The organism is Arthrobacter crusticola, from assembly GCF_004357995.1.
GTDB lineage: Bacteria > Actinomycetota > Actinomycetes > Actinomycetales > Micrococcaceae > Arthrobacter_D > Arthrobacter_D crusticola.
This window is the reverse complement of record NZ_SMTK01000004.1, coordinates 1-449,861: the sequence shown is the minus strand read 5'-3', so window position 1 is coordinate 449,861 and position 449,861 is coordinate 1. Positions and strand designations below refer to the sequence as shown.

Sequence of the window (449,861 nt, the reverse complement as noted above, 5' to 3'; positions counted from 1 at the left end):
CCAGCAGCACGATCGTGCCGATCTTCATGAAGGTCGACAGGTAGTCACGCGGTGCGAGGAGCAGCCAGACCGGCAGGACCGCGGCGATGAAGCCGTAGATGATGATGCCCCACGCGATGGTGACGCGGTCGAGGGTGAAGAGCGCAACGCCCCATTCCGTCTCGGCGATCCAGCCGCCGGCGACGATGGCGAGCATCAGGAGGGCGAACCCGATCAGGGAGACCTCGGTGACCTTGCCCGGCCGCAGGAAGCGCAGGTAGACGCCCATGAACAGCGCGATGGGGATGGTCATGGAGACCGAGAAGACGCCCCAGGGGCTCTCGCCCAGGGCGTTCACGACGACCAGGGCGAGGATGGCGACGATGATGATCATGATGGTCAGGGTCGCGAGCAGCGCTGCCGTACCGCCGATGACGCCGAGTTCCTCGCGGGCCATCTGGCCCAGGGAGCGGCCGCCGCGGCGCATTGAGAAGAACATGACGAGGTAGTCCTGCACCGCGCCGGCGAGGATTACTCCGACGATGATCCACAGCGTGCCGGGCAGGTAGCCCATCTGGGCGGCGAGGACCGGGCCGACGAGCGGGCCGGCGCCGGCGATTGCCGCGAAGTGGTGTCCGTAGAGGACGCGGCGGTCGGTGGCCACGTAGTCCTTGCCGTCCGCCTTGTACTCGGCGGGGGTGGCGCGGCGGTCATCGGGCTGCAGCAGTTTGCGCTCGATGAACTTGGAGTAGAACCGGTAGGCGATGAAGTAGGTGCTGACCGCCGCGAAGACGAACCAGATGGCGTTGACGGTTTCGCCGCGGACGATGGCCAGCATGATCCAGGCGATGCCGCCCAGCAGGGCGATGCCCAGCCAGAGCGCGATTTTCGCCGGCGTCCACCGGCGGTCCTCCGCGTCAGCCACGGCCGCGTCGATCGCGGTGGGCGGAAGATCGGGGTCGGTCTCGAGCACGCCTTTGTGCCCGTGCGCCCCGTTGTGCTTCTCACTCATGATGCTCCCTTGGAATACGAGTGGTGTGATGCACACGAAGGTAGCAACCTACTGAGGTGCACGTCACATCTCAAGGCGCCGACGGGGCTCTCGTCGCCGAAGGGCACCGCCGGTGCGGTGAGCGGTCCGGCCTCAGCGGCCGTCGTTGTCCCGGGCGTTCGATCCTTCGCTCAGGCTGGCATGGGTATGCGTGCGGGGGTCCTCGCCCTCATTGGCGGTATCTTGCGGGCCGCTGTCGATGCCGTCGGGCACCTGGTCCGCAAGGTTTTGGGTGAAGCTGTCGGCGGCCTGCGCCAGGCCGCTCTTGTCCTTTTCGCCCGCGTCGTCGTTGGCACTGGCTGTCATGGTGTTCCTCCTCGGTCCGGTTGGACGCCTCAAGATTCGCACATCCGCCGCGCCGAAGGAAGCATGCTTATCATCCCGGTGGAGGTTGACTAGACCGTCAGGAGGATCTTGCCCGTGTGCTCCCCCGAATCGAAGTACTCATGGGCGGCGGCGGCTCCGGCGAGGGGGAAGGTGCGGCCCACCAGGGGCCGTACGCGTCCGGCTGCGACCAGCGGCCAGACCTCCCGTTCCACGGCGGCCATGATCTCCGCCTTCTGCTTCGGCGGCCGGGCCCGCAGGGTGGATCCGGCGATGCTGGCCCGCTTCGTCATCAGGGCGCCCAGGTTCACCTCGGCCGTCGCGCCGCCCTGCAGTCCGATCACCACCAGGCGGCCGCCGACGGCGAGCGCCTGGATGTTCCGGTCAAGGTACTTTGCCCCAACGACGTCGAGGATCACGTCGGCGCCCGTGCCTCCGGTCGCCGCCCGGACCTCTTCGACGAAGTCCTGCTCGCGGTAGTTCATGGCGGCGGCGCCCAGGGACGCCGCCAGCCGCAGCTTGTCCGGCGACCCCGCGGTCACCAGCGGCACGGCACCGAAGGCCCGGGCGAGCTGGATGGCCATCGTGCCGATGCCGCCGGCGCCGCCGTGGACCAGCACGGTCTCCCCGCGTTGCAGCCCGGCGGTCATGAACAGGTTTGAGTACACCGTCGCGGCGGTCTCCGGAAGGGCGGCGGCCTCAACCAGCCCCACGCCGTCCGGCGCCCTCAGGACCTGCCCGGCGGGCACAGCGACCTTCTCCGCGTAGCCTCCTCCGGAGAGCAGTGCCACCACCTCGGTGCCGGCCGCGAGGGCGGAGCCATTCGGGTCGGAAATCCTGCCGGAAACCTCGAGGCCGGGGTATTCGGAGGCACCGAGCGGCGGCGGGTAGACCCCGCGGCGCTGCTGCACATCGGCCCGGTTCAGGCCGGCGGCGACGACGTCGATCAGCACCTCGCCGGGCTTGGGCGCAGGGTCCGGAACGTCCCGCAGTTCGAGCATTTCCGGTCCTCCGGGACCGCGGATGACGACTGCTTTCACGGGCGTTCTCCGTTCGATTTGGGATTTGGGTGGGGCAGGTTCCCATGAAACACTACTCAGTGGGGAAGGTTGTCCGAGCGGCCGAAGGAGCTGGTCTTGAAAACCAGTGGGCGGTTACCCCGTCTCAAGGGTTCGAATCCCTTACCTTCCGCTCCCTGAAGGAACGGCCCCGGCAGCAGCCGGGGCCGTTCCTTTTTTCGTGGGGCGGACCCCTTCTTGTGGCTCGGGCTCCGCCGAAACCGCGGCTTCCCGCCCTTTGCCCACCCCATAGCGTGGCGAGCTGCCAACTCGACGCGGGGCAGTCGGTGTCGCACCCCTTACCCGCTCCCGCCTTCCCGCCGGAACTGCAGCTAACCACCCTCTGCCCGCCCCATAGCGTGGTGAGCTGCGCCCTCGACGCGCCGGGAGAGCGTGCACTGTCAAGACGGTCCGCGAAAAGTCCAGTAATTGCTGCCCCGCCGCTTCTCCGGATGTCATCTCCTGTTCATCCTTGGCTGGTTGGATTGTTACTAGTCACGTATGTCACAGGTGACCCATACTGTCTAAGCCATCACCAAACCGCCGTCCGGACCATCAGTGCGGGCCCGCGGGCTCACCGGCTGAACACCAGCCAGTCTCAAGGAGAGTTCTACCGAATGATCAATTCGCCATGGAAAGGCGCGCTGTGCTCGGTGCTGACGGTGGGACTGCTCGCCGCGCCCGCAGCAGCACTCCCGGCAAGCGCCGAGGAAACGACGCCGGCCAGCACCGGCGGCGTCGTCATCAACGAAGCGTATGTGACCGGCGGCAGCACCGGCGCGCCGTACGTCAACAAGTTCGTTGAGCTGTACAACCCCACCGATACCCCCGTCACCGTCGACGGGTGGTCCCTGCAGTACCGGTCCGCGACCGGCACCTCCGCTCCCACCGGCATCACTCCGCTGACAGGCACCATCCCCGCCCGGGGGCACTTCCTGGTGCAGGGCTCGAGCAACGGAACGGCCGGCCAGACCCTCCCCGCTCCGGACGTCAAGGGCGCGATCAACGCCAGCGGGAGCTCCGGAACTATCCTCCTGGCCCGCCAGGCCACCGCCGTGAACCCGTTGCCCACCGACTCCGTCGTCGGCCACGCCGCCGTGGTCGACCTGCTGGGCTACGGGACCTCCAACACCTTCGAGAGCGCCCGGGCGACCGGCCCGGGCGGCGGGCAGAGCTCGATGAACCGCACCAACGGCGCCGACACCAACAGCAACGCCGCCGACTTCGCCCTCGCCACGGCGGTGACGCCCACCAACTCCACCGGGACGCCGACGCCGCCTCCCGTGGAGCCGCCCGTTGAACCTCCGGTTCCGGGGCAGGTCGTCCCCATCCGCGAGATCCAGGGCACCGGCACCGAGACCCCGCTCAAGGGAACCACGGTGACGACCCGCGGCAGGGTCACCGCCGCCTACCCCACCGGCGGCCTCGCCGGCTTCTACCTGCAGACCGCGGGAACGTCAGCGGCCGAGGGGCAGAACGCCTCGGACGCCATCTTCGTCTACTCCCCCGCCACCGTGGGCTCCATTGCCGCCGGCGACTTCGTCGAGGTCACCGGAACGGCCGGCGAGTTCTTCGGCCTGACCCAGCTCACCGTCGCGGCCGGCGGAACCACCAAGCTCGCCGAACCGGCCGAGGAAGTCAAGGCCGCGGCCCTGCCGCTGCCCGCCACCGACGCGGCACGCGAGGCCTACGAGGGCATGCTCTTCCAGCCTGCCGGCGACTTCACGGTCACCGACAACTACGCGCTCAACCAGTACGGCGAAATCACCCTCGCCGCCGGCACCACGCCGCTGCTGCAGCCCACCGAAGCCGCGGCACCGGGAACCCCGGAAAACGCTGCCGTCGCCGCGGACAACGCCGCCCGCCGGATCGCACTCGACGACGGCGCAACGACCAACTTCTTCAACGACGCCAACCGGGGCAAGCCGCTTCCCTACCTCACCGTGGACCAGCCGGTCCGGGTGACCTCGAACGCCAAGTTCACCTCGCCCGTCGTACTCGACTACCGCAACACCGCCTGGAAGTTCCAGCCGCTCACCGAGCTGACGCCCGCCAACCCCGGCGCCGTCCAGCCGGTGGCCTTCAGCGGCGAGCGCCCGGCGAGCCCGAAGGACGTCGGGGGCTCGCTGAAGCTCGCGTCGTTCAACGTGCTCAACTACTTCTCCACCACAGGGGACCAGGTCGCCGGCTGCACGTTCAACAACGACCGTCAGGGCAACCCCATTACGGTGCGCGGCGGCTGTGACGTGCGCGGCGCGGCGAACGCCGAGAACTTCGAGCGCCAGGAGGCCAAGATCGTCAAGGCGATCACCGGTCTTGGCGCCGACGTCGTGAGCCTGGCCGAGGTGGAGAACTCCGCCAAGTTCGGCAAGGACCGCGACAGCGCCCTCGCGACGCTGACCGCGGCCCTGAACGAACAGACGCCGGGAGTCTGGGACTACGTCCGCTCCCCCGCGGCGCTGCCGGCGCTGGAGAACGAGGACGTCATCCGCACCGCCTTCATCTACAAGAAGGCTGCCGCCAAGCCCATTGGCGACTCGGTCATCCTCGATGACAACACCGTTTTCGGGAACGCCCGCAAGCCCCTCGCGCAGGCCTTCGAGACCGTCGACGGCGGTGAGGAGAGCCGCTTCATCGCCATCATGAATCACTTCAAGTCCAAGGGCTCGGGCCCGCGCACCGGAGAGAACGCCGACTCCGGTGACGGCCAAGGCGCCTGGAACGCCGCCCGCGTCCTCCAGGCCCGTGCCCTCGTCGAATTCGCCGACCGGCTCAAGGCCGAGGCCGGCACCGACAAGGTCTTCCTGACCGGTGACTTCAACTCCTACTCCGCCGAGGACCCGATGCGGGTCCTCTACGACGCCGGATACGTCAACCAGGGCACCAAGACCGGCGGTCACTCGTATGTGTTCGGCGGACTGGTCGGCTCGCTTGACCACATCCTCGCCTCCCCGGCCGCCGACGCCACCGTCGCCGGAGTGGACACCTGGAACATCAACGCCGTCGAATCCGTCGCGCTTGAGTACAGCCGCTACAACAACAACGTCACCGACTACTACGCACCCGACCCCTACCGCTCCAGCGACCACGACCCTGTGATCGTCGGAATGAACCTGGGCGACGGCACGAGCGAACTGAACCTGCTCAACATCAACGATTTCCACGGGCGCATCGACGCCAACACCGTGCGCTTCGCCGGCACCGTCGAGAAACTGAAGGCATCCTTCCCCGAAGGCAGCTCGGCGTTCCTCTCGGCCGGAGACAACATCGGCGCGTCGCTGTTCGCATCGTCGCTTCAGCAGGACAAGCCGACCCTGGATGTCCTGAACGCCCTCGACCTGCGCACCTCCGCCGTCGGCAACCACGAGTTCGACGGCGGCCTGCAGGACCTTCTCGGTCGGGTCGACGACGCGGCGGACTTCCCGTACCTCGGCGCGAATGTCTACGCCAAGGGAACCCAGGACCCGGTGCTGGACGAGTACACCCTGCTCGAGCTCGACGGCGTCGACGTCGCCGTCATTGGGGCGGTCACCGAGTCCACGGCCACCCTGGTGAGCCCGGGCGGCATCGCCGACATCGAGTTCGGTGATCCGGTGGAGGCGGTCAACCGCGTCGCCAAGGAGATCGAGGCACAGGACCTGGCCGACGTCATCATCGCCGAGTACCACGACGGCGCCGGGGACGGCGTCGTCGAGGGCGGAACCATCGAGGAGGAGGTCGCGGCCGGCGGTGCCTTCGCCGACATCGTCACCCTCACAACCCCGCTTGTCGACGCGATCTACACTGGGCACACCCACAAGCAGTACGCGTGGGACGCCCCGATTCCGGGTGCCGAGGGCAAGACCCGTCCCATCCTGCAGACCGGGTCCTACGGCGAGTTCATCGGTCAGATCACCCTGACCGTCGACACCGCGACCGGCGACGTCGAGTCGTACACGGCCCGCAACGTCGCCCGCACCACGGAGGCCAACGACACCCTCGTCACCACCTACCCGCGGGTCGCCGAGGTCAAGCGCATCGTGGATGCGGCCCTGGCCCAGGCGTCCGTCATCGGCAGCCAGCCGGTGGCATCGGTGACCGCTGACATCACCACCGCCTTCATCGGGACCACCCGCGACGACCGTTCCTCGGAATCCACGCTGGGCAACCTCGTCGCTGACTCCCTCAAGGCCAGCCTCTCCGCCCCCGAGCGGGGCGGCGCCGAGATCGGCATCTCGAATCCCGGCGGACTGCGCAACGAGCTGTACTACGGTGCCGACGGCGTCATCACCTACGCCGAGGCCAACGCGGTGCTGCCGTTCGTGAACAACCTCTGGACCACCACGCTGACGGGGGCGCAGCTCACCGCGCTGCTCGAACAGCAGTGGCAGCCCGAGGGCAGTTCACGGTCGTTCCTCGCCCTGGGCCTGTCGGACAACGTGAGCTACACCTACGACCCGGCCCGCGAGCGCGGCTCACGGATCACCTCGGTAACCGTGAACGGGGAGCCTCTCGACCCGGCCCGCGGCTACCGGATCGGCACGTTCAGCTTCCTGGCGCAGGGCGGCGACAACTTCGCCGCCTTCACCCAGGGCACCGACGTGCGTGACTCGGGGCTGGTCGACCGCGACGCGTGGATCTCCTACTTGAAGGCCAACAGCCCGCTGTCGCCGTCCTTCGACCGCCGCGGGGTGCTCGTGCAGAACGCGCCGACGACGGTGCAGGCCGGCGGGCAGGCCTCGTTCACCGTTTCGAAGCTCGACCTGACCTCGCTCGGAAGCCCGGCGAACACCTCGCTCAACGCGGCGTATGTCGGGGCGGACGGCGTCCGGGTCGACCTCGGGAACACCCCGGTCACCGCCGGGTCGGCAGCCGTCACCGTCACCATCCCGACGTCGGCGAACGGCCCGGGCCGGATCGTCCTCACCGCCGCCGAATCGAAGACTACGGTGACGCTGTTCGTCACGGCCGAACCCGTGGTCGTCGAGAAACCGGTGTGCGGCAAGGGCAACGGGCCCAAGGCCGACAAGCCGGTCAAGGGCGACGACAAGGCCGGCAGCAAGAAGTGCACCCCTCCCGGTCACAGCTGACGGTTCCAGCCCTAACGTAAACCTCCGGGCCTGTGCGGTAATCCGCACAGGCCCGGAGTTGTTTAAGGGGCGGGCACCGCCGTCGGGCTCCTCGCACCACCGCCGAAACTGCAACTCACTACCCTTTGGGCGGCGCGCAGCGTGGTTATCTGCACACTCGGCGGGAGAAGCAACTCCGCCGTCACGTCTGGATCCATCGAAACTGCAGCTAACCACCCCTTGGGCGGCGCGGAGCGTGGTTAGCTGCACACTCGACGAGAAGGAAGGCGCCGCCCGCGGTGTCCTCTCCGGCGCCGCGGGCACGGCACCGCCGAAACTGCAGCTCACTACCCTTTGGGCGGCGCGCAGCGTGGTGAGCTGCACACTCGGCGGGGAGGAGGGCGGCTTGGAGCGTGGTTATCTGCACACTCGGCGGGATGAAGAGCGGGCGGGGTCAGGCGCGGGAATCCGCCGTCTGGAGGTCCGGGGAATCCCGGAAGGAGGCGATTAGCGCCTCCGCAATCGCATCGGCGTCCAGCAGAGTGCGTGCTCCGGCATTGAGGGAGGCCCCGGCCTCGGCCGCGATCGCCGTGCCCCACTGCACCGAGGCGAGCTGCAGCCCGCACACATACAGCCCGGGTTGTGCTTCACCCGTGCCGCTCAGTGGCCGGTAAGGAGGCAGCGTCACGTCCAGTCCGGCCGATACGACGGGCACCCCGTCCTCGACCATCCGCAGGCGGGGACGCACCACGCCCTCCTCGAGCATCTGCCGCATCAGCACGGACAAGCTCGTCGACACCTGGTTCGCCGGCATCATCGCCTCGACCAGGTACCCCGCGGTGAATCCCGGGTCACCGACCCACGGCGAGGAGGCCCGGAAAACCCCGTCGTCGGGATCGAGGACGAACTGTGGGTTGGGCCCGACGAACCGCACCAGGTCCGCCCGGACCAGGGCGGCGAGCTGCGCGATGCGAAGCGGCGGCGGCCCACTGGCAAGGCCCTCAACGAGCGGCTCGAACCAGCCGCGCAGCTCGGCGTACCAGCCCGAATCGGTGAGCCCGCCGTCGGCGACGACCTGCTTGATCACGGTCCGGCCGGCGTTCATCGCCCCGATCGCCATTTTGAGCGGATCGTCCTCCCCGCGGGCGGATCCGGCTGCGTCCTCATCGAGGTACTCCAGCACCGCCTCGGTCAGGGCGGCACTGTCGGCGAAGCGCCGGCCGGCGAACGGCTGCGCCAGGGCCTCGACGTTCAGTTGCAGCTCCTCCGGCACGTTCCGGTCAAGGAACTCCTGAAGTGCGGGCAGCCACCCGGGACCGGCGATATCCAGGGCGGTCCGCAGCTCCTCCAGCGCGGCATCGGCTGGGCGGAGGAAGGCGTCGGGCCGGACGCGGGCGAGAGTCCGGTAGTACGCCGCGAGGACATCGCGGTGCAGCAGCGGCCAGACGTCATGGTCGAAACCGGGCTGGATGCCGGCCTCCGCGAAGGCGCCGAGGGTCTCGACGGTGCAGTAGGAAAGGCTGATACCCCGGGGGATGTAGCTCGTAATGGCGGCCTTCGCCCGGTAGGGGACCCCGCGGCGGGAGGCCGCAATCAGCACCGGTTCGCGCCCCGACGGCGTGTAGGTGAGCCGGCCGCTGCCGTCGTCGGTGAACCGGCCGCCGCGGCCTTGGGTCAGCTGGATCATGACGTCGAAGAAGTTGAGCCCCAACCCCCGGACGAGAACGTTCTTACCCGCGGGCAGCCGTTTCCAGTCAAGATCTCCCGGCACGGCGGGCGGCCAGTACTGAAGCCCGAACCGCGCCGCACCGTCCTGCAGCACGCCCTGCTCGGGGTTGAGGCGCGCGGGAAGGTGCCCGAGGGCGAGAACGACGCCGTCGACGCCGAGGACCTCTCCCCCGTCGAGCTGAAGCTCCCACCGGGCACCGGCACGGCGGAGCGACAGCGCCTCCCGCCGGTGGTGGATCACAGTCACGCCCTCTCCGGGGTCGGCGGTCAGCGCCGCGTAGACCCAGGCGAGGTAGCGCCCGTACAGTGCGCGGCTGGGGAACCCGGCGCTGCCGACGCGCGCGGCTTCGGCGGTCTCCTCCGGGGTCAGGCCCTCCACGCCGCCGGACGCGGCCAGCCTGCGCCAGGAGTCGAAGCCGACCGGCACGGGCGACGTCGGAACCTCCGCCGCCGCCTCGCCGACCGGCACCACCGTGGGAAAAAGGGAAGGTGTGTTCATGAGGAACAGCCGTGACTGATCGGTGCGCCACACGTGCCCCGGCCCCGGGTCGAACGGGTCAACAATGTGGATGGTGAGGGGGTCCTGGGGGCCCGCGAAGGCCTTCCGGTGCGCTATCAGGCGCTCCAGGACGGAGGTGCCGCGGGGCCCGCCACCGATAACGGCAACTTCCGCGCCCTCCATGCTGATCATTGCCCAAGCCTATCGAACCGGCCGGGTGGTCCCGGCCGGGCCACCCCGCCACCCGTCGGGGATGGCACTGCTTAGGATGGCATCATGAACAGCGCACACGAGCAGATCACCGCCGACGACGAGTTCCTGTGGCTCGAGGACATCTACGGCGAACGCCCGCTCGAGTGGGTGCGGTCACAGAACGCTGTCACCGAGGAAGTGCTCATCGATCCGGGTTTCCTCACGCTTGAGGGCGGAGTGCTGGAGGTCCTCGACTCCACCGACCGGATCCCGATGGTGGCCAAGCGCGGCACCCACTACTACAACTTTTGGCGCGATGCCGCCCACCCCAAGGGCCTGTGGCGGCGCACCAGCTGGGAGAGCTACACCACGGAGGACCCCGAGTGGGAGATCCTGCTCGACGTCGATGCCCTGAGCGCGTCCGAGGGGACCGAGTGGGTGTGGGGCGGGGCCCTCTTCCTGCGGCCCCCGGAGGGACAGGAGTACACCCGCGCGCTGGTCGTGCTCTCCCCCGACGGCGGCGACGCCGCCCGCTACCGGGAGTACGACGTCACCACCCGGTCCTTCATCGAGGGCGGCTTCGACATCCCCACGGCGAAGAGCCGGATCAGCTGGGCCGGCCCGGATGCGCTGTACGTCGGCACGGACTTTGGTCCGGGCTCCATGACGTCGAGTTCCTACCCGCGCACCGTGCGCACCCTCACCCGCGGCCAAGACCTCTCCGACGCCGAGCTCTACTTCGAGATTCCCGCTGAGCACATGATGGCGGTCGTGGTCCACGATTCGACGCCCGGGTTCGAGCGGGACATCGCCATGGACACCATCGACTTCTACTCCCACCGCACCTCCATCCGGCGCGGCGGTGACTGGGTCCAGCTTGACCTGCCCGACGACGTCAACGTCTCGCTCCACCGTGAATGGATGGTGCTGCGGCCGCGGACCGACTGGACAGTCGCCGGCACCACGTTCCCGGCCGGGTCGCTGCTCGTCATCGGCCTCGAGGACTTCCTCGCCGGCGACCGGGCGCTGCGGGTGCTCTTCACGCCCGACGCCTCCACATCGCTGCAGTCCTGGAGCTGGACCCGGAACTACCTCCTGCTGAACCTGCTCCGCGATGTCTCCTCGGAGATCCTGATCCTGAACCCGGCCGACGGGTGGTCCACGGAGTCCCTCGACGCCCCTGCCCTCCACACGGTCGACGCCTACGCCGTCGACGACGAGGACGAGGAGGCAGGCGACGACTACTGGCTGGTCTCGACCGGTTTCCTCACCCCCTCGACCCTGAGCCGCGGCACCATCGGCTCGGGCCACCGGCCGGTGAAGGCCACCCCGTCCTTCTTCGACGAGGACGCGTACGCCGTGGAGCAGCACTTCGCGCTGTCCGCGGACGGCACGAAGGTCCCCTACTTCCAGGTCGCGGCGAAGGACCTGGTGCTCGACGGCGCCAACCCGACCCTCCTGTCCGGCTACGGGGGCTTCGAGCACGCCCTGACCCCTGCCTACAGCGGGGTCATCGGCAGGGGCTGGCTTGAGCGCCGCACGCCGGAGGGCCGTGCCGGGGTGTACGTGCTGGCGAACATCCGCGGCGGCGGCGAGTACGGCCCCGGCTGGCATGCCGCAGCGCTGCGGGAGAACCGGCACCGCGCCTACGAGGACTTCGCTGCCATCGCCCGCGACCTGGTGGAGCGCGGCGTCACCGTCCCGGCGCTGCTCGGCTGCACCGGCCGCAGCAACGGCGGCTTGCTGGTGGGCAATATGCTCACCAGCTACCCGGAACTGTTCGGCGCGATCTCGTGCGGCGTGCCGCTGCTGGACATGCGCCGCTACACCAAGCTCTCCGCCGGGTACTCCTGGATCGCCGAGTACGGCGACCCGGACCGGCCCGAGGAGTGGGAGTTCATCCGCTCCTTCTCCCCTTACCACCTGCTGCGCGAGGGTGTGGACTACCCGAAGACCCTGATCTGGACCGCAACGAGCGACGACCGGGTGGGACCGGTGCAGGCCCGGAAGATGGCGGCACGCATGGAGGCCCTGGGCCTGAAGGACGTCTGGTTCCACGAGGCGCTCGAGGGCGGGCACGCCGGGGCCTCCGACAACCGGCAGGCCGCCCGCATGCACGTGATGAGCTACGAGTTCCTGTGGAAGGCGCTGACCGGTTCCCTGTAGCAGGGAGCCGGGGCGGCCGTCCGTCGGCCGCGCCATCCGGGCGGGGTGGGACTGTTTTGCTTGTGGCTGCCCCTTCTGGGTAACCTTGGGTGGCTAGCAATAGCCGCTGGAGACGTGCCAGAGCGGCCGAATGGGCTTCACTGCTAATGAAGTGTGGGCCTAAAGCCTACCGGGGGTTCAAATCCCCCCGTCTCCGCACTCCACGCAAAAGACCCCCTGGAAACAGGGGGTCTTTTGCGTTCCCGGCCGGATCAGGCGCGCAGCGCCAGCGCGAACGGCAGCACCGCTTCCGCACCGGCCTGCCTTAAGGCCCGTCCGGCCACGGTGAGGGTCCACCGGCTGTCCGCCAGATCGTCGACCAGCAGCACCGGCCCGGGATTCGCGGCGAACCAGGCCGGCCCTTCGGCGGGCACCTGGAAGCGGTCCCACACCGAGGCGAGCCGGAAGGCGCTGTTCCCGCCGGGCCCACCCTCGGGCCAGCCGTTGGGCGTGCCGAGCGTGCCCAGGTAGGGGATCCGGCCGACCCCGGCGAGGGCCTGGGCGAGGGATCCGATCAGCTGGTGGTGCCGCCGGGAGGGCATGGCGACGACGGCCACGGGCCGGGCCTCCCAGTTCCACTGGGCAAGGACCTTGATGCACGCTTCGATGACGCCGGGCTCCAGCGGGGCATCCGGGGTGGTGTCCGCAAGCAGGGTGCGCAGCTGGGTTCCCCAGCCGAGGTCGGTCATGCGCGCCAGCGACCTGCCCGGGGCACTGACCTCGTCGGGCTTGAGCTTGCCCTTCACCGGCACGCCGAGCTTGTCCATACCCGAGGGCCACTGCCCGCGGGGTTCGAGCTCCACCCCGACCCTGCTCAGGGCCTGGGCAGCGTTATCGGAGGCGTCATGGTTCACTTCGTCGGAGTACCACCGGCCGGCGCAGTTGTCGCAGCGCCCGCAGGGAGCGGCCGTCGGGTCGTCGAGGGCGTGGGCGAGGAACTCCATCCGGCAGCCGGAGGTGTTCTCATAGTCGAGCATCGAGCGCTGCTCCGCGACGCGCGCCTGCTGGATGCGGGTGTAGCGGTCGGCGTCGTAGCCCCAGGGCTGCCCGGTGCTCTCCCATCCGCCGGTGACCTTGCGGACCGCTCCGTCGACGTCGAGCACCTTCAGCAGCAGCTCCAGCGGTGACCGTTTGAGGTTGACCCGCGCCTCAAGCGCTGGCGTGGACAGCACGGTGCCCGGCTCCAGGGCGGCAAGGACGCGCTGGGCGGCATGCTCGGAGGGCATCGAAGCGGTGGCGAAATACTCCCAGATGTCGCGGTCCTCGGGCCCGGGCAGCAGCAGCACATCCGCGCTCGGGGTGCCGCGCCCGGCGCGGCCCACCTGCTGGTAGTACGCAACCGGCGAGGAAGGCGCACCGAGGTGGACGACGAATCCGAGGTCGGGCTTGTCGAAACCCATCCCGAGTGCACTGGTGGCGATCAGCGCCTTGACCTCGTTGTTCTTCAGGGCCGCCTCGGCCGCCTCCCGGTCCGCCGGGTCGGTGCGGCCCGTGTAGGCCCGCACGGGGTGGCCGTTCTCCCGCAGCAGGCGGGCGGTGTCCTCGGCCGCCGAAACGGTGAGGGTGTAGATGATGCCACTGCCGGGCAGGTCGCCGAGGTGGGTGAGCAGCCAGGCCAGGCGGGAGCGGGGGCTTGGCAGGCGCAGCACGCCCAGCCGCAGGGAATCCCGGGAGAGCCTGCCGCGCAGGGTGAAGACCTCGGTGCCGCCGGTGCCCAGCTGCTCCTCGACGTCGTGCACCACCCGGGTGTTCGCGGTGGCCGTGGTGGCAAGCACCGGCACTCCCTGCGGGAGGGTTCCGATGAGATCGCGCAGGCGGCGGTAGTCGGGCCGGAAGTCGTGGCCCCAGTCCGAGATGCAGTGGGCCTCGTCGATCACCAGGAGCCCGGTTCGCCGGATCAGTTCGGGAAGCTGCCGTTCCCGGAAGGCGGGGTTGTTCAGCCGCTCGGGTGAGACGAGCAGGACGTCGACCTGGTTCGCCTCGAGGCGGGCCGTCACCTCCTGCCACTCCGTCTGGTTGGCCGAGTTGATCGCCTCGGCACGGACGCCGGCCCGGGCTGCGGCGGCCACCTGGTCGCGCATCAGGGCGAGCAGCGGGGACACGATGAGTGTGGGCCCGGCGCCGCGCGAGCGCAGCAGCAGGCTCGCGACGAAGTAAACGGCGGACTTGCCCCAGCCGGTGCGCTGGACCACGAGGGCGCGACGGCCGCCCTCGACCAGCGCCTGGATCGCCTCGAACTGCCCGTCGTGGAAGCGGGCGTCCTCACGGCCCACGAGGGTGCGGAGGATTGCTGTCGCCTGGTCATACAGGGTGATCGTGTCGGCCATGGGCCAAGTATTCCAGCCGCCACCCCCGGAAAAGGACCGGCGGCGGGTATCTGCACAACCCTGATAGCGGGCGGCGGGCCAGCCGATAGACTTCGGGCGTGAACACTTCCTCGGATCTCTCAGCGTCCTTCAAGGCCTACGACGTGCGCGGCATCGTCGGGGAGACGATCACCGTCGAGACGGTCACGGCGGTCGGTGCGGCCTTCGTGGATTCCCTCGGTCTCGCCGGACAGTCGATCCTCGTCGGCGGCGACATGCGGCCCTCCTCCCCCGAGTTCTGCAGCGCCTTCGCCAAGGGCGCCACCCGGCGCGGGGCCGACGTGCTGCTGCTTGACCTGATCTCCACGGACGAGCTGTACTTCGCCAGCGGGTTGCTCAACGCCGCCGGGGTGACCTTCACCGCAAGCCACAACCCCGCCCAGTACAACGGCATGAAGATGACCCGGCCGGGCGCCGTCCCCGTCTCCTCGGAGACCGGCCTGTACGACGTGCAGGCCCTCGCCGAGCAGTACCTCGACCGCGGCTTCATCCCGCCCGTCGACAAGCCGGGACAGATCGGGGTCCGCGACGTCCTTGAGGAGTACTCACGGTTCCTGCGCGCGCAGGTGGACCTCTCCGCCTCGCGTCCGCTCAAGGTGGTGGTCGACGCCGGCAACGGGATGGCCGGGCTGACCACCCCCGCCGTGCTCGGAGACAAGCTGCTGCCGGCCCTGCCGCTGGAGATCGTCCCGCTCTACTTCCAGCTCGACGGAACCTTCCCGAACCACCCCGCGAACCCGCTGGAACCGGAAAACCTGAGGGACCTGCAGGCCGCCGTCGTCGCGCACGGCGCCGACATCGGTCTCGCGTTCGACGGCGACGCCGACCGCTGCTTCGTCATCGACGAGAAGGGCGAGCCGGTCTCACCCAGCGCCATCACCGCGATGATCGCCCGGCGCGAGATCGCCCGTGCCCGGGCCAACGGCGAGGAAACTCCCGTCATCATCCACAACCTGATCACCTCGCGCGCCGTCCCGGAACTTGTCCTCCGGGAAGGCGGCCGCCCCGTCCGCACCCGGGTGGGCCACTCCTTCATTAAGGCGCTCATGGCCCAGGAGGGCGCGGTGTTCGGCGGGGAACATTCGGCCCACTACTACTTCCGCGACTTCTGGTTCGCCGACACCGGGATGCTTGCCGCAATGCACGTGCTGGCGGCCCTGGGCGAGCAGGACGGCCCGCTGTCCGAGCTGGGCCGCGAATACGAACCGTATTTCTCCACGGGCGAGGTCAACTCGAAGGTCGCCGACGTCCCCGCGGCCATCGCCCGCGTCCGCGCCGAATTCGAGAACGACGGCGTCACCGTCGACACCCTCGACGGCGTCACCTTCACCGCCTCCCACGGGAACTGGTGGTTCAACCTGCGCCCCTCGAACACCGAGCCCTATCTTCGGCTCAATGCCGAAGCCGTGGATCCCCAAACGCTCCACGATCTCGCCGACCGGGTCCTGGCCCTGGTCCGCCGCTGAACCGGCGGCAACCTGAAGCGGACGGCCCCTAGGCAGCCGCTTCACACCCCTGATGGAGACACCAATGAGCAACCTTGAACTCGACCCAACCCCCGTGGTGTGCAGCAGCGGGGACGACGCGCGCGGCCGCGTCGACATCCTGCAGCCGCGTGAGGTCCCCCTCGGGGGCCCCCGTGCCATGGGCGTGCGGCGCACGCTGCCCCAGCGGAACCGGTCTCTGATCGGCGCCTGGTGCTTCCTTGACCACTACGGGCCCGAGCCGGTGAGCGACGCAGGCGGGATGTCGGTGCCCCCGCACCCGCACACCGGGCTTCAGACTGTGAGCTGGCTCTTTGCCGGCGAGATCGAGCACCGCGACAGTGCTGCCAACCACGCGTTCATCCGGCCGGGCGAGCTGAACCTCATGACCGCGGGGTCCGGGATCTCCCACTCGGAGGTGGCGACCTCCGCGGCCCCGGTGATGCACGGCGTCCAGCTATGGCTGGCCCTTCCCGACGCCTTCCGGCACACCGAGCGCGGCTTCGAGCACTACGCCCCGGAGCCGGTCTCCGGCGACGGCTACACGCTCTCGGTGTTCCTGGGCAGCTTCGGTGGATCCACCTCACCGGTCACCACCTATTCGCCCCTGCTGGGCGCCGAACTCCAGTTCGCGGCCGGGAGGAGCGTCACCTTCGACGTTTTTCCGGAGTTCGAGCACGGCATCCTCCTCGACAGCGGAAGCCTCGAGGTCAACGGCACGCCGGTCACCGCAGGCGAGCTCGCCTACCTCGCCCCCGGAGGGACAGCGGTGGAGATCACCGCCACGGCGGATGGACCGGCCCGGCTGCTCGTCATCGGCGGGGAACCGTTCGGCGAGGACATTGTGATGTGGTGGAACTTCGTCGGCCGGACCCACGAGGAGATCGTGAAGTTCCGGGCCGCGTGGACAGCCGAAGTCGAGCCGGGCATGGCGCCCGCGGACGGCGCGCCGCGCTTCGGCCTTCCCGAGGAACACGGGCTGCGGCCCCTGCCGGCGCCGGTGCTTCCCAACTCGCGCCTGCGCCCGCGGCAGGGGGACGGCGGGCGGCGGAACCGCTGAGTCCGGCTGGCACCCCCGGAGAGACCTCACGCTTACAATTTGCTTAAATCGTGAGAATCGGATAGTCTTTGATGCAGTTTCAGCTGCCTCCTGTGTGCGGCGGGACGCAGGGATCCCCGCTCCGGCCCGGATTCCGAAATCTGCTGGCCCCCGGTCGCACCTGGGCCGCCACCGCTGCAGCCGCACCTATCCACCCCACCCAAGGAGTTCCCCATGGCAACCATCGACATCACCGAGGCAAGCTTCCCCGAGACCATCGAGAACAACGACATCGTGTTTGTCGATTTCTGGGCCGGCTGGTGCGCCCCGTGCACCCGGTTCGCCCCCGTGTACGACGCCGCCTCCAAGGAGCACGAGGACGTCGTCTTCGCCAAGGTCGACACCGAGGCCGAGCAGTCCCTCGCCGCCGCCGCCGGGATCACCTCGATCCCGACGCTGATGGCGTTCCGCGAGAACGTGCTCGTCTTCTCCCAGCCCGGCGCGCTGAACTCCTCGCAGTTCTCCGAACTCGTCGACGCCGTCAAGGGCCTGGACATGAAGGCCGTCCACGAGCAGGTCGCCCAGCAGCAGGCCGCCGAGCCGAACGCCAACTGACCCGCGGCACCCTAGCCGGTTGAACACCACGAAGCCCCCGCCTCCGGGAAGGAGACGGGGGCTTCGTCGTGTTCGGCGGAATCTCAGCTGAGGGTTCAGCTGAACTGGAAGCGTTCCTTGAGCTCGGTCAGCTGGCCGCGCAGTTCCTCGGGCAGGGATTCGCCGAAGCGGTCGTACCACTCCTCGATCCCCTTGAGTTCGGCAGCCCATTCGGCGGAGTCGACGTGGACGGCCGCCTCCACCTCCGCCGGGGTCATATCCAGCCCGGTCAGGTCGAGGGCATCCGGGGTGGGCACGAACCCGATCGGGGTCTCGATCGCATCGGCGGTCCCCTCGATGCGTTCAATGACCCACTTGAGCACCCGCGCGTTGTCCCCGAACCCGGGCCAGGCGAACCCGCCGTCGGCCGTGCGCCGGAACCAGTTGACGAGGAAGATCTTGGGCAGCCGCGCCTGATCGCCCTTGGAGCTCAGGGTGATCCAGTGCCGGAGGTAGTCTCCGGCGTCGTAGCCGATGAAGGGGAGCATGGCCATCGGATCACGGCGCACCAAGCCCACCTCCCCGGCGGCCGCCGCCGTGGTCTCGGAGGAGAGGGTTGAGCCCATGAAGATGCCGTTCGCCCAGTCGCGCGACTGGGTGACCAGCGGCACGGTGGTCTTGCGCCGGCCACCGAAGAGGATGGCCGAGAGTTCGACACCGTCGGGCCGGTAGTATTCCTCGGCCAGCATGTCGATCTGGTCGATGGGCGTGCAGAACCGGGAGTTGGGGTGGGCCGCGGGCTGCCCGGACTCGGGCGTCCACTCATTGCCCTGCCAGTCGGTGAGGTGCGTGGGGGTCTCCTCGGTCATGCCCTCCCACCAGACGCCGCCGTCGTCGGTGAGGGCGACATTGGTGAAGATGGAGTTGCCCTTGGCGATGGCGCGCATGGCGTTCGGGTTGGTCCCCCAGCCGGTACCCGGTGCGACGCCGAACAGGCCGGCCTCGGGATTGACTGCCCGCAGCTCCCCCTCTTTGCCGAAGCGCATCCAGGTGATGTCGTCGCCGAGGGTCTCGACCTTCCAGCCCTCGATGGTGGGGTCGAGGAGCGCCAGGTTCGTCTTCCCGCAGGCCGAGGGGAAGGCCGCCGACAGGTAGTAGCTCTTGTCCTGCGGGGAGGTGAGCTTGAGGATCAGCATGTGCTCGGCCAGCCAGCCCTCGTCACGGGCCATCACCGAGGCGATGCGGAGGGAGTAGCACTTCTTGCCCAGCAGGGCGTTGCCGCCGTAGCCGGAGCCGAAGGACCAGATTGAACGCTCCTCCGGGAAGTGGACGATCCATTTGTTGTCGTTGCACGGCCACGGGACATCGGCTTCGCCCTCGGCCAGCGGCGCGCCCAGGGAGTGAAGGGCGGGAACGAAGTCCGCGTCGAGCTCGGTCATGCGGTTCAGCACGTCCGTGCCGATCCGGGCCATGATGCGCATCGAGGCCACCACGTAGGCGCTGTCGGTGATCTCCACCCCGAACTTGGGATCCTCGGCGTCGAGGTGGCCCATCACGAAGGGGATGACATACATCGTCCGGCCCCGCATCGAGCCGTTGAAGAGGGTGCGCAGCTTGCCCTTCATCTCCGCCGGGTCCATCCAGTTATTGGTGAAACCCGCCTCCCGCTCGTCCTCGGAGCAGATGAAGGTTTGCTCCTCGACCCGGGCGACGTCCTTCGGGTCCGAGAAGGCGGCGAAGGAATTGGGGAAGGTGTCTGGATTGAGCCGCACAAGTGTTCCGGCCTCGACGAGCTCGTCGGTAAGCCGGGTGTACTCGGCCTCTGATCCATCCACCCAGTACACGCTGTCAGGCTGGGTGAGCTCGGCGGTTTCGGCGACCCAGGCGAGCAGGCGGGCGTGGGTGGTCGGAGCAGCTGCGCCGTCCGTGGCCGAAGCGGCGTGCCGACCGGAGCCTGCACCTCCCTGGTGACCCTGATCCTGCTGGCGCACGGGATTGCCCATTAGTCTTCCCTCCGTTGGGTGCGAGATGTGCTTCGATGCTAAAGGGGCCCGATAGGCCGTCCGGGGCCTTTTTTCGTCGCCGCCCGATCGCCCGGCGACGAAAAACCCTGTAATGACGCGGATCACAAAATGATCCTTCCCCACTTAAGTGATTAAGGTCACATAGACCGGTATAGTTCAAACCGGGGCTCCGGCGCAATTAGGCGGTACCGCAATTTGCCTGTAAAGTTGTTCAAGGCCAAACAGCCACCCGGCAGGACAAGCAGCCTTACCGCTGAACTGTCCGCCGGATGCGTGCGTAGCTCAACGGATAGAGCATCTGACTACGGATCAGAAGGTTGGGGGTTCGAATCCCTTCGCGCGCACTGGAGAACCAAGCGTAAGACAAAAAGCCCCGGCTGTTGGCCGGGGCTTTTTCGTGCCCTCCGGCGGCCCGCACTCCCCCACCGTAATGTTCCGCCCGCTCCGGGCACTGCCATTGCCTTGCCCATATGCAGGTGGAAAGCTCTGCACATGAGCGAAGCGCAGGAAACCGATGTCATCGTTATTGGGGCCGGATCCTCGGGTGAGAACGTCGCCGGGAGGGTGGTGGCCGCCGGGCTGAGCTCGGTGCTCGTGGAATCCGAGCTTGTGGGCGGGGAGTGTTCCTACTGGGCGTGCATGCCCTCCAAGGCCCTGCTGCGCTCCGGGACCGTCCTCAACCGCGCCCGCGAGGTCTCAGGGGCCAAGGAGGCCGTCACGGGGAAGCTCGATGCGCAGCAGGTACTCGAGCGGCGGACGCGCATGACCAACAACTGGGACGACGCCTCCCAGGTCGACTGGGTCAACGGTGCCGGCATCACGCTGCTGAGGGGCTCCGCCCGGGTCTCGGGCGAGCGCACGGTCGAGGTGCAGCTCGACGGCGAGACCACCAGCGTCACCGCCCGCCACGCCGTGGTCTTTGCCACCGGCTCGACGCCGAACGTCCCGCCCGTCGATGGCCTCGCCGGCCTCGACTACTGGGGAACCCGGGAGGCCACCTCCGCCAAGGAGGTACCCGAGCGGCTTGTTGTCCTCGGCGGCGGCGTCTCCGGGGTGGAACTCGCCCAGGCATACGCCCGGCTCGGCTCCCGGGTCACCGTGGTGGCCCGCCACAAACTCCTCAGCAACTATCCGCCGGAGGGGGTCAAACTCGTCGAAAAGGGCCTGCGGCGGGACAACGTGGAGATTCTGACCGACACCGCCACGGAGTCCGTCCGGCTCGACGAGGACGGCCGGTTCGTCCTGACCCTCGCCGGCAACCGCCACGCGACCGGGGACAAGCTGCTCGTCTCTACCGGCCGGACCGCCAATACGAGAGGCCTTGGGCTCGAGGAGCTCGGACTGGATCCGAAGACGCTGACCTTCGACCTCACCGGGCGCGCCGTGGACGGGCCCACCTGGCTCTATGCGGTGGGGGACGCCGCCGGACAGGTGCTGCTCACCCATCAGGGCAAATACGAGGCCCGGGTCACGGCCGACGCGATCGTCGCGCGGGCGGCGGGCACGTTGGGCGACACGGCCGAGGAGTGGAGCAAGTACACCTCGACGGCCAACAAGTACGCCGTCCCCCAGGTGGTGTTCACGGATCCGGAGATCGCCATGGTCGGGCGGACGGCCGAGGCGGCGCAGGCCGACGGCCTCCGGGTGTCCGAGACCTCGCTCCCCATCACCGTCGCCGGGACCTCGATCCACTCCGACAAATACACCGGCTGGGCGACGATGGTCGTCGATGAGGACCGCAAGGTGATCGTCGGCGTAGCCTTCACCGGCCCGGACGTGGCCGAACTGCTTCACTCGGCGACCATCGCCGTCGTCGGGGAGGTCCCCCTGGACCGGCTGTGGCATGCGGTGCCGCCGTACCCCACTGTCAGCGAGGTGTGGCTGCGGCTCCTTGAAAAGTATGGCCTGTAGGACCTACCTGCTGGTGGAGTGCGCCCGCCGCACTACGAAGTCCGTCACGGCGGCGTCCCGCCCGTCGAGTTCTGCCCAGTCGCGGTCGTGCTGGAGAACCGTCAGTCCCGCTGTGGGGTAGTGCGTCGCCATCTCCATCACGGCGTCCTCATCGGAATCCACCGAGGCAAGGCGCATCGCCAGATCCTGCACGCCGGGCATATGGGCTACCACGAGCAGGCTCGTCACCGTTGAGGGCACCGCGTTGATCAGGGCGAGGATCTCAACCGCCCGCGCCGCGTAGAGCCCCTCCTCGAGCTTGGGCGTCGGCCCCTTGTCTCCAAGCTCCTTGCTGACCCAGGTGCACGTCTGCCGGGCACGCAGGGCCGTGGAGCACAGGATCAGGTCGGGGACGGCGTCGTTCTCCACCATCCAGCGACCGGCAAGGGGTGCATCAAGATGCCCGCGCGAGCTGAGCGAACGCTCGTGGTCGGCAACTCCTGCCCCCCACTCCGCCTTCGCGTGGCGCAGCAGCATGAGCCGTTTCAGGTGATGGGATGCCATATGCCGAATCCTATCGGCCTCCCGGGCCGGGAGGCCGGGCGCGGGCTTCCCCCGCCTAGATGGAGTATTCGGGTGCGGCCCAAACGATGACCTCGGGGTGGTCGTAGAACCGGTACCCCTGGCCGCGCACGGTGCGCACGGTGTTCGCGAGGCGTCCGAGCTTTGAGCGCAGCCGCCGGATGTGGACGTCGATCGTGCGCTCGTTGGGCACCTCGTCGGCGTTGCGCCACAGGCCGCTCAGCAGTTCCTCGCGGCACACGGTGCGGGCACCGTTCTCCACGAGGTAGTTGAGGAGTTCGAACTCCTTGAAGGTCAGGTTCAGGGCCTGGCCGTCGAGGTGCACCTCGCGGCGTGAGAGGTCGATCAGCACGCCGGTAGGCCGGGGCGCGGAGGCGTGGGGATGCACGCCGTGGTGGTCGGGGCGGGGGCGGCGGACGGTCGGGTCACCGAGGGCCGCACGGACGACGTCGATGTCCGAACCCGGCGCATCGGCCGGCGCGAGCGCCACGGCCGCATGGCTTTCCGCCGTGGGCACCAGTGAACGGACGTAGGACCGCACATCCTGGGCGAGCCGGGAGAGGGTGGTGCCGTTGGCCGCGGCCGTCTCCTCGTCGAGCGCGACGTACAGGACGAATCCCCGCGCACTGGTGTCACCGGTCACGGCCTGCGGTCCGGGAACGCCGTTGGGCGTGACGACGGGGGTGGGGGCAGTCATCGGATGCGCCTCGGAGCCGACGGCCTGAAGCGGCCGGTACGACGGCGGGGCGGCCGGTGCGCCGGGGCCGTACGGGTAGCCCGAGCCGTACTGCGGCCTGGATGCACCGCGGTTCTGCTGGGTTCGGAGGGAGATGTGGACGTAGCCCGAAGTTACTGACATGAAAACAACCTCAAAGTGGGTCGCCGTCGTAACGGCGCGAATGCTTGGGGGGAAGCCTGGCCCGGACGAACCTGGGGTGGTGCCCGCCGTGGACCGGTGATGCAGAAACAGGTTGGGGTAGATCTGTTACGCGTGCATTCGACAACAGCGCGATCCCGCAACGGACGCCGGATCCGCAGCGGCAGCTGCGGCTGCAGATGCTGTTGAGTTGGTGTTCACAGGAGAGATTATTGCACGTCACATTGTGTTACGCGCAAGTAACAAGGGCCCTAATTCCGCGGAATGGCGCGGATCTGGGCGTGTCGGGACGGCGGAAAGTCAGCCGACGACGCCGTACAGGCGGTCCCCGGCGTCGCCCAGACCCGGGACGATATAGGACTTGTCGTTGAGTTTCTCGTCTATCGAGGCAAGCACAATCGTGACATTTTTGCCCTCGAGTTCCTCCTTCAGCGCCGCGAGGCCTTCGGGGGCGGCGAGCAGGCAGATGCATGTGACATCGGCGGCTCCGCGCTTGAAGAGGAACTTGATCGCCTCGCGCAGCGTGCCGCCGGTGGCGAGCATCGGATCGAGCACGAAGACCTGGCGTCCGGTGAGGTCATCGGGCAGCCGCTCGGCGTATGTGATCGCCTCGAGGGTCTCCTCGTTGCGGGCCATGCCCAGGAATCCGACCTCCGCCGTGGGTACGAGCCGGGTCATGCCTTCGAGCATGCCGAGCCCGGCGCGGAGGATCGGGACCACCAGCGGGGTCGGCTTGACCAGTCCGATGCCCACCGCCGTCTCGACGGGCGTCTCCACCCGCACGGATTCGACCCGCACCTCCCGGGTGGCCTCATAGGCGAGGAGGGTGACCAGTTCCTCGGTCAGCAGCCGGAACACCGGCGACGACGTGTTCTTATCGCGGAGAACGGTCAGTTTGTGGGCCACAAGGGGATGGTCGACTACCAGTACGCGCATAGGTCAAAAGTACCATTGGGAGCATGACCCTCCCTTCGGCAGGTGCCGCCGACCACGAGCAGTGGATGGGCCTCGCCCTCGCCGCGGCCGGGCGGACGAACCGGGCCGCCGATGTCGGCAGTGCCGATGTGCCGATCGGCGCCGTCGTCATCGACACGGACGGCACCGTGGTCGGTATCGGGTGGAACCAACGGGAGGAGCTGGGCGATCCGACCGCCCACGCCGAGGTCCAGGCGATCCGGCAGGCCGCAGGGGTGCTGGGAAGCTGGCGGCTTGAGGGCTGCACGCTGGTGGTGACCCTTGAACCGTGTGCGATGTGTGCGGGGGCGTCGGTGCTCGCGAGGATCCCCCGCGTGGTCTTCGGCGCCTGGGATCCCAAGGCGGGGGCCTCCGGGTCGGTGTTCGACGTGCTGCGCGAGCGGCGGCTGAACCACTGGACCGAGGTGTTCCCCGGTGTGCGCGAAGCCGAATGCGCCGCATTGCTCAAGGACTTTTTTGCCGCCCACCGCACGGGTTCCGCCGGCGAACGCTGATGCCTAGGCTGGAAGACCAGCACGGAGCTTTCAGTGCGCCCGCCCAGCGAAGGAGCATCGATGGATACTCAGCAGGAAGGTATGCAGGAACTGCGGAAGATCCTGGACAAGGCCGACATCGCCATCCTCACCACCACGAACGCGCAGGGGCAGCTGGTCAGCCGTCCCTTGGCGATCCACGGCAAGGACTTCGACGGCGACCTGTGGTTCTTCACGGAGGACCCCTCGCCGAAGGCCGAGGAGATCCGGGCCAACCCGCAGGTGAACGTCTCGGTCAGCACGGGGAAGGGCTACCTCTCGATCGCCGGCACCGCCTCCCTGACCCGGGATCAGGCGAAGATCGACGAGCTGTGGGGGCCCTCGGTGTCGGCGTGGTTCGAGAACGGCAGGGACGATCCCGCCGTCGCGTTGATCAAGGTCGACGCCGACACCGCCGAGTACTGGTCGATGGACGCCCCGCGGGTCGTTTCGGCCGTCAAGATGGTCAAGGGGCTCGTCACGGGAACCAAGCCGGACTCGGGGAAGAACGAGGTCATTGACCTCTAACGAGTCCGCTGTTCGGGCACGCGCGGCGCCCTGTTTTGGGTTCGGGCACCTAGACCCGGTAAAGTAGCGGCGTTGGTGACGTGTCCGAGCGGCCGAAGGTGCAACACTCGAAATGTTGTTTGGTGTAAAAGCCAACGTGGGTTCAAATCCCACCGTCACCGCCATAGAAAACCCCCGGGAAGCCGGGGGTTTTCTGCATTCTCTGGGTCTTCGTGGTGCGTCTTTGGTGCAGCTTTCGACGAATCACAGCCGCTTCGAGGTGCTACCGCGCGCTGTGGTGCCTGATGGTCTCGATGGCAATGGCATTCACCTGTACCTCAGCCGAACACGACGGGGCAGATCAGGGGTTTTGTTCCGTGAGGCTCTCGGTCTGCTGGAGGAAGCGGCCCTGCCGGCGGAAGTCGCGCACGATGAGGAACATGCCTGTCAGCATGATGATGGCCATGCCGGCAGCCATCCACCACAGGTTCTGTGATCCGACGAGGAACAGGTAGGACGGCATGATCAGCAGGAAGGTCCCTGTCTGCTTGCGCATTTGCACAGCGGCGGCCCGCACCACTGTCAGGTGTTCCTGGTCCGGGGGCTCTTTGCCCGCGATCTGCCGCCTCACGGAAGCCTGATCGGTCTTGTTGAGCGCGATCGCGACATCTGCCCTGCCCAAATTCACCCGGGGCTTGAGCCGCTTGGCGTTGTAGACAAAACCGCCAATCATGGAGCCGGTGGCCATCAGTAACACGCCGAACTCAAGCTGCTCGAACCAGGAGATCTGCCTGCCCCACAGCAGGTAGGAACCCCCGGTCCCCACAATGAGGAGAAGCAGGGCACCGGCGGGGAAATACCGGGTGTAGTAGATCCGGATTGCCTCGTCCATGCCGTGGTCTTGGGTGCCGGCCGCCCACCGCTCAGCCGTCACCCACCGGCTGGGTGGCTCCTCGCTCTTGTCTGTGCCCGCCACGTATCCCCCTGGTTCAGTGCCATTGCTGGCGCCCAGTCTGGCACGGGCCCGCCCCTCAGGCGTGGCGCAAAATGAACTCGAGCTGCTTTCTGAGCGATTACTTCACTCCCGACCAACGTGAGGTGGACCCATGCGTGATTACGACTACTTCATCGCCGCCCTGAGCGACGTCACCACCGACATCGCCCGGATCTCCGTGGAGGGTGAAGGAGGGTCTGCCCAGGTGATCGTCCAGGCCATGGACGGGAGGCAGCTGCCTTTCGACGGCACGCTTGATGACGTCTACACCGCGGTTGAGAACACGGACACGGAGGGTTTGTATTCGGGCGAGGACGCCTCGTCGATAGACACCAAGCTCAAGCTCTTCTCGGTTCACATCTATGAGGCGCTGGAAACCGCTTCTGGCAGCGCCAAGCGTCTCAGCCTGCGCCCCTCCGGAGTGAAGGCCGTCTAACAGTGTTCCGCCGGGATCCCCAGCCGTGGGTGGCTGGGGGGCCCTTCTGTCCGCGGAGTTCAGGGCAAGTCGGCCGGTTTTCAGGAGGCGTTTCGATTCCTGGGCCACGGGGGCTTGATCCCCAGCTTTAAGGAGCACTTGATCCAGAAGAACGGCCCGTCGATAACACGCACGGTGGCCAGGACTATGTGTGCGGCTGCAATGATTTACCTGCCCGAATTCCTCAAGAGCGCGGCAGGGTGAATGACGTGGCCCCAATACTCTGAACTGGCAGGCATTACCCGTTTTGCCAAAATCCCGGGAATCGCAGTGCGCAGTCGTACGTCAAGACGTACCTTAATCCGAACCGCACACGATAAAGGAGGGCAATTGGAGGACTTCTTCCTGTGGTGCGCCTACGGGCTGACGATATGTTCTGTGACGATGGCCGGCTGGTGGCTGGGAAGGAAAATACGCACCGGCGCTCTCCTGTCCCGTGGGGAGTATTTCCTCCTGCTTGGGATTATGGTTTCGGCCATCGGGTCGCTTTTCGCCTGGACAATGGTATGAGCCTCCGGGCTGCGCGGGGCGGAACTTCAGGTCTGGGCCGGCCTGAGGAGGTCCTGTGATGGCATACCGGCGCCGGGTGGCGCTGGTCATCGCTCTGACGTCGCTGGCTGCCCTCGCCATGGTTGTCCTGCCAGATCTCTTGGAAGGAGCTCAGGGCCGTGACGCACGACCTGCCTATGGGTCCATCGGCGTGCTTGTAATGTGCTTCCTCTACGCATATTTGATTGCTTTCAGGAGATCGCTCGTCTTCACGAGAACCGACAAGAAGTGGAAAAGGATGGCCACTTGGGGGCTGCCGGTTCTGGCTCTTGTCCTGCTCCCCTGGCATGGATTCTCCGTCGAATGGGCAGGATCCATTCTCGCCTTCATGGTCTTCCTTTTTTCTCAGCTTTGGTTCGATTCTGATGTCGCGAACCCGGAGCCGGAGACGGACTGATAAGAGAGCGGCTGGCGATAACCAGTCGGGCGAGCAGAGGGGTAGTCATGGAAGGAATTCTGATCACCGTATTCGGGGCGGCGTTGATTATCTGGCGCCGGCTCTACGAGAAGTTCATGTGGGCCAACTTCAAGGACTATGCCGTCGTGAAGAGACACGAGCCAGCGGTGAAAAAAGTCATTGCCCACGCAACCTGGGTTTTCGGTGTCCTGTGCGTCATCGTCGGGGTTGCCCTCGCCGTTCGGGGGCTGATGTCCCGATGACACCCCCGAAAAGTCGGTAGAGCCGGGCCTGGACGCATTCCCAAGCGACCCGGCACGAACTGATAGCAGCTAAGGAGTCCAATGCAAACCTGGATGCTTTTCCCCATCACGGCGGTTCTCATCGCCTTGGGCGCAGTGGCCACCTTCGCGTGTTTTGCTAGGAAACGACGGGCGGAGAATGAGGCCAGGTCACGAGGGATCAGCGTCGGAAACGCCAGGGCGAGCATGATGATCGACGTGCCCCTCGACGTCGCAACGCCGAGGAAGCTCCTTGAAACCAACATTGAGTCGATGCCCCGATACTCCCTGCGGGATCCATACGTGAGCACCCCTCTGGTGAGGGCGAGGACCAACTTGTGGAGCTGGGGCACAGTCCTCGAGATCCACCTCGACGAGGTGGACGGAGGGACCAGGGCCGCGGCTCTGGCTTTTCCGCGCGCGGTCATCGGAATGAGGCACGGATCTCCTCAATGGCCAGCTCCGGGCTTTGCAGGTGGGCGTAGTGTCCCACCCCAGGAAGAATACGGATGTTCGCGTTAATCCTTTGCGCGAACTCGATCCCCATTTCCTTCGTGATGAAGTTGTCCTTCTCGCCCCAGATGAGTTTCACGGGCGTTTTCAGCTTGTCGATGTTCGCCTCAAAATAATCTTGATCTCGCGTAAAATGGGCGTAGTAGTGGTAGAAGGCGTCAGGCGGTGTCAGTCCGCCATGGCCCCATGTGCTGGAGACGTCATCCTTGAACTCAGCCGAAGCCTCAAACTGCGCTTCTGGGGGAATACCTCCCTTCAAGGAGGTGTCGAGAAACTCCGCACTGGTCCTGCTTTTGAAGCCGGCGAGCGTCGCACTTGCTGAGGGTTCCGACTTCAGACTTTGCAATCCGTCGAGCATGTACTGAGGCCTGTTGAACGGCGCGAAATCACCAACAATGATGGTCCTGGCGATCTGCGGATCGTCGAGAGCTGCTAGCAGGGCCGGGAGAGCTGCGATGTCGGTCGCATAGATCGTGAGCGTCGATGTCGCGATGTTCGCCTTCTTGATGTAGTCCTGCAGAACACGCGCATAATCTTTGGGCGAGTACGAAAACTTGTCGGCCGGGGGCCGCGACGAAAGACCATGGCCCGGCCAGTCGATGGCATGGACTTCGTAGTCCGTGGACAGCGTCAGGGCCATGTCTTTCCAGGCATACAGCGTCTCCGGAAATCCATGCAGGAGAAGCACAGTTCCCTTTGGCGTGGTGGTCTGCGCCACCATCCTTCTGAGCGTGATGTCTGGATCGACCTGGACGTACCCGAGTTCGAGTTTGTGATCCATTGCTTCAGTTCCTCACTTTGTTGGGGTATTGGTGGTGCAAGTTTGAGCTCAAGGTTTGGGCTCATGACATTGGAGGTGTCCCACCCGCTGGACGGCGGGAGTTCTTGTGCTTTTGTGGGTCACCCCTGCCAGCGACACACTCGCAACCGAGTCTGCTCAGAACCTATTCCCGGAGGTTCTTATGCCGGTCGTTTCCCAGCCGGTTGGACAGGCGTGGGCCTCAAGTGGTCCTAGGTGAGTTGTTGAGGACCATGGAGGCGAGTTCTTTGGCGAGGCGGACCGCGTCAGGGTGGGTGTCCAGTTGGGAGTTGGCGACGGCCCCGTCGTAAAGCAGCCCGAGGCGGGCCGCCACATCGGCAGCGTCAGTGAATCCTGCTTCTTCGCTGAGGGCCAGAAGGGTATCGGCGAGCCAGTCCCGGAAAGTACGGAGGGCTTTGGCTTCTACGCTGCCAGGGAGGGCTTCGGCGTTTGCGTTGGCGAAGGCGCAGCCCCGGTAACCCGGGGCTGAAACTGCTTCGTTCAGGGCGTCGAAGATTGCCAGCAGTTTTTCGATTGGATCTTTCAGGCCTTGCTGGTGCCGGGCGATCCGGTCGCGTCGCCGCTGATCCCTGCCTTCAAGGTAGGCGGCCACCAAGTCGTCCTTGCCCGAGAAGTTGTAAAAAAGCGAGCCTTTGGCAACCCCCGCCTCTTGGATCACTTTGTCGATCCCGACCGTGTGAACACCCTCGGAGTAGAACAAGCGGTCAGCAGCCTCGAGGAGGCGCTGCCGTGCAGACGGACGCGTTGAAACCATGCACCAAGGCTATCAGACAGATCTGTCTAAAAACAGGTTGACTTCTCTAGACCGATCTGTCTAACCTGTTAGACCGATCTGTCCAAGGAGAATCCCGCGTTGCCCCGTCTACAAGCACCCAGCACTTCCTCTTTCGCCGGACTTACGGTGGTTTTCGCCGCGTTCTTTTTTGCTGCCGGTGCCCCGACACCGCTGCTCTCGCTCCGCCAGCAGGAGTGGGGCTTCTCGGCCAGCAGCCTGAGCATCGCCTTTGCCGTTTACGCGTTGGGCCTCCTTGTGGCACTGCTGGTGGGCGGCTCCCTTTCCGACCACGTCGGCCGGCGCCCGGTCATGCTCGCCGCACTGTATGGGGAGATTGTTTCAATGCTGGTGTTCCTGCTCGCACCCACAATCACCTGGGTGATTGTTGCCCGGGCCCTGCAAGGCCTGGCCACCGGTGTCGCCACCAGCGCCTTCAACGCCGCCATCAACGAGCACGCCCCGGCGAATCTGAAAAAGCTGGCCGGCGGCCTCGCCACAGCATCCGTTGCCGGCGGTCTCGGCATCGGTGCCCTGGTAACCGGCGCCGCCGTCCAGTTCACCCCGGACGCCAACAGGCTCATCTTCACGATCCTCGCCGGCGTCATGGTCGCGGGAGTAATTTTTCTGAGTTTCACCTCGGAAACAGCTGCGAAGCGTCCCGGCGCCCTTCGTTCACTCCGGCCACGCCTCGTCCTCCCGGCGAGCATACGCACTGACTTCTTCGCCGGCGTCCCCGTGCTCATCGCGGGCTGGATGTTCCCCGCCTTCTTCCTCGGGCTTTCCCCCGTGGTACTGCGGGTCCACTTCGGACTCGACGGCGGCCTGGTGGGCGGTTTCACCGCATCCGTTGGCCCATTCGCGGCAGCAGTATCCAGCTTCATCTTCGCCAAGCAGCCCGCCCGGCGCAGCATGGTGACCGGCATGATCCTTGTCTTCATCGGGGTCGTCCTGGTACTTACAGGAATAAACGAAAGGTGGTTGCCCGCCATCTGGATCGGAGCTGTCTTTGGAGGTTCCGGCTTCGGCGCTTCATTCGGCGGACAGTTCCGACTCATCGCCCCGCGCATCCAACCGCACCAACGTGCCGGCGTCTTCTCCGGCGTCTACACCGCCGCTTACCTGGCGTTCAGCATCCCGGTCATCATCGTCGGGCAGCTCGCACCGCTGGCAGGGCTGGTGACAACCGTGCAGTTCTATGCACTCACCATCATGGCCTTCGCCGTACTTTCCATCCTTCTGCAGGCGCAACGGCTGCGGAAAGACATCCGACTCCAACCCTCAGCAGCCAACTCCCCCGCCTGACCTACCCAAGAGGGCAAGCGCGGGCTCCCGTACATGATCCCGCTCCTCGACGCGCGGGCGCCAGGTAGTCGACGTGTCGTCTAGCGGACTCGATCTAAAGCCGAGAGCAGCCAAACAACTAACCAAACAAGGTCTCCGGTCCACGCCAGCGCGATCGTGAGTTAGCGGCGGCGTAGATTCGCAAGCGCCGTCTGGAAGGCGTCCGTCGTGCGCTCGTCAACCCGACTCTGGCGCGTACTCCGATCGCCAGCGTCGCTGCGTGCCATGGGCTGACCGGCGCCCCTCACTTCAACCGGCTCTTCCGGGCAACATACGGCTGCACGCCCGGTGAGTACCGCAGCTCGACGGCGGGGCCGCACGGACTGCTGAGGACGGGCTGATCCCTGGTTCGGGGTCACGAGCGATGCGTCCGCCACGGCGGATCCCGAGCCGCTCCAACGCGGGTCGTTCGGCGCGAGGGAACTCACAGTCGAGCCAATCTACGTCGCCCTGACGGATGCGGGATGCGGAGTTGGTCGACGCCCTGAAGGACACCCCACTCGGGACCAGCAGCGGTCGCGCGACCGCTGCTGGTCCCGATGTTGAGGCAGTCAGGGACGACCGCCTCGCGCTGTTCGTCGATCACGCGTCAGGCAGCGGAGTCCCACGAGTCGCTCAAGGCCGCGCGGTAGAGGTCCTGCATCTCATCGGGTGTCGGAACTCGAGGGTTCAGTCCAGGCCCTCCAGTCAGGAAGGCCTGCTCGACCATCGAGTCCAGGATCCCCAGGTAGCGCTCCTCGTCCACGCCATACTCCTGCAACGACGGCAGACCGAGATCGCGGTTCAGCGCACGCAGCGCCCGGCCGATCCCTGCTGCCGCCTCCTCGTCACCGACGGTCGAGTCCGCGAAGCCGAGGGCGCGCGCTGCGGTCGCGTACCGAGGGACCGACGCCCCGGCGGACCACTCATGCACTGTCGGCGCGAACATTCCGTTGGAGACGCCATGCTGGATGTGGAACAGCCCACCGACCGGCGCCGTCATGCCATGGACCAGGGTGACGCCGGCGCTGGTGAATGCGTAGCCAGCCTGCGTCGCGCCGACCATCATCCGCTCACGCGCAGCCCGGTTCGTTGGCTCTCGCACGGCAGTTCGCAGGGACGGCCCGATCAGCGCCATGGCGCTCAGCGCCATGGCATCGCTGAACGGGTTGGCGCCCGTCGAGGTGTAGGCCTCGAGTGCATGCGAGAGCGCGTCGATGCCCGTCGACGCGGTCAGCTTGGCGGGCATGTCGAGCGAGAACTCGTAGTCGATGAGCGCGATCTGCGGAACACACGCCTGGCCCAGGTAGACCAGTTTCTCACCGGATGTGGAGTCCTTGAGGATGCACGCATTGGTGACCTCGGAGCCCGAGCCGGCAGTCGTCGGGACGCAGATGATCGGCATCACCGAGCCATCGGGTGTGTTGGGAACGACATGGTCGGCATACGTCCCGCCGTACGCCTCAATGATTGCCAGCGCCTTGGCGGAGTCCATCGAACTGCCGCCACCGAAGGCGATGAGACCGTCGTAGGTCCCGTCCGCATAGTGGGCCCGCAGTGCGTCGATGGAGTCGGTCGTCGGCTCAGGGACCGTCTGGCTGAACAACCCGTACTGGATGCCTGCGGCGTCGAGGGGGCCGGTGAGTCGCTTCAGCAACGGGTTTGCGGCCATGAATGCATCGGTCACGATCAACGGTCGGGCGACTCCGACCGCGGCGCAGATGTCCGCGATCCGGTCGCTGGCCCCTTGGCCGAACTCGACCAGTTCAGGGGATCTGAAGGTGGTGAGCATCTCTTGCTACCTTTCTCGGTGAGTTGAACGGGACTTTCCAGCTGGGGCGAGCGCGGCGGACCCGGTCACTCGCCCAGCGTCAGAAAGTCACTTGAGTGACGTCCGAATGCCTTGGACGTCGGTGTAGGCGTCGATTGCTACAGCTAATCCCGGGGCTGGGCGTCGGTGGCGGGGGCGGCAGTGGGCGGGAGAGTCGGGCCTTTCGGTCAGGCCGCGTGGGTGAGGACGGCCTTGGCGGTGCGGCCTGCCTTCACATCGGCGACGGCGGTGTTGATGTCGGCCAGCGGGTAGGTGCGGATCATGCGGTCGAAGGGGAAGCGGCCCTGGCGGTACAGGCCGATCAGTCGGGGGATGAGGACACCTGGGGCCTGGTGTCCCATGACCGAGCCGGTGATGGTGCGGCCCTTGAGCAGTTCGAAGATGTTGGCGTGCAAGGTGGCGTCCAGGGCGGCGACACCGAGGATGGCGGCGGAGCCCAGGGGGGCGAGGGCGGCGATTGCGGTGTTCATCACCGCGACGACGCCCGTCGACTCGACGCTGTAGTCGACCCCGCGTCCGCCGGTCAGGTCGGTGATGGCCTCGGCGGTGTCGGCGGTTGCTGCGTTCACCAGGTCGGTGGCACCCAGCTCCTTGGCCAGGGCGAGGCGTTCGGGCTTGGTGTCCACGGCAATGACACGCGTGGCGCCGCAGGCGACGGCCGCCATCAGCGCGGAGAGTCCGACCGCTCCCACGCCGAAGACGGCGAGAGTGCTGCCTGCCTGGACCCGGAGGGAGTTGAAGACCGCTCCGGCGCCGGTGATGACGCCGCAGCCGAGAGGGGCCAGTGTCGCCAGCGGCACCTCGTCGTCCACCTTGATCAGGCCGCGCGGGTGGGCGAGGCCGTGGCTGGCGAAGGAGGACTGGCCGAAGAAGTGATCATGGACCGGCCCGGCACTGTCCGTGAGTCCGACCGAGCCGTCCGCGCGGCGGGCCTCGAAGTTCAGCGGGGTGTGTCGCTCGCAGTAGGCAGGCTGACCGGACAGACAGTTGGGGCAGATGCCGTCGGAGTCGAGGCTGAGCACGACCCGGTCGCCGGGCCGGAAGCCGGTGACCCCGGAGCCGACGGCCTCCACGACACCGGCACCCTCATGGCCGAGGACGACCGGGAGCGGGGTGGGCAGACGACCCGCGGCGGCTTCCAGATCGGTCTGGCACAGGCCGGCCGCGGTGTAGCGGACGAGGACCTCATCCGGACGCGGGTCCTCCAGTTCCAGCCGCTCGATCGAGAAGTCGTCCTCTCCGGTCCGGGCGACTGCTGCGGTGACGGTCGTGGGCATGGTCTTCTCGCCTTCTGCTCAATGGGTTCGCGGTGGTGAAGGTGCCGGTGCGTCGCATACGCGCTAAGCCGAGTTTGCAACGATCTGGCCCACGGTAACAAGGGTTTCGACGCTTATGACCTCCATGAGACGGTGAGGGTACTCGAGCGGATAGTGCGTGCACACGCTCTACGTCTTTTGGGTTGTCCCGAACCAGTCTTGGAGCGCGTCTGCAACCTGTAGATGCCGCCCCGCCAACCCGGCAACGCGTCAGCCCGCGACGAACGCGCTCATCTGCTTTTTCTCAGCCCCCATGGGCTCAATCTAGCCGCCGAAACCCAGCGGGATCGCTTGTGCATGCTGTCCCACAGCGACTGCGCGGGGGCTACTCGGACAACGTGGCGGTGCACCGCACTTTGGAGAAGTGGGAGCACCGCTACGTTGGTCGTCCTCAGGGCGAATTTAGGCGTCCTGACGGGAGGTCAGGTTTCACAGTTTTGCTTGGTGTCACCGGGATCTGCCTCGCAGTAGTCACTTCCACTATCCCCTCGGACAATGTCGTTGCCGGCCCTATCGTCCCGACCATAGAGCCAGTCGTTGCCGTTACCACCGCCAAGATCGTCACTTCCGGCGCCGCCAATCACTCTGTCTCGGTCGTAGCCACCTTGCACCGTGTCGTCACCAGCCTCCCCGTACATGCGGTCGCTTCCATACATTCCGCGCATTCGGTCATTACCAGCGCCGCCACGCATTAGATCGCCTCCACTGCCGGCCTGGAGGGTGTTGGCTTCCTCGCCCCAGAGCATGTCGGCTCCCTCGTCGCCATATATTTCGTCCGTCCCTCTGCCGCCGTCCACGGTGTCATCGTGAGCATGGCCGTGGATAATATCGTTCCCGGCTTCACCGTACAGGCGGTCCTTGCCACCCCATCCGAATATTTTGTCGTTTCCCGGCCCACCGTAAGCGGTGTCGTGGGCGGAATGGAGGTCCACGTAATCGTTACCATCACCGGCGCTCACCCACGTTCCTACCGTTACATTCGAGTTGATCCTGTCCGGTAGGTCCAGGGTTCTGACAGCAACGGATGAGACGCCGCTGTAGTTGCACCGGGCGGTATTCGCATCGATTTTGATGCAACCATTTCCGATAGTCACGGTGGCGCCGGTGTCCCTAACGACATAGCGCCAGGACATTCCATATGGAACGCGTTCAACGGTGATCCTGTTTTCGGTTGCCGCCCCGGCCCGCACTTCCAGGATGCCATTGGCGATGTAGACACCTGTCGCCGCGGCTTGGGCAGGAACTGCGCCAAGAAGGAGTGCCGGCCCGGTCAGGGCGCCGGTCGCGAGGGCTCCGACTACACGTCTGCGGAACGTGCGTCGATGGCTGTTTCCGCCGGCCGGGACTGTGTTGTCGGGAACGGCCGGATATGAAGTGCTTGTGCTGTTCATCGGAGATCCTTGATGAATAAGGCTGAACTCAATGAGGCACACTCGTCCTGCGCTCACAGTTCAGCAGCGTTCCTTTGGTTCGAGCCCGCCGATTTCTAGCTGTTGGCTAGATGGCTCACCGCCCCGACAGAAGGGACTGGGACATGGCCGCCCGTCTATGCGGGAACGGCACGGCCTTCGCAACGGGACCACGTTTCTGTCGTGGCCGCATGAATGCTGAAACCAGAATAGTTGGGAGCCGTGGTTGGACCCATACGCACTTCTACGTACATCCGGACCGGCTGTCGGCGCCCTACTCGGGACGTATGGCCTGGGCCGCCGCAGCGCGCTCGAACTTAAAATTGAAGCGTGGCCCGCAATGACGCGCAGTACCGCATGTGGCTGGAGCTCGTTGGAGAAATCCTTCAGCAGCCGCCTGGGCTGCCCACGGCCCATGAGGAGCACATCCTGGCTCTCCTCAACCAGTCGTTCAACTCAGCTCTCTCCGGGCGGAACCTTGTGGGCCCTGCCTGGGACAATCACATCCTCGCTGCCTGGCCCCGGAACTACATACCCGACGAACCGCCGGGGGAGTACGACCTTAGGCAACAACCGCTGTTGCGCTGGTACATGTTCACCGGGCAGTCCGAACCCCAGTCCTGCGGGCGGGTTCCTGAGGCTCTGGCGAGCAACAGACTCCAACAAGCCTGGGAGGAAACGGCCCGCCCCTGGAACATAAACCAGCAATTGTCGATCCCGTTGCGGGTCGGCGGGGTCAACCACAACACCTACCTCATCCAACGGTCCGACCGCGACTTCACCGAGCAGGAGATGGACCTGGCCAGGCTGCTGCAACCGATCCTGACCGGTCTTGCACTGCACATCGCGGTAGTGCCAATGAGGGCCGGGGACTCCACGCAGCACTCCAATCCCGGCCTGACCATTCGCGAGATGTCAATCTTGACGCTGCTGAGCAAGGGCCTGACCGCGGAAAGCCTGGCGAGGCGGCTCAACATCTCGCCTCGCACTGCGGAAAAGCACCTGGAGCACGTATACCGGAAACTGGATGTGTGCGACCGTCTCATGGCAGTCCAAACGGCACACGAACTGGGAATATTGAATCCATCGTCGGCCACTTCTCGGCAGAATCAACACTCCTAAACTGCAGCGGGCTGGGAAGACGGTGAAATGGGCCCCTTGGGCTCAATCTAGGCGGTCATCGCGTCGTGGGCGGGTGCCATTTCCACTCTGGATTAGGCACAGATCGGCTCGTGTCCAGGCCGCTGGCGGCCCCTCAACCCGCGAGACGATCCGCCGCGGCCTGCCAGGAAGCAGACACGGGGCCAGAATCTTCATCGGTGACGGTGATTCCCTCCAGAACTGGATCAGGTGCCGCTCTACTGGGTGCTCCACAAACAGGTCAAAGGCGGTGTCCGGCTGGACGCGTGAAGCCGTGCCCAGAACTCACTCTAATGACGTCTCCTGTCCTCAAATCGGTGAACGCGGTACTGAAGGCTTCGGCGCTCATCTCCGCAGTGTTTTCGTCCTCTGGCAATTGGGGGCTTCTTCCTGTGGTGCGCCTACGGGCTGAGGATATGTTCTGTGGCCATGCTCGGTGCTGCGCCTGGCAGCAATGTCGGGTCGGTATTTCAATACCCGGGTCGACGGCGACGTCGTCAGGTCGCTCTGGAAGGGTCGATGGCGCGAGGCAAAGGTGTCCGTCTCGCTGGACGCGGCCGGGTGGACGCATGTGAAATATACCGGCACGATCTGGGCTGACGCCCGCATCGAGAGGGAGATCCACTGCCTGGAACGCTTGTTCTCCGGGTCGTCTGCGAGGAAGGCAGCATGAACTCCGCCGCGGCAAATGACCTGGCCGTCTTGGGTTCCAATGGCAGCATCCAGGCGACGGAGACCGTCACATAGGACCAGGAGCTCCCCGCATGGCGTAGTAGCTCCCTGTCGGGCGGTTGCTGCCTAGTCGACCTGTGGAACGGTGGAGGGTTCGGCCGAAGCCTGGGCGTCCTTGCCGGTGTACGTGGAGAGTTCCGCGGTGCAGGCCGAGCAGGCGTCCATGGCGTGGTTGGTTTCGTCGTTGTCTTCGTCGACGGGGATCATGCCGCGGCCGCACCGGACGGGCGCGATGAGGACGAAGCCGTGCTCTTCAACAATCCGGCGGCGCAGCTCCTCGATGCGTGCGCGCAGGGCCGAACAGCACTGGTCTAACTCAGCTGAGGTCCGGGTGTCTCGGAGGCGTTCGGTCTGGCGACCTCGTCCTTACCAAGAATGCGCCCCATCACTGAGCTAGTCGGGCGGTGCCCAAGCGGATTCGGAGCGGCGACCAAGGGTTTAGGGAACCGATGATTAAATCCAACGCCCACAACATAACCGACGTTATCGTGTGTCTTCTGGCCGCTTCACGGCTCGAATGAACAACCACACACACAGTAAGACGAAGACCAGCCAAACGGCCTGCATGACCCAGTAGAACCCAGTGGCGGGGCGACCCTCGGCCAGTACGGAATACGCATTGCTGGCCATCCAGAGCAACGCAAAAACGCCACCAGTCAAAGCGTGGCCTTTGGTCGGCCATTTCCTACGCTTGGCACCCATGCTCCGAGCCTAACGGCGCCGTCAACAGTGCGCTCTGCGCCCCGAACCACTGGACTTCTGCCGCAGTGGGAGCCTTCCGGGTGGCCCGGGCTCGGACCTAAGAAGAAGCATCCTGCGTTCATGGAGCCGGCGGACCCTTCCGTAACTCCGGTTCGGCCTTCGCCTGATTAAGGTCTGTCCGAAGGACCCTAGGTATTCAACGTCCTCCGGTAACCGGCTGCTTGACCACAATCCGAATCAGCGCTTCGCGCAGGAGGCGCCAGGGGCGGCCCCTGACCGCCGGAGGGGCCACCACCCCCACCGTTTATTGGGGTTGCGCCGGGCCCATGCCGTATCAGCTCGACGGCGAAGTGAGATACGTCGAAACCAGCACCGACATCACGATCGAGAGCATCCCGCAGGCCCCGTCAATCCTCGGCTCCGCACACAAGTGACCTGATCCCCCCCGCGAAGGGTGTGGAGCACACCTCCGCCGTTTACCTGGGGGGCCGCCACAACGACGACTGCTGGGTCCCGCGGATCGCTGACTGCTTCGGTCTCCACTCGGACCGGACACGCGAGGCGCTCGCCCAGTCCATGACGGTCTACGTGCGTGCGGTCGACGCCGCGGGCAACGTGAGCGGTGTTGTCACGGAGAAGTTTCTCCCGTCGAAGGCGCAGGGCGGCAAGCGCTGACCTGCACTGGACAAACGACCGGCGGCCGCCCCGTTCTCGGGGCGGCCGCCGATTTCCGTGATCTGCAGGCGTTGGTGCGCTGCAGCCGCTAGTGCTCCGCTGCTGCGTCAGCCTTCTTGGCCTCTTTCTCAGCGTCCTTCTCGGCGCGCAGGGCCTGGGCCTCGTGCTGCTCCTCGGCCTTCTCCTGGTGAATAACCTCCGCCAGGAGCTTCTCCATCTCCTTGGCCACACCGGCGGCCGAGGCCGGGTTTTGGCCGGTCACCAGCCGCTCGTCCACCACGACCTTCTCCTCGAAGACATCGGCGGAGACGTGGGTAGCTCCCTGTTCTTTAAGCCGGTCGGCCAGGAAGAACGGGATGACCTTGTCCTTCCCCGCGGCAACCTCCTCCTCATTGGTGAAGGCCGCGACCCTCCGCCCCTCAACGAGACGGAACCCGTTGTCCAGTTCGACGTTCACCAGGCCTGCCGGTCCGTGGCAGACCGCTCCCACCACGCCGCCGGCGTTGTAGACACTGGCCACCAGGTTCTGCAGGCCTTCGCTGTCCGGGAAGTCCCACATGGTGCCGTGGCCTCCCACGAGGTAGACGCCGTCGTATTGGTCGGCATTGACAACGTCGATACGGGCGGTGTTGTAGAGGCCGGCATGCGTGGTCTCATCCTCCGTGAAGGCGACCTGGATGGGGTCATCCTTGTCCACCTCGTCGCGCGGAGGCTGGCCGCCTTTGATCGAGGCAAAGTCGACGAAATGCCCGGAATCCTTGAAAACCTTCCAGGGGTGTGCAGCTTCGGCCACGTTGTAGCCGGTCTTCTCCCCGGTGTCGCCGATCTCGGAAACGCTGGTCAGTACCATGAGGATTTTCTTCATGAAGTGCTCCTTTCGTCCGGCTTCCACCCTACGCCCCGCCCTACTTCGGGTTCTCCCTCTCACACTTCCGCTCCTGGTGAGTGAGAATCTGCGGGCTGTTCCCTCGGCTGATCTGTGCCGATAGGGTGATGTCAACGTCATGCACCGCCCGGTGGGGTGATCAGGTACGAGGAGTATTCGACTCTCAGGAGGAAATATGACTGAACCACAGCAGGATCCCAGCGAGCAGGAACTGGCGGCGGGCGGTGACACGACCGGCGTCCCGAGTATGCTCGACGGCGGAGGCGCAGATGGCGGTGCCGACGGAGGAGCTGACGGCGGCGCGGACGGCGGAGCAGACGGAGGCGCCGACGGAGGTGCTGACGGTGGTGCCGACGGAGGCGCCGATGGCGGTGCCGACGGCGGAGCAGACGGAGGCGCTGACGGCGGAGCCGACGGAGGAGCAGATAGAGGTGCCGATGGCGGTGCCGACGGAGGAGCAGATGGAGGCGCCGATAGCGGCGCAGATCGCGGAGCGGGCATCTGAGCTTGAGCACTCCTCCTGACGACCCCACGCGTCCCGGCGCTGGGGTTCTGGAGACACGCCTGATCGACATCGACCGCGAGAAGTTCGCCCGCGAGTTCTGGGGGCAAACAGCCTTGCTCACGCGCGGCGCGGGCGATTTCTCCGACCTGTTCTCCGCCGAGGCCGTCGACGAACTGATCTCCCGCCGCGGTCTGCGCACGCCCTTCCTCCGCGTCGCCAAGGAGGGCACCACTTTTCCCGACTCGTCCTTCACGGCCCCGGCCGGTGTCGGCGCGACCATCTCGGACCAGCTCGATGACACCGCGCTGTGGCGGAAGTTCGCCGACGGCGCCACCCTCGTTCTGCAGGCGCTGCACCGCACCTGGGAACCCATCGCGGAGTTCAACGCCCGGCTGAGCACCGAGCTCGGACATCCGGTGCAGGCCAACGCGTACATCACACCTCCCCAGAACCGCGGGTTCGACGACCACTACGACGTCCATGACGTCTTCGTCCTGCAGATCGAGGGGACGAAGCGCTGGATTATCCACGAGCCGGTCCTCCCCGACCCGCTGCGTGATCAGGTGTGGACCGACCGCCGCGCCGCCGTCGCCGACGCCGCGAAAGGCGAGGCCTACATCGACACCCTGCTCGGGCCCGGTGATGTCCTGTACCTGCCGCGCGGCTGGCTGCATGCCGCCCAGGCGCAGGGCGAGGTCTCAATCCACCTCACGCTCGGCATCCACAGCTGGACCCGCTACGCCTTGGCCGAACAGCTCGTCCAGGCCGCGCTTGCGCTGCTCCGCGACGATCCCGAGATGCGCCGGACGCTTCCCCTGGGCGTCGACGGACCGGCCGGTGAGGTCGACGTCGTGCGCAAACGCCTGGCCGCCGCCGTCGCCGACGCCGATGCCGCCTCGTTGTTCCACCGCACCCGGCGGGGACAGGGACGCCCGGCCCCGCTGGGACCGCTGGCCCAGCTCGCGGCCGTCCAAGGCCTCGGCCCCGAATCGGTGGTGCGGCTGCGCGGCGCGCTTGACGCACGGCTCGAGGGATCGCGCCTGAGCACCCGGGTAGGCTGGCTCGATTTCCCCGAGACCGATCTGCCGTCCGTGAGGCGCCTGCTCGACGGCGAGGCCGGCACCGCGAACGATCTCGGCAACGGCCTCGTCGAGAGGCTGCTGCGCGCCGGTGTCCTCGTTCCCGCGGATCCGTGACGTCGCGGTGACCGCTCCGGAACGCTTTTTCTGCGCCAGTAGTGCCCGGGTGCGGGACGACCCGATGGCGGGCACAGCGCCGAATGACGTCGTCTGGGTCCTCATCGAATACCGCGGCAGGTGGCCGTTCGACAGCTTCAACGGCCTCACCATCGAGCCCGACACGAAAGCCCTCGTGATCGCCGCCGCCCAGGCCGCGCGGGCGCGGGTGCTGCTGGTGCGGCGGCACGGCCGCCGGCGGCGCGAAGGGCCTCAGCGATGGGCCGTCCTGCGCCATGACGGTTCCGGTGCCCATCGGCAGCTATGGGGGTCGTGGACGCGGGAAGAAGACCTGGCGGACATTGCCGCTGCCCTCAGCAGACCGGGCGAACTCGGCCACCCGCCGGTCCTCCTCGTCTGCGCCCACGGCCTGCATGACACCTGCTGCGCGCTGCGCGGACGGCCCGTGGGCCGTGCCCTGGAGGAGCGCTGGCCTGAGCTGGTCTGGGAATGCTCGCACGTCGGCGGTGACCGGTTCGCGGCCAATGTCGTCATCGCGCCCGACGGCGTGTACTACGGCGGCCTCGATGCCGCATCGTCGGTGGCCACGGTCGAAGGGCACCTCGCCGACTCCATCCACGCGGAACATCTGCGCGGCTACACCGATCTCCTCCAGCCCCAGCAGGCCGCTGTCGCTGCCGCGCTCGAACGCTTCGGTCCGGCGGGACGGCGGGACTATACGGTCGCCGGAACCAGCCGCCACGGTGACCGCTGGCGGATCCGCCTCACCGCTCCCCCGCCTCACCCGGCACAGATCGACGTCGAATTGCGGACTTACCGCGCCCTGCCGGAACAGTTGACCTGCCGCGCACCGGCGGCGGGCTCGGTCATCGTGTATGAAACGGTTTCGATCACGACCGCGTGATTTCCTACTCGATGGCGCCTTGGTAGATGGCGTCCTCGCCGGTCCCGATTGGATCCGCGATCTCCATTTGGACGATGTCCGCATCGGCAGCGGCGATGCCGTAGGCGAACTGCGCCGTTTGGGTGTCTCCGGGCGCAATCGTCGAAAAGAGCTCCCCGCCGATGCCCGTGTCTGAATCGACCACCGGCTGAACCGCTGTCCCGGCGTCGCCGGCACGGACCAGAGGAAGGTTCATCAGGCCGCCGTCCACTTCCGTCTCGCCGTTATTGACCACCGTGATCTCGAAGACCGCATATTGGCCCTCAACCGCACCCGGCGCACTGCCAGAAGCGGACTGGAAGCCTCCGGATTCGACGGTTACCTCCACGCCCCCCTCGAAGGTCACCGTGTCGCCGAAAGCCGCACTCTGATTTGCGGGGGCTTCACCAATTGCGTCCTGGGTCGCAGAAGGCACGCCTCCGGGTGATTCTGTGGGCTCAGCACCATTGCAGGCCGACAGGCCGATTCCGAGTAGAAGAGCAGCGGTAAGGGCGAATGAGTTCTTCATGATTCCTCCGACACTGGAGCCGCTGACGGGGCCGTGGCAGCGTACCTCCACTCTAATTTCCGGATCGTCCGGTTTCACCTACATTTCCGGCTCGCCGGGAGGAACGCCAGGCCCCTGTCTCACCTGTCAAGGAAACCACCATGCTGAGGCAGCCGGATTCACGGGCGTAGGCTTCCGCCATGAGAGATGACCGCGCTAACGACGCCGAGGTGTGGGCGAAGCTTTCGCCAAGCACCCAGGACCTCCTCAAGTCCGATCCGAATGCTCCGTTGAGTGCTGACACCCTGGAGGAGCTCACCCACGTCGGCGGGGCGGACTGGTGGACCAGCGTGTCCCGGGACTCCGGACACCTCCGGCTGCCCGAGCACTTTCAGGACTACGTCACGTCACTGGACCGGCGCGACGGCGACATCAACAGCTGATTCTCAGCTCCAGTTTCTGGCCCGGGCCGCCACGGCGCCCTATGCTCGCCTCAGAAGGCAGCGGGAACCTGCTCCTCCGGTGCGGGTTCCCACCGGAATGGGGGTTGGAGAAATGCCAGAGACGGATGAACCCGAGGAGTCCGACGAACTCACCGGGGAGTATCGTCCTTCCCCGCTTTTCCTTTGGATGTTCCTTGCGTTTTCCATCCTGCTGACCGCGCAGGCCTTCCCCTACGACGACGACAGTCCGAAGGCCGTCCTTGCAGTAACCGGTCCGCTGACGATCCTCTTGATCGCAGGGGCGCTGATCCGGCATTACCGGGCGCAGCGCAAGGGAAAACCCGATCAGGGCAATGCGGGAAACTAGCCTCCGGCCGCCTCACCGCTTGCGGATCGTGCCGCCCACACCCGCAATCCCCAGGCGCCGCTGCGCTTCCTCGGGGGAGACGTACTGCCCCACCGTCGGGAAAGACCCGATCGGCACCACGGAGTTGATGATCGTGCCCGGGTAGACATGCACCAGGTTGAGGGCCTGGGCTCCGTCCCGCCCCCGCGATCCGCCCACTTCCACCGTGAGGTCCTGCGTGTAACAGGTGGCCGAGGCCACCGACACCGGAATCCCGGCGAAGGTGCCGGCGGAGGAATAGTGGAGGTGCCCGCCGAGGATCAGCCGGACGTCCGAATCGCGCAGTGCAGTTTCAAGCAGGTCCTGCCGCCGCAGCTCCGTCAGAACGGCGAGGTCCTGGATCATCGGTACCGGCGGGTGGTGCATGGCCAGGACAGTGCCCTCGGGGGCCGGATGCGCGAGCTGCTCAGCCAGCCACTCGAACTGCTCTGCGCAGATCGCCCCGTGGTGGTACCCCGGGACCGAGGTGTCCAGCGTGAGCACGCGCAGTCCACCCAGCCGATAGCTCCCGTAGAGCGGCGCCTCCTCCGGGGGCTCTCCGAGCAGGCCGGCGCGCATCCCGGCCCGGTCGTCGTGGTTTCCCATCAACCAGATCGGCTGCGCACCAAGGCGTTCCGCAATCGGCTCGACGATGCCGCGCAGCCTCGCATACGCCTCCGGATGCCCCTTGTCCGCCAGGTCCCCGGTGAAGATCAGGGCCTCCGGCTCGACGCCGGAGGCCTCCATCTGCTCAAGGAGCGCGGCAAGCCGCGCCCCACTGTCAACCCCGCCGTACAGCAGCCCGTCCGCCACCATGTGGGTGTCGCTGAGATGCAGAATCACGTGGTCTGCCGGTGGATGCTCTCGCGACACCGCGGGTCTCAATTGATACTCCTCCTGCTCAGGCCGTCGCTTCCTCTGTCTCGGCGGGATGCATCCGGCGCGAGAACACAAGCTTCTCCATCGAACCAGCGATCCGGTCCCAGTGGTGGTGTCGAAGCAGCCGTTTCAGCTCAGCCGAAGGCGCACGGCCGGCCCGGCCCACAAGCCGACCACACGCGGCGGCGAACCCTTCGCCGTCATCCTGGAGGTCCACGACGCCGGTGAAGTCCGCGACGACGTCGGGCACGCGGGTTGAGACCACCGGCAGCCCGCAGGCGAGGTACTCGAGGGTCTTGGTCGGGCTGATCGAGCGGGTCGCCTCATTCAGGGCGAAGGGCATCAGGGCGACGTCGAGTTCGGCCATTAGTCCGGGGAGGTCCTCGTAGGACTGCTGCCCGAGGTAACGAATGTTCGGCGCCTGTGGAAGGTCCGCCGGATCGATCTTGCACACGGGCCCGATCATGTGGATGTCCCACTGGGGCAGCCGGGCGGCGAGGTCCGCCAGGAGCTCGAGGTCGAGCCGCTCGTCGAGGACGCCGACATACCCCGCCACCGGACGCTCCCGGTTCCGCTTCGCATGCCGGCCCGCGGCGGCGTAGTGCTCGGTCGACACGCCGCTGGGCACGAGGTGCGCATCCTCGCGGCCCTGCCTCACCACTGAACGGTGAAGTGAGCGGCCCCCGGCGAAGACGACGTCGGCGCGACGCAGCGCCTGGCGCTGCCGCACGACGAGCTCCGGTGCCGCATCCTTGAACGCGGCGAGGTCGTCCATCACGTCGTAGACGAGGGTTGTGGGGTGGAGCGCCAGCGCGGCCTCGAGGGCCAGCGGCGTGTAGATCCAGACCACCCGCTCGCCGGTCGGCGGGCCCACGAGCTGCGGAAGCTGCTCGACGTAGTCGGGCATCACCTCATCGAAGAAGCCGACATGCCGTCCCTGTTCGGGAATTTCAAGCCAGACCCGGGTCAAACCGTCCACCTGCTGGGTCCCGAGGCGGTTCCGGGTCACCTCGACGCCGGCCGGGGTGAGGGGTTCCTCGACGAACCAGGTGGCGCGGGCCGGCGCCTTGCCGAGCCGCGACATGAGCTGCTGCGGGCGCTGCCAGACCCAGTCCCACCGCAGGTGCGACAGCACGATAAGTTCACTTTGCATCGACGATCCTCAATTCCATTCGAGTGGTGGTGCGGGGAAGGCTGGAACCGATATCGGTGCTCGGGGGCATCGAGAAGTTCCAGTGCGACATCTGCGGGAAGTACCCGCGCAGCCACGTGTTCACAGGCTCCGCGAAGCGGTACGCCGGCAGATCAACGGCCCGCACGCCGGTGGCGGCGCGCGCATACGCGGTGGACATCACCGATTCACGGCGGTCCAGCTGTTCGTCGAGCCAGTACACCCCGACGGGGTCGATATGCCCGTCGCAGCGGAACAGCAGCGAGTCCCAGTCGGTCGAGTCGATGACGGGGAACCAGCACAGGCCCTCGACGGGAACGCCGCGCGCCTGCGCGTGTTCGCATTGTTCGAGGACGTACTTGAGCCAGCTGGCCCGGTCGCCGGTGTGCCCGCGCACGTTCGTTTCGGTAAGGATGCAGGGAAGGCCGTAGCGGTCCCAGTACTGCCCGATCTGGTCGGCCAGGGGAAGGGGCGTCGGGGTGGGGGCCGTCCCGCCGTCCACCGAGAAGTTCCACTGGCAGTGGGCGTAGTAATCGAGGCCGAGCACGTCAACGAAACCGGGCTCGAGGCCCTGAAGCCGCTCCCCTCCCACCGGGGCGAGGTCCCGGCCGAGCTGGCTTTCGGCGTCGTAGCCCCGCCCGAGGAAGCTGTCGATCACGAGGAAGCGGCGCTCATTGGCCATGTCGGCGTACGCCTGGCCCGGGGCATCGGACCCGGTGTGGAACTCGCAGGTGTCGACCCAGACGTGCCGGGCCTCCGGCAGCAGCTCCCGGTAGAGGCGGCTCGCCTCGGCGACGGCGGGCAGGACGTTGGCGAGAAGGTCGATGAAGCCCTGCAGTCCCGAGTGGTAGGGCGGCCAGATGGCTTCGTGCCCGGAGAGGAAGAGGGTCGAGAAGGGCTCGTTGAACAGCGTGTACTCCTCCACCCAGGGGTAGCGGCGGGCAAAGGCCTCGGCGTAGCGCAGGTAGGCCGGGCCGAACCCGGAGTCGGCGAAGCCTCCCTCGAGCCAGGCGGGGTAGCTGGTGTGGTGCACGAGGTCCACGATGGGCCGGAAGCCGTGATCGCGCAGGTGGTTCAGCACCTCATCCGTCGCCGACCAGTCGAAGACTCCCTGGACCGCCTCGACGCGGTGCCACCGGACGGGGTAGCGCAGCCGGGTGATCCCCGAGCGGCGCAGCAGGTCGAGGTCCTCCCGCCAGCGGACGTCATGTTCGGTGGTTTCGAAGATGTCGCGGTCATGGGCGGGCAGGAACGTGCTCTCGAACCCGCCGATGATTTCAATGGGCGGTCCGGGCGGGGAAGTGCTCAACGCCATGCGGCCCTCCTGACGGTTGCGGAAGAAAAGGTCTCCGGATGAAACGGGATCACCAAATAGTAAGGCGGCTTACTATCTAGGTGCGAGGAAAAGATGTGCTTGCCTTCTTGCAGCCGTGGTCACACCGGGCGACGGCCAAGCTCCTCGTAGACGGTGTCAAGGAGTTCGGCGGCGCGCAGGTTGAGCCGCCGCGACTCGTCGAGATCCGCATCGAGGCGGATCACCTCGGCACGCAGGTCCTGAACCTCCCGCTGGAGGGCAGGGATGGCGTCAATTCTCGCCAGTATTCCGGGGATCGCCGCCCGAAGCAGCTTCCGCCCCGGACCCCTCAATATCGCAAACACAGCATTCACCATTCCATCCTCCTGACAATCACCCTGCGGACCTCGGCCCCCGCCGAGTCCGACAACGGAACGTCCGCTCGTTCGTCGATCTCCATCCCATACCGGGCCAGCTGCTCTTCGAACCTGCGCCACTCAACGGGCCGGTACTCGAGCCAGCTCGGGGATCCCACCTCGCCGCTGATTCCGACCTCGAAGTGGGCCCTCGCCCCCGGTTCCGCTAACAGATGCTTCACGAGTTGGAGGGTCGTGTCCCAGCCGAGCGGGCTGAGCGCGTTGAAGAGCTGGTTCCCATACACCTGAACCGGCCCCGGCAGCTGCGTGCACTGCGTGCGCAGGCGCATTGCGTGCCGGGCCATATAGAGGTTCGTGTGCTCAAACCGGAGCCGCCCGCCCTCGTCCCCCGCCGTGCGGGCGAACACCAGGGCGGGCCTGCTGTAGTCCACCCCGAGCACCGAATGTCCCTGCCCGGCGAGGTATCTCGCGTCGGCGCCGAGGCCGCAGCCGAGGTCGAGCACGGAGGATCCGGGGGCAATCCGGCCGGCGGTGGCGAGCGCGAAGGACGACGGGCGTGGCGAGGGATCGGCCGCGATTTCGGCCCGGTGGTGGTCCTCCCAGTTCTCGCGGTCGACGTCGAAATGGTTGAGCCACCAGTAGAACCGCCGCCCGGCCGAGGGCGGGGTGATGAAGCGGAAGGCCGGATCGGGGGTCTTCCAGCCCGGACCGTAGATGGCCGTCAGCATCTGGTCCGGTTCGGCGGGACCCGGCAGCATCCTGTCGTTGACGTTTACCGGCTTCAGCGGCAGGACCGTCACCTCGTCGGCGCGTTCACGGGCATGGAAGGTGCCGTGGAACCAGCCGGAACAGACGAAGTAGGTGAAGATGTCGAGGTAGAAGCGGTCGGTCACGGTTCCGCCCGGATACATCAGCTGCAGGTGCCCGCTGGAGTGCCGCACCACCTCATGGCCCTCCGCGACGAGCATGCGTTCAAGCTCATAGCTCTCAAGGGCGACGTCGGAGGGGTTCTCGTGCCGGCTGAGGTAGGCAAAGTCGGCATCGTCGTCGTTGGGCAGGATCCGCCCGTCGCGCACCGGGCCCAGCAGGGTTCCCCCGGTGACGAAGAGCTCGATCCCGGTCCGGTCCCGGACGAGCTCAATGAGCCGTTCGGCCTCGTCAAGGACACCCTCAATGAGCGAGGCTTCGCGCCCCTCGAAGGAGCGGGCGATCCTGCCCCACTTATTGACCACCAGCGGGATGCCAGTGGCCGGCTCGCACAGCAGCAGCTCGGTGTCGCTCTCGTCGAACTGCACGGGCTGCTCGCCGCCGATCAGGGTGCCGTCGCGTTCCACCGCCAGTCTCGCCCTGCCCCGGAGCCGCTCGGCGAGCGCCGGGGGCCACTCGACCGTCACGCCGTCCCAGCCTGAGCCGTCCTCGGGCACCCGGAACGTCCAGATGCGCCGCCCCGCGAGCAGCACCGACACCGCGGAGCCCGGGGCGAAGTCCGTTCCGGTGACGGTCAGGCTCTTGGTGTCGGCGGCGAAGAACGCGCTCACTTCGCGGTTTCCAGAGGAACGTGCAGCGGATCCGTTGCGGGCAGCCGGACGTCGAAGACCTGCCCGGTGAGGTCCGAGGCCAACACCTGCGCGCTGACGCGGGCCACTTCCCCGGCCTGGACCAGGGAGTGCTCGTCCTCGACACCGAAGGCTTTGACACGCATGGGCGTAGCCGTCCGGCTGGGGCTGATGCAGTTCACCCGGATGCGGTCCTCGCCCCACTCGTCGGCGAGCGCCTGCGTGAGGTTCACGACGGCGGCCTTCGTCGCCGAGTACACGGTGTACTTGGCCCGGCCGCGGGTGTACGAACTCGAGGAGTAGAGCAGCAATGAGCCCTGCGAAATGGAAAGGTACGAATGCGACTCCTGGGCGACGACGAAGGCCGCCATCAGGTTGACGTCGATGTCGTGCCGGATCTGCTCGTCGCTGAGCTCGGCCAGGGCCCCGATGGTCAGCACGCCCGCGGTCAGGACGACATGGTCGATCCGCCCGTACATCGCCGACGCGCCGGCGAGCGCCCGGGCCACCGAGGTACGGTCCTCAACGAAGGTACCCGAGCCGGTGCGGCTGTGACAGACGACATTGGCGCCCTCAGCGTCGAGCTGGCGGGCCAGCTCCTCACCGATGCCCGAGCTGCCGCCGAAGATGACCACAGTGGCGCCGCGCAGGCTGGCGACCGGGAACGGCACCGGTTCGACCAACTGGCTCTTCAGCTGGAACAGCTTGTCCGCGAGGTGGATGTCGATGGGGTGGGTGATCTTGATGTTCGCTTCGTGCCCGGGGACGACGATGATCGGCACGTCCGGGCGGTAGTTCAGCACGACGGAGCAGTCGTCGGTGGCCGTGAAGGACGGATCCTGCCGGGCCCGGGAGTAGGCGTCCATGATGGTGTCCCAGCGGAAGGCCTGGGGAGTCTGCCCTCGGCGCAGCGAGGCCCGCGGTGGAACGGCCCGGATGATGTTGGACGCGTCGACCTCGATGATGGTGTCGGCCGACGGGATGCCTGTGTCGACCGCCTCGTAGGTGTCGAGCGCGTCGATGCACGCGCGGATGATCGAGGAATCGACGAGCGGGCGCACCGCGTCGTGGAAGATCACCTTCGCACCGGGCTCCGCGATGGCCTGCAGCGCCCGATAGGAGGTGTCGTTGCGGTCGGCGCCCCCCTCCAGAATTGAGGAGAGCCGGGGAAAACGGGAAGCGGGAAGGAGTTCCCGCGCGCGGGCGATGCTGCCGGGGTCCATCATCACCAGGATCTCGTCGATGCCGGGGCAGGTCGAGAAGATTTCGACAGTGTGCTCAAGGCTGGTCCTGCCGGCGATGGGGACAAGCTGTTTGGGGATGTCGAGCCCCATCCGCGTGCCGACTCCTCCGGCGAGGATGACGGCGATGGTCCGCCCGCCGGGCGCGGGACCTCCACCCGGTAGCTGTCTGCTGTCCTTGGAATGCGCCATCTCTCCACCTGCCTTTCGGTTCCATCGGAATTTCGTAAGCGTACTGATATTTTTCTTGGGGGTCACTGTTTTTGTTCACCTCCGCGACGGTTGCGGTTTGACCTCCGTTAACCCTTCGGGGTGACCCGCATCCGGGGCGGTAGCCTGAGGAAATGGCTATCCGAGTACTGGCCGTGGGCCGGAAACATGAGAGCTGGGTTTCCGACGGCATTGCCCGCTACGAGAAGCGCCTCAAGAAACCCTTCGACCTGTCCTGGCAGTTCCTCCCGCACTCGGCCCGCGAGGGGGAAGCAGCCCGGGCCGAGGAATCGGAGCGGCTCCTGGCCAAGACCACCGAGCCCCGCGACTACGTGATCCTGCTCGACGAGCGGGGCAGGTCCATCGACTCGCCCGCCTTCTCCCGCACCCTGGGCGGCGCCCTAAACGCCTCCCGCCCGGTGACCTTTCTTATCGGCGGCGCCTACGGCGTCGATGACACGGTGCACCGGCGCGCCGATTTCGTCCTGTCGCTGTCGAAGCTCGTGTTCCCGCACCAGCTGGTCCGGCTCATCCTCGCCGAGCAGGTCTACCGCGCGCAGGAGATCGCCGGGCGGCGTTCCTACCATCACGAATAGGCCTCTTTCCATAACAATCGGGGAACTCAAGCCACGGCACGCCCTCCGGCACATGCATCACACGGGCACCACGCCTACTGTGGCTTCATGACTTCGGGTACCCCGCACTGGATCCTCGCCGCCGTAGCCATCGGCACCGCCACCCTGCTGGGCGCATGCGCGCCGGCGGCCTCTGAACCGACCGGAGCGGAGGCCCCGGCAGCCTCGGAGGCGGCGTCTGTGTCGCCCACAGCGTCGGAGGCGCCCTCGGCTCCGCCTGCTCCGACGGCCTCCTCCTCACCCTCGCCGTCACCCTCGTCGGCGCCTGCGGATCCTGAGCCCGATCCCGAACCGACCGAGGGCGACGGCGGGGTATGCACCGCGGCCGATCTGTCCGGTGCGGTGACCACCGGGCCGGGCGCCGGAGCCGCCGGCAGCGCCTACCGGACGCTGACGCTCACGAACACCTCCGGCGCCGCCTGCGACATGGCCGGTTATCCCGGGGTCTCGTATGTTGACGCGGCGGGCACCCAGCTCGGTGCGCCCGCGGACCGGGGCGAGCCGGGCGGGGCCTTCACGCTCGAGCCCGGCGCCTCTGCGACCGCGGTGCTGCAGCAGGTCAATGCGGGCAACTACGGCGCCGACTGCGGTGCGGTGCCCGCCGCCGGCGTGCGCGTCTATCCCCCCGGTGCAACCGACTCCCTCGTCCTGCCGCAGGAGATCACCGCCTGCTCCGCCTCATCGATCGTCCTGATGACCGTGGGCGCCATGCAGCCCGCGGGCTGACCCGCGGCCACCCCGTCCTTCTCCTCCAGGACCGGGGTGAGGAATGTCAGCAGACTGAGAGATGATGTTGGGGTGACATCGGTGCTGAGCAGGTTCACCCCAGCCACCTCGGAGTGGTTCGCCGGCGCTTTTTCCGCGCCCACCGCGGCGCAGGAGGGTGCCTGGAAGGCCATTTCGGCCGGATCGAATGCCCTGGTGGTGGCGCCGACGGGATCGGGCAAGACCCTCGCTGCGTTCCTCTGGGCCCTTGACCGGCTGCTGGTGGACGGGGAGCATTCGGCGCCCGCCGCGAACGGCTCCTCCGGACCGAAGAAGGCACCTGCAGTACCGGCGCGCAGCACCCGGGTGCTCTATATCTCCCCGCTGAAGGCGCTCGGCGTCGACGTCGAGCGTAACCTGCGTGCCCCGCTGATCGGCATCACCCAGACGGCCCGCCGGCTTGGCCTTCCGGCACCCTCAATCACCGTGGGGGTGCGCTCAGGTGACACCCCGCAGGCCGAACGGCGGGCGCTGCTCACCCGACCCCCGGACATCCTCATCACCACTCCCGAGTCGCTCTTCCTGATGCTCACCTCAAAAGCCCGGGAGACCCTGTCCGAAGTGCACACCGTCATTGTCGACGAGGTCCATGCCGTCGCCGGCACCAAGCGCGGGGCGCACCTGGCGGTGTCCCTGGCCCGCCTCGATGCCCTGCTGGGCAAGCCGGTGCAGCGGATCGGCCTTTCCGCAACAGTCGAGCCCCGGGAGACCGTCGCACGGTTCCTCTCCGGCAACGCTCCGGTGGAAATTGTCGCTCCGCCCTCGGCCAAGAAGTGGGACCTGACGGTCTCCGTGCCGGTGGAGGACATGACGGAGCTGGGCGGCGCCACCGGGGGTCCCGGCGGGACCGACGGCGACGCGGTCCCGCAGGCGAGCATCTGGCCGCACGTCGAGGAACGCATCGTCGACCTGATCGAGGAAAACCGTTCCACCATCGTCTTCGCGAACTCGCGCCGGCTCGCCGAGCGCCTCACGGCCCGGCTCAATGAGATCCACGCCGAACGCCTTGAGCGCAACGCCGTCTGGGCCGCCGGAAACGCTGACGGCGGGGCAGCCGGTGCGGAACCGGATGCTGCACAACCGACTCCCCGCGGTGGACCGGCCGCCGCGCCCGCTTTGCCGCCGGCCCAGATTATGGCGCAGGCAGGGCAGAGCGCCGGCGCCGAACCGCTGCTGGCCCGCGCCCACCACGGCTCGGTGTCGAAGGACCAGCGGGCCCTGATCGAAGACGACCTGAAGTCGGGGCGGCTGCGCTGCGTGGTGGCGACTAGCTCCCTCGAGCTGGGCATCGACATGGGCGCCGTCGACCTCGTGGTGCAGGTCGAGTCCCCGCAGTCCGTGGCCAGCGGCCTGCAGCGGGTGGGCCGGGCCGGGCACCAGGTGGGCGAGGTCTCCCAGGGGGTGCTGTTCCCCAAGCACCGCGGCGACCTGGTGAACACCACGGTGACGGTGGAGAGAATGCTGGCGGGCAAGATCGAGCCCCTCGCCATCCCCGCCAACCCGCTGGACATCCTGGCCCAGCAGACAGTGGCCGCCGCCGCGCTGGGCACCATCGACGTCGAGGAGTGGTTCGACGTCGTGCGCAGGTCCGCGCCGTTCGCAACTCTTCCCCGCTCGGCCTTCGACGCCACCCTTGACCTGCTCGCCGGGCGGTACCCCTCCGATGAGTTCGCCGGGCTGCGGCCGCGGATCATCTGGGACCGGACCGAGGGGACCATCACCGGGCGCCCCGGCGCCCAGCGCCTCGCCGTGACCTCCGGCGGCACCATCCCCGACCGGGGCCTGTTCGGGGTCTTCCTCGTCGGCTCCGAGGGTGAGGGGGCGCGGGCCGGTGGCCGGCGGGTCGGGGAACTCGACGAGGAGATGGTCTACGAATCACGGGTGGGAGACGTCTTCGCCCTCGGTGCCACCAGCTGGCGGATCGAGGAGATCACCCACGACCGGGTCCTCGTCTCCCCCGCCTTCGGCCAGCCCGGCAAGCTGCCGTTCTGGAAGGGCGACTCCCTGGGCCGTCCTGTCGAGCTGGGCAGGGCGCTGGGTGCCTTCGTCCGGGAGATGTCCTACGCCCCGGAGGACCAGGCCCGCGAGCGCTGCCAGCGCATCGGGCTCGACGAGTGGGCCTCGGGGAACCTGCTGACCTACCTCAAGGAACAGCGCGAAGCCACCGAGGTGGTGCCCAACGACCGCACGCTCGTCGTCGAACGCTTCCACGATGAGCTCGGCGACTGGCGCGTCGTCCTGCACAGCCCCTTCGGCATGCCGGTCCACGCCCCCTGGGCGCTCGCCGTCGGGGCGCGCCTCGAGCAGCGGTACGGCATTGAGGGCTCCGCCATGGCTTCCGACGACGGCATCGTGCTGCGCGTTCCCCTCATGGAGGACGAGCCGCCCGGCGCCGAACTCTTTCTCTTCGACGCCGACGAGCTCGACGGGATCGTCACTGCCGAGGTCGGAGGCTCCGCGCTGTTCGCCTCGCGGTTCCGGGAGTGCGCCGCCCGGGCGCTGCTGCTGCCCCGGCAGAACCCGAGCAAGCGCAGCCCGCTGTGGCAGCAGCGGCAGCGGTCGGCGCAGCTGCTCGACGTCGCCAAGAAGTATCCAACCTTCCCGATCGTCCTTGAGACCGTGAGGGAGGTCCTCCAGGATGTCTACGACCTGCCCGCCCTGAAGGAGCTGGCGGCCTCCCTTGAACGCCGGGAGCTGCGGATGGTCGAGGTCACCACGCAGCAGGCCTCCCCCTTCGCCCGCTCAATGCTGTTCGGGTACGTCGCCTCCTTCCTGTACGAGGGGGATTCACCCCTGGCGGAGCGCCGGGCCGCCGCCCTCTCGCTCGACCCCACCCTCCTCAACGAGCTCCTGGGCCGGGCCGAACTGCGCGAACTGCTGGACGCGAAGGTCATCGCCGACACCGAAAGTGAACTCCAGCGCCTCCGCCCGGACCGGCGCGCCCGGGGACTGGAGGGCGTCGCGGACCTGCTGCGCCTCCTGGGCCCGCTGAGCCTTGCCGAGATCGCCGAACGGCTCGAGGGCACCGCTCCGGCGGCGAATGGAGAGGGTGCCGGGGAGGAGGGGGCTGCGGTGCCGCGTGCCACCGAGGCCGAGGCCGCGGACCTGGTGGAACCGCTGCTGCGCGCCAACCGCGCCCTGAAGGTCTCCATCGCCGGCGTCGAACGGATCTCGGCCGTCGAGGACGCCGCCCGGCTGCGCGACGCCCTGGGGGTGCCCCTGCCGATGGGCATCCCGCTCGCCTTCATCGAACCCGTGGCCGATCCGCTGGGGGACCTTGTCAGCCGGTACGCCCGCACCCACGGACCCTTCACCGCCGCGGAAGCGGCGGCCCGGCTCGGCCTCGGCGTCGCCGTCGTGGCAACGGCCCTGCAGCGCCTCGCCGCCGACGGGCGCACCGTCGAGGGCGAGTTCCGGCCCGCCGAGGCCGCCCCGCAGGCCGGGGAGACCACCGTCGTCCACCCCGCCGCCCCGAGCGAGTGGTGCGACGTCGAGGTGCTGCGCCGGCTGCGGCGGCGCTCCCTCGCGGCCCTGCGGCAAGAGGTGGAGCCGGTCGACCCGGCCGCCTACGGACGCTTCCTGCCCGTCTGGCAGCACATCGGCTCGGGGCTCCGCGGACTCGACGGCGTGGCAACCGTGGTGGACCAGCTCTCCGGCGTGCCGATTCCCGCCTCGGCCTGGGAGCCGCTCATCCTGGGCCAGCGGGTGGCCAACTACTCACCGGCGATGCTCGACGAGCTCACCGCCACCGGGGAGGTGGTGTGGTCGGGTGCCGGATCGCTCGCCGGAAACGACGGCTGGATCGCCCTGCACCTTGCGGAAAACGCGCCGCTGACCCTCCGCCCCGACCCTGCGTACGAGCCCTCGCCGCTCTCCGCGGCGCTGCTCGACCTGCTCGGCGGCGGCGGAGGCTACTTCCTGCGCCAGCTCAGCACCGCCCTCGACGTCGACAGCGTCCCCTCCGAGGCCGACCTCGTCACCGCCTTGTGGGACCTGGTCTGGGCCGGGCGCGTCAGCAACGACACCTTCACCCCGGTCCGGGCCCTGCTGGCCGGCGGCCGGACCGCGCACAAGCAGCGCCAGCCCCCGGCACGCGCCCGCACCTCCCGGGCGGGACGGCTCGGCCGCGCACCGGGACGTTCCCTCACGAACAGTTCGATGAGCCTGGCCGGCGGGCCCGACGGCGTCTCCGGGTACCAGCGCGCCACCCCGCCGGTCGCGGCGGGACGCTGGAACCTGCTGCCGCCCGTGGAGAACGAGTCGACCCTCCACGCCCACGCCACCGCCGAACTGCTCCTTGACCGCTACGGCGTGGTCACCCGCGGGGCAGTGGGCAGCGAAGGGGTGCCGGGTGGGTTCGGCCTGATGTACAAGGTGCTCGCGCGGCTCGAGGAGATGGGCCGGTGCCGGCGCGGCTACTTCATCGAGCATCTCGGCGCGGCCCAGTTCGCGGTGCCCTCGACCGTTGACCGGCTGCGTTCCTTCAGCGCGGACAACGATCCGCGCTCGGAGGCCGCCGGCGGACCGGCGCTCACGGCGACGGCCCTGGCCGCGACCGACCCGGCGAACCCGTACGGCGCCGCCCTCGCCTGGCCGCAGGCCGAGGGAGGGCACCGTCCCGGCCGCAAGGCCGGCGCCCTCGTCGTGCTTGTCGACGGCGACCTGGCGCTCTACGTCGAGCGGGGCGGTAAGACGCTGCTGGTCTTCACCGAGGACCAGCCCGCCCTCGATGCGGCCGCCGCCGCCCTGGTCGGCGTCATCCGGCGGGGCGCGGCCGACAAGATGGCGCTGGAGAAGGTCAACGGCGGGGAGATCCTCGACACCGGGGTGGGCTCGGCCCTGGCCGCCGCCGGTTTCTACACGACACCCAAGGGGCTGAGGATCCGTGCTTAGAGGATTTGCGTCAGACGTCCGCTCCCGGGGGGAAACCCGTGCCTGAGGGAGATACCGTGTGGAGGGCCGCCCGCGACCTCCATGCGGCCTTGGCCGGGAAGGAACTGACCCGGTGTGACATCCGGGTGCCGCGCTTCGCCACGGTGGACTTCACCGGCGACACCGTCGAGGAGGTCGTCTCCCGCGGCAAACACCTGCTGATCCGCGGGGGCGGCGGCGGGGAGTCGGAAGGGTGGGACATCCACTCCCACCTGAAGATGGAAGGGCTCTGGCACGTGTACGCGCATGGCCAGAAGTGGCGCCGGCCCGGCTTCAAGGCGAGGTGCGTGCTCGAGACGGCCGACAACGTCGTCGTCGGTTTCGAACTGGGTTTCCTGCGGGTCCTGCCGCGCTCGGGCGAGGAGGAGGCCGTGGGCTACCTCGGGCCGGACCTGCTCGGCGGGGACTGGGACCCCGCCGAGGCGCTGCGGAGGCTGGCCCTCCAGCCGGAACGGCCCCTCGGCCTGGCCCTGCTCGACCAGCGCAACCTCGCAGGCATCGGCAACGTCTACCGCTGCGAGCTGTGCTTCCTGGCCGGGGTCCACCCCTTGACGCCCGTCGGCGAGGTCCGAAACCTGCCCCGCATCGTCGACCTGGCCAAGAAGCTGCTCGAGGCGAACAAGCTGCGAAGCACCCGCGCCACCACCGGAAACCTGCGCGGCAACAACCTGTGGGTGTACGGGCGCTCGAACCGGGGCTGCCTGCGCTGCGGCACACCGGTGGTCCTCGAACAGCTCGGGGACAGCGAACTCGAACTGCGGGACCTGTACTACTGCCCCCACTGCCAACCACCCGCCGGCGGTGGCCGTACCCTTGAAAGGTGATGAAGTCCCCCCTTCCGGTGCGCAACGGAGTCAACGCCACCCGCCTCCGCCTGCCCGAGGAAGGGCCGTGGTCGACGGCCCTCGAGTACATCCTTGACCGTTTCGACCATGTGAACCCCGACGGTATCGCTGAGCGGTTCGACCGCGGCGAGGTGGTGGCCCTCGGCGGCGCCGTGCTCACCCGGGAAACCCCGCTGACCGACCACACCTTCATCTGGTACTACCGCGAGCTTCCCGTCGAAGAGCGGCTCCCGGTGGAAATCAGCATCCTCCACCAGGACGAGGACCTGCTCGTGGTCGATAAACCCCACTTCCTGCCGACGACCCCCGGCGGCATGTATGTCGCGGAGTCGGCCCTGGTGCGCCTGCGGGTGCAGCTGGGCCTGCCCGACCTGATTCCCATGCACCGGCTGGACCGCATGACCGCCGGCATCCTGATGTTCTCGGTGAACCCGGAAACCCGCGGAAAGTATCAGCTGCTGTTCGAGAACCGCCAGATCCGCAAGGAGTACGAGGCGGTCGCCCCGGTGCGGCCGGAGCTCGGCCTCGATGTTGCACCCCTGACTGTACGGAGCCGCATCGTGAAGTCCCGCACCTACCTGCTGGCCCAGGAGGTCGAGGGCGCCCCCAACACCGAGACGGCGGTGAGCCTGCTCGAGGAGACGGCCGGCGTCGGACGGTACCGGCTGCAGCCGCACACCGGCAAGACCCACCAGCTTCGGCTGCACATGGCCGGGCTCGGACTGGGCATCCTCAACGACCCCTTCTACCCCGTGCTCAAGCCGCAGGCCGCCGACGACTTCTCGAAGCCGCTGCAGCTGCTGGCCAAGAGCATCTCCTTCACCGACCCGCTGAGCGGCACCGAGTCCTTCTTCGAATCCTCACTGCGGCTCTCGGAGTTTCCCCCGAATTAATCGGGGCTTGGCCCTACTCCTCTGCTTTCCCCGCCCGCGGCCTGTAGGTTGGGTGGGTGGAGATCCCCGGTCCCGACCTGGCCATGCCGCTCTACTTCCTGCTCATGTTCACCATCATCGTCGTGGACGTGGTCCTCCCCGTCGTGCCCTCGGAACTGATGGTGATCGCCGCCGGCACCATGGCCTCGCACGGAAACCTCTTCCTGCCCGCGGCCGTCCTCGTGGCGACCACCGGCAGCTGGGTGGGCGACCTGGCGCTGTTTATGCTCTTCCGCCGCCGCCTGACGCACTGGCTCGACCGCTTCCGCTGGGGCCGGTCCGTCCACAGCGGGCTCCGCCGCGCCGTGGAGAAGGCCGGAAAGTCCCCTACCTACGCCGGACTGGTCGCGGTGCGCTTCCTGCCCGGCGGCCGAACCGCCAGCGTCGCGGCGGCCGGCATCGCAGAGGTCGCGCTCCGCCCCTTTCTGGTCCTGACCGCACTGGGCGCATGTCTGTGGGCCGCGTGGCTCCTGGGCCTTGGCTACCTGACCGGAGCCTCCACCGGACTGCCCCTCTGGGTGAGCGTCGTGCTGGGAACCGCCGTCGGGACCCTCGTGGGGCTCGTGACCGCAGCCGTTCTTGGTCTGCGCCAGCGCCGGAGGGCCAAGGCCGCCGGCGCCGGGGAAACCGAAGAGGCGGCCGGCTCGGATTCGCGATGATCCCGCCCGGCCACCTGCCCGCCGCTGCGCGGAAGTAGGTAGGCTGGATGCGAGCGCACGGGACACCCGCGGCGCAGCACCCGTCGAAAGGGAGGCGATGAAGCCGACGCATGAGGTGAAGCTCCCGCCTGCGCCCGCGGTTCCTCCGACGGTGTCCGCGGCTCGGGACGGTTCCACTGGCCCGGGTGGCGCTGCGCACAAGATTCGGGCCCTGACCGCCGCGCTGGGAGCCGGCAGGGCACGCGGACGGCTGCGGCCCGCGACCGCGGTGCTGGGAATCGGCAGGGCACGCGGACGGATGCGGCCCGCGACCGCGGCGCTGGGAATCGGCAGGGCACGCAGACGGATCCCCTCCGCGACCGCCGTGCTGGGAGCGGGCGGGGCACGCCGAGGGGACCCGGCCCTGCCGGCCGTGTTCCGAGGCGGGCGGGGAAGAATGCCCGCCTGGACGGCCGTGCCGCGGGATCGCCTTGCGGCTGCTGCCGGCCACGTCGGGTCCTGGGATCCGGACCTGCTGCGCGCCGTCCTGGTCTCCTTGGCCGCGGCGGCCTGGCTCCTTGCACCGGGCGGACGCGGCTGGGATCCGTTCCAGTCCGGGCCGCCGCTGCCGGGGCCGACCCTGCTTCTTCCCGCCGCGGGCGCCCTGTGGATCCGGATCCTCATCGACCTCGCGCTGTGCGCCTACGTGCTGTACCAGTGGCTGCCCTCGCAGCGCCGGAAGGAGCGCCAGCGCCGACTCGGCTGGACCCTCGCCTCGGCCCTCGTGCTCCTCACCGCCGTCCGGCTGAGCGGCCGGGAGGAGCTGCAGACCCTGGCGGCGGCGATCGTCGTCCTGCTCCTCGGCGTCCTGCTGACCACCCTGGGCACGCTGAACCGCTACCCCGCGGAGGGTCGGATCGAAGGCGCGGCCGTCGATGTACCCCTCGGCCTGCTGTTGGGCTGGACCATCATCGAGACGGCAGTGCGCGCCGCCGCGCTGGCCGACCGGCAGGGGACGGACCTGTTCGACCTCGGCGCACAGACGTGGGCCCTGATCGCCGTGGGGGTGGTGACGGTCGGAACGGCGGTCCTGTGCAGTACGGGCAGAGGGCATCTCAGCGTCGCCCTGGCGGTAGTCTGGGGGCTCATCTGGCTCCTCTTCGAGAGGCTCTTCGGCGAACCCGCATCGGCGCCGGTCGCCTTCGCGGCCGGCCTTGCCGTCTTCCTGCTGCTGATCACCGCCGGTTCGCGGAGGCACCGGGTGGACCATGAGCGCCGGCGGCGGTTGCGTGCCCTCCAGGACGCCGCCCGGCCTCCCCTCAACCTCGCCGGATAGCACCGGAAGGCTGGACCTCAGTCCGGTGGCTCAGTCGGGCGGTTCAGTTGCGTCGGGCCGTTTGAGCCAGTCGAGGGCACGGTCCCTCGACGTGAAGAAATGCGTGGGGCACGGTGGGCTGTGAAGGCCGAGGAAGAAGTTCGCCAGGAGCCGGTCGACCGGAGAGGATCCCAGCAGCGCAATCCGTGAGGCGCCGCACGGGATGGAGAAGGTGCTGCGGGCTCCCCTGCTGACCGACCGGGTGGCCTCCATGTCGACGAGCATGGGGTGGGAGGTGTCAGCGCAGAGCAGATTGACGACGTCCATGGCTGCCCGCGCATCGGCCGAGGTGATGTGGATGCCGCGGTCCCACTTCAGGTGCAGGACGCCGTCAGGCCGGAGCTCAAGCGTGCCCTTCCCACCGTCGATCGGCAGCGGCGCCGTGGATTCTCCCGGCGGGGTTGCCATTCAAACTCCCTTCCGCGGCTGCAGCACCGCAAAGTAGCCGGGGATCGGTGTTGACTCGGCGGTCTCTGCTGGAACGGTATGGATGACGGCCGGTCCGTCGGCGAGAAGCTGCCATTGGTCGGCGGGGAAGGCGGCCCCGCGCTCGGTGGCGCCGAAGTGGCCGGGCCGCGGGAGCCCGGCGATGGCGCGCTTCAGGCCCGCCGGAATATACCCGGGGGCGGCCCCGAGCCGTTCGACGTATTCGAGGGAGCTGCCCGGAAAATTGGTTTCGGTGAGGAACACCCGGCCGCCGCGCACTGAGGTGCGGACATTGGCGGCCAGCTGTGCCCTCGACCGGGGCGGCAGGACATGGAGGACCCCGCGGACGAAGACATTGCACCCCCCGGGGTAGGGGGAGACTTCGGCGCCCGGTTCGGTGGCGTCAACGACGGCGAAGGAGACATTGGCCAGTCCCGCGGCCTCCGCCTCGGCACGGGCGATGGCGCTGGGAGACACATCGATGCCGAGCGCCTCGGGAAAGATGCCTGCCAGCCAGCGGGTGAACGACCCGTTGCCGCACCCGACGTCGATGACCGGCAGCGACGTGTCGAGGTGGGCCCGGAGTGCCTCGGCGTACTGCTCCCGCTCCGCATCGGAGGCGGAATCCCAGAGCACCTGTCCGCCTGCGCCCGTGGTCCGGATGTCCTTCCAGTACCCCTCCCACGCCCGATGGGGATCCCGGGGCGCCCGTGCAGCCAGCCACGCAATCCTCGGCACCAGCCGTGCCCGGTTCAGCAGTCGGACGGCCGCGCTATCTCCTTTTGTCACATGCGTCACTTTGCCACCTTGTCCGGAGTGCGGCCAGCCCGACCCGCCGGTACCGGGCCGGGCGGCAGGGTTAGGCTGGCGGGGTGATCACGCAGGCCCGGGCCAAAGCGGTGCGTTCCGGCGGCCCCGCGGAGCGCGGACCGGAGCTGCCGCCCCTCGCCCGCTTCCCGGTGTTCGCCGCAATGGCCGCACTCGGCGTGCTCCTCACTGCGGCCAGCTCGGCGTACGGCTACCACCGCGACGAACTGTATTTCCGGATGCTGCCCCCGGAGTGGGGCTACGTGGACCAGCCCCCGCTGACCCCGCTGCTGGTGAGGCTCTTCAGCGTCCTCGTCGCCGATGAGGTGTGGGCCATCCGCATCCCGGCAACGATGGCCGCCGTCGCGTCGGTCCTCGTGGTCGTGCTGATCACCCGGGAGCTGGGCGGCGGCCGGGCAGCCCAAGGGCTGTGCGCGTGGGCCTACGCCTTCGCGACGGCGCCGCTGCTGTTCGGGCATGTGATGCTCACCGCCACCCTCGACCTCGTGTTCTGGCCCGCCGTCGTCCTGCTGATGATGCGCGCCGTGCTGCGGGAACAGCCCGCCTGGTGGCTCGCGGCGGGCTCCGTCGTCGGGCTGGCCATGTACAACAAGCTGCTGATCGCCGGGCTGCTGGTGTCCCTGGCGGCTGGCCTGCTCCTTGCCGGCCCGAGGAAGGTGTTCCGCTCGGGCCGGGTCTGGGGTGCGGCTGCGCTGGCGCTCGCCATCGGTTCGCCGAACCTCTTCTACCAGACGGCGCATGGCTGGCCGCAGCTCGAGATGGGGGCGGCACTCGCGGAGAACAACGCGGCCGAAACCCGGGTGCTGATGTGGCCCTTCCTGGTCCTGGCGCTCGGGCCTCCCCTCGCCGCGGTCTGGGCTGCGGGTGCCATTGCCCTGCTGCGCCGGCCTCAGTGGCGGCCCGTGCGGTTCAGCGCCGCCGCCCTGCCCATCCTGCTGGCCCTGACCTTCCTTGCGGGTGGGCAGATCTACTACCCCTCGGGTCTGCTGACCGTGCTGTTTGCGGCAGGCTGCGTGCCCACCGCTGCCTTCCTGTCCGCCGCCCGGGCCCGGTGGCGGGCGCTCGCCGCGGGCGCCGTCGCCCTCAATCCGGCGGTCGCGGCCGTCATTTCCCTGCCGGTGCTGCCGGTGCCTACCCTGGCCGCCAGCCCGGTTCCGGACATCAACCAGGTGGCCGCGGACCAGGTGGGCTGGCCGGTGTACGTGGAGCAGGTCGCCGCCGTGTACCGCTCCCTGCCCGGGAAGGACGCCGAAGGGGCCGTCCTCATCGCGAGCAACTACGGCGAAGCCGGGGCGCTGGCGCGGTACGGACCCGCGCTGGGGCTGCCTCCGGCCTACAGCGGGCACAATGAGCTTCAGCTTCGTGGGAAACCACCGGACACCGGCGGCGCGGTGATCGTCGTCGGGGGCCAGGCTTCGCTGGCGCGCACCCTCCTCGATGACTGCCGGAGGGCCGGGGTGCTCGATAACGGTGTCGGCGTCGACAACGAGGAACAGGGCCAGGAAATTCTCGTCTGCTCCTCCCCTGCGTCCGGCTGGCGCGAGCTGTGGCCGTCCTTCGCCCACTACGACTGACAGTGGAACTGGCGGTAGAGGAGGATGGGCGTATGACACCGACTGCTGACCCCTGGCGTTCCTCCGCCGCAGGGGCCGGGGACGTCCGGCTCGTGCGCCTGCCACCGGCCGCCATCCACGCCCTGGCCGACGGCGACCTCGCCGCCGCGCAGCTTCGAACTCCCGCGGTGCTGACGGAGCATCTGGTCTCCAGCGGCTGCCGTGCCGTCTGGAGGATGCGCAGCCGTCAGCTCCTCACGTCCCCGGCCGACGCGGACTGGATCACCCGGCTCATCGTCGATGCCGCCGGGAGCACCGTTGGGCGGGCGGGCTTCCACGGACCGCCCGCCGACGGGAGAGTCGAGGTTGGATACGAGGTGGATCCCGGACACCGGCGGCGCGGCCATGCCCGGGCGGCCCTGACGATCCTCCTCGACATCGCCGACGCCGAACCCGGAGTACACGCGGTCCGCGCCTCGGTCCGGCCGGACAACCTGCCCTCACAGCGCCTCGTCGACTCCTTCGGTTTCCGGGCGGTGGGCCGGCAATGGGATGAGGACGACGGATGGGAAACGGTGCTTGAACTCGCCCTGGCCTGACCTGGGCCTACACCAGCGGGCGGCTGAGCACCATGCGGGGCCATCGGGCCAGGCCGGCGGCGGCCTCGTCGGCCACGATCTGAAACAGGCCGGGCTCCAGGGCGTCGTCCGGCACGTCGTGGAAGTCCAGGCGCCGGTAGTACGGGGCGTTCCAGGGGACCTCGTCGAAGGTGGTCAGCGTGAGGTTTACCAGCCCCTGCCCGCGGCCCCAGTCCGCAGCGGTCTCGAGGAGGCGCCGTCCGATCCCTCGCCGGGCGCGGGAGGGGTGCACGCTGACCTGCTCGACGTGGGCGTCAGCGCCGACGCGCTTTACGAGCAGGTAGCCCACCGGGGAGCCGTCGGCGTCGACGGCGGCCCAGGCCCGGCCCTCCGCCTGGAACTCGGCGAGCTCGTCCACCGACAGCGGCTCGTCCTCGGCGATCTCCGCCATGCCGAGCGCACGGAACTGCTCCCCCGCTGCCCGTTCAATCTCGCGGAGGGCCTGAAGCTCGGCGGGTGCCGCGCTCCGGATCCGCACCCCAGACGGCTCGGCGTCCGGTGTCAGGGGTGCCCCGGCTTGGGGTCGAGCTCCTGGAAGAGGGTGAGCTGGAGCCCTGCCGGAGCGTCGAGCCGGGAGTTGAGCGAACGCCAGGGCGTCTCACGAGGTTCGGCGATCAGTTCGGCTCCGGCCTCGACGAGGCGGTGCGTGGTACCGGCGGCGTCGTCCACCTCAAAAGCGATCCGGATCCGCGCGCTCGGCCGGCCCTCCGCCTCGACGCTGTCAATCAGTCGCACCTGCGCGGGATTCGATAGTTCGAGGGTGGCACGGCCGGCGTCGAGGATGCTCACCCGGGCGCCGTCACCGCCCTCGTACGCCTCCTCCTCGGGCATGCCCAGCACGTCCCGGTAGAACGCCAGCGCCGCGTCGTAGTCCTCCGCACGCACCACGACCCGCAGCTGCCGCACCGGACTGGCGGGCTCCTTCTCCGTCATGGCCGCAGTCTAATCCTCTCTTCAGGCTCAGACGATGGCCGAAAGCCCGGTGAGGGCCCGCCCTACAATGAGGGTGTTGATCTCGTAGGAGCCTTCATAGGTGTAGATGGCCTCGGCATCGGCGAAGATCTTCGCCATACCGTAGTCCGTTACGATCCCGTTGCCGCCAAGAATACTCCGCCCAAGGGCGACCGTCTCGCGCATGCGCGCCGTCGTGTAGGACTTCGCCAGGGCCGCCTGGGGCATGCCCGGTCCCTCCGGGGTGCCCGCCGATCCGGCGCCGTCCTGCAGCTGGGCGATCCGGACCATGAGCGCCAGGCTCGCCGTCGTATTGCCGAGCATCGTCACCAGCTGGTCCTGGATGAGCTGGAAGCTGCCCAGCGGGCGGCCGAACTGGTAGCGCTCCAGCGCGTACCGGCGCGCGACGTCGTATGCGGCCAGCTGCTGCCCCACCGCCTGCCATCCCACCAGGATGCGCGAGCCGAGGAGCAGGCGCCGGGTGTCGGAGAAACTGTCGATCCCCTCGAAGCGGTCGGCTTCGGCCACCCGCACGTCCTCGAGGAGAATATCCGCGTTCTGCACGGTGCGCAGGGCGATCTTGTTCTCGATCACGGTCCGGGTGACCCCGGGCAGGGTGGCGTCGAGGATAAAGCCGCGCACCGCCGACGTTTCGGTGTCGCGCGCCCACAGCAGCATGTAGTCGCAGAAGGTCCCGTTGCCGATCCACCGTTTGGCTCCGTTGAGGATCCAGGTGTTTCCGTCGCGGGTGGCCGTGGTGGCCATCCCGCCGGCGATGTCGGATCCGTGCTGCGGCTCGGTCAGGGCGAACGCCCCGGTGATGCGCAGGTCCATGGCCGCCTGGAGGAGCCGCCGCTTCTGGTCCGCGGACCCGAACTGGTGGAGTGCCTCGACGAAGAGGTCGTGGTGGACCATGAAGAAGGTCGCCAGGGAGGTGTCGGCGCGCGTCATTTCCGCGATGATCATTCCGCCGAAGAGGTGGCTGTAGCCCTGCTGCACCGGTGTACTCAGTTCGAGTGCCGCAAGCTTCGGCAGGATATCGTGGGGGAACTCGGCGCGGTTCCACCAATCTCCCGCCGACGGCGCCACCTCCTTGGCGAGGAAGTCGCGCACGTCGTCAAGCTTCGCCCGCTCGGAGTCGCTCAGCAGCGATTCGAAGCCGAGGAAGTCCGCGGCCGGAAGATTACTGGTGTCGAACCGGCTCTCCATTGAGCAGTCCTTTCGGTTGGCGGCCGAGGCCGGGAAGGAGTTACCGCGGACCCATGCGGATGGCGCCGTCGAGCCGGATGGTCTCGCCGTTGAGCATCTGGTTCGCAATGATCGAGGACGCCAGCGCGGCGTACTCGGAGGGTTTGCCCAGCCGGGAGGGGTGGGGCACCTGGCTGCCGAGGGAGTCCTGGGCCTCCTGCGGCAGGCCCGCCATCATGGGGGTCTCGAAGATGCCCGGGGCGATGGTGACGACGCGGATCAGGTGCCGGGCGAGCTCCCGCGCCAGGGGAAGCGTCATGGCGGCGACCCCGCCCTTGGACGCCGCGTAGGCGGGCTGGCCGATCTGGCCGTCGAAGGCCGCGACGGAGGCCGTATTGATGATCACCCCGCGTTCCGGGGAACCTCCCGAGCCTTCCACGGGCTCGACGGCGGCCATCGCTTCGGCCGCGAGCCGGATAACATTGAAGGTGCCGGTGAGGTTCACGGCGATCACCCGCTCGAACTGCTCGAGCGGCAGCACCCCGTTCCGGCCGATGACCTTCCCGGGGGTGGCGATGCCCGCGCAGTTCACCAGGACCCGCAGGGGCGCCCGCTCCCCCGCGGCGGCAACCGCGGCGCCGACCTGGGCGGCGTCGGCGACGTCGGCGGGGACGAACTGCGCGCGCGGGCCGAGCCGGCCGGCGGCCTCGGCCCCGGCGGAGGAGGGAAGGTCAAGGAGGACGACGAAGGCGCCCTCGTCGATCAGCCGCTGGGCCGTTGCCAGCCCCAGCCCGGAGGCCCCGCCGGTGACCAGTGCCGCCGAACCCGCTACATCCATGAAGAGCCCCCTGAAGAAATGTGCATGCTGCTGATTCAGCGTACTGTGATGGCGCCCACACCGCATCCGAAGCGGGCTTTCTTGGGCAGAATGCTCAATCCGCAAGCGGTGCCGGTTGGTTAGGGTGGTCTTATGCTCACCCCGCCGGACTCCGCCGGGCCGGACACGCCCGCGTCCCGGGCGCAGGCGGCCGCCGAGAGCGTCGAAGCCCTCTTCGCCGCCCGCGCGTTCGGCCTGCCCGGCACCCGCCTGGGCCGGATCGCCTTTCCCCGTCCCGGAGGGCGGGGCCCCGCCTGGCACTACTGGTGGCAGGCACACTATCTCGATGCCCTCCTCGACGGGCACCTGCGCCTGCGCACCCGGGACCCGGCAGGTGCGGACGCCGCCCTGCGGTGCGCGGTGCGGCTGGCCCGGGGCATCCGGTTGCGGAACGGGGTGCGGTGGACAAACTCCTACTTCGACGACATGGCCTGGCTCGCGCTTGCCCTCCAGCGGCTCGACGGCTGCCTGATCGACTCCGGACGGCGCCCCCGCCACGGGCGGGCCCGAGCCGCCCTCGGGGCGGCGCTGCGCTCGGCGGCCACGCCGGAGTTCGGCGGAGGGGTCTACTGGAACACCCGGCGCGATTTCAAGAACACCCCGGCAACAGCCCCGGCCGCCCTTTTCTTCGCCCGCTCAGGCGACCGGGAGCGGGCCGCGGAGCTGCTGGCCTGGCTGCGCCGCCGGCTGTGGGACGCGGAGTCGGGGCTCTACCTCGACGGCATTCAGCGCACCGCCGAGGGCGAGAAGCTGAAGCGCGCGGTCTACACCTACAACCAGGGGCCCGTCCTGGGTGCCCTGACCTCCCTCGGTGACGGGCACAACCTGCGGCAGGCGGAGTCCCTCATCGCCGCGGCGCAGGCCCGACTCACCACCCCGGAGGGCTCCCTGCGCACGCACGGCTCCGGTGACGGCGGTCTGTTCACCGGCATCCTCGCCCGCTACCTCGCAGAGGCGGCGCTCGCACCGGGGCTGGCCCCGCATGCCGCCGGGACCGCCCGGAGCCTTGTCGAGGCGACGGCGGCCGCCCTGTGGGAGGGGCACCGCAGCTTTGGAGGCGCGCGCATCTTTCCATCGGCTCCCGGGGCGGCCGCCGCCCCGCCGGTCGACCTCTCGACCCAGCTCCAGGCCCTGCTGGTCTTCGAGGCCGAGGCGCGGATCGACCGGCACCAGGCCGGGCCCGCGCTGTCTTCCCGGGGATCCCACGCAGGTACGAGGCCGGAAATAATTACGTCACACGAACGTGACGAAAAAGGTGTGATTTCCGACACCTAAGTGGTGAAATAGGAATAAGTTAGGACATGCTTACCTGTGTGTGAGGGTATTCACTTCAGTCCCCCCGGTCCAGCCCAGCCGCTGCCGCCCGCCGTTTTGTTGAAAGGCTCCAATGATCTTCAGTTCCAAGCAGGTTCAGCCCGCCGCACTCACGGCCGCCCTGCTTCTCGCCCTGACCGCCTGCGGCTCGGGAGCGGCCTCCGAACCCGCCGCGGGAGAGGGATCGGATTCGGCCGCCGAGCTGACCGTCTACAACGCGCAGCACGAGTCGATGACCCAGGCCTGGGTCGATGAATTCACCAAGGAAACCGGGATCGAGGTGACGGTCCGCCAGGGCAGCGACACCGAGATGAGCAACCAGATCCTGCAGGAGGGCGAGAAGTCCCCCGCCGACGTGTTCATCACCGAGAACTCCCCGGCCATGACCCAGGTCGAGAACGCCGGATTGTTCGCGGACATCCCCGCGGCCGTCCAGGAAAACGTCCCCGCGGAGTACCGTCCCACCACCGGCAAGTGGACCGGCGTCGCCGCCCGCTCCACCCTGTTCGTCTACAACCCGGAGAAGATCTCCGAGGCCGAGCTGCCGACGTCGATTATGGACCTCGCCGACCCGAAGTGGGCCGGACGCTGGGGCGCCGCTGCCGGGGGCGCGGACTTCCAGGCCATCGTCTCGGCCATGCTCGAACTTGAGGGCGAGGAGGCCACCGCCGAGTGGCTCGCCGCCATGAAGGACGGCGCCAAGATCTACCCCAAGAACGGCGCCGCCATGAAGGCAGTGAACGCCGGCGAAGTCGATGCCGCCGTGATCTACCACTACTACTACACCGCCGATCAGGCTGGCACCGGTGAGAACTCGAGCGACCTCGAGCCCTACTACTTCAAGGGCTCCGACGCCGGAGCGTTCGTCTCGATCTCAGGTGCCGGGGTGCTGAAGTCGTCCGACAACCAGGACGCGGCCAACCAGTTCCTTGAGTTCATCACCAGCAAGGAAGGCCAGGAGACCCTGAGCACCGGCAGCGACTACGAATACCCCGTGAGCGCCGAGGTCACCCCGCGCGAGGGCCTCGTCCCGCTCGCCGAGCTCGAGGCGCCCACGGTCGATCCGGCCAAGCTCAACGGCGAGAAGGTCGTTGAACTGATGACCGACGCCGGGCTCCTCTAAGGGGCGGAAAGGCGCAACCGGGCCGCCATGGCCACATCCCAGCGGATCCGCGAAACGGCGGGCAGGAGCCTCGGCTCCCGCCCGCCTTTCGGCGTTTCCGCGACGGCCGTACTCGTCACCCTGGGGACGCTGATTCCGCTTGGGTTCGTGGTCGCGGTCACCGCCACCACCGGCTGGGAGACCGCCGTCGACCTGATCGTGCGGCCCCGGGTGGGTGAGCTGCTGTTCAACACCATCGCCCTGGTCGTCCTGACGGTTCCGGCCTGCATCGTCCTCGGGGTGGCTGCGGCCTGGCTCGTCGAGCGCACCGACCTCCCGGGGGCGCGTACCGCCTCCCTGCTGTTGGCCGCCCCCCTCGCCGTGCCGGCATTCGTCAACAGCTACGCCTGGGCCGGCACCGTCCCGTCGCTCTCGGGCATTCCCGGCGGCGTCCTGATCTCCGTGCTGAGCTACTACCCGCTGGTGTACATCCCGGCGTCTGCAATGCTGCGGCGGCTCGATTCCGGCCTGGAGCAGTCGGCGGCCTCCCTCGGAATGGGCCCCTGGCGGGTCTTCTTCCGTGTTGTCCTCCCCCAGCTCCGGCTGGCCGTCGGCGGGGGCGCCCTCCTGGTAGGCCTGCACCTGCTGGCCGAATACGGCGCCTACTCCATGATCCGCTTCGACACCTTCACCACGGCGATCCTCCAGCAGTTCCAGTCGACCTTCAACAGCGCCGCCGCGAACATGCTCGCCAGCGTCCTGGTGGTTCTATGCCTGCTCCTGCTGCTGGCCGAGTCCGCGGCCCGCGGCAACGCCCGCTACGCCCGGATCGGGCCGGGGGTCGCTGCGGCTCCGGCCGCCCGGCCGCTGGACCGGTGGAAGCCCGCCGGGGTCCTGTTCGTGCTGGTGCTTATTGTGCTGGCGCTGGGGGTGCCGCTGGTCAATGTGATCCGCTGGCTCATCGCGGGCGGCAGGGCGGTCTGGGAGGTCGACGAGCTCGCCACCGCCCTGTTCCAGACCCTCGGGTACGGCGTCACGGGGGCCGCTGTCACAGTTCTCGCCGCGTTCCCCATCGCGTGGCTCGCCGTGCGCTACGGCGGCAGGTTCGCCCGGTTCCTCGAGAGCAGCAACTACATCACCAGTTCCATGCCGGGGATCGTCGTGGCGCTGGCGTTCGTGACGGTCACCATCAACTTCGCCTACCCGCTCTACCAGGAGACCCCGGTCGTGATCGCGGCCTATGCGCTGCTGTTCCTGCCCCGGGCCCTGGTCAACCTGCGCGCCGGGTTCGCCCAGGCCCCCCGGGAGCTCGAGGAGGCCGCCCAGGCGCTGGGCACGCGTCCGCTGGGCGCCTTCGTTCGGGTGACCCTGCGCCTGACCGCCCCGGCGGCCGCCGCGGGCGCCGCACTGGTCTTCCTCGCCGTCTCCACCGAATTGACCGCCACCCTGGTGCTGGCGCCCTCGGGCGTCACGACCCTCGCCACCCGGTTCTGGGCGCTCAGCTCCGAGATCGACTACGCCGGGGCCGCCCCGTACGCCCTGCTGTTGATCCTGCTGTCCCTGCCCATGACCTACCTGCTGTACCGGCAGTCCCAGAAGGCGGTCGGCCAGTGAGCGGGGACGGCACGGCATGACCACCTCCCCCCTGCTCCCGGCCGTGAACCACCTCGAACTGCTGGACATCACCAAGTCCTTCGGCAGCACCCCGGTGCTGCGCGGGCTGACCCTGTCGGTACAGAAGGGCATCACAACGGCCATCGTAGGCCCGTCCGGATCCGGAAAGACGACGCTGCTGCGCATCATCGCCGGCTTCGACTCCCCCGACTCGGGCGTCGTGGAGTTCGACGGCGGCGTCGTCGCGGGCGGACCCGGACACGCCGTACCGGCCCACAAACGCAATATCGGCTACGTGGCCCAGGATGGCGCCCTGTTCCCCCACCTCTCGGTCGGCGAAAACGTCGCCTTCGGCCTGGACCGCCGCGCCTTCGGGCGCAGGGCCGCCCGTGCGCGCGTCGCGGAACTGCTCGGCATGGTCTCGCTCGATGCCGGCTACGCGGACCGCCGGCCGGACCAGCTCTCGGGCGGCCAGCAGCAGCGGGTGGCGCTGGCCCGGGCGCTGGCCCGGGGGCCCTCCCTGATGCTCCTCGACGAGCCGTTCTCCGCCCTCGACGCGGGCCTGCGGGTCGCCACCCGCAAGACCGTCGCGAAGACCCTCGCCGAAACCGGCGTGACGACCATCCTCGTCACCCATGACCAGTCCGAGGCGCTCTCCTTCGCCGACCAGGTCGCCGTAATGCGCGGAGGCGTCCTGGCGCAGGTGGGCAACCCCTTCGTCGTCTACACCCGCCCGGCCGACCGGGCGACGGCGGAGTTCCTCGGCGACGCCGTCATCCTCGAAGCCCACCTTCAGGGCTCCCTGGCCATGTGCGCATTGGGCGGCATCCCGGTGCGCCGGCCCACCTGCCAGGGCAGTGTGCAGCTCATGCTGCGCCCCGAACAGATCCGGATCGCCGAGGACGGTAATATCCGCGGCACCGTCGTGGAGACCGACTTCTTCGGCCCCGAGGTGACGGTGAAAATCCGCCTCCACGGCAGCGCAGGGCCCGCCGGGGACGGCGTCAATGGCTTCAACGGCATGGACGGCCAGACGGTCACCATCCGGCACTGGAACGCCGCCATGGCGCGGGTGGGCACCGAACTGCGCCTCCGCGTGGTCGGCGAGGGCGTCGCCTTCCCGGCGTAGGCCCGGCGCGGCGGCGCCGCAGCCCTACCGCTTCTGCGGGTACGGCGTTTCCCCGCGCTCGAGCATTCCCACGAACCGTTCGACTGCCCGCTGCCGACCCGCCGGGGTGTGCACCTGCCCGAGTCGGAAGATCAGGGCATACCGGTTCTGGGAGGACAGCCCATCGAAGGCCGCCTGAGCCCGGGGGCTGGCGGACACCGCGGCGGCGAGGTCGTCCGGCACCACCGCCGTGGCCGGGCCTGCGTACGCGCGGTCCCACCGCCCGTCCGCCCGTGCCGCCTCCACCGCAGCGAGGCCGGCAGGCCGCATCCTCCCCTCGGCTGTGAGCCGCTCGATGGAGGTGCAGTTGCGGATGGACCAGATGCTCTTCGGCGTGCGCGGCGTGAACCGCTGGAGGTAGCTCTCCGCGTCCCGGCCCCGCCGCTGCCCGTCGATCCAGCCGAAGCAGAGCACCTCGTCGAGCGCCTCCGCATAGGTCAGGGTGGTGAGCGTGCCGCCCTTCTTCGTCAGGATCAGCCACACCCCCGGGGAATCGGCGTGCTCCGCCTCGAGCCACTGTGTCCACTCCCGGACGCCGGGGAGGAGCAGTTCGGGCAGATCGTCGGCCATGGCGCAACCTTATGCGCGACCGCCGGGGAGCGCCAGCAAGGCTCCTGTCCGGCGCCGGCGTCAGCCGACCGTGAGCCGGAGACGCTCCCTGCGCCCGCTTATGACGTCGGTGGCGACGGCGAGGACGAGGACCGCCGCCATCAGGACGATCAGCGCAACCGGCAGGAGGCTGAGCCCGACATTGTCGAGCAGCAGCCCTCCGAGAAGCGCACCGCTGGCGATGCCGATATTGAAGGCCGTCGCCTGCAGCGCGGCTGCGAGATCACGGATCCGCGCCGACGCGGTGCGCAGCATGCGCGTCTGGATCATGGCGGGAAGCCCCCCAAAGGCGGCGCCCCACACGACGATGGCTGCCAGGACGACGCCGGTGTTCCCTGCCGCCGCGATAAGCGTCCCGACCGCGGCAATAACGATCAGCACGGCAGCAGCGAACCCCCTGCGGGGGAAGCGGTCGGCGGCGTAGCCGGCCGCCGCCAGCCCGATGATCCCGGCACCGCCGTAGAGGAACAGGACGAGCGCCACGGAGTCCATGCCGAACGTGGATACCTCGGTCAGCCAGGAGGCGATGTAGGTATAGAACGCGTTCTGCCCGGCCAGCAGGACGAGGATGACGGCGCACAGCAGGAGGACAGGCTTCAGGCTCGGCTCGCGGCGGAACCGCACCTCCTCTTCACCGGCCTTCCGCTCCACGAGGTGCCGGATCGGCGGTAGGAGGGCGACGAGGATGGCGGCCAGCAACACGGCAACGACTCCGATTGCGGTGAACGCCACCCGCCAGCTGGAGGCGTTGCCGACCGCCGTGGAGATGGGGACACCGAGCACGAAGGCTGCAGTGACGCCACCGGAGGTGAAGGCCACCGACTTGCCCAACTGCTGGGCCGGCACAAGGTGTGCGGGGTAGGCGGCCACCACGGCCCAGCAGAGTCCGAGGGCCAGGCCGCCGAGGATCCGGGCCCCGACGAGGAAGGCGTAGGTCGGGGCGAGGGCCGCGGCGAAGTTGGCGGCGGCCATGATGAGCAGGATCACGACGAGCAGTTGCTTGCGCGGGTACCGCCGGGTCAGTGCTGACAGGGGCGTGGTGGCGACGACGACCGTGGCGGCGAAGATTGTGACCAGGTAGCCGGCCGTCGAGAGCCCGACGCCCAGGTCGCGCGCCATCTGCGGCAGGAGCCCCGTGGGCAGCAGCTCACCGGTGACCGCGACGAATCCGACGCCGGCGAGGGCCAACAGTCCGGCGTAGGGAAACGGTGCCGCGGCAGTCACCCGCGGAGAGGAAACGGACAAAGGGAAACCAATCGTTTCGAAGTCAGGCCCCCCGTACCTTTCGAAAGAGATTCTAGGTCCTGGCCCGCCCGGAACTCACGACCCGAGGCGCATATTAAGCGGCCACTCCAGCAGCCGCGGACAGTCGCCCGCGTTCAGCCAATGGCCGAAGGAGAGCGCGCCGCTGTCTTCCGGGGCCGTTCCTGCTATAAAACTTGGTTATGAATGTGCGCACCCCCGACCCCAATCCAGGCTGGCTCTCCGAAGAGGATCTTTACGAGGCCCGCCGCCGGCTCCCCATGGTTTACGTGGAGGCGATCCCGGTCCGGTGTGATGCCCTGGGCTACGTCAACGAGGTCGGGCTGCTCCTGCAGGCCAACGCCGAGGGTGAGATGGTGCGCACCTTCGTCTCCGGGCGGGTGATGTACCGGGAGACCATCCGGGCCGCTCTCCTGCGCCACCTCGAAAAGGACCTCGGCCCCCTCGCCCTGCCCCAGCTTCCGCCGTCGGTGCTGCCGTTCACCATCGCCGAGTACTTCCCCTCCCCCTCCGAGACCGGCCTGACCGACGACCGCCAGCACGCCGTCGCCCTGGCCTACCTGATCCCGGTCACCGGGGAGTGCAGTCCGCGCCAGGACGCCCTCGAGCTGTCCTGGCTGACGCCCTCGGAAGCCCTCAGCCCCTCCATTCAGGCGGAGCTGTCGGGCGGCCGCGCGGACCTGCTCCGCCAGGCCCTGGCCCATGCCGGCTGGGGCCGCTAGTCGGGCTTCGGGACGCCGTTCCCGTATCTTTATCTAGGCACAGGTCAGCGGAACGCCCTGATGCCACACGCGGGGGCAGCTGAGCGAGGTACGAAAAAAGTGGAAAAAGACACTCTCCAGGCACGGCCCGTCGCGGCCGAGGTCCTCGCCGCCGGCCAGCGCATTGCGCTTCCGGACGGCTCCGGCTACGTCGAGGTGGGCAGCGTCGACATCGAGTCCGACGACTTCGGCGTTCCCGCCGTCGTCGTCGCCACCCTGGCCGGTGGGCGGACGCTGCGCATCGCCAGCGGATCGGTGGTGTCGGTCGAGGCCGTGGGAGGCGCCCCGCTGGTTCCCGCGGTGGCGGCCGACGACGGCTCGCCCGAGGAACTGGTGGCCCAGGTCGCCGCACTCCACCCGGGCAGCGACCGGATCAGCGAGCTGGCCGAGCGGCTGGCGCGCGGGATCAACTTCAAGTCCGGCTCGAACCTCCAGGACCTTCACGACCTCGCGCTGACCCTCTTCGTCGACCGGGGCGACACCGACAGCGCCCTGAGGACGGCGGACCTGCTCACCGACCTTGGGTTCGACGGCAACTTCGGACGGTGGAAGTGGATCGAGAGCGCGCTGGCCATGGCCGCGTACCTGACCCGGGACGACGAGGCGCGCTCGGCGGCGTACTCCGTGGCGCTGCGGGTGGCCGATGAGTCCGAGACCGACCCGCTGCGCGCCAAGGTGAACGCAGCGGTGCGGCAGCGCCAGCTGAACAACCCCAACCTGTACGACCCGGAGATCCTGAGGGCCACCGCCGCCGGCAACCGGGCGGCCGAGAAGGACTGGCGGGTGCTGCGCTTCGGCGTCCTGCTCTATCTGCGGGCGCACGGCGGCTCCGAGACCCTCAGCCGCGACGTGCTCGACCGGCGCATCGCCAACGAGCTCAGCGCCGTCGCGGGCCTCGCCAGCGCCTCCTGAGCCGCACCGCGGACGGGAGGACCCGCGGTAGCTGGCAAAATGGACAGGTGCATCCACAGTCCCAGCAGTCGTCCTTCTCGTTCACCGTCGGCACCCGGTTGGAGGAAACCACCGACCGCCCCGACGGGCAGGGGCGGCGGCACGGCCGTACCGGGGTGATTTCGACGCCGCACGGACAGATCGCCACGCCGGCGTTCATCCCCGTCGGCACCAAGGCGACCGTCAAGTCCGTCCTGCCCGAGTCGATGAAGGACCTCGGCGCCCAGGCGCTGCTCGCCAACGCCTACCACCTGTACCTGCAGCCGGGTCCCGACATCCTCGACGAGGCCGGCGGCCTGGGCGCCTTCATGAACTGGCCGGGGCCCACCTTCACCGATTCGGGCGGCTTCCAGGTGATGAGCCTCGGGTCGGGGTTCAAAAAGGTCATCAACATGGACGTCCCCTCCGGGTCCGAGGCGGCCGGCGCCGACGACCGGGTGGCGGCCGGGAAGGAACGCCTGGCGCACATCGACGACGACGGCGTCTGGTTCAAATCCCACCTCAACGGCGACCGGCACCGCTTCAGCCCGGAAATCTCAATGCAGGTCCAGCACCAGCTCGGCGCCGACGTCATGTTCGCCTTCGATGAGCTCACCACGCTAATGAACTCGCGCGGCTACCAGGAGGAATCGCTGGAGCGCACCCGGCTGTGGGCCGAGCGGTGCATCGCCGAGCATGAGCGGCTCTCCAAGGAGCGCAGCCACCGGCCGTACCAGGCCCTCTTCGGCGTGATCCAGGGCGCCCAGTACGAGGACCTGCGCCGGAAGGCCTCCCAGGACCTCGGCTCCATGAACTTCGACGGCTTCGGGATCGGCGGGGCACTGGAGAAGGAGAACCTTGGCACGATCCTCGGCTGGTGCAGCGAGGAACTGCCCGAGGACAAGCCGCGGCACCTGCTGGGTATCTCGGAACCGGACGACCTGTTCACCGGCATCGAGAACGGCGCCGACACCTTCGACTGCGTCTCTCCCACCCGGGTCGCGCGGAATTCGGCGTTCTACACCCCCGACGGCCGCTGGAACCTCTCGAATGCGCGCTTCCGGCGCGACTTCACGCCGCTCGTCGAGGGCTGCGACTGCTACACCTGCACCAACTACACCCGCGCCTACATCCACCACCTGTTCAAGGCGAAGGAGATGGTGTCGGCGACCCTGATCTCGATCCACAACGAGCGGTTCGTGGTGCGGATGGTCGACGACGCGCGGGCCGCGATCGCGGACGGGACGTTCTACGAGCTCAAGGCCGAGGTCCTCGGGCGCTACTACGCCTCGGCCCCGGCACGCTGATCCCGAAGGGCGGCAGGAGCACCCCCATGGGCAGCGCCAGGCCTCATTTCGCGGGCGCGGGCGTCGGCGCGGGCGTCGCCGGCGCGAAGCAGACGAGGCCTCCGGGGGCCTTGTCGACGCTCTCCGCGGGGGCGATCGCGGAGAAGCCCGAGCCGAGGACGATGTCGATGGTGCGCCCCTTGCGCTTGTCGACCACATAGACGGATTTCGGGATGGTGCGCTGGAGGGTGAAGGCATTGGCCTTCCCGTCCGGGCCGGAGACGACAATGGCAGTCATCCCGGTGGGGTCGACGCTCCGGTTGCCGACCTCGGCGACCACGAAGGCGCGCTCCCGCAGCTGGCCCGCGGCGGTGCCGGCCAGGCCCTCGATGTCGGTGCTGTTGTACACATTGACGGTCACCGAGCTGGGGTCCTGGTAGTCGAAGGGGCCTGCCGGGCAGGTTTCGGTGGGCCGGGGCGTGGGCTCGAGTGCGGCGATGCGGATGTCCCCGCGGTTGATGCCGACCGCGGTGAAGGCCGCGGCGCCGAGCAGCCCCACCAACAGCAGCAGGACGACGCCGTGGCGGATCCGTTTTGAGGTGAGGGCGCGCCGGTCCCGCTCCTCCGCGGCGAACACGGCTCCGAGGTCGGTCTCAGTGACGATCCGCTGTCCGTGCCACTCCGTCGGGTCCCTGCGGGCGCGGGCCCGGGCACGGCGGCCCGAAGGCTCCTCAGCCATCGATCACCAGCACCCGCGCGTGGAGGATGGTGCGCTGGTGAAGGGCGGTGCGGACGGCCCGGTGCAGCCCGTCCTCAAGGTACAGGGTGTCCTGCCACTGGACGACATGGGGGAAGAGATCCCCGAAAAACGTTGAATCCTCGGCGAGTAGGGCCTCGAGGTCAAGCGTGGTTTTTGTCGTCACCAGTTCGTCGAGCCGGACCTGCCGGGGAGGCACCTCAGCCCAGTCTCTTGGGGACACGTGTCCGTGGTCCGGGTAGGGTCGGCCATCGCTCACAGCTTTGAAGATCACTGATACAGCCTATGGAAAACAGGCGCGCAATGGAATATAAGCCTCCGCGGCCGCCGATCCGTGGCCAAAGGGTTACCTTTGGCCACGGATGTCGGCCTAGAAATCCACGCCGGATTGAAGGATGACGTTGGCGTACGGGGTGGCCTCCCCGGTGCGGATCACCAGCCGCGCCGTGGGCAGCAGGGCCTTCAGGTCGTCGTGCGGGATGGTTCGGGGAGTAAGCCCCTCCGCACGCACCCACTCGCCGGCCACGCCGTCCTGCGCTTCGGTGGCGATGATGCTGCCTTCGACGACGATCTCTGCCAGCACCGCCCGCAGCACATCCGCGAACCGGGGAATCCCCCGGACCAGGGTGAGGTCGACGGTCGGGACCGTCGCGGGGATGGGCAGGCCGCTGTCGGCGATGACGACGAGGTGGCCGTGGCCCAGGCCCGCGATGGCCGAGCTGAGAGCGGGGTTCAGGATGCCTGAACGCTTCATTCGATCGCCCCTTCGCGCGTGCTGACCCCGTCCCCGGGGAGCTCGTCACCCAGTGCCGGGTAGGACGGCTGGGCCCCCTCGGACCGGACGGCGTACGCACCGACGCGCACGGCGAACCCGACGCCGGAGACCAGGCTGTCGCCCGCGGCAAGGCGGGCGGCGAGCGCCCCGACGAAGGCGTCACCGGCCCCGGTGGTGTCGACCGCCGAAACCTTCGGCGCCGGGAAGTGCTCCACCGTGCCGTTGGAGGCCACCATGGCTCCTTCGGCACCGAGGGTGAGGACGACGGAGGCGAAGCCGGCCGCCGACAGCGCCTCGATGATCCTTCGGTGGTCCGCCGCCGTGGGGAGGTCCCGGACTCCCAGTTGCTCGAGCACCAGGATGCCCTCGTGCTCGTTGACCACCAACGGGTCGGCGGCCAGCAGCGCGGAGCGGTCGATGTCGATCACCGGCGCAAGGTTGATCATCACACGGCCCTGGGCGTGCCGCACGGCTTCGGCAATCGACTCGGCGGGGATTTCCCCCTGAAGCACGAGGACCGAGGCCTCAGAGATCAGGGACGCCTGGGATTCCACGACCTCGCGGATCACCTCGGCGTTGGCGCCGGGGATCACCACGATTGAGTTTTCGCCGCTTACCGAAACCTGGACGAGGGCCACGCCGGTGCCGGCGTCCGCATGGCGGAGGGCGAGCCGGACCCCAGCGGAACGCAGCCCGGCCAGGGCTGCGTCCGCGTAGGCGTCCCGGCCGACGGCGCCGATCAGGGTGACCGGCGCCCCCAGCCGTGCGGCCGCTACGGCCTGATTGGCACCCTTGCCACCGGGCAGGACGGTCATTGACCGGCCCAGCACGGTTTCACCCGGTTGCGGATGGCGTTCCAGCGTCACGACGAGGTCGGCGTTGATCGACCCCACGACGACGACGCCCGGTGGATTGGTGCTCATTCCGTGAACTCTCCGACGTTTTCCTCGTTGACGGTGGTCACGGGCACGGGAACCGTGGACTCGACCTCTTCGTCGTTGAGGAGCTGGACGAGGATCTCGACCGAGCGCTTGCCGAGCTCAGCGGGCTGCTGGGCGATCGTGGCCGTCAGGGTGCCCGCCTCGATCGCAACGAGCCCTTCCTCCGTGCCGTCGAAGCCGACGACGCTGACCTCGCTGCCGGCCCGGTCACCGAGCGCCTGGATGGCGCCCAGCGCCATCTCATCATTCTCGGCGAAGATTCCGGTGACGTCCGGGTTGGACTGCAGCAGGTTCGTTGCCACGTTCAGCGCTTCCGCCCGGTCGAAGTTGGCGGTCTGCTGCGCCACCACCTCAATGTCCGGGTAGGCCTTGAGTCCTTCGGCGAACCCTTCCCCGCGGTCGCGGCTGGCGGAGGTTCCCGCCACGCCCTGGAGCACGATCACCTTGCCCTTCTCGCCCATGGCCCGGGCCAGTTCTTCGGCGGCCTGCTTCCCGCCGGCCACATTGTCACTTGAAACCAGGGACTGGATTTCGGCCCCGTTCACGGTGCGGTCGACGGCCACGATGGGAGTGGCGTTCTCGATCAGCGGGGCCACCGAAGCCGCCGCAGCGTCCGAGTCGACCGGGTTGATGATGACGCCGTCGGTGCCGCTCGCGGCGGTGGCGAGCTGGTTGGTCTGCGTCGCGGAATCGTTCTGCGCGTCGATGACCTCGAGGTCGATTCCGGCGTCATCGGCCGCGGCCTGGGCACCGTCGCGCAGTTCGACGAAGAACGGGTTGTTCAGCGTCGAGACAGCCAGCGTGACGCTGTCGCCGCCTGACGCCGCGTCGTCTCCGCCGCGGTTGCATGCGGCGACGCCGAGCAGGAGTGCGGCTGAGGCGGAAAGCGTCACGATCTTGGTGGGAGTGAACTTCATTGTTTTTTCCTTTTATCAGTGGGGTGGTTAGAGAGGAAAGTTTTAGTGCTGCGCGGTCTTGCGGCGGAGCGAGTCCACACCGACGGCCAGGGCGATCACGAGGCCGATGACCACCTGCTGCCAGAAGGATGAGACGTTGAGCAGGTTGAGCCCGTTGCGGATGACAACCAGGACGAGCGCACCGATCAGGGTGCCGCTGATCCGCCCGACACCGCCGGCGAGGGAGGCCCCGCCGATGACGACGGCGGCAATGGCGTCAAGCTCATACCCGACCGCCGCCTGCGGCTGGGCCGAATCGAGCCTGCCGGACAGCAGCAGACCCGCGAGCGCCGCGAAGAGCCCGGAGAGCGCGAAGACTGTGATGAGGACCCGCCGCACGGGGATACCGGACAGCCGGGCGGCCTCGGTGTTGCCGCCCACTGCGTACATGTAGCGGCCCATGACCGTGAAGTTGAGGATCAGGGCTGCGACGGTACCGGCGATGATCAGCACCACGATGGGCATGGGCACCGGGCCGAGCATGCTGCCGAGGAAGGAAACCTCGGGAGCGGTCGGGATGGGCCGGCCGCCGGAGAGGACCAGGGTGAGACCGCGGGCCACACTCAGCATTGCGAGGGTGGCAATGAACGATGGAAGTCGTCCGTAGCTCACCGCTAGTCCGCTCACCGCGCCGCTCAGGGTGCCGATGAGGAGCCCTCCAATCAGTGCGATCCAGCCTGGCAGGTCGGCCTGGGAGAAAATCCAGGCCGAGCCCATCGCCGAGAGTGCCGCAACCGATCCCACGGACAGGTCGATTCCGGCCGCGACGATCACGAAGGTGAGCCCGAAGGCGAGCACCGCGATCACCGAGGCCTGGATGCCGACGTTCAAAAGGTTCCGGCCGGTAAGGAAGTCGGGGGTGGCGATGAAGAGCGCCAGCCCGAGGACCACCAGCCCTACGAGTGCTCCATTACCAGAGAGGAACGTCATGAACGATCCCCGTCCGCGCCCCTTGGGGACAGCTACAGCTTCAGCTACCTTGTTCATGATTCGTCCTTCATCTGCTTGTCTTCAATTTCTCGCTGTACATCGCGGACGGCCAGCGACATCACTGAGTCCTGCGTTGCGGATTCGGCTGGCAGTTGGCCGGACACATGGCCGCCGCTCATGACGACGATCCTGTCGGCCATACCGAGCACTTCGGGCAGTTCGCTTGAGACCATCACGACGGCGCCGCCGGCCGCGGTGATGGCGTTGATCAATTCGTAGATTTCGACCTTCGCCCCGACGTCGACGCCGCGGGTCGGTTCATCGAGCAGCAGGACGGTTGCGCCGGCGACGATCCACCGGGCGAAAACTGTTTTCTGCTGGTTCCCGCCGGAGAGCGAGCCGACGGTCTGGTCGAGGCTCGACATCCGGATCCGGAGCTTGTCGGCGACCTCCTGGGCACGCTTGCGCTGCCCGGCGAAATCGACGATCCCGGCCCGCGCCGTCGCCGCCAGGGTCGCGTAGCCGATGTTCTCGTTGACCGCCGCGCCCAGGACAAGGCCCTGGACCTTCCGGTCCTCGGGCACGTGGCCGATGCCGGCCCGGATCGCCGCACCGACGTTGAGCGGCGGCAGGGCCTTGCCCCGGACCGAGATGGTTCCCGAGGTGTACGGGTCGATTCCGGCGATGGCGCGGATCACCTCGGTGCGGCCCGCACCGACCAGCCCGGCGAGCGCGACGACCTCACCGGCCTGCACCGAGAAGGAAACGTTGTTGACCATGCCCTTCGTGGAGAGCCCGCGGACCTCGAGCAGGGTTTCTGCGGGCCCGGCGTACTCGCGGCGGCGCGGGAACTGCTGGTCGATGTCACGGCCGACCATGAGGCGTACCAGTTCGTCCTCGTGGGTGGTGGCGGGAACCTCCGCAATGAACCGGCCGTCGCGCAGGACCGAGACCGAATCGCCGATGGCGGCGATCTCGTCGAGGTGATGGCTGATGAACACCATTCCCACCCCGCGGGACCTCAGGTCCTCCACGACCTTGAACAGCGAGGCGATCTCCCGCTTGGTCAGTGCCGCGGTCGGCTCGTCGAGGATCAGCATGCGGGCGTTCAGGCTCAGGGCCTTCGCGATCTCGACGAGCTGCTGGTGCGCAATGCCCAGTTCCCCCACCTGGCGGTCGACGTCAAGGTCCAGCCCGATCAGGGCGAGGGCGGCGCGCGCGTCCTCCTTCATCCGAGCCTTGTCCACCAGCCCGAACCGGCGGGGCAGGCGCCCCAGGGAGATGTTCTCGGCGATGCTCATCGTGCCCACCAGGTTGAGTTCCTGGTGGATGGTGGCGATACCGTGCTTTTCGGAGGCCTTGGTATCGGGAAGCTGGACCTCCTCGCCGTCGATCAGGATCCTGCCGCCGTCGGGTTGGTGGACGCCTGCCATCATCTTGATCAGGGTCGATTTGCCGGCTCCGTTTTCGCCCAGGAGAACCTGCACCTTGCCGGGCAGCACGTTGACACTGACGCCATCGATCACGGTGACGGGGCCAAACGCCTTCGACACATTGTCCAGCGTAAGGATGGGACTGCCGTTCATGATTGCCGTTCTTTCTCAAATTCGGGGGTGGAGCCGCGGACGATCAGGCGGCCTGGGATGGTGTGGGAGGCGGGTGATCCGCCCCCGATGACGCTCATCAGCATGTCGACAGCCAGGCGCCCCATTGCGTCGATATCGTGTGCGATCACCGTGAGTGGCGGGTTGATGAGGGTGAACGCGTCGATGTCGTCGTGGGCGACGAAAGCGAGGTCGGTCCCGATGGCGATGCCGCGTTCATTACAGACCCCTACCGCCCCGATGCTCATCAGGCTGTCCGCGGCGAGCAGGGCCGTGGGCGGGTTGGCGAGGTCGAGGAGGGTTCGCGCCCCTTCGGCTCCGCTGGCAGCCTGGAAGTCGCCGAGGAAGATGAGATCGGCGTCGGTATCCGCCCCCGTGGCAGCCAGGGCTTCCTTGTAGGAGCGGAGGCGCTCGCGGCCTGTGGAGGTTGACTGCGGGCCGGCGATGTAGCCGATGCGGCGGTGTCCCCGGGCCGTGAGGTGCTTCACGGCGTCGTGGATGCCCGTCGAGTTATCCGGGCTGACGGAGGGGACCTTGATGGAGTCGAGGACCCGGTCAACGAAGACCACCGGCACCCCGCTGCGGAGCAGCTGGCTGAGGTTGCCGCCATCACCCTGGGGTGCCGCAATGACACCGTCCACCCGCTGGGACAGCATGACGTCAATGTACTCGTCCTGCTGCTCCACATTCTCGTTCGCGTTACCAAACAGCGTCATGTATCCGAAACTGCGGGCCCGCTGCTCCACTGCATGGGCGAGGTCGCCGAAGAAGGGATTGCGGACGTCCGGGAGGAGCAGGCCAATGGTCTGCGTGCGGGTATTCCGTAGGGACCGGGCCTGCGCATTGGGACGAAAGCCGAGCCGTCCGGCCGCGGCCTCAACGGCCTTGCGCGCCTCCGGCGAGGTTGCCGGGTGGCCCGAGAGGACGCGCGATGCTGTGGCTTTCGAAACCCCCGCGGCCTCCGCCACGTCCTTGATCGTAATCTGCTTCATTGCATTTCCTTACGGTGGAATCGATTCCATGGAATCGATTCCACGAGTATGTGCTCTCATGCCTTGATTGTCAACAGGCGCCGGGGCGGCGTCGGTCCATAATGGGACATGCCCTTTTTCGAAGCCCGCATGGGCCTGCTCCTCGACGTTGACGGCCCCATTGCCAGCCCCGTCACGCGTACTGTTCCCCAGCCGATCATCGATTACCTGCTCCGGCTGGCCGGCGCCGGATGGCCTGTGGTCTTCAACACGGGCCGCTCGGACGCTTTCATTCGGGAACAGTTATTGAACCCCATGATGGCCTCAGGTATTCCCGACGGGGTGCGGTTCCATGCGATCTGCGAAAAGGGTGCGTCCTGGTTCAGCTTCGACGCCGACGGTGCAGGTGAAGTGCACGTGGACAAGGAACTTGCCCTGCCCTCCAGCTTCGGCGACGACGTCCGGGACCTGGTGGAGGAGAAGTACTCCGCACTGATGTTCTTCGATGAGACCAAGCGCGCGATGGTCTCGGTCGAGCAGTCGCTCGATGTCAGCAGCGCCGACTACCTTGCCGGCCAGGCTGAGTTCGACGCCGACGCGTTCGACATCCTGGTGAGCTACGACATGGGCGGAATCCGGCTGGGCCGCGAGCGGCCCGACAGCAACGGAGAGGTGGGCTACCGCATCGACCCCACCATCATCTCCACCGACATCGAATCGGTCCGGTTGGGCAAGGACCTCGGCGCTGAGCGGGCGCTGGCCCTGCTGGCGCCCTATGGAGAAGTTCCCAACACGTGGCGGACCGTCGGCGACTCACGGACCGATTACGCCATGGCGGACTACCTCCACGGCAAGGGCTACGACGTCGCGCACGTCGACGTCCGGCCCTCCGACGGCGTGCCGGAGAAGCCGTACCCCATCCTTATCGAGGAGGGCCTGGTCAACGAAGAGGCCGGGGCAGCCTTCCTCGCAGGCTGCGTCGCAGTCCTCGCCAAGTAGGGCCGAGTAGGCCGGCGCTCAGGCTGCGGCCTTTCGACATGACTCGATCGCGGCAGCGATCTCGGGCGCGTCGGGCTCCACTGTGGGGGCAAAGCGGTCGATGATGATCCCTTCCCGGTTGATGAGGAATTTCTCGAAGTTCCACCTCACCAGCCCGGGCAGCACCGACTTCGACAGCCCGGCGCCCTTGTACTGGGTCAGCCGGGCGTACAGCGGGTGCTGGTTCTTCCCGCGCACATCCGCCTTGCGCGTGAGCGGGAAGGTGACTCCGAAATTCATCGAGCAGAAGGCCCGGATGTCCTCGTCGGTCCCCGGTTCCTGGTTCATGAACTGGTTGCAGGGAACGCCGAGCACGACGAAGCCGTCCGCCTCGTACTTCCGGTACAGCCGCTCAAGCCCCTCGTACTGGGGAGTGAAGCCGCAATTCGAGGCGACGTTGACCACCAGGACGATGCTGCCCCGGTAGTCGCCGAAGGACCGCGTGGTGCCGTCGTTCATGGCCAGCTCGATGTCATAGAGGTCACTTGTGGGCATGGCTGCTCCTCACTGGTCGTTACCGGTGCAGGATCTTCGTTTCGGGGCGCCCTTTGGATGGGATGCCCGGCGGGGAAGTTGGGGCAGAGAAAGCAGGACAGGGAACTCCGCGGCCGTGGCCTTCGTGAAAGAGGTCAGCGGCATTCCTGCCCGCGCCGGTTTTCCAGGGAGACCTATGCTGATGGATCTTGTTGCGGCATGGCGCACTCAGCTGCGCACCACGTTCACCGCGGGTGATCCTGCAATTCCCCAGTGGCAGTTGGATCTCGAACAGGGCGACGACGTCGGCTACTTCGTTCCCGGCTCCGCCGTGTGGGCGGTGAACGGATCAATGACCCCGCTGGTTGCGGGCGTCCGTGCGTTGCTGCTCCAGGCCCTGCATCCCGGCGCTATGGCAGGCGTCCACGCGCACTCCTCATTCCGTGAGGACCCGCTGGGACGCCTGGCCAACACCATCCGGTGGATCTTCACCGTCACCTACGGATCCCAGCGTACAGCGCAGGAGGGATCCGCCTTCGTCCAGCGGCTGCACCAGCGGGTCCGGGGCACGTACGTCGACAGCAACGGCACCACTCGCGAGTATTCCGCCGCCGATCCTGCGCTCGTCCGCTGGGTCCACCTCGCCTTCACCGATGCGTTCCTCGCCGCACACAAGGCCTACGGGGATCCCATCCCCGGCGGCGGCGACCAGTACGTCGCCGAGTGGGCGCAGGCCGGTGAGCTCATGGGGGTTGAGTCGCCACCGCGTTCGGAAGCGGAGCTGGCAGCACAGTTGAGGGCTTTCGACCCTGAGCTGACGAACAGCGACCAGGTCCAGGAGGCCCTCGCGTACATCAAGCGCCCTCCCCTGCCGGCCTCTCAGCGGCTCGGTTATCGGGTGCTGTTCGCCGCGGCGGTCGCGACCCTTGAGCCGCGTCATCGGGAAATGCTCGGGTTGCGGGTGCCTTCCCTCGGGCCGATCCCGCTTCCGGTCAAGGCGGCAACCCATCTTGTCCTGAAGGTGGTGCGTCTTGGGCTGGGGCCGGAGGGCCCGAGCGAAGCGGCCGCCCGCCGTCGGATCGCGCGGGTACGGGCAGCCGGATCCAGCCGACGAACCGCGTGACGGAGGCGTCGGACCGATGACGCCAGCCTGGAGCGAGCGGGCACGGGCAGCCGCATTCAGCCCCCCGAACGGCGAGACAGAGGCGTCGGACCGATGACGCCCGCCGTCGGATCGCGCGGGTACGGGCGGCCGGATCCAGCCGACGAACCGCGTGACGGAGGCGTCGGACCGATGACGCCAGCCTGGAGCGAGCGGGCACGGGCAGCCGCATTCAGCCCCCCGAACGGCGAGACAGAGGCGTCGGACCGAGGCGGATGCCGGACCGATGACTCCATCCCGGAGCGCGCGGGCACGGGCAGCCGGATCGAGCCCGCGAACGGCGTGACGGAGGCTCCAGGCGCCCGGCCTCCCCGAGTTCCGGCTCCGACTCCTAGGAACCTGTCCGCCGTGAAGGCATGAAAAAAGCCCCGGCCATTGAAGACCGGGGCTTATTTTCTGCGGAGGATGGGGGATTTGAACCCCCGAGGGCGTTAACCCAACACGCGTTCCAGGCGTGCGCCATAGGCCGCTAGGCGAATCCTCCTAATTTGGAGCAGATACCAGAATACCTAAACATGGGTCAGGTTCCGAATCGGCGCCCTCCGCCTGTTTTGTCAGAGGGAGGTGATGGACTATGGGCATGGTCCAGCCAGCACCGGAAACCAAGGCCGACGAAGCCTTCGATCCCGGGTGGACGGAGCCCAGTTCGGCCCTCGAGGGTGGCTTGTTCTCGTACCTTGAAAACGAGCCGCTATGGCTCGCGCACGAGCTTACGACTCTTGACCCTGCCGCCATCGCCGAGCTGAATGCCGGTGAGTCTGTAGACACCCTTGAGAAGGTTGCGCGGTTGGAGAGATGGCTTTCCGCCCTGAAGGCCCGGATTGTTCACCGCGTCGGCACTTCGATGACCGAACGCGCACGCTCCGGGGTCGAGCACCGCCTGGCGTCCATGAACGCGGTCAGCGAGACCGCGTGTGTCCTCAACATTCCTGAGGGTACTGCCGGTTTCCTTCTCAATGAATCGACCGCCCTGGTCGAAGACTTCCCACCGTCACTCGAGGCGCTGGATTCAGGGATGATCACCTACCAGCACGCGCAGGTGATCATCCGGGAAAGCACTGGCATTCCTGCTGAAGAGCGGGCCGGGTATGAGGAATCCCTGCTGAAGGTGGCCCCGGACCTGACCCGTCCGCAGCTCGCGGTCCGGGCCCGGCGGCTGAGGGAGACAATGTGCCCCAAGGCAGCCGCCGAGCGACGTACCAAGGCCGAGGCCGACCGGGCCGTCTGGCTGGAACCGGCTCCGGACGGCATGGCCTACCTTGGTGCGTTCCTGGGCGCCGAAAACGCCGTCGCCATGTTCGACCGGCTGACCCGTGCCGCTCGCGCCGCACAGGGGCCGAACGAGGCGCGGACCTTGGCCCAGCTGCGTGCGGATGCGCTGGCAGGCCTGGTGATCCAGGACAACCCCTCCCTGCAGGAAAACGGGATTCTAAGTGGCATTCGGCCCCAGGTGCTCGTGACCGTTCCGGTGCTGTCCCTGCTGCGAGAGAGCGGAATGCCCGGTGACCTCGAGGGGTACGGCCCGATCCCGGCAAGTGTCGCCCGGAAGCTCGCGGCGAATGCACCTTCCCTGCTGCGGCTGCTCACCGATCCGGTGGATTCGGCGGTGCTCGACGTCGGTCGACGCCGCTATCGGGTACCGACTGACCTGAAAACCTATCTGCGCGTCCGCGACAAGACCTGCAGGTATCCGGGATGTAACCGGTCAGCGGCCACGGCGGACCTCGACCACACGATCCCCTGGGAAGACGGCGGAAGCACCGGGCCGGGGAACCTCGCCTGCCTCTGCCCCAAGCACCACCGCATGAAACACGAGGCCGGCTGGTCGGTGCGGCAGCATCCGGGAGGGGTGCTCGCCTGGACGTCGCCAACCGGGAGAAATTACTCGACGAGACCGGAGGATCCTCCTGCCGCGATGCCGTCTGATACCGGACAGTCGTGGGCATCAGCGGGGGCATCAGGGCAGGGGTCGGGTCGAACGCCCGGTCCGGCCTGGCGTCCGCCACTGCCTGAGCACCCGCCGCCCTTCTAGGCTTCTCACCCTCCGGGAGCGTAGGGACACCGGCCGGCCCGGCGTCCGCCACCGCCCTGAGCACCCGCCGCCCTTATAGGCTTGCCACCCGCGGGAAAGGTAAGTACGCGCGGCCATCTTGACGCCGCCGTTGCCCATCGGAAGCCCGGATCGAGGCACAACGCACCGCCAGCAGGGCGCTCAGGAGCAGTCCCCAAGTTCCTGTAGACTATTTCCCGGCCCCTCATGTGGTGTCATCCTGTGAACTCCCCCAGGACCGGAAGGTAGCAAGGGTAAGCGGGCTCTGGCAGGTGCATGGGGGGTCTTTACTTTAACCGTCGGCCGGATAGGCCGACCCCTTGGCAGGGAATGCGGCGAGGGAGCTGAACCATGGAGACGATCTCAGGGGCAGGGCGCTTTGCGCCAAGCCCTTCCGGCGAGCTGCACCTCGGCAACCTCCGCACGGCAATCCTCGCCTGGCTGTTCGCCCGGTCCACAGGACGCCAATTCCTGCTCCGCATCGAGGATCTCGACACCGCCCGCGCCGGCGCCGAGGAAGCCCAGATCAGGGAACTGTCAGACCTGGGCCTGGACTGGGACTTACCGCCCATCCGCCAGAGCGAGCACCTGCCGCGCTACGAGGCGAGCATCGCGTCCCTGGTGGAGGCGGGCCTGCTGTATGAGTGCTTCTGCACCCGCCGCGACATCGCGGAGGCCGCCACCGCTCCCCACGCGCTACCCGGTGTCTACCCCGGAACCTGCCGGAACCTCACCGAATCCCAGCGCGAGCTCCGCCGCCGCGAGCGGCCGCCCGCGCTCCGGCTGCGCGCCGGCGTCGAGGCCCTCACCATTCAGGACCGGCTGCACGGCGAGTACACCGGTCCCGTCGATGACTTCGTGGTCCGGCGCAATGACGGCGTGCCCGCCTACAACCTCGCGGTCGTCGTCGACGACGCCGCGCAGGGAATCGACCAGGTGGTGCGCGGCGGAGACCTTCTCAGCTCGGCCCCGCGCCAGGCGTACCTCGCGGGCCTGCTCGGAGTCCCGGCCCCGCTCTACGCGCACGTGCCGCTGGCACTGGGCAAGGACGGGCGCAGGCTGGCCAAGCGGGATGGATCGGTGACCCTCGAAGCCCTCGGCGCGGAGGGCCTGCCCGTGGAGGCCGTCCGCGCCATCATCCTGAAATCGATGGACCTGCCGGCCGGTCCGTTGAGTGCCGTCCTTGAAGTATTTGATCCGGACCTGCTCCCCCGCGATCCGTGGATCGTGGAGCCTTCCCTCTTCTCCCCCACCGGAATGCGTTCCGTCACCCGCAACCGATAAGGTTCATCTGTGAGTACAGCCCTTTACCGTCGGTACCGCCCCGAGACCTTCGCGGACGTGATCGGCCAGGAGCACGTCACCGACCCGCTGATGGCCGCCATCGAAAAGGGCCGGGTCAATCACGCTTACCTGTTCTCCGGGCCCCGCGGCTGCGGCAAGACCACCTCGGCACGCATCCTCGCCCGCTGCCTGAACTGCGCCCAAGGCCCGACGCCGACGCCGTGCGGTGTGTGCGACAGCTGCGTCGAGCTGGCCCGCAACGGCTCCGGCAGCCTCGATGTCATCGAGATCGACGCCGCGAGCCACGGCGGCGTCGACGACGCCCGCGACCTCCGCGAGCGCGCCACCTTCGCTCCGGTGCGCGACCGCTACAAGATCTTCATCATCGACGAGGCCCACATGGTGACCTCGGCCGGCTTCAATGCGCTCCTCAAGATCGTCGAAGAGCCACCGGAGCACATCCTCTTCATCTTCGCGACAACCGAGCCGGACAAGGTGATCGGGACGATCCGCTCGCGGACCCACCACTACCCCTTCCGGCTGGTGCCGCAGGAACCGCTGATGGCCTACCTAGAGCTGCTGTGCCGGCAGGAGAACGTTCCGGTTGCTCCGGGCGTGCTCTCCCTGGTGGTGCGGGCCGGCGGCGGATCCGTGCGCGATTCCCTCTCCGTGCTCGACCAGCTGATGGCAGGTGCGGGCGAGTCCGGCGTTGACTATGAACTGGCCGTCTCCCTACTCGGCTACACCCACGCGACCCTGCTAGACGACGTCGTCGACGCCGTCGCTGCCGGAGACGCCGCGACCGTCTTCACCGCAGTGGACCGGGTGATCCAGACCGGGCACGATCCGCGGCGGTTTGTTGAGGACCTCCTCGAGCGCTTCCGCGACCTGATCGTCATCAACGCCGTCCCCGAGGGGGCGGCTTCCGTACTGCGGGGCATCCCGGAGGACCAGCTGCACCGCATGCGGACGCAGGCGAACCAGCTTGGCGCCGGAGAATTGTCCCGTGCCGCCGACATCACCAACACCGCGCTCACCGAGATGACCGGAGCGACGTCACCGCGGCTGCACCTCGAGCTGCTGTGCGCGCGGATCCTGCTGCCCGCCGCGGACGAGTCTGTCCGCGGAACCCTTGCGCGGGTCGACCGGATCGAGCGCCGGCTCGCCTACGCAGGCACCGACCCGGCGCCGGCGACGGCAGCCCAGCCGGTGCGTGCAGCGGGTCAGGGCTCGGGCCGTCCCGCTGTGCCCGCCGCCGATGGAATGCAGGGCGCCGCACCGGTTCCCGCCGGCTCGCCGTCGGTTCCAACCGGGGGCACCACCCGCCCGACAGCCGGTGCGCCCCACGCATCGGAGACAGCAACGCCGGGCACGCCGGCATCAGGCAGGACGACGGCGGGCGAGAGTCCTTCGGCGAGCCGGAATGCCGATACTGCGGCAGCGGCCACCCCAACACCGGACGCGACGTCGCCTGCGGCAACCGGCGGCGCTGCAGCGCCGGGCGGTCCGGCGCCCGAACCACGGCGCGGCCAGGACGATGACGCCGCGTCCGTCACGACGCCTCCCGGCGCAGTCCCTGCCGCGCCGGCGCCCGCACCGGCCCCCGCGTCGGCCGACTGGGGCAACAGCTGGGGAAGCGAACCGCATGCGCAGGCAGCCCCCGCCGCAGCTGCGTCCGCCGCGGCCGCACCCTCCGCTGACCGCGCCAATGCAGGTTCCACACTGGCGGACCGCTCCGCTGGAGACCCCGCCGCACACAGCCCAGCCCCCACCGTCGAACCGGGCACCGGGACTTCTCCTGGCGCTCCGGAGCGGCCAGCCCAGGGTGCCCCGGCCGAGGCACCTGCCGCCCCGGGTGGTTCAGGTCAGATTGAGATGGTCCGTCGCGCCTGGCCGGAAATCATGGACGAACTCGCGAAGATCAAGCGGATCACCTGGCTCAACGTGAATGTTGATGCGAAGCCGCGGTCGATGGAGGGCAATAAGCTCATCCTCGCCTTCACCACTCCAGGCAACGCGATAGCCTTCCAACGCGGACCGCATATGGACAACGTACGTCAGGCCATCCAGAAGGTCTTGGGGCTCGACTGCATGATCGAGGCCATTCTCGACGGTCCGGGCCGGGGTGAGTCGGACCCAAAAGTACCGGCCAGCCGGCCAACGCCGGCTAAGGGCGCTCCCGACCCCCAACCAAATCCCGGGTCGAACCCCGGGGTTGGGTCGCCCTCGGCCGCAGCACCCCTCCCCCATCGTTCGGGCGCGCCCGTAGCGTCGCCGACCGGCCCTGCGGCCGCGCCCAACCGCCCCGAGGCACAGCCTCCTGCGCAGTCGCGCGCGCAAGGCGCACCAATGGGCAATGCTCCTGGTCCGGCAGCCCTATCGCCCGCCCCCGCCGTACCCAGCCCGCCCGAAGGCTCTCCGCGCACTCAGCAGCCACCCGAGCGGATGAGTTCGGTGGGCAACTCCGCCGGCCCCGCGAGTGGTGCAGCCGGCCCCGGCCCTCGACGATCGGACTCAGCCGCGCCGGGGTCACGCACACCGGGCCCACCTGCGCCCGGTCCACGCATGCCTGATTCACCTACGCAGGGCTCGCCTAAGCAGGGCCCACCCGCACCGGAATCACCCGCGCCAGGATCGGCCGCGCCGGATTCGCGCATGCCGGACTCACCCGCGCACGGTTCGCGCATGCCGGACTCACGCATGCCCGGTTCGCGCATGCCGGACTCACCCACGCCCGGGTCACCCGCTCCTAGTTCACCCGCACACGGTTCCCCTCGAACCGGCGATATGACTTCCCGGGAAACAGGTCCTTCGGTGGGAACCCCCGCGGTTCCCACCGGTGACCGCGTGGGATCAACCGGCAGCCGCACCGTGCCGTCGCCAAGCCAGGGAGGATCGGGCCTAGGCCCGGGAGCAGCGCCGGGTGCAGGACCGCGGGGCAACCAGGCCAGCGGTCCTTCTGCACCCCAGCCTGCACGGGATGACAGCAGGCCCTCGTCTTCGAGTCCGGAGCCGCCTCCGTCCTGGCAGAATCCGGATCCCGACGACGACTCATGGGCCCTGATCGAGCCTCCCGAGGATGCGTATGACCCGGGTCCCGGACACTACGGCGCTCCCGATGCTCCCGCCTCGCCGTCGCCGTCGCCGTCCCAGGAATCAGCCGCAGCCCGTCGTGCACCGGCAGGGCCGCAGGCACAGGTTGTTCCGCAGGTTCATGCTCAGGTTCAGGTACCGCCCCAGGCACAGGGCCACCAGGGACCGCCCTCGGCTACGACAGCGACCTCATTTGCTGGGTCGGACCATGGCTTGCCGCAAGCACCATCGCAGGCATCGGCCCGGCCCCACGCACCGGCCCAGCCACAAACCCCTGCCCAGCCGCAGTCACCGGCCGCCGCTGCGGGTGCATCCCAAAACGCTCCCACCCCGGCAACCGAAACGTCGTCCAAACCCATCAGCCGCTACCAGCGGCTGCTCGACGAAGCGGCCCGAAAGCGGGCCGAGGAGGCCGCGGCCGAGTCCGGAACCGTAGACTTGAGGTACGTCGAAGACGTTCCCAGCGCCGACGATGAGACGATCGAAGAAACCGGTCTCGTCGGGCGGTCGGCGATCGAACGGATCCTGAACGGCCGGCTCGTCGAGGAGCGTAGAATCGACGCCCAGTAACAGGCGGCGCATCCAGAAGATTCGGGGCGGGCCGATGCATCGTTCGCCCACCCGCAACATCAAACAATGAAGAAGGTCACGTGTACGAAGGCGCGGTTCAAGAGCTTATTGATGAGCTCGGTCGCCTCCCCGGTGTAGGACCGAAGTCCGCCCAGCGGCTCGCCTTCCACATCCTTGAGGCGGACGGAGACGACATGAAACGGCTCGTCAACGCCATCACCACCGTCAAGGAGCGTGTGAAGTTCTGCGCGATCTGCGGAAACGTCGCCGAGCAGGAGACCTGCGGAATCTGCAGGGATACCCGCCGCGACCCCTCAATGATCTGCGTGGTCGAAGAGTCCAAGGACGTCATCGCGGTGGAGCGCACCCGCTCCTTCCGCGGCCGCTACCATGTGCTCGGCGGCGCCATCAATCCCATCGCTGGAGTCGGACCGGATCAGCTGCGCATCAGGGAGCTCCTCAACCGGCTGACGGACGAGCAGATCAAGGAAATCATCATCGCCACCGACCCCAACCTCGAGGGGGAGGCGACGGCGACCTACCTGGTCCGGATGCTCAAGACCATCGGCATCCCGGTGACCCGGCTCGCCTCCGGCCTACCGGTCGGCGGAGACCTCGAATACGCGGACGAAGTCACCCTCGGGCGCGCCTTCGAGGGCCGCCGCTCCATGTCCTAGCCGGATCCGGTGGACCGGTGCCCTGCCCCGAGCCGTTCCTGCGCGCAGGCGCCGGAACGGCTCGGGGCTAGGCAATCCGGGTGCCCTGCGCCAGCCTCCCCGCCGGCGTCCTCAGCCGCCGGTATCCAAGGAGGAGCAGGCCACCGGCCAGCAGGGACTGGAGCACCAGTCCGAGCGGCCAGATCGGGGAACCGCGCCCGACGTCGCGCGGCTCTCCCAGCGATTCCTCGCAGGTCACCTCAAGGTCCGGGCCCGCCTGCAGGGTCCGGACCTGCTGGCTGATGCTCTCCATGACGCCCGGTGGACGGGTGCCGCCGGCCACGTACGCGAAGTCTCCCGACCCGCTGCGGGCGTAGGGAACGGCGTCGGCCACGACCACGAATGGATTCGCCGCCAGCAGCCAGGTGATCCGCTCGGTGTGCGGCACAGGCTGACGGATGGTCTCCGTGACGCACTTGGAGGGGTCGACAGCGGGAAGCTCCCCGTCGGGGCCCACCGCCGGCATCGGTTCGGTGTGGTTGTAGTAGGAGGTTGTCACCTCGGCTTCCTCCAGCACGAGCGCCGTGCTGAGCCCGAAGGTGATGAGCGTGCCCAGCGCCAGCAGCGCCACGAGCATGTAGGTGGCGACGATCGAGAACAACGGCCGGTTGGCGATTGAGGAAACGCCGACGCCGATGGCGCAGACGAGGCCCAGCTCAAGGGCGAGCATTCCCAGCGAAACGAACGCCTCGGAGGCGGGCACGCCGCCCAAGGCCAGCGCCCAAAAGATGAAGGGGGCACTGAGCAGCAGGAAGGCGAGGGAGCCGACCCAGGAGGCCAGCCACTTACCCGCCAGCAACTGACCCGGAGTCAACAGGGTGACCTGCAGGATGGCCAGGGTTCCGGCTGCCCGATCACCGTTGACGGCATTCGCCGAGAGCCCCGGCGCCACCAGCAGGCCGAAGAACAGCACGAATCCGACAACCAGGTCGAAGAGCACCGCCCCAATGCCCGTGATGGTTCCCATGGTGGCGGTGGCGAGGAGGAAGACCGCCCCGATCACCACGAACCACACGGCGAGCATGACGTACCAGGCCCGGCCGCGGAGGCGCTGGCGCATCTCAAGGCCAAACACCGTCCCGACGGCGGCCCGGCTGGATAGGGTCCGTTCGTCCGCCAGCTGCGGCGGCTGCTGCATTTTCACGCTCATCGTCTGTCCGTATCCAGGCTCATATAGGTTTCTTCGAGCGCGCCGCCGGCCGGCGCGAAGGCGGTGACGGCCACGTCCGCCAGCACGAGGGTTCGCAGGAGCCACGCCGCCTGCTGGGTGCTGTCGAGCATCACCTGGTACTCGAGCCGCCGGGAGTCCCCACGCTCCTCGAACCGCATCCCGTGGCCGGAGAGTTCGGCGGCGAGGGCGCTCATCGGTTCGGCCTGGATGTTGTAGCGCCGCACCTGGTTTCCGGCCTCGTCAAGGGTCTGGCTGCGGACCGATTCGCCCCTGCTGATAAAGACGGCGCGGTCGGCAATTTCATCGAGTTCGGACAGCACATGGCTTGAGACAACAACCGTCTTGCCTGCCGCGGCAAGGGTCCGCAGCAGTGTCCGCAGATCCACCCGGGATCCGGGGTCGAGGCCCGATGCCGGTTCGTCAAGGAGGAGCACCTGCGGGTTATGGATCAGGGCACGGGCCAGGCTGAGCCGCTGCTGCTGGCCGCGGGAGAGCACGCGCGCGGGCTGGCGAGTGTACTCGGTGAGGCTCACCGTTTCAAGCAGTTCATGGGCGCGGGCGGTCCGTTCCTCCGGACGCATCCCGTAGAGCGCCCCGGTGGTGGTGAGCACCTCGAGCGCCGAGAGGGAGTCCCACCTGCCGAGGGAATCGGGCATCCAGCCGACGAGCCTGCGCACCCCCTGCGGGTCGGCCACCGGGTCGATCCCACCCACACGCACCGAGCCGGAATCTACGGCAAGGAGCGATGCGAGGATCAGCAGGAGGGTTGTCTTGCCGGAGCCGTTGGGTCCGATCAGGGCGGTTACTTCACCGGGTGGGGCCTCGAAATCGATGTGCCGGACGGCCTGCACCGAGCCGAAGCTCCGTGCGGCGGCGTGCACAACGATTCCCCCAAATTCGTTGGTCATCCCGTGACCCTATGCCACCCGGCGTCGAATCGGTGGAGGTGCGCAAAGTTATTTTGCGGGCCGTCCATTTCGGTCATGCAATTGGAGGGCCGCTTCGGCCCGCCGCTAGACTGGCAGCGTGTGGCACTCCGCGGGCGAGGGCCGGCCCGGCCGCCGTGCCGTGCACCGAAGCGCCGCACTGCAGCAGATTCCGACGATGTCAGTGAGCGAGTGCATGAGCCTTCTAGTCCAGAAGTTTGGTGGGTCATCGGTAGCGGACGCCGAGGGAATCAAGCGCGTCGCCCGGCGGCTCGTGCAGTCCCAGGCGGCCGGCAACCAGGTGGTCGCCGTGGTGTCCGCCATGGGCGACAGCACCGATGAGCTTCTCGACCTTGCCGCGCAGGTCTCGGAGACCTCCGACCCCCGCGAAATGGACATGCTCCTCAGCGCCGGAGAGCGTATCTCCATGGCGCTGCTGGCCATGGCGATCCACGGCCTCGGCTCGTCCGCCCAGTCCTTCACGGGCAGCCAGGCCGGCATGATCACCGACGCGATCCACGGCAAGGCACGCATCATCGATGTCTCACCCCACCGGATCCGCACCGCCATCGAAAAGGGCGACATCGCCATCGTGGCTGGCTTTCAGGGCATGAGCCGGGAGAGCAACGACATCACGACGCTGGGCCGCGGCGGCTCCGACACCACCGCCGTCGCCCTGGCGGCCGCCCTGAATGCTGACGTGTGTGAGATCTACACCGACGTCGACGGCATCTACACTGCCGACCCGCGAGTTGTACCGTCCGCCCAAAAAATCGCTACGATCTCCAGTGAGGAAATGCTCGAAATGGCGGCCTCCGGGGCTAAGATCCTCCACCTGCGCAGCGTCGAGTACGCCCGCCGGTTCGGGGTTCCCCTGCACGTGCGGTCCTCCTTCAGCGACCATGAGGGGACCTGGGTCCTGCCCAGTCCCGACGACCAGATCAAGATTCAAGAGGGAGAACCCTTGGAACAGCCAATCATTTCAGGTGTCGCACACGACCGCTCGGAGGCCAAGGTCACCGTCGTAGGCGTTCCCGACATTCCGGGCAAGGCTGCGGAGATCTTCGGGATTATCGCGGGCGCCCACACCAACATCGACATGATCGTGCAGAATGTCTCGACCCACGGCTCGGGCCGCACCGACATCTCCTTCACGCTGCCCATCGTCGATGGTGCGCAGGCCCTCGCAGCCTTGGGCGAAGCGCAGGCGGGAGTCGGCTACGAGTCCGTCGAGTACAACGAGCAGATCGGAAAGCTGTCGCTGATCGGCGCCGGCATGCGGTCCAACCCGGGGGTATCCTACAGATTCTTCAAGGCGCTCTCGGACGCCGGCGTGAACATCGACATGATTTCCACGTCGGAGATCCGGATCTCGGTGGTCACGAGCGCCGAACTGCTCGATACAGCCGTCCGGGCGGTCCACGCGGCCTTCGAGCTGGACGGCGAGGCAACCGCGACCGTGTACGCGGGCACCGGGCGCTGACGCCCGGCCCGGAGGTCCTGAACCCAGCCAGCTGCTCCCAACCGCACCGTCTTGAGCCGGGCGCGCCGGGCTTCTTGCCGCGCCCCTACGTCTCGTCGGTCGGCCTCCGCACCGCGTAGTGGTGGCCTTCCGAGTCCTCCATCATCTCGATGCCGGCCAGCTGCTTTTCGCTGAGGTCCTCGGCTGCGTCGTGTCGATGGACAACCGGCGTTTCCGATCCGGTGCGGTCGGCGGGGCCGAGGAACAGTCGGACAAATGAGTCGAGGCGGCTGTAAGGGGGGCGCCGGACCCGGCGCCGCTTCTCTGGTTCCGGAAGATTTTCCATGATGCACCTTCTTTTGAGGTACATCTCATTTTACGCCGGGGCGGTGCGGAAAGCGCCGGTCAGGAGGGACGGCGGGGAACGATATACGTCGAGCCGTCGGCCCGGGTGATCGTCTCCCACTGGTCGGCCTCGGACTGCCTTTGCTTCAGCAGTTCCTGGTTTTCGGCAGTCATCGGATGGTCGAGCGAACTCGACTGCGCCGGGCCGAAGAAGGCCCGCGCCCGGCCGGTGAGGCGCATGAAGCGCTCGATGAAGCCTTCTCGGTTCGACATGCCGTCCCTCCTGGATTTCTGCTGTCTCCGGTATTTTCCCACGGCCGGTCCAGAAAAAAGGCAGGTGGGGCCGGCGGCCGAAGCCGCCGCCCCCACCTGCCGGTGGTTCGGCACTACCGCCCGGTCAACGGAGGGTCGAACCTCCCACGGCCGGTGCGGCCGCGGCGTCTTCGACGAGGACCGGGGAGCCGGCCGGCGTCACCCTGGTGGCACCGTTGGCACCCACCTCGAGGCTCACGGCCGTCGAACCGGCGTCTCCGAAGAACACCCGTCCCACGTAGCTGCCCGGCTCGAGGCCGGTCCAGGACAGGGTCACCGTGGACTCCTTGCCGTTCTTGAACTGGATCGGGTCCGGGGAGACCTTGAGGTTGCCCTCGTCACCGCCGAGCACGACGGCGTCGACGGTGGCCTTGGTGGGCCGGTTGTCGGGGCTGCTGTAGAGGTTGGCGATGACCGTGTAGGTTCCCGGGGCCGGGTTGTTCAGCAACAGCGACTCGCTTGCCGACGCCGTCGCTGCCGGGATTTCCCCGCCCGACGGAGTGATGACAAACAGGTCGAAGTCGGCAGTGGGATCAGCCGAATTCACGGCGAACCGGGCCAGCGAGGTACCCGCGGGAACCTCGACCTCGGTCACGCTGTTGCTCGCATTGGCGGTCCCGCTGGCGGGGCCGGGAACCAGTTCGACGGCGGTCCTGTCGGCCTTCGCCAGCCCCTTGACGGAGAGGTCGACGGTGCCCGTCGTCCCTGCCGTGACGTTGAAGGTTCCGCTTCCGGTTCCTGCCGCCGAAGCGAAGGAAACCGCAGCAGGTATCACGGCGGTGACCGGACGAACGGCGATCGGTGAGGTCACCGTGGCGCCCTTGGCTTCGGTCCAGGTCAGCGAGCCCATCGCGAAGGCGTCAAGCGCCGCCGACTTGTTCTCGAAGGTCACCTTGAAGCTCTTGGACTCGCCTGCGGCGGCGAAGTCGAGCCGGGCGGGGGACACCTTGGTGGAGATGCCTGGGAGGTTCACCGCGGCGGTGTAGCTTCCCGGCGCGGTAGCGGTGACCGTGCGGGTCACCGTGACCTTCCCGGTCAGCTTGCCGACCGCGATCGAGGGAACGTTGACGTCCTTCGCCCCGACAACCTGCGGCTTCCGGAGACCCAGCGGAGCGCCGAGGCTCTGCAGGAAGCCGTTCCAGTGTGCGGCATCCGCGTCGTACACGAGCCCGGGGCTCAGCATCGCGGCGGGGTTCACATGGCCGGCGCCGACGGCGAAGACGTCCTTGTTGGCCGCGCCCTCCTCAGTCAGAACATCACCGGCGGTGGTCATCAGCGCCGACTTCACGGCGGCGGGGGACCAGGCGGGGTTCTTCGCCAGGACCAGGGCGCCGAGTCCGGCGACCTGAGGGGCAGCCATCGACGTACCGGAGAGGAATCCGAAGTTTTCCCCCGTGCCGACCGGCGAGACCCCGGCCAGGACGTTGACGCCGGGAGCCGTGATGTCGGGCTTCAGGAAGTCCGAGTTCACTGCCAGCGACGGTCCACGCGAGGAGAACGCAGCGATCTGAGGGTCCTTGGGAGTGGGAAGGCCCGTGGTGTCCTCATCGACGAGAGCCGCGGTGAGCGCGGGGTTGGCCTTGAGCTTCTCCTTGATTTCGGCACCGTCGATGTGGACGGTAGGCACTGCGTGGAGGTCAAGGTCGAGCGACCCGGGCACCACGTTGACGAGGATCATGCCCACGCCGCCTGCCTTCTCGACGGTTGCGCTCTTGAGCACCCGGTCGACCACGCCGCGGTCGCAGACGACGATCTTGCCCGTCACCTTGGCGGCGTCGAGGCTGTCCTTCTTGCACAGCGCAGCATCGGCGACTGCGACCCCCGCGGCTGCGGCATCGGCCGCAAGGACGACGGCGGTCTGCGGGACCTCGCGGTTCATCACCGACGTGCCGCGGTACTTGGTGCCGTCGGAGAGTTCGACGGTGCCCTGCAGCTCATGGGAGAACGTGCTTGCGGCCACCGTGGTGAGCCATGGGGAGCTGTGGTTCACGGTGCTGGCGGTCGGACCGGAGTTGCCTGCCGAGGTGGAGACGAAGATCCCCGCCGAGGCGGCCGAGAGGAACGCGAGCGCCACCGGGTCGGTGGTGGAGTTGTTGTTGCCGGAAATGGAGTAGTTGAGGACGTCCACCCCATCAAGGATCGACTGCTCGATCGCCTCGACCGAGGACGAGCTGTAGCAGCCTCCCGAGTTGGGGTCCTTGTCCTCCCAGCAGACCTTGTACACGGACACGGCGGCAGCGGGGGCTACGCCGGCGCCCTTGCCGAAGCTCCTGCCGTCGACGGTGGCCTCGACGTCGGCGTTGCCCGCTGCGGTCGAGGCGGTGTGGGTGCCGTGGGAATCCACGTCGATGGGGGAAATCCGCTCATCGGGTGAGCGGTCCTCCGCGGGCACGGAGCCGAGGAAGTCCTCGGCGAAGTAGCGCGCGCTGAGGACCTTGGAGTTGCAGGCGCTGCCGTCGAACTCCTGGCCGGTCTGGCACTCGCCCATAAAGGTACTGCCGTCGGCCTTCAGCATCGCAATCTTGCCGTCGGGGGTGAGGTAGGGCTCGCCCACCACGGGATCCCCTTGGAGCGGCTTGGGCTCGGCGCCGGTCAGGAAGGCGTTCTCCGGGCGGTACCCGGTGTCGATGACGCCGACGACCGTACCCTTGCCCGCGTTGGCGGCTCCACCGAGCTGGGTGGCCCAGAAGCCGTCCTCGCCGGTCAGGCCCAGGAAGTCTGCGCTTGAGTAGTCGGGGCTGTTCTGCGTATCAGGCGCGACGACGTAGACGTTCGGGTTCTTGGAAAGCAGCGCCGCCTGCTCGGCGGTGAGGTTCGAGGTGAATCCGTTGAGGGCCGTGGTGAAGGACTTGCCGACCTCCGCGTTGACCGCGGCCGCAACATCCGTCTGGCTCTTCTTCAGCCGGGCCTCGTAGGCGCGGGCGTTCGGGGACTCCTTGGTGAGCTTTTGGCCCTTGCCCGGCTTCGTTGCCGGGATACCGTCGGCACCGCCCTCGTACATGGCCAGGGGGTGTTCCTTGAGGACGACGATGTAGCGTCCATCGGTGAAATTCGATGGGGAAACGCCTGAAAGCTGCGTTGAAGCCTGCGCGGGCACCTGGGCCGCGAAGACGGCGGGGGTCACAGCCGCAGACGACATGAGGAGCGGCACCCCCAGCACGATCGCCGTGACGCGGCGGAGCCGTGGGCTCCGCAGTCCGGCTTGTCCTCGTTGGATCATTGGAAGAAGAGCCTTTCATTCAATGCGGGCTCGGCGGGAGTAACCGGGTGCCCCTCATGCTGTGGACTTCCGCCACCGGATCCCCATCTGTGACAGGAGTCACAAACGCCACAGCAGTATTAATTTACCCGAGGCAACACTCACTTGGATAGCAAAAGAAATCACTTTCCCGGCGTGGCTTGACAGGACGCCCGACACCGTTGCTGAGGCTGATAATAGAACTATGGCGCCGGTACCCCAAGAAGTCCACGAGCAGGAGGAATGGCTCCCCCAGCAGGAGGAGTATGCTGCGCGTGTCCGGCGCTTCACCGAGCCCTATCTCCAGCGCCGATCCGCCGGGGAAAAACACCCGGTTGAGGACTTCCTCTTCACCTACTACAACCACAAACCCGGCCAGCTGCTGCGCTGGCACCCCGGAGCCGGCACCGCCCTCCGGGGCCCGCTCGCCGCGGAGCGGCGACACTGGAAGTACTACACAACCCTTCCCGACGGAGCCGTCACCGTGGACCTCGACGCCTTCCTCACCGAGCGGGCCGAGACCCTGGACTTCGTCCGTGTCATCCTCGCCGGGACCCTGCGGCGGCCGGGCCAGTTCGGCTGTTTCGGACTGCACGAGTGGGCCATGGCGTATAAGTCGGAACTGAACGGCGTCCGTCACGACTACCTCGGCCTGCGCCTCGGCGCCGACGGCACCGACGCCGTCGTCGAGGAATCACGGATCCGCTGCTCACACTTCGATGCCTTCCGCTTCTACACCCCGCAGGCCGTCCCGCTCAACGAACTGGCCCCCACACGGGAGAATCAGCGCCACCTCGAGCAGCCCGGCTGCCTCCATGCCAATATGGACCTCTATAAATGGGCCTACAAGCTCAGCCCCCTCCTGCCAAGCACCCTGATTCTCGACTGCTTCGAACTGTCCTGGCGCATCCGGATCCTCGACATGCAGGCCTCCCCGTACGACCTCAGCAGCTGGGGTTACCCACCGGTCCGCATCGAGACGCCCGAAGGCAGGGCCACCTACGTCCGGGAGCAGCGCCGGTTCTCCTCCGAATCCCAGCAGCTGCGCTCCCGGCTCCTGGAGCACCTTGACGCCGCCGGGGCCCTTTCCCGCCCGATCACCGCTCCGGACGGAGGCACCCCGTGAGGCTTCATCTGGCGGCGACGGCCACGGCCCTGCTCCTTGCCGCACTCACCGGCTGCACCGGCGGTGCCGGCACGGACGGCGACGGAACCACCGCTGCTCCATCGACCACTGCTCCATCAACCACACCATCAACCACTCCGCCGACGTCGTCCGCTCCCGGCTCCGCTGCGCCCACCCCGGGCCCGTCCGCACCCGCCCCGCCATCCACAAGCCCGAGCCCGACTCCCACGGAGGCACCGACAGTGAGCCCGAAAACCCCGGCACCGCCGCCATCAGCCAGTGGAACGCGCCTGATGGTCACCATTCAGGAGTCCCCCGAGGCTGAACCGGTCGAGTACATCCTCGAATGCGTCGAAGGCCGGCCCGGCCCCGGCACGTCCCTGCCCAATGCCGAGGCCGCCTGCACTGTCGTATCCCGGCTCGGGGTGAAATTCTTCACGGCCATCCCGGACAAGAACATTGTGTGCACGGAAATCTACGGCGGGCCGCAGACCGCCTCGATCACGGGCAGCGTCGACGGCAAGCCCGTCCGGGCGCGCTTCGCCCGAACCAACGGGTGTGAAATCTCCCGCTGGGACGCCGTCAAGGAGATCCTCGGCACCGGCGGGGCTTTCTAGAACCAACCGCTCCCTACCCGGCCTCCCTCTGCCAGGCCTCTCCCTGCCAGGCGCCCCGGCGCCCGGTTCGGGCCCGGCACCCGGGGCCGGTAGACTGAAGGGGCAAGCTCGCGGAGCGCCGGACCTGTCGACCCCTGGTCCACCCGGCGTGAGACGGCACTTCCGGGCCCCTGCATTTAATGCTGGCACCCCCAGCACTTGCCGCTTCACTCACAGGAGTTGCCGGATGCCCCGGATCGTTGTTGACGTCATGCCCAAACCCGAAATCCTCGACCCGCAGGGCAAAGCCATTGCAGGCGCGCTCCCCCGGCTCGGCCTTACCGGTTTCGCCGGTGTCCGCCAGGGCAAGCGGTTCGAACTCGAAGTCGCCGGGGAAGTCACCCCCGAACTGCTCGAGCAGGCCCGCAGCGCCGCCAGCACGCTGCTGTCCAACCCGGTAATCGAAGATGTGACCCGCGTGGAGGTCATCCAGGAGGACGCCGAGTGAGCGTCGAAACCCCCCTGATCGGCGATTTCCAGCCCTTCCCCTCGGCCTCAGCCGAGGGAAGCCTCGCCGGGGTACGGGTCGGCGTCGTCACCTTTCCGGGCACCCTCGATGACCGGGACGCGATGCGGGCCGTGCGCCTGGCCGGCGGGACCGCCATCTCCCTCTGGCACGGCGATCACGACCTCCGGGGAGTCGACGCCGTCATCATCCCCGGCGGTTTCTCCTACGGCGACTACCTCCGCGCCGGGGCGATCTCCCGCTTCGCGCCCCTGATGGAGCAGATCACCGCGGCGGCCACCGGCGGGCCGGGCGCGCTGCCCGTCCTCGGCATCTGCAACGGCTTCCAGGTCCTCACCGAGGCACACCTGCTGCCGGGCTCGATGATCAAGAACAACTCCCTCCACTTCCTGTGCCGCGACCAGCGGCTGCGCGTCGAGAACGCCGACACCCTGTGGACCTCCGATTACGCGGCCGGCGAGGAGATCGTGGTGCCGCTGAAGAACCAGGACGGACAGTTCGTCGCCGACGAGCGCACCCTCGACGAGCTCGAAGGCGAGGGCCGCGTCGTGTTCCGCTATGTGAGAGAGAACCCGAACGGCTCGCGCCGCGACATCGCCGGAATCTCAAACGCCGCAGGCAACGTCGTCGGGCTCATGCCGCACCCCGAACATGCCGTCGAACCCGGCTTCGGCCCCGACTCCTCGGCCCGCGGCGAGGTCGACCTCCGCGGCGGCACCGACGGCCTCGGCATCTTCACCTCGGTACTCAAGAAACTGGTTGGCTAAGTGACTGCAGAGACAATGTCCAAGAAGTTCAATATCGACACCGTCGCCAACGCCGAGGCAACCCCCGGCCAGGCGCTCCCCTGGGCCGAACTCGGGCTGAAGCAGAACGAGTACGACCGCGTCGTCGAGATCCTCGGCCGCCGCCCCACCGGCGCCGAACTGGCGATGTACTCGGTGATGTGGAGCGAGCACTGCTCCTACAAGTCCTCGAAGGTCCACCTGCGCCAGTTCGGCGACAAGGTCACCGACGCCATGAAGGAACACCTGCTCGTGGGCATCGGCGAGAACGCCGGCGTCGTGGACATCGGCGACGGCTGGGCCGTGACCTTCAAGGTTGAATCCCACAACCACCCCTCGTTCGTCGAGCCCTACCAGGGCGCAGCGACCGGCGTCGGCGGGATCGTCCGCGACATCATCTCCATGGGCGCCCGCCCGGTCGCCGTCATGGACCCGCTGCGCTTCGGCGCCATCGACCACCCCGACACCGCGCGCCTGGTCCACGGCATCGTGGCGGGCATCGGCGGCTACGGGAATTCCCTCGGCCTGCCCAACATCGGCGGCGAAGTCGTCTTCGACTCCTCCTACCAGGGCAACCCGCTGGTGAACGCGCTCGCCGTCGGCGTCCTGAGGCACGAGGACATCCGCCTCGCCAACGCCTCGGGCGTAGGCAACCGGGTCGTCCTCTTCGGGGCGCGCACCGGCGGGGACGGAATCGGCGGGGCCTCGGTCCTCGCCTCCGAATCCTTCGACGACGCCAAGCCCTCGAAGCGCCCCGCCGTGCAGGTGGGCGACCCGTTCGCCGAGAAGGTGCTCATCGAGTGCTGCCTCGAACTGTTCAAGGCCTCGGTCGTCGAGGGCATCCAGGACCTCGGGGCGGCAGGCATCTCCTGCGCCACCTCCGAGCTCGCCTCGAACGGCGACGGCGGCATGCACGTCGAACTCACGAAGGTCCTCCTGCGCGACCCGACCCTGACCCCCGGCGAAATCCTCATGTCGGAGTCCCAGGAGCGGATGATGGCCGTCGTCACCCCGGCCAATGCCGCGGCGTTCGAAGCCATTATGGACAAGTGGAACGTCGAGTACTCCTGGCTGGGCGAGGTCACCGACACCGGCCGGCTGGTCATCGAATGGGACGGCGAGACCATCGTCGACGTCGACCCGCGCACCGTCGCCCACGACGGACCCGTCTACGAGCGGCCCTACCACCGCCCGGCCTGGCTCGACGGCGTCCAGGCGGACTCCTTTCAGGGCTCCTCACCGGACCTGCGCGCCGCGGTGCTCGAACTGATGTCCTCCCCCAATATGTGCTCGAAGGACTGGGTCACCAACCAGTTCGACCGCTACGTGCAGGGCAACACCGCCCTGGCCATGCCCGACGATGCCGGCGTGATCCGCGTCGACGAGGCAACCGGCCTCGGCGTCGCCCTCTCGACCGATGCCAACGGCCGCTACTCCTACCTGAACCCGTACGAGGGCGCCCGCCTTGCCCTGGCGGAGGCCTACCGCAACGTTGCCACCTCCGGCGCCAAGCCGCTGGCCGTCACCGACTGCCTCAACTTCGGCTCCCCTGAGGATCCCGAGGTGATGTGGCAGTTCGCCGAATCGGTGCGCGGACTCGCCGATGCCTGCCAGGAGCTCGGCGTGCCGGTCACCGGCGGCAACGTCTCGCTCTACAACCAGACCGGGGGCGTGGCGATCCACCCGACGCCCGTGGTGGGCGTGCTGGGCGTGTTCGACGACGTCGCCCGCCGGACCCCGTCCGGCTGGCGCGAGGACGGGCAGGCCATCTACCTGCTCGGCACCACGCGGGACGAACTCGACGGATCCGAGTGGGCGAACCTGCGCGGCCACCTCGGCGGCACGCCGCCGGTGGTTGACCTTGCGGCGGAGAAGACCCTCGCCGCGGTGCTGGTCAACTCCTCGCGTGACGGCATGATCGACGCCGCGCACGACCTCTCCGAAGGCGGCCTCGCGGCCGCCCTCTCCGAGGCGGCACTGCGGTTCGGCGTGGGGGCGCGCATCGGCATCGACGAACTGTGCGAGCGCGACGGCATCGACCCGTTTACCGCGCTGTTCAGCGAGAGCCAGGGCCGTGCGATCGTCAGCGTTCCCCGCTCGGAGGAGGTGCGCTTCAACGACATGTGCACCGCCCGGAACTACCCGACGCTCCGGATCGGCGTCGTGGACACCGAAAACTCCGCTCTCGACGTGCAGGGCCACTTCACCCTGCCGCTGGACGAGCTGAAGGAAGCGCACGAGGGAACACTCCCCAGGCACTTCGCCTAGGGACAGGGCTCTTTAGAAGGCAGTACGCGGGCCGGGACCGGAGGCGAACACCGCCTCCGGTCCCGGCCCGCCCTGCTTAACCCCCGAGTGCCAGTCTCCGGGCCGCCCGCACATACCGGGCGGTGACATACCGCTGCACCAGCCGCAACGCCGGAGCCCCGAGCCGATAGAACGCTGAGGCCGGGACGCTGTAGGCACTCACCCGGAAGATCAGCTTCCCGTCCGGGGTGAGCTCGGCGTAGAACCCCTCCTCGCCGCGCACCGGGTGGCCCTTCCGCGTGCCATAGCCGAACCCTGCCCGCTGACCCGGCACCGGCTGGCCCGACCCGTCGCGGAGCACCTCCCGGGACCACAGCACCGTGCTCGGGGCCGGCAGGCGGAGGGGACCGACCCCCAGGGCCGTGCTGACCTCGGCTCCGGGAAGGGCCCGCGGGGCGGTGGTGTCCACCCGCAGGCCCGCACCGCGGTGCAGCCCCCAGGTAAGGATCCCCTCGGCCAGGGCCTCGAATGCCACAGCCGGGTCCCCCGCCTCCAGCGGATACGCCCCCACCGCCACCCGGTAGTCTTCCGGCCAGCCGCCGGTCATCGGCTCGGGAAAGGGGCGGTCCGTGCTGCCCTGCTCCGCATAGCTCAACCCGTCCATCCGCCCCTCTCCCACCCGCCGTCCGGCCCCGCCGGAGGGAGCCGCTGCTTCGAGCGTAGCCGGTTCCAAGTCCTCCTCAACCGGCACCGCCGGAGGCCCGCAAAAGTGGGAGGATGGTGCCACACACCGGCGCAGGAGGAAATCATGGGCGAGGCAAAACGCCAGGCAACCAAGGCGGCCGACGCCGCCGAGGACGTTGCCGACTCAAAAGGGTTTCAGCTGGCCGCGCGTGCCGGTTACATCGCGGCGGGGCTGCTTCACCTGCTGATCGGCATTATCGCCCTGCGGATCGCCACCGGTGGATCGGGCAAGGCCGACCAAAGCGGGGCGCTGCAGCAGCTGGCGGGCGGGCCGGGGGGCAGGATCCTCCTGTGGGCCTGCTTTCTGGGCTGTATCGCACTGGCGCTGTTCATGCTCAGTGAGGTCTTCTTCGGCGCGAAACAGGCCAGCGGCAATGAACGGACCAAGGAGCGGCTGAAGTCCGGCGGGACGGCGGTTGTGTATGCGGCGCTCGGCGCCGCTTTTGGGCGCTACGCCCTCGGCGGGACGAGTGACAGCGGACAGTCGACCCAGTCGGCCACCGCGTCCGTGATGTCCCACCCCGCCGGCGCGGCCCTGTTGATCGCCATCGGGTTGGGCCTGCTCGCCACCGCCGGCTACTTCGTCTACAGCGGGATTACCAGGAAGTTCAAGAAGAACCTCTCCCGGCTTCCCTCCGGCGAGGCCGGTTCGGCGGTCGTCACCCTGGGTCGGGTAGGTTATGTCGCCAAGGGCATCGCCCTCGCGGTTCTCGGTTTCCTGCTCATTCTGGCGACCGTCCGGAACAATCCGGAGGAGTCGACCGGGCTGGACGGAGCCCTGAAAACCCTCGCCGGGCAGCCGTTCGGCATCTGGATCCTGGGCGCCGTCGCCGTCGGCCTGATCTGTTACGGGCTGTTCCTGATGGTCCGCTCGCGCTACCAGCGCATGTGAGCCGCCCCGTCACAGACCGAAGCGGGGACTCTCGGTGACCGGGCAGGTGTCCATCACGACGTCGAGCCCGGCGTCCTTGGCGCGCTGCGCGGCCGCCTCGTCGATGACACCCTGCTGCAGCCACACCGCCTTGGCCCCGACGGCGATCGCCTGGTCCACCACGGCGCCGACCCGGGTCGAGTTCACGAAGCAGTCGACGACGTCGATCGACCCGGGAACCTCGCCGAGGGTTCGATAGCCCTTCTGGCCGTGCACGTCGTCGCCCTTGAGGCTGACCGGCACGATCTCCTTGTCCAACCGGTCCATCAGGAACCGGGAGACCCCCAGCGCCACCCGCCGGGGATTGTTGGAGAGACCGACGACGGCCCACCGGCCCGGCCCGCTCAGGAGCCGCCGGATCACCGCGGGATCATTGGAGTGCTTCACCGTTGTCCTTCCCTTCCGTGGCCTCAAGCCTATGCGACCCCCCACGGTGCGGGAGCCGTCAAGGGGACCGGCGCGTGTCTGTTTATTACGGGGAAGATTTGCCGCCTTCGAAGGGATGGGCGTTTAGTGGTGCTTGACCATCCCGAGCGGCTGAGAGACCTGGATCGATGAAGCCGCAGCAACCCTGGTTGTCCGTATCCCCCTGATACCGGGCAATAACGAGGAGCAGGCCGCGGGTGCCGGGCGCCGAAGGGCGCCGGGCTAGGGCCTGATCCGTAGGGTGCTACTGCCAGGATCGATGGAGACTTCTATGACTGCTGTTCTGGCATCTTCGACAACCGCCGACCCGCGCCGCAGGCCGCCCCTTGAGGTGAGCTTCAGCCGCCTGGGGCGCAGTTTCGGCACCTCAAGCGACCGGCGGGTGGTGCTGCGGGACGTCACCGTGGACATCCGGCCCGGTGAAGTCCTCGCAATCCTCGGCACCAGCGGCTGCGGGAAATCGACGCTCCTGCGTGCTGCGGCGGGCCTCGACACCCCCGACGCGGGCAGCGTGCTGATCGACGGCACCGAAGTCCGCGGCATCGACGAGCGCTGCGCCGTTGCCTTCCAGGAACCCCGACTGCTGCCCTGGCACACGCTGCAGGCCAATGTCGCCATCGGCCTGCCCAAGTCCTCGAGTGCAAGCGCCGGCAAGGCCAAGGTCGCCGAACTGCTGAAACTCGTCGGCCTCGACCGCTTCGCGAAGCACCGCCCCCGGGAGGTCTCCGGGGGAATGGCGCAGCGGGCCTCGCTCGCGCGCGCCCTGGCCCGCACCCCCGGCGTCCTGCTGCTCGATGAACCCTTCGGCGCCCTCGACGCGCTGACCCGCCTCAAGATGCAGGACCTGCTCCTCGAGATCCACGCGGCGCAGCCCACAACGGTGCTGCTGGTGACCCATGACGTCGACGAAGCGCTCCAGCTCGCCGACCGCATCCTTGTGCTCGGCAGCAGCGGCGATGGGCCGGGGTCGACGGTGAAGGACCTGATTCCCGTCCCCGGGGCCCGGCCCCGTGACCGCAGCTCCCGCGAACTGGCCGAGCTGCGCCGGAACCTGCTCGCCCTGCTCGGCGTCGCCGCGCACTGATTGCCAGGCTGACCGGAAGGGCTGATCGGACGGGCTGACCCGCCCGCCTAAGGTTCCCCTCCGGTTCCGCCCTACACTTCTCAGCGCACCCCCGCCCTGCCGTACCCCGCTTCAGCCATACCCTCCTCAGGCCGCACCCTCCTACGGCTCTATGCCGCACTTCTCCGCTCCCCCATTCCGCACCCACCGAAGGAACTGCATGACCCGCCTTACCCTTCTCCGCACCGCCTCCGTTGCCGCAGCCCTGTCATTGGGACTGAGCGGGTGCATGGCCGGGGAGAACACCTCCACCGGCAACAACGCAGCCGAGGCCGCCACGACAGGCGGCACGCTGAACATCGACTTCGCGACCTACAATCCACTGAGCCTCGTGATCAAGGAACAGGGCTGGCTTGAGGAGGAGCTCGCCGACCAGGACATCACGGTGAACTGGGTCCAGTCCGCCGGCTCGAACAAGGCCAACGAGGCCCTGCGGGCCGGGGCGATCGACGTCGGATCCACCGCGGGGTCGGCGGCGCTGCTGGCACGCTCCAACGGTTCGCCGATCAAGACCATCGAGATCTACTCGCAGCCGGAGTGGGCGGCACTCGTCGCCTCCCCCGATTCGGGAATCACCGCGGTGGAGGACCTTCGCGGCAAGTCGGTCGCGGCCACCAAGGGCACGGACCCCTACTTCTTCCTGCTTCAGGCCCTCGAATCCGCGGGAGTCGATCCCGCCGAGGTGACGGTGCAGAACCTCCAGCACGCCGATGGCCGGGCGGCCCTCGCCAACGGCGCCGTGGACGCGTGGTCCGGACTCGACCCCATCATGGCGGCGGCCGAACAGGACGGCGCCGAGCTGTTCTACCGGAACATCGATTTCAACAGCTATGGGTTCCTCAACGCCACCGAGAGCTTCCTCGAGGAAAAGCCCGACGTCGCCCAGACCGTCGTGAACGCCTACGAAAAGGCCCGCGAATGGGCCTCGGACAACCCCGAGGACACGGCGGCGATCCTCGCGGAGGTCGCCGCGATCGACCCGGCGGTCGCCAACTCCGTGATCCTCGAGCGGACCAACCTTGACGTGGATCCGGTGCCCGGGGACGCCCAGCGGGAGGTCCTCGAAAAGATCGGCCCGGTCTTCGTCGAGTCGGGGGATGTCAGCTCCCAGGACCAGGTCGACTCGGCCCTGGACTCCCTGTTCGATGACTCGCTGGTGAAGAAGGCCGACGCCTCCGCCGTCGGGGCTTCCTCATGACAGCGCCCACCACGCCGGCGGCGGTACCGGCGCGGTCAAGGAGCCGCGGCACCGGCACCGGCCGGCGGGTGCGGACTACCCTGCTGGGGCTGATCGTTCCCGCGCTGCTGCTCGGGGCCTGGCAGGTCAGTTCGGCGACGGGTGCTTTCACCGCCGTCCAGCTTCCCCCGCCGGGCGCCGTCGCGGCCGCCGGGGCCGAACTTCTCGAGCGCGGCGAGCTCGGCGTCCACCTCGGCATCAGCACCCAGCGCGTCCTGCTGGGCTTCGCCGCCGGAGGGGCGCTGGGCCTGACCGCGGGGGCGGTGCTGGGGCTCTCGCGCACGGCGGATGCCCTCCTCGGGCCCACGATCGGCGCCGTGCGCGCGGTCCCGTCGCTGGCCTGGGTTCCCCTGCTGATCCTGTGGATCGGCATTAACGAGGACTCGAAGGTCACGCTGATCCTGATAGGGGCGTTCTTCCCGGTCTTCACGACGGTGTCCCTCGCGCTGCGCCACGTCGACCGGAACCTCGTCGAGGCGGGCCGGGCCTTCGGACTCACCGGGTTACGGCTCCTCACCACCGTCCAGCTGCCCGCCATCATCCCGGCGGTGTTCTCCGGACTGCGACTTGCCCTGGCCCAGTCCTGGCTGTTCCTCGTCGCCGCCGAACTCATCGCGGCCTCCATGGGCCTGGGTTGGCTGTTGAGCGATTCGCAGAACAACGGCAGGGTGGATCGGATCTTCCTGGCCATTGTGCTCCTCGCGGTCCTCGGCAAGACCACCGACGCCCTCCTGGGCCTCGCCCAGCGCTGGGCGGTGCGGCGGTGGGCGTGAGCGCGATCGATCCCCGTGCCGTCGCGGCGGCGGACCCGGATCTCGATCTGGATCTCGACACCGACCGCATCCGCTTCTGGGAGGAGCAGGCCCGGCGCCTGCACTGGGAGGCGGGCTGGCACACGGCTCACACCTTCGAGCGTGCCCGGCCGGGCCCGGACGGCGGGCTCTCGGTGCCGCGGATCGAGTGGTTCTCCGGCGGTCGCCTCAATGTCGCCGCCAACTGCGTCGACCGGCATGTTGCCGCCGGCCACGGTGCGCGGACGGCAATCCATTTCGAGGGCGAGCCGGGCGACCGCCGGAGCGTCTCCTACGCCGAACTGCTCGAGGAGGTAAGCCGGGCGGCGAACGCCCTGCTGGCCCTGGGCATCGGCAAGGGGGACCGGGTGGTGATCTACCTGCCCGTGCTCGTCGAGACGGTCGTCGCCGCCCTCGCCTGCGCCCGGATCGGTGCGGTCCACTCCCTCGTCTTCGGCGGGTTCTCCGCCGAGGCCCTGCGCTTCCGGGTGCAGGACACCGGGGCGAAACTGCTCATCACCAGCGACGGCCAGTTCCGGAGGGGAACCGCCGTCCCGGTCAAGGACATCGCCGATACCGCGGTCGAAGGAATCACAGGCCTCGACTCCGTGCTCGTGGTCCGGCGCACCGGCTCGGACATCGCCTGGACCGCCGGACGCGACGTCGACTGGCACGAGGCCCTCGCGGCCGCTTCGCCGGAGCATTCCCCCGAGGCGTTCGACGCCGAAACCCCGCTGTTCATTCTGTACACCTCGGGCACCACCGGCCGGCCCAAGGGGCTGCTCCACACCTCGGGAGGCTACCTGACCCAGGCGTCCTGGAGCTTCCAGCACCTCTTCGGCCCGCCGGACGGTGTGCGGCGGGACGGCGAGGTCCACTGGTGCACCGCGGACCTCGCCTGGGTGACGGCCCACACCTACGTGCTGTACGGGCCGCTGTCCAACGGCGCCACGCAGGTCCTCTTCGAGGGGACACCGGACACCCCGCACCCGGGCCGGCACTTCGAGATCATCGACCGCTACCGGGTCACCAGCTACTACACCGCGCCCACACTGGTGCGCGCCCTTCGCTCCTGGTTCCCCGAAGGCGTCCCGGACTCCTACGACCTCTCGAGCATCCGCGTCCTCGGCACCGTCGGTGAGGCCGTCAACCCGGCGGCGTGGCACTGGTTCCGGGACCGGCTCGGCCGCGGCACGGTGCCGGTGGTCGACACCTGGTGGCAGTCCGAGACCGGTGCCGCCGTCCTCTCCCCGAGCCCGTCGGACTCCGCCTTCAAGCCCGGGTGCGCCGCCCGGGCCCTGCCCGGCGTCGGCACCCGCATCGTCGACGACCAGGGCGTCACCGTGCCCGCCGGCGTGCCCGGGCTGCTGGTCGTGGACCGTCCCGGCCCTGCGATCGCCCGCACGGCATGGGGTGACCCGCGCCGCTACCTGGACTCCTACTGGCGCACATTCGCCCGCCAGGGCTGGTTCCTGTCCGGGGACGGCGCCCGCTACGACGACGACGGCGACACCTGGATCCTGGGCCGGGTCGATGACGTCATCAACGTCTCCGGGCACCGGCTCTCGACGATCGAGATCGAGTCGGCCCTCGTCGCCCATCCGCTGGTCGGCGAGGCCGGGGTCTGCCCGGTGGCCGACCCAATCACCGGCCACGCTATCGCCGCCTTCGTAGTGCCCGCGCCCGGCGCGTCCGGTACGGCCGGCATCGAGGAAACGCTGCGCCGGCACGTCGCGGCCCGGATCGGCCCGGTTGCCCGGCCCGCCGCCGTCGTCGTGGTGAAGGACGTGCCCAAGACGCGCTCGGGAAAGATCCTGCGCCGCGTGCTGTCCGAACTGTACGAGGGCAGCCCGCTGGGGGACACCACCTCCCTGCAGAACGAGGAGTGCCTGCCCGGCATCGCCGCGGCACTCGCTGCCCGCCGCTGAGGGCACTCCCCCGGTGAGCCCACCCGCCCCGGTGAACTTTCCCATCGAGACTGCACCTCACCACGCTTCACCGATGCGACAGGGTGGTGAGCTGCAGTTTCGACGGGGCCGGCTAGCGGTCCAGCGGCTCCACCCGCGGCCACGTCCACGCCTCAAGGGCCGGGGTGGGGATGTGCACGTGTTTCATGTCATCCGGTTTGGGCGTGCTGGGGATGTGCGCCACCGGCGAATCGCCGTCGGCAGCCGCGGCCGCGGCGTCGACGAGGCCGAACCGGTCCCGGACCCGGCCGAAGAAGTCCGGTTCCTGCAGCCGCAGCATCCGCACCTCGGTGGGCCGGGCGTAGACCGACACCCAGTCCCCCGGGTCGAGGACTCCGACGATCCGTCCATCGATGGACATCGAGACCTGTCCGCTGCGTTCGAGCACCCGCACCGAGACAAGCTCGTCGGCGGCGACGATCAGGCTCCGGTCGAAGACCATGTGCGCGGCAACCGGGGTGAACACCAGGACCTGGGCACGGGGCGACACCACCGGACCTCCCGCCGCGAAGGAATAGGCCGTCGAACCGGTCGGCGTGGCGATGATGAGCGCGTCGGCCGAGTAGGAGACGAAATGGCGGGACCCGACGTAGACCGCCACGCTGGCCTGCCGGTCGCGGGTCAGTTTTTCGAAGACGACGTCATTGAGTGCGGTGACGTCCATGCCGATGCCCCAGCCGGTCTCCTGCGCGGCGTCGGCGCGGACCTCGGGCGGCTCCGTCGTCGGCCCCCGCTCATAGTGAAGCAGTGCGCCGAGTTCCTTCGGAATCCGCAGCGGCCGGCTCGAGCGCATGGTGAGGGTGAGGCGATGCTCTTCAAGTGCCTCGTTCGCCATGACCGCATTCAGGGCTTCGATCAGGTGTTCCGGTTCCACCTCGGTGAGGAAGCCCACCCGGCCCACATTGACGCCCAGGATCGGGGAGTTCGAGGCCTGCGCCACCGCAACCCCGCGCAGGAACGTACCGTCGCCGCCGATGGTGATCACGAGGTCGAACGTCCCGGGCGGGGAGTGCTCGATCCGCAGGTGTCCGTGTTCGTCCGGGGACCAGACGTCGATCTCTGCGACGTCGATGCCGTTCTCCCCGGCCCAGGCCGTAAGCCCCTTGGCAGCCTCGATGGCCCGCCGCTTGCCCCCGTGCACCACGAGCCCCAGCCTGCGCAATTCCACCGGCAGCTCCTTCGAATCGTCCGCGTGAGCAAACCTTACCCGCAATGCCGCGACCCGCGACGACACATTTCTTGGTCCCTGCGCCGCGTCCCTGTCAGACTCGGGGGGAACCATCCCGAGCGGCCGAGAGATCTGGCTCTATGACGCCGCAGCAACCCTGGCCAGCGCCGACAGCGCTGACAGTAGGGTGCTACCGCCAGAATCGATGGAGGAATAATGAGCACTGCCGATTTTTCGCAACCCCTGAAGTTCGCCTACTGGGTGCCGAACGTGAGCGGCGGGCTGGTCGTCTCAACGATCGAACAGCGCACCGGCTGGGACTTCGAGTACAACCGGAAGCTTGCGCGGATCGCCGAGGACGCCGGGTTCGAGTACGCGCTGTCCCAGACCCGGTATGCGGCGTCCTACGGGGCCGATAAGCAGCACGAAGCGACGGCCTTCTCCCTGGCCCTGCTCGCGGCGACGGAGAAACTGAAGGTCATTGCGGCCGTCCACCCGGGTATGTGGCATCCGGGAGTGCTCGCGAAGTTCATCATCACCGCCGACGCCATCTCCAACGGCAGGGCGGCGGTCAATATTGTCTCGGGCTGGCTGAAGAGCGAGTTCACCGGCTTCGGCCTCCCCTGGCTGGAGCACGACGAAAGGTACGTGCGCACCGAGGAGTTCATCCGCGTCCTGCGGGGCCTGTGGACCGAGCAGCACTACACGCAGGCCGGAAAGTACTACAACATCACCGACTTCACCCTGAGCCCTGCGCCCGTCGAGGTGCCCGGGCGGGCGCACCCTGAGATCTTCTTCGGCGGGAATTCGACGGCGGCGCAGGCCACCGCAGGCCGGGTGGCCGACTGGTACTTCTCCAACGGCAAGGATCTCGAGGGCTTCCGGGAGAACATCGCCGGCGTGCGGGCCTCGGCTGCCGCCGCCGGGCGGCACCCGCGGTTCGGGCTCAACGGGTTCGTGATCGCCCGGGACTCCGAGAAGGAGGCCCGCGAGACCCTCCGTGAAATCGTCGCCAAGGCGCACCGGCCGGCCGTTGAAGGGTTCCGGGACGCGGTCCAGGAGGCCGGCCCTTCCACCCATGACGGCAAGGGTATGTGGGCGGACTCCAGCTTCGAGGACCTGATCCAGTACAACGACGGCTTCCGCACCCAGCTGATCGGCACGCCCGAGCAGATCGCCGAGCGGATCATCGAATACAAGAAGCTGGGCGTGAACCTGATGCTCACCTGCTACCTGCACTTCCAGGAGGAGGTCGAGGCGTTCGGCCGGGATGTCCTGCCGATCGTCCGCTCGCTCGAGGCGGACCTCGCGGACCGGGCCGGCGTCGACTTCCACCTCCCCACCCCCTCAACCGTGAAAGCAGGGCTCTGATGGCTGAGCGAACCTTTGGATTCCGGACCCGGGCGCTCCACGCCGGCGGTACCCCCGATGCGGCGCACGGCGCCCGCGCCGTCCCCATCTACCAGACGACGTCGTTCGTCTTTAAAGACACCAATGACGCCGCCAGCCTCTTCGCGCTCCAGAAGTACGGCAATATCTACTCCCGGATCGGCAACCCCACGGTCGCGGCGTTCGAGGAGCGCATCGCCTCCCTCGAGGGCGGCATCGGCGCGGTGGCGACGGCGTCGGGCATGAGCGCCGAGTTCATCACCTTCGCCGCACTGTGCCAGGCCGGTGACCATATCGTCGCCGCCTCCCAGCTGTACGGCGGAACGGTGACGCAGCTCGACGTCACGCTGCGGCGCTTCGGCATCGACACGACCTTCGTATCCGGGACGGATCCGGTGGACTATGCGGCCGCCATCCGGCCGAACACGAAGGCCGTCTATGCGGAGGTCATCGCCAATCCCTCCGGCGAGATTGCCGACATCGAGGGCCTCGCGGCGGTGGCCCACGACGCAGGGGTGCCGCTGATCATCGATTCGACCCTCAGCACCCCCTACCTCATCCGGCCGATCGAGCACGGCGCGGACATCGTAATCCACTCGGCCACCAAGTTCATCGGCGGCCACGGGACGACCTTGGGCGGCGTCGTCGTCGAGAGCGGGAAGTTCAACTGGGGCAACGGCAAGTTCCCGGGCATGACCGAGCCCGTTCCCTCCTACGGGAACATCCAGTGGTGGGCGAACTTCGGTGAATACGGCTTCCTCACGAAGCTGCGCACCGAGCAGCTGCGCGACATCGGGCCGTCCCTGTCGCCGCAGTCGGCCTTCCAGCTGCTGCAGGGCGTTGAAACCCTTGCCCAGCGGCTCGATGAGCACCTGTTGAACGCCAAGGCCGTCGCCGAATGGCTGCAGGCCGACCCGCGCGTGGCCTACGTCAACTACGCCGGGCTGCCCAGCCACCCGCACCACGGGCGGGCGGGAAGGTACCTGCCCCAGGGGCCGGGATCGGTGTTCAGCTTCGGCATCCGCGGCGGACGCGAAGCCGGCCAGCGGTTCATCGAGGCGCTGCAGCTCGCATCCCACCTGGCGAACGTGGGGGACTCGCGCACGCTCGTGATCCACCCCGGGTCGACGACCCACCAGCAGCTCTCGCCCGAGCAGCTCGCCGCGGCGGGCATCCCCGAGGACCTGGTCCGCATCTCCGTAGGCCTTGAGGACCTCGAGGACATCCTGTGGGACCTCGACCAGGCACTGACCGAAGCCGTCGAGCGCGACGGCTCCGCCTCCCTGCCACAGGTACCCACGGAGGCCGGCACCGGCAGTTCCGTCGACGGGCAGGCCCCGACGTGCGCGGTGGGGGTCGGGGCATGAGCGCGGCAGAGCGGACGTGGGAAGGTCCCTCCGCGCCGGAGCGGCTGGCCCTGCTGCGCGGCACGAAGTCGGTGGCGATCGTCGGGGCCTCGGACAAGCCCTCGCGCGCCTCGTACTTCGTGGCGACCTACCTTCAGTCCTCGTCGCCATACCGGCTGTACTTCGTCAATCCCGTGGCCACGCAGATCCTGGGCCAGCCGGCGTATGCCTCCCTCGCCGACCTTCCAGAGGTTCCCGACGTGGTCGACGTCTTCCGCAAACACGACGATCTCCCCTCGGTGCTAGAGGAAACCCTCGACGTCGGAGCCCGGACGCTGTGGCTGCAGCTCGGGTCCTGGCACGAGGACGTGGCCCGGCGGGCCGAGGGCGCAGGGCTATCGGTGGTGATGGACCGGTGCCTGAAGATCGAGCATGCCCGCTTCCACGGCGGGCTGAACCTCGCCGGGTTCAACACCGGTGTCCTCTCCTCGAAGCGGCAGGTCCTCTCCTGACAGGGGCGCTGGCTCCGGCGACGGCGAGGGCAGCTCCGACGGCAATGGCTCCTGCGCTAGCTCCGGTTCTGACGGTTTCAGCTCCGGCTCAGGCGTAGCCGGACCCGGGGCCAAAGGATCAAGGTCGAGCCCGCCCCCGGTTTCCCGCCCTCCCGGCGTAGGCGGTTCCGCCCGGCGATCGGCGCCCGGATCTACTCCGGCCGGACGTTTCCGCACCCACTCCGGTCCCGTCCCGGGCGCCTCAGGCTCCGGTCCGGCTTCTTGGCCGGTGCCTTGTCCGTTTTCGGGTGCAGCAGGCCGCGGCTTGGCCGGCTTCGCCTTCGTCGGCTCGGGCTTCGACGGATGCGACCCCGCCGGCTTCGGCCCCGTTGGTTTCATTTCCGTCGGCTGGGATTCCGCAGGCTTGGACTCCGACTTGGATTCCGCGGGCCCGGATTTCTCCGGCTTCGGTCGTGGGTTGAGATTCTCCTGGTGCCCCGCCTCCGGCGCTGGAGACGAACGGTCGGGCACCGCTTCAGGGGTGGCGCCTTCCCGACCGGCGCCCGTTCCACCGGAGGAGGGGCGGGTCGGTTCACGCCCTGGTTCGGTGGTCCCGGCGGCTGCTGCGGCTTCCGTCCCGGTCTGCCCGGTGACTCCCGCCGCCTCCGTCCCCATGGGCCCGGCAGCACCGGCGGCTCCGCTTCGACCGGCGGCGTTCTGGGCCGGCCCGCCTCCGGGGGCGGTGATGGCCGGCAGGTCCGACGGCGACGGCTGATGCGGAGGGTCGACCGGTACGGTGCCCGCCGCCACGTCACCCGACCGGCCCATGACGGAATGCACAGCACTGCCGAGGTCGTCCGCGAAGGTCCCCGGCCCGGCGGCGACGCCGGACATGCCCAGGCCCATCGAGACAGCAAGGGTGCCGCCGATGATTGGACCCCGCAGCCGCTTCCGGCGTCCGCCGTCTGGCGCATCCGCTGGAGCAAAAAAGGCAAGAAGGTCCGCTCCCGGAGCGGGAGCCGGCCGGTCCCCCAGGCTCTTGACGCATCCCAGCGCCCCGAGCAGCTCCGGAGCCACGGGCAGCGCTGCCTCATCGAAAAGCCGGGAAAGGCCCTCGTCATCGGCCGGTGGCTTGCCCGCCGTCATGACGCCTCTTTCTGGTTAAGTTCCACAAGTTCCTTCAGGCGGAGCAGCCCCCGCCGCTGTAGCTGCTTGATCGAGCCTGTCGACCTGTCCATGACATCCCCGACCTGCTCAAGTGTGAGCCCGGCAACGATGCGCAACAGCAGGACCTCCCGGTGCTCGTCCTTGAGCGCCGCCAGGAGTTCCTCGACATTGCCTTCACCGAACCGGTCGAGAGCTACGGATTCGGCCGACGCGCTGGTGCGGGAATCGGTTTCCGGCTCGTACCCGGTCAGCACGGGCCCGCGCGCCTTCCTGCGGACCTCATCGACCCACCGGGCATGGGCGACCGAGAAGACGAACGTCCGCAGCGCCCCCGGCCCGCCCTGGAGCGAAGTGACCTTGGTGAAGACAGTGAGGAAGACCTCCTGGGTCAAGCCCTCCGGATCCTCCGCACCCCTGCCCGAGAAGTAGCCGAGCACCAGCGGGCTGAGCTGGGAGTAGATCCATTCAAAGCCTGCCGGGTCTCCCTGCTGAGCGCGTGTGAGCGCGTCGTCGGGCAGCATGCGGACCATGGATTTCCTTGCAGCAGTGGATGGAGAAGTCAGCTTATCCGCTGGGGTGCCAGACGGAGTGGAAGCCTGCCGCTCCCCGGCGGGCGCGTCGCACTGCGCGCAAGGCCTGTCCGCGTGCCCCAGCCGGATGGGATCGGCCGGCAATGGGCCGGGCCGCACCGACTGAACTGCGGTGGCCGGCCGGAGGGACGGGACGCGGCCCCCAAAAGAAAGGCCGCACCGAGACTCTATGGGGGATAAGCCTCGGTGCGGCACTTACACACAGGTAATCGTCGGCGGTGCCGCAAAGGTTACGCGGCCCGCCGGTTTTTTTATTTGAGTGCGCTCGACGCACGCCGCTTGTTGAAGACGTCGAAGCCAACGGCCAGCAGGAGCACCATTCCCTTGATGAACTGCTGGTAGTCACTCCCCACCCCGAGCAGGGACATGCCGTTGTTGAGCACACCCATGATGAGCCCGCCCGTGATGGCGCCGATCACCGTTCCCACCCCTCCGGTGACCGCCGCTCCGCCGATAAAGGCTGCGGCGATCGCGTCGAGCTCGAAGAGGTTTCCGGCACCGGGACCCGCCGAGTTGAGGCGGCCCGTGAAGATCAGCCCCGCCAGCGCGGCGAGCACACCCATGTTGACGAACAGGTAGAAGTCGATCTTCTTGGTGTTGACCCCCGAGAGCTGTGCTGCCTGGAGGTTGCCGCCCCGGGCATAGATGTGGCGGCCGAAGACGCTGTTGCCCATCACTGCGCTGTAGGTCACCACCAGGAGTCCCAGCACCACGAGGACGATGGGGGTTCCGCTGCGCGAGCTGGCCAGCAGGTAGGTCAGGCCGAGGATGACGACGGCGCCGAAGGCGAGCTTCGTCGCGAACCAGGCCATGGGTTCGTCATCGAGCTTCAGCTTGGCGCGCGTCGCCCTTCCGCGCAGCTGGCTGCCGATGAGCAGCCCGGCGGCGAGGAGGCCGAGGCCCACGGTGGTCCAGTCGAGGATGTTCGTGTCGGCCGGGAAAAGTCCGGGGAACAGAAACCCGCCGCCAAGCTGCCGGTACTCGGCGGGGAACCCCGTGATCCGCCGGTTTTCGAGGGTGATCTGCGTGAGCCCGCGGAAAACAAGCATTCCAGCGAGGGTCACGATGAACGCGGGGATCCCCATGTAGGCGACCCAGAATCCCTGCCACGCCCCGACCAGGCCGCCGATGACGAGCGAGGCGGTGAAGGCGAGCCACCAGGGCAGGTTCCAGTCCTGGATCATGATGCCGGACATGGCGCCCACGAATGCGGCGACGGAGCCCACGGAGAGGTCGATGTGCCCGGCGACGATAATCATCACCATGCCGATCGCGAGCAGCAGGATGTAGCTGTTCTGCACGATGATGTTGGAGACGTTGTCCGGCTGCAGCAGCTTTCCGGCGGTCAGCAGCTGGAACAGCGTAACGATCACCAGGAGCGCTACGAATATGCCGATCTGCCGGAGCCTGCTCGCAAGGAACCTTCCCGCATCGGTCAGTGTGGGCGCCGCGGGCTTGAGAACGGCGTCGGTAAGGGTCGAAGCCATGGGGTTCAGTCCTTTTCCTTTGTCATGTGCTGCATGAGGAGCTCGGGCGTCGCCTCGCCTATCGGTACCTCGGCGGTGATCGAGCCCTCGGCGAGGGTGTAGATGCGGTCGCAGATGCCAAGCAGTTCCGGCAGCTCCGAGGAGATGACGACCACCGCCTTACCCTGGGCCGCAAGCGAATTGATGATCGTGTAGATCTCGTACTTGGCGCCGACGTCGATCCCGCGCGTGGGCTCATCGAGGATGAGCACATCCGGATCGGCGAACATCCACTTGGAGAGCACCACCTTCTGCTGGTTCCCTCCCGAGAGCTTCCCCGTCACGGAGGTGACCGAGGGCGCCTTGATGTTCATCGAGGTCCGGTATCCCCCGGCCACGACCGCTTCGCGGCCGCTGTCGACCCAGCCGCGACGGGCGAGCTTGCCCAGCGCGGCGCCGGAGATATTGCGCTTGATGTCGTCGAGGAGGTTCAGCCCGTACCGCTTGCGGTCCTCGGTGGCGTAGGCGATGCCGTGGCGGATGGCCTCGCTGACAGTGCGGACCGAGATTTCCTTTCCGTCCTTGTACAGCTTTCCGGAGATGTTCGAGCCGTAGCTGCGCCCGAAGATGCTCATGGCAAGTTCGGTCCGTCCGGCGCCCATCAGGCCCGCGACGCCGACGATCTCCCCGGCCCGCACGCTGAGGTTCGCGCGGTCGACGATGACCCGCGAGTGCTCCTGCGGGTGGTGCACGGTCCAGTCTTCGACCCGAAGGATTTCGGCTCCGATCGAGGGCTTGCGCTCCGGGTAGCGGTTCTTCAGCTCGCGGCCGACCATGCCCTTGATGATGCGGTCCTCGGTGACCGAACCATCGTGGAGGCTCAGCGTCTCGATGGTCCTGCCGTCGCGCAGGATCGTCACGGAGTCGGCGATGGCGCGGATCTCATTGAGCTTGTGGCTGATGATGATGGAGGTGACCCCTTCATCACGCAGCCCCTTCACCAGGCCCAGCAGGTGCGCGGAGTCCTCGTCATTGAGCGCGGCTGTCGGTTCATCGAGGATGAGCAGCTTCACGTTCTTCGACAGCGCCTTGGCGATCTCCACGAGCTGCTGCTTGCCGACCCCGATATCGCCGGCCCGCACCACCGGATTGAGCGTCAGCCCGACGCGCTTGAGCAGCTTGGCGGCCTCGACATTGGTTTCATTCCAGTCGATGAAGCCCCGGCTCGAGCGCTCGTTGCCAAGGAAGATGTTCTCAGCGACGGAGAGGTACGGCGACAGCGCCAGCTCCTGGTGAATGATCACGATGCCACTGTGCTCGCTGTCCTTGATGTCCTTGAAGGAGACGGCTTCGCCGTCGAATCGAATGTCGCCCTCGTAGGTGCCGTGCGGGTAGACGCCGGACAGCACCTTCATGAGGGTCGACTTGCCTGCGCCGTTCTCACCGCAGATCGCATGGACCTCACCCCGCGACACCGCGAGGTTGACGTCGGAGAGGGCCTTGACCCCGGGGAACGTCTTGCTGATCCCACGCATCTCAAGAATGTGCTCGGTCATTGAGCGTCCTTTGGAAGTTTGAGTGATTCGATGTGCTGAACAGCAGGCCGGGCGGCATCACCACCGCCCGGCACTGTGCTTGGTTCGGGCCGTGCTACTTCAGGTCGTCTTCGGTGTAGTAGCCGGTTTCGACCAGGCTCTTCTCGTAGTTGTCCTTGGTGACGATCTCCGATTCGAGCAGGTAGGAGGGAACGATCTTCTCGCCGTTGTCGTAGGTCTCCTCGTCGTTGACCTCCGGCTCCTCGCCCTTCATCAGCGAATCGACCATGGTGACGGCGCGCTTGCCGAGTTCCCGGACGTCCTTGAAGATCGTCGAGTACTGCTCGCCGGCCATGATGGACTTCACCGAGCCGACCTCGGCGTCCTGGCCTGTGACCACGGGGAGGTCGTCCTTGGAGTACCCGCCGGAGGTCAGGGCCGAAATGATGCCGATGGACAGACCGTCGTAGGGCGAGAGGACGCCGTCGAGGCGCTTGCCTTCGCCGACGGTCAGCAGGTCCTCCATGCGGTCCTGGGCGGTGTCGGGGAGCCAGCGCAGGATCGCGGCCTGCTCGAAGTCGGTCTGGCCGCTGGGGACCGTCAGCACGCCGCTGTCGAGGTGGGGCTGAAGGACCTCCATGGCACCGTCCCAGAAGAAGGTGGCGTTGTTGTCGTCGGGGCTTCCGGCGAAGAGCTCGACGTTGAAAGGCCCCTTCTCGCCGGTTTCCTCGCCGTTTTCGTCGAGCACGCCGAGCCCGGTCAGCAGGGAGGTCGCCTGCTGGACGCCGACCTCGAAGTTGTCGAACGTCGTGTAGTAGTCGACGGTCTCAGAGCCGTTGATCAGGCGGTCATAGGCGATGACGGGGATGTCCTGCGATTCGGCGGTGTCGAGGACGCTGGTGAGGGTGGTGCCGTCGATCGAGGCGATCACGAGGGCCTTCGCGCCGCCGTTGATCATGTTTTCGATCTGGGAGACCTGGGTGGGGATGTCGTCGTTCGCGTACTGGAGGTCGACCTCGTAGCCGAGTTCCTCGAGCTGGCTCTTGACGTTCTCGCCGTCGGCGATCCAGCGTTCGGACTGCTGGGTCGGCATCGCGACGCCGATCTTGGCGCCTTCGTTCGAGCCTCCGCCGCCTTCTGCTTCGGCGCTCGCGCCGCGGCTGCCGCCGCAGGCGCTCAGGCTGAGCGCGAGCACGCCGGCTGCGGCGATGCCCTTGAGGAAGTTCTTGTTCATCGGGGTTTCCCTTTCGTCGGCCCGGGCGCCGTCGCCCGGGGTTGCTGCGGTGATTACAGTTTTGAGGCGAGCCGGTAGTAGGCCGCGTTCCAGCGCAGTTCGCGCTGGAATTCCCGCAGGGTCGTCGAGTCGTCGATGCGCAGGAGTTCTGTTTCGGCGATCACGGCGAAGTCCTCGAAGACGTCGAGTCCGACCGCCGTGCTGAGCACCGTGTGGTGGGCGGCACCGGCGCTGAGCCAGGCCGCGGCCGAGGTCGCGAGGTCCGGAGCGGGTTTCCAGACGGCCCGGGCCACCGGAAGGTTCGGCAGCGGCGCGTCAGGGGGTACGACGTCGACGGCGTTGGCGGTGAGCCGGAAGCGGTCGCGCATGTCGGAGAGGGCGACGACGACGCCGGGTCCGGGGTCGGTGTCGAACACGAGCCGGACCGGGTCCTCCCGGCCGCCGATGCCCAGGGGGTGCACCTCGAGGGAGGGACGCGCCGTGGTCAGGGTCGGGCAGATCTCGAGCATGTGGGCGCCGAGGATCTTCTCCTCCCCCGGGACGAGGTGGTAGGTGTAGTCCTCCATCAGCGAGGCGCCGCCGGGCAGGCCTGCACCCATGACCTTCGCGGCGCGCACCAGGACAGCGGTCTTCCAGTCGCCTTCGGCGCCGAAGCCGTAGCCCTTGGCCATGAGCCGCTGCACGGCGAGGCCGGGAAGCTGGCGCAGGCCGCCGAGGTCCTCGAAACTCGTCGTGAAGGCGCCGAAGCCGCCGGCTTCGAGGAAGGCGAGAAGGCCCAGTTCGAGGCGGGCGCCGTAGCGCAGCGATTCGTGGCGATCGCCGCCGCGCAGCAGAACAGGTGCGACGTCGTAGCTTTCCTCGTATTCGGCGACGAGCTCGTCGATGAGGTGCTCCGGCTGGGCGTCGACCACCTCGACGAGGTCGTTAACGCCCCAGGTGTTGATCGAGACGCCGAAGCGCAGTTCGGCCTCGGTCTTGTCCCCCTCGGTGACGGCGACGTTGCGCATGTTGTCGCCGAAGCGGGCGACCTTCAGTTCGTGAACGGCGGCCCAGCCGGCGCAGGCGCGCTGCCAGCTTGAGACCTGGGCGGTGACGGCGGGATTGGTGACGTGCCCGACGACGGTCTTGCGGGGCACGCCGAGCCGCGACTGGATGTACCCGAACTCGCGGTCGCCGTGGGCGGCCTGGTTAAGGTTCATGAAGTCGAAGTCGATTGTGGCCCAGGGCAGGGCGACGTTGATCTGGGTGTGCAGGTGGAGCAGCGGCTTGCGCAGAGCATCGAGGCCGGCAATCCACATCTTGGCGGGGCTGAAGGTGTGCATCCAGGCCATGACCCCGATCGCGCCGTCGGCCGCATTGGCCTCCAGTGCCATCCTGCGGATCGAATCCGAGTCCTTGAGGGTGGGTTTCCAGACGACCTTCACGGGCAGTCCCGAGTCGTTGAGGATCTTCACGATCTCCTGGGACTGCGTCTCCACCTGGGCGAGGGTCTCCTCGCCGTAAAGGTCCTGGCTGCCGGTGAGGAACCAGATCTCGTAGCTGTCGAGGGTGGTGCTGAGGGGGGCCATCAGTTTGCTCCTGCTGTGGTTGAGGCCGGTGCGGGCTGGCCATAGACGTTCTGGTAGCGGTCGAACAGGGAATCGACGTGCGTTGCGGCGATCGCCGTCGGCTCTCCCAGCTGGCGGGAGAGATGCACGGTGCGGGCGACGTCTTCGAGCATGACGGCGGCCTTGACGGCATCGCGGGCGTCCTTGCCGATGGTGAAGGGGCCGTGGTTCTTCATCAACACGGCCCGCGACCGGTGCCCTGCCAGGGTTTCGACGATGCCCCTGCCGATGGAGTCATCACCGATGACGGCGAACGGGCCGACCGGCACCTCTCCGCCGAACTCGTCGGCCATCGCCGTGAGGACGCAGGGGATCGCCTCGCCGCGGGCCGCCCAGGCGGTGGCGTAGGTCGAGTGGGTGTGGACCACCCCGCCCACCTCGGGAAGATGCCGGTACACATAGGCGTGGGCGGCCGTGTCACTCGAGGGTGAACGTTCACATCCCGCGGTTCCCGCGACGACGGTGCCATCGAGCGTGCAGAGGATCTGGTTGTCGGCGGTGAGCTCGTCGTAGCCGACCCCGCTGGGCTTGATGACGAACAGGTCCGCTCCGGGGACGCGGCCCGAGACGTTGCCGCCCGTCCACACGACCAGCCCGTAGCGCACGAGTTCGGCGTGCAGGTCGGCGACCTCCTTGCGGGTGCGGGCGATTGCCTCCTCAAGGGCGGCACTGTTGTCGTTCATGCCGACACCGCCTGCACCGAGGAAACCGAAAGGGCGGAGCGCCGCATCGCCTTGAGCCTGCGCATCACGTTATTGCCGCCGCGGCCGAAGTAGTCGTGAAGCTCCCGGTACTCGGCGTACAGCGCGGTGTAGGCCTCGGCCCTGCCGGGATCGGGGGTGAACGCCGCCCGCTGCAGGCGGCCCATCGCCCCGGCGGCTGCGGAGATGTCCGGGTACTCTCCCGCGGCGACAGCGGCATGGATGGCGGAGCCGAGCGCCGGGCCCTGGGCGCTGCCGATGACGGAGATGGGCAGATTCAACACGTCCGCGTAGGTCTGCATCAGGAAGGAGTTCCGGATGAGCCCACCTGCCGCCACGAATTCGGTCACCGGGACGCCTGAGTCGTTGAAGGCCTCGACGATCCTCCGGGTGCCGAAGGCCGTCGCCTCAAGGAGCGCCCGGTACACCTCGTGCGGTGCGGTGGCGAGGGTCAGCCCCACGACCAGGCCGGAGAGCTCGTGGTCGACGAGGACCGAACGGTTGCCGGAGTGCCAGTCGAGGGCGATCAGGCCCGAGGCGCCGACGGGTTCGTGCCGGGCCCGCTCGGTCAGGTACTCGTGCACGCTGAGTCCTGTCCGTGCCGCCTCCGCGGAGACGTCCGCGGGAACCTGGTTCTCGACGAACCAGGCGAAGATGTCTCCCACCCCCGACTGTCCGGCCTCGTAGCCGTACAGTCCCTCGACGATCCCGCCGTCGACGACGCCGCACATCCCGGGGACCTCCCGGAGCGCCTCGGAGTTCATCACGTGGCAGGTCGAGGTTCCCATGATGGCGACCATCTGACCGGGGTCGGTGGCCTGCGCCGCGGGCGCGGTGACGTGGGCGTCGACATTGCCCACTGCGACGGCGATGCCCTCCGGGAGCCCGGTCCAGCCGGCGGCCTCCGCGGAGAGTGTGCCGGCGGCGGAGGCGAGCGCACCGATGGGGTGCTCGACCTTATCCTCGGCGAAGGAGGCGAAGTCCGGGTTCAGCGCCGAGAGGAATTCCCGGGAGGGGTAGGCGCCGTCCTGGAGGATGCCCTTGTAGCCTGCGGTGCAGGCGTTGCGGACGTAGCGGCCGGTCAGCTGCCAGACAATCCAGTCGGCGGCTTCAACCCAGTGGTCCATGCGGGAGTAGAGCTCGGGGTCCTCCTCGAGGAGCTGCAGTCCCTTGGCGAACTCCCATTCGCTGGAGATCAGCCCGCCGTACCGGGGCAGCCAGGTTTCACCGCGCTGCCGGGCGAGTTCGTTGATGCGGTCGGCCTGGCCCTGTGCGGCGTGGTGCTTCCAGAGCTTCACGTAGGCATGGGGACGGGAGGCGTACCCGGGCAGTTCATTGAGCGGGGTGCCGTCGGCGGTGGTGGGGATCATCGTGCAGGCAGTGAAGTCCGTTCCCACGCCGACGACGTCCTCGGGTGGGATGCCGGCGTCGCGCACCGCTGCGGGGACGGCGGTGCGGAGCACCTCGACGTAGTCCGCGGGCACCTGCAGCGCCCAGTCGGGGGGAAGCGGTGCGCCGGTGGTGGCAAGGACCGTGTCCATGACGGCGTGCGGGTATTCGGTAACTGCCGAACCGACCTCGGCGCCATCGCTCACGCGCACCACGACGGCACGGCCGGAGAGCGTGCCGTAGTCGATGCCGATGACGTACTTGTCACTGCTGCCCTGCCGAGGGCGGGACGCCGGGAAGCCGGGCGCCGCGTGCGGGACGGGGGGAAGGGTGGGGGACGCTTCACTCACTGGAAAAACCTCATTGTCTTCGGGTGGTACTGGTGGATGACGGACAGTCGACCTGCTCGGCGGCATCTATGTGAACGGTCACATCCACTGTTCGTGCCACGATACATGCGCGTTGCCGGGTAGGGTCGGGATAGGTGGGTAACGGTTTGGTAACAGGAGGGCGGGCATCTCCCGCGGCCCTGTGGTCGGAGGTCCGGCCGGGAAGCCGGGTCTCAGTCGGTCCGGGCGGCCACGGGAGCCGTCGAACCGCGGATGATCAGTTCCGGGACGACATCGCCCGGCGACAGGGAGGGTTCTCCGACGAGCAGTCCCAGTAGGGCGGCGACGCAGCGCCGGCCAAGCTCCGGGAAATCCTGGCGCACCGTGGTGAGCGGCGGCAGGTAGTGCGCGGCTTCCGGGATGTCGTCGAATCCTACGACGCTCACGTCCTGCGGAACCCGGAGGCCCGCCTCGGCGAGCGCGTGGACCATGCCGAGCGCCATCTGGTCGTTTGAGGAAAACACGGCGCTGAAGGAGCGTCCCGCCATGAGCTTTTTCCCGATGCGGTATCCCGACTCCGCGGTCCAGTCCCCCTCCGGAGCCTCCAGTGCCGGCACCTGCCAGGCAGCCATCTCCTCCCGGTACCCCTGGAGCCGCGCCGCGGTCTCCACCCAACCCTCGGGACCGGCCAGGTGGAGGATCGAGCGGTGCCCCAGTTCCAGCAGGTGGCGTGTCGCGAGGCGCGCGCCACTGAGCTGGTCGACCGAGAGGCGGTGGTCGACGAAGCGGCCCGTCGAGTGGACCGTCACGAAGGGCAACCGGATCGAGAGGTCCTCGATTACCTTCAGCGACCGTGACTGGGGGGCGAGGATGACGAGGCCTTCGACGGCGTGGTCCATCAGGCGGTCCAGGGCCGCGACGATCGAGTCGCGGTCGGTTCCTTCGAGGTTGGCGATGTCGATCGAATAGCCGGCGTCGGCCGCTGCTGCCTCGATCGCCTGAAGGCTCGCCGCCGGCCCGTATTCCAGGCCGTTGGACACCAGGACCCCGAGGATCCGGGACCGGCTGGTCACCAGGGCGCGCGCCGCGCGGTTGGGCCGGAAGGCAAGCTGCTCCATCGCCTCGACAACCCGCTGCCGGGTCTCCTCGCGCAGGCTCGGATGGCCGTTGATGACCCGGGAGACCGTTTGATGGGAGACGCCGGCAGCGCGCGCCACATCGCGGATGTTCGCCCCGCGTGGGGGCCGCACCGCTTCCCCGGAGTTATTTCCCGTCATTGCGGAAACGCTACTGCACACCGGCGATGCGGAGCACCCCCGGACCCGGCCCCTGCGGACCGGCCCGTGGAGGCAGCCATCACCGGGCGAGGGCCAGCGCGGTCCAGGACACCGGGGGCAGCGTCACGGTGACCGTGGAGCCCGAGACCGAGGCGGTGTCGTTGGAAACGAGGCCGACCCGCTCCGGCTCCTGCAGGGTGTTTGCCGCATAGAAGTCCTCGTCGGCGAGGGTGTGTGCCTCGATCAGCCGGAGCGACTCCAGGCCCGCGGAATCGATCGTCACAGTGGCTTCCTCGGTCTGCGACCGGTTCACCAGGAAGACCGCCGCCGTGCCGGCGCCGGCGTCGTGGGTTGCCACCGCGTCGACGAGCGGCACGGTGCCGTAGACAGCCGTGTCATAAGTGCCGGCGTCGAGCTTCACCTCAAGCACCGACCCCTGGGCCAGCCGGGAGGTGAGGGCGAAGGGGTAGAAGGTGGTCTGGCGCCAGGCCGGCCCGCCCGGCTCGGTCATGATGGGGGCGATCACGTTCACCAGCTGGGCCAGGGAGGCAGAGGTGACACGGTCCGCGTGCTTGAGCAGGGAGATCAGGAGATTGCCGAACACGACGGCGTCCGCGACGGAGTAGCGGTCTTCAAGCAGGCGCGGCGCCACCGGCCAGTTGTCGATGCCCTCGATCTTGTCCACACCGTGGTAGCGCTCGATGTACCAGACGTTCCATTCGTCGAAGGAAATGTTGATGGTCTTGCTGCTGCCGCGGACCGCCTTGACGTGGTCCGCCGTCGCGACGACCGATTCGATGAAGCGGTCCATGTCGACGGCCGAGGCGAGGAACGAGCCGAGGTCGCCGTTCTTCTCCTCGTAGTAGGCGTGGCAGGAGATGTAGTCGACGTCGTCGTAGGCGTGGGTGAGCACCGTCCGCTCCCACTCCCCGAAGGTGGGCATGGAGGCGCTTGAGGAGCCGCAGGCGACGAGCTCAACCGAGGGATCGAGCTGGCGCATGGCCTTTGCGGTCTGGGAGGCGAGCTTCCCGTAGTCCTCGGCGGACCGGTGGCCGAGCTGCCAGGGGCCGTCCATCTCGTTGCCGAGGCACCACATCTTTACCCCGAACGGGTCCGCCTTGCCGTTGCCCATCCTGCGGTCGGCGAGCGCGGTTCCCTTGTCGATGTTCGTGTACTCGAGCAGGTCGAGCGCTTCGAGGGTGCCGCGGGTTCCGAGGTTCACTGCGAGCATGAGTTCGCTGCCGACCTTCTCCAGCCATGAGGAGAACTCGTGGAGGCCCACCTGGTTGGTTTCGGTGGAGTGCCAGGCGAGGTCGAGCCGGACGGGCCGGTCCTCGCGGGGGCCGACGCTGTCTTCCCAGCGGAAGCCCGAGACGAAGTTTCCGCCTGGGTAGCGGATCGCCGAGACGCCGAGTTCCTGGACGAGGGCGATGACGTCCTCACGGAACCCTTCGGAGTCTGCCGTGGCATGGCCGGGCTCGTAGATGCCGTCGTAGACGCAGCGGCCGAGGTGTTCGACGAAGGAGCCGAAGAGGCGGCGGTTGATGGGCCCGACCGTGAAGTGGGGATCGAGGGTGAGGTGTGCTGTATTCACTGATGGGGTGGTCACTGAGTCGTTCATGAAATCCCTTTCGGGGTCGGTGGACCGGCTGGCCGGCCGCGGGTTTGGAGGAAGCGCCGGGAAAGCTGGAGGCCCGCTATTTGAGGGAGCCCAGCGAAAGGCCGCCCTGCCAGTACTTCTGGAGTGACAGGAAGGCGATGATGAGCGGCAGGATGGAGATGAAGGCACCCGTGACGATCAGGTTCCAGACCTGCTCCCCGCCGGCGCCGGCGTTGGACAGCGCCTGCCAGTTGTTGAGGCCAACGGTGACGGGCAGCAGCAGCGGGTCGCTGAGGACTGCCAGCGGCAGGAAGAAGTTGTTCCAGGTGCCCACGACCGAGAGCAGGAGCACCGTCACGATGGCCGGGCGGAGCAGCGGCAGCGAGACCTGGAAGAAGGTCCGCAGTTCACCGGCCCCGTCGACCCGGGCGGCATCGAGGAGTTCGTCGGCGATGGCCTCCTGGGTGTACACCCTCATCAGGTAGACGCCGAAGGGGCTGAGCAGCGACGGCAGGATGACGGCCCAGATGGTGTTGATCAGGCCGATTTCGCTGAGCAGGACGAAGGTGGGGATCACGAGTGCCGTCATGGGAACCATCACCGCCCCCAGCAGGAGCGCGAAGAAGGCGTTCCGGCCCCGGAAGCGGTATTTCGCGAAACCGTAGCCGGCGAGCACCGAAAGGATGGTTGCTCCCACTCCGCCGGAGAGGGCGTAGAGGAACGAGTTGCCCAGCCAGCGCCAGTAGATTCCGTCCTGGTGCTGGAAGAGTCCGGCGATATTGTCGAAGAAGCTGAAGCTGTCATCGAACCAGAGCGGGCCGCCGCTTCCGGTGAAGAGCCCGGCCGTGTCCTTGGTGCTCGCAACGGTGAGCCACCAGAGCGGGGTGATGAAGTAGATCACGAGGACCAGCAGGAAGATGTGCGAACCGATCCGGCGCCCGCCGGTCCGCCCGGCACGCACTGCACGGGTCCGGCGCACATCCCCGTCGGGTACCGCGGGGGTTGAGGTTACAAGTGCCATTTATTTCAGTCCGCTCTGCTTGCGGGTCAGGAAGAGGAAGAAGTAGGAGCCGATGAACACCACGATGCCGAGCGCGAAGGAAATCGCGGAGGCGTAGTTGAACTGGCTGTAGGAGAAGGCCAGCGAGTAGGCGTACATATTGGGGGTGTAGGACACCGGGATGGCTCCCTGCGCCACGGCCCGGAGGACCTGGGGCTCGGTGAAGAACTGGAGGGTTCCAATGAGGGCGAAGATCAGCACCATCACCATCGATGAGGCGATCATCGGGACCTTCACACGCAGCGCGATCTGCAGGCCCGAGGCGCCGTCCAGCACTGCCGCCTCGTAGATTCCCGGGTCGATCCCGCGGAGCGCCGCGTAGATGATGATCATGTAGTACCCGGCCCACTGCCAGGTCACGATGTTCACGAGGGAGGCGAAGATGCTGCCTTGGGCCAGGAAGTCCGGGGAATCCAGCCCCAGGAGCCCGAACAGGTCGCCGGCCGGCCCGAAGCGCGGGCTGTAGAGGAAGCCCCACATCAGGGCCCCGATCACCACGGGGATGGCGTAGGGGACGAAGATCAGCAGCCGGGAGAACTTCGAGGCCCAGGTCGAGAGGTTGTCCAGGACGAGGGCCGCGGCGAGCGCCACGAGCATCTGCGCTGGGATCATGATCAGTGCGAACCTGCCCACGCGCAGCAGGCCGCCGAGGAAGATCGGATCCGTGAAGGCCTTGGCGTAGTTGTCGAACCAGACGAAGTTGGTGCCGGTGGCCAGCGTGCTGGTCATCAGGCTCATCTGGAAGGCGTAGAGCAGGGGAAGGATCAGGAAGGCGAGGAAGACGACGGCGAAGGGTGCCACGAACAGCCAGCCCCAGCGCTGGCGTCGGCGGTCTTTGAGGTCGGGGCGGGTTTTCCGGGGAGTGCTCGGCGGCCTGGCCGTGACGGGCGCGATGGTAGTAGCCATTGTCGGTGAATCCTTTGGGTTGGGCCGTGCTGGCGGGGCGTCCTGCTGCCGGAGCGGGCGGCAGCAGGACGCCGGTCCTTCTACTTCAGGGTGAAGCCCTGTTCCTTGGCGTACTGCTCAAGGCTCGCCTGGAGGTCATCGAGCGCCTTGCTGCCGTCCTTCTCCCCCTGCACCATGGCGTAAAGCTGCTCGGTCAGCTGGTCATAGGCGTAGTTCTGGAACGGGCTGAAGGTCGCGCCTTCGTAGCCTGCCGCCGCCTCGAGGAAGACGTCCTCGTTGACCTTCTGCCCGCCGAAGAACGGGTACTCGGTCTGGGCGAACTCCTCGGACTCGAGGACGGGGGTGTAGGAGGGGAACAGCGCGCTCTCCTCGACTCCGATCTTCCAGGCCTCGTCGGTCCCCAGGATCTCCTTGGCGACCTTCGCCGAAAGCTCCTTGTCCTTCGCCTGGCTCGTCACCGCGAAGGTCGATCCACCCCAGTTGACCTGGACCGGTGCCGCGGCATCCCACTGCGGCAGTGGCGCCGCACGCCAGACCGCGTCCTCGTCCGCGTCGGAGAGGCCCTGCAGGTAGCCAGGCCCCCACGCCGCTGCCAGGTACACGGCGTAGGTGCCGTCGACGAGGCTTGTGTTGTAGTCGGCCGTGAAGGCGTCATCGGTGGTGACGAGGCCCTTCTTCACCAGCGAATCCCAGTACTCGAGGACTTCCTTGGAGCCGGCGTCGTTGACGTTGATGCCGATCTCGGTGGGTTTCGTGGAGTCGTACTCGAAGGGCACCGACCCGTTCTGGGCGAACAGGGCCTGGCTGAAGGCCCGGCCGTTCGTCGGGAAGTTCGTCAGGACGCCCTCCCCGCCGGCGTCCTTCAACTGCTGGGCCGCAGTGGCGAACTCGTCCCAGGTCTTCGGAACGGCGATACCGTGCTTTTCGAAGAGGTCCTGACGGTAGATCATGCCCATGGGGCCGCCGTCGACCGGAATTGCGTAGACGGCGTCGCCGCTGGTGACGTCCTTCCACGCTCCCTCCGTGTAGTTGTCCTTGACCTCGGCGGCGCCGTACTCCGACAGGTCAACGAGCGCATCCCGGATGGAGAAGCTTGAGAGCACCTCGGATTCGAGCATGATCACATCCGGGGCGCCGGAGCCCGATTCGATGGCGGTGGAGAACTTCGTGTATTCGTCATTTCCCTGGCCGGCATTGGTCCAGCACACCTGGACGTCGTCATTGGTTTCGTTGAAGGTGTCAACGATCTGCTCGAAAGCCGGGTACCAGGCCCACACCGTCACCTGCGGGGCCTCTTTGTTGACGATGGTGTTGGTGCAGGACGCCTTGGCCGCGGATTCTCCGCCTCCTGCCGAGCATCCGGTCAGGGCCAGGCCTGCGGCAGCGGCAAAGCCGGCCATGGAAAGGATTGGAGCTTTCATGATGTGTGTCCTCTCGCGGTTCTCAGCCACCGTGGCACCGCCGGAAGCGGGAAGCCAGGATGCTGCGGGGAGGAGGATCAGCCCGGGAAGCAGCTGGATCCCAGCGCCCGTTCGAATCTCCCTTGATTCGGACCGTTGCCACCCCGATCCACCGCCGGTGCCGGCGGGGGAACCAGCGGGCGGCTCCGATTTACATCGTTATAGGTAAACGATGTAGAAGAAGCATGCCGAGTGCCGGTGGGAGCTGTCAAGGGCAGCGCCGTAATTCATTTTCCGCGGGTCGGAAGATCAGGACGCGGTGGATTCCCGCTCCACAACGCGGAACTGCGCCTGGATCTCCCGGGGAGCCAATCCGCTGCGCGGATCGGCGATCCGTTCAGCGAGGACGGCCACCGCCGTTTCGGCGATCTCCGTCCGGCCCGGGTCGATCGTTGAGAGGGTCGGAAGAGAGTACTGGGCTTCGTCAAGGTCGTCGAAACCGATGACCGCGACGTCCCGGGGGATGCGCCGTCCGCTCTCCTGGAGCACCCGCATCGCACCCAGCGCCAAGGTGTCGTTCAGCCCGAACACCGCGTCGAAGTCCACCCCTGTGGACAGCAGCTCGCGCATAGCTGTGGCGCCATTGGCACGGTGCCACAGAGTCGTGTGCGCGATGAGGGCCGGGTCGTAGGGAACTTCCGCAGCCTCGAGCGCATTGCGGTAACCCTGCAGCCGGAGTCCGGCGGATCCGATCACCTCCCCTTCGTGGGCGCCGACGACGGCGATCCGGCGCCTGCCTTTCGACAGTAGATGGTCGGTGGCCGCTCGGGCCGCCTCAACATTGCGCATTGTGACGTGGTCGGTCGGCCCGCCGAAGATGCGCTCTCCCAGCAGCACGAGCGGAAACCCGACCGAAAGGCTCTCCGCGTCCTCGTTCGCCATGCCCAGCGGGCTGAACAGGAGCCCGTCGGTCAGCTGCAGGCGCGGGCTGGCGAGCAGTTCCAGTTCCCGGTCCCGGTCACCTCCGGTCTGCTCAATCAGGACCTTGAGCCCGCGGGCCTCCGCCGCCCGGATGACGGCGTCAGCGAGTTCGGCGAAGTAGGAGAGGGAAAGCTCCGGCACCGCAAGACCCAGGACACCTGTCTTCCCCGAGCGCAGGCTGCGCGCCGACTGGTTGGGGCTGTAGTGGAGCATTTCGACGGCATCGAGAACCCGCTGCTTCGTGTCCGGGCGGATATGGGGGTAGTCGTTCATGACGTTCGAGACCGTCTTGATCGAGACGCCCGCAGCCTGGGCGACGTCGCGGATTGTTGCCGCCATGGGGACTCCTTCGTGCCGGCCGGCCCGGAGCCGGCGGTTGGATAGTCCGCAGTCTATAACGTTGTAGGAAAGAAGAAATGTCCCTAGAGTAGTCCGGACCTGCCACCGCACGGAGCCGGATTTCTGAGCGGGGCATCGGCGGCGGCGCCGTAGAGACGACCTGAGGACTGAGCACATGGACATCGCACACCGGAGAATCGGGCAGCCGGCCAGTGAGTACAAAACACGTGAGTACAACTGGGCCGGCAACCTGGGCTACCGGCAGGAACGCCTTGAACGGCCCACCGGGGTGGACGCCCTCCGGGAAATTGTGGCCGCGGCGTCCTCGGTGCGTGCGCTCGGCAGCCGCCATTCCTTCAACGACATCGCGGACACCACCGGCACGCTGGTATCCCTTGAGCACCTGCCCGCGGACATCAGCGTCGACGGCGCAGGGCGAACCGTGAGCGTCGGCGCGGCCACCCGCTACGGTGAACTCGCCGCCGAACTCCAGCGGCAGGGTTTCGCCCTCGGCAACCTCGCCTCCCTGCCCCACATCTCCGTCGCCGGAGCGGTCGCCACGGCAACCCACGGCTCAGGGAACGGCAACGGGAATCTTGCCACCGCTGTGGCGGCCATCGAGTTCGTCACGGCCTCCGGGGACCTGCGCACCGCGCGGCGGGGCGAAGACCCGGATTTTGAGGGCATGGTGGTGAACCTTGGGGCGCTCGGAATCATGACCCGGCTCACCCTCGACGTCGAGCCGTCCTTTCCAGTCCGCCAGGACGCCTACACCGACCTGCCGTGGGCCCGCGTGCTCGACCGCTTCGAGGAGGTCACCGGCGCCGCCTACAGCGTCAGCCTCTTCACCGACTGGGCCGGCGACACGGTCAGCCAAGCCTGGCTGAAGTCACGGACCTCCGCGGACGACGGTGCCCCGGCCGCGGAGGCGTTCTTCGGCGGGACGAGGGCAGAGGAGCCGCTGCACCCGGTCCCCGGCATGTCCCCGGTGAACTGCACGCAGCAGCTGGGCGTTCCCGGGCCCTGGTCGGACCGCCTCGCCCACTTCCGGCTCGCCTTCACCCCCAGCAGCGGAGCGGAACTGCAGTCCGAATATCTGGTCGGTTCCGAGCACGCACTGGCGGCGATCGACGCCGTCCGCTCCCTCGCCCCGAAGCTCGCACCGCTGCTCCAGATCTCGGAGATCCGCACCATGGCGGCCGATCGTCTGTGGCTCAGCGGCAACTACGGCCGGTCCGGAATCGGCCTGCACTTCACATGGAAGCCCCTGCAGGCCGAGGTCGAGGCGTTCCTGCCCGAGCTCGAGTCCAGCCTTGCCCCCTTTGCGGCCCGGCCGCACTGGGGCAAGCTGTTCACCGGGCAGGCCGGCCCGCTCGAGCGCCTGTACCCGCGCCTCGAGGATTTCAGGGCGCTGGCCGGCGCCTGGGATCCGCAGGGCAAGTTCCGCAACGGCTTCCTGGAGCGGACGGTGTTCGCCCCGGCCGCCTCCCCGGCGTCCTGAGCGGAAGCCGCGGTCCTAGTGCGCGTCGACGATCGCCTCGTTGGGCCCGAAGCGGCGGTTGCGCAGCACGGGAAGGAACTCGCGGACGTCGTCGACCCGGTGCCGGGTGACCTCCGTGGTCACGACGGCCTCGGACTCGTGTTCGAGGAAGGCGTGCGGGACGCCCATCGGGTCCAGGATGGCCGAGTGGCCGATAGTGTGGTCGCTCGAGGTGCCGGCCGCGGCGATCCAGACGGTGTTCTCGATGGCGCGGGCCTTGAGGAGGGTCTCCCAGTGCTCGATTTTGTGCTCGCCCTGGAACCAGGCCGCCGGCACGCAGATCAGGTCGGCGCCGGCGTCGGCGAGCGCCCGGGCCTGCTCGGGGAACCGGACGTCGTAGCAGGTCATCAGCCCCACGGACATCTCCCCGAGCGGCACGACGGTGAGTCCGCCGTCGCCGGGTTTGATCCGCTTTGACTCCTGATAGCTGAACGCATCGTAGAGGTGAAGCTTCCGGTAGGTGTCGGTGATCCGGCCGGTCCGGTCGATCAGCACGAGCGTGTTGTAGGGGCGTTCCTCCCCGCTCGACTCATAACCACCCGCCACGATGGCGATATCGAGTTCCGCGGCCAGGAAGGAGAGCTGCTGCACGAAGGTGCTCCAGCTGCCCTCGACGGCAGCCTGCAGCGGGCCGGTGACCTTGCCGATGCTGAACATCGACTCTTCCGGGAACACGATGAGCTCCGCACCGTCGGACCTGGCCTTCCGGGCCAGCTTCCGCATCACCTTAAGGTTTGCCTGCACGTCCCCGCTCGGCCGGAACTGCCCTACGCTGACTTTCATATTCCCCGCCTCCGCGTCGCTGTCCCCTGTGCACCAGCCTACAGACTGCGCGGCGGGTTGCTAAAGGTTAGCGTTGGGCCATGAGCATTCGACGCGCAGTCCCCGGTCCCGGCCAGGAATCCGTCTGGGACTATCCGAGGCCGCCACGCTTGGAGGCGAGCACCGAGGAGATCGTCGTGCGGTTCGGCGGCGAGGAGATCCTTCGGACCTCCTCGGCCCTGCGGGTCCTGGAGACGAGCCATCCGCCGGTGTACTACCTGCCGGCCGCGGACTTCGCGCCCGGGGCGCTTGAGGCGGCGGAGGGAAGTTCCTTCTGCGAGTTCAAGGGCACCGCGGCCTACTTCGACGTCGTCGGCCGCGGGCGGCGCGCGGCACGGGCGGCCTGGGCCTATCCCTCTCCCTCGGCCGGCTACGAGGAACTCGCCGGCCGCGTCGCTGTGTACCCGGGGGCGATGGATCTCTGCACCGTGAACGGTGAACAGGTCACCGCGCAGGCCGGGGACTTCTACGGCGGCTGGGTCACCGCGAGGATCGTCGGGCCCTTCAAGGGCGGGCCGGGAACCCGGGGCTGGTGACACCCCGGGCCCGGGGGCCCGGGGCGCCGCCTCAGCCGGAGATGAGGTCGTTCACCACGATGGTCTGGTCGCGGTCCGGGCCGACGCCGATGGCCGAGAACCGGGTCCCCGACATCTTCTCGAGCGCCCGCACGTAGACCTGCGCGTTGTCCGGCAGGTCCTCGATGCTGCGGGCACCGGTGATGTCCTCGGTCCACCCCTCGAAGTACTCGAAGATGGGCTTCGCGTGGTGGAACTCGGTCTGGGTCATGGGCATCTCGTCGTGGCGTACGCCGTCGACGTCGTAGGCGACGCAGACGGGAATGCGCTCGATGCCCGTGAGGACGTCAAGTTTCGTCACGAAGTAGTCGGTGAAGCCGTTGACGCGGGCCGCGTGACGCGCGAGCACGGCGTCGTACCAGCCGGTGCGGCGCGGGCGCCCGGTGTTCACGCCGAACTCTCCGCCCGTCTTCTGCAGGTAGAGGCCCATGTCGTCGAAGAGCTCGGTGGGGAACGGACCGGCGCCGACGCGCGTGGTGTAGGCCTTGATGATGCCCACGGCGCGGGTGATGCGGGTCGGGCCGATGCCCGAGCCGACCGACGCGCCGCCCGCCGTCGGGTTGGACGAGGTGACGAACGGGTAGGTGCCGTGGTCGACATCGAGGAAGGTGGCCTGGCCGCCCTCCATGAGCACGACCTTGCCCTCGTCGAGCGCCTCGTTGAGGACGAAGGTCGAATCGACCACCAGGGGCCGCAGGCGCTCGGCATAGGACAGGAAGTACGAGACGATCTCGTCCACCTCCACGCCGCGGCGGTTGTAGACCTTGACGAGCAGTTCGTTCTTCTGCTTCAGGGAGCCTTCGACCTTCTGGCGCAGGATCGACTCGTCGAAGACGTCCTGGACGCGCAGGCCAAGCCGGGCGACCTTGTCCATGTAGGCGGGGCCGATACCGCGGCCGGTCGTGCCGATGGCGCGCTTGCCCAAGAAACGCTCGGTCACCTTGTCGAGCACCTGGTGGTACGGCGCGACGAGGTGCGCGTTGGCCGAGATCTTCAGCTTGGAGGTGTCTGCACCCCGGGCCTCGAGTCCGTCGATCTCGTCGAACAGCGCCTCGAGGTTGATCACGCAGCCGTTGCCGATGATGGGGATGGCGTTCGGGCTGAGAATGCCGGCGGGAAGGAGCTTCAGCTCATACTTCTCGCCTCCGACGACCACGGTGTGCCCGGCGTTATTGCCTCCGTTGGGCTTGACCACGTAGTCGACACGGCTGCCGAGCAGGTCGGTGGCCTTGCCTTTACCTTCATCGCCCCACTGGGCTCCGACAATCACAATCGCAGGCATGGGATCCTCCCCCATTGTGGCGGCGCGGGGTGCGGTTCGGATGCAGCCGCTGCCGTCATGAGAATGCCCCCGGACATGCGTCCGTTCCCGGCCGCATCAGGGGCTCTTACGTCCCAAGTTTAGCCGAGCGCACGGTGAAGGCGCTGCACAATGGTGCAATGGACCGATTTAGAGGACATATCGCCGGCGTCGGCACCGCCTCGGGCACCCGGCTGGTGGTGGGCCGATGGGACGAGTCGCCCTTCGGCGCCTTCACCGACGTCATGATGGAGGACGTCGGCGGCGTCCGGACCCTGCTGGCCCCCTCGGAGGACATCGCCGCCTATGTCGGGTCGACCTACTCGTTCGATGAGGTCCAGGTGGTGCCGGTCCGGGCGACGCTGTCCGCCTCGCACCTCACCGTCGAAGCCGGCGGCCTTCGTCTCAGCGCCGACCTCGGAGCGCCCACCCCGCTCGGACGGCTGTTGGGGTTGGTTCCCCGCGCCCTCGCCACCAGTCCCCGGTGGCTCGCACTGATCTCACCGGCGGCGGCACTGCTCCTGCCGGGGGTCCGCACCGCAGGTTCGGCCGGCAACGGCCGCCGCGAGTACTACGGAGTCACCTCCGCCCGCAGCATCACCGCCGCCTCAGCCGAACTCCACGGAGCGTCCCTGGGGACGCTCGCGCCGCTCCGGCCTGCGGTCCGGTTTGGTTTCAGCTCCGCACCGGCGGCACCCCAGATCGTCAGCGTCGTGACCACCATTTCGCGCACCGGCTGAGCTGAATGGTCGACCACTGGGTTCAACCGCCGGCTCGGCAATCGCGGCTCAACCTCCCGACTTGACCTCCCCGGACAAGCGCCGAGCGCTGCCCCTGCGGAAGGGTTATCCCACGGAGCGGCGCTCCGGATTCATCGCATCCAGGTACTGCTGAACTGCGTCCTCGGGGACCCGGTAGGAACGCCCGAAACGGATCCCGTGAATTGCCCCCGATTGCACCAGCCGATAGACCGTCATCTTGGAGACCCGCATCATCGAGGCCACCTCCGACACGGTGAAAAGGTGAGTTGGAATTGTCTTGTTGTCCGCCACGGCACACCCGCTTCCACAAACCCAGCCGCCACTTTGGCGACTCCCTTAACTGTCTTCGGTCCAGTGGAGGGCTCACAAGGGATCGCGCTACTCGTTTCCCGAAAGAGCAAAGACGAGTAGTTCGGTGGAGTGGGTGCGCTCTAGCGGGTTCAGGAACCGAGCTGTGCGCTTGCCTCAGGGTCGGACTCCCGCAGGAATACCGCAATCCGCTCCGCTTCCTCGATCTCACCGATGGAGGCGGCGGCCCGGCCCAGGGCGTAGAGGGACCTCAGGAAACCCCGGTTGGGCCCATGGGAGTACGGCACCGGTCCAGCGCCGCGCCAGCCGTTGCGGCGCAGCGCGTCAAGGCCCCGGTGGTAGCCCGTACGGGCGTAGGCATAGGACTCGATGGTGCGGCCCTCGGCATAGGCCTCGTCGGCGAGGATGGCCCACACCAGCGACGACGTCGGGTGCTTCGCCGCCAGGTCCACCGCTTCGTCGCCCGCCTTGAGCCGCGCCTCGACCTCCGGTTCCTCGGGCAGGTACGTCGGTTCGGGCCCGAGCAGGTTCTTGCGGAATTCGTCGGACATCCCTAGAGCTTCTTTCCTGCCGAGCCCAGGGACTGGGCCGCTTCGACGACGCGGGCGGCGAGGGCCGCTTCGGCCGAGGCGCCCCAGACGCGGGGGTCGTACACCTTCTTGTTGCCCACTTCGCCGTCGACCTTCAGGACGCCGTCATAGTTGCGCAGCATGTGGTCCGCCACCGAGCGGGTGAACGCGTACTGGGTGTCGGTGTCGATGTTCATCTTGATGACTCCGTACGAGACCGCGTCGGCGATCTCCTGCTCGCTGGAGCCGGAGCCGCCGTGGAAGACCAGGTCGAAGGGCTTGTCCTTGCCGAGCTTGGAGCCGACCTGCTGCTGGATGTCCTTGAGGATCTCCGGGCGCAGCTTGACTCCACCGGGCTTGTAGACGCCGTGGACATTGCCGAAGGTCAGGGCGGTGATGTAGCGCCCGTGCTCGCCGGAGCCAAGGGCGTCGACAGTGGCCAGGGCGTCCTCTACCGTCGTGTAGAGCTTGTCGTTGATGGCGTTCTCCACCCCGTCCTCCTCACCGCCGACGGTGCCGATCTCCACTTCGAGGATGATCTTGGCGGCGGCCGCCCGGGGCAGGATCTCGCGGGCGATCCGAAGGTTCTCCTCGAGGGTCTCGGCGGAGCCGTCCCACATGTGTGACTGGAACAGCGGGTTGCCGCCGGCCTTGACCGCTTCCTCGGAGGCCGCGAGGAGCGGCAGCACGAAGTCGTCGAGCTTGTCCTTGGGGCAGTGGTCCGTGTGGAGGGCGATGTTGACGTCGTACTTCTTCGCCACCTCGTGGGCGAAGGCCGCGAACCCCCGGGCGCCCGCGACCATGTCCTTCACGCTGGCCCCGGACCAGTAGGCCGCCCCGCCCGTCGAAACCTGAACGATCCCATCGGAACCCGCCTCGGCGAAGCCGCGCATGGCGGCGTTGAGGGTCTGCGACGACGTGACGTTCACCGCCGGGTACGCGAAGCCACCGGCCTTCGCGCGGTCGATCATGTCGGCGTAGATTTCGGGTGTGGCGATGGGCATGGTCGACTCCTTGTAGCTGGGTTCGTGGACGCCGGGCGGAAAGCACCCCGTGCGGTCGTTTCCATCCTAGCCACCCGCCCCAGCCCCCGCAGGGCTAATCGGTGCGGTGCCCTTCGGCCTGGGTTCAGACCTGCCGCGCAGAGACCCGGCTGGCGTCGGGCCCGGCGCTCAGACCCGCTGGTCGAACACGTGCCGGCGGATCCAGCCGTGCATGGCGATAGCTGCGGCCGCCGACGCGTTGATCGACCGCGTTGAGCCGAACTGGGCGATGGAGAGGGTCGCCTGGGCGGCGGCGTGGATCTCCGGCGTCAGCCCCGGGCCCTCCTGCCCGAAGACGAGGACGCAGCGTTCGGGCAGGTCGAAGGTCTCAAGCGGCACCGAATCGGGAAAGTTGTCGATGCCGATGACCGCCAGGCCCTCCGCGCCCGCCCAGGCCACGAAGTCCTCGACCGTCGGATGGTGGCGGACGTGCTGGTAGCGGTCGGTCACCATGGCCCCGCGGCGGTTCCAGCGGCGCCGTCCGATGATGTGCACCTCGGCGGCGAGGAAGGCGTTCGCGGTGCGGACCACGGAGCCGATGTTCAGGTCGTGCTGCCAGTTCTCGATGGCGACGTGGAACGGGTGCCGGCGGGTGTCAAGGTCGGCGACGATAGCCTCGTGGTTCCAGTACCGGTAGGCGTCCACCACATTGCGGGTGTCCCCCGCCTCAAGCAGCTCCGGATCCCACTGCGGCCCCGAGGGCAGCTCGCCCTCCCAGGGCCCCACGCCCACCGGTGCGGCACCGTTCAGGACCCCTGCCGGCGGGGTGTCCTGTCCGCGCCCCTGCGGGGCCGCGTCGTCGTTTTCGCCTCGATTTTTCACCTCTCAAGCCTAAGGTGAAAGACTGACCCGGATTCCCCGCCCGGCCCACCGAAGGAAGCAGATGCGCAACAACGACTACATTGAGTGCTGGCTGACGGACATGGACGGCGTACTGGTTCACGAGAACCATCCGATTCCCGGAGCCGCGGAGCTGATCGAGCGCTGGGTCGCCACCTCGAAACGGTTCCTCGTGCTGACGAACAACTCGATCTACACCCCTCGCGACCTCGCGGCGCGGCTGGCGGCATCGGGCCTCGAGATCCCCGAGGAGAACCTGTGGACCTCTGCAATGGCGACGGCCGAATTCCTCAAAGGGCAGCTGCCGGGCGCCCGCGCCTACGTGATCGGCGAGGCCGGCCTCACGACGGCCCTTCACGAGGCCGGGTTCGTGCTCACCGACACTAACCCCGACTACGTGGTGCTCGGGGAGACCCGCACCTATTCGTTCGAGGCCATCACCATGGCCATCCGGCTGATCCTCGAGGGCGCACGGTTCATCGCGACGAACCCCGACGTCACCGGCCCGTCCAAGGAGGGCGTGCTGCCCGCCACCGGGGCGATCGCGGCACTGATCACCGCGGCGACGAACCGGGACCCCTACATCGTCGGCAAACCCAACCCGATGATGTTCCGTTCGGCCATGAACCAGATCGAGGCGCACTCGGAAACCACCGCGATGATCGGTGACCGGATGGACACCGACATCATTGCCGGCATGGAAGCGGGCCTCCACACAGTCCTGGTGCTCAGCGGGATCACCCAGCGCGAAGACATTGACGCCTACCCCTTCCGGCCGGCCCAGGTGGTCAACTCGGTCGCGGACCTGATCGACACCTTCTAGGGCGTCGACACCTTCCGGGCCCGGAGCAGTGGCCGGGTCCGTGCCAGCAGGTACGACACCGGGTCGCTGCGGGTCGCGCCCTTGCCGGTCACGTCACTGTGGCGCGGCCGCCGCCCCGGGGCAGCGGAATGAGCTGCTCCTGGACCTGCTGCAGCAGCGGACGGTACGTCAGCGGGTTCCACTGCGGGCTCGCGTGGGCCGGGCGGGCCCCTTCTGTCACCAGGTCGCTCAGAATGAGGTTCCGCGGGAAAATCTCGGCCCAGCCGGCCCGTGCCGTGCCGTAGTTGACCACGGTGTCCTGCGGATTCCCGAGGAACGCCAGCTGCGTTGAACCCAGGGCGTTCCGGAACCGCGTCGGGTCAAAGTGGTAGATGTAGGAGGCCTGCGACTGGATCAGGACGCTGCTGGGTGCCAGCGGCGAGAGCTGTTCGAAGGTCTGGTCGATGATCTTGCGCCAGGTCCGTTCGTTCTTGTGGGCAATCCGCTCACCGAGTTCATACCCGCCACGCACCACTGTGGGGATGCGGTACCCGGCCTCATACAGGAACACGACGCCCTCGAACATTTCCTGTTCGAGCACGTCGAATTTCGTGTGGGGGCTCGAGTCGAGCACGATCAGCTCGACGGGGATGCCGCGGTCGGCAAGCCGGGCCGCAACCTCGACGGCAACCATCCCACCGAAGCTGTGCCCGTAGAAGTAGAGCTTCTCCAGTTGGAAGTTCCGCACGTACCGGTTCAGCTCCGCGACGATATTGCTCACGTCCAGCCCGCGGTTCGAGTACCCCACGGTGGCCATCTGCGCCCGACGTGACAGCGTGGGCCGCAGCGAATTGAGGATCCAGAGGGCCTCCTCCCAGCTGGTCTTGTAGCCGGGGAAAAGCACCCAGCGCGAGTGCGGGAATGCGGCCCGCGCACCGTCGTCGGGCACGGGGAGCAGGCGCAGGTTCTCGCGCTCCTTCTGGATCCTGCGGGTGAGGACGAGATCCGCGGCGAGCGCCAGGCCGAGGGAGGACCCGGTCAGGAAGGCCCTGCGGGAGAAGGCACCGACCTCGCTGGCGTCGCCCAGCAGGCGGCGGGCATCATCCATGGCGGATCGATCGCCTCCCGTCAGTCCAGATGTCGTCCCCAAGCACTTCCGCCGGCAGCCGCCGGCACCTCAGCCGAGGCCGAGTTCTTCCTTCCCGAAGGCGTAGAGGTAGGGAACTCCCGCTTCGGCTTCGATCCGCTCCCGCGAACCGGTGTTCCGGTCGACGATGACGGCGACCGCGCGCACGTCACCGCCTGCCTTCCGGACGCCTTCGACGGCGGTCAGCGCCGATCCCCCCGTGGTCGAGGTGTCCTCAAGGACGACTACGGGCCGGCCGGCGACGTCGGGCCCCTCGACCTGGCGTCCCATGCCGTGGGTCTTCGAGGCCTTCCGGACGACGAAGGCGTCAATAGGGCGCCCGGCCTGCGCCGCGACGTGCATCAGCGCGGTGCCTACCGGGTCCGCGCCCATGGTGAGTCCGCCCGCGCTCTGGAAGTCGATTCCCGCGTCATCCAGGAGCCGGAGCATAACGCGCCCGACGAGCGGGGAGGCCTCGTGGTGGAGGGTGATCCGGCGCAGGTCGATGTAGTAGTCGGCCTCGACTCCGCTGGAAAGCGTCACCTTCTCATGCACCACGGCTAGTTCCTTAATAAGTTCGAGGAGCCGGGCGCGGTCGGCGGCAGGAGCTGAGGTGTCGGCGGGCGGGATGTCGGCGGTCATGAACCGAGTCTATCGAGTCCCCGGGACCGCTGCGCCCGGCCCGGGAAGGCCCGAGGCGGACACCCGATGTTAGGGTTGACTTACCTTACTTTCCCGTTGTTTCCCGCATCCTGTCCGGAGTTCCCTATGCCAGCTTCGCCCCTGTCCCGCCTGCGGTCCGCCCGCCTTCCCGCGCTTCTGCTGGCAGCCGCCGTTGCCCTTGCCGGCTGCGGTCCGCAGGACGCCGGCGGAGCCACTGACACGGCGCCGGAGACCGGGGATTCCGACTCCTTCCCGCGTGTGGTGCAGCACGAACTCGGCGAGACCACCATTCCGGAGCGCCCGGAGCGCGTCGTCGCCGTCACCGACGGCGGCGAACTCGCTTCCCTGCTGGCCCTCGGCGTCGAACCCGTGGGATTCGGCAAGCGCAACGACCCGATCCGCCCCTGGATCGAAGCGGCCGGAGGCGCGGAAATCGAGTCCTACGACCTGGCCGGCACCGAGGTGAGCTTCGAGCGCATCGCCGCATGGAAGCCGGACCTGCTGGTGGTGCAGGCAGGGTTCGCCACCAAGGAGAACCTCGCCCAGTACAGCGCCTTGGCGCCCACGGTGGTCACGAGTTTCATCGACTGGAAGGACAACCTGCGGCAGGTCAGCGAGGCCACCGGCACCACCGAAAAGGCGGCCGAACTGGTCGCCGAAAACGAGGCCGCCGTCGAGGACGCGGCAAAGGCGCTCTCCGGGAGCAAGGGGCTGAAGGTCCAGGCCATCACCGTTTTCGAGGGCCCCGAGATCTACCGGCTCAACGACGCCTCGCCGCTCGGCAAGCTCGCCCCCTCCCTCGGCCTGGCCCCCTTCCCGAAGGCCGGAACGCCTGGAGAGGCCGTTGACACCGTCTCGCTGGAGAAACTGGCCGACATCGACGCCGACGTCCTCCTCGTTCAGGACTTCGGCGACGACGGACCCTACCGCGCCCTGAAGGAGCAGGAGATCTGGAAGCGCATCCCCGCGGTGAAGACCGGCAAGGTGATCGAACTCAGCGTCGAGGAATCCGAGGCCAGCTACTTCGACAGCGTCCTGACCGTCCCGTTGAACCTGCAGATGCTGCAGGACCGGCTGGGCTGATTTCCCGGTGAGGGCGACCGCGCCGGCCGCAACGGAGTCCTTTGCGGCTCCCGTCCGTACCCGGCTGCCCGTGAACACCTGGCGGGGACGCGCGGTGCTGTTCGCGCTGCTGTCCCTGCTCGCCGGTCTCTGCGCCCTGCTCAGCCTCGCCATCGGGGCCCAGAACATCGCCTTCGACGAGGTGTGGCGGGCCCTGGTGGCACCCGAAAGCAGCGACGAGCACGTCATCGTACGCACCCTGCGTGTCCCGCGGACCCTCGTGGGGCTGGCCGTAGGGGCGGCGCTGGGCCTGGCCGGAGCCCTTATCCAGGGCCACACCCGAAATCCCATCGCCGACCCCGGCCTGCTGGGGGTCAGTGCCGGCGCCGCCTTCGGCGTGGTGCTGAGCATCTACGCCCTCGACCTGAGGCTGCCCGGCGGATACGTCTGGTTCGCCTTTGCCGGAGCCCTGGCCGCCAGCGTCGTCGTCTTCCTGCTCGGGGCAAGCGGGCGGGGACGGTCAACGCCGGTGACCCTCGCACTGGCGGGCGCCGCCGTGAGCGCCCTGCTGGGGGCCCTGACGAGCGCCCTGGTGCTCCTTGACCCGGACAGCCTCGACGGCTTCCGGTTCTGGGCCGCCGGATCACTCGCCGGCAGGGGAAACGACGTCCTGTTCCCGCTGCTGCCGTTCCTCCTGCTGGGGACCGTGCTGGCCTTCGCCAACGCCCCGGCGCTCAACTCGCTGGGCCTCGGGGAGGACGTCGCCCGCACCCTCGGACTGCATGTGGGCCGGGCCCGGGTCACGGGGGTGGCGGCCGTGACGCTGCTGGCCGGTGCCGCCGTCGCCGCCGCCGGGCCCATCGGCTTCCTCGGCCTGATCGTTCCGCACCTCGCCCGCGCCGCCACCGGGCCGGACCACCGGTCGCTGCTGCCCGCCTCGGCCCTGCTCGGGGCCAGCGTGCTGCTCCTTGCCGACGTCGCCGGCCGCCTCGCCGCGCCTCCGGGCGAACTGCAGGTCGGCATCGTGCTCGCCGCTGTGGGCGCACCGTTCTTCATCCACCTCATCCGTCGCCGACGGCTGGTGGCCCTGTGAGCGCGGGGCCCGCGCGGGCCGGCCCCGCCCGGCCCGCCGTCCCGGGGCGGAACCCGCTCCGCATTGGACCGGTGAGCGGGGTGTGGCACCCGCGCACCGCCGCCGTGTGCGCGGCCCTGCTGCTCGTGTCGGCCGTCCTGATGTGTCTGGGCGCCACCCGCGGCGACTTTCCCCTGCCCCTGACCGACGTGCTGCGCGTCCTCGGCGGCGGTGGCGAGGAACTGGACCGGGTCGTAGTCCTCGAGCTGCGCCTGCCCCGCGCGGCGGCCGGCGCGCTGGTGGGGTTCGCCCTGGGCATGGCCGGGGCCATCACCCAGGCAGTGGCCCGCAATCCCCTCGCCAGCCCCGACCTGCTGGGTATCAGCGCCGGAGCCGGTGCCGGCGCCGTCACCCTCATCGTCCTGGGCGGCGCGGCCGGTCCCCTGGCCCTGCTCGGGGTGCCGGCCGCGGCGCTCGTCGGGGCCCTGGGCGCGGCGCTGCTCGTCTACCTGCTGGCCTGGCGGGACGGCATCGACGGGCTGCGCCTTGCACTGATCGGCCTGGCGATCGCTGGCCTCGGCACCTCCCTCACCACCTACCTGCTCCTCCGGGCCAACCTGACCGAGGCCACGCAGGCCACGGTGTGGCTGACCGGTTCACTCAACGGCCGCGCCTGGGACTCGGTGCTCCCGCTCGCCGTGGTGGTCCTGGCGGTGCTCGCCGCCGCACCGGTCTTCGGGCCGCGCCTTGCGGCACTCCAGCTCGGGTACGACACCGCCCGCTCGCTCGGCCGGCGGGTCCAGCTGGGCATGGCCCTGCTGGTGGCCGCCGCCGTCGTCCTCGCCGCAGGCGCGACGGCTGCCGCCGGCCCGGTGGCGTTCGTGGCGCTGGCGGCACCCCAGATCGCCCTGCGCCTGCTCGGACGCGCCGCCCCGCCGCCGGTGACGGCGGGGCTGACCGGGGCGGCGCTCGTCCTCGCCGCGGACCTCCTGGCCCGCACCGCGCTGCCGGTCGAACTGCCCGTGGGCATCGTCACCGCCGCCCTCGGGGCCCCGTACCTGATCCATCTGCTCGTCGCCGCCAACCGGAGGTCCAACGCATGATCCAGCCATCCAGCCGCCTCCAGGCCGACCGGTTGACCCTTTCCTACGGTGGAACCGAAATTGTCGGCGGGCTCAGCTTCGAGGTGCCGCCGGGAATGATCACCGCCGTCGTCGGCTCCAACGGCTGTGGCAAGAGCACCCTGCTCCGCGGCCTGGCCCGGCTCCTGCGGCCCTCCGCGGGGGCCGTGCTCCTTGACGGCAAGGCGATTGATCGGATGCCCACCCGGGAGGTCGCCCGCCACCTTGGCCTGCTCCCCCAGGCACCCAGCGCGCCTGAGGGGCTCACCGTCGGCGACCTGGTGGCCCGCGGCAGGCAGCCGCACCAGAGCTGGCTGCGCCAGTGGTCCCCGGAGGACGAGGACGTCGTCGCCCAGGCCCTGTGCTGGACGGACATGCTCGACTCCGCGGACCGGCGCCTCGAGGACCTCTCCGGTGGCCAGCGCCAGCGCGCGTGGATCTCCATGGCGCTGGCCCAAGGCACGGACCTGCTGCTGCTCGACGAACCGACGACGTACCTGGACCTCGCCCACGCCGTCGACGTCCTCGACCTCGTCGAGCGCCTCCGGGACGACCACGGGCGCACGGTCGTCATGGTGCTTCACGACCTCAACCTCGCCGCCCGGTACGCGGACGTCCTGGTCGCCATGAAGGACGGCCGCATTCTCGCGCAGGGCCACCCCGGGGACATCCTCACGTCCGAACTGCTCTTTGAGGTGTTCGGGCTCTCCGCCCGCCTCATCGAGGACCCCGTCTCCGGGCGTCCCCTCGTGGTGCCCCTCGGCGGAAGCCGTGCCGCGCGCAGGCCCGCCCCGGCGTAACGCCCCCGAAACGCGCGCGTAGTAGCCTGAGCACATGCGGAAACTCCAGGCGAAGATCATCGAGGAACTGGGCGTGCGCCCCACCATCGACCCCGCAGGGGAGATCCGGAAACGCGTGGCTTTCCTCAAGGATTACCTCCGCGCGAGCCGGACGAACGGGTTCGTCCTCGGCATCAGCGGCGGGCTCGACTCGACCCTCGCCGGCAAGCTTGCCCAACTCGCCGTCGATGAGCTGCGCTCCGAGGGCGTGGACGCCGACTTCATCGCCGTCCGCCTGCCCTACAACGCCCAGAAGGACGAGGAGGACGCCCAGGCCGCCCTCGCGTTCATCGAGCCGCGCAGCACGCGCGAGTACAACGTCGCTCCCGCCGTCGACGGCTTCCAAGACGAGTATGTGAAGACCACCGGCGAGAAGATTTCGGACTTCAACAAGGGCAACATCAAGGCCCGCGCCCGCATGGTGGCCCAGTACGCCCTCGCCGGGCAGCACAACCTTTTGGTCCTCGGCACCGACCACGGCGCGGAGTCCGTCACAGGCTTCTTCACCAAGTACGGCGACGGCGGAGCCGACATCCTGCCGCTGTTCGGGCTGAACAAGCGCCAGAACCGGGCGCTGCTGAAGGAACTCGGAGCCCCCGAGGCGCTGTACAACAAGGTTCCGACGGCAGATCTGCTCGACGACGCGCCCGGCCAGGCCGACGAGAAGGAACTCGGCCTGACTTACGACCAGATCGATGACTACCTCGAGGGGCGCGAGGTCACCGAGGCTGCAGCGGCGGCCATTGAACACCGTTACTGGATCACCCGCCACAAACGCACCGTGCCGGTCACCCTTTTTGATTCCTGGTGGCGGGGCTGAAGCAACCCGTTGATAACCTAGTGCCCGTGAAGATCGCCACCTGGAACGTCAACTCCCTCCGTGCCCGCGCCGACCGAGTCGAGGCGTGGCTCGGCCGCTCCGACGTCGACGTCTTGGCCATTCAGGAGACCAAGTGCAAGGACGAGAACTTTCCGTGGGAGATGTTCGAGAACGCCGGCTACGAGGTGGCCCACTTCGGGCTGAGCCAGTGGAACGGCGTGGCCATCGCCTCCCGGGTGGGACTCGACGACGTGGAACGCACCTTTCCGGGCCAGCCCGCCTTCGCCAAGCCCGGGATTGAACCCGTCCAGGAGGCCCGCGCCATCGGCGCGACCTGCAACGGAATCCGCGTCTGGAGCCTCTACGTGCCCAACGGGCGCTCCCTCGACGACCCGCACATGCCCTACAAGCTCCAGTGGCTCGACGTACTCCGTCAGCACGCCAAGGAGTGGGTGGCCGCGGACCCGGAGGCGCAGATCGCCCTCATGGGCGACTGGAACATCGCCCCGCAGGACGAGGACGTGTGGGACATCGACTTCTTCGTCAACGGCGGACACACCCACGTCAGCCCGCCCGAACGGAGTGCCTTCCAGGGGTTCCTCGACGCCGGCTTCGCCGATGTCGCACGCCCCTTCACCCCCGGGCCCGGCGTCTACACCTACTGGGACTACACGCAGCTGCGCTTCCCGAAGAAGGAGGGCATGAGAATCGACTTCGTGCTCGGCTCCCCCGCCCTCGCCGCGCGGGTGGCCAACGCCTCGATCGACCGGGAGGAACGCAAGGGCAAGGGCGCCTCGGACCACGCGCCCGTGATCGTGGAGCTCGACGGACAGTGACCCGCCGCCGCCCCACCGGAATTGCCCGGCCGTTTCCGTACGTCTCGTTCCTGCGGGTGTACGAGCCCCTCGACGCCTTCGACGACGCCCAGCAGCTCGCCATCCTCGAACAGCGCTCGCGCGGCCGCCGCATCACCGAGCAGCTCGACTACGAGCAGTCGCTGCGCCGGGTCACCCGCACGGTGTCGGACCCGTTCCCGCACCACGAACCCGACCTGGTCCGGGTCCTCCACTTCCCCGGGAACAGCGGCAGCACCACCCCCTACTACTGCCCGAACCAGCTCTCGGTCCGCACCACCCTCGCCGCCGAGTCCCTCGACGCGACCCTGCGCGGCCCGCTCGTCGACGTCCTCGTGCCCGAGGCGGCCCGCGAGGCCCAGCAGGCCCGGCTCGACCCGGACACCTTCGCGGATTCCGTAGCGAAGCTCCACACCCGCTCGGCCACCTGGGGCGTGCCCTTCGCCTGGTTCGTGCTCATCCACGAGGACGACCTGACGGAGGTCATCGAGGACAACGGCAGGGTGAGCACGGTCCGCATCTCGGCGAGGGTGCACGAGTGCATCGACCGGGCCCGGCACGCCATCGCGCAGCTGGCCATCGGCGCCCCCGAACTGGACCTGCTCGAGGAGCTGACCGAGCTCACGCAGTGGCTCGAGGTGTTCCGCCGGGACGCCATTGTGGAGATCGACTACGGTGCCGTCGCCGACCGGGTGTTCCCCGACGAGTCACCGCACGATGTGCGGATCGGGATCGAAAGCCTCGCCGAGGCGGACATGACCGGCGCAGCCGCGTCCTACCGCAGGCTGGCCTCGCGCTGGATTCCGATCCGGCAGCTCGCCCGCGCCTCCTGACGCAGGGGATCACTCTCCCCCGCTGGTGGTGGACAGTCCGTGCCACGGGGCAGCCCCGCGGTTTCACGCTCCGTGTCGAACCTGCCCACTGACCGGCCGTGCTCAGTGGGCATGAGCTTGTCACTGGCCCGGTCTGCCAAGTGACCGGCCCTGGTCAGTGGGCAGACCCCGCTGCACCAGCCCGGCTCAGCGCGGCACGGGCCCCGTCGAGGCGCGCACGATCAGCTCATGCGGCTGGACCGGAATGACGTCGGCGGCGGGATGGCCCTGGAGTTCGTCCAGCAGGATGCCCGCCGCGAAGTCACCCTGCTCGTTGGGGCTTTGCCGGATGGTGGTCAGGCCCATGGGGTCGGAAAACTCGTGGTCGTCGATACCAATCACCGAGAGCTCGCCCGGCACATCGATGCCCAGTTCCACCGCCGCCCGCAGCACGCCGAAGGCCATCTCGTCGGAGGAGCAGAAGACCGCCGTCGGCCGGTTCCCGGGATCGGCGAGCATCTGCAGGGCCCCGGCGAGGCCTTCCTTGAACCGGAAGTCGCCGAAGACCTCCCATTCCGGACGGATTTCGAGGCCATGGTCGGCCATGGTGCGCCGGTAGGCCGTTTCACGGATCCGCGGGACCTGGAAGTCGATGCCGAAGGACCCCCCACCGCGCAGGTGGCCGATGCGGGTGTGCCCCAGGCCGATGAGGTGTTCCACGGCGTCGCGGGCGGCGGCGCTGTCGTCGATCCCCACATGGCGCACGCCCTCGACGGCGCCGCCCACCACGATGGTGGGCGACTCCAGTTCGAGGAGGGAGGATCGCTCGGAGTCGGTCAGTTCAAGGCAGAGCACCAGCAGCCCATCGATGCGCTTGCGCAGGATGGAGCGGTGGAACACCCGCCCCCGGTTGACGCCGGACCCGCCGAGGCTGAACAGCACCAGGTCGTAGCCTGCCGCCCGGAGCCGCCGGTCAACCCCCTCGAGGACGGCCGAGAAGTACCACCGCTCGATCTGCGGCAGCAGGACCCCCAGGGCCATGGTGCGCCCCGAGGCCAGCCCCGCTGCCGCCGACGACGGGACGTACCCGAGGTTCTGCGCCTCCTGCTCCACGCGGGAGCGGGTGCTCGGCGAGACCCCGGGCAGTCCACGAAGGGCGCGCGAGACCGTTGCGGTGGAGACCCCCAGCGACTTCGCAACATCTTCGATGCTCGTCACCGGAGTTACCCCTTGAGGCCACCCGCCAGCAGCCCACGGACGAAGTACCTCTGCAGCCCGAAGAAGACCGCCAGCGGAATGAGGATCGAGACGAACGCACCGGCCGTAAGCCGCTGCCACTCGCCGCCCCGGGAGCCCTGGAGCTCGGCGAGCCGCTGGGTGATCGGCGCGACGTCGGCACCGCCGCCGGAGAAGACCAGCGCGACCAGCAGGTCGTTCCACAACCACAGGAACTGGAAGATTCCGAAGGAGGCGAGCGCCGGCGTGGCCAGGGGGATGATGATCCGCCAGAAGATCGTGCTGTGCCCGGCGCCGTCGACCCGCGCCGCTTCGATCACCTCACCGGGGATTTCCGCGATGAAGTTGTGAAGCAGGAAGATCGCCAGCGGGAGCCCGAAGATGGTGTGGGCGACCCACAGCTGGGCGTAGGTGCCGCTGGGGAACAGCTGCAGGTCCCCGATCTTCAGGACCTGGGTGAACAGCTGCAGCAGCGGGATCAGTGCCATCTGCAGCGGCACGATCTGCAGGGCGAAGACGAAGATGAACAGTCCGTCCTTGCCGCGGAATCTGCCCCACGCGAACATGTACGCCGCCATGGCGCCGATGACCAGGGTGAAGATGGTCCCCGGAATGACGATGGCGAGGGAGTTCACGAAGTAGGAGCCAAGGTTCGGCGACTGGCTTCCCCCCGGAGCCAGGACGTCCTCGTAGTTGGCGAGGGTGAACTGCCAGTCGGTGAAGACGTTCCACCAGCCGTTGCCCTTGATGTTGTCCTCGGGGCGGAACGATGAGACGAACAGGCCGAAGGTCGGAATCGTCCAGATCACGGCGATGATGACGGCGGCCGCCGTCGCACCGCGGGAGGTCAGCCGCTGGCGGACCCGCCGCTGGATCGGCGGGCGTTCCGCCGTCTCGATGTCCTGGAGCTCCGGAAAGACCTTGTTGGTGTTCTCGGCGGGAATGGCGCTCATCGGATCTCCTTCTGCTGGCGGAGCAACCGCGCGTTGTAGACGACGACCGGCAGGACCATCAGGAACAGGACCAGCGCGAGGGCGGCGCCGCGGCCGGGCTCGCCGGCGCGGAACGCCTGGGTGTACATCTCGTTTGCGACCACCGAGGTTTCGTACTGTCCGGCCGTCATGGTGCGCACGATGTCGAACACCTTGAGGGTGCCGATGGTGATGGTGGTGACGACGACGATCAGGGAGCCGCGGATGGTCGGGATCGTGACGTTCCTGAACTGCTGCCACGCGCTGGCGCCGTCGAGCCGGGCGGCCTCGATGATTTCGGTGGGGATGCCCTTGATGGCGGCGGACAGCACCACCATGGCGAACCCGGTCTGGATCCAGATCATGACGGCGATCAGGAAGAAGGTGTTCTCGGGGGCATCGAGGAGGAACTGCTTGGGCGTCTGCCCGAACCAGACCAGGATCTGGTTGACCAGGCCGATCTGGTCCGCCTCGGCTCCCTTGTAGGCGTAGACGAAGCGCCAGATGACGCCGGCACCGACGAAGGAGATAGCCATGGGCATGAACACGAGCGCCTTGAGCGCCTTCTCGCCGCGGGCCTTGTCGATGAAGACCGCGTAGGCGAGGCCGATCGACGAGGCCAGCAGGGGCACCAGGACCACCCAGATAACGGTGTTGCGCAGGGTGATCAGGGCCTCGGGCTGGGTGAACATCCACACGAAGTTGTCCAGGCCGATGAATTCCCCGGCCGCGTTGGTGAACGAGAGGTACGTCGTCTGCAGCGCCGGGTACACCAGCCCGACCGCGAGCAGGATGAGGGCCGGGGTGAGGAACCCGGCGATCTGGACCTTTTCCCGGGCGGATTTCGGTGCCCGGTCGACGATGAGCATAATCACGCCGATGATGGCGGCGAAGATGGCGAGAGCCACCACCACCTGTAAACCTTTTTCTGCTATATCTTCCACAGCCCAGCCTCCTTGGTGCGCCTGGTGGATGAAACGATGAACGGTCCGGACGCGGGGGCATGCGCACGTGTGCGGCAGCCGGCGCGGTGCCGGAGGGCACTAACGCCGCCGGCCGGCCCCCGAGGGGAACAGCCGACGGCGTTAGATGCGTCGAACTACGAGCTCGGCCAGCTGCTTTCGACCGAGTCCGTGACCTTCTTGGTCTCGTCGCCGTTGATCCAGTTCACGATGCCGCTCCAGAAGGAGTTGGCACCGACGGCGCCGGGCATGAGGTCGGAGGCGTCGAAGCGGAAGACCGTCTCGGGGTCCTGGAGCAGCTCGATCGACTGGCGGTCGAGGTCCGATCCAGCGAGCTCGGGATCAAGTCCCTTGTTGGCGCTGATCGCACCGCCCTGCTCAACGCGGGCGTTGGCGAACTCGGCACTCGCCATGTACGACTGCAGGGCAACGACCTCGGGGCGGTCCGCGTAGGCACCGACCATTTCGCCGCCACCGGTGATGGCGGTGCCATCGGCGGGGTCAACGGGAGGGGTCATGAAGGCCCAGACGTCGCCGTCCTCGGCCACCTCGGTGCCTTCGGGCCAGTTGGCTGCCTGGAAGGAGGCCTGGTGGTGCATGGCGCAGGCGCCGTCGAGGACGGGCTGGCCCGCCTCGGCGAAGGCCGTCGACAGGATGGAGCGCGAGTCTCCGAAGCCGCCGTTGACGTAGTCGTCGTTCTTGAGGATCTCCCCGACCTTGTCGAAGGACTCGACGATCTTCGGGTCGTTGAACGGAATCTCGTGGGCGACCCACTGGTCGTAGACCTCGGGGCCGTGATCGCGGAGCACTGCGTCTTCGACCCAGTCGGTTCCCGGCCAGCCGGTTGCCTCGCCGGATTCGAAGCCGGCGCACCAGGGCTTCATTTCCTCTTCTTCGCTGGCGATCTTCTCGGTCAGCTCCATCATCTCGTCCCAGGTCTTGGGAACTTCCCAGCCCTTCTCCTCGAAGGTGGCCGGGACGTACCAGACGTAGCCCTTGATGTTCGCGAGCATAGGGGCGGCGTAGAAGGTTCCGTCGACCGTGCCGTACTTCTTCCAGTCCTCGGACCAGCCCTCGTCAACGAGGTCGGAGACCTCCTGGGGTGCCGGCTTCAGGTTCTCCGCCTGGGCGGCGAGCAGGCCCGGCTGCGGGAAGATGGCAAGGTCCGGCGGGTTGCCGGCCTTGGCGCGGACGCCGATCTGGGTCTCGAATTCCTTCGACCCTTCGTAAGCGACCTCGATGCCGGTGCATTCGGCGAAGTCGGCCCAGGAGTTTTCGAGCAGCTCTGCCTCGACGTCGACGATCGTGGAGTAGACGCTGACCTCGGTGCCTTCGTGCTCTCCGTAGGCTTCGTAGAGGGAGCAGTCGGCGTCTCCGCCGCCGCCGGCTTCACCGGATCCGCCGGATCCGCAGGCGGAGAGTGCGAGCGTCAGGACGCTCAGAGCCGCGAGCGGCGCCAGCGCTTTCTTGGTGCGAAACTGTGGCATTAAAGAGACTCCTTTGTCTGGCAGCACGCATCGGTGTGCTCCGGGTCCACCATCGGACCCTGAAACCAACCGTGCCGCCGCCTCACCAGATTGATCTCCCGAGAGTAAGCGCTTACGTAAGACCGCGGCAACTCAGGGCGGCCCCGGGCGCCCCTTCGATATCGAATCGTGACTCTCCTCACCACCGGGTCCCGAGCGCCGGTGCCCGGGGATCCGGGTGCGGCACGACGGAGGGACGGCTGCGGACCGGGGGCTGGTTCAGCTGACCCGGTCCGCGTGCGTGAAACGGGCGCGGGCGCCGGCACTGATGCTGATCAGCACCGGTGCGCGGTGGCCCAGGACGACGTCGAGCGCCTCGACGAGCCCCGCGACCTCCTCCGCGACCCGTGCGGGCGCGGCTCCCTGCCGCGGATAGACCCGGATGCGCAGCGCGGAGGTGCCGCGGAACCGCCAGGTCGTCACGGCGGCGTTCACGAGGTCGCGCCGGTCCTGCAGCGCCACCTTGAGCGCCTGCTCGGCCGCAGCCGCCGTGATGGTGACAGTTCCGGCCGCCTCCCCTGGCTCCTGCCCGCCGTCTTTGATGAAGTCGCCGGTCCTCCCCCGTCCCTGCACGGCCAGCCAGATGATCATCAGCGTGGCCAGCAGCAGGAATATTAGGGCCAGCAGGATCCACAGCCAGTCCTCGCCGCCGCGCACTCCGAGCGAGCGGGTTCCGGCTGCGGCACTGGAGGAGACGGCCCGCCAGGTCCGGGCTGCCTCCGGGATCAATGCCGCGGCCGCCGTGGCGGCCCCGGCGGCCATGAGCACAAGGCCGAACAGCCCCAGCAGGATCCGGTTGAGCGCGCGGGGGGTCGAATTCACTGTCCGATCACCCCGCTCGGGGCGATCGACACCTGGACGGTGGGGAACGGCTCGGCCACCGTGCCGCGGAGATCCTCCTCGACGGCCCACCGCACCGCCTCGGCGTCCACGGGGATACCGGAGGTCGGGCGCACGGAGACCTCAACTCGACGCCGCCCCACGGTGACCAGTACCTGCTCGGGGCCGACGCCGGCGGCCAGGCGGGCGCGCCGGGCCAGCGTCGCGGCCAGGATCTCGGCATCGACCACCACGGCGGCCCTGGCGTTGGGCACCGCATAGCGGGCCCGCCGGCCCGGAAGGAGGGCTGCGAGGGCAAGGACCAGGCCGAGAACGAACACCAGCAGGCCCGCCGGAACCAGGACGGACGCGGGCAGGAGGCCGGGCAGGCGGCCCAATGCCGCCGCCACCTTTTCTAGGTCGATCAGGAACGGCGGGTCCCCGACCGCCTTCAGGACCGCCTCAAGGAACAGCAGGATGCAGGCGGCCGCGACGAGGATGCCCGTGATGACCGAGGGGACGGCACGGGAGGCGTGGAGTTCCCGCCGAAGGGCGTGGGCCGTCACCCTGTTCGCGGAACCTGTGGTCCCGCTCATCGGACCCGGCCCTGCACCGAAGCCGTCCCAATGACCCTGATATCGACGCGGCTGAGGCGGGTACCGGTGAGGGTGGCCACCGTCGCAAGGATGCCGGCCTTCGCGTGCCGGGCCCGTTCAAGGACCGATCCGCCGGAAGGCGCAGGGAGGAAAGGCTCCGCGGCCAGGCGCGCCAGCGGCGGGATGGGCACGGGCAGTGACAGTTCAAGGGCGAGCAGGCCGCCGTCGTCGGTGTACACCGCGCGGACCTGGCCCGCCTGAACCCCGAAGTGCTCCGCGGCGGCGGCCTGAGCCGTACTAACGAGTGCCTGGGTGGTGATCCGGTTGTGCCCGGCGACGCGAGGGGAGGCCGCCGGCTCGGGCGTGCGGACCGCTGCGGTGCTCACGAAGACGATCGGCGCCCGGTGAGGGCATCCCGGACGCCGCGGAAATCGAGCTTGCCTTCGGCGCTGCGTCCCAGCAGCGCCCCGGTCCCCATCAGCAGGGCCGTCAGCAGGAAGCCCCAGAATCCAAAGGCGAGGCCGGCGAAGGCGAGAACCGCCCCGGCCGCCATGCCGGTGACTGTCGGTGTCATGAAAAGTCCTCCATCGGACGGGTCAGAGCTGGGTGGAGCCGAGGGCTCGGGTTTTCTCGCTGGAGCGAACGTCGTTCAGCCCCGGCACATGCACGTCGCTGACCTCGACGTTGACCTCGATCACCTCGAGTCCGACGAGGTCGCTGACGGCCTGGTATACGGCCCCCCGGACGGCGTCGGCCAGCCGGTGCAGCGGGTAGCCGTACTCGGCGACGAGGCTGACATCGACCGCGACCTGCGTCTGGCCAACCTCCACGCGCACGCCCTGGACCGGCTCGGCCGCGCCGACGGCGTCACGGAGCGCCCCCAGCGCCCGGCCGGCGCCGCCGCCAAGTGCGTACACGCCCGGCACCGAGCGGGCCGCGACGGCGGCGATCCGGACGGCCGCCGGGTCTGCGATCACCGTCCGCCCGGGTGCCGATCCCATGGCGGTAGAAGGAAGAGGGGGTTCCGTGGGAAGCGGGTCCATGCGCGCGCACCTTTCGTCTCTGCCCAGCCTAAGCCCTTGTCAGGGTTGGAGGAGAGGACCCGGGCCGTGCCGGATCCGGCGCGGCCGCTGCCCTCATGCCGCTCGGCGGGCACCGATGCGCCGTGGAGGGGCACGGAGCGCAGGACACCTATTTTGCCGCCCGCAAGCGCCTTCTGAATTCGCCTCTTTTGTGTACTTGGCATCCCGGCCGGACTAGTCTCTGCATCATGGCGGTTCCGAGCCGGATCCTCCAGCTCCTGGGCAAAACCCCGCCCACAGCTCCTGGGCAAAACCCGCCCAGTCGGGAGGTAAGAGATGTCCCTTTCAAGCCCCGTTCGGCGATCCCTTCTGGCGGTGACGGTCGCCCTTATCACCTGTTCCTGCACCACGCAGGGCCCGCCCAGCACGACCGAGCCAAGCGCCGAACCATCCCCGTCCGAATCAGTTCCTGGGACTGCGGCCTCCGAGCCGGCCGCCGACGTCCTGCCCGACATGGCCATGCTGCCGCTTGAGACGTTCCGTCTGGCGTACGAGGGGGACGAGCGGGTTCTCCGGTTCGACACCGACGTCATCAACAACGGCCCGGGTCCGGTCGATGTAACCGGTGAGCGGAAGAACACAATGACCCCCGATCTCAAGGTGAAGCAGAACATCCTCCTTGAAGACGGCTCCACCCGGGAAGTGGATACGGATGCCATCCTGCGCTACGAGACCTTCGACGGTCACGAGCATTTCCACTTCCAGGACTTTGAGAGGTACAGGATGAGGCCCGAGGGAGGTTCGGAGTGGACGGGGTCGCATAAGGAGGGCTGGTGCCTTATCGACGACGGCAACCTTGGCGGAAAACCTTCCCGGTACAACCCGGACAATTTCGACTGCGGCGCGTACGAGGAAGATGAAGCACTCGAGGTCCGTCAGGGCCTGACCGAGGGCTGGGTCGACGTCTACGACTGGTACCTGGAAGGCCAGTACATCGAACTGAAGGGATTGGAGATACCGGGCAACTTTTGTGTTGAGGCCGAAGTGGATCCGGAAAAGCTGCTCACCGAGGTGACCCGGGACAACAACATCGCCTCGGCCCTGGTCCGCATTACGGACACGGAGGTGACCATCGTGCGGCAGGGCTGCTGAACAGCCCCAGGCCGCCTCTTGAGGGCGCTCTTAAACGAGAAAACCCCCGGTGATCCGGGGGTTTTGCTGGTGGCTCCGACCGGCGTCGATCCGGTGACCTTTCGATTTTCAGTCGAACGCTCTACCAACTGAGCTACAGAGCCGTGCAACCATCTCTTGATGATCACCGCATCAAACCGGCACTGCTTTCGCCTGCCGCCTGAGCGACCCTGACGGGACTTGAACCCGCGACCTCCGCCGTGACAGGGCGGCGCGCTAACCAACTGCGCTACAGGGCCTTGCTATCTTGCACTTTCATTTTTGCAAGAGTTTCATCCTACCAGCATCTCTGCCGTGCGAATGACCACCGAAACCGGTGGATCCTGCGTACCCCCAACGGGATTCGAACCCGTGCCGCCGCCGTGAAAGGGCGGTGTCCTAGGCCGCTAGACGATGGGGGCCCGGACCACACTGGGCGAAAACCCCCCGCTGTGGACCTATAAAACTATAGGTCCTTACTCTGGAATTTCCAAAATGCATCGGCGCTGCGTTTCGTGCCGCCAAAACCGGCGCGCGGCGCGGATACAGTCGAAGCGTGCCTATCGACATGAGCCTTGCCGACTTCGAGGCGGCCGTGGATGACGCCATCGACTCGATTCCCGAGGACCTCGCCCGTGCCATGAACAATGTGGCGATCTTCGTCGTGGAGGAGTACGAGCCGGGCCCGGGCGACGAACCGGACCCGGACCTGCTGGGCCTGTACGAGGGGGTGCCGCTGACGGAACGTGACTCGTGGTGGGACGCCGGGTCCCTGCCGGACCGCATCAGCATCTTCCGCCAGCCGCTGATGCGCATGTGCTCCACCCGGGAGGAACTCGTCGAGCAGATCCTCATCACGGTCATCCATGAGGTGGCCCACCACTTCGGCATCGACGACGACCGCCTGCACGAACTCGGCTGGGGCTAGCCCGGCGGGCGCCGGTTTTCCGGAGAGGGGCGGCTCAGCCCACCGGCGGGATCATGGGCCCGAAGGAACTGCGGTCCAGCAGGCGCGGATCCTCACTGTCCGGAACCACCATCACCGGCCCCTTGGCATGGTGCAGCACGCCCTGGCTGGTCGAGCCCATCAGCATGCCGGTAAACCCTCCGCGGCCGCGCGTGCCGACCACCAGCAGCTCGGCCGTTCGTGAGGCGTTGATGAGCACTTCCGCCGGCGGCCCGTCGAGCTGCTCCACGGTGATCTCCAGGCCCGGGAAGTGGCTCTGCAGCCAATTCCGGCCCGCCTCAAGCTGAACGGTGATGTCCGCGTGCAGCGCCTCCCGGTCCAGGGGTGCCGGCACCCATGCCAGCGAACCGTTGAACGGGGGGATGGAACAAATGACCCGCAGCGGGATGCCGCGGGAGACGGCTTCCTCGGCGGCCGCGAGCGACGCCCGCCGTGCCTGCTCGGAGCCGTCGACGCCGACGACGACGACCCGTTCGATCCCCGACGCCGGCGGGCCGGGCTCGCCCTTGGACCTGCCCACAAGCTGAGGCTGTCCGAAGCGCGGCGCGCACGAGAGCGGGACGATTACCGTTGGACTCTTGGCGTGGGCCGGGAGGGCGCTGCTGACCGACCCCAGGAGCCGCCCGACGAAGCCTCCCCTGCCGCGGGAACCCACGACGACGAGGTCGGCCTCGGCCGAGAGGTCGAGAAGCACTCCGGCGGCGTCGCCGGTCTCGATCCGCGGGATGACCTCAAGTCCCCTGCCGGACAGGTGGGCCACCGCCTCATCGAGGACGGCGCGGGCCCCCTCGCGGATGACCGAGTCATCAACCGTCGCGTAGCCGGCGTCCATGCTTGAGGCGGCGAAGACCGGCACGGTGTAGGCGGTCACCACGTACAGGGGCGACCGGCGCCGCTCGGCTTCCTGCGCTGCCCACAGCAGGGCGCAGACGCTCTGGTCGGAGCCGTCAACACCCACAACGATTCCGGATCGGACCGACGCTTCGGCCGGATGATCGCCCTGCGAGGTACTCATGGCACGCCCCTTTGCTCACCGCCCGACCCCGACCCGGGGCCGGTTGTCAATATTTGTAGCCTACTCCGGCACCTTGGTCTATTCACGGTGCAAAAAGTTATATAGGCTTCGTGAAATCGAGACCCGGAGGTCCGCCGTTCGGCGTGCTGCTCCGCGCTTCGGTTCCCGTCCGACCCGTTCGCGGCCGGGAATCAGTACGGCCCGGAAGAGGCGCCGGGCCGTACTGTGCTCTTCTTCGAACCGGAGGTACTTCGTCGTGGATTTGCTGCCGCCGGACCCAGCGCATGCCCTGCCCGAGGCGTCCACGGCGGCAGAACTGACCACCACGGTTGTGATCGGCTCCGGGCTGCCGGGACTTGCCGTCGCCAGCGAACTGAGCCGCCACGGCATCGACTCGATCGTCGTCGAAGGGGTCGACTGCCTCGACTCCGGCCCGCTGCGCACGGTGATGAGCGACTCCGTCTCCCTGTCGGAGAGGTCCGAACTGCTGCGCCTGCTCAGGGCCTATGCCTCGAGCCACTGCCTCGATGTCCGGAGCGCGACGCGTTGCGAGGATCTCAGCATCATCGGGCACTCCACCCTCCTTCCGGCGCGTGTCCCCTCAAGCAAGAAGTGGGCCATCCAGACCGCCGACGGCGTGCTGCTGGCCGATCATGTGGTGCTGACCAAGTATCCGCAGAACCAGCTGCGCCGGTTCCTGCGCTCACTCGGAATCGCCATCGGCGCTGACTTCCGCGCGGCCCTGGCCGCGATCGGCCTTCATCTGGTGGGCGTGGGCGAGGTGCTCACCCCGACGACGCGGGAGATTGCGCGTCAGGCGAAGCTCGTCAGCGACACCATCGCCGCCTCGGGCCAGGCCGGCAGGGGCCGTATCACCAGTTCCGTCTAGGCACTCCCGGTGCGGGCTACCGGTTGGCGCCCAGCCGCTTCCGGGCCGTTGTGGCAAGCACCGCGGCGAGCGCGAGCAGCACGATGGCCATGACCGCAATGCTCCAGGGGAAGTCGTCCGTTCCAGCGGCCTGCGGCGTCTCCTCCTCCGCCTCGGCGGGCGCGATCGGCACGGCCGTGCCCGCCGAATCCGGCGCGGCCGAGGTTCCGGACTCAGCGGTGAAGGTCAGGACCCCCTCGATGGGGTGGGAGTCCGAGGACACCACCCGCCAGTTGACCGTGTACTCCCCTGCCGGGGCCCCCGCGCGCACGCTCTGCTCCGCAGTGTTGTCCGTGATCCGAACGGGCCCGTCGGACCAGGACTTACCCTTGGCGTCAAGCACCTCAACCTGCGCACCAAGGCCCGAGGGGACACTCGAGAAGGTGAGCTCGATCGCTCCAGGAACCGCGGCAACGGTTGCGCCGTCGGCCGGGTTGCTGCCCGACAGGTCGTCGTGGGCGGCCGCCGGTCCGGCCGCCAGGCCGAGGAGGACCAGCAGGATGAGCCCCGGGGCCAGGACGGCGCGGGTCAGGACGGTGCGGGCCCGGCCGGCGGAGGTCCGCCGGCTGCGGTGGAGGCGGGAGGGGCTGAAAGCGGAGAAAACCATGGCTTCAGCCTACGCTCCGCGCCGGCGTAACCCATGGGTGATTGGCCGGCGCCGGGATAGAATCTGCTCGGTTTCCCTTCCTCCTCTCCAAGGATTGATCATGCTCAAGACGGGTTCGGCGCTCGACCGCTACTTCGAGGTCACCTCCCGGGGATCCACCTATTCGCGGGAAATCCGCGGCGGCGTGGCGACCTTCTTCGCGATGAGCTACATCGTCGTCCTGAACCCGCTGATCCTCTCCGGGGCCGACGCCTCGGGCACCGAGCTCGGCTTTGAACGGGTCGCCGCGGTGACGGCCCTGGTCGCGGGTATCCTCACCATCACGATGGGCGCCTGGGCCCGGTACCCGTTCGCGCTCGCGACCGGCCTCGGGGTCAACGCCTTTGTCGCGATCACCGTCGCCACCAACCCCGGACTGACCTGGCCCGACATCATGGGCCTGGTGCTGCTGGCCGGGCTCACCATGCTGCTGCTGGTGCTCACCGGCTTCCGGACCGCCGTGTTCAACGCGGTCCCGGAGAGCCTGAAGACGGCCATCGTCGTCGGCATCGGGCTGTTCATCGCGCTGATCGGGCTCGTCAACGCCGGCTTCGTCCGGCGCATCCCCGACGAAGCCCAGACCACCGTGCCCGTCGGCCTCGGCTTCGAGGGCGTCCTGCTCGGCTGGCCAACGGTCGTCTTTATTTTCGGCCTGGTGCTGACCATCGCCCTCGTGGTGCGGCGGGTCCGCGGGGCGATCCTCATCGGCGTCCTCGCCGCCACGGCCCTCGCCGTGATCATTGAAGCCGTCGCCGACATCGGCCCGAGCTTCATCCCGGGCCAGGACCCGAACCCGCAGGGGTGGTCGCTGGTCGTTCCCGAACTGCCGACGGGCGCCTGGGTCGGAGCTCCGGACCTCGGACTGCTCGGCAACGTCAGCCCGTTCGGGGCGTTCGGCCACCTGGGAGCCACGGCCGCGCTGCTGCTGACCTTCACGATCCTGCTCAGCATCTTCTTCGACGCCATGGGCACCATGGTGGGCCTGGCCAACGAGGCGAAGCTCGTCGACGCCCGCGGCAACATCCCCGGCGTCAACCGGGTCCTGATCGTCGACGCCCTCGGCGCTGTCGCCGGCGGCGCCGGCTCGGTGTCCTCAAACCAGATCTACGTCGAGTCCGGGGCAGGCATCGGGGAAGGCGCGCGCACCGGCATCGCAAACATCGTGACCGGCGTCCTGTTCCTGCTGGCGATGTTCGTCACCCCGTTGATCAGCCTCGTGCCCTTCGAAGCCGTGGCGCCCGCCCTGGTGGTCGTGGGCTTCATGATGGTCTCCCAGGTGGGCCGGATCGACTGGCAGGACTGGGGGATCGCCATCCCCGCGTTCCTGACCTTCACCCTCATGCCGTTCACCTACTCGATTGCCAACGGCCTGGGCGCCGGGTTTATCGCCTTCGTCCTGGTCCGCACCATCCAGGGCCGGGCGCGGGAGATCCATCCGCTGATGTGGGCGGTGGCGGGGGCGTTCGTGATCTTCTTCGGCATCGGCCCCATCGAGCAGATCCTGCTCTAGCGGAGCCGGACCGGGCAGGGCTCAATCGGTGAGCGGCTGCGCTCCGGAGGCAAAACGGCGCACCTGGTCGTCCTGCCACAGGTGGGCGGGCACGCCCCCGCCGAGCAGCCCCCGGGCCAGTCCGGGGCCCTCGCCGAGCGGGCCGTCGCTTCCGGCGATGATGACGTTGCCGTAGCGGCGTCCCTTGAGCATCGCCGGATCGGCAACGATCGCCGTGTTCTCGAAGACCGAGGCGATGGTCGCCGCTTCCCGGCGCGCCATCTTCAGGTCGGGGCTGTCGCCGCAGTTGACCAGGTAGATCCCGTCGGCGGCGAGGACCTTCTTCGCCTCCTGCGTGAACTCCACGGTGGTCAGCGGGTGCGGGGTGCGGCTGCCTGCGAACACGTCGCGGATGATGAGGTCCCGGCTGGCCTCCGACAGCGACCGGGTCACCTCCCGCGCCTCCCCCACCCGGATACGCACCAGCGGGGCCCTCGGCAGGTCGAACCACTGGCGCACCAGCTCGGCCAGCTTTCCGTCGAGCTCGACGACGACCTGCCGGGCGGCCGGGTGCGCCGCGGCGATGTAGCGGGGCAGTGAGCACGCCCCGCCACCCAGGTGCAGCACCCGGAGCCGGTCACTCGGGCCCCAGCGGGCGTCGACGAGGGCCGCGATCCAGCGCATGTACTCGAAGTCAAGGCGCAGCGGGTCGTCGAGGTCGATGTGTGAGCTTGGGACTCCGTTGACGCGCAGCACCCACCCGTTGGTGCTGTAGGGATCGGGCTCGAGTTCACAGGTGCCCGTGTCGATCGGAAATTCGCCCGCAACCGGCGCCGGCGCCCCCTGGCGCGCCATCAGGAGTGGCCCTCGAACTCCTGCATCTCCCCCAGGGCCTTCTCGAGCCGTTCGACCTTGCCGGTGATTTCACCGGTGTGCCCGGGCCGGATGTCGGCCTTCAGCACCAGCGATACCCTGCTGCCGTACCGGCCGGCGGCCTCGGTGGCATGCTTAATGACGGTCATCACCTCGTCCCACTCGCCCTCGATCGTGGTGAACATCGAGTCGGTTGAGTTGGGCAGGCCGGACTCGCGTACGACGGCGACGGCGGCGGCCACCGCTTCATGGACCGAGTCGCCCCCTCCCCTTGAGTGCTCGGAGGGTCCGGACGGTGCGACTGAGAAGGCGACAAGCATGGTCCAAGTGTCCCAGAAACCGCCGCCCGCGTCCCGCCTGCGCGTGTGGCCTGCGTTATGGCACCCCGGGCAGGTCCCTGACAGGATGGTGAAATGACCCGCGGAATATACGTCAGCGCCATGAACCCAGGCTCCGGCAAGTCCCTGATCTCCCTTGGCCTCGCCGATATGCTCCACCGGCACGCCGACCGGGTCGGTTTCTTCCGGCCGATCGTCGAGGGCGACGACCCCGCCGCGGACCCCATGGTGATGCTGATGCAGCGCAGCTTCAATCTTCCGCCCGAGCGCTCCCGCGGCGGCCTCACCCGCGCCCAGGCCCGTGCCCTGCTGGTGGCCGGCAACCGTGAGGAGATCGACACCGCGTGCGTGGCGATCTACAGCGAGATCGCCAGCCGGTGCGACGTCGTCATCGTCGAGGGCACCGACCTGGGCGGCCACGACGCCGCCGTGGAGTTCGACCTGAACGCCCGCCTCGCCAACAATCTCGGGGCGATGGTGCTGGCCGTGGTAAGCGCCCGGGAGATGTCGGTGGCGGAGGCCGCCGACGCCGTCGACGTGGCCCGCCAGGAACTCGATGAGGCCAAGGTATCCCTGCTCGCCATGATGGTGAACCGCGCCCCCGACGAGGCGGTTGAAGGGATCCGCACCGAGGTCCGGCCGGGCCGCTCGGGGCGGCCCGTCTATGTCATCCCCGAACTGCCTGAAATCGCCCGGCCCACCATCTCGGAGGTCGCCGCGGAGCTGGGGGCGAAGCAGATAGCCGGAAGCACCAATCTGGAGCGGGATGTGCTTTCCGTCCGGGTCGCCGCGATGAATGTGGGCAACTTCCTGCACCTGCTCACCGACGGCGCCCTGGTGATCGTCCCCGGCGACCGCGCCGACGTGCTGGCCGCGACCCTCGCTTCCTCCTTTTCGCCGGAGTTTCCCGTACCCTCGGGGCTCGTCCTCACCGGCGGCCTCGAGCCCGACCCGCACCTGCTGCCCCTCCTGGCCCAGGCCCCGTTCCCGGTGTTCGCGCTCGACGATGACACCTACACCGCGGCCCAGCGGGTCGGCGGGGTGCGCGGGGAGATCGCCACGGGACTGCGGCGGAAGTCGGCCGCCGCGCTCGGGGCCTGGTCGCGGCAGGTGGACGAAGAGGAACTGCTCGAGCGCCTCGCGCTTCCGCGGGCCATCTCGATGACGCCGCTGCGGTTCCTCCACGAACTCATCCAGCGGGCCCGTTCCCAGCGCCGCTCAATCGTGCTTCCCGAAGGAACAGACATCCGGATCCTTCGCGCCGCAGAAATTCTGCACCGCCGGGACGTGTGCGACCTGACCATCCTTGGCTCCGAATCGCAGGTGAAGGAACTGGCGGCCGGCCAGGGCATCGACCTCGCCGGTATCACCCTGATCGACCCCGAGACCTCGGAGCTGCGCGAGGAGTTCGCCGCGGAATACGCCCGGCTCCGCGCCCACAAGAACGTCTCGATCGAGGACGCGCGGGAACGCATGCTTGACGGCGCATATTTCGGCACTATGATGGTCCAGCTGGGCTACGTGGACGGCATGGTGTCCGGGGCCGCCCACACCACCGCCAACACCATCCGGCCGGCACTGGAGTTCGTCAAGACCCGCGAGGGCGCCCGGATCGTCTCCTCCGTCTTCCTCATGCTGCTCTCCGACCGGGTGCTGGTCTACGGCGACTGCGCGGTGAACCCCGAACCGAACGAGGAACAGCTGGCCGACATCGCCTCGGCCTCCGCCGACACCGCCGCACAGTTCGGCGTCGAACCGCGCGTGGCGATGCTCTCCTATTCCACGGGCGAATCGGGCTACGGCGGGGCCGTCGACGAGGTCCGCCGCGCCACCGAACTCGTGAAGGCGCTCCGGCCCGAGCTTCCGGTCGAGGGCCCGATCCAGTACGACGCCGCCGTCGATGCCTCCGTCGCGGCATCGAAGCTCCCGGGGTCCTCTGTGGCCGGACAGGCGACGGTCTTCATCTTCCCGGACCTCAACACCGGCAACAACACCTACAAGGCCGTCCAGCAGTCGGCCGGCGCCGTCGCCGTCGGGCCGGTGCTCCAGGGCCTCCGCAAGCCCGTCAACGACCTCTCCCGCGGCTGCACCGTTGAGGACATCGTCAACACCGTCGCCATCACCGCGGTGCAGGCCCAGCAGGCACCCCCCGCCGCGGTCGCCGCGGCAACCGCACCGACCCCAGGAAAGCAGCAGGCATGATCATCCTCGTCATCAACTCCGGCTCGTCCTCACTCAAGTACCAGGTGCGTGAGGGCGACGACGTCCTGGCGCAGGGGCTGATCGAAAGCATCGGCGAGGAATGGGTTCCCGACCACGCCGCGGCGATCGAACACTTCGACACCGAACTCGCGGTCATCCTGCAGGGGAAGACCATTGACGCCGTGGGGCACCGGGTGGTCCACGGCGGCGAGCGCTTCGGGGAACCGGTGCTCATCACCCCGGAGATCATCCGTGCCATCGAGCGCCTCAACCCGCTGGCACCGCTCCACAACCCGGCCAATGTGCTGGGCATCCGGGCTGTCGCCCAGAAGTGGCCCGGCATCCCGCAGGTGGCCGTGTTCGACACCGCTTTCCACCGGACCCTCCCGGAGCGGGCCTGGCGCTACGCAGTGCCCGACGAGCTCTACACGAAACACGGGATCCGGCGTTACGGCTTCCACGGCACCTCCCACGACTACGTCACCCGGAAGGCCGCCGAATTCCTTGGTACCCCGCGCGAAAACTTCAACGCGGTCATCGCGCATCTCGGCAACGGCGCATCGGTGACGGCGGTGCGCGGCGGCCGGAGCATTGACACTTCGATGGGCTTCACCCCGCTCGAAGGACTGGTGATGGGCACCCGATCGGGCGACATCGACCCGTCGATCCTGCTGTTCCTTGCCCGCGAGGGGTATTCCCCCGAGGATCTCGACACCCTGTTGAACCGCGAATCGGGGCTGCGCGGGTTGGCCGGCACCAACGACATGCGTTCAGTGGAGAAGGCCGCCGACGGCGGGGACAAGGCGGCGCAGCTCGCCCTTGAGATCGCCGCCTACCGCCTCGCGAAGTACGTCGGGGGCTATCACGTGGCGGTCGGCGGGGCACACGCCCTGGTGTTCACTGCAGGCATCGGCGAGAATTCCTCGTCCTTCCGCTCTCTGGTGGCGGGCCAGCTCACGGCGCTCGGCATCGAACTCGACCCTGACCTCAACGAACTGCGTGGGTCGTCGGCGCGCGTGGTCAGCACCGCGGGCTCGGCGATGCCCGTGCTGGTCGTGCCCACCGATGAGGAGGGCGCAATCGCCGAAGCGACCGCCGCCACTGTCGGTGCCGCCGCCGCTGCGGGCAGCTAAGCGAGGCCGCACTGCCGCGCCACCCGCCGACATCGGACACGGCCGGACAGGCAGACAGGGCAGGACGGGCACACAGGGCAGGCGTCAGGGCAAGGCCATGAGGCCTGGGACGTCAGGGCAGGCCCGCCATCCGTGCCGCTGCGGCGGCCAGCGCCCCGGCAGCGACCACGATGAGGAACGGAGCCCGCAGCCAGAGGGCGACGGCGGCCGCGGCGGCGGCCGCGAGCCGCGCGTCAGGCACGAGGGCGCTGCCCGAGGAGACGGTAGTGACGACGGTCAGTGAGGTCAGCAGCCCCACGGTGAGCGCCCCCGCGGCGCGCAGCATGCGTGGATTGCCCAGGATCCGGGCGGGCACCAGATAGCCGGCAAGCTTGGTGGCGAAGGATACGCAGCCGGCGGCCAGAATCCAGAACCACAGGACCATCAGGCACCCCCGTCCGGGCCGGGCTGCGGTCCCTGCCGTTCGTCCGCCGCCGCGTCCGGGGAGCGCGGACCCGCCCGGCGCAGGCCAAGGACGGCGGCCACCACGGCAGCGCACAGGATGGGAACCCCCGGCGGGGCCAGGGGCACGGCGACGACGGTCACCACGGCGCAGGCCACCGCGATGGCACCGGCCTCCCGGGAGCGCAGCCGCGGCCACAGCAGCCCGAGGAAGGCGGCCACGGCGGCGCCGTCGAGTCCCCACTGCCGCGGGTCGCCCACCGCTCCGCCGAGCAGCGCGCCCACCAGGGTGAAGACGTTCCAGAGCACGAACACGCCGATGCCGGCGGTCCAGAAGCCGCGCTTCGCCTCCGGCAGCTCACTCTGGGCGGTGGCAGTAGCGACTGATTCATCGATGGTGAGCTGCGCGGCAGCGGCCTTCCGCCAGCCCCGCGGGCGCAGCAGGAAATTGAGCTGCATTCCATACACGCCGTTGCGCAGCCCCAGCAGGGCAGCGGCCGACAATGCCGACAGCCCGCTGCCTCCACCGGCCACGACGCCAATGAAGGCGAACTGCGAACCTCCACTGAACATCAGCAGGCTCAGGGCCGCCGTCTGGGCGAGGCTGAGGCCGGACGCGGCGGACAGCGCCCCGAAGGAGATGCCGTAGAGGCCGGTGGCGACGGCCACCGAGAGGCCCACGCGGACGGCGGGTGAGGCGAGGAGTTCCACCGAATCAGGGTAGTGGGTGCGGCCCGGCTTCTCCCACCCGGCTTTGCTTTCCGGCCGGTCCGGTGAATAGTAGGGAAAGACAGCACCCTTACTACCTTTGGAGGCAGGCGTGAAAGCAGTGACTTGGCAGGGCCGGCGGAAGATCAGCGTTGAGGAAGTCCCGGACCCGATCCTTCAGGAGCCAACGGATGCGATCGTGAGGATCACCTCCACCGCCATCTGCGGCTCCGACCTCCACCTGTACGAGGTCCTCGGGCCGTACCTGTCGCGGGGGGACATCCTGGGCCACGAGCCCATGGGCATCGTCGAGGAGGTCGGCAGCGAGGTCACGAACCTGGCGCCCGGGGACCGCGTCGTCATCCCCTTCAACATCTCCTGCGGCCACTGCATGATGTGCCGCAGCGGGCTGCAGTCCCAGTGCGAGACCACCCAGGTCCGTGAAAAGGGAACCGGCGCGAGCCTCTTCGGCTTCTCCTCCCTGTACGGCTCGGTGCCGGGCGGCCAGGCCCAGTTCCTGAGGGTCCCGCACGCCAACTACGGACCCATCAAGGTGGGATCCGAGCTTCCCGACGAGCGCTACCTCTACCTCTCCGACATCCTCCCAACGGCATGGCAGGGGGTGAAGTACGCCGACGTTCCCGACGGCGGAACCCTCGCCGTCTACGGGCTCGGCCCGGTGGGCCAGTTCGCGGCGCGCATCGGCCGGCACCTCGGCTACCGGGTCATCGGCATTGAACCGGTCGCCGAACGCCGGGCGATGGCCCAGCGCCACGGCATCGAGACCCTGGACTTCTCCAAGAACCTGGGCGAGGAGCTGCGCAGCATGACCGGAGGGCGCGGGCCCGACTCGGTGGTCGACGCCGTGGGGATGGAGGCCCATGGCTCCCCCGCCGGCGCGTTCGCCCAGAACGCGGTCGGCCTGCTGCCTGACGCCCTGGCCCGCAAGGCCGTCGAAACCGCGGGGATTGACCGCCTGAGCGTCCTGCACTCGGCCATCGATTCGGTGCGACGGGGTGGAACCGTGTCCCTCAGCGGGGTTTACGGAGGCAATGCGAACCCGATGCCGCTGTTCACCATGTTCGACAAGCAGCTCCAGCTGCGAATGGGCCAGTGCAATGTCCGCCGCTGGACCGAGGACCTGCTTCCCCTCGTTGAGGACCCCGCCGACCCCCTGGGCGTCACCGACCTGATGACCCACGAGGTCTCAATCGATGAGGCCCCGGAGGCCTACGCCAGCTTCCAGAAGAAGCAGGACGGGTGCATCAAGGTTGTTCTAAAGCCGTAACCCCAAGGGCGCCGGCCAGGGAGGACGGCTGCAGGGCGCCGGCGTAGTGGATCGCGTCGGCGGCCCGCACCAGGGTCAGGTGGGAGAACGCCTGCGGGTAGTTTCCGACCATGGTGCGGGCCTCGGCGTCGTACTCCTCCGAGAGCAGCCCCAGCTCGTTGGCAAAACCGATCAGCCGGTCCATGAGGGCCCGCGCCTCCTCGCCGCGCCCGCTGCGGGCGTACTGCTCCACCAGCCAGAAGGAGCAGGCGAGGAACGGGTGCTCGCCGGGCTCAAGCCCGTCGTCGGACTCGTCGGTTCGGTAGCGCAGCAGCAGCCCCTCATCGGTGAGGAGGTCCTTCTCAAGCGCCGCCACCGTCCCGAGCATCCTCGGGTCGTCGTAGGCGAGGAAGCCGACCTGCGGCAGCTGGAGCAGCGACGCGTCGAGCTGCTCCTCACCGTAGGCCTGCGTGAAAGAGTTGAGTTCCTCATTGAAGCCGTGCTCCATCACCTCGGCGTGCAGTTCGTCGCGCAGTGCGATCCACTGCTCAAGCGGGCCGTCGAGCCCGTGGTCCTCCACTGCACGGACTGCGCAGTCGAACGCCGCCCACATCATGACCCGGGAGTGGGTGAAGTGCTTGAGGTCCCCGCGCATCTCCCAGATACCGTGGTCCTTGTCGTGGAGGTGGTTCTCGGCGAAACCGAGAAGTGCGCGCTGCAGCGGCCAGGAGAAGTGGTCCTCGGTCACCCCATGGCAGCGGAGCTTCTCGAGGGCTACGATCACCTCGCCGACGACGTCGGCCTGGTACTGGTGGACGGCGCCGTTGCCGATGCGCACCGGCAGGGAGTCGCGGTACCCCGGCAGGTGGGAAAGAATGGTTTCGGGAAGGTGCCGTTCCCCGGCCAGGCCGTACATGATCTGGAGGTCCTCAGGATCCCCGGCCACCGCGCGGAGGAGCCAGTTCCGCCACTCGAGCGCTTCCTCCTGGTAGCCGTGGGTCATCATCGCCTCAAGCGTCAGGGCCGCGTCCCGGAGCCAGCAGTAACGGTAGTCCCAGTTGCGTTCGCCGCCGAAGTGCTCGGGCAGGGAGGTGGTGGGCGCCGCGACGATCCCGCCGGTGTCCTCATGCGTCAGGGCCCGGAGCACCAGCAGCGACCGCTTCACCATGTCGTCGTACTCGCCCTGCGGCTCGTAGTTCGACGCCCAGGCCCGCCAGTAGGCGATGGTGCTCTCGAGGCAGGGCGCGGCCTCCTGGCTGCGCGGGGCGGTGCGGTGGGAGGGGAACCATGCCAGCTCGATGTCAAGGCGTTGGCCCGCCGTGACCGTCAGCGTCCCCTCGTGGCGGTGCCCCGAGGCCTTCAGGGGGTTCCCGCGGTGCATCAGGGCGTTGGGGCCGGCAGTCGCAAGCAGCATGGGGCCGTCGTCGTCGTGGGCCTTGCGCACCCACGGAACCACGTCGCCGTACTCGAAACGCAGCTGAAGCTCCTCACGCATCGTGACGGTCCCGCTGATTCCCTCGACCCTCCGCACCAGGGACGCCCGGCGGTCCTCCACCGGCATGAAGTCGGTGACCAGCGCCTCCCCGGTGCTGGTCCGCCAGCGCGTCTGGAGCACGAAGGTCGAATCGAGGTACGCACGCCCGATCACTTCCGCCTCCTCCTCGACAGGGGCGAGCAGCCAGCGGCCGTGGTCCTCGGTGCCCAGCAGCTTGGTGAAGACGGACGGGGAATCAAAGCGGGGAAAGCACAGCCAGTCCACGCTGCCCCGGCGCGATATCAGCGCGCCGGTGTGAAGGTCCGATACCAGTGCGTAGTCCTCAATGGGCGAATGCATGCATTAACTCAACCACAAAGCGGAGTGCCGGGAGCCCTATCCGCCTGAGGAAATTGCAAAGAACGATCGCATTTCCGCTGGATAGTCGGTGGTGATTTCCTGGACCCCCAGCCCCGCCACCAGCTCGGCTTCCTCCTGCGTATTGACCGTCCACACCCGCACCCGGACGCCCTCCGATACCCACCGGCGCACGATGTCCTGGTGCGCCCTGACGTAGGCCACGCCCGGCCCTGCCATCCCGACGGTGTGGGCGTCGATCAGCGCCTCACCCTCGTCGATGGCGCGCCGCATGAGGTTGACCACGGCGCCCGACGTAATCGAACCGAAACTCAGCGCCTCCCGCACCTCATCGGGCTCCACATCGGCTACCAGCTGGCACAGGGCATGCGCCGGGGCGATCTCTCCGAGCTGGTGCATCGAGTCGGGGTTGAAGCTCATGAAGCTGATGGTGAGGTTGCCGAGGGTCGAGCTCTCCGGATCCCACCCCTCGTCGAGGAGGAACGCGACAAGCTCGGCCTCAAGGCGCAGGCCGAAGGGACTCGGGTGCTTGAGTTCGATGGCCAGGGCGATGCTCCGCCCGGCGGACCGCAGCAGCCGCAGGAGGTCCGCCAGGGTCAGCAACTGATTCCGGGGTCCGCCGTACTCGGCAGGAACCGGGACGCCCTTCCACGAGGAGAAGTCGAGCTCCCGAAGCTGGGCCAGGGTGTGGTCCGCAACGTCACCCGAGCCGTTCGAGGTCCGTTCAAGGGTCGGATCGTGGATGCAGACGAGCTGCTCGTCGCGGGTCAGATGCACGTCGCACTCGACGCCGTCGGCGCCGTCGGCCAGGGCCTGGAGAAAGGCCGCGCGGGTGTGCTCGGCGTAGATGCCGCTGGCACCCCGGTGGGCGAAGATCTGTGGACTCATGCTTGACCCTACTTTCGGTTCTTTCCCGGCGGCCGAACCTTCCCTGGATCACGGTACGCGATGCGGACGCCGGCAGGGACATCGGGCGGCCGCGCTCGATAGACTGTGCTGGTGAATGTAACGCCGGGAACCGATGAGGAACGAGCCGCAGCGCTGCGCCGAATGAAGGTCCTGGCCACGGCCCTGCTCGGGGTGCTCGCCGTGATTTTCGTCGTCGCCTTTGCGCTGCAGGAGCGCTATCCATGGCTTGCGTACGTGCGTGCGGCGGCCGAAGGCGGCATGGTCGGTGCCCTGGCGGACTGGTTCGCCGTCACCGCGCTCTTCAAGCACCCGATGGGGCTGAAGATCCCCCATACGGCGATCATCCCCCGGAAGAAGGACCAGATCGGCGAGTCCCTCGGGCAGTTCGTCGAGGAGAATTTCCTCTCCGAGGCCGTGGTGCGGGCGAAACTCGACTCCGCCCGGATCGCTGAGAAGGCGGGCAGCTGGCTTGCCCGCCCGGAGAGCGCCGACCGCGTGGCCGTGGAAGGCGCCGCGCTGATCCGCGGCGCCTTCACGGTGCTCAATGACGAAGCGGTCCAGGGCGTCATCGAGTCAATGGTGCGCAAGCATGTGCTCGGCCCGCCGTGGGGCCCGCCGGTCGGCAGGATCGCAGAGCGGCTGTTCCGGGAGGGGCACCACCACCGGCTCGTCGACCTGCTGGTCGACCGGGCGGCGGATTGGGTGGATGCCAACTACGCCGTGGTGACGCGGGTCGTGGCCCAGCGCTCGCCCACCTGGGTGCCGCGCCTCGTCGACGGCGTCGTGGGAGACCGCGTCTATGCCGAGCTGTCGAAGTTCATCCGCGCCGTGCAGGACGACCAGCAACACGATGTGCGAATCGCGCTCGACAAGTACCTCAAGGACCTCGCCCAGGACCTGCAGTACAGCCCGGAGACGATTGCCAAGGCCGAGGAGATCAAGGGTCAGCTCCTCGACGATCCGCGCGTGCGCGACCTGACGGCCCGCACCTGGGCCACCATCAAGGGCGCCCTCCTTGAGGCCGTCAGTGATCCGCAGAGCGAACTGACACATAACTTCAAGGCCGCGGTGCGCGACTTCGGCGGCCGGCTCGCCAGCGATCCGGAACTGGCGGCGAAGGTAAACCGGTGGATCTCCGACGGTGCCGCCTACGCAGTGCGGACCTACCGCAGCGAAATCGCAGGCGTGATCTCCGAGACGGTAGGGCGCTGGGACGCGGAGGAGACCTCCCGGAAGATCGAGCTCCAGGTGGGCAAGGATCTCCAGTTCATCCGCATCAACGGTACCGTCGTTGGATCCTTGGCGGGACTCGCCATCTTCTCGGTGGCTCACGCGGTCTTCGGCTGACGATCCCGGCGGCGGACGGTGCGGGCGGCAGGCGCCCGGCTCGCCCGCGGGCCGGACCCGCCTCGGCCGGTACCGCTACTGCCGGCCGACGGCCGCTCCCGGTTTCGTGAAGCAGCCAACGGCCGGCGGGCGGCTTTAGGCCCCCGAGCCGGTCGAGGGTTTCTCCGGCGCGGCATCAAGGGTGTTCGCAAGGTCGCCGGGAACCACCAGCGGCGGCGGACCGAACGCGGTCCTGGTCGCGTTGATGACGGCTTTGCCCATCGCATGGTTACCCGCCCCACCGATCGCGGCGCCAACACCGAAGGGGAGCGCGCGGCCGAGGAGGGCGCCACCCTGCCGGGCGACCATCCGGCGGATGAACCGGCGCCGGATGCTCGCGCTCAGCGCGCGGACGAGGGAGGCAGGCGCGGCGCTGCCCACGGCGTTCCCCCAGGGCTGCTGTCCTGGGGACACCGAGGACCCGCCCAATCCTGACTGAATGAGTGCCATCCCCTCCTCACCCATCAGGATGGCCATCACCATGGTGCGGGACCGCTCCGGGTCGTCGGTGTGGACGCCGTGCAGTTCCGCGATCGACTGGGCGTAGAGCGCGGTCGCCTCGAGGAATCCCACGGTGGCGGCGGCCGAAAGGCCGAGCGAGGCGATGGTGCCGACGGCCGGCACCGCCGCGGTCGCACCCACCGCGGCCCCGGCCGCGGTGATGGCCCGGAGATAGTCGCGTTCGAGGAGCTCGGCGAGTTCGGCCGGGGTGGCCGCCGGGTGGCGTCGGCGCACGCGCCGCAGGTTCGCCAGGACCAGCGGGCGCTGGACGTCGATCGCCCGTTCGATACCGCGGTAGATCCCGGGTTTAGGGTTACCGTCCTTATCGAAGAGGGCACTGCTTGCGGCTTTCACGGCCGGATTCGACCGGCCCATGTTCGGTGGATTCACTCGCTGGAGTTCCTTTCACAACCGGTCATCCGGTGGGGATGGCGTGCATTCAGTCTAGGACCGGACCGTTCGCGACGGTGCGGGAAAATCGGGGGCGTGCCTCCATCCGCAGGGGCCGGATAAAGGCGGCCGGACACGGAAAAGGCGCCGCCGGGAAACCGGCGGCGCCTTTAACTCAGCTGTTCCCCCAGGTTCAGCCGGCACCCAGCGGGTGCATCCGGATTATGCGCGGGTGCGGTTCTTCGTGACGGCACCGTAGATCAGCAGCACGATGATTGCGCCACCGATGGCGAGCAGCCAGGTGGAGAGATCGAAGAAGCCTTCAATGCCCGTTCCGAAGAGAGCGCCACCGATCAGGCCACCGAGGATCGCCCCGACAACACCGAGGACGAGGGTGATGACCCAGCCGCCGCCCTGACGGCCCGGCAGGATCAGCTTGGCGATGGCGCCGGCGATCAGTCCGAGAAGAAGAAAACCTAGAATACCCATGAGATGCTCCTTTGAGTGATGGCCATCCGCCGAAGCGAATAACTCAACTGATAAATCCGATGCACCGGAGTGCAACTTTTAAACACTCTACTTCATCAGTATGCTTACAGTTCAATCCTACCATCAGCAAAGTCAGGATATTCTCTCCTGACGCGCTCCCGCAATGGCCCCATCGACGCAGGTCGCGGCGGGACCGTTGGCCGGAATGCCGCGGGAATTAGCCCGGTGAGAAGTATGCTTAGCACCACCTCGTCGTCAAGCGGCGATTTGGCATCCGCCGGGCAGGCCTTGAGAAATCGGGGTGGCCCACCACGCATTTCCAACGAAGGAGTAATGGCCATGAGAATCGGATCCTCAATAGCTTTGATCGCGATCGGGGCAATTCTTGCTTTCGCAGTCGCCGACATCGTGAGCTTCATCGATCTCCGCCTTGTCGGCTACATCCTCATGGGTGTCGGACTTCTCGGCCTGATCGTCTCGCTCTTCCTCAACGCTCCACGCAGCCAGCGCCGGGTCACGGAGTCCCGCTCGCTTCACGACCCGGGCACGGGAGAAACCGTTACCCGCAACGAGACCCGGGAAGGCCTCTAACTCCCCAGGGATCAAACTCATACTCTTCACAACGGGCCGGGGCGCATGCGCCCCGGCCCGTTTCATTGCCTCCACCTGCGAATTTGTGGGGGTTTCGGGAAAACCCTTGTCCTTCGGGCAAAGCTAAAGATAAACTCACATAAACACAGACCGGCGGTGGGGACCCACGGTTGCTCGCCTCGACCGGCTGGACAACGGAGTCGCCATGTTCGCTGAAGAACGCCACCGCCAGATCAGTACCCTCGTACGCACCGATGGCCGAGTGAGTGTCACCGACCTCTCCGAGCGGTTCAGCATCACCGCCGAAACCGTGAGGCGTGACCTGGCCCTGCTCGAGAAGGACGGCGTTCTGCGCCGCGTGCACGGCGGCGCCGTTGCACGGGACTCCGCCAGCACCCGGGAATCAAGTATTGAGAGCCGTCAGTCCCAGTACCGCGCCGAGAAGCAGCGGATCGCCAAGGCAGCCTTGGACATGGTTCCTTCGACCGGATCGGTGATCCTTGACGCCGGCACCACAACGGGGGCCCTGGCCGCCCTGCTCGCCGCCGAGTCGCGCACCGGCCTGACCGTCATCACCCACTCGGTGCCGATTGCGCACCTCATCAGCGGCTCCTCCGTCCACCTCGAACTGATCGGCGGCCGGGTCCGGGCGCTCACCAGCGCCGGGGTGGGCAGCAGCGCCGTCGCCGCATTCTCCCGGCTCCGTGCCGACGTTGCCTTCATCGGGGCCAACGGCGTGGCGGAGCACTTCGGCCTCAGCACCCCTGACACCGACGAGGCCGCCGTCAAAACCGCCATCGTCCGCTCGGCCCGCAGGGTGGTCCTGCTCGCCGATTCGTCAAAGTTCGGCGAGGAATCCCTCGTCAGCTTCGCATCCCTGGAGGAGATCGATGCAGTCGTCACTGACTCAACACCCGGGGGCGCCCTCGCCGCAGCCCTCGCACGCGCACAGGTCGAGGTGGTGAGCGCATGATCATCACCCTGACCGCCAATCCCAGTATCGACCGCACCGTCGAGCTTCCCCTTGCCCTGACCCGCGGCGAAGTCCACCGCGCCGTCAGCGCCCACCAGGAAGCAGGGGGCAAGGGCGTCAATGTGAGCCGCGCGCTCACGAAATCGGGAGTTCACTCCCTGGCGCTGCTCCCCGGCGACGAGGGGGATCCCGTGCTTGCCGGGCTCGCCGCGGCGGCGGTCCCCTACCGGAGCCTGCCCATCGGTGCGGCACTGCGGACCAACACCGCGCTCACCGAGCCGGACGGCACCACCACCAAGGTCAACGAGCCGGGACCGACGCTGAGCCCCGAGCACACCGCGGCCCTGCTCGACCTCGTGGTGACGGCCAGCGCCGGCGCCTCCTGGCTCGTGCTGGCGGGGTCGCTGCCGCCGGGGGTGCCGGCGGACTTCTACGCCTCGGCCACCGCCGAGGTACGGAGCCGGTACGGCGCCGACGCGCCCCGGGTCGCCGTCGATTCGTCCGGAGGTGCCCTCGCCCACGCCGCTGCCGGAGCCCCGGACCTGCTCAAACCAAACGCCGAGGAGCTTTCGGAGCTGACCGGCATCGGGGAGGGCACCGAACTCGAAAGAGACCTCGAGCTCGCCCTTCGGGCCTGCACCGCCCTGGTCGGCGGTGGGGTGGGTGCAGTCCTCGCCACGCTGGGCTCCCGCGGTGCACTGCTCGTCACCGCCTCAGGCGCCTGGCACGCCCGCCACAGCCCCGTCTCGGCGCGCTCGACTGTCGGAGCCGGAGATTCGGCACTGGCCGGCTACCTGCTCGCCGCCGCCGCCGGCGAAGGCCCCGAGGGCTGCCTCCGCCAGGCAGTTGCACACGGGTCCGCCGCGGCGTCACTGCCGGGCTCCGAAGTCCCGGCCCTCGACCAGACCACTCCGGAGGCCGTCACCCTGACCGCCTTCGCCCCAGCTCTCAACTCCGGCGCACCCGCGCACCAGGCAGCATCGTCTCCAAAGGAGGAAAACTGAATGTCCGATCTCATCACGCCGAGTCTCGTCACTCTCGATTCAAACCTCGGGACTGACCGCTCGGCGGTCATCCGGTACCTGGCCGAACAGGTCGCCGCGCAGGGCCGGGCCTCCGGCGCCGACGGCCTCTACGCCGACGCCCTGGCCCGGGAGGAAAAAACCGCCACCGGGATCCCCGGCGGCATTGCCATCCCCCACTGCCGCTCCGGATCGGTCCTCGAGCCAACGCTCGCCATGGCCCGCCTAGCCCCTCCCGTCGACTTCGGCGCGAAGGACGGACCGGCGGACCTCGTGTTCTTCATCGCCGCCCCCGACGGCGCCGATCAGGAACACCTGAAGCTGCTGTCAAAGCTCGCGCGGTCCCTCATCAAGAAGGACTTCACCGCAGCCCTGAGGAACGCCGGCTCCGAGCAGGAGGTGGTCGACCTCGTGGAGGGCGCACTGGGCACAGGCAAGGCTCCGGCCGCAGCACCCGCGGGTGCTACGGTCGGTGCGGCCGCGGGTACCGGAACAGGCTCCGGCGCCCATGCCGCCGCCTTCGCCGCTCCGGGCGGCACCGAGCAGGCGCCTGCCGGTGAAGCCCCGGCACCTGCGAAGGAGGACGGCGAGGTCCGCCGCCTGGTCGCTGTCACCGCCTGCCCCACCGGCATCGCCCACACCTACATGGCGGCCGACTCCCTCGTCGCCGCGGCCAAGGAACGCGGCATCGACCTGCAGGTCGAAACCCAGGGCTCCTCGGGGGCAACACCCCTTGACCCGGCGGTGATCGCGGCGGCGGACGCCGTCATCTTCGCCGTCGACGTCGACGTCCGGGACAAGCAGCGCTTCGCCGGCCTTCCGGTCATCAGCGCTCCGGTCAAGCGCGGCATCGATGAGCCCGGCGAGATGGTCGAGGAGGCGGTCGCCGCGGCCCGGAACCCCTCGGCCCGCCGGGTCGCCGGAGGCGGAGGCGACACCGAGGCCGCCGCTGACACCAGCCGGGAGGGCATTGGCGGAACCCTGAAGCGGGCGCTGCTCACCGGCGTCAGCTACATGATTCCCTTCGTCGCCGGCGGCGGCCTGCTGATCGCCCTCGGCTTCCTCATCGGCGGCTACGCCATCACCGAGGTCGCTGACACCGTCGTGCTCGAGAACAACTTCGGCAACCTGCCGGAGGGCGGTCTATCCACCTACCTCGGGGCCGTGGCGTTCAAGATCGGCCAGCTGTCGCTGGGCTTCCTGGTGCCGGCGCTGGCCGCCTACATCGCGTACGCCCTGGCGGACCGCCCGGGCATCGCCCCAGGCTTCGTCGCTGGAGCTGTGGCCGGATTCATGGGTGCAGGCTTCCTCGGCGGTATCGTCGGCGGCCTGCTCGCCGGCTACGTGGCGATGATGATCGGACGGCTGAGCGTCCCCCGGTGGCTGCGCAGCCTCATGCCTGTGGTTATCATTCCGCTGGTCGCCTCACTGGTCGCCTCCGGTCTCATGTTCCTCGTGCTCGGCGGACCGATCGCCGGACTGACCACCGCGCTGAACGACTGGCTGTCCGGATTGACTGGCTCGGCGGCCGTGGTGCTGGGGATCATCCTCGGCCTCATGATGGCTCTCGACCTCGGCGGACCGGTCAACAAGGTTGCCTACTCCTTCGCGGTCGCCGGCCTGGGCGCCGCCACCGCGGCCAACCCGGCACCCCTGCAGATCATGGCCGCCGTCATGGCGGCGGGCATGGTGCCGCCGCTGGCGATGGCCCTCGCAACGGTGATCGACCGCCGCCGGTTCTCGCAGGCGGAGCGGGAGAACGGCAAGGCCGCCTGGCTGCTGGGGGCTTCCTTCATCTCGGAGGGCGCCATCCCATTCGCTGCGGCCGACCCGCTGCGCGTGATTCCCGCCTCCATGGTCGGCGCAGCGGTGACCGGCGCGATGGTGATGGGCTTCGGGGTCACCTCCCGGGCACCGCATGGCGGGATCTTCGTTTTCTTCGCCATCGACGGGGTTGCGTGGTTCGTCCTGTCAATCCTTGTCGGGATGGTCGTCTCGGCCGTCATCGTCGTCGCCCTCAAGCGGCTCCGTGACCGCAAGCTGGACCGCACCGACGCCGTCGTCGAGCCGGTCGCCGCCTGAGCCTCGGCACGGGAACAATTTATCCGCCCCGGAGCCGGTTCCGCCGGCTCCGGGGTGGATACCTGCACCCGAACAGCAGATGATGAAAGACCAGCAGAATCGACGAACAGACCAATTCCGCCGAACCGAAGGAAAGACAATGCCAGAACGCAAAGCCACTGTAGCCAGCCGCGTAGGGCTCCACGCCCGCCCCGCGTCCATTTTCGCCGAGGCCGCGGGTGAGGTTCCCGTTGAGGTGACAATTGCGATGGACGGTGATCCCGTCGATGAGGCGATGGACGCCTCGAGCATTCTGTCGCTGATGAGCCTTGGGGCTACCCACGGTGACGTTGTCGTCCTGCGCGCCGAAGGTGAAGGGGCGGAGGAGGCCCTTGAGTCCCTGGCCAAGATCATCGAGACCGACCACGACGCCGAATAGCTGACGGCTCCGCCGCGCCGGAGGGCCGGCTGTACACCTGGGTGCGTCCACCCGTTCTGACGGACGCACCCAGGTGTTCTCATAACAATCCGCTGACCCCCCACTGTCAGCGGCAGTTACATATTCATTATTATTTCCTATGAACATGAAACTGTGAACACCAGTAGGCAACGATTGTGCTTCAATCCCGTCCGGGAGTGGCCCTACGCAAGCGGATTTCGCTGCCGAGGCACGCCGCGGCGCCGGCTGAACCAGATCAGGGTCAGCCCGGACACCACGAGCAGGATCGCCCCGAAGGGCAGAACCAACTCGAAAATCCCGAGGTCGAGGCCGTGGAAAAGCTCGAGGACAGCAAAACCGGCCACCAGGAAGAACCCAGCTGCGAGCAGTGAGCAGGCGAGGCGGTGGGCCGGCCGGGAGCCGGAGCGCAGGGACCCGGCGGCCGCCGGCCACACCAGGCAGGCGGACACGTACCCGGGGTAGAGCCTGCCGATGTCGGCATACCGCTCGACGGTTGGCTGGCCGTGGTACCGGGCGAGGCCGGTTGAGGACTCGGAAACCTCACTCAGGGCGAACAGGACGAGGGTGGCGGCCACGGTGAACAACAGCACCGAAATCCCTACCGGCCCGACAATCAGGGCCCGGACCCGCCCCGCGTCGAAGGCGGCGGCCATCCGCAGTCCCAGCAGGACGACGACGGCGTAGAGCGAGAGGCGGATGACCAGGTTCGCCGCATTCCAGCCTCCCAGGACTCCGTCCACCGGGAGGTAGATGGGAGGAAGGGACAGCGCTACGGCGACGGCCAGCAGCATGAGGGCAGCGAAGATCATCCGGCCCCTGCCACGACGCACGCCGGGCAGACGCATCAGCGCGCCCAGGACGCACAGCAGCAGGGCCGCCCACTGGATCAGGTGGCCGCTCATCCCAGGTTTTCCCAGATCGCACGATCACGGTTTTCATCAGCGTCGGCTTTCCGGAGCTGCTTGCCGAGGGCATCCAGGCGGTCACGCGCCAGAAGGACCAGATCGGTGTCGGACAGGGCGTTGAGCGCATCGGCCCGCCCGGTGACGGGCCAGCCGCCCTCGGCGCAGGTGAGCAGGCCCGTCACTACGAGGCCACTGGTGAGGGAGACGCCGGCGATCCGGGACGCCTCGATGGCAAGCCCCGGGCTGAGGCGCCCCGCACTGAGCTGCGCGGAAAGGTTCTGGCGGGCAATGCCCGAACGCTCCGACAGCTGCTGCCGAAGGTCACCGGGGTCGATCGCCTCGATCCAGGCGCGCGCCGAGTTGCGGTGGGGGAAGGGAACAAGGTCCGACAATCCGTTCCCTGTCCCCTCGCCGCGGGCCACAAGGAGCTTGAGGATGTCTCGATGGGAGACCTGGCTGAGGAGTTCGGCACTGGTTGGCGCCCGCATCCCCGTGAGGAGGTCCGTGTATCCCTCGAACTGCGCGAGCGCACAGACCGGATCGAGCCCGTAGCCCCGCGCGACCGCAAGCAGGGTGCTGACCGACACTTTTCCACGCACGAGCTGCTGGGCAAGCGTGGAGCGTTTGATGCCTGCCGAGCGGCAGAGGTCGGAGACCGAATCCGTGGGAGCTATCTCCTGGCGCCACAGCTGGAAGGCTTTTGCCGTGACTGCCATCCCACCTCCCCCTTGGACATTCGACGATCAGTTCGCAGTATACTTAAACCGCTGGCTCCCCATTCTGCGATTCCCCCATACGCAGAACGTGGAGCCAGCTTTTCGTTGGGCCGGGCCGGTCGAATCCGCCCGGCGCCGGGTCAGTGCTGTGCCCGTGCCGCCAGTTTCTCGAAGCGCTCCCGCACCGGCCAGCGGACGGAGGACGCCCACCCGAGCTTCTCGAAGATGCGGATGACCCGGGCGGAAATATCGATCTGCCCCTTGTCCACGCCATGCCGCGCGCAGGTCGGATCGGCATGGTGGGAGTTGTGCCAGGACTCACCGAACGACGCGAGGGCCAGCGGCCAGAAGTTCCCGGCCTTGTCGCGGGAGTGGTAGGGCCGCTCGCCAACCATGTGGCAGATTGAGTTAACGGACCAAGTGATGTGGTGAAGCACCGCGACCCGCACCAGCCCGGCCCAGAAGAAGGCTGTCAGCGCGCCCCACCAGCTCTGGGTGACAAGCCCGCCGATCAGCGCCGGCAGGAAGAGCGTGATCAGGATCCACGCGCCGAACAGTCGATCGATGCGCTGGATCATCGGGTCCTTGACCAGATCGGGTGCGAAGCGGATCTTGTTCGTTTCATCCCGCTCGAACAGCCAGCCCATGTGCGCGTGCCAGAAGCCCTTCGCGAGCGCCCAGGGTGTGTTCCCGAAGGCCCATGGGGAATGGGGGTCGCCGTCCGTGTCCGAAAAGGCGTGGTGGCGGCGGTGGTCCGCCACCCAGGTGATCACCGACCCCTGCACGGACAGGGAACCCGCGATGGCCAGGGCGGCCCTGAGGGGCTTCACGGCCCGGAAGGATCCGTGGGTGAAGTACCGGTGATACCCGACGGTGACCCCGAGGCCGCTCACTCCATAGAAGGCGAAGAACAGGACGACGTCGGTCCAGGTCAGTCCCCAGCCCCATGCCAGCGGGACCGCCGCAAGAAGAGCTACCAGGGGAAGCAGCACCCCGATGTACACGGCGATCTGGGTGCCCAGGGGACGGGGTCCGTCGAGGATCGGCCGGGGGCCCTTCGCATCGGGATTGTCCCGCGCGTAGCTGGAGAGGTCCACGGCCGAGTCGATTTTGGAGGGCCGGAATCCCGGCTTCGTCCGCTGTGGTGGGTGGTGCGATGTCATGGTGGACCTGCCTTCTCCGGGAAGCGCCGCCCAACCTACGGCAGCGTAACTTACGCAAGCGTAAGTTAGCGCGGCCGACCCATCAAGACCCTGCGGACTCCTAGCTGCCCCGAACCCTTACGTCGGCGTAGACAAGGCGGTGGTCGCTTGAGGGAAACGGGAAGATTCCGGTCAGGTCGGAGCCGGGGGTTCCCACCCGCGGCCAAAAAACTCCGCTTCGAAGCACCGGCAGGTTCTTCGAGGGCAGCACGTAGTCGACGCGGAGGTTCCCCGCGGACTGGTCCTCGAAGTCGGCGGTGTCATGCTCCGGGAGGCCACGGTGCTGCGCGCTGGCACCTCCCTGCAGGGCCGACGCCTCCGCCGCCCCCTCGGAGGAGGGCAGTGGGTCGTGCACCAGGCGGTGGATCAGGAGCTGATCGATTGAGCCCTCGATCGAGTCGCCGTCCAGGGGATCGCTGTTCTGGTCTCCCAGGATGACGAACCGCTCGCCCCCGTCGAGCCCGCCCCACCGGCCCTGGTCGTCGTAAAGGTAGGCCGCCGCCTTCCCTCCTTCGATGTAGTCGGCCCACAACCGGATCTCATCGTTGTTGCGCCTGCCGTTACGGTCTTCGCGCCCGTCAAAGACCGGCGGCGTGGGGTGGCTGGCCAGGATGTGGATCGACTTCCCGCCGATGATGACCGGAACATCCCAGTGGGACTTGCTGGAGAGCCGCACCTGGGCCAGTTCGTCGGCGGAGTACCAGTCGGCTCCGCCCGACGCCGGATCGGTGGGAAGCAGGGCGCCGGGCATGTCGCTCCACTTGAAATTCTGGAAGGTGCGGACGTTGGCCGTATCGATCGGATACTTGGAGTAAAGAACCATGCCGTACTGGCCCTCGAAGGCGCCGTAGCCGAACGCATCGTCCGGCCCGCCGACGGTGCCGTCGTTGTTGAGATCCATGCCGCTGGGAACACCGGTATTGGCCGGCGCGGTGTAGACGTAGGGGTAGGTGATGCCCGGCGCACCGTCGGAGCCGACCGCGAGGTAGTTGGTGCGGAAAAGCTCAGCTGCGCGGTGGTCCGGGTCGTAGTCGAATTCGTTGAGGAGCACCACGTCGGGTGCGGTGGCCTGAATGATTCCTGCGACCGCCCGCGCCTGGGTGCTCGTGGTGCCTGACAGCTCGCGGACCAGGTCCCCGGGGTTCTGCCGGTTGAAGCTGGCGTTGTAGGTTGCGACCCGGACCGGGGAAGCCTCGGTAGCCTTTTCCGCCACCACCACGTGCGCTGCGGGCTCTGCGGAGGCGGGAGCCGCTGCGGATCCGGTGGCGAAGAACCCACCGGCCGCGACCATTGCGGCAGCCGTCAGCACTAATGAGCACCGTCTCAAAAAGCGCATGAGTCCCTTCCGTATCATCCCTGTCCGGTATCAAACCCTACCGGGCGGCAGCCGGGGCGGCACCGCCCAGACGATAACGATTTCAAAATGGAGCTTCCGGAAACGGCACCCGGAGCCCCGGCCAAGGGAAGGCACCGGGGGGATCCCCGGGGGGACGCGCCCGCCGGGAATCCGCCCGGCGGCGTCGGACGCCGCGCCCAGGTGTCGGGCCCTTATGCCCCGGGTGACGGCGTCCCCGGGGGACCTACGCGTCCCCGCGGGGGCTCCCCCAGTCGCGCGGGACCCCGGGACGGTTCGACGCCGGCCGCCGCCTCCGCCGCACCCAGGGCCCGCTCCAGCGCCAGGATCGACGCCGCGTAGTCGGTCACCAGAGGTTCTGTCCCGGCCCCCTGCCCGGACGCCGCTGCCGGCTCCGACTCGAGCGTCCGGCGCCGGTACAGCGCCTCGCGCATGGCGGCAAGCACCCGGCGCGACTCGGGCCCGCGGGTGTCGCTCATTGCCGGGTAGTTCAGGGCCAGTGCGGGGTCGAGCTCGTAGGCCGCCCAGCGGCGCAGCACGGCGTCATGCCGGGTCTCAAGGGAACGCAGCCGGCCCGAGGCGGCCGCCGTCCGCCGGGTCCCGGCACGCCGCTGCTCCCTCAGCCCGAGCCAGGCGGTCCCTGCGGTGGTCGTTATGAGCGCAGCCGCGGCGGCTGCGCCGCCGGCACCGGCCGGGACCGCAGCGAGGCACCCGGCGAGCAGGGCAAGGAGGGCGGCGAAGGCGAGCCAGAAGAGCGTGTCGGCGTCAGCTCGGCGCTTGAGGGCGGCGTCGATGCGCCAGGCGGCACAGCCTGCCAGGGCCGCTATGGCGGCGGTTGCAACGATCAGTGCGGTGGCGTCGGGCATCGGGCTACTTTCGCAGGTGCCGTCCGGACCCTCGGCCCGGTCGGCAGTTACCCCTCAATTGCAGACGCACCACGGGCCGTAGTCAATCCCCCCGCATCCGCACTGTCCCGGACCCGGAAAACCCCGCCCGGCGCGGTGCCGGGCGGGGTTTTCAGCACTCCCGCGGGAGTGGGCCCTGTGGGGCTCGAACCCACGACCCACGGATTAAAAGTCCGATGCTCTACCAGCTGAGCTAAAGGCCCGCCGCCTCCGAACCGGTTTCTCCAGCCCGGGCGACTTTTTAACTTTATCCCAAACACCCCCTGAGCGTTGCACCGGTCCCATCAGCGCGGGCCTTCCCTCTTCACCCGCACCACCGCGGTGTCCATCCTTGGTGTCCATCCGTCTCGAACGCTTGGTCGTCGGCTTCGAACGGCCTTCCGTAGCAGGAGTATCCTCATTTCATGGACGGCGACTACAACAACAAGAGCCCACGGCCGCATAAACCGAAGCCCTTCGCCCCGGTCGATTTCGAGATCTTCGCCGGCGGGATCGACCCGTCCAGGGTCTCGGAAGCCGCACACATGGCAGCGCATGCGCTGGTGCACCACGGGCGGGAGTCCGACGACCCCGAGGTGACCCGCCGACTTGTCGAACTCGCCGACAAACAGGGCCTTGAGGCCGTGGCGGAGATGTGGGCCGAAAGCCCGGCACGGTCCCTGCCCGGGGCCCTCTGGCGCCTCTACGCCCTGCGCGCCGCAACGCAGAAGGACCCGGAGCGCATTGCCTCCTACTTCACCTCCGGCAAGGAGGTGGCCCAGGTCTCGAAGGTTGTCGCCGGCGTCGCCGAACCCCCGGGTGCCACCGAAATGACCGATATGGCCGACAAAATCCTCTCCGGGGCCTTCGAGGGGGATTTCGACGTCGCCCTTGAACGCTTCGCCGCGTTCTGCCGGGTGGTCGCGCTGGGACAGGTGAACCACGCGGAGCAGGCCCACCACTCAAACGAAGCCCACGCGTCGAAACTGACGAAGAATTCGCACCGGCTGATCAAGACCGCCGAGGACCTTGAACACGCGGCCGCCGCCTGGCGGCGGGGGGAGCTTGACTAGGCGGGCGCAGGTCACGATGTTGACACCGGCGCAGCGGAGTAGAAGACTAAAACCGGCGTCGGACCGTGGAACCCCCGGGCTTCAACACTCAGCCGCTTCGAGCGGCCTTCCGCCGAGAGGCGCTCCCGGTTCGACGCCATTACCGCGCCCAGACGCAGTTCGCCCCCCGTTCGTTAGTACTGCCGCCGTGCCTGAGACAGGGAAGCATCAGTGAAGTTACGCCTCTTCCCTCAGGAAAACGCAGGCCTGGAACTGCTCTCCCGCATGGCACGGCAGCTCGTGCTCGGGGTGGGCACCATGTCGGCGGTGCTCGGCGCCACCACCGAAGAGTACGACCGCCTGGCCGAGGAGATGCACCAGCACGAAGCGGTCTCCACCGACCTGCATTTCGCCCTGCTGACCTCGATGCGGACCTCGTTCGTGAACCCGCTCCCCCGCGAAGACCTCTACACCCTCTCGCGGCTGCTCAACGAAGCGATCGAGAAGCTCGACGGCGCCGCGGAACTGATCGCCCTGTACAAGCTGAGCCGGCTCAGCCCGCGCGCGGCCGAACAGCTCGAAGTCATCCACCGGCAGGCGGAACTGACCGCCACGGCCATGCAGCGCCTCGACTCGATGGATGAACTCGAGGAGTACTGGATCGAGATCCTGCGCCTTGCCCGCCGGGCCGAACGCACCCACCGCAGCTGGTGCGCCGAGCTGCTCGGGGAGCACAAGCCGCTGGCGTACGCGCGGCACCGCGACATCGCCAACCAGCTCGTCGAGGTGACCAAGGACATCCGCAAGGTCGCCACCCACGTGGGCAGCATCTTGGTCAAGGAATCCTAGGTGGAGGTCTTCCTGCTGACGGCCGTCATCGGATGCGCCGGCGGCTTTGCGTTCCTCAACGGCTTCCATGATGTGTCGAACTCGGTGGCGACGGCGGTGCGCACCCGGGCCCTGACCCCGACGATCGCGGTGCTGCTGGCGGCGGCATTCAGCCTCACCGGCGCGCTGTTGAGTACGTCGCTGGCGTTGTTCCTCACCGACGCGGGGCTGCGCCTGCCGCCGGGCACCACGGGTCTGGGGATCCTGCTGGCGGGACTACTCGGCGCCGGCTGCTGGGGCCTTTTCACCTGGTACCGGGGCAAGCCGTCGTCATCGACCCATGCGCTGATCGGTGGAATCATCGGAGCCGGCGGCGCGTCACAGCTGATGAGCGGGGCGACCGTAACGGGTTCGGAGCGGGTCTTTTTCTTTCAGATCGTGCTGCCGCTGCTGCTCTCCCCCGTGGTGGCCTATCTCCTGGCGTACGCCCTGGTGTTCGCCGCGACCTGGGCGCTGCGGCACAACTCGCCACGCCGGGTCAACCGGGGGAACCGGATGGCCCAGTCCGTCCTCGCCGGCGCCTTCGCGCTGGGGCACGGCCTGCAGGACGGGCAGCGCACCATGGCCGTCATCCTGCTGGCACTTGTCGCCGCCGGGGCATCAAGCGGCGCGGAGATGCCGCTGTGGGTCCAGCTGTTCGCCGCGGCGCTGCTGGCCTGCGGCTCGGCCTTCGGTGGCTGGCGCATCACCCACACCCTGGCGAACCGGCTGGTGCGGATCGATCCGCTGCGCGGTATGAGCGCCCAGGGCGTGAGCACGGCCATGCTGTTCATCGGCGCCATCTCCCTGCAGGTTCCGCTTTCAAGCACCCACACGATGACCTCGGCGATCGTCGGGGCCGGGGCGAACCAGCGGTTCGCCTCAGTGCGGGGCACCGAGCTGCTGCGGATCCTCATCGTGTGGGTCGCCACGGCCGCCGTCGCCGGCCTGCTGGGCGCCGTCTTCTTCCTGGCCCTGAGCCCGCTGCTCTAGGCGCCCGGCCCGGATCCGGCGCACCGCCCGTTACCCCGGGCCTTAACCGCATCGGCCCCGCCGCCGTCCGGAAACTTCCGGGCGGTCGGCGGGGCCGGGGATCGGGCCGTGCCTATCCGAAGCGGCCCGAGACGTAGTCCTCCGTGGCCTTGACGGTGGGCTTGCTGAAGATCGTCGCGGTCTCCCCGTACTCAATGAGCTTGCCGGGCTTGCCGGTGCCCGCGATGTTGAAGAACGCGGTCTTGTCGGACACGCGGGCGGCCTGCTGCATGTTGTGGGTGACGATCACGACCGTGTAGTCGTTCTTGAGCTCGTTGATCAGGTCCTCGATGGCGAGGGTGGAGATGGGGTCGAGCGCCGAGCACGGCTCGTCCATGAGGATCACCTCGGGCGAGACGGCGATCGCCCGGGCGATGCACAGCCGCTGCTGCTGGCCGCCGGAGAGACCGGAGCCGGGGCGGCCCAGGCGGTCCTTGACCTCGTTCCACAGGTTCGCACCGCGCAGGGACTTCTCGACGAGGTTATCGGCGTCGGACTTGCTGATGCGCTTGTTGTTCAGCTTCACGCCGGCCAGCACGTTGTCCCGGATGGACATGGTGGGGAACGGGTTGGGCCGCTGGAAGACCATGCCGATCTGGCTGCGGACCGTCACCGGGTCGACGTTCTGGTCATAGAGGTTGTCCCCGTCGAGGAGCACCTCGCCCTCGACCCGGGCGCCGGGGATGACCTCGTGCATACGGTTCAGCGTGCGCAGGAAGGTCGACTTGCCACAGCCGGACGGCCCGATGAAGGCAGTGACCGAGCGGGGCTTGATTTCGATGTTGACGCCCTCAACAGCAAGGAACTTGCTGTAGTAGACATTGAGGTCCTTGACGTCGATTCGCTTGGACATGAATTCCTTTTTCGTTGTTGCCGCGGGAGCTCAGCGGCTTGTCTTAGGGGCGAACATACGGGCGATGACGCGGGCGACGAGGTTCAGCAGCATCACCATCAGGATCAGCAGGAGCGCCGCCGCCCAGGCGCGCTGCGTACTGGGATCGGTGTTGGTGGGGGAGGTCGGCGTGAGGATCTGGTAGTAGATCAGGGTGGGCAGGGTACTCATCCAGCCGCTGAAGACGTTCCAGTTGATGGCGCTGGCAAAGCCCGCCGTTACAAGGATAGGAGCCGTCTCGCCGATCACGCGCGCAATCGCGAGGGTTACGCCGGAGGCGATACCGGAGATGGCGGTGGGGATCACCACCTTCGTGATGGTGCGCCACTTCCGCACGCCCAGGGCATAGGCCGCCTCACGCAGTTCATTCGGCACGATCTTGAGCATTTCCTCGGTGGAGCGCACCACCACGGGGATCATCAGGACCGAGAGCGCGACGGCGGCCACGAAGCCCGTGCGGGTTCCGGGGCCGAAGAGCAGCCCGAACAGGGCCGCGGCGAACAGGCCCGCGACGATCGAGGGGATGCCGGTCATCACGTCGACGAAGAAGGTGATGGCCCGGGTGAGCGGACCGCCCGTACCGTACTCGACGAGGTACACGGCGGCGAGCAGCCCGATGGGCACCGAAATCGCCGTCGCCCACAGGGTGATCTGCAGGGTGCCGACCACTGCGTGGTAGGCACCACCGAGTACTGGGGTGCCGTTGGCGACCGAGGCGTTGTCAACGGCGCCGGTCACCCCGTTGAGCGAGGTGAACAGGAAATCGTAGGAGATTCCGGGCAGGCCCCGCTCGAGCACGGTCCACAGCACCGACAGCAGCGGCAGGAGTGCGACGAGGAAGGCCCCGTACACCAGGTAGGTGGCCAGCGAGTCGGTGGCCTTCCGTCCGCCTTCGACGACCGCGGTCACCGCGGTCGCGCCCAGGAGGAAGAACAGGGCGGAGAAGAGGCCCCAGGACACGGCACCGAAGCCCACGAGGGAGGCCGCGGCCGCCCCGAAGACCAGGGCCGCTCCGAGGACGAGCCACACGGCGTAGGAGGGCAGCTTCCCCTTGGTGAGGTGGGACTGCCTGCGGACCAGGGTTGCGCTAGTCATTAGTTGGCCCCCGAAAATTCTTTGTGGCGGGTGATGATCCAGCGCGCCACCATATTGACGGCCAGGGTGATGACGAACAGCACGAGGCCGGCGGCGATGAGTTCGCTGAGCCGGAGCCCGAAGGCCTCGGGGAAGTTGAGCGCGATCTCTGCGGCAATGGTCTGGTTGCCCGAGGCGATGAGGCTCGCGGTGAGCGCTCCGCCCGAGAGGACGAGGGCGACGGCCATGGTTTCGCCGAGCGCCCGGCCGAGGCCGAGCATCGCTGCGCTGATGATGCCGGGGCGGGCGAACGGAAGAACCGCCATGCGGATCATTTCCCAGCGGGTCGCTCCCATGGCCAGCGCCGCCTCCTCGTGGAGGTTGGGTGTCTGGAGGAAGATCTCCCGGCTCAGGGAGGTGATGATGGGCAGCACCATGACGGCCAGGACGATGCCGGCCGTGAGCATTGTGCGTCCGGTCTGGCTCGCTGGGCCCTCGAAGATGGGGAGCCAGCCGAGGTTCTCGGCGAGCCACGCGTATCCCTTGGCCAGTTCCGGGGCGAGCACCGCGTAGCCCCACGCGCCGTACACCACCGAGGGGATCGCCGCGAGCAGGTCGATGACGTAGCCGAAGCCCTGCGCGAGGCGCCGGGGGGCGTAGTGGGAGATGAACAGTGCGACGCCGATACCCAGCGGAGTGGCGATCAGCAGGGCGATGGCCGCGGCCACAACCGTTCCGATGACGATGGGGAAGATGTAGGTGGAAAACCCCTCCCCTCCGGTGATTTCGGCGGGGTCGGCGCCGGCTACGGGGAGCGCCTGCACCAGCAGGAACACCGCCACACTGAAGAGGACGGCGAGGATGAGACAGCCGGCGGCGAGGGTGGCACCGGAGAAGATCTTGTCTCCGGACTGGCCCGCGCCGCGGGTCTCGGTCAACGTAGTGGTGGACACTGCTAAACCCTTCGGAACTGTTGTGCTGGAGTGCACTCGATGTCTCGTCTCGTGCTTTGGATAGTGTTCATCGTTCCTCCAGCCATTACAACCTGACCGCCCCAGCCGGCCTGTACGTGAACAGCGGAGTGCCCCGCCCGGTCGTTGAACGACCGGACGGGGCAGCTGCGGAGGGGCCTAGGAGGCAACGGTGATCGAATCGATGGCCGTCAGGGCCTGTTCGCGGAGGGTCTCGGAGATCGGCGCGTTCCCTGCGGACTCGGAGGCATCCTGCTGGCCCTGCTCGCTGACCGCGTACGAGGCGAAGGCCTTGACCAGGTCAACCGTCTCCTGGTCCTCATAGGTGGAGCAGTAGATGTGGTAGGACACGAGGACGACGGGGTAGGCGCCGGAGGCCTCGGTGTCGCGCTCGAGTTCGAGGGACATGTCAACGTCGGAGCGGCCCTCGACCGGGGTCGCGGCCTCAACGGCGAGCGCGGCGGCCTCCGAGCTCAGCTCGACGTACTCCTCGCCGACCTTTACGTGAACCTGTCCGAGATCCCCAACGGCCGAGGCGTCAGTGTAGGTGACCGCGCCTTCGGTGGAGGAGGTCGTGGAGACGACGCCGTTGGTGCCCTGGGCGTTCTCGGCGACGATGGCCGACGGCCACTCGCCGGAGGCTTCGTCGGTCCATACTTCGGGAGCCGCCTGGGCGAGGTACTCGGTGAAGTTCTCGGTCGTGCCGGATTCGTCGCTGCGGTGCACAACGGTGACGGCCGTGTCGGGGAGCTCGACGCCCTCGTTCTGCGAGGCGATTGCCTCGTCGTCCCAGGTTTCGATCTCGCCGCGGAAGATCGAGGCGATGGTGTCGGCGTCAAGGTTCAGCGATTCGATGCCGGGCAGGTTGAAGGCCACGGCGATCGGGGAGACGTAGGCGGGGATGTTGATCGCGCCGTCGGGGCCGCAGATCTCCTTCGAGGCCTCGTACTCTTCGTCGTCGAGGGCGGCGTCCGACCCGGCGAACTGGACGCCCTGGGCCAGGAAGGCGTCGCGGCCGGCGCCGGAGCCGTCGGGTGAGTACTGGACCGTGGCGCCGCTCTGGGCGGACTGGAAACCCGACTGCCAGGCCGTCATGGCGGCGTTCTGGGCGGACGAGCCGGCACCGGTCAGGGTGCCCGACACGGCGGCGGCGGTGGACTCGGCGGGGCCGGCCTCACCTGCGGGGGCGTTCGTGGCATTGTCCGAGCCACACGCGGTCAGAGCCAGGGCGGCCACGGAAATAACCGCCGCTGCGCGGCCGAAGCGAAGAACCTTCACTTGATATTGCCCCTTCCAGGGTTTGAACGTCAGTGCGCAGGAGACACCCGGGAGGGGTGTACGCGTCCTTGTACATCCCTCACGGTAGGCAGGTCAGTTAACGAGACTGGCCCCAAAAGATGAACGGAAGGTGAACTCGGCGGGGACATTGGCCTCCTATGCGAAACTGAACCCATGCCCCGCCGAGGAATTTCCGCTGCCGCAGCCTTCCTGGGCAACCGGAGCCGGGTCGGATTCAAGCGCAGCTCCAACTCCGTCCTGATGGCCCTGCAGATCACGGTCTGCGCCGTGGGCGCCTACGCCTTCGCGGAGCAGGTGCTCGGCCACGACGGCCCCCTGTTCGCCGCCACCTCCTCGATGATCGCCCTCGGGTTCTCAAGCGATCCCCGCCTGCGCCGGGTGCTCGAGGTGGGGCTCGGATGCACCCTGGGCATCGCCCTGGGTGACGTGCTCCTCGCGCTGCTGGGGACAGGCATCTGGCAGGCGGCCATCGTCCTGTTCGTCTCGATCCTGCTGGCCCGGTTCCTCGACAGCGGCACCATCTTCACCACGCAGCTCGGCCTGCAGTCGCTGCTGGTCGTCCTCCTGCCCGCACCCGAGGGAGGACCGTTCACCCGCAGCGCCGACGCCGTCGTCGGCGGGGTGTTTGCGCTGATCATCACGATGCTGGTGCCGCGGGACCCCCGCCGCGCGCCGAAGTCCGAGGTGCAGGACCTCCTGGAAGAGCTGGCCGCGGTGCTGCGCGAGGACGCGGACGCACTCTCCCGCAGCGATTCGACCCTGGCCTGGCATGCCCTGGTGCGCGCCCGGAACACCCAGCCGCCTCTGGACTCCCTGGCCAAGAGCCTGCGGGCAGCCCAGGAGGTCGCCCTGATCTCCCCCGCCCAGCGCCGGCACCGCGACGAACTCGGCTCCCTCGAGCGCTCCATCGAGGCGATCGACCTGGCGGTACGCAACAGCCGCGTCTTCTCGCGCCGGCTGACGTCCGTGATCAACCATGCGGCGCTGAGCGATGAGGCCATCTCCTCCCTGAGCTCCGCCCTTGAGGACACCGCGGATGCCGTCACCGTGCTCGCCCGGGGCCTTGCCGGGTCGCACCCCGCGGAACGGCGGTTGAACCTCCGCTCCGCCCGCAACGACCTCGCGGCGGTCGCCACCCAGCTCCATCCGGCCAGGCTCAACGTGTCGCGGCTCGAGGGTGAGGGGCTGATCCTGCTGTTCCGCCCCCTGGTCGTTGACCTCCTCCAGGCCTCGGGGCTGTCCCACGACGAGGCGGCGGGGTACCTTCCCCGGCTCTGACCCCGCGGCGGTGCCGGCGGGAATGTCCGGGGGCGCCGCTAGGCTGAGGGGATGGCAACAAAGACTGCAGCCGCGCGCTCCGGACGCGGCACGACCCCCACCTACCGGTGTGCCGAGTGCGGCTGGACGACGGCGAAGTGGGTGGGCCGGTGCGGGGAGTGCCAGGCCTGGGGCACGGTCGAGGAGACCGGCCAGCCGGTGGCCCGTACGACGGCGGCGGCGGTCGTCACCCAGGTGGCCCAGCGCATCGCCGATGTCGACGCCACGACTGCCGCCTTCCAGGCCACGCGCATCGACGAGCTGGACCGGGTGCTCGGCGGCGGGCTGGTCCCCGGGGCCGTCATCCTGCTGGCCGGTGAACCCGGGGTAGGCAAGTCGACCCTGCTGCTCGACGTCGCGGCCCGCGTGGCCCGGCTGGGACGGGATGTCCTCTACGTCACCGGCGAAGAGTCAGCGGCGCAGGTGAAGCTGCGCGCCGAGCGGATCGCGGCCGTCGCCGACACCCTCTACCTCAGCGCCGAGACCGACCTGGGCCAGGCGCTGGGCCAGGTCGAGAAGATCCGCCCGGCCCTGCTGATCGTCGACTCGGTACAGACCCTCAGCAGTGCCGCAGTCGACGGATCGGCCGGCGGCGTGACGCAGGTGCGCGAAGTGGCCGCATCGCTGATCAACGCCGCCAAGTCGACGAATATGACCACCCTGCTGGTGGGCCATGTCACCAAGGACGGCTCGATCGCCGGGCCGCGCCTCCTCGAGCACCTCGTGGACGTCGTGTGCCAGTTCGAGGGCGAGCGGCACTCGCGACTGAGGCTGCTGCGGGCGGTGAAGAACCGGTACGGTCCAACCGACGAGGTCGGCTGCTTCGACCTGACCGACGCGGGCATCGAGGGGCTCGCCGATCCGAGCGGCCTTTTCGTCTCGCGGACCAAGGACCCGGTCTCGGGCACCTGCATCACCGTCACCCTCGAGGGGCGGCGCCCGCTGCTCGCCGAGGTGCAGGCACTGCTGGCCGAATCGGCGAACGCCCAGCCGCGGCGTGCCACCAGCGGTCTTGACAGTGCCCGGGTGGCCATGCTGCTGGCGGTGCTTCAGCAGCGCGCCTCGCTCAGCCTGTCCAAGGACGACAGCTATGTGGCGACGGTCGGCGGGGTGAAACTTTCCGAGCCGGCCACCGATCTCGCCGTCGCCCTGGCGGTCGCCTCGGCCAAGACCAACCAGCCCCTGCCGGCCCGGCTGATCGCCTTCGGGGAGGTCGGGCTCGCCGGCGAGGTGCGGCCGGTGCCGGGGATCTCCCGGCGGATCTCCGAGGCCGAACGGCTCGGCTTCACCCACGCCGTGGTGCCGGCCTCCCCCGACGGGCCCGGGCCGGTCCCCAAGGGCTTCACCGTACGGGAGGTTTCAACGCTCACCGAGGCACTGGCACTGATCTTCTAGGCCGGCCCACCCGCGCCGCGCGGACGGGTTGTTCCGCGGCGGCCCAGCGGCGACCGGAGTCCCGCAGGTGCGCCGGGCCCGGCGGGAACCGGCCGCGGGCAAACACCGACACCGGAAAACCCGGGCACTCCCACTAGTATTGTGATCGGCTGCGTGGAATTTCCGTGTCCGCCTCGGCCCGGCGCCACTTCCCGGGCCACCCCACCACGCGGTCCCCAACGGCGCGCGGACGCTGAAAGGATGGCACGATGCCCCGTAGCCCCGAGGACGCCCTCAAGGCCACCCTGGCCCGGGTCGCGCCCGGAACTCAGCTGCGCGACGGACTCGAACGGATCCTCCGCGGCCGGACCGGCGCGCTGATCGTCCTGGGCTTCGACCGGACCATCGACTCCATCTGCTCCGGCGGCTTCGACATTGGCATCGACTTCTCCCCGACCCGCCTGCGCGAGCTTGCGAAGATGGACGGGGCCATTGTCTGCGACCGGGATGCGAGCAATATCCTCAGGGCCGCCGTCCAGCTGGTGCCTGACAGCACCATCCCGACCCAGGAGTCGGGCACCCGCCACCGCACCGCCGAGCGGGTAGCGATCCAGACCGGCGTCCCGGTGATTTCCGTCAGCCAGTCGATGCAGATCATCGCCCTGTACGTGAACGGACTGAGGCACGTCCTGGAGGGCTCGGAACCGGTGCTCGCCCGCGCCAACCAGGCCCTGGCAACCCTCGAGCGGTACCGTGCCCGCCTCGACCAGGTCACCAACTCCCTGTCGGCCCTGGAGATCGAGGCCATGGTCACCGTGCGGGACGTCGCCATCACCCTGCAGCGGCAGGAGATGGTCCGGCGGATCTCTGAGGAGATCTCCCAGTATGTCCTTGAACTCGGGGTGGACGGACGGCTGCTGTCGCTGCAGGTGGAGGAACTCACGACGGGCCTCGGGCCGGGCAGCGAAATGGTCCTGCGCGACTACATGGATCCCGGCAGCAACGGCGCGTCCCCCGAGGAGCGGGTGGCAACCCTCCAGGGGTTCAGCTCCACCGACCTGATCGACCTCGGAACAATCGCCAGCGTCCTCGGGTTCAACCCCTCGACCGATTCCCTCGACGCCGTCGTCCAGCCCAAGGGATACCGGCTGCTCTCGGGCATCAAGGCCGTCCCGCCCGCCGTGGCGACCCGGCTCGTCGACCACTTCGACGGTCTCCAGAACATGATGGCCGCCAATATCGAGGACCTGATGGCCGTCGACGGCATCGGCGAGCAGCGTGCCCGCACCGTGCGCGAGGGCCTTTCCCGGATTGCCGAAACGTCCCTGCTCGACCGGTTCATGTAGCCGGCCGGCCCTGCGTCAATTCCGCCCGGGCTACTCGAGGACGAAGGTGGACGGAGGGCTGGTCCGGCTTCCGAGTTTTGTAGTCAAGGTGTAGGTTCCGGGGCCGGGTACCGCTTCGACGGCCTCGCATCCGGGCATGCTGCGGATCCGGTCCCAGGTGAAGGACGCCTTTTCCTCAGCGCCGGGGGCGATGTCCTTGAGCAGGTCCTCCGAGCCGTCCTGGCAGTCCACGGACGAGAAGATGCGGTCCGAGGCGCTCGTGACCTGGAACTCCATCTGCGAGGTGCCGACATTAACCTTGCACGGCGCGTCGCCGTCGTTGCGGACCACCAGGGTGAAGGCGGGTTTCTGCTCCCTCCCGTACGTCTTCGCGTCGGTGGCAGCCTCAACGGACACCGCCTTCTCATCGCATTTCGCCGCGGGGGCAGCTGTGGGTGGCGGCGTAGAGGCCGTTTCCTGAACCGCAGGGGCGGAACCCGCCTTCGCCTCCGGGGTGTTTCCGGCGAGGGCGTCGGTGACGGCCTTGGCGCCGACTGCCAGCCCGGCGACCACCAGCAGGGCCAGGATTGCGGCCACCAGCCGCCGTCTGCGGTAAACGGCCGGGCTTGGTCGGCGCGGCGGGTACCCGGAGCTTCCGGAAAGGCGCGGCCTGCCTGCTGGTTCCATGGTCCAAGGCTAGGGATTTCCTGCCGATTGCCGGAGACACCACGCCGGTCAGTAGAGTAGGAAGAATTGTTCTCAGGAGTTCGAATGTTTTCTCGGCGGGACCTCCCAGCCCTGCACCGGTCCGTGATCGAGTGGTTTGATACGGCCGCCCGGGACCTTCCCTGGCGCAGCCCGGACCGTTCCGCGTGGGGCGTGCTCGTCAGCGAGGTGATGCTGCAGCAGACCCCCGTAGTGCGGGTGCTGCCCGTCTGGGCGGAATGGATGGCCCGCTGGCCCTCCCCCGCGGACCTCGCCGCCGCGGCCCCCGGAGAGGCGGTGCGGCACTGGGGGCGGCTCGGATACCCGCGGCGCGCCCTGCGCCTGCACGCGGCGGCAGTGGCTTTGGTCGACCGCCACGGCGGGGCCGTCCCGGGAACCTACGGGGAACTGCTGGCCCTGCCCGGAGTGGGAAGCTATACGGCCGCCGCGGTGGCGGCCTTCGCGTTCGGGCAGCGCGAAAATGTTGTGGACACCAACATCCGCCGCGTTCACGCCCGCGCCGTCACCGGCACCGCCCTGCCCGCGCGCTCCCTGACCGCAGCGGAAATGCGCCTCGCCGCCGATCTGCTCCCGGCGGAGCCCGCCGAGTCGGTGCGCTGGAACGCCGCGGTGATGGAACTCGGGGCGCTCGTGTGCACTGCGCGGAGCCCGCAGTGCGGGCAGTGCCCGGTGCGGGCTGCCTGCGCCTGGCTTGCCGCGGGCCGCCCTGCCCCCGAATATGTCCCGAAGGGCCAGGCCTGGGCGGGTACCGACCGCCAGGTCCGCGGGGCGGTCCTGGCGGTGCTGCGCGAGGCCGAGGGCCCGGTGGTTCGGGACGTGCTGCTGAGCGGGCCCATCGACCTCGGGCTGGGCGGAGAAGGCCGCCTGTCCGCGGCGCTCTCCCGGCTGCACAGGCTGGGGGCACCCGAGGAACAGCGCGGGCGCGCCCTTGCGGGCCTGCTTGACGACGGCCTCGCCGAGGAGACCGCAGCCGGAATCCAGCTGCCCGCGTAGGAACTCACGGCGCCGGACCGCGCCGGTCCGGTGGTTGCTGGACCGGCCGTGGTGCCGGCCAATCACGACGCAGCCGGCACTGACGCGGCCTGTCCCGATCCCGTGCGTCCTAGTGCTGCCCGTCCTCGTTCATCTCGCCGAACCCGTCCTCTACGGCCGCTCCGATCAGCTCGATGGCCGCCTCGGCGTCCGGTCCCACCGCCTGGGCGCTCACCGTCTTGCCCTTGCCCAGCCCGAGGCTCATCAGGAGCATCACCGACTTGCCGTCGATGCCGTTCACAGTGACCTCCGCATCGAGGTCGGCCAGGCCCCGGGCCAGGACCGCAGCGGGACGGGCGTGGAGACCCATGTCGTTGGGGAGGACCCAGGATCCGCTGGCCGACGGCCCCTCAGGAGCCGCCGCCTTGGCGGTTCCGGGTGCGGCGGCCGACCGGCTCACGAAAGGTTCGAGGGCCTCGGGCCGGATGGAGACAACGGCCTCCTCGGCCGCACGCAGGACGTCCTCGACCGAACCGCCCGCCTGCGCCTGCACCGCTGCTGCAACCGCCCCCTCGACGAGGGCGGCGCTGGCGAGGCGCACCGTGGCGCGCTCGTCCTCATCGAGGAACTCGAGCGCCATCTCGGCGGTCATCACGGCCGAACCGAGGTCGGTGAGGATGACCACCCCGTCCCCCTGACCGGCTTTCGTGATGGCATTTGCCACCTTCTCGAAGCTTGTCCCGATCCGTGCCGCCCCGCCGCCGGCGTCAGTTCCTCCGGCCGGGACGAGGCGGACGTCCGCAGCCATCTGGGCGGCGAGCTCGCACACGCCCTCCGCGATCTTGGCGCTGTGGGAGACGATGACCAGCCCAACGCTCATCCGGGCCCACCAGCGGCCTCGGCCGCGGCCGCAAGGATCAGGGCCGTCGACGCCGCCCCGGGATCGCGGTGACCCGCGCTGCGCTCCCCGAGGTAGCTGGCCCGGCCCTTGCGTGCCACCAACGGGTCGGTGGCCACGGCGCCGGCCTGCGCCGCGTTGGCGGCCGCGGCGAGGACCGCGCCCGGCCCGGCACCGGCGGAGGCGGCCGTCGCCGCCGCCTCCACCGCCGGAGTCCACGCGTCGATCATCGTCTTATCGCCGCTTTCGGCCTTGCCGCGGGCGACGATTCCGTCCCGGGCGGCCGACAGCATGGCGACCACGGCGTCGGGCTGTGCCTCCGCGGCGTCGCCGAGCGAGGTCGCCGCGCGCAGCAGCGCCGTGCCGTACAACGGCCCGGCCGCTCCCCCGACCGTTGACATCAGGGTCATCGCCGCGGCCTTGAGCACCTCGGCCGGAGTGGCCGGCGGCGGACCGGCGTCGAGCTTGGCGACGACCGCGGCGAAGCCCCGATCCATGTTCTCGCCGTGGTCGGCGTCGCCGATCGCACGGTCGAGCTCCATCAGGTGCGTCCGGTTCTCGGCGACCGCGCGCGCGGCGGCGCGCAGCCACTCCTGGGCCCATCCGGCGTCGAGCGCCACGTCTAGACCCCCCACCGCAGGGCGGCGGTGGAGACCGGAGAGTCCCACAGGGTGATCATCTCGTCATCGAGCTTCAGCACCGTCAGCGACGCGCCCTCCATCTCGAGGGCGGTGATGTAGTTGCCCACGAGGGACCGCTCGACGGTGACCCCGCGCTCCTTCAGGAGGGCGACGGCCTTGCGGTAGACGATGTAGAGCTCGCTGGCGGGGCTGCCGCCCATGCCGTTGACCATCAGCAGGACCCGGTCGCCCGAGCCGAGGTTGAGGTCGGCCGTGATCGGCTCGAGCAGGCGCGTGGTGATGCCGTCGGCGTTCTCCATGGCGATGCGGTGCCGGCCGGGTTCGCCGTGGATTCCGATGCCGATCTCAATCTCATCCTCGGCGAGGTCGAAGCTGGGGACCCCGGCGTGGGGTACGGTGCTCGGTGCGAGCGCGGCGCCCATGGAGCGCACATTGTCGATCACCCGCTGCGCCACCGCGGTGACGGCCTCGAGGTCGTCGCCGCGTTCGGCCGCGGCTCCGGCGATCCGCTCGACGAAGACCGTCCCGCCGACCCCGCGGCGCCCGGCGGTGTAGAGGGAGTCCTCGACCGCGACGTCGTCATTGACGAGCACGGAACGGACCTCAACACCCTCGGCCGCCGCAAGTTCGGCGGCCGTTTCGAAGTTCAGGACGTCGCCGGTGTAGTTCTTGACGATGTGGAGCACGCCGGCGCCGCCGTTCACGGCCGTGGTCGCCGGGAGGATCTGGTCGGGCGTCGGCGAGGTGAACACCGCCCCGGGCACCGCGGCGTCGAGCATCCCGCGCCCCACATACCCGGCGTGGAGGGGTTCATGGCCGCTGCCTCCGCCCGAGACCAGGCCCACCTTGCCTTGGACGGGCGCGTCCTTGCGCACGACGAAGAGCGGATCGGTATGGACGGTGACCAGGTCGGCGTGGGCGAGGCCGAAGCCCTCCACGGACTCGTTGACGACGGCCTTTGGGTCATTGATGAGCTTTTTCACGAAGGTACGCTCCTTCTCGGCTGGGCGAGGTCTCGGCCCGGCTGTCCCCTGTGGACCGCGCCGGCCACGATGAACGATACCCGGTGGCAGGGCCCATTCCTATAGCGGTTTTTCTCCATCCCTGCCGTGAGGTGCGGTTAAGCCACCGCGGGAGAGGCCCATTGCTGGGCACTCTCCCGCGGCTTGGCCGGATGCTGCGATCCGGACGTGCAGTTCTCTAGCGGTCGCCCTTCTTGAAGGCGTCCTTGATGTTCTCGCCGGCATCCTTGAGGCTTGCCTTGGTCTGGTCCTTGTGGCCTTCGGCCTCAAGGTTCTGGTCGCCCGTCGCCTTACCAAGACCTTCCTTGATCTTGCCGCCCAGGCCTTCGCCCTTGTTTCCGATCTTGTCATCCAGTCCCATGAACAGACTCCTTCTCCTCGGCATTCGGGCCCCGGTTCCGGGAGACCCAACCGCACCGCGAGCGATGCTAAGCACTCTTACTATATCCGGGTGGGGTCTCCCTGACCACCTCTGCCCGGCCGAAAACGCCTAGAGAATGCGGATCATGCGCGTGTTTCCCAGGGTGTTCGGCTTCACCCGGGCCAGGTCGAGGAACTCCGCCACGCCTTCGTCGTGGGAGCGCAGGAGCTGCGAATACACCTCCGGGTCCACCGGCGACTGGTCCTTCATCACCTCGAAGCCGCGCTTGCGGAAGAACTCGACCTCGAAGGTGAGGCAGAAGACCCGCCGGACGCCGAGGTCGGCGGCATCGGCGAGGAGCCGCTCCACCAGGGCGGTTCCCACGCCGCGGCCCTTCGCCGATTCGGCGGTGGCGAGGGTGCGCACCTCGGCGAGGTCCTCCCACATCACGTGCAGCGCCCCGCAGCCGAGCACCGTGCCGTTCGGGTCCTCGGCGATGCGGAACTCCTGGAGACCCTCGTAGTAGGCCACTGTCTCCTTGGCCACCAGGACCCGCTCGTCGGCCAGCGGCGCCACCAGGGCGCGGATGGCGCCGACGTCGGAGGTGCGGGCGGGACGGATGCGGAAGGACGGGCTCACCCGCACCAGTCTACAAAGCGGCGGGCGCACCGGGGACTGCTGCGGCCGGCGCCGCGCACGCAAAAAGGCCCGCCCCGGTGTGCCGGGGCGGGCCTTTCGGTACTGCTGAGTGTTACTCGGGGACGGTCGCCTCGATGGCGGGCGGGGCGTCCTCGATGGCCTTCGGCTCGCCGTGGCCGACGAAGGTGAACTTCGCGTCGACGCCTTCGCCCTCGACGTCGACCTCCACCCGCTCCCCCGGCTTGAGGTCGCCGAAGAGGATCTTCTCGGACAGCTGGTCCTCGATCTCGCGCTGGATGGTGCGGCGCAGCGGCCGCGCACCCATCGCGGGGTCGTAACCGCGCGTCGCCAGCAGCACCTTGGCCGCAGGAGTCAGCTCGATCGTCATGCCCTTGTCCGCCATGCGCTTGCCGAGGCGCTCGAGGAACAGGTCCACGATCTCCACGATTTCGCTCTGGGTGAGCTGCGGGAACACGACGGTGTCGTCGACGCGGTTGAGGAACTCGGGCCGGAAGTGCTGCTTGAGCTCCTCGGTGACCTTCGCCTTCATCCGGTTGTAGCTGGTGTTGGTGTCGGTGCCCGACTGGAAGCCGGTCATGACGCCCTTGGAGATGTCGCGGGTTCCAAGGTTGGTGGTCATGATGATCACGGTGTTCTTGAAGTCCACCATGCGGCCCTGGCTGTCGGTCAGGCGGCCGTCTTCAAGGATCTGCAGCAGCGAGTTGAAGAGATCGGCGTGCGCCTTCTCCACCTCGTCGAACAGCACCACGGAGAACGGCTTGCGGCGGACCTTCTCGGTCAGCTGCCCGCCCTCTTCGTATCCGACGTAGCCCGGAGGGGCACCGAAGAGGCGCGAGACCGTGTGCTTCTCGGAGTACTCGGACATGTCCAGGGTGATCAGGGCATCCTCGTCGCCGAAGAGGAACTCGGCGAGCGCCTTGGCCAGCTCCGTCTTACCGACGCCGGTGGGACCGGCAAAGATGAAGGAACCGCCCGGGCGCTTGGGATCCTTGAGGCCGGCCCGCGTACGGCGGATGGCCTGGGAGATCGCCTTGATCGCCTCGTTCTGGCCGATGACCCGCTTGTGCAGCTCATCTTCCATGTGCAGCAGGCGCGAGGACTCGGCCTCGGTGAGCTTGAAGACCGGGATGCCCGTGGAGTTCGCGAGCACTTCGGCGATCAGTTCCTCGTCGACCTCGGCGATATCGTCGAGTCCGCCGGACTTCCAGCGGCGTTCCTTGTCGGCGCGCTGGTCGTGGAGCTTCTGCTCCTTGTCACGCAGCGACGCGGCACCCTCGAAGTCCTGGGCGTCGATCGCCGACTCCTTCTCGCGGCGCACGTCGGCGATCCGGTCGTCGATCTCCTTGAGCTCCGGCGGGGCGGTCATCCTGCGGATGCGCAGCCGGGCGCCGGCCTCGTCGATCAGGTCGATCGCCTTGTCCGGAAGGAACCGGTCGGAGATGTACCGTTCGGCGAGGGTCGCCGCGGAGGCCAGGGCACCGTCGGTGATCGAGACGCGGTGGTGCGCCTCGTACCGGTCGCGCAGTCCCTTGAGGATTTCGATCGCCAGGGCCACGGAGGGCTCGGCGACCTGGATCGGCTGGAACCTGCGCTCGAGGGCGGCGTCCTTCTCGATGTGCTTGCGGTACTCATCGAGGGTCGTGGCACCGATCGTCTGCAGCTCGCCGCGGGCGAGCATGGGCTTCAGGATCGATGCCGCGTCGATGGCGCCCTCGGCGGCACCCGCACCCACAAGGGTGTGGATCTCGTCGATGAACAGGATGATGTCACCGCGGGTGCGGATTTCCTTGAGCACCTTCTTCAGCCGCTCTTCGAAGTCGCCGCGGTACCGGGAGCCGGCCACGAGCGAACCGAGGTCGAGCGTGTAGAGCTGCTTGTCGCGGATCGTCTCCGGCACGTCCCCGCGGACGATCGCCTGCGCGAGGCCCTCAACGACGGCGGTCTTGCCGACGCCGGGCTCACCGATCAGCACCGGGTTGTTCTTGGTGCGGCGGGAGAGGACCTGCATGACGCGCTCCATCTCCTTCTCGCGCCCGATCACCGGGTCGAGTTTCGATTCACGCGCGGCCTGGGTCAGATTGCGCCCAAACTGGTCGAGCACGACGGAACCCGCCGGGGTTCCCTCCTGCTGCTGGCCGCCGGCCGCGGCCGGCTCCTTGCCCTGGTAGCCCGACAGCAGCTGGATGACCTGCTGGCGGACCCGGTTGAGGTCGGCCCCGAGCTTCACCAGGACCTGCGCGGCAACGCCCTCACCCTCGCGGATGAGGCCGAGCAGGATGTGCTCCGTGCCGATGTAGTTGTGGCCAAGCTGCAGCGCTTCCCGCAGGGAAAGCTCGAGCACCTTCTTGGCGCGGGGGGTGAAGGGGATATGGCCGGACGGGGCCTGCTGGCCCTGCCCGATGATCTCCTGGACCTGCTCTCGCACAGCACCCAGGGAAATGCTGAGTGATTCCAAAGCCTTGGCGGCAACACCCTCACCCTCATGGATGAGGCCAAGCAGGATGTGCTCGGTGCCGATGTAGTTATGGTTGAGCATGCGGGCCTCTTCCTGGGCCAACACGACAACTCGACGGGCACGATCTGTAAATCGCTCAAACATGAGACACACTCCTAGCTAACGCGTAACTCGATGCTACGTGTACCCGCACAGGAATTGGGGCGTGTTCGCCACAGGCGAGAATATGCGCCGAACCGCCCGCTCAGCGCTGGGCGGCTCGGTATGCCTCCACGATCTCGCTGTTCACGCGGCCCCGGGCGGATACGTTGTATCCGTTTTCCTTCGCCCATTCACGGATCTGCGCCGCTTCCTGGTTCCGGGCGGGGGCGGCACTGGCGCGCTGCTGCTTCGAGGAGCTGCTGCGCCGGGCCGAGGAGATGTAGGTTCCCAGCGCCGAACGCAGTTCCTTCGCGTGGGCCTCGGAGAGGTCGATCTCGTACTGGACTCCGTCGAGCCCGAACCGGACGGTTTCGTCGGCCTCGCCGCCGTCTACGTCGTCAATGAGGATGATTTTCACTTTCTGCGCCACCGTGAGCTCCTGAATTAGTGCGTGTATGCGAATATCCCCTAATTAGATTATGGGGCACGCTCAGGATGCCGTCAAAAAAATTACTTCGCTGAATTAGTTCCGTCGATATCCGGCCCGGACTCCGGGCCGCTGGTTTCAGTTGGTTCATCGTGGGAACGATCTTCCTCCACGCGAAGTTCCCGCGCCCGGGACATCGCTTCGCGCTCGGACCGGTCGGCATTGAGGATGGTGCGCATCACAAAGTAGAAAAGAACGGCGAGGGTGGCCGAAGGCAGGAGCACTTCGAGGTATTCCATGGGCTCAGCCCGCTTCCGGCTTCAAAAGGGGAAAGAGGATGGATTCCCGAATTCCGGTATTTGTGAAGAGCATCACGAGGCGGTCGATGCCGAGCCCGATGCCGCCCATGGGCGGGGCGCCATACTCGAGGGCCCGCAGGAAGTCCTCGTCGAGCTGCATGGCCTCTTCGTCGCCGGCCGCGGCCCGCCGCGACTGCTCGGTGAGCCGTTCGCGCTGGATCACCGGGTCGATCAGCTCGGAGAATGCGGTGCCGCGTTCCATGCCGCCGATGATCAGATCCCACGCCTCGATCAGGCGCGGGTTGCTCCGGTGGGGCCGGGCGAGCGGCTGGGCCGACGGTGGGTAGTCGTAGACGAAGGTGGGCTGGATCAGGGTCGGCTCGACGAGCTCCGAGAACAGCTCAAGGACAAGCTTTTCGGCATCCCAGGCGGGGTCCACGGACACTCCACGCTCATCGGCGATGCGCGCCAGGACCGCCGCTCCGGTCTCCGGCGTGATGTCCTGCCCCAGAACCTCCGACAGCCCGGGGTAGACCCCGAGCCACTTCCATTCGCCGTCGAGGTCAATGGTTCCCTGGGGTGTTTCGATGGTGCGCATCCCCAGGACGTCGGCGCAATTGAGAATCATTTCCTTCATCCGCTCGGCCATTCCGAACTGGTCGGTGTAGGCCTCGTAGGATTCGAGCATGGTGAATTCGGGGCTGTGCGTCGAATCGACGCCCTCATTCCGAAAAATCCGGCCGATCTCGTACACGCGGTCAATTCCGCCCACGACCGCCCTTTTGAGATAAAGCTCGAGCGCGATGCGGAGGGTCATTTTCTGGTCGAAGGCGTTCAGGTGGGTTTCGAACGGCCGCGCGGTCGCCCCGCCGTGGACCAGCTGGACAATCGGAGTTTCGACTTCGATGTAATCGTTGGCGTGAAGGGTCTCGCGCAGGGAGCGGGTGATCGCAGCGCGGGTGCGGACCATGCTGCGGGCCTCCTCGCGGACCATCAGGTCGACGTAGCGCTGCCGGACGCGGGTCTCCTCGTTGACTCCGGCGTGAAGGGTAGGCAGCGGGCGCAGTGCCTTTGACGCCATGGCCCAGCTCTCCGCCATCACCGAGAGTTCGCCGCGCCGTGAGCTGACCACCTCCCCCTGGACCTGGACGTGGTCCCCAAGGTCGACCAGTGCCTTCCAGTCGGCGAGCTGCTCCTCACCGACGACGGCGAGGCTCAGCATCACCTGCAGCCGGGTTCCGTCGCCCTCCTGCAGGGTGGCGAAGGCGAGCTTGCCGGTGTTGCGGATGAAGACGACGCGTCCCACCACCGAGACCCGGGTGCCGGTGGCCTCATCGGGCTCGAGGCCCGGGAACGCTGCACGGATCTGTGCGAGCGAGTGGGTGCGTTCGGGCTTGACCGGGTAGGGCTCCCTGCCGCTTTCGATCAGGCGGGCACGCTTCTCGAGGCGGATCCGCATCTGCTCGGTGAACTCGTCGGCGGAGAGGACCTCAGGGGTGGGGTTTTCTTTCGTCACGGTAGCCAAGTTTACGGGGTCCGGTAATCCCCGGATTTCACCCGCCGTTCAGTTCCATATTGTCGATGAGCCGCACCGGGCCCACCCGGGCGGCGACGAGCGCCAGCGCGGTCCCCGTGAACGGGGTGTTGGCGCAGGCGAAGGCGAGCGGTTCGAGGCTGAGCGGGTCGACGACCTCGAGGTACTCGAGGCTCACGGCCGGTTCGCTGGCGATCATCGCCAGCACGGAGTCGGGGTCGAGGGGCTCGTTCCGCTCAGCGCGTTCCCTCAGCATGCCCAGCGCTCGCTGCAGCACGAGGGCGGCAACGCGTTCGTCCGCCGAGAGGAAGCGGTTGCGGCTCGACAGGGCCAGGCCGTCGGCGTCCCTCACTGTAGGCACGCCGATGATGTCGACGGGGAAGTTGAGGTCGCGCACCATGCGCTTCACCAGCGCCAGCTGCTGGGCGTCCTTCCGGCCGAAGTAGGCGCGGTAATCGGCGGCGGCGTCGGGAGCGCCGAGGTTCAGGAGCTTCGCCACGACGGTGAGCATGCCGTCGAAGTGGCCCGGCCGGAACGCGCCTTCGAGTTTCTCCCCGAGGGCGCCTGCCTGCAGCCGTACCTGCGGGGGGCCGTCGGGGTAGACCTCGTCGGCGGCCGGGGCGAACACCAGGTCCACCCCCTGGGCGCCCAGCAGTTCGAGGTCGGCCTCCAGGGTGCGCGGATAGCGGTCGAGGTCGGCCTGCTCTCCGAACTGCAGCGGGTTGACGAAGATCGTGACCACGACGACGTCGTTCGTTGTGCGCGCCGCCGCGGCCAGCGCGGCGTGGCCGGCGTGGAGCGCACCCATTGTCGGCACCAGTCCCAGCGACGGACGCCGCGCGGCCCCGCGCCGGGGATTTTCCGCTGCCCGGTGGAGCAGTTCGGCGCCGGCGCTGCGGAGTTCTCCGGCCGTCGTGACGAGCCGTGGAGTGCCCGGAATTGTCTCGGTCATGGTTCGTCCTCGGTGGGGGTCGGTTCAAGGGCCGCGAGCACCGCTGCTCCCTGCTCGGCGCTGAGCAGGCCCCGGTCAAGGGCCCGCAGGGTGGTGGCCCGCGCCATGTCGCGGTAGGCCAGTGCGACGTCGGCCGCGTCGTGGCGGGCCAGTGCGGCGGTGTGGGTTCGAACGGTCTCCACGTCGCCGCGGGCGACCGGGCCGGTCAGGGCCGACTCCCCTGAGCTCAGCGCGTTCTCGAGGGAGGCCTTCATGAGCGGGCCGAGCATCCGGTCGGGGCGCTGCACGCCGAGGTCGCTGAGCAGCTGGGCGGACTGCGAGGCCAGGGTGACGAGGTGGTTCGAGGCGTGGGCCAGTGCCGCGTGGTAGAGCGGCCGGCTCTCCTCCTCGATGATCACCGGCTCCGCGCCCATCTCCACGACGAGGGCCTGGGCGATGGGCAGGACCGCCGCGGGCGCCGTGATGCCGAAGGTGCACTCGGGGAGGCGGCCGAGGTCCAGGCTGAGTCCGGTGAACGTCATGGCCGGGTGGATGGCCAGCGGGATGGCACCGGCGCGGCGGGCCGGGGCGAGGACCTCGGTGCCGGAGCGGCCGGAGGTGTGGACCACGAGCTGTCCGGGCTGCCAGACGCCCAGGCGTGCCAGGCCTTCGACGAGCCCGGGGAGGGCGTCGTCGGGCACGGCCAGGAGCACCAGTTCGGCCCGTTCGACGATGACGGGAATGTCGAGGATGGGCACCCCTGGCAGGAGGGTTTCCGCGCGTTCCCGGCTCGCTTCGGAGACCGCGGACACTCCGACCACCGCGTGTCCGGCAGTGCGCAGGGCGGCGCCGAGCACCGCGCCGACCCTGCCGGCTCCGATGACGCCCACCCCGAGGCGGCCGGGTCTGCGTGAGGATTCAACGTTGTTCATGGCTACCGGGTCCCTCCGGGATCTGCTGCCTGTTCGGCTGGTCAAGCGGTGGATCAAGCGGTGGTTGCTCAAGCGGTTGGTCACGCGGGGGATCGAGCGGGGGCTGGCCGGGACCGGGCGGCTCCTGTGCCCCGGTAGCGGGTGGGCCGTAGCTGGGCGGTGCCGGCATGACGGCGCCGGAGGTCTGCTGGATGGGCTTCATCCACTGCTCGGGGATGCTCCGCCGGCGCGCCTCGGCAGCGCGTCGGGCCTGCCCCGAGAACAGGTCGAGCGCCGCGGTCTCATCAATGTGGCTCAGGGAGGGTGCGACGGGACCGGGCGTCGTCTGCAGCTGCAGCTCCATCACCCGAAGGGCCCGCTCAAGGGGGCCCTGGTGAAGCGACAGCGACTGCGTCCGCTCGTGGGGCACGACGGCGAGCCTGCGGTGAAAGTACCCCGAGCGGACGAGCAGCGCCGTGCCGGTCACGGCGAAGCCGCTGCGCCGCCAGGTCAGGGGTGCGAGCCACCGGGCTCGCCGCGGTGCCGTGGTGAAGCCCTCGGCCGGCCCCGAGGCGTTCAGGCCGGCGGAGAATACCTCCAGCGGGCGCTCGGTGCCGGGGTCGGGCAGGACGAGCGCGAGGATGGAGAACACCTCGGCGCGGGTTCCGACGGGCAGCAGCGTGGCCCGGGCCTGTCCCTCGCCCGGGGAACCCGCCCCGTACCCGGCGACATTGGCGTTGATCCGGTACCAGCCCTTGAGCCGCCAGAGCAGCGGCTGGTCGATTCCGACGGCCTGGACCCGCCCCGGCGGGACGGTCTGCGCCCGGGTGTCGAGCAGGCCGTACCGGACCCGGATGCCGTCGGGTGAGAGGGCGGCCCGGAAGTTGTAGCCGGAGTTGAGCGCACTCCAGTACGTACCGGCGACCCCCAGTGCCATGGGGATGAGGGTCGGTGCGGCGAACGGGGTGCGGAACACCACTGTCACCGTGGCGACGACGACCACCGCGGCCAGGAGCAGCACGGTGGTACCCGAGAGCAGGACGGCGCCGATCACCCGGCCGGAGGGCACCGCGACGACCTCGCGCTCGGGCGCCTCGGCGAGGCCGCCGGAGGCATCGGGTGCCACCGCGGCGCCGGAGGCCCGGGCGAGGATGGTGGCCCGGAGCTGCTGGGCCTCGGAGAGGCGGAGGAAGGCCAGGCGGACCGCCGACTCGCCGGCATCGGCCACCTCGAACTTCAGCTCGGCCAGTCCGAAGATGCGGGCGAGGAAGGGCTGGACGACGTCGATCGCCTGGACGCGGTCGAGGCGGGCCTGCCGGTTCTGCCGGAACAGGACGCCCGAATTCACGCGCACGTACTCGGCGGTGACCTGGTAGCGGGTGAAGTACCAGGACACGAGGAACCCGAGCGCGATCAGGACGACGATGCCCAGGATGAGCGCGATGGTCAGCCCGATCCCAATGGCACCCGGCAGCCCTTCCCGGGCACCGGGGCCGAAGAGGCCTTCGAACCAGTCCCTGCCGAAGAAGAACGCGATGGCGGCGAGGGCGATCCAGCCGCGCACCAGCGGGGAGATCACCGAGACCCGGCGCCAGCTGTCGTCATCCGTTCCGGCCGGCGGGCCTCCCGGCATGGGCCCGTCCGCCGTCGCGGCCCTGTCGCGGGGCTGGCCGGGATACGGAGTTCCCGGGTGCGGGTCGGGGACGCTCACAGACCCGCCAGCCGTGCTTCCCCGCGGCTTGAGAGCTGCTCGCGGAGTCGAGCTCCCTCGGCGGCGGGAAGGCCCGGGATAGCGGCGTTGGTGGCCGGGGAGGCCGTGTGGAGTTTGAGGGTGCACAGTCCGAACGCGCGCTCGAGGGGGCCCACGGCGACGTCGACGTACTGCATGCGGCCGTAGGGGACCACCAGGGTGCGCTGGAAGATGACTCCGCTGCGGATCAGCAGGTCGTCGTCGCGCTCCGCATACCCGAGGGCACGGACCTGGCGGGGAAGCAGCAGGCCCCTCCATCCACTGATGAGGAGCACGGCGGCCGGCAGGGCAATGGCGATGGCCAGCGGCGGGAAGTCCGGCCACACCCCGGCGAGCCGGAGGATCAGCGGGATGCTGAAGATCAGCAGGTAGATCACCGAACCGACGAACCAGCCGATCAGGCGCACCCGGAGGTACTTGGGTGAGACCCTCGACCAGACAATGCCTTCGGGGTCGATCGGTTCCCTACGCATACTCTCCCTCGCTTGTTCCCGGGGTGCCGGCGCCGCCCTCGTCCTCGGGCGGGATCCTGCAGAACCCCTCGACGACCAGGCCGACGACGACCATGACGATACCGCCGGCCATCAGGGCGAGGGTCCCCCACGCCGGTCCAAAGGTATCGCGTACGGCCAGCAGGGAGAGCTGGTCGACGAAGATGCCCGCGTGCCAGCCCAGGCTCAGGGCGCCCGCGTAGGCCGTCGCCTGGGCCAGCACCACGGTGCGGGCCGCGAGAATGGGGTTCAGCTCACGGTCCCGTTTGCCGTTGCGCCACCGCAGCACCCGAACGCCGAACACGAGCGTCACGGCGATGATCAGCGCGACCGTGAGCAGCGAACTCAGGTGGAGTGAAGGGGTGGGGTAACCGTTGCGGCCCGCCCAGAAGTTGACGGTCCAGCCCACAACGCCGGAGACGATCCCGATGCCGATCAGCCAACTGAACCGAATGCTCATCATGTGCGCCTAGCCTTCCTGGAACAGGGCCAGGCCCGGCAGGTCGGCGGCACCGGCGGCGAGTTCGGCGACGGACACCCCGCCGAGGGTTGCCGAGGGGTCCATCAGGGACCACGGTTTCAGCACGAAGGCCCGTTCGGCCGCACGCGGGTGCGGAACCGTCAGCCGCGGATCGGTCGAGGTCCATGCCCCGAAGGTGATGATGTCGACGTCGAGGGTCCGCGGCCCCCAGCGCACGGTGCGGGTCCGGAGGTGCTTCTCCTCGACCGCCTGGCAGTGTGCCAGCAGCTCATAGGGCCCGAGGTCGGTGGCGACCTCGATGACCTGGTTGAGGTAGTCCGGCTGCTCCGGTCCGCCGACGGCCCGGGTGCGCACCACGGGCGAGGCGGCCGTCAGCCGCACCCGGCCGCCGCCGGTGAGGTCAGCGATGGCCGAAGCGAGCGTGCCGCGGCTCTCGCCGAGGTTGCTGCCGAGTGCCAGGACGGCCCGGACCCCGGAGGTCGCAGCCGGCCCGTCCGGGGTCCGGGAGGCGGTTGTCACTGCCTGCTCCTGTGGAGAGTGACGGCGACGTCGCCGAAGGGCACGGGGATGGGGGCCTTCGGCTTGTGCACGGTGACATCCACCGTCTCGACGGGGTAGCGGGCGAGGATCTCGGCCGCGATCGTCTCGGCGAGCGCCTCGATCAGCTGGAACGGCTTCCCGGCGATGATGGAGCTGACCAGCTCGGCGACCTCACCGTAGTGGGCCGTCCGGGTGAGGTCGTCACTGGTTCCGGCGGGGCGCAGGTCGAGGTGGAGGACCACGTCGACGAGGAAGGGCTGGCCGTCCCGCCGTTCGAAGTCGAAAACCCCGTGGTGACCGATGGCGCTGATGCCCGTCAGCGAGACCGAGTCGAGCTGCCGGAGCGCCGTCATGGGGAGCCCTGGCCCGCCCAGGCCGAGGCGACCTTGACGGCGTCGAGGGTGGGGCCGACGTCGTGCACCCGGACCGCCCAGGCGCCGTTCGCGGCGGCGAGCGCGGAGACCGCCAGGGTCGCCGCGTCGCGTTCGGCCGGCACCGCCGGCTTCCCCGCCGAGGTCAGCAGGGTGCCAAGGAAGCGTTTGCGGGAAGCCGCGACGAGCACCCGGTGGCCGAGGGATCCGAGGCGGTCGAGGGAGCGCAGCAGCTCCCAGTTGTGCCCGCCGGTCTTGGCGAAGCCGAGGCCCGGGTCGAGGATGATGTTCCCGGGCTTCACGCCCGCCGCGACGAAGGTATCGCGCACCTCGAGGAGTTCGGCGATGACCTCCTCGACGACGTTGGAGTAGGTGGCCAGGGAGTCCATCGTCTCGGCCGTCCCCCGGCGGTGCGTCAGGATGTAGGGCACGCCCAGTTCGGCGGCCAGGGCGGGCATGTCGGGGTCGAAGCCGTTCCCCGAGATGTCGTTGATGATTCCGGCCCCTGCCCGGACCGCCTGGGCGGCCGTCTCCGGGTGCATGGTGTCGATGCTGACGAGCGCGCCGGCCTTGACCAGTGCCCGCACCACGGGAAGCACGCGCTGGAGCTCCTCCTCGACCGGCACCGCGGCGGCGCCGGGGCGGGTCGATTCCCCCCCGACGTCGATGATGTCGGCCCCGGCGTAGTGCATCCGCAGCCCGTGCGCGATGGCGTCGTCGGTCGATGAGTACTTTCCGCCGTCGCTGAAGGAGTCGGGGGTGACATTGAGGATCCCCATCACCACGGTGCGGTCAGCGGGCAGCGCCTCGAAGGTGCGCGGGACGCGCACCGGCCGGATCACCGGAAGGGGTGAGGTGGCCGGGCCGGTCCCGGGGGCTGCGGCGAGTGAATCCAAGGGGTGTCCTATCTTCCAAGTATCAGGCTCATGGCCTCGGCGCGGGTGGCCGTTTCACGGATCTGGCCGCGTACGGCCGATGTCACCGTCTTCGCACCCGGTTTCCGGATGCCCCGCATTGACATGCACATATGCTCACACTCGATGACGACGATCGCACCCTTGGGCTTGAGGTGCGCCATCAGTGCCTCGACGATCTGCGTCGTCAGCCTTTCCTGCACCTGCGGGCGGCGGGCATAGACCTCGACCAGCCGGGCCAGCTTGCTCAGGCCCGTGACCCGGCCGTCCTCGGAGGGGATGTACCCCACGTGGGCGGAGCCGTGGAACGGCACCAGGTGGTGCTCGCAGGTGGAGTAGAAGGCGATGTCCTTCACCACCACCAGCTCCTGGTGGTCGAGCTCGAAGGAGGTCGAGAGGACGTCGGCGGCGTCCTGGTGGAGCCCCGCAAACATCTCGGCGTAGGCCCGTGCCACGCGCCGCGGGGTCTCCACCAGGCCGTCGCGGTCGGGATCCTCGCCGATCGCGGCGAGGATCTCCCGGACGGCCCGCTGGATGCGGGGCTGGTCCACCGGGGATCCCGAGGCGGCCAGGGCGGCGTCGATCACGTCGTTGTCGAAGTCAGTCACGGCTCTGATCCTATCCCTGTGCCCGGGGGCCGGCCGCCCCTAGGGCTGCCGGGATCCGGTCCCGCCCTTGCCGTCGGCGGCGGCGCCGTCGGACTCGGGCGAGGGAAGGTCGGAACCGTGGACGTCGAAGTCGCCGGGGATGTCGGCTTCGGCGATCTGATCCTGCGGCGCGACGGTCTCGGGCGCGGGCCGGCCGTTCTGCGAGGCCTGGGCCCGCTCCTTGGCCGAGACGACCGGAGGCAGCGAATGCACGGGGCGGGAGTCCTTCGACAGCCACACATTGCGCAGGCCGCGCTTGCGCACTCCGGCGAAGACCTCGGCGATCTCGGCCTGGTTCAGGGTCTCCCGCTCGAGCAGTTCGAGCGCGAGCCGGTCGAGCACGTCGCGGTTCTCGGTGAGGATCTCGTAGGCCTCGTCGTGGGCGTTGTCGATCAGCCGGCGCACCTCTTCGTCGACGACGAAGGCCACCTGGTCGGAGTAGTCGCGGTCGCTGCCCATGTCCCGGCCCAGGAAGGGTTCTCCGGCGCCCTGGCCGAGCTTCACGGCGCCGATGCGCTCGCTCATGCCGTACTGGGTCACCATCTTCCGGGCGGTGCCGGTGGCCTTCTCGATGTCGTTCGAGGCGCCGGTGGAGGGGTCGTGGAAGACGATCTCCTCGGCGACCCGCCCGCCCATGGCGTAGGCGAGCTGGTCGAGGAGTTCGTTGCGGGTGACCGAGTACTTATCGTCCATCGGCAGCACCATGGTGTAGCCGAGGGCGCGGCCGCGCGGCAGGATGGTGATCTTCGTGACCGGGTCGGTGTTCCGCAGGGCCGCGGCGACCAGGGCGTGTCCGCCCTCGTGGTACGCGGTGATCTTGCGTTCGAGTTCCTTCATGACGCGGCTGCGCTTCTGCGGGCCGGCGATGACGCGGTCGATGGCCTCGTCGAGCGCGCGGTCGTCGATCAGCTGCGCGTTCGAACGGGCGGTGAGCAGCGCCGCCTCGTTGAGGACGTTCGCGAGGTCCGCACCGGTGAAACCGGGGGTCTTCTTGGCGACCGACTTCAGGTCCACCCCGGGCGCCATCGGCTTGCCCTTGGCGTGGACGGAGAGGATGTGCTCGCGGCCCCGCATGTCGGGGGCCTCGACGCCGATCTGGCGGTCGAACCGGCCCGGGCGCAGCAGCGCCGGGTCGAGGACATCCGGGCGGTTGGTGGCGGCGATCAGGATGACATTGGTGGTTGAGTCGAAGCCGTCCATCTCCACCAGCAGCTGGTTGAGGGTCTGCTCGCGTTCATCGTTGCCGCCGCCGACGCCGGCGCCGCGGTGGCGGCCAACGGCGTCGATCTCGTCGACGAAGATGATGGCCGGGGAGTTGCTCTTGGCCTGCTCGAAGAGGTCACGGACGCGGGAGGCGCCCACGCCGACGAACATCTCTACGAAGTCCGAGCCCGAGATCGAATAGAACGGCACGCCGGCCTCGCCGGCCACGGCCCGGGCCAGCAGGGTCTTACCCGTGCCGGGAGGCCCGTACAGCAGCACGCCCTTGGGGATCTTGGCGCCCAGGGCCTGGAACTTCGCCGGCTCCTGCAGGAACTCCTTGATTTCGAGGAGTTCCTCGACGGCCTCGTCGGCCCCGGCGACATCGGAGAAGGTGACCTGGGGCATGTCCTTGGAGATCAGCTTGGCCTTGGATTTGCCGAACTGCATCACCTTGGAGCCGCCGCCCTGCATGCGGCTGAGCAGGAACCAGAAGATCAGGCCGAGGATCAGGATCGGGAAGATCAGGCTGAAGGCGCTCACGAACCAGTTGCTCTGGACGGGCTGGTCGGTGAAGCCCTCGACGTCCGATTCGTTGACCGCCTCGACGACGTCCTCGGCTCGGGCTGCGCTGAAGAAGAACTGGACGCTGCGGCCCAGGTCCTCGTAGTCGTCCCGGAGGGTCAGGTCGACGCGCTGCTCGCCGTCGTGGATCTTGGCCTGCTCAACCCGATTGTCCTGCAGGAGCTCGAGGCCGACGTTGGTGTCGACCCTGCCGGAGCTGCCGCTGAACAGGCTGGGGACGATAAACAGGAGCCCGGCGAGTGCCAGGACGATCCAGATGACCGGCCCCTTGAACATGTTCTTATATTTCATTCTTCTCAGGGCTGCGTGCCCTGTCCCTCCTGCTTATGCCGGAAATAACGTGTTCCGTCCGCCGTCACCTCGAAACACTCAAGATATACACGGTTTCAGTTTCATCACGTCCGGTTTGGGGCATAAGTTCCCTGTGGGCGTACAGCCCGGGCCCCGGCGGAGGCGCCCGGCCTACTCGTAGACGTGGGGGGCGAGGGTGCCGATGAAGTCGAGGTTCCGGTACTTCTCGGCGAAGTCGAGGCCGTAGCCGACGACGAATTCGTTGGGGATATTGAATCCGACATACTTCACGTCGATGTCGACCTTGGCGGCGTCGGGTTTGCGCAGCAGGGTGCAGATTTCGACGGAGGCGGGGCCGCGGGAGAGGAGGTTGGCCTTGAGCCAGGACAGTGTCAGGCCGGAGTCGATGATGTCCTCGGCGATGAGCACGTGCTTGCCCATGAGGTCGGTTTCGAGGTCCTTGAGGATCCGCACCACGCCGGAGGACTGGGTGCCCGAGCCGTAGGAGGAAACCGCCATCCAGTCCATGGTGATGTGGGAGTGGAGCGCGCGGGCGAGGTCGGCCATCACCATCACGGCACCCTTGAGCACACCCACGAGGAGGATCTCGCGGCCCTGGTAGTCGGCGTCGATTTCGGCTGCGAGTTCGTTGACGCGCTGCTGAATCTGTTCCTTGCTGAACAGGACGTGCTTCAGGTCTGACTCGACGTCGTTGGAATCCACCAATTACTCCTGGGTTGAACGGCTCGGCGGCTCCGTGCCGGGACGGTTGTTTCTAAAGACAAGATTGCCATAGCTTGGCCCGCCCGGAAGAACCGATTTCCCCCGGACCTGCCGGTAAACGCCGACACGTCCGCCCAGCTGGACCGGGCCCGCGGAGCCGCGGCGTTCGAGGAGGGTTTCGGCGGCCAGGAGGCGCTCAAAGCTGGGCTGGGTACCGCCGACTTCAATGGCGGCCAGGGCGAGGACCCGCTGGCGCAGCGAAGCGGGCAGCGTGCGCAGGCCCTCCTCCGGCAGGAGGATGTCCCCGCCGGCCTCGGCCCGGAGCCCGGCGTAGGCCTCGGAGCTGAGCTGTTCGAGGTAGTCGGCGTCCTGGCCGAGGATGCGCGCCGACCGGTACAGTGCCGGCGCGACCCCCGGGCCGAGCTGTTCCTCGAGGTAGGGCAGCACCTGGGTGCGGACCCGGGAGCGGGCGAAGGCAGGATCCGTGTTGGAGGGGTCGTGCCAGGGGTCGAGCCCGTAGAAGGAGCAGATTTCCTCGGTGTCGGCGCGCCGCAGGTCGAGGAACGGCCGGCGGTAGGGGCCCCGCCGGGCCGGCATGCCGGCCAGGGAGCGCGTTCCGGAGCCGCGGGCCAGCCCCAGCAGGACCTGCTCGGCCTGGTCATCGAGCGTGTGGCCCAGCAGGACGGCTGCGGCGCCGGACTCGCGGGCGGCGGCGTCGAGTGCGGCATAGCGGGCGGTGCGGGCGGCGGCCTCCGGGCCCATGCCGGTGGCGGCGACCTCGACCGTGCGGACCTCGACCGGGGACAGTCCCAGGCCGGCGAGCTGGGCCGCGGCGCGCCGGGCGACCGCCGCGCTGTCCTCCTGCAGGCCGTGGTCGACGACGACAGCGCCGACCCTGCACCGGCCTCCCTTCGTGAAATACACGGCGGCGGCGGCCAGCGCGAGTGAATCCGGGCCGCCGCTGCACGCCACGAGCACCAGCGGCGCCGCCTCCTCCGGAGCGGCCCCGGATGCGGCTCCGGCGGGAAGCAGCACATCGGTCAGGGCGTCCTCCACCCGGTTCCGTGCGGCCGCGGCCACCGGGTTGAGGCGCGGGCGCCTAACCATGGCGGGTAAGGCTCATCCTGTCGATCCATTCGTCCGGGGTGTGGATCTCGCGCTCGGTGGGGAGGTTGGCCTCGGCCTCCCAGACGAGGTTGAACCCCTCCATGCCGGTCTGGTCAACGACCCGGCGCACGAACTTGGCGCCGTCGCTGTACTGGCGCATTTTCGCGTCGAGGCCCAGGAGCTGGCGGATCAGTTTCTCCACGGGCCCGCGGGACTTTCCACGGGCGTTGAAGCGGCGGCGGATGGTTTTCACCGTCGGCACGATCCGCGCGTCAACGCCGTCCATGACGACGTTCGCGTGGCCCTCGAGCAGGCTCATCACGGCGGTCAGGTGGGACAGGCGGGCCTTGTCGTCGGGGTCCTGCAGCACGGACAGCAGCCCGGTGCCGTGGACCTTCCCGCCGTCGGGCCATTGTTCGACCGCGGCGGACCGGCGGCCGGGGTGCTCCCCCTTGGGCATACCGAGGCTCTTCGCCGCGGCGGCGAGGCGCTCGGAGAGGGTGTCGGCCTTGTCCATCATCCCGGTGGTCAGTTCCGAGATGGCGGAGGTCATGTGGTCCTTCAGCCAGGGCGCGGCGGCGAACTGGACCCGGTGGGTCTGCTCGTGGAGGCAGACCCAGAGGCGGAAGTCGGACGGGTCGACGTTGAGTTCGCGTTCGACGGAGATGATGTTGGGCGCCACGAGCATCAGGCGCCCGCCGGCGCCGTTGCGGGAGGGCACGAACGGGTCGTACTGACCCAGCACCTTGCTCGAAAGGAACGCCAGGATGGCGCCGAGCTGCGCGCCGGTGAGGTTGCCTCCGAGGCTGACGGAGGCCGCCTTGAGGATTTCCGGCTTGGACTGCGCGAGATGGTTCAGGGCCGGCTCGACGAGCACCCGGAAGCTCTGGGTGTTGGCCTTCGCCCAGGACGCCCGGTCCACGATGAGGAGTTCGGAGTCGCGCAGGTCCCGTGCCGCGTCAAGGCGGGAGATGGCATGGACGTGCGCCACGGAGGCGTCGGCCTGGGCACGGAGGTCATCGACCGCGGCGGCGATCTCACGCGGCGTCATCGTCGGTCCGGCGGGGGCGAGACGGGCCGCGCTGCCCGCGGCGAAGTCCCAGTTCACCAGCTGGGGGCGTTGGGGGTTGGATGAAACGGTCGGCTCATTGCTCTCCATGACCTAATTCGACCACATCCGGCTCCCGGCCGCTCGGCGGTGCCCGGCGCGCACGATCGTGAGGTGCGGATCGTGCGTTGCGTTCAGCGGCATCCGCAGGCCGCCAGCACGGCCGCGGCCCGGTCGACGGCGTCGCGGGCCTCCGGCGTCCTGCCTTCGATCCCGGAGCCCATGAGGGAGAAGCTGAGCAGGCGACCTTCCGCCGTGACAACGTAGCCGCTGAGCGCCGTGACGGCGCTCAGGGTGCCGGTCTTGGCCCGGACCACCCCGGCCCCGCGCACCGCCGCGGCGTTCGGAGCGAAACGCTCTTTAAGGGTGCCCGACAGGCCGGCCACGGGCAGCAGCCCGGGCATCCCGGCCAGGGCGGGCCGCTTGGAGGCGGCCACCGCGGAAAGCAGCGCCGCGAGCTGGGCGGGGGTCGCCGAGTTGTCAACGGAGAGCCCGGCTGCGTCCCCGACCCGGAGCCCGCCGCCCGGAACGCCGAGCCGGTCGGCGGTGGCAGCGAGCAGCGCCGTGGCGCCGTCGGAACTCGCCGGCCCGCCGGCCGCCGCCGAGGCCAGCCGCGCCAGGGCCTCGGCGAGGTAGTTGTCCGACAGGACCAGCATGTGCTCGACCTGCTCACCAATGGTGGCCGAGCGGACCGAGGCCACCGCCTCGGCGGAGTCCGGCACCACGGCGCGCACCGGTCCGCCGAGCACCTCGATGCCGCGTTCGGCGGCCGCGGCGGCGAGGGCGGCGGTGAAGGCCTCCGCTGCCCTCAGCGCCGGGTCGGCGTCGCGCGCCCCGGCCTGCAGGCCCTCGTCCTGCCACGCGGAATTGACGGCCAGCGGGTACACCGGTGCCAGTTCCCCGGCGTCCACGTCACCCTGCGCCCAGGACGGGTTGAGCGGAGGGCCCTCGAAGAGGGAGTCGTCCACGGCGACGTTGTACGGACCCGAGGCCGGATCCAGCGCCTGGGCGGTCTCCCGGGCCAGGGTGGAAAGGCCGGCGTGCCCACGCACCGCGCCGGCCTCCGATGACCCGGAGCCCAGCAGCACATCGCCGCCGCCCCGGAGATACAGCACCCCGTCCCCGCCAGCGTGCACCGTGGTCTCGAGCCGGTCCTGCGGATCGAGGGTGTTCAGGACGGCTGCCGCCGTCAGCAGCTTCAGGTTCGACGCGGGGGCCTGCGCCTCGTCGGCGCCCCTGCTGTAGAGCACCTCGCCGGTGGCGGCGTCCCGCACCACCCCGGTGAACCGCCCGCCGCCGCCGGGCAGCTGCAGCTCGGCATCAAGCAGCGAAGCGAGCACCCCGGGGGCCGGCTGCGGCGCCGAGGTCGAAAGGGCGGAGACGACGCCGGGTTCGAGCACCCCGGCCGGCGGGCGCTGGAGGGCGGGCGGCCGCACCTCGGCGTCCCCTCCGCCGGTGAGCTCCTCCACGGCGGCCGGGATCACCAGGGCCGAGAGGGGCAGCGCCAGCACCGCGAGGACCGCCGCCAGCAGCACGGCGGTCAGCCGTCGGGCCTGACGCTTCATGGATTCCTTCCGGAGGGTTCAACGGGAACGCGGACGGCCGAAAATGCCGGGAAGCGGGCCACGACCGATATGTTAGTGCAGAAGTTTAAACAGTAAACGGGCGGCCGGGCGCGGCGGACCGGGCCCGGCCGGGCCTGCCCCTTCCCATCCGCCAGCCACACACCGAGGAGTTGCCATGAAGCTCGACGTCACCATCGAGATCCCCAAGGGATCCCGCGTCAAGTACGAGATCGACCACGAGACCCACCGCCTCCGCCTCGACCGGGTGCTTTTCACGGCGATGCAGTACCCCACGCACTACGGCTACTTCGAAAACACCCTCGGCGAGGACGGTGATCCCCTCGACGCCCTGGTGATGCTTCAGGACTTCGATCTGATCCCGGGCGTCCTGGTCGAGTCCCGCCCGATTGGGGTTTTCAACATGACCGACGACGGCGGCGGGGATGCCAAGGTGCTCTGCGTTCCGGCCGATCCGCGCTTCGATGACATTCAGGACCTTTCGGATGTCTCGACCTTCCTCCTCGACGAGATCAAGCACTTCTTCACCCGCTACAAGGACCTCGAGCCGGGCAAGTGGGTCGAGGCCGCCGAGTGGGCCGGCCGGGAAGCGGCCGAGGCCGAGGTCGAGGCGTCGCTGGAGCGGTTCAAGGCGCAGGGCGAGACCAGCGCCGCCGATGAGCCCCAGGGCCGCGGCGTCGACGTCGAGGCCGACAACGCTACGGCGGTGCCCGAAGGACGCTAAGGCTTCTTCCCCTGCGTGCCGCGCCGCAACCAAAATCGGTTGATTTGCGGCCGCCGTGCAGCATACTGGGGCAATGCAATATGTGCTCACCATCAACCAGCGCGACTCGCGCGAGGTGGGCGACCTGGTGCCGGAGCTGATCCGCGAGCTCCGGCACCTCCCCACGGTGGTGCCGTTCCAGCGTTCGGTGGGCGATGAACTCCAGGGCGTCGTCGATTCCGCGCGGACGGCAGTGGACGCGGCCCTGCGCGCCGTCCGCTTCCGCCGCTGGCATGTGGGCATCGGCGTCGGCGGGGTCCTCCCGCCGGTGCCCGAGCGCATCCTCGACGCCGACGGATTCGGCCTGGTCTATGCGCGCCGCGCGGTCAACCGGGCGCAGAAGACCGGCGAGCGCATTCCGCTGGCTGTCGAGGGACCCGACGCGGAGATCGCCGGCGAGGCCGAGGCGGTGCTGCGGCTGCTGGGCCACCTCGTGTATACCCGGACCGACGCCGAATGGAAGGTCCTCGACCTCCTGACCCCCGGCGCCCGGGGGCAGCAGAAGCTCATCGCCCAGGAACTGGGGATCAGCACCCAGGCCGTCAGCAAGGCGGTGATCCGCTCGCACTGGATGGAGGAGTGGGCCACCCGGCCCGCCGCGGCCCGCCTGCTGGATTTGGCGCACGGCCCGGCGGCCCTGCCGCCGGCCGCCCTGGCCTACTGAACCGGCCTGAAAAACCCGGACTACACCAGCGAGCCGGGACTACACCAGCGAGCGGAGGACCTTGGCCGCCCCGTCGTCGTACACCGAGCCGGTGACTTCCGAGGCCGCCGAGCGTACTTCCTCGGGCGCCTGGCCCATGGCCACCCCGCGGGCCGCCCACTCGAGCATTTCAATGTCGTTGCGCCCGTCCCCGACCGCGACGGTGAGGGCCGGGTCGGCACCGATTCGGCGCCGCAGCAGCTCGAGGGCGCTGGCCTTGGTGACCCCGGCGGCGGCGATGTCGAGCCAGGCGGTCCACCCCACCGAGTAGGTCACGCCGTGCAGGCCGATCGTCTCGACGGCGTTGCCGAATTCTTCGGCCGTGCTGTCGGTGCTGAAGACAACGACGCGTACGGCGTTGGCGTCGAGCATCTGTTCGAAGTCGACGCTCTGGGCCTCGGCACCGAAACTTGCGTCCTGGAAGCTTTCGGTTGAGAGGAAGCGGCCCTGGTCGTCCTCGAGGGCATACTTGGCCCCGGGCAGGCGCTCGCGCAGGGCCCGGAGGGCAGGGCTGGGGTCGAAGGTCACCTTGTCGATCACTTCGAAGCCGCGGGGAAGGTCCGGATCGACGCGGAGGGTGACTCCGCCGTTCGAGCACACGGCATGGCCGCGGGTGAGCCCGATCTCCCGGATTACCGGCAGGGCGGCGCCCAGTGAGCGCCCCGTGGAGATGATGATGTCGTGTCCGGCGTCGATGGCGGCGGAGGCCGCCGCCCGGACCTCATCGCTCATGACCCCGTCGTGGTCTACGAGGGTGCCGTCGACGTCGAGCGCCACCATGTACTTTGTGCGGGTCTGGGGCTGGTCCTCGATGCCAGCCGATAATGAAATAGCCATCTCATCAGTGAACCAGATCAACCCCCGAACCGGGTAGGGCGGGCCTCACAGTACCGGCAGGACCTCGAGTCCACTAAGATACGGGCGCAGCGCCTCCGGGACCCGGACCGAGCCGTCGGGATTCTGGTGGTGCTCGAGGATCGCCACGATCCAGCGGGTGGTGGCCAGGGTACCGTTCAGCGTCGCCACGGCCCGCGTTCCCTTCGCGCTTTCCCCGCCCTGACGCTCCCGGATGTTCAACCGCCGGGCCTGGAAGGTGGTGCAGTTCGAGGTGGAGGTCAGTTCCCGGTATGCGCCCTGGGTGGGCACCCAGGCCTCGCAGTCGAACTTCCGCGCGGCGGACATCCCGAGGTCACCGGCCGCGGTGTCGATCACCCGGTAGGGCAGTTCGACCTTCGCGAGCATCTCCTCTTCCCAGGCCAGCAGCCTCAGGTGCTCCGCCGAAGATTCTTCGACCGTGGTGTAGGTGAACATCTCCACCTTGTTGAACTGGTGGACGCGGATGATGCCGCGGGTGTCCTTGCCGTGCGAGCCGGCCTCACGCCGGTAGCAGGAGGACCAGGCGGCGTAGCGCAGGGGCCCGCCGCTGAGGTCGAGGATCTCATCGGAGTGGTAGCCCGCCAGGGCCACCTCGGAGGTGCCCACCAGGTAGAGGTCGTCCTCCGCCAGCCGATAGATTTCGGCGTCGTGGGCCACATCGAAGCCGGTTCCCTGCATGATCTCGGGCCGCACCAGGGTGGGGGTGATCATGGGGGTGAACCCCGCCTGCGCGGCCTGGTCCATGGCCATCTGCAGCAGGGCCAGCTCAAGGCGCGCCCCGACGCCCTTGAGGAAGTAGAACCGCGAACCGGAGACCTTGGCGCCGCGCTCCATGTCGATCGCGCCGATCAGTTCGCCGATCTCGAGGTGATCCCGGGGTTCGAAGCCTTCGGCGGCGAAGTCCCGCGGCGTCCCAACGGTGCGCAGGACCTCGAAATCCTCCTCGCCGCCCTCGGGAACCCCGTCTTCGATCCGGTTCGGGAGCCGCCGCAGCAGCGCCTCCTGCCGGAAGCGTGCCTCGTCGGCGAGCGCCGCGGCCTTCTTGACCTCAGCGGCCAGTTCCTTCACCTCGGCGAGCAGCGCCTGCTTCTGCTCACCCTTGGCCTGCGCCACCTTCTTGCCGAACGCGTTCTGGTCCGCGCGCAGGTTCTCGTGCCGGGTGACCGCTTCTCGGCGTGCCGTGTCCGCCGAGAGGATCTCCTCGATCAGCGACTCGTCGGCCCTGCGGGCGCGCTGGGAGGAGCGGAACTTGTCGGGGTCAGCGCGGAGCTCGTTTACGTCGATCACGCCCCCAAGCCTACCCAATGGCCTTCCCCGTCCGGGCATGGAGGCGCACCCGGCGGTACTCTGGAAAAATCATGCGTCCTAAACTGATCGCCCTCACCGCCGCCGCGGCAGCAGCGTCGGTCCGGAGCTGGTGGCAGGTGCGGCGCCTGAAGGTCCAGGGGGCCCCGGCCGCAACGGTTCATCCGCTCGTTGCGCGGGCCTCGGGGCCGCAGCGGGTCGCGCTGATCCTCAACCCGGTCAAACTGAACGCCGCCGAGACCCGCGCCCTCGTGGAGCAGGCCTGCTCCGATGCCGGCTGGGATCCGCCGCTGATCCTCGAGACGACCATCGAGGACCCTGGGACCGGCCAGGCGCACCTGGCGCTCGAGGCGGGGGCCGACGTCGTGCTCGCCGCCGGCGGCGACGGGACGGTGCGCGCCGTCGCACAGGCGATGGCGCACGGGCCCGCCGCGCTGGGGCTGCTGCCGCTGGGCACCGGGAACCTGCTGGTGCGCAACCTCGGCCTGCCCTACAACGACATCGCTGGCTGCCTGGAGGTGGCCCTCCACGGCAGCCAGCGCCGGATCGACATGGCGACGGTGCTGCTGCGCAACGAATCCACCGGCACCGCCTCGGAGGCACCCTTCCTGGTCATGGGCGGGGTCGGGCTCGATGCCGCGGTGGTGGCCGCGACCAAGGACGACCTCAAGGAGAAGTTCGGCTGGCTCGCCTACAGCGAGGCCGGGGTGCGGCACCTTCCCGGGCGCCGGCAGCGGGTCTCGATCAGCCTTGACGGCGGCGCGCCGCAGAGCCGGAAGGTCCGTACCGTCCTCTTCGCCAACTGCGGAAAGCTGCCCGCGGGCATCGACTTCATTCCCGACTCGATCATCGACGACGGGTACCTCGACATCGTGGTGATGAGCCCCCGGAGCCTGGCCGGCTGGCTCTGGATGGCGGCGAAAATCGTGTTCCGACACAAGGGTGAGATCCCGGTCATCAAGTACTACCGCGCCCGTGAGGTCACCGTCTGGACCGCGGAGCCCACCCACACCCAGCTCGACGGGGACCTCTCAGGTGCGGTGACCTCCCTGACAGCCCGGATCGACCCGGGTGCCCTGCTGATTCGGGTGCCCGGCGGGGAACCGGCGGCCGCGTCCCCCGCCGCCCGCGTGGTTGCCGCCGGGCGCGGCTGACCCCTCCCGGGCCGGCGCCGGCCGCGCCGCGGGCGGGGTCCGGCAGGGTCAGCCCCGGTCGCGGTCCGTGTACTCGCCCTCGTCGTCGGGGCTGTTCAGCCGATCCCGGTCCTTCTCGGGATACTCGCCCTCCTGCTCCGGCTTCTGCGCCCCGGTGTACCCGCCCCCGGTGTCCGCGGGCTCGGTGCTGGTGTAGCTGCCCTCGGTTTCCTTGGAGGTGCCACCGGCGGCGGCTCCGTGCCGTTCGGACTGCTGGTTGATCAGCTGCTGCTCCTCGGCGAACCGGAGGTCGTTGCCCTGATCGCCGATATCTCCGCGGCGGTTGGGATCCGACCCGGATTCATCCTCGCCTGCCGGATTGACGATGTGTCCTTCGCTCGCGCTGTCAGTCATGATGCTGCCTCTCATTGAAGGTGCCGCCCCTGACGGGGCGCCCACTGTAAGCGTACTTACGAACAGGCCGCGGTGAAAGCCGTCTCAGCCCCCCAGCAGTTCACGCACGGCCCGCTCCGACGCGGCGTAGCCGGCCACCGGGATGACCTCACCGCTCATGAACCGGTCGACGAGCCGCGGATCGACGTAGGAGCTCCGCGCCACCGACGGGGTGTTGCCCAAGTGGTCGGCGACGGCGCGCATGGTGGCGGTGACCGCCTTCTGCCGCGCCGTCCTGCTCGTTGAGACCAGGTCGTGCCGGGCGAGTTCCATGGCGGCGACCACGGTGGCCTGCCAGGTGCGGAAGTCCTTGGCCGTGAAGGGTCCCCCGGTGACCTGCCGCAGGAATTCATTGAGCTGCGAGCCGTCGATCGAATGCCACTTCTCGTCGGCCGAGCGGTAGGCGAGCACCGTGTCCGCCTCCTCCCGGCGCATCATCGGGCGCAGGGCCGCGGCCAGGTCCTCGTCTTCGATGGTGGTGTCCCACTGCTGCCCGCTCTTGCCCGGGAAACGGAAGGTGATGACCGCGCCCTCGATAATGACGTGCTCGACGCGCAGTGTGGTGACCCCGAAGGAGCCGTTCTCCTCGGCGTACTGTACGGATCCGATCCTCAGGGCGCCGGCGTCGACAATGCGCAGCGCCGCGGCGAAGGCCCGCTCCCGGGTCATCCCGGTGCTGCGCAGATGCTGGGTGATGACGCGACGGGCGCTGGTGAGCCGCGCGCCGAACTCCAGGGACCGGTCGAACTTCTCGCGGTCCTTCTGCTCCCGCCAGGCCGGGTGGTAGATGTACTGGCGGCGCCCGGCATCGTCGGTGCCCAGGGCCTGGACATGGCCGTTCGGGTAGGGCGCGATCCAGACGTCCTTCCACGCCGGCGGGATGACGAGTTCTTTCACCCGTTTCAGTTCGGCCTTGTCGGTCAGCAGGGCGCCGTCGGGCGTGCGGTAGCTGAACCCCTTGCCGGAGCGGCTGCGGGTGATCCCCGGCTTGTTCGAATTGCTGCGGCGCAGTCGTGCCATGCGGCTACCAACCTTCGACGAACGGAAGACCCTGAGATTGGTAAGCCTACTGTTCTTTTGGGCGGCGCGTCAGGACCCGCCCCGCAGGCCCTCCACCCAGGACTCGGCGGCATCGAACGCCTCGTCGGAGGTCCGCGGGGCGATCGTCGAGGGCCGCTTGTCGGCACGGGCATAGGAGCCGAGGAAGCGCAGGTTGGGGCTGATGCGGTGAAGGCCCTTCAGGGCGTCCGCGACCCGTGCGTCGGCGAGGTGGCCGTCCGCGTCGATGCTGAAGAAGTAGTCACCAAGGAACTGGCCGGTGGGCCGGGACTCGATCCGACTCAGGTTGACCCCGCGCGCGGCGAACTGGTCAAGGATCTCCATCAGCGCCCCCGGGTGGTCCTCCGGAAGGGGGATCACCAGGGAGGTCTTGTCGGCGCCGGTCGGTGCCGGCAATACCGTGGGCCGGGTGACGAGGATGAAGCGCGTCACCGCGTCGGAGACGTCACCGATATCCGAGGCGAGCACCGCCAGGCCAAGGCGTTCCGCGAGCAGCGGCGAGCAGACGGCCGCGTCATAGGCGCCCTCCGCGAGGCCGTGCGCGGCAGCCGCCGTCGAGGAGGCTGGCAAGTATTCCGCTTCCGGAATATGAGAATGCACCCAGCCACGGCACTGGGCCCAGGCGTGGCCGTGCGTGGAGATGCGGCGGACGTCGTCGAGCCGGGCGCCGGGCCGGGCGGCGAGGACGAAGGTGATCGCGACCAGCTCCTCCCGTACGATCCGCAGGGGCTCGCCAACCGCGACGGCGTCGAGGGTGGCGCTCACCCCGCCCTCGACCGAATTCTCGATCGGCACCATTGCGGCATCCACCCGGCCGGACCGCACCTCGCCGAGCGCGGCGCCGACCGTCGCCACCGGGAGGCGGTGGGCCTCCGCGGCCCCCGGGACCTGGAGCAGGGCGGCCTCGGTGAAGGTTCCCTCCGGCCCGAGGTAGGCATACGAGGAGAAGGCCAGGGACGCCGGGGCCTGCCCTGCGGGACTGCTCACAGGACCGTCGGCTCGCTGCCCGTCTCGGCGACCATGGGCTTACCGGCCTCGAGCCAGGCTCCCATTCCCCCGCTGACATTGACCGCGGAGTAGCCGTTGGCCACCAGCCAGGTGGCGGCCCGGTGGGAACGCCCGCCGGTCCTGCAGATCACGTGGAGGTCCTCGTCCGGGTCGAGGTCGTCAAGGCGCGCGGGAAGCTCATCGAGCGGGATGTGGAGGGCGCCTTCGACGTGGCCCGCCTCCCACTCGTAGTCCTCGCGGACGTCGAGGATCCGGGCGTCCGGGCCGAGGGACTCCACTGAAACATTCTCAAGTTCGCTCACGTGCACTTCCCTTCACTGCCGGGCGCCTGTGTGCCGGGACCCGGGCCCGCCGCGTTCCGGCGGTGCTCCAAGCCTATAGTGGGAGCGGGCCCGGGCGCCGCCCGGACGGATCCCCGGGGCGGACCTGAGAACGGAAACGGTGTATGAGCGAGTTATCCAGCCTGTCGGCCCTCACCCTGCGCGACGCCCTGGCCAGCGGCGAGGTGGGGGCGAGGGAACTGACCGAGCACTACCTGCAGCGGATCGAGGAGCGGAACCTTGCCCTCGGTGCCTTTCTCACCGTCACCGCCGAACAGGCACTCCGGGAGGCCGACGCCGCCGACGCGCACCGGGCCGCCGACGGCCCGCTGCCGGTGCTGCACGGGCTGCCGCTGGCGCACAAGGACCTCACCGAGGTGGCCGGCGCCCCCACCACGTACGGAACGGCGGCCCTTCCGGCGGCCGTGGCTGAGCAGGACTCTCCGCTGGTGGCTGTCCTGCGTGCCGCCGGGGCGATCAGCCTCGGGAAGACGCAGGTCCCGGAGTTCGGGCTGAGCGCCTACAGCGAGAATTTCATCGGACCCCCGGCCCGCAACCCCCTCCGCCCGGACCTGAGCCCGGGCGGGTCCTCCGGCGGCAGCGCCGCCGCCGTGGCGGCCGGGCTGATCCCCTTTGCTCCCGGGACCGACGGCGGTGGGTCGGTGCGGATCCCCGCCGCCGCCACCGGGCTGGTGGGACTCAAACCCAACCGGGGCCGGGTGCCTTCCGGGTCCGGGCAGGAGGACCTCGGGCAGTTTGTGGTAGCCGGGCCGCTGGCGCGCAACGCCGCCGACGCCGCTCTCCTCCTTGACGCCCTGGTGGCCGAGCCCGGCTACCGCTCCACTGCGGCCGCCGCCCCTGCGGGCTCGTTCCTCTCCGCGGCCCAGCGCGCCGAAGGCCGCTTCCGGATCGGTGTCAGCACGGTCTCGCCGTTCGAAAGCGCGTTTCCCATCACCCTCGACGCCCCGGCCCGGGACGCCCTCGAGGCCGGCATCCGCGCCCTGGGCGCGGCCGGGCACGACGTCGTCGAGGCACCCCTGACGTACGACCCCCGCTACCACACTGCCTTCCAGACCGTGTGGACGGCGGCCCTGGCCATCGCCCCGATCGCCGAAGAGGACGAGGCAAAGCTGACCCCGCTGGCGGGGACGCTGCGCCGGCGCGCTCGAACCCGTCCGGCGCCGGAACTCACCGAAGCGATCGGGATCCTCCGGAAGTTCGAGTACGACACCATCCGCCAGTACTCGGACTACGACATGATCCTCACCCCGGCGCTGGGCATGACCCCGCGCCCCATCGGCTGGTACACCGGCGCCGACGCCGACGCCGACACCGACTACGAACTGCAGTGCCGGTATTCGCCCTTCACCTCGATGGTCAACGTGTGCGGGCTTCCTGCCCTTGTGGTTCCCACCCTGAGGACCGAGGACGGGCTGTCAATGGCCATCCAGCTCATCGGCCGGCCCAGCGCGGAGGCCGACCTCCTGGCAGTCTGCGCCCAACTCGAGGCCCTCCGGCCCTGAGGGTTCTGGCGGCGGCGCTACTCCTTCCCGTCGGAGTCCTTGCCGCCGTCGAACCCGGGAGCGATTTCGACCTCGGGGTCGGGACCGCCGTAGCCGCCCGCGTCGAGGTTTTCGGTGCCTCCGGCCTTCTCGGCGCCCTCCTCGTCGGGATCGCCCTCAGGGGTGGTGTTCGCAGTGTCAGTCATCGTTCAGCCTTTCGGAGGCGGAAGGCCCGGTCCGGACCCTGTTACTCAGCTTACTTATGATCCGTCCGACCTCAAGGCCCCGTCGTCACCGAGGCGGCCGTCCCCAGGGAGACGAGCAAAACGAAGCCGACGACGAGCAGCAGCCCGACCAGCAGCATGATGTACCCCATAATGAGCCCGGTCAGGGCAAGCGGCCTGCCGGCCGGCTCGCGGCGCAGGGCGAGATGCCCGAACACCACCGCGAGGAGCTGCGGCAGGATCAGCAGGCCGCCGGTGAACACGGCCGCCGCGCCGAGGATCAGGGCGGCGATGCTGAGTCCCCGGGGTTCCGTGAGGTAGGGAGCCGGATAGGAGCCATACGGAAGGGTCCCCGACTGCCGGTAGGACGTCGACCCGAACTCCTGCCCGCCGTCCGGGAAGCCGCGGCCGGGATCCGCCCCGCCGAAGGGATGCGGAGGCGCTCCCTGCGGGTCCGGCCCCGCGGCATGCGCCCCCGAGGGGCCCTCCCCGGCCGGTCCGGCCGGGCGGGAAGGTCCGGCGCCGCGCATGCCGGGATCGGAATACCAGCGGGGGTCGTGGGGATCGCTGAATGGGGGGCGCTGCCGGGGGCCGTCGTCGGCCATGATTCCACCTTGGGTCGTGCGGGAGGGTTCGGGTGACCGGACCCGCGGATCTCCTAATCGTCCCCGCCCTGGTGCGCCGATGCAATGGAATCCGTGCCGGGAAGAAATCCGTGCCCGGATCCGGAAAACACCGCCGCCTCAAACCCTGCCGCGGCGCCGACCGGAGCGCGTAAGAAACCGGCGGCTGTATTTGGCGCAGTTCTTTGACATGCTGTTGCCATGGCTAACCGAGCGGGCACTGTTGCCCTACCCAGCGACCTTGTTGATGTCACGGCCCTGCTTGACGCGTATTTCGACGTCGTCCCGGACCTGTCCGACCCGGCGCAGCGCGTCGTCTTTGGCACCTCGGGCCACCGCGGCTCGTCGTTGAAGGCCTCGTTCAACGAGGCGCATATCGCGGCGATCACGCAGGCGATCGTCGAATACCGGGACCGCGAAGGGGTGACCGGCCCCCTGTTCATGGGCAAGGACACGCACGCATTGTCCGAGCCGGCGCAGAACACGGCCCTCGAGGTGCTCGCCGCCAACGGCGTCACAGTGAGGATCGACGCCCGCGGCGCCTTCACGCCCACCCCGGCCGTATCCCACGCCATCCTCACTTACAACGCCACCCGCACCGACAAGGCCGACGGCATCGTCATCACCCCCTCGCACAATCCGCCCGCCGACGGCGGCTTCAAGTACAACCCACCGCACGGCGGACCGGCGGACTCGGATGCCACCAACTGGATCGCGGCCCGCGCCAATGAGCTGATGGAGGGCGGGCTGCGCGAGGTCCGCCGGGTTCCTGCCGCGCAGGCCCAGAAGGCCGAGGGCATCGGCACCTACGACTTCCTCCAGCACTACGTCGAGGACCTGCCGGCGGTGCTGAACCTCGACGCGATCCGGGCCTCGGGCCTGTCGATCGGCGCCGACCCCATGGGTGGTGCCTCGGTGGACTACTGGGGCGCCATTGCCGAGAACCACAATCTGAACCTGACGGTGGTCAACCCGGCGGTCGACCCGCAGTTCGGGTTCATGACGCTCGACTGGGACGAAAAGATCCGGATGGACTGCTCCTCCCCCTACGCGATGGCCTCCCTCATCGCCCGGGCCTCCGAGTTTGACATCGCCACCGGCAACGACGCCGACGCCGACCGCCACGGCATCGTCACGCCCGACGGCGGCCTGATGAACCCCAACCACTACCTCGCTGTGGCGGTTGATTACCTGTACCGCAACCGGCCGTCCTGGCGGGCCGATGCCGTGATCGGCAAGACCCTCGTGTCCTCCTCCATCATCGACCGGGTGGCCACCGACCTCGGCCGGGTGCTCGTCGAGGTGCCGGTCGGCTTCAAGTGGTTCGTTCCGGGACTGCTGACGGGCGAGGTCGCCTTCGGCGGCGAGGAATCGGCCGGAGCCTCCTTCCTGCGGCAGGACGGCGGGCCCTGGAGCACCGACAAGGACGGGATCCTGCTGGCCCTGCTCGCCTCCGAGATCACCGCCGTGTCCGGAAAGAGCCCCTCCCAGCACTACGCCCGGCTCACCGAGCGGTTCGGTGCGCCGGTCTACGCGCGCATCGACGCCGCCGCGAGCCGCGAGCAGAAGGCGGCGCTGGGCAAGCTCTCGCCGTCGGACGTCACGGCCACGACCCTCGCCGGTGAGGACATCACCGCACGGCTCACCGAGGCCCCCGGCAACGGCGCACCGGTGGGAGGGCTGAAGGTCACCACCGAGAACGCCTGGTTCGCGGCCCGCCCGTCGGGAACCGAGGACGTCTATAAGATCTACGCCGAGTCCTTCCGCGGCGAGGACCATTTGAAGCAGGTGCAGGCGGAGGCCAAGGCGCTCGTGGACGGCGTCATCGGCGCCTGATCGGCCCGGGCGTCCGCGCGGCCCCGCTCGAACCCCGGTGAAACTGCAGCTCACCACCCTTTCCGGACCTCAAAGGGTGGTGAGCCGCACACTCGCGGGTGATCGTCCGGTGTGCACCTGCCGCGTTAGATCAGCCTGCGCAGCAGCAGGCGCTTCAGCGGGCCGAACGGCGGATAGGCGACCCGGAGCGTATCGGGGCGGGTGTCCTTGGTGAACACCGGCCGGTGCTGGCTGAAGGTGTCGAAGCCCTGCTGGCCGTGGTAGCCGCCCGAGCCGCTGGCACCCACGCCGCCGAAGGGCAGCCCCGGCACGGCGAGCTGCACCAGGCAGGCGTTGTGGGTGATCCCGCCGGCCCGGACCGCGTTCTCGAAGGCGGTGCGCCGCTCGGGACTGTTGCTGAACAGGTATGCCGCCAGCGGGGCCGGACGGGCCGTGATGAACCGGACGGCGGAGGTGAGGTCCGGCACCGTCAGCACCGGCAGGAGGGGACCGAAGATCTCCTCCTGCATCAGCGCCGAATCCGGCGACACCCCGGTCAGCAGGGTCGGCTCAAGGTACCGGGTGGCACGGTCGTGCCGCCCCCCGGCGGCCACCGTGCCGTCCCGCAGGAGCGCGGTCAGCCGGTCGAAGTGCCCGGCGTTGACGATGCGGCCGTAGTCGGCGGAGGTGGCGGGATCCTGGCCGTAGAACTCCTTGAGCGCCCGGCGCAGGGCCTGCACCAGCGCCGGCTCGAGCGCGGGCGTGGTCAGGACATAGTCGGGGGCCACACAGGTCTGGCCCGCATTGAGGAACTTCCCCTGGACCAGCCGGCGGGCCGCGGTGTCGAGGTCGCCGTCCATCACCACGGCCGGCGACTTTCCCCCAAGTTCAAGGGTCACCGGGGTGAGGTTGCGCGCGGCGGCTTCGGCCACGATCCGCCCCACCCGCTCTCCCCCGGTGAAGAAAATGGAGTCGAAACGTTGCTCGAGCAGTTCCGTTGTGACCTCGGGACCCCCTTCGACCACGGCGACGGCGTCCGGGTCGAGGTACTGGGGCACCAGGCGCGCCAGCACCTTCGAGGTGGCCGGCGCCAGCTCGCTCGGCTTGAGCACCGCGCAGTTCCCGGCGGCAAGCGCGCCGACGAGCGGGGCGAGGACGAGCTGCGCCGGGTAGTTCCACGGGGCGATGATCAGGGCCACGCCCAGCGGCTGTGCGGTCACGCTGGCGGAGGCCGGACGCAGCCCGACAGGCACCGGAACCCGCACGGGGGCGGCCCAGGCCGGCAGGTGCCTCACGGCGTGCTTCGCTTCGGCGCGGACCACGGCCAGCTCGGAGATGAAGCTTTCGGTCGGGCTCTTGCCCAGGTCGGCGGCGAGCGCAGTGGTGAAATCCTCGGCCCGTTCGGCGAGCATCCGCATCAGGGCGCGCAGCTGCTCCCGGCGCCACACGAGGGGGCGCGTGGTGCCCGCCTCGAAGGTGCCGCGCAGCCGCCCGACGACGGTCCCGGCGGTCACCCGGGCGGTCCCGGCGCTCACCGGGACGCCTCCGCCCCGGCGGAGGTTCCGGCGGATGTTCCGGCGGATGTTCCGGCGGGCGGGGCTGACCGTGGGCTTGACGCCGGGCGCCCGGTGAAGGTGTCCATTGAGCGGTACACGCCGAAGAGCCTCCCGGCCACGAGGTCCCACGCGGGCTGGGGCAGCAGCCCGCGCAGCGCGCTGCCCAGCGCGACGGTCCACGGCAGCTGGAGGCGGGCGCGGCCCTCGAGCATCGCCTGCCACGCCCGGTCGACCACCGCGCCGGGCTCGAGCAGCGGAGTGAGCAGCGGGGCGCTCACCCCGGCGAACATGGGGGTGCGGATGTAGCTGGGGATCAGGGTGGTGACCCGGATTTCCGGGTGCCCGGCCGCGAGGAGTTCGAGGCGCAGCGAGTCGCTCCAGCCGATCACCGCCCATTTCGAGGCGGTGTAGACACTCATGCGCGGCACCGAGAGGGTTCCCGAGGCGGAGGCCACATTGAGGATCCGCGCCGGGGTGCCGCGCCCGATCATGGCCGGCAGGAATTCGCGGGTGATGTGCATCGGCGCCAGGGCGTTGACCTGGAGGGTGCGGGCGATGTCCTCCTTCTGGCGGTGCTCCCAGAAGTAGCTGCCCGTCACGATGCCGGCGTTGTTGATCAGGATGTCGGGTGCACCGGCGTCGGCGAGGACCTCCGCCGCGGCGGCGCGCACCTGCTCCAGCGAGGAGATGTCCACCGGGTAGGCGGAGACCGCGGTGCCGGCTCCGGCCAGCGCAGCCGCCGTTGCCTCAAGGGCCGCCGCGTCAACATCCCACAGCACGACGGCGGCGGCGCCCTCACGCACGGCCCGCTCGGCATAGAGCCGGCCCATCCCCATGGCGGCCCCGGTCACCAGCACCGTGCGGCCGCGGGCCGTGAAGTCGGCGTTGTCCGATGCCGTCCGGCGGGGCGTCCCCGGCGCCCGGGTGCCGAAGTGCCCCATCCCGTGTCGCAGGGCCCGGGCCCGGCTGCTCAACCCCATCGGTTATGTCCTCCTGCAATTGTCAGGACTGCAACGTAACACGGTGGCAACCGCCGGGAGATAGGATTTCCCCAGACTCCCCCTCCCTGGAAGGCACCGCCATGAGCGCGCTTGGAACCGGCTGGACCCTGCACGGGGACGGCAAGAATGTCACCCCGGGCGCCTACGTGGCCCCCGATGAGCGGCTGAGCTGGCCGCGCACCATCGGCATCGGGGCCCAGCACGTCGTCGCCATGTTCGGCGCGACCTTCCTGGTGCCGCTGATCACCGGTTTCCCGCCGTCGACGACGCTGCTGTTCTCGGGCATCGGCACGGTCCTGTTCCTGGTCATCACCGCAGGGCGGGTGCCCAGCTACCTCGGCTCGAGCTTCGCCTTCATTGCCCCCATCGCCGCGGCCCAGGCCCAGCACGGACCGGCCGGGGCGCTCGGCGGCATCGTGATGGCCGGCGCCCTGCTGGCGGTCATCGGCTTCATCGTCCACCGTGCCGGCTCGCGCTGGATCCAGGCCGCGATGCCTCCGGTCGTCACCGGCTCCATCGTCGCCCTGATCGGGCTCAACCTCGCCCCGACGGCGAAGAACAGCGTCGAGCAGGGGCCGGTGACGGCGGTCGTGACGATCCTCGCCATCCTGCTGGTCACCGTGCTGTTCAAGGGCATCCTGGGCCGCCTCTCCATCCTGATCGGCGTGCTCGCCGGGTACCTTGTGGCGATGCTGCGCGGGGAGGTCGACTTCGCCGCGATCGGCGACGCCGCCTGGATCGGACTGCCCGAGTTCTCGGCGCCCACCTTCCACCTCTCCGTCGTCGGCCTGTTCCTTCCGGTGGTGCTGGTCCTGGTCGCCGAGAACATCGGCCACGTGAAGTCGGTGGCCGCCATGACCGGGCGGGACCTCGACCCGGTGACCGGGCGGGCCCTGATGGCCGACGGCGTCGCGACCATGATCGCCGGTGCCGGCGGCGGCTCCGGCACCACGACCTATGCGGAGAACATCGGGGTGATGGCCGCCTCACGCGTCTACTCGACAGCGGCGTACTGGGTCGCCGGCATCGTCGCCGTGCTGCTGAGCCTCTTCCCCAAGTTCGGGGCGCTCATCGCCACCGTGCCCCCGGGCGTCCTCGGCGGGGCCGGGGTGGTGCTGTACGGCATGATCGGGATCCTCGGCGTGCGGATCTGGGTCTCCAACCAGGTCAACTTCTCCAACCCCATCAACCTCTCCACCGCCGGCGTTGCCCTGGTGATCGGCATCGCCGACTTCACCTGGACGGTCGGGGACCTGACCTTCGCGGGCATCGCGCTCGGCACCGCCGCCGCCCTGCTGATCTTCCACGGCATGACCGCCATCGCCCGGGCGCGCGGCAGCGAGCACGTCGCGGGGCCCGGCGAGCCGGAGTCCGCCGACACCGGGACCAAGCCCTCGAAACTGGGCTGAGCAGCGCGCCCGGCCCTCCGGCAACCGTCCCGGGGCACTGCGTACAGTAAGGGAATGACCCCGGCCCCGGAGACTCCAGATCCCGCCGACCTTCTCGGCATCGACTCCCTCCTCTCCGCCGAGGAGGTGGCGCTGCGGGGCAGGGTCCGCGCCTTCGTCGACGCGGACATCCGGCCGAACATCGCCCGGTGGTACGACACCGGGGAGTTTCCGCTCGACATCGTGGCGCCGATGGCCCAACTCGGGCTGCTCGGCATGCACATCGAGGGCTACGGCTGTGCAGGACGCAGCGCCGTCGAGTACGGGCTGGCGGCCCTCGAGGTCGAGGCCGGCGACTCGGGCCTGCGCACGTTCCTCAGCGTCCAGGGCTCCCTGGCCATGGGCGCCATCGCCCGGCACGGCTCCGAGGAGCAGAAGAACCAGTGGCTTCCCCGCATGGCAGCGGGCAGCGTGATCGGCTGCTTCGCGCTGACCGAACCCGGCGGCGGTTCCGACCCGGCGAGCATGCTGACCAACGCCCGCAGGGACGGCGGCGACTGGGTACTCAACGGAACCAAGCGCTGGATCGGGCTGGCGAGCATCGCGCAGGTGGCCGTGGTGTGGGCGCAGACCGACGACGGCATCCGCGGCTTCCTCGTCCCCACCGACACCCCGGGTTTCCGGGCCACCGAGATTCCCCAGAAGCTCTCAATGCGCGCCTCCATCCAGTGCGACGTGGAACTGACGGACGTCCGGCTCCCGGCCGGGGCACTGCTGCCCGGTGCCCGGGGACTCCGGGGCCCGTTCGAATGCCTCAACGACGCGCGGTACGGCATTGTGTGGGGTGCCATGGGTGCGGCGCGGGACAGCTACCTGGCGGCGCTCGACTACTCCCGGGAGCGGATGCAGTTCGGCAAGCCGCTGGCCGCCTACCAGCTCACCCAGGAGAAGCTCGTGAACATGGCCCTTGAGATCACCAAGGGAACCCTGCTGGCGCTGCAGCTTGGGCGGCTCCACGACGCCGGCGCCCTGAAGCCGCACCAGATCTCCGTGGGAAAGCTCAACAATGTCCGGGAGGCCCTTGCGATCGCCAGGGAGGCCCGAGCCATCCTCGGCGGCAACGGCATCACGCTCGACCATTCACCGCTGCGCCACGCCAACAACCTCGAGAGCGTACGCACCTACGAGGGCACCGACGAGGTCCACACCCTGATCCTGGGCCAGCACCTCACCGGCATCCCGGCCTTCCGGTAGCAGGCCGCCTGCCGGACGGCGAATCAGCTCCCGGCCGCCGCCGTGCCCTTTCCGGCCCATTCCAGCAGCCGGTCAAGAGGCCAGGTGGTGATAATCCGCTCTGCGGGCACGCCGTTCTTTTCGGCCCGCTCCGCCCCGTACTGAAGGTAGTCGAGCTGGCCGGGTGCGTGGGCGTCGCTGTCGATGCTGAAAAGGCATCCCGCGTCGAGCGCCAGCCGGATGAGCCGGTCCGGCGGGTCCTGGCGCTCAAGCCGCGAATTGATCTCGACGGCCACGTTGTTCTCGGCGCAGGCGGCGAAGACCCGCGCCGCGTCGAACTCCGATTCGGGACGCGTGCCCCTGGAGCCCTGCACGAGGCGACCGGTGCAGTGACCGAGCACGTTCGTCTGCGGGTTGGTGACGGCCCCGAGCATCCGCCGGGTCATGGTGCCGCGGTCGGAGCGCAGCTTGGAGTGCACGCTCGCCACCACAATGTCGAGCCCCTCGAGCACCTCCGGCGCCTGGTCGAGGCCGCCGTCCTCAAGGATGTCGACCTCGATGCCGGTGAGCAGGCGGAACCCGTCGCTGCCGTCATTGATGGCCGCCACGACGCCGAGCTGGTCTCTAAGCCGCTCGGTGCTCAGCCCGTTCGCAATGGTGAGGCCCGGCGAGTGGTCCGTCAGGGCGAGATACTCCCGGCCGAGCAGACGGGCCGCCGCAACCATCTCCTCGATGGACGATCCGCCGTCGGACCATTCGCTGTGGCTGTGGAGGTCGCCGCGCAGGGCGGCACTGATTTCCGCGCCGCCCTCGGCGAGCGGCCGGGTGCCGCGCTCGCGCAGGCCCGCCAGATAGTTGGGGATTTTACCCTCGACGGCCTCCCGGATCACCTCGAAGGTCCGCTCCCCGATCCCCTTGGTCCGCTTCAGCCGTCCATCGCCGATCCGTTCGGCCAGCTCGTCCCGGCTGAGCCCGGCGATGACCGCGGCTGCTTTGCGGAAGGCCTGGACCTTGAAGGAGGGAGCGGATTCCCGCTCAAGCCAGAAAGCAATTTCGGACAGTGCGTCGGTGGCATCCATGGCAACATCCTGCACCACGCCTCCGGCGCGGTCTGCCACAGGGGGCACAAGTCCTGCCGCCGAGGCCCGGCGGGGACCGGATCGTTGCACTGGGGTTCCGTCCCACTCAGGATTGGAAGAAACCCGTTGACACTGTAACGGTCATCACGCATCATCATGTAAACAATTGTTTACCGCAGGGCAACCAGGGGGGGCTGGATGCGCTGCCTTCCCAGGGACGGCTATGGAACAGGTAACCCTCGACGAGATCGAACGCGCGGCGGAACGGCTCGTCGACGCCTTCGCCGCAACCGACACGGCCCGTTATTTCGCCGCATTCGCCGAGGATGCGACCTTCGTCTTCCACACCGAGGCCCGCCGGCTCGAGAACCGCGCCGCCTACGAATCGTTGTGGGCCGGTTGGCTTGAGGACGGCTGGCGCGTCGTCTCGTGCACCAGCAGCAATCCACGCATCCAGCTTCTCGGTCCCACCGCCGTCTTCACCCACGACGTCGAGACCGTCACCCGGACGGGGGACGGACCCGGCGAGACCACCCGCGAACGCGAGACCATCGTCTTCCACCGCTCCGGCGGATCCGTCACGGCCGTCCATGAGCACCTTTCCCCCTCCCCCGCCGATTCAGCCCTCCCGGAAACGAGCTAGCCCCATGGCGACCGAGCAGCCCACCCAGCCCAGGACCTCCGCCTACACCCGGCTGTCGAACCACCTCGAGAAGAACTCCGAAGGTTACGGCCCGCTCCGGGGCACCCTCGGCACGGGGCGCATCGGGATGATCTGGCTCGCCGCCAACCTGGTGGTGACCACCCTGCTGACCGGGACGCTCTTCGTCCCCGGCGTCAGCTGGCCCCTGGCCGTCGGCATGATCCTGCTCGGAACGCTCATCGGCGGAGCGGTCCTGGTGTTGATCGGCAATATGGGAACCCGGACCGGGTTGCCCACCATGTCCCTCACCAAGGGCTCGTTCGGGCTGCGCGGTTCCTTCCTGCCGGTGGCCGCGAACGTCATCATCCTGATGGGCTGGAGCTGGGTCCAGGCGATGCTTGCCGGAGTGACGGTGAACTTCCTCGTGGAGCAGGCCACCGGCTTCTCCAACCCCGTCCTGTTCTCCGTGCTCTGCCAGCTCCTCGTGGTCTGCCTGGCGATCTTCGGCCACGCGGGCATCGCCCGGGTGGAACCGTGGCTGGCGCTGGTGATCCTCGCCTTCATGGGCTTCATCTTCGTCTCCGCCTTCACCACCTTCACGCCGTCCGACTTCGTGACCACCCCCGTGGACCCGGAGGCCGGCTGGACGGGGGTCTCGGTGCTCGACGTGGTGATCGCAACGGCGATCTCCTGGACGGTGCTCTCGGCGGAGTTCAACCGCCTGGCGAAGTCCTCGACGGCGGGAATGGTTGGCTCAGCGATCGGTTACACCCTTTCCACCGTCCTCGCCATGACGCTCGGAGCCACCGCGATCGCCTACGTCGTCCTCAACGGCGGCGAGGCGGTGCCGTTCGACCCCACGGTCATCGTTGCGGCCTTCGGGGCTCCCCTGGCCATCGTCATCTTCCTCTCGGTCATGGCCACCAACACCATGGTGGTCTACGGCATGGTGTCCTCGGTGGTGAACATGGTGCCCTCGCGCCGGGTCACCTTCCTCCCCACCGCGCTGGTGCTCGGCGTGATCTCGATCCTCGGCTCCACCTGGCTGGCGCTGCTGAACCAGTTCACCGCCTTCCTGGTGCTGATCAGTTCCCTGTTCATCCCGGTGTTCGCGGTGATGATCGTCGATTACTACCTCGTGCGCCGGCGCCACTACGGGACGGACATCCTCCGCGCCAACGGAGGTGACTACTGGTTCTCCAAGGGAGTCAATATCGCCGCCGTCGTCGTCTGGGCCGTCGGCGCGGCGGTGTCCCTGATCCTCACCTACTCCCTGCCAAGCCCCATCGGCGCCACCATCCCGACCTTCGTCATCTCCGCCCTGCTGTACCTGGTTTGGGCGGCGGCCACCGGCCGGATGGAGCGGGGAACTCCCATCGATAAGCACCTCCTCGACCTGGCCCCGTCCCAGGAGCAGGAGCCCCGTGCGGATCGTTGATCTCTCGCAGCCCGTGGTCACCGGGATGCAGGTGTACCCGGGCGATCCGGAGGTCACCCTGAGTCCGGTGGCCACCCTGGCCGAGGACGGCTTCCAGGTCGCCAGCGTGCACGCCGGCACCCACACCGGCACCCACATCGACGCGCCGCTCCACTCCATCGCCGGCGGTGCCCCGGTTGACCGGATCGCGCTGGAACGGCTGGTGGGCACGGCGAGGATCGTGAGATGCCTAGGCCTCGAACCGCACCAGCGCCTGAGGTGGGCCGACGTCGAGGACGGGCTCCGGGAGCTGCAGGCCGGCTCGATCGTGCTCTTCGAGACCGGGTGGTCAAAACACTTCGGCACCGAGGAATACCTCGCGCACCCGGTCCTGTCCCCCGAGATCGCCGAGGCGCTGCTGGCCGCCGGGGTCTCCGTGGTCGGCGTCGACACGCTCAACCCCGACCCGACCCTTTCCAACGAGGGCCTGCTCCCGTTCCACGCGGCCTTCCTGGGCGCCGGCGGGGTGATCATCGAAAACCTCACGAACCTCACGGCCGTCACCTGGGAGGATCCGCTGGTCTCTGTCCTGCCCCTGCCGCTGGCCGGCATGGACGGGTCGCCGGTGCGCGCGGTGGCTTTGGACCTGGCCGGACACTGAGGTCCCGCCAGGAGCAATCAGGCCGGGAGGAAGCGGAAGGTCCCGGCGATGGCGTCGAAGAGGTCGAGCACCTCTTCCTCCAGGGCGAGGTTTGGGGACAGGCCGGTGACGAGGATGAACTCGTCGCCCGATCCCGGGACCGGAACGAAGGTGTGGGAGACCAGGACGCGCACGCGCTGGGCATCGGTCGCCTGAACCTCCTCCTGCCCGCAGACGCGGGTCGCAGCCGTCCCGTCGGCCAGCCGGACAGCGGTGACCGTGCGCGGCGGGAGGTCGGCCGCCCCCGTGCCGCGTCCGCCGCCGAGCGCCGCCGACATCGTGGGGGTGGTGAAGGTGCTGGGATCAGGCGCCGTGACCGCGAACAGCATCACCTGCCCGACGAAGAAGCCGTCGTCGTACACCGTCGCCGTGCCGGCGCCCCACAGCGCCCCGGCCTTCCGTGCGGCCGACGTCACCCGCTTGGCGTGGGTGAAAAGCTCGTCGATCTGGAGTCGCTCCTGCGCCGAACCCGCGCCGGACATCGCCTCCCGCCTCGCGGTCACCAGCTGCTCGTGTGCGACGTCGAAGGTGGCCCAGTGCTCCGGTACGGCGACCGCGAAGCGGCCGGGGCGGGTGGGCAGGTCAAAGCTTGGCATTAGGTCAACTTCCGCGTCGTGGTGCTGGGATTCGTCATTTCTTGTCCTGGTCGAGTGCCTCGGCGAGGTGGTTGTCGGTATCCACGAAGGCCTGGGTGGCCTCCCGGATCTTGTCCCGGATCTTCTTGCCTTCGCCGATCAGCTGTTTCCGCCCGTCCGACCACCGGCGGTCGAAGGTCCGTGCCGCGCCCATCACATCGGGGGCGTTGCCCAGCATCTGTTCGAGGTCGAGCTGACCGGTGCCGGTCTCCAGCAGGGACAGAACGTTGTCGAGGTCCCGGGCAGCCTCCTCGAGCTCCTCCAAGGGGACCGTGATGTGTGTCATTGGGATTTCCCTTTCATGGGTCGGGTGTCGGGGTGGATGCCGGTCATCGGCCGACCCGCCCGAAGCCGACCGAACCCTTGGTGATGGGTTCGGTCCGGTTGGTCGGGCTTCCGGCGGCAAGGCCCGCCTGGCCACCGGTGGCCTCCTGTCCCACGAGCTGCCCTCCGTGCTCCTCGGAGTTCTGGCGCTCAGTAACCAGGACCTTGGTACCGCCGTCGGCGCCGACCGAGACACCGATGACGGTGCTGTTGGCCGCCTTATCCACGGTGGAAGGGCCGGGGGAAGGGGGCTCGGGAGTCGGGGTCCCAGGCGCGGCCGGCGCAGGAGCCGGTGCTGGGGCCGGATCCGCCGGTGCGGGCGTGCCCGGACGCGACGGACCAGGAGTGCCCGGGGTCGGTTCGTTCAGCGACGGCGCCGGAGACGCAGGACGCGACGGCCCCGGGCTGCCGGTCACAGGGGTCGACGGCGCTGTCTGGAACTCCGACTCTGCGGAGGGCGCCGGAGACACAGGACGCGACGGCCCCGGCGATCCCGCTGCCGGCTGCACCTCGGGCGTAGCGGGCCGGGACGGTGCCGGAGTGGTGACGGGCGCAGGCGCAGGGGCGGGCGCAGGCGCAGGGGCGGGCGCCGCCTCTCCGGGCGGTGCGCTCCTCGCCGCCGGCGGAGTGGAGGAGCCCGGCTTACTGAAGACCGAGTTGAGCCCCGGCCCAAAGCGGGTGGCCAGCGCGCCACCGGCGCCTCCGGCCAAACCGCCGGCGAGCGCACCGGAGAAAATCACCGCTGCGTTGAACGGTGTGCCGTCCTTGGCGTTGATGGCACCGCCGATCGAGTTGATCACCGCACCCGGCACGAAACCTTCGGTCGACCCCAGCAGGGCCTTCTTGAGGATCGGCGAGTTGCGGAGGAAGTCTCCGGTCGAGCGGAGGCCTGGCCCGATGGGGCCGGGCAGCGACGTCAGGAACCGGCCGGCGCTGGAGGTCGCGCTGCCCACCTTGGCCCCTATCGACGGGATCAGGCGGATGGCGGCCATGCCTCCGCCGAATCCGAGGGTCAGGAATCCGACCACGAGCGCGCCGACGTCGAGCTTTCCCGTGGCCAGGGTATTGAACGCTGTGAGAAGCCCGAAGGTGAGCGCCCCCAGTGCGAAGCCGACGATGGGGAAGAAGATGCTGACGATGCCGACCACGATGCCCAGGATGATCTGGAGTACGGGGTTGTTCTTGAACCATTCGAGGAACTTTTGGAACAGGCTGCGCGCGGGCACCACGGTCACGTGCTCGAGCTCGTCACGCAGCGTTCCGGCGGCCTGCTCGCGCAGCGCCTTGGCGTCGGCGGCCAGCCTCCGGGCTCCGGTGAGCACGCCGCGTGCGTCGTCGATTTGCGCTCCGCGCTGCTCGGCGGCCCGGCGGTCGTCGGCGCTGGCGTCCGAGGCGGGCTGCGGCGGGGCTTCGGCGGCCAGGGTCGCGACGGGCAGTGCCTGGTCCATGGCGCGGTCGATCTCGCTCTGGGTCTCGGAGAGCGTCCGGGCATAGGCCTGGTAGGCCTCCGCCGCCTCGCGGAAGGACGTCGCGGCCTTGCGCAGCTTCTCTGGATACTTCGTGCCGACCACCTCCCTCAGCTTTTCCATCGCCTCTCCACGCCCCTCGGTCACTTCCTGGCTGGTGAGCACGTCGGCCGCGGCGGCGGCGTCGTCGCCGAGCCTGGTGTACGTGGGGACGAGCTTTCCCAGCAGGGCCTCGGGGTCCCCGGGGGTGGGGTCGGCGTCGAGGCCCAGTACCTCGAAGCCGTTGACATGACGGCGTGGCATCTACGTGTCCTCTCTTGGAGTACCGGCCGGGACGGCAGGCGGAAAAGCTGGAAGCGGTTCGGGAAGAGTTGGTGCGTTTGTTTCGGGAACCTGCACGGCGATGAGCTGCCCGTCGCCGAGGTGGAGGAGGCCCCGCCCGGAGACCGTCGGGGTGCCCACGACGCCGCGGCCGAGCCGGACGCCGATCAGTTCGCCGTCGGCGATCGACTGCGGGGCCAGGAGCAGCCCCTGCCGGTTCCGCCGGGCGAGGGCAACCCACCCTCCGATCGCGTTGCCGAGGGCCTCGGCGTTGCCTCCTGCGAGGACCGCCCAGCCCTCCCCTGCCGCGCCGCGCGCCAGGGCCTGGACATCCGCGGAGAAATCATTGGCCAGTACCATCTCGGCGTCGTCGATGATGAGCATTCCGCGTTCCTGGGGAACCCGAGACAGCGCCTGCCGGAGGTCCGCGGACGAGGTTTCCGGGTCGATGAGCACCGCGGCCACGCCGGGGTGTCCCTCAAGGGCGCGCAGCGGGCTGCGCCGGGGCGCGATGACCACGATTCCGTCGCCGCGCCGCAGCGCCCACCGGGCCATGGTGAGCAGCGCCGTGCTGCGGCCGCTCTTGGGCGGCCCGGCGACGAGGAAGGTGGGCGTGTCACCGAGGTCGGGGCCGAGCGGGACCAGGTCGTCACCGCCCAGGCCGACCAGGATCCGGTCGGCCGGCAGGGCCGCGGCGGCCCGCTCGCCCGCCTCCGCGTAGCCGATGCGGTCCGGCAGGGCTCGAAGCGGACGCGGGCGCATGCCGGCAGGGACGTCCCGGTCGCGCTCCCGCAGGCGGGACGCAAGCTGCTCGAGGGCCAGTGCCTGGGCGGCGCCGCTGACCTCGTCGGCACCCTGGGGCGCCGGAAGGACCCCGATCTGGACCTCCACGCCGTCCCTCGGGCGCAGGGCGCGGCCCGGCGGCATGTTGTCGGGCACGGCCTTCGGACGGATCCCCACCATTGACCAGTCGGCTGAGTCGTTGAGCCGGAGCACGAGTTTGTCCTCGGTGGTGCCGGCATAGCGGCTTGAGGCGAGCGACCGGTCGCCGGCGAGGACGAGGTGGAGCCCGACGGCGGCACCGTCACGCAGGATGGTGGTGAGGCGCTCGAGGAGCGAGCCGTTGTCGTAGTTGGCGTATTCGCGGTCGAACACTTCGAACCGGTCGACCAAGACCACGAGGTGGGGCGGCCGTTCCTCCTCGGGGAGCTGGCTGCGGAGTTCGTGGAGGTCGGAGACGCCGCGGGCACCGAGCATCCGCTGGCGGGAGTGGAGTTCCGCGGTCAGCCGCGTGATCAGGCGTCCGAGCCGCTCAGGGGAGCGGTGGTCGATCACCGCCCCGACGTGCGGCAGGTCGATCAGCGCGTTCAGCGCGCCTGTCCCGCAGTCGATGCCGTAGAGGTGGGCGTCCTTGGTGCTCACGGCCGTGGCGATGGCCGCGGCGAGCGTCCGAAGGGCCTGGGAGCGTCCGGCCTGCGGAGCGCCGATCAGGTGGAAGTGCCCCATGGTGTCGAGGTCGAACTCCAGCGGCAGCTGCTGCTGAAGCTGCGGGTCGTCAATTCGACCCCAGACCGCCGGGGCGAGGGAGGCGTCGGTGCGTCGGGCCTCCCCGTGCGGGAGGGCCGTGTTCGCTGCCAGCTCAATCCGCTCAGGAAGGGGCGGCAGCCACGGCCGGGCCGGCGGGGCGATCCCCAGCTGGTCGGCGGCGCGCGTCAGCGCGTCGGCGAGGAACGCCATGTCGGTGGTGAGCTCACCAGCCGACGACGGGTCGGCGCTGCCGTCGGCGCCGCCTGCCACCGCCGGGGCGCCAGCGGAGGCCGCGGGGTGGCCGGCCGCCGGGGCGGGGGGACCAAGTGGAGGAATGCCGTCGCCCAGCTCCGCCCAGGGAACCCGTCCGACCGCGGCCGCCGCCACGGCGGCAGGTCCGGCCGGGCGGGCCGAGGCCCGGCGCCCGCCCACGCGTGCGGCCTGGAACGGCAGAAGGACCGAGGCGCTCATCCGGGCGAAGGCCCGTCCCGGCGTCGACGGCGAAAGGGTCGCGCTGTCCGGGGCATCGATGATGTCGCGGCTCTCCGAGGCGTCGGTGGTGCGCAGGGCGACACGCAGCGTCGTGTTGGCGCGGATGTCGGCCGTGACCGCGCCGGAGGGGCGCTGGGTGGCCAGGATGAGGTGGAGTCCGAGTGACCGGCCCCGCTGGGCGAGGTTGACCATGCCGCTGACGAAGTCGGGAAGCTCGCGCACCATTGACGCGAATTCGTCGATCACGATGACGAGGCGCGGCAGGGCGGGAAGGGAAGGGTCGAGGCTGCGCCGGTCGAGGTAGTCCGGGAGGTCCTTGGCGCCGGCGTCGGCCAGCAGATGTTCGCGCCGGCGCAGCTCGGAGTTGAGGGAGGTCAGGGCCCGTTCGACGAGGTGCGTGTCGAGGTCGGTGACCATGCCGACGGTGTGCGGCAGGTCGGCGCATTCGGCGAAGGCACTGCCGCCCTTGTAGTCGACGAGGACGAAGTTCATCTCGTCCGGCCGGTTCGCCACGGCGAGCGATGCAACCAGAGTCTGGAGCAGTTCGGACTTGCCGGAGCCCGTCGTCCCGGCCACGAGGCCGTGGGGGCCGTCCCGTTCAAGGTCGACGTCGAAAGCGCCGTCGAGCCCTACGCCGAGCCGGGCCTGGGTGCTCCGCGCCGAGAGCAGCCACCGTCCGGCGACCTCGTCGGCGACTGAGTCTGACAGGCCAAGAAGGTCGACGAGCCGGACGGCCTTGGGCAGCACGGCGCCGTCGTTGTCGCCGACGGCGCGCAGGGGCGCCAGGCTGCGTGCCACCGTCTCATACCAGGCGGGGCGGGGCGCGTCGGCGCGGATCTTCTGGGCGGTTCCATCCGCGCCGAGCACCTCGCCGCGGCCGTCCTCGCCCACCGATAGAACGACCGAGCACTCTTCGGGCAGCCGCTCCGCCTCGCGGTCGATGCAGAGGAAGAATACGCCGACGCCCGGGCCCTCGCGGAGCAGGGTGACGACGCCGGGCAGGAAGCGCAGGCGCCTGGCCCCGTCGAGCACGACCAGGATCCGGGTCTCCTCGACGGAGGGGTCCTGCGCGCCGGTCCGGGCGGCCTGGCGGACCTCGACGAGCTGAACGAGTTCGGCCACCCGCCGGGCGGTGGAGTCGGCGGTGGTTCCGAGGTGGAAGGCTCCGGGTTGCCCCCCGCGCCGCACGTGCGGCAGCCAGCGGCTCCAGTCCCAGGTCGGTGCCGAATCGGGCTTGCCGCCGGTCAGGATGTAGAGGTCGAGGTCGTTGGGACTGTGGAGGACCGCTGCCTCGGCCACGAGCCAGCATGCGGGGCCGGGCCCGCCGGCGATACCGATGACGCCCGCGGCCTGCAGGTCCACCGTCACCGGCACCTCGGCCAGGCGGGGCGAGGTCGCCCTCCGGTGCTCATCCTCGTTGGCATCCTCGACCAGGATGCTTGAGGGCACGCTTCCGGTTCCGGCCCGCAGGACGAGAAAGTCGATGTCGGAGCGCCGCCGCTCCCAGAGCCGGTCGGTGGGCGTCGCCGCCATTGCCAGCAGCGCCGCGGGGTCGGGGTGCACCGAGCGCATGATGCGCTGTTCGAGGAGCACCGCCGCGGAGATGTCCTCACCGATCCGTTCGGTGGTCTCCCGGTAGTCGGTGACCCGCCGCTCGTGGTCCTGCAGCTGGCTCTTGCGGTTGCCGCTGCGGCTCAGCAGAGCGGCGACGGGGGACAGCAGGCCGAAGAGGATGAACCGCCAGTTGCCGGTGATGACGACCGTCAGCAGCGACGCCACAATGGGGATCAGCACCAGGGGCAGCAGCGGAATGGCGTTGCGGGGCGGCTCCCCGGGCTTGCGGGGAAGCCGGAACCGGGTGGCCGGTGGGGTGTGGCGCAGCCGCGGCGGCCGGTTGAACTCGCGCCCGAGGCCGTCCTCGGCGACGCTGACCGAGGCGATGCGCAGGGTCCGGGGAGCGACGTCGAGCAGCAGCCCGTCGATGGAGAGCAGGGTGCCTTGGTCCCACGCCGCCTCGGCGCCGGCTGCCAGCGGATTCCCCGAAATTTCGACGCCGGTGGTGCGTGCCGACACCCGGACAGCGCCGGAGGCCTGGACGGTGATTGAAGCAGTGATGTCGCTGCCTCCCGGAGTTTGAATGAGGCAGTGCTGCCCGGAACCCACGTCGTAGTGGCCGGCCGCGAGCCGGTAGGTGACCCCGGCATCCTGCCCGCCCACGATCCCGACTTCGACGAGGCCGGGCGAGGTGGCTTCGTCGGGCCCCGGGCCCCCCAGGCCGAGGGCGATTCCGTCGTAAAGACCGGCCCCGGCCAGGGTCTGCGAGGGATCGAGCACCGACCCGCCCGCGAAGAGTGGACCCTCGGAAGGGCCTCCAAGCTCCTCGGCGATCGCCGCGGTGAGGCTTCCCACCGGCGTCGTCGGATCGGCGTCCACCTCAAGCGGGATGGGGACGACCGAGGACGGCTGGAAGGCGGTGACGGCGAAGCGCATGGAGTCTCTCTGTCGGGGCGGGTCGGGATCGGGGAGGCCGGTCAGCGGCTGAGCGTCGCGCCAAGCTGGTTGTCGGTTTCGTTGAAGGCCTGGCCCACGTTGCGGACGTACTGGCCGATGCCTTCGAGGCTCTGGTTGACCTGGTCGAAGCCCCGGGCGAACTCCTCGAAGAACGGCTGGAAGCGCTGCTGGGCCGCGGGGGTCCGATAGCCCTCGGCCAGCAGGCCGTCGATCTTGCTGCGGACCACGGTGAGCTTGGCCTGCAGCTCGGCGAAGTGGTTCATCATCTCGCTGGAGGTGCTTTCGGTAGCCTCGCTGTCGACGTCAAACTTGGGCATTGGTTTCTCCTTCGGTTGGGCCGGGGGTCCGGCTGGTGTCGGTCACCTAGTACACGGAGGCGGTTCGGGTCCGGTTCAACACCAGGGCGATTTGATGTGGAAAGCGGCTCACACGCCGGTGGCCGTCAGCGTCCGGCCGAGGATGGGAACGGTGAGCATGCCGTCCCGGGAGACGGTCCACCGCCAGTGGGCCCCTCTCAGGGGACCCGGATACACCGCAATCCAGCCGCTGCCCGGCGCCGAGCAGCGGGCTACGGCGTCGTCGAGTTCCTGCGGGGACCGTCCCGGCTGGATCAGCAGCACCCCCGTCAGCTGTCGGAGGACCTGAGTGCTGGTGATGAGACCGGCCTGCCGGGGGCGGTGGGCCGGCGGCGGGAGGAGCCCGAACCGGTCGAGGTCCTCAACGGTGGCGACGGAGGCCGAGCGGGGAAGATCGGAGGGGCCGAGGGACAGGAGAGCGAGCTGCGGTGCGGCCAGGCCGAGCTGGGTCACCACGGAGCGGGCGACGTCGCGGGCGAGCGCGGGGTCCCCCTCGATACCCAGGGCTCCCCGGCACTGGGCGAAGTCGAGGAAGACCTGCTCGGCGGGGTCCCCGCCGACGCGGGCGAGGATGGGCGCGGCGTGCGCCGCGGCGGGAAGGGGTTGGGTGCGAAGGTGGCCCGGCAGGGGATCCTCAGAAGATTCCCCGGGGTGGCCGAGCACCTCGGCCCCATCGGCGCGCACGCTGACCGCCACCGCCGGTGGAAGGAAGGTGGAGCTGCGCAAGGCGGCCGCCGCCGCGGTAACGGCGGACGTGTCCTGCTGCCAGAGGGCGAGCAGTTCGGAGCGCAGGCGCAGCAAGGCCCGACGCCGCCAGCCAGCCACGACCCAGTCGCGCGCCGCCCGGATCAGGGCGCGGAACCGGCGCAGGCGCAGCCGGATCCGGCGGCGCAGCACAATCGCCGTCGTCAGCACCGCCACCCCAAGCCCGCCCAGGACAGCGAGCACGATCGGCCAGCGGAGGCGGTCCAGGAGGGCGTTCGATTGTGCCTTGTCCGCAGCGTCCCCGGCGGCCGGCTCCGCTTCACTGCCGGACTCATTGGCCGCATTCCCGGGCTCCGCTTCACTGCCGGACTCATTGGCCGCATTCCCGGGCTCCGCTGCGCCGTCGGGTGCACCGGCGGCGGCCCCGGTGTCCGCTGCCGCCCCGCCTGACCCGTCGGCGGCGTCGGCGGGCTCGTCCAACAGCGCTGCGCGGACATCAGGGCCCTGCGCGTCGTCGGGCAGGATAAGGATCCAGCCGGCCTCCAACGCCGCCGGGTCGGTCAGCGCCGACCCGTCCGACTGGCGGCGGCCCGCGTTGAGGTCGAAGATCTCCTGCGCCCGGCCGGGGTCCCCGAGGGTGCGCCCGGCGACCTGCTCGAGGGAGTCCGGGGCGCCGCCGTTCTGGCCGGGAGCGCGGACGATGGCGACCTTGACCTCCCGCCCCGGTTCCTGATTCCGGGCAGGGATGGAGACCGCGGCCGCCGGGGGCAGGCTTCCCGCCACCGGAGGCCCTCCGGTGGCGACAGCGGCGAGCACGGCCAGCTGTGTGAGGCGGAGGGCAGCGGTGCGGGAGCGTCTCAGGGCGCGCGGAAGCCCGTTAGGTGGTGTCACGCCCTCCACACGTAAAGGAAGGGCGGGTGGTTCAACGCCCGGCGGACCGCTTTTCGGTCAGCGCTCCTGCAGGGCGTCCAGTGCCACCGCCATGGCGGCCGCGACCCTGCCGTCGAGGCGTGCGCCCGGCACTGTGACGTCGTACCGGTCCCGCAGCGAACGTCCCCGCTCGGAGGTCATCACGAGCTGACCGGAGGCATCGACGAAGTCGAAGTGGAACACGAACGGTGCGGGCAGGGACTCGGTGAGTGGCACGAGATCCCAGAGGCGGCGCGCGATGGCCACTCCGGCGCTGCGTTCGCTTCCCACGGCCTGCACCCCCGGAGCGTCGAGGTGCCAGGTGGAGCGCAGCAGCGACTTGCCGAAGTCCTTCCGGAAGCTGCCAATCGGGGTGCCGGCGGCGTCGAGGACGTCGTAGGTGGCGCCGAGGTCGAAGCGCTGCCGGGCCTTGAAGGAGAAGATCGGGGTCTTCCGTGACTCGTCGGTGTAGAAGGTCACCTGCTCCTTGAAGGCCGCCCGCTTCTGCTGGGCGACGGCGAGCAGCCCGGCCGGCTGCCCGTTCCCGTCGACGGCCCGGATCTCGTAGCGGTTCACCATCAGGGTGATCTTCTGCGCAACGGCGAAGCGTTCGATGCCCTGCAATACGTCCATGCTTGTTCTCCTTGGCGGTCGCTGGGTGGACTGGCTTGGTGGAGATCGGTGCTGCGTCCTGTGACGGTCAGCATACCCACAGGCACGACGCCGGTGCGCTCCCGTCCGCCTCCCGGAGTGCCGCGCCGACCGTCGACGGGCGGTCCAGCGACGGGCGCTCCTTCAACGGGCCGTCGTGGGGGCGCCGGTGGACGGTGTGCCGAACCAGCGCAGCAGCTGCGCGTCGAGGCCCGGCTGGTCCGCGCCGGCCCAGGCCACGTGCCCGTCCGGCCGGATCAACACGGCCGGTTGGTCAAGTTCGTCGCTGCCATCCAGAACACCGTCAACCCGGCCCTCCCAGCCGCGGATGGACAGGCTCCCGGTCCGGTCGAGCAGCAGGCCGCGTCCGCGGTGCATCAGCCCGTACAGCCGTCCCCGAGCCAGAGGCATGTCACGGAGCCGCCTGCCGACCAGGTCCGGTCCGCCCCCGAAGTCGTACCGGATTCCGATGGCCGTGATCTTCCCGACCAGGAAGCGGCTCACGACATCGAAGTCCATCAGTTCCGTCAGAAGCCGGCGGACGGCCTGCGGGCCGGGGCCGGCGGCCATCAACTCGCTCTGCGCGCGGGTGTTGTTGAGGACATCGGCGGCCACCGGGTGCCGCTCGGCATGGTAGGTGTCCAGCAGACCGGCCGGTGCCCAGCCGGAAAGCTCGGCGGCCAGCTTCCAGCCCAGGTTGAATGCGTCCTGGATACCAAGGTTCAGCCCCTGCCCGCCGAGCGGGGGATGGACGTGCGCGGCGTCGCCCGCCAGGAACACCCGTCCGACCCGGTAGTGCTCGGCCTGGCGCGTCGCGTCACCGAACCGGGACAGCCAGCGCGGCGAGTGGACACCGAAATCGGTGCCGGCGATGGCCCGCAGCTGGCGCTTCACCTCCTCAAGCGTTGGAGGAACCGCCCGGTCTTCCGCGACGCCGGCGGCTGGGACGACGACGCCGTGCAGACCGCTCCCCGCCGGGCCGACCCCGAACCCCTTTTGGGTGCTGCGGACCCTTTCCACGACGGCCTTCACTTCCTCCGGCGGGGCCGTCAGTTCCATCTCGCCCCGAAGCCATTCGTTTTCGGCCGGCTCGCCCGGGAAAGGAACGCCGAGCAGCTTGCGGACCCGGCTGTGGCCGCCGTCGCAGCCCACGAGGTGGCGTGCGCGCAGCTTCGTTCCGTCGGTGAGGTCCACCGTCACACCGCCGGGGTCCTGCTGCAGGCCGGCCACCTCACTACCGCGCCGGATATCGGCGCCGAGGCCGGCCGCGTGCTCGGCGAGCAGGCGGTCGGTGACCGGCTGCGGGATGCCGAGAACGTACCCGTGGGCGGTATCCAGGTGTTCGGGCCACGGTCTGTCGATCCCCGCGAAGTGGCCGGCGCCCGGATACCGCCGGCCGTGCGCGAGGAACCGGCCGAGCAGCCCGCGCTGATCCAGGATTTCGATGCTACGGGCATGCAGGCCGAGGGAGCGGACCTGCCTGGTCGGCTCCGCGTCTTTCTCAAGCACCACGACGCCCACACCGTGGAGCCGCAGTTCGCCCGCCAGCATCATTCCGGTCGGTCCACCGCCGGCGATGATTACATCGATCATGAGGTCCCCTTCAGCACGTAGTGCGGCGGCCGGTCTCCCCGACCCGCCCAGGAACGCACTCCCTGTCGTCCGCCCGCAGTGCGCCATTGTGCCCGCGGGAGGGGGCCTTGCGGCAAGATCCCCCCGGCGCGGTATCCTGAAGACGGCAGGGAGATGACGGTCTCACTGCCTTGTGTGTGGGAATTTCAGGCGTCCGCGGCGGGCGGCAGCGCTGAGTAGGATGAGGAAATGACTGGCACTCCTCGACGCGTACCGTCCCCGTCCGGGCACGCCGGCCCCCGGCAGGTGGCCCGATGACCGACCTGCAGGCCCTGTGGGCCGGCCGCGAGTGGCGCAGCCAGGCCGAGCAGTGGATCCAGCTGGTGCTCGAGAGCTTCTCGGTCCGGCAGACCGGTCCCATCGAGCAGCCCCGCATCCGGTTCTGGTCCACCCAGCTCACCGTTCCCACCGACCTGGGCGTGCTGTGGTTCAAGGAGAACAATCCCGGGCAGCTCGCGGAGGCCTCGGTGGTTGCGGCCCTGGCCGAGCTGGTGCCGGACCACGTGGTGAAGCCCCTGGCGGTGGAACCCAGCCGCGGCTGGATGATCACCCCCGACCACGGCGCCACCCTGGCGTCCCTGAGGTCCAGTGACTACCAACTGTGGGCCCGGGTCCTGACCGACTTCGCGGACCTCCAGAAGGCCCTCATCCCACACGCCGACCGGCTCACCGCCGCTGGGCTGGTGAACATGAATCCGGAGGTCGCGGCGAACTTCGTCGAAAACCAACTGCTGCTCCACACCGGACTGCCCGCCGAACATCCGATGTTCCTCTCGCATCAGGGCGCCGACCACGTGCTGGCCCAGCTGCCGCGGATCCGTGCCGCGGTGGAGACGCTGCGCGCCCTCGGCGTGCCGCTCTCGCTCGACCACAATGACCTCCACCCGCGCAACGCGTTCCTACCCGGCTCGAGCACCGAACCGCTGCGCTTCTTCGACTTCGCCGACGCGTACTGGGCGCATCCGTTCAGCGCCCTGCTCGTACCGATCACCCTCATGTGCGAGCAGTGGGCGACGACGCCGGCGGATCCCCGCGTCCGGCTGGCGGTGGGGGCCTACCTCGAGCAATGGACCGACTTCGCGCCGCTTTCCGCCCTGCAGGCCTCCCTTGACGCCGCCCTGTACCTGGGGCGGGTCCACCGCTACGGAGCGTGGCTGCGGCTCCTTGTCTACGCCGATGACGCCTCGATGAGCACCTACGGCCCGGGTGCGCTCGAATACCTCGCGGACCTGACCAAGCCGATCCTGTCGGCATGACCCGGCGGTGCTGTGACAAAACCGGCCGGTTCCGGCTAGGGTCAGGGCACACCGTCGAACTGTAGACAGGGGTATGCAGCATGAAGAACAAGATTGTCTTCGCAGCAGGAATGGCCGCCGGATACGTCCTCGGCACGCGGGCCGGCCGGGAGAGTTATGAGGCGCTCAAGGCCCGGGCGGAAAGCCTGTGGAACAACCCCCGCGTCCAGGAGAGCGTCTCCGGGGCCACCGGCGTCCTCAAGGAGAAGCTGCCCGCCGTCCAGGAGGGGACAAGCGGCGCCGTGAAGAAGGCCCAGGGCGCGCTCTCCGGCGTGCTGAACAAGGATGCCAGGCACGCTGGCGGCGGCCGCCTTGCCGATGTCACCGGCCCCAGCGGCGGAAAACCCGGCATCGTCGCCGATCCTCCCTTTGAAAACCAGTCCGACGCCACGAGGCCCGACCTCACCCCCTGATGCCGCCGCGGAGGGGAGCCGCCGTCCGGCAGGAGGACGGCCGCGGGGAGAGCACCAACCAGCGCCTCGACCGCAACTGGCTCGAGCTGCTCCAGGAGCTGCGGGTCATGCAGACCGGCATCCAGATCCTCACCGGGTTCCTGCTGACCCTGCCCTTCCAGGGTAGGTTCGATGAGCTCGACCGGTTCCAGGTCGTCGTTTACCTGGTCCTGGTCACGCTCTCGGCCATCATCACCGCCGTGGTGCTGAGCGCGGTGAACCTCCACCGCGTCCTCTTCGGCCTCCAGGTCAAGGCGGCGCTGGTCCGCAGCGGGGACCGCATCATGCGGGCCAGCATCGGCCTGACCGGCCTGGTCCTGTCCGGAACGGCGGGGTTCATCTTCGACATCGTCCTCGGCCGGAGGGCGGGGTTCCTCGTCACCGCCGGCCTCCTCGTTGTCGTGGTCCTGCTGTGGGTCGTCTATCCCCGGCTGGTGCGCAGCCGCGCCGTCGCCGGCCGGGCCGGCGGGTCAGTCTGAGCCGGCAGGCGGGTCAGACTGAGTCGACCGGCTCTGCGGCCAGGACCCGCGTCGGTCTAGGACGGCGGCCAACTGATCGGCTCGGTCCGAGACGAGGCCGTCGACGCCCTGGTCGAGGAGCCGTTCCATCGCGTCCGGTTCGTTGATGGTCCAGACGTGGACCTGGAGTCCGGCCTTCCGGCACCGCCGCACGTAGCCCGGGGTGACAACAGGCATCCCGCGGTAGGTCAGGGGCACCTGCACGGCGTCAACCCGTGCGGCCCGGCACAGCGGCCCGGTCAGCCCGAGGTGGCCTCCGAGGCGGATCAGTCCGTTGACGGCCATTCCCGCCGAGGACGCCGTCGGTGCCTCGAGAAGCCGCAGCACCCGGAGCCTGCGGAGGTCCGAAAACGAGGCGACGAGCACCCGGTCGTGGGCGCGCAGCCGGTTGATGAGGTCCGCGAACGGTTTCACCGACCCCTCGTCTTTGATATCGATGTTCAACCTCATCTCCGGCCACCGGAGCAGGACCTCCTCAAGGGTGGGGATCGGCTCGCCGCCCCGGATCCTCACCCCGGCCAGCTCCGCGCGGGTCCGGGCGGAGATCGGGCCGCGGGCGTCGGTGACGCGGTCGAGGGTTTCGTCGTGGAAGACCATCACCACCCCGTCCCGGGTGCTCCGCACATCGATTTCGAGGTACCCGAAACCCAACCGGGCCGCCTCGGCGAAGGCGGACAGCGAGTTTTCGGCGCCGGCCGGGGAGAAACCGCGGTGGGAGAACCCCAGCGGACGCTGTCGGCCGTCGGGGCCGGTGTTCCGGAAGTAGGCGAGCGTCATGGGTGCAACCCTAGTGCGGCCCATTCCAGCATCAGGCGGTCCGCAGCGCCTCCAGGCGCAGTTCCAGGACCTGCGCGACGCCGTCGTCCTCGAAGGCCGGGGCCTTGAGGTTGGCCGCGGCAAGGGCGTCGGGGTGACCCGAGGACATGGCGTAGCCCGATCCGGCCCAGCTCAGCATCTGGATGTCGTTGGGCATGTCACCGAAGGCGACGACGTCCTCCGCCTCAATGCCCAGCCCCTCCGCGTAGCGGGAGAGGGTCACTGCCTTGTTGATGCCGGGCACCGCCATCTCCAGCAGCGCGATGCTCGGCGCCGAGTGGGTGGTGGAGACGAGATGCTCGACGGCGGGGGCGACGGTCCGCAGGAATTCATCGGGTGTCACCTCGCGCTCCCGTGCGAGGAACTTGATCACCTGCTCGCCGGGCAGCGACTCCTCGAAGGGAACGGCCTGCACGCCGCCGAGCAGCTCTGAGGTGCCGGGGTCGGCGAAGCCCGACTCGATCTTAAAGCCGCTGATCGTTTCGGCGGCAAACCCCGCCGCCGGATACAGTCCGCGGATGATGTCGCGTGCCTCGAGAATGCTCCCGGTGTCGAGGAGATGGGCATCGAGGACACGTTCGGCACCCAGGTCGTAGGTCACCGCTCCGTTCGAGCAGATGACCGTACCCTGGTGCTGCAGCTGCTCCCGCAGCGGATCGAGCCAGCGCGGAGGCCTGCCGGTCACGAAGACCACCTCGACTCCGGCGGCCGCGCAGTCCCGAAAGGCCCGGACCGTCCGCTCGCTCATCCTGCCGTCGTGGCCGACGATCGTGCCGTCAAGGTCGCTCGCCACGAGGCGCATGCGTCACTCCTTCTTAAAGATGGGACATCAACCCTACCCCCGCTGAGCGGGTGCCCGTACCGGGCGCCGGCTGTCAGTGGGTGAGTTCGTGCCGGGTGGGAGGGTTCGCTCCGGCCCGTGAGACGGTCACCGCCGCGGCGCGGGCCGCGTAGGCCAGGACGCCGGTGAGCTGCGCGGTGGTGATGCGCCGCAGCTCGCTGCGCCGGTGGGCGCCGTCCAACTCAAGGTCGACGAGGGCGCCGAGCAGGGCCGCCATGAAGGAATCCCCGGCGCCCACGGTGTCCATGACGCTGGTGACCGGCGCGCTGACCTCGGTGTTTCCGGCGGCACAGATACCCCACGGCCCCTTCGAGCCGCGGGTGACAACCATCACCGACGGACCAAGGGTCAGCCACTCCCGTGCCGATTCAAGGGCAGGGCGGCCCGGGTAGAGCCATTCGAGGTCCTCGTCCGAGGCCTTCACGATGTCGGACAGCGCGACGAACCGTTCGGCCTGACTGCGGGCGAACCCGCGGTCCGCAATGATGCTCGGCCTGCAGTTGGGGTCATAGGAGACGGTGGCCAGCGGATGGGCCACCTCGACCAGGGCCAGCACGTCGGCGGCCCCGGGGGCCAGCATCGTGGCGATGGATCCGACATGCAGCAGGGTGGTTCCCTGCAGCAGCTCCTCCCTGCGCTCAAGGAGCCCGGGCAGCTCCCAGACGAGCTCGAACTGATATGCCGCTCCTCCTGCGGGGTCGAGGCGGGCCGTTGCGACACTCGTGGGCTTGGAGTCGGGGGCGATCGGGAACAGCACCGAATTGTCCGACAGGTAGCTGCGGATCAGGTGCCCGTAGTCGTCGTCGCCGTAGCGTCCGATGAACTGCGCGGGGTGGCCCAGCCGGGCCAGGCCCACCGCGACGTTCATGGGGCTTCCCCCCACGTGCACGCGGGTCGGGGCGGTGTCGCTGACAACTTCGTCGATGAGGGTTTCCCCGATTACGGTGAGCACCAATTCAAACTACCAGTCCGGGCTGAACGCGCGCTTGGAATGACGTGCGCCCCCGGCTGGGGCTATCCGCCCTCCGGGACGGCTGTTTTTCCGGGCGGGGGCTTGCCCCGGAAGCGCCGGACACTGTAGACGATAAGGACCAGGGCGATCAGGGAGGACAGAACCATGCTGATACCCGTGGCCGAACCCCCGAAGAGCCACCACCTGGATTCAATGGGCCACCAGGCCGGCACCCCGGGCTGCACGGTCCAGACAACTCCGCACCCCATGACGGCGAAGGCGCAGAGGCAGCTCGCGGCGATGCGCGGGATGGTCTTCACGCCGATGGCTGCCGCATGGAAGGCCCGCGCCTTCATGGGGGCAAGCCGGCGGCGCGCCCAGGCGTACTGCTGCGAGAGGATGGCGAGGCCACCGACGAGCATCAGCAGGCCGGGGCCGGGAAGGACAAGCGCCGCGAAGCCAAAAACCACGCAGGTCCAGCCGGTCACTTCGATGCCGGTGCGCCGCACCCATCCATGCACCCTGATTTTTGCGGCCATTGACACAGGATGACACACCATCCTGAACGAATTCGACGGGTGGATCCCGCCACCTGCGAAGCACAGGAACAAAACCTAAAGTACATTCGTTTGCATATACACCTCCGGCCGGGGGTGGAGTTCTTCGAAGAGGGGTTTGACGGTGACGGCAAATACGAGCGGTTTGCACCATGTGACGGCGATTGCGGGGGATCCGCAGCGCAATGTCGATTTCTATATCCGGGGCCTCGGACTGCGCCTGGTGAAGCGGACGGTGAACTTCGACGATCCGGGCACGTACCACCTCTACTACGGCGACGAATCCGGCCGTCCGGGCTCGCTGCTCACCTTCTTCCCCTGGAAGGGTGTCCCGGCGGGCAGGATCGGCGCCGGACAGTCAACGACCACCGCTTTCTCGGTGCCCCAGGGCACCCTGGGCTGGTGGCAGAGCCACTTTCAGGACCTCGGCGTCGACTCGCAGATCACCGGAAGCTCCTCGGCGGAGGAACGCCTGTCGCTGAGGGACCCGGACGGGCTGCAGATCGACCTTGTGGCATCCTCCCTCGAGGATCCCCGCGACCCGTGGGACTCGGCATCCGTGCCGGCACAGTATGCGGTGCGCGGACAGCACTCCTCGGTGCTGACGGTTGCCGACCCCGAGGGCACCCTGGCGACGCTGACCCAGGACCTCGGCCTGGACATTCTCTCGGAGGGTGCGGACAGGTACCGGCTCTCGACCGGCGCAGGCGAGCCGGGCACGGTGGTCGACGTGATCGCCGACCCGCGCGCCGACCGCGGCCTGATCGCCGGGGGCACCGTGCACCACGTTGCCTTCCGCGTCCCGGACAAGGCCACCCAGGAGGCCTGGCGGGACGAATTGACCTCCCGCGGGCACGCCGTGACCGAGATCCTCGACCGGCAGTACTTCACCTCGATCTACTTCCGCGAACCCGGCGGCACCCTGTTCGAGATTGCCACCGACACCCCGGGCTTCAATATCGATGAGCCGCTGCTCGAGCTGGGCCGCGGCCTGAAGCTCCCGCCGTGGCTTGAGCCCAGCCGCGAGGCCATCGCCGCCTCCGTGGCCCCGCTGAGCCTGCCCGAGGAAAACAACCCCAGGCTTGCCGGGTCCGCCGGGGGCACCGCGACGGAGCCGACCGATGACTGAGACCCCGGCAACCCCCGCGCACCCCTGGCCGCACGTTTTCGAACCCGGCGACCCCGGGACTCCGGTGCTGCTGCTCCTGCACGGCACCGGCGGCAGCGAGCACGACCTGCTCCCCCTGGCCCCGCGTCTGTCCCCCGGGGCCGGAATCCTCTCCCCCCGCGGGCCGGTGAGCGAGAACGGCATGAACCGGTGGTTCCGGCGCCTGCGGGAGGGCGTGTTCGACACCGCCGACGTGGTCGCCCGGGCCGGGGAGCTTGCAGGCTTCCTCGGCTGGGCCCGGGAGGCCTACGGCCTCGGGGACCGGCCGGTGGCCGCTGTGGGCTTCTCCAACGGGGCCAATATCGCCCTGGCGACCGCGCTGCTCCACCCCGGAGAGCTCGACCGGGTGGTGGCCTTTTCTGGCATGTATCCCCTGGATGCGCACCCCGTCGACACCGACCTGGCCGGCACCCGCGTCGCACTGTTCAACGGCGCCGAGGACCCCATGGCCCCCCAGGACAGTGTCGAACGGCTCACCGCGGTCCTCCAGTCCCACGGCGCCGACGTCGAGCGCGCCACCCACCCGGGCGGCCATGGAATCACCGCCGACGACGTCACAGCCGCCGCTCTGTGGATCGGCCGGGCTGGGGTCGTAAGGTGAAATCATGACTACACCGAGCAGCTCGCCCGCTTCCCTGTCCGCCAAGGCCACGGAGTTCCTCAACCTCCACCGCGCCCCCGAGATCCTGCAGGTCGTCAACGTGTGGGATGCCATTTCCGCCAAGACCATCGCCGACGTTCCCGGAACCCGCGCGCTGGCCACGGCGGGTCACTCCATCGCGTCGAGCCTGGGCTACCAGGACGGCACCGTCCCGCTCGATCTCATGATCGATTCCATCTCCCGTATTGCGGCGGCGACCGAGCTGCCCGTCAGCGCCGACCTCGATGGCGGGTACGGCAATGCGGGTGAGACCGTGCGGCGCGCGATCGGCGTGGGCATCATCGGCGCCAATATCGAGGACCGGATGGAGCCCCTGGCCGACTCCGTGGCAAAGATGGAGGCAGCGGTGAAGGCCGGCGAGGCGGAAGGCGTCCCCTTCGTGCTCAATGCCCGCACCGACGCGTTCGTGCGCGGCGCGGGCCGCGACCCGAAGGAGGTCCTGGCCGAGGCGATCGAACGCGGCCGGGCGTACCTCGAGGTCGGCGCGTCGACCGTCTTCGTCCCGGGCCTCTTCGACGAGGACACGGTGCGTGCCCTCGTCGAAGGCATCGGGCAGAAGCGCCTCAGCGTGATCGGGATTCCGGGGTCCCTGGCCCCGGCCCGGCTCCAGGAACTGGGCGTGGCCCGCATTTCCTACGGCCCCTTCACCCAGCGGGTGGCCCTGACGGCCCTCGCGGACACCGCCGCGGACCTGCTCAACGGCGGCGTGCTGCCCGAAGGCATCCGCGCCCTGAACTAGGGCTCATCCGGCGGAGCCCTGCCGGGTGGTGGCGGCCCGGTCGACGGCCGCAACCACCCGCTCCCACGCTTCAGTGCCGGGAGTGATCATCGCGAAATGGTCGCCCGGAATCGGCAGGAGCTCCGCCGCCGAGCCCGCCCGCGCGGCGGCGGCCACATAGCTTTCGGACTGGCTCAGCGGGACCGTTGTGTCCTCCTCCCCGTGCAGCGCGTAAACGGGCACGGGAAGGGGCACCGCCGTCATGGGATCAGCCCACCGGTACCGGTCCGGCTCGTCCGCCGGGGATGCGCCGAGCAGGGCCTCGACGGCGCCGTTGCTGAGGTTCAGGTCGTGCGCCTGGGCGAGATTGAGCACTCCCGACTGGCTCACGACCGCCGTCAACGGCACCGCCGCCGGGCCCGCGCCCGGGGCGTCGGCGGGAAGGCCGTCGCGCCCCGCAGCCCACACGGCGAGGTGGCCGCCGGCGGAGTGGCCCAGGGCCGTCACGGCGGTCAGGTCGAGTCCGTGCCGCGCCGCCGCCTCGGCCAGAAGGTCGATCCCGGCTCCGATGTCCTCGAAGGTCCCGGGCCAGCCGCCGCCGTTGCCGACCCTGCGGTACTCGAGGTTCCAGCAGGCGTAGCCCCGGTCCGCCAGGTCCCGGGCCAGCGGTTCTCCCAGGTCGGCACCGTAGGTCGAACGCCAGTACCCGCCGTGGATGATCACCACCACCCCCGGCTGTGAGGCCGGTGAGGGCAGATAGAGATCGGCGAACTGGCTGGGATCGGAGCCGTAGCGGTAGCGCCGGGCGGCGCCGTCGGCCGGCGTCCCGGCACGGTTGGCCGGGCGGGCGCAGCCGGGCAGCACCGCAGCTCCCAGCGCGCCGAGGAGTGCCAATACGTTGCGTCGTCCCGGCTGGTTCACACCGGAAGCATAACCGTCGCGGCCGGCGGCTAGGATTGCAGAAACGCCGAGACCGGGAGGCCCTTTGTGAGCGCGTGGGATGACCTCGACGACCGCCTGCGCCCGGCGGTCGAAGCGTCGACGCGGGAGTTCACGCGGGTGCGGCCCCAGCTCGAGGCGGTGACCGAGGAGATGCGCCGCAGCATCTCGGCGATCTTCGACCCCTCGGACCTGCGGCCCCTGTTCGTCACCGCGCGCACCAAGACGGTCGAATCCTTCCGCGACAAGGCCTCCCGGATCCTCGCGCCCACCGAGCCGGGGGCGGTGCCGGCGCTCGTTTTCCCCGACCCGCTGCGCAACCTCACCGACCTCGTCGGGATCCGGGTCATCACCACCCTCCCCCATGAGGTGGACCTCGCCGCGAACCTCATCAAGCGCCAGCGGCAGGACTTCGATTGCCGCGGGGACCGCGAGAAGGACATCGGGTCGATCGAATCGGGCACCTACGGGTACTCGAGCCGGCACCTGATCATGCGCAGCATCCACAACGACGTCGTCCGGCGGTACCAGCAGGCCCTCGACCCCGATTCCAAGGCCGGCGGCAGCTACCTCTTCGAGGTGCAGGTCCGCACCGTCCTCGCCCATGCCTGGTCCGAGATCGAACACGACATCCGCTTCAAGGCCTCCAATCCCAAGGCGTGGAGCCCCTACTTCGACCGGCAGTTCACCGGGACGGCCGCGATGCTCGAAACCGTCGAGTCGGCCTTCGCCGAGCTCCACGAACGCTACGAGACGGTGACCGGGTTCTGGGACGAGGCCGGAGAGGGCAGCGCGCCGCTGACCCCCAACCGTATCCGGCACGTCTGGAAGACCCTGCTGCCCCACGTCGACCGGAAGGCCGACGACAACTGGGGCTGGGCCGCCGAACTCCTTGCCGCCCACGGGCTGCGAACCACCCTCGAACTCGTGGCCCTGCTGCAGGCCGACACCATCACCACGGTGCGCCGCGCCCTCGACCACCGGTACTCCCCCGGCCCCGACCGGCTGCTCGACGACATGCTGCTCTGGCACTACGGGCAGCGCCACATCGACCTCACGGCCGAGGCCCCCGACGCGGAGTCCACTCCGCGCCGGGACAGCCTCCAGCGCAGGATGCGCTCGATGCAGAACTACCGGGCCCTGCAGGAGAACACCCGTTGAGCCCCGCCGCCCATCGCTCCCCGGTTTGAGGTCCGTCCGCGGTGCCGGGCCGCAGGGGCCCGGCTACCCGATGGCGGTTCCTAGTTCTGGGAATCGTCGGGCGAGGACTCGTCGAGGGTCCAGCCGGTGATGAAGCCGGCGTCCTCCCCGGCGTCCCGGGTGTGCTGCCAGGCACGCTGCCGCTGGTCCTGCAGCGACTGGCGCAGCGAGGCCTGGGTGGAACCGAGCGACGGGACCCGATCGATCACGTCCATGGCCAGTGAGTACCGGTCGATCTGGTTCAGCATGGCCATGTCGAAGGGTGTTGTGGTCGTCCCCTCCTCCTTGTAGCCGCGGACGTGAAGGTTCGCGTGGTTGGTTCTGCGGTAGGTCAGGCGGTGGATCAGCCACGGGTAGCCGTGGTAGGCGAAGATCACGGGTCGATCAGTGGTGAACAGGTTGTCGAACGCCCGCGCCTTCAGCCCGTGCGGGTGCTCGGCGTCGTCCTGCAGCCGCATCAGGTCCACCACATTGACCACCCGGATCCTCAGCGACGGGATGCCCGCCTTGAGCAGGCCCGCCGCCGCGACCGTCTCGAGCGTCGGCACGTCGCCGGCGCAGCCGAGGACGACGTCCGGATCCGCTCCGGCGTCCTCTCGCCCGGCGAAGTCCCATACCCCGATGCCCCGCCGAACGTGCAGACGGGCCTCCTCGGGCCCGAGCCAGGTGGGATTGGGCTGCTTGCCGGTGATGATCACGTTGACGGTGTCCCGGGTCTGCATGCAGTGCTCGGTCACGGCCAGCATCGTGTTGGTGTCCGGCGGCAGGTAGACGCGGATCACGTCGGCCTTCTTGTTCACCACGTGGTCGATGAACCCGGGGTCCTGATGGGAGAACCCGTTATGGTCCTGCTGCCACACATGGCTGGAGAGCAGGTAATTGAAGGACGCGATCGGACGGCGCCAGGACAGGTCCTGGTGCACCTTGAGCCACTTGGCGAACTGGTTGAACATCGAGTCGACGATGTGGACGAACGCCTCGTAGCAGTTGAACACTCCGTGCCGTCCGGTGAGCAGGTAGCCCTCGAGCCAGCCCTGGCAGAGGTGCTCACTGAGCACCTCAAGGACCCGGCCGGAGCGGGCCAGATGCTCGTCGACCTCCTCGGTGCGTGCCTGCCACGCCTTGTCGGTGACGTCGTAGACCGCCGAGAGCCGGTTGGACGCCGTCTCGTCGGGGCCGAAGACGCGGAAGTTCGTGGGGTTCGCCGCGATGATGTCGCGCAGGTACCCGCCGACGGTGATCATCGGGCTCACCTTTTCGCTGCCCGGTGAGTCCACCTTCACGGCGTGGCCGAAGTAGTCGGGCAGCTTGAGGTCGCGCAGCAGCCAGCCGCCGTTGGCGTAGGGGGTGGCGCTCATCCGCAGGTCGCCCTCCGGCGCGAGGGAGGCGAGATCGGGGCGCAGCTCCCCGGTTTCGGTGAAGAGCTCCTCCGGTCCATAGGACCGCATCCACTCCTCGAGCTGGCGCAGGTGCCCGGGGCTGGTATGGATCTCCGACAGCGGCACCTGGTGGGAGCGCCAGGTGCCCTCGACCTGCTTGCCGTCGACGACGTCGGGCCCGGTCCAGCCCTTGGGCGAGCGCAGGACGATCATGGGCCAGCGGGGCGTCCCCTCCGGGAGGTCCCCGTCCGACCGGGCCCGCTGCTGGATGTCCCGGATCGTTGTGAGGCATTCGTCCAGGGCCGCCGCGAAATCCCGGTGCGCCTGCGCGGTGGCGCGCGGGTCGCTGACGGTGACGAAGTGGGGCTCGTAGCCGTAGCCGGACATCAGCTGCCGCAGCTGCTCTTCGGGCATGCGGGCCAGCACCGTGGGGTTGGCGATCTTGTAGCCGTTGAGGTGCAGGATAGGGAGTACGGCGCCGTCGAGGGCGGGATTGAGGAAGTTGTTGGAGTGCCAGCTTGCCGCCAGCGGGCCGGTTTCGGCCTCCCCGTCGCCCACCACGGCCACGGCCAGGAGGTCCGGATTGTCGAACACGGCGCCGTAGGCGTGGACGAGGGCGTAGCCGAGCTCACCGCCCTCGTGGATGGACCCGGGCGATTCGGGGGCCGCGTGGGAGGGGATGCCGCCGGGGTAGCTGAACTGCTTAAACAGGTCCTTCAGACCGGTTTCATCCCTGCCGATGTGTGAGTACACCTCGGAGTACGTTCCCTCGAGCCAGGCGTTGGCGACATTGGCCGGTCCGCCGTGGCCGGGGCCGGTGACGAACAGCATCGCCTGCCGCTGTTCCCGGATCACCCGGTTCAGGTGGGCGTAGACAAAGTTGAGGCCCGGGGTGGTCCCCCAGTGGCCGAGCAGCCGGGCCTTGACGTCGCCGCCTTCGAGCGGGCGCTTCAGCAGCGGGTTGTCACGAAGGTAGATCTGGCCGACGGAGAGGTAGTTCGCGGCCCGCCACCAGGCGTCGAGCCGCTCGAAATCGGGTTCCGGCATGGTGTTCCTCCTCGGATTGAACGACGCCGGCGGAGGCCTCCGCCGGCGGGTCTCAGTTTTCGACGGTCACATCGGAGGGTTTCTTGTCCGGCCGCCAGCCGCGCCAGACCGGGTGCCGCAGCCGGCCCCCGCCGGTGCGTTCGCTGTATTGGACCTCGCCGACGAGGGCCGGGCGCACCCAGCGCGCGTCCGCGGCGTCGGGGGCGGGGACATCTGGCAGGGGCGCTGTCTTGCGGGCCATCTTCTTCAGCCGGCCGCCCACCTCGGCCAGCTCCCGGTCGGTGAGCCCCGAACCCACCCGGCCAAGGTACTTCAGGTTCACCCCATCGGGCACCGCGACCAGGAGGGAGCCGATCTTCGAGGCGCGGTTGCCCTTCCCGGGGCGCCAGCCCACCACCACCACCTCCTGGGTGCGCTGGTGCTTGATCTTCAGCCACGCCTCCGTACGGGTTCCGGGGCGGTACACGCTGCTGCGGCGCTTGGCGACAATGCCCTCGAGCCCCAGGTCCCTGCTGGCCTCAACCGCTTCGGCCAGGGTGGCGTCAAGCTGCTCCGGTACCTGGATATGCCCGTCCTCCGGAGCGCTGACGGCGCCGTCGAGGATCTCCCTGCGGTTGCTGTAGCCGAGGGGGAGCAGGGAAGTGCCGTCGAGGTCGAGGAGGTCGAAGAGCATCAGCCGGACCGGTGTCCTCGCCCGGGCGGCGTCGATCTCGGCGGCCGAGGTGAGTTTCATCCGGGTCTGCAGCAGGCTGAAGTCGGGCCGGCCGCCGTCGTTGAGGGCCACGATTTCGCCGTCGAGCACCGCCGTCTCGGCGTTCACATAGTCGGCAAGGTTCCCCAGTTCCGGGTAGAGCAGGCTCATGTCATTGCCGTTGCGGCTCAACAGGCGCACGCCGCCGGCGGCGACGACGGCGATAGCCCTCACCCCGTCCCACTTCAGCTCGAACGCGAAGTCGGATTCATCGGGCAGGACCGTTGCGGAGGCCAGGGTCGCCAGCATGGGCGGCACGAAGTCAGGGGCGGCGCCGGGCCCGATGGTGCCATTCCCGGTCACCGGAAGATCCACCGATGGAACCGGACCGGAAAACCCTTCCGGGCCGGCCGCGGAGGCGGCGAGCCCGTCCCCGGTGACGGCAGCGGAGGAAGCGGAAGCCGACTGGTCCTTCATGAGGTGGATGAGCCAGTTGCGTCCTCCCGCCCCGGAACCGCCGGTGTTGATCAACGCGTACCGCCGGACGGCGCTGCCGGAACGGGCCAGGCCGCCGTTTTCCTTCCCGTACAGGGTGCAGATCACCTCTTTGCCGTCGCGCCACTTCTCCAGCTCGTAGGTTCCCGCATCCCAAATGGTCATCTCGCCCGCCCCGTATTCCCCCTTGGGAATATTTCCCTCGAAGGTGCCGTATTCCAGCGGGTGGTCCTCGGTCTGGACCGCCAGGTGGTTCCGGTCCGGCGTGGCGGGCGGGCCCTTGGGCAGGGCCCACGAGACGAGCACTCCCTCGCGCTCCAGCCGGAGATCATAGTGGAGGCGGCGCGCATGGTGTTCCTGGATGACGAAGCTGTTGCCCCCTGACGCTCCCACGGCGTCGGGCACGGGTTCCGGGGTCCTGCCGGCGTCGCGCATCGCCCGGTACTGGGCCAGGCGGTCCGGGGCGGAGCCCGCCGCGCCGCCGGTGCCGGCACCGTCCTGCGGGTCCGGATCGAGGCCGGCCAGGATGTCCCCCTGTTCCCGGACGCGCCGGAGCATCTCCCGGTAATCGAGGTGGGCCAGATCCGGGTCGTCGAGCTCGGCCCAGGTGCGCGGCGCGGCGACCGTCGGGTGGAAGCGTCCGCGCAGCGAATACGGCGCCACGGTGGTCTTATTCCGGTTGTTCTGGCTCCAGTCCACCAGAACGCGCCCGCCGCGCAGGGACTTCTTCATGTCGCTGACCGCCAGGTCGGGGTGGTCGGCCTCGAGGGCGCGGGCCAGCTCGTGGGCGACGCCGGAGACCTGCTCGGAGGTCAGCTTCCCGTCCAATCGGCAGTACAGGTGGAGGCCCTTGGAACCGCTTGTCACCGGCCACGGTTCAAGGCCCATGCCGGTGAGGATCTCCCGGGCCAGCCGGGCCACCTCGGCGCATTCGGCCAGGCCCGCTCCCGGCCCGGGGTCAAGGTCGAGCACCATCCGGTCCGGGTTGCCCACCGCCGAGTGCGGGCCGAACCGCCACTGGGGCACATGGACCTCCAGGGCCCCGATCTGACCAAACCAGGTGAGGGTGGCCAGATCGTTCACCACCGGGTACACGTTCGTGTGGTCCTTGTGCCGGATCGGGTGGCGGGGCAGCCAGGCCGGAGCCGCGGCGTCGAGGTTCTTTTGGAAGAAGACCTGGCCGGGGGCATCGGCGGTCCCCACCCCGTGCACCCAGCGCTTGCGGGTCGCGGGCCGGTCGCGGGCATGCCGGATCAGGGGCTCGGCCACCGCCGCGTAGTACGCCAGCACATCGGCCTTGGTGGTGCCGGTCTCCGGGTACAGCACCTTGTCCAGGCTCGAGAGCCGCAGGGAACGCCCGTCGACCGTGACGGTCTGCACACTGCGGGAACCCGGGAGAGCCATTTCCCCAGTGTTGTCCGGATGGGCGCCGAATTCCACTACCGGAAGGCCGCGGATCCTCCCGTCACCCTCACCCCGTGCGGCGGGTCAGGACGAGAACTGGGAGGTGTACCGGTCGACGTAGACCTGCCAGAGGGCCGGATCCTGGCCGAGGTCGCGCTCATTGAGGTAGTCGTCGAGACCCATCAGGGTCAGGTGCCAACCGGCGGCGGAAACGGCGATCTGGGCGGAATCCGCAGGCGAAATCGTCAGCACCAGCAGGGTGCCGCCGTCCTCCTGTCGCGTGAACTCCCACCGCAGGACCTCCCGGTCCCAGGTGAAGGCCAGCACCGTGGGCTTGGAGGCCTCAAGCACCGTGCCCTTCAGCGGTCGCTGGCCCGGTACCTTGAAGATGACCTCGGCGTCCCGGCGCGGCAGGATGTCCATTTCGGCGGGGAACCAGTACTTGAGCTTGCCCGGATCCGTCAGGTGCTTCCACATCACCGCCGGCGGGACAGCGAACCGCATCTCGAAGCGCAGGGCGGGTGCGCCGTCGTCGGTGGTGGTGCGGCTGACTGTCGGTTCTGCGGTGGAGGAAGTCACCTATCCATCGTAGACCGCGGAAAAACCGGCTCTGGCTAGGTGTGCTGCCGGTGGTGTTCACTTGTTCCATGAGAGCCATCTGGAAGGGAGCCGTCGCGTTCGGGCTGGTGAACGTGCCCGTGAAGGTGTACAGCGCCACCGAAGACCACGACATCGGCCTCCACCAGGTCCACGACAAGGACGGCGGGCGGATCCGCTACCAGCGACGGTGTGAGATCTGCGGGGAAGTGGTCGACTACAAGAACATCGACAAGGCCTACGACGACGGCGAGCACACCGTGGTGCTGACCGAGGAGGACCTCAGCTCCCTTCCGGTCGAGAAAAGCCGTGAGATCGAGGTGGTCGAGTTCGTTCCCAGCGACCAGATCGACCCCATCATGTACGACCGCTCCTACTTCCTTGAGCCCGATTCGGCCTCCACCAAGGCGTATGTGCTGCTCCGGAAAACCCTCGAGGAGACCGACCGGACGGCGATCGTCCAGTTCTCCCTCCGGCAGAAGAGCCGGCTCGGTGCACTGCGGGTCCGCGGCGAGGTCCTGATGCTCCAGTCGCTGCTCTGGGATGACGAGGTGCGCGAAGCCTCCTTCCCGGCGCTCGAGGAAAAGGTGCGCATCTCCGCCAAGGAGAAGCAGATGTCCGCGGCCCTCGTCGATTCCTTCTCCACGGACTTCGACCCTGAGAACTTCACCGACGAATACCAGGTGCAGCTGCGCACCCTGATCGACGCGAAGATCGAGAAGGGCGACACGCTGAGCACCGAGGAGACCTTCGGCGCGTCGGAGGAGGACGATACCAACGTCCTCGACCTGATGGAGGCCCTGCGCCGCAGCCTCGAGAAAAACCGCGAGAAGAAATCCGGCGGCAAAAAGGACTCGAGCAGTTCCAAGAAGAAGGGAGCGTAATGGGTTTCTTCACCGACTCCCACGGCAGGCAGGGCATCGCCCAGCGCCCCAATGCCCTGATCCTGGCCTGGGCCGGACTGGGCGCGGCGTCCCTGATGGCACTGAAGGACGAAAACCGCAGGGTGCTCGGCCGGGCCAGCACCGCCAGCCTCGCCATCTGGGCCGTCCTTGAGGCCGCCGCCGGCGACAGCGGGTTCCGCAGGACGGCCGGAGCGCTGACCCTGGCCTGGCTGGTGCGGCGCTAGCGTTCCTCAAACACATCCGGGACGCCGTCCCGGTCGGCGTCGACCGTTTCCTTGGCTTCGATCTGCCGGTAGTGGCGGTTGCGGAAGCGCAGGATGAGGGCCGCCGCGAGCGCGGCGAGGAGCGAGCCGATCAGCACCGCGACCTTTGCGTGGTCGTCCTCGGGGGTGCCCTGGCCGAAACCGAGCTCCGCAATGAGCAGGGAGACGGTGAAGCCGATGCCAGCCAGGATGGCGGCCCCGGCGATGTCCACCCAGGACAGGTCGGGGTCGAGGTTAGCCTTTTCGGCCTTGGTCACGAGCCAGACCGCCAGCAGGATACCGACCGGCTTTCCGACAACCAGTGCCAGGACGATGCCCACGGCGATCGGGTCGGTGATGGCGCTGAGGAACCCCGAAGCGCCGCCGATCGTCACCCCCGCCGAGAAAAAGGCGAAGACCGGCACTGCGACACCTGCTGACAGGGGCCGGATGCGGTGCTCCATCGTGTCCGCCAGCCCCTCGGCGTCCGGCACGGTGGAGCCCACGGCCTGGGCTTTCCGCGGGGGCCGGACCGGAATGGCGAAGCCCAACAGCACCCCTGCCACCGTGGCGTGGATCCCGGAAGCGTGCACCAGGGTCCAGACGATGAATCCGAGGGGCAGCAGGATCAGCCACGGCGCCATCACGTGGCGCTGGAAGAACCGGGAGAACCGGTGGGCCAGGAAGGCGTAGAGCGCAAGCGGAAGCACTGCCAGCAGCAGGGGCGCAGCGGCGATGTCCCCTGAATAGAAGAAGGCGATGATGCTGATGGCGATCAGGTCGTCCACGACGGCCAGGGTGAGTAGGAAGATCCGCAGTGCCCCGGGAAGGTGGGATCCGACGACGGCGAGCACCGCCAGGGCGAAGGCGATGTCGGTGGCCGTGGGAATCGCCCAGCCCCGCAGGGCGTCCGAGCCGCTGGTCAGGATCACCGCAGCGTAGATCAGCGCGGGCACCACGACTCCCCCTACAGCGGCGGCGACCGGCACGATGGCACGGGAGAAGCGGCGCAGATCACCGGCGACGAACTCCCGCTTCAGTTCGAGGCCTGCGAGAAAGAAGAAGATGGCCAGCAGGCCGTCGGCCGCCCAGGCACCGACACTGAGTTCGAGGTGCAGCGGTTCGTAGCCGAATTTGGTGTCGCGCAGGGCGAAGTATCCGTCGGCGGCCGGAGTGTTGGCGAGGATGAGCGCCAGCGCCGTCGCGAGGAGCAGGAGCGCACCGCCCACCGTCTCCTTGCGCAGGATCGCTGAAATCCTTCGATGTTCGGGGTAGCTGGCACGGGTGAAGACCCGCTTGGCCGCGGGCCTGCCGGAAGGGTTCAGGGGTGGGGAGGGCGTGGAGGACAAGAAAAGCTCCTTGTGTCGGCGGTCACTTGAGACAGCGCCGACCAGACTTCCCGGCTCACCGCTGTCCATTCTACCGGGCGGCGTACGGAACCGGAGCGGAGCGGCCCCGGCCCCGCGGGGTCGGGTTTGGAGCGGACAGGAAATGCCCTAAGCTATTGGAGAACCATCTGCCTGTGTAGCTCAGTCTGGTAGAGCATCCGCTTCACACGCGGAAGGCCCGGGGATCGAGGCCCCGCGCAGGCACCAAAAGCCCTCCCGCAGTATCTTTGCGGGAGGGCTGCGTTTTTAAGCCCCTGCTGCGACGGCTTCCCTACCCTGTTCCCCTCCCTGGCGCTGCCTCCGCCGTCCATATCCCGGTTATGACGTCCGCGTCGGCCGGACCTCAAAAAAAGTCGGCTTACCACTTGGCACTCTCCCCCTGAGAGTGCTAATTTAACTGCAGGTTGAGCGGAACCCGCTCAACTCTTGTAGATGAAGAAACCACCACCGTCGGTGGCCGTTGTGCGAAGGAGTTGTTTTCAAATGGCCATGAAGTTCGACCCGTTCCGGGAACTGGACCGCGTCGCCGGCGCGCTGCTGGATCCCCGGCAGGGGCTGCGCCTGATGCCCATGGACCTGTACCGCGAGGGCGACCACTACATCCTGACCGCTGACCTTCCGGGCATCGATCCGGGCTCCGTCGATATTGACGTCGACGGCCAGCTGCTCACCATCCGGGCCGAGCGCACCCTGCGCGGTGCCGAAGGGGTCAAGTGGCTGACCCGCGAACGCGAGAGCGGATCCTTCCTCCGCCAGCTCAACCTCGGCCAGGGGATCGACATCGACGCCATCTCGGCCCGTTACGAGAACGGCGTGCTGAGCGTCAACATCCCCGTGACCGAGCGGGCGAAGCCGCGGAAGATCGAGATCATGTCGGGAACGGATTCCGAGGCAGTCAAGGGCGAGTCCGTTGAGGGCGGATCCGGGCAGAAGACCGTCGAAGCCTAGGAGCCGCAGGGCTCTCCCCCTCCCCGGCCGGGCCCGGGCGCACCGAGCGCCCGGGCCCGGCCTTCACCTTTTTCAGCCAGCGGATTTTCCTTGCAAACACCAGCGCCTGCGGAAAGGATGGCGGGATGGATTTCTCTCCCGCCACCGCCATCGTCACGGGATCCGATTCGGGGATTGGCAGGGCCACCGCCCTGGCCCTGGCCGAGGCCGGGCTCGACGTCGGCATCACCTGGCACTCGGACTCGGAGGGGGCGGAGGAGACCGCCCGCGGAGTCCGCGCCTTCGGGCGGAAGGCCGTCGTCGCCCGGCTCGACACCACCGACGCCCCCGCCTGCGGCGACGTCGTGGACGCGATGGCCGAGGAGCTCGGCGGCGTCGACGTCTTCGTCAACAACGCCGGCGTCAACGGCGGCACCCTGTTCCTCGAGACCGACTGGGACACCTGGCGCGGCACCCTCGCCGCGAACCTCGACGGGGCGTTCGTCTGCATCCAGCGGGCCGCGGGCCGGATGGTCACGGCCGGCCGGGGCGGGCGCATCATCGCGGTCACCAGCGTGCACCAGGAGCAGCCCCGGGTCGGTTCCGCGGCGTACGACGCCTCCAAGCACGGGCTCGGCGGGCTGGTGCGTACCATCGCCCTCGAGCTGGCCGACCGGGGCATCACGGCCAACGCGGTGCTGCCCGGTGAGATCTCGACCCCTATGAACGACGCCGAGGACGTTGACCCCCGGACCGTCGACCGGCCGGGCATCCCGGTGGGCCGCCCAGGCGACGCGAAGGAGGTCGCCGCGGTCATCGCCTTCCTCGCCTCGCCGGCGTCGAGTTACGTCAACGGGGCATCGTTCGTCGTGGACGGCGGCATGCTCCAGATGGGCCCGCAGGCAGGGTCGCACCTGACCAGCGGGGCGTGGCGCTCGCTCTGAGAAGCCGTACCCGGGCCTGTAACGTAGACCGGGTGAAACCCGTACCTTCCCGCCTCACCGCAGCCGCCTCCGCCGTCATCCTCGGCGTCACGCTCGCCGCCTGCGGGTCCGACTATCCACTGGGCCCGGAGCAGGAAGCCGCTGCACGCAACGCCGACTCGAAGCTCCAGGGGGCCATCACCGGCGCCGGTTCTTCGGCGCAGGGACCCGCCATGGAGGCGTGGCGGGCGGCCTTCGCCACCGTCAACCCGCGCGCCCAGGTGCAGTATTCCCCCGACGGCTCCGGTGCCGGACGCGGAGCGCTTCTGGCCGGGGCGGTGACCTTCGCCGGGTCCGACGCCTACCTCAGCGACGAGGAGCTCGCCGAATCGACCGAGGCCTGCGGGTCGGGCGGCGCCTTCAACATTCCCGCCTACGTCTCCCCCATCAGCATCGCCTTCAACCTCCCGGGCATCACCGAGCTGAACCTCGACGCGGCGGCCATCGCCAAGATCTTCCGCGGTGAGATCACCGTCTGGAACGACCCGGAGATCGCCTCGCAGAACCCGGGCGTCGACCTGCCCGGGACGCGCATCGCCCCGGTCAGCAGGTCCGACGACTCTGGAACCACCGAGAACTTCACCGACTACCTCCACGCCGTGGTGCCCGAGATCTGGACCGATGAGCCCGACGGCACCTGGCCCGGAAACATCGGCGGGGAGAACTCCAAGGGCAACTCCGGGGTGGTCAGCACCGTCTCGGGCACCGAGGGCGCCGTGACCTACGCCGATGACTCCGCCGTCGGACCGCCCCTTGGACGGGTGAACCTGCGCGTGGGCAGCGAGTACGTGCCCGTCAGCGCCGAAGCCGCCGCGGCCGCCGTCGACCTCGCGTCGATGGTTCCCGGCCGCCCCGACTACGACATGTCCCTCGAACTTGACCGCACCACGACGGCCCCGGGGGCGTATCCCCTCGTGCTGGTGTCCTACCACATCTACTGCACGAGCTATGAGAACGAACAGTCGGCCGAGGTGGCCAAGGCGTTCGGCGAGTATGCGGTGAGTGAGGAGGGCCAGCAGGAGGCGGCCGAGGCCGCGAAGAGCGCCCCGCTCTCGGCCGAGCTCTCCCGCCGGGCCATGCAGTCGATTGCCGGGATCACCGTGGCGAAGAGCTGACAGCGCCTTCCCGGGCAAGGACAGAACGACGGCGGGGCACCGGTTGGTGCCCCGCCGTCGTCGTCCGTGCGCCGGCTCGGCGCCTACTGTCCGGCGCGCGGCCCGCCCGACTCCGGGTCATCGAGGGAGAGGTCCGGAAGGTCGCCGTTGGCCGGGGACGCATCGGCGCTCACTCCGCTGGGGGGCGCGCTGATGTCGCCGCGCCAGGCGCCGCTTTCGCCGCCGCTCTTTTCGATGAACTCCTTGAAGCGCTTGAGGTCGGCTTTCACCTGGCGCTTGTCGGCATTGACGACCGAGCCGATCTTCTCGGTGAAGGTTTCGGGGTGCCAGTCGAGCTGCACCATCAACCGGGTGGTGTTGTCGTCGATCCGGTGGAAGGTCACCACGCCGGCGTGGGATTCGCCGTCGGTGCTCTTCCAGGCAACCCGCTCGTCGGGGTGCTGCTCCGTGATCTCGGCATCGAACTCCCGCTTCACGCCGCCGATGCTTGTCACCCAGTGGGTGGAGGTGGCGGAAAGCTGGGTCACCGAGTCGACGCCGCCCATGAACTTGGGGAAGGTCTCGAACTGTGTCCACTGGTTGTAGGCCGTGCTGACCGGTACCGAAACTTCAATCGATTCCTGGACTGTTGCCATAACGCGTTCCTCCTTGGGTGGCGCCGGGACCGCTGTCCGCGGCCGGCTTGGACTCCACGTGATTCGCAAGATAATCAAACAATAAGTACCCTTATGATATGCAGATCCGTTGGATTTGGCCAATGCGCGGTTCCCGGATGACGGTCCTTTTCCTCCGGAAACGCGCCGGTTGGCCGAGCCCCAGCGGGCATCGTTCCTACGTCTGGAGGACCTTTGAAGGCATCATCCGCACTGACCGATAACCTGCAGTCAGTCCTGGTCGACCTGATCGAACTCCACCTGCAGGGCAAGCAGGCTCACTGGAATGTCGTCGGCAAGAACTTCCGAACCATGCACCTGCAGCTCGATGAAATCATCGACGATGCCCGGCTGTTCACCGACCAGCTCGCCGAACGCATGCGCGCCCTGCACGCGGTTCCCGACGGCCGCAGCGCCACAGTGGCCTCGAACACCTCGATCGACCAGTTCCCGGCCGGGCTCGTCTCGACCCAGGAGACCATTCCCCGGGTGGTCCGCATGCTCGAGTCGGCGGTCCAGCGCATGCGCGACGTCCACGACCAGGTCGACGAGGAAGATCCGACGACCGCCGACATCCTCCACGGTTTCATCGAGAAACTCGAGCAGTACGCGTGGATGGTCGAGGCCGAAAACATGGAGCCGACCACCGAGGTGACCGAGCCCGCCCGGGCCGCCTCCGCCTAGCCCGTCACCCGGACCGGACACCGCCACGGGGCGGTGTCCGGGTGCGGCCTTCGACACGAAGCCACAATCTTGTAGTGTGTAGGCTTGTTAACGGTCTAGCAGAAGGCCGATCACGAACACTTCCGGAGTTTGTGCATCGGTCCCTGAATCCGTGGGGTGCGCCAGCGGCCGATGCTCCATCTGGGACGACCGAACGAAACAGGACCAGAGATCATGGCCGACAGGGTTGCCGGGCAAACACCCACCGACTACCTTCAGGAACTCATCCTCGAAACCGACGATGTCGAAGAATTCCTCAACGAATTCGCGGCGTTTTCGGCCAACCAGCTGTTTGACCGCACCGGCGAGGTGCTCTGCGGAGTCACACTTCTCCGGAGCAGGCGGGCGGGCACCGTGGCCAGCAGCAGCCCCGAGGCCAAGGAGCTCGACGAGATCCAGTACCGCCACGCGGACGGACCAGGCCTGACCGCCTGCGTTGAGCACCGGACCGTCCACGTGGCGGACGTGGCCACCGATGAACGGTGGCCCGACTACCTGTCCGATATTTCGCAGCACGGGGTGCAGTCGATCCTTGGAGTGCCCTTCGACCTCGAAGCGGGAACGATGGCGGCGCTGAACGTCTACTCCATGCAGAACGGAGGCTTCGACGAGGAGTCGATCCGCACCGCCGAGGGATTCGTCCGCCAGACCTCCAAGGCGCTGATGCTCTCGGTCCGCCTGGCCCAGCACAGCGACTCGGTGTCCAACCTCAAGGCTGCGATGAAATCCCGCACCGCCATCGATATCGCCATCGGGATCATCATGGCCCAGAACCGCTGCAGCCAGCAGGAGGCCTTCAACATCCTCAAGGCGGTCTCGAGCAGCCGCAACCGGAAGGTGCGCGATATCGCCGCCTCCGTGGTGGCCTCAATCGGCCAGGGCGAGCCCGAGACGCACTTCGAGGCCTGAGGGGGGTCCGCCGGCCGCGGCGTGGCGATCCGGGCCCCACCCAACCCGTCGAAACTGCAGCTCACCACCCTCCGCGGCGCCCAAAGCGTGGTTACCTGCAGACTCGCGGCGACCTCAACGGCGGGGATTCCCGGGAACCGGGCATCCTCAGCGGCGCCGGCCCCGGCGGTTCTGCGGCGTCCCCGAGCCTGGCTTTCCTGCTTTCCCGGAGCCCTTCCGGGGCTCGGGCTTGGCGCCGGACGGTGCGGCCTGCTTCTTCGACCCCTGCTGGGCCGCCTTCCGCGCCGATGCCTTCTGCGACGCACTTTTCCGCGGCCCGTCCGCGGCCGAGGGCTGACGCGAACTGCGGGCGGTCCTGCCGCGCACGATCCCGATGAACTCCTCGACGTCCTGCGAGTCGTTCCCCTCGAGCCAGGCGATGCCGATCGTGGTTCCCGGAAGTTCAGGCACCGGCCGGTGCACCGCGTCCCTGCGGGCATGCAGCCGGGCCAGGGACATCGGGAGCACCACGACGCCGGCTCCCGACGCCGCCACCTCCACCGCTCCCGCCGGGCCTCCGCACTCCGCGACATCGAGCAGGTTCTCCGCCTCGAGCTCGGCCAGCGGCACCTCGTCGTACAACGAGATTTCATGCTCCTTGGAGGAAACCACCACTGCCTGTTCCTCGTACAGCGGGATGATGAACAGGTTCTCGCGGTCCACGGGCAGCCGGACGAAGAGGACGTCGGCGGCGGCGGAGTGCAGGGCGGCCACGGCGTCGTCGCCGTACTGCTGCAGCTCCAGCGGCACATCCGGGTGCCGCTCCCGCCACCGGCCCACCCATTTGCCCGGGGTGACGCCGGCGACGAAGCCCACGGAAAGCGTTCGGGGCTTGAACTCTGGCACAACCTCACCCTAGTCCACCGGCGGCCGGGGCAGCGCCGGGGACGGTTACGCTTGGATCATGACCCCCGCAAAAACCCCGCAGACCATGAAGCCGGCCACCGCGGCCAAGAAACTTGGCATTTTCCTGCCCGCCGCACCCTCGGAATTCCAGGAGCGGGAACTGACGCGTGGAGAGTTCAACGAACTGCAGCAGAGCCCGCCGGAGTGGCTTGCCGAGCTGCGCCGCAACGGGCCGCACCCCCGTCCCGTGGTGGCGCAGAAGCTGGGGATTTCCGTCAGCGGGCTGGCCCGCGGCGGCGTCACGGAGGCACTGACCACCGCGCAGATCACGGCGTTGCTTCAGGATCCCCCGGCCTGGCTCGTCACCGAACGCGCCACCCAGGCCGAGGTGCGGGCCGAGGCCGCCCGCGTCAAGGAGCGCAACGCCCAGCGGGCCCAACAGGACCCCGCTCCGCGCCCGGACAAGAAGTAGCCGCGCAGGAACAGCCGTTGTCCGGATGAACCGCTTTTAACGCCGGTTTTCCTCCACTGCGTAGCACATTTGAGGCTCTTCCCGGGCCGTGGCCTCCGATTGACTTAATAGAACACGTATTCGAATATTGAGTCGTGACTCCACCAGCCGCAGGCGCCCTTGAGCAGGACGAGCCGTCCTTCTCCGGTTCCGGCGCGTCCGGTCCCCGGCTGATGACCACGCCGTCTCCGGCCGTCCTTCCGGTGGACCTGCAGCAGCGCATCAACCAGATGCAGACCAGCCGGCTGGACTCGAAGCGGCTTCCCACGGTTCCGGCGCTGGCGAGGATCCTGCCCGGCGGCGGCCTGCAGTCCGGGGGCTCCTACTCGGTGCGGAACTCCGCCGCCCTGGCCATGGCGCTGCTGGCCGGACCCTCGGCCCAGGGGGCCTGGTGCGGGGTGGTCGGCCTGCCCGAGTTCAGCGTGGAGGCAGCGCGGGAATTCGGAATCAACCTTGACCGGCTGATCCTGGTGCCCGCCCCGGGAGCCCAGTGGCTCACTGTGACCGCGGCCCTGGTCGATGTGGTGTCGGTGGTCCTGACGCGCGCACCCGAACACCTCGCCCCCACCGATACGGCCCGGCTCAAGGCGAGGCTTCGGCAGCGCGGGGCCGCCATGATCACCCTGGGGAGCTGGCAGCAGAGCGACTCAACCCTGGGTGTCGCCGAAAGTGCATGGGAGGGACTGGGCTCCGGGAGGGGCCACCTGCGCGCCCGCCGGATGAAGATCACCGCCACCCACCCCTCGGGCAGGTCCCGTCACGCCTACCTCTGGCTTGCCGACCTGCAGCACGGGCTGCGGGATCCGGCCGGCGGGCACCTCCCCGCCAGCGATGGCACCCCGGTCTCCTCCGACGGCGGGGATCCCCTCTTCTGGCCCACCCTGATGAACTCCTGATGGACAGCGAACCCCCCGGAGACGGCTCCCCGCCCGCCACCCGAACCCTCCTGCTGTGGTGCCCGGACTGGCCGATCACGGCCGCCCTGCGTGAACATTCCCTCGAGGCCGATGCGGCCCTTGCCCTGATGGCGAAGGGAGAGGTTTTTGCCTGTTCCCCGGCCGCCCGCCAGGACGGGGTGCGCCGGGGGCTGCGGGTCCGCGAGGCCCAGGCCCGGTGCCCGCACCTGATCTGCCTTCCCTACGACCCGGACCTCGACCAGCGCAGCTTCGAACCGGTCACCGCCGCCGTTGAAGCCATCCTGCCCGGGGTGCAGGTTCTCCGGCCGGGCCTGTGCGCGGTCCGGGCCAAGGGCCCCTCCCGTTACTACGGCAGCGAGGAGAAGCTGGCCTCCGTCGTCTTCACGACCCTTGCAGCCATCGGCCTGGCGGATGTGCGGATCGGGATCGCCGACGGATTGTTCGCCGCCGAACAGGCGGCCCGGGTCGCCGAGGAGACCGACGACGCCGACGCGCCGCTGTGCATCATCCCGCCCGGGCGCTCCCCCTGGTTCCTCAGCACCTTTCCCCTCGACGTCCTCGACCAGCCGAAGCTCGCGGTGCTGCTGCGCCGCCTGGGAATTCGCTCGCTTGGTGACTTCGCCGCACTGAAGGCGGCGGATGTCCGCAACCGGTTCGGTGAAGAGGGTGCGCTGGCGCACCGGATGGCCAGCGGGATCGACTCCGCGGCCGTGGTGCCGCGCCTGCCCCCGCCGCAGTTGGACTCCGCCGTCGATTTCGAGCCGCCGCTGGTGCGCATCGACCAGTTGGCCTTTGCCTTCCGGATGTCCGCCGAAGCCTTCGTCGGCCGGCTGCGGGGCGCCGGGCTTGTCTGCACGGTCCTGCGGGTGGTGTTGAGCAGCGATTCCGGGGAGGTGTCCGAGCGCACCTGGCAGCACCCCCGCTGGTTCGACGCCGACGACGTGGTGGACCGGGTGCGGTGGCAGCTGCAGGGGGGAAGGAACGCCGACAGCGGCCTGAGCTCGGGCATCACCCGGGTGCACGTGGATCCGGTGACCGTGGAGGACCTCGGCGACCATGCCGACGGGCTGTGGGGAACGGGCCCCGACGAGAGCGTCCACCACGGCCTGGCCCGGATCCAGAGCATGCTCGGCCACGGTGCCGTCCTCACCGCGATTATTGCCGGCGGGCGCCTCCTGGCGGACCGCCGCGTCTACATCCCCTGGGGGGACGCACCCCCCGGCTCCGCGGGAACGCTTCCCCGGGACCGGAACCTGCCCTGGCCCGGGAGGCTGCCGGGGCCCGTCCCCGCCACGGTGTTCGCCGAACCGGTTCCGGCCGTCGTCGTCGATGCCGCGGGAAACGGAGTCGACGTCGACGGCCGGGGGGTGCTCAGCGCGGACCCTGCGTTTTTTTCGGCCGGCCGGAACGCCGGACCACGGTGGCCGGTGCAGTCCTGGGCCGGGCCCTGGCCGATCACCGAGCGCTGGTGGGATCCGGCGGGCCGCGTCCTGAACCGGTTCCAGCTGGTCGATCCGTCGGGGTCGGCCTGGCTGTTCCTCCTCGAGGACCACCGGTGGTGGGCCGAAGCCACCTATGACTGATGCGCTGGTGCACTGACCACTGATGTACTGACCCGCCGGCCGATGCGCCGGCCAAACCACCACCACCAATCAGGAGGCGACCATGGGATGGAGCAACCCGCCCGTACCGTGGTCGGATTTTGAGCGGAATCTTTCGGATTCGACCCGGCCGGGGCTGCCTCCGCCGGGTGCCGACGGTGGGGACAGCCCGGCATGGTCGCGCAAGCGCCAGCCCTACACCCAGCCGTCCGGTTCCGAACCGGAGGCCGGCCCCGCGGTGCCCTATGCCGAACTCCACGTGCACTCGAATTTCAGCTTCCTCGACGGGGCTTCAAGCCCCGAGCACCTCATTGAGGAGGCCCGGCGGCTCCGGCTGCAGGGACTCGCCCTGACCGACCACGACGGGCTGTACGGGGCGGTCCGCTTCGCCGAGGCGGCCGAAAAGCACTCCGGACTTTCCACCATCTACGGCGCCGAACTCTCCCTCGGGCTGTCCAAGCCCCAGAACGGGGAGGCGGACCCCGAAGGCAGCCACCTGCTGGTCCTGGCCCGGGGATCGGCCGGCTACCACCGCCTGGCCGGGGCCATCACCGCGGCGCAGCTTTCCAGCGGTGCGGAGAAGGGCAGGCCCCGGTACGACGTCGGGGAGCTCGCCGCGCAGTCCGCGGGCCACTTCTTCATCCTCACCGGGTGCCGGAAGGGCACCGTGCGGCAGGCCCTTGCCTCCGGAGGCGCACCCGCGGCCGAAACCGAACTGCGGCACCTGGCCGAACTGTTCGGCCGGGACAACGTGGCCGTCGAACTCTTCGACCACGGCAATCCCACCGACAGTGTCATCAACGACGCCCTGGCCGCGCTGGCCGCCGGGCTGGGCCTGCCGCTGGTGGCCACCAACAATGTTCACTACGCCGACCCGGGCCGGTACCGGACCGCCACGGCACTGGCGGCGGTCCGGGCGCGCCGGAGCCTCGACCAGATGGACGGCTGGCTTCCGGCGGCGGGCACCGCGCACCTGCGCAGCGGCGCCGAAATGGCGGCGAGGTTCCGGGAGTACCCGGGCGCCGTGGAGCGCACCGTCGACCTGGCGGCGGACCTGGCGTTCCGGCTGCGCAGCGTTCGGCCCGGCCTGCCAAACCTCGACCTGCCGGAGGGCCACACGCAGATGAGCTACCTGCGCCGGCTTGTGTGGGAGGGGGCGGACCGGCTCTATCCCGGCCGGGAGGAGGTCCGGGACCGGATCCAGCGGGAGCTCGATGTCATCGAGAGCAAGAACTTTCCGGGCTACTTCCTCATCGTCCACGATCTGGTTCAGTTTGCACGGAGCCAGGGCATCCTGTGCCAGGGGCGGGGGTCGGCGGCCAATTCGGCCGTGTGCTACCTGCTGGAGATCACCGCCGTGGATTCGATCAAGTACCAGCTGCCCTTCGAACGCTTCCTCTCCAGCATGCGCGATGAGGAGCCCGATATCGACGTCGACTTCGATTCGGACCGGCGCGAGGAGGTCATCCAGTACGTCTACCGCAAGTACGGGCGGTTCAACGCCGCCCAGGTGGCCAATGTCATCACCTACCGTCCCAAGTTCGCGGTGCGGGACATGGCCAAGGCGCTCGGGCACAGCCCCGGACAGCAGGATGCCTGGTCCAAGCAGGTGGAGCGCTGGGGAGGCCTTGTCTCAAGCACCGACCACGACATCCCCGAACCAGTGGTGGAACTCGCCCGGAGCATTCTGACCTTTCCGCGGCATCTGGGCATCCATTCGGGCGGCATGGTGCTCACGGACCGGCCCGTGGGAGAAGTATGCCCCATCGAGCATGGAAGGATGGAGGGGCGCACGGTCCTGCAGTGGGACAAGGACGACTGCGCGTGGATGGGGCTGGTGAAGTTCGACCTGCTCGGCCTCGGGATCCTCGCCGCAATCCAGTACAACTTCGACCTGGTGGAGGAACACTTCGGCGAGAAATGGGAGCTGGCCACCATTCCCAAGGAGGAACAGGGCGTCTATGACATGCTGTGCTTCGCCGATTCGGTGGGGGTCTTCCAGGTGGAGAGCAGGGCCCAGATGGGAATGCTTCCCCGGCTGCAGCCCCGTCAGTTCTACGATCTGGTCATCGAGGTGGCACTGGTACGGCCGGGGCCCATCCAGGGCGGGGCGGTCCACCCCTATATCAAGCGCAAAATGGGGGAGGAGGAGGTCCGCTACCTCCATCCGGAACTCGAGCCCGTCCTTGAGCGGACCCTCGGCGTGCCGCTGTTCCAGGAACAGCTGATGCAGATGGCCATGGTGGTCGGGGGTTGTTCGGGGGCCGACGCCGACCTCCTGCGCCGCGCCATGGGCTCCAAGCGCGGCGAGGAACGGATCGAATCGCTGAAGGCCCGACTGTACGAGGGCATGGCCGCGAAGGGGATCCCCCCGGATACGGCCGATGCCATCTACAACAAGATCCAGGCATTCGCGAACTTCGGTTTCGCGGAAAGCCACTCCATCAGCTTCGCGCTGCTGGTCTACGTCAGCGCCTGGCTGAGGCTCCACTACCCGGGGGCCTTCCTCGCCTCACTGCTGCGGGCCCAGCCCATGGGCTTCTACTCACCGCAGACCCTTGTCGCCGATGCCCGCCGCCACGGGGTCCAGGTGCTGCGCCCGGATATCCTCCGCTCCGGGGTTTACGCCGGCCTTGAACCCCTTCCGGGTTTCACCCCCGGGTCGGAACGCCGGGGCCGCACCACCGGAGCTGACTGCTGCGTCGAGGACCAGCAGCCGCCGGTCGAACCGTTCGACCGGAGCATCCCGTTCGATTCGACCCGGCACCGTCGGGACGGCAACTATGCCGTGCGCCTTGGCCTGGACAGCGTCCAGTCCATCGGTGCGAAGGTCGCCCGGAGGATCGTGGACGAGCGCGCCAGTTCTGGCCCCTTCGAGGACATGGGCGACCTGGTCCGGCGCACCGAACTCACTGCCGCGCAGCTTGAGCTGCTCGCCGCCGCCGGGGCGTTCGACTCAATGGGCCTGTCCCGGCGGGAGGCCCTGTGGAACGCCGGCCCGGCCGCCACCGAACGGGAGGGACAGATCAAGGGAACGGCCGTCTACATCCAGCCGCCATTGCTGCCTGAACTGTCGGGGATCGACGCCGTGGGCTCGGATCTATGGGCCACCGGGATCACCCCCGATGACCATCCGGTGCGGCATGTGCGGGCGAGGCTGAAGCGCCGGGGCGCCCTCAGCGCGGCCGAGCTGCAGGTGACCGAACCGGGGCGGCGGGTTGAGGCAGGAGGGGTGGTGACCCACCGGCAGCGCCCGGCAACCGCCAGCGGGATCACCTTCATGAACCTTGAGGACGAAACCGGCCTGGTCAATGTGATCTGCTCCGTGGGCGTGTGGCAGCGCTACCGCCGGGTGGCCCGGGAAGCCAGCAGTGTGATTGTCCGCGGGATACTGGAACGCTCGGCCGAAGGGGTCGTAAACCTGGTGGCCGACCGGATCGAGGTGCTCCAGCTCAAGGCGACCACGCGTTCCCGGGACTTCCGCTGACCCACCCAGGCCCGGCCGCGGATTCCTGACAACAGACGACACCGGACAACAAAAAACACCCCGGCCGCCGGGCCGGGGTGTTTTAGTCGTGGTGCGCGAGGGGGGATTTGAACCCCCACACCCTTTCGGATACTGGCACCTGAAGCCAGCGCGTCTGCCGTTCCGCCACTCGCGCAAATAAGTTTCCAAGCTTACCGATTCGTTCCGGTTTCACTTGTGAACAGCAGAAATAAGCATAACGGAGCATCCCGGAAAATACCTAAACGAGCCGCGGCGGGACTCCACCTGCCCCACCGCGCCCGGCGGGCTTCCGGGCGGCGCGGCCGCGGCGGGCCGGGCCCCCAATAAGGTTATTGCCAGGCCATCCCAGTAGTATCGAAGGGAACGCACCCGCGTTGATACGGTCCTGGGCACTTTCGCCCGGGACCTGGGTAGCGTACAGGTCCACGGGCACGGCACCGGACGAGACATCAGGCAGCGAGCGGTTAGGAGGTGGCACATGGGCATTCTCGACAATGTTGAACGTGGCTTGGAGAAGCTGGTCCGCGGCGCCTTCAGCACCGGATCGCGCTCCCGGGTCCAGCCCGTGGAAATCGCCAGTTCCCTGCGGCGCGAACTCGATCATAAGTCGCTGGTCTTGACCGAGGGACGCACCCTGGCACCCAATGTCTTCACCGCCCGGCTCTCGGATCCTGACTTCGAACAGGCCCAACAGTGGGGGTCGGCCCTCGCCGAGGAGCTGTGCGACGTCGTCATCCGGCACGTCAACAGCCAGCAGTACACCCTCCAGGGCCCGGTGCGCGTCTCCTTCGCCCATGATTCGGCGCTGAAGCCCGGCGTCTTCGAGGTCGACTCAAGTATTGAGAAGCAGCCGGGATCGCGGTCGCCCTCCGCACCGGCGGCCCCCGCGCGCCAGCCCGTGCAGTACCAGCCCATCCTCGAACTCGGCGGTCAGCGCTACTCACTCAACGCCGGGTCGATCGTCCTCGGCAGATCCTCCGAGGCGGACATCCTCGTCGAGGACACCGGCGTCTCGCGGCGCCACCTTGAAATCCGCACCGACGGTGGACGGGCCGTCGCGATCGAACTCGGATCGACCAACGGCAGCTTCGTCAACGGCCAGCGCGTCCAGGGCCAGACCGAACTCACCGACGGCTCGGTAATCACCATGGGCCGCACCCGCATGACCTTCCGACTGGTTCCCGTCCAGAACGGTGGACACCGGATATGAGCGAACTGACCGTGACGCTGCTGCGCTACGGATTCCTGCTTCTTGTGTGGATCCTGGTGATCAGCACCGTCAGCGCCCTGCGCCGTGACCTGGTGGTCGGCCAACGCAACAAGACCGGCACGCCCTCCCCGAGGCAGGCCCGAAAGCACCCGGAACTGGTGGAGGAACCTGCGCCGTCCCGGCCCCAGGCCCGCCGGCTCGTGGTGACCGAAGGCCCCCTGACGGGCACCACACTGGACCTCGCCTCGAGCCCGATCCTGCTGGGCCGTGCGCAGGAGGCGACGCTGGTGCTCGAGGACGACTATGCCTCGGGCCGGCACGCGAGGCTGTTCCCGCAGGGGAGCCGCTGGTTCATCGAGGACCTTGGGTCGACGAATGGAACCTACCTTGCGGGGAACCAGCTGACCCGTGCCCTCCCCGTCGACCCCGGCGTTCCCATCCGGATCGGTAAGACGGTTATCGAATTGAGGCCATAGCCATGGCCTATTTCCTGCGGTTCGCCGCGCGCTCCGACGTGGGCATGGTCCGTGCCAAGAACGACGATTCCGCCTATGTGGGCCGTTATCTCGCCGTCGTCGCCGACGGGATGGGCGGCCACGCCGGAGGGAACATCGCTTCGGCCTCCACAGTCCTGGACCTGGTCCACCTGGACCGCCGCCATCAGCGCGGCGACGCCGGCACCGAACTGGCCGACGAGATCCAGACCGCCAACTCCCTGCTTTCGGAACTTGTCAGCACCAACCCGCAGCTCGCCGGCATGGGCACCACGGTGACCGCCCTGCTGCTGAACGGGGACCGGCTCGAACTGGCCCATATCGGTGACTCCCGGGCCTACCGCCTGAAAAACGGCGTCTTTGAGCAGATCACCACCGATCACACGTTCGTGCAGCGCCTGATCGATGAAGGCCGGCTCCGCCCGGAGGAAGCCGAGGTCCACCCGCACAAGAACGTCCTGATGCGCGTACTGGGCGATGTGGATGCGAGTCCGGAACTGGATCTGCAGACTCTTGAGGTCGAGCCGGGCGAACGGTGGCTCCTCTGTTCGGACGGACTCACGGCCGTGCTGAACGACCGCATGGTCGAGCAGATCGTGAGGGAAACCCCGAATCTTGACGAGTGCGTCAACGCGCTGGTTGAGCTCACCCTGGCCGGCGGCTCCCCGGACAATGTCACGGTCGCCGTCGTCGAGGTCGCCCTGGCCACCGGCGGCGAGCCCGAACCGGAGCTGCGCCCGGTTCTCCCCTCAGCCCGTGAGGCGGCAGGAGAGCGCGAGGTCTCCGCGGGAGGACCCGCCGGCGCGGCAGCTGCCGGTGACGCCGGGCCCACCGAGCCGGCCGTACGCGCGGACCTGATCCGTGAGGACCTCCTCAGCCGGCCGCACCTGCTGGTGGGCGCCGCGGCGCTTGCCACCGAGACCGGCCAGATCCCAATCGTGACCCAGCGCTCGACCGAGCGGCGGGCGGCCCTGATGCTCACCCATAAGGCACAGGCTCCCGAGGGCTCCCTCGAGGACGTCCCGGCGCGCCGGGTCCGTCGCTGGCTGGGGCCGGCCTTCGTCACGCTCGGGGTGCTGATCCTGCTCGCCGTGCTCGGGTTTGGCTACACCTGGACGCAGACCCGGTTCTACGTTGCCGCGGCGGGGGACCGGGTGGCCGTCTACAACGGCGTCCCGCAGACGCTGGGCCCCATCCAGCTCAGCCATGTCTACGAGCGGACCACCATTCCGGTGTCGAACCTCCCCGAGTTCCGGCGCTCCCAGCTCGAGGGCGGCCTGCCCGCCAGCGATCTCCGGGAAGCCGAACGCATCATTGAGGACCTGCGGGGTGAACTGCGCGCCGTGGGCTGCGCGCCGGCGGAAGGCCCTCAGGCCACCGACGGTCCGGGCTCGGACCCGACTCCCGGTCCGTCGGCCTCCTCGTCCCCCTCACCGACCGCATCCCCTTCGGCGTCACGCTCCGCATCCCCTTCGGCAGCCGCGGGCGCGACGGCGGCGCCGCGCGCCCAGCCCTCGCCTTCGGACACTCCGGCGGATCCCGGGGCCGTGACCGCCGACTGTGGAGGCAACCTCGAATGAGTGATGTACTGACCGTCCCCCGCTCGCGGCGCAATGTCGAGGCTGCCCTGCTGCTGCTCGCCTTCGCCGTGGCCGTGGGCGCCAACTTCGTGGCCGGGCTCGAACGCGAGGAGCCCTTCAACGACTACTTCTGGAGGCAGGCCTCCACCCTGGTGGGCATGGGAATCCTCGTCCACCTCATCCTCCGCATCCGCGCAAAATATGCCGACCCAGTAATACTTCCGATCGTCATCGCCCTGAACGGCATTGGCCTTGCCATGATCCACCGGCTTGACCTGCCCCGGATAGAGAATCCGGACTTCGTGCCCGTGGCACCGCAGCAGCTGACCTGGACGGCGGTGGCCATCGTTGCCGCCTCGGTCCTGTTGATCTTCCTGCGCGACCACCGCATCCTCCGGCGGTTCACCTACATTTCGCTGATCGTCAGCGCCGTCCTGCTGCTGCTGCCGCTGACCCCGATCGGCCTGCCGATCAACGGCGCGCGGATCTGGATCAACGTCGGCTTCGGCACGTTCCAGCCCGGGGAGGTCGCCAAGATCACCCTGGCCATTTTCTTCGCCGGCTACCTCTCCACCAACCGGGACCTGATTCTGCTGGCCGGCAAGAAAATCGGCCCCCTCCAGCTCCCACGGTTCAAGGACCTTGCCCCGATGGTCGCCGCCTGGCTCGTAAGCATCGGCGTGCTGGTCCTGCAGCGCGACCTCGGGTCTTCGATCCTCTTTTTCGGCCTGTTCATGGCCATGATCTATGTGGCGACGAGCCGGGTGAGCTGGGTTCTGATCGGGCTCGCGATGATCGGCGTCGGCACCTTCATCGCCCTGCAGCTGTTCAGCCACGTGGCGCTTCGTTTCGACAGCTGGCTCAATGCCTTCGATCCCGAGGTGTACAACCGGGCCCCGGGCGGAAGCCAGCAGGTGGTGCAGGGGCTCTTCGGGCTGGCCAACGGCGGGCTGGCCGGAACCGGATTCGGCCAGGGTCGGCCCGACCTCGTAACGTATGCCAACAGCGACATGATTATTGCCGCGCTCGGCGAGGAACTCGGCATGATCGGTGTGTTCGCCATCATCCTGCTGTACATCCTCCTCGTCTCCCGCGGATTCCGGGCAGCCCTCGGCACGAAGGACGGGTTCGGGAAGCTGCTGGCCTGCGGCCTTTCCTTCACCATCGCCCTGCAATGTTTCGTGGTGATCGGCGGCATCACCCGGCTGATCCCGCTGACCGGGCTCACCACCCCGTTCATGTCCGCGGGCGGGTCATCCCTGCTGGCGAACTGGATCATCGTCGCCCTGCTGCTGCTGATCTCGGAGACCGCCCGCCGGCCGGTGCGGACGGCCGCCCCACGTGAATCGGCCGCAGTTTCGTCGGCTTCAGGCAGGGGGGCGCTTCCGCGGCGCCCCAAGGAGGGATCACGTTGAACCAGGCAATCCGCAGCGCATGGGTGGTGGCGATCGGGATGTTCGCCCTCATCCTCGGATCGCTGACCTACGTGCAGTTCTTCGAGGCCGAGGAACTCAACACCAATGACTGGAACAACCGGCAGCTCTACCAGGACTTCGGCCGGCCCCGTGGGGCAATCCTCGTGGACGGCAAGGCCGTGGCCGAGTCGGTGCCCTCCAACGACCAGTTCAACTACCAGCGCGTCTACAAGGAGCCGAACCTCTACGCCCACCTGACAGGGTTCTACTCCCTGGTCAACGGATCCACTCAGCTTGAGCAGGCCTCGGCCGGCCTGCTCTCGGGTACCAGCGACGAACTGTTCTACGACCGGATCGTTGGGCTCCTCTCCGGCGCCAGCAGCCAGGGTGCCTCGGTTGAACTCACCATCGACCCCCAGATCCAGCAGCTCGCCTGGGACCTGATCCCGGAGGGACAGCGCGGCTCCATCGTGGTCACCGAGCCCGAGACCGGGAACATCCTCGCCATGGTCTCCAAGCCCTCCTACGATCCGAACCTGATCGCTGTGCACGACACCGAGATCGCCGCCCGGAATGTCGAACAGCTCTCGGCGGTCCCCGGCCTGTCGATCTACCGCAACCCGGCCACTGAGTCCCTGGTGGCCCCCGGATCGGTCTTCAAGCTGGTGGACGCCGCAGCGGCGCTCGAATCCGGCGACTACGACGCCGAGTCCCAGATTCCCAACCCGCCGGTGCTCCCCCTTCCCGGCACCACCGTCGGCCTGCCCAACTACGTCAACGGAACCTGCGCCACGCGCTCGACCGCCGACCTCGAATTCGCCCTCGAGCAGTCCTGCAACACGCCGTTCGCCCAGATCGCGTGGGACCTCGGCGAGGACGCCATCCAGGAACAGGCCCGGCTGTTCGGCTTCGGGGAGAGGCACCAGATCCCCGTGGCCGTCGAGGCCAGCCAGTTCCCCAGCGACCTCAGCGAGCCTGAGCTCGCCCAGTCGGCCATCGGCCAGTTCGACGTCAAGGTGACTCCGCTCCAGATCGCCATGGTCGCCTCGGCGATCGCCAATGACGGCGTCCTGATGAAGCCGAACCTCATCAAGGCCGTGCGGGCCGCTGACCTCGAGCTGATCGATTCACCCTCACCGGAGGTCCTCCACGAATCGGTCAGCGCCGGAACGGCGGAGCAGTTGACCGAGTGGATGGTGAACGTCGTGAACAACGGAACCGGGCGGGGCGCCCAGATTCCGGGCGTCGACGTGGCGGGCAAGACCGGCACCGCCGAGGTCGAAGGGCGCGGCGACAACGCCTGGTTCACCGGTTTCGCCCCGGCCAACGACCCCCAGGTCGCCGTCACGATTGTCATGGAGGATGTCGACCTGGCCACGGGATCGCAGCTCACAAGTCCAAATGCCAAGAAGATCATTGAGGCGGTGTTGAACCAGTGAGGCCTACGTCGGGTATCACCCTGGGCGGCCGATTCCAGCTGACCGAACGCATTGCCATCGGTGGCATGGGCGAGGTGTGGAAGGCCCGCGACAAGGTGCTGGGCCGGGTTGTCGCCATCAAGATCCTGAAAGAGGAATATTCGGGGGATCCGGCGTTCCTGAACCGGTTCCGTGCCGAGGCCCGGCATACGGCTCTCCTGAACCACGAGGGCATCGCTAATGTCTTCGACTACGGCGAGGAGGGGGGCTCGGCCTACCTCGTCATGGAGCTGGTGCCCGGTCAGCCCCTCTCAGCGGTGATCGAGCGCGAAGGCGTGCTTTCCCCGGACCGCGCCCTCTCGATCATCGGCCAGACCGCCACCGCCCTCGCTGTCGCCCACCGGCAGGGCCTCGTGCACCGCGACGTCAAGCCGGGCAACATCCTTGTTCTCCCGGACGGGCGCGTGAAGATCACCGACTTCGGCATTGCCCGGCTGGCCGACCAGGTGCCGCTGACCGCCACGGGCCAGGTCATGGGCACCGCCCAGTACCTGGCGCCGGAGCAGGCCACCGGACAGCAGGCCACCGGGTCGAGCGACATCTATGCTCTGGGTGTTATCGGTTATGAGCTGCTGGCCGGCCGGCGTCCCTTCTCCGGGGAGTCGCAGATCGCCATTGCCCTGGCCCAGGTCAATGACGCCCCTCCGCCGCTTCCGGAACACATCCCGCACCCGGTGCGGGCACTGATCGCCTCGATGCTTGCGAAGGACCCGTCGGACCGGCCGGGGGATGCCGAATCCCTGTCCCGGGCCGTTGACGCCATCCGGGCCGGTTCAATCCGCGCCGCCGAAGCTGCGGTCCCCGGGATGCTCCTGTTCGGAGGCGACACCGAGGCTACCGCTGCCGTGCCCCGTCAGGACACCGCCGCCACGCGTGCGGTGCCCGCCCCGTCGACCTCGGCGATGCCGACGGTTGCCGCGGCGGCCGCGGTTCCGGCCGCCGCAGGGACGGGCAGTCTTGCCGCCTCGCGGGACTGGACCGAGGAGGAGGTGGAACCGGAGATCCCGCAGGAACGCGAGGAGCGCCGCCGCAAGCCCTGGCTGCTTCCCGTCATCATTCTTGTCCTTATTGCCCTCCTGGCCCTGGCATCGATCCTGATCTGGCCGCTCCTGGCGGGCGAACGAGGGGACCCAGCGCCCGCGACGACGACCTCTTCACCCCGCTCGACGCCGTCGAGTCCGCGCCCCACCCCCACGACGACGCCTTCGACGACGCCTTCGCCGACGCCGGAGCAGACGACGCCCGAGCCCGCGGCGATCGTCATCGACCCCGATCAATACCTGGGACTGAATATTGACGAGGCCACCGCGAGGCTTACCGCCCTGGGACTGTCGGTGAACCGCAGCGGCGAGCCATCGTCCGAACCGGCCGGCGCGGTGATCGACATCAACCCGGTGGGCACGGTCAGCCCGGGGCAGACCATCCAGCTGACCTTCTCCGAGGGCCCCCGCCAGGTCGACGTTCCCGGCGGCCTCGTGGGCCAGGACGAGGGGACGGTGCGCCAGCGCCTCGTCGAAGCGGGCCTGACTCCGGTCAACGCCGGCTCCGAGGAGTCCGACCAGCCGGCGGGCTCGGTCCTGCGCGTCGATCCTGCCGAAGGCACGAATCTCAATGAGGGTTCCGAGGTCGCATACGTCGTCTCCTCGGGCCCTCCTCCGACCACGCCGCCGGCCGAGGACGACGAAGATACGTCCTCGCCCACGCCCGACGCGACGAGTACGGGATCGTGAGGCCGCCGTGGAAGGAATTCCGATGACCGCTGAGCGTGTCCTCAACGGCCGGTACGAGGTCCTTCACCTGATCGGCCGGGGCGGGATGGCCGATGTCCACCTCGGCCGGGACATCCGCTTGGGACGGTCGGTCGCGATCAAGGTGCTGCGTAAGGATCTTGCCCGGGACCCGCTGTTCCAGTCACGGTTCCGCCGGGAAGCACAGGCCGTGGCGGGGCTGAACAACCCCAACATCGTGGCCGTCTACGATACGGGCGAGGAGGAGATCCCCGACCGTCCCGACCATGAGGTGCGGGTGCCGTTCATCGTGATGGAGTATGTGGAAGGGCGCACCTTGCGGGACCTGGTGAGGTCCGGTGAACTGAATGAGCAGGACGCCGTGCGGTATCTGGCCGGCGTGCTGTCAGCGCTCGAGTACAGCCACCGCGCCGGCATCGTCCATCGGGACATCAAACCCGCCAACGTCATGGTGACCCCCGAGGGCCGCGTGAAGGTCATGGACTTCGGCATCGCGCGGGCGATCGCCGACTCGGCCGCGACCATGACGCAGACCCAGGCCGTGGTGGGGACGGCCCAGTACCTTTCGCCCGAGCAGGCCCGGGGCGAAACCGTCGATGCCCGCAGCGATCTGTACTCTGCCGGGTGCCTGCTGTACGAGCTGGTGGCCGGAAGGCCTCCCTTCGTCGGGGACAGTCCGGTATCGGTGGCCTACCAGCACGTGCGGGAGGAACCGAAGCCGGCCAGCAGTTTTAATCCGCAGGTTAGTCCGGCCCTCGACTCGGTGCTGGCCAAGGCCCTGGCGAAGGACCGCGAGGATCGGTTCCAGGACGCCGCCTCCTTCGCGGCGGCCCTTGAGGACGCCCGCCGCGGCAAGGTGTTCAGCGACACCGGATCGCTGCCCACCCAGGCTCTGTCGACGGTGGAACCTGCGACCCGGATGGTGCCGGCAGCGGCACTGCCTATTCCATCGGAGGAGGACGGATCGCCCTCCACCCGCACTATGGAGCGGGTGCCCCCATCGGGCACCTCCCCGCTCGCCTCCCTGACCCACCGGAACGAGGACCTGCTCCCGGCACACGGAGAGGACTACGACGACGCCGCGCACCGGAACTCCCGCCGCCGGGCCTGGATTGTGGTTTCGGTCCTGGCCGCCCTGCTTGTGGTTCTCGCAGCCGGCTATGCGCTCCTGTACTCCGTTGGCCGGTCGGAGCCTGAGGCTCCACCCCGGATCGAGGTTCCCGCTGTGTCCAGCATGACCGAGGCCGACGGGGTCGCCACCCTTTATGGTGCCGACCTCATCCCGATCGTCGAAGAGCGTTTCCATGCCACGACGGAGCCCGGGCTGGTCATCGACACCGATCCGGCAGCCGGTGCACAGGTCGAGGCCAACTCTCGGGTGACCATCTCGGTCTCCAAGGGCCCGGCCAATATTGCCGTACCCGGGGGCCTCGCCAACCTGACCGAGTCCTCGGCCCGTGAGGCGCTCGAGGCCGTCGGTCTCAAGGCCGGGGAGGTCTCCGAGACGCCGAGCCCCGACGTGCCGCAGGGCCGGGTGGTCTCCACGGATCCGCAGTCCGGGCAGTCCGTTCCCTCCGGCAGCGCAGTCAACCTTGTGCTCTCCAACGGCAGGGTGAGTGTTCCTCAGCTCACCGGGCTGACTCGGGCCGAGGCGGAGGCCGCACTGGCGGACCCTTCGGTGAAACTGCCGTTCCGGGTGGAGTTGGCCGAGGACGAGGATGCGGAGCCCGGCAAGGTCCTGGAACAGAGCGCACCGCCGGCCTCCGAGGTGAACCAGGGGACCGAGATCGTCCTGACTGTTTCACGCGCGCCGGAGCAGACAGAAGAACCGACGTCCCCGCCGTCCGGCCCCGAAACCGCCCCCGGCCCTCCGGGCGCGGGAAAACCGAGCGATAAGCCCAAGCCGAACGACCCCTGACCGCCGCACCATGACCGCTGAGGACCCGCCCCTGAACCCGGTGGGGAGATTCCATGCCCCCGGGGCGCCGGACCACGGTCAACGGCCCGGTCAGTGAGTATGGTCAGAAATCGGGGTCGGTGACCAGGATCAGCGGGAGATCAAGGGACTCAGCGTGGCGGCCTTGGCTGCCGCACCCTCAAGTCCAAGCGACTCAAGCCAGGTGCCGAGCATCTGGTAGCCGCCCTCGGTCAGGACGGACTCCGGATGGAACTGAACCCCGCACAGGGGTGCGGTCCGGTGTTCAAGGCCCATGATGATTCCGCTGGCGGTGCGGGCCGTCACCTCGAGTTCCGCCGGGAGGTCGTCGCTGACGGCCGCCAGTGAGTGGTATCGGGTGGCGGTCAATGGCGAGGGGAGACCCGCGAAGACGCTCCGGGAGGTGTGTTCCACAAGCGAGGTCTTGCCGTGCATCAGTTCCGGTGCGTGGGTAACCGTGCCCCCGTAGGCCTCGGCGAGGGCCTGATGGCCCAGGCAGACCCCGAGCATCGGCTTCGCGTGGTCACCGCACCAGCGGATGAGGTCGACGATGACGCCGGCGTCGGCGGGCGTGCCGGGGCCTGGGGACACCAGGACGCCGTCGCGGCTCTCGGCCAGGGCCGCGGCTTCGGCGAGGGTGACGTCGTCGTTCCTCACGACGGTGGTCTCCGCCCCGAGTTCCTGAAGGTACCCCACGAGGGTGTAGACGAAGCTGTCGTAGTTGTCGACTACGAGAATCCGGACTGAATCAGCCATTTCACAAATGCCAATCGTTGCTGGGTGATAGATCCAATTGTGTCACCGCCGGGGCCAGCCGACAGCATCGGGGCCGTGGAACGGGGCGCTGGACGCATCTTCGGGTGCCGGCGCTGCGGTCCCCGCCCCGGCCGCTGGTTTCTTGGTTAGAATCGACAGCAGGAACCGTGCCCGCGCCGGAGTCCTCTGGAGCCGGCGCGGAAAATCGTCGGGCGGCCCCGCCGCGCCATTGAAGGCCGGCCGTTCCCGCCCGGCCCGTCAAGGAGGATAAGTGCCCGAGTCAAAGCCCCGCAGGAAGACCGCACCGGCCAGGACTGCTGTCGCAGCGGAGCCCAAGCCCAACCCGGTCTGGTACAAGCCGGTCATGTTCGGGCTGATGATCCTTGGCCTGCTGTGGATCATTGTCTACTACATCTCCGAAGGCACCCTGCCCGTACGGTCCTGGGAAGGTCTGAACATCGTCGCCGGGTTCGGCATTGCGATTGTCGGGTTCCTCATGACCACACGCTGGCGCTGACGGGGTAGATATCCGGTGGGGACGCGCGCCGGCCCTCCTGAGGGGACACCCGCGCCCGGGGACGTCGTCGTCATCACCGGAGCCTCAAGCGGGATCGGCCGTGCCACCGCCCACGCCTTCGCCCGAAACGGCGCCCGGCTCGTCCTCGCCTCCCGCTCGCCCCAGAGCCTCGGAGAGGTCGTCGCCGAATGCGCGGCGCTCGGCGCCCGGGCCGTGGCCGTTCCCACCGATGTAACCCGTGAGGCCGACGTCGAGGCCCTGGCCGGGGCGGCCCTGCACGCCTATGGGCGCGTCGACGCCTGGATCGGGTGCGCGTCCACCTACAGCTACGGGACGTTCGCGGACACTCCGCCCGCGGTCTTCCGCCGGGTCGTCGAGACCACGCTCTTCGGGCAGGTATATGGCGCCCGCGCTATCCTTCCACACTTCCGCGCACAGGGCCGCGGCACCCTCGTCCTGGTGGGATCGGTGTTCTCCAAGGTCTCCGCTCCCTATATCTCCCCCTATGTCACGGGTAAGTTCGGGCTGCTCGGCTTCGCCGAGGTACTGAGGCACGAATACCGGGACGCTCCGCGGATCTCCATCTGCGCCGTCCTGCCGGCCACCATCGACACACCCATCTACCAGCATGCGGCGAACTACACCGGCAGGACGGTTCGCCCCCTGCCTCCGGTGGTTGCCCCTGAACGCGTCGCCCGCGCCATCGTACGCACCGTGCGCCGTCCGCGGCCGGTCCGGGTGGTGGGACGCCTCCAGGGCGCCGCTATCCCGCTCTCCGGCTTCCTGCCGGGGCTCTATGCCCGCTGCATCCACCTCCTGATGAATATCCTGGCCCTGCGCAGGGGGTCGGCTTCCCCGGCCGCCGGGACGGTCTTCGCTCCCGACCCCTCGACCAACCGCGTGAGCGGCGGGTGGCGTACCGCTGGCGCCCTGCGGTCCTGGCCGTATGGTGTGCGGTCGGCGCGCCGGCGGAAGCCGCCTCCGGCGCGAAGGGGCCGTGCACCCGGCCCGTGGAGCGGGACCGGGGTCTGAAGCCCCATAGCGGGCGATCCGGCACCGGAGCCGCCGGGGAACTCCGGCCCTCCGGCCGGGAACTTCCCGACGGGGCTTCCGGCCGCAGACTTCCCGACCGGCCTTCCGGGATCGTTGTGGACAGCGAAGGCGGTCTGGGGAAAACCCGCCGCGGAACTCCAGTGACAGCAGTCACATTTGTCCCAATATTCCCTGTACACACGTTGTGCACTAAGTTATCCACAGGTGTGGAGAAGATTGGGGGAAAATCCTCTCGATCCGCCGAGTGCCGCCCCATTGTTATCCACATCTGTGGAATTACATGTGTGTAAGTTTTCCCCCGTGTGGATAAGCCCTGTGGATAAAGCGAAGGGATCCGGCGGCCCGAGTGGCCGCCGGATCCCTTCCCGGTTCCTTGTGCACAGCTTTCGGTGCCGCCTAGACCGTGATGAGGACCGATCCGAGGAAGGTCAGCACGGCGAGCACCGCGGTCACCGCTCCCACGCCGCTCCACTGGAGGGCCGGTCGCATCCGGCCGCGGGGCACATAGGCCAGCACGGCCGCCACGGCGGCCCCGGTCAGCAGGCCGCCCAGGTGGGCCTGCCAGGCGATGCCCGGCACGACGAAGCCCAGCACCCCGTTGACGGCGATGAGGATGAGGATCTGGCGGACGTCCCCGCCCCGCTTCTTCTGGATGACGAAGAGGGCGCCGAAGAGGCCGAAGACCGCGCCGGAGGCTCCAACGACCGGCTGGAACGGGTTGCTCAGCAGCAGGACCCCCACGGAGCCGCCCAGGGCGGAGAGCAGATACAGCGCCAGGAAGCGGGCGCGCCCGAGCGCTGGCTCCAGCGACTGGCCCAGAATCCATAAGGCGTACATATTGAATGCGATGTGGAGCAGGAAATTGGGTGAGTGGAGGAACGCGGCGGTGAACATCCGCCACGGCTCGGCGTCGATGGTCCCGGCGAAGCCGGCGGTGTACAGCGGGGCATACTGAAGCGCCGCGGTCAGGCCCGGAACGGCCATCTGGAGCAGGAACAAGAGGACACAGGCGCCGATCAGGACGAGGGTGACCACCGGCCGGCCTGAGGTGGCGGCGCCACCGAAGGCGGTGGTGGTCCTGGGGGTGTTGCGTGCCTGTTCGGCGACGCAGTCGACACATTGGATGCCCACCGCGGCCTGGCGCTGGCACTCCGGGCATGCCGGCCTGCCGCACCGCTGGCACCGAACATAGCTGATGCGGTCGGGGTGCCGCGGGCAGACCGGCGCCTCCTGCGACGGGCTGCCCGCGGGGACTCCGTAGGACACGGAGTCTAGAGCTGCTCTACGGTGATGCTGCTGATGACGACGTCCTCGAGGGGCTTGTCGCGCATATCGGTGCCGATCGCGTTCAGCTTGTCCACGACCTTCCGTGAGGCCTCGTCGGTGACGTCACCGAAGATGGTGTGCTTGCCCTGCAGCCAGGCGGTGGGCACCGAGGTGATGAAGAACTGTGACCCGTTCGTTCCGCGTCCACCCTGGATCCCGGCGTTCGCCATAGCCAGCTTGTAGGGCTCGTTGAAGTCGAGCTCGGGGTGGATCTCGTCATCGAACTTGTATCCCGGGCCGCCGATGCCCTGGCCCAGCGGGTCCCCGCCCTGGATCATGAAGTCCTTGATGATGCGGTGGAAGATGGTTCCGTCGTACAGCGGCTTCGTGGATTCCTCACCCGTCTGCGGGTGGGTCCAAGTGATCTCGCCGGTGGCGAGGCCCACGAAGTTCTTCACCGTCTTCGGCGCGTGGTTGCCAAAGAGATTGACAGCGATGTCGCCGTGGTTGGTGTGGATGGTGGCCTTTGCGGTTGGAATAGCAGTCATGGTGCCATTCTTTCACGGGGTGCCCGCCAAAAATCTGGTGGGGAAGCATTCCGCGCACAGTGAAAACCTGTGAACCTGAGGGATGAATAGCAAGGCCTGCAGATAGCACGTAGGCTGACCATGACGAGTCACGATCTCCTGGAGGTACTTGTGAAGAAGAACGAAAAGACCGCGCCCGGATTCGAAGAAGGCGTTTTGGCGGGCATCGCGGCCGCCCGTGGCTGGGCAATCCCCTACGTCGGCGCCGCCTACGGCTGGACGAAGCCCCGTTGGGACAAGGGGGTGCAGACGGCCTCTCCAATGATTCAGGAGAGCATGAGGAAGGCCGCGACGGGGGTGTCCACCGGATACGCCACGGTGAGCCCGCTGATCCAGGAGCGGCTGGACCGGGTCGGACCCCGGATCACCCAGGTCATCGACACGACCACCCCGAAGGTTCAGGAAACCCTGGGCAAGGCCGGTCCCGCCCTCACCTCGGCCAGGGGGAAGGTCGTTGACGGCTACATCCCCGCGCTGTCCTACAAGCTCGGCGAGGCGGCCGATTCTGCTTCCCGCTCGGTTGCGGGTGCAACCATCCCGCCGTCGGTCGCGTCCGTGGTCACCCGCGTGACCGGGGATAAGAAGGCAGCGCGCAATGCCCAGAAGGCCTTCGTCGCAGCGGGGCTGCAGGCCTCGAAGGAGCTGAAGAAGCGCCAGCAGGAGCAGGCCAAGAAGGGCAAGGGCTGGCTGATCGTCGGGATCATCGCCGCTGCGGTCACCGCCGGCGTCGCCGCCTGGCGGGCTTCCAAGCCCGTCGAGGACCCGTGGAAGACACCGGCTCCGGTGACCCAGAGCACCCCCACCCCGCCGTCGACCACCACGACGCCGGTCACTCCGACCACGGCGACGACCACCACTACGGGAACCGAGACCTCGGGTCCGGACCTGACGGCCGCGTCGGAGCAGGCAAAGGCCGCCAACAAGAAGGTCAAGGACGCCCCAGTCGATCTCTCCGACACGGCCAAGCACGCCGCGAAGCCGAACGACGCCACCAGCTAGGGCCCCTCGGGTCCCCGGGAGCGGGAAGGGCAGCCGGATTCCGGCCGTCCTTCCCGCTCCTTTTTGCTTTGACGCTCCCTTAGCGGCGGCCTCAGTCCCCGCCGAGCGCCGGAGGCGCCTCGAGCGGCCGGGCGGCCGGGCGGCCCGCCGGCCGGAAACGGGCCTGCCCGCGGACCACGACGGCGAGGCCGACCAGGATCAGCAGCAGCCCCGCGTAGGTTCCCGCCGGGAGCTGCTCGTCGAGGAAGACGGCGGCAAGGAGCGCCGCTCCGGGAATCTCAAGGAGGATGATCATCGAAATCACCAGCGGGCTCATCACGGCCAACAGATGATTGAAAACGCTGTGGCCCATGATCTGGGCGACGAGGGTCACCGCGAGGATCCCGACCCAGGCCTCCGGTGAGAATCCGGTCAGCGGCTGGCGGAACAGCAGGCACAGGAGGATCAGGATGGCGGCGCACCCGCCGTAGCAGAGGGTGGTGTAGGTCCCGGTGGACATGGTGCGCCGGGCCGTTGCTCCGGCCATCTGGTAGATCCCTGCGAGAGCACCCCCGGCCAGGGCGAGGACGTCACCGAGAATCGCCTGGCCGGAGAGCTGCAGGTCGAATCCGGTGATGACGACGACGCCGGCAAAGGCGACGGTGAGCCCGGTGACCACCACAGCCGGGGGCCGCGAGCCGCGCACGGCGTTGAACAGGGCGATCCAGGCCACCTGGAGGCAGACCAGGGCGGTCGCTGCGGCGACCGATGTCAGTTTGAGCGAGGTAACGAAGCACGCGAAGTGAAGGGCCAGTGCGGTCCCCGCGGTAAGAAGGCTGCGGAGGTCCGACCGGCCCAGGGCACGAAACTCGGCGCGTTTGGAGACGGCCGCGGGCCCGCCCATGATCAATGCGCCGATCAGGTTTCGCCAGAACGCGATGGCGAGGGCCGGCGCCGCAGTGGCGGCCATGATGGGGCCGGACGCCGAGACGCCCAGGACGCCGAGCAGCGAGAGGAAAATGATCACCCTGCAACCCTATGGCAGCCGGAGGATCCCACGGGACGGAGGCGGAAGAGAGGCGCGGCGGCCGGAGACAAAGAAAAACCCCGGTCCGTGGACCGGGGTTTTTCCTTCGGTGGAGGCACGGGGACTCGAACCCCGAACCCCCTGCTTGCAAAGCAGGTGCGCTACCAATTGCGCCATGCCCCCGTGGTGAGCCCCATCCGGTTCGTCAGAACCGCTGTGACCCGGAGCTAGCCGACCGCGTCGGTCGCCTTGCTCCAGACTGCCTTTTCCTTCTCTGAATCCTGCCACCGCTTGTAGACCAAGACTCCTGCTGCAGCAGCTGCGGCAATCAGCAACTTCTTCACATTCGTCTCCTTGCAGTTGCCTGCGGTGGTGGATCCGTGGGCGTACCAGGACTTGAACCTGGGACCTCTTCGTTATCAGCGAAGCGCTCTAACCGCCTGAGCTATACGCCCCGATACCTCATCGGGCCGAGATACGACTTTACAGCAGGAACTCGGCAAACCTCAAATCGCCGTCCCCGGCCCGATGCCTAGAAGCCCTAGTCGTCGGTAAGGGTGACGCCGATACCGCCGACAAGGGCCGAGGAAATGTTGTACAACACGGCCGAAAGCATCGCCAGGGCCGTCAGGAGCACCACATTGACGACCGCAATGATGGTGGCGAAGGACACAACCTGTCCCAGCGAGGCGAACTGCCGCAGGTCGAAACCGCCGCTTTCGGTGCCTGCGATTTCGCGCAGCAGGTCGTTAACCCCGTCGAAGATGCCGGTGAGGTCCAGGACGGTCCAGATGACGATGGCGGCGACCACCGTGACGATGCCGAGGGCGACCGACAGCAGGAAGGCCATCTTCAGCACCGACCAGGGGTCGACCTTGCTCACCAGCAGCCGTGCCTTGCGCGCCTTGGCCTTCGGGGCCGGCTTCACCAGTCCGGGCCGGGTCCCCGGTTTCGCCGGCTGTCCTGCCGAGGGCCGCTGCGCCGGGCGGGCCGGCGCATTGACCCGCGGACCGCTGCCGGACGAACGCACCGTTCCGCTGGACCGCGGGTTTGTGTTGGCCGAGCTCACTCGCTACCTCCGTATTCCGGCGACTCAGCATCGAGCTCAGCCGTTTCATCTGTCGACAACGGTACTTCATCGGCGTCCGTCGACGAAGCGCCGCCCACCGTGCCGTCCGGCTCGACCTCAAGGATCTGTGCTTCCTCAACCGCGTCATCATCAACGGCCATCGAACGCTCGCTGTTGCGCGCCACCCCGATGATACGGTCCTTCTTGTCCGGCTTGGCGAAGATGACGCCCATGGTGTCGCGGCCCTTGGCGGGGACGCCGGTGACCGCCGAACGGACGACCTTCCCGCCCTCCATCACCACGAGCACCTCGTCGCTCTCCTGGACGACAAGCGCGCCGACGAGGTCGCCGCGCTCCTCCGCGAGCTTGGCCACCTTGATACCCAGCCCGCCGCGCCCCTGGACGCGGTACTCGTCCACCTTGGTCCGCTTGGCGAAACCGCCCTCGGTGACGATGAAGACGAAGGAGTCGTCGCTGACGACGTCGGCGGCGAGCAGTTCGTCGTCGGCCCTGAACTTCATGCCGGTCACACCCGAGGTGGCCCGGCCCATGGGGCGCAGCGCCTCGTCGGTGGCGGTGAAGCGCAGCGACTGCCCCTTGCGGGAGACGAGCATCAGGTCATCGGACTCCGAGACCAGCTGGGCCGAAACCAGCTCGTCGCCGTCGCGCAGGTTGATCGCGATGACGCCGGCCGAACGGTTGGTGTCGTAGTCCTCGAGCCGCGTCTTCTTCATCAGCCCGCGCTTGGTGGCAAGGACCAGGTACGGGGCCTGCTGGTAGTCGCGCAGGTCGAGGACCTGGGCGATCGTCTCGTCGGGCTGGAAGGCCAGCAGGTTCGCCACGTGCTGGCCCTTCGCGTCCCGGGCGGCCTCGACCAGTTCGTAGGCCTTTGCCCGGTAGACCCGCCCGAGGTTGGTGAAGAACAGCAGCCAGTGGTGGGTGGTGGTGACGAAGAAGTGCTCGACGACGTCGTCGCCGCGCAGCTGCGCTCCCTTGATGCCCTTGCCTCCCCGGGCCTGCTGGCGGTAGTTGTCGCTGCGGGTGCGCTTGACGTATCCGCCGCGGGTGATGGTGACGACCATCTCCTCCTCGGGGATGAGGTCCTCCATGCTCATGTCGCCGTCGTAGCCCATGAGGATCTCCGTGCGGCGCTCATCGCCGTGCCGGTCGACGATCTCCTGCAGCTCGGTCGAGACGATGGAGCGCTGGACCTCCGGGGAGGCGAGGATCCGCTGGTACTCGGTGATCTCCCGCTCGAGCTTGTCGTGCTCGTCCTGAATCTTCTGCCGCTCGAGGGCGGCCAGCCGGCGCAGCTGCATGTTCAGGATGGCCGCGGCCTGGACCTCGTCGATGGAGAGCAGGGTCATCAGACCACCCCGGGCGTCCTCCACCGTCTGGGAGGCGCGGATCAGGGCGATGACCTCGTCAAGGGCGTCGAGCGCCTTGAGGTAGCCGCGCAGGATGTGGGCGGCCTCCTCCGCCTTGCGCAGCCGGTAGCGGGTGCGCCGGACGATCACTTCGAGCTGGTGGGTCACCCAGTGCCGGATGAATGCATCGAGGCTCAGGGTGCGCGGCACGTTGTCGACGATGGCGAGCATGTTGGCACTGAAGTTGTCCTGCAGCTGGGTGTGCTTGTACAGGTTGTTCAGGACGACCTTCGCCACGGCGTCGCGCTTGAGCACGATCACCAGGCGCTGCCCGGTGCGGCCGGAGGTCTCATCGCGCAGGTCGGCGATGCCGCTGATCTTGCCGTCCTTGACCAGGTCGGCGATCTTGATCGCCAGGTTGTCGGGGTTCGCCTGGTACGGCAGCTCCGTGACCACCAGGCAGGTGCGGCCCTGGATCTCCTCGACATTGACCACGGCGCGCATGGTGATCGACCCGCGGCCTGTGCGGTAGGCGTCCTCGATGCCCCGGTGCCCGAGGATCTGGGCGCCGGTGGGGAAGTCGGGGCCCTTGATCCGCACGATCAGCGCCTCGAGCAACTCCTCCTTGGAGGCCTCCGGGTGCTGCAGGTACCACTGGACGCCGTCGGCCACCTCGCGCAGGTTGTGCGGCGGGATGTTTGTGGCCATGCCCACCGCGATGCCCGAGGAGCCGTTGACCAGCAGGTTGGGGAAGCGGGACGGCAGGATGGTCGGTTCCTGGTTCTTGCCGTCGTAGTTGTCCTGGAAATCGACGGTCTCCTCGTCGATGTCGCGGACCATCTCCATGGCCAGCGGAGCCATCTTGGTCTCGGTGTACCGCGGGGCGGCCGCACCGTCATTGCCCGGGGAACCGAAGTTTCCCTGGCCCAGGGCGAGCGGGTAACGCATCGTCCAGTCCTGGATGAGGCGCACCAGCGCATCGTAGATCGCACCGTCGCCGTGCGGGTGGTACTGGCCCATCACCTCGCCGACGACGCGGGCGCACTTGTTGAAGGAACGCTCGGGGCGGTACCCGCCGTCGAACATGGCGTAGAGCACCCGGCGGTGGACCGGCTTCAGCCCGTCCCGGACGTCGGGAAGGGCGCGTCCGATGATGACGGCCATGGCGTAGTCAAGGTAGGACCGCTGCATCTCGGTCTGCAGGTCGACCTGTTCAACGCGGTCGGTCAGCACCTCCCCGGCCAGGATCTCCTCGGGTGCGGCTCCGTCGTTCGGCGTCTCGCTCATAAGTCCTTATTCCATTTCGTTCAAATTTTTACCGCGGACAGGGGTCACCGGGCACCGGAACGAGCCGGCACCCGGTGGATCCCTAGATGTCCAGGAAGCGCACGTCCTTGGCGTTCTGCTGGATGAAGTTCCGGCGGGACTCGACGTCCTCACCCATCAGCACCGAGAAGACCTGGTCGGCCGCGGCGGCGTCGTCCATGGTGACCTGGAGCAGCGTGCGGCGGTCCGGATCCATCGTGGTTTCCCACAGTTCGGTGTAGTCCATCTCGCCGAGGCCCTTGTAGCGCTGGATGCCGTTGTCCTTGGGCAGGCGCAGGTTGGCGGCAAGGCCCTGCCGGATCGTCTCGTCGCGTTCCTTGTCGCTGTAGACATAGGCGTGCGGAGCGTTGGACCACTTGATCCGGTAGAGCGGCGGCTGCGCCAGGTACACGAAACCGCTTTCGATCAGCGGCCGCATGTAACGGAAGAGCAGTGTCAGCAGCAGCGTGGTGATGTGCTGGCCGTCGACGTCGGCATCGGCCATCAGGACGATCTTGTGGTACCGGGCCTTCGCGACGTCGAAGTCCTCGCCGATGCCCGCGCCGAAGGCGGTGATCATGGCCTGGACCTCGCTGTTGCCCAGCGCCCGGTCGAGGCGTGCCCGCTCGACGTTGAGGATCTTGCCGCGCAGCGGAAGGATCGCCTGGGTCTCGGGGTTGCGCCCGCGGACGGCGGAGCCGCCTGCGGAGTCGCCCTCCACGATGTAGATCTCGGACTTGGCGGGGTCCTTCGACTGGCAGTCCTTGAGCTTGCCGGGCATTCCACCGGACTCGAGCAGGCCCTTGCGGCGCGTCGACTCGCGGGCCTTGCGGGCGGCAAGGCGTGCCTGGGCGGCCTGGATGGACTTGCGGATGACGTCGCGGGCCGGCCCGGGGTTCCGCTCAAGCCAGTCGCCGAGCTGGTCGGTCACGACGCGCTGGACGAAGCCCTTGGCCTCGGAGTTGCCCAGCTTGGTCTTGGTCTGGCCTTCGAACTGCGGTTCGGTCAGCTTGACGGAGATGACCGCCGTCAGGCCCTCGCGGATATCGTCGCCGGTCAGGTTGTCGTCTTTTTCCTTGATGATGTTCTTGTCGCGCGCGTACTTGTTGATCAACGTGGTCATTGCGGCCCGGAATCCCTCTTCGTGGGTTCCGCCCTCATGGGTGTTGATGGTGTTGGCGTAGGTGTGGACGCTCTCGGAGTAGGCGGTGGTCCACTGCAGCGCGACCTCAACGGCGATCTTGCGGTCCGTATCCTCGGTTTCGAACGCGATGACATCCTCGTGGATCACCTCGACCCGCTTTGAGGAGTTCAGGTGCCGGACGTAGTCGAGCAGCCCGTTTTCGTAGAGGTACTCGACCTGGCGGTGCTTGGGGGTGTCATCCTCGGGCGCCTCGCCGGGCTCGTGGTGCTCGGTGATCTCGTCGGTCTCGATGTCGGCCCGCTCGTCGAGCAGGGTGATGCGCAGTCCCTTGTTGAGGAAGGCCATCTGCTGGAACCGTGCGCGCAGCGTCTCGTAGTCGAACTCGACGGATTCGAAGATCGTTTCGTCCGGGTAGAAGGTCTGGGTGGTTCCGGTCTCCGAGGTTTCCTCGCCCCGGCGGAGCTCGCCGACCGGCTTGCCGCCGTCGGCGAAGGACTGCCGCCAGACGAAGCCCTGGCGGCGCACCTCGGTCTCGACCCGCTTGGAGAGGGCGTTGACCACCGAAATGCCCACGCCGTGAAGACCACCGGAGACCGCGTAGCCGCCGCCGCCGAACTTCCCGCCCGCGTGGAGGATGGTCATGACCACCTCCACGGTAGGCCGGCCCTCGGTGGGGTGCATGTCCACGGGGATGCCGCGGCCGTTGTCGATTACCCGCACCCCGCCGTCCGCGAGGAGGGTGACCTCAATGGTGTCGGCGTGACCGGCAAGCGCCTCATCGACGGAGTTGTCCACCACCTCATAGACCAGGTGGTGGAGCCCGCGCGGGCCCGTGGACCCGATATACATGCCTGGGCGTTTCCGTACCGCCTCAAGGCCTTCGAGCACCGTGATATCGCTGGCGCCGTAGCTGTGGGAGGTCGCTGCTGAGAGGGCGGGAGACTCGCCGACCCCAATTTTGACATCGCTAGCGTTCAACTCGTTCTCGTTTGCCACAGGCGCAGTCGACTCCTCAATGTGTTTATGCGGGGAAACTTCTTTATTCTACCCTGCGGCAGGGCTCAATCCCGCACAGACCCGCCTCTAGCGGCCAATAATGGCGCTTTTAAGCCGACAGCAGGACGCCGGTAGGGGCCGTATACGTCGGAAAGGCTCCCGGGAGCTCTATCCGCCGCTCACGGGATTCCCGGATCGGGCGCAAATCCGCCGTCCTACCCCGTCGGCGGTGACGCCGGTCACCCGTAGGTGTCCCGCGGGCCGCGGCCCTTCACCGAGCGCCCGCCCTTGCGCCAGCTCGGGCCCGCCGGTCCCACCACCGAGATGCGGGTGACCACCTTGGGTCCAAGCTCGGCGTCGAACCTGCGCAGCAGGTCCGGGCTGATCAGCCGGAGCTGGGTGGCCCACGCGGTGGAGTCGCACCGGACCAGCACCGTGGTCCCATCGAAACTCTCGGGATGGCAGTGGGAGGCGATTTCCGAACCCACCAGTTCAGTCCAGCGTGCGAGCACCGATCCCACGGCGACGGGCGAGTTCCACCCGCGTTCGGCGAGCAGTTTGTTGAAGACCTTCCCGAGGCCTTCGGGATCCCGCCCGCCATAGACCGGGGCCGGGGAGTAGCGGCGCCGGGGGGCCGCCGGCGCGCGGCGGCCGACCGGCACCCGCGGTGTGCCGCGGGACTGGGAGGCATCCCGAAGCCGGTTCAGCAGCACTTCCGGCGCGTTCTGCTCGACGCCGGCGGGAAGTTCTGGGTCCCCGCCCGGGGTCCGGCCGCTTCCAGTGCCCGGTGCGCTCAACTCCTGGGCGCTTGATTCCGGGCCGGCGGCCGGTCCGGAATCAAGTGCTCCGGGCCGGCCGCCGGTGTCCGGTTCCGGGTGTCCGCTGCCCGGTCCGTCAGCCTTCCTCGGCATCGATTCCTCCAGGAACGACGCGGAGCTGCCGCCCTGCCAGCTCCTCCGGAATGTCCCCGGGAACGGCGGCGGTGACAAGCACCTGCTCCGCACCGGAGACGATCTTCGCAAGTTTTCCCCTCCGCTGAGTGTCCAGCTCGGCGAAGACATCGTCAAGAATCAGCACCGGGGTGGCCCCGGGCGTCTGATCCTCCTCATTGAGCAGGTAGTAGGAGGCGAGGCGCAGAGCCAGGGCCATCGACCAGGTTTCCCCATGGGAGGCATATCCCTTGGCCGGGGCCGGTCCCAGCATGAGGCTCAGCTCGTCGCGGTGCGGTCCCACCAGGGAGATTCCCCGGTCGAGCTCCTTTTTCCGGTGCTGGACCAGCGCCTCGAGGAAACGCTGGGTCAACTCCGCGGGATCCGTGCCGTGTAGTTCCCCGGCGCGTTCCCCCGCGGCGTCCGGGTCCTCATCGTCGAACAGGCCCGCCACCGTGGCGCGGTAGCCGGCCGATGCCTCCTTTGAACCGTCGGTCAGCTGCGCGTAGGCCAGGGCCAGGTGCGGCTGGAGTCTTTCAACGAGGCCCAGCCGTGCGTGGAGAAGGCGTGCCCCGGTTTCGGCAAGGTGCTGGTCCCACACCTCGAGGGTCGCCTCGTGCGCTCCCGAGAACCGTCCCGCCGCCCGGGCGGATTTCAGCAGCGCGTTGCGCTGCTTGAGGACCCGCTCGTAGTCGGCGCGCAGGGCGGCCTGATGCGGAACCAGCGTCACGAGGACCTCATCGAGGTAGCGCCGCCGGACGGACGGGTCGCCCTTGACGAGGGCGAGGTCCTCGGGGGCGAACAGCACGGTCTTGAGGATGCCGGCGGCCGCCCGTGCGCGGACCGGGTTCGCCCGGTTGATCCGGGCGCGGTTGGCGCCGGCGGCGTTGATCTCCACCTCGACGCTTGTCCGCTGCACCCCACGGACAAGCTTCCCCCGCACCAGGGCCCTCTCAGCGGAGAAACCGATGAGGGGCTTGTCGGTGCTGACCCGGTGTGAGGAAAGGGACGCAAGGTACCCGATGGCCTCGACAATGTTCGTCTTCCCCACGCCGTTGGGTCCGACGAACACCGTCACACCGGGAGCCAGCCCGGTGTCGAGCTGGTGGTAGCTGCGGAAGTCGGTGAGCGAAAGGTGCTCTATGTACACCGGCCCCCGCTCAGGCGGGATCCTGGCGGGCCGGGCGTACCGCGTGTCCACCGAACTGGTTCCGGAGGGCCGCGACCATCTTCATCGCCGGGGAGTCGTCCTGCCGCGAGGCGAAGCGGGCGAAGACCGAGGCCGTGATCGCCGGGGTGGGCACGGCGTTGGCGATCGATTCCTCGACGGTCCAGCGTCCCTCACCGGAATCCTCAACGTAACCGGCCACCCTGGCGAGGTCGGGGTCGTCCTGCAGCGCGTTCACCATCAGGTCGAGCAGCCAGGACCGGACGACCGTGCCCTTCTGCCAGGCGGTGAAGGTTCCGGGCACATCCTTGATGATGTCCTTGGCCTGCAGGAGTTCATACCCTTCGGCGTAGGCCTGCATGAGCCCGTATTCGATGCCGTTGTGGACCATCTTGGCGTAGTGTCCGGCGCCGATGTCCCCGACGTGGACGAAGCTTTCCTGCCGCTCGCCCTCGGGCCGGAGCGCATCGAAGATCGGCATGGCGCGGGCGACTTCGGCGTCGCTGCCGCCGACCATCAGGCCGTAGCCGTTCGCCAGGCCCCACACGCCGCCCGAGACGCCGCAGTCCAGGAAGGAGATGCCGTGCTCGGCGAGGAGTGCACCGTGGGCCTGGTCGTCGGTGAAGCGGGAATTGCCGCCGTCGATGACGAGGTCGCCTTCCTGCAGTGCGCCGGACAGTTCGCGGATGACGTTGTCGGTCACAGCTCCGGCGGGGACCATCACCCAGATGATGCGGGGGGCCGGGACTGCGGCTACCAGCTCATCGAGGGAGGATACATCGGTCAGCTCCGGGTTTCGATCGAACCCGGTGACGGTTATGCCCCCACGGCGCAGCCGTTCCCTCATGTTGAAGCCCATTTTGCCTAGTCCGATAAGGCCAATATGCATTGCATTTACTCTTTCTACCGTGGGGGTCGGCCGGCGTAATGCCGGTCCTTACTGGTTCGGAAGCCGAACGGGCATCAGCAGGTACCGATAGTCTTCCCGGTCCTCGCCTGTGGCTTCCTCCTGTGCCGACATGACAGCCGGTTTGGGCGGGGAAGTGAACGAAAAGCGCACGAATTTGCTGGGGAAGGCGCCGAGGCCCTCGCTGAGGTACTGAGGGTTGAACGCGACGGTGATGTCGTCGCCGTCAAGGGTCGCCTCGATGGCTTCGGAGGCCTGGGCGTCCTCGCCGGTGCCGGCGTCAAGGGCCACCTGGCCCTGGGTGAAGGCAAGCCGCACCGGGGTGTTCCGCTCGGCCACCAGCGACACACGCCGCACGGCTTCAACGAGGGCACTGGTTTCGACAGTGGCGTGGATCGGGGTGGTTTCGGGGAAGAGGGACCGGATCTTCGGGTAGTCCCCGTCGACCAGCAGCGAGGTGGTCCGCCGGCCGCCGCTTTCGAAACCGATCAGTTCACTGTCATCGGAGAAGGCGATGTTCAGGTCGCCGGCGCCGCCGAGAGTCTTGGCCACCTCGTTGAGGGTCTTGGCCTTGACCAGGGCGCTGGTGGAAATGCCCGGTGTGGACGGCTTCCAGGACACTTCCCGCAGGGCCAGCCGGTACCGGTCGGTGGCGAGGAGCGTGATGAGGTCGTCTTCGATCTCCATGCGGACGCCGGTGAGGATGGGCAGGGTGTCGTCGCGGCTGGCGGCGATGATCACCTGGGAGACGGCCTGGGCGAAGGCATCACCGTCGACGACGCCGCTGACGGCGGGGAGCTTCGGAAGCTCGGGGTATTCGCCTTCGGGCATGGTGGCGAGGTTGAACCGGCTGTTCCGGCAGGTCAGGGTGACTTTCGATCCGTCAGTGGCCACCTCGACCGGCGCGGAGGGCAGGCTGCGGCAGATATCGGCAAGCAGGCGCCCCGAAACGAGGATGGTTCCTTCCTCGCTGATGTCGGCGGGGATCTCCAGGCGTGCCGAGATTTCATAGTCGAAGCTCGCCAGGGAGAGAGCTCCGCCCTCGGCCTTGATGAGCAGCCCTGCCAGTACGGGAACAGGTGGGCGCGGGGAAAGGGAGCGCGCTGTCCAGGAGACAGCCTCCGCGAGAACGTCCCGCTCAACTCTGAATTTCACGGAAGGAAGCCGCCTTTCACAAAGTACCTCTTGAGTACAACCACCGACATGGACGTACGTGGGCGGGGTCCGGTGTCTGTGCGGAAAGAGAATCCGGGAGGGCACCGTTGACCCCAACCCTGCTTGGAACACAGCTTAGCCTGAGCCGCCGGGTCCCGTGGATGGGTGCCGTCCCGGAACGGCCGGGACCGGTCGGCACGACCGGGAGGGTCCGGATCCTGAGCCGGGCCGGAACGCAGGAACACGAAAGTGTTATCTGAAGAACTTTTTGAAGTTTAAGGTTCGTAGTGTTAATAACTGCTGTGGAAACTGTGGATAAGTCCACCTGCCGCCCGCAATCCGCGGATCCGGCCTGTGGACAAGCTGTGCGTCCACAAGGCGCCCCTGAAGCCGCGCTTGTGGGGAAAATCCCTGTCATTTCGCGGATCCACAGGGCAGGCGGTGGTTTTCCTCAGGTTTCGGCAGGTTGTTCCGGGGGTTATCCACAGTTGTGTCCACAGCTGTTAATTTCCCGCCCATGCGGCGGTCCCCCGACCGGGGTCTCAGGCTTCCCGCTGCTTGTGTTTGATGCGGTTTGTCAGTTCGGTCACCTGATTGAAGATCGCCCGGCGCTCCGCCATGAGTTCGCGGATCTTGCGGTCGGCATGGATGACCGTGGTGTGATCACGGCCACCGAGCTCCTGGCCGATCTTGGGCAGGGACATGTCGGTCAGTTCGCGGCAGAGGTACATGGCGATCTGCCGGGCGGTCACCAGCGTGCGGGTGCGGGACTTGCTGCACAGTTCTTCAAGGCTGATCTGGAAGTAGTCGGCGGTCTGGGCCATGATCACCGTCGAGGTGATCTCCTGTGCGCCGTCATCGGAGATCAGATCCTTGAGGACAATCTCGGCCAGGTTCACATCGACCGGCTGCCGGTTCAGGCTCGCGAAGGCGGTCACCCGGATCAGGGCCCCCTCGAGCTCCCGGATGTTCGTCGCGATTTTGGACGCAATGTACTCAAGGACGTCATCCGGGGCGCTCAGGCTGTCGCTGATCGCCTTCTTGCGCAGGATGGCGATACGGGTTTCAAGTTCCGGTGGCTGGATATCGGTGAGGAGGCCCCACTCGAACCGGGACCGCATGCGCTCCTCGAAGCCGGAGAGCTGCTTGGGCGGCAGGTCCGAGGTGATCACCACCTGCTTGTTGTGGTTGTGCAGCGCATTGAAGGTGTGGAAGAACTCCTCCTGGGTCCGGTCCTTACCGGACAGGAACTGGATGTCATCGATAAGCAGGATGTCCACATTGCGGTAGGTCTGCTTGAAGCTCGTGCCCTCGTCGTCACGGATCGAGTTGATGAAGTCGTTCGTGAATTCCTCGGAGTTCACGTACCTCACCCGGATGCCGGTGTAGAGATGCCGGGCATAATGGCCGATGGCGTGGAGGAGGTGGGTCTTGCCAAGGCCCGAGTCGCCGTAGATGAACAACGGGTTGTAGGCCTTGGCGGGAGCCTCGGCGACCGCGACCGCGGCGGCGTGGGCGAACCGGTTCGAGGAGCCAATGACGAAGGTATCGAAGATGTACTTGGGGTTCAGGCGGCCGAACTCATGGGAGTTGCTCGGGGGCGTCGGCGAGGGCTTGGGTTCCTCCCGCTGTTCCGGGGAGGGCACCGATTCCGGAACCGGCTCCTCCTCGGCGACCGGAGTGAGATCGGGGTCGATGACGAAGGCGCACTGAATGTCCTCCCTGAACACTTCGTGCAGGGCTTCGTCCAGGGCCGCCTTCAACTGGGTCTGGAGCACCTCGCGGGTCAGTTCATTCGGGACGGCGACCAGCATCGTGGTGCCGATCAGCCCCTGGGCCTGGGCCAGAACGACGAATCCGCGCTGCCTCGGAGTGACGCGGTCGTCATGCTCGAGGGTACGGATCACCTTCCGCCATGAGCTGCCGACGTCGTTGACCTCGTCCGTTTCCACCACTGATACCCCTCAAAGCTTCACAATCCGCACTTGAAAATGGCCGTAATCCACAGGGTTGTACACAGATGGTGGATAAACCGGCCCTGCCAAGACTAGAGGATGAAAACTACAGAAGATAGCGGTCAAACCGTGGACAACGGGGGGCCACAGGTGGGGTGGAGGGGCATTTCGACGCTACCCGGCGCGGTCCGCGGGCCCGTGATTGTCCACAGGTGGATGTCCACAGGTGTGGATGATGCGGTGGATGAGGCCCGCCGCCGGCCGGTTTGACGCTGCTGTGTCCCGTCGCCTAACGTTATGTAGTCCTTTATGTCTGCATTTCGCATGCCATCACGACTGTTCCGGGTAGTAAGAGGCCTCGGATGCGTGACGGCGTTTCGAGCGTTCTGCGGGTGTGCACCTTAATCGCGTCAGTCTGTTCTTCCCCCTTGTTGCAATGGGCCGGACGCATCTCAAGATCGTCTTGGAGTAAACACAGTGAGCAAGCGGACCTTTCAGCCGAATAACCGCCGTCGTGCCAAAAAGCACGGTTTCCGCCTTCGCATGCGTACCCGCGCAGGCCGTGCCATTCTGTCGGCACGCCGCAGCAAGGGCCGTACCGAACTGTCGGCATAGCGGTACAACCCCTTCCGCGATGAAGCCCAGCCTGGATCGCGCGGTGTTCGATACTTTTCCGGTTCCTTAGGAGAGGCACAGTCGATGCTCGCGAAGATCCACCGGGTGCGCGTCGCCGGAGATTTTGCACGGACCGTACGTTCCGGTGCCCGCTCAGGGCGCCGGAACGTCGTCATATATGCCCTGCCCCGTCCGGGTGATGAGCCGAGCCGGTGTGGATTCATCGTCGGGAAGAACGTCGGGAACGCCGTGGCACGCAATCTCGTCAAGCGAAGGCTGCGTGCCGCGGCCGCAGCCTTCATCGCGCGCAACCCACATGGGCTCGACCTTGTGGTCCGTGCCCTTCCCGCATCCGCCCTGGCGGGGTGGGATGATCTGAGCAGGGACTTCGACAAGGCCGTGGCCGGTGCACTCCGGCGCTGCAGGGACAAGGGAGACACGGGATGGTGACCGCCACCGGACCGCGGTACTGGAGCCTGCTGCGCGATGCGCCCCGCGGTCTGCTGATCCTGCTGCTGAAGGTCTACCGGCGGATCGTTTCCCCCCTCTACGGGCCGGTCTGCCGGTTCTACCCGAGCTGTTCGGCCTACGCACTTGAGGCGGTCACCGTCCACGGCGCCTTCCGGGGAAGTACGCTTGCGGTGAAGAGGGTCCTGCGATGCCATCCCTGGAACGACGGCGGCGTGGACCACGTGCCACAGGGCGGCAGGATTTTTCCCGAGGGGAAAGTGCCCGCGATAGTTGTGTTGAACCACCCGGTGATTCCGGACGATGACGAAGGCCGCCTGCGCGGTTCGAGGAGCTAACTGATTATGGATTTCTTCGGGACGATTCTGTTCCCCTTCCGGTGGCTGGTGTCCTGGATCATGGTGATGTTCCACGAAGGTTTCACCTTCCTGGGACTCGATGCGGCGTCGGGCTGGACCTGGACGCTGTCCATCATCGGCCTCGTCGTGGTGATCCGGGCGGCCCTGATCCCCGTCTTCGTCAAGCAGATCAAGGCCCAGCGCGGAATGCAGGCCCTGCAGCCGGACCTGCGCAAGCTCCAGCAGAAGTACAAGGGAAAGACCGACCAGCTCTCGCGCCAGGCAATGACGCAGGAGCAGATGGCCCTGTACAAGAAGCACGGGACCAACCCGTTCGCGGCCTGCCTGCCCATCCTGATCCAGATGCCGTTCTTCTTCGCCCTCTTCACCGTGCTGAACGGAATCTCGAAGGCGAGCAGGGAAGGCGAAGGCATCGGTGCCCTCTCGCCCCAGGAAGTGCGGCAGTTCGATGACGCAACCATCTTCGGTGCGCCGCTGTCGTCGACCTTCCTGGGCAGCTTCGGCGGCAACATCAACCTGAGCGTGATCATCCTCTCGGTCCTCATGATCATCGCCATGACCGCCTCGCAGTTCATTACCCAGAAGCAGATTATGGCGAAGAACATGTCCGAGGAGGCAATGCAGAGCCCCTTCATGCGTCAGCAGAAGATCATGCTCTACATCCTTCCGCTGGTCTTCGGCATCGGCGGCATCAACTTCCCCATCGGCGTCCTGATCTACTGGACGACCACGAACATCTGGACCATGGCCCAGCAGTTCTACGTCATCCGGCGCATGCCCACCCCCGGCTCCCCGGCAGCCAAGGCCCTCGCCGAGCGGCGCGCCAAGAAGGGCCTGCCGGCTGTTCCGCTGCTCGGTGAGCGGAAGGGCGAACCCGTCGTCGAGACGGTCGCACAGCCTCGAGTCCAGCGGGTCCAGCCCCAGCGCAAGAAGAGGAAGAAAAAATGAGCATCGATAACGAGCGCCCGGAACCAGCGGACATCACGGAGGAGGACGGCGACGACGCTTCCAAGGCCTCCCGTCTCGAGGACGAGGGCGATGTCGCTGCCGACTACCTCGAAGAGCTTTTGGACATTGCGGATATCGACGGCGATATCGACATCGAGGTCCGCAGCGGGCGCACCTACATCTCCATCGTCTCCGAGGACCGCAGCAACAACGGGTTGAAGGCCCTGGTCGGACGTGACGGAGAGGTGCTTGAGGCGCTCCAGGAACTGACCCGGCTGTCCGTGCTGACGGCAACGTCCAACCGCTCCAGGCTCGTTCTCGACGTCGACGGCTACCGAGGGGTACGTGGGGACGAGCTCCGGAAGATCGCCGAAGACGCTGTGGCCCAAGCGAAGGAAACCGGTGCCGAAGTAGAGCTCGAACCGATGAGCGCCTACGAGCGGAAGATCGTCCATGACGCGGTGGCCGAGCTCGGTTTCGTCAGTGAGTCCGAGGGCGAAGGCCCCGGCCGGCACATCGTGGTTTCCACTAGCGATGACTGAGGACTCTCCAGTGTCCGTAAGCGGAACGCCTCCGGCGGTGCTTCCCACGGCCGCGGAGCGGAAGGCCGCGGAGGCGGTGTTCGGCGAGCGGTTCGCCCTGGCGGAGCGCTTTGTTGAGCACCTCGCCACCTCCGGCATCGAGCGTGGGCTGCTGGGCCCCCGCGAGGTTCCGCGCCTGTGGGGGCGGCACGTCCTCAACTGCGCGGTCGTCGCCGAGCTGATCGGGAATGGCAAGTCGGTGTGCGACGTCGGAAGCGGTGCGGGCCTGCCCGGGATTGCCCTGGCCATCGCCCGTCCCGACCTTTCCCTAGTGCTGGTTGAACCACTCGAACGCCGGGTGGCATGGCTCAATGAGGTCGTCGAGGATCTCGGGCTCGACAACGTCTCGGTCCAGCGGGCACGCGCCGAACAGGCCGTCAGGTCCGTCGACGTCGACGTGGTCACCGCAAGGGCTGTCTCCGCTATGTCCAAGCTGGCCGGCCTCACCATGCCCCTGCTCAAGGGCGAAGGCCAGGTCCTCGCCATCAAGGGCCGCAGCGCCGCCGAAGAGGTGGCTGACGCGCGGAAGGTTATCCGCCGTCTGGGCGGCAGCAGCGTCGAGATTGTCACAGCAGGCGAAGCCGTGCTGGAGGAGCCGACAACGGTGGTCCGCATCACCGTCGGCTGATCCCGGCGTCCACAGCGGGTCCTGGGCGGTGAGCCGGTGGCCGGATCGCCGCGCGGGAACGCCGGCGAGGTCAGGCAACCCGTTAGTCTTAGAAGTAACAGCGCCTGGCATGTTGGAAGTGAGCTACCGAGTGACTATGAAAGACACCGCATCTAAGCGGAACTCGACCATGTTGGTTGCGGGAGCGCCGCTGGCCGTCGGGCTCGGGGAGATTCAACCTGAAGTGTTTGCGGATCCGGCCAATACCGGGATCGTTTCACGTGAAACAACTTTCTCGCTGTCCGACGCCGCCGAAGCGCCGGTCAAGAAGGGCGGCAAGGGCAACAGCGTGATGGAAGCCATGGACGACTCCTCCCCACTGGGCAGGGAGCTGGCCAGCGAAACCCGGCGGCGGGAGAAGCTGCTGGGGCGCAAGCTTCCCCGGCCGGAGTCCACGCGCGTGGTCACGATCAGCAATCAGAAGGGCGGGGTCGGTAAGACCACGACGACCGTCAACATCGCCGCGGCACTCGCGACTTCCGGCCTCAACGTGCTGGTGATCGACATCGATCCCCAGGGAAACGCGTCCACGGCGCTGGGGATCCCCCACCACGCCGAAGTCGACAGCATCTACGACGTCCTGATTGATGACCTGCCGCTGAGCCAGGTCGTTGCACCATGCCCCGATATCGACAACCTGATCTGCGCGCCGGCCACCATCCACCTCGCCGGCGCCGAAATCGAGCTGGTGTCCCTGGTTGCCCGGGAGCAGCGCCTGCGCCGTGCGATCGACGTGTACGCCAAGGAGCGCGCCGAAAACGGTGAGCCTCGCCTTGACTACATTTTCATCGACTGCCCGCCGAGCCTCGGACTGCTGACGGTCAATGCGTTCGTCGCGGCGCGGGAAGTCCTCATCCCGATCCAGTGCGAGTACTACGCACTCGAGGGACTGAGCCAGCTGCTGAAGAACATTGAGATGATCCAGAAGCACCTCAACGCGGACCTGGTTGTCTCAACCATTCTCCTGACGATGTATGACGGACGGACCAACCTCGCCGCCCAGGTGGCCGCCGAGGTGCGGGAGCACTTCCCGAAGCAGGTCCTGAAGGCAGTCGTACCTCGTTCGGTGCGAATTTCCGAGGCCCCAAGCTACCAGCAGACCGTCATGACCTACGATCCGTCGTCGTCCGGTGCCTTGTCCTACCTTGAGGCCGCAGCGGAAATCGCCGAACGTAGTTAGCCTCAACGGGTGCCGGCTGAGCCGCCCCTACACTGTTCCTAGCGTCGTATCTCGCGAACCTAAGCCGTTCGCAATCTGAAAGGGTAACCAATGGCGGAAAAGCGCCGGGGTCTTGGCCGTGGTCTGGGTGCGCTCATTCCCAGCGCCCCTCCCGAAGAAACGGAGGTTTCCTCCGAGTCCCTCAAGCAGTCCGGCCGTCCGGCTGATCTCTTCTTCACCTCCGGGCAGGGGCAGGACGGAACACCCGGGGCGAAGCGGGCGCAGCGGGGCAGCGGAATCAACAAGGATGCGTTGATTGCTCCTTCGCGCCGCAATGCTGGCAAGCCCGCAGCGAAGACCGCACCCCCGGCAAAGCGCGGCGCCATCTCTCCGGTTGCGGAATCCACAGAAAAAATGCCATCGGTCTCCCCGGCTGAGGTTTCACGTGAAACCGAAGCCTCCCCTTCGGTGGCCGACGCTTCCCCCGCGCCGTCGTCCGCCGCCCGGAGTACCGGTGCCAAGGGCCGGAAGAAGGCTGCGTCAGCCTCGGAGGGTCCGGCTGTTGCCGATGCCCCGGCTGCTTGGCCGGAACCAGAGCAGGCGCCAGCGCCCGCTGCCGTCCGCGGGGAGGCCGGTCCGGCCGCGGACGTGCCCGACGCTGGAATCGCTCCGCAGAAGGCTGAAGCAGGCGTCCAGGGCCCCGGAGAAACCGCTCAGAGCCCTGCAGGGACGGAATCGGTGGCTGTAGTAGTGGAGCGGGCAGCGGTTGAGGAGCGTGAAGCGCCGGTACAGGCGGAGGAGCCCACCGGGACCGGGAAGCCCGATACCGCCGCTGCAGCCGGGGACGCGGAGCCTGCGCCGGCCGATGGAGTAGACGGCGACGCAGGCGGACTTCTTGAGGTTCCGGGCGCCCGGTTCGCCGAACTCCCGCTCGATGCCATCCACCCCAACCGGAAGCAGCCCCGTTCGGTCTTCGATGCCGATGACATGGCCGAGCTGGTTCACTCCATCCGTGAGATCGGGGTGCTGCAGCCCATCGTGGTCCGCCCCTCCTCCGAGAAGGGCGATGCTCCCTACGAGCTGGTCATGGGTGAGCGCCGCTGGCGTGCCACCCGCGAAGCCGGGCTTGAACGTGTACCAGCGATCATCCGGTCCACTGCCGATGACGACCTCCTGCGCGACGCGCTGCTTGAGAACCTCCACCGGAGCTCGCTCAATCCGCTTGAAGAAGCGGCGGCGTATCAGCAGCTGCTCGACGACTTTGGTTGTTCCCACGAGGAGCTGGCCGAGCGCATCGGACGGTCCCGCCCCCAGATTTCCAACACACTGCGGTTGATGAAGCTTCCTCCGCTGGTTCAGAGGCGCGTGGCGGCCGGAGTGTTGTCCGCAGGGCACGCGCGTGCCCTGCTGGGTCTGGCCGACCAGGCCGATATGGAGAAGCTGGCCCAACGGATCGTGGCGGAGGGCCTTTCGGTGCGGTCCACCGAGGAGATCGTGGCGATGAGCGACGGGCTGCGGCGGCAGGCGAAGCCGACCGCCCCACGTAACGCGGCGCGCCATGAACGTCTTGACTATCTGGCGACGTCACTCTCGGACCGTCTGGATACGAGCGTGAAAATCACGCTTGGTGCCCGCAAGGGCAAGGTGAGCATCGAGTTTGCCAGCGTGGATGACCTCAACCGCATCATGACCGTCTTGGCGCCACCCGCCGGCTGAATACAACGGCAGAATCTGACCAAACGCTGGCCCGTTTCACGTGAAACGGGCCAGCGTTTTGTTAAGGTGGGCCTCTTGTTGCGGCAGGTGTGTTTCGCCGGGGAGAGCCCTATGCGGTCGGAGTGCCGGAATGAGGCCGGGAGGGCGGCTCTGCCTCAACCGGTCGGAGAAGGCCAGGGCGGCCGCGGGCAGATGCCGGCATCCCGCAAGGTGGTCATTCGCTCTACTGCGGTTCGGGCGTATGCGGTGGCCAACGGGAAAGCGAAAGGTTCGCGGGCGGGCGCTGGACACCCGGGGTCCTGGCTGTTTCACGTGAAACGAAGCCGGACGACGGCGGCTGGCGTCTGCCTTTTGTGTGGGGCGTGGTTCCAATCGTTTCCGAGCCCGATAAAGCCAGTGATCGGCCCCCTGGCTCTTAGACGCATGGAAGCCTGGTGTCCTGGTTAGCCAATAGCGGTGCCGTTTCACGTGAAACGGCCGCCGGAGATGGCGAGGACGAAGGTCGGAGCTCCGCGAAAGCCCCCACCTGGGAGGTGGATGGCACGCGGTTCTCTGACGAGATAGGAAGCCGGTGGGTTCATCTGACACCGCTGGATGCGACGGACGCGGTGCCCGGCGGGAAATCCGGTCGGATCCCTGCCCTCTTCGAGGCGCCCTGGGGATCGGCCGGGAGTAGTTGGATGCAGAGGGCCCCCGTTCCACGTGAAACGTGGGGTCGTGCTCTATGCCGCGCAGCCGACGGTCTCTTGAACCAGCTTCTAACACGCTACGGTGCGGTGGAGCGGCGAGCAGACCGACGGAACGCCAGGCGGACGTTTGGCGGCGGCGCAGGCGCAGACCGCAGCGGAACGCCCGGATGACACCTCCCAGGGGCACGGCACCGTGGCTGATTCTGTCGTGCGCGCGGGTGTCACATTCGCTGCGCCGAGTTGCGGGGTATCACCCACCGAGTACGGGCACCGCGCCACGCCTATGGCAGTTCACGCCGTCCCCTCAGCCATAAGCGTGGAGCCTGGACGGCGGCGCTACGCAGCCGGCACCATAGGGCGGAGGGGGCCCACCCCGCTGCCCGGTGCCTGCGGGAGAGGTTATGCGCCGGACTGCCGGATCCCGCTCGTCGTCGGCATCGACCACGTTTTGCGGCCACAGCGGTTCGCAGCCGCCGGGGTTTCACGTGAAACCTTGCAGCCCCATCAACGCCGAGGGGCGTTGTGCAGAGGTGCCCGCGCAGTAACGACCGCGTCCGCTTCGACCGGCACAGTCTTATCCCTTCGGCGGCGACCAGCTCGGTCGTCCCGCTTTGCGGGTGATCAGGCGGCAGGACACCTGAGGCCGCTGAGCGGATCTGGTCCGGTTTCACGTGAAACCGGTGTTTTCCCGGGGCACGCACCATCACTGGAGACGCTGCAGTACCCCACTGGATTGCCGGGTGCCCGATCTTCGGGCCGGCTCTTCTCCTTTCGACACGGCAGCGTAGGTGCTTCAGGGTCTTGTCGGCATGCCCGGCGCACCCGCGGTGCGCGCACGGGAGCCGACGGGCGAACGGCGCCGGGCTCTCGCCCTGCGTCCATCGGTTCCAAAGGTGCTCACTCGCTCGGAGGGACCGCGGTAGAAGGCTGTTGTGCCTGCCCCGTTTCACGTGAAACGGGGCACAGCGGCGCGAGGACAGCAGATTGCCCCGGAGTCCATGCAGATTGCCCCATAGGTCAAAAGGGTCGAGAACCCCTCAGCGGATAAGCCGGTCGACCACAGTCCAGGCCGGTCGTCTGCTGTACGACGCCGCAGAAGCGTCGGGCTGGGCGTCGTGGAACGCCTGGCCCAGGGCCCCTAGACGGTGGTGCATTCTGCGACTCCGCAGCCATTGTGGATCTTCATTGTCGGGCTGGTAGCTCCACGCCCGGGAGAAGCGCGGGGTCATGGGTATGGACGCCCTGATCGGCGATCCGGCGGAAAATGGCATGGTCCTGGCACCCCGGGCGGGGTTTCACGTGAAACTGATAACCAGGTCCTCGGCGCGCGGGGAGCGGACGGTCCACGATGCAGCCCGCCTTCGGCTGCCGGCTCATTGTCCCCACGTAGGTGCACCTCCAGGAGACGGAGCAAAGGCACAAATCACCGTCGCACTGGGTGCCCAAATTGGCCGCACCTTCAGGACGATTTCGGACCGGTGTGGAACCATCGTGAGAGCCTGACTTCGTCCGTCGAGCCTCATTCGACAACCTATGGAGGGGGGTTGAACGCCTCGTCGCCGCGGGCACGCTTCGATGGACGGTCAGGCGTTTCACGTGAAACAGGACCCGTAGCGCGCCCTTGTTCGGCGGGTGAACGGCGGGCGTACGCCTACATTGCCGTCCATGGCGGTCTCACGATCGAGGCCCTACCACTACTGCATCACCCCGCTCCAAGGACCGACCCGGACTCCTTGTCCCGCCGGGCGACATCTCGTCGTCCGTGGTGGGAAGGAGCGGCCGGAGCCCTTCACCGCACGCATCGAGGCGGCCGCTCCACGGCACTCTCCCGCAGCCCCCGCCGCCAAAGAGCGGTCCCCGTGCCCTCCCGCGGCTGCGGAGGCCCAAGAGAGGCACGGACGCCTCCCTCGCTGCGCGAGGCCGGAGAGGGCAGCGCGCGTCCTCCCTGGCCCTCCTCCGGCCCTGCTGGGCACTCCGCGTGGGTGCTCCTGCCCTGGGGCGGTGCGGCCCACCCCCCCGGTGCGGCGACAGAGCGGAAGGACCGCTGTGCGCTGCCCGGTTCCGTCGGTGGGCGGTCCCGGGGGTCGACCGGCAAAAGGAAAGGCCGGCCGCCCCTGGGGACGGCCGGCCTTGTGAGCCGCGAAGGGCTGCTGAGCCTTAGTTGATGAAGGCTGAGAATTCCTGCTCAAGAACCTGCTTGGGCTTGGCGCCGATGGACTTAGCCGCCACCTCGCCGTCCTTGAAGACGTATACCGCCGGAATCGAGGTGATTCCGTACTTTGCGGCGATGGCGGGGTTGTCGTCGACGTTCACCTTGACGACGTCGATCTTCTCGGAGTGCTCTCCGGCGATCGCATCGAGGATGGGCGAAAGCATACGACAGGGGCCACACCACTCAGCCCAGAAATCAACAATTACCGGTTTCTGGGCCTGGAGGACGTCCGCCTCGAAGGTCGCTTCGCTTACATCTTTGGTAGTGCTCATTGGTATCTCCCTTTGTGGATTAGACGAAAGCCTGCTCGGACACGGTTTCGGCCGGGGGCGTGGGAACTGCGGCCGCGGTCTTCGCGGCGTCGCCGAGGTCGGCCAGGTAGTGCTCGACATCAATGGCAGCCGCGGCTCCCGAGCCGGCTGCCGTAATCGCCTGACGGTAGGTGGGGTCGATGACATCGCCGGCAGCGAAGACGCCGGGCAGTGAGGTCTTCGAGGTCCTGCCGACGACGGCGATGGTGCCCTCCGGCGTCAGGGTCAGCTGGTCCTTGACCAGCTCGATGCGCGGGTCGTTGCCGATGGCGACGAACACGCCGGTGACATCCAGGTCGCTGGTCGCACCGTCGACCGTGCTCTTGAGCTGGATTCCGGTGACCTTGCTCTCGCCACGGATGCCGGTGACTTCGGAGTTCCAAATAAAGCGGATCTTCTCGTTGGCCAGAGCGCGGTCCTGCATGATTTTCGAGGCCCTCAGGGTGTCCCGACGGTGCACGACGGTGACGGAGCGGGCAAACTTGGTCAGGAAGAGTGCTTCCTCGAGCGCGGAGTCACCGCCGCCGATGACCGCGATGTCCTGGTTGCCGAAGAAGAAGCCGTCACACGTGGCACACCAGCTCACGCCGTGGCCGGAAAGGCGCTTTTCATCCTCAAGGCCCAGTTCACGGTACGCCGAGCCAGTGGAGATGATCACAGCGCGGGCCAGGAAGGTCTCTCCCGTCCCGATGGTCACCTTCTTGACCTCACCGGTCAGCTCGACGGAGACAACATCCTCGAAGAGGATTTCGGTGCCGAAGCGTGCCGCCTGCTTCTCGAAGTTCTCCATCAGCTCCGGGCCGAGGACTCCCTCGGGGAACCCCGGGTAGTTCTCAACATCGGTGGTGTTCATCAGCTCACCACCGGCCTTGACGGAACTCGCGATCAGGAGCGGCTTCAGGTTCCCCCTTGCCGCGTACACGGCGGCGGTGTATCCCGAAGGTCCGGATCCCACGATGATGACATCGTGGATTTTCTGCTCGCCTTCGGTGGTGCCGCCTGCTGCGGTCTGGGTTTCAGTTGTCACGTTTACGGTGAACCTTCCTATCTGGGTGCACGCTGCAGTAGCCTGCGCATGGATCTCCGCGGACCCCTAGCACAACCATGCCTGTCCTCGGGTTATTCCGGGGGGCGCGTCCGGGAGGACGCGCCGTGTCGAGGGAGCCACCGCGCTTCCTAGGAAACGCCGATCTCGGCGATACGCAGTCCCCAGGGGAACTGCGCCTGAATGTTCGAGAGCCGGGGCAGCTGGGTGAAGTTGACGATCACGTAGCGTGCCGTGGCGGGTCCGTCGTCCCCTTCCGGAACTGGTGTGGTGATGGACGGCCCGGTGAAGCCCCCCTGGGCGATCTGCTCCGCTCCCTCCAGGGTGGGGGCGTCGTTGAGCAGCACCGAGAAGTTTCCGCCGGTACCGTTCAACTGGTCGATTTTTACCTCTGAGATTGTCGATTCCTCTTCGAGTTCGACCACGAGGGCGAGGCTCTGCGCCAGTCCGCCGAAGACGTCGTTAGCGTAGACATAGCTTCCCCAGAAGGTCGCCGGGTTGTTGTCCACGGTCAGGGGTAGGTTTGCGTCGTTCGGGGCGTCGAGGTTCTGGTTGCTGGGAACCAGCCGCGTCACGCCGGTGATGACGGGGGGGACCGTTTCCGCGGCGGGCTGCGCGGACTCGGTGGCAGCCCCGGAAGGCGGCGTGGATTCCGCTCCCTGGGTTTCACCACCGGCGGTTGTGGGGTCGTCATTGGCTGTCGGGTTGGACAGTCCGCCGATGGTTGTCGCGGCGAGGACCACAGCGATGATCAGAAGCAGCGACAGAACTGCTCCCACCAGGATCCGGGTGAACTTCCGGTTGCCTTCGGGGCGGTCGTCCTCGTACTCATCCCGGTCGTCGGCGTCTACGGGGGTGGAGGCCGGGAAGCGGGAAGGAGCCCGCTCCGGTCGCCCGGCAGCGGCCGACGCCCCCAGGGCCGAGGCGCCGAGGGCGGCGCCGGCAGTCCTGCCCGGGCTCGATGACTCCGGCTCACTGGGCAGGCGGGTCACCTTCGGGTTGGGATCCTCCCGCCGGCTCGAGTCGGTACCTGATCCGCGGGAGGGGCCGGGCGACCCCGCCGGCGGCATCGCCGGAGCGGGTGGGACCGGCCGGGAAGCCTTTGGGATCGACTCGGTACCGACGGCACGCTGCTCGGCGGTCCCTGCCCCACCGGCAGTCACCGGCTGGGCATCCTCCGCGGTGGCTCCCGCCGCCGGCCGGCCGAACTTCTTCGACAGACTGGCGAATGGTGAGCGGCGCTCGGCGTGTTCACGCTCCTCGTAGTGGTCTTCGTCGTAGGTCTCCGGCTCGGTGGACCGCGCCACCCCGAAGATTTCCGAACCCAGGGTGTCGGTGAAGAACGGTTCGATGTACGGCGCGTCCTGCTGCACGATCAGGTCCAGCAAGTCGGCGGCGGAGGCCCGGTTGGTGACGAGGTAGGTGCCTCCATCGGTGATTCCCAGGTCGAGGACCTGAATCGTTCCGGGACGCTCACCGGTTGCCACCTCGCGCGCACTGGCGGCCACTTGGCCGGCGTTGTCGGGTGAGGCGACAAGGATGCTGACGGGGCGGTTCAGGACCTGGTCCACGCCATCGAGCACAAGGTCCTTGTCAGCAGAAGCCAGCACATAGGCGGTGACTTTGTATCGGCCCCCTAGCACTGAACCGACGTCTACTGCTTCTGGCACGTGTTCCTCCCGCTGCAAGCTGGCTGATTTTTACCCATGCTACCGGTCGACCGCCTGTTCACCGGGTTACGGCGTCAGTTCCCTTACCGCTTAAACCGGGCGAGCAGCGGGGAGAGGAATTCGCTGAGCTCGCTGACCTTCAAGGCCCTCAGCGCGGCGAGGTAGATCAGGGCCATCACCGTGCCCCCGACAATGAGGACGGCGGTCGAGTGCAGGACGGACTGCCAGACGAAACCGTCGGGCCGGTATGCCCCCGCCAGCCAGAGAAGGGCCGAGCCGCCGGCGGCGGCGGCGATCCCGGCGACGGTGAGGCGCACATGCACATCGAAGATGTGCCCGGCGCCGTACCGCCCGATAGTCCGCCGGAGGAAAAAGTGGCTCACCGCCACTGCCACCACATTGCCCACAGAGTAGCCTACGGCGAGCATCGGCACGATCAGGTCGGGCCGGAAGGCTCCGGCGGTGAGGGCGAGAGCCACTCCCAGAACCGAAAGGATCAGCTGGATCTTCAGGGGAGTGACGACATCCTCCCGGGCATAGAACACCCGGTTCAGGAAGAAGTTGGCGCTAAGGAACGGGGCGCCCAGGGCCAGCAGGGCGATGATCACCGCATTGATCGCACCGCTCGCCTGGGATCCGCCGCTGAAGAGCATTCCCAGCGGCACGGCCAGGGTCAGCAGGGCCGCGGCCCCGAACACCGTCGCCACCCCGATCGTGCGCAGCCCGCGCGAGAGGGTGTCCCTGAGTGCGGCGAGGTTGTTGTCGGCGTGTGCCGCCGCGAGCTGATTGAACAGGACTGTGGCTAGGGAGACGGCGATGACCGAATGGGGCAGGACATAGACCAATGAACCGATCTCAAGGTTCGCTAGACCCGCGATGGGCTGGGGTGGTTTACGGCTGGCGTAGTCGGCGCGTGCCTCCGTGGCGATGGTGGCCACCCACTGGTTCACCAGATACAGACCGTTGCCGACGAGCATGGTGATGATGGTGACCGATGCGAGCTTTCCGGTCTGGCCGAAGCCGACGCCACGCCAGCCGAACCGGGGGCTCAGACCTAGGCCGAGCTTCCTCAGCGGAAGGAACAGCACAAGCGCCTGAACGACGATGCCGAGGGTGGTGCCGCCGGCCAGCAGGAGGGTGTGGGTGAGCGTCCAGTTCTCCGGGGTGTGCCCGGCGGTGCTTTCCGGGCCCAGGACCACGATAAAGGCAGTGAGGAAGCCGATGGAGATGACATTGTTGACCACGGGCGCCCAGGTATACGGGCCGAAGGATCCATTGGCGTTCAGCACCTGGCCGATGATGGCGTACAGCCCGTAAAAGAAGATCTGCGGCAGGCACCAATAGGCAAAGGTGGTCACCAGTGCCAGGCGGGCACCGGAGACGTTGCTTACGAGGTCCGCGATGAAAGGGGCAGCGAGCGTCGCAAGGACCGTCAGGACCAGCAGCCCGCAGGCTGCGAGGGTGATGAGGCGGCTGATGTAGTCCGCCCCCCGGTCCTCCTTCCGGCTTGCCTTAATGATCTGCGGAACCAGGACGGCGTTGAAGACGCCGCCGGCCACCATCAGGTAGATGAAGTTGGGCAGGTTGTTCGCCGCAGGGAACAGGTCGGAGACCTGGCCGAGGGTGCCGATCGCCGTGGCGAGCAGCGCGACGCGGATCAGGCCGAGAAGCCGCGAGACGAGGGTTCCGGCGGCCATGATGGCGCTGGAGCGGGCGGTGGTGTCTTCTCCCGTGCCGCCGCCGGCTGCGGCGGTGCCGTTCGGTCCCGCGGACGGTCCGTCAGGACGCCGCTGGGGGCGCTCGGCCAGCACGCCGGTGTCCTGCACCGGGATCGAGGCTGTGTTGCTTTCGGACATTGAGAACGTTCGTCTCCTTGCGTGACGCGGTGCGTCAGAGGTAATTGGGCAGGACCTCGCGGGCCAGATCCGCGATGCGCCGTTCATTGGGGAAGGAAAGTTTCCGCCCCAGCTCGTCAAGGGGGACCCATGCGACGTCGACCGCCTCATGGTCGGGATCGTTCTCGATGGTCAGGTGTCCGCCGGTGGCGACGAGGAGGAAGTGGTGAACAGTCTTGTGCACCCTGTGTCCGCTGACAGTGAACCAGTAATCGATGCTACCCAGCGCGGTGAGGATGTCACCGCGTATACCGGTCTCTTCCTCGATCTCGCGGACCGCCGCCTGCTCGCTGTCTTCCTGGTTCTCAGGATGGCCCTTGGGGAGGCACCATTCCAGCCTGCCGCCGCGGTTCAGGCGCGCAATAATCGCGACATTCAGGGTCCCGCTGGTAGTGTCCACAACGATCCCGCCCGCAGACACCTCCTCCACTGTGGGCAGCTGGTGCTGCGGCGCAGGCGTGCCCGGGCTTCCCATTGACACTGTCAACGGGGTGCGTTTAGGTGCACTTGGAACGGGTCGGTCCATGCAGACCACTCTAACGATCTTTAACGGCAGGCAATGACGGCGGCAGGCCGGACGGGCCGGAACTGATGGGGCCGCAGCGGGCGCGGTGGGCGGCCCCGGCATGGAATTTGGCTCTCAATCTGGCACGCTTAAGGGACTATGGTGCACCCGTTGGACAAATCGACCCTGACCATGCCGCTCCCGCCGGTCGTCACCGAGCTCGGAGAGCTCTTCAGCGAAGCCGGCTATGAGCTTTCACTGGTTGGGGGACCGGTCCGCGACCTTTTCCTGGGCCGGAGCTCCCCGGACCTCGACTTCACGACCAATGCCAATCCGGACCAGACCCTCGCCGTGATCCGCGGCTGGGCGGACGCCTACTGGGAGATCGGGCGGGCCTTTGGCACCATCGGGCTGCGCCGGGGCTCCCACCAGATCGAAATCACCACCTACCGTGCCGACGCGTATGACCCGGGTTCAAGGAACCCGTCCGTGGCCTTCGGTTCGAACCTCGAGGAGGACCTGCTCCGGCGCGACTTCACCGTCAACGCGATGGCCCTGACCCTTCCCGCGATGGAGCTCGTCGACCCCTTCGGCGGGGTGAAGGATCTGCACGCCGGCGTCCTGCGCACACCGGGCGCGCCGTCGTCGTCGTTCTCCGACGATCCACTGAGGATGATGCGCGCGGCCCGCTTCGCCTCCCAGCTCGGAGTGAGCGTCGCCCCGGAGGTGGCCGAAGCGATGTCGGCCATGGCGGAGCGGATCGGAATCATCTCGGCCGAACGGATCCGGGACGAACTCGTCAAGCTGGTCAACGGCCGCGCTCCCGGCCGCGGCATCGACCTCCTCGTCGAGACGGGACTGGCCGACCATGTGCTTCCCGAGGTGTCAGCGCTGCGGCTTGAGATCGACGAACATCACCGGCACAAGGACGTCTACCGGCACTCCCTTACCGTCCTCGAGCAGGCCTGTGCGTCGGAAACCGACGCCGACGGGCCCGTCCCGGGACCCGACTTCGTGCTGCGCTTTGCGGCTCTGCTCCATGACATCGGGAAGCCCGCCACCCGGAAGTTCGGCCCCGGAAACGCCGTCAGCTTCCGCCACCACGACGCGGTGGGCGCGAAACTGGCCGCCCGGCGCATGCGCGCGCTGCGCTTCGACAACGACACCATCAAGGCCGTGTCCCGCCTTGTGGAACTGCACATGCGGTTCTACGGCTACGGTGAGGCCGGCTGGACCGATTCGGCCGTGCGCCGTTATGTGACCGATGCGGGGCCGCTGCTGGAGCGGCTACACCGGCTGGTCCGCTCGGATGTGACAACGCGCAACCGGCGTCAGGTGGAACGACTTGCCTTTGCCTACGACGACCTTGAGGCCCGCATCTCCGCCCTGGCCGAACAGGAAGAGCTTGCCATGATCCGCCCCGACCTGGACGGCGCGCAGATCATGGCCCTCCTCGGAATAACACCTGGCCCCGTGGTGGGGCGGGCCTACCGCTATCTTCTCGAGGAGCGCATGGAACACGGACCGTTGGACCCGGCAACCGCCGAGGCGCGGCTCCGCAGTTGGTGGTTCCACCAACCTGAATCAAAGGAGATACTATGAGTCCGCTCTCAGGGGCAGCGCAGCCCGATCCCACCCCCGCAGGCACCCCGCTTCCACGGCTGTGGCTGCTCCGCCACGGCGAGACCGAGTGGTCCCGGGACGGAAACTACACAGGGCTCACCGACCTGCCCCTGACGCCGTTCGGCGAGGAGCAGGCGCTTGAGGCAAAGCGGCACCTCGCAGGCATCGACTTCGACCTGGTGATGAGCTCGCCGCTCCAGCGTGCCGTCCGGACCGCAGAGCTGGCCGGATTCCCCAACCCCGAGATCGTTCCGCACGCTCACGAATGGGATTACGGGGATAACGAAGGCCGCAACAGCGCCCAGGTGCGCCGCGAGAACCCCGACTACCTGATCTGGAAGGACGGCGCCCCCAACGGGGAGAGCCTTGAGCAGGTGGCCGCACGGGCCGACCGCATCATCTCGCGCGTCCAGGCCGGCTGCCACACCCCGGCGGACCATGACCCCGATGCTCCGCCGGTCCAGAACGCCCTGCTGGTGGCACACGGACACTTCCTCCGCGTTGTGGCTGCCCGCTGGCTGGAGTTTGCTCCGATGGAGGGCCGGCGGTTTGTTCTGGGAACGGCGGCTGTCTGCTCCCTGGGCTGGGATAAGCGCACCCCGGCCATTGTTCAGTGGAATCTCTAGGGTGAAATAGACCGAGAAACATTTGAATTAATTAGTTCGAACCCTATGCCGGCGCCTCCGCATGGGGTAGATTGACTCTTGAGCCACTGAGATCCTCCGGAACATTCCAGAGAGCATCAGGGTCATCGGTTCTACTGGTTATCTTTCGGACAGGAGGTAGGGATTGTGAATATCATGTCGAGCGGCCTTCTGACCCGCGGACCCAATCCGACCTTCGTCATCCGCGGCCACTAGCGGCCCCTGCGCCTGCGCGCCCCCCTTCCGGGGTGACCCGACCCATTTGAACGGCAGCCTTCTCTTCGCTGCCCCTCCCGGGTTTTCTCGCGCCGCGGAATACCAGTTCTATCCCTTTAATTGCCCTTGCCGAAGGATAACCGTGTCAAAGTCGCAATCCCTTTATGACCAATTACCCTCGAATGTTGAAATGCCCAGGACTGGACAATTTATTATGTCCGGATCATTCACGGTCCTTCCCGCTGTGCCATCCGACGCGGTCAGCCCCACCTCTCTGGGCGGCCGACAGGGCTCGACGGCCATGCCGGGCTTCCATCGGAAGCGGAAGGTGAAGCGTACGCTGAGGGCGCTGCGGCGGAATGTTGCCCGCTGGCAGCAGATCCAGGGCCCGGAGGCGGGATCCGCTCGCGACAGTGCGGACCGCTTCCTCCTGCCCCAGCACTTCCTGAACATCCGGTGAGCACCGGCCTCCCGGCCGGAGGAATGTGGAGGCGCCCCGCGGCGTTGTATCGTTCAAGACGCTAGTCACAAGCGGACCATGGGGAGAGGAGGAACGATGCCCCCCGTGAGACGTGTGGCGATGTTGTCCCTCCATACCTCCCCCCTCGAACAGCCGGGAGCCGGTGACGCCGGCGGCATGAACGTCTACGTACGTTCCGTAGCGCTGGAGTTGGCGAGGGTGGGTGTCGAAGTCGACATCTTCACCCGAAGGACGGGCGAGGAGCGGCCCTCCTGGGAAGAGATGGCGGACGGCGTCCGGGTGCATCACCTGGCCGCCGGCCCGCCCCACCGCATTCCGAAGGAAGCCCTTCCCCAGCTGACCGGGACCTTCACCGCGGCCCTGACCGAAGTTGCAGGCGCCCTGGCCGGCGGCGGCGTCGACGTGCTTCACTCCCACTACTGGGTGTCCGGAACGGTGGGCCTGACTGTCGCGCGCAAGCTGAAACTGCCCCTCGTCCACTCCATGCACACCATGGCGAAGGTCAAGAACCTGAGGATGAAGAACCTTGGCACGGCCGAACCGCCCGTGCGGGTCAGTGGCGAGCAGGCCGTCGTCTCCGGAGCCGCCCGCCTGATCGCGAACACCTCGACGGAGGCCTCGGAGCTTGAATCCCTCTACGGGGCGCACGCCGAGAGGATCGACGTGGTGGCCCCCGGCGTCGATCTCGAAACCTTCAATCCCGGCTCGCGTGAGATCTCCCGGTCCCTGCTGCAGTTCCCCCAGCGTTCCTTCCATGTCGTGTTTGCGGGACGAATCCAGAAGCTCAAGGGACCGCAGGTGCTTGTGGCCGCCGTGCGCGAGCTCGTGGAGCGCCGTCCCGACATCCCCCTGACAGTCAGCATCCTCGGCTCCCGCAGCGGCTCCGACGCCCTGAAGCTGCAGCCACTGATCGATGACGCCGGGCTCCATGACATCGTGCGGCTGTATCCACCGGTCAAGGCCGCCCAGCTCGCCCACTGGTTTCGTGCGGCCGACGTCGTCGTCATGCCGTCCTTCAGCGAATCCTTCGGGCTTGTGGCGCTTGAGGCGCAGGCTTGCGGCACGCCGGTCCTCGCCGCCAATGTGGGCGGGCTGCCCCAGGCCGTGAGTGATGGCCGGACAGGCCTGCTCGTTGAGGGGCACTCCGCCGGGGGGTGGTCGGCCGCCCTGGAGCGGTTGTTCGACGACACCCCCTACCGGGAGGCGCTCGGGCGCGGTGCCGCCGTGCATGCCCTTGCCTTCGGCTGGCAGCGCACCGCCCTGCTGACGGCCCAAAGCTACCGCACCGCCGTGGAGCGCTTCTCCTCCATTGCGGCCCGGTGATCCGACCGCCCTAGGATAGGACGGTGAACCGCGAAGAACTTGCCAGCTACCTCGATTCCGTCCGCATCACCGGGGAGGTGGCCACTCCGCGGGAGAACAACCTCGACCACATGCGCCGCTTCCTCGACGGAAACGAGCACCTCGAGTTCGGCGTGCGCACCACGCGTCCCTGGACCTTCGACGAGGTCTTCTCCCTGATGCACGAGAAGGTCGGCACCAGCGCCGACCCGTCCCACACCACGGGCCAGGACACCATCGACGCCGCCAAGTGCGTGGCCGCACTCGACCGCTTCGCCGACCGGCTGGGCCGCTCGGTCCGGGCCGGGGAACGTATCCTCTTCGCCACGGGCCATCCCGGAGGTCTCCTTCCGGTCCACGCAGCCCTCGCGTCCGCGGCGGCGCAGGCCGGCGCCGAGGTGATGGAGATTCCGCACGGGATCCGGTTCCGGGAGGGGGACGTCCGCCAGGTGCAGGGGGTCCTCGCCTGGCACCAGCACGGGAACCTGATGCACACCCATTACCCGCAGCCGATGCGCCTGGTGCTCGAGTCCCTCGCTGCCGCCGGCCGGCCGGGACCTGAGCTCGTGGTCGCCGACCACGGCTGGGCGGGAGAAGCCGCGGCCGCCGGCGTGCCGGCACTCGGATTCGCCGACTGCAACGATCCCGGCCTCTTTGTGTCCGAAGCCGAAGGCCAGCTCGAGGTGGCCGTCCCGCTCGACGACAATGTGCCGCCGGTCTTGTATGTGCCGCTGACGGAATATGTTTTGGATCGGGCAGGATTCGCCGGAGCACCAGCACTGCGCTGATAGGTTAGGCCCATGAGCGACCTGGAGATTGCGCGCCGCGCGGCGATCCGACCTATCGAGGAAATTGCCGACGCGGCGGGAGTGCCACGTGACGCCTTGGAGCCCTACGGCCGGTACAAGGCGAAGATCGATCCCACCCGCCTCGCGGATCGCCCCGGGCGCCCCGGGCGGGTTGTGCTGGTCAGCGCCATGAGCCCAACCCCCGCCGGCGAGGGGAAGTCGACCTGCACCGTGGGGCTCGCCGACTCCCTCGCTCGGGCCGGCCAGCACGTGATGATCGCCCTGCGGGAGCCTTCCCTTGGGCCGGTGCTGGGGATGAAGGGGGGCGCCGCCGGCGGCGGATACTCACAGGTGCTGCCCATGGATGAGATCAACCTCCACTTCACCGGGGACTTCCACGCCATCACGTCGGCGAACAATGCGCTCGCGGCGCTCGTCGATAACTCAATCCACCAGGGCAACCCGCTGAACATCGACCCGCGGCGTGTGGCCTTCCGGCGGGTCCTCGATATGAATGACCGGTCCCTGCGCAGCGTGGTGGTGGGTCTCGGTGGTCCGGCGGAGGGTACGCCCCGGCAGGACGGCTTCGATATTACGGCCGCCTCCGAGATCATGGCGGTGTTCTGTCTGGCCACCGACCTCGCCGACCTCCGGGAACGGCTCTCACGCATCACCTTCGGCTACTCCTATGACCGCAAGCCGCTCACCGTCGCCCAGCTGGGGGTCGAGGGGGCGCTGACCCTGCTGCTGAAGGATGCTTTCAAGCCCAACCTCGTCCAGACAATCGCCGGGACCCCGGCCCTGGTGCACGGTGGGCCGTTCGCCAATATCGCCCACGGCTGCAACTCCGTGGTCGCCACCCAGACCGCCCGTCGCCTGGCCGACATCGTCGTCACCGAGGCCGGTTTCGGTGCCGACCTGGGGGCCGAAAAGTTCCTCGACATCAAGGCCCGCGCGGCCGACGTCGCTCCCGACGCCGTCGTGATCGTGGCCACCATCCGCGCACTTAAGATGCACGGTGGGGTGGACAAGGCGGACCTGGCTGAACCGAATGCCGCGGCGCTCGAGGCGGGCACCGCCAACCTGCTGCGGCACGTACGCAATGTGGAGAAGTTCGGGTATTCCCCGGTTGTGGCGATCAACCGTTTCGCCACGGACAGCGGCGCCGAGCTCGACTGGCTGCTGGGCTGGTGCGCCTCGCAGGGCGTCGCCGCCGCCGTCGCCGACGTGTGGGGCCAGGGCGGCGGCGGACCCGGGGGAGACGCCCTGGCCGCGGCCGTCCTGGCCGCCCTCGACCGCCCAGTGGACTTCCACCACCTGTACCCGCTGGAGCAGCCGGTGGAGGTGAAGATCCGGACCATCGTGCAGGAGGTCTACGGGGCCGACAATGTCGATTTCTCGGTGCCCGCACTGCGCCGGCTCGCCGAGATCGAGGCGAACGGCTGGAGCGGGCTGCCGGTGTGCATGGCCAAGACCCAATATTCGTTCTCCGACGACGCAACCAGGCTCGGAGCGCCCAGCGGGTTCACGGTGCACGTCCGGGACCTCATCCCAAGGACCGGCGCCGGCTTCATTATCGCCCTCACCGGAGCGATCATGACGATGCCGGGGCTGCCGAAGGTTCCCGGAGCCCTCGGAATGGACGTGGACGCCGACGGCAACGCGGTCGGGCTCTTCTAGGACGCTGCCCGCGGATCGGCCGCGCTCCGTGGGCGGAAGCGGACCGGCCGGGAACTCGTCGGCCGTGCCTTAAACGGTCCGGCCGCCTGCCTGAACCAGGAAGACGGCCGGGACTTGCCTTGAAGCGGAGGCTAACGCTCGATGTCGCCGCGGATGAAGGCCTCGACCTTTTCGTGGGCAATGTCATCCGCGTACTGCTCGGGCGGGGACTTCATGAAGTAGCTCGACGCCGACAGGATCGGTCCACCGATGCCCCGGTCGAGGGCAATCTTCGCCGCCCGGATGGCGTCGATGATGACACCGGCGGAGTTGGGGGAATCCCACACCTCGAGCTTGTACTCAAGCGACACCGGAGCGTCACCGAAGTTGCGGCCCTCGAGGCGGACGAACGCCCACTTTCGGTCGTCGAGCCAGGCCACGTAGTCCGAGGGGCCGATGTGCACATCGTCGGCGTGAAGTTCAGCCTTCACGTTCGAGGTGACGGCCTGGGTCTTCGAGATCTTCTTGGACTCCAGGCGGTCGCGCTCGAGCATGTTCTTGAAGTCCATGTTGCCGCCGACGTTCAGCTGGTACGTGCGGTCAAGGGTGACGCCACGGTCCTCGAAGAGCTTCGCCATCACGCGGTGCGTGATGGTCGCGCCGATCTGGCTCTTGATGTCGTCGCCGACGATCGGCACGCCGGCGGCGGTGAACTTGTCGGCCCATTCCTTGGTCCCCGCGATGAAGACGGGTAGGGCGTTGACGAAGGCGACGCCTGCGTCGATGGCGCACTGGGCGTAGTACTTCGCGGCGTGCTCCGAGCCCACCGGCAGGTAGCAGACGAGAACGTCGGCCTTGGTGGCCTTGAGCTGGCCGACGATGTCGACCGGTTCTTCGTCGGACTCGACGATGGTTTCGCGGTAGTACTTGCCCAGGCCGTCGAGGGTGTGGCCGCGCTGGACGATCACGCCGGTCGGGGGGACGTCGGTGATCTTGATGGTGTTGTTCTCACTGGCACCGATCGCTTCGGCGAGATCGTGGCCGACCTTCTTGCCGTCGACGTCGAAGGCCGCGACGAACTGCACATCGCTGACGTGGTAGTCGCCGAACTTGACGTGCATCAGCCCGGGGACCTTGGCCGACGGATCCGCGTCCCGGTAGTAGTGCACGCCCTGTACAAGGGACGCGGCACAGTTGCCGACGCCGATGATTGCCACCCGGATGGGGTTAGTTCCCACAGTTCTCCTCAAAAAGCCCGCTGAAGTGTAATTGGCCCGTTCAGCCCCGTAACGGAGGGTCGGGCAGAGAATGTCCAGTCTACGTCCATTTGGACGTATGCCGGTTGGACTCTACCAACGATGCGGGCTCCGCGTTCACCGCGCCCGGTTCCGGGGGGCCTCGGCAGGGTCAAGGGTGATCGCCGCCTTCTGCCCGGGAGGCTCAAGTGCGGGCCCCGTTCACGCCGCTGAAGCCTCGGGTAGGCTTGGGCGAGCACGGATTCCCAGCGAAAGAACCCACGTGAGCGCAGCTTCATTCCGATACGAAAAACTAGGCCCGGAGGACTTCGACCGGCTCGTCGGCGGGTACCCCGACGTGGTCGTTCCGATCGAGCAGACCCCGGACTGGGCCGGGTTCGAAGCTGCCCTGGGCCGCCGTCCCTACGGGATCTGGGCCTACTACGACGGCGCAACACTCGTCGCCGTTGCCAGCTACCTCCTCATCCAGCGGCGCCTGAGGACCTCCCTTGTGGTGGTCAACGGCCCCGTGTGGTTCACGGAACGGACGCCGGCCGCCGAACGCTCCCTGATGACGACTGTCCTCGCGCAGTTCGCAGCGGACCCCCGGGTCGACCCGCTGTATATACGGATGCAGGTATCGACGCCGCAGCCGCCCGCGGAGGGCCCCCTGGAGCACGGCTGGTTCGAGCGGGAGATCGTCGTCGATCTCACGCCGGAAGAGAAGGACCTGTTTCGGAGCTTCAAGCCCAACGCCCGCAACAGCATCCGCCGTGCCCAGAAGTCCGGGGTTGAAGTCCGGAGTATTCCCCGCGAGCTATGGAGCGAGACCTTCCGGCAGGACCTTTTCCCGATCATGAGGGAGACCGCCGAGCGCGATGGGTTCGAAAGCTTTGCGTCCGACTACTATGAAACGCTCCTGACTGAACTGGGGGACTACCTCCGCCTGCTTGTCGCCTACCTCGACGGAAAGCCGGTGAGCTGGCTCATCACCAGCGAGTACCGTGGCTCTGCCGTCTACTACTTCGCCGGAAGCACCCAGCAGGCACGCAGGATCTTCGCCCCCTACCTCCTGCTCTGGGAAGCCTTCCGGGAGCTCAAGGCCGCGGGCAACCGCACCTGCGCCCTGACCGGCATTGTCAGCGACAATTACCCGCAGCTTGCCAATGTCACCACGTTCAAGCGGAACTTCTCCAAGAACGTCGTCGTGGTGCCTACGACATATGACCTCCCCGTGAAGCCGCTGCAGTACCGGGCACTCGCCGCGGCCCTCCACGCCCGACGGAGCCTGCCGGGACAGGTGCGGGCTGCTCGGAAGGTGCTGGCCGCGGCGCGGGGCAGCATCGCCGCCAGGACCGGACCGGCCACTGTCCCGCCCGCCCAGCCCGACACCGACGCCCAGCCCGCCGCTGACGCCGGGAGCCGGCCCGCCTGAGGAAGGTGAGAACCGATGGTTGATGTCGAGGTTGTGGGTTCAGGACCCAACGGGCTCGCAGCGGGCGTCGTGCTGGCCCGGGCCGGGCTGAAAGTACGCGTTCACGAGGCCGCGGCGACCATCGGAGGCGGATCCCGAACCCTCCCGCTGATGGAGGACGGGGCGGTCCACGATGTCTGCTCGGCGGTCCACCCCATGGCCCTCGTCTCGGAGTTCTTCACCTCCTTCGAGCTTCGCCGCCGCATCGGGTTCGCCATCCCCGAGGTCTCCTACGCCCACCCTCTCGATTCCGGGAGGGCGGGGATCGCCTACCGCAGCCTGGAGCGGACCGTGGCGGAACTGGGTGCTGATGGTCCGGCATACCGGCGGTTGATGCAGCCCCTTATCGATTCCCGGGACGGCATCCTTGCGCTGACCCTGAACCACCTGCTGCGCGTGCCGAAGAACCCGCTGGCCGCGGCCCGGCTCGCGGCGGCCGTCCTCGATCAGGGCTCGCCGGCCTGGAACCGGCGGTTCCGGGGCGAGGAGGCCCCGGCGATGCTGACCGGGGTCATGGCGCACCCCGTCGGACCGCTTCCCTCGCTCACGGCCGCCGGAGCCGGGATGGTCCTCGGCCTGCTTGCGCACGCCGGCGGGTGGGCCATCCCCGTCGGCGGTTCCCAGGCGATTGCCGACGCCATGGCCCGGGACATTGAAGCCCACGGCGGCGAGATCCTCACCGGTTCCCGGGTGCACTCCCTCGCGGAGCTCGGCGGCGCCCGCGCTGTCCTGCTGGACCTTACCCCGCCCGCGCTTGTGGAGATGGCGCGGGGACGGCTTCCTGAAGGGTACGCGCGGGCGCTGCGCAGGTTCCGGTTTGGCAACGCGGCATGCAAGGTCGACTTCCTGCTCTCCGGCCCCGTACCGTGGACCAATTCCGAGGTGGCCCGGGCCGGCACCGTCCACCTCGGCGGAGCCCGCGCGGAGGTGGCGGCAGCCGAGGCGGACGTCAAGGCAGGACGCCACCCGGAGCGCCCCTATGTCCTTGTCTCCCAGCCGTCGTTGTTCGACCCGACCCGGGCGCCGGCCGGCCGGCACACCCTCTGGACCTACTGCCACGTGCCCCGCGGCTCCACGACGGACATGACCGAAGCCATCACCGCCCAGATCGAACGCTTTGCCCCCGGGTTCCGCGACCTGATCGTCGACTCGCACTCCTCGACGGCCGCCCAGCTCGGGGAGTACAACGAAAACTATGTCGGCGGCGACTTCGGTTCGGGTGCCGTCGACCTGCGCCAGATGATCGCCCGCCCGGTGCTGGCGGCCCACCCGTGGGCGACCCCGCTGAAGGGGGTCTACCTCTGCTCCCAGTCGGCCCCGCCCGGGCCCGGCGTCCACGGCATGGCCGGATTCCATGCCGCGAAGCTCGCCCTGCGGCGCGAGTTCGGGCTGGGAATGCCCGCACTCGGGATCGGCTGACAGTCCAGTTGCCCACGAACAAGAACTCACAGGAGGCTCCGATGGACAATGCGCAGATCGCAGGTGACCCCTACCGCCTGGAACGGTTCGTCACCGCACAGGATGCGGGCGGCACGTACGAGCGGGCCCTTGGTGAAATCCGCGCCGGACGCAAGCAGAGCCACTGGATGTGGTTCGTCTTCCCCCAGATCCAGGGCCTTGGGAGCAGCGCGACGGCCCGCGAATTCGCCATCTCCTCCCTCGCCGAGGCGAAGGCCTATCTCGCCCACCCCGTCCTCGGACCTCGGCTGCTCGAATGCGCCGCGGCGGCCGCCGCGCTGCCCGGGCACAGCGCGGAAGCGGTCTTCGGCGGCATCGACGCCCGGAAACTGCATTCGAGCGCGACCCTCTTCCACCGGGCCGCCCCCGGGGAGCCCGTGTTCTCCGACCTCCTCGCGAAGTACTTCGACTTCCAGCCCGACGCCGCCACCGACGAACGCCTCTGAATGGAGGCCGCGAACAGCGATCCTGAGCAGCGCCTCCCGCCGGGCGCCTTTGCCCGGCCGGGGGTTGCCAAGGTAGGATCGATGTGGTTTCGACCACAATTTCATACGCCTTTGACCTGCAGCGGGAGAGTCCTGCCGCGAATATCCACTCGGCAGGCGCCGTAGGAGCAAATCCTCCCCAGGAATCTCTCAGGCCCAGTACCGCTGCGGTTAGGCAACTCTGGAAAGCAGCGCACCGGCCCCGAGGGCAGGCGGCGCTCACCGAAGGTGCAAGCAGGCACGGAGCCCTGCGGAAACTCTCAGGTCCAAGACACAGAGCGGGGAGGAACTCGAAAAGGGACGCGCTTCCAGCGCTTGAACGTACGGAGTTTCCATGACCGCCCATGCCGACCTGGCTTCCACCTTCGCCGACCGCCACATCGGTCCGCGCACCTCCGACGCAGCGCAGATGCTGTCGGTCCTCGGATACCCCAGCATCGACAAGCTCGTCGATGTCGCCGTTCCGGCAAGCATCCGGTCCGCCAAGGCCCTCGATCTTCCCGCGGCGCTCAGCGAACCCGAGGTGCTGGCGCAGCTGCGCCGGATCGCAGGCCGCAACCGGACCGCCGTGCAGATGATCGGCCAGGGCTACTTCGACACCGTCACCCCTCCCGTGATCCGCCGCAACGTCCTCGAGTCACCCGCCTGGTACACGGCCTACACGCCCTACCAGCCGGAAATCTCCCAGGGCCGCCTCGAAGCCCTCCTCAACTTCCAGACCATGGTCCAGGACCTCACCGCCCTCGACATCGCCAACGCATCCCTGCTCGATGAAGCCTCGGCCGTCGCCGAGGCCGTGCTGCTGATGCGCCGCTCGGGCAAGAACAAGTCAGGCCGCACAGTCCTCGACGCCGACTGCCTCCCGCAGACCGTCGCCGTGGTCCGCGGCCGCGCCGAGGCGCTCGGCTTCGAGGTGGAGATCGCCGACCTCTCCCAGGGCCTGCCCGAGGGTGACATCAACGGCGTCGTTCTCCAGCAGCCCGGTGCCTCCGGTGCCCTGCGAGACCACACAGCGGTCATCGCCACCGCCAAGGAACGCGGGGTCCTCGTCACCGTCGCCGCCGACCTGCTGGCCCTGACCCTGATTACCGCCCCGGGCGAGCAGGGCGCCGACATCGCCGTCGGCTCTGCCCAGCGCCTTGGCGTTCCGCTGTTCTTCGGCGGACCCCACGCCGCGTACATGGCGGTGCGCAAGGGCCTCGAGCGCATGCTGCCCGGCCGCCTGGTCGGGGTGTCCAAGGACGCCGACGGCGCCCCCGCTTACCGGCTGGCCCTCCAGACCCGCGAGCAGCACATCCGCCGTGAAAAGGCGACGTCGAACATCTGCACCGCCCAGGCGCTGCTGGCCATCACCGCCAGCATGTACGGGGTCTATCACGGCCCCGAGGGCCTCAAGGCGATCGCCGAGCAGACCCACCGGCGGGCTGTCGACCTCGCCGGCCGGCTGACCGCCACCGGAGCGCAGATCGTCCACGACACCTTCTTCGACACCCTGCTGGTCCGCGTGCCGGGCCGGGCCGCCGAACTCGCGGACCGCGCCGAGGAACTCGGCTACAACCTGCGCCGCGTCGACGCGGACCACCTCGGCATCTCCTGCGACGAGACCACCACCGAGGACCACATCGCCGCCGTCGCCGGCGTGTTCGGCGCCGGCAGCGACGCCGGTTCTGGGGCATCGGAAACCGGGACCCGGATCCCGACGGGACTGCGCCGCACCTCGGCCTACATGACCCACCCGGTGTTCTCGCTGCACCGCTCGGAAACGGCGATGCTGCGCTACCTGCGCCGCCTCTCCGACCGCGACCTGGCCCTGGACCGCACCATGATCCCGCTGGGCTCGTGCACCATGAAGCTCAATGCCACGGTGGAGATGGAAGCGATCTCATGGCCCGAGTTCGCCTCGATCCACCCGTTCGCGCCCACCGGACAGACCGAGGGCTGGCGCGAACTCATCACCGATCTCGAGGAGCGCCTGGCCGAGATCACCGGCTACGCCAAGGTGTCCCTGCAGCCCAACGCCGGCTCGCAGGGTGAGCTCGCGGGCCTGCTCGCCATCCGCGGCTACCACCGCTCGCGCGGCGACGAGAACCGCACGGTGTGCCTGATCCCGTCCTCGGCGCACGGCACCAACGCCGCCTCCGCCGTCCTCGCCGGCATGAAGGTCGTGGTTGTGGCCACGGCCGCCAACGGCAATATCGACCACGATGACCTCAAGGCGAAGATCGAGCAGCACGCCGAGAACCTCTCCGCGATCATGATCACCTACCCCTCAACCCACGGTGTGTTCGAGGAGGATGTCCGCTGGGTCTGCGAGCAGGTGCATGCGGCCGGCGGGCAGGTCTACATCGATGGCGCGAACCTCAACGCGCTTGTTGGGCTGGCCAAGCCGGGTGAGTTCGGCGGCGACGTCTCTCACCTGAACCTGCACAAGACTTTCTGCATCCCGCATGGCGGCGGCGGCCCCGGCGTTGGGCCGGTCGCCGTGGCCGAGCACCTCATCGACTTCCTGCCCGGTGACGCGAACCGGGACATCTCCACCGACGAGGCCGCCGGCGGCGCCCCCGTCGCGGCGTCGATGTACGGTTCGGCCGGGGTTCTGCCCATCTCCTGGGCCTACGTGGCCCTGATGGGCGCGGAGGGCCTGACCAGCGCCACGGCACACGCCCTGCTCGCCGCCAACTACGTCGCTGCACGCCTCAACGAGCACTTCCCCGTGCTCTACACAGGTGCCCAGGGGCTGGTGGCACACGAGTGCATTCTCGACCTGCGCCCGCTCACTGCGAAGACCGGGGTCACCGCCGAGGACGTCGCCAAGCGGCTCATCGACTACGGTTTCCACGCCCCCACGCTGTCCTTCCCGGTGGCCGGAACCCTCATGGTGGAGCCCACCGAGTCGGAGAACCTCGCCGAGCTCGACCGGTTCGTCGACGCCATGATCGCCATCAAGGGCGAGATCGACCGGGTCGCCGACGGCGAGTGGACCGTCGAGGAAAGCCCGCTGCGCCAGGCCCCGCACACCGCCACCACGCTCATCGGGGACGACTGGAAGCAGTCATACCCGCGCGAGCTCGCCGCATACCCGCTGCGCTCTTTGCGGCACGACAAGTACTTCCCGCCGGTCCGGCGCATCGACGGCGCCCACGGCGACCGCAACCTGGTGTGCTCCTGCCCTCCCATCGAAGCCTTCGAGGACTAAACCCCATGCCCAAGCAGACCCCGCTCTACACCCGGCACGAAGCCCTCGGCGCCTCCTTCACCGACTTCGGCGGCTGGCAGATGCCGCTGAAGTACGGCAGCGAGCTCGAAGAACACCACACGGTGCGCCGCGCCGCCGGCCTGTTCGACCTCTCCCACATGGGGGAGGTCCTGGTCACCGGACCCCAGGCGGCAGAGTTCCTCAACTACGCGCTCGTGGGCAACCTCGCGGTGATGCCGGTGGGGAAGGCTAAGTACTCCCTCATCTGCAACGCCGACGGAGGCGTGATCGACGACCTCATCACCTACCGCCTGGCCGAGGACCGCTTCCTGGTAGTGCCCAACGCCTCCAACGCGGACACCGTCGCTTCGGAGCTGCGCGACCGCGCCGCCGACTTCGACGCCGTGGTGGAGGACCAGTCCGAGACCACCGCCCTGGTGGCCGTCCAAGGGCCCAACGCCGAGGCGATCCTGCTGGCTCTGGCGGCCCCCGACGACGCCGAGGCCATCACCTCGCTGCGCTACTACGCCGCCGTCGAGGTCGAACTGGCCGGGGTGCCGGTCCTGCTGGCCCGCACCGGTTACACCGGCGAGGACGGATTCGAGCTGTTCGTCGGCAACTCCTTCGCGGTGCGCGTCTGGGACGCGGCCCTCCAAGCCGGTGCCGGCCACGGCCTGATTCCGTGCGGCCTTGCCGCCCGGGACTCCCTCCGCCTCGAGGCCGGCATGCCGCTCTACGGAAACGAACTCGGTCTCTCGACCAACCCCTTCGAGGCCGGCCTCGGCCCGGTGGTGAGCCTCAAGAAGACCGAGGACTTCGTGGGCCGCTCGGTCCTGGAGCCGCTGAAGGCCACCGGGCCGGCACGCCGCCTGGTGGGACTGCGCGGCACCGGCCGGCGTTCCGCGCGCGCCGGGTACGACGTCGTCGTTGACGGCACGGCCGTGGGCACGGTGACCTCGGGGCTGCCCAGCCCCACCCTCGGCTACCCGGTGGCGCTGGCCTACCTCGACTCGGCCCTCGCGGAGCCGGGCACCGAAGTCCAGGTCGACCTCCGTGGCCGCCCTGAGCCCTTCACCGTCGTGGAGACACCGTTCTACAAGCGCGCCAAGTGATGCCGTTCGACGGCTCCATCGCACCAGGGGGACTCCAATGACCATCAGCGCATTCGACCTGTTCAAGATCGGCATCGGCCCGTCCAGTTCCCACACCGGCGGGCCGATGACGGCCGCCTACCTGTATACGGAACTGCTGCGGGAGGAGGGCCTGCTCGGGCGGGTCGACCGGCTCCAGGTTGAGCTCTTCGGCTCGCTCGGCGTGACCGGACACGGTCACGGCACAGTGAAGGCGATCCTGCTCGGCCTGGAGGGAAGCCAGCCCCATCTCGTCGATCCGGCCACCGCCGACGAACGGGTGGGACGCATCGGCGAACTGAAGTCGCTGCGCCTGGCCGGTGAACAGGAAATCACCTTCGACCCCGACCGGGACCTCATCCTGCACCGGCGGCAGCGGCTTGAATATCACACCAACGGAATGCGTTTCCAGGCCTGGGACGTCTCGGGAACGCTGCTCAGGGCGCGCGACTACTTCTCGGTCGGCGGCGGATTCGTCCTTGACGAGAACCAGATCGGCGTCGAGACCCAGCCCGTGCCGGACGTCGTCGTACCTTTCCCGTTCAATACGGCCGACCAGCTGCTCGAAATATGCCAGAAACACGATATGTCCTTTTCCGGGGTAGTGCTCGCCAATGAAAAGGCCTTCCGGAGCGAGGAGGAGGTCCGGGCGGGCCTGCTGCAGATCTGGGAGGTCATGCAGGACACCATCCGCCGGGGGACCAGCACCGGCGGCGTTCTGCCGGGCGGGCTCGCAGTGCGGCGGCGGGCCGCCCGCCAGCTGGAACTCCTTGAGAAGGCCAACGACCCCGGGGACCGGCTGGGGACCATGGAGTGGGTGACACTGTTCGCCCTGGCGGTCAATGAGGAAAACGCGGCCGGCGGCCGCGTGGTCACGGCGCCCACCAACGGGGCCGCCGGCATCATCCCGGCCGTCCTGAAGTACTACGTCGACTTCGTCCCCGGTGCCAGCGACGACGGCGTCGTACGCTTCCTGCTGGCCGCCACCGCCGTCGGGTCCCTGTTCAAGAAGAACGCGTCCATCTCGGGTGCGGAAGTGGGATGCCAGGGCGAGGTCGGCTCCGCCTGCGCCATGGCGGCCGGTGCCCTCGCCGAGGTGCTCGGAGGCACTCCCGAGCAGGTGGAAAACGCGGCGGAGATCGGGATTGAGCACAACCTGGGACTGACCTGCGATCCGGTCGGCGGGCTGGTGCAGATCCCCTGCATCGAACGCAACGCGGTTGGCGCGATCAAGGCCATCACCGCCGCACGGATGGCGGTGCGCGGCGACGGGCAGCACCACGTCTCACTCGATATCGCCATCAAGACGATGCGCGACACCGGGGCGGACATGATGGACAAGTACAAGGAGACGGCCCGGGGCGGACTCGCCCTGAACGTCGTGGAGTGCTGAGCGGGCAGGTCCCGCTCAGCCGGCCGGCCTAGACAGCGGTGGGAACCGACTTGCTCCGCTGGGGGGCGAGTTCGACCACGATGTCCCGCAGCAGTCCGCGCAGCTCCTCGGACTCAAGGCCCTCGCCGGTCATCAGGGACCGCTCGATGTCCTGGGCCCGGGCCAGGGCCATCAGTCCCGCCTCGGTGATGGTGATGCGCTGGCTGCGGCGGTCGCGGGTGTCGCGGATGCGGGAGATGAAGCCCTGCCGCTCGAGCTTCTCGAGCGTCTTGCCGATGGTCTGGGCCTGGACATGCACTGCCAAAGCGAGCCGCGCGCCGGTCATGGTGCCCTCACGGGAAAGCACACCCAGGGTGGTGTAGCCCGCATGGGTGATGCCGATATCGAGGAGTCGTTCGTTCCAGGCATGGTCCACCAGCCGGGCGGCGGTGGTGAGGAGACGGCTTGTTGACCACTCGTTCAGGTTTGGCATGACGGTACTTCTTCCAGACGCTAGTAAATCCCGATACCTCCACTATGAACCTAAATCTTCAAGTTTTCCCTGTGATCCACCCCAAGCTTTAAGCAAGGGTGCTTAGGAAGTCGGATGCCCGGATTCCGGACCCAAAGAGTCGCCGACCCCGGAGCGGTGGCCGCTCAGGAAGACCCGAATGGCTTCGGCGACCGCCTCCGGAGCGCCCTGCTGGGCGACATGCGGCTGGCCGGGAATCTCGGTGAAGGACCCGTCGGGCGCGGCCTCTGCGAGTTCCCGGCACCACGGCTCTCGCGCCACCGGATCCCGTGAGCCGCGCATCACCAGGACGGGGCATTGCATGGCGGGGAGGGCGGCTTCGAGGCGGTACTCCATCATGGGGCGCACCGTTTTCAGGTACCAGCGCAGGCCGGTCCGCAGGTAGTCGGTGAGAACAATGAAGTTTGCCGAGGGAAGTTCGCGCAGCGAGTCGTGCCCGAGCGCGGCCGCCTGCCGCCAGACCGACCGGCGCCGCCGGTCCACCACCGGCCCAATCAGCACGACCCCGGCAACCCGCCGGGGATCCCGCAGGGCCGCAGCCGTGGCGATCTGGGCACCCATCGAATGCCCCACGAGGATGCAGGGCGCCACCTGGGCTTCGGCGAGCAGGTCCAGCAGCACGGCGGCGTAGTCCTCCACCGAGAGGGTGGGACCGGGAGACGGGTTGGGGCCGAAGCCCGGGAGGTCCACCGCATAGGTGTCGGTGGTGGCCGTGAGCTCCTCATGCAGGCGGTCAAGGTAGCGGTGCGACATTCCGATGCCGTGGATCAGGACGAACGGCGGCTCGGTGCTTCCGGCGGGCCCGGGCGAGGAGTGGATGCGGAGGGTGTGCCCGCGCAGGCGGACAGTCGAGACAGTGCGAGAGACCATCCGGTGAGTGTAGCCCGGCGCATTACCCACCAAAGTTCAAGGAATCCTCAAGTTTGGACAGCGGCTCCTCCAAATTTCTGGCAAGGTATTGCTATGCCCGATATCCATGAACCACGCACCGCCCTCATCGTCGAGGACGACGAGGACATCCGGGAGCTGCTGGGCACGGCGCTGCGGTTGAAGGGATTTTCGATCCTGGAGGCAGCGACCGGGCACGAGGGCCTCGCAAAGGTGCGCGACCATCAGCCCGACCTGATTACCCTGGACCTCAACCTTCCTGACCTCGACGGGGTCGAGGTCTGCCGCCAGTCCAGGGCGATGAGTGACGCCTACATCGTGATGGTGACCGCGCGCCAGGACGAAATCGACCGATTGCTGGGCCTGGAGACCGGCGCCGACGATTTCATCGGCAAGCCGTTCAGCCCGCGGGAGTTCACGGCGCGCGTCTCGGCCATGTTCCGCAGGCCGCGCACCGGGCCGGGCACGGCGGGCAACGGCAGCTCCCTGCTGCGCCACAACGGGCTGCTGATGGATGTCGAGGGCCGCACGGTGAGCCTCGACGGCGAGGAACTGGCCCTGACGAGGATCGAATTCGACCTCCTCGAGGCCCTGCTCGACGGCGCGTCGCGGGTGTGGTCCCGCGAGGCACTCCTCGACCGGGTGTGGGGGGACGGCTGGGCGCTTGACCACCACCTCGTCGAAGTCCACATCCGGAACCTTCGTCGGAAACTCAGCGATGACACCAGCAATCCGCGGTTCATCCGCACCGTGCGGGGCGTAGGCTACCGGCTCATTCCGCTGACACCGGTGCGCTGAGACTGCTGCGGCCCGCCCGGCCTACAGCAGGCTGAGCTCATCGAGGGCGTCGCGCAGCCCCGGCGCGCTTCCCCGCTCGTCATCGATGCTTTTCCGCTCACCTTGAACGACGTCGGGCCGGTCCGTGATGATTCCGTCGACCGGCACCCGCAGGAACGTGCGGATGGCGTCGGGGTCGTTCACCGTCCACACCCACAGCTCCTTGCCGCGGCCGCGGGCGAGGGCGGCGAGTTCCTCGGTGAAGAAGGACTGCTCGACCACGAGGAAATCGCCCGGCTCCCCCTCCAGGGTGCCGACATTGGCCGCCACGGTGTAGCCCACCCGAAGCCCGGGCCGCTTCTCCTCGAGTTCCTGGACCACCTCGCTGCTCAGGGAATGGTAGATGTGGTGGCCCGTGGCGCCGATCGAATCAAGCTCCGCCAGGAGCCGGTCCACTACCTGGGGCGATTCATGCCCGTGCAGCTTGAGTTCGATCAGGAGCTTCACGCCGAGCTCCTCGGCGCGCAGCACGTAGTCGATGAGGGAAACCATTGAATCGCTGTAGCCGCCAACGCGCACGTCAATCGCCTCGGCCTCGGCGAGGGTCAGCTCGTAGGTGTTGACGTTGAGCCCCGAGACGATCCACAGGTTGACGTCGTGGCTGAGAATGAAGCGCCCGTCCCTGGTCTCCTGGGCGTCGATCTCGACAAAGTCGGGTTGCACCCTGGCCGCCGCCTCAAGGGCGCCGATGGTGTTTTCCACGCCTCCCCCGACAAAACCGCGGTGGGCGATGATCTTGGTGGACCCGGAGTCCGCCGGCACACTTCCGGCCGCCGGGAGGATCGAGGCGGATTGGACGGCCGTGGCTCCCATCACCGTCAGGCCGAGGGCCACCAGTGCAGCCTGCCGCCGCCCGGAGCGGCCCCTCGGGTGGGGTTCTGGGGCCGCGGGGGCAGGCGCTGGTGCCCCGTCGGGAAGGCCCGCCCGCCGGTTGTTGTAGGCGGCGGTCAGGGCGTGGAGGATCACCACGAGCGCGAAGCTCAGCACCACCGCGGAACCGACATTGGCGATACCGTAGCCGCCGGCCGCCACGGCGGGGGCGAGGGGCGGGGCGAAGCGGTCCGCCAGGGCGGCCGCGAACACCACTGCCTCGGTCAGCAGGGTCGAGAGCGCCCCGGCGCCGGCGGCGACGATGCCGATGGCGGCGGCAATCCGCCACGACTGGCGCCGGGTCGCGGCCAGGCTGCCCGCCACGGCGCGGCCCGGGGATATTCCTTCGATCACCAGCAGCGGGAAGGTGAATATCAGGCGGAGATTCACGTACAGGAGTACCGCGAGGAGCGTCCCGTACAGGGCGGCGCTCACCGGCGCCTTGAGCATCTCTCCGCTGATGAACAGCGGTACGGCGATGCCGCGGGTGACCGTGGAGAAGAGCCCGAATCCGCCCAGGGGCATCACCAGCAGGACATAGACGATCAGCAGGGGTGACTGGTAGTGGACCACCGCCCGGATGGCCCGGGTTACGTCCTCGACCACCGGCCGCAGCTGCAGGGGCAGGGCGCACTGCTGACGGTGGACCAGCACGATCAGGGTGACAAGCTGCAGGCTCACCACAGCGAGGGCGGCGACGACCAGCAGGATCATCAGCAGGAGGGCCACGGGGTGCGCAAGCACCATTCCGAGGTTCTGGTCGCTGATCCGGGGCAGGCCCGACGCCGCCAGGACGAGGCGGAAGAGTGCCGACAGGGCCGGAAGCGCCAGCAGGATGGTGGCGCCGTTGAGGACCAGGGAGGCGAGCTGGAGGGGGAGGAACCCTCTGAGCGCCTCGGCCAGGGCCTTCCGCAGCGACGTGCGCAGGGGAAAGGACGCCGATGGCACGCGGGTTTCGGGCGCGCCGTTTGAGCGCCCGATCCGCTTGGCCATGTACATCTCGAGTATCCCTTCGGGTCTCCGGAGCTCCGGGGCGCGCGCGGAGGGGCGCCAGCTGAGCATTTACCGAACCACTCTAGGCCCCCGGCGGAGCGCCGCGCGGCCCGCCGCTAAACTCTAGGGGTGGCCCACCTTGACGTTTCCAACATTGATTATTTCCTCTCCGACGGACGGCAGCTGCTCAATGCCGTCTCATTCCGGGTCGGGGAAGGCCACAAGACGGCCCTGATCGGACCCAACGGCACGGGCAAGACAACGCTGCTGCGGATCATCGCCGGTGACCTGACCGCCGACGAGGGGGCGGTCACCCGGTCGGGTGCTCTGGGCATCATGCGCCAGTTCGTGGGGCAGGTGCGCGATGACACCACCGTCCGCGACCTCCTGGTCTCCGCCGCGCCGCCGGCCCTCGCACGGGCGGCGAAGGCGGTCGACGACGCCGAACTGGCCATGATGGAAACCGATGATGAGCCCACCCAGATGCGCTACGCCCAGGCGATCGCCGACTGGGGGGACAGCGGCGGGTATGAACTGGAGACCACCTGGGACGAGGTGACCATGGCGGCCCTCGGCATTCCGTTCGACCGCGCCCAGCACCGGGCGGCTTCCACCCTCTCCGGCGGCGAGCAGAAACGCCTGGTCCTCGAGGCGCTCTTCTCAGGCCCGGACGAACTGCTCCTGCTCGATGAGCCGGACAACTACCTCGATGTGCCCGGCAAGCGCTGGCTCGAGAAGAAACTGGCCGAGTCACGCAAGTCGGTGCTCTTCGTCAGCCACGACCGGGAGCTGCTGGCCAACGCCGCCACCCGCATCGTCACGCTCGAGCCCGGCGTCCTCGGGGCGTCGGCCTGGACCCACGGTGGAGGATTCGAGACCTACCTCAAGGCCCGGCAGGACCGGAACGCGCGGTTCGAGGAGCTTCGGCGCCGGTGGGACGAAGAGCACCTGAAGCTCAAGGAACTCGTGAACATGTACAAGAACAAGGCCGCGTTCCGCTCCGATATGGCCAACCGGTACCACGCGGCGCAGACGCGGCTTGCGAAATTCCTCGAGGCGGGCCCGCCGGAAGCCCTTCCCATGGAACAGAACGTGTCGATGCGGCTGCGCGGAGGACGCACGGCGAAGAGGGCGGTGGTGGCGACGAAGCTCGAACTGACGGGGCTCATGAAGCCGTTCAGCACTGAGATCTGGTTCGGCGACCGGGTCGGCGTTTTGGGCTCCAACGGATCCGGCAAGTCGCACTTCCTGCGGCTGCTCGCCGGCGGCGGGACCGACCCGGACAAGGAACACCAGCCGGTATCCGACGTCGACATCGCCGAGGTGCCGCACGAGGGGACCGTCAAGCTCGGGGCGCGGATCCGCCCGGGGTTCTTCGCGCAGACCCATTCGCGTCCGGACCTGCTGGGCCGGACCCTGCTCGACATCCTGCACCGCGGCGATGAGCACCGCTCGGGCCTGGGACGCGAGGCGGCCTCGGCCGTCCTCGACCGGTACGGCCTGGCGGGACAGGCCGAGCAAGCGTACGACTCGCTCTCCGGCGGGCAGCAGGCGCGGCTGCAGATCCTGCTGCTCGAACTCTCCGGCGCCACCCTGCTGCTGCTCGACGAGCCGACGGACAACCTCGACCTGCACTCGGCCGAAGCGCTCGAACACGCCATCGACGCCTTCGAGGGAACCGTCCTCGCCGTCACCCACGACCGGTGGTTTGCCCGCAGCTTCGACCGGTTCCTCGTCTTCGGCTCCGATGGAAAGGTCTACGAGACCAAGGAACCCGTCTGGGATGAGGGGCGGGTGGCCCGGGCCCGCTGAGCCGGGCACCGGACGCCGGCCGCCGGTTCGCCCGGTGGGATTGGCCCGGGCCGGCGGATAGGGCGACCGGTTTGAATGCCACCGGAGCGCACGGCTACGGTGGCAGGGTGAACCCCAACCTGAAGTCCGCCGTCTGGGCCACCTTCGCCATCTTCGGGCTCAACGGCCTTGTCTTCGCGAGCTGGGCCGCCCGGATCCCGGCTGCTTCGGCAGCGCTTGAGCTCAGCTCGGGCCAGATGGGTGCACTGCTGCTGGTTGGGGCGGTGGGCTCGGTCCTGTCCCTGCCCCTTGCCGGTTTGATCTCGGCACGCGTCGGCACGGCGAACACCGTGCGGGTCGGAGGAGCCGCGGCGGCGCTCGCCGCGGCCACCGTCGCCGCCGGCCTGCAGTTCCAGTCGGTGCCGCTCACCGGGGCGGGACTGTTCCTCTTCGGTTCGGGCGTGGCGCTCTGGGACGTCGCCCAGAACATCGAGGGCGCCGACGTCGAACGGCGGCTGCGGCGCACCATCATGCCGCGCTTCCACGCGGCCTTCAGTGGCGGCGCGTTCCTCGGGGCGCTGCTGGGCGCCGGCCTTGCCGCCGTCGACGTCGACCTGCCGGCGCACCTGGTGGCCATCGCGGTCCTGTCCCTCGCCGTGTCCCTGTGGATTCCCCGGTATTTCCTGCCCGTGGCCGCGCCCGGGCACGCCGAGCAGGCGCCGGTGGCGGGTGGCAGGTTCTCCGCCTGGCGCGAGCCGCGCACGCTGCTGATCGGCCTCGTGGTGCTGGGTGCCGCATTGACGGAGGGTGCTGCCAACGACTGGGTGGCCAAGGCCACCGTTGACGGGCTGGGCAGCAGCGAAAGCGTCGGGGCCCTCATGTTCGCCGTCTTCGTCGCCGCGATGACCCTGGTCCGCTTTATCGGCGGGGGCTACATCGACCGCCACGGCCGGGTCCGGGTGCTTCAGGCGAGCCTCGGAACCTCCCTCGCTGGCCTCCTGCTGTTCGTGCTCGCCCCCAATGTCCTCCTGGCGGGGGTGGGGGCCGTCCTGTGGGGTGCCGGGGCCGCACTGGGCTTCCCCATGGGCATGTCGGCGGCCGCCGATGACCCGCGCCACGCCGCGCTGCGGGTCTCGGTCGTCTCGACGATCGGCTACACCGCCTTCCTCGCCGGGCCGCCCCTGCTGGGCTTCCTCGGTGACCTCGTCGGGATCCGGACCGCCCTGCTCGCCGTCGGCGCCGCAGTGCTCGCGTCCTTCCTGGTCGCCCCCGCCGCCCGTGAACGGGCCGGCGAGGAGCACACGGCAATTTTGGATAAGGACAGAACCTGACCTGATTGGTGCGGTGCTGTGGGAGTGCCCGCCTAAGCTTTTCCGCATGACAATGATTGAGGCCTCCGGTCTGAAAAAGACCTACCGCTCAAAGAGCGGCCCGGTCCATGCCCTTGCCGGGATGGACCTATCCGTGCCCCCGGGAACGGTGAAGGCGCTGCTGGGCCCGAACGGCGCCGGCAAGACCACGGTGGTCAAGGTGCTGACCACGCTGATCCGGCCCACCGAGGGCACCGCCTTCGTCGATGGAATCGACGTCCTCGCCAATCCGAAAGCGGCCCGCCGCATCATCGGTGTCTCGGGCCAGTACGCGGCCGTCGACGAGAACCTCACCGGGTTCGAAAACCTTGAAATGGTGGGCAGGCTCTACCACCTGAGCGCCCGCGAGGCCAAGCGCAGGGCTCAGGAACTGATCGAACAGTTTGAACTTACCGAGGCGGGCAACCGGCCGGTCAAGGGCTTCTCGGGCGGCATGCGCCGCCGGATCGACCTTGCCGGGGCACTGGTGATCAACCCCAAGGTGCTCTTCCTCGACGAACCCACCACGGGGCTCGATCCGCGCAGCCGCCTATCGCTCTGGGGGATCATCAAGGACCTGGTCAGCGACGGAACCACGCTGCTGCTCACCACGCAGTACCTCGAGGAGGCGGATCAGCTCTCCGACGACATCGCCGTGATCGACGGCGGGCGCGTCATCGCCGAAGGAACCGCGGACGAGCTCAAGGCGCAGATCGGCGGCCACCGGGTGGTCGTCACCCTGGTGGACCCGGCCGACGCTGGAGCGGCCCGGGAAATTCTCGGGCGCCACGGCGACGGGGAGGCCACCGTCGGAACCGACGGCCGCACCGTCGAGGTGGGCGTAATCAACGGGCCGCGCGCCCTGCAATACGTCCTCGGCGACCTGGGGCAGGCAGGGGTCGAACTTCACGACGCCGGCATGCGGCGTCCCAGCCTCGATGATGTCTTCCTCAAGCTCACGGGCCGGCACGCCGAAAACACCGATGAAAACGTTCCTGCTGAGAAGGAGAACGCGAAATGAGCGTCCTGGCCCCCGAAAACCGGCAGGCCCGGCCCGCGCCCGAGCCCGGCGCCGCCTCGATGTGGCTGTCCGACGGCTGGACGGTCACCAAGCGCAACCTGACGAAGCTCAAGCGTTCCCCGGACATGCTTGTGTTCGCCGTGCTGCAGCCGATCATGTTTGTGCTGCTGTTCAGCCAGATCTACGGCGGCTCCATCCAGGTCCAGGGAACCGACTACACCCAGTACCTCATGGCAGGGATCTTCGCCCAGACCGTGATCTTCGGCTCGACCTTCTCCGGTTCGGCGATGGCCCAGGACCTCAAGGACGGCATCATCGACCGGTTCCGGACTCTGCCGATGAGCTCTTCGGCGGTCCTGGTCGGACGCACGAACAGCGACCTGGTGCTCAACGGCATCTCCATGCTCATCATGATGGCGACGGGGTTCGTCGTGGGCTGGCGGGTGAACGCGCCCTTCAGCAGTTTCCTTGCCGGCATCGGGCTGCTGCTGCTGTTCTCCTATGCATTCAGCTGGGTCATGGCACTGCTGGGCATGAGCGTGAAGTCGCCGGAGGTCATCAATAACGCCTCCTTCATGATCCTGTTTCCGCTCACGTTTATCTCCAACGCCTTCGTCCAGAGCCAGACCCTTCCGGCGCCGCTCGAGGCGTTCGCTAACTGGAACCCGGTCTCCGCGCTGGTCCAGGCGGCACGGGAGCTCTTCGGCAATGTCGGTTCGGTGCCCACCCCGGATGCCTGGCCCATGCAGAACGCCGTGCCGACGGTCCTGATCGGTGCGATCCTGATGCTGCTGATCTTCGTCCCGCTGTGCATCCGGAAGTTCGCCTCGATCAGCTCCCGCTGAACCCTTCTCCGCACACGGTCAGGCGGATCGGATCCGCCTGACCGGCGCGGGCGGTTTCTCCCCCTAGAGTGGCACCGGGGGCCCTGACCGACCGTGCCTCCCTTACCCGGCAATCCAGAGGACGTTCCCATGATCGAGGCCCAGGGCCTGTTCAAACGCTATGGCGACAAGACGGCCGTCAACGGCATCTCCTTCACCGTCCACCCCGGCAAGGTCACCGGGTTCCTTGGTCCGAACGGCGCCGGAAAATCGACGACGATGCGCATGATCGTCGGGCTCGACACGCCGAGCGCCGGCTCCGTGAGCGTGAACGGCCGCCGGTACGCCGAGCACCGGGCACCGCTGCGTGAAGTGGGTGCGCTGCTTGAGGCGAAGGCCTTCCACACCAAGCGCAGCGCCTACAACCACCTGCGGGCCATGGCCGCCACCCATGGGATCCCGAACAGCAGGGTGCATGAGGTCATCGAGATGACCGGGCTCGGGCCGGTCGCCAAGAAGCGGGTCGGTGGGTTCTCAATGGGGATGGGCCAGCGCCTGGGAATTGCCGTGGCGATGCTCGGCGACCCGCAGACCGTCATCCTCGACGAGCCCGTCAACGGGCTCGACCCCGAGGGGGTCCAGTGGATCCGGCACCTCGCCCGCGGCCTCGCCGCCGAGGGACGGACCGTCTTCCTCTCCTCCCACCTCATGTCCGAGATGGCGATGACGGCGGACCACCTGATCGTGATCGGGCGCGGCCGGATCATCGCCGACGCCCCGGTCTCCGAGATCCTCGCCGGCCGCGGACAGCTTCGGACCCGCGTCCGCACCGACCGGCCCTCCGACCTGCTGGCGGCGCTGGGCGGGGAGGGGACGACCTCGACATTCCTTGAGCCCGACCTGCTCGAAATTACCGGCCCCGATCCGCGCCGGATTGCCGAGGCGGCCCTGCGCCGGCAGGTGCTCGTGTATGAATTGACCCCCCTGCAGGCCTCCCTCGAGGAGGCGTACATGGAGCTCACGGCCTCCGAAGTCGAATACTCCTCGCACGACCTGCCCCTCGGTACACAGGCCGAGGGTGTTCCCGAAGGAAGCCGATCATGAGCACCTCGACGTCAACCCCCGCCGCCCCGGCCAGGGCCCGCCGCTCCGACGGGCCCAGGCTCAACTTCGTGCGCGTGCTGAGGTCCGAATGGATCAAGGTCACCACGGTGCCCTCGACAGTGATCCTGCTCGCGAGCACCCTCGTGGTGATGGTCGGCCTGGCCGCCCTGTTCGCCTGGTCCCTCCAGACGGGCCAGGCCCAGCTCGACTCCGGCGGACCCCCGCCACAGATGGGCCCTCCGGGGGAGCCCCTGCCGGACTTCGGCGACCTCGCCCGCGGCGCCCCCTCCTCGGGGATCATCTTCGGGCAGCTCCTCATCGCCTCCCTCGCCGTGGTGCTGATCGCCTCTGAGTGGGCCACCGGAATGATCCGGTCCACCATGGTGGCCGTGCCGAAGCGGGTGCCGGCGCTGCTGGCGAAGAACGTCATCGCCGCCGGCGTCTCCTTCCTGATCGGAGCCGCCGCCGCGCTCCTTTCCTATGTTGCCGCCCAGCCCATCCTCGCCGTTGAGGATCTCGATTTCGCCCTTACCGATGACAAGATTGTGGCGAGCATCCTCAACACCGGCACCTACCTTGCCTTGATCGCGGTGATCTCCATGGGGATCGGCACGCTGCTGCGCAACACCGCAGGGGGGGTGGTGACGGCGGTAGGACTCTTCTTCGTCCTTCCCGTGATCGTGGTGAACCTGATCTCCGGGCTGGCCGACTGGATCCCCGATGCCGCGCGCTTCCTGCCGACCAACGCCGGGGAACGGCTCGTCGCCGTCGCCGCAGAGGAAGGGGCCCTGACCCAGCTCGAAGGCGGCCTCGTGATGGCGGCCTGGGCTCTCGTCCTGCTCGTCGCCTCGCTGCTCGTGACCCGGAGGCGCGACGTCTGATCCGGCTGCTGCCGGCCGGTTTCCGCCCGTCCGGGGCCCGTTCCGAGGGCCCCGGACAGCGGAACCCGGCCCTTCTCTGATGTAATCGAAGGCATGTCCGACGCACTGACCCACATTCACGACCTCGGCGCGTATGTCAGCGCCTCCCCCTCGAGCTTCCATGCCGCGGCCGAGGGCGGCCGGCGGCTTGAGGCCGCCGGCTTCGTCCGCCTGCTCGAGGAAGAGGTTTTCCCCGCGGAGCCGGGCAGCTACTTCGTGATCCGGGACGGCGCGCTGATCGCCTGGATCCTTCCCGAAGACGCGGTGGCCACTACCGGCTTCTCCATCCTCGGCGCCCACACCGACTCGCCCTCGTTCAAGCTCAAGCCGAAGCCGACCACCGGCCGGTACGGGTGGCTGCAGGCCGGCGTCGAGGTCTATGGCGGGCCCCTGCTGAACTCCTGGCTGGACCGCGAGCTCACGCTCGCCGGCCGCATCGTCACCCTCGACGGCCGGGAGCACCTTGTTGATACCGGGCCCCTGCTGCGCTTTCCGCAGCTGGCGATCCACCTCGACCGGGCCGTCAACGACGGACTCGCCCTGGACAAGCAGCAGCACATGTTCCCCGTGTGGGGCCTCGGGGACCCGCGCGAGGCGGACCTGCTGGGCCTTGCCGCTTCGGCGGCGGGGATCAACCCGGCCGACATTGGGGGTTTCGACCTCGTGGCCGCCGACACGCAGACGCCACGGGTCTTCGGCGCCGAGGGCGCCTTCTTCGCCTCGGGCCGGCTGGATAACCTCACCTCCGTGCATGCCGGGCTCGCCGGCCTGCTCGAGGCGGCCACCGGGGAGGAACCAGGACGCCCCATCGCCGTCCTCGCGGCCTTCGACCACGAGGAGGTGGGAAGCGCCTCCCGTTCGGGGGCCAGCGGACCCTTCCTCGAAGACATCCTGCTGCGCATCTCCGGTACGCTGGGCGCGGACCTCGAGGACAGGATGCGCGCCCTGGCCGCCTCCTTCTGCATCTCCGCCGACGCCGGCCACGCCGTCCACCCGAACTACGCCGAACGGCACGACCCGGCCAACCACCCCGTGCTCAACGGCGGCCCGCTGCTGAAAATCAACGCCAACCAGCGGTACACCACCGACGCCCACGGCGCCGCGCATTGGGCGGTCCTCTGTGGCGAGGCTGGAGTGCCGTACCAGGAGTTCGTGTCGAACAACTCCGTGCCGTGCGGCTCAACCATCGGGCCGCTCACCGCCACCCGCCTCGGCATCCGCACCGTCGACGTCGGCACGCCCCTGCTGTCGATGCACTCGGCACGTGAGATGTGCGGGGTCGAGGACCCCGAACGGCTGGCGCGCGTACTTTCCCGGTTCTTCGTCCGTCCCGCAACCGGGTCCTGACAGAAGCCCCGTGGGCGCCGTTCCGTGCAGTGCCCGCTATCCGGTAGTATTGGCAGGTCTGTGCTGATTCCGGCGGCCGGGAAATCCCGTCCGCAACGGCCAGGCCAACGCTAAAGAACCTCCTGTTACGGAAAGGCCGTGACCGTTTAGCCCAAAGGAGGTGGGTTCACACATGCGTGCATATGAATTGATGGTAATCATCGACCCCGACGTCGAGGAACGTACCGTCGAACCAACACTCGAGAAGTTCCTGAATGTCGTCCGCAACGGCGGCGGCACCGTGGACAAGGTGGATATCTGGGGACGCCGGCGCCTCGCCTACGAAATCCAGAAGAAGGCCGAGGGCATCTACGCCGTCGTCAACTTCACCGCTACCCCTGCCGTGGCAGCCGAGCTTGACCGCCAGCTTGGTCTCAACGAGACCATCATGCGCACCAAGATCATCCGCCCCGAGGAGCAGAAGGTTACGGCCGAGTAGTTCGGCCCCTTTCCACTGAACCTATCCCGCCCCGGCGGGACGTGACCCAAGGAGGCACCATGGCAGGCGAAACCACAATCACGGTCGTAGGAAATCTCACCAACGACCCCGAGCTTCGTTTCACGCCGTCCGGCTCGGCGGTGGCGAACTTCACCATCGCATCGACGCCGCGGACCTTCGACCGCCAGTCCAACGAATGGAAAGACGGCGAAACGCTGTTCCTCCGCGCGTCGGTCTGGCGCGAGGCTGCCGAGAACGTTGCGGAGACCCTCACCAAGGGAACCCGCGTGGTCGCCCAGGGCCGACTCAAGTCACGGTCGTACGAAACCAAAGAGGGCGAAAAGCGCACCGTCATGGAGCTTGAGGTGGATGAAATCGGTCCCTCCCTGCGCTATGCGTCGGCGAAGATCAGCCGTACCCAGCGCTCAGGCGGTGGCGGCGGAGGATTCGGCGGCAACAGCGGCGGCGGCTTCGGCGGGAATGCCGGTACCAACTCCAACTGGGGCGGCGGCCAGCAGGCCCAGCAGCCCGCGGACGACCCGTGGGGCGCACCCGCAGGCGGCGGCTCCCAGGGCTGGGGCAACGGCCCGGATTCCTCCGAACCTCCCTTCTAGGCTCTCCCGGAGTCAGGGTCAGCTCCGTCCCGGAGCCCCTGACTCCAAAGATTTACCCCGCACATCCCATCCCGCAGAACAGTTCTGCGGGCTCCAATAGATCAAGGAGCACCACGATGGCTAAGGCTGAACTCCGTAAGCCCAAACCAAAGTCCAACCCCCTGAAGGCCGCTGACGTCACCGTCATCGACTACAAGGACGTAGCCCTGCTGCGTAAGTTCATTTCCGACCGCGGAAAGATCCGCGCCCGCCGCGTTACCGGTGTCACCGTCCAGGAGCAGCGCAAGATCGCCCAGGCAATCAAGAATGCCCGCGAAGTTGCACTCCTGCCCTACTCCGGCGCCGGCCGCGGCTAAGGGAAAGGAACCTTTTCATGGCAAAGCTCATTCTGACCCAGGAAGTAACCGGCCTCGGCGCCGCAGGGGATGTCGTCGAGGTGAAGAACGGTTACGCACGTAACTACCTTCTGCCCCGCGGCTTCGCCCTGACGTGGACCAAGGGCGGCGAGAAGCAGGTCGAGTCGATCAAGGCCGCGCGTTCTGCCCGCGAGCACGCCTCACTTGAGGATGCCCAGAAGCAGGCTGCTGCCCTCTCGGCCAAGCCGGTCAAGCTCACGGTCAAGGCGGGCGACTCCGGCCGCCTGTTCGGCACCGTCAAGGCCGACGACGTCGCCAAGGCAGTTGAGGCCGCAGGCCTCGGCAGCATTGACAAGCGCAAGGTTGAACTGCCGGCCCACATCAAGTCGGTCGGCTCCTACCAGGCGAACGTCCGTCTCCACGAAGACGTCGCCGCCGTGATCGATCTGGACGTCGTCGCGGGCTAGTTCCGCCTGTCCAGCAGTACACCCAAGGGACCCCCGCCGCCGGCGGGGGTCCCTTGTCGTTAACCGCCGGCTTGTCGTTGACCGCCGGCTCGCCGACGACCGCCCGCGGGTTCGCGCGGGCACGAGGTATGCGAAGTTCGCGATCGACGTTCACGCCACGGGGAGGCCCTCCATCCGGTCCCGGCTATTGATCCTCATCACAGCCCCGGCAGGCGCGCAGGGGCCCATTCCAGCCGGGGCAGGGGCTGGGGAATGCGCTGCAGGCGACCTTCAAGGGGGGATGTCAACATGCAACCTGTGGATGAAGGTTCCGGAGAAATTACTTTTCCTCCACAGGCACTGGATAAAGTTTGCCCACGTCAGAGTGGGTTTTCTAGGAAAAATAGTTTGTTGTCCACAGGCTTCTCCACATCCTGTGCACAAGACACGCCGCGCAGTCCACAGGTAATCCACAGGGCCTGTGGGGAGCGCGCTTGGTGCCGTGCCCGGCGGCGGCTAGCGTTGCGGAGGATCCCTCACGAATGGGAGTGCCGGGTGATACATCTTCAGTAACCGACCCCGGCCCAGCCGGTCAGCCAGAGGGCTGGCAGGCTGCCGAGGGGAGAGCTTAATGGAAGAAGGCGGCGCCCGTGTCCTTAGCACATGCAGACTCATCACAGGACACCCGGTCGCCGGAGTTCGCCCGGACCCCTCCCCAGGACCTGGTGGCCGAGCAGTCGGTGCTTGGCGGCATGATGCTCTCCAAGGACGCCATCGCGGACTGCGTTGAGGTGCTCCGGGGCATCGACTTCTACCGGCCCGCCCACGAGAGTATCTACGAGGCGATTATCGACCTCTATGGCCGGGGCGAGCCGGCGGACGCCGTGACCGTCTCGGACGAGCTCACCAAGCGCGGTGAGATCTCCCGCATCGGCGGGCCCGCCTACCTTCACACCCTCATCCAGTCGGTTCCCACGGCCGCCAACGCCGGCTTCTACGCCGAGATCGTGCGCGAACGGGCCGTCCTGCGCCGCCTCGTCGATGCCGGGACCAAGATCGTCCAGCTCGGCTACTCCAATGACGGAGAGGTCGATGACATCGTCAACGCCGCCCAGGCCGAGGTGTACGCGGTGGCGGAGCGGCGGACGGCCGAGGACTACGTTGCGCTCAAGGACATCATTGAGGGCACGGTTGACGAGATCGAGTCAGCCGGGCACCGCGGGGAGGGCATGACGGGTGTGCCCACCGGATTCTACGAGCTCGACGAACTGACCCAGGGCCTCCACGGCGGCCAGATGATCGTCGTCGCCGCCCGTCCGGCCATGGGTAAGTCGACCTTCGCGCTCGACTGGGCGCGCTCGGCGGCCATCAAGCACAACCTCACGACGGTCTTCTTCTCCCTGGAAATGGGGCGGAACGAGATCGCGATGCGCCTGCTCTCCGCGGAGGCGACCATCGGCCTCCAGGACCTGCGCAAGGGAACCATCAAGGATGAACAGTGGGGCAAGATCGCCACCACTATGGGACGGATGAACGACGCGCCGCTGTTCATCGACGACAGCCCCAACATGTCCCTGATGGAAATCCGCGCGAAGTGCCGACGCCTCAAGCAGCGGCACGACCTCAAGCTCGTGGTCCTCGACTACCTGCAGCTGATGTCCTCGGGAAAGCGGGTCGAATCACGCCAGCAGGAGGTTTCGGAGTTCTCTCGTGCGCTCAAACTGCTGGCCAAGGAACTCAATGTTCCGGTGGTGGCCCTTTCCCAGCTGAACCGTGGTTCGGAGCAGCGGACCGACAAACGCCCCCAGGTCTCGGATCTCCGAGAATCCGGGTCAATCGAGCAGGATGCCGACATGGTGATCCTCCTGCACCGCGACGACGTCTACGACAAGGAATCGCCCCGGGCCGGCGAGGCCGACGTCATTGTGGCCAAGCACCGTAATGGCCCTACGAAGACGATTGTGGTCGGCTTCCAGGGCCATTACTCGCGGTTCAACAATATGGCGGCGGACGGCGGAGGTTTCTAGGCTCCTCGCCAGCCTACTTGTGGGGTCCCAGCTCGTTGATGACGGTCTGGAGCCGGTTCCGCAGATCCTGCGAGGCCAGCCCGTCCTCGGGCATCAGTTCGTGCTCGATGTTCTGGGCCTTTTCCAACGCCTTCAGGCCCGCCGAGGTGATTGTGATGCGCTGGCTGCGCCGGTCCGCGGTGTTCCTTAGCCGGGTTACCAGTCCGCGCTTCTCCAGGCGGTCGAGGGTCCGCCCGATTGTCTGCGCCTGGACGTGGACCAGTTGCGCCAGCCGGACGCCGGTCATGGTGCCTTCCCGGGCCAGCACCCCGAGGGTTGTCAGACCCGCGTGGGTGATTCCGATGCTGAGCAACTTCTCGTTCCAGGAGTGTTCCACGATCCGGGCGGCGGTGGTCAGGAGGCGGCTGGTCGACCAATCGTTCAGCTCCGGCATGAGGGAGTGTCCTTCCACTTGGTGGTTGCGGTCGTCCTACCCACCACTCTAAACAAATGTCGAGTGAATAGGAAGCATACTTATTATCTCTGCCCCTGATTGCCCCACGGGGCGGAGGACAGGGCGGCGAACGGGGAAAGGCCCGGAGCGCGCTGCTCCAGGCCTTTCCCATCGGTCGGCTGTCCGATCAGATCCGGCCGTCGCGGCGGTCCGAATCGTTAAGGCCGTTCCGATCGTCGCCGTCCACGTCGATCTGCTCCTTGCGGACTTCCTCGTTGACCGTGTGCTGCTCGGTCACTGTGTCCTTGTCGAGACGCACGCGCTCAACAGGTACGGCATCCTTCTGGATCACCGGGCGCTCCTCGTGAAGGATCACTTCGTGCTCCTCCTCGCTGATCGCCGGGCCGTCCATTGCCGCCCCGACATTGCCGTCGGTGATGGGCTCGCGCTCAAGGCGGACCTCTTCACGGGAGACCGGAATCGTCTTGGTGACGTTTTCGGTCACGACGTACTTGCGCAGGCGTACGCGGCCGGCCTCGCGGCGTTCGGTGCCTACGCGCAGCTGCTCCTCGGAGAGGGTCATCGCGTCATCGGTAGTGGGGCCGGAAGTATCGTGGCCGACGGTGTCCCGGCGTCCAGTCTCGGCGTAGTCGGAGTCCCGACGATCGGTGTCCACGTAGTCGGTGTCGCGGCGGTTGGTGTCGGTCGTTCCCGACGTCACGCCCGTCGTCTCGGTGTAGCCGCCGGTGCCGCCCAGCTCGTAGTGGCGGTACAGGCGGTCTTCTTCCTCCGGGCTGAGGTTGCCGTCGGACTCGATGCGCGGGGCATCCTTGACCTGGGCCTTGGAATAGGGGACGCGTACGTCATGCCCGTCGACATCGGCACCCTGCAGCGGGACGAAGGATTCGGAGGTGCCGAACAGGCCCGTCTTGGCCGTGACCCAGCTGGGCTCACCCGTCTGGTCATCAAGGTAGATCTGCCCGATCGAGCCGATCTTGTCGCCGTCGGATCCGACGACGTTGCCGCCGCGGCTGAGAATGCTGTCGATGTTTTCCTGGGTAATCATTTCGTTCTCCTTCTGCTGTAGCTCGTCTGAGGGGTACTGAAATTTCCTGGCTCTGAGGTCAGCGGTGATGGGATATTGAACTCTCCCCCCAAGGGACCACCGGCCTCTAGAGTAAGCACACTTAGTAGTTAATTGAAAGCCTGCTTAGCTTTTATTCGGAGAAAGATGGGCGCGTACCGACCGGAGTCCGCCGGTTCCGGTGCGGCGTGGCTTCGCAAAACCGGGTCGTTCTCCGTAGAATCGAGGGAAGGTCCAGCCAAAGGCCACGGAGAATCCCCCTCGGGAGATTCCCGGACCTTCCGGCTGACTTCTCGGCCCGCGAAGGATTCCGGGCCGCTCTGGTGAGGCGTCCAAAGCAATGCGTTGACGCCCCCGTCTCTTCAGGGTCGTCGTTCAATCTGCCGCCGGCGGACCTTCTTCTGCGCTCTCGCTGATCCTGCCCTGCTCTGCTCCAGTGCCCGCCCCGGGCAACAACGAAAGGCCCGCTATGCCCGACTTGGACGACGAGCGCATCAAGCGCATCATGGTTGCCGCAGCCGACCTGGAGAATGCCGAATTCGAACGCGACCGGCTGGCGCTGGTGTGCCGCGAGGCCGTTGAGCGCGCGCTGGAAGCGGGGGTAAGCCGCGAGGACGCCGCTGCGGCCGCCGGCATCGCAGAGCGCGACGTGGAGCGCCTCGTGGGTGCGCCGCAGGCCGACGTGGTCGTGCCGCTCCTGACCGCCGCGCCCGTACTTCCGGCCGTGGCGGTTATGGCGCCCGTACCGCCCGCTGTGGCGCCCATGCCGGTGGATGAGGGCGGAATGGCCGCCGCCGAGGCGTAGGCACCCGGGAGATTCGGCGGTACTGGTAGGTCCGCGGGGGAGCTCCGCGCACCCCGGAGCCGCCGCGGAGGGCAAGGGAACGACGGAGGAGACAGTAGTGAAACAGGCATTGCTGATCATCGACATGCAGAACGCGTACTTTGAGGACGAAGCGCTCGAACGGCACCGCCTAACGCTGACCCGGGAGTGCAACCGGTTGGCCCGCCATGCCGTGGAGGCAGGGTCCGAGGTGCTGGTGATCGTCACCGAGCACCACCGCGACCGGTCCACCTGGACCCTGAGCATGCTCGAGGACGACCAGGGCTTTCTTTTCGCCGGAAGCCGGCAGGCGGAACTCGTCGACGGGCTGGAGGCCGAGGGTTTCGAGCGGGTGGTGAAGACCCGAGACAGCGCCTTCTTCGGCACGGACCTGGCCGGAAGGCTGCGGAGCCGTGGGGTGGAGGGGCTGGTGCTCGCAGGCGTGTCGACGCACAACTGCATCGCGCACACCTCGGCCGACGCCTTCGCGCACAACTTCCGAGTGGCCTTCGCGGAGGATGCCATCGCCAGCACCAACGAGGACTACGCCTCCGCCATGCTTACGATCCTCTCCGACGAGTACCGTCAGCCGGTGCTCTCCGGAGAGCCGCTCCTGCGGGCGCTCAAGTCCTCGGCCTAGATACTGCGGCACAGCCCACGGATGGCGATGGGGCAACGTGAAAGGGGAGGGCGCCGGGCGCCCTCCCCTTTCACATTGGTGCAGTCTGTTCCCGCACCGGGGTGATTAGAACCCGCGGGGGCTGGAACTGGAGCTGCTGGAGTCCTGGACCTGGCTCTTGGCGTCCTGCGCCTTGTCCTTGACGTCGGAGGCGGCCTGCTGGCCCTCCTGCTTGACGTTCTGGGCCGACTGGGCTGCGGTCTCCTTGACGGATTCCATTGCCTCCTGAGCCGGCTCCTTGAGTCCTTCGACAACCTCCTTGGCGGAATCGGCAACACCGCTGGCGAGCGGGGCGGCCTGATCCTTCAGGGCCGAGGCGGCCTGCTTTTCCTTCTGGCTTGCCGGGATCAGCGAGGCCGTCAGCAGGCCGGCGCCGAAGGCGATGAGGCCTGCGGCGAGCGGGTTGCCCGCGGCCTTGTTGGTGAGCTGGCGCGGTGCATCCTGCACTGCGTGGCCGGCCTGCTGTGCGGCTGACTTCGCCGAGCCGGTGGTCGAGCCGGCCTTGTCGGAGACGCCGGACTTCAGGTCATCTGCCTTGCCCATTACGTTCGACTTCACGTCGTCTGCTTTGCCCATCACTGAATCCTTGACGTTGCTGAAGGTGTTTTTCACCTTCTCGGTCTGGCGGTGCGCGATGTTGGACGGGTTGACCTTGTCGGCCACTGCGTCAACGTCGGTACCAAGTTCACGGCGGGTGCGCTCGATGTCGGCGCGGATTTCTTCTGGAGTCTGGCTCATGGGGTCTGCTCACCTGGTTTCAGTGTTGGCGGAATTTCCTTGATGGTTTCGGCCGTCGTCGGCAGGCCGCGGATCTGCTTCATTTCCTTCTTGCCCTTTGCCGCCAGGATCGCGGCGATGATGCCCCAGATGACCGCGACGATGACTGCGGCCCATCCGATCGGCATCAGAACATCGAGTCCCCACATCAGGGCCAGGGACAGGAACAGGAGCACGAAGTGTCCTCCAACGGCGGCGCCGGCAAACATTCCGGCGCCCTTGCCCGCATTCTTGCCCGACTCAGTGAGCTCAGCCTTGGCAAGTGCGACTTCCTGGCGCATCAGCGTCGAGAGGTTGCGGGTCACGTCCGAGAGCAGCTCGCCCACCGAATTGTTGGCGGCCCGCTGTTCAGCCTCCGAGGGAGGCGGCGGAGCGGCGGAGTGGGCTCCGCCGGTGTATGCGTCGCTCATTAGCGCAAATCCCTTTCATCAGGAAGCGTGCCCACGGGCGGGGTTCCCGGGGGAATCGTCGGGTAGTCGGCGGCGGGGTCGACGAAGGCCGGTGAAGTCTCCGCGACGTGAGTGCCCCTGGTGGTCTGCGGCATCGACGTCGTGGTACCGGTGTACGCGGGGGTGCCGGTGTAGGACGGGGTGCCGTAGTCGTAGTCGCTGCCCGGCGTCGTGGTCAGGCGGTCCCGGTCCGACTTGGCGTCGGCCTGGGCTCCGGTCAGACCGCGGGTCAGGCGGCCTACGACGAGACCCGCTCCGGCGGCAATCGCGAGGAACGCGCCGGGACGGCGGCGGGCGAAGCCCTTGACGTCCTCGAGGATGTCGGCGGCGTCACGGTTCTCAAGCCAGCCGGCGACTGCGCCGGTCCGCTGAGACGCCTGCTGCACCAGGTTGGAGACCGTCTTGTTGTCGGACTTGTCCGCCATTGAGCGGAGCTCGTCGCTGATCGAACGCAGACCCTCGGTCGCCTTCTGCTGCTGTGCGCCCGCCTGGCTCTTGAGGTCCGAGCCGAGTCCGCTGACGAGGTTCTTCGCCTGGGTGCCGGCTTCCGCGGCGACGTTCTTCGCCTCCGAGGCGGCGGTCTGCGCTACGTGCTGCGCGGCGCCTGCGCCTTCCTTGCCGACCTCCTTGGCCTGGCCCTTGGCGACCGAGGTGGTCGACTCGCCTGCCTGGGTGCTGCCGCTCTCGTAGTCTGTGCCGGTGGTTGACGGAACCAGTGGATCCTGCGGCCAATTCTGCGTAGTCATGTTACTTCCTTACGTTGATTTTGCCGGTGAAACGGTTGCTCCATCGTGTAAGCGATGCGTTCGTCCGGCGGCGTCCGCCTGACTTACTTCCTAAAGCTAAGCATGCTTACTTTAATCGCGCAAGCCACATGGGGCATTCCCGCAAGTTTTAAATAAGTACGCTTACTATCTTCCGGAAATGCTAATCAAAGGTCTAGCGTCGAGGCAAGAGGTCCGGCGGATGCCCTGTCTACGAGGGCGGGGTGCTGCAAGGCCGGACCGGGAGTCGGAAGGTATCCGCCCGTGTTCTTTCACAAGCAAGAACTGCAGTACAAGGCCAGCCCGGATGCGCCTGACGCCGTGTATGCGCGGAAGCTGCAGGAGGTCCTCGGCGGCCAATACGGCGAAATCACCGTTGCGCTTCAGTACAGTTTCCAGGCCTGGAACGCCCACATTCCGGGCAAGTACAGGGACCTGCTGTTCGGAATCGGGGCCGAAGAGTTCGGCCACGTCGAAATGCTCGCCACTATGATCGCCCAGCTGCTGGAAAAGGCCCCGCTTGGCATTACTGAGGACGCAGTCCAGTCAGATCCGGCCGTGGCGGCCGTTCTGGGCGGCACGGACATGCAGCACGCCATCGTCGCCGGGGCGGGTGCCCGGGCGGTGGACAGCATGGGCAACCCCTGGCAGGGAAGCTACATCACTGCCAGCGGAAACCTGCTGGCCGACTTCACGGCCAACGCCAACGCGGAAATGCAGGGCCGCCTCCAGGTGGCGCGGCTCTATCACATGACCGATGACCACGGGGTGCGGGACATGCTCTCCTTCCTGCTGGCCCGCGACACCATGCACCAGAACCAGTGGATGGCGGCGGCCAGGGAACTGCAGGAGTCGAAGATGGAAGAGTTGCCCGTGCCGAGCAACTTCCCCCTGAAGAAGGAGGCCAGAGAGGTCTCCTACCAGTACCTCAACTTCTCCGACGGCAAAGCCGCGGCCGAGGGCAGCTGGGCGTCCGGCCCGACTCCGGACGGCAAGGGCGAGTTCAGTTACCACGAGGGCCCCACGACGCGGGCTCCGATGCCCCCGGCAACCCACCCGGACGCCCGCTTCTACGGGACGACCGAAATACCCAATGTCGTGGAAAAGGCGGCCGGAACCCTGCAGGACAAACTGAACCGCGAATAGCACTCCGTCCACATCAACCAATGAAAGGGAGAAGCAATGACATCGAACAATAGGGTGGCCACGGGGAAGACCGCGGTGCAGAAGGCGGCCCAGGCGGTCGGGGCGGTATTCGTCCTGGTCGGAATCCTTGGCTTCATCCCGGGTATCACCACCAACTACGGTTCGCTGGGGTTCGCCGGGCACCAGTCCGGGGCACTGCTCCTCGGCCTGTTCCAGGTGTCGATCCTCCACAACATCGTGCACCTGCTCTACGGGATCGCCGGCCTCGCCATGGCGAAGACGGCCTCGGGAGCGAAGAACTACCTGCTGTGGGGCGGAGTCATCTACCTCGTCCTCTGGCTGTACGGCCTGTTCATCGACAAGCAGTCCGCGGCCAACTTCGTGCCGCTGAACACCGCGGATGACTGGCTGCACTTCTTCCTTGGGGTCGGCATGATCGCCCTCGCCCTGCTGCTGGGCCGCAACACCAGCCGCACGGCGACCGGGAGCGCCACGCGCAGGTAGCACCCACCTCGGTCCGCCGCCGACCGCCGCTGGGGGCGGGCCGGCGGCACCGCTGCCGGGGCACCGTCCGTGGGATGGGTGTCCCGGCAGTTCCCTGTTCCATGGGGACTGGCGCCGGAAGAAACCAAGTATGCTTAGCGTTCAGCCGTGACCCCGGCTCTCCGGCCCGAGACAGAAAGAGTTTTCGATGAAGCAGCCTACGCCGCGCGGAAACATCAGCGCACTTCTCCTGGAGATCCTCACCGACGAGCCCGCCGCCGCGGCCGGCACCCAGGACCTCGAGAACGCGGTGCATGACGCACTCGCCCGCACCGCCGACGTCGTCGTCGACGATGACCTCCAGCTGACTCTTTTCTGCCTGTACGAACTTCACTACTCCGGGCTCGACGGTGCCGCCGAAGGCTGGGAGTGGAACCCGGACCTGATCCGCGTCCGCCAGCTGATCGAGACGGCCTTCGAGGAACGCCTCCGGTCGGCCGTCCCGGTGGGGCCGGCACCGGAGCCCACCAGCGAGGCCGTGGCGGCCGAGCTGTTCCGGATGACCGGCGAGGACACCGGCCCGAGCATGTCCCGCTTCGTCGCCAGGGAGGCAAACGCGGAGCAGCTGCGCGAGTTCCTGATCCAGAAGTCGATCTACCAGCTCAAGGAAGCGGACCCCCACACCTGGGCCATCCCCCGCCTGACCGGGCGCGCCAAGGCCGCCCTCGTTGAGATCCAGGCGGACGAGTACGGGGGAGGACATCCGGACCGGATGCACTCGGCGCTCTTCGCGCGGACCATGCGCGCCGTCGGCCTCGATGACACCTACGGGGCGTATGTTGACGCGGCTCCGGCCATTACGCTCGCCTCGACGAACATGATGTCGCTGTTCGGGTTGAACCGTCGCCTGCGCGGGGCCATCGTGGGACATCTGACCGCGTACGAGATGACCTCCTCCCAGCCCAACCGCCTGTACGCACGGGGCTTCGCCCGCCACGGCTTCGGGGAGGACGCCACCGCCTACTTCGAAGAGCACGTCGAGGCCGACGCCGTCCACGAGCAGATCGCCGGACGCGACCTCGCCGGGGGGCTGGTCGAGGCCGACCCCCGCCTCCTGGACGACGTTCTCTTCGGCGCATCGGCGGCCCTGCTCGTGGATTCCTGGATGACCCGGCACATTATGGATGCCTGGGCCGAGGGCCGCTCCTCGCTGCAGCCGGACCGGTCGTTCGCCGCATGAGCCCTACCGATCCGGCCCCCCGCGCCGGGGACGCCCGCAGCGGACCTCCGGCTGCCTCGATCGTCGCCTGCCCCGACGGTCCGCTGCTGGTCCGCGGCGAATTCGAGGTGGTCACCCCCGACGGTGAGGCGCTGCCGCGGACCCGGCGCACCGTCGCGCTGTGCCGGTGCGGGGCCTCGGTCCTCAAGCCCTACTGCGACGGTTCCCACAAGCTGATCGGATTCAAGACCGAGCCTCCCGCGCCGTAGCTGCGCCGGCGCCGCATCCGCGTTTATGCTCGGTCCGTGGCCGAATCCGGTCCCGGGCGCGAAGGGTGGCGGTGATCGAATGGATCTGAACAGCGACGTCGGGGAGTCCTTCGGCAACTGGACCTTCGGCGACGACGCCGCGGTGATCCGGTCGGTCTCCAGCGTCAACGTGGCCTGCGGCTTCCACGCCGGTGACCCCACCGGCATCCGGTCGACCTGTGCGGCCGCGGCGGCCGCGGGCGTGACGGTCGGCGCGCACCCCGGCTACCGCGACCTGGCCGGCTTCGGGCGCCGGTTCCTTGACGTGGCGCCCACGGAACTGGTGGACGACCTCATCTACCAGATCGGCGCGCTCCAGGCCCTGGCCCGCGCGGCCGGCACCGGGGTTTCCTACGTCAAACCCCACGGCGCGCTCTACAACACCATCGCCCACCATCAAGGCCACGCGCGGGCGGTCGTGGAGGCGGTGCGCGGGGTGGATGAAACCCTGCCGCTGCTGGTCCTTCCGCACTCGGAAATCGAACGCGCCGCCCGGGCGGCGGGCCTCCGGACCGTGGCGGAGGCCTTCGCCGACCGTGCCTATACTCCCGCGGGGACGCTCGTTGACCGGCGCGAGGCGGGCGCCGTGCTGCATGACACCGGCGAGGTCGTCGAGCATGTGCTGCGGATCGCCACCGAAGGCAGGATCCGGGCGGTGGACGGATCCTGGGTGGACATCGCCGCCGAAAGCATCTGCGTCCACGGCGACACGCCGGGGGCGGTGCGGATGGCCGCGGCCGTGCATGGTGCCCTTACCGGTGCGGGAGTGACCATCGCCGGATTCGCCTGACATGGACCCGGGTGTGCCGATCCGTGCCGTGGGCGACCGGGCTGTCCTCGTCGAACTGCCCGGCCTGCCGGAGGTGCTCAGCCTGCAGGCGCAGCTGGACGCGGAGCCGTCCGAGGGCCAGATCGATGTCGTGGCCGCCGCACAGACCGTCCTGGTCACCGCCGGTTCCCCGCGGCAGGCCGCCGGGATCGCCCGGCGGATCCGCTCCCTGGACTTCTCGGTCCAGCCTCCGGTCGAGGAGGCGCGCATCGACATCGAGGTGGTGTACGACGGCGCCGACCTCGCGGAGGTGGCCCGGCACGCCGGGCTCAGTGAATCCGGCGTCGTCGAGGCCCACACCTCGCAGGACTGGACCGCAGCCTTCGGGGGCTTCGCGCCGGGCTTCGCCTACCTGACCGGTGGCGACCGGCGGCTCGAGGTGCCGCGCCGGACGTCGCCGAGGACGTCGGTTCCCGCCGGCTCGGTGGCCCTGGCGGGTGGCTATTCGGCCGTCTACCCGCGCGAATCCCCCGGCGGGTGGCAACTGATCGGGCGCACGGCCGCCGTGTTGTGGGACCTCGGCCGGGACGTGCCGGCCCTCATCCGGCCCGGTGACCGGGTGCGTTTCACCGCCGTCCGGGAGTCGATCAGTACGTCGGCGCCGCCCCGCGCGGCGTCCGCCCCCGGCTCGGGAGCCCTGCCCGCCCGGCGGGACCGTCGAGCGTCCCGAAAGATTTCCACCCCCACTCCCGGCCCCGGCGCGTTCGTCGTGGAGACGGGGCTCTCCAGCCTGCTTGAAGATCTTGGTCGTCCCGGATACGCGGCCCTCGGCGTGGCCGGTTCCGGCGCGCTCGACCGGGGGTCCTGCCGCCAGGCGAACCGGCTGGTCGGCAACCCGCCCGGCGCCGCCGTCATCGAATCACTTCTCGGCGGGCTGGTGCTCGAGGCACGGTTGGAACTGGTGCTGGCCGTGACCGGGGCACCGGCGCCGCTGACGGTCAACTCGCCCGGGGGGACCCGGCGGAGCGTCGACACCTGTTCCCCCTTCCTGCTGCGGGCCGGCGAGAGGCTCGCGGTCGGCGCGCCCACCGACGGGCTGCGCACCTATACCGCGGTCCGGGGCGGCTGGGAGGCGGCCCCGGTCCTGGGGAGCCGGTCAACCGACGTCCTCTCCGGCCTTGGACCCCTGCCCCTGGCACGCGGCGGGTTCCTCCGTGCGGGCACCGCCCCCGGCAGCGCGGTGGGACACCCCGAGCTGCCCTCGAGTGTGTCCCGGCCGGCGGTGCTGCGGATCGTGCCCGGGCCGCGGGCGGACTGGTTCGCCGACGGGGAACCCGCACGCCTGTGCGCGGTGTGGTGGACCGTCACCCCGCAGTCGAACCGGGTCGGCCTGCGCCTTGAGGGTCCGGCCCTGCGGCGGGTGAAATCCGGAGAACTGCCCAGCGAGGGCGCCGTGCGGGGAGCCCTGCAGGTGCCGCCGTCGGGCCTTCCGGTGCTGTTCCTCGCCGATCATCCCGTGACCGGGGGATACCCGGTGATCGGCGTGGTGATTTCCGAAGACCTCGACCGGGCGGCGCAGCTGCCTCCCGGAGCGGAGGTCCGGTTCGAGGCGTCCTCCGGGCGCTCACCCCTCCCTGGCGGGTAAGGCCTTCCCATCAAGGACGCAGCATTTACCGGCGGGAGGCCCTTCGGCCGGTTGGTTCCGCGCTCTCGATGGAAGCCGCCGGATGGATCGCGCGGGGTCAGCCCCCGGCCACCGACTGGATGACCATCACGGTGTCGCCGGGCTCCACCGGCGTGTCGAGGAGCTCCAGCCGGCGCACGTCCTCGCCCTCAACATAGATGTTCACGAAACGCCGCAGGGCACCGGTCTCATCGCGGATCTTCCGGTTGAGCAGCGGCCGCCCTTCGGACAGCCGGTCGAGAACGCCTCCCACGGTCACCGGCGCTTCGACCGGCAGCACCACCTCGCTGCGCCCCTCCACAAGCGGACGCAGCAGGGTTGGAATCAGGACGCTGACGGAACCCATGGCGGATGGCTCAATCCGGGACGACGGCGGCGCGCACCGTGAGGACGTCGGGAAGGTGGGAGGCGACCTCCACAAAGGATTCACCCTCGTCGGCGCTCGCGTACACGCTGCCGCCGCGGGTGCCGAAGTACACCCCGACGGGATCGGCGGCATCGACGGCGGCGGCATCGCGCAGCACCGCGTTGTACTCCCGGGTGGGCAGGCCGCGGTCCAGCCGGGACCAGGACACGCCGCCGTCGTCGGTGCGGTGCACCGCGAGTTCGCCGTCCGGCGGGATCCGCTCGCCGTCGGCCTTCAGCGGAATGACCCACGCCGTGCCAGCCCGGCGCGGATGCGCGAGCATGACGAAGCCGAAGTCCGACGGCAGTCCCTCGGCGATTGAGGTCCAGGTGTCGCCGGCGTCCGGAGTGGCGTACACGCCATGGTGGTTCTGCGCATAGAGCCGCCGCGGATTCCCGGCGTCGCGCGCGACCTTATGCACACACTGCCCGAACTCCGGCTGTGGATCGGGCAGGAAGTAGGCTGAGATGCCGCGGTTGCGCGGTTCCCACGAGGTTCCGCCGTCCACCGAGCGGTAAACCCCGCCGGTGCTCATTGCGACGTGGATCGAGTCGTCGGCAGGGCTGGGGAGGACGGTGTGTGCCGCAGCCCCACCGTACCCCGCGCCCCACTCACTGCGGTGCGGGTGGTCCCAGAGGCCGCGGTTGAGTTCGAAGTGCTCCCCGCCGTCGGTGGATTTCCAGACAGAGATCGGCTCGCAGCCGGCCCACACCACGCCCGGCCGGCCCTCGGAGTCCGGCTGGATCTGCCAGATCCGCTCAAGGGCGGCGCCGTCGTCCGGATCGAAACCGATGCTTCCGCGTTCCGGCTCGGTCCAGGAGGCGCCCAGATCGTCCGAATGGACGACCGACGGCCCCCAGTGCTCGGATCGGGTGCCCACCAGGATGCGGGTGCGCCCGCCCCGCGTGTCGATGCCGACGCCGGGGACCTCCTGCATGAGGAACAGCGGATCGGACAGGGACCAGGACCGGCGGTTCCGGCTGGTGGCCAGCCAGAGTCCTTTCTTGGTGCCGATCGCCAGCACCGTGGTCGCCTGGTCGTTCATGGCTGCCCCCAAATGGCTGCGTAAAACGGGATGTCGCAGGAACATTGGAAGAATGGCACACGCCACCGGATCTGTACAGGGTCGTCGGGCCCGTCGCCGTACCCGCCGTCGCGGCGGCGGCATTCCGGGCCGGAACGGCTCACTAGACTTCCCTCATGGCCATCTTCATCGACCCGCCCCGGTGGCCGGCCCACGGCACCGAGTTCTCCCACCTCATCTCCAATGCCTCGCTGACGGAACTCCACGCCTTCGCGGCGGAGGCCGGAGTGCCGGAACGGGCTTTCGACGAGGACCACTACGACGTTCCGGCCCGGCGCTACGCCGATCTCGTGCGCCGGGGCGCAGTTGAGGTGAGCGGAGGGGATCTGACACGGATCCTCGTCGCCAGCGGGCTCCGGATACCGGCCCGCCGCCGTGCCAAACGCCTGAAGTCGGCGCTGGCCAGCCGGTGGGAGTCCCTCCTGCCGGGAACCGCGGAGCTGGGCGAGGACCTGGTGGAGCGGTGGAGTGAGCCGCACCGCGCCTATCACGACCTGAGCCACCTGCTCGCGGTGCTCGAGGCGCTGGACACACTGCTGGAGGCCGACGACGCCGGGCTGCGCCGGCCGGTGCTGCTGGCGGCGTGGTTCCACGACGCCGTGTACCGGGGGACGGCGGGGGAGGATGAGGAGGCCTCGGCCGCGCTCGCCGGCGGCTCGCTCCGGGGGGTGCTCGATCCGGCCGAGGTTTCCGAGGTGGAGCGCCTGGTGCTGCTGACCCGAACCCATGCACCGGCCGCCGGCGACCGGGCGGGGGCCCTGCTCTGCGACGCCGACCTTGCGGTGCTCGGTGGCAGCGGCGGAGACTACGACGCCTACACCGCGGCGGTCCGCAGGGAGTACGCCCACGTCCCGGACGACGCGTTCACCGCCGGGCGGGCCGCCGTCGTCCGCCAGTTACTGGCACTCGATCCGCTCTTTTCCACCGAGGGGGGCGCGGCACTCTGGGACGGGAGGGCCCGGGAGAATCTGCGGGCCGAACTGGGCCGGCTGGAGTCCCCGGGAGCTCCCGCGGCCGGTTAGCGGGCGGTCGGGCCGGTTCCGCCGTCGCCGTCGCGCGGGCGCAGCGGATGCTCACGCCAGTCGGGGGTTTCCGGTCGGCTGGCGTAGCCGGGACGGAAGAGTGGTTCATCGGGGTCCTCCACCGGACCCCTCGGCGGGGCCCCGCGCCGGTGGGTGAGCCAGTAACCCCAGGCCAGCAGGGCCGCCGCGGCGAGGACCATCGCCATGCCGACCGCAAGGTTGAACCCGGCCGTCGGGGCAACCGGTTCTCCCGTGGCGGCGGAGGTTGCGAACTCGGAGACGCCCTGCGGGACGAAGAGGGTGCTCGCAAGCAGCAGTACCGCGCCGGAAACGTACTGTTTCACGCCGATTTTCATGATCTTCCCCTGGGTGTGGTGCCCATTCCGTTGTTCACTCAAGCCTGTTTCATCAAGCCTAGGTGATGCGGGGTCGGCCGGTAGCCAGGAACGGCTCAGTGCAGTGCCGGCCCCCAGGGATCACCGACGGAGCGGCACCCATCGGCCGATCCTAGAGTCCGTCATCCGGGAACATCCGCTTCCCAAACCCTCCACGGTCCTCTACAGTTCTTCGTAAATGAATGCCATTCATTTTGTGATCTAAGTCATTCCACCTTTGGAGAACCCCATGCGGACCATCACAAGCGACGTCCTCGTCATCGGCGCCGGGCCCTCGGGGCTCACGGCGGCGCGCCAGCTGCGCCGGGCCGGCCATACCGTGACCGTGCTGGAGGCCCGCGGCCGGGTCGGTGGCCGGACCCACACGGATGTCATCGAGGGAGCAACGCTCGAGGTTGGGGGGCAGTGGGTGTCCCCCGACCAGACGGCACTGCTGGGGCTGCTCCAGGAACTTGGTATGGAGACCTACTCCCGCTACCGCGAGGGAGAATCGGTCTACATCGGGGCGGACGGAACGCCCGTCCGCTACACCGGCGAAATGTTTCCGGTTTCCCCCGGCACGCAGGCCGAAATGACGCGTCTCATCGACGTTCTTGACGGGCTGGTCGGCCAGATGAACGTCAAGGCACCCTGGGAGCACCCGCAGGCCCGTGAACTCGACACGATCTCGTTCCATCACTGGCTGCGCCAGCAGTCGGACGACGAGGAGGCCTGCAACAACATCGGCCTGTTCATTGCCGGAGGCATGCTCACCAAGCCCGCCCACGCCTTCTCCGCGCTCCAGGCGGTCCTCATGGCGGCATCCGCCGGATCCTTCTCCCACCTCGTGGACGAGGACTTCATCCTCGACAAGCGGGTGGTGGGCGGCATGCAGTCGGTCTCCGAACGGATGGCCGAAGAGCTCGGAGAGGCCGTCCTCCTCAACAATCCCGTGCGCACCCTGCGCTGGTCGGAGAACCCGGACGGAATAACCGAGGTGACCGCGGAGGCGGACAATGCCACGGTGCGGGCACGCTACGCCGTGGTAGCGGTGCCGCCGAACCTGTATTCGCGGATATCCTACGTGCCGGCCCTCCCACGCCGGCAGCACCAGATGCACCAGCATCAGTCCCTCGGCCTCGTCATCAAGGTGCACGCCGTCTATTCGAGTCCGTTCTGGCGCGACAACGGCCTGTCCGGCACCGGATTCAGCGCGGGATCCATCGTGCAGGAGGTCTACGACAACACCAGCCACGGTGACAGCCGCGGAACACTTGTCGGATTCGTATCGGACGAGAAAGCCGACGCCATGTTTGAACTGGAGCCCACCGAACGCCGGCAGCGGATCCTCGAATCCATCGCAGGCTTCCTCGGGCCCCAGGCACTTCATCCCGAGGTGTACTACGAATCGGACTGGGCGTCGGAGGAATGGACCCGCGGCGCCTATGCCTCCAGCTACGACCTCGGCGGCCTGCACCGGTACGGGCGCCACCAGCTCACCCCGGTCGGGCCCATCCACTGGTCCTGCTCGGACCTCGCAGCGGAGGGGTACCAGCACGTCGACGGAGCGATCCGCATGGGCCAGCTCACCGCCACCCAGATCGTCGCAGCCCTTGCCGCCCAAAGCGCTGCAACCATCCACTAAGCAGTGCACGGCGGCCACCTCCTGCCCATCAGCCCGGGTGGATAACCGTCGACATCCCATCGAACGCACAACCGACAGGTAGAACGAGGAGTTCTCGTGGAAGCAATGAATTCCCGTGGATCCAGCGCCGCAGCGGCGCCGGAACGGGAGCATGCCCTGCGCCGGGTGATGGGAACCCCCGCGCTGGTTGTTTTCGGGCTGGCCTATATGGTCCCGCTCACGGTCTTCACGACCTACGGTCTCGTCACGACCCTCACCGAGGGCCACCTGCCGGCCGCATACGTCGTCACCCTCGCAGCAATGATGTTCACAGCACTTAGTTATGCCTTTCTCGTCCGGGTCATACCTTCCGCCGGATCGGCCTACAGCTTTACCCAGCGCATTTTCGGGGGTCATGCAGGTTTCGTGACCGGGTGGACGCTGATGCTCGACTATCTCCTCCTTCCGCTCATCAACTACCTCCTGATCGGCCTGTACCTGAACGCCCAGTTCCCCTCCGTACCGATGTGGGTGTTCACCGTGGCAGCCATCGCCTTGGTCACCGTCCTCAATATTGTCGGAATCTCGGTCGTGCGGAATGCGAACCTCGTCCTCGTCGGCATGCAGATCGTCTTCGTTGCGGTGTTCATCGTGCTGACAGCCGGCAGCATCTCTACAGGCCAGTCGCTTCTGGCGCCGTTCTTCTCCCCTGACCTGCGGCTTGGCCTGATCCTGAGCGGTTCGGCGATCCTCTGCCTTTCCTTCCTTGGCTTCGATGCGGTATCCACAATGTCCGAGGAAGCGAAGGACCCGCGGCGCACGGTGCCGCGTGCCGTCCTGCTGACAACGCTGATCGGCGGGGTGATGTTCATTCTGGTTTCCTGGGTGGCCCACCTTGCCTTCCCCGACTGGCAGGAGTTCACCGACCCCGATGCGGCCGCCGTTGAAATCATGAACAGCCTTGGCGGCAACGTCATGGCTGCCTTCTTCCTCGCCGCCTACATCGCCGGATGCGTCGGATCCGCCATGGCTTCGCAGGCAAGCGTCTCGCGCATCATGTTCGCGATGGGGCGCGACGGCGTGATTCCCAGGTCCGTCTTCGGCCGGGTCAGCGAGCGCTTCCGCTCTCCGGTCGGGGCGATCCTCGTCGTGTCGGCCGTCTCCTTGCTCGCACTTGTCCTTGATCTTGGAACAGTGGCGTCGGTCATCAGTTTCGGCGCCCTGTTTGCCTTCTCGCTGGTGAACCTTGGAGCCATCAAGCACTTCCTCATCGACCACGGCCGGAGGAGCGGACGCGACCTGCTCAAGTACGGGCTGGTCCCTGCCGTCGGGTTCCTCCTGACGGTGTGGCTGTGGTTCAGCCTTTCGGCATCGGCCTTCACCGTCGGTTCGATTTGGCTGGTGATCGGGGTCGCCTATCTCGTCGTCCTGACACGCGGTTTCCGGCGCCCGCCGCCTTCGGTCGACCTCGACGAGAAAACAGTCAGCCCGGCCACGAGCAGTGCCTGAGCGCTCCGTCCACGAGAAAAGAGTGGGACCCATGAAAGCCGACCTGATCGTCCTGGCCCGGACGGTCCACACGCTGGACGGAGGCAGGCGCCCGGTCGAGGCGGTGGCCGTCCGGGACGGAATCATCACGGCGGTCGGCAGCCGGGAGGACGCGCGCGGATGGAGGTCCGCCGACACTGAAGTCGTCGATTTCGGTGCCGGAACCCTCACCCCGGGGCTCGTTGACGGACATCTCCATCCCGTGATGGCGCTGGACACCGTCCGGGGCTGTGACCTATCCGGTGTGCAGACAATCGAGCAGCTGCGGGAAGCGCTGCTCCGTGAGGCAGCCGACCAAGGGCCGGGGGAGTGGGTGTTCGCCTGGGGATTGGACCCCACGGTTTTTGGATCGGTGCCGCTGCACCGGAAGGTGATCGACGATGTCCTCGGTGGCCGCCCCTGCCTGGTGAGGGTCTTCGACGCCCACTCGGCCCTGGCCAGCAGCAGGGCGTTGGCCGCGGCGGGAATCGACGGCCCGCGGACGGCCGACACGGCCCCCGGCATCGTGTGCGATGACGCGGGGAACCCCACCGGGCTCCTGCTGGAGTGGGATGCCATCAGCGCTGTCGCCTCCGCCGTGCCCGAAGACGGCTTCGAGACGCGCAGGACGCGGCTCAAGGAATTCCTTTCCGCCCTGTCCCGGGCCGGCCTGACGGCCGGGCACGTCATGGACCTGAATAAGGACTCGCTTGAGCTTCTGGCGGACCTCGAACGGGAGGATGAACTGCCGCTCCGTCTCTACTGTGCCCCATGGTGCATGCCGGGAAGCACAGAAGCCGATCTGGGTGCGATCGCCGATCTCATGCAGCTCGGCGGCCGGCGGTGGGCCGTCAACGCGGTCAAGTTCTTCATCGACGGCACCATCGACAACGGCACGGCGTGGCTGTCCTATCCCGACGTCAACGGAGAATCAGCCGCGCCGTTCTGGCCGGATCCGGCCGACTACACCAAAGCTGTCCACTATTTCGCGTCCCGCGGGATCCGGACGGCGACTCATGCGATCGGCGACGCCGGAATCACCCATGCCCTAGACACCATCGCGTCGATTCCGTCCTCGGCGCCTGCCGTCATCCACCGCATCGAGCACATCGAAACGGCCTCGGACGAGGTGATCCGAGGTTTCGCCGCCGCCGGGGTGGCGGCGAGCATGCAGCCCACCCACTGCACCCACTACACACGGGCCGACCACAGCGACAACTGGTCGACGCGGCTGGGTGACGGGCGGGCCGACCAGGCCTGGCGCTGCCGGGACCTGCGGGAGGTTGGAGCGACCCTCGTCCTCGGATCCGATTGGCCCATCGCGCCGTTCGATCCCCTGCCGATCCTGGCCGACGCCCAACTGCGGCGGCGGCACGACCGCCCCCTCGATGCGGCGGTTGGGCCGGCCCAAGCCCTCACACCCCTCCAGGCGCTCGAAGGGTATACAACCCATGCCGCCCGCGCCGCAGGGCTTGCCGAGGTCGCCGGATCGATCACCGTGGGCAAGCGCGCCGACTTCACCGCGTTCGAATGCGATCCCCTGGCGACGCCCCCCGAAGCGCTCGCCGCCAGCAGAGTCCTTGGCACTGTCGTCGGCGGTGTCGTGCAGTTCATCGACCGGCTCTAGTCCGTCGTACCAGCAACACGAGGAGCACCATGACCCGTCACCACCCCACAACCCGTTCCACCGAGGCCCGGGCCCTTCCGGTACGCAACCAGGGCGAAACCGCTTCGGAGCGCGGGCAGGGCCCACGGGATGCGCTGCAGTGCGCTCCCAACTGCGCTTTCTGCACCGGCCCGGAAACGGACTGACCCGGCCCGGTGTGATCCTGCCGAAGATGAAGCTTCAGCGGGTCCGGTGAAGTATGCCTTCCGCCCCTTGAGGATCAGCGCCTCCGGGGCCGGCAGCTTACGCCAGCCGCCGCTGGCCGGGCCGGTTCAGAGGACCTTTGAGAGGAACTGGCGGGTCCGGTCGTGCTTCGGATTGGAAAATACCTGTTCGGGTGCTCCGCTTTCGATGATGGTGCCTGCGTCCATCACCACAACGCGGTCCGCGACTTCCCGGGTGAAGCCCATTTCGTGACTGACGATGATCATCGTCATGCCTGCTTCGGCAAGTCCTTTCATCACCGTGAGGACCTCGCCCACCATTTCGGGGTCCAGTGCGCTGGTGGGTTCATCGAACAGCATGAGGGCCGGGCGCATGGCGAGTGCCCTGGCGATGGCTACCCGTTGCTGCTGGCCGCCGGAGAGCGAACGCGTTCGTGCATCGGCCTTGTCCGCGAGGCCGACGCGCTCGAGCAGCTCCCGGGCGTAATCGTTGACCTTTGACTTCGGCTGATGCCGCACCTCCACCGCAGCGAGGGAAACATTCTCGAGCACACTCATGTGGGGGAAGAGGTTGAAGTGCTGGAAGACAAACCCGATGTCGGCCCGCTGGCGGGCGAGGTCGCGGGCGGAACGTTCAACGACCTTGCCATGCTTGTTCACACGCTGGCCGATGAGTTCGCCATTGACGCGGATCTCACCCGAGTCGATTGACTCGAGCCGGTTGATCGTGCGGAGCATTGTCGTTTTACCTGCACCGGAGGGGCCGACCATAACAACGACCTCCCCCCGGGCCACGGTCAGGTTGACGTCCGTGAGGATTTTTTTGTCACCGAAGGACTTGCACACATCGACGGCCTGGACGATGTTGTCGTGCGGGTCGGAGGGCGGAGTCGATGCTGAGGTCGAGGCGGCGTGCTGCGTAGTCATTTTCACTCCGTTAGGCGGCGTCGGCGGGCTGCAGAGCTATGGCGGGGGCCGGGGTGGCCTGCTTGCGGCTTCGGATACCGAACAGGCGCTTGAAGACAGGTTCCGCGCGCGGCAGGCCCGCCCTGACGTTCAACGTGTTTTCGATCGCTGTCTGGATGAAGGTCCACACCGTCGTCAGGAGAAGGTAGTAGAGGGCGACCACGATGTAGATCTCGAACACCTTGAAGGTTGCGGCGCTCATTGTGCTCCCGACCTGGAACATTTCGCTGACACCGATGATCGACAGGATCGAGGTGCTCTTCATCAGGCCGTTGAACGAATTGCCCAACGGCGGCACCATGATCCGGATGGCCTGCGGAACGATGATCTTTCGCATCGAATGCATGGGCGTCATGCCAAGCGAGAGCGCCGCCTCATTCTGGCCGCGGTCCACGGATTCAAGCCCGGATCTGACAATTTCCGAGATATAGGCGCTCTCATTGAGCATCAGCCCGATGATCGCTGCCTGGACCGCTCCCTTGATGAGGCTGCCGAGGACGTCGGTGTCCTCGAACCGGAAGATGCCCGCGGCGGCGAAACCGGTGTAGATGATGACGAGCTGCACCAGCAGCGGCGTGCCACGGATCACCCAGATGTAGAGGCTGGCAAAGAGCTGGAACGGGAGGAACCGGCTCCGTCCCATGAGTGCGATGACCAGTCCGAGAAGAAGGGCGAGGGCCATCGCAACGACCGAAATGATAACCGTGAGCGCGAGGCCGCTGAGGAACTGAGGGCTCGGCGAGAGAAGGCTTTCCCAGAAGTAGGGCCAGTCAAATTTCATGTGGTTGCTCCAGTTACTTATTCGGCGTTTGCAATGTCCTGGGCTTCAAATCCCCACTCCTCCAGGATTTCGGCATAACGGCCGTTTTCGACGATGGTGCCGAACGCGTCCTCCAGGGCTTCGTGCAGTTCGGCGTTCTCCTTGAGCGTCGCTGCTCCGATCTGAACTTGGCCCACGGGGTCGCCCACGACCTGGAAGTCACCGTCGGACTGCTTCTCGTAGTACTTCATCAGCTCGTAGGTGTCCACGAACGCATCCGCCTGTCCGGCAACCACCTGTTGGAGGGCGTCCGCGCTTCGGTCGAGAAGCGAGATTTCCACGGGTTCCATGCCGGTGCTCTCGCATTCTGCGGATTTTTCCTCAAGCAGACCTGCGCCCGTGGCGCCCGTGATGGCCGCGGCCCGGACTCCGCAGAGTGTGTCGTCAAAACCCGTCACGCCGGCGGGATTCTCCTTGGAGACCGAAACGCCGGATCCCGAGAGCAGGTAGGGGACGAAGTCGGCGATCTCCTCCCGCTCTGGCTTGATGTACAGCGTCGACATGATCACATCGCACTGCTTGGCCTGGAGGGCGGGAATCAGGCCGGCGAAAGCGTATTCGGGGAAAGCCGTCTCCAGGCCCATCTCCTCGGCCATGCTCTTCGCGATGTCCACCTCCGCCCCGACCGGCGTGCCGTCGGCCTCCGCGAAAATGTTGGGCGGGGTGCTGAAATTCGCACAGGATGTGAGGACGCCGTCCTTCACGAGCGGAAGGTTTGCCGACCCGGAGCTCTCGCCTTCGGCGGATTCGGCCTGGCCGCCTCCGCAGCCGGTGAGGGCCAGCGCGAGAACGGCACTGCCGGCATAGGCGAGACGCTGCCAGGGGGAAGAAAACGTGCGAATCATGATGTGCCTCACATTCTGGACGGTGTTCCAGAACTTTGACAGTTGGTAGGACCAACTGTCAAGCTATCTAAATCTGATTATGCGAAGGGGCTCGTGGGACCTTCGGGAGGAGCGAAAGTGGAATGGTCATCAATGCGGCGGTCGCCCGCACTGTCGGTCCCTGACCGCCTGGCGGTCGATCTTGAGCGGCTGATCCTTGAAGGGGAGCTGAAGCCCGGGGACCGTCTACCAACCGAACAGGAACTGGGGCAGCTTTTCGGTGTTTCCCGCGTCTCGATCCGCCAGGCGCTCCATCAGCTGGATGCCCGGGGCCTCATCGACCGGAAGCCCGGCCGCGGGACCATCGTGCGCTCGGCTGCCTCGCGCGGCGGACAGGCCGGCACCGCGCTGACGACCCTGCTGAGCTCCGCGGCAAACGGCACCGCCAACGGCACGACCGAGCTCGCCCGGATTATGGAGCTGCGTGCCATCATCGAACCACCAATTGCCGCACTGGCCGCGGAGAGGCTGACCCAGGGCGACGCCGAACAGCTCCGTGGTCTGGTCGAGGAGATGGAGCGGGAGACCGACCTCGAACGGTATGCCGAACTCGATCGGATCTTCCACCAGGCGATCTCCCAGTACACCCATAACCCCCTCCTGGCGCAGCTGACGGACCTGATCGCCACCGAGATTGCCCCCAGCCGGCGCCGCTCCGTTCAAAGCCCGGAGCGGCGGGCCGCATCAAGTCTCGCCCACCGGCGGATCTTCGAGGCCCTGGCCGAGCATGACGCGTTGCGCGCCGAGACAGAGGCGCGTGCCCACGTCGAGTCGGTGCTCCGCGAAGCGCTGCGGGCCGCAGCCTCCACCGAACCACAGCCAATCCCCAAGGAGCAGGAATGACCCAGGCCTCCATGCCTCTGCGCCCGGTTGGAGGCGCGGTCTCCACCTCCCACTACCTGGCGACAGAGGCCGGGGCCCAGGCCCTGCGCAATGGCGGCAATGCGGTCGATGCCGCCATCGCGGCCGCCGCCGTCCTCTGTGTTGTCTACCCGAATAACGTCGCCCTTGGCGGCGATCTCGTCGCCCTGGTTCGTGATCCTTCGGGCCGGGTCAGCTTCGTGAACGCAACCGGCCGGGCCTCCGGGCACGAACGGCTGGAGACCCTGAGGCAACGCCACGGGGACGTCCTTCCCGACCGCGGCATCGACACCGTCACTGTGCCGGGGGGCGTCCGTGGATGGAGCACCCTTGCGGGCCTGGGCGGGCGGCTCGGCTGGAAGGAACGGCTTTCCCCTGCCTTGGGCTGCGCGCGCGACGGCGTTCCGGTGGCCCGCTCAGTGGGACGGGCCATTCGACTCGAGCGTCAGGCACTCAATGCGGATCCCGGGTGCCGCGACGTCTTTCTGCCCGGCGGAACCGCGCTCGTGGAGGGGGATCTGCTGGTCCAGCCGGCACTTGCAGGCACCTTGGAACAGTTGATCGAGAAGGGCCCCGACGACTTTTATTCCGGCGGCGTGGCGCGTCAATGGATCAGCGGGCTCCAGCGGCGGGGAAGCGCGATCGCCGAAGACGAGGTTTCCGGGTACGCCCCGACGGTCGAATCCCCCCTTCTGGGAAAGGCGGGCGGAACCGAGGTTCTGACCAGTCCTCCCAACACGCAGGGCTTTTCCCTGCTGCGGACGCTGCGCGCGCTTGAAGACGACAACCTCAGTGACCCCCTCGGCGCCGATGCAGGCAAGCTTGCTGAGATTTTCGCCTCGAATAACAGCGTCCGGTCGCGTTGGCTCTCGGATCCGGACACCGCACGGTTTCCAGCCGAGGAACTGATCTCTCTGGCTGCGAATGACGCGGAGAGCAGTGCGAGGGCGGCCAGCGGGGACACTGTCGGGCTGGTGGCCGTCAGCGACGACGGCTGGTCGGTCTCGCTGGTGCAGTCGGTTTACTGGGCCTTTGGCGCCGCGATCCTCGAGCCGTCGACAGGTATCCTCTTCCAGAACCGCGGAACATCCTTCTCCCTGGATCCCGGCCACCCTGCCGCCTTCACCCCGGGGCGTCGGCCGCCCCATACCCTGATGCCTGTGCTTGTGCTCCAGGATGGCGAACTTGCCTACGCGCTGGCGACCATGGGCGGCCAGGCGCAGCCACAGATCCACGCCCAACTGCTGTTGCGGCTGCTGGGCGGCGCGTCTGCCATCGAGGCGACCAGTGCGCCCCGGTGGGCCGTCGGTGCACAGGACGACGGAGACACCCCTGCGACGGTGACCGTCGAAGCGGACGTGCCCGCCATTGCCCTCGAATCACTCCGCGTCCGCTCGGACGGGCTCAAGGTGGTTCAGCCGCGGGACGAACTCCTGGGGCACTCCAATGTCATCCGTGTCCTGGCTTCGGGTTTCGACGCCGCCAGCGACCCGAGATCCGACGGTTCGGCAATCGTCGTCGACGCCCAACCCGACATGGATCCGGACCTGTGACGCGGCAGGCTGAAATCCCTCCCGGTACTGCCGACTCGGCAGGATCGCCACTGGCACTCATATCGCTCGGTCTGGTCGCTGGCTATCTCTCCGGACTTTTCGGCGTGGGAGGCGGCGTCGTTGTCGTTCCTGCCCTGCTTCTGCTGGGAGTCGATCAGCGCATCGCTGTCGGAAGCTCCGTGGCCGCCATTCTCCCCACCTCGATTGTCGGCGCCACCGGGTACGCCCTGTCCGGCAACGTCGACTGGATCGCCGGGCTCATGCTCGCGCTCGGCATCGTGGGAGGGGCACAACTTGGGTCCTACCTGCTGGCGCGGCTGCCCCGGGACCTGCTGTTCTGGCTGTTCATGGGCTTCATGGTCGTGGTCGTGGTCAGCCTGTGGATCGTCATCCCGGAACGCGACGACGCCATTTCGCTGACACCTCTGAGCTCCGTGGCCCTCGCCCTCACGGGTGTGGTCACCGGCATCCTGTCCGCACTGCTCGGGGTCGGAGGCGGCATCATCATCGTGCCCATCCTCATCTTTTTCTTCGGCGCCAGCGACCTTATCGCCAAGGGGACATCTCTGCTGATGATGGTCCCGGGGTCAATTTCGGCCACCCTCGGTAATGCCCGCCGCAACAACTTAAGCATGCGCATTGCTGCATATGTCGGTATCAGTGCATGTCTCGCCTCTCCCCTTGGCCTGCTGACGGCCCACGCCATCTCCCCGTTCTGGTCCAACGCAGCCTTCTCCGCGCTCATGGCCCTCGTCGCGATCCAGCTCCTCGCCAAACGTCTCACCCGGGGCAGCAAGGCGTGATCGAGTGCATGCCAGCCCCGTAATCCACGGAGCACTAGGAAGGCGGACAATGCGAGCAGCACACGAGGAGCAAGGCTCCGCAGCGGCCTCCTCCCCGGCCCCGTCCCGGATCGCTCGCCGGCGCCCGGGCCGGCCGGCCGGGGCGGTCATTGATAAAGCCAGCATCACCCGGGCCGCCCTCACGGTCATCAGCAGCAAGGGCTACGACGGCCTCACCATGGCGGCCCTGGCGGGGATGCTGGGGGTAGCACAGTCGGCCCTTTACAACCACGTGGGATCCAAGCAGGACGTTCTGCTGCTGGTGGAGGATCATCTGATTTCCCGGGTGGACGTTTCCGGCTTCGGCTCGGCCACCTGGGAGGACGCCGTGGGCACGTGGGCGTGGAGCTACCGGAACGTCTTCGCGCACCACACTCCACTGATCCCGGTCATCGCCGTACTCCCCGTCGCCGGTGCCCCCCGGACCCTTGCCATGTATGAGGCGGTCAGCAAGGGCTTCCTCGATGCCGGCTTTCCGCCGGAGCGCGTCGTCTCCGCCATTGTGGCCCTCGAGTCCTTCATCTTCGGCTCCGCCTATGACGCATCGGCCCCCGCGGATATCTTCAATGTGGGCTCGATGACGGGATCCACGCCCCACTTCCGCGCCGTGGTCCGTGCGCAGGATCTGAAGCGTGCCGGCCGGCCGGCGGATGCTGCTTTCGGCGCGGGCCTTGAGGCCCTCATCAGTGGGCTGCGGACCCTGCAATAACCTGGCCGCGCGCGCCCTCCCGTCGGGCGCAGCTCCGGTGGGGCGGCGCGCCGGGGCTCAGGAGCGGCCCAGTGCTTCCCGGACCCGCGGGGCTACTTCGGTGCCGAAGAGGCGGATGTTCTCAAGCAGGGCGTCGTTCGGCATCGGGCCCAGCCCGTACTTGAGGTCGAACCGGTTCACTCCCAGCGCCTTCATGCTCCGCACAATCCGCCGCGCCACCGTCTCCGGGGATCCCACATAGAGCGACCCGACGGCGATCTCCTTTTCGTAGAACTCCCGGGTGATCGGCGGGAAGCCGCGCTCATAGCGTGCCTCCAGCTGGAAGGTCTCGTACGTCGGCCAGTACTCCTCGATGGCCTGCTCGTCGGTGGCCGCGACATGGCCGGTGGAGTGCAGCCCGATCGGGAGCTCACCGAAGCCCGCCTCAGCGGTCGCCTGCCGGTACAGCTCGCTCAGCTTGGCGAAGCGTGCCGGGTTGCCGCCGATCACGGCGAGCATCAGGGGGAAGCCGTACTGCGCCGCGCGCACCACAGACGCCGGGTTCCCGCCGACTCCGATCCAGGTGGGCAGGGCGCCGGCCGTGGTCCTCGGGAAGACCTCAAGGCCGTCCAGGGCGGGGCGGGTGGTGCCGGACCAGGTGACCGGCTTCTCGGACCTCAGCCGGGAGAACAGCTCAAGCTTCTCCTCGAACAAGCGGTCGTAGTCCTCGAGGTCGAACCCGAACAGGGGGAAGGATTCCTTGCTGGAGCCGCGGCCGAGAATCACCTCGGCCCGACCCTGGGAGACCGCGTCGAGGGTCGCATACCGCTGGAAGACGCGGACCGGGTCATCCGAGCTCAGGACGGTCACGGCCGAACCGAGCCGGATGCGGGAGGTCTGGCCGGCGACGGCCGCCAGGACGATGTCGGGCGCGGAGAGCGGCATCTCCTCGGTGTGGTGCTCGCCGAGGCCGAAGAAGTCGAGGCCCGATTCCTCGGCGACAACACCTTCTCGCACCAGGGCGTGGATGCTGTGGGGCTGGCTGAGCAGCTCTCCGTTCCTGTGTCTCGTCACGTCGCCAAAACTGTCGACGCCGATCACGATCGGGTACTGCTCGAGGATGTTAGCCATGTCATCTCCAACGCTGTGATTCTGTAGTTGATGTATCAACTACAACGACGATAGGGATTCTTTAGTGGACATGTCAATCGGATCGTTGCCCCCGTCAATGTTGACATATCAACTATTTGGGTCTATTGTGGATATGTCAACCAAACCTGGAGGGAATGTCATGGCTGCTTACAGCGCCGCGAAGGAAAACCGGGGACTCAATCCAGCCCGCCGAAGCCCCACGGGCACCGAGCTCGCCATCTGGCGCAGGCTCCTCGACACGACGGCCGAACTCCGCCGCCGCATGGCCACCGTCCTGGGCGCCTCGAACCTGTCCGGCCAGGACTATGAGGTCCTGCTGACCCTGAGCGAAGCGGGCGGCCGCGAGCTGCGGTCCTCGGAACTGGCGGGGGTCATGAACTGGGAGCGGAGCCGGCTCTCCCACCACATAGGCCGGATGGAGAAGCGGGAACTGGTGCGCCGCGAGGAATGTCTGACGGACAACCGGGGCGCCTTCGTCCGGCTCACCGACGCCGGAGCCGACGCCTTCCGGCGGGCCTCCGTGCCGCAGCTGCAGGCGGTGAAGGAGCACTTCGCCGACGCGCTCACCCCGGTACAGCTTGAGAACCTCGCCGACATCCTCGACTCACTCCAGCGACACTTCCAGTCCGATTCCTCCAAGGAGGACCCACGATGACCAGCCCCACTTCAACAACCACCCTGCCGCGGATCGGAATCCTCGGAGCAGGCCATGTCGGCCCGGCCATCGGCCGGGTTGCCATCGAGGCCGGTTACCCGGTCTCCATCGCCGGGTCCGGTGACCCGGCGAAGATCGCCCTCATCACCCAGATCCTCGTTCCGGGAGCGAAGGCCGACTGGCCCGCGCAGGTGGCGGCCGAGGCCGACATCGTGATCCTTGCCATCCCGCTGCACAAGTTCCGTACCTTCGATCCGTCACTGGTGGCCGGCAAGGTCGTCGTTGACCTGATGAACTACTGGGCACCCATCGACGGCACGCAGCAACTGTTCGAGGACCCGCGCTACGGCAGCAGCGAAATTATCCAGCAGCACCTCAGCGGCGCGCGGGTCGTCAAGTCCTTCAACCACGCCGGGTACCACGAGCTCGAAGCGGACCGCCGGCCGGCTGGCTCCCCCGACCGGCTGGCCCTGGGGGTGGCCGGTGACGACCGGGAGGCGGTGGAGCTGGTCGCCGCGCTGGTGGAGAACATCGGCTACGACGCCGTCCTGCTGGACAGCCTCCGCGAGGGGCGGATCCTCGAACCCGGCGGGCCGGTCTTCGGCGCTTCGCTCAATAAGGAGCAGTTCGCGCAGGTCCTTACTGCGAAGGCCGCGGCCTAGGCCGCACCGCTGTCCGCGGTAACACCGCCAGGGACCCCGCGGGACTACCCGCGCCCTCCACCCAGATAAAAGGAACAACTGTGAACGACTCATCAAGCCTGCGGACGGGCTTTCCCCTGACCTTCGGACTCGACACCTTCGGCGATGTCCATTCCGACGAAACCGGGACCCTCAATTCGCACGCGCAGACGGTCCGCAACATCGTCGAGCAGGGCGTCCTCGCGGATTCCGTGGGCATTGATTTCTTCGGCATCGGCGAGCACCACACCTACGACTACCCGCTCTCAGCCGGGGACCTGGTCCTCAGTGCCATTGCAGCGCGGACCAGGAACATCCATCTCGGCTCCGCGGTCACCGTGCTGAGCTCCGATGATCCCGTCCGCGTCTTCCAGCGGTACTCCACCCTGAACGCGTTGTCCTCGGGGCGGGCCGAGGTGATCTTGGGCCGCGGTTCGAGCATCGATTCATTCCCGCTCTTCGGCTACGACCTCAGCGACTATGAAGTGCTCTTCGAGGAGAAGTCGGAGCTGTTCGCCGAGCTGCTCAAGGGAAGCCCCATCACCTGGACCGGCACAACCCGCGCGGCGCTCAAGGACCAGGACGTCGTCCCGCACCTCGAGGCGGAGCCGTTCCCCACCTGGATCGGCGTTGGGGGAAGCCCGCAGTCGGTCGTCCGGGCCGCCCGCCACGGGTACAACCTCATCCTTGCCATCATCGGCGGCTCGCCCTCCCGCTTCCAGCCGTTCTCCAATCTCTACCTCGAGGCGCTGGAGCACTTCGAGCGCCCGGCCCAGCCGATCGGCGTGCATTCGATGGGCCATGTGGCCGAGACCGACGAGCAGGCCCAGGAGGAGTTCTGGCCCCGGTACCTTGAGGTGATCAAGCATGTGAGCAAGACCCGTGGGTTCGCCATCCCAACCCCGGAATCGTTCAGGCACGAGATCGGCCCGCACGGCGCCATCTATGTCGGCTCCCCCGAGACGGTGGCCCGCAAGATCGCCGCCAACCTCCGGGTGCTCCACGCGTCCCGGTTCCAGCTCAAGTTCGGGATGACGGGCCTGCCGCACACGGCGGTGATGAAGAACATCGAGCTGTACGGCACCAAGGTGATCCCGCTGGTCCGGGAGATCCTCGGCAGCGAATCCTGAAGCTTCGCCACGGCGCCCCGACCCTCCCGCAGCCCTCAATGACGCGGACCGCGGGCGGGTCGGGACGCCGTGGCGTCGATGTTTAAACCGGTGGCCGGCCTCAGTCGGCGGCCAAGCCGGCCACCGGCGACAGCCGCGCGGCCCGGCGTGCCGGGAGCACCGAGGCGAGGAGCCCGGCAGCGACCGCCACGGCGAGTACCGCCGCGATCTGCCCGACCGGCAGGGACAGCCGAACGGCCGCAAGGTCACCGAGCGCCGACTGTGCGCCGAGCACTCCATAGCCAATCCCGAGGACGGTGCCGAGCAGTGCGGCGACGCCGGCGATCAGCACCGCCTCGACGGCGAGCATCCCCCGCAGCTGCCTCTTTGTCAGGCCGAGCGCGCGGAGCAGGGAGTTCTCCCGGCGCCTCTCGAGCACCGACAGTGACAGTGTGTTGGCGACCCCGATCAGGGCGATCAGCACCGCCACCGCGAGCAGCGCGGTCACGATCAGCAGCAGGAGATCGATGATCTCGTTGTAGGCGACGCGCTCGATGGCTGATCCGGTGACCTGGTATTCGGAGACCCCGGCGGCGGCGACGAGCCGCGACTTGAGTTCCGACAGGGCCGGCCCGTCCAACCCGTCGTCGAGCTGCAGCCAGAACGTCGTACCCAGGTAGTCGGCGAGGGCCGCGTTGGCAGGAGCCTGCCCGGAGCTTCCCCCGGTGCCCTCGATGTAAGCCGCCAGGGCCTCCGGCGAAGTTCCGCCCAGCTGCTCCGCCGTGGCCTCGGTGATCAGGGGAACGAAAAAGGCCGAATCCGTCGCCGTGACCGGCAGCGTCGTGGGCCCGTTCGCGGCATTGAGAGTGAGTTCGGGCTGCTGCAGCGCCTGCGGAGCCAGGACCATCCCGTCGGTCAGGACCGCGTCCTGGGAGCGCAGGACGGCGGCCAATTCCTCCGGATCGGCGGCGTACACGAGCCATCCGCCCTCCTCATCGGTCGAGAGGACCACCGGGGTCAGTTCCACCGCCGACTTCACGCCTTCAACCCCCAGGAGGGTTTCGGCGTCCGCCGTGGACGGCGTGGCGCCCGGGGGGCGCCCGGCAGCGCCGGGTGCGCCGCCGAGTCCCGAGACCTGGACGTCGACGGCGTAGTTTTCGGCAAGTTCGGCGTCGAATGAGGTGCGGGCGGTCTGCGCTCCGACGATCATCATCGTCACCAGGGTCACGCCCACGATGAGCGCCGAGGACGAGGCGGTGGTCCGTGCCGGATTCCGGACGGCGTTGAGCGAGGCGAGTTGCCCGGCCACTCCGAGGGGCCGGGCCACCCGCCCGACCGCAGCGACGCTGGAGGGAACGAAGAACGGCGCGAGAAGCACGACGCCGAGGAAGGATACCCCGCCTCCGGCCACGGCCGGAACCAGCCCGGCGGACCAGGCGCCCAGCAGCAGCAGGCCCCCGCCCGCAACGAGTGCCATCACGCCGGCGGCCAGGCGTACCCTGCCGCTCCTGCTCTTCGCGTCCGTCGGGCCGCTGGGACGCAGGGCGGCCAGGGGAGCGACGTGGGTGGCGGCCCGCGCCGGGACGACGGCGGCGAGCAGCGTCATCAGGACGCCCACCACCAGGCCGGCCACGACGGCCGACGGTGGAACAGCGAGGACAGCGACCGAACCGACGTCGGTCCGCCGGGCCAGGCCCACGAGAACCGCAAGAACCCCGACGGCGAGGAGCACCCCGAGGACGGAGGCCACCAGCCCGACGACGCCGGCCTCGACGAGCACCGACCTCCGGATCTGCCGGCGTTCCGCGCCGATGGTGCGCAGCAAGGCCAGTTCCCGGGTGCGCTGGGCTACGAGCACGGAGAAGGTGTTGGAGATGACCAGGCCGGCGACCAGGACGGAGACGGCGGCGAAGGCAAGCAGGACCGCCGTGAGGATGTCGTCTCCATTCGAGAGGGAGGCGACGTCCGCCGTGGTCTGCTCGGCCGCAGTGCGCACGATCACGCCTTCCCGCTGATCCGCGGGCAGGTCGTTGAGGGCAGCGGAGGCGGCCGACGCGACGGCGGCGGGATCCGCACCCGGCGCCACGGCCAGCTGGATGTGGCGCACGATGGTATCGCCGCCGGTAGCTGCCCGAACCAAGGAGGCCGGCGCGAGGACCTGGACGGTGTCGGCGAGGGTCGGATCCGGGCTCGGGGCCGTCAGTCCGGTCACCGTCAGGGCTCCGGCCGGGTCGGTGGAAGGCCCTCCGGCGTCGATCGCCACGGTGTCACCGGGGGCCACCTCCAGGCGGGCGGCCGAGGCGCTGTCAATGGCCACCTCATTCGGCCCCGACGGCGCGGAGCCTTGGGTCACCTCGGCGGTATCCAGCTCCCCCGGCGCCGTGTTGGTGAGCGCGGCGGACGAGGTGCGGGATCCGGTGGTCAGCTGGGCATATGCCCGTTCGAGGCCGTACACGGCCGTCACCTCGGGGAGGGCTTCGAACGTGCCTACGGCCGCGGGTGGAACTCCCAGCCCCTCGGGTCCGGAGACCACGAGGTCCGCTTTCGCGTACGAGGCTCCGATGCTCGCGCCGAGGGTCGCCTTGGTGGTGGCACCGACGGTGAGGGCCGCGGAGACAAAGGCCACGCCGAGCATCACGGCGAGGCCGACGGCGATGAAGCGCCGGGCGTGGACGCGCAACTGGGCCAGGGCTACCTTCAGCACGTCAGGCCCCCAGCTTCGCGAGGGCGCCGAGGATCGCCTCGGGAGTCGACTGCTCGAGTTCACCGACGAGGGACCCATCCTTCATGAGGACCACCCGGTCGGCGTAGGAGGCCGCGATCGGGTCGTGGGTCACCATGATGATGCTCTGGCCCATCTCCCGGGAGCTCCGGCGCAGCAGGGACAGCACCTCGGCGCCGGTGGCCGTGTCGAGGTTGCCGGTGGGTTCGTCACCGAAGATGACGTCGGGGCGGGTCAGCAATGCCCGGGCGACGGCGACGCGCTGCTGCTGGCCGCCGGAGAGTTCGTGGGGCCGGTGGGCGAGCCGGTCGGTCAAGCCGAGTGTCGAGGAGACCTGCTTCAGCCATTCCTGGTCCACGGAACCGCCGGCGAGGGCGACGGGCAGGGTGATGTTCTGCTCGGCGGTCAAGGTCGGCACCAGGTTGAAGGCCTGGAACACGAATCCCACCCGCTCACGGCGCAGGCGGGTCAGGGCGGCGTCGGGAAGGCCGGTGATCTCGGTCCCGCCGATCCACAGCCGTCCAGCGTCGATGCTGTCAAGGCCGGCCAGGCAGTGCATCAGGGTGGACTTGCCCGACCCGGACGGTCCCATGATCGCGGTGAAGCGCTCCCGTTCGAAGTCGAGCGAGACGTCCCGGAGGGCGTGGACGGCGGTTTCGCCGCTCCCGTAGCTTTTGAATACGCCGCGGGCGGCGACGGCGCCGGTCGGGGCGGGGGACGTTGAACCCGCAGGGGGCACGGGTGAATTCATTGCGATGGTCATAATCCCACGTTAGGCGCCGCGGGCACGGGCCGAATCAGCGCTCAGGTGGAGCTTTCGGACCGGACCTCATACCAGGGGATGATGCGACGACCGCTGCTCCCGCCGCCGCAGGAGGCCCCGGCGGAAGCGGCCCGGGTCAGGGGTGGACGATACCCATCTCGTAGGCCATCACGACGGCCTGCACGCGGTCCCGCGCCTCGAGCTTGGCGAGGATGCGGCCCACGTGCGTCTTGACCGTGGCCTCCGATAGGAATAGCCGCAGGGCGATCTCAGGATTTGAGAGACCCTGCGCAATCAGCTCGAAGACCTCCCGCTCCCGCGGAGTCAGGCGGGCCACGGCAGCGGCATGCGCCTCCTTGGCGGGGGAGGGCCGGCGCAGCAGCGGTGCCACGTGGTCGAGCAGGCGGCGCGTCGTCGATGGGGCGATGACGGCATCACCCCGGTGTACGGTGCGGATCGCCTCCAGGAGCTCCTCGGGAGGCGCGTCCTTAAGTAGGAAGCCGGACGCGCCTGCATGTATTGCCGAAAGCGCATACTCATCGAGGTCGAATGTCGTCAGCACGACGACGCGGGGCCCGGTGCCGCTGCCCCCGCCGGCCCCGGCGGTGCCGGACTCGGCAAGGATTCGGCGGGTGGCCTCGATGCCGTCCATGCCGGGCATGCGCACGTCCATCAGGACGACGTCGGCGCGGGTAACGGCGAGCGTCCGGACCGCCTCCTGCCCGTTGGCAGCTTCGCCGACCACCTCGAGGTCGGGCTGTGAGTTGATCAGCATGGCGAATCCGCTGCGCACCAGGTGCTGGTCATCGACGATCGCGACCCGGATGGCGGCCGCCTGTCCCGAGGGGTCATCTCCTGCGGTGCTGTCCATTAGCGTTCTGCTCCTGTGTGGGGGAGTTCGCCTGCGCTGCGCACGGGCCTATGCCTCGGTGTAGGGGAGAAAAACCTCAACGCGGAAACCTCCGCCGGGGCGCGGCGCGGCAGACACGGTGCCGTCATAGAGGCGTACGCGCTCGGTCATTCCGGTGATGCCCAGCCGGGCTCCGGCGGTGGCGGGGTCGGCCGCGGCACCCCGGCCGTCGTCGTCGACGGTGATGCTGAGCCCGCGGGGACCGTAGGCGAGGGTGACTTCGGCGGCGGCCTGTGGCCCGGCATGCTTGAGCACGTTGGTCAGCGCTTCCTGGACCACGCGGTAGGCGGTGAGTTCGGCGCCGAGGGGAAGCGGTCGGCGTGGCGTGTCGATGCGGCGGCAGGACACGCGGATGTCCGCCCGCCGCACCGACCTGACGAGGGAGTCGATGTCGTCGAGGGTGGGCAGCGGGCGCGTGGAGGCGCTTTCGTCGCCGCGGAGGACACCGAGCAGGCGCCGCATTTCGCGCAGGGAGCCGCGTCCGGTGTCCGCGATGGTGCCCAAGGTCTGCGCGGCAAGTTCCGGTTGCTGGGCGCTGGCATACCGTGCGCCGTCGGCCTGGGTGATGATCACCGAGAGGGAGTGCGCGACGATGTCGTGCATCTCCCGGGCGATATGGCTGCGCTCGTCGGCGGCGGCAAGGTCGCGTTCCTGCTGGCGCTCGACCTCAAGGCGCCGGGTGCGGTCTTCCAGGGCCTGATAGGCCCGACGCCGCGACCGGGCAAGGTCCCCCATCGTCCAGGCCAGGAGTACGAGCGACTCGATGAGAATCAGCGAGATCAGGAACAGCGACCCGCCTCCGCCGACACCGAAGAGGGTCAGCGATCCACCCCCGCCGACACCGAGGATCGCCCCGTACCGCACCATGCCGGCGGCGGCACCAAGCAGAGCGAGCCCCAGCCCGCCGAGGCTGGCCCACCGCGGGGCATAGGCGGCCAGCGTGTAGACGGTGACAAGGATGACGATCTGGGCCGGGGTCGGGTCGATTCCGGCCAGGATCTGCAGCACCGAGACCCCGGCGATGATGCCGGCCGAGAGCAGCAGTCGAGACCGGCGCCAGGCCAGCGGCACCACCAGGGCGAAAGTCACCGGGATGAGCAGGGGATGTCCGGCCACCCTGCCGGCGGCGAACGGCAGGATCAGGAGCACGAGCAGTCCCAGTGCGAGGCAGGCGTCGACCGTGCCGGGATGCGCGCGCACCCAGCGCGCGAGCCGGAGGTGGAGGTCCATGAGGTTCAACTCTAGGCCCGGCGGGGCCCTGCTGCATCCGACCCAGGGTGGACATCGTACGCTTCGCTAGGTGCGCAGCCAGCGGTTCAACTGCACCGCCTGGCCGCGGTGCGTACCGGGATGAGATCCCGTGTTCCGAAAGCCGGCACGTTCGGCGACGCGTTCGCTGGCGGTGTTGCCCGCCAGAGTCTCCAGCGCCACGGCGGAGAAGCCCTGCGAGGACAGCCATTCCGTTAGAAGGCGCACCGATCCGGTGGCCGCGCCGTGGCCACGGCCGGCGGGGGAGAGGACATAGAAGAGCTCGGGTTCGGCGTCCTCAACCTCGGCCATCCCCGCGGTTCCCACGGGCAGACCGTCCAGGAGGACCGCATACCGGCCTGCGAGCCGCTCCTGGTGACGCTCCTTCGTCCGGGCGATCCGGCGCCGGGCGTAGTCCTCGTCCATGTCGGCCGGGTAATACGTCCACGCGGGCACGTCGGGCACCCGGCTCAGCTCGTATTCGAGCCGCCAATCGTCATCGGTCAGGGCCCGAAGGGAAACGCTCTTGTCACGTAGCTCGCTGGGCAGCGGGACGGGGAAGGCCATAAGCCGATCATTGCATCGACGGCGGAGGATCGGAACTGGTTCGGCGGCGATCCGCCCTGAAGCACGGCAGCCGGTGCGGGCGGACCTCCGCCGCCGCGGCGCCTGTCCGGCGGCGACACCGCACGCTACATTGGACCCCATGCCCGGTGCCCCTGCTCAGCGCGTCGTCTTCCACGGGGTCACGGGCAGCGGGAAGTCCTCGGCCGCCCGCGCCTATGCCGCGGCCGCCCGACTCCCCGAATATTCGGCGGACGACGATCTGGGGTGGCTTCCGGGCTGGCAGAACCGGCCACCCGAGGAGCAGCGCCGGATCGCCGCCGGTATTGCCGCGCAGGAGCGCTGGGTCATCGACAGCGCCTATTCGGACTGGCGGGACATTATGCTCGCCCGGGCGGACCTCGTGGTCGCGCTCGACTACCCGAGGTGGCTCTCCCTGGGTCGCTTGGTCCGGCGGACAATCCGCAGATGCGTCACCCGGGAACAGGTGTGCAACGGCAACACCGAGTCCTTCCGCCGGGTGTTCACCCGGGATTCCATCATTCTCTGGCACTTCACGGCGTTCCCCCGGAAGCGGGAGGCGCTCGAAAGGATGAGGGCCGACCCCGGCCTGCCTCCCGTGATCGCGTTCCGCCGTCCAGCAGACCTCGACGCCTGGATCGACCAGGTTGGGCGGGACGCCGCAGGCGCCTGACGGCTTCCCGCCGGAGCTATTCCAATTGTTCGTCGACGGCCCGCACAAAGGCCGCAACGAGGGGACGCCGGTCGGCCCGCCGCCAGGCCAGCGCCAACACGGCCGGCGGGAGGCCGTCGACCGGACGGATGCTGACCTCGGAACGGCTGTAGAGATGCGCGTTGCCCTCGGACAGCAGCACCACCCCGAGCCCGGAGGCGACCGCCTCGAACACGGCGTCGGGGGTCTCGGCGGTCGCGCCGATGACCGCAGGCCTGCCGTTCCGCTCCGGCGCGGCGATCCAGAAATCCCGCAGGGCTCCGGCCTCGGGGGGCAGTGCAATGATTGGTTCGTCGAGGAGGTCGGCGAAGGCGACCCGTTCCTGCCGCGCCAGTGGGTGGTCGGCCGGCAGTGCAACACACCGCCGTTCCCGAACGATGGGAAGGACGTCAAGATCGTCGGAGGGCGCGGGCAGCCACAGGAAGGCGACGTCGCTGGTTCCGTCGTCGAGCCCGGCGCTTGGGTCGCTCCAACTCACGAGCCTCAGCGTGGGAATTACGCCCGGGCTCAGTTCCCGGAACCGCGCCAGCGCGCTCCTCTGCAGTCCGCGGCCGACGGCGGTCTGCATGCCGATGACAATCCGGCCGGTCGTCGCCGCGGTCCGGAAGTCTGCAAGTGCCTCATCCCAGCGGGCCACAATGTCCCTCGCGCCGGCGACCAGGGTCTGCCCGGCGGCGGTCAGCACCACCCCGCGGGGATGCCGGGCGAGGACGGGGAAGCCCAGCTGCCGCTCGAGTGAGCGAAGCTGCTTGGACAGGGCCGGCTGGGCGATGAACAACCGCTCGGCGGCCCGCGTGATGCTCTCCTCCTCGGCGACGGCGATCAATGCCCGGAGGTCGCGCAGGTGAACGTCCATACGGGAAGGATATGCCGCATCGGCATACCTGCTGGTCTTGGTGGCCGAACCCCCCACGGATGCACTCTGGAGTCGGTCATTCACCCGGTCATCAGGAGCAGGAAACATCATGAACCACGACGCAACCACCGCAGCCGTCCCCGTCGATTCCACGGTCCCTACCCCTTCGCAGGGTGCCTCCGCGCTGCCGGCCCGCGCGCTCGGACCGCTCCGGGTGCCGGCCATCGGATTCGGCGCGATGGTCCTCAGCCCCGGGATGTACGGCGAGGTCGACGAACCGCGGGGCGTGCGTGCCCTCCGGGCGGCCATCGACGCAGGGTCGACCCTCATCGACACCAGCGACGGCTACGGTCAGGACGGGCACAACGAGCGGTTGGTGGGCAGGGCCATCGCCGGCCGGCGGGAGGACGTCGTTGTCGCCACCAAGTTCGGCTTCCGGATGCTTCCCGGAGCCGAACCGCACCGCTTTTCGGTGGGGTTCACCTTTGGTGAGCTGGCAGTCAATGCCGATCCCCGGTATGTCCGTGCCTACGCCGAACAGAGCCTGCGTGAACTCGGAACCGACTACATCGACCTCTACTACCCCCACTTTCCGGACCCCCGGATTCCGATCGAGGAGACCGTCGGGGCGGTCGCCGACCTCGTCGACGCCGGGCTGGTGAGGTCTATTGGACTCTCGAACGCCACGGCGGAGCACCTCCGGGCCGCCCATGCAGTCCACCCCATCGCCGCCGTGCAGACCGAATGGTCGATGTGGCGTCCCATCGACCCCGAGCTGCTCCGGGCCGGGCGCGAGCTCGGCGTGGGATTTGTCGCCTGGTCCCCGCTCGGAGGGGGATTCCTGACCGGCAGCGTCACCCGGATCGACGACGGGGACTTCCGCCGCAACGCTCCCCGTTTCTCGGACGAGAACCTGGCGGTGAACAACGACCGCTTCGCGCCCATCCGCTCAACCGCCCACGAACTCGGTCTGACCCCCGGTCAGCTGGCCCTGGCCTGGCTCCTGGCCCAGGACCCGGCGGTCGTGCCCATCCCCGGAAGCCGCACGCCGGCGCACATCCTGGAGAACGTTGATGCCGCCAGGACTCCCCTGCACCCGGACACCCTGGGCCGTCTCACCACCGTCCTCGCCGGCATCTCCGCGGCCGGCGCGACCCTGCTCTGACGACCGACCACCGGAGGTGTAGCCTCGAACCGACCGCCACGAAGACGAGGGAATGGAAGCCTGTGATTGCCCTGACCGAACCGGCCGGCTGCGGCAATGCACCCCGTCAGCTGGTCATCCGGGACCTCGTGCTCGCCCTCGCCGAGGTTGACGGGCCCCGCCTTCGTGAGCTCCTCGACGAGGAGGTACGCTGGGACCTGGCCGGCGCTGGGATGATCGAAGGAATCAGCCAGCTGACCGGCAGGCTGTCCGGCCAGGGCGACGTGGCCGCCATCGAGCTGGCGTCGATCCTCACCCACGGCAGGGAGGGCAGCGCGGACGGCGTCTTGGCCTTCCGGAACGGCAGGAGGCAGGCCTTCTGCCACGTGCTGAGGTTCGCCTCAACAGTGAAGACTGCCAAGGTCACGGAGATGAGGAGCTACCTGGTCGACCTGCCGGGTTGAAGGTCCGTGACGGAGCTGAGGGGCTGATGTTCAGCTGTCGAGCACGAGGTCTTCGGTGGGCCGGGCGCAGCAGATCAGTGCCTGGCTCTCGGCCGGCGTTTCGAGGGGATCGGGCTGGTAGGCCACCTTCCCTGAGATGACCGCCGTGAGGCAGGTGTGGCACACGCCGGTGCGGCAGGACCACCGGGTGGGTACATCACAGGCTTCGGCGAATTCGAGGAGGGACGTGTCGCCCGCGCGCCACCGGGCGGTCAGGCCGCTTCGGGCGAACGTCACCACGGGCCCGGTGCCCGGTTCGCCGGCGGGCTGGTGCGGGGGCGTGGTGGAGGAATCTACGAGCCCGGGATTGATCGGCGGGAGGGTGCTGAACAGCTCGGAGTAGATGGAGCCGGCGTCGATGCCGAGGTCGGTGAGAGCGTCCGTCATGTTGCTGATGAAGGCGGGCGGACCGCAGACATACGCCGCCGCGCCTGCCGGAACCCCCAGGGCCCGGAGCCGGTCGACGGTCGGCCGGCCGCTGAACGAGTCCGCCACGGGAGCCGCCGCCCGGGTGTAGAAGATGGCGCTGTGGGCGTGGTGGAGCCGTTCCAGGTGTCCCCGCACTTCCCCCGCGAAGACGTGCTCACTGGGGTCCCGGGCGACGTGGATCCACCAGATTTCTCTGTCGCTGCCGGTGCGGGCGAACTCCTGGAGCATCGGCACCAGCGGGGTCGCACCGACCCCGGCCGAGATGAGGAGCACCGGACCCGTTCCGGCGTGGAGTCGAAACTGCCCGCGGGGGGCGGCAACATCGATGGTCCCGCCCACCAGCACACTCTCGTGGAGGTAGCGGCTCACCAACCCGTGTTCCTCCTGCCTCACGCTGATCCGGTAGGTGTGCGGGTCGGGGGCGTCTGAAATGGAGTAGCTGCGGACGGACACCGCCTCGTTCACGGAAACGCGGAGGGTGAGGTACTGGCCGGGGATGATCGGTTCGAGTGGAACGTCGTCGCCCGCGCGAAGGTATACGGAGGTGATGGTCGGGGTTTCGGGGACGGTCTTCGTGATCGTCATAGGACGAAATCCGCTCCAGCCGGGCTCTTCGACGGGCGCCCCGGTCACGGTGGCCTTAGCCAGGTCCGTGTCCAGCAGGTCATGGAAGGACTGCTGCCAGCCGGGGCTCAGGGCCGGAATGTCAACGGCCTTCCGCAGTGCGTCCTGGGAGCGGTTCGGAAGGTACAGCAGCGCGTCAGTCTCCGCGACCGTCAGCCGGTGGGGCCCGTTGAGCGTTCGAACGATCGGGTCACCGGGCCGGACTTCGCCCTCGGTGATGACCCGCAAATAAAACCCGGGACGGCGGTGGTCCACCAGGAGTGCGGGCATCCGCGGTTCCCCGAGCCGCATGCCCACGCGGAAGCAGGTGACGCGGGGCTGGGTCACCTCGAATTCCGCTTCCCCAATGCGGTAGCGGTCCCCGATGCACACTTCGTCGTCGGGCAGCCCGTCGATGGTGAAATTCTCACCGAAGGAGCCGGGCGTCAGATCGCCGCGGCCGAGGAAGCCGGACCAGTGCTCGTAGGACTGCCGCTGGTAGACCAGCACCGCCCGCTGCTCACCGCCGTGCCCGTGCAGGTCGCCCTGGCCGTCACCGTCGATATTGAGCCTGCGGACCATCAGCGGCCGCTCCACCGGGCTCTTGTAGACGCCGGTGTGCACCGTCTTTCCCTGCCAGGAGACGCCCTTGGGGACTCCAACGTTCAGCGACACCAGCCTGCCGCAGGCCATGCCCTCGACCTCCGTCATGGCGGAAAGCCTACGTCGGGCACCGACCGGTCACCAGAGCCACCCCCTGCAGGTCGGCCGGTGCTGCGGCCCGGGCCGCGCAGTTCCGCGGAAGATAGGTGCTGGCTGCTGCGTCCTTGGCTGTAAATTACGGCAACCTGTCACGAAGGGTGCCGGTCGAGACGGCCCGGGCCGCCGCCGGCCCGTCAGGGGCCCAGCAGCCCGCGCAGCCACAGGTCCCGGTTTTCGACAACGTAGACGGCCGCCCGGCGCCAGTGGTTCCCGTGGCCGGTACGGTACATGGACCCCCACGGTTCCCGCCCGGTGAGGTGCGAGCGGTGCAGCAGGGCGTGCATGGCCGCGGCCCGCTCCCCCATGGCGCGGGGAAGCTCGCCGCGGAGCTCCTTCCCGGCGCCGTATCCGTCGATGAAGGCGCCCAGCCGTGCCGCGGCCCGGGCGGGTTCCTGGTGGTGATCCGAAAGGGTGAATGCCTGTGCCGCGTAGGCGAGATCCCACAGCCTGGTGCTGGGCCCCGCACCGTCCCAGTCGATGAAGACCCAGCGCTCGCCGATGATGAGGTTCCAGGGCGCGAGGTCGTTGTGGCACACCAGGTCGGCGGCGGCGGGCGGGATGAGGACATCCCATCCGCTGGCCTGGCTGCTCTCGAACTCCCGGCTCGCGTCGTGGATCCGGCGGACCAGCCGGCCGGCCCGGGCCAGGTCCTCCGGTGTCAACGGAGGGAGCTCCAGGGCGGGAGTGCCGGGGATGAATTCGATGACCTGCCGCCCGGACTCGTCCCGCCCAAACGTCTGCGGTACATCCACGCCCGCCGATCGCACCGCGTCAAGAAAGGCGTCCACGGCCGGGGTCGAGGCGGTCCAGGGTTTGCGGACGGTCGCTCCGATGCGCACAACCTCCGGGGTGGCGTTGCCCCCGGTGAGCGGGTGTTCCTCGGTGTCCATCCCGCCAGACTAGTCGGCGGTGCGGCCCCCCTCCGCTGCTGCGCCCGGATCCGACACGCACCGTCTGTCTGAATGAAATCATTCTTCGGACTCGGTTTGCTGCTCAGCGTAAATGAGTTCATACTCGATTCACGCACGATGTGACCGTCCCCACACCGGGGGCGGCCAGGGTCCCGGTGCCGACAACGGCGGGCGGCTTCCGAAGCCTCCTCCGCGATGGAAAGCCCCCGGAATGCCCGCTGTGCCAGCCATTTCCGCCCAGGCCGACCCACGTCCGGCCAGCACAAAGGAGACCCATGCAGTTGCACGGAAGGTCCAAATTTGCCGCCCTCGCCGCGATGTGCGCGTTGGCGCTCACCGCCTGCGGAAGCCCGTCCGCCGCCGCCCCGGATGCCTCGGCCGGCAAGGCCGACGGCGTCTCCCTCGTCTCGCCGGGCAAGCTGACGGTCTGTACCCACCTTCCGTTTGCCCCTTTCCAGGTCAACGATGATTCCGGCAAGACCGTCGGGTTCGATATCGACCTGGTCAACCTCGTGGCGAAGCGGCTTGGGGCCCAGACGGCCATCATCGACACGCCCTTTGAGGGAATCAAGTCCGGCGAGGACATGGCCACAGGCAAATGCGATATCGCCGCCGCCGGCATGACGATCACCGACGCCCGGAAGGAAGCAATCCTTTTCTCCGAGCCGTACTTCGATGCGACCCAGGCCCTCCTGGTGCCCGAAGGGGAGGACGTTGAGTCCCTCGAGGAGTTGGAGGGCAAGAAGCTGGGCGCCCAGTCGGCCACCACCGGTCTCGACTACGCACAGGCCCACCCCGAGTGCGGGTGCGAAATCATCGAGTTCCAGGACCTCGCCTCACTGACGCAGGCGCTGATGACCGGTCAGGTGGACGCGGCCATCAACGACCTGCCCGTCTGGACCGAGGCGCTGAAGGCCAACCCCGGCAAGGCAAGCATCAGCACCCAGTTCGACACCGGTGAGCAGTACGGCCTCGGTATGAAGCTGGGCAACAAGTCCCTGAAGAAGGTGGTGGACGAGGTGCTTGCGGAGGCCAAGAGCGACGGCAGCTATGACGAGATCTATAAGGAATGGATCGGAGACGTGCCGAAGAGCTGATCGGCCTGCCCGCGGCGGCCGCCGGCCGCCGCGGGTCGGAACCGGACCACGTGCAGCACCAGTGAGGAAACCATGAGCACACAGACCACCTATCCCGCCACCGAGGTCGCAGCGCCGCGGCTGACCCGCCGGCAGAGAGCGCGACTCTCCCTCGGCGTCCAATATGCCCTCGGGATCGCTGTCATCGGCCTCCTGGCGTTCATGACGGACTGGGCAACCTTCAGCGCGGCCTTCCTGAGGTTTGACATCCTCGAGCGGATGCTTCCGCGGGTGATCCTCATCGGCCTGGTGAACACCATCATTTATGCGGCCCTTGCCTTCATCTTCGCGTTCGTGGTCGGGCTGCTGCTGGCCGTGATGAGGCTGAGTTCGGTTGCGGCCTACCGGTGGTTCGCCGGCGCGTACGTCGAGTTCTTCCGCGGAGTACCTGCCCTCGTCGTCCTATTCATGGTCGCCTACGGCATCCCCAACGCCTTTCCGGGGTTCCAGTTCCCCGGCGACAAATACGGCATGGTGATGGTCGGTCTCGGCATCACCGCGGCCGCCTATATGGCGGAGACCTTCAGAGCCGGCATCCAGGCCGTCCCAAAGGGGCAGCTTGAGGCGGCCCGCACCCTCGGCATGAGCCACACCCGGACGATGGCGACGATTGTCATCCCGCAGGCGTTCCGGGTCGTGATTCCGCCGCTCACCAACGAGATGATCCTCCTGGTCAAGGACTCGTCCCTCGTCTACGTCCTCGGGGTCACGGCAGCACAGTACGAACTGACGAAGTTCGCGCAGGACTTCCTGAACCGCTCCGTGAACGCCACCCCGCTGATCGTCGCCGCCCTTTGCTACCTGGCGATCACCCTTCCCCTGTCCGGCCTCGTGCGCAAGCTCGAAGCCCGCTACGCGAAAGCACGCTGACCATGCCTACCCAACCGATCCCGGCCCCAGGCTCGCACGCCATCTCGATCCGCAACCTCAAGAAGAGCTTCGGCTCCAATGAAGTACTCAAGGACATCTCCCTCGAGATCGAACCTGGGGAAGTCGTCTGCATCATCGGTCCCTCCGGCTCGGGGAAATCGACCCTGCTGCGCTGCGTCAACCTCCTGGAGGTCCCGACCTCCGGAACCGTCCTCGTCGGGCCGGACGAGGTGACCCACCCCGATGCCGACCTGGACCGCATCCGTCGACGCATCGGCATGGTGTTCCAGTCCTTCAACCTTTTCCCGCACCTGACCGTCCTCGAGAACCTCACCGTCGCCCAGATCAAGGTGCTGAAGCGACGTAAGGAGGACGCGATCGCGACTGCGCGCCTCAACCTGCACCGGGTGGGCATGTCCTCCAAGGAGGACGCCTACCCCGGTCAGCTTTCCGGCGGCCAGCAGCAGCGCGTGGCGATCGCGCGGTCGCTCTCGATGGAGCCGCAGCTCATGCTGTTCGACGAACCGACGTCGGCACTTGACCCCGAGCTTGTCGGCGAGGTCCTGGCCGTCATGAAGTCGCTGGCCAACGAGGGCATGACCATGGTCATCGTCACCCACGAAATGGCCTTCGCCCGTGAGGTCGCGGACCGGGTGGTCTTCATGGACGGCGGCTACATCGTCGAGCAGGGACCCGCCCAGGAGGTCATCGGCAACCCCCGGGAGGAGCGCACCCAGTCCTTCCTGCACCGGGTCCTCAACCCGATGGTCATCGACGCCGCCGAGGTCATCGACGAGGAAGAGCTTTCGACGGCTTCCTGACCCCTCACCGGTGCCCGGCGAGGCGCGCAGGTGCGGAAGGGGGAGCCGTGCAATCACTGGACACCGGAACGAGGCACACACAGATATGACGATCGAACAGACAATCGCGCCGGCCGCGTCACCCCTGGCACCCCGATGGCTGGAGGCTCCCTCTGACCCGAATGCCCTACCCTCCAAACTCTGGGCAAGCACCGTGGCCCGGTCGGCGTCGGGGGAACTGACCATCGGCGGCGTCGGCGTCTCACAGCTGGCCGGGGAGTTCGGGACCCCCGCCTACGTGGTGTCCGAAGACGACTTCCGGCAGCGGGCCCGGGCGTTCCGCACAGCCTTTCATGAAGCCTTCGCACCGCTGTGCGGCGGGGCCGACGTCTACTACGCCGGCAAGTCATTCCTCTGTATCGAGGTGGCCAAGTGGGTGGCCGAGGAAGGGCTGCGGCTGGACACCTGTTCGGGCGGCGAGCTGGCACTGGCGGCCCGGGCCGGCATCGAGGGTGCGAAGCTTGGCCTTCACGGCAACAACAAGTCCGATGCCGAACTGATCCGCGCGCTCGACATGGGGGTTGGCCGGATCATCGTCGACAGCCTCCAGGAACTTGCGCGCGTCGGAGAACTCGCCCGGGGGCGCGGCACCACCGCCCCCGTCCTGCTGCGCCTCACCCCCGGTGTCCACGCCGAGACGCACGAGTTCATCGCAACGGCGCACGAGGACCAGAAGTTCGGCCTCTCCATGGCCTCGGTCGACGGGCATCCGTCCGCCGCCGAGGCCGCGGTGGCGGACGCCCTGCAGGACGCGGGCATCCGGCTCCTGGGAATCCACTGCCATATCGGCTCGCAGATCTTCTCCTCGGAGGGCTTCGCGCTCGCCGCCGAGCGCCTCTTGGAGTTCATCGCCGGGATGCGCACGAAGCACGGGCGCGTGCTTGAGGAACTGGACCTGGGCGGCGGGTACGGCATCGCCTACACCATGGCGGATCGCCCGCAGGACCCGAAGGACGTCGCCTCCGCCATGGCGCGCGTGGTCGGTGACGCCTGCGGCCGCCTGAACATCGAGGTCCCGCGGATCTCCATCGAACCCGGCCGCGCCATCGTCGGCAGTTCAACCTTCACCCTGTACGAGGTGGGGACGCTCAAGACCAATTCCGTCGAACATGAAGGCGGCCTGTACCCCCGGCGTTATGTCTCCGTCGACGGCGGCATGAGCGACAACCCGCGGCCCCTGCTGTACGGAGCGGACTACTCCGCGGCCCTGGCCTCCCGCAGTTCGGGCGCCGACGCCGCGCTGTCGCGGGTGGTTGGGCGGCACTGCGAGAGCGGGGACATCGTCGTCCGCGATGTCTACCTGCCCTCCGACCTGCGCCCCGGGGACCTCCTCGCCGTGCCCGGGACGGGAGCCTACTGCTGGGTTCTCTCAAGCAACTACAACTACACGCCCCGCCCCCCGGTGGTGGCGGTCTCCGGAGGCCGTGCCCGCCTGATCGTCCGGGGCGAGACGGAGGACGACCTGTTCCGCCGCGACGTCTGGTTCTGAGGATCCACGATTCGCCCGGCGCGGGAATTTCCAGGATGTCGGTGTGGAGGCAGGGATCGGAAAGTAGCATGACTTCCAGTCCGGGCGGCGGGCCGGTGCGGAAACGGATGCATTCACGGAGGTAGGGCATGTCCGAGCAGGAAGCTCCAGCGGGTCTTCCCGTGTTTGAAAGCATTCGACGCCAGCTGTCCGAGATGTCGGCCGCCGAGCGCAAGGTGGCGCGCACCCTGCTCGGCGGGCCGGCGGCGACGGGGCTTGCATCCTCGACCAAGCTGGCGCGCCTTGCGCAGGTCAGCGGGCCGACGGTGATCCGGTTCGTGAACCACCTCGGCTACGCCACCTATGCGGACTTTCAGGACGCGGTGAAGGTCGAGGTGGTCGCCCGGGTGACGACGCCGGTGGAACTGTACCCCGAGGCGCAGAGTGCCGGGGGCGGTGCGCTCGAGGACTTCTCCGCCACCCTGGGTTCGGCGATTTCGGACACCCTGAACCGCCTCTCACCGGAGGACCTCGCGGCGGCGGCGGAACTCCTTGCCGATCCGCGGCGGAAGGTGCTCGTCTTCGGGGGGTGGTTCAGTTCGTCCCTGGCCCGGCACCTCGCCGCCATGCTCCAGGAACTGCGGCCGGGCGTGGAATTTGTCGACGAGGCGCGCACCCGGCGGGTGGCGGCCCTGTGCGATGCCGACAAGCGCACGACCGCCATCGCCTTCGACTTCCGGCGCTACGAGGCCGAAACCGAGAAGCTCGGACGGGCGCTCGTCGACCAGGGTGCGAAACTCATCCTCTTCACCGACCCCTGGTTGTCCCCCCTGGCGGAGGTGGCGAGCGCGGTGCTGCCCGCTTCGGTGGGAACACCACGGCCTTTTGAGTCGTACGTGTCGAGCATGGCCGTGGTGGAGGCCCTTACGGCGCGGGTTGTAGAGCTGACCTCGGCAGCCTCCCGGGCCCGGTTCGAACGCTACGGATCGTTCGTCGACACGCTGGTTCCGCGCTGGGAGTACCGGCGGGGGATCGACGGTTCGGAGCCCGCCGCGGGATCCTCAGCGGTCACTCCGGAGTGACGTATGCTCCGGAAATCCCGCCGTCGACCAGGAACGTCGAGGCGGTGATGAAGGAGGCATCGTCGCTGGCCAGGAAAGCCACGGCGGCGGCCAGTTCCTCCGGTTCCGCGAAGCGGCCCACCGGAACGTGGATGAGGCGCCGGGCGGCCTTCTCGGGGTCCTTGGCGAAAAGCTCCTTCAGCAGGGGGGTGTTGACCGGGCCGGGGCAGAGCGCATTGACCCGGATCCCCTGCCGGGCAAACTCGACACCGAGTTCACGGCTCATGGCCAGGACTCCGCCTTTGGAGGCGCTGTAGGAGATCTGGGAAGTCGCCGCTCCCAGAACAGCGACGAACGACGCCGTATTGATGATTGAGCCTTTGCCCTGGGCCTGCATATAGGGGAGGGCGTACTTGCAGCAGTAGAACACCGAGGTGAGGTTGACCTCCTGCACCCTGCGCCACGCTGCAATGCCGGTCTCCAAGATCGAGCCGTCCGCCGCAGGGGAGATGCCTGCGTTGTTGAAGGAGATATCCACACGGCCGTAGGTTTCATTCGTCGCGGCGTAGAGGTGTCGAACCTCCTCCTCGCTCGTCACGTCGACCTTCACGAAGAGCCCGCCGACTTCCTCGGCGGCGCGCAGGCCCGCCGTGGGGTCGACGTCGGCGATGACGACGCGGGCTCCTTCCGCGGCGAACCTGCGGGCGGTCGCCAGGCCGATGCCGCTGGCCCCGCCGGTGATAACGGCGCTGCGGCCTTCGAGGCGGTTCGAGATGATCTGCTGGGTCATTCGACATTCCTTATGCTGAGGTTGGGCCGGCGTTACGGCTGGGTGGCTAGAAAAACGTTCTTGGTTTCGGTGAAGGAATCGAGGGCGTCGGGCCCGAGTTCGCGGCCCAGCCCCGACTGCTTGAAACCTCCAAAGGGCGTGGAGTACCGGACCGACGAGTGGGAGTTGACCGACAGGTTCCCCGACTCGAGGCCGCGCGCCATGCGCAGCGCGCGCCCCACATCCCTGGTCCAGATCGACCCGGAGAGCCCATAGATCGAATCGTTGGCCAGCTGGAGCGCGTCGGCTTCATCGCGGAAGGGAACCACAGCAACGACCGGCCCGAAGATTTCCTCACGCATCACCCGATCATCAGGAGAGGGAGTTAGTACCGTCGGCGGGAACCAGAACCCCTTGCCGCCAGGCGCCAGCCCTTGGAAGGCGATCGGGGTGCCGGAGGGCACGAAATTGGAGACCGTTTCGCGCTGGGCGGCGGAGATCAGTGGACCCATGAAGGAGGCCTCGTCCTGCGGGTCGCCGACCTTCAGGGCCTTCACCACGGGTTCGAGCAGCTCCAAAAATTTTTCGTACACGCTGTGCTCGACCAGGATCCGGGAGCGCGCGCAGCAGTCCTGGCCGGCGTTGTCGAAGGCCGCTCCGGGAGCCGCGGCAGCGGCTGCCTCGAGATCGGCGTCAGCGAAGATGACATTGGCGCTCTTGCCGCCAAGTTCCAGGGTGACGGGTTTGACCTGGTCGGCGCAGCCGGCCATGATCCGCTTTCCCACCGCAGTGGAGCCGGTGAAGACCACCTTCCGCACGGACGGATGGGTGACGAACCGCTCGCCCACCACCGAGCCCTTGCCCGGAATGATCTGCAGTACTCCCTCGGGCAGGCCCGCTTCCCGGGCCAGCTGCCCGATCCGCAGCGCGGTAAGCGGGGTCAGCTCGGCAGGTTTCAGGACGACCGTATTGCCGGCCGCTAGTGCGGGGGCGAATCCCCACCCGGCGATGGGCATGGGGAAGTTCCACGGCACGATGACCCCTACGACGCCGAGGGGTTCATGAAAGGTGATGTTGACCCCTCCAGCAACGGGAATCTGCTGGCCGAGGTGGCGTTCCGGTGCGCCGGAGTAATAGGCAAGGACATCCCTGACGTTCCCGGCCTCCCAGCGGGCATTGCTGATGGTGTGGCCCGCGTTGCGCACCTCCAGCCGGGCGAGGTTCTCCAGATCGGCGTCGACCGCCGCGGCGAAACGGCGCAGGAGCAGAGCCCGGTCCGCCGGCGCGACGTGGCGCCACGTCTCAAAGGCCCGCGCGGCTTTGTCGATGGCCCGGTCGGTGTCTTCACGGCTGGCCAGGGCGACGGTTTCAATAACCTCCTCGGTGGCCGGATTCAGGACGTCAAACGTGCTGGCCGACATGGATGCCCTCCGTTCGTGTCCTGCGGTAGGTGCGCGCGGCGTCGATGAATCCTTCGAACAGCCGCAGGTCGTCGGGGTTCTGTTCCGGGTGGAACTGGACGCCGAGAACCCATCCGCCAGAGGTCGTCTCGACGGCTTCGATGGTGCCGTCGGCTGCTGACGCGGTGACTCGGAGGCCCGCGGCGACCTGATCGAGGGCCTGATGGTGGTAGCAGGGAGCCGAGGCCCGCGGTCCCAGGAGGTCCTCGCTGAGGCTTCCGGGTACGGTGGCGAATTCAACCTCGCCGAACATTCCGGGCGCCGGTTGGTATTGGGCGTCCGGGTTCACGTCTGGGATGTGTTGGATGAGCGTTCCGCCGAGCGCGACGTTGAGCACCTGGGCACCCCTGCAGATGGAGAACAGCGGCACTTCCGCGGCCAGGGCGGCACGAGTCAGGGCCAGGTCGTGGAGGTCCCGTGAAGGTTGGGCCCGGGTCTGCACGTGCGGCTCGGCACCGTAGTGCTCCGGGCCAACATCGGTCCCGCCCGAGATGATCAGACCATCGAGCAGATCAACGATCGATGGATCGGTACCGACGGGCGGCAGGAGGACTGGCGTGCCGCCTGCGGCCACCACCGCTTGGACATAGGTTCCCGGGAGGAGCACGGCGTCGGTCTTCCACACTCCCCACTCGGCTTCCTGGTAGTAGGTCGTCAGCCCGATGCGCGGCCGGGGCGCTTCAGAGGCGTTCGAAGACACGCTTGCGCTCCCAGTCGGTGACGGCACTGTCGTAGGCCTTGAGTTCGACATCGGCGGCGTGCAGGTAGTGCTCCACCACCTCGTCGCCGAAGGATTTGCGGGCGATCTCGCTGGCGGCCAGCAGGGCGCGGGAGTCCCGCAGGGTTGTGGGGATCCGGTCGGCGCCCGACTGGTAGGCGTTCCCCTTGGTGATGGGTTCGAGCGGGAGTTTGTTTTCGATGCCGTGGATTGCCGCCGCGATGAGCGAGGCGGCGGCGAGGTAGGGGTTGACGTCTCCTCCGCCGACGCGGTTCTCCACCCGGAGGCCCCGTCCATGCCCGACCACGCGCAGGGCGCAGCTGCGGTTGTCCAGGCCCCACGCGATGGCGGTGGGAGCGAAACTGCCCTCGACGAACCGCTTGTAGGAGTTGATGTTGGGGGCCAGGAAGTAGGCCATTTCCTTCATCGCGGCCAGCTGGCCCGCGACGAAATGCTCCATGACCGGGCTGAAGCCGTGCTCGCCGTCCCCGGGCAGAACGGGGTTCCCGTCCAGGTCGGTGAGGCTGAAGTGGATGTGGCAGGAGCTGCCTTCGCGTTCGTTGTACTTAGCCATGAACGTGATGCTTTTGCCCTGTTGGGCGGCGATTTCTTTGGCCCCGTGCTTGTAGAAGGCGTGGTTGTCGCAGGCGGTCAGGGCCTCCCGGTACCGGAAGGTGATCTCCTGCTGTCCGAAATTGCACTCGCCCTTGGACGACTCCACGATCAGGCCGGCCTTCTCCATTCCGGTCCGGATGCTGCGGATCACCGGCTCGAGTCTTGCTGTGGCAAGGAGCGAATAGTCAACGTTGTAGCGGGAGGCGGGGGTCAGCCCGTCGTACTTCTTGTTCCATGCCTCCTCGTATGTGTCATCGAACATGATGAACTCGAGTTCGGTGCCGATGTGGGCACGGTAGCCCAGGGCTTCAAGCCGTTCGATCTGGGCCCGGAGAATCTGCCGGGGGGACTGGCTCACAGGGCGGTCATCGAGCCAGAGGATGTCGCACTGCACCATCGCCGTTCCCGGCAGCCAGGGGACGAGCCGCAGCGTCGCGACATCCGGCCTCAGGACCATGTCCCCGTAACCGTTCTCCCAGGATGACATCGCGTACCCGTCGATTGTGTTCATCTCCACGTCCACGGACAGGAGGTAGTTGCAGCCTTCCGCGCCGTGACCCAGCACATCCTCAAGGAAGGACCGTGCCCCGCAGCGCTTGCCCTGGAGCCGGCCCAGGGAATCCGTAATGGCGACCACCACGGTGTCGATCTCACCCGCAGTCACCTTCTCCCTCAACTCTTCGACGCTCAACGCTGCCTTGGAATTTGCTGTTTCATTAGTCATTGGATATCCGTCGCTTCGGTCCTGGTTCATGGATTGGTCGGAGCCCGCCGACAGGCGCGGCGCTTCGGGCTTTGGTTCGTCAGTGCTTCACTTCTTCAGTTCTGCTTCGGCAGCGGCGAGCCGCGCGAACTCCTCCTCCGGCGCGCCGGTGACGATGCGGTGACGGCTGTAGAACCAGTAATAGAGGAGCGCGGCGCCGAAGATTCCCGCCGTGATCGAAGCTGCAAGGACATCGACTACGAAGGTCGCGATGACGGCGACGGCGGCCAGGGCGAGCGCAACGGAGGTTGTCAGGACGCCGCCCGGTGTCCGATACCCCCGGGGAAGATCCGGTTCCTTCTTGCGCAGCACGATGTGCGAAAGGTTGAGCAGGACGTAGGAGACGGTGGCGCCGAAGACGGCGATATTGATGAGAAGCCCACCGTTGCCGGTAGCAGCGGCCAGAATGAATCCGATGGTGCCGGGGACGATCAGTGACCAGTAGGGAGTGCGCCGCTTGCCCGTCAGCGACAGCCACCGGGGAAGGTATCCGGCCCGTGAGAGTGCAAACAACTGCCGCGAGTACGCGTAGATGATCGAGAAGAAGCTGGCGATCAATCCTGCCAGACCCGCGTAGTTGACGAATTCGGCGAGGATTGAATTGCCGCCGTAGGCGAGGCGCAGGGCTTCTGGAAGGGGGTTGTCGGAGGTGCTCATGGCCTCCGACCCGGCGGCGCCCGGAACCAGGACGAGCATCAGGGCTCCGAAGACCACCAGGATCAGCATTGCGGCGATGATGCCGCGCGGCATGTCCCTCTTCGGGTCCGCGGTCTCCTCGGCGGCGAGTGGAACGCCTTCGATGGCGAGGAAGAACCAGATCCCGTAGACGAGGGCGGCGACGACACCGCTGATGCCCATCGGCAGGAATGCACTGGAAGCCGGTGATCCGTCGGGAACGATATCGAAGAGGTTCCCAACACTGAAGTGGGGAATGAGGCCGATGACGACCGCGACCAGCGCCACAACGGCGATTGCGGTGATTCCGAAGATTAGACGGAGGGCTTCTCCCACGCCGCGTAGGTGGATTCCCACGAAGATGGCGTACGCCACCAGGTACACAGGCCAGGAGTTTGTCAGCCCGAAGAGCCCGAGGGCCTCAACATAACCGCCGATGAAGATCGCAATGGCGGCCGGCGCCACGGCGTACTCGATGAGTACGGCCATCCCGGTTGCGAACCCTCCCAGCGGGCCCAGCGCCCGCCGGGCGAATCCATATCCGGCGCCGGCTGCCGGCAGGGTGGAGGACAGCTCGGCCAGACCGAACACCATGCACGTATACATGATGCCCATCAGCACGAACGCAATCAGGAGTCCGCCCCAGCCGCCTTCCGCCAGGCCGAGGTTCCATCCTGCGAAGTCACCGGAGATGACGTAGGCCACTCCGAGGCCGGCCAGCAGGATCCACCCGGCGGCACCGCGTTTAAGCTGACGCTGCTGGAGGTACTTCTGGTCCGCGTCCTGCCGATCCGAAGTTGACATGGCATTCCCTTCACCCAAGGGCTCAATGGTCTGTTAATAGTCCATAAATTTTGGTCCCAGTGTGAGGTAGATCACGGGATGCGTCAATAGCTCATCAGGAACGCCTGCGGACTGTGGATGACAAACCCGTCTTCCGGTGGCGCAACGGTGCAGAATTGACCTACTGCTGATCTGGGTTAGGTCTGATTTCGGACCGGAAGGGATGGTGGCATGGGAGCTGAACTTTCCGAAGGCGCCGCCCGGTTCCTTCGCCCGGTCAGGCATGGGAACGCGTTCGAGGAAACGATCGAACGGCTCCTGCAGAACATCAAGCTGGGGGTGCTCGCGGCGGGGGATAAGCTGCCTCCCGAGCGGGAACTTGCCGATCTGTTGGGCGTATCGCGCGCCACCCTGCGGGAGGCCCTGGCCGAGCTCCAAAAGGCCGGATATGTCGAGGTTCAGCGAGGCCGTTACGGCGGCACCTACGTTTCGCAGGGTCGGCCGCCGGAGTCGGGAAAGCTCCCGGATCCCGGTCCTGACGAGGTGGAAGACGTCCTGATTTTCCGCGGCGTGCTCGAGCCGGCGGCGGCGTCCCTGGCCGCGAAGGCGAGGCTGTCCCCCTCCCAGCGCAGGCACCTGCTCGATACGCTGGCGGAGGTGGCGGGAGCGCCCGCCGATGCGTACCGGCGCAAGGACGCTCGGTTCCACGTGGCCATTGCGGAGATCAGCGGCTCACCGAGTCTGGTCGCTGCGGTGGCTGATGCCCGTGCGCGGGTCAGCGACCTGCTGGACCGCATCCCTCTGCTGGAGCCAAACCTTGAGCACTCCAACCGGCAGCACCAGAAGATTGTGGAGGCCATCCTGCGCGGTGACCACGAGGAAGCATTCCGGGCCTCCGAGGATCACCTGCAGGGGACGGCTTCGCTGCTTCACGGTTTTCTGGGTACTTCCCGCGCCGATGGGGAATCCCCTGGGGCCTGATGCTTACGCCCCGGCGGACGGGGAATTATCTTCGGGTTCCACCGGTTGATACCGGCACGGGATCAACCAGTCCTAATGTAGGAGTATCGGAAACGTTCTGACGGTACTCTTCCGGCCGATGCCGATCAGCCTCAACGCACCCTCCCATTCACCGAATCCAGCAAGGAACTGACTCATGGATTACAAGCTCGAACTCATCATTCTTCCCGTCGCCGATGTGGACCGCGCCAAGGCGTTCTACGACAAGCTCGACTGGAGGCTCGACATCGAGACCGAGAGCAAGGACGGCATCCGGGCCGTGCACTACACCCCGACCGGATCCCACGCCTCCATCATCATCAGCAACGGCCTCACCGACGCCGCCCCCGGCTCCACCCGCGGCACCTACCTGATCGTTGACGACGTCGAGGCGGCCCGCGCCGACATCGCCTCCCGCGGCATCGAGATCACCGAAGTCTTCCACGAGGCGGACGGCGGCATCCCCACCCCCAACACCGAGGGACGCATCCCGGGCCTTGCCCCCGAGCGCGCCAGCTACTTCTCCTTCGCCATCTTCAGCGATCCCGACGGCAACGAGTTCATCCTCCAGGAAATCACCACCCGCCTCCCCGGCCGCGTCTAACGCTCCCTTCGCCCGGGGCCGGGACCGCTTCCGCGGCCCCGGTCCCGGCACCGGCGCCGCAGATCCAAACCCGGTGAAGCCCGTCACCATCCCGGTGATGGGCTTCATTGGTTCGCGTCGAATGTCGCCTCCACCCGGGCCCTGCATGCCGTACCGGAACCTGCCCGGTGTAGCTGCCCTCAGGGACCTGTCCGGGAAAAGCGGAAGGGACCCGTGCGAGGTGCACGGGTCCCTTCCGAGGTGAACCAGCCGGGGCGGGTGTCGGGGTTGGCGTCAGTTGCCCGTGGCAGGACTCAACGGGTCGCCTTGCGGTTCAGGAGGCGGGTCAGGAGGCGGGCGCGGAGGCGCAGCAGCCGGGGCACGAGGCCGTAGATGACGATGGGAACGGCAACCGTGGCGAGAACCAGGGTGCGCAGGACGGGGTGCAGCAGGTCAAGCCACGGGCCGAAGGCAAGGTTGATGATGGTCAGCGTCGGGAACACCGACAACCAAATGACAATTGCCATCTGGTGGGTGTTCGGCGGCGCGGGGCGGCGCGGGGTGCTTGTGGAGGTCGGGGCGGTGGAGGTGGACATGACTTCTCCTAGGGGGTGCTTTTCGGTGCTGAAGAATTGGAGGGGAACCGGCCCGCGGATACCGTCTGAGGCACAGTGGGGGCTGGAGGGGCGGTGTGTTGCTGGTACGACCGCCCGGGAGAAGCTCTGCGGTGCGCTGCCACCGCCGCGACTCTTCGTTGGTCAGTTGCCGGTTCAACGCGGGGAGCAGCCGCGGTATTCCAGGCGAGGGTGGAGATTACGACCCCGGCCACTGCCCGGGGAGGCGGACGTAATCCAGCTGCGCTTTCACCGACCGTTCCGCTGCGGGGGCCCCATCTGACACCGCCCGGGCCGTGCCGGGGTCAGGGGTGCAGCACGACGGCCAGCTGCCGTCGAATGTCCTCCAGGATTTCCTCGGCGTTGAGCGGGGCGTTGACGTTGATCGACATGCTGAAAAAGATTACGGAGGACACGAGCCTCGCCACGGTAGGGGCACCGCGCTCCCCGAACCGTCCGTCCCGCCGAACCACGTCGGCGATGATCTCCTCGGTCTCCACGACGATACTCATAGCCTCGCCGTGATGAGGCTCGTCCGGATCGCCGAAGACGATCTCGCGCAGGTACGTGCGGCCGTTTTCGACCTGCATGCGGTTGCACTCCACGATCGGGCGCACAACCGCCAGGACCGCTTCCAGGACGTTCGGAGCCGCCGCGGCATCCGCCCGGCCCCGCTTCAGCGCTGCCTCATAGCGGGCGTTCTGCACCATCAGCAGGAGTTCGCCCTTGGTCCTGGCATAGAGAAAGAGGGTCCCCGTGCCGATGTCGGCCTTCTCGGCAATCTGCTGGGTCGTGACCTCGTCGACCCCGTGCTCGGCAAACAGTTCCGTAGCGGCCGCCGTGATGCGGTCCAGCTTCTCCTGCTTGTTCCGCTCACGCCGGCCAAGCGGTCGAGAGGCGAGAGCCATCGCGCATCCTCCAGGAATAGTTTCTGAGTACGCTCGGTTATGAGCTTAGTCGCAATCGTGTGGACTGCAAGCACCCAGGCTCATTGTCCCACTTCCGGAGTTTTTCCCTGGGGATAGAGTCAGGGAATAGTTTCTGAGCATGCTCGGTTATGAGTGCAGTCGCAATTAAGTGGCCCGCAAGAACAAGTCCCAACCAGGAGCGCGGCAACTCCTGGCGTCCCCTCCCGCCGATTGCCATCGGACCTGACGCACCACCCCAACAAATCACGTAAGGAAGTTTTCCCATGGTCGATTACAAGCTTGAACTCATCATCCTGCCGGTCTCCGATGTGGCGGCCGCCAAGGCGTTCTACGACAAGCTGGACTGGCGCCTTGACGTCGACATCCAGGGTGAGGGTGGCTTCCGCGCCGTGCACTACACCCCGACCGGATCCCACGCCTCCATCATCATCAGCAACGGCCTCACCGACGCCGCCCCCGGCTCCACCCGGGGCACCTACCTGGTCGTTGACGACATCGAGGTTGCCCGCGCCGACATCGCCTCCCGCGGTATCGAGATCACCGAAGTCTTCCACGAGGCCCAGGGTGGGATCCCCAGCGTCAACAAGGAAGGGCGCACCCCGGGCCTGGCCCCCGAGCGCGCCAGCTACTTCTCCTTCGCGATCTTCAGCGACCCCGAGGGCAACGAGTTCATCCTCCAGGAAATCACCACCCGCCTCCCCGGCCGCGTCTAACGCTCCCTTGAACCGGGGCCGGGACCGCTTCCGCGGCTCCGGTCCCGGCACCGGCCGCCGCAGACCCAGACCCAGAACCGGGTCCGCGCAGCCACGCACAAATCTGCCGCCCGGGAGCGGACCTTCCACAGCGGCAACCATTACGCACCTCGGTGAATTATGAAAGGGGCCTCAATGCCCAACCCTCCTTCCGATCCAGATCAGACAACTCCCAGCACGACGTCGACACGTTCGACCGGACGCCTGCGGCGCCGGTGGGCCGGTGCCGCGGCCGCCGTCGCCGCCGCGTTCGTGGTCGGCACCGTTTCCGCCGGCGCCTCCGAACCCAAAGCGGCGCCGGAAAGCTGGGTGACCAAGGGTCAGGAACTGCCGGCAGGCTTCAACGACACCTTTGAGAGCAGGTTCGTGGAGGCCAACGGCATCCGCCAGCACGCTGTCATCGGAGGTGAAGGTCCGGCGGTGCTGCTGATCCACGGCTGGCCCGAGGACTCCTACGCCTGGCGTTCGGTGATGCAGCCTCTGGCGGAAGACCACACCGTGATCGCCGTGGACCAGCGGGGCATCGGCCTGACCGAGAAGCCCGCCGACGGCTACGACACCGCCACCCTGGCCGACGACCTGGCTGCCCTGATGACCGAACTCGGCCATGAGAAGTTCTCCGTGGTCGGCCACGACACCGGCTACTTCATCGGCTACGCCCTGGCCGCGGACCACCGTGACCGGGTCGACCGCTTCGCCGGCGTCGAAGTTCCGGGCCCTCCAGGGATCACCAAGGGCGGCCCGTCGCTGTTCTCCGATGAACCGACCAACAACCGGCTCTGGCACATCCCCTTCAACCGGGTCGACGATGAGCTGATCGTGAACCTGGTCCGCAACAGCGCCGAAGAGTTTTACCGCTACGAGTACAACGTCCAGGGCGGCGGGTACACCCCGCCCGAGCACGCGATCAAGTACTACGTAAAGCAGTACAACCGCGACAAGGACACCCTGCGGGCCAGCTTCGAGCTCTACCGTGAGTGGGATGCCCTGGTCGCCCAGAACGCCGAACGCGCCAAGACCCCGCTGACGATTCCCGTGATCGGCATCGGCGGGGAGAAGAGCTGGGGACCGGCCGCAGCGGACGGCATTAAGGCTGCCGCCCCCCAGGTCCAGACCGCCGTCATCCCCGGCGCCGGCCACTGGATCGCCGAGCAGGCCCCCGAGGAACTGGTCGAGGTGTTGGACACCTTCCTGGCCCCCACCCACGCCGGCTAGCCACCCGCCGGCCATACAACGAAGCCCATCACCGTTTCGGTGATGGGCTTCGTTGCTGTTAGTGCGGCGGCCTCCGGCATCGGAGGCTGGGGCGGTTTACCTGACGGAGACGGCGGCCTGCTCAATGAGTTCTGCCACGTCCTGGGGCGCCTCGAGCGTGGAGAGGTGGCCGGCGTCGACCTTCTCGATCACGCCGTGAGCTCGGTGGGCCATGGCCAGCTGGCCATCAACGGGGATGACCTTGTCCTCCGTGCCGACGAGGAAGTAGCTCGGGATGGTCTTCCAGGCGGGCTCGCCGGAGGGCTCCTGCAGGGCGCCGCCCGTGATCGGACGCTGCGAGGCCGCGGCCACCGCGGCATCTTCCTTCTTCAGGGAGGCGGTGAAGGCCTCAGCGAAGATCGACTTCTTCACGTAGAGATCCGGGTTGCCCTCGGGCAGGTTCGGGTCCTGCACAGCGTCGAAGATGTCGTGCGGGTCGCCGGCGAGTGCGGAGCCCGGCACGGCGGAGGCCAGGTCCACAATGGACTCACCCTTCTCCGGAGCGAACGCGTCGATGTAGGCCAGCGCCTTCACTGTGGGGGTCTGCGTGGCAGCGTTGGTGATCACGGCTCCGCCGTAGGAGTGCCCGACGAGGATCACGGGCCCGGTGGTGGCCTGATTGACGAACGCGGCAACCGATGCGGCGTCAGCTGCGACCCCACGAAGGTGGTTGGGGGCCGCGGCGACCGTGTAGCCGTCGCGCTGCAGTTCCGACGTCACCTTTGCGAAGCTCGACGAGTCGGTCCAGGCTCCGTGCACGAGCACGATGGTGGGCTTGGTGGACTGCGCTGAGACGGCGGCACTGAGGCTGCTCTCGGCAGGGCCGGAGGCGGACGCCGCGGCACCCGTCAGGGCCACAGCCGCCGCGCCGGCGGTAAGGAGGGCAAAGGCCTTGGAAGCATTGCGGAAAATCGTCATAACGCTGCTCTTTCTATTGGTAGAACGACCGTTCGTTCTAGGCGCAGAAAACCATCCAGGATCCGTGCTGTCAAGCCGTATTACGTAACATGGCGTAACAGAATGATCGTTCTTTCCAGTACACTGCCCCCATGTCTGTATCTTCCCGGACCAAGCCGCCCCGCGAGCACCTGCTGGAGGTCGTCAGCGGGCTCTTCTACCGTGAGGGCATCAACACCGTTGGCATCGACCGGATCGTGCGTGACGCCGGGGTCACCCGCGCGACGCTGTACCGCCACTACCCCGGCAAGGAAGCCCTTGTCGTCGCCTACCTCGAGCGGGCGGATGCGTCCATCCGAGGGGAACTGGAGCGTGGAGCGGCGCGGACGGTCTCCGCGGAGCACATGCTCGAAGCGGTGCTCGAAGGCATCGCCGACGAAGCGACCCGCTACCATACCCGGGGGTGCCCCTTCATCAACGCCGCGGCCGAGTTCCCGGACGCGGCAAGCCCCGTCCGTCAGGTCATCGCCGGACACCGGACGTGGTTCAAGGAATTCCTGATCCACTGCCTGGAGAATGCCGGCCGTGCCAACCCCGAGGAAACCGCCGATGCACTGGTGCTGCTGCGGGACGGCGTGCTCGTGGGCAGCTACCTCGACGACGCATCCAGGGCCCGCCTGGCCTTCCTTCGCGTCGCCCGCTCGATCGCCGGCCTGCGATAACCCGCCGCAATTGCGAGGCCAATGAAGCCCATCACCGTCCCATGGTGGGCTTTATGGGTGGAAGCGAATCGCCGGTTGGGGAAATTAGGTAAGCCTAAGCTAAGGTTCCCTGTGTGATCGAAGCAACTGAACTTTCGGGCCTGGAAGCCAGTGACCTTGTGCTGCGCTATGGGGACCGGGACGTGGTTCACGGCGCAGCGCTGACCCTTGAACCGGGTCGGATCCTTGCCCTCGTCGGACCCAACGGCAGCGGCAAGTCGACCCTGTTGCGGGCACTGGCGCGGTTGCACCCGGCGTCCTCGGGGGCGATCACCGTGACGCCCTCGGACGGCCCGGCGGCCGATGCGCTAATGATGAAGCGCAGCGACTTCGCCCGGCACGTGACGCTGCTGTCCCAGAGCCGTCCGGTACCCCACGGGCTGAGCGTCCGCGACGTCGTCGAGTTCGGGCGCCATCCGTACCGCGGCCGGTGGCGGGCCGCCGACCCCGAAGGAGCCTCGGCCGTGGAGCGCGCAATGGAACTCACCGGTATCACGGCCCTGGCCGGCCGGGGCGTGCACGAACTTTCCGGCGGGCAGCTGCAGCGTGTCTGGCTGGCGGGCTGTCTGGCCCAGGACACTTCGGTGCTGCTCCTCGACGAGCCGACCAACCACCTGGACCTACGCTACAAGGTGGAGATCTTCGATCTGCTCCATGACCTTGCCCGTGTGCACGGCGTGGCGATCGGGGTGGTGCTTCACGATCTGGACGAGGCGGCCGCAATCGCCGATCACGTCGTGGTGCTCTCCGACGGCCGCATCGCCGCCGCCGGGCCCGCCTCCGAGGCGCTCGACGCGGACCTGCTCAGCGACGTCTACTCAATTCCCATCGTTACCCACACCGACCCCCTGACCGGCCGGCTGCGAACGCGCGCCGTCGGACGGCACAGCGAGAGACGGAACTCCACAACGGAAAGGTCAATCGATCCATGAAGATCTCCAAGGCCCTGGCCGCCACGGCCGCCGCAGCGCTGCTGCTCACCGGCTGCGGCACGACCGAAGACGCCGCAGGTGCGGCCTCGAACGGCCCCGGAGGCGGCGAGCCCGTGACCGTGACGGACGCGCGCGGCATCGACGTTGAGCTCGACGCTCCGGCGATCCGGGTCGTCGGCACCGAATGGAACGTCGTCGAGAACCTTACGACCCTCGGCGTCATGCCCGTCGGCGCCGCCGACATCAAGGGGTACAAGGACTGGGTGCAGGCCGCCAAGCTCGACGACACCGCCACGGACATCGGCACCCGTGGCGAGCCCAGCCTGGACACTATCGCCTCGTTGGACCCGGACCTGATCGTCGCGACCACCGACCTGGCTGAAACCGTCATCACGCAGCTTGAGGATCTGGCTCCCGTCGTCGTCGTGAAATCGGCCGACGCCGGCCGGCAGATCGACCAGGCCAAGGACAACCTCAGGCTCGTCGCCGAAGCAACGGGCACCGAAGCCAAGGCCGAGGAGGCCATTGCCTCGTTCGACGCCGCGGTCGCCGAGGGCAAGGCCACCCTCGAGGAGGCAGGGCTGGGCGGATCCAAGGTCGCCTTCGCCGACGGCTGGGTTGCCGACGGAACGGTGTCAATCCGCCCGTTCGCCAAGGGCTCCCTGCTGACCGACATCAACACCGAACTCGGGCTGGCCACCCCGTGGACGCAGGAAGGCGACCCGGCCTACGGCCTGGCCTCCACCGACGTCGAGGGCCTCACCACCGTCGACGCCGACAGCTTCGTCTACATCACCAACAGCGCCGACGGCGACTTCGCCGACGAACTTGCCGACAACGCCGTGTGGAAGTCCCTGCCGTTCGTGAAGTCCGGTCAGGTGCACCGCCTCGACGACGGCATCTGGATGTTTGGCGGCCCGGCCTCGATGACCCAGTACGTCGAGGCCATCACCGCGGCCCTGACCAAGTAGCGCCAGGCGCGTCATGACCGAGACAGTGAAGAGGGCCGCCCCGGCCGCCCGGCCCACACCGGCGGAGCCGGTGGCCGTGGCGGGCACGCCCGCGCTCCCGCACCCCGTCCCCGGTACCCGGGGTCCGGTGGCGGTCGCTGCCGGCGTTGGGCTCGTGGTCCTGGTCCTCTTCGCCTTGATCCACCTCACCCAGGGCACCGCCGACGTCGGACCTGCCGACCTGATGGGACTTCTGGCCGGCAGCGGCTCCGACCAGGAGTCGGCGGTGCTGCTCGCCTCCCGCATCCCACGGCTGGCGGCCGGAGCCCTGGTCGGTGTGGCGCTGGGGGTCGCCGGAGCCGCGCTCCAGTCGGCCACCCGCAACGTCCTGGCCGCCCCGGACACCCTGGCGGTCAACGCGGGCGCCCACTTCGTCATCGTCGCCGTCGCGGCCTTTGGCATCACCCTTCCCGCCCTGCTCTCCGGTGGCCTCGCCTTCGTCGGCGGCCTCGCGGCCGCCCTGCTGGTCCTTTCCCTGTCCGGGGGCGGCGCCAACGGCAACGGCGGGCCGATCCGTCTGGTGCTTGCCGGCACCGCGTTGGCACTCGGGCTGCATTCGGCCACCAGTGCCCTCCTGCTGCTCTTCAGCCAGGAGACCACCGGCCTCTACGCCTGGGGCCAGGGCGGCCTCGCCCAGTCCCGGCCCGACGAACTGCTGCAGTTCACCCCGGTGGTCCTGGCTGCCGCCGCGGGGCTTCTGGTGCTGTCCCGCCGGCTGGATCTCCTCGGCCTGGGCGATGACGCCTCCCGGCTGACGGGGGCGGATCCGCGCCTGGCCCGCGTGGGCGCGGTCGTCCTTGCCGTCGTCCTCTCCGCGTCGGCGGTGGCCATCGCCGGTCCCGTCGGGTTCGTGGGGCTGTGCGCGCCGGCCATGGTGCGCCTGCTGGCCTCCCGCGTCCGCGGGCTGGGCCGGCACCGGGCGCTGCTCCCCGTGTCCGGACTGGCCGGCGCGGTGGTGATGATCGGGGCCGACGTGGTGGTGCGCGGTGTGTTCGGCGCCGAGGCGGGAGTGGAGGTGCCGACGGGTGCGGTCACCACAGTCTTCGGCGCGGTGTTCCTGGTGGTCCTGGCGCTGCGCATGTCCGATGCCGGCCTGAGCGCCGCCGGGGACGCGCTGGCCCGGCTGCGCTCCCGCAGGTTCTTCCTGGCCGTCCTGGCCGGCCTGGTGTTCCTGCTGGTCGGGCTGCTGGTGGCCGGAACGCTGCTCGGTGACGCGAAACTGCTGCTCGGCGACCTGGCCAACTGGCTCACCGGCCGGGCCGGCGAGCGCGTCAGTGCGGTGCTGGAAACCCGGGTGCCGCGCGTCGTGGCGGCTGTGCTCGCCGGCGCGGCACTGGCGACCGCCGGCGCCCTGATCCAGGCGGTCTCAAGGAATTCGCTGGCAGAGCCGGGCATCCTTGGCGTGTCCGGAGGCGGCGGGCTGGCCGCGATCCTCGTCATCACCACCGTCCCGCTGGCGGGATCATGGCTCATCACCGGGTCGGCGCTCCTGGGCTCGGCGGTCGCGGCGCTGCTGGTCTTCGGGCTGGCGTTCCGCGGCGGGCTGCAGCAGAACCGCCTGGTGCTGATCGGCGTCGGGGTCTCCGCCGGGCTCGCGGCGGCCATCACCGTCCTCCTGGTGGCCACCGACCCGTACAGCCAGACCAAGGCCCTCACCTGGCTCTCCGGTTCCACCTACGGCCGGACCTTTGCCTCGACCCTTCCGCCGCTGGCAGCGCTCGCGCTCACGCTTCCCGTGCTCACCGGCCTGCGACGCGGGCTTGACCTGATCGCCGTCGACGACGATTCCCCCCGGGTGCTGGGCGTCCGGCTGACCGCCTCGCGGCTGCTGGTGCTCTCCGCAGCGGTGCTGCTGACGGCCGGCGCGGTGTCCTCGGTGGGGGTGATCGCCTTCGTGGGACTGGTCGCACCGCATGCCGCGCGGAGCCTGGTAGGGGCGCGGCACGTGCGGGTGCTCCCCGTGGCGGCGCTCATCGGAGCCTGCACGGTGGTCCTGGCGGACGTGGTGGGCCGGACGGTCATCGCCCCGGCGCAGATCCCTGCGGGGATCATGACCGCGCTGGTGGGCGCCCCGTACTTCGTCTACCTGCTGTGGCGCTCGCGCGTGGACCGGACCGCCTAGGAGGCCGGACAGGCGGCGCGCCGTCCACCGCAGAGCCGAACTCCTCCGGAATGATTCCCGCTACAGGAGCAGCTCGGTGCCGTGCTCCGTGGTCCGGGGAAATCCGAGCTCCGATCCTCCGAGGAAGGTGAGCGGCTGTGCGGTCAGCGCCAGCCGGTTCCCTATCGAGACCGTGGCCAGCAGCAGTGACTGGACCGCATCGATGCCCAGCGCGTAGCCGTCGGGTTTCTCCACTCCCGGCCCCTCGATCCGGAAAGCGCAGTACCAGTCACCGGGGGCATCCGGCATCCGCCGGGGCGCACAGAGGCGCACGGTAACGCCGCCTCCGTCGGCCGTCCTCAGGGACCGCGACGCGATGACGCATGAGGGGTCGAAGGCGTAGGGGGATTCCGCATCAGTCATGAACCCAGTCCTATCAGCGTTCCGGCCCGAGGCCCCGCTCTGCCGCCGGCCGCTCCGAAAGATCAGCCGAAAGGGTGACGCCACCGGGCCGGAATCTCCCTCCTACTGCTGACGCGCCGGCATGCGGTCCCCACCTACGCTTCAGGGGTCAATCGAGAACCCCTCCCTCACCGCACCCGGTGTCGGAGCAATCCTGAGGAAAAGAAGAACAATGGAAACGCTGCAACGCATCGAACGCTTCACCCTGGTGCAGAAGCTCACCGTGCTGGTGAACCGTTACGAAATCCGTGCAATCGACGACGCCGGCGCACAGGGCGCCCTGCTCGCCGTCGCCCAGCAGAAGCGGGCGGCCTTTCGGGAGCAGGTCACCTTCTACGCGGACGAAGCGAGAACCACCGCTCTGTTCTCGTTTCGGGCACGGCAAAGCCTCGACGCCGGGGCCACCTACGACGTGCTCGACGCCGGCGGCAGGCCAATCGGCAGCTTTCGGAAAGACTTCGGCAAGTCCCTGCTCCGCTCCACCTGGCACCTGGACGCCGAAGGAGTGAAGGCCGTGGGCAGCGAACGCAGCGCCGGTGTGGCGGTGGCCAGACGGCTCTGGGACCTGACGCCGATCGCCGACTTCCTCCCGTCCCCGTTCGTGTTCCACTTCGACTTCCTGGACACGGCCGGACAGCCTGTCCTGACCTCGGAACGCCGCCGGTCACTGGGCGACAGCTACCTGGTCACCGTCCCCGGAGGGCAGGTTGATGGACGGGTCGCCGCCGCCATGGCCGTTGCCCTCGACGCACTGCAGGCCCGGTAGCCCCCGACGGCTGGGAACGCCCCTGCCACGGCGACAGCCGAGCCGGGGGCGTATTGCGGCGCCCGGGAATATAGTAGGTGGTCGGCAACTTATGTGGGTAGAAGAACGTCGTCCTTGGATCATCCCCAAGCATGGAGCTCCTCCCCGGCCGTTCAGGGCGCGGCATCCGGCGTCATTCAAAAGACGTACGACGGCGTGCCCACGGATCATCCCCGGGGCCGGTTACCGGCCACCGGCCCCGGCCTAGGTTGAAAGAAAGCCTGCAGAGGCAGGCTTCCAAAACGCATTTCACTATTCGAAGGACGCAGTCATGATCGAGGCACAGGCACTCTCAAAGCGGTACGGCACCAAGACAGCCGTCGATGCTGTGTCGTTCACCGCGCAGCCCGGCAAGGTGACCGGATTCCTCGGCCCGAACGGTGCGGGCAAGTCCACCACCATGCGCATGATCGTGGGCCTCGACAACCCGAGCGGTGGCCGGGCCACCGTGAACGGGGTGCCCTACGCCAAGCACAAGGCGCCCCTGCGCGAGCTGGGGGCCCTGCTGGACGCCAAGGCGGTCCACCCCAAGCGCTCCGCCTACACCCACCTGCGCGCCCTGGCCGCGACCCACGGCATCCCCAACAGCCGGGTTCGGGAAGTCATCGAACTGGCAGGTCTCGGCCCCGTCGCCAGGAAGCGCGTCGGCGGATTCTCGCTCGGCATGGGTCAGCGCCTGGGCATCGCCTCTGCTCTCCTTGGCGATCCCTCCACCGTCATCCTCGATGAGCCGGTCAACGGGCTGGACCCCGAGGGCGTCCAGTGGGTGCGCCGCCTTGCCAAGTCTCTCGCCGCCGAGGGGCGCACCGTCTTCCTCTCCTCGCACCTCATGTCGGAGATGGCACTCACGGCTGATCACCTCATCGTGATCGGACGCGGACGCATCATCGCCGACGCCCCGGTCCAGTCGATCATCGACGGTCAGGGTGCGGCCCGGGTCCGGGTCCGTGCGGACCGGCCCCAGGACCTCCTCGGCAGCCTCGCCGCCGACGGCGTCTCCGCGCAGATTCTGGAGCCCGAACTGCTCGAGATCACCGGTGTGGAGCCCCGCCGGGTCGCGGAAGCCGCAGTGCGCAACGGCGTCCTCGTCTATGAGCTGACACCGATCCAGTTGTCCCTCGAGGACGCCTATCTGCAGCTCACCTCTCAAGAAGTCGAATACCAGTCGCACAGCCTGACCCCCAGCGGTCTCCTTGCGGCCTCAACCGAAGGACACCGAGCATGACCACGTCAGCCACCACCGCCCCCGCCTCGCCGGATCCACGTCCGCATCCGCGGCACGAATCCGAATCCGGCGTCTCCTTTGGCCGGGCACTGAAGTCCGAGTGGATCAAGATCACCAGCGTGCCCTCGACGGTCATCCTGATCATCATCACCACGGTCGTCATGATCGGCCTCGCCGCCCTGCTCGCCTGGCAGACCGCCCTGTCGCTCAACGTCGAAGGTGATCCCGAGATGACGGCGAAGATGCAGGGGCAGGCCGACGCGGCCACAGCGCTCGGCGTGCCCGGGGCCGGCCTTGTCTTCGGGCAGCTCCTCATCGCCTCGCTCGCCGTGGTCCTCATCGCATCGGAGTGGGGCACCGGGATGATCCGCTCGACGATGGTCGTGGTTCCGCGCCGCAGCCTCGCCCTGCTCGCGAAACAGTCCGTCATGGCGGGCATTTCCTTCGTCGTCGGCGCCGGGTCGGCCCTCGTTGCCTACTTCGTCGTCCAGCCGATCCTGAACACCGCGGACCTCGGCTTCGCCCTCAGCGACAACGGCGCGCTCCTGCACATCGTGAACACCGGCCTGGTGCTGGCCCTCATCTCGGTCTTCGCCATGTCCATCGGAACGCTGATCCGCAACACCGCCGTCGGGGTTGTCACCTCCATCGGTGTCCTGCTCGTGTTGCCCATCCTCTTTACCGTCTTCGGTATCGGAACCGAGTGGGTCGCCGAACTGGGGCGGTTCCTGCCGAGCTCCGGCGGGGACCAGATGGTTGCGACAAGCATCTCCGAGGGTGCCTTCACCCAGTGGCAGGGTGCGCTGATCCTTGGCGGCTGGTCGCTGCTGCTGCTGGCCACATCGCTGGTGGTCACCAACAAGCGCGACGTCTAGCCGCGCCCTTACACTCGCCCCATGGAACAAAACCATGAGTGACACGCCCTCGGTGAGGGGGCCCGCGGAAGGAACGGACGCGGGCTCCCTCACCGAGCTCAATGCCCGCAGGCGCGGACCGCTCCGGCGGTTCTTCCGCCGGCGCCCGCGCGCGATGGACGCCGTCGTCGTCCTGGCCTACCTGGTGATCGCCCTCCCCGACGCCATCGTCCTGGCGGCGTCGTCCGGCAACTGGCTGGGCCTGACAGGCGTCGTCCTGGCGGCCGGGGCGCTCGCGGTCCGCCGGGACCGTCCACTGACCGTCCTCACCGTGGTGGCGCTGCTGGATCCACCGGTGACCCTCCTCGCCGGGGGGACCGTCAGCATCAGCGCCGCCGTCCTGGCCGCCCTGTACACGGTGGCCGCGGCCTATCCGCTGGGGAAAACCCTCGCCGCAGCGGCCGGCGCGACCATCACTGCGGTAGGAGCCATCTTCCTCGGGCCCAGCGAGAGGTTTGAGGAGGCGCCGGGCATCATCTTCCTGCTCAGCGGTTTCCTGTTGCTGTTCCTGGCCATTGCCGTCGGCATCGGGGCTGCGGTCCGCCGGGACCGCGAGCATGAACAGGAGGTGCGCCGGTGGGCGGCCCGCAACGCGGAACTGGCCTCGGCGGAGGAGCGGAACCGCATCGCCCGGGAGATGCACGACGTGATCGCGCACTCCCTGACGGTCATGGTGGCGCTCGCCGACGGCGCCGCCGTCGTGATGAAGCGCGACCCCGGGCGTGCCCTGGCCGTCCTCGGGGAGCTTTCCGGCACCGGCCGCGCCGCAACCGCCGACATGCGCCGTGTCCTGGGCGTCCTCCGCCTTGAGGCACAGGCCGGCTCCCTTGAGCCGTTGCCTGCGTCGGGCTCACTGGCGCAGCTGTTCGACGGCTTCCGTGCCGCGGGCCTGCCGCTGCGCGTGACGAGCAGCGGGCCGGGGCTGCCCGAGGATGCGGCGTTCCAGCTCACCGTGTACCGGATCCTCCAGGAGTCACTGACCAATGTCCTGCGTTACGGCAAGAGCGTCACGGCTGTGGATGTCTCCATCGCGAGGGCCGGGGACCGGGCGGCCCTGCGGATCTCCGACGACGGGCGGGGCGCCATGGACCCCGCGGTGTCACTCGGCTCCGGCCGCGGCATCGCCGGCATGCGGGAGCGGGCCGCGATCTATTCAGGGACCGCCGAAAGCGGCGCGAGGCCCTCGGGCGGCTGGCTCGTCGAGGCGCAGTTGATCGTTCCCGACACCGGCGACCGTGCGGGACACCAAGAGAGGAAAGGGAACAATGACGACGAACCCCACCACGCAGGGCGCGCCCATTCGGGTCCTGCTCGCCGATGACCAGCCGCTGCTGCGGATGGGTTTCCGGCTGATCCTCGAGGGCGAGCCGAATCTTGAGGTGGTGGGAGAGGCCGGCACGGGGGAGGAGGCGGTCCGCCTTGCGGGCAGGCTGGTTCCCGATGTCATCCTGATGGATGTGCGGATGCCGCTGGGGGATGGGATCGAGGCCACGCGGCGGATTACCGCGTCCGCGGTGGCATCGCGCATCATCATCCTGACCACCTTCGACCTCGATGAGTATGCGTTCGCCGGGCTGCAGGCCGGAGCGTCGGCCTTCCTGCTCAAGGATGTGGCGCCGTCGGACCTGGTTTCGGCGGTGCGGGTGGTGGCCAGCGGCGATGCGGTCGTCGCGCCGCGGGTCACCCAGCGGCTGCTGGAAACCTATGTGAGGTCGCTGGCGCCGGCGCAGGCGGCTCCCGCGGTGCCGGATAAGCGGCTGGCCGACCTGACCCCGCGGGAGCGGGAGGTCCTTGAGGCGGTGGCGGAGGGTTTGTCGAACGCGGAGCTGGCGAAACGGTTCTTCCTCTCGGAGGCGACGGTGAAGACCCACGTCCGGCGCATCCTGATGAAGCTGGGCCTGCGGGACCGGGTGCAGGCAGTGGTGTATGCGTACGAGAACGGCATCGTGGTGCCCGGCCCGGCCCACTGAGCGGTTACCGCCATAAGGTTTACCAGGCCGCCCCGGCGGGCGCCCCCTCAGTCCCCGGCGGGACGGGCCGCCAGCCCGGCGGCGTACCCGGCCGCATAGGCCTCCTCGGAGCCCTGCCTGAACATGTCCTCCGCCGCCGGGCGCACCAGGCTCGCTGCGCCGGGGGTGGTGTCCAGGTCGGCGTCGTCGACCACGAAGCGGGAAAGTCCGCGGACGACGGCGACGGGAACCCCCTCGGCCTTTCCCTTGATGAGGTCGGCGGCTGCGGCTATCTCGTCGCCGACCGCCGGAACCGATGCCTTGAGCAGGTGCCCTGAGCGGTCGCGGGTCCCGCGGAGGTCCTCAAGCACCTGCACCCCGGCCGCGCCGATGGCCGCATCGGTCTGGCCCTGCCGCCAGGGCCGGCCGAGCGTATCGGCCATGATGACACCGAGCCGCAGTCCGGTGGACGCCCGGAGGCTGCGGCACAGCCGCCGAGCCGAGGCATCCGGGTCGAGGGGCAGCAGCAGGACGGTGCCCGCCGCCGTATTGCTCGTATCGACTCCCGCTGCGGCCGCGATGATCCCGTTGCGGTTTTCCACAATGCGCGTCACACCGCCGGGGTGGGTCCTGGTGGCGACGACCCTCACGGTTTCCCGGGTGATTGCTTCCTCCCGGTCCTCGGACCGCACCAGGCGGCCCTCGGCTTTCGAGAAGATCTTCGACGACACCACCAGGATGTCGCCGTCCCGCAGCGTCCCGGCCGACACCTCCCGGATCACTTCCCCCAGATCCGTACCCTCGGTGATCTCCCCGATTCCTTCGAGCGCGAAGGCCAGCAATTGGTCCATGCTCACCACCTCAGGGCAGGTAGGACGCTGCGGGAGAACTCGTCGATCCACTCCCGCTGGTTGCGGCCGACGTTGTGGAGATAAATGGTGTCGAAGCCGAGGTCAACGAACCGCTGGATCTGTGCGCGGTGGACGTCGGGATCTGCCGAGATCACCATGCGTCCCTCGAAGTCCTCGGGACGGACCAGTTTGGCCATCTGCTCGAGTTCGAAGGGCGAGCGGATGTCACCCTTGGGGAACTTCATGCCGCCGTTGGGCCACTCCGTCATCGCGTTGGCCAGAGCGGCCTCGTCGGTGTCCGCCCAACTGAGGTGGAGTTGGAGGACCTTCTTCAGGGTGGCCGGATCCTTACCCGCCTCGCCCGCCCCCGCATGGAACCGCTCGAACAGCGACTCGATTTTTTCAAGCGGCGCCCCGACGGTGATCAGCCCATCGGCATGTTTGCCCGCCCGTTTCGCGGTCACGGGGCCGGCCGTCGCTACGTGGATTTCCGGGGCAGCCTCGGGCATGGTCCACAGCCGGGTTGATTCCATCTTGTAGTACTGACCGTTATGGCGGACATCCCTGCCGGCCAGGGACGCCGTGAACAGCTTCGTGATGATGTCGATCGCCTCGAACATGCGGTTGATGCGCTCGGGGACCTCCGGCCAGTACCCGCCCACGATGTGCTCGTTGAGGGCCTCGCCCGAGCCCAGCCCGAGCCAGTGCCTGCCCGGATACATGGCGGCGAGGGTGGCCGACGCCTGCGCCACCATCGCCGGGTGCCACCGGAACGTAGGCGTGGTGACGCCCGGCCCGAAGCCGCCGCGGGTGCGTTCACCCACGGCGGCCAGGACGTTCCACACGAACGAGGACTGCCCCTGGGCCGGCACCCAGGGCTGGAAATGATCGGCCGCCATCACCCCGCTGAAGCCTCTTTCCTCGGCGTAGGCGGCCAGCGCGACCGCCTCCGTCGGATGGAACTGTTCGAGCATGGCGGCGTACCCGATGTTCGACAAGGTGGTCATTGCGGTTTCTCTTTCACGGTAGGGGTGCCAGGAGGGCGCCTATGCTAGGGGCGTGCCAGGGGGGCGAGTTCACGCCACTCGGCGAGCGGGAGCCCCGGCTTTCCGTTCATCACGTGCAGGGCCACATGGTCGGCACCTGCCGCATGGTGTTCAGCGATGCGGTCGGCGATCCGATCCACACTGCCCCAGGCGACGGTCGCATCGATCAGCCGGTCGCTTCCGCCCGGGATGAGATCGGCATCGGTGAAGCCGAGGCGGCGCAGGTTGGCCTGGTAGGCCGGGAACCCGATGAACATGCCCACACCGCGGCGGGCGATGGCGCGCGCCCGTGCGGGGTCTTCTTCGAGAACGACGCCCAGGTGCGGCGCAATCAACGCATCCGCGCCCAGGATGTCCCGGTAGCCCGCATTCGATTCGGCGGTGACCAGGAAGGGATGGATACCCGCGGTGCGCCGGCCCGCAAGGTCGACCATGCGGGGGCCGAGCGCTCCCAGCAGGCGCTGGGAGCGCGGAAGGGCCGGCGCCGCGCCGTCAAGCATGTCGAGGTACTTGTTCATCTCATTGATCGGAGTGGTGAAGTCCTTGCCGACGGCGGCGGCCGAGTGGGGGTTGCTGACCCCGAACCCGCTCATCAGCCGGGACCCGAACTTGCCAGTCAGGCGGTCGTGCTCGGCGGGGGCGGCGTCGGCGTCCGCTCCCCAGATGCTCATGACTCCGAAGGCGACGGCAGCCTCGCTGCCGGCGTCGAGCATCCGCTCCGCTGCGTTCCACATTCCCGGGCCTCCCGCACCGACAAGCCAGATGGCACCCCAACCCTGGGAGTGGAGTTCTGCTGCCACCTCGGTTGCCGCTGCTGGTTCGATGCCGCTGAGTTCAATGCTCCACATGCCGACCCGGCCGAGTGCTACGGGGGCGTTCTGATCATTCATGGGGTCTCCATCGTCCGGACCTTGGCTGGGCGCGCTGCCTGCCAGGTGTTTCGTTCGTGTGCGTGAGGGCGGAGGGGTGTCCTCCGTGGTGCCGCCGGCGCACCCCACGGCCGCGATTTCCGGTCCGCCGTGGGGTCTGCTGGCCGGCGGGGGGTCAGGCGGTCCAGCCGCCGTCGTTGGAGATGGTGGCTCCGGTGAGGTAGTTGGCCGCGTCGCTGGCGATCCATGCGACGAGGGCCCCGACATCGGCGGGGGTGCCAAAGCGCTTCAGGGCAGTCATGCCGGCCATGATGTGGGCGGATTCGCCGTCGGCGGGGTTGCCGTCGGTGTCGATCGGGCCGGGCTGCAGGAGGTTGGCGGTGATGCCGCGGGCCCCGAGGTCGCGGGCCAGGCCCTTGGTGAAGCCGACGAGGGCGGCCTTGCTCATGCCGTAGATTGCACCGCCGACGAAGGGGATGCTGATGGCGTTGATGCTGCCGATGGTGATGATCCGGCCGCCGTCGGGAAGGTGCTTGAGGGCCTCCTGGGTGGTGTAGACGGTGCCGCGGATATTGAGGTCGATGGAGGCCTCGATGTGCTCGTCGGGGGTTTCGGTGAAGGGCTCGAACCAGCCGCCGCCGGCGTTGTTGACGAGGATGTCCAGGGAGCCGAGAGCGTCCACGGCGTCCCGGACGCCCTGGCGGGCGGCGTCGGGGTCGGCGTTATTGGCGTGTACTGCAACGGCCTTGCCGCCGGCGGCAGTGATCTCGGTGACCAGGGCCTCGGCGGCGTCCGGGGAGGACCAGTAGGTCAGGGCGACGGTTGCACCCTGGGCGGCCAGGGAGCGGGCGATGCCGGCTCCGATGCCGCGGGAGCCGCCGGTGACGAGGGCGGTCTTGCCGGAAAGGCTTGTGTTTTCAGACATTGGGGTTCCTCAGGGGGAGTGGCCGGGGCCATGATTTTGTATCGTACGGTACGTATAACGGGCCGAGGATGAGGATATTCCCGATTGTGGACGAATTGTTCCAAAAAATGAAAACTCCCGGAGGCTCCCGGGTCGCGGCTGCGGCGCGGGTCGGGGCGTGAGCCTGGTCATATTATGTTCTATGCGGTACGTATATGACGCTCTCGGTGCTATTCTCGGAGCACCTCCATCGGCGCGTCTGCCGATCGGGTGGCCTCGATCTGGGCCACGGGTGGGCCACTCCAGCGCTTCAACCGAAGCGTTCCCTGCGCCCCTGGACGGACAATGTTTTCCACCCCCCGATACCTCGCGACTGCCGGTGCCCTGATCCTCCTTGCCGCCGGCTGCGCCGGCCCCTCCTCGACGGCGACGTCCCCGGTGGAACCCCCGGGCGGCCCGGCCGCCGCAGGGTATCCGGTGACCATCGACAACTGCGGCACCCAAGTCACCTTCGAGGCGGCACCCGAACGCGTCGTCACCATCAAATCGACCGCCACCGAGATGCTGCTCAGCCTCGGCCTCGGACGCACGATCGTCGGCAGCGCCTTTGCCGACGGGCCGCTGCCCGACGCCTACGCGGACGCCCGGATTCCAGTGCTCTCCGACCAGCTTCCGGGGACAGAGGCCACCCTCGCCCTGGAACCGGACCTTGTCTATGGGGGCTGGGAGTCAAACTTCTCCGCGGAGGGAGCGGGGGACCGCGCGTCCCTCGAAGCACTGGACGTTCGGACGTACGTCTCGCCGGCCGCCTGTAAGGCGGAGGGCTACAAGCCCGATCCGCTGACTTTCGACTCCATCTTCGACGACATCACTGAAGTGGGCCGCATCTTCGGCGTGGAGGCCCGGGCAGACCTGGTCGTCTCGCGGGAGGCGGACAAGCTGGCAGCAGTCACTCCTGACGGGTCGGGCCTGTCCGCCCTGTGGTACAGCTCGGGTGAGAAGACCCCCTACGTGGGAGCAGGCACGGGCGCACCCCAGTTGCTGATGGAGACCGTGGGCCTGCGGAACGTCGCCGCGGACATCGACGACAGCTGGAGCGCCATGTCCTGGGAGGCCGTTGCCGCGGCCGATCCGGACGTGATCGTCCTCGTTGACGCGGCCTGGAACACCGCCCAGCAGAAGATCGAGCACCTCACCGCCAATCCGGCCACGGCTCAGCTTCGTGCCGTCCGGGAGTCCCGCTACCTCACGGTTCCCTTCGCGGGTAGTGAGGCGGGCGTGCGTAGCGTCGACACGGCACTGTCCCTTGAGGATCAGCTGCGTCAGCTCGACCCGCTCGATCCGTGAGCCTGCAGCACCGCGCCCGCCCCGGCGCCCCGCCCACCAGCCGGTTTCCGGCGGCAGCGCGCCGGGCGGGGGCACGCCCGGCCGCCCTGTGGCCGCTGGCACTCGGCGGCGTGCTCGCAGTCTCCGTGGTGCTTGCGCTGACCATTGGGCCGGCCGACATCTCACCCCTCCAGGTGGCACGCTCGGCCGCCGAACGTGTCACCGGCGCCGGCACCTCTCCGGCAGGTGGTGACGCGGCGGCCCTGTCGTCGGTGCAGGAGGCCATCCTCTGGCAGTTGAGGCTGCCGCGGCTGCTGACGGCTGCCTTCGTCGGGGCCGGGCTCGCCCTCAGCGGCGCCGTGATGCAGGCCCTCACGCGGAACCCCCTTGCTGATCCCTACCTCCTGGGGCTGAGTTCGGGCGCTTCCCTGGGTGCCGTTTCGGTCCTGCTGCTCGGCGCCGCCGTCGTGCTTCCCCTCGCGGCGTTCGCCGGGGCGATGGCCGCGCTGGTGCTCACCCTGTCCCTGGCCGCCGCGGCCGGGTCGATCAGCCCCTCCCGTACGGTCCTCGCCGGCCTCGCCGTCTCCTCGGCCGCCTCGGCCCTGACATCTTTCATCATCTTCTTCTCCGCCAAGGGAGATTCCTACCGGGAGGTCCTGAACTGGCTCCTCGGCTCACTGGCCGGCAGCACCTGGGCCTCGGTGGCGATCACCGCGGTCGCGTTCCTGCTCGCCGGGATCCCGATTCTGCTCACGGGAGGACTGCTCGATGGATTCTCCTTCGGGGACAACGCCGCAGGCGCCCTCGGGCTCAATGTCCCGGTGCTGCGCTGGGTGCTGCTGGCCGGAACGGCGGTGCTGACCGGGGCGATGGTTTCGGTCAGCGGCTCCATCGGCTTCGTGGGGCTGATTCTTCCCCATGCCGTCCGGCTGCTGACCGGTGCGCGGCACCGGGTCCTGCTGCCGGCCGTGGCGCTGGCCGGCGCGGTATTCCTGGTCTGGGCCGACACTCTCGCCCGCACCGTGTTCGAGCCGCGGGAGATCCCGGTGGGAATCGTTACCGCGCTGATCGGTGCACCGGTTTTCGCCGTGCTGCTGTGGCGGCGGAAGGCACGGTCATGAGCGCGGCAGGGACGGCTGCCGCCGCCGGGGAGCTGCGGACGCACGGGCTCGCCTACAGCGCGGGCCAGCGTCTGATCCTCTCGGGGATCGAATGCGCCCTTCCCGGCTCCGCCGTCACGGGCCTGCTCGGGCCCAACGGGGCCGGCAAGTCCTCCCTCCTCCGCCTGATTGCGGCGGTCCTGAAGCCGACGTCCGGGCAGGTCAGCCTCGCCGGGACGGACCTGCGGAGTCTGAAGCGAAAGGAGCGGGCGCAGCATCTGGCCTTCGTCGACCAACAGGTCGACGCCGACGTCCCCCTGAGCGTGGCCGACGCCGTCCTGGTCGGGCGCCTGCCCTACCGGCCCGCATACGCCCCGGAAACCATCCGGGACGAGCTCATTGTGCAGCGCAGCCTGGCCCAGGTGGGCCTTGAGGGATTCGGCGCCAGGCGGCTCGACAGCCTCTCGGGCGGGGAGCGCCAGCGGGTGCACATCGCCCGTGCGCTGGCCCAGCAGACCGGGGTGCTGCTGCTGGACGAACCGACGAACCACCTCGATCTCAACGCCCAGAACGGGGTGCTCGACCTGCTCCGGGGGCTCGCGCGGGGCGGGTCCACCGTCGTCGCGGCGCTGCACGACATCAACCTCACCGCAGCGTACTGCGACCACGTCATTGTCCTGGCAGGGGGACGGGTGGTCGCCAGCGGGGAAACCGCCAGCACGCTCACCCCCGGGCTGATCCGCTCCGTGTACGGAGTGCCCGCAGTGCGGCTCGACAACCCCTTGACGGGGCGTCCGGTGTTCGCCTTCGGCGGGACGGATCAGCCATGACCTGGAACCTGATCATCCCGGTGAAAGGGCTCCATCTTGCCAAGTCACGCCTGCGGCGGCAGCTCGACGGCGTCGCGGACCTCGCCCTGGCCTTCGCCCTCGACACCCTTGCGGCCGCCCAGGAGAGCCGCGCCGTCCAAAGGATCATCCTGGTCAGCAACGACGCGCGGATGCGGGCCGCGGCGCCGCGCGGGGTGCTGATCGTCGATGACCCCGGCACGGGCCTGAACCCCGCGGTTGCGGCGGGCCTCCGCCGGGCCGGGCCCGGGCCGGCGGCGGTGGTGACCGCGGACCTGCCCGGCGTTCGAGCCGCCGACCTTGACCGGGTCCTCGCCGCCGCCGGACCGTTAGGGCGGGCGATGGTCACGGACCACTCCGGCAGGGGAACCACCCTCCTGGCCGGCCGGGCACCGGACCTCGACCCGAAGTTCGGGCCCGGCTCCCGCCAGCGGCACGAAGGGAGCGGCCACACCGTGCTGGATGTGCCGCCGTCCTCCCCGCTGCGCTGGGATGTCGACGAGCTCACCGATCTCACCTTCCTGCTGCGGCGCGGGGTGGGAGCCCACACGGCGCGGGCCGTCGCCGCCAGGGGAGTGCCGGCCGCCTAGGCCGTCCGTGCTTCGGCGGCGAGGCTCAGCGCATCGGCCACGATGGCCGCCGATGACTCGTCGGAGGTCATCCACAGCGGGACCGCCCGTGCCTCCATCCCGGCCGCGTGCAATGGTCCCAGTGCCTCCGGATCGGCGGAATCCACGAGCCAGCCGTCGAGGAGCCCGCCGGCCGGGCGGGGTCCATAGTGCAGGCCGACGGCGGCGGCAGACACCTCCACGCCAATGGTCCGCAGGCACAGTTCGGCCATGCCCCGCACCGCGGCGCCCCCAATGATCGGCGACACCCCGACCACCGGGGCCGCGGTGTCACGCAGGGCTTCGCGCATGCCGGGCAGCGTGAGGATGGTCCCGATGGACACCACGGGATTCGACGGGGCGAACAGCACGACGTCGGCCGAGGCGACCGCCTCGAGTGCGGCCGGGGCGGCAACCGCGGACTCGAGACCCTGCTGGACAAACCGGCGGGTTGGGATATTGCCCCGGTGGCGCACCCACCACTCCTCGAAGTGGATGAGCCGGGCCTCCCCGTCCTCGTCTACCACCTCGACGTTCGTCTCAACCTCGTCATCGGAGGCCGGCAGCAGCCGCACTCCAAGGTTCCAGCGCGCCGCCAGGCGTTCCGTGGCTTCGGTGAGGGAGAGCCCGTCCCGCAGCAGGGCGGTGCGGGCGATGTGGGTCCCCAGGTCCAGGTCCCCCAGGGTGAACCAGGGCCAGCCCACGCCGTAGGCGGTCAGTTCGGCGCTGACCCGTTCCGACTCGCCGGCCCTACCCCAGCCGCGCTCGGTGTCGTTCGCTCCACCGAGGGAATACATCAGGGAGTCGAGGTCCGGACAGACCCGCAGACCCGTGAGCCATAGATCGTCCCCGGTATTGGCGATGACGGTGATGTCCAGGTCCATCGCCGCGGCGAGGACCCGGGCTCCACGGACGAACCGCGCTCCACCGACACCGCCCGCGAGGATCGTCAGTTGTGCCATTGCCTGCCCTCCGGTCGTCGCTGCGCTCGCCTCGATGGACTCAATGGTAGGGGACGCCATGGCGTCGAACGTCCGCTCCGCCAGCACTAGGCGGCCCGGTCAAATGATTTCTGTTCCACGTGGAATAAAAATCGGACGGCCCTAGTTCTGATCCATGTAGTCAAAAACTTTAGGGCTTTGGCCCGGATCGGAATCAGACACATGTCACAGGAATTTGCAGGCAAAGTAGTACTCGTCACCGGCGGAAGCCGCGGCATCGGCGGGGCGACGGCGAGGGCCTTCGCTCAGGCCGGGGCGGACGTCGCCATCAGCTACGCCGGGAACACGGAATCGGCCGAGAAGACCGTCGCTGAACTTCAGGCCCACGGTGTGCGCGCCGCAGCCTTCAAAGCCGACCAGGCCGACCAGGCCCAGGCCGTCGCGCTCATCGAGCAGGTCGTCGGGCACTTTGGCAAGCTGGACATTCTCGTCAACAACGCCGGCATCACTGTGTGGGCCCCGGTGGCCAGCGAGTTCGAGGACTTCGACGCCATCGAACGCCAGCACCGGATCAACTACACCAATATCGTCGCGGCCATCCGTGCCGCCATCCCGCACCTGCCCGAGGGTGGACGCATCATCAGCATCGGCTCGGGCGTCGGCACGCGCGTCGGCTCGCCGGGACTGGCCGACTACGCCGGAGCCAAGTCCGCACTGGCCGGCTTCAGCCGGGGTGCCTCCCGCGACCTCGCAGCCAGGGGGATCAACATCAACGTCCTCCAGGCCGGCTACACCGACACCGAGATGAACCCCGAAAGCGGCGACATGGCCGACGTGTTCAATTCCTACACGGCCCTGGGCCGCTTCGCACGCCCCGAAGAGATCGCCGCGGGCGTGCTCTTCCTTGCCAGCCCGGGGGCGTCCTACGTCACCGGCACCGTCCTGAACATCGACGGCGGCTACGGAGCGTAATTCCCCTGCTGAACGGGCCGTCACGCCACCGGCGTGGCGGCCCGTTCTGTCTGGGTCGGGACTATTGTCGCCGTGCCGGGTGCGTGCGGGACGCCTCCGGGCCGCCGGCGCCGGGGAGGGAAATTTCCCGAGCTGCAATTATGTTCCCCTGAGTATAGATGAACTGCTCTTCGGAAGAGCGTGATGAACGGCAGCGGAGGGGAGTGGGTGTCATGGTGGTCCGAGGCAGGCCCCGGGAGTTCGATGTAGACCAGGCGCTGGAGCGCGCCGTCGACGTATTCTGGCGCCAGGGATACGAGGGGACCACCCTCGAGGACCTCACGACGGCGATGAGCATCAGCAGGCCGAGCCTGTATGCCGCCTTTGGAAACAAGGAGGACACCTTCCGGCTGGCCGTCGGCCGGTACGCCCAGGTCGAGATGGCCTACGTTGACGAGGCGCTGGCGAAGCCGACCGCCCGGGAGGTCGCAGCCCACTACCTGCGCAAGAACGTTGAGGCCATCACCCTGCCGGGGCGGCCGCCGGGGTGCCTTTCGATCCAGGGCGGACTTTCGGGCCATCCCCAGGACCAGCGGATCGTAGAGTTCCTGGCCTCCAGCCGCAGTGCCGGGGAGCAGAGATTTGTCGAGCGCTTCCGGGCGGCCATCGAGGCCGGTGACCTGTCCACCGCCGAAGACCCGACCGAACTCGCGCGGTATCTGGCCTCCGTTACGGCAGGCCTGGCCGTTCAGGCCGCCGGCGGTGCCGGCCGGGCCGAACTGATGAAGGTCGCCGAGCGCGCCCTGTCCGCCTTCCCCGGCTAAGTGCCAAGGAAGGCGGCCGACCTGTCACGGCGTGGCATTCCCAGCCGCCGCGTACGGGGCGCCGGGCGGCAGCCGCGCTGGGTCGATGTGGGGATCGAGGATCAGGAGCCGGCCGGCTGCTGCGCGACGTACTCGCGGAAGCCCGCGACCTTGCCGTCCCGGATGGTCAGGATGACGCAGTGGCGTGCGTGGTAGGGAGCGCCACCGATCTCGCCGCGGCTGATGTCCTCAAAAAAGACTGTGTCCCCTGCGACGGTGGTCGCGGTGCGGGTGATCTCGGTCAGGCGGTGCTCGCCGCCGAAAAAGCGCAGCTGCTGCTCAAGGAACTGCCGTCCTTCGACGCCGGCATAGCTTCCCGCTCCAGGCTCGGTGGGCCAGGAGACGGGCAATTCGTCCTCGACGTAGGCGAAGAAGGCGTCCCAGTCACCATTGGTGAATCCGGAGCAGAGCCGGTCGTAAATAGTCTCGGCGATGGCAGTGATGTCGTTACTCATGGGAATTCCTTTGGGGAAGGTGGATGGCGGCCCCTGGGACCGATCCTGCGCCGTTCACCGGCTGCGGAGGGTCACTTCGACGGGGCCTGGCCTGGAGGGTCCGGCCAGTTGATGCGGGCTACAGAACGGAAAGAGTTCTTGTCTTAATTGTCCATTACTGAGGAGCGCAGGGGAAATTACCGGCGCCAGCAGTGATCAACTGCACTCCGCCGGCGGTGGTCCACCAGGAGTCGAGCCGCCGCGAGCAGGAGGAACTCCTAACCAGGGGAGTTCCTCCTGCTGATCATGGATGCTCTTTCCTGTCCTGGGTTATGCGATGCCCCCGCGGCGGGCGGTGATCATTTCGACGCCGAGGTCCCAGAGGCGTGCTGCGGCCTCGGGATCCAGCGCGTGGGGGTGGACCCCGCTCTGCGAGCCGGGGTCGGTTGTCTGTTCTGCTTCGTTGTTGTCTTCGAAGTAGAGTCCACCGATCCCCTCGAGCAGCGGCGAAGCCGCCAGCAGGACCGATGTCGATGATCCCTGCTTCAGGGTCTTCCACGGGTACGCGTCGAAGATGGACCGGGTTTCGGGGTTGTTCTCCTGGTGGCGCTGCAGGCCGGTACGGATGCCTCCGGGCATCAGGGAGTTCGCGGTGATGCCGTCCTCCGCCCACCGCCGGGTGGCCTCCACGGCCAGGAGCACGTTGGCCGTCTTTGATTGTCCGTAGGCGAGCCATTCGTTGTACTCGCGGTTTTCGAAGTGGATGTCGTCGAAGACCACGGGGGACACCAGTTGGGCGCTGGAGCTCACCGAGACAATCCGCGCGTTGCCTGCGGCGGCCAGGGCGCCGTGCAGACCCAGGGTCAGGGCGAAGTGGCCCAGGTAGTTGGTGGCGAACTGCAGTTCCCAGCCCTCGGGGGTGAGGTGGCGCTCCGGGAGGGCCATGATGCCGGCATTGTTGACCAGGATGTGCAGCGGGCCTTCCCAGGCTGCGGTGAAGGCGTCGATGGAGGCCTGATCGGTGAGCTCCAGCGAAGCGACGTGAACCGCTGCGTTTCCGGTCTGGGCGGTGATTTCGGCTGCGGTGCGCCTGCCGGCCTCCAGGTTCCGCACGGCCAGGGTAACCTCGGCTCCCGCGGCGGCCAGGGCGCGGGAGGTTTCCACACCGAGGCCGGAGGCGGCCCCGGTGACCACGGCGCGCCGGCCGGTCAGATCCACCCCGGCGATGACGTCGTCTGTCGTGGATTCACGGGTGAAGGGCGTGGTGAAACGAACTGGGGACATAGGTATTTCCTTAGAACAAGCCAAACCCGGCTAGAATTAAAGCGGAGGGTCCTCCGCATCTTCTAAGCCTAACCGGAGGGCACTCCGCTTTATTCCGGGTGCCTCGTGAAACCCTCGAACCGCCACTGCTTCTGCCGTCACCGAAAGCTGAAACCGCAATGTCCCCCACTGTGAACCGTCCGCTCCGCGCCGACGCCCAACGTAACCGCAGCCTGCTGCTGGCGGCGGCCGTGCGGCTGTTCTCCGAGAAGGGCCTCGAGGCAACCCTCGACGCGATCGCCCGGGAAGCCGGCGTCGGGATCGGCACCCTCTACCGGCACTTTCCGACCCGGGAATCGCTCATCGAAGCGGCCTACCGCAACGAACTGACAACCGTGAGCAGCGCCGTGCCGGAGCTGCTTCAGCGGCTGGAGCCCCGGGCCGCCCTGCGCGCCTGGATGGACCTTTTCGTGGATTACATGACGACGAAGATCGGCATGGCCGACGCCCTGCATGAGGTCATCGCCTCGGGCGGAACCCCCTATGCCGAGAGCCGGGACCTGCTGAACGCGGCGATCCAGGAGCTGCTCGATGCCGCGGTCGCCCGGGAGGGGGCGCGCAGCGACATCCCCGCCGATGACATCCTGATCAGCCTGGCCGGCATCGCGCTGGCCGCCGGAGAATCCTCCCAGCGGGCCCAGGCGGGCCGGCTGATGGACCTGCTTGTGGACGCGCTCTACACCCGGAAGGGCTGACCCCCGCAGACACCGGCGAAACGAGCGGGTGTCACAAAGCCTTGGCGGGCGCCCCATCATCGACTCCGATTCGCCGCCGATGGACGGCTTTGAGTACTCCTTCAGGCACCTGACCGAGATCACCGTGAAGTTCATCGACCAGCTGAAGCTCGATCGATTCGCCGTGCACATCATGGACTACGGAGCGCCGATCGGGCTGAGCATCGCCAGCACCTAGCCCGGGCGGGTCACCGTCCTGCTGGTGCAGTCCGGCAGCGCCTATCTGGAGGGATTCACCCCCTTCTGGGACATCCTGTTCGCCCGTGCCAAGGACCGGCCCGCCAGCGAGGCCGGGGTCCGGAAGTACTTCCTCGATCTCTATCCCGGCTTCCAGGAGTACTCCCGCACCCACCTCCCGCCGATGCTCATCACCTGGGGAAGAACGACTCGATCTTCGGCGCCGAGGGGGCCAAGGCGTACCTGCGGGACCTTCCCGACGCGGAACTGCACCTGCTCGACGGAGGCCACTTCGCCCTGGAGACCCACGGAGATGAAATCGCCGGCCTCATCCGGGACTTCCTCACCCGGGAAACGGGGTGGGTATCCGGCCGCGTGGCTGTTGCGGACCTTCCCGGATGCTAGACAGTGTCACGGATTCGCTTGACACTGTCTTGTTCCTCCACCAGCCCGGGTAAACTTGTCCGATGACTACCCAGCGGCCGTTCACCAGGGAAACCCTGACCGGGGACTTCGCCCAGGGCCAGTTCCCCGAGGTGCGGTTCGCCATGCTTGAGTTCGTGGGTCAGTTCCTCCTTGACTTCGAGCGCGCAGCGGAGCGGGCCGGCCTGACCCTTGCTCAGGCGCGGGTCCTCGGCTTCGCTGCCCTCAAGCCCTCCTCCATGCGGGAAATCGCCGAGCAGTTTGGGTGCGACCCCTCCAACATCACAGCCAAGGCCGACAAGCTCCTCGAACTCGGGCTGGTGCGGCGCTTCGCCGACCCCCGTGATGCCCGTATCAAATTGATCGGCGCCACTGACGCCGGCTTTGAAATGTCCAAAAACATGTGCGAGAGCCGGGAGTGGATCGCAGAGGTGCTCGCTTCCCTCACCGACGACGAACTGACGACGGTCCGCACGGCACTCCAGCTGTTGACGCGGCCCACGAAGGCCATGCAGCAGTCGGCTGCAGGGGCCGAGCCCATCCCGGTGTAGGCCGGCCATGGAACATCGGGCAGGCAGCCATCACCTAATGCATGAGAGTCTCAGATGAATACATGATAGTTTCATGTATACCGATGACACGGGGCAGCCCCTCTGCCCCGCCGGTCTTTGAGAGGAAATCGAGTGAGCCCCGAACGAGCAGTGCAGGAAGTTTTGGCCCGGTACACCCGCGCCACCGACAGGCGGGACGGCGTCGGCCAGGGCGCCCTGTTCACCGATGACGCCGTCATCGAAATCTTCGAGAAAACCTTCGCGGGCGACTATCAGCGCGTCGGTGAGCCCATGATCGGCGGTGCCGCCGTGGCCTACGCTGTTGACAACTTCATGGCCCCGCATCCGCCCGGGGGATCGAGCCACCACCTCCCGGTCGACTCGATTATCGAGGTCAATGGCGACACCGCGCATTTCAATGCGCAGTTCGTGGTGTTCAAGGTCCAGGGCAGTGTCCGTCCCGACGGCGGCTGGCCCGAGGGGGCGCTGGGCGCCCAGGGGACCGTTACCCCGATCGAGGCCGGCTATTACGACACCGACCTGCGCCGGATCGACAACGAGTGGAAGATCGTCCACCACAAGGTCCTTCTGGACCTGCCGATGGCCCTGCCCGGTGCCTGAACCTCACCACCGGCCGGGCCCCTGGGTCCCTCGGGTTGCCAGGGGTGGCAAAGGAGAAAGGTTATGAAGAGAGTCGTCTACCGCGCCTTCGGCGGACCGGAACAACTGGTCATTGAAGAGGCGCCCCTGCCTAGGATGGCGCAGGACTCGGTGCTCGTGCGGGTCCGCGGAGCGGCCGTCAACCCCGCGGACATCGCCATCCAGCACGGTGTGATGAAGGACCAGATGGACACCTTCTTCCCGGTCACCCCGGGCTGGGACGTTGCGGGAACCGTCGAGGCAATTGGTGCGGGAGTGTCCGAATTCGTTCCCGGCGACGAAGTGCTGGGGTACACGCGCCAGGCCGTGCTGCACCAGGGGACCTATGCCGAGATGGTTGCCACCCCGGTGGGAACACTCGTGCACAAACCCCGAAGCATGACCTGGGCCGAGGCCGCGGCCCTGCCGCTGGGAGGACTTACGGCTTACCAGGCAATCGTCCACACCCTGCGCGTGCGCAAAGGCGAAAGTGTGCTGATCCATGGAGCCAGCGGCGGCGTCGGTTCCCTCGCCAGCCAGATTGCCATAGCCCAAGGTGCCCGGGTCATTGGAACCGCATCGGCCAGCAACCATGCCTACCTCGCATCCCTCGGCGCGGATCCGGTCGCCTACGGCGAGCACGCCGCCGGGCGGATCAGGGAACTGGCGCCGGCCGGCGTCGACGCAATCTTTGATGCCGCCGGCCACGGCTCCCTCCAGATGACGGGCGCGGTGGCCGCTCCGCAGGTTCGCGTGGCAACCATCGCCGACAGCGCGCCCCATGCCACCACCGTCTACGCCCGCCTCGACGCGGGTGACCTCGAGGCCCTTGCCGCCCTCGTTGCGGGCGGCAAGCTGAAGCCCCGGGTGGGGGCAACCTTCCCCTTGAGTCAGGCTGCTGCCGCTCAGAGGCTGGTTGCAGCCGGGTCGGCGCGGGGCCGGGTGGTGCTCCTGCCCTCACTAGCGGCGCCTGGGGAGTAAGGGCGCCACCATTCCGCAAGGGGAGAAATAGACGACCCGGAATCACGGTTGAATCAGTAGCGGCTCCCGCCGACACAGCGTCAAGTGGCAGGGCTCTGCGGGCATTGACCGCAGTCCGGGGCAGCACAGCTACCCCAGACCACTCGATCAAGGCTCCGGTTCCGCCGGGAGGGGCCCCTCCTGTCCGGGCCGCCGAGAATTCCTCCAAAGGACCGCAATGAGCAAGCACTACGCAGACATCGCCTTCACCTCCTCGGTGCGGAAGGTGCAGGAGTACCACGGAACCGCTGACTACTTCCCTCCCACTGATACCGGTGCGCTCTTGGATTCCACTGCCGACCCGCTGGGGCTGCGTGAGCAGACCTACCTCGAGGGGCGGGACGGGATGTATCTCGCCAGCGTGGGGGAGACGGGGTGGCCCTACGTGCAGTTCCGCGGAGGCCCGCCCGGCTTCCTCAAGGTCCTGGACAAGCACACCATCGGCTGGGCGGATTTTCAGGGCAACCTGCAATACGTGAGTACCGGCAATATCCGCGCGATGGACAGGGTTTCGATCATCGCAGTCGACTATGCGAGCCAAACCCGCCTCAAGCTCTTTGGCCGCGCGCGGATCATCACTCCCGAAGACGGTCCGGACATCCTGAAGGCCCTGACCGTGGAGGGCTACCAGGGGGTGGTCGAGCGCGCCGTCATCGTTGAGGTCGAGGCCTTTGACTGGAACTGCCCGCGGCACATCACTCCCCGGTATACGTTGGCCGAACTAGAGGAAACCATCGACCCGGTCCGCCAGCGCATCGGCAGGCTCGAAGCCGAAAACGCCGCCCTGCGCGCCAGGCTTGCCAGGGTCTAGGGTTCATCGGCCGGGATGCCGGTACAGGGTCTACAGTCAGAAAATACCCGGTCATCGCGGGCCGTCACATTCGGGCCATTTGATGCATACCGTTCGGCCGCTGGCGCGTCTGCGCGACTATTGCTCTACCGGGCACCGGTTACTCGATGCGGAGCCCGGATCCCCCACAGCAGAGTCGGAAGGCGTAGCGATGAGCTTTGTAACCACCAAAGACGGCACCGAGATCTTCTACAAGGACTGGGGGGCCGGCAGGCCCGTAGTGATGGCCCACGGCTGGCCCCTGAACTCCGACAGCTGGGAATCCCAGCAGCTCTTCCTGGCCAGCAACGGCTACCGGGCCATTGCCCACGACCGCCGTGGGCATGGGAAATCCACCCAGACGTGGGACGGCAATGAGATGGACACCTACGCCGACGACCTCGCCGCGCTCATGGATGCCCTTGACCTAAACAACGTCACTCTCATGGGTTTCTCCACTGGAGGCGGGGAGATCACCCGCTATATCGGCCGGCACGGCACCTCCCGGCTGGCCCAGGCGGTCCTGATTTCAGCCGTCCCGCCGCTGATGCTGAAGACCGACGACAACCCCGGCGGGGTGCCGATTGACGTCTTCGACGGGCTGCGGGAGAGTTCGCTGGCCGACCGTGCCCAGCTGTACCGGGATCTGGCCTCGGGGCCGTTCTTTGGCAACAACAAGAACCCCGGGGCGGCCAGTGAGGGGGTGCAGATGTCCTTTGTCACCCAGAGCCTGGCCTCGGGGCACCGCAATGCCTTTGAGAGCATCGCGGCATTCTCCGCGACCGATTTCCGGGAGGACCTGAAGAAATTCGATGTGCCGACGCTAGTCATCCATGGCACAGAGGATCAGATTGTGCCCTTCGACGTCGGGGGCAACGCCTCCCACACCCTGATCAAAGGAGCCCAGTTCAAGGCCTACGAGGGGGCGCCGCACGGCCTGGCGGACACCCACAAGGACCGCCTGAACAACGACCTGCTCGAGTTCCTCAACACGGTCAGCTGACGGGCACAGCCGCGGCCGGGCGTCCGGCCGCGGCTACGCCCACGCAGACCAGGGCGGTGTCGAGGCGGTCCTTGAACGGCCTCGAGCCAGGTGCGGTTACCAGCTTTGTGGGAGGGGGCGGCCTTCTTCGTAGCCGGCGGCGGATTAGATGCCGACGATGGCGCGGTCGCGGAATTCGGCCAGGGAGCGGGCTCCGGCGTAGGTCATGGAGCTGCGCACGCCGGCGGTGATCATATCCAGCAGGTCCTCCACGCCGGGCCGGGCGGGGTCCAGGTACATTTTGGAG

General features: G+C 68.2%; 422 protein-coding genes, 13 tRNA genes, 1 other RNA gene, 1 pseudogene and 2 riboswitches (1 of these 439 running past the window's edge). Of the genes and pseudogenes, 217 read left to right on the top strand and 220 right to left on the bottom strand.

Going from position 1 to position 449,861, the window contains the following annotated elements; genetic code table 11:
- From E2F48_RS13820 to E2F48_RS13810, 3 genes are all read right to left on the bottom strand, one after another.
- Positions 1 to 991, bottom strand: the start of a protein-coding gene (locus tag E2F48_RS13820) for a carbon starvation CstA family protein (RefSeq protein ID WP_133404528.1). The gene continues 1,286 nt to the left of window position 1, outside the view; only the first 991 of its 2,277 coding nucleotides appear in the window; it begins with the start codon at positions 989 to 991; its stop codon lies beyond the left edge, outside the window.
- A 132-nt stretch (positions 992 to 1,123) separates the two neighbouring features.
- The gene (locus E2F48_RS13815; RefSeq protein ID WP_133404527.1) at positions 1,124 to 1,336 is read right to left on the bottom strand and encodes a hypothetical protein; all 213 of its coding nucleotides are present in this window, start codon (positions 1,334 to 1,336) and stop codon (positions 1,124 to 1,126) included.
- Between the two features lie 89 nt (positions 1,337 to 1,425).
- A complete protein-coding gene (locus tag E2F48_RS13810) occupies positions 1,426 to 2,394 on the bottom strand; it encodes an NAD(P)H-quinone oxidoreductase (RefSeq protein WP_133404526.1) in 969 nt (322 codons plus the stop codon).
- Positions 2,395 to 2,457: 63 nt separating this feature from the next.
- Between E2F48_RS13810 and E2F48_RS13805 the strand changes: the two genes are divergently transcribed.
- Positions 2,458 to 2,545 (top strand) — tRNA-Ser (locus E2F48_RS13805).
- 484 nt (positions 2,546 to 3,029) lie between these two features.
- Positions 3,030 to 7,481 carry an ExeM/NucH family extracellular endonuclease gene (locus E2F48_RS13800; protein WP_133404525.1) on the top strand — a complete coding sequence of 1,484 codons (4,452 nt, stop codon included), beginning with the start codon at positions 3,030 to 3,032 and terminating at the stop codon, positions 7,479 to 7,481.
- Positions 7,482 to 7,914: 433 nt separating this feature from the next.
- Here the strand turns inward: E2F48_RS13800 and E2F48_RS13795 are convergent, their stop codons facing one another.
- The gene (locus tag E2F48_RS13795) at positions 7,915 to 9,879 is read right to left on the bottom strand and encodes an FAD/NAD(P)-binding protein (protein WP_133404524.1); all 1,965 of its coding nucleotides are present in this window, start codon (positions 9,877 to 9,879) and stop codon (positions 7,915 to 7,917) included.
- Positions 9,880 to 9,963: 84 nt separating this feature from the next.
- Here E2F48_RS13795 and E2F48_RS13790 point away from each other — a divergent pair, with 84 nt between their 5' ends.
- Together E2F48_RS13790 and E2F48_RS13785 are read left to right on the top strand one after the other, a co-directional pair.
- Positions 9,964 to 12,045, top strand: a complete 2,082-nt coding sequence (locus E2F48_RS13790) for a prolyl oligopeptidase family serine peptidase (RefSeq protein ID WP_133404523.1) — start codon at positions 9,964 to 9,966, stop codon at positions 12,043 to 12,045.
- 108 nt (positions 12,046 to 12,153) lie between these two features.
- Positions 12,154 to 12,241 (top strand) — tRNA-Ser (locus E2F48_RS13785).
- A gap of 55 nt (positions 12,242 to 12,296) precedes the next feature.
- Here the strand turns inward: E2F48_RS13785 and E2F48_RS13780 are convergent.
- Complete coding sequence (locus E2F48_RS13780; protein WP_133404522.1) at positions 12,297 to 14,411, bottom strand: RecQ family ATP-dependent DNA helicase; 2,115 nt, start codon at positions 14,409 to 14,411, stop codon at positions 12,297 to 12,299.
- A gap of 98 nt (positions 14,412 to 14,509) precedes the next feature.
- On the opposite strand from E2F48_RS13780, the gene E2F48_RS13775 reads away from it, so the two are divergent.
- The 3 genes from E2F48_RS13775 (at position 14,510) to E2F48_RS13765 (ending at position 17,588) form a co-directional block, all read left to right on the top strand.
- Positions 14,510 to 15,916: a phosphomannomutase/phosphoglucomutase gene (locus tag E2F48_RS13775; protein ID WP_133404521.1), complete on the top strand. Its 1,407-nt coding sequence runs from the start codon at positions 14,510 to 14,512 to the stop codon at positions 15,914 to 15,916.
- A 64-nt stretch (positions 15,917 to 15,980) separates the two neighbouring features.
- Entirely contained in the window at positions 15,981 to 16,994 is a 1,014-nt protein-coding gene (locus tag E2F48_RS13770) for a pirin family protein (protein ID WP_133404520.1), read from the top strand.
- Between the two features lie 213 nt (positions 16,995 to 17,207).
- On the top strand, positions 17,208 to 17,588 hold the full coding sequence (locus tag E2F48_RS13765) for a thioredoxin family protein (protein ID WP_133404519.1): 381 nt from the start codon (positions 17,208 to 17,210) through the stop codon (positions 17,586 to 17,588).
- 95 nt (positions 17,589 to 17,683) lie between these two features.
- Here the strand turns inward: E2F48_RS13765 and E2F48_RS13760 are convergent, their stop codons facing one another.
- Positions 17,684 to 19,570 carry a phosphoenolpyruvate carboxykinase (GTP) gene (locus E2F48_RS13760; RefSeq protein ID WP_133404518.1) on the bottom strand — a complete coding sequence of 629 codons (1,887 nt, stop codon included), beginning with the start codon at positions 19,568 to 19,570 and terminating at the stop codon, positions 17,684 to 17,686.
- A gap of 292 nt (positions 19,571 to 19,862) precedes the next feature.
- Between E2F48_RS13760 and E2F48_RS13755 the strand changes: the two genes are divergently transcribed.
- Both E2F48_RS13755 and E2F48_RS13750 read left to right on the top strand, forming a co-directional pair.
- Positions 19,863 to 19,935 (top strand) — tRNA-Arg (locus tag E2F48_RS13755).
- A gap of 148 nt (positions 19,936 to 20,083) precedes the next feature.
- Positions 20,084 to 21,502: a dihydrolipoyl dehydrogenase family protein gene (locus E2F48_RS13750; RefSeq protein ID WP_133404517.1), complete on the top strand. Its 1,419-nt coding sequence runs from the start codon at positions 20,084 to 20,086 to the stop codon at positions 21,500 to 21,502.
- 3 nt (positions 21,503 to 21,505) lie between these two features.
- Here E2F48_RS13750 and E2F48_RS13745 read toward each other — a convergent pair whose 3' ends face one another.
- From E2F48_RS13745 to upp, 3 genes are all read right to left on the bottom strand, one after another.
- Positions 21,506 to 22,045, bottom strand: coding sequence for a SixA phosphatase family protein (locus tag E2F48_RS13745; protein ID WP_133404516.1), 540 nt, complete (start codon positions 22,043 to 22,045; stop codon positions 21,506 to 21,508).
- Between the two features lie 55 nt (positions 22,046 to 22,100).
- On the bottom strand, positions 22,101 to 22,922 hold the full coding sequence (locus E2F48_RS13740; RefSeq protein ID WP_133404515.1) for a winged helix-turn-helix domain-containing protein: 822 nt from the start codon (positions 22,920 to 22,922) through the stop codon (positions 22,101 to 22,103).
- Between the two features lie 318 nt (positions 22,923 to 23,240).
- Complete coding sequence (gene upp, locus E2F48_RS13735) at positions 23,241 to 23,876, bottom strand: uracil phosphoribosyltransferase (RefSeq protein WP_133404514.1); 636 nt, start codon at positions 23,874 to 23,876, stop codon at positions 23,241 to 23,243.
- A 23-nt stretch (positions 23,877 to 23,899) separates the two neighbouring features.
- Between upp and tadA the strand changes: the two genes are divergently transcribed.
- The 3 genes from tadA (at position 23,900) to E2F48_RS13720 (ending at position 25,119) form a co-directional block, all read left to right on the top strand.
- Complete coding sequence (gene tadA / locus E2F48_RS13730) at positions 23,900 to 24,409, top strand: tRNA adenosine(34) deaminase TadA (protein WP_165968770.1); 510 nt, start codon at positions 23,900 to 23,902, stop codon at positions 24,407 to 24,409.
- A gap of 60 nt (positions 24,410 to 24,469) precedes the next feature.
- The gene (locus E2F48_RS13725; RefSeq protein WP_133404513.1) at positions 24,470 to 24,955 is read left to right on the top strand and encodes a pyridoxamine 5'-phosphate oxidase family protein; all 486 of its coding nucleotides are present in this window, start codon (positions 24,470 to 24,472) and stop codon (positions 24,953 to 24,955) included.
- Between the two features lie 74 nt (positions 24,956 to 25,029).
- A tRNA-Ser gene (locus E2F48_RS13720) sits at positions 25,030 to 25,119 on the top strand.
- Positions 25,120 to 25,295: 176 nt separating this feature from the next.
- On the opposite strand, the gene E2F48_RS13715 is transcribed toward E2F48_RS13720, so the two are convergent.
- Positions 25,296 to 25,826, bottom strand: coding sequence for a hypothetical protein (locus E2F48_RS13715; protein WP_246018992.1), 531 nt, complete (start codon positions 25,824 to 25,826; stop codon positions 25,296 to 25,298).
- A gap of 214 nt (positions 25,827 to 26,040) precedes the next feature.
- Here E2F48_RS13715 and E2F48_RS13710 point away from each other — a divergent pair, with 214 nt between their 5' ends.
- From E2F48_RS13710 to E2F48_RS13700, 3 genes are all read left to right on the top strand, one after another.
- The gene (locus tag E2F48_RS13710) at positions 26,041 to 26,364 is read left to right on the top strand and encodes a hypothetical protein (protein ID WP_133404511.1); all 324 of its coding nucleotides are present in this window, start codon (positions 26,041 to 26,043) and stop codon (positions 26,362 to 26,364) included.
- 604 nt (positions 26,365 to 26,968) lie between these two features.
- Positions 26,969 to 27,349, top strand: a complete 381-nt coding sequence (locus E2F48_RS13705; protein WP_165968769.1) for a hypothetical protein — start codon at positions 26,969 to 26,971, stop codon at positions 27,347 to 27,349.
- 47 nt (positions 27,350 to 27,396) lie between these two features.
- Positions 27,397 to 27,612: a hypothetical protein gene (locus E2F48_RS13700; protein ID WP_133404509.1), complete on the top strand. Its 216-nt coding sequence runs from the start codon at positions 27,397 to 27,399 to the stop codon at positions 27,610 to 27,612.
- A gap of 442 nt (positions 27,613 to 28,054) precedes the next feature.
- On the opposite strand, the gene E2F48_RS13695 is transcribed toward E2F48_RS13700, so the two are convergent.
- Together E2F48_RS13695 and E2F48_RS13690 are read right to left on the bottom strand one after the other, a co-directional pair.
- Entirely contained in the window at positions 28,055 to 28,924 is an 870-nt protein-coding gene (locus E2F48_RS13695) for an alpha/beta fold hydrolase (protein ID WP_133404508.1), read from the bottom strand.
- A gap of 220 nt (positions 28,925 to 29,144) precedes the next feature.
- Entirely contained in the window at positions 29,145 to 29,717 is a 573-nt protein-coding gene (locus tag E2F48_RS13690) for a TetR/AcrR family transcriptional regulator (RefSeq protein ID WP_133404507.1), read from the bottom strand.
- A 99-nt stretch (positions 29,718 to 29,816) separates the two neighbouring features.
- Between E2F48_RS13690 and E2F48_RS13685 the strand changes: the two genes are divergently transcribed.
- Positions 29,817 to 31,040 carry an MFS transporter gene (locus E2F48_RS13685; RefSeq protein WP_133404506.1) on the top strand — a complete coding sequence of 408 codons (1,224 nt, stop codon included), beginning with the start codon at positions 29,817 to 29,819 and terminating at the stop codon, positions 31,038 to 31,040.
- A 176-nt stretch (positions 31,041 to 31,216) separates the two neighbouring features.
- Positions 31,217 to 31,420, top strand: coding sequence for a helix-turn-helix domain-containing protein (locus tag E2F48_RS17795; protein WP_133404584.1), 204 nt, complete (start codon positions 31,217 to 31,219; stop codon positions 31,418 to 31,420).
- A gap of 248 nt (positions 31,421 to 31,668) precedes the next feature.
- On the opposite strand, the gene E2F48_RS13675 is transcribed toward E2F48_RS17795, so the two are convergent.
- The 3 genes from E2F48_RS13675 to E2F48_RS13665 form a co-directional block, all read right to left on the bottom strand.
- Positions 31,669 to 32,850 (bottom strand): iron-containing alcohol dehydrogenase, encoded by a 1,182-nt coding sequence (locus E2F48_RS13675; protein WP_133404505.1) that lies wholly within the window; start codon positions 32,848 to 32,850, stop codon positions 31,669 to 31,671.
- A 206-nt stretch (positions 32,851 to 33,056) separates the two neighbouring features.
- Positions 33,057 to 34,166, bottom strand: a complete 1,110-nt coding sequence (locus E2F48_RS13670) for an NAD(P)-dependent alcohol dehydrogenase (RefSeq protein WP_133404504.1) — start codon at positions 34,164 to 34,166, stop codon at positions 33,057 to 33,059.
- A 461-nt stretch (positions 34,167 to 34,627) separates the two neighbouring features.
- A complete protein-coding gene (locus E2F48_RS13665) occupies positions 34,628 to 35,596 on the bottom strand; it encodes a calcium-binding protein (protein ID WP_133404503.1) in 969 nt (322 codons plus the stop codon).
- A gap of 348 nt (positions 35,597 to 35,944) precedes the next feature.
- On the opposite strand from E2F48_RS13665, the gene E2F48_RS13660 reads away from it, so the two are divergent.
- Complete coding sequence (locus E2F48_RS13660) at positions 35,945 to 36,736, top strand: helix-turn-helix transcriptional regulator (RefSeq protein WP_133404502.1); 792 nt, start codon at positions 35,945 to 35,947, stop codon at positions 36,734 to 36,736.
- A gap of 816 nt (positions 36,737 to 37,552) precedes the next feature.
- On the opposite strand, the gene E2F48_RS17370 is transcribed toward E2F48_RS13660, so the two are convergent.
- Entirely contained in the window at positions 37,553 to 37,693 is a 141-nt protein-coding gene (locus tag E2F48_RS17370; protein ID WP_165968768.1) for a hypothetical protein, read from the bottom strand.
- 951 nt (positions 37,694 to 38,644) lie between these two features.
- On the opposite strand from E2F48_RS17370, the gene E2F48_RS13655 reads away from it, so the two are divergent.
- Positions 38,645 to 38,863: a hypothetical protein gene (locus E2F48_RS13655; protein WP_133404501.1), complete on the top strand. Its 219-nt coding sequence runs from the start codon at positions 38,645 to 38,647 to the stop codon at positions 38,861 to 38,863.
- Positions 38,864 to 38,951: 88 nt separating this feature from the next.
- Here E2F48_RS13655 and E2F48_RS13650 read toward each other — a convergent pair whose 3' ends face one another.
- Positions 38,952 to 39,728, bottom strand: a complete 777-nt coding sequence (locus E2F48_RS13650) for a type 1 glutamine amidotransferase domain-containing protein (RefSeq protein ID WP_133404500.1) — start codon at positions 39,726 to 39,728, stop codon at positions 38,952 to 38,954.
- A gap of 290 nt (positions 39,729 to 40,018) precedes the next feature.
- On the opposite strand from E2F48_RS13650, the gene E2F48_RS13645 reads away from it, so the two are divergent.
- The 3 genes from E2F48_RS13645 to E2F48_RS13635 all read left to right on the top strand — a co-directional run bounded on the left by E2F48_RS13645 (position 40,019) and on the right by E2F48_RS13635 (position 42,354).
- The gene (locus tag E2F48_RS13645; RefSeq protein ID WP_185149821.1) at positions 40,019 to 40,273 is read left to right on the top strand and encodes a hypothetical protein; all 255 of its coding nucleotides are present in this window, start codon (positions 40,019 to 40,021) and stop codon (positions 40,271 to 40,273) included.
- Positions 40,257 to 41,450 (top strand): cupin domain-containing protein, encoded by a 1,194-nt coding sequence (locus tag E2F48_RS13640; RefSeq protein WP_221411685.1) that lies wholly within the window; start codon positions 40,257 to 40,259, stop codon positions 41,448 to 41,450. Before E2F48_RS13645 ends, E2F48_RS13640 begins: the two co-directional genes overlap by 17 nt.
- Before the next feature lie 64 nt (positions 41,451 to 41,514).
- Entirely contained in the window at positions 41,515 to 42,354 is an 840-nt protein-coding gene (locus E2F48_RS13635; protein ID WP_133404497.1) for a sucrase ferredoxin, read from the top strand.
- A gap of 4 nt (positions 42,355 to 42,358) precedes the next feature.
- Here E2F48_RS13635 and E2F48_RS13630 read toward each other — a convergent pair whose 3' ends face one another.
- A complete protein-coding gene (locus E2F48_RS13630) occupies positions 42,359 to 42,979 on the bottom strand; it encodes a DUF4352 domain-containing protein (protein ID WP_133404496.1) in 621 nt (206 codons plus the stop codon).
- Positions 42,980 to 43,080: 101 nt separating this feature from the next.
- On the opposite strand from E2F48_RS13630, the gene E2F48_RS13625 reads away from it, so the two are divergent.
- Both E2F48_RS13625 and E2F48_RS13620 read left to right on the top strand, forming a co-directional pair.
- Positions 43,081 to 43,323, top strand: coding sequence for a hypothetical protein (locus tag E2F48_RS13625; protein WP_133404495.1), 243 nt, complete (start codon positions 43,081 to 43,083; stop codon positions 43,321 to 43,323).
- A 112-nt stretch (positions 43,324 to 43,435) separates the two neighbouring features.
- Positions 43,436 to 43,690 (top strand): hypothetical protein, encoded by a 255-nt coding sequence (locus E2F48_RS13620; protein WP_133404494.1) that lies wholly within the window; start codon positions 43,436 to 43,438, stop codon positions 43,688 to 43,690.
- Between the two features lie 12 nt (positions 43,691 to 43,702).
- Here the strand turns inward: E2F48_RS13620 and E2F48_RS13615 are convergent, their stop codons facing one another.
- The 6 genes from E2F48_RS13615 to E2F48_RS13590 form a co-directional block, all read right to left on the bottom strand.
- Positions 43,703 to 44,551: a phosphodiesterase gene (locus tag E2F48_RS13615; protein ID WP_281274806.1), complete on the bottom strand. Its 849-nt coding sequence runs from the start codon at positions 44,549 to 44,551 to the stop codon at positions 43,703 to 43,705.
- A 58-nt stretch (positions 44,552 to 44,609) separates the two neighbouring features.
- Entirely contained in the window at positions 44,610 to 45,740 is a 1,131-nt protein-coding gene (locus tag E2F48_RS13610; RefSeq protein ID WP_133404493.1) for a glycosyltransferase, read from the bottom strand.
- A complete protein-coding gene (locus tag E2F48_RS13605) occupies positions 45,730 to 47,073 on the bottom strand; it encodes a family 1 glycosylhydrolase (RefSeq protein WP_133404492.1) in 1,344 nt (447 codons plus the stop codon). The genes E2F48_RS13610 and E2F48_RS13605 overlap by 11 nt, the downstream gene beginning before the upstream one ends.
- Before the next feature lie 119 nt (positions 47,074 to 47,192).
- A complete protein-coding gene (locus E2F48_RS13600; protein WP_133404491.1) occupies positions 47,193 to 47,429 on the bottom strand; it encodes a hypothetical protein in 237 nt (78 codons plus the stop codon).
- Positions 47,423 to 48,967 carry a class I SAM-dependent methyltransferase gene (locus tag E2F48_RS17655; protein WP_133404490.1) on the bottom strand — a complete coding sequence of 515 codons (1,545 nt, stop codon included), beginning with the start codon at positions 48,965 to 48,967 and terminating at the stop codon, positions 47,423 to 47,425. Before E2F48_RS17655 ends, E2F48_RS13600 begins: the two co-directional genes overlap by 7 nt.
- A complete protein-coding gene (locus E2F48_RS13590; RefSeq protein WP_133404489.1) occupies positions 48,964 to 50,418 on the bottom strand; it encodes a bifunctional cytidylyltransferase/SDR family oxidoreductase in 1,455 nt (484 codons plus the stop codon). Before E2F48_RS13590 ends, E2F48_RS17655 begins: the two co-directional genes overlap by 4 nt.
- Positions 50,419 to 50,570: 152 nt before the next feature.
- Between E2F48_RS13590 and E2F48_RS13585 the strand changes: the two genes are divergently transcribed.
- From E2F48_RS13585 to E2F48_RS13555, 7 genes are all read left to right on the top strand, one after another.
- On the top strand, positions 50,571 to 51,032 hold the full coding sequence (locus E2F48_RS13585) for a 23S rRNA (pseudouridine(1915)-N(3))-methyltransferase RlmH (protein ID WP_133404488.1): 462 nt from the start codon (positions 50,571 to 50,573) through the stop codon (positions 51,030 to 51,032).
- A gap of 87 nt (positions 51,033 to 51,119) precedes the next feature.
- Entirely contained in the window at positions 51,120 to 51,797 is a 678-nt protein-coding gene (locus tag E2F48_RS13580; RefSeq protein ID WP_133404487.1) for a DUF4232 domain-containing protein, read from the top strand.
- A gap of 54 nt (positions 51,798 to 51,851) precedes the next feature.
- Positions 51,852 to 56,729, top strand: coding sequence for an ATP-dependent helicase (locus tag E2F48_RS13575; protein WP_425455784.1), 4,878 nt, complete (start codon positions 51,852 to 51,854; stop codon positions 56,727 to 56,729).
- A 38-nt stretch (positions 56,730 to 56,767) separates the two neighbouring features.
- The gene (locus E2F48_RS13570; RefSeq protein WP_133404485.1) at positions 56,768 to 57,592 is read left to right on the top strand and encodes a DNA-formamidopyrimidine glycosylase family protein; all 825 of its coding nucleotides are present in this window, start codon (positions 56,768 to 56,770) and stop codon (positions 57,590 to 57,592) included.
- Positions 57,592 to 58,506 (top strand): RluA family pseudouridine synthase, encoded by a 915-nt coding sequence (locus E2F48_RS13565; RefSeq protein WP_133404582.1) that lies wholly within the window; start codon positions 57,592 to 57,594, stop codon positions 58,504 to 58,506. Before E2F48_RS13570 ends, E2F48_RS13565 begins: the two co-directional genes overlap by 1 nt.
- A gap of 56 nt (positions 58,507 to 58,562) precedes the next feature.
- The gene (locus E2F48_RS13560; RefSeq protein ID WP_133404484.1) at positions 58,563 to 59,204 is read left to right on the top strand and encodes a DedA family protein; all 642 of its coding nucleotides are present in this window, start codon (positions 58,563 to 58,565) and stop codon (positions 59,202 to 59,204) included.
- A gap of 436 nt (positions 59,205 to 59,640) precedes the next feature.
- The gene (locus E2F48_RS13555; RefSeq protein WP_133404483.1) at positions 59,641 to 60,519 is read left to right on the top strand and encodes a hypothetical protein; all 879 of its coding nucleotides are present in this window, start codon (positions 59,641 to 59,643) and stop codon (positions 60,517 to 60,519) included.
- Positions 60,520 to 60,549: 30 nt separating this feature from the next.
- Here the strand turns inward: E2F48_RS13555 and E2F48_RS13550 are convergent, their stop codons facing one another.
- Positions 60,550 to 60,966 carry a DUF7793 family protein gene (locus tag E2F48_RS13550; protein ID WP_133404482.1) on the bottom strand — a complete coding sequence of 139 codons (417 nt, stop codon included), beginning with the start codon at positions 60,964 to 60,966 and terminating at the stop codon, positions 60,550 to 60,552.
- A complete protein-coding gene (locus E2F48_RS13545; RefSeq protein WP_246018988.1) occupies positions 60,967 to 61,773 on the bottom strand; it encodes a class I SAM-dependent methyltransferase in 807 nt (268 codons plus the stop codon).
- An 83-nt stretch (positions 61,774 to 61,856) separates the two neighbouring features.
- Between E2F48_RS13545 and E2F48_RS13540 the strand changes: the two genes are divergently transcribed.
- Positions 61,857 to 63,386: a glycosyltransferase family 39 protein gene (locus E2F48_RS13540; RefSeq protein ID WP_133404481.1), complete on the top strand. Its 1,530-nt coding sequence runs from the start codon at positions 61,857 to 61,859 to the stop codon at positions 63,384 to 63,386.
- Between the two features lie 32 nt (positions 63,387 to 63,418).
- Positions 63,419 to 63,964: a GNAT family N-acetyltransferase gene (locus tag E2F48_RS13535; protein WP_133404480.1), complete on the top strand. Its 546-nt coding sequence runs from the start codon at positions 63,419 to 63,421 to the stop codon at positions 63,962 to 63,964.
- A 7-nt stretch (positions 63,965 to 63,971) separates the two neighbouring features.
- On the opposite strand, the gene E2F48_RS13530 is transcribed toward E2F48_RS13535, so the two are convergent.
- Genes E2F48_RS13530 through E2F48_RS13515 form a run of 4 tightly spaced genes read right to left on the bottom strand, consistent with a single transcriptional unit; the run spans position 63,972 to position 66,980 of the window.
- Positions 63,972 to 64,481, bottom strand: a complete 510-nt coding sequence (locus tag E2F48_RS13530; protein ID WP_246018986.1) for a GNAT family N-acetyltransferase — start codon at positions 64,479 to 64,481, stop codon at positions 63,972 to 63,974.
- Positions 64,482 to 64,504: 23 nt separating this feature from the next.
- Positions 64,505 to 64,936: a VOC family protein gene (locus tag E2F48_RS13525; RefSeq protein ID WP_133404479.1), complete on the bottom strand. Its 432-nt coding sequence runs from the start codon at positions 64,934 to 64,936 to the stop codon at positions 64,505 to 64,507.
- 27 nt (positions 64,937 to 64,963) lie between these two features.
- Positions 64,964 to 66,163 carry an acyl-CoA dehydrogenase family protein gene (locus tag E2F48_RS13520; protein WP_133404478.1) on the bottom strand — a complete coding sequence of 400 codons (1,200 nt, stop codon included), beginning with the start codon at positions 66,161 to 66,163 and terminating at the stop codon, positions 64,964 to 64,966.
- A gap of 40 nt (positions 66,164 to 66,203) precedes the next feature.
- Positions 66,204 to 66,980: an SDR family NAD(P)-dependent oxidoreductase gene (locus E2F48_RS13515; protein WP_133404477.1), complete on the bottom strand. Its 777-nt coding sequence runs from the start codon at positions 66,978 to 66,980 to the stop codon at positions 66,204 to 66,206.
- Between the two features lie 132 nt (positions 66,981 to 67,112).
- Here E2F48_RS13515 and E2F48_RS13510 point away from each other — a divergent pair, with 132 nt between their 5' ends.
- The 4 genes from E2F48_RS13510 to E2F48_RS13495 all read left to right on the top strand — a co-directional run bounded on the left by E2F48_RS13510 (position 67,113) and on the right by E2F48_RS13495 (position 72,178).
- Positions 67,113 to 68,294, top strand: a complete 1,182-nt coding sequence (locus E2F48_RS13510; RefSeq protein WP_133404476.1) for a glycoside hydrolase family 76 protein — start codon at positions 67,113 to 67,115, stop codon at positions 68,292 to 68,294.
- A 112-nt stretch (positions 68,295 to 68,406) separates the two neighbouring features.
- Entirely contained in the window at positions 68,407 to 69,456 is a 1,050-nt protein-coding gene (locus tag E2F48_RS13505) for an iron ABC transporter substrate-binding protein (RefSeq protein WP_133404475.1), read from the top strand.
- Positions 69,457 to 69,483: 27 nt separating this feature from the next.
- Positions 69,484 to 71,049 carry an ABC transporter permease gene (locus tag E2F48_RS13500; RefSeq protein ID WP_133404474.1) on the top strand — a complete coding sequence of 522 codons (1,566 nt, stop codon included), beginning with the start codon at positions 69,484 to 69,486 and terminating at the stop codon, positions 71,047 to 71,049.
- A 16-nt stretch (positions 71,050 to 71,065) separates the two neighbouring features.
- Positions 71,066 to 72,178: an ABC transporter ATP-binding protein gene (locus tag E2F48_RS13495; RefSeq protein ID WP_185149820.1), complete on the top strand. Its 1,113-nt coding sequence runs from the start codon at positions 71,066 to 71,068 to the stop codon at positions 72,176 to 72,178.
- A 24-nt stretch (positions 72,179 to 72,202) separates the two neighbouring features.
- Here E2F48_RS13495 and E2F48_RS13490 read toward each other — a convergent pair whose 3' ends face one another.
- Entirely contained in the window at positions 72,203 to 72,787 is a 585-nt protein-coding gene (locus tag E2F48_RS13490; RefSeq protein WP_133404473.1) for a YdeI/OmpD-associated family protein, read from the bottom strand.
- A gap of 60 nt (positions 72,788 to 72,847) precedes the next feature.
- On the bottom strand, positions 72,848 to 74,050 hold the full coding sequence (locus E2F48_RS13485) for an MFS transporter (protein WP_165968767.1): 1,203 nt from the start codon (positions 74,048 to 74,050) through the stop codon (positions 72,848 to 72,850).
- Between the two features lie 221 nt (positions 74,051 to 74,271).
- Between E2F48_RS13485 and E2F48_RS13480 the strand changes: the two genes are divergently transcribed.
- The 3 genes from E2F48_RS13480 to tgt all read left to right on the top strand — a co-directional run bounded on the left by E2F48_RS13480 (position 74,272) and on the right by tgt (position 77,087).
- A complete protein-coding gene (locus E2F48_RS13480; RefSeq protein WP_120165723.1) occupies positions 74,272 to 74,811 on the top strand; it encodes an NUDIX hydrolase family protein in 540 nt (179 codons plus the stop codon).
- A 99-nt stretch (positions 74,812 to 74,910) separates the two neighbouring features.
- Positions 74,911 to 75,762 carry a DUF6707 family protein gene (locus E2F48_RS13475; RefSeq protein ID WP_133404471.1) on the top strand — a complete coding sequence of 284 codons (852 nt, stop codon included), beginning with the start codon at positions 74,911 to 74,913 and terminating at the stop codon, positions 75,760 to 75,762.
- Positions 75,763 to 75,809: 47 nt separating this feature from the next.
- Positions 75,810 to 77,087 carry a tRNA guanosine(34) transglycosylase Tgt gene (tgt, locus tag E2F48_RS13470; RefSeq protein WP_133404470.1) on the top strand — a complete coding sequence of 426 codons (1,278 nt, stop codon included), beginning with the start codon at positions 75,810 to 75,812 and terminating at the stop codon, positions 77,085 to 77,087.
- 43 nt (positions 77,088 to 77,130) lie between these two features.
- On the opposite strand, the gene E2F48_RS13465 is transcribed toward tgt, so the two are convergent.
- The 8 genes from E2F48_RS13465 to E2F48_RS13430 all read right to left on the bottom strand — a co-directional run bounded on the left by E2F48_RS13465 (position 77,131) and on the right by E2F48_RS13430 (position 84,021).
- Entirely contained in the window at positions 77,131 to 77,805 is a 675-nt protein-coding gene (locus tag E2F48_RS13465) for a LytR C-terminal domain-containing protein (RefSeq protein WP_133404469.1), read from the bottom strand.
- Positions 77,798 to 78,097: a type II toxin-antitoxin system VapB family antitoxin gene (locus E2F48_RS13460; RefSeq protein ID WP_120165727.1), complete on the bottom strand. Its 300-nt coding sequence runs from the start codon at positions 78,095 to 78,097 to the stop codon at positions 77,798 to 77,800. The genes E2F48_RS13465 and E2F48_RS13460 overlap by 8 nt, the downstream gene beginning before the upstream one ends.
- Before the next feature lie 96 nt (positions 78,098 to 78,193).
- A complete protein-coding gene (gene rbsD, locus E2F48_RS13455; RefSeq protein ID WP_133404468.1) occupies positions 78,194 to 78,577 on the bottom strand; it encodes a D-ribose pyranase in 384 nt (127 codons plus the stop codon).
- Positions 78,574 to 79,521: a ribokinase gene (locus E2F48_RS13450; RefSeq protein ID WP_133404467.1), complete on the bottom strand. Its 948-nt coding sequence runs from the start codon at positions 79,519 to 79,521 to the stop codon at positions 78,574 to 78,576. Before E2F48_RS13450 ends, rbsD begins: the two co-directional genes overlap by 4 nt.
- Positions 79,518 to 80,456, bottom strand: coding sequence for a substrate-binding domain-containing protein (locus E2F48_RS13445; RefSeq protein WP_133404466.1), 939 nt, complete (start codon positions 80,454 to 80,456; stop codon positions 79,518 to 79,520). Before E2F48_RS13445 ends, E2F48_RS13450 begins: the two co-directional genes overlap by 4 nt.
- Positions 80,457 to 80,498: 42 nt before the next feature.
- The gene (locus tag E2F48_RS13440; RefSeq protein WP_133404465.1) at positions 80,499 to 81,482 is read right to left on the bottom strand and encodes an ABC transporter permease; all 984 of its coding nucleotides are present in this window, start codon (positions 81,480 to 81,482) and stop codon (positions 80,499 to 80,501) included.
- Positions 81,479 to 83,011 (bottom strand): sugar ABC transporter ATP-binding protein, encoded by a 1,533-nt coding sequence (locus tag E2F48_RS13435; RefSeq protein ID WP_133404464.1) that lies wholly within the window; start codon positions 83,009 to 83,011, stop codon positions 81,479 to 81,481. The genes E2F48_RS13440 and E2F48_RS13435 overlap by 4 nt, the downstream gene beginning before the upstream one ends.
- Positions 83,008 to 84,021, bottom strand: a complete 1,014-nt coding sequence (locus E2F48_RS13430; protein ID WP_133404463.1) for a LacI family DNA-binding transcriptional regulator — start codon at positions 84,019 to 84,021, stop codon at positions 83,008 to 83,010. Before E2F48_RS13430 ends, E2F48_RS13435 begins: the two co-directional genes overlap by 4 nt.
- Before the next feature lie 108 nt (positions 84,022 to 84,129).
- On the opposite strand from E2F48_RS13430, the gene E2F48_RS13425 reads away from it, so the two are divergent.
- Complete coding sequence (locus tag E2F48_RS13425; RefSeq protein ID WP_133404462.1) at positions 84,130 to 84,999, top strand: Cof-type HAD-IIB family hydrolase; 870 nt, start codon at positions 84,130 to 84,132, stop codon at positions 84,997 to 84,999.
- 18 nt (positions 85,000 to 85,017) lie between these two features.
- Here E2F48_RS13425 and E2F48_RS13420 read toward each other — a convergent pair whose 3' ends face one another.
- Positions 85,018 to 85,533 carry a glutathione peroxidase gene (locus E2F48_RS13420; RefSeq protein ID WP_133404461.1) on the bottom strand — a complete coding sequence of 172 codons (516 nt, stop codon included), beginning with the start codon at positions 85,531 to 85,533 and terminating at the stop codon, positions 85,018 to 85,020.
- A 181-nt stretch (positions 85,534 to 85,714) separates the two neighbouring features.
- On the opposite strand from E2F48_RS13420, the gene E2F48_RS13415 reads away from it, so the two are divergent.
- The gene (locus tag E2F48_RS13415) at positions 85,715 to 86,635 is read left to right on the top strand and encodes an oxygenase MpaB family protein (protein WP_133404460.1); all 921 of its coding nucleotides are present in this window, start codon (positions 85,715 to 85,717) and stop codon (positions 86,633 to 86,635) included.
- A 438-nt stretch (positions 86,636 to 87,073) separates the two neighbouring features.
- Here E2F48_RS13415 and E2F48_RS13410 read toward each other — a convergent pair.
- A tRNA-Ser gene (locus E2F48_RS13410) sits at positions 87,074 to 87,158 on the bottom strand.
- Between the two features lie 96 nt (positions 87,159 to 87,254).
- On the opposite strand from E2F48_RS13410, the gene E2F48_RS13405 reads away from it, so the two are divergent.
- The 5 genes from E2F48_RS13405 to recR all read left to right on the top strand — a co-directional run bounded on the left by E2F48_RS13405 (position 87,255) and on the right by recR (position 94,348).
- Positions 87,255 to 88,706 (top strand): HNH endonuclease signature motif containing protein, encoded by a 1,452-nt coding sequence (locus tag E2F48_RS13405; RefSeq protein WP_165968766.1) that lies wholly within the window; start codon positions 87,255 to 87,257, stop codon positions 88,704 to 88,706.
- A 214-nt stretch (positions 88,707 to 88,920) separates the two neighbouring features.
- Positions 88,921 to 89,016: signal recognition particle sRNA small type (ffs, locus tag E2F48_RS13400), an RNA gene on the top strand.
- Between the two features lie 59 nt (positions 89,017 to 89,075).
- Positions 89,076 to 90,008, top strand: a complete 933-nt coding sequence (gene gluQRS, locus E2F48_RS13395) for a tRNA glutamyl-Q(34) synthetase GluQRS (protein ID WP_133404458.1) — start codon at positions 89,076 to 89,078, stop codon at positions 90,006 to 90,008.
- Between the two features lie 9 nt (positions 90,009 to 90,017).
- The gene (locus E2F48_RS13390; protein WP_133404457.1) at positions 90,018 to 93,671 is read left to right on the top strand and encodes a DNA polymerase III subunit gamma and tau; all 3,654 of its coding nucleotides are present in this window, start codon (positions 90,018 to 90,020) and stop codon (positions 93,669 to 93,671) included.
- An 80-nt stretch (positions 93,672 to 93,751) separates the two neighbouring features.
- Entirely contained in the window at positions 93,752 to 94,348 is a 597-nt protein-coding gene (gene recR / locus E2F48_RS13385) for a recombination mediator RecR (protein ID WP_133404456.1), read from the top strand.
- 67 nt (positions 94,349 to 94,415) lie between these two features.
- Here recR and E2F48_RS13380 read toward each other — a convergent pair whose 3' ends face one another.
- Together E2F48_RS13380 and E2F48_RS13375 are read right to left on the bottom strand one after the other, a co-directional pair.
- Entirely contained in the window at positions 94,416 to 95,537 is a 1,122-nt protein-coding gene (locus E2F48_RS13380; RefSeq protein ID WP_133404455.1) for an ABC transporter permease, read from the bottom strand.
- Positions 95,534 to 96,466 carry an ABC transporter ATP-binding protein gene (locus E2F48_RS13375; RefSeq protein WP_133404454.1) on the bottom strand — a complete coding sequence of 311 codons (933 nt, stop codon included), beginning with the start codon at positions 96,464 to 96,466 and terminating at the stop codon, positions 95,534 to 95,536. Before E2F48_RS13375 ends, E2F48_RS13380 begins: the two co-directional genes overlap by 4 nt.
- Before the next feature lie 214 nt (positions 96,467 to 96,680).
- On the opposite strand from E2F48_RS13375, the gene E2F48_RS13370 reads away from it, so the two are divergent.
- Entirely contained in the window at positions 96,681 to 97,967 is a 1,287-nt protein-coding gene (locus E2F48_RS13370; protein WP_185149825.1) for an aspartate kinase, read from the top strand.
- Positions 97,968 to 98,052: 85 nt separating this feature from the next.
- Here E2F48_RS13370 and E2F48_RS13365 read toward each other — a convergent pair whose 3' ends face one another.
- From E2F48_RS13365 to E2F48_RS13355, 3 genes are all read right to left on the bottom strand, one after another.
- Positions 98,053 to 98,292, bottom strand: a complete 240-nt coding sequence (locus E2F48_RS13365; RefSeq protein ID WP_133404453.1) for a hypothetical protein — start codon at positions 98,290 to 98,292, stop codon at positions 98,053 to 98,055.
- A gap of 59 nt (positions 98,293 to 98,351) precedes the next feature.
- Complete coding sequence (locus E2F48_RS13360; RefSeq protein WP_133404452.1) at positions 98,352 to 98,564, bottom strand: hypothetical protein; 213 nt, start codon at positions 98,562 to 98,564, stop codon at positions 98,352 to 98,354.
- A gap of 124 nt (positions 98,565 to 98,688) precedes the next feature.
- Positions 98,689 to 101,823 (bottom strand): S8 family serine peptidase, encoded by a 3,135-nt coding sequence (locus E2F48_RS13355; RefSeq protein ID WP_185149819.1) that lies wholly within the window; start codon positions 101,821 to 101,823, stop codon positions 98,689 to 98,691.
- A 223-nt stretch (positions 101,824 to 102,046) separates the two neighbouring features.
- Here E2F48_RS13355 and E2F48_RS13350 point away from each other — a divergent pair, with 223 nt between their 5' ends.
- The gene (locus tag E2F48_RS13350; protein WP_133404451.1) at positions 102,047 to 102,967 is read left to right on the top strand and encodes a 3-methyladenine DNA glycosylase; all 921 of its coding nucleotides are present in this window, start codon (positions 102,047 to 102,049) and stop codon (positions 102,965 to 102,967) included.
- Between the two features lie 4 nt (positions 102,968 to 102,971).
- Here E2F48_RS13350 and E2F48_RS13345 read toward each other — a convergent pair whose 3' ends face one another.
- Positions 102,972 to 103,271 carry a hypothetical protein gene (locus E2F48_RS13345; protein WP_133404450.1) on the bottom strand — a complete coding sequence of 100 codons (300 nt, stop codon included), beginning with the start codon at positions 103,269 to 103,271 and terminating at the stop codon, positions 102,972 to 102,974.
- On the opposite strand from E2F48_RS13345, the gene E2F48_RS13340 reads away from it, so the two are divergent.
- From E2F48_RS13340 to purL, 4 genes are all read left to right on the top strand, one after another.
- Positions 103,261 to 103,584, top strand: a complete 324-nt coding sequence (locus E2F48_RS13340; RefSeq protein WP_133404449.1) for a subtilase-type protease inhibitor — start codon at positions 103,261 to 103,263, stop codon at positions 103,582 to 103,584. The two genes, E2F48_RS13345 and E2F48_RS13340, sit on opposite strands and share 11 nt — an antisense overlap.
- Positions 103,585 to 103,810: 226 nt before the next feature.
- Complete coding sequence (gene purS / locus E2F48_RS13335; protein WP_133404448.1) at positions 103,811 to 104,071, top strand: phosphoribosylformylglycinamidine synthase subunit PurS; 261 nt, start codon at positions 103,811 to 103,813, stop codon at positions 104,069 to 104,071.
- Positions 104,068 to 104,856: a phosphoribosylformylglycinamidine synthase subunit PurQ gene (gene purQ, locus E2F48_RS13330; RefSeq protein ID WP_133404447.1), complete on the top strand. Its 789-nt coding sequence runs from the start codon at positions 104,068 to 104,070 to the stop codon at positions 104,854 to 104,856. The genes purS and purQ overlap by 4 nt, the downstream gene beginning before the upstream one ends.
- Positions 104,857 to 104,871: 15 nt before the next feature.
- On the top strand, positions 104,872 to 107,142 hold the full coding sequence (gene purL / locus E2F48_RS13325) for a phosphoribosylformylglycinamidine synthase subunit PurL (protein ID WP_425455783.1): 2,271 nt from the start codon (positions 104,872 to 104,874) through the stop codon (positions 107,140 to 107,142).
- Positions 107,143 to 107,218: 76 nt separating this feature from the next.
- On the opposite strand, the gene E2F48_RS13320 is transcribed toward purL, so the two are convergent.
- Entirely contained in the window at positions 107,219 to 107,854 is a 636-nt protein-coding gene (locus E2F48_RS13320) for a DUF1990 domain-containing protein (protein ID WP_133404445.1), read from the bottom strand.
- Between the two features lie 75 nt (positions 107,855 to 107,929).
- On the opposite strand from E2F48_RS13320, the gene E2F48_RS13315 reads away from it, so the two are divergent.
- Positions 107,930 to 108,757, top strand: coding sequence for a DUF1206 domain-containing protein (locus E2F48_RS13315; RefSeq protein ID WP_133404444.1), 828 nt, complete (start codon positions 107,930 to 107,932; stop codon positions 108,755 to 108,757).
- Between the two features lie 9 nt (positions 108,758 to 108,766).
- Here the strand turns inward: E2F48_RS13315 and E2F48_RS13310 are convergent, their stop codons facing one another.
- The gene (locus E2F48_RS13310) at positions 108,767 to 109,183 is read right to left on the bottom strand and encodes a CoA-binding protein (protein ID WP_133404443.1); all 417 of its coding nucleotides are present in this window, start codon (positions 109,181 to 109,183) and stop codon (positions 108,767 to 108,769) included.
- A 310-nt stretch (positions 109,184 to 109,493) separates the two neighbouring features.
- On the opposite strand from E2F48_RS13310, the gene E2F48_RS13305 reads away from it, so the two are divergent.
- From E2F48_RS13305 to acs, 4 genes are all read left to right on the top strand, one after another.
- On the top strand, positions 109,494 to 110,306 hold the full coding sequence (locus tag E2F48_RS13305; RefSeq protein ID WP_133404442.1) for an ABC transporter ATP-binding protein: 813 nt from the start codon (positions 109,494 to 109,496) through the stop codon (positions 110,304 to 110,306).
- A gap of 199 nt (positions 110,307 to 110,505) precedes the next feature.
- On the top strand, positions 110,506 to 111,543 hold the full coding sequence (locus tag E2F48_RS13300) for an aliphatic sulfonate ABC transporter substrate-binding protein (RefSeq protein WP_133404441.1): 1,038 nt from the start codon (positions 110,506 to 110,508) through the stop codon (positions 111,541 to 111,543).
- Positions 111,540 to 112,355, top strand: a complete 816-nt coding sequence (locus E2F48_RS13295; protein ID WP_133404440.1) for an ABC transporter permease — start codon at positions 111,540 to 111,542, stop codon at positions 112,353 to 112,355. The genes E2F48_RS13300 and E2F48_RS13295 overlap by 4 nt, the downstream gene beginning before the upstream one ends.
- A complete protein-coding gene (acs, locus tag E2F48_RS13290) occupies positions 112,346 to 114,301 on the top strand; it encodes an acetate--CoA ligase (protein ID WP_425455780.1) in 1,956 nt (651 codons plus the stop codon). The genes E2F48_RS13295 and acs overlap by 10 nt, the downstream gene beginning before the upstream one ends.
- 112 nt (positions 114,302 to 114,413) lie before the next feature.
- Here the strand turns inward: acs and E2F48_RS13285 are convergent, their stop codons facing one another.
- Positions 114,414 to 115,508, bottom strand: coding sequence for an NAD(+)/NADH kinase (locus E2F48_RS13285; protein WP_133404439.1), 1,095 nt, complete (start codon positions 115,506 to 115,508; stop codon positions 114,414 to 114,416).
- A gap of 107 nt (positions 115,509 to 115,615) precedes the next feature.
- A riboswitch (SAM riboswitch) is annotated at positions 115,616 to 115,720 on the top strand.
- Positions 115,721 to 115,724: 4 nt separating this feature from the next.
- On the opposite strand from E2F48_RS13285, the gene sfnG reads away from it, so the two are divergent.
- From sfnG to E2F48_RS13270, 3 genes are read left to right on the top strand one after another with little or no spacing between them, the layout of a single operon-like run.
- Positions 115,725 to 116,879 (top strand): dimethylsulfone monooxygenase SfnG, encoded by a 1,155-nt coding sequence (gene sfnG / locus E2F48_RS13280; RefSeq protein ID WP_133404438.1) that lies wholly within the window; start codon positions 115,725 to 115,727, stop codon positions 116,877 to 116,879.
- The gene (locus E2F48_RS13275) at positions 116,879 to 118,264 is read left to right on the top strand and encodes an O-acetylhomoserine aminocarboxypropyltransferase/cysteine synthase family protein (protein ID WP_246018984.1); all 1,386 of its coding nucleotides are present in this window, start codon (positions 116,879 to 116,881) and stop codon (positions 118,262 to 118,264) included. The genes sfnG and E2F48_RS13275 overlap by 1 nt, the downstream gene beginning before the upstream one ends.
- Positions 118,261 to 118,755 (top strand): CoA-binding protein, encoded by a 495-nt coding sequence (locus E2F48_RS13270; protein ID WP_133404437.1) that lies wholly within the window; start codon positions 118,261 to 118,263, stop codon positions 118,753 to 118,755. Before E2F48_RS13275 ends, E2F48_RS13270 begins: the two co-directional genes overlap by 4 nt.
- Positions 118,756 to 119,876: 1,121 nt before the next feature.
- On the opposite strand, the gene E2F48_RS13265 is transcribed toward E2F48_RS13270, so the two are convergent.
- The 13 genes from E2F48_RS13265 to E2F48_RS13205 form a co-directional block, all read right to left on the bottom strand.
- The gene (locus E2F48_RS13265; RefSeq protein WP_133404436.1) at positions 119,877 to 120,431 is read right to left on the bottom strand and encodes an RNA polymerase sigma factor; all 555 of its coding nucleotides are present in this window, start codon (positions 120,429 to 120,431) and stop codon (positions 119,877 to 119,879) included.
- 311 nt (positions 120,432 to 120,742) lie between these two features.
- On the bottom strand, positions 120,743 to 121,978 hold the full coding sequence (mmsB, locus tag E2F48_RS13260; protein WP_133404435.1) for a multiple monosaccharide ABC transporter permease: 1,236 nt from the start codon (positions 121,976 to 121,978) through the stop codon (positions 120,743 to 120,745).
- A 5-nt stretch (positions 121,979 to 121,983) separates the two neighbouring features.
- Complete coding sequence (gene mmsA, locus E2F48_RS13255) at positions 121,984 to 123,513, bottom strand: multiple monosaccharide ABC transporter ATP-binding protein (protein WP_133404434.1); 1,530 nt, start codon at positions 123,511 to 123,513, stop codon at positions 121,984 to 121,986.
- A gap of 94 nt (positions 123,514 to 123,607) precedes the next feature.
- Positions 123,608 to 124,726 carry a multiple monosaccharide ABC transporter substrate-binding protein gene (chvE, locus tag E2F48_RS13250; protein ID WP_133404433.1) on the bottom strand — a complete coding sequence of 373 codons (1,119 nt, stop codon included), beginning with the start codon at positions 124,724 to 124,726 and terminating at the stop codon, positions 123,608 to 123,610.
- Between the two features lie 53 nt (positions 124,727 to 124,779).
- Entirely contained in the window at positions 124,780 to 126,294 is a 1,515-nt protein-coding gene (araA, locus tag E2F48_RS13245; protein ID WP_133404432.1) for an L-arabinose isomerase, read from the bottom strand.
- The gene (locus E2F48_RS13240; protein WP_133404431.1) at positions 126,294 to 127,016 is read right to left on the bottom strand and encodes an L-ribulose-5-phosphate 4-epimerase; all 723 of its coding nucleotides are present in this window, start codon (positions 127,014 to 127,016) and stop codon (positions 126,294 to 126,296) included. Before E2F48_RS13240 ends, araA begins: the two co-directional genes overlap by 1 nt.
- Entirely contained in the window at positions 127,013 to 128,677 is a 1,665-nt protein-coding gene (gene araB, locus E2F48_RS13235) for a ribulokinase (RefSeq protein WP_246019029.1), read from the bottom strand. The genes E2F48_RS13240 and araB overlap by 4 nt, the downstream gene beginning before the upstream one ends.
- A gap of 308 nt (positions 128,678 to 128,985) precedes the next feature.
- The gene (locus E2F48_RS13230) at positions 128,986 to 130,029 is read right to left on the bottom strand and encodes a LacI family DNA-binding transcriptional regulator (RefSeq protein WP_133404429.1); all 1,044 of its coding nucleotides are present in this window, start codon (positions 130,027 to 130,029) and stop codon (positions 128,986 to 128,988) included.
- Positions 130,030 to 130,108: 79 nt separating this feature from the next.
- Positions 130,109 to 131,650, bottom strand: coding sequence for an arabinosylfuranosidase ArfA (gene arfA, locus E2F48_RS13225; protein WP_281274805.1), 1,542 nt, complete (start codon positions 131,648 to 131,650; stop codon positions 130,109 to 130,111).
- Between the two features lie 76 nt (positions 131,651 to 131,726).
- Positions 131,727 to 132,650 (bottom strand): carbohydrate ABC transporter permease, encoded by a 924-nt coding sequence (locus E2F48_RS13220; protein WP_133404428.1) that lies wholly within the window; start codon positions 132,648 to 132,650, stop codon positions 131,727 to 131,729.
- Positions 132,651 to 133,595, bottom strand: coding sequence for a carbohydrate ABC transporter permease (locus tag E2F48_RS13215; RefSeq protein WP_133404427.1), 945 nt, complete (start codon positions 133,593 to 133,595; stop codon positions 132,651 to 132,653).
- A gap of 80 nt (positions 133,596 to 133,675) precedes the next feature.
- Positions 133,676 to 135,016, bottom strand: coding sequence for an ABC transporter substrate-binding protein (locus E2F48_RS13210; protein ID WP_133404426.1), 1,341 nt, complete (start codon positions 135,014 to 135,016; stop codon positions 133,676 to 133,678).
- Positions 135,017 to 135,304: 288 nt separating this feature from the next.
- The gene (locus E2F48_RS13205; RefSeq protein WP_133404425.1) at positions 135,305 to 136,315 is read right to left on the bottom strand and encodes a LacI family DNA-binding transcriptional regulator; all 1,011 of its coding nucleotides are present in this window, start codon (positions 136,313 to 136,315) and stop codon (positions 135,305 to 135,307) included.
- A 175-nt stretch (positions 136,316 to 136,490) separates the two neighbouring features.
- Here E2F48_RS13205 and E2F48_RS13200 point away from each other — a divergent pair, with 175 nt between their 5' ends.
- Positions 136,491 to 137,816, top strand: coding sequence for an FAD-binding protein (locus E2F48_RS13200; protein ID WP_133404424.1), 1,326 nt, complete (start codon positions 136,491 to 136,493; stop codon positions 137,814 to 137,816).
- Between the two features lie 15 nt (positions 137,817 to 137,831).
- Here the strand turns inward: E2F48_RS13200 and E2F48_RS13195 are convergent, their stop codons facing one another.
- A complete protein-coding gene (locus E2F48_RS13195) occupies positions 137,832 to 138,638 on the bottom strand; it encodes a carbon-nitrogen hydrolase family protein (protein WP_133404423.1) in 807 nt (268 codons plus the stop codon).
- 80 nt (positions 138,639 to 138,718) lie between these two features.
- On the opposite strand from E2F48_RS13195, the gene E2F48_RS13190 reads away from it, so the two are divergent.
- Entirely contained in the window at positions 138,719 to 139,213 is a 495-nt protein-coding gene (locus E2F48_RS13190; RefSeq protein WP_133404422.1) for a DUF427 domain-containing protein, read from the top strand.
- A 31-nt stretch (positions 139,214 to 139,244) separates the two neighbouring features.
- Here E2F48_RS13190 and E2F48_RS13185 read toward each other — a convergent pair whose 3' ends face one another.
- A complete protein-coding gene (locus E2F48_RS13185; RefSeq protein WP_133404421.1) occupies positions 139,245 to 140,534 on the bottom strand; it encodes an adenylosuccinate synthase in 1,290 nt (429 codons plus the stop codon).
- Positions 140,535 to 140,692: 158 nt separating this feature from the next.
- Here E2F48_RS13185 and E2F48_RS13180 point away from each other — a divergent pair, with 158 nt between their 5' ends.
- Complete coding sequence (locus tag E2F48_RS13180; protein WP_133404420.1) at positions 140,693 to 141,292, top strand: hypothetical protein; 600 nt, start codon at positions 140,693 to 140,695, stop codon at positions 141,290 to 141,292.
- A 105-nt stretch (positions 141,293 to 141,397) separates the two neighbouring features.
- Here E2F48_RS13180 and E2F48_RS13175 read toward each other — a convergent pair.
- From E2F48_RS13175 to E2F48_RS13160, 4 genes and pseudogenes are all read right to left on the bottom strand, one after another.
- Positions 141,398 to 141,611 (bottom strand): annotated as a pseudogene (locus tag E2F48_RS13175) (helix-turn-helix domain-containing protein).
- A gap of 142 nt (positions 141,612 to 141,753) precedes the next feature.
- Entirely contained in the window at positions 141,754 to 142,173 is a 420-nt protein-coding gene (locus E2F48_RS13170) for a DUF3151 domain-containing protein (RefSeq protein WP_133404419.1), read from the bottom strand.
- A gap of 2 nt (positions 142,174 to 142,175) precedes the next feature.
- Positions 142,176 to 143,195 carry a class II fructose-bisphosphate aldolase gene (fbaA, locus tag E2F48_RS13165; RefSeq protein ID WP_133404418.1) on the bottom strand — a complete coding sequence of 340 codons (1,020 nt, stop codon included), beginning with the start codon at positions 143,193 to 143,195 and terminating at the stop codon, positions 142,176 to 142,178.
- A 168-nt stretch (positions 143,196 to 143,363) separates the two neighbouring features.
- The gene (locus tag E2F48_RS13160; protein WP_133404574.1) at positions 143,364 to 143,984 is read right to left on the bottom strand and encodes a TrmH family RNA methyltransferase; all 621 of its coding nucleotides are present in this window, start codon (positions 143,982 to 143,984) and stop codon (positions 143,364 to 143,366) included.
- 133 nt (positions 143,985 to 144,117) lie between these two features.
- Here E2F48_RS13160 and E2F48_RS13155 point away from each other — a divergent pair, with 133 nt between their 5' ends.
- Complete coding sequence (locus tag E2F48_RS13155; protein WP_133404417.1) at positions 144,118 to 144,897, top strand: HAD-IIA family hydrolase; 780 nt, start codon at positions 144,118 to 144,120, stop codon at positions 144,895 to 144,897.
- A gap of 88 nt (positions 144,898 to 144,985) precedes the next feature.
- On the opposite strand, the gene E2F48_RS13150 is transcribed toward E2F48_RS13155, so the two are convergent.
- Together E2F48_RS13150 and pyrE are read right to left on the bottom strand one after the other, a co-directional pair.
- Entirely contained in the window at positions 144,986 to 145,984 is a 999-nt protein-coding gene (locus E2F48_RS13150) for a thioesterase domain-containing protein (protein WP_133404416.1), read from the bottom strand.
- A gap of 69 nt (positions 145,985 to 146,053) precedes the next feature.
- On the bottom strand, positions 146,054 to 146,644 hold the full coding sequence (gene pyrE / locus E2F48_RS13145; RefSeq protein WP_133404415.1) for an orotate phosphoribosyltransferase: 591 nt from the start codon (positions 146,642 to 146,644) through the stop codon (positions 146,054 to 146,056).
- Positions 146,645 to 146,770: 126 nt separating this feature from the next.
- On the opposite strand from pyrE, the gene E2F48_RS13140 reads away from it, so the two are divergent.
- From E2F48_RS13140 to E2F48_RS13110, 7 genes are read left to right on the top strand one after another with little or no spacing between them, the layout of a single operon-like run.
- The gene (locus E2F48_RS13140; protein ID WP_165968765.1) at positions 146,771 to 147,748 is read left to right on the top strand and encodes an ABC transporter substrate-binding protein; all 978 of its coding nucleotides are present in this window, start codon (positions 146,771 to 146,773) and stop codon (positions 147,746 to 147,748) included.
- 7 nt (positions 147,749 to 147,755) lie between these two features.
- The gene (locus E2F48_RS13135; protein ID WP_165968764.1) at positions 147,756 to 148,820 is read left to right on the top strand and encodes a FecCD family ABC transporter permease; all 1,065 of its coding nucleotides are present in this window, start codon (positions 147,756 to 147,758) and stop codon (positions 148,818 to 148,820) included.
- Entirely contained in the window at positions 148,817 to 149,902 is a 1,086-nt protein-coding gene (locus E2F48_RS13130; RefSeq protein WP_133404413.1) for a FecCD family ABC transporter permease, read from the top strand. The genes E2F48_RS13135 and E2F48_RS13130 overlap by 4 nt, the downstream gene beginning before the upstream one ends.
- Positions 149,899 to 150,720: an ABC transporter ATP-binding protein gene (locus tag E2F48_RS13125; protein ID WP_133404412.1), complete on the top strand. Its 822-nt coding sequence runs from the start codon at positions 149,899 to 149,901 to the stop codon at positions 150,718 to 150,720. Before E2F48_RS13130 ends, E2F48_RS13125 begins: the two co-directional genes overlap by 4 nt.
- 34 nt (positions 150,721 to 150,754) lie before the next feature.
- Positions 150,755 to 151,579 carry an ammonia-dependent NAD(+) synthetase gene (nadE, locus tag E2F48_RS13120; RefSeq protein ID WP_133404411.1) on the top strand — a complete coding sequence of 275 codons (825 nt, stop codon included), beginning with the start codon at positions 150,755 to 150,757 and terminating at the stop codon, positions 151,577 to 151,579.
- A 26-nt stretch (positions 151,580 to 151,605) separates the two neighbouring features.
- Positions 151,606 to 152,415, top strand: coding sequence for an exodeoxyribonuclease III (locus E2F48_RS13115; RefSeq protein ID WP_133404410.1), 810 nt, complete (start codon positions 151,606 to 151,608; stop codon positions 152,413 to 152,415).
- The gene (locus tag E2F48_RS13110) at positions 152,412 to 153,266 is read left to right on the top strand and encodes a DUF8083 family protein (RefSeq protein WP_246018979.1); all 855 of its coding nucleotides are present in this window, start codon (positions 152,412 to 152,414) and stop codon (positions 153,264 to 153,266) included. The genes E2F48_RS13115 and E2F48_RS13110 overlap by 4 nt, the downstream gene beginning before the upstream one ends.
- A 186-nt stretch (positions 153,267 to 153,452) precedes the next feature.
- Here the strand turns inward: E2F48_RS13110 and E2F48_RS13105 are convergent, their stop codons facing one another.
- The 9 genes from E2F48_RS13105 to E2F48_RS13065 form a co-directional block, all read right to left on the bottom strand.
- Positions 153,453 to 154,463, bottom strand: coding sequence for a LacI family DNA-binding transcriptional regulator (locus tag E2F48_RS13105; RefSeq protein ID WP_133404409.1), 1,011 nt, complete (start codon positions 154,461 to 154,463; stop codon positions 153,453 to 153,455).
- A gap of 5 nt (positions 154,464 to 154,468) precedes the next feature.
- Positions 154,469 to 155,434 carry a carbohydrate ABC transporter permease gene (locus E2F48_RS13100; RefSeq protein ID WP_133404408.1) on the bottom strand — a complete coding sequence of 322 codons (966 nt, stop codon included), beginning with the start codon at positions 155,432 to 155,434 and terminating at the stop codon, positions 154,469 to 154,471.
- Positions 155,431 to 156,396, bottom strand: a complete 966-nt coding sequence (locus tag E2F48_RS13095; protein WP_133404407.1) for a carbohydrate ABC transporter permease — start codon at positions 156,394 to 156,396, stop codon at positions 155,431 to 155,433. The genes E2F48_RS13100 and E2F48_RS13095 overlap by 4 nt, the downstream gene beginning before the upstream one ends.
- Before the next feature lie 155 nt (positions 156,397 to 156,551).
- Positions 156,552 to 157,901 carry an ABC transporter substrate-binding protein gene (locus E2F48_RS13090; protein ID WP_133404406.1) on the bottom strand — a complete coding sequence of 450 codons (1,350 nt, stop codon included), beginning with the start codon at positions 157,899 to 157,901 and terminating at the stop codon, positions 156,552 to 156,554.
- Between the two features lie 258 nt (positions 157,902 to 158,159).
- Complete coding sequence (locus E2F48_RS13085; RefSeq protein ID WP_133404405.1) at positions 158,160 to 158,762, bottom strand: hypothetical protein; 603 nt, start codon at positions 158,760 to 158,762, stop codon at positions 158,160 to 158,162.
- Positions 158,759 to 159,355 (bottom strand): DUF6286 domain-containing protein, encoded by a 597-nt coding sequence (locus tag E2F48_RS13080; protein WP_133404404.1) that lies wholly within the window; start codon positions 159,353 to 159,355, stop codon positions 158,759 to 158,761. Before E2F48_RS13080 ends, E2F48_RS13085 begins: the two co-directional genes overlap by 4 nt.
- Positions 159,352 to 159,741: a hypothetical protein gene (locus E2F48_RS13075; protein ID WP_133404403.1), complete on the bottom strand. Its 390-nt coding sequence runs from the start codon at positions 159,739 to 159,741 to the stop codon at positions 159,352 to 159,354. The genes E2F48_RS13080 and E2F48_RS13075 overlap by 4 nt, the downstream gene beginning before the upstream one ends.
- Entirely contained in the window at positions 159,738 to 159,929 is a 192-nt protein-coding gene (locus E2F48_RS13070) for a DUF2273 domain-containing protein (protein ID WP_133404402.1), read from the bottom strand. Before E2F48_RS13070 ends, E2F48_RS13075 begins: the two co-directional genes overlap by 4 nt.
- 22 nt (positions 159,930 to 159,951) lie before the next feature.
- A complete protein-coding gene (locus E2F48_RS13065) occupies positions 159,952 to 160,356 on the bottom strand; it encodes an Asp23/Gls24 family envelope stress response protein (RefSeq protein ID WP_246018977.1) in 405 nt (134 codons plus the stop codon).
- A 357-nt stretch (positions 160,357 to 160,713) separates the two neighbouring features.
- On the opposite strand from E2F48_RS13065, the gene E2F48_RS13060 reads away from it, so the two are divergent.
- On the top strand, positions 160,714 to 161,529 hold the full coding sequence (locus tag E2F48_RS13060) for a lysyl oxidase family protein (protein ID WP_133404400.1): 816 nt from the start codon (positions 160,714 to 160,716) through the stop codon (positions 161,527 to 161,529).
- Positions 161,530 to 161,596: 67 nt separating this feature from the next.
- On the opposite strand, the gene E2F48_RS13055 is transcribed toward E2F48_RS13060, so the two are convergent.
- The 3 genes from E2F48_RS13055 to E2F48_RS13045 all read right to left on the bottom strand — a co-directional run bounded on the left by E2F48_RS13055 (position 161,597) and on the right by E2F48_RS13045 (position 161,969).
- Positions 161,597 to 161,672 (bottom strand) — tRNA-Phe (locus E2F48_RS13055).
- Between the two features lie 61 nt (positions 161,673 to 161,733).
- Positions 161,734 to 161,807 (bottom strand) — tRNA-Asp (locus tag E2F48_RS13050).
- Positions 161,808 to 161,896: 89 nt separating this feature from the next.
- Positions 161,897 to 161,969 (bottom strand) — tRNA-Glu (locus E2F48_RS13045).
- 146 nt (positions 161,970 to 162,115) lie between these two features.
- Here E2F48_RS13045 and E2F48_RS13040 point away from each other — a divergent pair.
- The gene (locus E2F48_RS13040) at positions 162,116 to 162,475 is read left to right on the top strand and encodes a metallopeptidase family protein (RefSeq protein WP_120165793.1); all 360 of its coding nucleotides are present in this window, start codon (positions 162,116 to 162,118) and stop codon (positions 162,473 to 162,475) included.
- Between the two features lie 34 nt (positions 162,476 to 162,509).
- Here the strand turns inward: E2F48_RS13040 and E2F48_RS13035 are convergent, their stop codons facing one another.
- Entirely contained in the window at positions 162,510 to 163,529 is a 1,020-nt protein-coding gene (locus tag E2F48_RS13035) for a universal stress protein (protein ID WP_133404399.1), read from the bottom strand.
- Positions 163,530 to 163,785: 256 nt separating this feature from the next.
- On the opposite strand from E2F48_RS13035, the gene E2F48_RS13030 reads away from it, so the two are divergent.
- Positions 163,786 to 164,418: an FAD-dependent monooxygenase gene (locus E2F48_RS13030; RefSeq protein ID WP_246018975.1), complete on the top strand. Its 633-nt coding sequence runs from the start codon at positions 163,786 to 163,788 to the stop codon at positions 164,416 to 164,418.
- A 16-nt stretch (positions 164,419 to 164,434) separates the two neighbouring features.
- Here E2F48_RS13030 and E2F48_RS13025 read toward each other — a convergent pair whose 3' ends face one another.
- On the bottom strand, positions 164,435 to 165,064 hold the full coding sequence (locus E2F48_RS13025) for a copper resistance CopC family protein (protein WP_133404398.1): 630 nt from the start codon (positions 165,062 to 165,064) through the stop codon (positions 164,435 to 164,437).
- A 100-nt stretch (positions 165,065 to 165,164) separates the two neighbouring features.
- Here E2F48_RS13025 and E2F48_RS13020 point away from each other — a divergent pair, with 100 nt between their 5' ends.
- Positions 165,165 to 166,613 (top strand): NCS2 family permease, encoded by a 1,449-nt coding sequence (locus E2F48_RS13020; protein ID WP_133404397.1) that lies wholly within the window; start codon positions 165,165 to 165,167, stop codon positions 166,611 to 166,613.
- Between the two features lie 21 nt (positions 166,614 to 166,634).
- On the opposite strand, the gene E2F48_RS13015 is transcribed toward E2F48_RS13020, so the two are convergent.
- Together E2F48_RS13015 and E2F48_RS13010 are read right to left on the bottom strand one after the other, a co-directional pair.
- Entirely contained in the window at positions 166,635 to 167,447 is an 813-nt protein-coding gene (locus E2F48_RS13015) for a spermidine synthase (RefSeq protein WP_133404396.1), read from the bottom strand.
- Positions 167,447 to 167,785, bottom strand: coding sequence for a thiamine-binding protein (locus tag E2F48_RS13010; RefSeq protein WP_133404395.1), 339 nt, complete (start codon positions 167,783 to 167,785; stop codon positions 167,447 to 167,449). Before E2F48_RS13010 ends, E2F48_RS13015 begins: the two co-directional genes overlap by 1 nt.
- 93 nt (positions 167,786 to 167,878) lie before the next feature.
- Between E2F48_RS13010 and pta the strand changes: the two genes are divergently transcribed.
- Positions 167,879 to 170,005, top strand: a complete 2,127-nt coding sequence (gene pta / locus E2F48_RS13005; RefSeq protein ID WP_133404394.1) for a phosphate acetyltransferase — start codon at positions 167,879 to 167,881, stop codon at positions 170,003 to 170,005.
- Entirely contained in the window at positions 170,002 to 171,138 is a 1,137-nt protein-coding gene (locus E2F48_RS13000) for an acetate/propionate family kinase (RefSeq protein ID WP_133404393.1), read from the top strand. The genes pta and E2F48_RS13000 overlap by 4 nt, the downstream gene beginning before the upstream one ends.
- 112 nt (positions 171,139 to 171,250) lie before the next feature.
- Here E2F48_RS13000 and E2F48_RS12995 read toward each other — a convergent pair whose 3' ends face one another.
- Together E2F48_RS12995 and E2F48_RS12990 are read right to left on the bottom strand one after the other, a co-directional pair.
- Positions 171,251 to 171,562 (bottom strand): AzlD domain-containing protein, encoded by a 312-nt coding sequence (locus tag E2F48_RS12995; RefSeq protein ID WP_133404392.1) that lies wholly within the window; start codon positions 171,560 to 171,562, stop codon positions 171,251 to 171,253.
- The gene (locus E2F48_RS12990) at positions 171,562 to 172,290 is read right to left on the bottom strand and encodes an AzlC family ABC transporter permease (RefSeq protein ID WP_133404391.1); all 729 of its coding nucleotides are present in this window, start codon (positions 172,288 to 172,290) and stop codon (positions 171,562 to 171,564) included. Before E2F48_RS12990 ends, E2F48_RS12995 begins: the two co-directional genes overlap by 1 nt.
- A gap of 109 nt (positions 172,291 to 172,399) precedes the next feature.
- Between E2F48_RS12990 and E2F48_RS12985 the strand changes: the two genes are divergently transcribed.
- On the top strand, positions 172,400 to 173,575 hold the full coding sequence (locus E2F48_RS12985) for a zinc-dependent alcohol dehydrogenase (RefSeq protein WP_133404390.1): 1,176 nt from the start codon (positions 172,400 to 172,402) through the stop codon (positions 173,573 to 173,575).
- Here the strand turns inward: E2F48_RS12985 and E2F48_RS12980 are convergent.
- Positions 173,553 to 175,388, bottom strand: a complete 1,836-nt coding sequence (locus E2F48_RS12980) for a glycoside hydrolase family 15 protein (RefSeq protein WP_133404389.1) — start codon at positions 175,386 to 175,388, stop codon at positions 173,553 to 173,555. The two genes, E2F48_RS12985 and E2F48_RS12980, sit on opposite strands and share 23 nt — an antisense overlap.
- 36 nt (positions 175,389 to 175,424) lie before the next feature.
- The gene (locus E2F48_RS12975; protein ID WP_133404388.1) at positions 175,425 to 176,294 is read right to left on the bottom strand and encodes a glycerophosphodiester phosphodiesterase; all 870 of its coding nucleotides are present in this window, start codon (positions 176,292 to 176,294) and stop codon (positions 175,425 to 175,427) included.
- A gap of 162 nt (positions 176,295 to 176,456) precedes the next feature.
- Here E2F48_RS12975 and E2F48_RS12970 point away from each other — a divergent pair, with 162 nt between their 5' ends.
- Entirely contained in the window at positions 176,457 to 177,662 is a 1,206-nt protein-coding gene (locus E2F48_RS12970; protein ID WP_133404570.1) for a DUF445 domain-containing protein, read from the top strand.
- Between the two features lie 135 nt (positions 177,663 to 177,797).
- Here E2F48_RS12970 and E2F48_RS12965 read toward each other — a convergent pair whose 3' ends face one another.
- Both E2F48_RS12965 and E2F48_RS12960 read right to left on the bottom strand, forming a co-directional pair.
- Entirely contained in the window at positions 177,798 to 178,556 is a 759-nt protein-coding gene (locus E2F48_RS12965) for a hypothetical protein (protein WP_246018967.1), read from the bottom strand.
- Positions 178,557 to 178,814: 258 nt separating this feature from the next.
- Complete coding sequence (locus E2F48_RS12960) at positions 178,815 to 179,081, bottom strand: GlsB/YeaQ/YmgE family stress response membrane protein (RefSeq protein WP_133404387.1); 267 nt, start codon at positions 179,079 to 179,081, stop codon at positions 178,815 to 178,817.
- Positions 179,082 to 179,420: 339 nt separating this feature from the next.
- Between E2F48_RS12960 and E2F48_RS12955 the strand changes: the two genes are divergently transcribed.
- From E2F48_RS12955 to E2F48_RS12935, 5 genes are all read left to right on the top strand, one after another.
- Positions 179,421 to 179,672: a DUF6458 family protein gene (locus tag E2F48_RS12955; protein ID WP_133404386.1), complete on the top strand. Its 252-nt coding sequence runs from the start codon at positions 179,421 to 179,423 to the stop codon at positions 179,670 to 179,672.
- A 205-nt stretch (positions 179,673 to 179,877) separates the two neighbouring features.
- Entirely contained in the window at positions 179,878 to 180,645 is a 768-nt protein-coding gene (locus E2F48_RS12950) for a DeoR/GlpR family DNA-binding transcription regulator (protein ID WP_133404385.1), read from the top strand.
- A complete protein-coding gene (locus E2F48_RS12945; RefSeq protein ID WP_133404384.1) occupies positions 180,642 to 181,649 on the top strand; it encodes a 1-phosphofructokinase family hexose kinase in 1,008 nt (335 codons plus the stop codon). Before E2F48_RS12950 ends, E2F48_RS12945 begins: the two co-directional genes overlap by 4 nt.
- A complete protein-coding gene (locus E2F48_RS12940) occupies positions 181,650 to 183,749 on the top strand; it encodes a PTS fructose transporter subunit IIABC (RefSeq protein WP_133404383.1) in 2,100 nt (699 codons plus the stop codon).
- A gap of 139 nt (positions 183,750 to 183,888) precedes the next feature.
- The gene (locus E2F48_RS12935) at positions 183,889 to 184,167 is read left to right on the top strand and encodes an HPr family phosphocarrier protein (RefSeq protein WP_120165812.1); all 279 of its coding nucleotides are present in this window, start codon (positions 183,889 to 183,891) and stop codon (positions 184,165 to 184,167) included.
- A 203-nt stretch (positions 184,168 to 184,370) separates the two neighbouring features.
- On the opposite strand, the gene E2F48_RS12930 is transcribed toward E2F48_RS12935, so the two are convergent.
- From E2F48_RS12930 to E2F48_RS12905, 6 genes are all read right to left on the bottom strand, one after another.
- Complete coding sequence (locus tag E2F48_RS12930) at positions 184,371 to 185,090, bottom strand: hypothetical protein (RefSeq protein ID WP_133404382.1); 720 nt, start codon at positions 185,088 to 185,090, stop codon at positions 184,371 to 184,373.
- Positions 185,087 to 185,809, bottom strand: coding sequence for a hypothetical protein (locus E2F48_RS12925; RefSeq protein ID WP_133404381.1), 723 nt, complete (start codon positions 185,807 to 185,809; stop codon positions 185,087 to 185,089). The genes E2F48_RS12930 and E2F48_RS12925 overlap by 4 nt, the downstream gene beginning before the upstream one ends.
- Before the next feature lie 140 nt (positions 185,810 to 185,949).
- Positions 185,950 to 186,972, bottom strand: coding sequence for an acyl-CoA desaturase (locus E2F48_RS12920; RefSeq protein WP_133404380.1), 1,023 nt, complete (start codon positions 186,970 to 186,972; stop codon positions 185,950 to 185,952).
- Positions 186,973 to 187,072: 100 nt separating this feature from the next.
- Positions 187,073 to 188,347, bottom strand: a complete 1,275-nt coding sequence (locus E2F48_RS12915; RefSeq protein ID WP_133404379.1) for an endonuclease/exonuclease/phosphatase family protein — start codon at positions 188,345 to 188,347, stop codon at positions 187,073 to 187,075.
- 212 nt (positions 188,348 to 188,559) lie between these two features.
- A complete protein-coding gene (locus E2F48_RS12910; RefSeq protein WP_133404378.1) occupies positions 188,560 to 189,231 on the bottom strand; it encodes a hypothetical protein in 672 nt (223 codons plus the stop codon).
- A gap of 169 nt (positions 189,232 to 189,400) precedes the next feature.
- Positions 189,401 to 189,473: transfer RNA gene (locus E2F48_RS12905), tRNA-Lys, on the bottom strand.
- A gap of 201 nt (positions 189,474 to 189,674) precedes the next feature.
- Here E2F48_RS12905 and E2F48_RS12900 point away from each other — a divergent pair.
- The 3 genes from E2F48_RS12900 (at position 189,675) to E2F48_RS12890 (ending at position 192,161) form a co-directional block, all read left to right on the top strand.
- Entirely contained in the window at positions 189,675 to 190,322 is a 648-nt protein-coding gene (locus tag E2F48_RS12900) for a hypothetical protein (protein WP_133404377.1), read from the top strand.
- Positions 190,323 to 190,532: 210 nt separating this feature from the next.
- Positions 190,533 to 191,150 (top strand): DUF47 domain-containing protein, encoded by a 618-nt coding sequence (locus tag E2F48_RS12895; RefSeq protein ID WP_133404376.1) that lies wholly within the window; start codon positions 190,533 to 190,535, stop codon positions 191,148 to 191,150.
- Positions 191,151 to 192,161 (top strand): inorganic phosphate transporter, encoded by a 1,011-nt coding sequence (locus tag E2F48_RS12890; protein ID WP_133404375.1) that lies wholly within the window; start codon positions 191,151 to 191,153, stop codon positions 192,159 to 192,161.
- Positions 192,162 to 192,273: 112 nt separating this feature from the next.
- Here E2F48_RS12890 and pstB read toward each other — a convergent pair whose 3' ends face one another.
- The 4 genes from pstB to pstS (E2F48_RS12870) all read right to left on the bottom strand — a co-directional run bounded on the left by pstB (position 192,274) and on the right by pstS (E2F48_RS12870) (position 196,415).
- A complete protein-coding gene (gene pstB / locus E2F48_RS12885) occupies positions 192,274 to 193,053 on the bottom strand; it encodes a phosphate ABC transporter ATP-binding protein PstB (RefSeq protein WP_133404374.1) in 780 nt (259 codons plus the stop codon).
- Between the two features lie 30 nt (positions 193,054 to 193,083).
- Complete coding sequence (gene pstA / locus E2F48_RS12880; protein WP_133404373.1) at positions 193,084 to 194,187, bottom strand: phosphate ABC transporter permease PstA; 1,104 nt, start codon at positions 194,185 to 194,187, stop codon at positions 193,084 to 193,086.
- On the bottom strand, positions 194,187 to 195,119 hold the full coding sequence (pstC, locus tag E2F48_RS12875; RefSeq protein WP_133404372.1) for a phosphate ABC transporter permease subunit PstC: 933 nt from the start codon (positions 195,117 to 195,119) through the stop codon (positions 194,187 to 194,189). Before pstC ends, pstA begins: the two co-directional genes overlap by 1 nt.
- Before the next feature lie 177 nt (positions 195,120 to 195,296).
- A complete protein-coding gene (gene pstS, locus E2F48_RS12870; protein WP_133404371.1) occupies positions 195,297 to 196,415 on the bottom strand; it encodes a phosphate ABC transporter substrate-binding protein PstS in 1,119 nt (372 codons plus the stop codon).
- 174 nt (positions 196,416 to 196,589) lie between these two features.
- Here pstS (E2F48_RS12870) and E2F48_RS12865 point away from each other — a divergent pair, with 174 nt between their 5' ends.
- From E2F48_RS12865 to disA, 3 genes are all read left to right on the top strand, one after another.
- The gene (locus E2F48_RS12865; protein WP_133404370.1) at positions 196,590 to 197,714 is read left to right on the top strand and encodes an FUSC family protein; all 1,125 of its coding nucleotides are present in this window, start codon (positions 196,590 to 196,592) and stop codon (positions 197,712 to 197,714) included.
- 51 nt (positions 197,715 to 197,765) lie between these two features.
- Complete coding sequence (gene radA, locus E2F48_RS12860; protein ID WP_133404369.1) at positions 197,766 to 199,148, top strand: DNA repair protein RadA; 1,383 nt, start codon at positions 197,766 to 197,768, stop codon at positions 199,146 to 199,148.
- Between the two features lie 248 nt (positions 199,149 to 199,396).
- Entirely contained in the window at positions 199,397 to 200,473 is a 1,077-nt protein-coding gene (gene disA, locus E2F48_RS12855; RefSeq protein ID WP_133404368.1) for a DNA integrity scanning diadenylate cyclase DisA, read from the top strand.
- Positions 200,474 to 200,503: 30 nt separating this feature from the next.
- On the opposite strand, the gene E2F48_RS12850 is transcribed toward disA, so the two are convergent.
- The gene (locus E2F48_RS12850) at positions 200,504 to 201,049 is read right to left on the bottom strand and encodes a hypothetical protein (protein ID WP_246018965.1); all 546 of its coding nucleotides are present in this window, start codon (positions 201,047 to 201,049) and stop codon (positions 200,504 to 200,506) included.
- A gap of 174 nt (positions 201,050 to 201,223) precedes the next feature.
- Here E2F48_RS12850 and E2F48_RS12845 point away from each other — a divergent pair, with 174 nt between their 5' ends.
- Positions 201,224 to 202,171: an HhH-GPD family protein gene (locus E2F48_RS12845; RefSeq protein ID WP_133404366.1), complete on the top strand. Its 948-nt coding sequence runs from the start codon at positions 201,224 to 201,226 to the stop codon at positions 202,169 to 202,171.
- A 109-nt stretch (positions 202,172 to 202,280) separates the two neighbouring features.
- On the opposite strand, the gene dhaM is transcribed toward E2F48_RS12845, so the two are convergent.
- The 23 genes from dhaM to dacB all read right to left on the bottom strand — a co-directional run bounded on the left by dhaM (position 202,281) and on the right by dacB (position 224,203).
- On the bottom strand, positions 202,281 to 203,030 hold the full coding sequence (gene dhaM, locus E2F48_RS12840; protein ID WP_133404365.1) for a dihydroxyacetone kinase phosphoryl donor subunit DhaM: 750 nt from the start codon (positions 203,028 to 203,030) through the stop codon (positions 202,281 to 202,283).
- Positions 203,027 to 203,668, bottom strand: a complete 642-nt coding sequence (gene dhaL / locus E2F48_RS12835; protein ID WP_133404364.1) for a dihydroxyacetone kinase subunit DhaL — start codon at positions 203,666 to 203,668, stop codon at positions 203,027 to 203,029. Before dhaL ends, dhaM begins: the two co-directional genes overlap by 4 nt.
- A 2-nt stretch (positions 203,669 to 203,670) precedes the next feature.
- On the bottom strand, positions 203,671 to 204,672 hold the full coding sequence (gene dhaK / locus E2F48_RS12830) for a dihydroxyacetone kinase subunit DhaK (RefSeq protein ID WP_133404363.1): 1,002 nt from the start codon (positions 204,670 to 204,672) through the stop codon (positions 203,671 to 203,673).
- A gap of 217 nt (positions 204,673 to 204,889) precedes the next feature.
- Positions 204,890 to 205,072 (bottom strand): CsbD family protein, encoded by a 183-nt coding sequence (locus E2F48_RS12825; protein WP_120165832.1) that lies wholly within the window; start codon positions 205,070 to 205,072, stop codon positions 204,890 to 204,892.
- 129 nt (positions 205,073 to 205,201) lie between these two features.
- Positions 205,202 to 205,711 carry an amino-acid N-acetyltransferase gene (locus tag E2F48_RS12820; protein ID WP_133404362.1) on the bottom strand — a complete coding sequence of 170 codons (510 nt, stop codon included), beginning with the start codon at positions 205,709 to 205,711 and terminating at the stop codon, positions 205,202 to 205,204.
- A 112-nt stretch (positions 205,712 to 205,823) separates the two neighbouring features.
- Positions 205,824 to 208,331, bottom strand: a complete 2,508-nt coding sequence (locus E2F48_RS12815; protein ID WP_133404361.1) for an ATP-dependent Clp protease ATP-binding subunit — start codon at positions 208,329 to 208,331, stop codon at positions 205,824 to 205,826.
- 100 nt (positions 208,332 to 208,431) lie between these two features.
- Positions 208,432 to 208,758, bottom strand: a complete 327-nt coding sequence (locus E2F48_RS12810; protein WP_120166428.1) for a histone-like nucleoid-structuring protein Lsr2 — start codon at positions 208,756 to 208,758, stop codon at positions 208,432 to 208,434.
- Positions 208,759 to 208,838: 80 nt separating this feature from the next.
- Positions 208,839 to 209,054: a hypothetical protein gene (locus E2F48_RS12805; RefSeq protein ID WP_133404360.1), complete on the bottom strand. Its 216-nt coding sequence runs from the start codon at positions 209,052 to 209,054 to the stop codon at positions 208,839 to 208,841.
- 4 nt (positions 209,055 to 209,058) lie between these two features.
- Entirely contained in the window at positions 209,059 to 210,513 is a 1,455-nt protein-coding gene (lysS, locus tag E2F48_RS12800; RefSeq protein WP_133404568.1) for a lysine--tRNA ligase, read from the bottom strand.
- Between the two features lie 94 nt (positions 210,514 to 210,607).
- Positions 210,608 to 211,540, bottom strand: coding sequence for a pantoate--beta-alanine ligase (gene panC, locus E2F48_RS12795; RefSeq protein ID WP_133404359.1), 933 nt, complete (start codon positions 211,538 to 211,540; stop codon positions 210,608 to 210,610).
- On the bottom strand, positions 211,537 to 212,451 hold the full coding sequence (locus E2F48_RS12790; protein ID WP_133404358.1) for a Rossmann-like and DUF2520 domain-containing protein: 915 nt from the start codon (positions 212,449 to 212,451) through the stop codon (positions 211,537 to 211,539). Before E2F48_RS12790 ends, panC begins: the two co-directional genes overlap by 4 nt.
- Positions 212,438 to 214,063 (bottom strand): PH domain-containing protein, encoded by a 1,626-nt coding sequence (locus tag E2F48_RS12780; protein WP_185149824.1) that lies wholly within the window; start codon positions 214,061 to 214,063, stop codon positions 212,438 to 212,440. The genes E2F48_RS12790 and E2F48_RS12780 overlap by 14 nt, the downstream gene beginning before the upstream one ends.
- A gap of 74 nt (positions 214,064 to 214,137) precedes the next feature.
- Positions 214,138 to 214,653 (bottom strand): PH domain-containing protein, encoded by a 516-nt coding sequence (locus E2F48_RS12775; protein WP_133404357.1) that lies wholly within the window; start codon positions 214,651 to 214,653, stop codon positions 214,138 to 214,140.
- A complete protein-coding gene (locus tag E2F48_RS12770; protein WP_133404356.1) occupies positions 214,646 to 215,134 on the bottom strand; it encodes a DUF3180 domain-containing protein in 489 nt (162 codons plus the stop codon). The genes E2F48_RS12775 and E2F48_RS12770 overlap by 8 nt, the downstream gene beginning before the upstream one ends.
- Positions 215,135 to 215,140: 6 nt before the next feature.
- Positions 215,141 to 215,671, bottom strand: coding sequence for a 2-amino-4-hydroxy-6-hydroxymethyldihydropteridine diphosphokinase (gene folK, locus E2F48_RS12765; protein WP_133404355.1), 531 nt, complete (start codon positions 215,669 to 215,671; stop codon positions 215,141 to 215,143).
- Positions 215,668 to 216,045 carry a dihydroneopterin aldolase gene (gene folB / locus E2F48_RS12760; RefSeq protein WP_133404354.1) on the bottom strand — a complete coding sequence of 126 codons (378 nt, stop codon included), beginning with the start codon at positions 216,043 to 216,045 and terminating at the stop codon, positions 215,668 to 215,670. Before folB ends, folK begins: the two co-directional genes overlap by 4 nt.
- Positions 216,042 to 216,959 (bottom strand): dihydropteroate synthase, encoded by a 918-nt coding sequence (gene folP / locus E2F48_RS12755; protein ID WP_133404353.1) that lies wholly within the window; start codon positions 216,957 to 216,959, stop codon positions 216,042 to 216,044. The genes folB and folP overlap by 4 nt, the downstream gene beginning before the upstream one ends.
- 8 nt (positions 216,960 to 216,967) lie before the next feature.
- Positions 216,968 to 217,585, bottom strand: a complete 618-nt coding sequence (folE, locus tag E2F48_RS12750; protein ID WP_133404352.1) for a GTP cyclohydrolase I FolE — start codon at positions 217,583 to 217,585, stop codon at positions 216,968 to 216,970.
- Positions 217,586 to 217,624: 39 nt separating this feature from the next.
- On the bottom strand, positions 217,625 to 219,700 hold the full coding sequence (gene ftsH / locus E2F48_RS12745) for an ATP-dependent zinc metalloprotease FtsH (RefSeq protein ID WP_133404351.1): 2,076 nt from the start codon (positions 219,698 to 219,700) through the stop codon (positions 217,625 to 217,627).
- A 171-nt stretch (positions 219,701 to 219,871) separates the two neighbouring features.
- Positions 219,872 to 220,423, bottom strand: a complete 552-nt coding sequence (hpt, locus tag E2F48_RS12740; protein WP_120165844.1) for a hypoxanthine phosphoribosyltransferase — start codon at positions 220,421 to 220,423, stop codon at positions 219,872 to 219,874.
- Between the two features lie 3 nt (positions 220,424 to 220,426).
- Complete coding sequence (tilS, locus tag E2F48_RS12735) at positions 220,427 to 221,530, bottom strand: tRNA lysidine(34) synthetase TilS (protein ID WP_133404350.1); 1,104 nt, start codon at positions 221,528 to 221,530, stop codon at positions 220,427 to 220,429.
- Positions 221,523 to 222,689 carry a zinc-dependent metalloprotease gene (locus E2F48_RS12730; protein ID WP_133404349.1) on the bottom strand — a complete coding sequence of 389 codons (1,167 nt, stop codon included), beginning with the start codon at positions 222,687 to 222,689 and terminating at the stop codon, positions 221,523 to 221,525. Before E2F48_RS12730 ends, tilS begins: the two co-directional genes overlap by 8 nt.
- 83 nt (positions 222,690 to 222,772) lie before the next feature.
- Positions 222,773 to 224,203 (bottom strand): D-alanyl-D-alanine carboxypeptidase/D-alanyl-D-alanine endopeptidase, encoded by a 1,431-nt coding sequence (gene dacB / locus E2F48_RS12725; RefSeq protein ID WP_246018949.1) that lies wholly within the window; start codon positions 224,201 to 224,203, stop codon positions 222,773 to 222,775.
- A 175-nt stretch (positions 224,204 to 224,378) separates the two neighbouring features.
- Between dacB and E2F48_RS12720 the strand changes: the two genes are divergently transcribed.
- Together E2F48_RS12720 and E2F48_RS12715 are read left to right on the top strand one after the other, a co-directional pair.
- Positions 224,379 to 224,945 carry an inorganic diphosphatase gene (locus E2F48_RS12720; RefSeq protein WP_133404348.1) on the top strand — a complete coding sequence of 189 codons (567 nt, stop codon included), beginning with the start codon at positions 224,379 to 224,381 and terminating at the stop codon, positions 224,943 to 224,945.
- 73 nt (positions 224,946 to 225,018) lie between these two features.
- A complete protein-coding gene (locus tag E2F48_RS12715) occupies positions 225,019 to 225,648 on the top strand; it encodes a hypothetical protein (RefSeq protein ID WP_133404347.1) in 630 nt (209 codons plus the stop codon).
- A 39-nt stretch (positions 225,649 to 225,687) separates the two neighbouring features.
- Here E2F48_RS12715 and E2F48_RS12710 read toward each other — a convergent pair whose 3' ends face one another.
- Positions 225,688 to 226,524 carry an HAD family hydrolase gene (locus E2F48_RS12710; RefSeq protein ID WP_246018941.1) on the bottom strand — a complete coding sequence of 279 codons (837 nt, stop codon included), beginning with the start codon at positions 226,522 to 226,524 and terminating at the stop codon, positions 225,688 to 225,690.
- 45 nt (positions 226,525 to 226,569) lie between these two features.
- On the bottom strand, positions 226,570 to 227,850 hold the full coding sequence (gene serS / locus E2F48_RS12705) for a serine--tRNA ligase (protein ID WP_133404346.1): 1,281 nt from the start codon (positions 227,848 to 227,850) through the stop codon (positions 226,570 to 226,572).
- Between the two features lie 71 nt (positions 227,851 to 227,921).
- Here serS and E2F48_RS12700 point away from each other — a divergent pair, with 71 nt between their 5' ends.
- Entirely contained in the window at positions 227,922 to 229,022 is a 1,101-nt protein-coding gene (locus E2F48_RS12700) for a diacylglycerol/lipid kinase family protein (RefSeq protein WP_133404345.1), read from the top strand.
- Positions 229,023 to 229,070: 48 nt separating this feature from the next.
- On the opposite strand, the gene E2F48_RS12695 is transcribed toward E2F48_RS12700, so the two are convergent.
- The 4 genes from E2F48_RS12695 to E2F48_RS12680 all read right to left on the bottom strand — a co-directional run bounded on the left by E2F48_RS12695 (position 229,071) and on the right by E2F48_RS12680 (position 231,823).
- Positions 229,071 to 229,415: a hypothetical protein gene (locus E2F48_RS12695; RefSeq protein WP_133404344.1), complete on the bottom strand. Its 345-nt coding sequence runs from the start codon at positions 229,413 to 229,415 to the stop codon at positions 229,071 to 229,073.
- A gap of 84 nt (positions 229,416 to 229,499) precedes the next feature.
- The gene (locus E2F48_RS12690) at positions 229,500 to 230,474 is read right to left on the bottom strand and encodes a DNA topoisomerase IB (RefSeq protein WP_133404343.1); all 975 of its coding nucleotides are present in this window, start codon (positions 230,472 to 230,474) and stop codon (positions 229,500 to 229,502) included.
- Positions 230,475 to 230,543: 69 nt separating this feature from the next.
- Positions 230,544 to 231,500 carry a prephenate dehydratase gene (gene pheA, locus E2F48_RS12685; RefSeq protein WP_425455777.1) on the bottom strand — a complete coding sequence of 319 codons (957 nt, stop codon included), beginning with the start codon at positions 231,498 to 231,500 and terminating at the stop codon, positions 230,544 to 230,546.
- On the bottom strand, positions 231,497 to 231,823 hold the full coding sequence (locus tag E2F48_RS12680) for a rhodanese-like domain-containing protein (RefSeq protein ID WP_133404342.1): 327 nt from the start codon (positions 231,821 to 231,823) through the stop codon (positions 231,497 to 231,499). Before E2F48_RS12680 ends, pheA begins: the two co-directional genes overlap by 4 nt.
- A gap of 143 nt (positions 231,824 to 231,966) precedes the next feature.
- On the opposite strand from E2F48_RS12680, the gene E2F48_RS12675 reads away from it, so the two are divergent.
- A complete protein-coding gene (locus E2F48_RS12675) occupies positions 231,967 to 233,364 on the top strand; it encodes an amidase (protein ID WP_133404341.1) in 1,398 nt (465 codons plus the stop codon).
- 17 nt (positions 233,365 to 233,381) lie between these two features.
- On the opposite strand, the gene E2F48_RS17365 is transcribed toward E2F48_RS12675, so the two are convergent.
- Both E2F48_RS17365 and E2F48_RS12670 read right to left on the bottom strand, forming a co-directional pair.
- Entirely contained in the window at positions 233,382 to 233,549 is a 168-nt protein-coding gene (locus E2F48_RS17365) for a hypothetical protein (protein WP_165968763.1), read from the bottom strand.
- Positions 233,550 to 233,620: 71 nt separating this feature from the next.
- Positions 233,621 to 234,172, bottom strand: coding sequence for a DUF4190 domain-containing protein (locus tag E2F48_RS12670; RefSeq protein ID WP_133404340.1), 552 nt, complete (start codon positions 234,170 to 234,172; stop codon positions 233,621 to 233,623).
- Positions 234,173 to 234,391: 219 nt separating this feature from the next.
- On the opposite strand from E2F48_RS12670, the gene pgm reads away from it, so the two are divergent.
- Positions 234,392 to 236,026, top strand: a complete 1,635-nt coding sequence (gene pgm / locus E2F48_RS12665) for a phosphoglucomutase (alpha-D-glucose-1,6-bisphosphate-dependent) (RefSeq protein ID WP_133404339.1) — start codon at positions 234,392 to 234,394, stop codon at positions 236,024 to 236,026.
- 125 nt (positions 236,027 to 236,151) lie between these two features.
- Here pgm and E2F48_RS12660 read toward each other — a convergent pair whose 3' ends face one another.
- Both E2F48_RS12660 and E2F48_RS12655 read right to left on the bottom strand, forming a co-directional pair.
- Entirely contained in the window at positions 236,152 to 237,540 is a 1,389-nt protein-coding gene (locus E2F48_RS12660) for an aldehyde dehydrogenase family protein (protein WP_246018939.1), read from the bottom strand.
- Entirely contained in the window at positions 237,537 to 238,541 is a 1,005-nt protein-coding gene (locus E2F48_RS12655; protein WP_342772593.1) for an SDR family NAD(P)-dependent oxidoreductase, read from the bottom strand. The genes E2F48_RS12660 and E2F48_RS12655 overlap by 4 nt, the downstream gene beginning before the upstream one ends.
- 101 nt (positions 238,542 to 238,642) lie before the next feature.
- Here E2F48_RS12655 and E2F48_RS12650 point away from each other — a divergent pair, with 101 nt between their 5' ends.
- Positions 238,643 to 239,971, top strand: a complete 1,329-nt coding sequence (locus E2F48_RS12650; protein WP_133404338.1) for a uracil-xanthine permease family protein — start codon at positions 238,643 to 238,645, stop codon at positions 239,969 to 239,971.
- 54 nt (positions 239,972 to 240,025) lie between these two features.
- A complete protein-coding gene (locus tag E2F48_RS12645; protein WP_133404337.1) occupies positions 240,026 to 241,204 on the top strand; it encodes an acyl-CoA dehydrogenase family protein in 1,179 nt (392 codons plus the stop codon).
- A 23-nt stretch (positions 241,205 to 241,227) separates the two neighbouring features.
- On the opposite strand, the gene E2F48_RS12640 is transcribed toward E2F48_RS12645, so the two are convergent.
- Positions 241,228 to 242,262 (bottom strand): PHP domain-containing protein, encoded by a 1,035-nt coding sequence (locus tag E2F48_RS12640; protein WP_133404336.1) that lies wholly within the window; start codon positions 242,260 to 242,262, stop codon positions 241,228 to 241,230.
- Positions 242,263 to 242,485: 223 nt separating this feature from the next.
- On the opposite strand from E2F48_RS12640, the gene E2F48_RS12635 reads away from it, so the two are divergent.
- From E2F48_RS12635 to E2F48_RS12625, 3 genes are read left to right on the top strand one after another with little or no spacing between them, the layout of a single operon-like run.
- Positions 242,486 to 242,905, top strand: coding sequence for a YybH family protein (locus tag E2F48_RS12635; protein ID WP_133404335.1), 420 nt, complete (start codon positions 242,486 to 242,488; stop codon positions 242,903 to 242,905).
- Positions 242,906 to 242,909: 4 nt separating this feature from the next.
- A complete protein-coding gene (locus tag E2F48_RS12630; protein WP_133404334.1) occupies positions 242,910 to 244,343 on the top strand; it encodes a purine-cytosine permease family protein in 1,434 nt (477 codons plus the stop codon).
- Complete coding sequence (locus tag E2F48_RS12625) at positions 244,330 to 244,983, top strand: cyclase family protein (RefSeq protein WP_133404333.1); 654 nt, start codon at positions 244,330 to 244,332, stop codon at positions 244,981 to 244,983. Before E2F48_RS12630 ends, E2F48_RS12625 begins: the two co-directional genes overlap by 14 nt.
- Positions 244,984 to 245,000: 17 nt before the next feature.
- On the opposite strand, the gene E2F48_RS12620 is transcribed toward E2F48_RS12625, so the two are convergent.
- The 8 genes from E2F48_RS12620 to rox form a co-directional block, all read right to left on the bottom strand.
- A complete protein-coding gene (locus E2F48_RS12620) occupies positions 245,001 to 245,618 on the bottom strand; it encodes a hypothetical protein (RefSeq protein ID WP_133404332.1) in 618 nt (205 codons plus the stop codon).
- A 34-nt stretch (positions 245,619 to 245,652) separates the two neighbouring features.
- Complete coding sequence (locus tag E2F48_RS12615) at positions 245,653 to 245,943, bottom strand: hypothetical protein (RefSeq protein WP_133404331.1); 291 nt, start codon at positions 245,941 to 245,943, stop codon at positions 245,653 to 245,655.
- Positions 245,944 to 245,986: 43 nt separating this feature from the next.
- Entirely contained in the window at positions 245,987 to 247,750 is a 1,764-nt protein-coding gene (locus E2F48_RS12610) for a hypothetical protein (RefSeq protein WP_133404330.1), read from the bottom strand.
- The gene (locus tag E2F48_RS12605; RefSeq protein WP_133404329.1) at positions 247,751 to 252,277 is read right to left on the bottom strand and encodes an FtsK/SpoIIIE domain-containing protein; all 4,527 of its coding nucleotides are present in this window, start codon (positions 252,275 to 252,277) and stop codon (positions 247,751 to 247,753) included. It lies immediately after the preceding gene.
- Positions 252,278 to 252,318: 41 nt separating this feature from the next.
- Positions 252,319 to 252,615, bottom strand: a complete 297-nt coding sequence (locus E2F48_RS12600) for a WXG100 family type VII secretion target (protein ID WP_133404328.1) — start codon at positions 252,613 to 252,615, stop codon at positions 252,319 to 252,321.
- Between the two features lie 108 nt (positions 252,616 to 252,723).
- Positions 252,724 to 254,250 carry a LysM peptidoglycan-binding domain-containing protein gene (locus E2F48_RS12595; protein WP_133404327.1) on the bottom strand — a complete coding sequence of 509 codons (1,527 nt, stop codon included), beginning with the start codon at positions 254,248 to 254,250 and terminating at the stop codon, positions 252,724 to 252,726.
- Positions 254,251 to 254,307: 57 nt separating this feature from the next.
- Positions 254,308 to 254,901, bottom strand: a complete 594-nt coding sequence (locus tag E2F48_RS12590) for an LURP-one-related family protein (protein WP_133404326.1) — start codon at positions 254,899 to 254,901, stop codon at positions 254,308 to 254,310.
- Positions 254,902 to 255,063: 162 nt separating this feature from the next.
- Positions 255,064 to 256,512, bottom strand: coding sequence for a rifampin monooxygenase (rox, locus tag E2F48_RS12585; protein ID WP_133404325.1), 1,449 nt, complete (start codon positions 256,510 to 256,512; stop codon positions 255,064 to 255,066).
- A 293-nt stretch (positions 256,513 to 256,805) separates the two neighbouring features.
- Here rox and E2F48_RS12580 point away from each other — a divergent pair, with 293 nt between their 5' ends.
- The 3 genes from E2F48_RS12580 (at position 256,806) to E2F48_RS12570 (ending at position 258,777) form a co-directional block, all read left to right on the top strand.
- On the top strand, positions 256,806 to 257,807 hold the full coding sequence (locus E2F48_RS12580; protein WP_133404324.1) for a phosphotransferase family protein: 1,002 nt from the start codon (positions 256,806 to 256,808) through the stop codon (positions 257,805 to 257,807).
- Positions 257,808 to 257,887: 80 nt separating this feature from the next.
- On the top strand, positions 257,888 to 258,259 hold the full coding sequence (locus tag E2F48_RS12575; protein WP_133404323.1) for a YtxH domain-containing protein: 372 nt from the start codon (positions 257,888 to 257,890) through the stop codon (positions 258,257 to 258,259).
- Positions 258,259 to 258,777, top strand: coding sequence for a DUF6328 family protein (locus E2F48_RS12570; RefSeq protein WP_133404322.1), 519 nt, complete (start codon positions 258,259 to 258,261; stop codon positions 258,775 to 258,777). The genes E2F48_RS12575 and E2F48_RS12570 overlap by 1 nt, the downstream gene beginning before the upstream one ends.
- Here E2F48_RS12570 and E2F48_RS12565 read toward each other — a convergent pair.
- The 4 genes from E2F48_RS12565 to E2F48_RS12550 form a co-directional block, all read right to left on the bottom strand.
- Positions 258,769 to 259,593, bottom strand: coding sequence for a glycerophosphodiester phosphodiesterase family protein (locus E2F48_RS12565; protein WP_133404321.1), 825 nt, complete (start codon positions 259,591 to 259,593; stop codon positions 258,769 to 258,771). The two genes, E2F48_RS12570 and E2F48_RS12565, sit on opposite strands and share 9 nt — an antisense overlap.
- Positions 259,594 to 259,624: 31 nt before the next feature.
- Positions 259,625 to 260,434: an HAD family hydrolase gene (locus E2F48_RS12560; RefSeq protein ID WP_133404320.1), complete on the bottom strand. Its 810-nt coding sequence runs from the start codon at positions 260,432 to 260,434 to the stop codon at positions 259,625 to 259,627.
- A 73-nt stretch (positions 260,435 to 260,507) separates the two neighbouring features.
- The gene (locus E2F48_RS12555) at positions 260,508 to 261,425 is read right to left on the bottom strand and encodes a carbohydrate kinase family protein (protein WP_133404319.1); all 918 of its coding nucleotides are present in this window, start codon (positions 261,423 to 261,425) and stop codon (positions 260,508 to 260,510) included.
- A 62-nt stretch (positions 261,426 to 261,487) separates the two neighbouring features.
- The gene (locus tag E2F48_RS12550) at positions 261,488 to 261,964 is read right to left on the bottom strand and encodes a PGPGW domain-containing protein (RefSeq protein ID WP_133404318.1); all 477 of its coding nucleotides are present in this window, start codon (positions 261,962 to 261,964) and stop codon (positions 261,488 to 261,490) included.
- Between the two features lie 142 nt (positions 261,965 to 262,106).
- On the opposite strand from E2F48_RS12550, the gene E2F48_RS12545 reads away from it, so the two are divergent.
- From E2F48_RS12545 to E2F48_RS12535, 3 genes are read left to right on the top strand one after another with little or no spacing between them, the layout of a single operon-like run.
- Complete coding sequence (locus E2F48_RS12545) at positions 262,107 to 263,111, top strand: ring-cleaving dioxygenase (RefSeq protein WP_133404317.1); 1,005 nt, start codon at positions 262,107 to 262,109, stop codon at positions 263,109 to 263,111.
- Positions 263,104 to 263,751: an alpha/beta hydrolase gene (locus tag E2F48_RS12540; RefSeq protein ID WP_133404316.1), complete on the top strand. Its 648-nt coding sequence runs from the start codon at positions 263,104 to 263,106 to the stop codon at positions 263,749 to 263,751. The genes E2F48_RS12545 and E2F48_RS12540 overlap by 8 nt, the downstream gene beginning before the upstream one ends.
- A gap of 4 nt (positions 263,752 to 263,755) precedes the next feature.
- Entirely contained in the window at positions 263,756 to 264,550 is a 795-nt protein-coding gene (locus E2F48_RS12535) for an isocitrate lyase/PEP mutase family protein (protein WP_133404315.1), read from the top strand.
- A 3-nt stretch (positions 264,551 to 264,553) separates the two neighbouring features.
- Here E2F48_RS12535 and E2F48_RS12530 read toward each other — a convergent pair whose 3' ends face one another.
- Positions 264,554 to 265,390 (bottom strand): alpha/beta hydrolase family protein, encoded by an 837-nt coding sequence (locus E2F48_RS12530; protein WP_133404562.1) that lies wholly within the window; start codon positions 265,388 to 265,390, stop codon positions 264,554 to 264,556.
- 126 nt (positions 265,391 to 265,516) lie between these two features.
- Between E2F48_RS12530 and E2F48_RS12525 the strand changes: the two genes are divergently transcribed.
- Complete coding sequence (locus E2F48_RS12525) at positions 265,517 to 266,629, top strand: GTP pyrophosphokinase (RefSeq protein ID WP_133404314.1); 1,113 nt, start codon at positions 265,517 to 265,519, stop codon at positions 266,627 to 266,629.
- 80 nt (positions 266,630 to 266,709) lie between these two features.
- Here the strand turns inward: E2F48_RS12525 and E2F48_RS12520 are convergent, their stop codons facing one another.
- The 3 genes from E2F48_RS12520 to E2F48_RS12510 all read right to left on the bottom strand — a co-directional run bounded on the left by E2F48_RS12520 (position 266,710) and on the right by E2F48_RS12510 (position 272,263).
- Positions 266,710 to 269,094 (bottom strand): phosphoketolase family protein, encoded by a 2,385-nt coding sequence (locus E2F48_RS12520; protein WP_133404313.1) that lies wholly within the window; start codon positions 269,092 to 269,094, stop codon positions 266,710 to 266,712.
- A gap of 52 nt (positions 269,095 to 269,146) precedes the next feature.
- Positions 269,147 to 271,684, bottom strand: a complete 2,538-nt coding sequence (locus E2F48_RS12515; RefSeq protein ID WP_133404312.1) for an ATP-dependent DNA ligase — start codon at positions 271,682 to 271,684, stop codon at positions 269,147 to 269,149.
- Positions 271,685 to 271,768: 84 nt separating this feature from the next.
- The gene (locus E2F48_RS12510; RefSeq protein WP_133404311.1) at positions 271,769 to 272,263 is read right to left on the bottom strand and encodes an SRPBCC domain-containing protein; all 495 of its coding nucleotides are present in this window, start codon (positions 272,261 to 272,263) and stop codon (positions 271,769 to 271,771) included.
- A 68-nt stretch (positions 272,264 to 272,331) separates the two neighbouring features.
- Between E2F48_RS12510 and ku the strand changes: the two genes are divergently transcribed.
- Positions 272,332 to 273,165 (top strand): non-homologous end joining protein Ku, encoded by an 834-nt coding sequence (gene ku, locus E2F48_RS12505; RefSeq protein ID WP_133404310.1) that lies wholly within the window; start codon positions 272,332 to 272,334, stop codon positions 273,163 to 273,165.
- Positions 273,165 to 273,410 carry a hypothetical protein gene (locus E2F48_RS12500; RefSeq protein WP_133404309.1) on the top strand — a complete coding sequence of 82 codons (246 nt, stop codon included), beginning with the start codon at positions 273,165 to 273,167 and terminating at the stop codon, positions 273,408 to 273,410. Before ku ends, E2F48_RS12500 begins: the two co-directional genes overlap by 1 nt.
- Here E2F48_RS12500 and nhaA read toward each other — a convergent pair.
- A complete protein-coding gene (gene nhaA / locus E2F48_RS12495) occupies positions 273,407 to 274,777 on the bottom strand; it encodes a Na+/H+ antiporter NhaA (RefSeq protein WP_246018937.1) in 1,371 nt (456 codons plus the stop codon). The genes E2F48_RS12500 and nhaA overlap by 4 nt on opposite strands.
- 169 nt (positions 274,778 to 274,946) lie before the next feature.
- Between nhaA and E2F48_RS12490 the strand changes: the two genes are divergently transcribed.
- The 4 genes from E2F48_RS12490 (at position 274,947) to pstS (E2F48_RS12475) (ending at position 277,841) form a co-directional block, all read left to right on the top strand.
- A tRNA-Val gene (locus tag E2F48_RS12490) sits at positions 274,947 to 275,023 on the top strand.
- 276 nt (positions 275,024 to 275,299) lie between these two features.
- On the top strand, positions 275,300 to 275,764 hold the full coding sequence (locus tag E2F48_RS12485) for an Hsp20/alpha crystallin family protein (RefSeq protein ID WP_120165893.1): 465 nt from the start codon (positions 275,300 to 275,302) through the stop codon (positions 275,762 to 275,764).
- A gap of 125 nt (positions 275,765 to 275,889) precedes the next feature.
- On the top strand, positions 275,890 to 276,687 hold the full coding sequence (locus tag E2F48_RS12480; RefSeq protein ID WP_133404307.1) for an SDR family oxidoreductase: 798 nt from the start codon (positions 275,890 to 275,892) through the stop codon (positions 276,685 to 276,687).
- A gap of 32 nt (positions 276,688 to 276,719) precedes the next feature.
- Positions 276,720 to 277,841 (top strand): phosphate ABC transporter substrate-binding protein PstS, encoded by a 1,122-nt coding sequence (gene pstS, locus E2F48_RS12475; RefSeq protein WP_133404306.1) that lies wholly within the window; start codon positions 276,720 to 276,722, stop codon positions 277,839 to 277,841.
- Between the two features lie 83 nt (positions 277,842 to 277,924).
- On the opposite strand, the gene E2F48_RS12470 is transcribed toward pstS (E2F48_RS12475), so the two are convergent.
- Positions 277,925 to 278,476 carry an SRPBCC family protein gene (locus tag E2F48_RS12470; RefSeq protein ID WP_133404305.1) on the bottom strand — a complete coding sequence of 184 codons (552 nt, stop codon included), beginning with the start codon at positions 278,474 to 278,476 and terminating at the stop codon, positions 277,925 to 277,927.
- A gap of 213 nt (positions 278,477 to 278,689) precedes the next feature.
- Between E2F48_RS12470 and E2F48_RS12465 the strand changes: the two genes are divergently transcribed.
- The gene (locus E2F48_RS12465; RefSeq protein ID WP_133404304.1) at positions 278,690 to 279,178 is read left to right on the top strand and encodes a Dps family protein; all 489 of its coding nucleotides are present in this window, start codon (positions 278,690 to 278,692) and stop codon (positions 279,176 to 279,178) included.
- A gap of 213 nt (positions 279,179 to 279,391) precedes the next feature.
- Positions 279,392 to 280,126, top strand: coding sequence for a GAF and ANTAR domain-containing protein (locus E2F48_RS12460; RefSeq protein ID WP_133404303.1), 735 nt, complete (start codon positions 279,392 to 279,394; stop codon positions 280,124 to 280,126).
- Between the two features lie 147 nt (positions 280,127 to 280,273).
- On the opposite strand, the gene E2F48_RS12455 is transcribed toward E2F48_RS12460, so the two are convergent.
- Positions 280,274 to 281,011 (bottom strand): LysR family transcriptional regulator substrate-binding protein, encoded by a 738-nt coding sequence (locus E2F48_RS12455; protein WP_133404302.1) that lies wholly within the window; start codon positions 281,009 to 281,011, stop codon positions 280,274 to 280,276.
- Between the two features lie 85 nt (positions 281,012 to 281,096).
- On the opposite strand from E2F48_RS12455, the gene E2F48_RS12450 reads away from it, so the two are divergent.
- The 4 genes from E2F48_RS12450 (at position 281,097) to E2F48_RS12435 (ending at position 287,527) form a co-directional block, all read left to right on the top strand.
- On the top strand, positions 281,097 to 281,483 hold the full coding sequence (locus E2F48_RS12450) for a DUF5997 family protein (protein WP_425455782.1): 387 nt from the start codon (positions 281,097 to 281,099) through the stop codon (positions 281,481 to 281,483).
- Between the two features lie 134 nt (positions 281,484 to 281,617).
- The gene (locus E2F48_RS12445) at positions 281,618 to 282,418 is read left to right on the top strand and encodes a hypothetical protein (RefSeq protein WP_133404300.1); all 801 of its coding nucleotides are present in this window, start codon (positions 281,618 to 281,620) and stop codon (positions 282,416 to 282,418) included.
- Positions 282,418 to 284,022, top strand: coding sequence for a DNA polymerase Y family protein (locus tag E2F48_RS12440; RefSeq protein WP_133404299.1), 1,605 nt, complete (start codon positions 282,418 to 282,420; stop codon positions 284,020 to 284,022). Before E2F48_RS12445 ends, E2F48_RS12440 begins: the two co-directional genes overlap by 1 nt.
- Before the next feature lie 82 nt (positions 284,023 to 284,104).
- A complete protein-coding gene (locus tag E2F48_RS12435; protein ID WP_133404298.1) occupies positions 284,105 to 287,527 on the top strand; it encodes an error-prone DNA polymerase in 3,423 nt (1,140 codons plus the stop codon).
- An 89-nt stretch (positions 287,528 to 287,616) separates the two neighbouring features.
- Here E2F48_RS12435 and E2F48_RS12430 read toward each other — a convergent pair.
- Positions 287,617 to 287,702, bottom strand: a tRNA-Leu gene (locus E2F48_RS12430).
- A 324-nt stretch (positions 287,703 to 288,026) separates the two neighbouring features.
- Here E2F48_RS12430 and E2F48_RS12425 point away from each other — a divergent pair.
- From E2F48_RS12425 to pknB, 7 genes are read left to right on the top strand one after another with little or no spacing between them, the layout of a single operon-like run.
- Positions 288,027 to 288,758 (top strand): FHA domain-containing protein, encoded by a 732-nt coding sequence (locus tag E2F48_RS12425; protein WP_133404297.1) that lies wholly within the window; start codon positions 288,027 to 288,029, stop codon positions 288,756 to 288,758.
- A complete protein-coding gene (locus tag E2F48_RS12420) occupies positions 288,755 to 289,234 on the top strand; it encodes an FHA domain-containing protein FhaB/FipA (RefSeq protein WP_133404296.1) in 480 nt (159 codons plus the stop codon). The genes E2F48_RS12425 and E2F48_RS12420 overlap by 4 nt, the downstream gene beginning before the upstream one ends.
- A gap of 2 nt (positions 289,235 to 289,236) precedes the next feature.
- Entirely contained in the window at positions 289,237 to 290,832 is a 1,596-nt protein-coding gene (locus tag E2F48_RS12415; RefSeq protein WP_246018935.1) for a PP2C family protein-serine/threonine phosphatase, read from the top strand.
- Positions 290,829 to 292,247: an FtsW/RodA/SpoVE family cell cycle protein gene (locus E2F48_RS12410; protein ID WP_133404295.1), complete on the top strand. Its 1,419-nt coding sequence runs from the start codon at positions 290,829 to 290,831 to the stop codon at positions 292,245 to 292,247. The genes E2F48_RS12415 and E2F48_RS12410 overlap by 4 nt, the downstream gene beginning before the upstream one ends.
- Positions 292,244 to 293,686, top strand: a complete 1,443-nt coding sequence (locus tag E2F48_RS12405) for a peptidoglycan D,D-transpeptidase FtsI family protein (protein ID WP_133404294.1) — start codon at positions 292,244 to 292,246, stop codon at positions 293,684 to 293,686. The genes E2F48_RS12410 and E2F48_RS12405 overlap by 4 nt, the downstream gene beginning before the upstream one ends.
- Positions 293,683 to 295,455 (top strand): protein kinase domain-containing protein, encoded by a 1,773-nt coding sequence (locus E2F48_RS12400; protein ID WP_133404293.1) that lies wholly within the window; start codon positions 293,683 to 293,685, stop codon positions 295,453 to 295,455. The genes E2F48_RS12405 and E2F48_RS12400 overlap by 4 nt, the downstream gene beginning before the upstream one ends.
- Positions 295,456 to 295,477: 22 nt before the next feature.
- Positions 295,478 to 297,391: a Stk1 family PASTA domain-containing Ser/Thr kinase gene (gene pknB, locus E2F48_RS12395; RefSeq protein ID WP_133404292.1), complete on the top strand. Its 1,914-nt coding sequence runs from the start codon at positions 295,478 to 295,480 to the stop codon at positions 297,389 to 297,391.
- Between the two features lie 129 nt (positions 297,392 to 297,520).
- Here the strand turns inward: pknB and E2F48_RS12390 are convergent, their stop codons facing one another.
- Positions 297,521 to 298,165: an aminodeoxychorismate/anthranilate synthase component II gene (locus E2F48_RS12390; RefSeq protein ID WP_133404291.1), complete on the bottom strand. Its 645-nt coding sequence runs from the start codon at positions 298,163 to 298,165 to the stop codon at positions 297,521 to 297,523.
- 271 nt (positions 298,166 to 298,436) lie between these two features.
- On the opposite strand from E2F48_RS12390, the gene E2F48_RS12385 reads away from it, so the two are divergent.
- Both E2F48_RS12385 and E2F48_RS12380 read left to right on the top strand, forming a co-directional pair.
- Positions 298,437 to 298,682 carry a cell division protein CrgA gene (locus E2F48_RS12385; protein ID WP_133404290.1) on the top strand — a complete coding sequence of 82 codons (246 nt, stop codon included), beginning with the start codon at positions 298,437 to 298,439 and terminating at the stop codon, positions 298,680 to 298,682.
- A gap of 15 nt (positions 298,683 to 298,697) precedes the next feature.
- Positions 298,698 to 299,714 (top strand): SDR family NAD(P)-dependent oxidoreductase, encoded by a 1,017-nt coding sequence (locus E2F48_RS12380; protein ID WP_133404289.1) that lies wholly within the window; start codon positions 298,698 to 298,700, stop codon positions 299,712 to 299,714.
- A gap of 417 nt (positions 299,715 to 300,131) precedes the next feature.
- On the opposite strand, the gene E2F48_RS12375 is transcribed toward E2F48_RS12380, so the two are convergent.
- A complete protein-coding gene (locus E2F48_RS12375; protein WP_133404288.1) occupies positions 300,132 to 301,001 on the bottom strand; it encodes a rhomboid family intramembrane serine protease in 870 nt (289 codons plus the stop codon).
- A 5-nt stretch (positions 301,002 to 301,006) separates the two neighbouring features.
- On the bottom strand, positions 301,007 to 301,549 hold the full coding sequence (locus tag E2F48_RS12370) for a peptidylprolyl isomerase (RefSeq protein WP_133404287.1): 543 nt from the start codon (positions 301,547 to 301,549) through the stop codon (positions 301,007 to 301,009).
- 120 nt (positions 301,550 to 301,669) lie between these two features.
- Here E2F48_RS12370 and E2F48_RS12365 point away from each other — a divergent pair, with 120 nt between their 5' ends.
- Positions 301,670 to 302,587, top strand: a complete 918-nt coding sequence (locus tag E2F48_RS12365) for a hypothetical protein (protein WP_133404286.1) — start codon at positions 301,670 to 301,672, stop codon at positions 302,585 to 302,587.
- A 91-nt stretch (positions 302,588 to 302,678) separates the two neighbouring features.
- Here E2F48_RS12365 and E2F48_RS12360 read toward each other — a convergent pair whose 3' ends face one another.
- From E2F48_RS12360 to dnaA, 12 genes are all read right to left on the bottom strand, one after another.
- On the bottom strand, positions 302,679 to 303,593 hold the full coding sequence (locus E2F48_RS12360) for a DMT family transporter (protein WP_133404285.1): 915 nt from the start codon (positions 303,591 to 303,593) through the stop codon (positions 302,679 to 302,681).
- Between the two features lie 110 nt (positions 303,594 to 303,703).
- A tRNA-Ala gene (locus E2F48_RS12355) sits at positions 303,704 to 303,776 on the bottom strand.
- Positions 303,777 to 303,820: 44 nt separating this feature from the next.
- Positions 303,821 to 303,937 carry a DLW-39 family protein gene (locus E2F48_RS17490; protein ID WP_221411684.1) on the bottom strand — a complete coding sequence of 39 codons (117 nt, stop codon included), beginning with the start codon at positions 303,935 to 303,937 and terminating at the stop codon, positions 303,821 to 303,823.
- Positions 303,938 to 303,974: 37 nt separating this feature from the next.
- A tRNA-Ile gene (locus tag E2F48_RS12350) sits at positions 303,975 to 304,048 on the bottom strand.
- An 86-nt stretch (positions 304,049 to 304,134) separates the two neighbouring features.
- A complete protein-coding gene (locus E2F48_RS12345) occupies positions 304,135 to 304,662 on the bottom strand; it encodes a DUF3566 domain-containing protein (protein ID WP_133404284.1) in 528 nt (175 codons plus the stop codon).
- Positions 304,659 to 307,316, bottom strand: coding sequence for a DNA gyrase subunit A (gyrA, locus tag E2F48_RS12340; protein WP_133404283.1), 2,658 nt, complete (start codon positions 307,314 to 307,316; stop codon positions 304,659 to 304,661). The genes E2F48_RS12345 and gyrA overlap by 4 nt, the downstream gene beginning before the upstream one ends.
- Positions 307,317 to 307,398: 82 nt before the next feature.
- Positions 307,399 to 309,474: a DNA topoisomerase (ATP-hydrolyzing) subunit B gene (gyrB, locus tag E2F48_RS12335; RefSeq protein WP_133404282.1), complete on the bottom strand. Its 2,076-nt coding sequence runs from the start codon at positions 309,472 to 309,474 to the stop codon at positions 307,399 to 307,401.
- A 239-nt stretch (positions 309,475 to 309,713) separates the two neighbouring features.
- Complete coding sequence (locus tag E2F48_RS12330; protein WP_133404281.1) at positions 309,714 to 310,385, bottom strand: DciA family protein; 672 nt, start codon at positions 310,383 to 310,385, stop codon at positions 309,714 to 309,716.
- A complete protein-coding gene (gene recF / locus E2F48_RS12325) occupies positions 310,369 to 311,553 on the bottom strand; it encodes a DNA replication/repair protein RecF (protein WP_133404280.1) in 1,185 nt (394 codons plus the stop codon). The genes E2F48_RS12330 and recF overlap by 17 nt, the downstream gene beginning before the upstream one ends.
- Positions 311,554 to 311,563: 10 nt before the next feature.
- On the bottom strand, positions 311,564 to 312,460 hold the full coding sequence (gnd, locus tag E2F48_RS12320; protein WP_133404279.1) for a phosphogluconate dehydrogenase (NAD(+)-dependent, decarboxylating): 897 nt from the start codon (positions 312,458 to 312,460) through the stop codon (positions 311,564 to 311,566).
- 48 nt (positions 312,461 to 312,508) lie between these two features.
- Positions 312,509 to 313,633, bottom strand: a complete 1,125-nt coding sequence (gene dnaN / locus E2F48_RS12315; RefSeq protein WP_120165921.1) for a DNA polymerase III subunit beta — start codon at positions 313,631 to 313,633, stop codon at positions 312,509 to 312,511.
- 542 nt (positions 313,634 to 314,175) lie between these two features.
- Positions 314,176 to 315,585, bottom strand: a complete 1,410-nt coding sequence (dnaA, locus tag E2F48_RS12310) for a chromosomal replication initiator protein DnaA (protein WP_133404560.1) — start codon at positions 315,583 to 315,585, stop codon at positions 314,176 to 314,178.
- A 480-nt stretch (positions 315,586 to 316,065) separates the two neighbouring features.
- On the opposite strand from dnaA, the gene rpmH reads away from it, so the two are divergent.
- The 8 genes from rpmH (at position 316,066) to E2F48_RS17360 (ending at position 322,101) form a co-directional block, all read left to right on the top strand.
- A complete protein-coding gene (gene rpmH / locus E2F48_RS12305; RefSeq protein WP_055854070.1) occupies positions 316,066 to 316,203 on the top strand; it encodes a 50S ribosomal protein L34 in 138 nt (45 codons plus the stop codon).
- A gap of 84 nt (positions 316,204 to 316,287) precedes the next feature.
- Positions 316,288 to 316,653 (top strand): ribonuclease P protein component, encoded by a 366-nt coding sequence (gene rnpA / locus E2F48_RS12300; protein ID WP_133404278.1) that lies wholly within the window; start codon positions 316,288 to 316,290, stop codon positions 316,651 to 316,653.
- A complete protein-coding gene (gene yidD / locus E2F48_RS12295) occupies positions 316,647 to 317,009 on the top strand; it encodes a membrane protein insertion efficiency factor YidD (protein WP_133404277.1) in 363 nt (120 codons plus the stop codon). The genes rnpA and yidD overlap by 7 nt, the downstream gene beginning before the upstream one ends.
- A gap of 6 nt (positions 317,010 to 317,015) precedes the next feature.
- Positions 317,016 to 317,978 carry a membrane protein insertase YidC gene (yidC, locus tag E2F48_RS12290; protein WP_120165924.1) on the top strand — a complete coding sequence of 321 codons (963 nt, stop codon included), beginning with the start codon at positions 317,016 to 317,018 and terminating at the stop codon, positions 317,976 to 317,978.
- Positions 317,975 to 318,520 carry a Jag family protein gene (locus tag E2F48_RS12285; RefSeq protein ID WP_133404276.1) on the top strand — a complete coding sequence of 182 codons (546 nt, stop codon included), beginning with the start codon at positions 317,975 to 317,977 and terminating at the stop codon, positions 318,518 to 318,520. Before yidC ends, E2F48_RS12285 begins: the two co-directional genes overlap by 4 nt.
- Positions 318,513 to 319,187 carry a 16S rRNA (guanine(527)-N(7))-methyltransferase RsmG gene (gene rsmG / locus E2F48_RS12280; protein ID WP_133404275.1) on the top strand — a complete coding sequence of 225 codons (675 nt, stop codon included), beginning with the start codon at positions 318,513 to 318,515 and terminating at the stop codon, positions 319,185 to 319,187. The genes E2F48_RS12285 and rsmG overlap by 8 nt, the downstream gene beginning before the upstream one ends.
- 331 nt (positions 319,188 to 319,518) lie before the next feature.
- Complete coding sequence (locus E2F48_RS12275) at positions 319,519 to 320,406, top strand: ParA family protein (protein WP_133404559.1); 888 nt, start codon at positions 319,519 to 319,521, stop codon at positions 320,404 to 320,406.
- 447 nt (positions 320,407 to 320,853) lie between these two features.
- The gene (locus tag E2F48_RS17360; protein ID WP_342772596.1) at positions 320,854 to 322,101 is read left to right on the top strand and encodes a ParB/RepB/Spo0J family partition protein; all 1,248 of its coding nucleotides are present in this window, start codon (positions 320,854 to 320,856) and stop codon (positions 322,099 to 322,101) included.
- A gap of 2,846 nt (positions 322,102 to 324,947) precedes the next feature.
- Here E2F48_RS17360 and trxA read toward each other — a convergent pair.
- From trxA to E2F48_RS12245, 5 genes are all read right to left on the bottom strand, one after another.
- On the bottom strand, positions 324,948 to 325,274 hold the full coding sequence (trxA, locus tag E2F48_RS12265; protein ID WP_120165928.1) for a thioredoxin: 327 nt from the start codon (positions 325,272 to 325,274) through the stop codon (positions 324,948 to 324,950).
- A 19-nt stretch (positions 325,275 to 325,293) separates the two neighbouring features.
- Positions 325,294 to 326,340: a thioredoxin-disulfide reductase gene (gene trxB / locus E2F48_RS12260; protein ID WP_133404274.1), complete on the bottom strand. Its 1,047-nt coding sequence runs from the start codon at positions 326,338 to 326,340 to the stop codon at positions 325,294 to 325,296.
- Between the two features lie 149 nt (positions 326,341 to 326,489).
- On the bottom strand, positions 326,490 to 328,028 hold the full coding sequence (locus tag E2F48_RS17430) for an ABC transporter substrate-binding protein (RefSeq protein ID WP_185149818.1): 1,539 nt from the start codon (positions 328,026 to 328,028) through the stop codon (positions 326,490 to 326,492).
- A gap of 83 nt (positions 328,029 to 328,111) precedes the next feature.
- Positions 328,112 to 329,884, bottom strand: coding sequence for a murein biosynthesis integral membrane protein MurJ (gene murJ / locus E2F48_RS12250; protein WP_133404273.1), 1,773 nt, complete (start codon positions 329,882 to 329,884; stop codon positions 328,112 to 328,114).
- A 34-nt stretch (positions 329,885 to 329,918) separates the two neighbouring features.
- Entirely contained in the window at positions 329,919 to 330,449 is a 531-nt protein-coding gene (locus E2F48_RS12245) for an NUDIX hydrolase (protein ID WP_133404272.1), read from the bottom strand.
- A 138-nt stretch (positions 330,450 to 330,587) separates the two neighbouring features.
- On the opposite strand from E2F48_RS12245, the gene E2F48_RS12240 reads away from it, so the two are divergent.
- From E2F48_RS12240 to E2F48_RS12215, 6 genes are all read left to right on the top strand, one after another.
- Entirely contained in the window at positions 330,588 to 332,030 is a 1,443-nt protein-coding gene (locus E2F48_RS12240; RefSeq protein WP_133404271.1) for a CCA tRNA nucleotidyltransferase, read from the top strand.
- Entirely contained in the window at positions 332,027 to 332,677 is a 651-nt protein-coding gene (locus E2F48_RS12235; protein WP_133404270.1) for a histidine phosphatase family protein, read from the top strand. Before E2F48_RS12240 ends, E2F48_RS12235 begins: the two co-directional genes overlap by 4 nt.
- 448 nt (positions 332,678 to 333,125) lie before the next feature.
- Positions 333,126 to 333,371, top strand: a complete 246-nt coding sequence (locus E2F48_RS12230) for a hypothetical protein (protein ID WP_133404269.1) — start codon at positions 333,126 to 333,128, stop codon at positions 333,369 to 333,371.
- 96 nt (positions 333,372 to 333,467) lie between these two features.
- A complete protein-coding gene (mshA, locus tag E2F48_RS12225; protein WP_133404268.1) occupies positions 333,468 to 334,715 on the top strand; it encodes a D-inositol-3-phosphate glycosyltransferase in 1,248 nt (415 codons plus the stop codon).
- 23 nt (positions 334,716 to 334,738) lie between these two features.
- On the top strand, positions 334,739 to 335,521 hold the full coding sequence (locus tag E2F48_RS12220) for a phosphatase (protein ID WP_133404267.1): 783 nt from the start codon (positions 334,739 to 334,741) through the stop codon (positions 335,519 to 335,521).
- 12 nt (positions 335,522 to 335,533) lie between these two features.
- A complete protein-coding gene (locus tag E2F48_RS12215; RefSeq protein WP_133404266.1) occupies positions 335,534 to 337,201 on the top strand; it encodes a formate--tetrahydrofolate ligase in 1,668 nt (555 codons plus the stop codon).
- Positions 337,202 to 337,332: 131 nt separating this feature from the next.
- On the opposite strand, the gene E2F48_RS12210 is transcribed toward E2F48_RS12215, so the two are convergent.
- Positions 337,333 to 338,418 carry an inositol-3-phosphate synthase gene (locus tag E2F48_RS12210; RefSeq protein ID WP_133404265.1) on the bottom strand — a complete coding sequence of 362 codons (1,086 nt, stop codon included), beginning with the start codon at positions 338,416 to 338,418 and terminating at the stop codon, positions 337,333 to 337,335.
- Between the two features lie 280 nt (positions 338,419 to 338,698).
- On the opposite strand from E2F48_RS12210, the gene E2F48_RS12205 reads away from it, so the two are divergent.
- From E2F48_RS12205 to E2F48_RS12180, 6 genes are all read left to right on the top strand, one after another.
- Complete coding sequence (locus E2F48_RS12205) at positions 338,699 to 339,850, top strand: lipid II:glycine glycyltransferase FemX (protein WP_165968761.1); 1,152 nt, start codon at positions 338,699 to 338,701, stop codon at positions 339,848 to 339,850.
- Between the two features lie 15 nt (positions 339,851 to 339,865).
- Positions 339,866 to 341,308, top strand: coding sequence for a phytoene desaturase family protein (locus tag E2F48_RS12200; RefSeq protein WP_133404263.1), 1,443 nt, complete (start codon positions 339,866 to 339,868; stop codon positions 341,306 to 341,308).
- A gap of 41 nt (positions 341,309 to 341,349) precedes the next feature.
- A complete protein-coding gene (locus tag E2F48_RS12195) occupies positions 341,350 to 341,793 on the top strand; it encodes a DUF1810 domain-containing protein (RefSeq protein ID WP_133404262.1) in 444 nt (147 codons plus the stop codon).
- A gap of 112 nt (positions 341,794 to 341,905) precedes the next feature.
- Positions 341,906 to 342,007, top strand: a riboswitch (glycine riboswitch).
- A gap of 159 nt (positions 342,008 to 342,166) precedes the next feature.
- On the top strand, positions 342,167 to 345,028 hold the full coding sequence (gene gcvP / locus E2F48_RS12190; RefSeq protein WP_133404261.1) for an aminomethyl-transferring glycine dehydrogenase: 2,862 nt from the start codon (positions 342,167 to 342,169) through the stop codon (positions 345,026 to 345,028).
- 5 nt (positions 345,029 to 345,033) lie between these two features.
- Complete coding sequence (gcvT, locus tag E2F48_RS12185; RefSeq protein ID WP_133404260.1) at positions 345,034 to 346,140, top strand: glycine cleavage system aminomethyltransferase GcvT; 1,107 nt, start codon at positions 345,034 to 345,036, stop codon at positions 346,138 to 346,140.
- A 37-nt stretch (positions 346,141 to 346,177) separates the two neighbouring features.
- The gene (locus E2F48_RS12180) at positions 346,178 to 347,551 is read left to right on the top strand and encodes an L-serine ammonia-lyase (protein ID WP_133404259.1); all 1,374 of its coding nucleotides are present in this window, start codon (positions 346,178 to 346,180) and stop codon (positions 347,549 to 347,551) included.
- A 28-nt stretch (positions 347,552 to 347,579) separates the two neighbouring features.
- Here E2F48_RS12180 and E2F48_RS12175 read toward each other — a convergent pair whose 3' ends face one another.
- Both E2F48_RS12175 and E2F48_RS12170 read right to left on the bottom strand, forming a co-directional pair.
- The gene (locus E2F48_RS12175; RefSeq protein ID WP_133404258.1) at positions 347,580 to 348,023 is read right to left on the bottom strand and encodes a MarR family winged helix-turn-helix transcriptional regulator; all 444 of its coding nucleotides are present in this window, start codon (positions 348,021 to 348,023) and stop codon (positions 347,580 to 347,582) included.
- Between the two features lie 102 nt (positions 348,024 to 348,125).
- Entirely contained in the window at positions 348,126 to 348,932 is an 807-nt protein-coding gene (locus E2F48_RS12170; RefSeq protein ID WP_133404257.1) for an alpha/beta fold hydrolase, read from the bottom strand.
- Between the two features lie 93 nt (positions 348,933 to 349,025).
- Between E2F48_RS12170 and E2F48_RS12165 the strand changes: the two genes are divergently transcribed.
- Positions 349,026 to 349,748, top strand: coding sequence for a response regulator transcription factor (locus tag E2F48_RS12165; RefSeq protein ID WP_133404256.1), 723 nt, complete (start codon positions 349,026 to 349,028; stop codon positions 349,746 to 349,748).
- 21 nt (positions 349,749 to 349,769) lie between these two features.
- On the opposite strand, the gene E2F48_RS12160 is transcribed toward E2F48_RS12165, so the two are convergent.
- On the bottom strand, positions 349,770 to 351,656 hold the full coding sequence (locus tag E2F48_RS12160; protein ID WP_165968760.1) for a glycerophosphodiester phosphodiesterase: 1,887 nt from the start codon (positions 351,654 to 351,656) through the stop codon (positions 349,770 to 349,772).
- Positions 351,657 to 351,779: 123 nt separating this feature from the next.
- Here E2F48_RS12160 and E2F48_RS12155 point away from each other — a divergent pair, with 123 nt between their 5' ends.
- The 12 genes from E2F48_RS12155 to dnaB all read left to right on the top strand — a co-directional run bounded on the left by E2F48_RS12155 (position 351,780) and on the right by dnaB (position 363,927).
- Complete coding sequence (locus E2F48_RS12155) at positions 351,780 to 353,462, top strand: ABC-F family ATP-binding cassette domain-containing protein (RefSeq protein ID WP_133404254.1); 1,683 nt, start codon at positions 351,780 to 351,782, stop codon at positions 353,460 to 353,462.
- A 107-nt stretch (positions 353,463 to 353,569) separates the two neighbouring features.
- Positions 353,570 to 354,772 carry an MFS transporter gene (locus E2F48_RS12150; protein WP_246018933.1) on the top strand — a complete coding sequence of 401 codons (1,203 nt, stop codon included), beginning with the start codon at positions 353,570 to 353,572 and terminating at the stop codon, positions 354,770 to 354,772.
- A 46-nt stretch (positions 354,773 to 354,818) separates the two neighbouring features.
- Entirely contained in the window at positions 354,819 to 355,811 is a 993-nt protein-coding gene (locus tag E2F48_RS12145) for an ATP-binding cassette domain-containing protein (RefSeq protein ID WP_133404253.1), read from the top strand.
- On the top strand, positions 355,808 to 356,656 hold the full coding sequence (locus tag E2F48_RS12140) for an ABC transporter permease (protein WP_120165962.1): 849 nt from the start codon (positions 355,808 to 355,810) through the stop codon (positions 356,654 to 356,656). Before E2F48_RS12145 ends, E2F48_RS12140 begins: the two co-directional genes overlap by 4 nt.
- Before the next feature lie 129 nt (positions 356,657 to 356,785).
- Complete coding sequence (locus E2F48_RS12135; RefSeq protein ID WP_133404252.1) at positions 356,786 to 357,739, top strand: ABC transporter ATP-binding protein; 954 nt, start codon at positions 356,786 to 356,788, stop codon at positions 357,737 to 357,739.
- Complete coding sequence (locus E2F48_RS12130; RefSeq protein WP_133404251.1) at positions 357,736 to 358,620, top strand: ABC-2 transporter permease; 885 nt, start codon at positions 357,736 to 357,738, stop codon at positions 358,618 to 358,620. Before E2F48_RS12135 ends, E2F48_RS12130 begins: the two co-directional genes overlap by 4 nt.
- 93 nt (positions 358,621 to 358,713) lie before the next feature.
- On the top strand, positions 358,714 to 360,006 hold the full coding sequence (locus E2F48_RS12125) for a M18 family aminopeptidase (protein WP_133404250.1): 1,293 nt from the start codon (positions 358,714 to 358,716) through the stop codon (positions 360,004 to 360,006).
- A gap of 172 nt (positions 360,007 to 360,178) precedes the next feature.
- Entirely contained in the window at positions 360,179 to 360,484 is a 306-nt protein-coding gene (rpsF, locus tag E2F48_RS12120; protein WP_120165970.1) for a 30S ribosomal protein S6, read from the top strand.
- A 59-nt stretch (positions 360,485 to 360,543) separates the two neighbouring features.
- On the top strand, positions 360,544 to 361,098 hold the full coding sequence (locus E2F48_RS12115) for a single-stranded DNA-binding protein (RefSeq protein ID WP_133404249.1): 555 nt from the start codon (positions 360,544 to 360,546) through the stop codon (positions 361,096 to 361,098).
- A gap of 116 nt (positions 361,099 to 361,214) precedes the next feature.
- Positions 361,215 to 361,454, top strand: coding sequence for a 30S ribosomal protein S18 (gene rpsR / locus E2F48_RS12110; protein ID WP_005273147.1), 240 nt, complete (start codon positions 361,215 to 361,217; stop codon positions 361,452 to 361,454).
- Positions 361,455 to 361,471: 17 nt separating this feature from the next.
- A complete protein-coding gene (gene rplI, locus E2F48_RS12105; RefSeq protein ID WP_120165974.1) occupies positions 361,472 to 361,921 on the top strand; it encodes a 50S ribosomal protein L9 in 450 nt (149 codons plus the stop codon).
- A gap of 629 nt (positions 361,922 to 362,550) precedes the next feature.
- Positions 362,551 to 363,927, top strand: a complete 1,377-nt coding sequence (dnaB, locus tag E2F48_RS12100) for a replicative DNA helicase (protein ID WP_133404248.1) — start codon at positions 362,551 to 362,553, stop codon at positions 363,925 to 363,927.
- A 13-nt stretch (positions 363,928 to 363,940) separates the two neighbouring features.
- On the opposite strand, the gene E2F48_RS12095 is transcribed toward dnaB, so the two are convergent.
- Both E2F48_RS12095 and E2F48_RS12090 read right to left on the bottom strand, forming a co-directional pair.
- Positions 363,941 to 364,360, bottom strand: coding sequence for a MarR family winged helix-turn-helix transcriptional regulator (locus E2F48_RS12095; RefSeq protein WP_133404247.1), 420 nt, complete (start codon positions 364,358 to 364,360; stop codon positions 363,941 to 363,943).
- Between the two features lie 187 nt (positions 364,361 to 364,547).
- Positions 364,548 to 365,426, bottom strand: coding sequence for a DUF2382 domain-containing protein (locus E2F48_RS12090; RefSeq protein WP_133404246.1), 879 nt, complete (start codon positions 365,424 to 365,426; stop codon positions 364,548 to 364,550).
- A 487-nt stretch (positions 365,427 to 365,913) separates the two neighbouring features.
- Between E2F48_RS12090 and E2F48_RS12085 the strand changes: the two genes are divergently transcribed.
- Complete coding sequence (locus tag E2F48_RS12085; RefSeq protein ID WP_133404245.1) at positions 365,914 to 366,249, top strand: hypothetical protein; 336 nt, start codon at positions 365,914 to 365,916, stop codon at positions 366,247 to 366,249.
- A 97-nt stretch (positions 366,250 to 366,346) separates the two neighbouring features.
- Positions 366,347 to 366,907: a cysteine hydrolase family protein gene (locus E2F48_RS12080; protein WP_246018932.1), complete on the top strand. Its 561-nt coding sequence runs from the start codon at positions 366,347 to 366,349 to the stop codon at positions 366,905 to 366,907.
- A 105-nt stretch (positions 366,908 to 367,012) separates the two neighbouring features.
- Here E2F48_RS12080 and E2F48_RS12075 read toward each other — a convergent pair whose 3' ends face one another.
- Genes E2F48_RS12075 through E2F48_RS12065 form a run of 3 tightly spaced genes read right to left on the bottom strand, consistent with a single transcriptional unit; the run spans position 367,013 to position 368,918 of the window.
- Positions 367,013 to 367,684 (bottom strand): DUF3618 domain-containing protein, encoded by a 672-nt coding sequence (locus E2F48_RS12075; RefSeq protein WP_133404243.1) that lies wholly within the window; start codon positions 367,682 to 367,684, stop codon positions 367,013 to 367,015.
- Entirely contained in the window at positions 367,681 to 368,133 is a 453-nt protein-coding gene (locus E2F48_RS12070) for a phage holin family protein (RefSeq protein WP_133404242.1), read from the bottom strand. Before E2F48_RS12070 ends, E2F48_RS12075 begins: the two co-directional genes overlap by 4 nt.
- Entirely contained in the window at positions 368,133 to 368,918 is a 786-nt protein-coding gene (locus tag E2F48_RS12065; protein WP_133404241.1) for a hypothetical protein, read from the bottom strand. The genes E2F48_RS12070 and E2F48_RS12065 overlap by 1 nt, the downstream gene beginning before the upstream one ends.
- A 282-nt stretch (positions 368,919 to 369,200) precedes the next feature.
- Between E2F48_RS12065 and E2F48_RS12060 the strand changes: the two genes are divergently transcribed.
- The 6 genes from E2F48_RS12060 (at position 369,201) to E2F48_RS12035 (ending at position 374,506) form a co-directional block, all read left to right on the top strand.
- The gene (locus E2F48_RS12060; RefSeq protein WP_133404240.1) at positions 369,201 to 370,082 is read left to right on the top strand and encodes a manganese catalase; all 882 of its coding nucleotides are present in this window, start codon (positions 369,201 to 369,203) and stop codon (positions 370,080 to 370,082) included.
- 36 nt (positions 370,083 to 370,118) lie between these two features.
- Positions 370,119 to 370,586, top strand: coding sequence for a DUF4383 domain-containing protein (locus tag E2F48_RS12055; protein ID WP_133404239.1), 468 nt, complete (start codon positions 370,119 to 370,121; stop codon positions 370,584 to 370,586).
- Positions 370,587 to 370,773: 187 nt separating this feature from the next.
- Positions 370,774 to 371,805 (top strand): iron-containing redox enzyme family protein, encoded by a 1,032-nt coding sequence (locus E2F48_RS12050; RefSeq protein ID WP_133404238.1) that lies wholly within the window; start codon positions 370,774 to 370,776, stop codon positions 371,803 to 371,805.
- The gene (locus E2F48_RS12045) at positions 371,802 to 372,053 is read left to right on the top strand and encodes a CDGSH iron-sulfur domain-containing protein (RefSeq protein ID WP_133404237.1); all 252 of its coding nucleotides are present in this window, start codon (positions 371,802 to 371,804) and stop codon (positions 372,051 to 372,053) included. The genes E2F48_RS12050 and E2F48_RS12045 overlap by 4 nt, the downstream gene beginning before the upstream one ends.
- 79 nt (positions 372,054 to 372,132) lie before the next feature.
- The gene (locus E2F48_RS12040) at positions 372,133 to 372,882 is read left to right on the top strand and encodes a LamB/YcsF family protein (protein WP_133404236.1); all 750 of its coding nucleotides are present in this window, start codon (positions 372,133 to 372,135) and stop codon (positions 372,880 to 372,882) included.
- Between the two features lie 13 nt (positions 372,883 to 372,895).
- On the top strand, positions 372,896 to 374,506 hold the full coding sequence (locus tag E2F48_RS12035) for a 5-oxoprolinase subunit B/C family protein (protein WP_342772592.1): 1,611 nt from the start codon (positions 372,896 to 372,898) through the stop codon (positions 374,504 to 374,506).
- 97 nt (positions 374,507 to 374,603) lie between these two features.
- Here E2F48_RS12035 and E2F48_RS12030 read toward each other — a convergent pair whose 3' ends face one another.
- The gene (locus E2F48_RS12030) at positions 374,604 to 374,891 is read right to left on the bottom strand and encodes a MoaD/ThiS family protein (protein ID WP_133404234.1); all 288 of its coding nucleotides are present in this window, start codon (positions 374,889 to 374,891) and stop codon (positions 374,604 to 374,606) included.
- A gap of 10 nt (positions 374,892 to 374,901) precedes the next feature.
- A complete protein-coding gene (locus tag E2F48_RS12025; protein ID WP_133404233.1) occupies positions 374,902 to 375,996 on the bottom strand; it encodes a WD40/YVTN/BNR-like repeat-containing protein in 1,095 nt (364 codons plus the stop codon).
- Between the two features lie 155 nt (positions 375,997 to 376,151).
- Here E2F48_RS12025 and E2F48_RS12020 point away from each other — a divergent pair, with 155 nt between their 5' ends.
- On the top strand, positions 376,152 to 377,057 hold the full coding sequence (locus E2F48_RS12020; protein WP_133404232.1) for a DUF4031 domain-containing protein: 906 nt from the start codon (positions 376,152 to 376,154) through the stop codon (positions 377,055 to 377,057).
- On the opposite strand, the gene E2F48_RS12015 is transcribed toward E2F48_RS12020, so the two are convergent.
- The gene (locus E2F48_RS12015) at positions 377,054 to 377,455 is read right to left on the bottom strand and encodes a hypothetical protein (protein ID WP_133404231.1); all 402 of its coding nucleotides are present in this window, start codon (positions 377,453 to 377,455) and stop codon (positions 377,054 to 377,056) included. The two genes, E2F48_RS12020 and E2F48_RS12015, sit on opposite strands and share 4 nt — an antisense overlap.
- A gap of 226 nt (positions 377,456 to 377,681) precedes the next feature.
- Between E2F48_RS12015 and E2F48_RS12010 the strand changes: the two genes are divergently transcribed.
- From E2F48_RS12010 to E2F48_RS12000, 3 genes are all read left to right on the top strand, one after another.
- A complete protein-coding gene (locus E2F48_RS12010) occupies positions 377,682 to 379,076 on the top strand; it encodes a flavin monoamine oxidase family protein (protein ID WP_133404230.1) in 1,395 nt (464 codons plus the stop codon).
- 105 nt (positions 379,077 to 379,181) lie between these two features.
- A complete protein-coding gene (locus tag E2F48_RS12005; protein WP_133404556.1) occupies positions 379,182 to 380,564 on the top strand; it encodes an APC family permease in 1,383 nt (460 codons plus the stop codon).
- 31 nt (positions 380,565 to 380,595) lie between these two features.
- Positions 380,596 to 382,209 (top strand): amidohydrolase, encoded by a 1,614-nt coding sequence (locus tag E2F48_RS12000; protein ID WP_133404229.1) that lies wholly within the window; start codon positions 380,596 to 380,598, stop codon positions 382,207 to 382,209.
- A gap of 311 nt (positions 382,210 to 382,520) precedes the next feature.
- On the opposite strand, the gene E2F48_RS11995 is transcribed toward E2F48_RS12000, so the two are convergent.
- The 3 genes from E2F48_RS11995 to E2F48_RS11985 are packed head-to-tail and all read right to left on the bottom strand — an operon-like array spanning position 382,521 to position 385,043.
- Complete coding sequence (locus E2F48_RS11995; RefSeq protein ID WP_165968759.1) at positions 382,521 to 383,339, bottom strand: amino acid ABC transporter ATP-binding protein; 819 nt, start codon at positions 383,337 to 383,339, stop codon at positions 382,521 to 382,523.
- Positions 383,340 to 383,349: 10 nt separating this feature from the next.
- The gene (locus E2F48_RS11990) at positions 383,350 to 384,159 is read right to left on the bottom strand and encodes an amino acid ABC transporter permease (RefSeq protein WP_133404228.1); all 810 of its coding nucleotides are present in this window, start codon (positions 384,157 to 384,159) and stop codon (positions 383,350 to 383,352) included.
- A 17-nt stretch (positions 384,160 to 384,176) separates the two neighbouring features.
- Complete coding sequence (locus E2F48_RS11985; RefSeq protein ID WP_133404227.1) at positions 384,177 to 385,043, bottom strand: ABC transporter substrate-binding protein; 867 nt, start codon at positions 385,041 to 385,043, stop codon at positions 384,177 to 384,179.
- Positions 385,044 to 385,160: 117 nt separating this feature from the next.
- On the opposite strand from E2F48_RS11985, the gene E2F48_RS11980 reads away from it, so the two are divergent.
- The 4 genes from E2F48_RS11980 to E2F48_RS11965 are packed head-to-tail and all read left to right on the top strand — an operon-like array spanning position 385,161 to position 389,047.
- Positions 385,161 to 385,925 (top strand): FadR/GntR family transcriptional regulator, encoded by a 765-nt coding sequence (locus E2F48_RS11980; protein WP_133404226.1) that lies wholly within the window; start codon positions 385,161 to 385,163, stop codon positions 385,923 to 385,925.
- Positions 385,922 to 387,496 (top strand): gamma-glutamyltransferase family protein, encoded by a 1,575-nt coding sequence (locus tag E2F48_RS11975; RefSeq protein ID WP_246018930.1) that lies wholly within the window; start codon positions 385,922 to 385,924, stop codon positions 387,494 to 387,496. The genes E2F48_RS11980 and E2F48_RS11975 overlap by 4 nt, the downstream gene beginning before the upstream one ends.
- Positions 387,493 to 388,299, top strand: a complete 807-nt coding sequence (locus tag E2F48_RS11970) for a sulfite exporter TauE/SafE family protein (protein ID WP_246018928.1) — start codon at positions 387,493 to 387,495, stop codon at positions 388,297 to 388,299. Before E2F48_RS11975 ends, E2F48_RS11970 begins: the two co-directional genes overlap by 4 nt.
- A 49-nt stretch (positions 388,300 to 388,348) precedes the next feature.
- A complete protein-coding gene (locus E2F48_RS11965; RefSeq protein WP_133404225.1) occupies positions 388,349 to 389,047 on the top strand; it encodes a TetR/AcrR family transcriptional regulator in 699 nt (232 codons plus the stop codon).
- 57 nt (positions 389,048 to 389,104) lie between these two features.
- Here E2F48_RS11965 and E2F48_RS11960 read toward each other — a convergent pair whose 3' ends face one another.
- Positions 389,105 to 390,157, bottom strand: a complete 1,053-nt coding sequence (locus E2F48_RS11960) for an LLM class flavin-dependent oxidoreductase (protein ID WP_133404224.1) — start codon at positions 390,155 to 390,157, stop codon at positions 389,105 to 389,107.
- Between the two features lie 160 nt (positions 390,158 to 390,317).
- Here E2F48_RS11960 and E2F48_RS11955 point away from each other — a divergent pair, with 160 nt between their 5' ends.
- From E2F48_RS11955 to E2F48_RS11945, 3 genes are all read left to right on the top strand, one after another.
- Positions 390,318 to 390,833: a MarR family winged helix-turn-helix transcriptional regulator gene (locus tag E2F48_RS11955; protein ID WP_133404223.1), complete on the top strand. Its 516-nt coding sequence runs from the start codon at positions 390,318 to 390,320 to the stop codon at positions 390,831 to 390,833.
- Positions 390,830 to 391,495: an NADPH-dependent F420 reductase gene (locus E2F48_RS11950; RefSeq protein WP_133404222.1), complete on the top strand. Its 666-nt coding sequence runs from the start codon at positions 390,830 to 390,832 to the stop codon at positions 391,493 to 391,495. Before E2F48_RS11955 ends, E2F48_RS11950 begins: the two co-directional genes overlap by 4 nt.
- An 80-nt stretch (positions 391,496 to 391,575) precedes the next feature.
- Positions 391,576 to 392,643, top strand: a complete 1,068-nt coding sequence (locus E2F48_RS11945) for an LLM class flavin-dependent oxidoreductase (RefSeq protein WP_133404221.1) — start codon at positions 391,576 to 391,578, stop codon at positions 392,641 to 392,643.
- A 100-nt stretch (positions 392,644 to 392,743) separates the two neighbouring features.
- Here the strand turns inward: E2F48_RS11945 and E2F48_RS11940 are convergent, their stop codons facing one another.
- From E2F48_RS11940 to E2F48_RS11920, 5 genes are all read right to left on the bottom strand, one after another.
- Positions 392,744 to 395,326: an ABC transporter permease gene (locus E2F48_RS11940; protein ID WP_133404220.1), complete on the bottom strand. Its 2,583-nt coding sequence runs from the start codon at positions 395,324 to 395,326 to the stop codon at positions 392,744 to 392,746.
- Position 395,327: 1 nt separating this feature from the next.
- Positions 395,328 to 396,107 carry an ABC transporter ATP-binding protein gene (locus E2F48_RS11935; RefSeq protein WP_133404219.1) on the bottom strand — a complete coding sequence of 260 codons (780 nt, stop codon included), beginning with the start codon at positions 396,105 to 396,107 and terminating at the stop codon, positions 395,328 to 395,330.
- A 136-nt stretch (positions 396,108 to 396,243) separates the two neighbouring features.
- Positions 396,244 to 396,978 (bottom strand): response regulator, encoded by a 735-nt coding sequence (locus tag E2F48_RS11930; protein WP_133404218.1) that lies wholly within the window; start codon positions 396,976 to 396,978, stop codon positions 396,244 to 396,246.
- A 48-nt stretch (positions 396,979 to 397,026) separates the two neighbouring features.
- Positions 397,027 to 398,247: a sensor histidine kinase gene (locus E2F48_RS11925; RefSeq protein WP_133404217.1), complete on the bottom strand. Its 1,221-nt coding sequence runs from the start codon at positions 398,245 to 398,247 to the stop codon at positions 397,027 to 397,029.
- A 66-nt stretch (positions 398,248 to 398,313) separates the two neighbouring features.
- Entirely contained in the window at positions 398,314 to 398,832 is a 519-nt protein-coding gene (locus E2F48_RS11920; RefSeq protein ID WP_221411683.1) for a GNAT family N-acetyltransferase, read from the bottom strand.
- Positions 398,833 to 398,971: 139 nt separating this feature from the next.
- Here E2F48_RS11920 and E2F48_RS11915 point away from each other — a divergent pair, with 139 nt between their 5' ends.
- Positions 398,972 to 399,523, top strand: a complete 552-nt coding sequence (locus E2F48_RS11915) for a P-loop NTPase family protein (RefSeq protein WP_133404215.1) — start codon at positions 398,972 to 398,974, stop codon at positions 399,521 to 399,523.
- A 16-nt stretch (positions 399,524 to 399,539) separates the two neighbouring features.
- Here E2F48_RS11915 and E2F48_RS11910 read toward each other — a convergent pair whose 3' ends face one another.
- Complete coding sequence (locus E2F48_RS11910; RefSeq protein ID WP_133404214.1) at positions 399,540 to 400,418, bottom strand: LysR family transcriptional regulator; 879 nt, start codon at positions 400,416 to 400,418, stop codon at positions 399,540 to 399,542.
- Between the two features lie 109 nt (positions 400,419 to 400,527).
- Between E2F48_RS11910 and E2F48_RS11905 the strand changes: the two genes are divergently transcribed.
- Both E2F48_RS11905 and E2F48_RS11900 read left to right on the top strand, forming a co-directional pair.
- The gene (locus E2F48_RS11905) at positions 400,528 to 401,583 is read left to right on the top strand and encodes an aldo/keto reductase (RefSeq protein WP_133404213.1); all 1,056 of its coding nucleotides are present in this window, start codon (positions 400,528 to 400,530) and stop codon (positions 401,581 to 401,583) included.
- Positions 401,584 to 401,645: 62 nt separating this feature from the next.
- The gene (locus E2F48_RS11900; RefSeq protein ID WP_133404212.1) at positions 401,646 to 402,026 is read left to right on the top strand and encodes a nuclear transport factor 2-like protein; all 381 of its coding nucleotides are present in this window, start codon (positions 401,646 to 401,648) and stop codon (positions 402,024 to 402,026) included.
- Positions 402,027 to 402,056: 30 nt separating this feature from the next.
- Here E2F48_RS11900 and E2F48_RS11895 read toward each other — a convergent pair whose 3' ends face one another.
- Together E2F48_RS11895 and E2F48_RS11890 are read right to left on the bottom strand one after the other, a co-directional pair.
- On the bottom strand, positions 402,057 to 403,808 hold the full coding sequence (locus E2F48_RS11895; RefSeq protein ID WP_221411681.1) for an MOSC domain-containing protein: 1,752 nt from the start codon (positions 403,806 to 403,808) through the stop codon (positions 402,057 to 402,059).
- 185 nt (positions 403,809 to 403,993) lie between these two features.
- Positions 403,994 to 404,749 (bottom strand): phosphotransferase, encoded by a 756-nt coding sequence (locus E2F48_RS11890; RefSeq protein ID WP_133404211.1) that lies wholly within the window; start codon positions 404,747 to 404,749, stop codon positions 403,994 to 403,996.
- A 296-nt stretch (positions 404,750 to 405,045) separates the two neighbouring features.
- Here E2F48_RS11890 and E2F48_RS11885 point away from each other — a divergent pair, with 296 nt between their 5' ends.
- The 5 genes from E2F48_RS11885 (at position 405,046) to E2F48_RS11865 (ending at position 410,186) form a co-directional block, all read left to right on the top strand.
- Complete coding sequence (locus tag E2F48_RS11885; protein ID WP_133404210.1) at positions 405,046 to 405,867, top strand: ABC transporter substrate-binding protein; 822 nt, start codon at positions 405,046 to 405,048, stop codon at positions 405,865 to 405,867.
- A 72-nt stretch (positions 405,868 to 405,939) separates the two neighbouring features.
- Positions 405,940 to 406,776: an amino acid ABC transporter permease gene (locus E2F48_RS11880; RefSeq protein WP_133404209.1), complete on the top strand. Its 837-nt coding sequence runs from the start codon at positions 405,940 to 405,942 to the stop codon at positions 406,774 to 406,776.
- A gap of 2 nt (positions 406,777 to 406,778) precedes the next feature.
- Positions 406,779 to 407,597 (top strand): amino acid ABC transporter ATP-binding protein, encoded by an 819-nt coding sequence (locus E2F48_RS11875; protein WP_133404208.1) that lies wholly within the window; start codon positions 406,779 to 406,781, stop codon positions 407,595 to 407,597.
- Between the two features lie 85 nt (positions 407,598 to 407,682).
- The gene (gene lysA, locus E2F48_RS11870) at positions 407,683 to 409,125 is read left to right on the top strand and encodes a diaminopimelate decarboxylase (RefSeq protein WP_133404207.1); all 1,443 of its coding nucleotides are present in this window, start codon (positions 407,683 to 407,685) and stop codon (positions 409,123 to 409,125) included.
- A 128-nt stretch (positions 409,126 to 409,253) separates the two neighbouring features.
- Complete coding sequence (locus E2F48_RS11865) at positions 409,254 to 410,186, top strand: MurR/RpiR family transcriptional regulator (RefSeq protein WP_133404206.1); 933 nt, start codon at positions 409,254 to 409,256, stop codon at positions 410,184 to 410,186.
- On the opposite strand, the gene E2F48_RS11860 is transcribed toward E2F48_RS11865, so the two are convergent.
- The 5 genes from E2F48_RS11860 to eat all read right to left on the bottom strand — a co-directional run bounded on the left by E2F48_RS11860 (position 410,173) and on the right by eat (position 415,969).
- Positions 410,173 to 410,955, bottom strand: coding sequence for a 3-oxoacyl-ACP reductase (locus tag E2F48_RS11860; protein ID WP_133404205.1), 783 nt, complete (start codon positions 410,953 to 410,955; stop codon positions 410,173 to 410,175). The two genes, E2F48_RS11865 and E2F48_RS11860, sit on opposite strands and share 14 nt — an antisense overlap.
- Positions 410,956 to 410,987: 32 nt before the next feature.
- Positions 410,988 to 412,355 (bottom strand): aldehyde dehydrogenase family protein, encoded by a 1,368-nt coding sequence (locus E2F48_RS11855; protein ID WP_133404204.1) that lies wholly within the window; start codon positions 412,353 to 412,355, stop codon positions 410,988 to 410,990.
- Positions 412,336 to 413,094, bottom strand: coding sequence for a gamma-glutamyl-gamma-aminobutyrate hydrolase family protein (locus E2F48_RS11850; protein ID WP_133404203.1), 759 nt, complete (start codon positions 413,092 to 413,094; stop codon positions 412,336 to 412,338). Before E2F48_RS11850 ends, E2F48_RS11855 begins: the two co-directional genes overlap by 20 nt.
- A complete protein-coding gene (locus tag E2F48_RS11845; protein WP_133404202.1) occupies positions 413,075 to 414,451 on the bottom strand; it encodes a glutamine synthetase family protein in 1,377 nt (458 codons plus the stop codon). The genes E2F48_RS11850 and E2F48_RS11845 overlap by 20 nt, the downstream gene beginning before the upstream one ends.
- An 87-nt stretch (positions 414,452 to 414,538) precedes the next feature.
- The gene (eat, locus tag E2F48_RS11840; protein ID WP_133404201.1) at positions 414,539 to 415,969 is read right to left on the bottom strand and encodes an ethanolamine permease; all 1,431 of its coding nucleotides are present in this window, start codon (positions 415,967 to 415,969) and stop codon (positions 414,539 to 414,541) included.
- Between the two features lie 210 nt (positions 415,970 to 416,179).
- On the opposite strand from eat, the gene E2F48_RS11835 reads away from it, so the two are divergent.
- Entirely contained in the window at positions 416,180 to 416,929 is a 750-nt protein-coding gene (locus E2F48_RS11835) for a FadR/GntR family transcriptional regulator (RefSeq protein WP_133404200.1), read from the top strand.
- Between the two features lie 175 nt (positions 416,930 to 417,104).
- Positions 417,105 to 417,551, top strand: coding sequence for a VOC family protein (locus tag E2F48_RS11830; RefSeq protein WP_133404199.1), 447 nt, complete (start codon positions 417,105 to 417,107; stop codon positions 417,549 to 417,551).
- 293 nt (positions 417,552 to 417,844) lie between these two features.
- On the opposite strand, the gene E2F48_RS11825 is transcribed toward E2F48_RS11830, so the two are convergent.
- Complete coding sequence (locus E2F48_RS11825; protein WP_133404198.1) at positions 417,845 to 418,126, bottom strand: putative antibiotic biosynthesis monooxygenase; 282 nt, start codon at positions 418,124 to 418,126, stop codon at positions 417,845 to 417,847.
- A gap of 323 nt (positions 418,127 to 418,449) precedes the next feature.
- Entirely contained in the window at positions 418,450 to 419,052 is a 603-nt protein-coding gene (locus E2F48_RS11820; protein ID WP_133404197.1) for a TetR/AcrR family transcriptional regulator, read from the bottom strand.
- Positions 419,053 to 419,336: 284 nt separating this feature from the next.
- Here E2F48_RS11820 and E2F48_RS11815 point away from each other — a divergent pair, with 284 nt between their 5' ends.
- Both E2F48_RS11815 and E2F48_RS11810 read left to right on the top strand, forming a co-directional pair.
- On the top strand, positions 419,337 to 419,786 hold the full coding sequence (locus tag E2F48_RS11815) for a VOC family protein (RefSeq protein WP_133404196.1): 450 nt from the start codon (positions 419,337 to 419,339) through the stop codon (positions 419,784 to 419,786).
- A gap of 174 nt (positions 419,787 to 419,960) precedes the next feature.
- Positions 419,961 to 421,040 carry an alpha/beta fold hydrolase gene (locus E2F48_RS11810; RefSeq protein WP_133404195.1) on the top strand — a complete coding sequence of 360 codons (1,080 nt, stop codon included), beginning with the start codon at positions 419,961 to 419,963 and terminating at the stop codon, positions 421,038 to 421,040.
- Positions 421,041 to 421,136: 96 nt separating this feature from the next.
- Here E2F48_RS11810 and E2F48_RS11805 read toward each other — a convergent pair whose 3' ends face one another.
- Positions 421,137 to 421,997 (bottom strand): alpha/beta fold hydrolase, encoded by an 861-nt coding sequence (locus tag E2F48_RS11805; RefSeq protein ID WP_133404194.1) that lies wholly within the window; start codon positions 421,995 to 421,997, stop codon positions 421,137 to 421,139.
- 131 nt (positions 421,998 to 422,128) lie between these two features.
- Between E2F48_RS11805 and E2F48_RS11800 the strand changes: the two genes are divergently transcribed.
- The 4 genes from E2F48_RS11800 (at position 422,129) to E2F48_RS11785 (ending at position 426,801) form a co-directional block, all read left to right on the top strand.
- Complete coding sequence (locus E2F48_RS11800; RefSeq protein ID WP_133404193.1) at positions 422,129 to 422,698, top strand: TetR/AcrR family transcriptional regulator; 570 nt, start codon at positions 422,129 to 422,131, stop codon at positions 422,696 to 422,698.
- Positions 422,699 to 422,811: 113 nt separating this feature from the next.
- Positions 422,812 to 423,669 carry an ABC transporter ATP-binding protein gene (locus E2F48_RS11795; RefSeq protein ID WP_133404192.1) on the top strand — a complete coding sequence of 286 codons (858 nt, stop codon included), beginning with the start codon at positions 422,812 to 422,814 and terminating at the stop codon, positions 423,667 to 423,669.
- Positions 423,666 to 424,640, top strand: coding sequence for an iron-siderophore ABC transporter substrate-binding protein (locus E2F48_RS11790; protein ID WP_133404191.1), 975 nt, complete (start codon positions 423,666 to 423,668; stop codon positions 424,638 to 424,640). Before E2F48_RS11795 ends, E2F48_RS11790 begins: the two co-directional genes overlap by 4 nt.
- Before the next feature lie 13 nt (positions 424,641 to 424,653).
- The gene (locus E2F48_RS11785; RefSeq protein ID WP_133404190.1) at positions 424,654 to 426,801 is read left to right on the top strand and encodes an iron ABC transporter permease; all 2,148 of its coding nucleotides are present in this window, start codon (positions 424,654 to 424,656) and stop codon (positions 426,799 to 426,801) included.
- Between the two features lie 60 nt (positions 426,802 to 426,861).
- Here E2F48_RS11785 and E2F48_RS11780 read toward each other — a convergent pair whose 3' ends face one another.
- Positions 426,862 to 427,203 carry a DUF6968 family protein gene (locus E2F48_RS11780; RefSeq protein WP_133404189.1) on the bottom strand — a complete coding sequence of 114 codons (342 nt, stop codon included), beginning with the start codon at positions 427,201 to 427,203 and terminating at the stop codon, positions 426,862 to 426,864.
- Between the two features lie 211 nt (positions 427,204 to 427,414).
- Between E2F48_RS11780 and E2F48_RS11775 the strand changes: the two genes are divergently transcribed.
- The 5 genes from E2F48_RS11775 to E2F48_RS11755 all read left to right on the top strand — a co-directional run bounded on the left by E2F48_RS11775 (position 427,415) and on the right by E2F48_RS11755 (position 432,156).
- A complete protein-coding gene (locus tag E2F48_RS11775) occupies positions 427,415 to 428,008 on the top strand; it encodes an LURP-one-related family protein (RefSeq protein ID WP_133404188.1) in 594 nt (197 codons plus the stop codon).
- A gap of 310 nt (positions 428,009 to 428,318) precedes the next feature.
- Entirely contained in the window at positions 428,319 to 429,272 is a 954-nt protein-coding gene (locus tag E2F48_RS11770) for an ATP-binding cassette domain-containing protein (protein ID WP_133404187.1), read from the top strand.
- Entirely contained in the window at positions 429,269 to 430,147 is an 879-nt protein-coding gene (locus E2F48_RS11765) for an ABC-2 transporter permease (RefSeq protein WP_133404186.1), read from the top strand. Before E2F48_RS11770 ends, E2F48_RS11765 begins: the two co-directional genes overlap by 4 nt.
- Before the next feature lie 34 nt (positions 430,148 to 430,181).
- Positions 430,182 to 431,507 (top strand): sensor histidine kinase, encoded by a 1,326-nt coding sequence (locus E2F48_RS11760; protein WP_133404185.1) that lies wholly within the window; start codon positions 430,182 to 430,184, stop codon positions 431,505 to 431,507.
- Positions 431,452 to 432,156: a response regulator gene (locus E2F48_RS11755; RefSeq protein WP_133404184.1), complete on the top strand. Its 705-nt coding sequence runs from the start codon at positions 431,452 to 431,454 to the stop codon at positions 432,154 to 432,156. The genes E2F48_RS11760 and E2F48_RS11755 overlap by 56 nt, the downstream gene beginning before the upstream one ends.
- Before the next feature lie 47 nt (positions 432,157 to 432,203).
- On the opposite strand, the gene cofE is transcribed toward E2F48_RS11755, so the two are convergent.
- The 4 genes from cofE to E2F48_RS11735 all read right to left on the bottom strand — a co-directional run bounded on the left by cofE (position 432,204) and on the right by E2F48_RS11735 (position 435,826).
- Positions 432,204 to 432,986, bottom strand: a complete 783-nt coding sequence (gene cofE, locus E2F48_RS11750) for a coenzyme F420-0:L-glutamate ligase (RefSeq protein ID WP_133404183.1) — start codon at positions 432,984 to 432,986, stop codon at positions 432,204 to 432,206.
- Positions 432,987 to 432,988: 2 nt separating this feature from the next.
- The gene (locus tag E2F48_RS11745; protein WP_133404182.1) at positions 432,989 to 433,993 is read right to left on the bottom strand and encodes a TIGR03557 family F420-dependent LLM class oxidoreductase; all 1,005 of its coding nucleotides are present in this window, start codon (positions 433,991 to 433,993) and stop codon (positions 432,989 to 432,991) included.
- 44 nt (positions 433,994 to 434,037) lie between these two features.
- Positions 434,038 to 434,922: a TIGR03620 family F420-dependent LLM class oxidoreductase gene (locus tag E2F48_RS11740; protein WP_165968758.1), complete on the bottom strand. Its 885-nt coding sequence runs from the start codon at positions 434,920 to 434,922 to the stop codon at positions 434,038 to 434,040.
- A 154-nt stretch (positions 434,923 to 435,076) separates the two neighbouring features.
- Positions 435,077 to 435,826, bottom strand: a complete 750-nt coding sequence (locus E2F48_RS11735; RefSeq protein WP_133404180.1) for an SDR family NAD(P)-dependent oxidoreductase — start codon at positions 435,824 to 435,826, stop codon at positions 435,077 to 435,079.
- A 324-nt stretch (positions 435,827 to 436,150) separates the two neighbouring features.
- On the opposite strand from E2F48_RS11735, the gene E2F48_RS11730 reads away from it, so the two are divergent.
- From E2F48_RS11730 to cofC, 4 genes are read left to right on the top strand one after another with little or no spacing between them, the layout of a single operon-like run.
- The gene (locus E2F48_RS11730) at positions 436,151 to 437,152 is read left to right on the top strand and encodes a putative F420-0 ABC transporter substrate-binding protein (RefSeq protein ID WP_133404179.1); all 1,002 of its coding nucleotides are present in this window, start codon (positions 436,151 to 436,153) and stop codon (positions 437,150 to 437,152) included.
- Entirely contained in the window at positions 437,149 to 438,252 is a 1,104-nt protein-coding gene (locus E2F48_RS11725) for a putative F420-0 ABC transporter permease subunit (protein WP_425455775.1), read from the top strand. Before E2F48_RS11730 ends, E2F48_RS11725 begins: the two co-directional genes overlap by 4 nt.
- Entirely contained in the window at positions 438,249 to 439,061 is an 813-nt protein-coding gene (locus E2F48_RS11720) for an ABC transporter ATP-binding protein (RefSeq protein ID WP_133404178.1), read from the top strand. Before E2F48_RS11725 ends, E2F48_RS11720 begins: the two co-directional genes overlap by 4 nt.
- Complete coding sequence (cofC, locus tag E2F48_RS11715; RefSeq protein ID WP_133404177.1) at positions 439,058 to 439,669, top strand: 2-phospho-L-lactate guanylyltransferase; 612 nt, start codon at positions 439,058 to 439,060, stop codon at positions 439,667 to 439,669. Before E2F48_RS11720 ends, cofC begins: the two co-directional genes overlap by 4 nt.
- Here the strand turns inward: cofC and cofD are convergent.
- A complete protein-coding gene (gene cofD / locus E2F48_RS11710; protein WP_133404550.1) occupies positions 439,666 to 440,649 on the bottom strand; it encodes a 2-phospho-L-lactate transferase in 984 nt (327 codons plus the stop codon). The genes cofC and cofD overlap by 4 nt on opposite strands.
- A gap of 201 nt (positions 440,650 to 440,850) precedes the next feature.
- Here cofD and E2F48_RS11705 point away from each other — a divergent pair, with 201 nt between their 5' ends.
- Entirely contained in the window at positions 440,851 to 441,600 is a 750-nt protein-coding gene (locus E2F48_RS11705) for an SDR family NAD(P)-dependent oxidoreductase (RefSeq protein ID WP_133404176.1), read from the top strand.
- A gap of 212 nt (positions 441,601 to 441,812) precedes the next feature.
- Entirely contained in the window at positions 441,813 to 442,403 is a 591-nt protein-coding gene (locus E2F48_RS11700; protein WP_133404175.1) for a TetR/AcrR family transcriptional regulator, read from the top strand.
- Between the two features lie 101 nt (positions 442,404 to 442,504).
- Here the strand turns inward: E2F48_RS11700 and E2F48_RS11695 are convergent, their stop codons facing one another.
- Together E2F48_RS11695 and E2F48_RS11690 are read right to left on the bottom strand one after the other, a co-directional pair.
- On the bottom strand, positions 442,505 to 442,897 hold the full coding sequence (locus E2F48_RS11695) for a nuclear transport factor 2 family protein (protein ID WP_133404174.1): 393 nt from the start codon (positions 442,895 to 442,897) through the stop codon (positions 442,505 to 442,507).
- A 309-nt stretch (positions 442,898 to 443,206) separates the two neighbouring features.
- Positions 443,207 to 444,160 carry an SDR family NAD(P)-dependent oxidoreductase gene (locus tag E2F48_RS11690; protein ID WP_133404173.1) on the bottom strand — a complete coding sequence of 318 codons (954 nt, stop codon included), beginning with the start codon at positions 444,158 to 444,160 and terminating at the stop codon, positions 443,207 to 443,209.
- Positions 444,161 to 444,318: 158 nt separating this feature from the next.
- Between E2F48_RS11690 and E2F48_RS11685 the strand changes: the two genes are divergently transcribed.
- Both E2F48_RS11685 and E2F48_RS17485 read left to right on the top strand, forming a co-directional pair.
- A complete protein-coding gene (locus E2F48_RS11685) occupies positions 444,319 to 444,894 on the top strand; it encodes a TetR/AcrR family transcriptional regulator (protein ID WP_133404172.1) in 576 nt (191 codons plus the stop codon).
- Between the two features lie 28 nt (positions 444,895 to 444,922).
- Positions 444,923 to 445,111 carry a hypothetical protein gene (locus E2F48_RS17485; protein WP_221411678.1) on the top strand — a complete coding sequence of 63 codons (189 nt, stop codon included), beginning with the start codon at positions 444,923 to 444,925 and terminating at the stop codon, positions 445,109 to 445,111.
- Between the two features lie 140 nt (positions 445,112 to 445,251).
- On the opposite strand, the gene E2F48_RS17480 is transcribed toward E2F48_RS17485, so the two are convergent.
- A complete protein-coding gene (locus tag E2F48_RS17480) occupies positions 445,252 to 445,419 on the bottom strand; it encodes a hypothetical protein (RefSeq protein ID WP_221411677.1) in 168 nt (55 codons plus the stop codon).
- 158 nt (positions 445,420 to 445,577) lie between these two features.
- On the opposite strand from E2F48_RS17480, the gene E2F48_RS11675 reads away from it, so the two are divergent.
- From E2F48_RS11675 to E2F48_RS11655, 5 genes are all read left to right on the top strand, one after another.
- Positions 445,578 to 446,084 (top strand): MarR family winged helix-turn-helix transcriptional regulator, encoded by a 507-nt coding sequence (locus E2F48_RS11675; RefSeq protein WP_133404171.1) that lies wholly within the window; start codon positions 445,578 to 445,580, stop codon positions 446,082 to 446,084.
- Positions 446,085 to 446,216: 132 nt separating this feature from the next.
- Complete coding sequence (locus E2F48_RS11670; protein WP_165968757.1) at positions 446,217 to 446,705, top strand: nuclear transport factor 2 family protein; 489 nt, start codon at positions 446,217 to 446,219, stop codon at positions 446,703 to 446,705.
- Between the two features lie 63 nt (positions 446,706 to 446,768).
- Positions 446,769 to 447,704, top strand: a complete 936-nt coding sequence (locus E2F48_RS11665) for an NADP-dependent oxidoreductase (RefSeq protein WP_133404169.1) — start codon at positions 446,769 to 446,771, stop codon at positions 447,702 to 447,704.
- 217 nt (positions 447,705 to 447,921) lie between these two features.
- Positions 447,922 to 448,554: a pyridoxamine 5'-phosphate oxidase family protein gene (locus E2F48_RS11660; protein WP_133404168.1), complete on the top strand. Its 633-nt coding sequence runs from the start codon at positions 447,922 to 447,924 to the stop codon at positions 448,552 to 448,554.
- 190 nt (positions 448,555 to 448,744) lie between these two features.
- Positions 448,745 to 449,575, top strand: coding sequence for an alpha/beta fold hydrolase (locus E2F48_RS11655; RefSeq protein ID WP_133404167.1), 831 nt, complete (start codon positions 448,745 to 448,747; stop codon positions 449,573 to 449,575).
- Positions 449,576 to 449,861 lie beyond the last annotated feature (286 nt).

Excerpts from the sequence above, each read along its gene's own strand:
- E2F48_RS13815 (WP_133404527.1), bottom strand. The coding sequence starts at position 1,336 with ATGACAGCCAGTGCCAACGACGACGCGGGCGAAAAGGACAAGAGCGGC.
- E2F48_RS13800 (WP_133404525.1), top strand. The coding sequence starts at position 3,030 with ATGATCAATTCGCCATGGAAAGGCGCGCTGTGCTCGGTGCTGACGGTG.
- E2F48_RS13795 (WP_133404524.1), bottom strand. The coding sequence starts at position 9,879 with ATGATCAGCATGGAGGGCGCGGAAGTTGCCGTTATCGGTGGCGGGCCC.
- E2F48_RS13790 (WP_133404523.1), top strand. The coding sequence starts at position 9,964 with ATGAACAGCGCACACGAGCAGATCACCGCCGACGACGAGTTCCTGTGG.
- E2F48_RS13780 (WP_133404522.1), bottom strand. The coding sequence starts at position 14,411 with ATGGCCGACACGATCACCCTGTATGACCAGGCGACAGCAATCCTCCGC.
- E2F48_RS13770 (WP_133404520.1), top strand. The coding sequence starts at position 15,981 with ATGAGCAACCTTGAACTCGACCCAACCCCCGTGGTGTGCAGCAGCGGG.
- E2F48_RS13765 (WP_133404519.1), top strand. The coding sequence starts at position 17,208 with ATGGCAACCATCGACATCACCGAGGCAAGCTTCCCCGAGACCATCGAG.
- E2F48_RS13760 (WP_133404518.1), bottom strand. The coding sequence starts at position 19,570 with ATGGGCAATCCCGTGCGCCAGCAGGATCAGGGTCACCAGGGAGGTGCA.
- E2F48_RS13750 (WP_133404517.1), top strand. The coding sequence starts at position 20,084 with ATGAGCGAAGCGCAGGAAACCGATGTCATCGTTATTGGGGCCGGATCC.
- E2F48_RS13745 (WP_133404516.1), bottom strand. The coding sequence starts at position 22,045 with ATGGCATCCCATCACCTGAAACGGCTCATGCTGCTGCGCCACGCGAAG.
- E2F48_RS13740 (WP_133404515.1), bottom strand. The coding sequence starts at position 22,922 with ATGTCAGTAACTTCGGGCTACGTCCACATCTCCCTCCGAACCCAGCAG.
- upp (WP_133404514.1), bottom strand. The coding sequence starts at position 23,876 with ATGCGCGTACTGGTAGTCGACCATCCCCTTGTGGCCCACAAACTGACC.
- tadA (WP_165968770.1), top strand. The coding sequence starts at position 23,900 with ATGACCCTCCCTTCGGCAGGTGCCGCCGACCACGAGCAGTGGATGGGC.
- E2F48_RS13725 (WP_133404513.1), top strand. The coding sequence starts at position 24,470 with ATGGATACTCAGCAGGAAGGTATGCAGGAACTGCGGAAGATCCTGGAC.
- E2F48_RS13715 (WP_246018992.1), bottom strand. The coding sequence starts at position 25,826 with ATGGACGAGGCAATCCGGATCTACTACACCCGGTATTTCCCCGCCGGT.
- E2F48_RS13710 (WP_133404511.1), top strand. The coding sequence starts at position 26,041 with ATGCGTGATTACGACTACTTCATCGCCGCCCTGAGCGACGTCACCACC.
- E2F48_RS13700 (WP_133404509.1), top strand. The coding sequence starts at position 27,397 with ATGGAAGGAATTCTGATCACCGTATTCGGGGCGGCGTTGATTATCTGG.
- E2F48_RS13695 (WP_133404508.1), bottom strand. The coding sequence starts at position 28,924 with ATGGATCACAAACTCGAACTCGGGTACGTCCAGGTCGATCCAGACATC.
- E2F48_RS13690 (WP_133404507.1), bottom strand. The coding sequence starts at position 29,717 with ATGGTTTCAACGCGTCCGTCTGCACGGCAGCGCCTCCTCGAGGCTGCT.
- E2F48_RS13675 (WP_133404505.1), bottom strand. The coding sequence starts at position 32,850 with ATGCTCACCACCTTCAGATCCCCTGAACTGGTCGAGTTCGGCCAAGGG.
- E2F48_RS13670 (WP_133404504.1), bottom strand. The coding sequence starts at position 34,166 with ATGCCCACGACCGTCACCGCAGCAGTCGCCCGGACCGGAGAGGACGAC.
- E2F48_RS13665 (WP_133404503.1), bottom strand. The coding sequence starts at position 35,596 with ATGAACAGCACAAGCACTTCATATCCGGCCGTTCCCGACAACACAGTC.
- E2F48_RS17370 (WP_165968768.1), bottom strand. The coding sequence starts at position 37,693 with ATGATCCCCGTCGACGAAGACAACGACGAAACCAACCACGCCATGGAC.
- E2F48_RS13650 (WP_133404500.1), bottom strand. The coding sequence starts at position 39,728 with ATGAAGAAAATCCTCATGGTACTGACCAGCGTTTCCGAGATCGGCGAC.
- E2F48_RS13645 (WP_185149821.1), top strand. The coding sequence starts at position 40,019 with ATGGCGGTGCCGACGGAGGAGCTGACGGCGGCGCGGACGGCGGAGCAG.
- E2F48_RS13635 (WP_133404497.1), top strand. The coding sequence starts at position 41,515 with ATGGCGGGCACAGCGCCGAATGACGTCGTCTGGGTCCTCATCGAATAC.
- E2F48_RS13625 (WP_133404495.1), top strand. The coding sequence starts at position 43,081 with ATGAGAGATGACCGCGCTAACGACGCCGAGGTGTGGGCGAAGCTTTCG.
- E2F48_RS13620 (WP_133404494.1), top strand. The coding sequence starts at position 43,436 with ATGCCAGAGACGGATGAACCCGAGGAGTCCGACGAACTCACCGGGGAG.
- E2F48_RS13610 (WP_133404493.1), bottom strand. The coding sequence starts at position 45,740 with ATGCAAAGTGAACTTATCGTGCTGTCGCACCTGCGGTGGGACTGGGTC.
- E2F48_RS13605 (WP_133404492.1), bottom strand. The coding sequence starts at position 47,073 with ATGGCGTTGAGCACTTCCCCGCCCGGACCGCCCATTGAAATCATCGGC.
- E2F48_RS13600 (WP_133404491.1), bottom strand. The coding sequence starts at position 47,429 with ATGGTGAATGCTGTGTTTGCGATATTGAGGGGTCCGGGGCGGAAGCTG.
- E2F48_RS13590 (WP_133404489.1), bottom strand. The coding sequence starts at position 50,418 with ATGGCGCATTCCAAGGACAGCAGACAGCTACCGGGTGGAGGTCCCGCG.
- E2F48_RS13585 (WP_133404488.1), top strand. The coding sequence starts at position 50,571 with ATGGCTATCCGAGTACTGGCCGTGGGCCGGAAACATGAGAGCTGGGTT.
- E2F48_RS13580 (WP_133404487.1), top strand. The coding sequence starts at position 51,120 with ATGACTTCGGGTACCCCGCACTGGATCCTCGCCGCCGTAGCCATCGGC.
- E2F48_RS13565 (WP_133404582.1), top strand. The coding sequence starts at position 57,592 with ATGAAGTCCCCCCTTCCGGTGCGCAACGGAGTCAACGCCACCCGCCTC.
- E2F48_RS13555 (WP_133404483.1), top strand. The coding sequence starts at position 59,641 with ATGCCCGCCTGGACGGCCGTGCCGCGGGATCGCCTTGCGGCTGCTGCC.
- E2F48_RS13550 (WP_133404482.1), bottom strand. The coding sequence starts at position 60,966 with ATGGCAACCCCGCCGGGAGAATCCACGGCGCCGCTGCCGATCGACGGT.
- E2F48_RS13535 (WP_133404480.1), top strand. The coding sequence starts at position 63,419 with ATGACACCGACTGCTGACCCCTGGCGTTCCTCCGCCGCAGGGGCCGGG.
- E2F48_RS13525 (WP_133404479.1), bottom strand. The coding sequence starts at position 64,936 with ATGACGGAGAAGGAGCCCGCCAGTCCGGTGCGGCAGCTGCGGGTCGTG.
- E2F48_RS13520 (WP_133404478.1), bottom strand. The coding sequence starts at position 66,163 with ATGGAGAGCCGGTTCGACACCAGTAATCTTCCGGCCGCGGACTTCCTC.
- E2F48_RS13515 (WP_133404477.1), bottom strand. The coding sequence starts at position 66,980 with ATGGATGTAGCGGGTTCGGCGGCACTGGTCACCGGCGGGGCCTCCGGG.
- E2F48_RS13510 (WP_133404476.1), top strand. The coding sequence starts at position 67,113 with ATGCTCACCCCGCCGGACTCCGCCGGGCCGGACACGCCCGCGTCCCGG.
- E2F48_RS13505 (WP_133404475.1), top strand. The coding sequence starts at position 68,407 with ATGATCTTCAGTTCCAAGCAGGTTCAGCCCGCCGCACTCACGGCCGCC.
- E2F48_RS13500 (WP_133404474.1), top strand. The coding sequence starts at position 69,484 with ATGGCCACATCCCAGCGGATCCGCGAAACGGCGGGCAGGAGCCTCGGC.
- E2F48_RS13495 (WP_185149820.1), top strand. The coding sequence starts at position 71,066 with ATGACCACCTCCCCCCTGCTCCCGGCCGTGAACCACCTCGAACTGCTG.
- E2F48_RS13490 (WP_133404473.1), bottom strand. The coding sequence starts at position 72,787 with ATGGCCGACGATCTGCCCGAACTGCTCCTCCCCGGCGTCCGGGAGTGG.
- E2F48_RS13480 (WP_120165723.1), top strand. The coding sequence starts at position 74,272 with ATGAATGTGCGCACCCCCGACCCCAATCCAGGCTGGCTCTCCGAAGAG.
- E2F48_RS13465 (WP_133404469.1), bottom strand. The coding sequence starts at position 77,805 with ATGGCTGAGGAGCCTTCGGGCCGCCGTGCCCGGGCCCGCGCCCGCAGG.
- rbsD (WP_133404468.1), bottom strand. The coding sequence starts at position 78,577 with ATGAAGCGTTCAGGCATCCTGAACCCCGCTCTCAGCTCGGCCATCGCG.
- E2F48_RS13450 (WP_133404467.1), bottom strand. The coding sequence starts at position 79,521 with ATGAGCACCAATCCACCGGGCGTCGTCGTCGTGGGGTCGATCAACGCC.
- E2F48_RS13445 (WP_133404466.1), bottom strand. The coding sequence starts at position 80,456 with ATGAAGTTCACTCCCACCAAGATCGTGACGCTTTCCGCCTCAGCCGCA.
- E2F48_RS13440 (WP_133404465.1), bottom strand. The coding sequence starts at position 81,482 with ATGAACAAGGTAGCTGAAGCTGTAGCTGTCCCCAAGGGGCGCGGACGG.
- E2F48_RS13435 (WP_133404464.1), bottom strand. The coding sequence starts at position 83,011 with ATGAACGGCAGTCCCATCCTTACGCTGGACAATGTGTCGAAGGCGTTT.
- E2F48_RS13430 (WP_133404463.1), bottom strand. The coding sequence starts at position 84,021 with ATGAAGCAGATTACGATCAAGGACGTGGCGGAGGCCGCGGGGGTTTCG.
- E2F48_RS13425 (WP_133404462.1), top strand. The coding sequence starts at position 84,130 with ATGCCCTTTTTCGAAGCCCGCATGGGCCTGCTCCTCGACGTTGACGGC.
- E2F48_RS13420 (WP_133404461.1), bottom strand. The coding sequence starts at position 85,533 with ATGCCCACAAGTGACCTCTATGACATCGAGCTGGCCATGAACGACGGC.
- E2F48_RS13415 (WP_133404460.1), top strand. The coding sequence starts at position 85,715 with ATGGATCTTGTTGCGGCATGGCGCACTCAGCTGCGCACCACGTTCACC.
- E2F48_RS13405 (WP_165968766.1), top strand. The coding sequence starts at position 87,255 with ATGGTCCAGCCAGCACCGGAAACCAAGGCCGACGAAGCCTTCGATCCC.
- gluQRS (WP_133404458.1), top strand. The coding sequence starts at position 89,076 with ATGGAGACGATCTCAGGGGCAGGGCGCTTTGCGCCAAGCCCTTCCGGC.
- E2F48_RS13380 (WP_133404455.1), bottom strand. The coding sequence starts at position 95,537 with ATGAGCGTGAAAATGCAGCAGCCGCCGCAGCTGGCGGACGAACGGACC.
- E2F48_RS13375 (WP_133404454.1), bottom strand. The coding sequence starts at position 96,466 with ATGACCAACGAATTTGGGGGAATCGTTGTGCACGCCGCCGCACGGAGC.
- E2F48_RS13370 (WP_185149825.1), top strand. The coding sequence starts at position 96,681 with ATGAGCCTTCTAGTCCAGAAGTTTGGTGGGTCATCGGTAGCGGACGCC.
- E2F48_RS13365 (WP_133404453.1), bottom strand. The coding sequence starts at position 98,292 with ATGGAAAATCTTCCGGAACCAGAGAAGCGGCGCCGGGTCCGGCGCCCC.
- E2F48_RS13360 (WP_133404452.1), bottom strand. The coding sequence starts at position 98,564 with ATGTCGAACCGAGAAGGCTTCATCGAGCGCTTCATGCGCCTCACCGGC.
- E2F48_RS13355 (WP_185149819.1), bottom strand. The coding sequence starts at position 101,823 with ATGATCCAACGAGGACAAGCCGGACTGCGGAGCCCACGGCTCCGCCGC.
- E2F48_RS13350 (WP_133404451.1), top strand. The coding sequence starts at position 102,047 with ATGGCGCCGGTACCCCAAGAAGTCCACGAGCAGGAGGAATGGCTCCCC.
- E2F48_RS13340 (WP_133404449.1), top strand. The coding sequence starts at position 103,261 with ATGGTCACCATTCAGGAGTCCCCCGAGGCTGAACCGGTCGAGTACATC.
- E2F48_RS13345 (WP_133404450.1), bottom strand. The coding sequence starts at position 103,271 with ATGGTGACCATCAGGCGCGTTCCACTGGCTGATGGCGGCGGTGCCGGG.
- purS (WP_133404448.1), top strand. The coding sequence starts at position 103,811 with ATGCCCCGGATCGTTGTTGACGTCATGCCCAAACCCGAAATCCTCGAC.
- purL (WP_425455783.1), top strand. The coding sequence starts at position 104,872 with ATGTCCAAGAAGTTCAATATCGACACCGTCGCCAACGCCGAGGCAACC.
- E2F48_RS13315 (WP_133404444.1), top strand. The coding sequence starts at position 107,930 with ATGGGCGAGGCAAAACGCCAGGCAACCAAGGCGGCCGACGCCGCCGAG.
- E2F48_RS13305 (WP_133404442.1), top strand. The coding sequence starts at position 109,494 with ATGACTGCTGTTCTGGCATCTTCGACAACCGCCGACCCGCGCCGCAGG.
- E2F48_RS13300 (WP_133404441.1), top strand. The coding sequence starts at position 110,506 with ATGACCCGCCTTACCCTTCTCCGCACCGCCTCCGTTGCCGCAGCCCTG.
- E2F48_RS13295 (WP_133404440.1), top strand. The coding sequence starts at position 111,540 with ATGACAGCGCCCACCACGCCGGCGGCGGTACCGGCGCGGTCAAGGAGC.
- sfnG (WP_133404438.1), top strand. The coding sequence starts at position 115,725 with ATGAGCACTGCCGATTTTTCGCAACCCCTGAAGTTCGCCTACTGGGTG.
- E2F48_RS13275 (WP_246018984.1), top strand. The coding sequence starts at position 116,879 with ATGGCTGAGCGAACCTTTGGATTCCGGACCCGGGCGCTCCACGCCGGC.
- E2F48_RS13270 (WP_133404437.1), top strand. The coding sequence starts at position 118,261 with ATGAGCGCGGCAGAGCGGACGTGGGAAGGTCCCTCCGCGCCGGAGCGG.
- E2F48_RS13265 (WP_133404436.1), bottom strand. The coding sequence starts at position 120,431 with ATGGTCCGCATGCTGCCCGACGACGCGCTCACACGCGCTCAGCAGGGA.
- mmsB (WP_133404435.1), bottom strand. The coding sequence starts at position 121,978 with ATGGCTTCGACCCTTACCGACGCCGTTCTCAAGCCCGCGGCGCCCACA.
- mmsA (WP_133404434.1), bottom strand. The coding sequence starts at position 123,513 with ATGACCGAGCACATTCTTGAGATGCGTGGGATCAGCAAGACGTTCCCC.
- chvE (WP_133404433.1), bottom strand. The coding sequence starts at position 124,726 with ATGAACAAGAACTTCCTCAAGGGCATCGCCGCAGCCGGCGTGCTCGCG.
- araA (WP_133404432.1), bottom strand. The coding sequence starts at position 126,294 with ATGGCCCCCCTCAGCACCACCCTCGACAGCTACGAGATCTGGTTCCTC.
- E2F48_RS13240 (WP_133404431.1), bottom strand. The coding sequence starts at position 127,016 with ATGAACGACAACAGTGCCGCCCTTGAGGAGGCAATCGCCCGCACCCGC.
- E2F48_RS13230 (WP_133404429.1), bottom strand. The coding sequence starts at position 130,029 with ATGACGGGAAATAACTCCGGGGAAGCGGTGCGGCCCCCACGCGGGGCG.
- arfA (WP_281274805.1), bottom strand. The coding sequence starts at position 131,650 with ATGAACGACTCAGTGACCACCCCATCAGTGAATACAGCACACCTCACC.
- E2F48_RS13220 (WP_133404428.1), bottom strand. The coding sequence starts at position 132,650 with ATGGCACTTGTAACCTCAACCCCCGCGGTACCCGACGGGGATGTGCGC.
- E2F48_RS13215 (WP_133404427.1), bottom strand. The coding sequence starts at position 133,595 with ATGGCTACTACCATCGCGCCCGTCACGGCCAGGCCGCCGAGCACTCCC.
- E2F48_RS13210 (WP_133404426.1), bottom strand. The coding sequence starts at position 135,016 with ATGAAAGCTCCAATCCTTTCCATGGCCGGCTTTGCCGCTGCCGCAGGC.
- E2F48_RS13205 (WP_133404425.1), bottom strand. The coding sequence starts at position 136,315 with ATGGCGGCAACAATCCGCGACGTCGCCCAGGCTGCGGGCGTCTCGATC.
- E2F48_RS13200 (WP_133404424.1), top strand. The coding sequence starts at position 136,491 with ATGGACATCGCACACCGGAGAATCGGGCAGCCGGCCAGTGAGTACAAA.
- E2F48_RS13195 (WP_133404423.1), bottom strand. The coding sequence starts at position 138,638 with ATGAAAGTCAGCGTAGGGCAGTTCCGGCCGAGCGGGGACGTGCAGGCA.
- E2F48_RS13190 (WP_133404422.1), top strand. The coding sequence starts at position 138,719 with ATGAGCATTCGACGCGCAGTCCCCGGTCCCGGCCAGGAATCCGTCTGG.
- E2F48_RS13185 (WP_133404421.1), bottom strand. The coding sequence starts at position 140,534 with ATGCCTGCGATTGTGATTGTCGGAGCCCAGTGGGGCGATGAAGGTAAA.
- E2F48_RS13180 (WP_133404420.1), top strand. The coding sequence starts at position 140,693 with ATGGACCGATTTAGAGGACATATCGCCGGCGTCGGCACCGCCTCGGGC.
- E2F48_RS13170 (WP_133404419.1), bottom strand. The coding sequence starts at position 142,173 with ATGTCCGACGAATTCCGCAAGAACCTGCTCGGGCCCGAACCGACGTAC.
- fbaA (WP_133404418.1), bottom strand. The coding sequence starts at position 143,195 with ATGCCCATCGCCACACCCGAAATCTACGCCGACATGATCGACCGCGCG.
- E2F48_RS13155 (WP_133404417.1), top strand. The coding sequence starts at position 144,118 with ATGCGCAACAACGACTACATTGAGTGCTGGCTGACGGACATGGACGGC.
- E2F48_RS13150 (WP_133404416.1), bottom strand. The coding sequence starts at position 145,984 with ATGGATGATGCCCGCCGCCTGCTGGGCGACGCCAGCGAGGTCGGTGCC.
- pyrE (WP_133404415.1), bottom strand. The coding sequence starts at position 146,644 with ATGACCGCCGACATCCCGCCCGCCGACACCTCAGCTCCTGCCGCCGAC.
- E2F48_RS13140 (WP_165968765.1), top strand. The coding sequence starts at position 146,771 with ATGCCAGCTTCGCCCCTGTCCCGCCTGCGGTCCGCCCGCCTTCCCGCG.
- E2F48_RS13125 (WP_133404412.1), top strand. The coding sequence starts at position 149,899 with ATGATCCAGCCATCCAGCCGCCTCCAGGCCGACCGGTTGACCCTTTCC.
- nadE (WP_133404411.1), top strand. The coding sequence starts at position 150,755 with ATGCGGAAACTCCAGGCGAAGATCATCGAGGAACTGGGCGTGCGCCCC.
- E2F48_RS13100 (WP_133404408.1), bottom strand. The coding sequence starts at position 155,434 with ATGAGCGCCATTCCCGCCGAGAACACCAACAAGGTCTTTCCGGAGCTC.
- E2F48_RS13090 (WP_133404406.1), bottom strand. The coding sequence starts at position 157,901 with ATGCCACAGTTTCGCACCAAGAAAGCGCTGGCGCCGCTCGCGGCTCTG.
- E2F48_RS13080 (WP_133404404.1), bottom strand. The coding sequence starts at position 159,355 with ATGAGCGGGACCACAGGTTCCGCGAACAGGGTGACGGCCCACGCCCTT.
- E2F48_RS13070 (WP_133404402.1), bottom strand. The coding sequence starts at position 159,929 with ATGACACCGACAGTCACCGGCATGGCGGCCGGGGCGGTTCTCGCCTTC.
- E2F48_RS13065 (WP_246018977.1), bottom strand. The coding sequence starts at position 160,356 with ATGGGATCGGCACCCGGGCGGACGGTGATCGCAGACCCGGCGGCCGTC.
- E2F48_RS13060 (WP_133404400.1), top strand. The coding sequence starts at position 160,714 with ATGTCCCTTTCAAGCCCCGTTCGGCGATCCCTTCTGGCGGTGACGGTC.
- E2F48_RS13040 (WP_120165793.1), top strand. The coding sequence starts at position 162,116 with ATGAGCCTTGCCGACTTCGAGGCGGCCGTGGATGACGCCATCGACTCG.
- E2F48_RS13035 (WP_133404399.1), bottom strand. The coding sequence starts at position 163,529 with ATGAGTACCTCGCAGGGCGATCATCCGGCCGAAGCGTCGGTCCGATCC.
- E2F48_RS13025 (WP_133404398.1), bottom strand. The coding sequence starts at position 165,064 with ATGGTTTTCTCCGCTTTCAGCCCCTCCCGCCTCCACCGCAGCCGGCGG.
- E2F48_RS13020 (WP_133404397.1), top strand. The coding sequence starts at position 165,165 with ATGCTCAAGACGGGTTCGGCGCTCGACCGCTACTTCGAGGTCACCTCC.
- E2F48_RS13015 (WP_133404396.1), bottom strand. The coding sequence starts at position 167,447 with ATGGCGCGCCAGGGGGCGCCGGCGCCGGTTGCGGGCGAATTTCCGATC.
- E2F48_RS13010 (WP_133404395.1), bottom strand. The coding sequence starts at position 167,785 with ATGCTTGTCGCCTTCTCAGTCGCACCGTCCGGACCCTCCGAGCACTCA.
- pta (WP_133404394.1), top strand. The coding sequence starts at position 167,879 with ATGACCCGCGGAATATACGTCAGCGCCATGAACCCAGGCTCCGGCAAG.
- E2F48_RS13000 (WP_133404393.1), top strand. The coding sequence starts at position 170,002 with ATGATCATCCTCGTCATCAACTCCGGCTCGTCCTCACTCAAGTACCAG.
- E2F48_RS12995 (WP_133404392.1), bottom strand. The coding sequence starts at position 171,562 with ATGGTCCTGTGGTTCTGGATTCTGGCCGCCGGCTGCGTATCCTTCGCC.
- E2F48_RS12980 (WP_133404389.1), bottom strand. The coding sequence starts at position 175,388 with ATGCATTCGCCCATTGAGGACTACGCACTGGTATCGGACCTTCACACC.
- E2F48_RS12975 (WP_133404388.1), bottom strand. The coding sequence starts at position 176,294 with ATGAGTCCACAGATCTTCGCCCACCGGGGTGCCAGCGGCATCTACGCC.
- E2F48_RS12970 (WP_133404570.1), top strand. The coding sequence starts at position 176,457 with ATGAAGGTCCTGGCCACGGCCCTGCTCGGGGTGCTCGCCGTGATTTTC.
- E2F48_RS12960 (WP_133404387.1), bottom strand. The coding sequence starts at position 179,081 with ATGGGTATTCTAGGTTTTCTTCTTCTCGGACTGATCGCCGGCGCCATC.
- E2F48_RS12955 (WP_133404386.1), top strand. The coding sequence starts at position 179,421 with ATGAGAATCGGATCCTCAATAGCTTTGATCGCGATCGGGGCAATTCTT.
- E2F48_RS12950 (WP_133404385.1), top strand. The coding sequence starts at position 179,878 with ATGTTCGCTGAAGAACGCCACCGCCAGATCAGTACCCTCGTACGCACC.
- E2F48_RS12945 (WP_133404384.1), top strand. The coding sequence starts at position 180,642 with ATGATCATCACCCTGACCGCCAATCCCAGTATCGACCGCACCGTCGAG.
- E2F48_RS12940 (WP_133404383.1), top strand. The coding sequence starts at position 181,650 with ATGTCCGATCTCATCACGCCGAGTCTCGTCACTCTCGATTCAAACCTC.
- E2F48_RS12935 (WP_120165812.1), top strand. The coding sequence starts at position 183,889 with ATGCCAGAACGCAAAGCCACTGTAGCCAGCCGCGTAGGGCTCCACGCC.
- E2F48_RS12930 (WP_133404382.1), bottom strand. The coding sequence starts at position 185,090 with ATGAGCGGCCACCTGATCCAGTGGGCGGCCCTGCTGCTGTGCGTCCTG.
- E2F48_RS12925 (WP_133404381.1), bottom strand. The coding sequence starts at position 185,809 with ATGGCAGTCACGGCAAAAGCCTTCCAGCTGTGGCGCCAGGAGATAGCT.
- E2F48_RS12920 (WP_133404380.1), bottom strand. The coding sequence starts at position 186,972 with ATGACATCGCACCACCCACCACAGCGGACGAAGCCGGGATTCCGGCCC.
- E2F48_RS12915 (WP_133404379.1), bottom strand. The coding sequence starts at position 188,347 with ATGCGCTTTTTGAGACGGTGCTCATTAGTGCTGACGGCTGCCGCAATG.
- E2F48_RS12910 (WP_133404378.1), bottom strand. The coding sequence starts at position 189,231 with ATGCCCGACGCCACCGCACTGATCGTTGCAACCGCCGCCATAGCGGCC.
- E2F48_RS12900 (WP_133404377.1), top strand. The coding sequence starts at position 189,675 with ATGGACGGCGACTACAACAACAAGAGCCCACGGCCGCATAAACCGAAG.
- pstB (WP_133404374.1), bottom strand. The coding sequence starts at position 193,053 with ATGTCCAAGCGAATCGACGTCAAGGACCTCAATGTCTACTACAGCAAG.
- pstA (WP_133404373.1), bottom strand. The coding sequence starts at position 194,187 with ATGACTAGCGCAACCCTGGTCCGCAGGCAGTCCCACCTCACCAAGGGG.
- E2F48_RS12865 (WP_133404370.1), top strand. The coding sequence starts at position 196,590 with ATGCCCCGCCGAGGAATTTCCGCTGCCGCAGCCTTCCTGGGCAACCGG.
- radA (WP_133404369.1), top strand. The coding sequence starts at position 197,766 with ATGGCAACAAAGACTGCAGCCGCGCGCTCCGGACGCGGCACGACCCCC.
- disA (WP_133404368.1), top strand. The coding sequence starts at position 199,397 with ATGCCCCGTAGCCCCGAGGACGCCCTCAAGGCCACCCTGGCCCGGGTC.
- E2F48_RS12845 (WP_133404366.1), top strand. The coding sequence starts at position 201,224 with ATGTTTTCTCGGCGGGACCTCCCAGCCCTGCACCGGTCCGTGATCGAG.
- dhaM (WP_133404365.1), bottom strand. The coding sequence starts at position 203,030 with ATGAGCGTTGGGCTGGTCATCGTCTCCCACAGCGCCAAGATCGCGGAG.
- E2F48_RS12825 (WP_120165832.1), bottom strand. The coding sequence starts at position 205,072 with ATGGGACTGGATGACAAGATCGGAAACAAGGGCGAAGGCCTGGGCGGC.
- E2F48_RS12815 (WP_133404361.1), bottom strand. The coding sequence starts at position 208,331 with ATGTTTGAGCGATTTACAGATCGTGCCCGTCGAGTTGTCGTGTTGGCC.
- E2F48_RS12805 (WP_133404360.1), bottom strand. The coding sequence starts at position 209,054 with ATGGAATACCTCGAAGTGCTCCTGCCTTCGGCCACCCTCGCCGTTCTT.
- lysS (WP_133404568.1), bottom strand. The coding sequence starts at position 210,513 with ATGCGGATCCGCCTCGAGAAGCGTGCCCGCCTGATCGAAAGCGGCAGG.
- panC (WP_133404359.1), bottom strand. The coding sequence starts at position 211,540 with ATGACCGAGACAATTCCGGGCACTCCACGGCTCGTCACGACGGCCGGA.
- E2F48_RS12790 (WP_133404358.1), bottom strand. The coding sequence starts at position 212,451 with ATGAACAACGTTGAATCCTCACGCAGACCCGGCCGCCTCGGGGTGGGC.
- E2F48_RS12780 (WP_185149824.1), bottom strand. The coding sequence starts at position 214,063 with ATGCCGGGAGGCCCGCCGGCCGGAACGGATGACGACAGCTGGCGCCGG.
- E2F48_RS12775 (WP_133404357.1), bottom strand. The coding sequence starts at position 214,653 with ATGCGTAGGGAACCGATCGACCCCGAAGGCATTGTCTGGTCGAGGGTC.
- E2F48_RS12770 (WP_133404356.1), bottom strand. The coding sequence starts at position 215,134 with ATGATGAGCATTCGGTTCAGTTGGCTGATCGGCATCGGGATCGTCTCC.
- folB (WP_133404354.1), bottom strand. The coding sequence starts at position 216,045 with ATGACGGCGCTCCGGCAGCTCGACTCGGTCTCGCTGACGGGCATCAGC.
- ftsH (WP_133404351.1), bottom strand. The coding sequence starts at position 219,700 with ATGAAATATAAGAACATGTTCAAGGGGCCGGTCATCTGGATCGTCCTG.
- tilS (WP_133404350.1), bottom strand. The coding sequence starts at position 221,530 with ATGGTTAGGCGCCCGCGCCTCAACCCGGTGGCCGCGGCCGCACGGAAC.
- E2F48_RS12730 (WP_133404349.1), bottom strand. The coding sequence starts at position 222,689 with ATGGAGAGCAATGAGCCGACCGTTTCATCCAACCCCCAACGCCCCCAG.
- dacB (WP_246018949.1), bottom strand. The coding sequence starts at position 224,203 with ATGAAGCGTCAGGCCCGACGGCTGACCGCCGTGCTGCTGGCGGCGGTC.
- E2F48_RS12720 (WP_133404348.1), top strand. The coding sequence starts at position 224,379 with ATGAAGCTCGACGTCACCATCGAGATCCCCAAGGGATCCCGCGTCAAG.
- E2F48_RS12715 (WP_133404347.1), top strand. The coding sequence starts at position 225,019 with ATGCAATATGTGCTCACCATCAACCAGCGCGACTCGCGCGAGGTGGGC.
- E2F48_RS12710 (WP_246018941.1), bottom strand. The coding sequence starts at position 226,524 with ATGGCTATTTCATTATCGGCTGGCATCGAGGACCAGCCCCAGACCCGC.
- E2F48_RS12700 (WP_133404345.1), top strand. The coding sequence starts at position 227,922 with ATGCGTCCTAAACTGATCGCCCTCACCGCCGCCGCGGCAGCAGCGTCG.
- E2F48_RS12695 (WP_133404344.1), bottom strand. The coding sequence starts at position 229,415 with ATGACTGACAGCGCGAGCGAAGGACACATCGTCAATCCGGCAGGCGAG.
- E2F48_RS12690 (WP_133404343.1), bottom strand. The coding sequence starts at position 230,474 with ATGGCACGACTGCGCCGCAGCAATTCGAACAAGCCGGGGATCACCCGC.
- E2F48_RS12675 (WP_133404341.1), top strand. The coding sequence starts at position 231,967 with ATGAGCGAGTTATCCAGCCTGTCGGCCCTCACCCTGCGCGACGCCCTG.
- E2F48_RS17365 (WP_165968763.1), bottom strand. The coding sequence starts at position 233,549 with ATGACTGACACTGCGAACACCACCCCTGAGGGCGATCCCGACGAGGAG.
- E2F48_RS12670 (WP_133404340.1), bottom strand. The coding sequence starts at position 234,172 with ATGGCCGACGACGGCCCCCGGCAGCGCCCCCCATTCAGCGATCCCCAC.
- pgm (WP_133404339.1), top strand. The coding sequence starts at position 234,392 with ATGGCTAACCGAGCGGGCACTGTTGCCCTACCCAGCGACCTTGTTGAT.
- E2F48_RS12655 (WP_342772593.1), bottom strand. The coding sequence starts at position 238,541 with ATGGGGTTGAGCAGCCGGGCCCGGGCCCTGCGACACGGGATGGGGCAC.
- E2F48_RS12650 (WP_133404338.1), top strand. The coding sequence starts at position 238,643 with ATGAGCGCGCTTGGAACCGGCTGGACCCTGCACGGGGACGGCAAGAAT.
- E2F48_RS12645 (WP_133404337.1), top strand. The coding sequence starts at position 240,026 with ATGACCCCGGCCCCGGAGACTCCAGATCCCGCCGACCTTCTCGGCATC.
- E2F48_RS12640 (WP_133404336.1), bottom strand. The coding sequence starts at position 242,262 with ATGGATGCCACCGACGCACTGTCCGAAATTGCTTTCTGGCTTGAGCGG.
- E2F48_RS12635 (WP_133404335.1), top strand. The coding sequence starts at position 242,486 with ATGGAACAGGTAACCCTCGACGAGATCGAACGCGCGGCGGAACGGCTC.
- E2F48_RS12630 (WP_133404334.1), top strand. The coding sequence starts at position 242,910 with ATGGCGACCGAGCAGCCCACCCAGCCCAGGACCTCCGCCTACACCCGG.
- E2F48_RS12620 (WP_133404332.1), bottom strand. The coding sequence starts at position 245,618 with ATGCCAAGCTTTGACCTGCCCACCCGCCCCGGCCGCTTCGCGGTCGCC.
- E2F48_RS12615 (WP_133404331.1), bottom strand. The coding sequence starts at position 245,943 with ATGACACACATCACGGTCCCCTTGGAGGAGCTCGAGGAGGCTGCCCGG.
- E2F48_RS12610 (WP_133404330.1), bottom strand. The coding sequence starts at position 247,750 with ATGCCACGCCGTCATGTCAACGGCTTCGAGGTACTGGGCCTCGACGCC.
- E2F48_RS12605 (WP_133404329.1), bottom strand. The coding sequence starts at position 252,277 with ATGCGCTTCGCCGTCACCGCCTTCCAGCCGTCCTCGGTCGTCCCCATC.
- E2F48_RS12600 (WP_133404328.1), bottom strand. The coding sequence starts at position 252,615 with ATGCCCAAGTTTGACGTCGACAGCGAGGCTACCGAAAGCACCTCCAGC.
- E2F48_RS12590 (WP_133404326.1), bottom strand. The coding sequence starts at position 254,901 with ATGGACGTATTGCAGGGCATCGAACGCTTCGCCGTTGCGCAGAAGATC.
- rox (WP_133404325.1), bottom strand. The coding sequence starts at position 256,512 with ATGATCGATGTAATCATCGCCGGCGGTGGACCGACCGGAATGATGCTG.
- E2F48_RS12580 (WP_133404324.1), top strand. The coding sequence starts at position 256,806 with ATGACCGACCTGCAGGCCCTGTGGGCCGGCCGCGAGTGGCGCAGCCAG.
- E2F48_RS12575 (WP_133404323.1), top strand. The coding sequence starts at position 257,888 with ATGAAGAACAAGATTGTCTTCGCAGCAGGAATGGCCGCCGGATACGTC.
- E2F48_RS12570 (WP_133404322.1), top strand. The coding sequence starts at position 258,259 with ATGCCGCCGCGGAGGGGAGCCGCCGTCCGGCAGGAGGACGGCCGCGGG.
- E2F48_RS12565 (WP_133404321.1), bottom strand. The coding sequence starts at position 259,593 with ATGACGCTCGCCTACTTCCGGAACACCGGCCCCGACGGCCGACAGCGT.
- E2F48_RS12560 (WP_133404320.1), bottom strand. The coding sequence starts at position 260,434 with ATGCGCCTCGTGGCGAGCGACCTTGACGGCACGATCGTCGGCCACGAC.
- E2F48_RS12550 (WP_133404318.1), bottom strand. The coding sequence starts at position 261,964 with ATGGCCGCAAAAATCAGGGTGCATGGATGGGTGCGGCGCACCGGCATC.
- E2F48_RS12540 (WP_133404316.1), top strand. The coding sequence starts at position 263,104 with ATGACTGAGACCCCGGCAACCCCCGCGCACCCCTGGCCGCACGTTTTC.
- E2F48_RS12535 (WP_133404315.1), top strand. The coding sequence starts at position 263,756 with ATGACTACACCGAGCAGCTCGCCCGCTTCCCTGTCCGCCAAGGCCACG.
- E2F48_RS12520 (WP_133404313.1), bottom strand. The coding sequence starts at position 269,094 with ATGCCGGAACCCGATTTCGAGCGGCTCGACGCCTGGTGGCGGGCCGCG.
- E2F48_RS12515 (WP_133404312.1), bottom strand. The coding sequence starts at position 271,684 with ATGGCTCTCCCGGGTTCCCGCAGTGTGCAGACCGTCACGGTCGACGGG.
- ku (WP_133404310.1), top strand. The coding sequence starts at position 272,332 with ATGAGAGCCATCTGGAAGGGAGCCGTCGCGTTCGGGCTGGTGAACGTG.
- E2F48_RS12500 (WP_133404309.1), top strand. The coding sequence starts at position 273,165 with ATGGGTTTCTTCACCGACTCCCACGGCAGGCAGGGCATCGCCCAGCGC.
- E2F48_RS12485 (WP_120165893.1), top strand. The coding sequence starts at position 275,300 with ATGGCCATGAAGTTCGACCCGTTCCGGGAACTGGACCGCGTCGCCGGC.
- E2F48_RS12480 (WP_133404307.1), top strand. The coding sequence starts at position 275,890 with ATGGATTTCTCTCCCGCCACCGCCATCGTCACGGGATCCGATTCGGGG.
- E2F48_RS12470 (WP_133404305.1), bottom strand. The coding sequence starts at position 278,476 with ATGGCAACAGTCCAGGAATCGATTGAAGTTTCGGTACCGGTCAGCACG.
- E2F48_RS12460 (WP_133404303.1), top strand. The coding sequence starts at position 279,392 with ATGGCCGACAGGGTTGCCGGGCAAACACCCACCGACTACCTTCAGGAA.
- E2F48_RS12450 (WP_425455782.1), top strand. The coding sequence starts at position 281,097 with ATGAAGCCGGCCACCGCGGCCAAGAAACTTGGCATTTTCCTGCCCGCC.
- E2F48_RS12440 (WP_133404299.1), top strand. The coding sequence starts at position 282,418 with ATGGACAGCGAACCCCCCGGAGACGGCTCCCCGCCCGCCACCCGAACC.
- E2F48_RS12435 (WP_133404298.1), top strand. The coding sequence starts at position 284,105 with ATGGGATGGAGCAACCCGCCCGTACCGTGGTCGGATTTTGAGCGGAAT.
- E2F48_RS12425 (WP_133404297.1), top strand. The coding sequence starts at position 288,027 with ATGGGCATTCTCGACAATGTTGAACGTGGCTTGGAGAAGCTGGTCCGC.
- E2F48_RS12420 (WP_133404296.1), top strand. The coding sequence starts at position 288,755 with ATGAGCGAACTGACCGTGACGCTGCTGCGCTACGGATTCCTGCTTCTT.
- E2F48_RS12415 (WP_246018935.1), top strand. The coding sequence starts at position 289,237 with ATGGCCTATTTCCTGCGGTTCGCCGCGCGCTCCGACGTGGGCATGGTC.
- E2F48_RS12410 (WP_133404295.1), top strand. The coding sequence starts at position 290,829 with ATGAGTGATGTACTGACCGTCCCCCGCTCGCGGCGCAATGTCGAGGCT.
- pknB (WP_133404292.1), top strand. The coding sequence starts at position 295,478 with ATGACCGCTGAGCGTGTCCTCAACGGCCGGTACGAGGTCCTTCACCTG.
- E2F48_RS12390 (WP_133404291.1), bottom strand. The coding sequence starts at position 298,165 with ATGGCTGATTCAGTCCGGATTCTCGTAGTCGACAACTACGACAGCTTC.
- E2F48_RS12370 (WP_133404287.1), bottom strand. The coding sequence starts at position 301,549 with ATGACTGCTATTCCAACCGCAAAGGCCACCATCCACACCAACCACGGC.
- E2F48_RS12365 (WP_133404286.1), top strand. The coding sequence starts at position 301,670 with ATGACGAGTCACGATCTCCTGGAGGTACTTGTGAAGAAGAACGAAAAG.
- gyrA (WP_133404283.1), bottom strand. The coding sequence starts at position 307,316 with ATGAGCGAGACGCCGAACGACGGAGCCGCACCCGAGGAGATCCTGGCC.
- E2F48_RS12330 (WP_133404281.1), bottom strand. The coding sequence starts at position 310,385 with ATGCCGAGGAAGGCTGACGGACCGGGCAGCGGACACCCGGAACCGGAC.
- gnd (WP_133404279.1), bottom strand. The coding sequence starts at position 312,460 with ATGCATATTGGCCTTATCGGACTAGGCAAAATGGGCTTCAACATGAGG.
- rnpA (WP_133404278.1), top strand. The coding sequence starts at position 316,288 with ATGCTCGCGAAGATCCACCGGGTGCGCGTCGCCGGAGATTTTGCACGG.
- yidD (WP_133404277.1), top strand. The coding sequence starts at position 316,647 with ATGGTGACCGCCACCGGACCGCGGTACTGGAGCCTGCTGCGCGATGCG.
- yidC (WP_120165924.1), top strand. The coding sequence starts at position 317,016 with ATGGATTTCTTCGGGACGATTCTGTTCCCCTTCCGGTGGCTGGTGTCC.
- E2F48_RS12285 (WP_133404276.1), top strand. The coding sequence starts at position 317,975 with ATGAGCATCGATAACGAGCGCCCGGAACCAGCGGACATCACGGAGGAG.
- rsmG (WP_133404275.1), top strand. The coding sequence starts at position 318,513 with ATGACTGAGGACTCTCCAGTGTCCGTAAGCGGAACGCCTCCGGCGGTG.
- E2F48_RS12275 (WP_133404559.1), top strand. The coding sequence starts at position 319,519 with ATGGAAGCCATGGACGACTCCTCCCCACTGGGCAGGGAGCTGGCCAGC.
- trxA (WP_120165928.1), bottom strand. The coding sequence starts at position 325,274 with ATGAGCACTACCAAAGATGTAAGCGAAGCGACCTTCGAGGCGGACGTC.
- murJ (WP_133404273.1), bottom strand. The coding sequence starts at position 329,884 with ATGTCCGAAAGCAACACAGCCTCGATCCCGGTGCAGGACACCGGCGTG.
- E2F48_RS12245 (WP_133404272.1), bottom strand. The coding sequence starts at position 330,449 with ATGGACCGACCCGTTCCAAGTGCACCTAAACGCACCCCGTTGACAGTG.
- E2F48_RS12240 (WP_133404271.1), top strand. The coding sequence starts at position 330,588 with ATGGTGCACCCGTTGGACAAATCGACCCTGACCATGCCGCTCCCGCCG.
- E2F48_RS12235 (WP_133404270.1), top strand. The coding sequence starts at position 332,027 with ATGAGTCCGCTCTCAGGGGCAGCGCAGCCCGATCCCACCCCCGCAGGC.
- E2F48_RS12230 (WP_133404269.1), top strand. The coding sequence starts at position 333,126 with ATGTCCGGATCATTCACGGTCCTTCCCGCTGTGCCATCCGACGCGGTC.
- mshA (WP_133404268.1), top strand. The coding sequence starts at position 333,468 with ATGCCCCCCGTGAGACGTGTGGCGATGTTGTCCCTCCATACCTCCCCC.
- E2F48_RS12215 (WP_133404266.1), top strand. The coding sequence starts at position 335,534 with ATGAGCGACCTGGAGATTGCGCGCCGCGCGGCGATCCGACCTATCGAG.
- E2F48_RS12200 (WP_133404263.1), top strand. The coding sequence starts at position 339,866 with ATGGTTGATGTCGAGGTTGTGGGTTCAGGACCCAACGGGCTCGCAGCG.
- E2F48_RS12195 (WP_133404262.1), top strand. The coding sequence starts at position 341,350 with ATGGACAATGCGCAGATCGCAGGTGACCCCTACCGCCTGGAACGGTTC.
- gcvP (WP_133404261.1), top strand. The coding sequence starts at position 342,167 with ATGACCGCCCATGCCGACCTGGCTTCCACCTTCGCCGACCGCCACATC.
- gcvT (WP_133404260.1), top strand. The coding sequence starts at position 345,034 with ATGCCCAAGCAGACCCCGCTCTACACCCGGCACGAAGCCCTCGGCGCC.
- E2F48_RS12180 (WP_133404259.1), top strand. The coding sequence starts at position 346,178 with ATGACCATCAGCGCATTCGACCTGTTCAAGATCGGCATCGGCCCGTCC.
- E2F48_RS12175 (WP_133404258.1), bottom strand. The coding sequence starts at position 348,023 with ATGCCAAACCTGAACGAGTGGTCAACAAGCCGTCTCCTCACCACCGCC.
- E2F48_RS12170 (WP_133404257.1), bottom strand. The coding sequence starts at position 348,932 with ATGGTCTCTCGCACTGTCTCGACTGTCCGCCTGCGCGGGCACACCCTC.
- E2F48_RS12165 (WP_133404256.1), top strand. The coding sequence starts at position 349,026 with ATGCCCGATATCCATGAACCACGCACCGCCCTCATCGTCGAGGACGAC.
- E2F48_RS12160 (WP_165968760.1), bottom strand. The coding sequence starts at position 351,656 with ATGTACATGGCCAAGCGGATCGGGCGCTCAAACGGCGCGCCCGAAACC.
- E2F48_RS12145 (WP_133404253.1), top strand. The coding sequence starts at position 354,819 with ATGACAATGATTGAGGCCTCCGGTCTGAAAAAGACCTACCGCTCAAAG.
- E2F48_RS12140 (WP_120165962.1), top strand. The coding sequence starts at position 355,808 with ATGAGCGTCCTGGCCCCCGAAAACCGGCAGGCCCGGCCCGCGCCCGAG.
- E2F48_RS12135 (WP_133404252.1), top strand. The coding sequence starts at position 356,786 with ATGATCGAGGCCCAGGGCCTGTTCAAACGCTATGGCGACAAGACGGCC.
- E2F48_RS12130 (WP_133404251.1), top strand. The coding sequence starts at position 357,736 with ATGAGCACCTCGACGTCAACCCCCGCCGCCCCGGCCAGGGCCCGCCGC.
- E2F48_RS12125 (WP_133404250.1), top strand. The coding sequence starts at position 358,714 with ATGTCCGACGCACTGACCCACATTCACGACCTCGGCGCGTATGTCAGC.
- rpsF (WP_120165970.1), top strand. The coding sequence starts at position 360,179 with ATGCGTGCATATGAATTGATGGTAATCATCGACCCCGACGTCGAGGAA.
- E2F48_RS12115 (WP_133404249.1), top strand. The coding sequence starts at position 360,544 with ATGGCAGGCGAAACCACAATCACGGTCGTAGGAAATCTCACCAACGAC.
- rpsR (WP_005273147.1), top strand. The coding sequence starts at position 361,215 with ATGGCTAAGGCTGAACTCCGTAAGCCCAAACCAAAGTCCAACCCCCTG.
- rplI (WP_120165974.1), top strand. The coding sequence starts at position 361,472 with ATGGCAAAGCTCATTCTGACCCAGGAAGTAACCGGCCTCGGCGCCGCA.
- E2F48_RS12095 (WP_133404247.1), bottom strand. The coding sequence starts at position 364,360 with ATGCCGGAGCTGAACGATTGGTCGACCAGCCGCCTCCTGACCACCGCC.
- E2F48_RS12090 (WP_133404246.1), bottom strand. The coding sequence starts at position 365,426 with ATGATTACCCAGGAAAACATCGACAGCATTCTCAGCCGCGGCGGCAAC.
- E2F48_RS12085 (WP_133404245.1), top strand. The coding sequence starts at position 365,914 with ATGCCCGACTTGGACGACGAGCGCATCAAGCGCATCATGGTTGCCGCA.
- E2F48_RS12075 (WP_133404243.1), bottom strand. The coding sequence starts at position 367,684 with ATGAGCCAGACTCCAGAAGAAATCCGCGCCGACATCGAGCGCACCCGC.
- E2F48_RS12070 (WP_133404242.1), bottom strand. The coding sequence starts at position 368,133 with ATGAGCGACGCATACACCGGCGGAGCCCACTCCGCCGCTCCGCCGCCT.
- E2F48_RS12065 (WP_133404241.1), bottom strand. The coding sequence starts at position 368,918 with ATGACTACGCAGAATTGGCCGCAGGATCCACTGGTTCCGTCAACCACC.
- E2F48_RS12055 (WP_133404239.1), top strand. The coding sequence starts at position 370,119 with ATGACATCGAACAATAGGGTGGCCACGGGGAAGACCGCGGTGCAGAAG.
- E2F48_RS12050 (WP_133404238.1), top strand. The coding sequence starts at position 370,774 with ATGAAGCAGCCTACGCCGCGCGGAAACATCAGCGCACTTCTCCTGGAG.
- E2F48_RS12045 (WP_133404237.1), top strand. The coding sequence starts at position 371,802 with ATGAGCCCTACCGATCCGGCCCCCCGCGCCGGGGACGCCCGCAGCGGA.
- E2F48_RS12040 (WP_133404236.1), top strand. The coding sequence starts at position 372,133 with ATGGATCTGAACAGCGACGTCGGGGAGTCCTTCGGCAACTGGACCTTC.
- E2F48_RS12030 (WP_133404234.1), bottom strand. The coding sequence starts at position 374,891 with ATGGGTTCCGTCAGCGTCCTGATTCCAACCCTGCTGCGTCCGCTTGTG.
- E2F48_RS12025 (WP_133404233.1), bottom strand. The coding sequence starts at position 375,996 with ATGAACGACCAGGCGACCACGGTGCTGGCGATCGGCACCAAGAAAGGA.
- E2F48_RS12020 (WP_133404232.1), top strand. The coding sequence starts at position 376,152 with ATGGCCATCTTCATCGACCCGCCCCGGTGGCCGGCCCACGGCACCGAG.
- E2F48_RS12010 (WP_133404230.1), top strand. The coding sequence starts at position 377,682 with ATGCGGACCATCACAAGCGACGTCCTCGTCATCGGCGCCGGGCCCTCG.
- E2F48_RS12005 (WP_133404556.1), top strand. The coding sequence starts at position 379,182 with ATGAATTCCCGTGGATCCAGCGCCGCAGCGGCGCCGGAACGGGAGCAT.
- E2F48_RS12000 (WP_133404229.1), top strand. The coding sequence starts at position 380,596 with ATGAAAGCCGACCTGATCGTCCTGGCCCGGACGGTCCACACGCTGGAC.
- E2F48_RS11995 (WP_165968759.1), bottom strand. The coding sequence starts at position 383,339 with ATGACTACGCAGCACGCCGCCTCGACCTCAGCATCGACTCCGCCCTCC.
- E2F48_RS11990 (WP_133404228.1), bottom strand. The coding sequence starts at position 384,159 with ATGAAATTTGACTGGCCCTACTTCTGGGAAAGCCTTCTCTCGCCGAGC.
- E2F48_RS11985 (WP_133404227.1), bottom strand. The coding sequence starts at position 385,043 with ATGATTCGCACGTTTTCTTCCCCCTGGCAGCGTCTCGCCTATGCCGGC.
- E2F48_RS11975 (WP_246018930.1), top strand. The coding sequence starts at position 385,922 with ATGACCCAGGCCTCCATGCCTCTGCGCCCGGTTGGAGGCGCGGTCTCC.
- E2F48_RS11965 (WP_133404225.1), top strand. The coding sequence starts at position 388,349 with ATGCGAGCAGCACACGAGGAGCAAGGCTCCGCAGCGGCCTCCTCCCCG.
- E2F48_RS11960 (WP_133404224.1), bottom strand. The coding sequence starts at position 390,157 with ATGGCTAACATCCTCGAGCAGTACCCGATCGTGATCGGCGTCGACAGT.
- E2F48_RS11955 (WP_133404223.1), top strand. The coding sequence starts at position 390,318 with ATGGCTGCTTACAGCGCCGCGAAGGAAAACCGGGGACTCAATCCAGCC.
- E2F48_RS11950 (WP_133404222.1), top strand. The coding sequence starts at position 390,830 with ATGACCAGCCCCACTTCAACAACCACCCTGCCGCGGATCGGAATCCTC.
- E2F48_RS11935 (WP_133404219.1), bottom strand. The coding sequence starts at position 396,107 with ATGACCATCGCAATGAATTCACCCGTGCCCCCTGCGGGTTCAACGTCC.
- E2F48_RS11930 (WP_133404218.1), bottom strand. The coding sequence starts at position 396,978 with ATGGACAGCACCGCAGGAGATGACCCCTCGGGACAGGCGGCCGCCATC.
- E2F48_RS11925 (WP_133404217.1), bottom strand. The coding sequence starts at position 398,247 with ATGGACCTCCACCTCCGGCTCGCGCGCTGGGTGCGCGCGCATCCCGGC.
- E2F48_RS11920 (WP_221411683.1), bottom strand. The coding sequence starts at position 398,832 with ATGGCCTTCCCCGTCCCGCTGCCCAGCGAGCTACGTGACAAGAGCGTT.
- E2F48_RS11915 (WP_133404215.1), top strand. The coding sequence starts at position 398,972 with ATGCCCGGTGCCCCTGCTCAGCGCGTCGTCTTCCACGGGGTCACGGGC.
- E2F48_RS11910 (WP_133404214.1), bottom strand. The coding sequence starts at position 400,418 with ATGGACGTTCACCTGCGCGACCTCCGGGCATTGATCGCCGTCGCCGAG.
- E2F48_RS11905 (WP_133404213.1), top strand. The coding sequence starts at position 400,528 with ATGAACCACGACGCAACCACCGCAGCCGTCCCCGTCGATTCCACGGTC.
- E2F48_RS11895 (WP_221411681.1), bottom strand. The coding sequence starts at position 403,808 with ATGACGGAGGTCGAGGGCATGGCCTGCGGCAGGCTGGTGTCGCTGAAC.
- E2F48_RS11890 (WP_133404211.1), bottom strand. The coding sequence starts at position 404,749 with ATGGACACCGAGGAACACCCGCTCACCGGGGGCAACGCCACCCCGGAG.
- E2F48_RS11885 (WP_133404210.1), top strand. The coding sequence starts at position 405,046 with ATGCAGTTGCACGGAAGGTCCAAATTTGCCGCCCTCGCCGCGATGTGC.
- E2F48_RS11880 (WP_133404209.1), top strand. The coding sequence starts at position 405,940 with ATGAGCACACAGACCACCTATCCCGCCACCGAGGTCGCAGCGCCGCGG.
- E2F48_RS11875 (WP_133404208.1), top strand. The coding sequence starts at position 406,779 with ATGCCTACCCAACCGATCCCGGCCCCAGGCTCGCACGCCATCTCGATC.
- lysA (WP_133404207.1), top strand. The coding sequence starts at position 407,683 with ATGACGATCGAACAGACAATCGCGCCGGCCGCGTCACCCCTGGCACCC.
- E2F48_RS11865 (WP_133404206.1), top strand. The coding sequence starts at position 409,254 with ATGTCCGAGCAGGAAGCTCCAGCGGGTCTTCCCGTGTTTGAAAGCATT.
- E2F48_RS11860 (WP_133404205.1), bottom strand. The coding sequence starts at position 410,955 with ATGACCCAGCAGATCATCTCGAACCGCCTCGAAGGCCGCAGCGCCGTT.
- E2F48_RS11855 (WP_133404204.1), bottom strand. The coding sequence starts at position 412,355 with ATGTCGGCCAGCACGTTTGACGTCCTGAATCCGGCCACCGAGGAGGTT.
- E2F48_RS11845 (WP_133404202.1), bottom strand. The coding sequence starts at position 414,451 with ATGACTAATGAAACAGCAAATTCCAAGGCAGCGTTGAGCGTCGAAGAG.
- eat (WP_133404201.1), bottom strand. The coding sequence starts at position 415,969 with ATGTCAACTTCGGATCGGCAGGACGCGGACCAGAAGTACCTCCAGCAG.
- E2F48_RS11835 (WP_133404200.1), top strand. The coding sequence starts at position 416,180 with ATGGGAGCTGAACTTTCCGAAGGCGCCGCCCGGTTCCTTCGCCCGGTC.
- E2F48_RS11830 (WP_133404199.1), top strand. The coding sequence starts at position 417,105 with ATGGATTACAAGCTCGAACTCATCATTCTTCCCGTCGCCGATGTGGAC.
- E2F48_RS11825 (WP_133404198.1), bottom strand. The coding sequence starts at position 418,126 with ATGTCCACCTCCACCGCCCCGACCTCCACAAGCACCCCGCGCCGCCCC.
- E2F48_RS11820 (WP_133404197.1), bottom strand. The coding sequence starts at position 419,052 with ATGGCTCTCGCCTCTCGACCGCTTGGCCGGCGTGAGCGGAACAAGCAG.
- E2F48_RS11815 (WP_133404196.1), top strand. The coding sequence starts at position 419,337 with ATGGTCGATTACAAGCTTGAACTCATCATCCTGCCGGTCTCCGATGTG.
- E2F48_RS11810 (WP_133404195.1), top strand. The coding sequence starts at position 419,961 with ATGCCCAACCCTCCTTCCGATCCAGATCAGACAACTCCCAGCACGACG.
- E2F48_RS11805 (WP_133404194.1), bottom strand. The coding sequence starts at position 421,997 with ATGACGATTTTCCGCAATGCTTCCAAGGCCTTTGCCCTCCTTACCGCC.
- E2F48_RS11800 (WP_133404193.1), top strand. The coding sequence starts at position 422,129 with ATGTCTGTATCTTCCCGGACCAAGCCGCCCCGCGAGCACCTGCTGGAG.
- E2F48_RS11790 (WP_133404191.1), top strand. The coding sequence starts at position 423,666 with ATGAAGATCTCCAAGGCCCTGGCCGCCACGGCCGCCGCAGCGCTGCTG.
- E2F48_RS11785 (WP_133404190.1), top strand. The coding sequence starts at position 424,654 with ATGACCGAGACAGTGAAGAGGGCCGCCCCGGCCGCCCGGCCCACACCG.
- E2F48_RS11780 (WP_133404189.1), bottom strand. The coding sequence starts at position 427,203 with ATGACTGATGCGGAATCCCCCTACGCCTTCGACCCCTCATGCGTCATC.
- E2F48_RS11775 (WP_133404188.1), top strand. The coding sequence starts at position 427,415 with ATGGAAACGCTGCAACGCATCGAACGCTTCACCCTGGTGCAGAAGCTC.
- E2F48_RS11770 (WP_133404187.1), top strand. The coding sequence starts at position 428,319 with ATGATCGAGGCACAGGCACTCTCAAAGCGGTACGGCACCAAGACAGCC.
- E2F48_RS11765 (WP_133404186.1), top strand. The coding sequence starts at position 429,269 with ATGACCACGTCAGCCACCACCGCCCCCGCCTCGCCGGATCCACGTCCG.
- E2F48_RS11760 (WP_133404185.1), top strand. The coding sequence starts at position 430,182 with ATGAGTGACACGCCCTCGGTGAGGGGGCCCGCGGAAGGAACGGACGCG.
- E2F48_RS11755 (WP_133404184.1), top strand. The coding sequence starts at position 431,452 with ATGACGACGAACCCCACCACGCAGGGCGCGCCCATTCGGGTCCTGCTC.
- cofE (WP_133404183.1), bottom strand. The coding sequence starts at position 432,986 with ATGGACCAATTGCTGGCCTTCGCGCTCGAAGGAATCGGGGAGATCACC.
- E2F48_RS11745 (WP_133404182.1), bottom strand. The coding sequence starts at position 433,993 with ATGACCACCTTGTCGAACATCGGGTACGCCGCCATGCTCGAACAGTTC.
- E2F48_RS11740 (WP_165968758.1), bottom strand. The coding sequence starts at position 434,922 with ATGAATGATCAGAACGCCCCCGTAGCACTCGGCCGGGTCGGCATGTGG.
- E2F48_RS11735 (WP_133404180.1), bottom strand. The coding sequence starts at position 435,826 with ATGTCTGAAAACACAAGCCTTTCCGGCAAGACCGCCCTCGTCACCGGC.
- E2F48_RS11730 (WP_133404179.1), top strand. The coding sequence starts at position 436,151 with ATGTTTTCCACCCCCCGATACCTCGCGACTGCCGGTGCCCTGATCCTC.
- E2F48_RS11720 (WP_133404178.1), top strand. The coding sequence starts at position 438,249 with ATGAGCGCGGCAGGGACGGCTGCCGCCGCCGGGGAGCTGCGGACGCAC.
- cofC (WP_133404177.1), top strand. The coding sequence starts at position 439,058 with ATGACCTGGAACCTGATCATCCCGGTGAAAGGGCTCCATCTTGCCAAG.
- cofD (WP_133404550.1), bottom strand. The coding sequence starts at position 440,649 with ATGGCACAACTGACGATCCTCGCGGGCGGTGTCGGTGGAGCGCGGTTC.
- E2F48_RS11705 (WP_133404176.1), top strand. The coding sequence starts at position 440,851 with ATGTCACAGGAATTTGCAGGCAAAGTAGTACTCGTCACCGGCGGAAGC.
- E2F48_RS11700 (WP_133404175.1), top strand. The coding sequence starts at position 441,813 with ATGGTGGTCCGAGGCAGGCCCCGGGAGTTCGATGTAGACCAGGCGCTG.
- E2F48_RS11695 (WP_133404174.1), bottom strand. The coding sequence starts at position 442,897 with ATGAGTAACGACATCACTGCCATCGCCGAGACTATTTACGACCGGCTC.
- E2F48_RS11690 (WP_133404173.1), bottom strand. The coding sequence starts at position 444,160 with ATGTCCCCAGTTCGTTTCACCACGCCCTTCACCCGTGAATCCACGACA.
- E2F48_RS11685 (WP_133404172.1), top strand. The coding sequence starts at position 444,319 with ATGTCCCCCACTGTGAACCGTCCGCTCCGCGCCGACGCCCAACGTAAC.
- E2F48_RS11675 (WP_133404171.1), top strand. The coding sequence starts at position 445,578 with ATGACTACCCAGCGGCCGTTCACCAGGGAAACCCTGACCGGGGACTTC.
- E2F48_RS11665 (WP_133404169.1), top strand. The coding sequence starts at position 446,769 with ATGAAGAGAGTCGTCTACCGCGCCTTCGGCGGACCGGAACAACTGGTC.
- E2F48_RS11660 (WP_133404168.1), top strand. The coding sequence starts at position 447,922 with ATGAGCAAGCACTACGCAGACATCGCCTTCACCTCCTCGGTGCGGAAG.
- E2F48_RS11655 (WP_133404167.1), top strand. The coding sequence starts at position 448,745 with ATGAGCTTTGTAACCACCAAAGACGGCACCGAGATCTTCTACAAGGAC.